At 63.1% G+C, this 459,830-nt stretch carries 425 protein-coding genes, 6 tRNA genes, 2 pseudogenes, 2 riboswitches and 1 other annotated feature (1 of these 436 running past the window's edge); of the genes and pseudogenes, 227 read left to right on the forward strand and 206 right to left on the reverse strand.

The annotated features are described in order from the left end of the window. The first annotated feature begins 135 nt into the window (after positions 1–135). A riboswitch (TPP riboswitch) is annotated at positions 136–265 on the forward strand. A gap of 98 nt (positions 266–363) precedes the next feature. Next, positions 364–2,166 (forward strand): phosphomethylpyrimidine synthase ThiC, encoded by a 1,803-nt coding sequence (gene thiC / locus V6766_RS00005; RefSeq protein WP_448462387.1) that lies wholly within the window; start codon positions 364–366, stop codon positions 2,164–2,166. A 134-nt stretch (positions 2,167–2,300) separates the two neighbouring features. On the opposite strand, the gene V6766_RS00010 is transcribed toward thiC, so the two are convergent. Further along, complete coding sequence (locus V6766_RS00010) at positions 2,301–6,029, reverse strand: autotransporter domain-containing protein (RefSeq protein WP_448462389.1); 3,729 nt, start codon at positions 6,027–6,029, stop codon at positions 2,301–2,303. Between the two features lie 191 nt (positions 6,030–6,220). Here V6766_RS00010 and V6766_RS00015 point away from each other — a divergent pair, with 191 nt between their 5' ends. Continuing rightward, positions 6,221–6,997 carry a DeoR/GlpR family DNA-binding transcription regulator gene (locus V6766_RS00015; RefSeq protein WP_448462391.1) on the forward strand — a complete coding sequence of 259 codons (777 nt, stop codon included), beginning with the start codon at positions 6,221–6,223 and terminating at the stop codon, positions 6,995–6,997. 44 nt (positions 6,998–7,041) lie between these two features. On the opposite strand, the gene V6766_RS00020 is transcribed toward V6766_RS00015, so the two are convergent. The 4 genes from V6766_RS00020 to V6766_RS00035 form a co-directional block, all read right to left on the reverse strand. Next, positions 7,042–7,770: an HAD family hydrolase gene (locus V6766_RS00020; RefSeq protein WP_448462393.1), complete on the reverse strand. Its 729-nt coding sequence runs from the start codon at positions 7,768–7,770 to the stop codon at positions 7,042–7,044. Between the two features lie 14 nt (positions 7,771–7,784). Next, complete coding sequence (locus V6766_RS00025; RefSeq protein ID WP_448462395.1) at positions 7,785–9,467, reverse strand: ABC transporter permease subunit; 1,683 nt, start codon at positions 9,465–9,467, stop codon at positions 7,785–7,787. Beyond that, positions 9,464–10,513, reverse strand: coding sequence for an ABC transporter ATP-binding protein (locus tag V6766_RS00030; protein ID WP_448462397.1), 1,050 nt, complete (start codon positions 10,511–10,513; stop codon positions 9,464–9,466). The genes V6766_RS00025 and V6766_RS00030 overlap by 4 nt, the downstream gene beginning before the upstream one ends. A 186-nt stretch (positions 10,514–10,699) precedes the next feature. Next, the gene (locus V6766_RS00035) at positions 10,700–11,707 is read right to left on the reverse strand and encodes an ABC transporter substrate-binding protein (protein ID WP_448462399.1); all 1,008 of its coding nucleotides are present in this window, start codon (positions 11,705–11,707) and stop codon (positions 10,700–10,702) included. Positions 11,708–12,025: 318 nt separating this feature from the next. On the opposite strand from V6766_RS00035, the gene pxpB reads away from it, so the two are divergent. Beyond that, on the forward strand, positions 12,026–12,742 hold the full coding sequence (pxpB, locus tag V6766_RS00040; RefSeq protein ID WP_448462401.1) for a 5-oxoprolinase subunit PxpB: 717 nt from the start codon (positions 12,026–12,028) through the stop codon (positions 12,740–12,742). Then, a complete protein-coding gene (locus V6766_RS00045) occupies positions 12,739–13,677 on the forward strand; it encodes a 5-oxoprolinase subunit C family protein (RefSeq protein WP_448462404.1) in 939 nt (312 codons plus the stop codon). Before pxpB ends, V6766_RS00045 begins: the two co-directional genes overlap by 4 nt. A 271-nt stretch (positions 13,678–13,948) precedes the next feature. On the opposite strand, the gene V6766_RS00050 is transcribed toward V6766_RS00045, so the two are convergent. Then, positions 13,949–15,433, reverse strand: a complete 1,485-nt coding sequence (locus V6766_RS00050; protein WP_448462406.1) for an NAD-dependent succinate-semialdehyde dehydrogenase — start codon at positions 15,431–15,433, stop codon at positions 13,949–13,951. Positions 15,434–15,731: 298 nt separating this feature from the next. On the opposite strand from V6766_RS00050, the gene V6766_RS00055 reads away from it, so the two are divergent. Continuing rightward, a complete protein-coding gene (locus V6766_RS00055) occupies positions 15,732–15,974 on the forward strand; it encodes an Lrp/AsnC family transcriptional regulator (RefSeq protein WP_230720229.1) in 243 nt (80 codons plus the stop codon). Between the two features lie 24 nt (positions 15,975–15,998). Here V6766_RS00055 and folD read toward each other — a convergent pair whose 3' ends face one another. The 7 genes from folD to V6766_RS00090 all read right to left on the reverse strand — a co-directional run bounded on the left by folD (position 15,999) and on the right by V6766_RS00090 (position 20,801). Then, positions 15,999–16,898, reverse strand: a complete 900-nt coding sequence (folD, locus tag V6766_RS00060; RefSeq protein WP_448462408.1) for a bifunctional methylenetetrahydrofolate dehydrogenase/methenyltetrahydrofolate cyclohydrolase FolD — start codon at positions 16,896–16,898, stop codon at positions 15,999–16,001. 110 nt (positions 16,899–17,008) lie between these two features. Next, positions 17,009–17,494: a F0F1 ATP synthase subunit B gene (locus tag V6766_RS00065; protein ID WP_230720227.1), complete on the reverse strand. Its 486-nt coding sequence runs from the start codon at positions 17,492–17,494 to the stop codon at positions 17,009–17,011. Positions 17,495–17,498: 4 nt separating this feature from the next. Beyond that, positions 17,499–18,083: a F0F1 ATP synthase subunit B gene (locus V6766_RS00070; RefSeq protein WP_448426941.1), complete on the reverse strand. Its 585-nt coding sequence runs from the start codon at positions 18,081–18,083 to the stop codon at positions 17,499–17,501. Positions 18,084–18,170: 87 nt separating this feature from the next. After that, positions 18,171–18,398, reverse strand: coding sequence for a F0F1 ATP synthase subunit C (locus V6766_RS00075; protein WP_018063478.1), 228 nt, complete (start codon positions 18,396–18,398; stop codon positions 18,171–18,173). 88 nt (positions 18,399–18,486) lie between these two features. Further along, a complete protein-coding gene (locus V6766_RS00080; RefSeq protein ID WP_448462410.1) occupies positions 18,487–19,239 on the reverse strand; it encodes a F0F1 ATP synthase subunit A in 753 nt (250 codons plus the stop codon). A gap of 58 nt (positions 19,240–19,297) precedes the next feature. Further along, positions 19,298–19,639: an AtpZ/AtpI family protein gene (locus V6766_RS00085; RefSeq protein WP_230720224.1), complete on the reverse strand. Its 342-nt coding sequence runs from the start codon at positions 19,637–19,639 to the stop codon at positions 19,298–19,300. 184 nt (positions 19,640–19,823) lie between these two features. Continuing rightward, on the reverse strand, positions 19,824–20,801 hold the full coding sequence (locus tag V6766_RS00090; RefSeq protein WP_448462412.1) for a magnesium transporter CorA family protein: 978 nt from the start codon (positions 20,799–20,801) through the stop codon (positions 19,824–19,826). 133 nt (positions 20,802–20,934) lie between these two features. Between V6766_RS00090 and V6766_RS00095 the strand changes: the two genes are divergently transcribed. Further along, positions 20,935–21,624, forward strand: coding sequence for a phosphoribosyltransferase (locus tag V6766_RS00095; RefSeq protein WP_448462414.1), 690 nt, complete (start codon positions 20,935–20,937; stop codon positions 21,622–21,624). Positions 21,625–21,678: 54 nt separating this feature from the next. Here the strand turns inward: V6766_RS00095 and V6766_RS00100 are convergent, their stop codons facing one another. Both V6766_RS00100 and V6766_RS00105 read right to left on the reverse strand, forming a co-directional pair. Then, positions 21,679–22,749: a PRC-barrel domain-containing protein gene (locus tag V6766_RS00100; RefSeq protein WP_448462416.1), complete on the reverse strand. Its 1,071-nt coding sequence runs from the start codon at positions 22,747–22,749 to the stop codon at positions 21,679–21,681. Positions 22,750–22,962: 213 nt separating this feature from the next. Beyond that, positions 22,963–24,468 carry an HWE histidine kinase domain-containing protein gene (locus tag V6766_RS00105; protein WP_448462418.1) on the reverse strand — a complete coding sequence of 502 codons (1,506 nt, stop codon included), beginning with the start codon at positions 24,466–24,468 and terminating at the stop codon, positions 22,963–22,965. Positions 24,469–25,068: 600 nt separating this feature from the next. Here V6766_RS00105 and V6766_RS00110 point away from each other — a divergent pair. The 4 genes from V6766_RS00110 to dgcA all read left to right on the forward strand — a co-directional run bounded on the left by V6766_RS00110 (position 25,069) and on the right by dgcA (position 30,182). Continuing rightward, positions 25,069–26,487 (forward strand): phosphomannomutase, encoded by a 1,419-nt coding sequence (locus V6766_RS00110; protein ID WP_448462420.1) that lies wholly within the window; start codon positions 25,069–25,071, stop codon positions 26,485–26,487. A gap of 46 nt (positions 26,488–26,533) precedes the next feature. Continuing rightward, positions 26,534–27,967 (forward strand): mannose-1-phosphate guanylyltransferase/mannose-6-phosphate isomerase, encoded by a 1,434-nt coding sequence (locus V6766_RS00115; protein ID WP_448462422.1) that lies wholly within the window; start codon positions 26,534–26,536, stop codon positions 27,965–27,967. Positions 27,968–28,197: 230 nt separating this feature from the next. After that, a complete protein-coding gene (gene dgcN / locus V6766_RS00120) occupies positions 28,198–29,199 on the forward strand; it encodes an N-acetyltransferase DgcN (protein ID WP_448462424.1) in 1,002 nt (333 codons plus the stop codon). Beyond that, complete coding sequence (dgcA, locus tag V6766_RS00125; protein ID WP_448462426.1) at positions 29,196–30,182, forward strand: N-acetyl-D-Glu racemase DgcA; 987 nt, start codon at positions 29,196–29,198, stop codon at positions 30,180–30,182. The genes dgcN and dgcA overlap by 4 nt, the downstream gene beginning before the upstream one ends. Before the next feature lie 6 nt (positions 30,183–30,188). Here the strand turns inward: dgcA and V6766_RS00130 are convergent. The 4 genes and pseudogenes from V6766_RS00130 to V6766_RS00145 form a co-directional block, all read right to left on the reverse strand. Then, positions 30,189–31,399: pseudogene (locus V6766_RS00130) on the reverse strand (GTP-binding protein). Positions 31,400–32,004: 605 nt separating this feature from the next. Continuing rightward, positions 32,005–32,661 carry a GntR family transcriptional regulator gene (locus tag V6766_RS00135; protein WP_448462428.1) on the reverse strand — a complete coding sequence of 219 codons (657 nt, stop codon included), beginning with the start codon at positions 32,659–32,661 and terminating at the stop codon, positions 32,005–32,007. Next, the gene (gene argE / locus V6766_RS00140) at positions 32,658–33,815 is read right to left on the reverse strand and encodes an acetylornithine deacetylase (RefSeq protein ID WP_448462430.1); all 1,158 of its coding nucleotides are present in this window, start codon (positions 33,813–33,815) and stop codon (positions 32,658–32,660) included. Before argE ends, V6766_RS00135 begins: the two co-directional genes overlap by 4 nt. A gap of 3 nt (positions 33,816–33,818) precedes the next feature. Next, positions 33,819–35,003 carry a M24 family metallopeptidase gene (locus tag V6766_RS00145; RefSeq protein ID WP_448462432.1) on the reverse strand — a complete coding sequence of 395 codons (1,185 nt, stop codon included), beginning with the start codon at positions 35,001–35,003 and terminating at the stop codon, positions 33,819–33,821. A 366-nt stretch (positions 35,004–35,369) separates the two neighbouring features. Between V6766_RS00145 and V6766_RS00150 the strand changes: the two genes are divergently transcribed. The 4 genes from V6766_RS00150 (at position 35,370) to hisG (ending at position 39,020) form a co-directional block, all read left to right on the forward strand. Further along, on the forward strand, positions 35,370–36,740 hold the full coding sequence (locus tag V6766_RS00150) for an aminotransferase (protein WP_448462434.1): 1,371 nt from the start codon (positions 35,370–35,372) through the stop codon (positions 36,738–36,740). A gap of 19 nt (positions 36,741–36,759) precedes the next feature. Beyond that, positions 36,760–37,122, forward strand: coding sequence for a VOC family protein (locus tag V6766_RS00155; RefSeq protein ID WP_448462436.1), 363 nt, complete (start codon positions 36,760–36,762; stop codon positions 37,120–37,122). A 72-nt stretch (positions 37,123–37,194) separates the two neighbouring features. Continuing rightward, entirely contained in the window at positions 37,195–38,334 is a 1,140-nt protein-coding gene (locus V6766_RS00160; RefSeq protein ID WP_448462438.1) for an ATP phosphoribosyltransferase regulatory subunit, read from the forward strand. After that, positions 38,331–39,020, forward strand: coding sequence for an ATP phosphoribosyltransferase (hisG, locus tag V6766_RS00165; protein WP_448462440.1), 690 nt, complete (start codon positions 38,331–38,333; stop codon positions 39,018–39,020). The genes V6766_RS00160 and hisG overlap by 4 nt, the downstream gene beginning before the upstream one ends. Positions 39,021–39,349: 329 nt before the next feature. Here the strand turns inward: hisG and efp are convergent, their stop codons facing one another. Then, positions 39,350–39,919 carry an elongation factor P gene (efp, locus tag V6766_RS00170; protein WP_448462442.1) on the reverse strand — a complete coding sequence of 190 codons (570 nt, stop codon included), beginning with the start codon at positions 39,917–39,919 and terminating at the stop codon, positions 39,350–39,352. 133 nt (positions 39,920–40,052) lie between these two features. Between efp and epmA the strand changes: the two genes are divergently transcribed. Next, positions 40,053–41,123, forward strand: a complete 1,071-nt coding sequence (gene epmA / locus V6766_RS00175; protein ID WP_448462444.1) for an EF-P lysine aminoacylase EpmA — start codon at positions 40,053–40,055, stop codon at positions 41,121–41,123. 6 nt (positions 41,124–41,129) lie between these two features. Here epmA and V6766_RS00180 read toward each other — a convergent pair whose 3' ends face one another. Next, positions 41,130–42,227, reverse strand: a complete 1,098-nt coding sequence (locus V6766_RS00180; protein ID WP_448462446.1) for a glycoside hydrolase family 5 protein — start codon at positions 42,225–42,227, stop codon at positions 41,130–41,132. A gap of 321 nt (positions 42,228–42,548) precedes the next feature. Here V6766_RS00180 and purU point away from each other — a divergent pair, with 321 nt between their 5' ends. From purU to V6766_RS00210, 6 genes are all read left to right on the forward strand, one after another. Beyond that, on the forward strand, positions 42,549–43,433 hold the full coding sequence (purU, locus tag V6766_RS00185) for a formyltetrahydrofolate deformylase (RefSeq protein ID WP_448462448.1): 885 nt from the start codon (positions 42,549–42,551) through the stop codon (positions 43,431–43,433). Between the two features lie 543 nt (positions 43,434–43,976). Continuing rightward, positions 43,977–44,183, forward strand: a complete 207-nt coding sequence (locus V6766_RS00190) for a hypothetical protein (RefSeq protein WP_448432299.1) — start codon at positions 43,977–43,979, stop codon at positions 44,181–44,183. An 87-nt stretch (positions 44,184–44,270) separates the two neighbouring features. Further along, complete coding sequence (locus V6766_RS00195) at positions 44,271–44,600, forward strand: DUF883 family protein (protein WP_448462450.1); 330 nt, start codon at positions 44,271–44,273, stop codon at positions 44,598–44,600. Positions 44,601–44,624: 24 nt separating this feature from the next. Then, positions 44,625–45,023 carry a hypothetical protein gene (locus V6766_RS00200; RefSeq protein WP_448462452.1) on the forward strand — a complete coding sequence of 133 codons (399 nt, stop codon included), beginning with the start codon at positions 44,625–44,627 and terminating at the stop codon, positions 45,021–45,023. A gap of 70 nt (positions 45,024–45,093) precedes the next feature. Next, positions 45,094–45,912 carry an aldo/keto reductase gene (locus V6766_RS00205; RefSeq protein WP_448462454.1) on the forward strand — a complete coding sequence of 273 codons (819 nt, stop codon included), beginning with the start codon at positions 45,094–45,096 and terminating at the stop codon, positions 45,910–45,912. A 139-nt stretch (positions 45,913–46,051) separates the two neighbouring features. After that, on the forward strand, positions 46,052–46,324 hold the full coding sequence (locus V6766_RS00210) for an usg protein (protein ID WP_448432291.1): 273 nt from the start codon (positions 46,052–46,054) through the stop codon (positions 46,322–46,324). A gap of 35 nt (positions 46,325–46,359) precedes the next feature. Here V6766_RS00210 and V6766_RS00215 read toward each other — a convergent pair whose 3' ends face one another. From V6766_RS00215 to msrA, 10 genes are all read right to left on the reverse strand, one after another. Next, positions 46,360–46,881, reverse strand: a complete 522-nt coding sequence (locus tag V6766_RS00215; protein ID WP_448462456.1) for a hypothetical protein — start codon at positions 46,879–46,881, stop codon at positions 46,360–46,362. A gap of 36 nt (positions 46,882–46,917) precedes the next feature. Then, on the reverse strand, positions 46,918–48,246 hold the full coding sequence (gene deoA, locus V6766_RS00220) for a thymidine phosphorylase (protein WP_448462458.1): 1,329 nt from the start codon (positions 48,244–48,246) through the stop codon (positions 46,918–46,920). A 3-nt stretch (positions 48,247–48,249) separates the two neighbouring features. Next, entirely contained in the window at positions 48,250–49,023 is a 774-nt protein-coding gene (gene deoC / locus V6766_RS00225; protein WP_448462460.1) for a deoxyribose-phosphate aldolase, read from the reverse strand. Positions 49,024–49,026: 3 nt separating this feature from the next. Beyond that, positions 49,027–49,821, reverse strand: coding sequence for a purine-nucleoside phosphorylase (locus V6766_RS00230; RefSeq protein WP_448462462.1), 795 nt, complete (start codon positions 49,819–49,821; stop codon positions 49,027–49,029). Further along, positions 49,818–50,216 (reverse strand): cytidine deaminase, encoded by a 399-nt coding sequence (gene cdd, locus V6766_RS00235; protein ID WP_448462464.1) that lies wholly within the window; start codon positions 50,214–50,216, stop codon positions 49,818–49,820. Before cdd ends, V6766_RS00230 begins: the two co-directional genes overlap by 4 nt. Position 50,217: 1 nt before the next feature. Continuing rightward, positions 50,218–51,189, reverse strand: coding sequence for an ABC transporter permease (locus tag V6766_RS00240; RefSeq protein ID WP_448462466.1), 972 nt, complete (start codon positions 51,187–51,189; stop codon positions 50,218–50,220). A 3-nt stretch (positions 51,190–51,192) separates the two neighbouring features. Then, positions 51,193–52,305 carry an ABC transporter permease gene (locus tag V6766_RS00245; RefSeq protein WP_448462468.1) on the reverse strand — a complete coding sequence of 371 codons (1,113 nt, stop codon included), beginning with the start codon at positions 52,303–52,305 and terminating at the stop codon, positions 51,193–51,195. Between the two features lie 7 nt (positions 52,306–52,312). Then, positions 52,313–53,818, reverse strand: coding sequence for an ABC transporter ATP-binding protein (locus V6766_RS00250; RefSeq protein ID WP_448462470.1), 1,506 nt, complete (start codon positions 53,816–53,818; stop codon positions 52,313–52,315). Between the two features lie 140 nt (positions 53,819–53,958). After that, complete coding sequence (locus tag V6766_RS00255) at positions 53,959–54,951, reverse strand: BMP family lipoprotein (RefSeq protein WP_448432273.1); 993 nt, start codon at positions 54,949–54,951, stop codon at positions 53,959–53,961. Between the two features lie 252 nt (positions 54,952–55,203). Beyond that, entirely contained in the window at positions 55,204–55,854 is a 651-nt protein-coding gene (msrA, locus tag V6766_RS00260; protein ID WP_448462472.1) for a peptide-methionine (S)-S-oxide reductase MsrA, read from the reverse strand. Between the two features lie 254 nt (positions 55,855–56,108). On the opposite strand from msrA, the gene V6766_RS00265 reads away from it, so the two are divergent. After that, positions 56,109–56,198, forward strand: a tRNA-Ser gene (locus tag V6766_RS00265). A gap of 244 nt (positions 56,199–56,442) precedes the next feature. Here V6766_RS00265 and V6766_RS00270 read toward each other — a convergent pair. Next, positions 56,443–56,658, reverse strand: coding sequence for a helix-turn-helix domain-containing protein (locus V6766_RS00270; protein WP_018062957.1), 216 nt, complete (start codon positions 56,656–56,658; stop codon positions 56,443–56,445). Positions 56,659–56,661: 3 nt separating this feature from the next. After that, the gene (locus tag V6766_RS00275) at positions 56,662–57,213 is read right to left on the reverse strand and encodes a DUF2975 domain-containing protein (protein WP_448462474.1); all 552 of its coding nucleotides are present in this window, start codon (positions 57,211–57,213) and stop codon (positions 56,662–56,664) included. A 74-nt stretch (positions 57,214–57,287) separates the two neighbouring features. Between V6766_RS00275 and V6766_RS00280 the strand changes: the two genes are divergently transcribed. Further along, the gene (locus tag V6766_RS00280) at positions 57,288–57,860 is read left to right on the forward strand and encodes a hypothetical protein (RefSeq protein WP_448462476.1); all 573 of its coding nucleotides are present in this window, start codon (positions 57,288–57,290) and stop codon (positions 57,858–57,860) included. 261 nt (positions 57,861–58,121) lie between these two features. On the opposite strand, the gene V6766_RS00285 is transcribed toward V6766_RS00280, so the two are convergent. From V6766_RS00285 to V6766_RS00300, 4 genes are all read right to left on the reverse strand, one after another. Continuing rightward, positions 58,122–59,762 (reverse strand): ABC transporter ATP-binding protein, encoded by a 1,641-nt coding sequence (locus tag V6766_RS00285; protein WP_448462478.1) that lies wholly within the window; start codon positions 59,760–59,762, stop codon positions 58,122–58,124. Then, positions 59,755–60,696, reverse strand: a complete 942-nt coding sequence (locus tag V6766_RS00290) for an ABC transporter permease (RefSeq protein ID WP_448462480.1) — start codon at positions 60,694–60,696, stop codon at positions 59,755–59,757. Before V6766_RS00290 ends, V6766_RS00285 begins: the two co-directional genes overlap by 8 nt. Before the next feature lie 9 nt (positions 60,697–60,705). Further along, positions 60,706–61,620 (reverse strand): ABC transporter permease, encoded by a 915-nt coding sequence (locus V6766_RS00295; RefSeq protein WP_448462482.1) that lies wholly within the window; start codon positions 61,618–61,620, stop codon positions 60,706–60,708. A 69-nt stretch (positions 61,621–61,689) separates the two neighbouring features. Further along, positions 61,690–63,189 carry an ABC transporter substrate-binding protein gene (locus V6766_RS00300; protein ID WP_448462484.1) on the reverse strand — a complete coding sequence of 500 codons (1,500 nt, stop codon included), beginning with the start codon at positions 63,187–63,189 and terminating at the stop codon, positions 61,690–61,692. 331 nt (positions 63,190–63,520) lie between these two features. On the opposite strand from V6766_RS00300, the gene V6766_RS00305 reads away from it, so the two are divergent. Together V6766_RS00305 and V6766_RS00310 are read left to right on the forward strand one after the other, a co-directional pair. Beyond that, positions 63,521–64,711: a sialidase family protein gene (locus V6766_RS00305; RefSeq protein WP_448462486.1), complete on the forward strand. Its 1,191-nt coding sequence runs from the start codon at positions 63,521–63,523 to the stop codon at positions 64,709–64,711. 11 nt (positions 64,712–64,722) lie between these two features. After that, the gene (locus V6766_RS00310; RefSeq protein ID WP_448462488.1) at positions 64,723–65,844 is read left to right on the forward strand and encodes an iron-containing alcohol dehydrogenase; all 1,122 of its coding nucleotides are present in this window, start codon (positions 64,723–64,725) and stop codon (positions 65,842–65,844) included. 51 nt (positions 65,845–65,895) lie between these two features. Here the strand turns inward: V6766_RS00310 and V6766_RS00315 are convergent, their stop codons facing one another. Further along, the gene (locus V6766_RS00315) at positions 65,896–66,636 is read right to left on the reverse strand and encodes a FadR/GntR family transcriptional regulator (protein ID WP_448462490.1); all 741 of its coding nucleotides are present in this window, start codon (positions 66,634–66,636) and stop codon (positions 65,896–65,898) included. Then, complete coding sequence (locus V6766_RS00320) at positions 66,633–67,694, reverse strand: four-carbon acid sugar kinase family protein (RefSeq protein ID WP_448462492.1); 1,062 nt, start codon at positions 67,692–67,694, stop codon at positions 66,633–66,635. Before V6766_RS00320 ends, V6766_RS00315 begins: the two co-directional genes overlap by 4 nt. 164 nt (positions 67,695–67,858) lie before the next feature. On the opposite strand from V6766_RS00320, the gene pdxA reads away from it, so the two are divergent. The 3 genes from pdxA (at position 67,859) to V6766_RS00335 (ending at position 70,642) form a co-directional block, all read left to right on the forward strand. Then, on the forward strand, positions 67,859–68,833 hold the full coding sequence (gene pdxA / locus V6766_RS00325; protein WP_448462494.1) for a 4-hydroxythreonine-4-phosphate dehydrogenase PdxA: 975 nt from the start codon (positions 67,859–67,861) through the stop codon (positions 68,831–68,833). A gap of 9 nt (positions 68,834–68,842) precedes the next feature. After that, positions 68,843–69,727 (forward strand): dihydrodipicolinate synthase family protein, encoded by an 885-nt coding sequence (locus V6766_RS00330; protein ID WP_448462496.1) that lies wholly within the window; start codon positions 68,843–68,845, stop codon positions 69,725–69,727. A gap of 378 nt (positions 69,728–70,105) precedes the next feature. Next, positions 70,106–70,642 (forward strand): YbhB/YbcL family Raf kinase inhibitor-like protein, encoded by a 537-nt coding sequence (locus V6766_RS00335; RefSeq protein WP_448462498.1) that lies wholly within the window; start codon positions 70,106–70,108, stop codon positions 70,640–70,642. Positions 70,643–70,689: 47 nt separating this feature from the next. Here V6766_RS00335 and V6766_RS00340 read toward each other — a convergent pair whose 3' ends face one another. The 4 genes from V6766_RS00340 to V6766_RS00355 form a co-directional block, all read right to left on the reverse strand. Next, positions 70,690–71,622: a LysR substrate-binding domain-containing protein gene (locus V6766_RS00340; protein ID WP_448462500.1), complete on the reverse strand. Its 933-nt coding sequence runs from the start codon at positions 71,620–71,622 to the stop codon at positions 70,690–70,692. Positions 71,623–71,796: 174 nt separating this feature from the next. Then, complete coding sequence (gene pdxY, locus V6766_RS00345) at positions 71,797–72,639, reverse strand: pyridoxal kinase (protein WP_448462502.1); 843 nt, start codon at positions 72,637–72,639, stop codon at positions 71,797–71,799. After that, a complete protein-coding gene (locus tag V6766_RS00350) occupies positions 72,636–73,316 on the reverse strand; it encodes an MOSC domain-containing protein (RefSeq protein ID WP_448462505.1) in 681 nt (226 codons plus the stop codon). The genes pdxY and V6766_RS00350 overlap by 4 nt, the downstream gene beginning before the upstream one ends. Next, a complete protein-coding gene (locus tag V6766_RS00355) occupies positions 73,313–74,011 on the reverse strand; it encodes a glutamine amidotransferase (protein WP_448462507.1) in 699 nt (232 codons plus the stop codon). Before V6766_RS00355 ends, V6766_RS00350 begins: the two co-directional genes overlap by 4 nt. An 88-nt stretch (positions 74,012–74,099) precedes the next feature. On the opposite strand from V6766_RS00355, the gene pdxR reads away from it, so the two are divergent. The 6 genes from pdxR to V6766_RS00385 all read left to right on the forward strand — a co-directional run bounded on the left by pdxR (position 74,100) and on the right by V6766_RS00385 (position 81,819). Beyond that, positions 74,100–75,515 carry a MocR-like pyridoxine biosynthesis transcription factor PdxR gene (gene pdxR, locus V6766_RS00360; protein ID WP_448462509.1) on the forward strand — a complete coding sequence of 472 codons (1,416 nt, stop codon included), beginning with the start codon at positions 74,100–74,102 and terminating at the stop codon, positions 75,513–75,515. Positions 75,516–75,616: 101 nt separating this feature from the next. Continuing rightward, positions 75,617–76,237 carry a TetR/AcrR family transcriptional regulator gene (locus V6766_RS00365; protein ID WP_448462511.1) on the forward strand — a complete coding sequence of 207 codons (621 nt, stop codon included), beginning with the start codon at positions 75,617–75,619 and terminating at the stop codon, positions 76,235–76,237. 99 nt (positions 76,238–76,336) lie between these two features. Next, positions 76,337–77,533: an acyl-CoA dehydrogenase family protein gene (locus V6766_RS00370; RefSeq protein WP_448462513.1), complete on the forward strand. Its 1,197-nt coding sequence runs from the start codon at positions 76,337–76,339 to the stop codon at positions 77,531–77,533. A 7-nt stretch (positions 77,534–77,540) separates the two neighbouring features. Next, complete coding sequence (locus V6766_RS00375) at positions 77,541–78,602, forward strand: acyl-CoA dehydrogenase family protein (protein WP_448462515.1); 1,062 nt, start codon at positions 77,541–77,543, stop codon at positions 78,600–78,602. A gap of 45 nt (positions 78,603–78,647) precedes the next feature. Beyond that, on the forward strand, positions 78,648–80,615 hold the full coding sequence (locus tag V6766_RS00380; protein ID WP_448462517.1) for a 3-hydroxyacyl-CoA dehydrogenase NAD-binding domain-containing protein: 1,968 nt from the start codon (positions 78,648–78,650) through the stop codon (positions 80,613–80,615). A gap of 1 nt (position 80,616) precedes the next feature. Then, positions 80,617–81,819, forward strand: a complete 1,203-nt coding sequence (locus V6766_RS00385; RefSeq protein WP_448462519.1) for an acyl-CoA dehydrogenase — start codon at positions 80,617–80,619, stop codon at positions 81,817–81,819. 52 nt (positions 81,820–81,871) lie between these two features. On the opposite strand, the gene V6766_RS00390 is transcribed toward V6766_RS00385, so the two are convergent. The 4 genes from V6766_RS00390 to V6766_RS00405 are packed head-to-tail and all read right to left on the reverse strand — an operon-like array spanning position 81,872 to position 86,139. Beyond that, complete coding sequence (locus V6766_RS00390) at positions 81,872–83,125, reverse strand: CaiB/BaiF CoA transferase family protein (protein WP_448462521.1); 1,254 nt, start codon at positions 83,123–83,125, stop codon at positions 81,872–81,874. A 55-nt stretch (positions 83,126–83,180) separates the two neighbouring features. Next, positions 83,181–84,131, reverse strand: coding sequence for a tripartite tricarboxylate transporter substrate binding protein (locus V6766_RS00395; protein WP_448462523.1), 951 nt, complete (start codon positions 84,129–84,131; stop codon positions 83,181–83,183). Continuing rightward, positions 84,128–85,693, reverse strand: coding sequence for a tripartite tricarboxylate transporter permease (locus V6766_RS00400; RefSeq protein WP_448462525.1), 1,566 nt, complete (start codon positions 85,691–85,693; stop codon positions 84,128–84,130). The genes V6766_RS00395 and V6766_RS00400 overlap by 4 nt, the downstream gene beginning before the upstream one ends. Further along, positions 85,690–86,139, reverse strand: a complete 450-nt coding sequence (locus V6766_RS00405) for a tripartite tricarboxylate transporter TctB family protein (RefSeq protein ID WP_448462527.1) — start codon at positions 86,137–86,139, stop codon at positions 85,690–85,692. Before V6766_RS00405 ends, V6766_RS00400 begins: the two co-directional genes overlap by 4 nt. Before the next feature lie 118 nt (positions 86,140–86,257). Here V6766_RS00405 and V6766_RS00410 point away from each other — a divergent pair, with 118 nt between their 5' ends. Then, complete coding sequence (locus V6766_RS00410) at positions 86,258–87,256, forward strand: LysR family transcriptional regulator (RefSeq protein ID WP_448462529.1); 999 nt, start codon at positions 86,258–86,260, stop codon at positions 87,254–87,256. Between the two features lie 5 nt (positions 87,257–87,261). Here V6766_RS00410 and V6766_RS00415 read toward each other — a convergent pair whose 3' ends face one another. Next, the gene (locus V6766_RS00415; protein WP_448462531.1) at positions 87,262–88,917 is read right to left on the reverse strand and encodes a Na/Pi cotransporter family protein; all 1,656 of its coding nucleotides are present in this window, start codon (positions 88,915–88,917) and stop codon (positions 87,262–87,264) included. Between the two features lie 119 nt (positions 88,918–89,036). On the opposite strand from V6766_RS00415, the gene V6766_RS00420 reads away from it, so the two are divergent. Continuing rightward, positions 89,037–90,056, forward strand: coding sequence for a LacI family DNA-binding transcriptional regulator (locus V6766_RS00420; RefSeq protein WP_448462533.1), 1,020 nt, complete (start codon positions 89,037–89,039; stop codon positions 90,054–90,056). A 98-nt stretch (positions 90,057–90,154) separates the two neighbouring features. On the opposite strand, the gene V6766_RS00425 is transcribed toward V6766_RS00420, so the two are convergent. From V6766_RS00425 to V6766_RS00470, 10 genes are all read right to left on the reverse strand, one after another. Beyond that, entirely contained in the window at positions 90,155–91,735 is a 1,581-nt protein-coding gene (locus V6766_RS00425; RefSeq protein WP_448462535.1) for a metallophosphoesterase family protein, read from the reverse strand. Then, positions 91,732–92,379, reverse strand: coding sequence for a dual specificity protein phosphatase family protein (locus V6766_RS00430; RefSeq protein WP_448462537.1), 648 nt, complete (start codon positions 92,377–92,379; stop codon positions 91,732–91,734). The genes V6766_RS00425 and V6766_RS00430 overlap by 4 nt, the downstream gene beginning before the upstream one ends. Further along, a complete protein-coding gene (locus tag V6766_RS00435) occupies positions 92,376–93,221 on the reverse strand; it encodes an inositol monophosphatase family protein (protein WP_448462539.1) in 846 nt (281 codons plus the stop codon). The genes V6766_RS00430 and V6766_RS00435 overlap by 4 nt, the downstream gene beginning before the upstream one ends. 63 nt (positions 93,222–93,284) lie before the next feature. Then, a complete protein-coding gene (locus V6766_RS00440) occupies positions 93,285–94,154 on the reverse strand; it encodes an inositol monophosphatase family protein (protein ID WP_448462541.1) in 870 nt (289 codons plus the stop codon). Positions 94,155–94,221: 67 nt separating this feature from the next. Further along, the gene (locus V6766_RS00445) at positions 94,222–95,310 is read right to left on the reverse strand and encodes an ABC transporter substrate-binding protein (protein ID WP_448462543.1); all 1,089 of its coding nucleotides are present in this window, start codon (positions 95,308–95,310) and stop codon (positions 94,222–94,224) included. 84 nt (positions 95,311–95,394) lie between these two features. Then, a complete protein-coding gene (locus V6766_RS00450; protein WP_448463182.1) occupies positions 95,395–96,495 on the reverse strand; it encodes an ABC transporter substrate-binding protein in 1,101 nt (366 codons plus the stop codon). Positions 96,496–96,561: 66 nt separating this feature from the next. Further along, a complete protein-coding gene (locus tag V6766_RS00455) occupies positions 96,562–97,683 on the reverse strand; it encodes an ABC transporter substrate-binding protein (protein ID WP_448462545.1) in 1,122 nt (373 codons plus the stop codon). A 28-nt stretch (positions 97,684–97,711) separates the two neighbouring features. Beyond that, complete coding sequence (locus V6766_RS00460) at positions 97,712–98,830, reverse strand: ABC transporter ATP-binding protein (RefSeq protein WP_448462547.1); 1,119 nt, start codon at positions 98,828–98,830, stop codon at positions 97,712–97,714. Positions 98,831–98,833: 3 nt separating this feature from the next. Further along, positions 98,834–100,666 (reverse strand): ABC transporter permease, encoded by a 1,833-nt coding sequence (locus tag V6766_RS00465; RefSeq protein WP_448462549.1) that lies wholly within the window; start codon positions 100,664–100,666, stop codon positions 98,834–98,836. A 613-nt stretch (positions 100,667–101,279) separates the two neighbouring features. Next, positions 101,280–101,714 carry an RbsD/FucU family protein gene (locus V6766_RS00470; protein ID WP_448462551.1) on the reverse strand — a complete coding sequence of 145 codons (435 nt, stop codon included), beginning with the start codon at positions 101,712–101,714 and terminating at the stop codon, positions 101,280–101,282. A 220-nt stretch (positions 101,715–101,934) separates the two neighbouring features. Between V6766_RS00470 and V6766_RS00475 the strand changes: the two genes are divergently transcribed. The 6 genes from V6766_RS00475 (at position 101,935) to V6766_RS00500 (ending at position 108,481) form a co-directional block, all read left to right on the forward strand. After that, entirely contained in the window at positions 101,935–102,852 is a 918-nt protein-coding gene (locus tag V6766_RS00475) for a LysR substrate-binding domain-containing protein (protein ID WP_448462553.1), read from the forward strand. Between the two features lie 176 nt (positions 102,853–103,028). Further along, positions 103,029–103,469, forward strand: a complete 441-nt coding sequence (locus tag V6766_RS00480; RefSeq protein ID WP_448462555.1) for a YidH family protein — start codon at positions 103,029–103,031, stop codon at positions 103,467–103,469. Between the two features lie 18 nt (positions 103,470–103,487). After that, the gene (locus V6766_RS00485) at positions 103,488–103,814 is read left to right on the forward strand and encodes a DUF202 domain-containing protein (protein ID WP_448462557.1); all 327 of its coding nucleotides are present in this window, start codon (positions 103,488–103,490) and stop codon (positions 103,812–103,814) included. Positions 103,815–103,868: 54 nt separating this feature from the next. Then, positions 103,869–106,808, forward strand: a complete 2,940-nt coding sequence (locus V6766_RS00490) for a molybdopterin oxidoreductase family protein (RefSeq protein WP_448462559.1) — start codon at positions 103,869–103,871, stop codon at positions 106,806–106,808. After that, positions 106,805–107,539, forward strand: a complete 735-nt coding sequence (locus tag V6766_RS00495; RefSeq protein ID WP_448462561.1) for a 4Fe-4S dicluster domain-containing protein — start codon at positions 106,805–106,807, stop codon at positions 107,537–107,539. Before V6766_RS00490 ends, V6766_RS00495 begins: the two co-directional genes overlap by 4 nt. Positions 107,540–107,545: 6 nt before the next feature. Next, positions 107,546–108,481, forward strand: coding sequence for a dimethyl sulfoxide reductase anchor subunit family protein (locus V6766_RS00500; protein ID WP_448462563.1), 936 nt, complete (start codon positions 107,546–107,548; stop codon positions 108,479–108,481). Between the two features lie 16 nt (positions 108,482–108,497). On the opposite strand, the gene V6766_RS00505 is transcribed toward V6766_RS00500, so the two are convergent. Next, positions 108,498–110,534, reverse strand: coding sequence for an oxidoreductase (locus tag V6766_RS00505; protein WP_448462565.1), 2,037 nt, complete (start codon positions 110,532–110,534; stop codon positions 108,498–108,500). A 114-nt stretch (positions 110,535–110,648) separates the two neighbouring features. Between V6766_RS00505 and V6766_RS00510 the strand changes: the two genes are divergently transcribed. Continuing rightward, complete coding sequence (locus V6766_RS00510; protein ID WP_448462567.1) at positions 110,649–111,272, forward strand: TetR/AcrR family transcriptional regulator; 624 nt, start codon at positions 110,649–110,651, stop codon at positions 111,270–111,272. A gap of 26 nt (positions 111,273–111,298) precedes the next feature. Here the strand turns inward: V6766_RS00510 and V6766_RS00515 are convergent, their stop codons facing one another. The 15 genes from V6766_RS00515 to V6766_RS00585 form a co-directional block, all read right to left on the reverse strand. Next, the gene (locus tag V6766_RS00515) at positions 111,299–112,063 is read right to left on the reverse strand and encodes an ABC transporter ATP-binding protein (protein WP_448462569.1); all 765 of its coding nucleotides are present in this window, start codon (positions 112,061–112,063) and stop codon (positions 111,299–111,301) included. Beyond that, on the reverse strand, positions 112,060–113,097 hold the full coding sequence (locus tag V6766_RS00520) for a FecCD family ABC transporter permease (RefSeq protein WP_448462571.1): 1,038 nt from the start codon (positions 113,095–113,097) through the stop codon (positions 112,060–112,062). Before V6766_RS00520 ends, V6766_RS00515 begins: the two co-directional genes overlap by 4 nt. Then, positions 113,094–114,110 carry an ABC transporter substrate-binding protein gene (locus V6766_RS00525; RefSeq protein ID WP_448462573.1) on the reverse strand — a complete coding sequence of 339 codons (1,017 nt, stop codon included), beginning with the start codon at positions 114,108–114,110 and terminating at the stop codon, positions 113,094–113,096. The genes V6766_RS00520 and V6766_RS00525 overlap by 4 nt, the downstream gene beginning before the upstream one ends. A 111-nt stretch (positions 114,111–114,221) precedes the next feature. Continuing rightward, the gene (locus V6766_RS00530) at positions 114,222–115,232 is read right to left on the reverse strand and encodes an alpha/beta hydrolase family protein (protein WP_448462575.1); all 1,011 of its coding nucleotides are present in this window, start codon (positions 115,230–115,232) and stop codon (positions 114,222–114,224) included. Positions 115,233–115,351: 119 nt separating this feature from the next. Further along, a complete protein-coding gene (locus tag V6766_RS00535) occupies positions 115,352–116,437 on the reverse strand; it encodes an ABC transporter ATP-binding protein (protein ID WP_448462578.1) in 1,086 nt (361 codons plus the stop codon). A gap of 8 nt (positions 116,438–116,445) precedes the next feature. Further along, positions 116,446–118,680: a glycoside hydrolase family 2 protein gene (locus V6766_RS00540; protein ID WP_448462580.1), complete on the reverse strand. Its 2,235-nt coding sequence runs from the start codon at positions 118,678–118,680 to the stop codon at positions 116,446–116,448. A 9-nt stretch (positions 118,681–118,689) separates the two neighbouring features. Further along, positions 118,690–119,514 carry a carbohydrate ABC transporter permease gene (locus tag V6766_RS00545; protein ID WP_448462582.1) on the reverse strand — a complete coding sequence of 275 codons (825 nt, stop codon included), beginning with the start codon at positions 119,512–119,514 and terminating at the stop codon, positions 118,690–118,692. After that, entirely contained in the window at positions 119,511–120,407 is an 897-nt protein-coding gene (locus V6766_RS00550; RefSeq protein ID WP_230718305.1) for a carbohydrate ABC transporter permease, read from the reverse strand. The genes V6766_RS00545 and V6766_RS00550 overlap by 4 nt, the downstream gene beginning before the upstream one ends. Before the next feature lie 88 nt (positions 120,408–120,495). Next, the gene (locus tag V6766_RS00555; RefSeq protein ID WP_448462585.1) at positions 120,496–121,767 is read right to left on the reverse strand and encodes an ABC transporter substrate-binding protein; all 1,272 of its coding nucleotides are present in this window, start codon (positions 121,765–121,767) and stop codon (positions 120,496–120,498) included. Positions 121,768–121,882: 115 nt separating this feature from the next. Continuing rightward, entirely contained in the window at positions 121,883–122,947 is a 1,065-nt protein-coding gene (locus V6766_RS00560) for a LacI family DNA-binding transcriptional regulator (RefSeq protein WP_448462587.1), read from the reverse strand. A gap of 178 nt (positions 122,948–123,125) precedes the next feature. After that, entirely contained in the window at positions 123,126–123,947 is an 822-nt protein-coding gene (locus V6766_RS00565; RefSeq protein WP_448462589.1) for a carbohydrate ABC transporter permease, read from the reverse strand. Further along, a complete protein-coding gene (locus V6766_RS00570; RefSeq protein WP_448462591.1) occupies positions 123,944–124,816 on the reverse strand; it encodes a carbohydrate ABC transporter permease in 873 nt (290 codons plus the stop codon). Before V6766_RS00570 ends, V6766_RS00565 begins: the two co-directional genes overlap by 4 nt. A gap of 77 nt (positions 124,817–124,893) precedes the next feature. Further along, entirely contained in the window at positions 124,894–126,216 is a 1,323-nt protein-coding gene (locus tag V6766_RS00575) for an extracellular solute-binding protein (protein ID WP_448462593.1), read from the reverse strand. Positions 126,217–126,252: 36 nt separating this feature from the next. Beyond that, positions 126,253–127,788, reverse strand: a complete 1,536-nt coding sequence (locus tag V6766_RS00580; protein WP_448462595.1) for a putative N-acetylmannosamine-6-phosphate 2-epimerase — start codon at positions 127,786–127,788, stop codon at positions 126,253–126,255. 70 nt (positions 127,789–127,858) lie between these two features. Further along, positions 127,859–128,608: a GntR family transcriptional regulator gene (locus tag V6766_RS00585; RefSeq protein ID WP_448462597.1), complete on the reverse strand. Its 750-nt coding sequence runs from the start codon at positions 128,606–128,608 to the stop codon at positions 127,859–127,861. A gap of 643 nt (positions 128,609–129,251) precedes the next feature. Here V6766_RS00585 and V6766_RS00590 point away from each other — a divergent pair. Then, positions 129,252–130,154, forward strand: coding sequence for an autotransporter outer membrane beta-barrel domain-containing protein (locus tag V6766_RS00590; protein ID WP_448462599.1), 903 nt, complete (start codon positions 129,252–129,254; stop codon positions 130,152–130,154). A 42-nt stretch (positions 130,155–130,196) separates the two neighbouring features. On the opposite strand, the gene V6766_RS00595 is transcribed toward V6766_RS00590, so the two are convergent. The 9 genes from V6766_RS00595 to V6766_RS00635 all read right to left on the reverse strand — a co-directional run bounded on the left by V6766_RS00595 (position 130,197) and on the right by V6766_RS00635 (position 140,623). Next, positions 130,197–130,922, reverse strand: a complete 726-nt coding sequence (locus V6766_RS00595) for an SDR family oxidoreductase (protein WP_448462601.1) — start codon at positions 130,920–130,922, stop codon at positions 130,197–130,199. Positions 130,923–131,012: 90 nt separating this feature from the next. Then, positions 131,013–132,635, reverse strand: coding sequence for an FGGY-family carbohydrate kinase (locus tag V6766_RS00600; RefSeq protein WP_448462603.1), 1,623 nt, complete (start codon positions 132,633–132,635; stop codon positions 131,013–131,015). Positions 132,636–132,653: 18 nt separating this feature from the next. Then, the gene (locus V6766_RS00605; protein WP_448462605.1) at positions 132,654–133,385 is read right to left on the reverse strand and encodes an SDR family oxidoreductase; all 732 of its coding nucleotides are present in this window, start codon (positions 133,383–133,385) and stop codon (positions 132,654–132,656) included. 46 nt (positions 133,386–133,431) lie between these two features. After that, positions 133,432–134,418 carry an ABC transporter permease gene (locus V6766_RS00610; RefSeq protein WP_448462607.1) on the reverse strand — a complete coding sequence of 329 codons (987 nt, stop codon included), beginning with the start codon at positions 134,416–134,418 and terminating at the stop codon, positions 133,432–133,434. Further along, positions 134,408–135,910 (reverse strand): sugar ABC transporter ATP-binding protein, encoded by a 1,503-nt coding sequence (locus tag V6766_RS00615; RefSeq protein ID WP_448462609.1) that lies wholly within the window; start codon positions 135,908–135,910, stop codon positions 134,408–134,410. Before V6766_RS00615 ends, V6766_RS00610 begins: the two co-directional genes overlap by 11 nt. Before the next feature lie 75 nt (positions 135,911–135,985). Next, positions 135,986–136,900 carry an ABC transporter substrate-binding protein gene (locus tag V6766_RS00620; protein ID WP_448462611.1) on the reverse strand — a complete coding sequence of 305 codons (915 nt, stop codon included), beginning with the start codon at positions 136,898–136,900 and terminating at the stop codon, positions 135,986–135,988. A gap of 97 nt (positions 136,901–136,997) precedes the next feature. Then, positions 136,998–137,882 carry a helix-turn-helix domain-containing protein gene (locus tag V6766_RS00625; RefSeq protein ID WP_448462613.1) on the reverse strand — a complete coding sequence of 295 codons (885 nt, stop codon included), beginning with the start codon at positions 137,880–137,882 and terminating at the stop codon, positions 136,998–137,000. A 440-nt stretch (positions 137,883–138,322) separates the two neighbouring features. Further along, positions 138,323–139,360, reverse strand: a complete 1,038-nt coding sequence (locus tag V6766_RS00630) for an NAD(P)-dependent alcohol dehydrogenase (protein WP_448462615.1) — start codon at positions 139,358–139,360, stop codon at positions 138,323–138,325. Between the two features lie 189 nt (positions 139,361–139,549). Then, positions 139,550–140,623, reverse strand: a complete 1,074-nt coding sequence (locus V6766_RS00635; RefSeq protein ID WP_448462617.1) for a LacI family DNA-binding transcriptional regulator — start codon at positions 140,621–140,623, stop codon at positions 139,550–139,552. Between the two features lie 69 nt (positions 140,624–140,692). Between V6766_RS00635 and bglB the strand changes: the two genes are divergently transcribed. The 7 genes from bglB to V6766_RS00670 all read left to right on the forward strand — a co-directional run bounded on the left by bglB (position 140,693) and on the right by V6766_RS00670 (position 149,662). Then, complete coding sequence (bglB, locus tag V6766_RS00640; RefSeq protein ID WP_448462619.1) at positions 140,693–141,796, forward strand: beta-galactosidase BglB; 1,104 nt, start codon at positions 140,693–140,695, stop codon at positions 141,794–141,796. Beyond that, positions 141,790–142,623 (forward strand): 5-dehydro-4-deoxy-D-glucuronate isomerase, encoded by an 834-nt coding sequence (gene kduI, locus V6766_RS00645; protein ID WP_448462622.1) that lies wholly within the window; start codon positions 141,790–141,792, stop codon positions 142,621–142,623. Before bglB ends, kduI begins: the two co-directional genes overlap by 7 nt. Continuing rightward, on the forward strand, positions 142,620–145,118 hold the full coding sequence (locus tag V6766_RS00650) for a hypothetical protein (RefSeq protein WP_448462624.1): 2,499 nt from the start codon (positions 142,620–142,622) through the stop codon (positions 145,116–145,118). Before kduI ends, V6766_RS00650 begins: the two co-directional genes overlap by 4 nt. Positions 145,119–145,227: 109 nt before the next feature. Beyond that, positions 145,228–146,490 (forward strand): ABC transporter substrate-binding protein, encoded by a 1,263-nt coding sequence (locus V6766_RS00655; RefSeq protein ID WP_448462626.1) that lies wholly within the window; start codon positions 145,228–145,230, stop codon positions 146,488–146,490. Between the two features lie 71 nt (positions 146,491–146,561). Further along, a complete protein-coding gene (locus V6766_RS00660) occupies positions 146,562–147,527 on the forward strand; it encodes a carbohydrate ABC transporter permease (RefSeq protein WP_448463185.1) in 966 nt (321 codons plus the stop codon). After that, complete coding sequence (locus V6766_RS00665; RefSeq protein WP_448462628.1) at positions 147,524–148,576, forward strand: carbohydrate ABC transporter permease; 1,053 nt, start codon at positions 147,524–147,526, stop codon at positions 148,574–148,576. Before V6766_RS00660 ends, V6766_RS00665 begins: the two co-directional genes overlap by 4 nt. Before the next feature lie 9 nt (positions 148,577–148,585). Beyond that, the gene (locus V6766_RS00670) at positions 148,586–149,662 is read left to right on the forward strand and encodes an ABC transporter ATP-binding protein (protein ID WP_448462630.1); all 1,077 of its coding nucleotides are present in this window, start codon (positions 148,586–148,588) and stop codon (positions 149,660–149,662) included. A 13-nt stretch (positions 149,663–149,675) separates the two neighbouring features. Here the strand turns inward: V6766_RS00670 and V6766_RS00675 are convergent, their stop codons facing one another. Beyond that, positions 149,676–150,587: an alpha/beta hydrolase family protein gene (locus V6766_RS00675; protein ID WP_448462632.1), complete on the reverse strand. Its 912-nt coding sequence runs from the start codon at positions 150,585–150,587 to the stop codon at positions 149,676–149,678. Between the two features lie 21 nt (positions 150,588–150,608). Between V6766_RS00675 and V6766_RS00680 the strand changes: the two genes are divergently transcribed. Further along, the gene (locus V6766_RS00680; protein ID WP_448462634.1) at positions 150,609–151,394 is read left to right on the forward strand and encodes an SDR family oxidoreductase; all 786 of its coding nucleotides are present in this window, start codon (positions 150,609–150,611) and stop codon (positions 151,392–151,394) included. Between the two features lie 10 nt (positions 151,395–151,404). Here the strand turns inward: V6766_RS00680 and V6766_RS00685 are convergent, their stop codons facing one another. Next, positions 151,405–152,421 carry a LacI family DNA-binding transcriptional regulator gene (locus V6766_RS00685; RefSeq protein ID WP_448462636.1) on the reverse strand — a complete coding sequence of 339 codons (1,017 nt, stop codon included), beginning with the start codon at positions 152,419–152,421 and terminating at the stop codon, positions 151,405–151,407. Between the two features lie 133 nt (positions 152,422–152,554). On the opposite strand from V6766_RS00685, the gene V6766_RS00690 reads away from it, so the two are divergent. The 6 genes from V6766_RS00690 to V6766_RS00715 all read left to right on the forward strand — a co-directional run bounded on the left by V6766_RS00690 (position 152,555) and on the right by V6766_RS00715 (position 158,720). Then, positions 152,555–153,595: a Gfo/Idh/MocA family protein gene (locus V6766_RS00690; protein WP_448462638.1), complete on the forward strand. Its 1,041-nt coding sequence runs from the start codon at positions 152,555–152,557 to the stop codon at positions 153,593–153,595. Between the two features lie 4 nt (positions 153,596–153,599). Beyond that, positions 153,600–154,502 carry a sugar phosphate isomerase/epimerase family protein gene (locus tag V6766_RS00695; protein ID WP_448462640.1) on the forward strand — a complete coding sequence of 301 codons (903 nt, stop codon included), beginning with the start codon at positions 153,600–153,602 and terminating at the stop codon, positions 154,500–154,502. Positions 154,503–154,560: 58 nt separating this feature from the next. Next, on the forward strand, positions 154,561–155,796 hold the full coding sequence (locus V6766_RS00700) for an ABC transporter substrate-binding protein (RefSeq protein WP_448462642.1): 1,236 nt from the start codon (positions 154,561–154,563) through the stop codon (positions 155,794–155,796). Positions 155,797–155,914: 118 nt separating this feature from the next. Then, positions 155,915–156,817 (forward strand): carbohydrate ABC transporter permease, encoded by a 903-nt coding sequence (locus tag V6766_RS00705; protein ID WP_448462644.1) that lies wholly within the window; start codon positions 155,915–155,917, stop codon positions 156,815–156,817. Further along, complete coding sequence (locus tag V6766_RS00710; RefSeq protein ID WP_448425965.1) at positions 156,814–157,641, forward strand: carbohydrate ABC transporter permease; 828 nt, start codon at positions 156,814–156,816, stop codon at positions 157,639–157,641. The genes V6766_RS00705 and V6766_RS00710 overlap by 4 nt, the downstream gene beginning before the upstream one ends. Beyond that, entirely contained in the window at positions 157,638–158,720 is a 1,083-nt protein-coding gene (locus V6766_RS00715) for an ABC transporter ATP-binding protein (RefSeq protein WP_448462646.1), read from the forward strand. The genes V6766_RS00710 and V6766_RS00715 overlap by 4 nt, the downstream gene beginning before the upstream one ends. A gap of 41 nt (positions 158,721–158,761) precedes the next feature. Here the strand turns inward: V6766_RS00715 and V6766_RS00720 are convergent, their stop codons facing one another. Beyond that, complete coding sequence (locus V6766_RS00720; RefSeq protein ID WP_448462648.1) at positions 158,762–158,905, reverse strand: hypothetical protein; 144 nt, start codon at positions 158,903–158,905, stop codon at positions 158,762–158,764. A gap of 134 nt (positions 158,906–159,039) precedes the next feature. On the opposite strand from V6766_RS00720, the gene V6766_RS00725 reads away from it, so the two are divergent. Continuing rightward, positions 159,040–159,987 carry a DMT family transporter gene (locus tag V6766_RS00725; protein ID WP_448462650.1) on the forward strand — a complete coding sequence of 316 codons (948 nt, stop codon included), beginning with the start codon at positions 159,040–159,042 and terminating at the stop codon, positions 159,985–159,987. A 173-nt stretch (positions 159,988–160,160) separates the two neighbouring features. Continuing rightward, positions 160,161–160,421, forward strand: a complete 261-nt coding sequence (locus tag V6766_RS00730) for a hypothetical protein (RefSeq protein WP_448462652.1) — start codon at positions 160,161–160,163, stop codon at positions 160,419–160,421. Positions 160,422–160,475: 54 nt separating this feature from the next. On the opposite strand, the gene V6766_RS00735 is transcribed toward V6766_RS00730, so the two are convergent. Beyond that, complete coding sequence (locus V6766_RS00735; RefSeq protein WP_448462654.1) at positions 160,476–161,411, reverse strand: tyrosine recombinase XerC; 936 nt, start codon at positions 161,409–161,411, stop codon at positions 160,476–160,478. Between the two features lie 197 nt (positions 161,412–161,608). Between V6766_RS00735 and V6766_RS00740 the strand changes: the two genes are divergently transcribed. The 9 genes from V6766_RS00740 to V6766_RS00780 all read left to right on the forward strand — a co-directional run bounded on the left by V6766_RS00740 (position 161,609) and on the right by V6766_RS00780 (position 172,255). After that, positions 161,609–162,550, forward strand: a complete 942-nt coding sequence (locus V6766_RS00740) for a GNAT family N-acetyltransferase (protein WP_448462656.1) — start codon at positions 161,609–161,611, stop codon at positions 162,548–162,550. A gap of 57 nt (positions 162,551–162,607) precedes the next feature. Next, positions 162,608–164,824, forward strand: a complete 2,217-nt coding sequence (locus tag V6766_RS00745; RefSeq protein WP_448462658.1) for a primosomal protein N' — start codon at positions 162,608–162,610, stop codon at positions 164,822–164,824. Positions 164,825–164,879: 55 nt separating this feature from the next. Further along, positions 164,880–165,266, forward strand: coding sequence for a hypothetical protein (locus V6766_RS00750; protein ID WP_448462660.1), 387 nt, complete (start codon positions 164,880–164,882; stop codon positions 165,264–165,266). Positions 165,267–165,601: 335 nt separating this feature from the next. Continuing rightward, a complete protein-coding gene (locus tag V6766_RS00755) occupies positions 165,602–166,168 on the forward strand; it encodes a F0F1 ATP synthase subunit delta (RefSeq protein ID WP_448462662.1) in 567 nt (188 codons plus the stop codon). Beyond that, positions 166,168–167,703 (forward strand): F0F1 ATP synthase subunit alpha, encoded by a 1,536-nt coding sequence (gene atpA / locus V6766_RS00760; protein WP_448427149.1) that lies wholly within the window; start codon positions 166,168–166,170, stop codon positions 167,701–167,703. The genes V6766_RS00755 and atpA overlap by 1 nt, the downstream gene beginning before the upstream one ends. Before the next feature lie 23 nt (positions 167,704–167,726). Then, positions 167,727–168,605 carry a F0F1 ATP synthase subunit gamma gene (locus tag V6766_RS00765; RefSeq protein ID WP_448462665.1) on the forward strand — a complete coding sequence of 293 codons (879 nt, stop codon included), beginning with the start codon at positions 167,727–167,729 and terminating at the stop codon, positions 168,603–168,605. Between the two features lie 23 nt (positions 168,606–168,628). After that, positions 168,629–170,065 carry a F0F1 ATP synthase subunit beta gene (gene atpD, locus V6766_RS00770; protein ID WP_448462667.1) on the forward strand — a complete coding sequence of 479 codons (1,437 nt, stop codon included), beginning with the start codon at positions 168,629–168,631 and terminating at the stop codon, positions 170,063–170,065. 68 nt (positions 170,066–170,133) lie between these two features. Then, positions 170,134–170,538: a F0F1 ATP synthase subunit epsilon gene (locus V6766_RS00775; RefSeq protein WP_448427151.1), complete on the forward strand. Its 405-nt coding sequence runs from the start codon at positions 170,134–170,136 to the stop codon at positions 170,536–170,538. Positions 170,539–170,701: 163 nt separating this feature from the next. Further along, entirely contained in the window at positions 170,702–172,255 is a 1,554-nt protein-coding gene (locus tag V6766_RS00780) for a putative bifunctional diguanylate cyclase/phosphodiesterase (protein WP_448462669.1), read from the forward strand. Here V6766_RS00780 and V6766_RS00785 read toward each other — a convergent pair. After that, positions 172,239–173,225, reverse strand: a complete 987-nt coding sequence (locus V6766_RS00785; RefSeq protein WP_448462671.1) for a WD40 repeat domain-containing protein — start codon at positions 173,223–173,225, stop codon at positions 172,239–172,241. The genes V6766_RS00780 and V6766_RS00785 overlap by 17 nt on opposite strands. Next, the gene (locus V6766_RS00790; RefSeq protein WP_448462673.1) at positions 173,225–174,286 is read right to left on the reverse strand and encodes a CobW family GTP-binding protein; all 1,062 of its coding nucleotides are present in this window, start codon (positions 174,284–174,286) and stop codon (positions 173,225–173,227) included. The genes V6766_RS00785 and V6766_RS00790 overlap by 1 nt, the downstream gene beginning before the upstream one ends. 217 nt (positions 174,287–174,503) lie before the next feature. Between V6766_RS00790 and V6766_RS00795 the strand changes: the two genes are divergently transcribed. After that, a complete protein-coding gene (locus tag V6766_RS00795) occupies positions 174,504–175,544 on the forward strand; it encodes a LacI family DNA-binding transcriptional regulator (RefSeq protein WP_448427155.1) in 1,041 nt (346 codons plus the stop codon). Positions 175,545–175,579: 35 nt separating this feature from the next. Continuing rightward, positions 175,580–176,539, forward strand: coding sequence for a 2-hydroxyacid dehydrogenase (locus V6766_RS00800; protein WP_448462675.1), 960 nt, complete (start codon positions 175,580–175,582; stop codon positions 176,537–176,539). Positions 176,540–176,548: 9 nt separating this feature from the next. On the opposite strand, the gene V6766_RS00805 is transcribed toward V6766_RS00800, so the two are convergent. After that, positions 176,549–176,983 (reverse strand): MarR family winged helix-turn-helix transcriptional regulator, encoded by a 435-nt coding sequence (locus V6766_RS00805; RefSeq protein WP_448462677.1) that lies wholly within the window; start codon positions 176,981–176,983, stop codon positions 176,549–176,551. 75 nt (positions 176,984–177,058) lie between these two features. Here V6766_RS00805 and V6766_RS00810 point away from each other — a divergent pair, with 75 nt between their 5' ends. Further along, positions 177,059–177,493 carry a hypothetical protein gene (locus tag V6766_RS00810; RefSeq protein WP_448462678.1) on the forward strand — a complete coding sequence of 145 codons (435 nt, stop codon included), beginning with the start codon at positions 177,059–177,061 and terminating at the stop codon, positions 177,491–177,493. 32 nt (positions 177,494–177,525) lie between these two features. On the opposite strand, the gene V6766_RS00815 is transcribed toward V6766_RS00810, so the two are convergent. Then, positions 177,526–178,299, reverse strand: a complete 774-nt coding sequence (locus V6766_RS00815) for a gamma-glutamyl-gamma-aminobutyrate hydrolase family protein (protein WP_448462680.1) — start codon at positions 178,297–178,299, stop codon at positions 177,526–177,528. A gap of 277 nt (positions 178,300–178,576) precedes the next feature. Here V6766_RS00815 and V6766_RS00820 point away from each other — a divergent pair, with 277 nt between their 5' ends. Then, positions 178,577–179,695, forward strand: a complete 1,119-nt coding sequence (locus tag V6766_RS00820) for a TRAP transporter substrate-binding protein (protein WP_448462682.1) — start codon at positions 178,577–178,579, stop codon at positions 179,693–179,695. Positions 179,696–179,761: 66 nt separating this feature from the next. Here the strand turns inward: V6766_RS00820 and V6766_RS00825 are convergent, their stop codons facing one another. The 3 genes from V6766_RS00825 to V6766_RS00835 all read right to left on the reverse strand — a co-directional run bounded on the left by V6766_RS00825 (position 179,762) and on the right by V6766_RS00835 (position 182,807). After that, positions 179,762–181,534, reverse strand: a complete 1,773-nt coding sequence (locus V6766_RS00825; RefSeq protein ID WP_448462684.1) for a TRAP transporter large permease — start codon at positions 181,532–181,534, stop codon at positions 179,762–179,764. Then, positions 181,527–182,105 (reverse strand): TRAP transporter small permease subunit, encoded by a 579-nt coding sequence (locus V6766_RS00830; protein WP_448462686.1) that lies wholly within the window; start codon positions 182,103–182,105, stop codon positions 181,527–181,529. Before V6766_RS00830 ends, V6766_RS00825 begins: the two co-directional genes overlap by 8 nt. 147 nt (positions 182,106–182,252) lie before the next feature. Then, positions 182,253–182,807: a TetR/AcrR family transcriptional regulator gene (locus tag V6766_RS00835; RefSeq protein ID WP_448462688.1), complete on the reverse strand. Its 555-nt coding sequence runs from the start codon at positions 182,805–182,807 to the stop codon at positions 182,253–182,255. 89 nt (positions 182,808–182,896) lie between these two features. Here V6766_RS00835 and V6766_RS00840 point away from each other — a divergent pair, with 89 nt between their 5' ends. Further along, on the forward strand, positions 182,897–183,691 hold the full coding sequence (locus tag V6766_RS00840) for an SDR family NAD(P)-dependent oxidoreductase (protein WP_448462690.1): 795 nt from the start codon (positions 182,897–182,899) through the stop codon (positions 183,689–183,691). Between the two features lie 7 nt (positions 183,692–183,698). Here V6766_RS00840 and V6766_RS00845 read toward each other — a convergent pair whose 3' ends face one another. Further along, positions 183,699–184,907, reverse strand: coding sequence for an MFS transporter (locus V6766_RS00845; RefSeq protein ID WP_448463187.1), 1,209 nt, complete (start codon positions 184,905–184,907; stop codon positions 183,699–183,701). A gap of 236 nt (positions 184,908–185,143) precedes the next feature. Between V6766_RS00845 and V6766_RS00850 the strand changes: the two genes are divergently transcribed. The 5 genes from V6766_RS00850 (at position 185,144) to V6766_RS00870 (ending at position 189,418) form a co-directional block, all read left to right on the forward strand. Next, positions 185,144–185,362 carry an aa3-type cytochrome c oxidase subunit IV gene (locus V6766_RS00850; RefSeq protein ID WP_448462692.1) on the forward strand — a complete coding sequence of 73 codons (219 nt, stop codon included), beginning with the start codon at positions 185,144–185,146 and terminating at the stop codon, positions 185,360–185,362. Between the two features lie 104 nt (positions 185,363–185,466). After that, the gene (locus V6766_RS00855) at positions 185,467–186,618 is read left to right on the forward strand and encodes a Re/Si-specific NAD(P)(+) transhydrogenase subunit alpha (protein ID WP_448462694.1); all 1,152 of its coding nucleotides are present in this window, start codon (positions 185,467–185,469) and stop codon (positions 186,616–186,618) included. Then, complete coding sequence (locus V6766_RS00860; RefSeq protein ID WP_448462696.1) at positions 186,618–187,031, forward strand: proton-translocating transhydrogenase family protein; 414 nt, start codon at positions 186,618–186,620, stop codon at positions 187,029–187,031. The genes V6766_RS00855 and V6766_RS00860 overlap by 1 nt, the downstream gene beginning before the upstream one ends. Before the next feature lie 11 nt (positions 187,032–187,042). Continuing rightward, a complete protein-coding gene (locus V6766_RS00865; RefSeq protein ID WP_448462698.1) occupies positions 187,043–188,440 on the forward strand; it encodes an NAD(P)(+) transhydrogenase (Re/Si-specific) subunit beta in 1,398 nt (465 codons plus the stop codon). A gap of 129 nt (positions 188,441–188,569) precedes the next feature. Beyond that, complete coding sequence (locus V6766_RS00870) at positions 188,570–189,418, forward strand: extensin-like domain-containing protein (RefSeq protein ID WP_448462700.1); 849 nt, start codon at positions 188,570–188,572, stop codon at positions 189,416–189,418. A 9-nt stretch (positions 189,419–189,427) separates the two neighbouring features. Here V6766_RS00870 and V6766_RS00875 read toward each other — a convergent pair whose 3' ends face one another. Then, positions 189,428–189,790, reverse strand: a complete 363-nt coding sequence (locus tag V6766_RS00875) for an STAS/SEC14 domain-containing protein (RefSeq protein WP_448427172.1) — start codon at positions 189,788–189,790, stop codon at positions 189,428–189,430. Positions 189,791–189,994: 204 nt separating this feature from the next. Here V6766_RS00875 and V6766_RS00880 point away from each other — a divergent pair, with 204 nt between their 5' ends. From V6766_RS00880 to V6766_RS00895, 4 genes are read left to right on the forward strand one after another with little or no spacing between them, the layout of a single operon-like run. After that, a complete protein-coding gene (locus V6766_RS00880; RefSeq protein WP_448427173.1) occupies positions 189,995–190,390 on the forward strand; it encodes a DUF2325 domain-containing protein in 396 nt (131 codons plus the stop codon). Beyond that, entirely contained in the window at positions 190,390–190,623 is a 234-nt protein-coding gene (locus V6766_RS00885; RefSeq protein WP_448462702.1) for a hypothetical protein, read from the forward strand. The genes V6766_RS00880 and V6766_RS00885 overlap by 1 nt, the downstream gene beginning before the upstream one ends. After that, positions 190,608–190,922 carry an antibiotic biosynthesis monooxygenase family protein gene (locus V6766_RS00890; RefSeq protein WP_448462704.1) on the forward strand — a complete coding sequence of 105 codons (315 nt, stop codon included), beginning with the start codon at positions 190,608–190,610 and terminating at the stop codon, positions 190,920–190,922. The genes V6766_RS00885 and V6766_RS00890 overlap by 16 nt, the downstream gene beginning before the upstream one ends. Beyond that, the gene (locus tag V6766_RS00895; RefSeq protein WP_448462706.1) at positions 190,922–191,293 is read left to right on the forward strand and encodes a bleomycin resistance protein; all 372 of its coding nucleotides are present in this window, start codon (positions 190,922–190,924) and stop codon (positions 191,291–191,293) included. Before V6766_RS00890 ends, V6766_RS00895 begins: the two co-directional genes overlap by 1 nt. A gap of 8 nt (positions 191,294–191,301) precedes the next feature. On the opposite strand, the gene V6766_RS00900 is transcribed toward V6766_RS00895, so the two are convergent. The 3 genes from V6766_RS00900 to V6766_RS00910 all read right to left on the reverse strand — a co-directional run bounded on the left by V6766_RS00900 (position 191,302) and on the right by V6766_RS00910 (position 192,591). Beyond that, complete coding sequence (locus V6766_RS00900) at positions 191,302–191,670, reverse strand: DUF423 domain-containing protein (RefSeq protein ID WP_448462708.1); 369 nt, start codon at positions 191,668–191,670, stop codon at positions 191,302–191,304. A 2-nt stretch (positions 191,671–191,672) separates the two neighbouring features. Further along, positions 191,673–192,065 carry a group II truncated hemoglobin gene (locus V6766_RS00905; protein WP_448462710.1) on the reverse strand — a complete coding sequence of 131 codons (393 nt, stop codon included), beginning with the start codon at positions 192,063–192,065 and terminating at the stop codon, positions 191,673–191,675. An 82-nt stretch (positions 192,066–192,147) separates the two neighbouring features. Next, on the reverse strand, positions 192,148–192,591 hold the full coding sequence (locus V6766_RS00910; RefSeq protein WP_448462712.1) for an Rrf2 family transcriptional regulator: 444 nt from the start codon (positions 192,589–192,591) through the stop codon (positions 192,148–192,150). A gap of 157 nt (positions 192,592–192,748) precedes the next feature. Between V6766_RS00910 and V6766_RS00915 the strand changes: the two genes are divergently transcribed. Next, positions 192,749–193,642 carry an NAD(P)/FAD-dependent oxidoreductase gene (locus V6766_RS00915; RefSeq protein ID WP_448463189.1) on the forward strand — a complete coding sequence of 298 codons (894 nt, stop codon included), beginning with the start codon at positions 192,749–192,751 and terminating at the stop codon, positions 193,640–193,642. A 48-nt stretch (positions 193,643–193,690) separates the two neighbouring features. Here the strand turns inward: V6766_RS00915 and V6766_RS00920 are convergent, their stop codons facing one another. Next, on the reverse strand, positions 193,691–194,455 hold the full coding sequence (locus V6766_RS00920) for a DeoR/GlpR family DNA-binding transcription regulator (protein WP_448462714.1): 765 nt from the start codon (positions 194,453–194,455) through the stop codon (positions 193,691–193,693). Positions 194,456–194,684: 229 nt separating this feature from the next. On the opposite strand from V6766_RS00920, the gene fba reads away from it, so the two are divergent. Then, complete coding sequence (fba, locus tag V6766_RS00925) at positions 194,685–195,749, forward strand: class II fructose-bisphosphate aldolase (RefSeq protein WP_448462716.1); 1,065 nt, start codon at positions 194,685–194,687, stop codon at positions 195,747–195,749. A 12-nt stretch (positions 195,750–195,761) separates the two neighbouring features. On the opposite strand, the gene V6766_RS00930 is transcribed toward fba, so the two are convergent. After that, positions 195,762–197,426 (reverse strand): ABC transporter permease, encoded by a 1,665-nt coding sequence (locus V6766_RS00930; protein ID WP_448462718.1) that lies wholly within the window; start codon positions 197,424–197,426, stop codon positions 195,762–195,764. An 80-nt stretch (positions 197,427–197,506) separates the two neighbouring features. Further along, a complete protein-coding gene (locus V6766_RS00935; protein WP_448462720.1) occupies positions 197,507–200,395 on the reverse strand; it encodes a PAS domain S-box protein in 2,889 nt (962 codons plus the stop codon). 248 nt (positions 200,396–200,643) lie between these two features. On the opposite strand from V6766_RS00935, the gene V6766_RS00940 reads away from it, so the two are divergent. The 3 genes from V6766_RS00940 (at position 200,644) to V6766_RS00950 (ending at position 204,144) form a co-directional block, all read left to right on the forward strand. After that, positions 200,644–200,720, forward strand: a tRNA-His gene (locus V6766_RS00940). 255 nt (positions 200,721–200,975) lie between these two features. Next, the gene (locus V6766_RS00945; protein WP_448462722.1) at positions 200,976–202,616 is read left to right on the forward strand and encodes a hypothetical protein; all 1,641 of its coding nucleotides are present in this window, start codon (positions 200,976–200,978) and stop codon (positions 202,614–202,616) included. Positions 202,617–202,842: 226 nt separating this feature from the next. Then, the gene (locus V6766_RS00950) at positions 202,843–204,144 is read left to right on the forward strand and encodes a polysaccharide biosynthesis/export family protein (RefSeq protein WP_448462724.1); all 1,302 of its coding nucleotides are present in this window, start codon (positions 202,843–202,845) and stop codon (positions 204,142–204,144) included. Positions 204,145–204,240: 96 nt separating this feature from the next. Here V6766_RS00950 and V6766_RS00955 read toward each other — a convergent pair whose 3' ends face one another. Beyond that, complete coding sequence (locus tag V6766_RS00955; protein WP_448462726.1) at positions 204,241–205,275, reverse strand: Fe(3+) ABC transporter substrate-binding protein; 1,035 nt, start codon at positions 205,273–205,275, stop codon at positions 204,241–204,243. Between the two features lie 162 nt (positions 205,276–205,437). Between V6766_RS00955 and rirA the strand changes: the two genes are divergently transcribed. Further along, the gene (gene rirA / locus V6766_RS00960; protein ID WP_448427186.1) at positions 205,438–205,905 is read left to right on the forward strand and encodes an iron-responsive transcriptional regulator RirA; all 468 of its coding nucleotides are present in this window, start codon (positions 205,438–205,440) and stop codon (positions 205,903–205,905) included. 7 nt (positions 205,906–205,912) lie between these two features. Here rirA and V6766_RS00965 read toward each other — a convergent pair whose 3' ends face one another. Beyond that, positions 205,913–207,265, reverse strand: coding sequence for an aminotransferase (locus tag V6766_RS00965; protein ID WP_448462728.1), 1,353 nt, complete (start codon positions 207,263–207,265; stop codon positions 205,913–205,915). A gap of 197 nt (positions 207,266–207,462) precedes the next feature. Between V6766_RS00965 and V6766_RS00970 the strand changes: the two genes are divergently transcribed. Together V6766_RS00970 and V6766_RS00975 are read left to right on the forward strand one after the other, a co-directional pair. After that, entirely contained in the window at positions 207,463–209,130 is a 1,668-nt protein-coding gene (locus tag V6766_RS00970; RefSeq protein WP_448462730.1) for a glycoside hydrolase family 43 protein, read from the forward strand. A 77-nt stretch (positions 209,131–209,207) separates the two neighbouring features. Continuing rightward, on the forward strand, positions 209,208–210,140 hold the full coding sequence (locus V6766_RS00975) for an ABC transporter substrate-binding protein (protein WP_448462732.1): 933 nt from the start codon (positions 209,208–209,210) through the stop codon (positions 210,138–210,140). Here the strand turns inward: V6766_RS00975 and V6766_RS00980 are convergent. The 3 genes from V6766_RS00980 to V6766_RS00990 are packed head-to-tail and all read right to left on the reverse strand — an operon-like array spanning position 210,137 to position 212,926. Next, positions 210,137–210,931 carry an ABC transporter ATP-binding protein gene (locus V6766_RS00980; RefSeq protein ID WP_448462734.1) on the reverse strand — a complete coding sequence of 265 codons (795 nt, stop codon included), beginning with the start codon at positions 210,929–210,931 and terminating at the stop codon, positions 210,137–210,139. The two genes, V6766_RS00975 and V6766_RS00980, sit on opposite strands and share 4 nt — an antisense overlap. Then, the gene (locus V6766_RS00985) at positions 210,924–211,937 is read right to left on the reverse strand and encodes a FecCD family ABC transporter permease (RefSeq protein WP_448462736.1); all 1,014 of its coding nucleotides are present in this window, start codon (positions 211,935–211,937) and stop codon (positions 210,924–210,926) included. The genes V6766_RS00980 and V6766_RS00985 overlap by 8 nt, the downstream gene beginning before the upstream one ends. After that, positions 211,934–212,926, reverse strand: a complete 993-nt coding sequence (locus V6766_RS00990) for a FecCD family ABC transporter permease (protein ID WP_448462738.1) — start codon at positions 212,924–212,926, stop codon at positions 211,934–211,936. Before V6766_RS00990 ends, V6766_RS00985 begins: the two co-directional genes overlap by 4 nt. A gap of 95 nt (positions 212,927–213,021) precedes the next feature. Here V6766_RS00990 and V6766_RS00995 point away from each other — a divergent pair, with 95 nt between their 5' ends. The 3 genes from V6766_RS00995 to truB all read left to right on the forward strand — a co-directional run bounded on the left by V6766_RS00995 (position 213,022) and on the right by truB (position 215,455). Further along, positions 213,022–213,927 (forward strand): ABC transporter substrate-binding protein, encoded by a 906-nt coding sequence (locus V6766_RS00995; protein ID WP_448462740.1) that lies wholly within the window; start codon positions 213,022–213,024, stop codon positions 213,925–213,927. Between the two features lie 180 nt (positions 213,928–214,107). Beyond that, the gene (gene rbfA, locus V6766_RS01000; RefSeq protein ID WP_448427194.1) at positions 214,108–214,518 is read left to right on the forward strand and encodes a 30S ribosome-binding factor RbfA; all 411 of its coding nucleotides are present in this window, start codon (positions 214,108–214,110) and stop codon (positions 214,516–214,518) included. A 4-nt stretch (positions 214,519–214,522) separates the two neighbouring features. Then, positions 214,523–215,455 (forward strand): tRNA pseudouridine(55) synthase TruB, encoded by a 933-nt coding sequence (gene truB / locus V6766_RS01005; RefSeq protein WP_448462742.1) that lies wholly within the window; start codon positions 214,523–214,525, stop codon positions 215,453–215,455. A gap of 24 nt (positions 215,456–215,479) precedes the next feature. Here the strand turns inward: truB and V6766_RS01010 are convergent, their stop codons facing one another. After that, positions 215,480–216,652, reverse strand: a complete 1,173-nt coding sequence (locus V6766_RS01010; protein ID WP_448462744.1) for a serine hydrolase — start codon at positions 216,650–216,652, stop codon at positions 215,480–215,482. A 255-nt stretch (positions 216,653–216,907) separates the two neighbouring features. Here V6766_RS01010 and V6766_RS01015 point away from each other — a divergent pair, with 255 nt between their 5' ends. Together V6766_RS01015 and V6766_RS01020 are read left to right on the forward strand one after the other, a co-directional pair. Further along, positions 216,908–218,524: an FMN-binding glutamate synthase family protein gene (locus tag V6766_RS01015; RefSeq protein ID WP_448462746.1), complete on the forward strand. Its 1,617-nt coding sequence runs from the start codon at positions 216,908–216,910 to the stop codon at positions 218,522–218,524. A gap of 215 nt (positions 218,525–218,739) precedes the next feature. Then, positions 218,740–220,347, forward strand: a complete 1,608-nt coding sequence (locus tag V6766_RS01020) for an APC family permease (protein WP_448462748.1) — start codon at positions 218,740–218,742, stop codon at positions 220,345–220,347. A gap of 81 nt (positions 220,348–220,428) precedes the next feature. Here the strand turns inward: V6766_RS01020 and V6766_RS01025 are convergent, their stop codons facing one another. From V6766_RS01025 to V6766_RS01035, 3 genes are all read right to left on the reverse strand, one after another. After that, the gene (locus tag V6766_RS01025) at positions 220,429–221,793 is read right to left on the reverse strand and encodes a hypothetical protein (RefSeq protein ID WP_448462750.1); all 1,365 of its coding nucleotides are present in this window, start codon (positions 221,791–221,793) and stop codon (positions 220,429–220,431) included. A 90-nt stretch (positions 221,794–221,883) separates the two neighbouring features. Then, positions 221,884–222,279, reverse strand: coding sequence for a Co2+/Mg2+ efflux protein ApaG (gene apaG / locus V6766_RS01030; RefSeq protein ID WP_448462752.1), 396 nt, complete (start codon positions 222,277–222,279; stop codon positions 221,884–221,886). A 55-nt stretch (positions 222,280–222,334) separates the two neighbouring features. Continuing rightward, positions 222,335–223,519 carry an O-succinylhomoserine sulfhydrylase gene (locus tag V6766_RS01035; protein WP_448462754.1) on the reverse strand — a complete coding sequence of 395 codons (1,185 nt, stop codon included), beginning with the start codon at positions 223,517–223,519 and terminating at the stop codon, positions 222,335–222,337. Positions 223,520–223,552: 33 nt separating this feature from the next. After that, a riboswitch (SAM riboswitch) is annotated at positions 223,553–223,630 on the reverse strand. A 70-nt stretch (positions 223,631–223,700) separates the two neighbouring features. Between V6766_RS01035 and V6766_RS01040 the strand changes: the two genes are divergently transcribed. Then, entirely contained in the window at positions 223,701–224,789 is a 1,089-nt protein-coding gene (locus V6766_RS01040; protein ID WP_448462756.1) for a 2'-deoxycytidine 5'-triphosphate deaminase, read from the forward strand. A 31-nt stretch (positions 224,790–224,820) separates the two neighbouring features. Here the strand turns inward: V6766_RS01040 and V6766_RS01045 are convergent, their stop codons facing one another. Further along, on the reverse strand, positions 224,821–225,111 hold the full coding sequence (locus tag V6766_RS01045; RefSeq protein WP_018062808.1) for a YggT family protein: 291 nt from the start codon (positions 225,109–225,111) through the stop codon (positions 224,821–224,823). Between the two features lie 132 nt (positions 225,112–225,243). Between V6766_RS01045 and V6766_RS01050 the strand changes: the two genes are divergently transcribed. Then, positions 225,244–226,503: an MFS transporter gene (locus V6766_RS01050; RefSeq protein ID WP_448462758.1), complete on the forward strand. Its 1,260-nt coding sequence runs from the start codon at positions 225,244–225,246 to the stop codon at positions 226,501–226,503. Here V6766_RS01050 and V6766_RS01055 read toward each other — a convergent pair. The 6 genes from V6766_RS01055 to hemC form a co-directional block, all read right to left on the reverse strand. Next, positions 226,494–227,216 (reverse strand): glutamine amidotransferase, encoded by a 723-nt coding sequence (locus V6766_RS01055; RefSeq protein WP_448462760.1) that lies wholly within the window; start codon positions 227,214–227,216, stop codon positions 226,494–226,496. The genes V6766_RS01050 and V6766_RS01055 overlap by 10 nt on opposite strands. Then, on the reverse strand, positions 227,206–227,694 hold the full coding sequence (locus tag V6766_RS01060; protein ID WP_448462762.1) for a tellurite resistance TerB family protein: 489 nt from the start codon (positions 227,692–227,694) through the stop codon (positions 227,206–227,208). The genes V6766_RS01055 and V6766_RS01060 overlap by 11 nt, the downstream gene beginning before the upstream one ends. 114 nt (positions 227,695–227,808) lie before the next feature. Beyond that, positions 227,809–229,587 carry a heme biosynthesis HemY N-terminal domain-containing protein gene (locus tag V6766_RS01065; protein ID WP_448462764.1) on the reverse strand — a complete coding sequence of 593 codons (1,779 nt, stop codon included), beginning with the start codon at positions 229,585–229,587 and terminating at the stop codon, positions 227,809–227,811. 11 nt (positions 229,588–229,598) lie between these two features. Then, on the reverse strand, positions 229,599–230,867 hold the full coding sequence (locus V6766_RS01070) for a COG4223 family protein (RefSeq protein ID WP_448462766.1): 1,269 nt from the start codon (positions 230,865–230,867) through the stop codon (positions 229,599–229,601). Positions 230,868–230,977: 110 nt separating this feature from the next. Further along, positions 230,978–231,694: a uroporphyrinogen-III synthase gene (locus tag V6766_RS01075; protein WP_448462768.1), complete on the reverse strand. Its 717-nt coding sequence runs from the start codon at positions 231,692–231,694 to the stop codon at positions 230,978–230,980. Positions 231,695–231,702: 8 nt separating this feature from the next. Then, entirely contained in the window at positions 231,703–232,632 is a 930-nt protein-coding gene (hemC, locus tag V6766_RS01080) for a hydroxymethylbilane synthase (protein ID WP_448462770.1), read from the reverse strand. 65 nt (positions 232,633–232,697) lie between these two features. On the opposite strand from hemC, the gene tsaD reads away from it, so the two are divergent. The 7 genes from tsaD (at position 232,698) to V6766_RS01115 (ending at position 238,512) form a co-directional block, all read left to right on the forward strand. Continuing rightward, positions 232,698–233,795, forward strand: a complete 1,098-nt coding sequence (gene tsaD, locus V6766_RS01085; protein WP_448462772.1) for a tRNA (adenosine(37)-N6)-threonylcarbamoyltransferase complex transferase subunit TsaD — start codon at positions 232,698–232,700, stop codon at positions 233,793–233,795. Next, on the forward strand, positions 233,792–234,772 hold the full coding sequence (locus tag V6766_RS01090) for an NAD(P)H-dependent glycerol-3-phosphate dehydrogenase (RefSeq protein WP_448462774.1): 981 nt from the start codon (positions 233,792–233,794) through the stop codon (positions 234,770–234,772). Before tsaD ends, V6766_RS01090 begins: the two co-directional genes overlap by 4 nt. 11 nt (positions 234,773–234,783) lie before the next feature. Beyond that, positions 234,784–235,077, forward strand: coding sequence for a YciI family protein (locus V6766_RS01095; protein WP_448462776.1), 294 nt, complete (start codon positions 234,784–234,786; stop codon positions 235,075–235,077). 3 nt (positions 235,078–235,080) lie between these two features. Beyond that, complete coding sequence (locus V6766_RS01100; RefSeq protein WP_448462778.1) at positions 235,081–235,500, forward strand: EVE domain-containing protein; 420 nt, start codon at positions 235,081–235,083, stop codon at positions 235,498–235,500. Positions 235,501–235,530: 30 nt separating this feature from the next. After that, positions 235,531–235,716 (forward strand): hypothetical protein, encoded by a 186-nt coding sequence (locus V6766_RS01105; protein WP_448462780.1) that lies wholly within the window; start codon positions 235,531–235,533, stop codon positions 235,714–235,716. A 241-nt stretch (positions 235,717–235,957) separates the two neighbouring features. Further along, complete coding sequence (locus tag V6766_RS01110; protein ID WP_448462782.1) at positions 235,958–238,093, forward strand: sodium-translocating pyrophosphatase; 2,136 nt, start codon at positions 235,958–235,960, stop codon at positions 238,091–238,093. Positions 238,094–238,164: 71 nt separating this feature from the next. Continuing rightward, on the forward strand, positions 238,165–238,512 hold the full coding sequence (locus V6766_RS01115; RefSeq protein WP_448462784.1) for a hypothetical protein: 348 nt from the start codon (positions 238,165–238,167) through the stop codon (positions 238,510–238,512). A 66-nt stretch (positions 238,513–238,578) separates the two neighbouring features. Here V6766_RS01115 and V6766_RS01120 read toward each other — a convergent pair whose 3' ends face one another. Then, complete coding sequence (locus V6766_RS01120) at positions 238,579–239,112, reverse strand: outer membrane protein assembly factor BamE (protein WP_448462786.1); 534 nt, start codon at positions 239,110–239,112, stop codon at positions 238,579–238,581. A 256-nt stretch (positions 239,113–239,368) separates the two neighbouring features. Between V6766_RS01120 and V6766_RS01125 the strand changes: the two genes are divergently transcribed. From V6766_RS01125 to V6766_RS01175, 11 genes are all read left to right on the forward strand, one after another. Further along, positions 239,369–239,953, forward strand: a complete 585-nt coding sequence (locus V6766_RS01125; protein ID WP_448462788.1) for a ubiquinol-cytochrome C chaperone family protein — start codon at positions 239,369–239,371, stop codon at positions 239,951–239,953. Next, positions 239,946–240,521, forward strand: coding sequence for a YceD family protein (locus V6766_RS01130; RefSeq protein WP_448462790.1), 576 nt, complete (start codon positions 239,946–239,948; stop codon positions 240,519–240,521). The genes V6766_RS01125 and V6766_RS01130 overlap by 8 nt, the downstream gene beginning before the upstream one ends. A 134-nt stretch (positions 240,522–240,655) precedes the next feature. Continuing rightward, positions 240,656–241,702: a phosphate acyltransferase PlsX gene (gene plsX, locus V6766_RS01135; RefSeq protein WP_448462792.1), complete on the forward strand. Its 1,047-nt coding sequence runs from the start codon at positions 240,656–240,658 to the stop codon at positions 241,700–241,702. A 54-nt stretch (positions 241,703–241,756) separates the two neighbouring features. Further along, the gene (locus tag V6766_RS01140) at positions 241,757–242,725 is read left to right on the forward strand and encodes a beta-ketoacyl-ACP synthase III (RefSeq protein WP_448462794.1); all 969 of its coding nucleotides are present in this window, start codon (positions 241,757–241,759) and stop codon (positions 242,723–242,725) included. Positions 242,726–242,827: 102 nt separating this feature from the next. Beyond that, positions 242,828–243,172: an integration host factor subunit alpha gene (locus V6766_RS01145; protein ID WP_230721976.1), complete on the forward strand. Its 345-nt coding sequence runs from the start codon at positions 242,828–242,830 to the stop codon at positions 243,170–243,172. 149 nt (positions 243,173–243,321) lie between these two features. Then, positions 243,322–243,843, forward strand: a complete 522-nt coding sequence (locus tag V6766_RS01150) for a MerR family transcriptional regulator (RefSeq protein WP_448462796.1) — start codon at positions 243,322–243,324, stop codon at positions 243,841–243,843. Between the two features lie 162 nt (positions 243,844–244,005). Then, on the forward strand, positions 244,006–246,549 hold the full coding sequence (locus V6766_RS01155) for a plasma-membrane proton-efflux P-type ATPase (protein ID WP_448462798.1): 2,544 nt from the start codon (positions 244,006–244,008) through the stop codon (positions 246,547–246,549). 70 nt (positions 246,550–246,619) lie between these two features. Further along, on the forward strand, positions 246,620–247,453 hold the full coding sequence (locus V6766_RS01160; protein ID WP_448462801.1) for a polyphosphate kinase 2 family protein: 834 nt from the start codon (positions 246,620–246,622) through the stop codon (positions 247,451–247,453). Positions 247,454–247,609: 156 nt separating this feature from the next. Then, on the forward strand, positions 247,610–247,927 hold the full coding sequence (locus V6766_RS01165) for a hypothetical protein (RefSeq protein ID WP_448462803.1): 318 nt from the start codon (positions 247,610–247,612) through the stop codon (positions 247,925–247,927). A gap of 39 nt (positions 247,928–247,966) precedes the next feature. Continuing rightward, a tRNA-Pro gene (locus V6766_RS01170) sits at positions 247,967–248,043 on the forward strand. 180 nt (positions 248,044–248,223) lie between these two features. Next, positions 248,224–249,162, forward strand: coding sequence for a formylglycine-generating enzyme family protein (locus tag V6766_RS01175; protein ID WP_448462805.1), 939 nt, complete (start codon positions 248,224–248,226; stop codon positions 249,160–249,162). Between the two features lie 10 nt (positions 249,163–249,172). On the opposite strand, the gene clcA is transcribed toward V6766_RS01175, so the two are convergent. Next, positions 249,173–250,525: a H(+)/Cl(-) exchange transporter ClcA gene (clcA, locus tag V6766_RS01180; protein ID WP_448462807.1), complete on the reverse strand. Its 1,353-nt coding sequence runs from the start codon at positions 250,523–250,525 to the stop codon at positions 249,173–249,175. A 231-nt stretch (positions 250,526–250,756) separates the two neighbouring features. Here clcA and V6766_RS01185 point away from each other — a divergent pair, with 231 nt between their 5' ends. Continuing rightward, entirely contained in the window at positions 250,757–251,242 is a 486-nt protein-coding gene (locus V6766_RS01185; protein WP_448462809.1) for an acyl-CoA thioesterase, read from the forward strand. Between the two features lie 69 nt (positions 251,243–251,311). Here the strand turns inward: V6766_RS01185 and V6766_RS01190 are convergent, their stop codons facing one another. The 7 genes from V6766_RS01190 to V6766_RS01220 all read right to left on the reverse strand — a co-directional run bounded on the left by V6766_RS01190 (position 251,312) and on the right by V6766_RS01220 (position 257,145). Beyond that, positions 251,312–251,959 (reverse strand): BA14K family protein, encoded by a 648-nt coding sequence (locus V6766_RS01190; RefSeq protein ID WP_448462811.1) that lies wholly within the window; start codon positions 251,957–251,959, stop codon positions 251,312–251,314. Between the two features lie 116 nt (positions 251,960–252,075). Beyond that, positions 252,076–253,107 carry a histone deacetylase family protein gene (locus V6766_RS01195; RefSeq protein ID WP_448463191.1) on the reverse strand — a complete coding sequence of 344 codons (1,032 nt, stop codon included), beginning with the start codon at positions 253,105–253,107 and terminating at the stop codon, positions 252,076–252,078. Positions 253,108–253,167: 60 nt separating this feature from the next. Further along, on the reverse strand, positions 253,168–254,037 hold the full coding sequence (locus V6766_RS01200; protein ID WP_448462813.1) for a sigma-70 family RNA polymerase sigma factor: 870 nt from the start codon (positions 254,035–254,037) through the stop codon (positions 253,168–253,170). Further along, positions 254,034–254,483, reverse strand: a complete 450-nt coding sequence (locus tag V6766_RS01205; protein ID WP_448462815.1) for a carboxymuconolactone decarboxylase family protein — start codon at positions 254,481–254,483, stop codon at positions 254,034–254,036. The genes V6766_RS01200 and V6766_RS01205 overlap by 4 nt, the downstream gene beginning before the upstream one ends. A gap of 81 nt (positions 254,484–254,564) precedes the next feature. After that, positions 254,565–255,095: an N-acetyltransferase family protein gene (locus V6766_RS01210; protein ID WP_448462817.1), complete on the reverse strand. Its 531-nt coding sequence runs from the start codon at positions 255,093–255,095 to the stop codon at positions 254,565–254,567. 8 nt (positions 255,096–255,103) lie between these two features. Continuing rightward, positions 255,104–255,679 carry a helix-turn-helix domain-containing protein gene (locus V6766_RS01215; RefSeq protein ID WP_448462819.1) on the reverse strand — a complete coding sequence of 192 codons (576 nt, stop codon included), beginning with the start codon at positions 255,677–255,679 and terminating at the stop codon, positions 255,104–255,106. 77 nt (positions 255,680–255,756) lie between these two features. After that, positions 255,757–257,145 (reverse strand): hypothetical protein, encoded by a 1,389-nt coding sequence (locus V6766_RS01220; protein ID WP_448462821.1) that lies wholly within the window; start codon positions 257,143–257,145, stop codon positions 255,757–255,759. Between the two features lie 366 nt (positions 257,146–257,511). On the opposite strand from V6766_RS01220, the gene lepA reads away from it, so the two are divergent. Next, positions 257,512–259,338 (forward strand): translation elongation factor 4, encoded by a 1,827-nt coding sequence (gene lepA, locus V6766_RS01225; protein WP_448462823.1) that lies wholly within the window; start codon positions 257,512–257,514, stop codon positions 259,336–259,338. Between the two features lie 329 nt (positions 259,339–259,667). On the opposite strand, the gene V6766_RS01230 is transcribed toward lepA, so the two are convergent. Genes V6766_RS01230 through V6766_RS01240 form a run of 3 tightly spaced genes read right to left on the reverse strand, consistent with a single transcriptional unit; the run spans position 259,668 to position 262,697 of the window. After that, positions 259,668–260,987: an HlyC/CorC family transporter gene (locus tag V6766_RS01230; protein WP_448462825.1), complete on the reverse strand. Its 1,320-nt coding sequence runs from the start codon at positions 260,985–260,987 to the stop codon at positions 259,668–259,670. Beyond that, complete coding sequence (gene aroB, locus V6766_RS01235; protein WP_448462827.1) at positions 260,984–262,111, reverse strand: 3-dehydroquinate synthase; 1,128 nt, start codon at positions 262,109–262,111, stop codon at positions 260,984–260,986. Before aroB ends, V6766_RS01230 begins: the two co-directional genes overlap by 4 nt. After that, the gene (locus tag V6766_RS01240) at positions 262,104–262,697 is read right to left on the reverse strand and encodes a shikimate kinase (RefSeq protein WP_448462829.1); all 594 of its coding nucleotides are present in this window, start codon (positions 262,695–262,697) and stop codon (positions 262,104–262,106) included. The genes aroB and V6766_RS01240 overlap by 8 nt, the downstream gene beginning before the upstream one ends. Before the next feature lie 101 nt (positions 262,698–262,798). Between V6766_RS01240 and xerD the strand changes: the two genes are divergently transcribed. The 4 genes from xerD (at position 262,799) to V6766_RS01260 (ending at position 266,352) form a co-directional block, all read left to right on the forward strand. Next, positions 262,799–263,737, forward strand: coding sequence for a site-specific tyrosine recombinase XerD (xerD, locus tag V6766_RS01245; protein ID WP_448462831.1), 939 nt, complete (start codon positions 262,799–262,801; stop codon positions 263,735–263,737). A gap of 74 nt (positions 263,738–263,811) precedes the next feature. Beyond that, complete coding sequence (locus V6766_RS01250; RefSeq protein WP_448462833.1) at positions 263,812–264,765, forward strand: acetyl-CoA carboxylase carboxyltransferase subunit alpha; 954 nt, start codon at positions 263,812–263,814, stop codon at positions 264,763–264,765. A 142-nt stretch (positions 264,766–264,907) separates the two neighbouring features. After that, positions 264,908–266,113 (forward strand): L,D-transpeptidase family protein, encoded by a 1,206-nt coding sequence (locus tag V6766_RS01255; protein ID WP_448462835.1) that lies wholly within the window; start codon positions 264,908–264,910, stop codon positions 266,111–266,113. Then, positions 266,110–266,352 (forward strand): sulfurtransferase TusA family protein, encoded by a 243-nt coding sequence (locus V6766_RS01260; RefSeq protein ID WP_448462837.1) that lies wholly within the window; start codon positions 266,110–266,112, stop codon positions 266,350–266,352. Before V6766_RS01255 ends, V6766_RS01260 begins: the two co-directional genes overlap by 4 nt. Positions 266,353–266,375: 23 nt before the next feature. Here V6766_RS01260 and V6766_RS01265 read toward each other — a convergent pair whose 3' ends face one another. Together V6766_RS01265 and V6766_RS01270 are read right to left on the reverse strand one after the other, a co-directional pair. Next, positions 266,376–267,464, reverse strand: coding sequence for a CobW family GTP-binding protein (locus tag V6766_RS01265; protein ID WP_448462839.1), 1,089 nt, complete (start codon positions 267,462–267,464; stop codon positions 266,376–266,378). An 11-nt stretch (positions 267,465–267,475) separates the two neighbouring features. Next, on the reverse strand, positions 267,476–268,561 hold the full coding sequence (locus V6766_RS01270) for a D-alanyl-D-alanine carboxypeptidase family protein (RefSeq protein WP_448462841.1): 1,086 nt from the start codon (positions 268,559–268,561) through the stop codon (positions 267,476–267,478). A 180-nt stretch (positions 268,562–268,741) separates the two neighbouring features. Between V6766_RS01270 and V6766_RS01275 the strand changes: the two genes are divergently transcribed. The 3 genes from V6766_RS01275 to V6766_RS01285 all read left to right on the forward strand — a co-directional run bounded on the left by V6766_RS01275 (position 268,742) and on the right by V6766_RS01285 (position 272,142). Continuing rightward, positions 268,742–269,905, forward strand: a complete 1,164-nt coding sequence (locus tag V6766_RS01275; RefSeq protein ID WP_448462843.1) for a M20 aminoacylase family protein — start codon at positions 268,742–268,744, stop codon at positions 269,903–269,905. A gap of 68 nt (positions 269,906–269,973) precedes the next feature. Continuing rightward, positions 269,974–270,050, forward strand: a tRNA-Arg gene (locus V6766_RS01280). A gap of 184 nt (positions 270,051–270,234) precedes the next feature. After that, positions 270,235–272,142: a heavy metal translocating P-type ATPase gene (locus tag V6766_RS01285; protein WP_448462845.1), complete on the forward strand. Its 1,908-nt coding sequence runs from the start codon at positions 270,235–270,237 to the stop codon at positions 272,140–272,142. On the opposite strand, the gene V6766_RS01290 is transcribed toward V6766_RS01285, so the two are convergent. From V6766_RS01290 to V6766_RS01345, 12 genes are all read right to left on the reverse strand, one after another. Then, a complete protein-coding gene (locus V6766_RS01290; protein WP_448462847.1) occupies positions 272,126–273,223 on the reverse strand; it encodes a linear amide C-N hydrolase in 1,098 nt (365 codons plus the stop codon). The genes V6766_RS01285 and V6766_RS01290 overlap by 17 nt on opposite strands. 177 nt (positions 273,224–273,400) lie before the next feature. Next, positions 273,401–274,249 carry a hypothetical protein gene (locus V6766_RS01295; RefSeq protein WP_448462849.1) on the reverse strand — a complete coding sequence of 283 codons (849 nt, stop codon included), beginning with the start codon at positions 274,247–274,249 and terminating at the stop codon, positions 273,401–273,403. 16 nt (positions 274,250–274,265) lie between these two features. Beyond that, positions 274,266–275,954 carry an aspartate-alanine antiporter gene (gene aspT / locus V6766_RS01300; protein ID WP_448463193.1) on the reverse strand — a complete coding sequence of 563 codons (1,689 nt, stop codon included), beginning with the start codon at positions 275,952–275,954 and terminating at the stop codon, positions 274,266–274,268. A gap of 20 nt (positions 275,955–275,974) precedes the next feature. Beyond that, entirely contained in the window at positions 275,975–277,087 is a 1,113-nt protein-coding gene (locus tag V6766_RS01305) for a calcium:proton antiporter (RefSeq protein WP_448462851.1), read from the reverse strand. 56 nt (positions 277,088–277,143) lie between these two features. After that, positions 277,144–278,631 carry a TolC family protein gene (locus V6766_RS01310; RefSeq protein WP_448462853.1) on the reverse strand — a complete coding sequence of 496 codons (1,488 nt, stop codon included), beginning with the start codon at positions 278,629–278,631 and terminating at the stop codon, positions 277,144–277,146. Beyond that, positions 278,628–280,487, reverse strand: a complete 1,860-nt coding sequence (locus tag V6766_RS01315) for an FUSC family protein (RefSeq protein WP_448462855.1) — start codon at positions 280,485–280,487, stop codon at positions 278,628–278,630. Before V6766_RS01315 ends, V6766_RS01310 begins: the two co-directional genes overlap by 4 nt. Beyond that, entirely contained in the window at positions 280,471–281,505 is a 1,035-nt protein-coding gene (gene mdtN / locus V6766_RS01320) for a multidrug transporter subunit MdtN (protein WP_448462857.1), read from the reverse strand. The genes V6766_RS01315 and mdtN overlap by 17 nt, the downstream gene beginning before the upstream one ends. A 4-nt stretch (positions 281,506–281,509) precedes the next feature. Further along, positions 281,510–281,704, reverse strand: coding sequence for a YtcA family lipoprotein (locus V6766_RS01325; protein ID WP_448462859.1), 195 nt, complete (start codon positions 281,702–281,704; stop codon positions 281,510–281,512). Positions 281,705–281,889: 185 nt separating this feature from the next. Beyond that, positions 281,890–282,720, reverse strand: coding sequence for a hypothetical protein (locus V6766_RS01330; RefSeq protein WP_448462861.1), 831 nt, complete (start codon positions 282,718–282,720; stop codon positions 281,890–281,892). 16 nt (positions 282,721–282,736) lie between these two features. Next, on the reverse strand, positions 282,737–284,185 hold the full coding sequence (locus V6766_RS01335) for an amidohydrolase family protein (protein ID WP_448462863.1): 1,449 nt from the start codon (positions 284,183–284,185) through the stop codon (positions 282,737–282,739). Positions 284,186–284,287: 102 nt separating this feature from the next. Next, entirely contained in the window at positions 284,288–285,418 is a 1,131-nt protein-coding gene (locus V6766_RS01340; RefSeq protein ID WP_448462865.1) for an alpha/beta hydrolase, read from the reverse strand. Positions 285,419–285,554: 136 nt separating this feature from the next. Further along, positions 285,555–286,580: a magnesium transporter gene (locus V6766_RS01345; RefSeq protein WP_448462867.1), complete on the reverse strand. Its 1,026-nt coding sequence runs from the start codon at positions 286,578–286,580 to the stop codon at positions 285,555–285,557. A gap of 210 nt (positions 286,581–286,790) precedes the next feature. Here V6766_RS01345 and V6766_RS01350 point away from each other — a divergent pair, with 210 nt between their 5' ends. Continuing rightward, the gene (locus V6766_RS01350) at positions 286,791–288,185 is read left to right on the forward strand and encodes a glutamate decarboxylase (protein ID WP_448462869.1); all 1,395 of its coding nucleotides are present in this window, start codon (positions 286,791–286,793) and stop codon (positions 288,183–288,185) included. Positions 288,186–288,234: 49 nt separating this feature from the next. Here V6766_RS01350 and V6766_RS01355 read toward each other — a convergent pair whose 3' ends face one another. Next, positions 288,235–288,954: a helix-turn-helix transcriptional regulator gene (locus tag V6766_RS01355; protein ID WP_448462871.1), complete on the reverse strand. Its 720-nt coding sequence runs from the start codon at positions 288,952–288,954 to the stop codon at positions 288,235–288,237. Between the two features lie 414 nt (positions 288,955–289,368). Between V6766_RS01355 and V6766_RS01360 the strand changes: the two genes are divergently transcribed. The 6 genes from V6766_RS01360 (at position 289,369) to nikR (ending at position 294,672) form a co-directional block, all read left to right on the forward strand. Further along, positions 289,369–290,925, forward strand: coding sequence for an ABC transporter substrate-binding protein (locus V6766_RS01360; RefSeq protein WP_448462873.1), 1,557 nt, complete (start codon positions 289,369–289,371; stop codon positions 290,923–290,925). Between the two features lie 28 nt (positions 290,926–290,953). Beyond that, positions 290,954–291,937, forward strand: coding sequence for an ABC transporter permease (locus V6766_RS01365; protein WP_448462875.1), 984 nt, complete (start codon positions 290,954–290,956; stop codon positions 291,935–291,937). Continuing rightward, positions 291,930–292,796: an ABC transporter permease gene (locus V6766_RS01370; RefSeq protein ID WP_448462877.1), complete on the forward strand. Its 867-nt coding sequence runs from the start codon at positions 291,930–291,932 to the stop codon at positions 292,794–292,796. The genes V6766_RS01365 and V6766_RS01370 overlap by 8 nt, the downstream gene beginning before the upstream one ends. Then, positions 292,793–293,590, forward strand: coding sequence for an ATP-binding cassette domain-containing protein (locus tag V6766_RS01375; RefSeq protein WP_448462879.1), 798 nt, complete (start codon positions 292,793–292,795; stop codon positions 293,588–293,590). Before V6766_RS01370 ends, V6766_RS01375 begins: the two co-directional genes overlap by 4 nt. Beyond that, positions 293,583–294,170 carry an ABC transporter ATP-binding protein gene (locus V6766_RS01380; RefSeq protein ID WP_448462881.1) on the forward strand — a complete coding sequence of 196 codons (588 nt, stop codon included), beginning with the start codon at positions 293,583–293,585 and terminating at the stop codon, positions 294,168–294,170. The genes V6766_RS01375 and V6766_RS01380 overlap by 8 nt, the downstream gene beginning before the upstream one ends. Before the next feature lie 73 nt (positions 294,171–294,243). Next, positions 294,244–294,672 (forward strand): nickel-responsive transcriptional regulator NikR, encoded by a 429-nt coding sequence (nikR, locus tag V6766_RS01385; protein ID WP_448462884.1) that lies wholly within the window; start codon positions 294,244–294,246, stop codon positions 294,670–294,672. Positions 294,673–294,689: 17 nt separating this feature from the next. Here nikR and V6766_RS01390 read toward each other — a convergent pair whose 3' ends face one another. Next, positions 294,690–295,604 carry an FUSC family protein gene (locus V6766_RS01390; RefSeq protein WP_448462886.1) on the reverse strand — a complete coding sequence of 305 codons (915 nt, stop codon included), beginning with the start codon at positions 295,602–295,604 and terminating at the stop codon, positions 294,690–294,692. A gap of 420 nt (positions 295,605–296,024) precedes the next feature. Here V6766_RS01390 and V6766_RS01395 point away from each other — a divergent pair, with 420 nt between their 5' ends. The 9 genes from V6766_RS01395 (at position 296,025) to V6766_RS01435 (ending at position 303,907) form a co-directional block, all read left to right on the forward strand. Continuing rightward, positions 296,025–296,327: an urease subunit gamma gene (locus V6766_RS01395; protein WP_026173120.1), complete on the forward strand. Its 303-nt coding sequence runs from the start codon at positions 296,025–296,027 to the stop codon at positions 296,325–296,327. A gap of 10 nt (positions 296,328–296,337) precedes the next feature. Further along, positions 296,338–296,745, forward strand: coding sequence for an urease subunit beta (locus tag V6766_RS01400; RefSeq protein ID WP_448462888.1), 408 nt, complete (start codon positions 296,338–296,340; stop codon positions 296,743–296,745). A 36-nt stretch (positions 296,746–296,781) separates the two neighbouring features. Beyond that, entirely contained in the window at positions 296,782–298,500 is a 1,719-nt protein-coding gene (locus tag V6766_RS01405) for an urease subunit alpha (protein ID WP_448462890.1), read from the forward strand. A 153-nt stretch (positions 298,501–298,653) separates the two neighbouring features. Beyond that, positions 298,654–299,250, forward strand: a complete 597-nt coding sequence (gene ureE, locus V6766_RS01410) for an urease accessory protein UreE (protein ID WP_448463195.1) — start codon at positions 298,654–298,656, stop codon at positions 299,248–299,250. Between the two features lie 14 nt (positions 299,251–299,264). Continuing rightward, positions 299,265–299,987, forward strand: coding sequence for an urease accessory protein UreF (locus tag V6766_RS01415; RefSeq protein ID WP_448462892.1), 723 nt, complete (start codon positions 299,265–299,267; stop codon positions 299,985–299,987). A gap of 22 nt (positions 299,988–300,009) precedes the next feature. Continuing rightward, on the forward strand, positions 300,010–300,651 hold the full coding sequence (gene ureG / locus V6766_RS01420) for an urease accessory protein UreG (RefSeq protein WP_448462895.1): 642 nt from the start codon (positions 300,010–300,012) through the stop codon (positions 300,649–300,651). A gap of 4 nt (positions 300,652–300,655) precedes the next feature. Continuing rightward, positions 300,656–301,591: an urease accessory protein UreD gene (locus V6766_RS01425; protein ID WP_448462897.1), complete on the forward strand. Its 936-nt coding sequence runs from the start codon at positions 300,656–300,658 to the stop codon at positions 301,589–301,591. A 27-nt stretch (positions 301,592–301,618) separates the two neighbouring features. Beyond that, positions 301,619–302,605 (forward strand): urea transporter, encoded by a 987-nt coding sequence (yut, locus tag V6766_RS01430; RefSeq protein ID WP_448462899.1) that lies wholly within the window; start codon positions 301,619–301,621, stop codon positions 302,603–302,605. A 60-nt stretch (positions 302,606–302,665) separates the two neighbouring features. Beyond that, a complete protein-coding gene (locus V6766_RS01435; RefSeq protein ID WP_448462901.1) occupies positions 302,666–303,907 on the forward strand; it encodes an ammonium transporter in 1,242 nt (413 codons plus the stop codon). Between the two features lie 88 nt (positions 303,908–303,995). Here the strand turns inward: V6766_RS01435 and V6766_RS01440 are convergent, their stop codons facing one another. Then, entirely contained in the window at positions 303,996–305,222 is a 1,227-nt protein-coding gene (locus V6766_RS01440; RefSeq protein ID WP_448462903.1) for an META domain-containing protein, read from the reverse strand. Positions 305,223–305,922: 700 nt separating this feature from the next. On the opposite strand from V6766_RS01440, the gene V6766_RS01445 reads away from it, so the two are divergent. From V6766_RS01445 to V6766_RS01475, 7 genes are all read left to right on the forward strand, one after another. Next, the gene (locus V6766_RS01445; protein ID WP_448462905.1) at positions 305,923–306,630 is read left to right on the forward strand and encodes a gluconate 2-dehydrogenase subunit 3 family protein; all 708 of its coding nucleotides are present in this window, start codon (positions 305,923–305,925) and stop codon (positions 306,628–306,630) included. 3 nt (positions 306,631–306,633) lie between these two features. Then, positions 306,634–308,406: a GMC family oxidoreductase gene (locus tag V6766_RS01450; protein ID WP_448462907.1), complete on the forward strand. Its 1,773-nt coding sequence runs from the start codon at positions 306,634–306,636 to the stop codon at positions 308,404–308,406. A 10-nt stretch (positions 308,407–308,416) separates the two neighbouring features. Beyond that, positions 308,417–309,745: a c-type cytochrome gene (locus V6766_RS01455; protein ID WP_448462909.1), complete on the forward strand. Its 1,329-nt coding sequence runs from the start codon at positions 308,417–308,419 to the stop codon at positions 309,743–309,745. A gap of 300 nt (positions 309,746–310,045) precedes the next feature. Beyond that, complete coding sequence (gene rpsO / locus V6766_RS01460) at positions 310,046–310,315, forward strand: 30S ribosomal protein S15 (RefSeq protein WP_230719524.1); 270 nt, start codon at positions 310,046–310,048, stop codon at positions 310,313–310,315. Positions 310,316–310,587: 272 nt separating this feature from the next. After that, the gene (pnp, locus tag V6766_RS01465) at positions 310,588–312,726 is read left to right on the forward strand and encodes a polyribonucleotide nucleotidyltransferase (RefSeq protein WP_448462911.1); all 2,139 of its coding nucleotides are present in this window, start codon (positions 310,588–310,590) and stop codon (positions 312,724–312,726) included. 260 nt (positions 312,727–312,986) lie between these two features. After that, positions 312,987–313,994 carry a class I SAM-dependent methyltransferase gene (locus tag V6766_RS01470; protein ID WP_448462913.1) on the forward strand — a complete coding sequence of 336 codons (1,008 nt, stop codon included), beginning with the start codon at positions 312,987–312,989 and terminating at the stop codon, positions 313,992–313,994. Continuing rightward, positions 313,991–314,386 carry a bleomycin resistance protein gene (locus tag V6766_RS01475; RefSeq protein ID WP_448462915.1) on the forward strand — a complete coding sequence of 132 codons (396 nt, stop codon included), beginning with the start codon at positions 313,991–313,993 and terminating at the stop codon, positions 314,384–314,386. Before V6766_RS01470 ends, V6766_RS01475 begins: the two co-directional genes overlap by 4 nt. A gap of 21 nt (positions 314,387–314,407) precedes the next feature. Here V6766_RS01475 and V6766_RS01480 read toward each other — a convergent pair whose 3' ends face one another. Continuing rightward, on the reverse strand, positions 314,408–314,614 hold the full coding sequence (locus V6766_RS01480) for a DUF1737 domain-containing protein (protein ID WP_448462917.1): 207 nt from the start codon (positions 314,612–314,614) through the stop codon (positions 314,408–314,410). Beyond that, positions 314,611–315,519 (reverse strand): HpcH/HpaI aldolase/citrate lyase family protein, encoded by a 909-nt coding sequence (locus V6766_RS01485; RefSeq protein WP_448462919.1) that lies wholly within the window; start codon positions 315,517–315,519, stop codon positions 314,611–314,613. Before V6766_RS01485 ends, V6766_RS01480 begins: the two co-directional genes overlap by 4 nt. A 160-nt stretch (positions 315,520–315,679) precedes the next feature. Between V6766_RS01485 and V6766_RS01490 the strand changes: the two genes are divergently transcribed. From V6766_RS01490 to V6766_RS01580, 19 genes are all read left to right on the forward strand, one after another. Further along, positions 315,680–315,919: a hypothetical protein gene (locus V6766_RS01490; RefSeq protein WP_448462921.1), complete on the forward strand. Its 240-nt coding sequence runs from the start codon at positions 315,680–315,682 to the stop codon at positions 315,917–315,919. Positions 315,920–316,076: 157 nt separating this feature from the next. Next, a complete protein-coding gene (gene leuD / locus V6766_RS01495; protein WP_230719517.1) occupies positions 316,077–316,682 on the forward strand; it encodes a 3-isopropylmalate dehydratase small subunit in 606 nt (201 codons plus the stop codon). A gap of 48 nt (positions 316,683–316,730) precedes the next feature. Continuing rightward, positions 316,731–317,381, forward strand: a complete 651-nt coding sequence (locus V6766_RS01500; protein WP_448463197.1) for a class I SAM-dependent methyltransferase — start codon at positions 316,731–316,733, stop codon at positions 317,379–317,381. 280 nt (positions 317,382–317,661) lie between these two features. Beyond that, positions 317,662–318,054, forward strand: coding sequence for a succinate dehydrogenase, cytochrome b556 subunit (gene sdhC / locus V6766_RS01505; RefSeq protein WP_448462925.1), 393 nt, complete (start codon positions 317,662–317,664; stop codon positions 318,052–318,054). 10 nt (positions 318,055–318,064) lie between these two features. Continuing rightward, positions 318,065–318,445, forward strand: coding sequence for a succinate dehydrogenase, hydrophobic membrane anchor protein (sdhD, locus tag V6766_RS01510; protein ID WP_448432142.1), 381 nt, complete (start codon positions 318,065–318,067; stop codon positions 318,443–318,445). Between the two features lie 7 nt (positions 318,446–318,452). Then, complete coding sequence (gene sdhA, locus V6766_RS01515) at positions 318,453–320,294, forward strand: succinate dehydrogenase flavoprotein subunit (protein ID WP_448462927.1); 1,842 nt, start codon at positions 318,453–318,455, stop codon at positions 320,292–320,294. Positions 320,295–320,347: 53 nt separating this feature from the next. Then, positions 320,348–320,722, forward strand: coding sequence for a virulence factor (locus V6766_RS01520; RefSeq protein WP_448462929.1), 375 nt, complete (start codon positions 320,348–320,350; stop codon positions 320,720–320,722). Further along, positions 320,722–321,501 (forward strand): succinate dehydrogenase iron-sulfur subunit, encoded by a 780-nt coding sequence (locus tag V6766_RS01525; protein WP_018062706.1) that lies wholly within the window; start codon positions 320,722–320,724, stop codon positions 321,499–321,501. The genes V6766_RS01520 and V6766_RS01525 overlap by 1 nt, the downstream gene beginning before the upstream one ends. Before the next feature lie 245 nt (positions 321,502–321,746). Continuing rightward, entirely contained in the window at positions 321,747–322,331 is a 585-nt protein-coding gene (locus V6766_RS01530; RefSeq protein WP_448462931.1) for a protease inhibitor Inh/omp19 family protein, read from the forward strand. 90 nt (positions 322,332–322,421) lie between these two features. Continuing rightward, complete coding sequence (gene zapE / locus V6766_RS01535) at positions 322,422–323,576, forward strand: cell division protein ZapE (protein ID WP_448462933.1); 1,155 nt, start codon at positions 322,422–322,424, stop codon at positions 323,574–323,576. A 175-nt stretch (positions 323,577–323,751) separates the two neighbouring features. Further along, positions 323,752–324,714: a malate dehydrogenase gene (gene mdh / locus V6766_RS01540; protein WP_230719507.1), complete on the forward strand. Its 963-nt coding sequence runs from the start codon at positions 323,752–323,754 to the stop codon at positions 324,712–324,714. 29 nt (positions 324,715–324,743) lie between these two features. Further along, positions 324,744–325,940 (forward strand): ADP-forming succinate--CoA ligase subunit beta, encoded by a 1,197-nt coding sequence (gene sucC / locus V6766_RS01545; RefSeq protein WP_448462935.1) that lies wholly within the window; start codon positions 324,744–324,746, stop codon positions 325,938–325,940. A gap of 6 nt (positions 325,941–325,946) precedes the next feature. Further along, positions 325,947–326,852 (forward strand): succinate--CoA ligase subunit alpha, encoded by a 906-nt coding sequence (gene sucD, locus V6766_RS01550; RefSeq protein WP_230719505.1) that lies wholly within the window; start codon positions 325,947–325,949, stop codon positions 326,850–326,852. Positions 326,853–327,011: 159 nt separating this feature from the next. Continuing rightward, complete coding sequence (locus V6766_RS01555) at positions 327,012–329,996, forward strand: 2-oxoglutarate dehydrogenase E1 component (RefSeq protein WP_448462938.1); 2,985 nt, start codon at positions 327,012–327,014, stop codon at positions 329,994–329,996. A gap of 96 nt (positions 329,997–330,092) precedes the next feature. Further along, entirely contained in the window at positions 330,093–331,337 is a 1,245-nt protein-coding gene (gene odhB, locus V6766_RS01560; protein ID WP_448462940.1) for a 2-oxoglutarate dehydrogenase complex dihydrolipoyllysine-residue succinyltransferase, read from the forward strand. Positions 331,338–331,363: 26 nt separating this feature from the next. Beyond that, a complete protein-coding gene (locus V6766_RS01565; RefSeq protein WP_448462942.1) occupies positions 331,364–331,978 on the forward strand; it encodes a LysE family translocator in 615 nt (204 codons plus the stop codon). A 15-nt stretch (positions 331,979–331,993) separates the two neighbouring features. Continuing rightward, positions 331,994–332,632 carry a LysE family transporter gene (locus tag V6766_RS01570; RefSeq protein WP_448462944.1) on the forward strand — a complete coding sequence of 213 codons (639 nt, stop codon included), beginning with the start codon at positions 331,994–331,996 and terminating at the stop codon, positions 332,630–332,632. Between the two features lie 100 nt (positions 332,633–332,732). Next, positions 332,733–334,139, forward strand: coding sequence for a dihydrolipoyl dehydrogenase (gene lpdA, locus V6766_RS01575; protein ID WP_448462946.1), 1,407 nt, complete (start codon positions 332,733–332,735; stop codon positions 334,137–334,139). A gap of 119 nt (positions 334,140–334,258) precedes the next feature. Further along, positions 334,259–334,756 (forward strand): cytochrome b, encoded by a 498-nt coding sequence (locus V6766_RS01580; RefSeq protein ID WP_448462948.1) that lies wholly within the window; start codon positions 334,259–334,261, stop codon positions 334,754–334,756. Positions 334,757–334,759: 3 nt separating this feature from the next. On the opposite strand, the gene V6766_RS01585 is transcribed toward V6766_RS01580, so the two are convergent. From V6766_RS01585 to V6766_RS01610, 6 genes are all read right to left on the reverse strand, one after another. Then, complete coding sequence (locus V6766_RS01585) at positions 334,760–335,800, reverse strand: ABC transporter ATP-binding protein (RefSeq protein WP_448462950.1); 1,041 nt, start codon at positions 335,798–335,800, stop codon at positions 334,760–334,762. Between the two features lie 4 nt (positions 335,801–335,804). After that, on the reverse strand, positions 335,805–337,424 hold the full coding sequence (locus V6766_RS01590) for an FAD-dependent oxidoreductase (RefSeq protein WP_448462952.1): 1,620 nt from the start codon (positions 337,422–337,424) through the stop codon (positions 335,805–335,807). A gap of 4 nt (positions 337,425–337,428) precedes the next feature. Next, positions 337,429–338,271: a carbohydrate ABC transporter permease gene (locus V6766_RS01595; protein ID WP_448462954.1), complete on the reverse strand. Its 843-nt coding sequence runs from the start codon at positions 338,269–338,271 to the stop codon at positions 337,429–337,431. Then, positions 338,268–339,164, reverse strand: a complete 897-nt coding sequence (locus tag V6766_RS01600) for a carbohydrate ABC transporter permease (RefSeq protein ID WP_448462956.1) — start codon at positions 339,162–339,164, stop codon at positions 338,268–338,270. The genes V6766_RS01595 and V6766_RS01600 overlap by 4 nt, the downstream gene beginning before the upstream one ends. Before the next feature lie 76 nt (positions 339,165–339,240). After that, positions 339,241–340,482 (reverse strand): ABC transporter substrate-binding protein, encoded by a 1,242-nt coding sequence (locus V6766_RS01605; protein ID WP_448462958.1) that lies wholly within the window; start codon positions 340,480–340,482, stop codon positions 339,241–339,243. A 43-nt stretch (positions 340,483–340,525) separates the two neighbouring features. Continuing rightward, positions 340,526–341,569 (reverse strand): LacI family DNA-binding transcriptional regulator, encoded by a 1,044-nt coding sequence (locus tag V6766_RS01610; protein ID WP_448462960.1) that lies wholly within the window; start codon positions 341,567–341,569, stop codon positions 340,526–340,528. A gap of 211 nt (positions 341,570–341,780) precedes the next feature. On the opposite strand from V6766_RS01610, the gene V6766_RS01615 reads away from it, so the two are divergent. Together V6766_RS01615 and V6766_RS01620 are read left to right on the forward strand one after the other, a co-directional pair. Further along, complete coding sequence (locus tag V6766_RS01615) at positions 341,781–342,029, forward strand: type II toxin-antitoxin system VapB family antitoxin (protein WP_448462962.1); 249 nt, start codon at positions 341,781–341,783, stop codon at positions 342,027–342,029. Continuing rightward, positions 342,026–342,439 carry a PIN domain-containing protein gene (locus V6766_RS01620; protein ID WP_448462964.1) on the forward strand — a complete coding sequence of 138 codons (414 nt, stop codon included), beginning with the start codon at positions 342,026–342,028 and terminating at the stop codon, positions 342,437–342,439. The genes V6766_RS01615 and V6766_RS01620 overlap by 4 nt, the downstream gene beginning before the upstream one ends. 27 nt (positions 342,440–342,466) lie before the next feature. Here V6766_RS01620 and V6766_RS01625 read toward each other — a convergent pair whose 3' ends face one another. The 8 genes from V6766_RS01625 to V6766_RS01660 form a co-directional block, all read right to left on the reverse strand. Further along, the gene (locus V6766_RS01625; RefSeq protein ID WP_448462966.1) at positions 342,467–344,530 is read right to left on the reverse strand and encodes a bifunctional sugar-binding transcriptional regulator/dihydroxyacetone kinase subunit DhaK; all 2,064 of its coding nucleotides are present in this window, start codon (positions 344,528–344,530) and stop codon (positions 342,467–342,469) included. Further along, positions 344,530–345,192: a dihydroxyacetone kinase subunit DhaL gene (dhaL, locus tag V6766_RS01630; RefSeq protein WP_448462968.1), complete on the reverse strand. Its 663-nt coding sequence runs from the start codon at positions 345,190–345,192 to the stop codon at positions 344,530–344,532. The genes V6766_RS01625 and dhaL (V6766_RS01630) overlap by 1 nt, the downstream gene beginning before the upstream one ends. Before the next feature lie 66 nt (positions 345,193–345,258). After that, positions 345,259–347,007, reverse strand: coding sequence for a dihydroxyacetone kinase subunit DhaL (gene dhaL / locus V6766_RS01635; RefSeq protein ID WP_448462970.1), 1,749 nt, complete (start codon positions 347,005–347,007; stop codon positions 345,259–345,261). 24 nt (positions 347,008–347,031) lie between these two features. Next, a complete protein-coding gene (locus tag V6766_RS01640; protein WP_448462972.1) occupies positions 347,032–347,787 on the reverse strand; it encodes a GolD/DthD family dehydrogenase in 756 nt (251 codons plus the stop codon). A gap of 86 nt (positions 347,788–347,873) precedes the next feature. Further along, the gene (locus tag V6766_RS01645) at positions 347,874–348,869 is read right to left on the reverse strand and encodes a substrate-binding domain-containing protein (RefSeq protein WP_448462974.1); all 996 of its coding nucleotides are present in this window, start codon (positions 348,867–348,869) and stop codon (positions 347,874–347,876) included. A 94-nt stretch (positions 348,870–348,963) separates the two neighbouring features. Continuing rightward, positions 348,964–349,989: an ABC transporter permease gene (locus V6766_RS01650; protein ID WP_448462976.1), complete on the reverse strand. Its 1,026-nt coding sequence runs from the start codon at positions 349,987–349,989 to the stop codon at positions 348,964–348,966. Positions 349,990–350,069: 80 nt separating this feature from the next. Continuing rightward, entirely contained in the window at positions 350,070–351,548 is a 1,479-nt protein-coding gene (locus V6766_RS01655) for a sugar ABC transporter ATP-binding protein (protein WP_448462978.1), read from the reverse strand. A 584-nt stretch (positions 351,549–352,132) separates the two neighbouring features. Continuing rightward, positions 352,133–353,146 (reverse strand): LacI family DNA-binding transcriptional regulator, encoded by a 1,014-nt coding sequence (locus tag V6766_RS01660; RefSeq protein ID WP_448462980.1) that lies wholly within the window; start codon positions 353,144–353,146, stop codon positions 352,133–352,135. Positions 353,147–353,339: 193 nt separating this feature from the next. Here V6766_RS01660 and V6766_RS01665 point away from each other — a divergent pair, with 193 nt between their 5' ends. The 10 genes from V6766_RS01665 (at position 353,340) to V6766_RS01710 (ending at position 363,875) form a co-directional block, all read left to right on the forward strand. Further along, on the forward strand, positions 353,340–354,635 hold the full coding sequence (locus V6766_RS01665; protein WP_448462982.1) for an ABC transporter substrate-binding protein: 1,296 nt from the start codon (positions 353,340–353,342) through the stop codon (positions 354,633–354,635). A 142-nt stretch (positions 354,636–354,777) separates the two neighbouring features. After that, a complete protein-coding gene (locus V6766_RS01670) occupies positions 354,778–355,515 on the forward strand; it encodes an SDR family NAD(P)-dependent oxidoreductase (protein ID WP_448462984.1) in 738 nt (245 codons plus the stop codon). Between the two features lie 9 nt (positions 355,516–355,524). Then, the gene (locus tag V6766_RS01675; protein ID WP_448462986.1) at positions 355,525–356,394 is read left to right on the forward strand and encodes a carbohydrate ABC transporter permease; all 870 of its coding nucleotides are present in this window, start codon (positions 355,525–355,527) and stop codon (positions 356,392–356,394) included. A 1-nt stretch (position 356,395) separates the two neighbouring features. After that, positions 356,396–357,223 carry a carbohydrate ABC transporter permease gene (locus tag V6766_RS01680; protein ID WP_448462988.1) on the forward strand — a complete coding sequence of 276 codons (828 nt, stop codon included), beginning with the start codon at positions 356,396–356,398 and terminating at the stop codon, positions 357,221–357,223. 2 nt (positions 357,224–357,225) lie between these two features. Next, positions 357,226–358,233, forward strand: coding sequence for an alcohol dehydrogenase catalytic domain-containing protein (locus tag V6766_RS01685; RefSeq protein WP_448462990.1), 1,008 nt, complete (start codon positions 357,226–357,228; stop codon positions 358,231–358,233). Then, complete coding sequence (locus tag V6766_RS01690; RefSeq protein WP_448462992.1) at positions 358,233–359,318, forward strand: ABC transporter ATP-binding protein; 1,086 nt, start codon at positions 358,233–358,235, stop codon at positions 359,316–359,318. The genes V6766_RS01685 and V6766_RS01690 overlap by 1 nt, the downstream gene beginning before the upstream one ends. Next, on the forward strand, positions 359,315–360,772 hold the full coding sequence (locus tag V6766_RS01695; RefSeq protein WP_448462994.1) for an NAD-dependent succinate-semialdehyde dehydrogenase: 1,458 nt from the start codon (positions 359,315–359,317) through the stop codon (positions 360,770–360,772). Before V6766_RS01690 ends, V6766_RS01695 begins: the two co-directional genes overlap by 4 nt. After that, positions 360,769–361,692: a PfkB family carbohydrate kinase gene (locus V6766_RS01700; protein ID WP_448462996.1), complete on the forward strand. Its 924-nt coding sequence runs from the start codon at positions 360,769–360,771 to the stop codon at positions 361,690–361,692. Before V6766_RS01695 ends, V6766_RS01700 begins: the two co-directional genes overlap by 4 nt. Further along, complete coding sequence (locus V6766_RS01705) at positions 361,689–362,726, forward strand: tagatose 1,6-diphosphate aldolase (RefSeq protein ID WP_448462998.1); 1,038 nt, start codon at positions 361,689–361,691, stop codon at positions 362,724–362,726. The genes V6766_RS01700 and V6766_RS01705 overlap by 4 nt, the downstream gene beginning before the upstream one ends. 3 nt (positions 362,727–362,729) lie before the next feature. Beyond that, the gene (locus V6766_RS01710; RefSeq protein ID WP_448463000.1) at positions 362,730–363,875 is read left to right on the forward strand and encodes a mandelate racemase/muconate lactonizing enzyme family protein; all 1,146 of its coding nucleotides are present in this window, start codon (positions 362,730–362,732) and stop codon (positions 363,873–363,875) included. 14 nt (positions 363,876–363,889) lie between these two features. Here the strand turns inward: V6766_RS01710 and V6766_RS01715 are convergent, their stop codons facing one another. The 9 genes from V6766_RS01715 to V6766_RS01755 are packed head-to-tail and all read right to left on the reverse strand — an operon-like array spanning position 363,890 to position 370,815. Further along, positions 363,890–364,282 carry a CBS domain-containing protein gene (locus V6766_RS01715; protein WP_448463002.1) on the reverse strand — a complete coding sequence of 131 codons (393 nt, stop codon included), beginning with the start codon at positions 364,280–364,282 and terminating at the stop codon, positions 363,890–363,892. Then, entirely contained in the window at positions 364,279–364,446 is a 168-nt protein-coding gene (gene nqrM, locus V6766_RS01720) for a (Na+)-NQR maturation NqrM (protein ID WP_448463004.1), read from the reverse strand. The genes V6766_RS01715 and nqrM overlap by 4 nt, the downstream gene beginning before the upstream one ends. Before the next feature lie 19 nt (positions 364,447–364,465). Continuing rightward, a complete protein-coding gene (locus V6766_RS01725; protein WP_448463006.1) occupies positions 364,466–365,461 on the reverse strand; it encodes an FAD:protein FMN transferase in 996 nt (331 codons plus the stop codon). A 3-nt stretch (positions 365,462–365,464) separates the two neighbouring features. Continuing rightward, on the reverse strand, positions 365,465–366,691 hold the full coding sequence (gene nqrF / locus V6766_RS01730; RefSeq protein ID WP_448463008.1) for an NADH:ubiquinone reductase (Na(+)-transporting) subunit F: 1,227 nt from the start codon (positions 366,689–366,691) through the stop codon (positions 365,465–365,467). Next, a complete protein-coding gene (gene nqrE / locus V6766_RS01735; RefSeq protein ID WP_448463010.1) occupies positions 366,688–367,299 on the reverse strand; it encodes an NADH:ubiquinone reductase (Na(+)-transporting) subunit E in 612 nt (203 codons plus the stop codon). Before nqrE ends, nqrF begins: the two co-directional genes overlap by 4 nt. Next, the gene (locus V6766_RS01740; protein WP_448463012.1) at positions 367,296–367,961 is read right to left on the reverse strand and encodes an NADH:ubiquinone reductase (Na(+)-transporting) subunit D; all 666 of its coding nucleotides are present in this window, start codon (positions 367,959–367,961) and stop codon (positions 367,296–367,298) included. The genes nqrE and V6766_RS01740 overlap by 4 nt, the downstream gene beginning before the upstream one ends. A gap of 1 nt (position 367,962) precedes the next feature. Next, positions 367,963–368,763, reverse strand: a complete 801-nt coding sequence (locus tag V6766_RS01745; RefSeq protein ID WP_448463014.1) for an FMN-binding protein — start codon at positions 368,761–368,763, stop codon at positions 367,963–367,965. Continuing rightward, positions 368,756–369,556 carry an RnfABCDGE type electron transport complex subunit D gene (locus V6766_RS01750; RefSeq protein WP_448463016.1) on the reverse strand — a complete coding sequence of 267 codons (801 nt, stop codon included), beginning with the start codon at positions 369,554–369,556 and terminating at the stop codon, positions 368,756–368,758. The genes V6766_RS01745 and V6766_RS01750 overlap by 8 nt, the downstream gene beginning before the upstream one ends. Next, positions 369,553–370,815 (reverse strand): Na(+)-translocating NADH-quinone reductase subunit A, encoded by a 1,263-nt coding sequence (locus V6766_RS01755; RefSeq protein WP_448463018.1) that lies wholly within the window; start codon positions 370,813–370,815, stop codon positions 369,553–369,555. The genes V6766_RS01750 and V6766_RS01755 overlap by 4 nt, the downstream gene beginning before the upstream one ends. A 172-nt stretch (positions 370,816–370,987) precedes the next feature. Here V6766_RS01755 and V6766_RS01760 point away from each other — a divergent pair, with 172 nt between their 5' ends. Continuing rightward, the gene (locus V6766_RS01760; protein WP_448463020.1) at positions 370,988–372,118 is read left to right on the forward strand and encodes a cytochrome C; all 1,131 of its coding nucleotides are present in this window, start codon (positions 370,988–370,990) and stop codon (positions 372,116–372,118) included. A 10-nt stretch (positions 372,119–372,128) separates the two neighbouring features. Here V6766_RS01760 and V6766_RS01765 read toward each other — a convergent pair whose 3' ends face one another. Both V6766_RS01765 and V6766_RS01770 read right to left on the reverse strand, forming a co-directional pair. Next, on the reverse strand, positions 372,129–372,611 hold the full coding sequence (locus tag V6766_RS01765; protein ID WP_448463199.1) for a nuclear transport factor 2 family protein: 483 nt from the start codon (positions 372,609–372,611) through the stop codon (positions 372,129–372,131). A gap of 2 nt (positions 372,612–372,613) precedes the next feature. After that, positions 372,614–373,432, reverse strand: coding sequence for a sugar phosphate isomerase/epimerase family protein (locus V6766_RS01770; protein WP_448463022.1), 819 nt, complete (start codon positions 373,430–373,432; stop codon positions 372,614–372,616). Between the two features lie 191 nt (positions 373,433–373,623). Between V6766_RS01770 and V6766_RS01775 the strand changes: the two genes are divergently transcribed. From V6766_RS01775 to V6766_RS01790, 4 genes are all read left to right on the forward strand, one after another. Further along, positions 373,624–374,502, forward strand: a complete 879-nt coding sequence (locus tag V6766_RS01775) for an MBL fold metallo-hydrolase (protein WP_448463024.1) — start codon at positions 373,624–373,626, stop codon at positions 374,500–374,502. Between the two features lie 131 nt (positions 374,503–374,633). After that, positions 374,634–375,590: a Bug family tripartite tricarboxylate transporter substrate binding protein gene (locus V6766_RS01780; protein WP_448463026.1), complete on the forward strand. Its 957-nt coding sequence runs from the start codon at positions 374,634–374,636 to the stop codon at positions 375,588–375,590. Positions 375,591–375,609: 19 nt separating this feature from the next. Continuing rightward, a complete protein-coding gene (locus tag V6766_RS01785; protein WP_448463028.1) occupies positions 375,610–376,038 on the forward strand; it encodes a tripartite tricarboxylate transporter TctB family protein in 429 nt (142 codons plus the stop codon). Between the two features lie 18 nt (positions 376,039–376,056). Continuing rightward, positions 376,057–377,586, forward strand: a complete 1,530-nt coding sequence (locus tag V6766_RS01790; RefSeq protein WP_448463030.1) for a tripartite tricarboxylate transporter permease — start codon at positions 376,057–376,059, stop codon at positions 377,584–377,586. A gap of 92 nt (positions 377,587–377,678) precedes the next feature. Here V6766_RS01790 and V6766_RS01795 read toward each other — a convergent pair whose 3' ends face one another. Beyond that, a complete protein-coding gene (locus V6766_RS01795) occupies positions 377,679–378,674 on the reverse strand; it encodes an alpha/beta hydrolase (protein WP_448463032.1) in 996 nt (331 codons plus the stop codon). A gap of 33 nt (positions 378,675–378,707) precedes the next feature. Next, positions 378,708–379,451: an SDR family NAD(P)-dependent oxidoreductase gene (locus tag V6766_RS01800; protein ID WP_448463034.1), complete on the reverse strand. Its 744-nt coding sequence runs from the start codon at positions 379,449–379,451 to the stop codon at positions 378,708–378,710. Between the two features lie 179 nt (positions 379,452–379,630). Here V6766_RS01800 and V6766_RS01805 point away from each other — a divergent pair, with 179 nt between their 5' ends. The 3 genes from V6766_RS01805 to V6766_RS01815 are packed head-to-tail and all read left to right on the forward strand — an operon-like array spanning position 379,631 to position 382,271. After that, positions 379,631–380,416: an HpcH/HpaI aldolase family protein gene (locus V6766_RS01805; protein ID WP_448463036.1), complete on the forward strand. Its 786-nt coding sequence runs from the start codon at positions 379,631–379,633 to the stop codon at positions 380,414–380,416. Between the two features lie 11 nt (positions 380,417–380,427). After that, on the forward strand, positions 380,428–381,342 hold the full coding sequence (locus V6766_RS01810) for a hypothetical protein (RefSeq protein ID WP_448463038.1): 915 nt from the start codon (positions 380,428–380,430) through the stop codon (positions 381,340–381,342). A gap of 11 nt (positions 381,343–381,353) precedes the next feature. Next, positions 381,354–382,271, forward strand: a complete 918-nt coding sequence (locus tag V6766_RS01815; protein ID WP_448463040.1) for a DUF6282 family protein — start codon at positions 381,354–381,356, stop codon at positions 382,269–382,271. A gap of 87 nt (positions 382,272–382,358) precedes the next feature. Here the strand turns inward: V6766_RS01815 and V6766_RS01820 are convergent, their stop codons facing one another. Both V6766_RS01820 and V6766_RS01825 read right to left on the reverse strand, forming a co-directional pair. After that, on the reverse strand, positions 382,359–383,258 hold the full coding sequence (locus V6766_RS01820; protein ID WP_448463042.1) for a DUF6282 family protein: 900 nt from the start codon (positions 383,256–383,258) through the stop codon (positions 382,359–382,361). Positions 383,259–383,530: 272 nt separating this feature from the next. Beyond that, positions 383,531–384,184, reverse strand: a pseudogene (locus V6766_RS01825) (DUF6282 family protein); the annotation flags it as partial. Positions 384,185–384,341: 157 nt separating this feature from the next. On the opposite strand from V6766_RS01825, the gene V6766_RS01830 reads away from it, so the two are divergent. The 6 genes from V6766_RS01830 (at position 384,342) to V6766_RS01855 (ending at position 391,955) form a co-directional block, all read left to right on the forward strand. After that, positions 384,342–386,279 (forward strand): flavin-containing monooxygenase, encoded by a 1,938-nt coding sequence (locus V6766_RS01830; protein ID WP_448463044.1) that lies wholly within the window; start codon positions 384,342–384,344, stop codon positions 386,277–386,279. Position 386,280: 1 nt separating this feature from the next. Further along, on the forward strand, positions 386,281–386,688 hold the full coding sequence (locus V6766_RS01835) for a lipocalin-like domain-containing protein (protein WP_018062653.1): 408 nt from the start codon (positions 386,281–386,283) through the stop codon (positions 386,686–386,688). A gap of 157 nt (positions 386,689–386,845) precedes the next feature. Beyond that, a complete protein-coding gene (locus V6766_RS01840; RefSeq protein WP_448463047.1) occupies positions 386,846–387,709 on the forward strand; it encodes a helix-turn-helix domain-containing protein in 864 nt (287 codons plus the stop codon). Positions 387,710–387,948: 239 nt separating this feature from the next. After that, positions 387,949–389,082 (forward strand): TAXI family TRAP transporter solute-binding subunit, encoded by a 1,134-nt coding sequence (locus V6766_RS01845; protein ID WP_448463049.1) that lies wholly within the window; start codon positions 387,949–387,951, stop codon positions 389,080–389,082. A 13-nt stretch (positions 389,083–389,095) separates the two neighbouring features. After that, positions 389,096–391,087, forward strand: a complete 1,992-nt coding sequence (locus V6766_RS01850) for a TRAP transporter permease (protein ID WP_448463051.1) — start codon at positions 389,096–389,098, stop codon at positions 391,085–391,087. 226 nt (positions 391,088–391,313) lie between these two features. Then, positions 391,314–391,955, forward strand: a complete 642-nt coding sequence (locus tag V6766_RS01855; protein WP_448463053.1) for a nucleoside triphosphate hydrolase — start codon at positions 391,314–391,316, stop codon at positions 391,953–391,955. A 14-nt stretch (positions 391,956–391,969) separates the two neighbouring features. Here the strand turns inward: V6766_RS01855 and putA are convergent, their stop codons facing one another. Continuing rightward, the gene (putA, locus tag V6766_RS01860; RefSeq protein ID WP_448463055.1) at positions 391,970–395,398 is read right to left on the reverse strand and encodes a bifunctional proline dehydrogenase/L-glutamate gamma-semialdehyde dehydrogenase PutA; all 3,429 of its coding nucleotides are present in this window, start codon (positions 395,396–395,398) and stop codon (positions 391,970–391,972) included. Between the two features lie 105 nt (positions 395,399–395,503). On the opposite strand from putA, the gene V6766_RS01865 reads away from it, so the two are divergent. Then, positions 395,504–395,980, forward strand: a complete 477-nt coding sequence (locus V6766_RS01865) for an Lrp/AsnC family transcriptional regulator (RefSeq protein ID WP_448463057.1) — start codon at positions 395,504–395,506, stop codon at positions 395,978–395,980. Positions 395,981–395,987: 7 nt separating this feature from the next. On the opposite strand, the gene V6766_RS01870 is transcribed toward V6766_RS01865, so the two are convergent. Both V6766_RS01870 and iolG read right to left on the reverse strand, forming a co-directional pair. Beyond that, the gene (locus V6766_RS01870; RefSeq protein ID WP_448463059.1) at positions 395,988–396,995 is read right to left on the reverse strand and encodes a LacI family DNA-binding transcriptional regulator; all 1,008 of its coding nucleotides are present in this window, start codon (positions 396,993–396,995) and stop codon (positions 395,988–395,990) included. 178 nt (positions 396,996–397,173) lie between these two features. Next, positions 397,174–398,166: an inositol 2-dehydrogenase gene (iolG, locus tag V6766_RS01875; protein ID WP_448463061.1), complete on the reverse strand. Its 993-nt coding sequence runs from the start codon at positions 398,164–398,166 to the stop codon at positions 397,174–397,176. Positions 398,167–398,276: 110 nt separating this feature from the next. Between iolG and V6766_RS01880 the strand changes: the two genes are divergently transcribed. From V6766_RS01880 to V6766_RS01905, 6 genes are all read left to right on the forward strand, one after another. Further along, complete coding sequence (locus V6766_RS01880) at positions 398,277–399,086, forward strand: MurR/RpiR family transcriptional regulator (protein WP_448463063.1); 810 nt, start codon at positions 398,277–398,279, stop codon at positions 399,084–399,086. A 128-nt stretch (positions 399,087–399,214) separates the two neighbouring features. Beyond that, positions 399,215–401,125, forward strand: coding sequence for a bifunctional 5-dehydro-2-deoxygluconokinase/5-dehydro-2-deoxyphosphogluconate aldolase (locus tag V6766_RS01885; RefSeq protein WP_448463065.1), 1,911 nt, complete (start codon positions 399,215–399,217; stop codon positions 401,123–401,125). After that, positions 401,122–402,945 carry a 3D-(3,5/4)-trihydroxycyclohexane-1,2-dione acylhydrolase (decyclizing) gene (iolD, locus tag V6766_RS01890; protein ID WP_448463067.1) on the forward strand — a complete coding sequence of 608 codons (1,824 nt, stop codon included), beginning with the start codon at positions 401,122–401,124 and terminating at the stop codon, positions 402,943–402,945. Before V6766_RS01885 ends, iolD begins: the two co-directional genes overlap by 4 nt. Positions 402,946–402,947: 2 nt before the next feature. After that, positions 402,948–403,850 carry a myo-inosose-2 dehydratase gene (iolE, locus tag V6766_RS01895; RefSeq protein ID WP_448463069.1) on the forward strand — a complete coding sequence of 301 codons (903 nt, stop codon included), beginning with the start codon at positions 402,948–402,950 and terminating at the stop codon, positions 403,848–403,850. A gap of 30 nt (positions 403,851–403,880) precedes the next feature. Continuing rightward, on the forward strand, positions 403,881–404,696 hold the full coding sequence (gene iolB / locus V6766_RS01900; protein WP_448463071.1) for a 5-deoxy-glucuronate isomerase: 816 nt from the start codon (positions 403,881–403,883) through the stop codon (positions 404,694–404,696). Positions 404,697–404,876: 180 nt separating this feature from the next. Then, positions 404,877–404,953: transfer RNA gene (locus tag V6766_RS01905), tRNA-Pro, on the forward strand. A 46-nt stretch (positions 404,954–404,999) separates the two neighbouring features. Here the strand turns inward: V6766_RS01905 and V6766_RS01910 are convergent. Together V6766_RS01910 and V6766_RS01915 are read right to left on the reverse strand one after the other, a co-directional pair. Then, positions 405,000–405,656 (reverse strand): ribonuclease HII, encoded by a 657-nt coding sequence (locus V6766_RS01910; protein WP_448463073.1) that lies wholly within the window; start codon positions 405,654–405,656, stop codon positions 405,000–405,002. Between the two features lie 128 nt (positions 405,657–405,784). Continuing rightward, on the reverse strand, positions 405,785–406,897 hold the full coding sequence (locus V6766_RS01915; RefSeq protein WP_448463201.1) for a PA0069 family radical SAM protein: 1,113 nt from the start codon (positions 406,895–406,897) through the stop codon (positions 405,785–405,787). A 181-nt stretch (positions 406,898–407,078) separates the two neighbouring features. On the opposite strand from V6766_RS01915, the gene V6766_RS01920 reads away from it, so the two are divergent. After that, on the forward strand, positions 407,079–407,597 hold the full coding sequence (locus V6766_RS01920) for a glycosyl transferase (RefSeq protein WP_448463075.1): 519 nt from the start codon (positions 407,079–407,081) through the stop codon (positions 407,595–407,597). A gap of 25 nt (positions 407,598–407,622) precedes the next feature. Here V6766_RS01920 and moaB read toward each other — a convergent pair whose 3' ends face one another. From moaB to V6766_RS01940, 4 genes are read right to left on the reverse strand one after another with little or no spacing between them, the layout of a single operon-like run. After that, positions 407,623–408,156 carry a molybdenum cofactor biosynthesis protein B gene (gene moaB / locus V6766_RS01925; protein WP_448463077.1) on the reverse strand — a complete coding sequence of 178 codons (534 nt, stop codon included), beginning with the start codon at positions 408,154–408,156 and terminating at the stop codon, positions 407,623–407,625. Continuing rightward, positions 408,153–409,061 (reverse strand): 4-(cytidine 5'-diphospho)-2-C-methyl-D-erythritol kinase, encoded by a 909-nt coding sequence (locus V6766_RS01930; protein WP_448463079.1) that lies wholly within the window; start codon positions 409,059–409,061, stop codon positions 408,153–408,155. The genes moaB and V6766_RS01930 overlap by 4 nt, the downstream gene beginning before the upstream one ends. Continuing rightward, positions 409,058–410,848 (reverse strand): tetratricopeptide repeat protein, encoded by a 1,791-nt coding sequence (locus V6766_RS01935; RefSeq protein WP_448463081.1) that lies wholly within the window; start codon positions 410,846–410,848, stop codon positions 409,058–409,060. Before V6766_RS01935 ends, V6766_RS01930 begins: the two co-directional genes overlap by 4 nt. Positions 410,849–410,894: 46 nt before the next feature. Further along, on the reverse strand, positions 410,895–411,911 hold the full coding sequence (locus V6766_RS01940) for a polyprenyl synthetase family protein (protein WP_448463083.1): 1,017 nt from the start codon (positions 411,909–411,911) through the stop codon (positions 410,895–410,897). 102 nt (positions 411,912–412,013) lie between these two features. On the opposite strand from V6766_RS01940, the gene V6766_RS01945 reads away from it, so the two are divergent. From V6766_RS01945 to V6766_RS01985, 9 genes are all read left to right on the forward strand, one after another. After that, positions 412,014–412,244 (forward strand): putative signal transducing protein, encoded by a 231-nt coding sequence (locus V6766_RS01945; protein ID WP_448463085.1) that lies wholly within the window; start codon positions 412,014–412,016, stop codon positions 412,242–412,244. Then, the gene (locus V6766_RS01950) at positions 412,241–413,047 is read left to right on the forward strand and encodes a tRNA1(Val) (adenine(37)-N6)-methyltransferase (RefSeq protein WP_448463087.1); all 807 of its coding nucleotides are present in this window, start codon (positions 412,241–412,243) and stop codon (positions 413,045–413,047) included. The genes V6766_RS01945 and V6766_RS01950 overlap by 4 nt, the downstream gene beginning before the upstream one ends. A gap of 87 nt (positions 413,048–413,134) precedes the next feature. Beyond that, a complete protein-coding gene (locus tag V6766_RS01955) occupies positions 413,135–414,001 on the forward strand; it encodes a S49 family peptidase (protein ID WP_448463089.1) in 867 nt (288 codons plus the stop codon). 18 nt (positions 414,002–414,019) lie between these two features. Continuing rightward, positions 414,020–414,208 (forward strand): hypothetical protein, encoded by a 189-nt coding sequence (locus tag V6766_RS01960; protein ID WP_448463091.1) that lies wholly within the window; start codon positions 414,020–414,022, stop codon positions 414,206–414,208. A gap of 384 nt (positions 414,209–414,592) precedes the next feature. Further along, positions 414,593–416,080, forward strand: coding sequence for a sodium/proline symporter PutP (gene putP, locus V6766_RS01965; RefSeq protein ID WP_448463093.1), 1,488 nt, complete (start codon positions 414,593–414,595; stop codon positions 416,078–416,080). 104 nt (positions 416,081–416,184) lie between these two features. Further along, positions 416,185–417,135: a glycine--tRNA ligase subunit alpha gene (locus V6766_RS01970; protein WP_448463095.1), complete on the forward strand. Its 951-nt coding sequence runs from the start codon at positions 416,185–416,187 to the stop codon at positions 417,133–417,135. 50 nt (positions 417,136–417,185) lie between these two features. Continuing rightward, positions 417,186–417,746 carry a LemA family protein gene (locus V6766_RS01975; RefSeq protein WP_448463097.1) on the forward strand — a complete coding sequence of 187 codons (561 nt, stop codon included), beginning with the start codon at positions 417,186–417,188 and terminating at the stop codon, positions 417,744–417,746. Positions 417,747–417,789: 43 nt separating this feature from the next. Next, a complete protein-coding gene (locus V6766_RS01980; RefSeq protein ID WP_448463099.1) occupies positions 417,790–419,037 on the forward strand; it encodes a 3-phosphoshikimate 1-carboxyvinyltransferase in 1,248 nt (415 codons plus the stop codon). A gap of 257 nt (positions 419,038–419,294) precedes the next feature. Further along, positions 419,295–421,205: a DUF2207 domain-containing protein gene (locus V6766_RS01985; RefSeq protein ID WP_448463101.1), complete on the forward strand. Its 1,911-nt coding sequence runs from the start codon at positions 419,295–419,297 to the stop codon at positions 421,203–421,205. A 5-nt stretch (positions 421,206–421,210) separates the two neighbouring features. Here the strand turns inward: V6766_RS01985 and V6766_RS01990 are convergent, their stop codons facing one another. After that, a complete protein-coding gene (locus V6766_RS01990; RefSeq protein ID WP_448463103.1) occupies positions 421,211–421,789 on the reverse strand; it encodes a hypothetical protein in 579 nt (192 codons plus the stop codon). A 295-nt stretch (positions 421,790–422,084) separates the two neighbouring features. On the opposite strand from V6766_RS01990, the gene glyS reads away from it, so the two are divergent. Together glyS and V6766_RS02000 are read left to right on the forward strand one after the other, a co-directional pair. Continuing rightward, positions 422,085–424,199, forward strand: coding sequence for a glycine--tRNA ligase subunit beta (glyS, locus tag V6766_RS01995; protein ID WP_448463105.1), 2,115 nt, complete (start codon positions 422,085–422,087; stop codon positions 424,197–424,199). Between the two features lie 464 nt (positions 424,200–424,663). Beyond that, the gene (locus V6766_RS02000; protein ID WP_448463107.1) at positions 424,664–425,224 is read left to right on the forward strand and encodes a DUF6101 family protein; all 561 of its coding nucleotides are present in this window, start codon (positions 424,664–424,666) and stop codon (positions 425,222–425,224) included. Between the two features lie 3 nt (positions 425,225–425,227). Here V6766_RS02000 and ubiA read toward each other — a convergent pair whose 3' ends face one another. The 3 genes from ubiA to V6766_RS02015 form a co-directional block, all read right to left on the reverse strand. Continuing rightward, complete coding sequence (ubiA, locus tag V6766_RS02005; protein ID WP_448463109.1) at positions 425,228–426,181, reverse strand: 4-hydroxybenzoate octaprenyltransferase; 954 nt, start codon at positions 426,179–426,181, stop codon at positions 425,228–425,230. 24 nt (positions 426,182–426,205) lie between these two features. Beyond that, positions 426,206–427,468 carry a class I SAM-dependent methyltransferase gene (locus tag V6766_RS02010; RefSeq protein WP_448463111.1) on the reverse strand — a complete coding sequence of 421 codons (1,263 nt, stop codon included), beginning with the start codon at positions 427,466–427,468 and terminating at the stop codon, positions 426,206–426,208. Positions 427,469–427,749: 281 nt separating this feature from the next. After that, entirely contained in the window at positions 427,750–430,035 is a 2,286-nt protein-coding gene (locus V6766_RS02015; protein ID WP_448463113.1) for a Tex family protein, read from the reverse strand. Positions 430,036–430,217: 182 nt separating this feature from the next. On the opposite strand from V6766_RS02015, the gene purD reads away from it, so the two are divergent. The 4 genes from purD to xth all read left to right on the forward strand — a co-directional run bounded on the left by purD (position 430,218) and on the right by xth (position 436,060). Continuing rightward, positions 430,218–431,489, forward strand: coding sequence for a phosphoribosylamine--glycine ligase (purD, locus tag V6766_RS02020; RefSeq protein ID WP_448463115.1), 1,272 nt, complete (start codon positions 430,218–430,220; stop codon positions 431,487–431,489). A 177-nt stretch (positions 431,490–431,666) separates the two neighbouring features. Further along, complete coding sequence (locus V6766_RS02025; RefSeq protein ID WP_448463117.1) at positions 431,667–434,339, forward strand: DNA translocase FtsK 4TM domain-containing protein; 2,673 nt, start codon at positions 431,667–431,669, stop codon at positions 434,337–434,339. A gap of 99 nt (positions 434,340–434,438) precedes the next feature. Then, complete coding sequence (locus tag V6766_RS02030; protein WP_448463119.1) at positions 434,439–435,164, forward strand: outer membrane lipoprotein carrier protein LolA; 726 nt, start codon at positions 434,439–434,441, stop codon at positions 435,162–435,164. Between the two features lie 83 nt (positions 435,165–435,247). Then, the gene (xth, locus tag V6766_RS02035) at positions 435,248–436,060 is read left to right on the forward strand and encodes an exodeoxyribonuclease III (RefSeq protein ID WP_448463121.1); all 813 of its coding nucleotides are present in this window, start codon (positions 435,248–435,250) and stop codon (positions 436,058–436,060) included. A gap of 369 nt (positions 436,061–436,429) precedes the next feature. On the opposite strand, the gene V6766_RS02040 is transcribed toward xth, so the two are convergent. The 9 genes from V6766_RS02040 to V6766_RS02080 all read right to left on the reverse strand — a co-directional run bounded on the left by V6766_RS02040 (position 436,430) and on the right by V6766_RS02080 (position 442,961). Next, complete coding sequence (locus V6766_RS02040) at positions 436,430–437,107, reverse strand: ceramidase domain-containing protein (RefSeq protein ID WP_448463123.1); 678 nt, start codon at positions 437,105–437,107, stop codon at positions 436,430–436,432. Positions 437,108–437,597: 490 nt separating this feature from the next. Then, positions 437,598–437,798 (reverse strand): DNA gyrase inhibitor YacG, encoded by a 201-nt coding sequence (gene yacG, locus V6766_RS02045; RefSeq protein ID WP_018067568.1) that lies wholly within the window; start codon positions 437,796–437,798, stop codon positions 437,598–437,600. Further along, positions 437,795–438,415 (reverse strand): Maf family nucleotide pyrophosphatase, encoded by a 621-nt coding sequence (locus V6766_RS02050; protein ID WP_448463126.1) that lies wholly within the window; start codon positions 438,413–438,415, stop codon positions 437,795–437,797. The genes yacG and V6766_RS02050 overlap by 4 nt, the downstream gene beginning before the upstream one ends. Before the next feature lie 24 nt (positions 438,416–438,439). Continuing rightward, complete coding sequence (gene infA / locus V6766_RS02055) at positions 438,440–438,658, reverse strand: translation initiation factor IF-1 (RefSeq protein WP_018067566.1); 219 nt, start codon at positions 438,656–438,658, stop codon at positions 438,440–438,442. A gap of 246 nt (positions 438,659–438,904) precedes the next feature. Beyond that, entirely contained in the window at positions 438,905–439,378 is a 474-nt protein-coding gene (locus V6766_RS02060) for a UPF0262 family protein (RefSeq protein WP_448463128.1), read from the reverse strand. 2 nt (positions 439,379–439,380) lie between these two features. Then, positions 439,381–440,679 carry a histidinol dehydrogenase gene (hisD, locus tag V6766_RS02065; RefSeq protein WP_448463130.1) on the reverse strand — a complete coding sequence of 433 codons (1,299 nt, stop codon included), beginning with the start codon at positions 440,677–440,679 and terminating at the stop codon, positions 439,381–439,383. A 44-nt stretch (positions 440,680–440,723) separates the two neighbouring features. Further along, positions 440,724–441,164: a DUF2948 family protein gene (locus tag V6766_RS02070; protein ID WP_448463132.1), complete on the reverse strand. Its 441-nt coding sequence runs from the start codon at positions 441,162–441,164 to the stop codon at positions 440,724–440,726. 96 nt (positions 441,165–441,260) lie between these two features. Further along, on the reverse strand, positions 441,261–442,553 hold the full coding sequence (murA, locus tag V6766_RS02075; protein WP_448463134.1) for a UDP-N-acetylglucosamine 1-carboxyvinyltransferase: 1,293 nt from the start codon (positions 442,551–442,553) through the stop codon (positions 441,261–441,263). Between the two features lie 222 nt (positions 442,554–442,775). Beyond that, positions 442,776–442,961: a hypothetical protein gene (locus V6766_RS02080; RefSeq protein ID WP_448463136.1), complete on the reverse strand. Its 186-nt coding sequence runs from the start codon at positions 442,959–442,961 to the stop codon at positions 442,776–442,778. Between the two features lie 140 nt (positions 442,962–443,101). Between V6766_RS02080 and V6766_RS02085 the strand changes: the two genes are divergently transcribed. The 3 genes from V6766_RS02085 (at position 443,102) to V6766_RS02095 (ending at position 444,037) form a co-directional block, all read left to right on the forward strand. Further along, a tRNA-Thr gene (locus tag V6766_RS02085) sits at positions 443,102–443,176 on the forward strand. Positions 443,177–443,403: 227 nt separating this feature from the next. Beyond that, complete coding sequence (locus V6766_RS02090) at positions 443,404–443,547, forward strand: DUF1127 domain-containing protein (protein ID WP_230719442.1); 144 nt, start codon at positions 443,404–443,406, stop codon at positions 443,545–443,547. Positions 443,548–443,893: 346 nt separating this feature from the next. Next, positions 443,894–444,037, forward strand: a complete 144-nt coding sequence (locus V6766_RS02095; RefSeq protein WP_018067559.1) for a DUF1127 domain-containing protein — start codon at positions 443,894–443,896, stop codon at positions 444,035–444,037. A gap of 11 nt (positions 444,038–444,048) precedes the next feature. Here the strand turns inward: V6766_RS02095 and V6766_RS02100 are convergent, their stop codons facing one another. Next, entirely contained in the window at positions 444,049–444,351 is a 303-nt protein-coding gene (locus tag V6766_RS02100) for a hypothetical protein (RefSeq protein WP_448463138.1), read from the reverse strand. A gap of 36 nt (positions 444,352–444,387) precedes the next feature. Between V6766_RS02100 and V6766_RS02105 the strand changes: the two genes are divergently transcribed. Next, positions 444,388–444,597 (forward strand): cold-shock protein, encoded by a 210-nt coding sequence (locus V6766_RS02105; RefSeq protein ID WP_018067558.1) that lies wholly within the window; start codon positions 444,388–444,390, stop codon positions 444,595–444,597. Positions 444,598–444,680: 83 nt separating this feature from the next. Here the strand turns inward: V6766_RS02105 and V6766_RS02110 are convergent, their stop codons facing one another. The 3 genes from V6766_RS02110 to V6766_RS02120 form a co-directional block, all read right to left on the reverse strand. Then, complete coding sequence (locus tag V6766_RS02110; protein WP_448463140.1) at positions 444,681–445,784, reverse strand: linear amide C-N hydrolase; 1,104 nt, start codon at positions 445,782–445,784, stop codon at positions 444,681–444,683. A 284-nt stretch (positions 445,785–446,068) separates the two neighbouring features. Further along, entirely contained in the window at positions 446,069–446,923 is an 855-nt protein-coding gene (locus tag V6766_RS02115; RefSeq protein ID WP_448463142.1) for a universal stress protein, read from the reverse strand. 12 nt (positions 446,924–446,935) lie between these two features. Beyond that, entirely contained in the window at positions 446,936–448,432 is a 1,497-nt protein-coding gene (locus tag V6766_RS02120) for a SulP family inorganic anion transporter (protein ID WP_448463144.1), read from the reverse strand. Positions 448,433–448,496: 64 nt separating this feature from the next. Continuing rightward, positions 448,497–448,552 (reverse strand) — a sequence feature (sul1 is cis-regulatory element that is thought to sense ions involved in sulfur or methionine metabolism; They are found in Alphaproteobacteria). A gap of 183 nt (positions 448,553–448,735) precedes the next feature. On the opposite strand from V6766_RS02120, the gene ku reads away from it, so the two are divergent. Both ku and ligD read left to right on the forward strand, forming a co-directional pair. Beyond that, positions 448,736–449,629, forward strand: a complete 894-nt coding sequence (ku, locus tag V6766_RS02125) for a non-homologous end joining protein Ku (RefSeq protein ID WP_448463146.1) — start codon at positions 448,736–448,738, stop codon at positions 449,627–449,629. Between the two features lies 1 nt (position 449,630). Then, entirely contained in the window at positions 449,631–452,123 is a 2,493-nt protein-coding gene (gene ligD / locus V6766_RS02130) for a DNA ligase D (RefSeq protein WP_448463148.1), read from the forward strand. A gap of 924 nt (positions 452,124–453,047) precedes the next feature. Here the strand turns inward: ligD and V6766_RS02135 are convergent. Together V6766_RS02135 and tlpA are read right to left on the reverse strand one after the other, a co-directional pair. Beyond that, the gene (locus V6766_RS02135; protein ID WP_448463150.1) at positions 453,048–454,067 is read right to left on the reverse strand and encodes a DGQHR domain-containing protein; all 1,020 of its coding nucleotides are present in this window, start codon (positions 454,065–454,067) and stop codon (positions 453,048–453,050) included. A 160-nt stretch (positions 454,068–454,227) separates the two neighbouring features. After that, positions 454,228–454,890 carry a thiol:disulfide interchange protein TlpA gene (tlpA, locus tag V6766_RS02140; protein WP_448463152.1) on the reverse strand — a complete coding sequence of 221 codons (663 nt, stop codon included), beginning with the start codon at positions 454,888–454,890 and terminating at the stop codon, positions 454,228–454,230. A 23-nt stretch (positions 454,891–454,913) separates the two neighbouring features. On the opposite strand from tlpA, the gene argH reads away from it, so the two are divergent. The 5 genes from argH to V6766_RS02165 form a co-directional block, all read left to right on the forward strand. Further along, on the forward strand, positions 454,914–456,311 hold the full coding sequence (gene argH / locus V6766_RS02145; protein ID WP_448463154.1) for an argininosuccinate lyase: 1,398 nt from the start codon (positions 454,914–454,916) through the stop codon (positions 456,309–456,311). Between the two features lie 82 nt (positions 456,312–456,393). Beyond that, on the forward strand, positions 456,394–456,624 hold the full coding sequence (locus tag V6766_RS02150) for a hypothetical protein (protein ID WP_448463156.1): 231 nt from the start codon (positions 456,394–456,396) through the stop codon (positions 456,622–456,624). Between the two features lie 138 nt (positions 456,625–456,762). Beyond that, entirely contained in the window at positions 456,763–457,023 is a 261-nt protein-coding gene (gene lptM / locus V6766_RS02155) for an LPS translocon maturation chaperone LptM (RefSeq protein ID WP_448463158.1), read from the forward strand. Between the two features lie 12 nt (positions 457,024–457,035). Then, on the forward strand, positions 457,036–458,298 hold the full coding sequence (gene lysA / locus V6766_RS02160) for a diaminopimelate decarboxylase (RefSeq protein WP_448463160.1): 1,263 nt from the start codon (positions 457,036–457,038) through the stop codon (positions 458,296–458,298). A 102-nt stretch (positions 458,299–458,400) separates the two neighbouring features. Beyond that, positions 458,401–459,830, forward strand: partial view of a TIGR02302 family protein gene (locus tag V6766_RS02165; protein WP_448463162.1) — the 5' portion only. Its footprint extends 1,108 nt past the window's final position; 1,430 of the gene's 2,538 nt are visible here — the first part of the coding sequence; it begins with the start codon at positions 458,401–458,403; the stop codon falls past the right edge of the window.

Consider the following 459,830-nt stretch of genomic DNA (forward strand, 5'->3'; position numbering starts at 1 on the left):
CCGCTTTTTTGTTTATAATGCGTCAGCCGGCTGATTGTCGCGATATAGCGTGGGGCGGGGGGGGGGCGGCCCGGAAAGAGCCCCCCCCCCCCCCCCGCGGCGGTTGACAAAGCGCGGCGCGGACCGCAATCTCGGCGCATTCACCCGGGGGGTCCCGACAAGGGGCTGAGATTCTGATAGCCGGACCGACAGGTCCGTGCAGCGCAGTGACCCGATGAACCTGATCCAGTTCATACTGGCGTAGGGATGGTGTTCGGGCTGCGCGTCTCCGGTAGAGACTTTTACGGCGTGTTTCACGCGGCCAATCTCCATTCATTACCGGGAACTGGGTCTCCACGCTTCGAGCACTGGAGGCTCCGACCAATGAAAGACCTTTTCCCAACCGTCACCACGGGTCCGCTGCCCGCCTCGCGCCGCGTCTGGCACCAGGGGGCGCTCAACGCCGATATCCGCGTGCCGATGCGCGCGATCGATGTGCATCCGACAGCAGGCGAACCGCCTGTCACCGTCTATGACAGTTCCGGCCCCTATACCGACCCGGAAGCCGAAATCGCCATCGAACGCGGCCTTGCGCGCCTGCGCGACGCCTGGATCGCCGCGCGCGGCGACACCGAGCAATATGACGGCCGCCATGTGAAGCCGGAGGACAACGGTTTCGCCGAGGGCAAGCGGCTGGTGCCGGAATTCCCGGTGCGGCACGCACCGAAACGCGCGAAGAATGGTCGCGTCGTTACCCAAATGGCCTATGCCCGCGCCGGTGTCGTGACCCCGGAAATGGAATTTGTCGCGATCCGCGAAAATCTCGGACGCCAGGCGGCAAGGCAGGCAATGGAACGGGACGGCGAAGCCTTCGGCGCCGAGATCCCCGATTTCATCACGCCTGAATTCGTACGCGACGAGGTGGCAAAGGGCAGGGCGATCATCCCCGCCAACATCAATCATCCGGAACTGGAGCCGATGGCGATCGGCCGGAATTTTCTGGTCAAGATCAATGCCAATATTGGCAACTCGGCCGTCACCTCCTCCATGGCCGAGGAAGTGGAAAAGATGGTCTGGGCGATCCGCTGGGGCGCCGATACGGTGATGGATCTTTCCACCGGCCGCAACATCCACAATATCCGCGACTGGATCATCCGCAACGCGCCGGTTCCGATCGGGACGGTGCCGCTTTATCAGGCGCTGGAGAAGGTCGGCGGCATCGCCGAGGACCTGACATGGGAGGTTTTTCGCGACACGCTGATCGAACAGGCAGAGCAGGGGGTGGATTATTTCACCATCCATGCCGGCGTGCGGCTGCATATGATCCCGATGACGGTGAACCGTGTCACCGGCATCGTATCGCGCGGCGGCTCGATCATGGCCAAATGGTGCCTGCATCATCACCGCGAGAGCTTCCTTTACGAGCATTTCGATGAGATCTGCGACATCGCGCGGGCCTATGATGTCAGCTTCAGTCTTGGAGACGGGTTGCGGCCCGGTTCCATCGCCGATGCCAACGACGAGGCTCAGTTCGCCGAGCTGGAGACGCTGGGGGAGCTCACGCAGATCGCCTGGGCGAAGGATTGTCAGGTGATGATCGAGGGGCCTGGCCACGTGCCGATGCACAAGATCAAGGCCAATATGGACAAGCAGCTTGCGACCTGCGTGGAGGCGCCCTTCTACACGCTCGGGCCGCTGACCACCGACATCGCGCCGGGCTACGATCATATCACGTCCGGCATCGGGGCTGCGATGATCGGCTGGTTCGGCACGGCGATGCTCTGCTACGTGACGCCGAAGGAGCATCTCGGCCTGCCCGACCGCGACGACGTGAAGGTCGGCGTCATCACCTACAAGATCGCCGCCCATGCCGCCGATCTCGCCAAGGGGCATCCGGCGGCGCGGATCCGTGATGACGCGCTATCGCGCGCGCGGTTCGAATTCCGCTGGGAAGATCAGTTCAACCTCTCGCTCGACCCGGAAACGGCGCGCTCGATGCATGACGAGACCCTGCCGAAGGAGGCGCACAAGGTCGCGCATTTCTGCTCCATGTGCGGGCCGAAATTCTGCTCCATGCGCATCAGCCACGATATCCGGGCGGAGGCGCAGAAGGAGGGAATGGAGAAGATGGCCGAAAAATTCCGCGACGGCGGAGACCTGTATGTCCCGCTGGAGGAGGCCAAGTAAGGCTGCCTCCGTGATAATTGCCCGCCGGCCGTGGGCAGAGCCACGGCCGGCGCGCTGCACTGCCAGTCATATCGTTTAACACTATGGCCTTGCGGGCGGGAATGGTTCCCGCCCGCAAATCTTGTTTTCCGGGATCAGAACTTCACCTGGAGCCTTGCGTTGACGCCGTTGTAGCTGACGTCGTCGCCGAACTGGCCCTGGTAGGACACGCCGATCGTGGTGTTGGGCGACAGGTCGAAATCGAGGCCGGCCTCGACCACGGCGGCATCCTCGGCAACGGCGACGCCGGTGATGGCGAACGGCGTGGAGCCCGCAAAGGCCTGCGTGACGGACGGCGTGATGTCGCCAAAGGCATGACTCCAGCCGATCATCCCGCTTGCCTTCGCCCGCGTCTGGCCGAGCATGAAGTCGGAGGAGACGCGCACGCCCACGGTGGTGAAGGTCGTGTCGGAGCTGCCGCTTGCGCCGCTCAATGCCGCTGCGCCGCCGCTTTCGCCATAGCCATCCGTATCCAGATTGACATAGGCGAGGTTGGCGAACGGCTCCAGCTGAACGTCGGAGAGATCGAACTGATAGCCGAGTTCTCCGAACGCCTGGAAGGTGCCGGCGTCATAGTTGCTGTCGAGCGCATTCGTAAGGCCCGGGATGTACACCGAACGGCTGGTATCGATCTGGTGCCACCTATAGGCGAGACCCGAGCGGAAGCCGAGACCGCCCCATTGCGAACCGGCATAAAGGCCGAGCGAGTAGTTGTCGCTGGAACCCGACGACGCGCGGTCATCGCTGTCGAAGCTCGAATGGCTGTAGCCGGCGAGCGCGCCGACGCGCCAGGTTTCGGCAACCGGGATGTCGACGCCGACAAGCAGGCCGCCCGTCGCGCTGTCAAGGCCGGCGGCATTGGCGTTGCCTTCGAACTTGTTCCACGCTCCGAAGCCGCTGGCCCAGGCGGCGATGCCGTCTGCCTGGTCGGGCGCTGCAAGGTTCGCCCCGTCCGGCCCGTAAGCCAGAACCGGCGCCGAGGATGCGCCGACCGTGCCGAAGGCTGCCCGCAGGCGATCCGCTTCCGCGCCGCGGACGATGCCGCTTTCTTCGATCAGCGCGGACTTGACCGACGCATGGATCTCGCCGGAAAGCTGATCGAAGCCGTTGCGGATGAAATCGGGATCGTCCGGCAGCATGACGATCGCGTCATAGAGCGCGTTTCCTGCGGTAAAGCCGATCGATTCCACGCTTGCCGCCACGGCCGCCTGGTTGGCGGTTGCCGCCAGCGACGCGAAATCGCGGTCGTTGCGCTGCAGCTTCAGGCCGATCTCGCTCGTCCCGTAGATGAAGTCGGGCGTCAGGAACGCGAAGTCCGAGGTGACGCTTGCGAACTCGCCCTCGATCGCACCGGCCGAGAGGATGGTGTAGGTCGAGCGCGGATCGTAGACGCCGTCAAAGCCGATATGGGCGAGCGTCCCGTCCAGCGAGGCCTTGCCGGTCACCGTCACCGCGTCGCTGCGGCCGCTTTCCGGATCCACTTCGACCGCGAAGATCGAGCCTGAGGCGAAAGCGAGGTCGCCGTCGATCGTGAGCGTGCCGATGGAATTGCCCGGCGAAAGCGTACCACCCGCGGCGATTGCGACCAGCGAGCCCGCACCGGAGCCGATCGTGCCGGAACCGCCGAGAACAGCGCCGTCATTGACGGTCAAGCTGCCGCCGAGCTTGCCGACGCCGTTTTCATCGCCCACCAAGAGCTTGCCCTGGTTGACCAGCGTGGTGCCGGCAAAACCGGAGCTGTCGGCCGTCAGGAGCAGGGTGCCCACGCCGCGCTTTTCAAACGTGCCCTCGCCGGAGAACGTCTTCAGAGCGGTTACCGGAACCGTCGGATGGGAGACATCGATCCAGCCGCGGCCGTCGAAACGGATGGCCTTGTCGAGCGACGTGATCGGGCCGGTCCATTGCGCCCAGTCATCGTCGGGTCCAGCGGTGCGGATGCCGCCATTGTCGAGCGTGATCAGGCCGTCGGTCGAGCCGAGCGCGGCGCTCTCGTCGATCGCCACGGTTTTGCCGGCGGTGACGACGATATCGCGGAAGCGCTCGTGATCGTCCACGCACATCGCGCGGGCGCCCTGAAGCGAAAGATGCTGTGCGTCCGCGCAGTCAAGCGCGAGCTTGAGAGGGGCGAAGGGATCGTTTTCGAAGTCGAGCCCGGTTTTCGCCGAAAGCGCGGCGCGCACGGCCGGATCGTTGAGGCCGAGCGTTGCGACAAGCTCGTCCCAGGCCGGGTTTTCCGGCTTGGTTTCGAAGGCAAGGTCCTCATCGACATACTTCATGAGGATATCGCCCCATTGCTCCCAGCTCATGTCGCTGATGCTGCCGATGCCCGGGAATTCGTCGCGATGCGCCTGGAAATAGTCATCGAGGACGTTGCGGAAGAATTCCGGATTGGAGGTGTCCGTCAGCTTGTCGAGGTAGGCCTTGTAAACCGCCTGCTGTTCGGCGGGCACGTAGAGGGCAAGTTCCTCCTGGAAGGCTTCCGGGTCGTGACGGTCATAGACCGCGTTGGCGAGCAGGAAGCCGAGGCGGTCCTCGGTGACTTCCGGGGCCTGCGCATAGATCGGGCGGCCATCCTCATCGGAAAGCTGGCCAAGATAGACATCGGTGCGATGATTGTTGCGGGACAGCCGGAATTCGCCGGCGCGCTCTGCAGAATCGCGCGTGTTGGCGTCGAAGGTCAGGCGGACCTTGCCGCTGTCGTCGCCGATCTCCTCGACATTGGGGCCCTTCCAGCGGATTTCGTGGGCGAGCGGCTCATGGTCAGAGAGCGCGTGACCCTCGTCCGTCGTGCTGATGTCCTGGTCAAGAACGCCGCCGACATAGCGATCGTCTTCGGCGTCCGTCAGTTCCCACCATTTGGCATAGGGGCGCGATGCGATGAAGTGATCGATCTGGGTGCGGCCCCAGGACGGCCATTTGAAGGCCTCGTCGTCTTCCTCGACGCTCGGCCATGTGGTGCTGCCGTCGGCCAGCTTGTGGGGGGCGAAGCGCTCGCGATCCTCGGGGTTCTGCAGGATCTGGTACTGCTTCTTCAGAAGGTTCATCGTGTAGGGCGTGTTGCCCGCCACGGGATAGGTCTCGTCGGTGAACAGGCCTTCCGGCATGGTGTCGGACTTGCGGTTGATATAGGCTTCGGCGGCGGCGTATTTTTCAGAGCCGATGGCATGATTGCGCGCGACATATTGCAGCGCCCAGGCCTTGTGGTCCGCATTGCCGGTCTCGCGCGCGCGCTTCATCATGAATTCCTGCTGAACCACTTCCAGCAGACCGCGCTCGGAGATGTCGCCCGCGTTGAAATCGCCGGTCATGATAATCGGGCTGGCCTTGCCTGCGGCCCAGTCGTTCAGCTCATGGGCTTCGCGGTTACGATGGAGAAAGGCATCGTCGCGGTAGTCGAGATGCTCCGTCGCGATGATCGTCTGCGAGCGGCCGTTCTCGCCGCCGACAACCACGTGAACCGGCTCATCGGTATTGCTGTAATCGATAATGTCCTTGTCGCGCCATGCAAGGCCGGTGTCGCCCTTCTCGTGCAGCGAATAATCGCCGGCGCCAAGGTCGGCCATCTTCTTCTGGATGTCGACGCCGTAGCTGTTGCGGTATTCCTGGATCGTGATGAAATCGTAATTGCCCGACGAAAGAAGGTCGGCGGCTTCGGGAATGAGCGTCGATGCCCCCCAGGTGTTCAGGGAGATGATGCGCAGCGCATTGTCTTCGGCCTGAGCCGGAACCGCGCTGACGGCCAGCAGCGAAACGCCGCTCAGAAGGCCGAGCATCTTGCCTGAAATATGCGCGCGGCTTCCCAGCCGCTGAATGATACCATTCATCGGGTATTCCTTTCGTAATCGGAACGCTATGAAATTTCGATTTGCGTCGTCAGGTTAACATGTTTCGAAAGCGACATATAACCCCCGTATATGTCATATTTACAACATTTTTATAGATTCCTTGCGTACACGCCCTCGGTGTTTCAAAAAGGGGGCACAGAATCGGAAATGGTGCTGGAGGTGGTGTGGACGTGGAAAGCAACGGAGAAGAAAGAAAGAAGGAAAGCCGTCAGTCGTCGATACTGCGATTGATGGAGAAGAACTTCTATATCTCGGTTGAGGAGATTTCCGATTTCTTCACAGTGACCACGCAGACGGCCCGGCGCGACATTCTTGCGCTTGAAAAGGCGGGCCGCGTGCGCCGTCTTCATGGCGGCGCGGTTCTTGTCGGCCCGCTGGAGGAAACCGTCTACCGCCGTCGTCGCGTTGACAATGCGGAGCAGAAGCAGCGCATCGGCGAGCTTGTCGCCGATCTTGTGCCCGATGGCGCGTCGATCTTCATCGATTCCGGCACCACCTGCGAGGCGATCGCGCGCGCGCTGTCGCGCCGCAACCATCTCAGGGTTCTGACCTACAGCCTCAGGGTGGCGACGATCCTGAACGAGAACACCAATTTCACGCTCGCCGTCCCCGGCGGTTTCGTGCGGCCCATCCATGGCGGCATCTTTCAGGAAGAAACGCCCGAATTCATCCGCAACTTCAAGTTCGACAGTGCGATCATCTCGGTGAGCGGCATCGACAATGACGGCGACCTCTGCGACGACGACCATGCCGAAAGCGTGGTGGCGACGGCGGCGATGGCGCAATCGCGCCGCACGCTCGTGGCCGTCGACAGCAGCAAATTCGGCAAGCGGGCCATGGTGCGGCTGGGGTCGATCGCCGATGTGAACACGCTTGTTACCGACACCATGCCGGAGGGCGATATCCGTCGTCTTCTGGATGAAAACGACGTCGAGATCGTTTGCTGAAGCGCGGCGGAAGCGCCCCGCCGGCCGCTTTTCCGCTGTCCGTTTCATGTCCTCGAGGCCGATGTGTTTTCGAATACTTCCGTGGCGAGCGTCTGGATCCCCGGAAGGCAGACATCGCAGAGAGGCTGCAACACGTCGCGCGTTCCCGTTCCCGTCAAGACGCCGACCTTGAGGCCCGCCCCGCCAGATATCGCCATGTTCATGTCATGGGGGTTGTCGCCGACGACCGCGGTCTGCGCGGGGGAAAGGCCCATCGCCGCGCAAAACGCCAGCAGCATGCCGGGTTCCGGTTTGACGCCGTAGCCGCTGTCATAGCCGGCGATGAAATCGATCCATGGCGTCAGCGAAAGGCGCTCCACAAGACTTTCGATTGCCGCCTGGCTGTCGCTGCTGGCGATGCCGAGTTTGAAACCGCGCTCATGCAGATTGCGAAACAGCTTGACCAGATTGGTGACCGGAACGGCGTCGGAGACTGCGGCGGTAAACAGCGTATCGAGCGCGGCGGTCAGTTCGCCAACGCTGAAACGCGCGCCGGCCTCGATCCAGGCTCTGGCGATCTCATCGGTATTGCCGGCGGCCAGCAGGCTGTTTGACGATGTCAGTCCGCTTTCGGCGTCCATGCCGCCAACGCTGAGAAGATGCGCGGCAAGCGTCGGATCGCCGCTCGCGGCAAGCTCGGCGGCGGCCCGGTTGATGGGCGCCCATGTGCGCTGGTAATCGAGAAGGGTGCCATCCTTGTCGAAAAGGATGGCCTTGATGGGGGAGGCCGTCATGGCGTTTTCCGCTCTTATCTTATGAGATTTACGTCTCTGACGCCGGCGAGCCGCATCAGCACGCGCACGACGATCAGGCAAAGCACCACGATCCCCATGATGCAGACCGAAAAGGCGGCCGCCTGGTTGATCGCGCCGCGATCCGACAATTGCAGCACCGAAACGGAGGCAAGCTGGGTCGAGGGAGTGACGAGAAAGATCACCGCCGAAAGCGAGACCATGGAGCGCATGAAATAGAACACGCCTACGCCCAGAAGGGTCGGCCACACCAGCGGCAGCGTGACCTTGCGCAAGGTCGTCATCGAGGTGCCGCCCAGCGTCGTCGAGGCCTCGTCAAACGTCGCGCCGATCTGCTTCAGGCTGGTCGATGAGATCAGGAAGGCATGGGCATGGTTGTAATAGACCTCGAGAATGACGATCAGCGCAAAGGTGCCGTAAAGGAAATTGAGCGGATTGTGGGGGTCGTTGAACACCAGGATATAGCCGAGACCGAGCACGATGCCGGGCACGGCGGCCGGCAGGATCGCGAGAAACGACAGCGGTCCGGTCAGCGCCGTCTTGAACTTGTGCACCACAATGGCGCCGAGCCCCGTGACGACGATGCCAACAATGGCGGTGGCGAATGCCACGAAAACGCTGTTCCAGAGCGGATCCGTGCCGTTCTGCACGTCGAACCGGTAGTGGCGCAGCGTGAAGCTCATATTGTATGGCCACAGATGCACGAAGCTTGCGAACACGACGATGGCGACGACGGAGACGATCAGCCCTGCGACCACATAGGCATAGAGCGAGAAGAACAGGTCGCGCCGCGCCGAGGGTTTTGGCGTCAGGGGGCGGGACTGTTCGGTGACCAGTGCGTGCTGGCGCGCGGTCATCCGCTTCTCGATCAGCTTGGCAAACATGGCGGGCACCAGCAGCGCCACGCCGATGACCGCGCCGAGGCCGAACTGGGCCTGGCCGATGACCTGATTATAGACTTCCGTCGCCAGCACGTTGAAATCGCCGCCGATCACCATCGGATTTCCGAAATCGGTGATCGCCAGCATGAAGACGATGAACAGCGTGGCCGCCAGCCCGTAGCGGGTGGCGGGCAGCGTCACATCGCGGAAAATCCGCAACGGCCCGGCGCCGAGCGCCTCGGCGCTCTCATAAATCCGCGCATCCGCCACGGCGAGCGCGGCCGACAGGATCAGGAAGGCATAGGGAAAGGCATAGAGCGCGTTGGCAATGGCAACGCCCCAGAAGCCGTAAATGTCGAGATCAAAGCCGAGATAACGGTTGAGGATCCCGTTGCGTCCCAGAAGCAGGATCAGGCCCTGCGCCTGCACCAGCGACGGCGCGAACAGCGGCACCAGAACCACGATCCTGAGCAGCCATTTGCCGGGGATGATCGCGCGCTGAAGCGCATAGGCATAGCCATAGGCAACCACCACCACGATCGCCGTGGAGGTGAGCGAGACCAGAATGCTGTCGCCGACAAGCTCCCAGAACCGCATGGTCGAGAAGGTGGCAATGAAGTTGCCCAAGCCGAGACCGTCGGGGGTCTCCAGGCTGCGCATCAGGATGCCGAGCAGCGGCAGCAGCAGGAAGATGATCAGGAGGGCGGCGACGAACAGCGTCATCGCCCAGACGCTGGCGCGATCGGCGATATCCGTGCCGCGGGCAGGGCGGCTTGTTGTCTGTGCGGCGTTGCTCATGCAAGCACCCTCAGGGCTTCGGCCGGGATGACGATGCCGAGGCGCTCGCCCACTTTCGGAACCGCGCTCGCGCCGTGCAACTCGACGCTGATTGGCGCCTTGGGCTCGGCATCCGTCACCACCTCGACGCGGGTGATATTGCCGAGATAGGTGACGCCGGAGACGGTTGCGGGAAGCGTGTTGTCGCCGGCGGCGTCCGTGTCGGTCAGGGAGATCATTTCCGGGCGCACGCCGAGGGCCGTTATATGGTCCGCCGTGTGAGCACTATCCGCCAGGTGAAGCGCCACGCCGCCGAAGCTCGGCTGCATGCGCGCGTTCTCATCCAGCCGCAATATGTTCATGCGGCCGATGAAATCGGCGACGAAGGCGGTTTTCGGCTCGGCATAGAGTTCGCGCGGGGAGCCGATCTGTTCGATGCGTCCCTTGTTCATGACCACGACGACATCCGCCATCGCCAGCGCCTCTTCCTGATCGTGGGTGACCATGATCGTGGTCAGCTTCAGGCGCTGCTGGAGGCTGCGGATTTCCACGCGCAGTTCCTCGCGCACCTTGGCATCAAGCGCGGAGAGTGGTTCATCGAGGAGAAGCAGCGACGGATCGGGCGCGAGTGCGCGCGCCAGCGCGATGCGCTGCTGCTGGCCGCCCGACATCTGCGCCGGCAGTTTGGCGCGGTGATCGGCAAGGTGCACGAGGTCGAGCATCTCGTCGACGCGGCCGCCGATCTTGGCCTTGTCCCAGCGCCGGCATTCGAGGCCATAGCCGACATTGCGCGCCGCGCTCATATTGGGAAACAGCGAATAGGACTGGAACACGACGCCGAAATTGCGCGCCCGCGTTGGCACCGCCGTCAGATCCTCGCCGCCGAGCTGGATCGTGCCCTCGTCCGCGTCTTCAAGCCCGGCGATGACGCGCAGCAGCGTGGTCTTGCCGCAGCCCGAAGGCCCCAGAAAGCAGACAAAATTTCCGTGCGGGACATCGAGCGTGACGTTGTCGAGTGCTGTCAGCCTGTCGAAGCGCTTGACAAGGTTGCGGATCGAAAGGTCCATCGCGCGTTCTCTCCTGATGCGGGTTTGGGCGTGCGGGCCGGGGAAGGGCGATACCCGTTTCCCCTGGACGCACGTAAAAGCAATCAAATTGAATTGGTCAGCCGAAGCTTGTCTCCGCCGAAATGCGTTGGGCGGAAACGCCGGCGGGCATGACCGCCCGCCGGCTGCGTTGTCGTCGGGGAGGACTTAGCGCTCGTAGCGCTCCTGCCAGGTGTTGATGATTTCCGTGCGGTCTTCAGCCGCCGCGCGGAAGTCGACCGGGAACAGGGCGGCCGGGACATCCTCGGGCAGGCCGGCGGAAATGAAGCGTTCCGGCACATCGCCGCCCGGAACCGTCACGATCGTCTTCCAGTCGTAATAGGCCGTTGCCGCTTCCGGGCTGAGCGTCCAGTCGAGGAAGCGCTTGGCGGCATCCTTGTGCTCGGAAGATGCGACCAGCGCATTGCCTTCCAGCTCGTTGCCGGCGCCTTCGGACGGCACGACCATGGTGATCGGATAGCCTTCCTCGATGTTCTTGATGGCGCGCATGGCGTAGGAAGCGCCGACGGTGTATTCGCCCATCGAGGCGACATTGCAGGGGCGGGAGCCGGACTTGATGTACTGCGCGACATTCTTGTCGAGCTTGTCCAGGAAGGTCCAGCCCTGGTCTTCGCCCATCATCTGCAGCAGTGCGTCGATCTGGATATAGCCGGTGCCCGAGCTTGCCGGGTTGGGCATGACGACTTCATCGGCAAAGGACGGGTCGGTCAGATCGGCCCACGAGGTGGGCATTTCCAGCCCCTCGGCCTCGAGGCGTTCATTGTTGACGCAGAAGGCGGCCATGTAGCCGGTAACCGCGAACCACTTGTTGTCGGGGTCGCGGAACTGCGCGGGAACGGTATCGATGCCCTTCGGCTCATAGGCTTCCAGCGTCTCCTCGATCTGCGGGTTGACCATGGAGGTGACGGCAAAGCCCCACAGCACGTCATGCTGGGGATTGGCCTTTTCCGCGATGATGCGGGCGGCGAGATCGCCGGTGGAGAGCCTCAGAAGATTGACGTCGATATCGGGCATGGCCTCCTTTGCCTTTTCAAGAAAGGCCGCGGCTTCATCTTCTTCGTAGGACGTGTAAACGGTGATCGTCTCGGCGAAGGCAGCGCTCGAGATCAGCGCGCCGGTGAGTGCGCCAAGCGTCAAAAAACCAAATTTCTTCATCTTCGTTCTCCTTTGTACCTGAAACGACATAAATGTTCGTTTTAAGACATTTAGTCATTGAAAATGAACGTTTGATGACAATAAGGCGATTTTCCGTCGGTTACAAGACCCCAAACGGGAAATGGTGAGTCGCCCTGTTTTCTATAGGTTGTATTGCCGGCAGACCGGACAGCGTTTCGCGCGGCGCGCCGGCGACTGGCTGGTCATATCGCTTGGCGAGGGGGCGCGGCGGACGATCGAGGCCTTTCGCGAAACCGTTGAAAGCTGATAGCCTGAGTATGCGCCCGGAAAAACGGGCGCCGCTTGGAGCATTGGACAGTGGTAACGATCAAGCCGGCCGGCGATCAGGCCGTGACCGTGGAATTGGACGACAGGATCGACGCGGCTGTTAACGCCCGCGTGATCGCGCTCGCCGACGCTTTGAAGGCGCGGCCGGTGGAAGGGATTGTCGAGACCGTTCCGACCTACCGCTCGCTGCTCGTCTATTACGATCCCGCCCGCATTCGCGGTGCGCAACTGACGCCGCTGCTCCGCGAACGGGCTGAGCATCTTGCGGGGGACGGAGACGCCGCTCGCCGCCATTTCCGGGTGCCGGTCTGCTATCGGGGCGACGACGCGCTCGATCTCGCCGACCTTGCCGAAATCAAGAATATCAGTCCTGAAGAGCTGATCGCGCTCCACACTGCTGCCGATTATCGGGTCTACATGATCGGGTTCGCGCCCGGCTTCACCTATCTCGGCGGCCTGCCGGAGGCGTTGCACACGCCTCGTCTCGCGGTGCCGCGCCAGAAGGTGGCGGCGGGGGCGGTTGGCATCGGCGGCGCGCAGGCGGCGATCAACTCGCTGCCCGGGCCCAGTGGCTGGCGCTATATCGGCCGCACGCCGCTGCGCCTGTTCGATCCGGAGCGCGCCGAGCCCTCCTTCTTCCGCGCGGGCGACATGATCCGGTTTTTCGAGATCGGTGCCGACGACATGGCGGCGCTGGAGCGTCGCGCGGCTTCGGGCGAGGCCATTGTGGAACCGGAGGCGGTATGAACAGGCTTGAGGTCGTCAGGGCCGGGCTCATGGTCTCCGTGCAGGCACGCCCGCGCACCGGCTATCTTGCGGCTGGCGTCTCGCCCTCGGGCCCGATGGACGAGGCAGCCTTTCTGATCGCGCAGGCGCTTGTCGGCAATGAGGATGGCGCGGCGGCGCTGGAATTCGCCCAGTTCGGCGGCAGCTATCGCGTCGGCGCGCCCTGCATGGTGGCCGTCACCGGCAGCGCCGCGCAGGTGACGATCAACGGCCGCGCCATGCCGCTTTGGGAAAGCCATGCGCTGCGGCCGGGCGAAACGCTGGAGATCGGCCCGATGAGGGGGGCGGTCTGGGGCTATATCGCCTTTTCCGGCGGTATCGCCGTGCCTGAACTGCTGGGTTCGCGCGCCACCCATTTAAGAAACGCGATGGGCGGGTTTGAGGGCAGGGCGCTCGCCGATGGCGACCTGCTGCCGCTCGGCGACAGCGAACTCGCCCCGCCGCAGAGGCTGACGGAGATTTTCCACTATCCGCAAGGGCCGATCCGGATCGTCGCCGGGCCGCAGGACGATCGCTTCGATGCCCGGGCCTGGGCGCTGCTTCTCACCGAGCCGTTTTCCGTCTCCAGCCGGCGCGACCGGATGGCGAGCCTGCTCGACGGGCCGCTGCTGCGCGCCATCGGCGGACACGATATCATTTCCGATGCAACGCCCGCCGGTTCGATCCAGGTGCCGGGCTCCGGCATCGCCACGGTGCTGACGGCGGAACGGCAGACGACCGGCGGGTATCCCAAGATCGCCACGGTGATTTCCGCCGACCTGCCGCGCCTTGCGCAGATGCCGGCCGGCAAGCCGTTCCACTTCGTCCGTATCGGCCAGGACGAGGCCGAGGATCGGCTTCTGGCGGAGCGTGAGCGGGTCGAGGCCGCGATCCGGTCGATTGCGACGCCGGTGTGAAGGGCGACGGTTAATGGAAACGGGGAGCGTTGCCCCAAGTTTGTTGACAAAGCCCGCCCAACTCTCAGCCGTCATGCTCGGGCCTGTCCCGAGCATCTAAGCACGTATCGACACGACAAGCGTCTCGGGCAAAAATTCGCGTTGAATCCAATCCGTTGCGAAACGCCAGCTCCGCTCGTGTGGTGCGGTGGTTAGATCCTCGGGACAAGCCCGAGGATGACGTCCGTAAAAAAGGTCAGGCTGTAATACCCTCCAGCAACGTCGCCCGCCCTCAGGCGATGCCGCCGAGGCAGATATATTTCAGCTCGGTGTAGTCATCGAGGCCGTATTTGGAGCCCTCGCGGCCGAGGCCGGACTGTTTGACGCCGCCGAACGGGGCGACCTCGGTGGAGATCAGGCCGGTATTGACGCCGACAATGCCGTATTCCAGCGCTTCGGCCACCCGGAAGATCTTCGCCACATCGCGCGAGAAGAAATAGGAGGCGAGGCCGAATTCGGTGTCGTTGGCCATGGCGACGACATCGTCCTCGGTCTCGAACTTGAACAGCGGCGCCACCGGACCGAAGGTTTCCTCGCGCGCGCATTTCATGTCGGGCGTCACGCCGGTCAGCACCGTCGGCTCGAAGAACAGGCCGCCGCGCTCATGCGGCTTGCCGCCGAGCTTGACCGAAGCGCCCTTGGCGGTGGCATCGGCGATATGGTCCTCGACCTTGTCGACCGCCGCCTTTTCGATCATCGGGCCGATTTCGACGCCGTTTTCCATGCCGGGGCCGACCTTGAGGCCCGCAACGCGCTTGGAAAGCTTCTCGGCGAATGCGTCATAGACGCCGGCCTGCACGTAAAGCCGGTTGGCGCAGACGCAGGTCTGGCCGGCATTGCGGAACTTGGAAGCGATCGCGCCTTCGACCGCGGCATCGAGATCGGCGTCGTCGAAGACGATGAACGGCGCATTGCCGCCGAGCTCCAGGCCCATCTTCTTGATCTGGTCTGCCCCCTGGCGCATCAGGATGCGGCCGACCTCGGTGGAGCCGGTGAAGGTGATCTTGCGCACCCGGTCATCTTCGCTGAAGACCTTGCCGACGGTGGATGAACTGGTGGAGGTGACGACCGACAGCAGGCCCTTGGGCAGGCCGGCGCGCTCGGCGAGCAGCGCCATGGAGAGCGCCGAGAGCGGGGTCTGCTGGGCAGGCTTGGAGACGATCGAGCAGCCGGCGGCAAGCGCCGGGGCCATCTTGCGGGCGAGCATCGCGTTCGGGAAGTTCCACGGCGTGATCGCACCGACGACGCCCACCGGCTGGCGGATGACCATGATCCGCTTGTCGGCCTGATGGCCGGGAATGATGTCGCCATAGGCGCGCTTGGCTTCTTCGCCAAACCACTCGATATAGGCCGCGCCGTAAAGCACTTCGCCGCGCGCCTCGGCAAGCGGCTTTCCCATTTCCGCCGTCAGGATCACGGCGAGGTCATCGGCATTCTCGACCATCAGGTCATAGAGCTTGCGCAGGATCTGGGCGCGCTCCTTGCCGGTCTTCTTCGCCCAGGCCTTCTGTGCCTCATAGGCGGCGGCAACGGCCTCCTCGACCTCTTCCTTGCCGCAATCGGGGAGCGTGGCGATGACATCGCCGGTCGCCGGGTTCACGACATCGAAGGTCTTGCCGCTTGCGACCTTGTCGCGCCATTCGCCGGCGATATAGGCGCGCGGCTCGGCGAGGTCCGCCTTCTTGAGTTTGTCGGATAGCGCTGTTGCGATTGTCATGATGCTTATTCCCTTTTTCGTTCATATGACGGCCCGTGATTGGAGGGCCGCGGTCGACGCTCACAATGCATATAGACCGGCTGTTTCATTCGCCAAACTAAATTCTGATGGCCGGTCCGAAGATTGTGTCTGGTCAGACGACGCTTGCCGGAAACGTGCTGTTTCGATCGGGGTGTCATGCTGCCGGATAGGAAGTCGCATCTATCTCTCGGTCGAACCGTCTGGCTTCCTTCCACTGGCTGGTGCTATACACGAAGCGGCGATGCCATGATGATGCACAAAGAGGACCCAACAGCCGATGCAGACGATATTCGTTCAGTTCAAATGTCATCCCGGACAGGCGTATGACGTTGCCGATCTGGTGGTGCGCACGCTTGAGGAAACCTCCGAAATCTATTCGACCTCCGGCGATTACGATCTGCTGGCGAAGTTCTATCTGGCCAAGGATGCCGATATCGGCCATTTCGTCACCAGCAACCTGCAGACCATCGAAGGCGTCAAGGACACCTTCACGCTGGTGACGTTCAAGGCGTTCAGCTAGAAATCCAGCGGCCGGTGGTCCGCCTCAGAAATCCGGTACAGTCACGCCATTGTCGCGGCAGGCGGCGATCACGGTATTGGCCATCAGCATGGTGATGGTCATCGGGCCAACGCCGCCGGGCACCGGCGTAATGGCGCCGGCGATCTTTTCGACCGCGGCATAATCGACATCGCCGATCAGGCGCGTCTTGCCCTCGCCGCGCTCCGGCGCCGGGATCCGGGTGATGCCGACATCGATCACCGTCGCGCCGGGCTTCACCCAATCGGCCTTCACCATTTCCGCCCTTCCGGTGGCCGCGATCAGGATATCGGCGCGGCGGCAGATTTCCGGCAGGTCGGCGGTGCGCGAATGGGCCATCGTGACCGTGGCATTGGCCTGCAGCAGCAATTGTCCCATCGGCTTGCCGAACAGATTGGACCGGCCGATCACGACGGCGTTTAGGCCGGAAAGATCGTTGCCGTGGACGGTGCGGATCAGCACCATTGCGCCTGCGGGCGTGCACGAGATCAGGCCTGTCTGCGTGTCGCCGAGTGCAAGCTTGCCGGCATTGACGATCGAAAGCCCGTCCACGTCCTTTTCGGGACGGATCAGCTGGATGACGGGAAATTCGTCGAGATGGCCGGGCAGGGGCAGTTGCACCAGAATGCCGTGGATTGCGGGATCCTCGTTCAGTTCGCGAACGACCTGTTCCAGTTCCGCCTGGCTGGTTTCCGCCGGAAGCGTGACCTGGACGGAATGGAAGCCGCATTCCTTGGCGCGTCTGCCCTTGGCCGCGACATAGGTGTGGCTTGCCGGATCATCGCCGACGATGACCACAGCCAGCCCCGGCACGACGCCTTTTTCCGCCTTCAACGCCGCGCTTGCCGCTGTGACCTTCCCGATCACATCCGCCGCGATCGCCTTGCCGTCTATCCGCTTTGCCATGTCTGCAGCCCTCTTCCGAGGCGTCCTGCCATCGTTCAACCGGACGCCAGAAACAAAAACGGCAAGCGCCGGAACGCTTGCCAATGTCTTTCACACTTAACCCGGCCGGATCAGTTCAGGCGGGATTTGACCGCGTCGACCGACTGCGAGAACAGCTTGGAGCGAACCGCAGGCGTCGCCTTCTTTTCCAGAACGATGCGCGCGGCATCGACTGCGACGTCGACGGCCGCGCCACGCACTGCGGCAACGGCTTCCTGCTCGGCCTGACGGATCTTCTGCTCGGAAAAGGCGGTCCGGCGCTCGACATATTCTTCCGTCTTGCGGCGGGCTTCTTCCTTGATCGCCTTTGCGTCGCGCTCGGCGGCGGCAACGATATCCTTGGCCTCTTCCTCGGCCTCGCGGCGCTTGCGCTGATAATCGGCAAGCACATGCTGGGCTTCCTCGCGCAGGCGCTTGGCTTCCGCCAACTCGTCGCGAATCTCGTCGGCGCGCGAATCAAGCGAGCGCAGCAGAATGCCGGGCACCTTGAAATAGGCAACGACGATGAAGAACAGGATCAGGCCGACAAAGGCGTAGAATGTTGCATCGAGAGACATGGGCTCAGCCCTCCCTGACGGTCGAAACCGCGCTTTCGATGTCGCCCTTGGCGACCCGGCCGCCGATCAGCTGGGTAACGATCAGAGCGGCTGTTTCCTCGGCGATGCCGCCGACTTCCTGAAGCGCTTCGTTGCGAACTGCGGCGATGCGCTCATTGGCGGCCGCAAGCTTCTTGCCAAGCTCGGCCTCGAGCTGCTCGCGCTCGGCATCAGCCTCGGCGCGCGCCTTGTCGGCGGCTGCGGCGGAAATGCTGCGGGCCTCGTTGCGGGCTTCGGCGAGTTCTTTTTCATAGGCCTTGATCGCGGCATCGGCCTCGCTGCGAAGGCGTTCCGCCTCGTCGAGGTCCTGGGCAATGCGATCGTGGCGGTCTTCCAGAATGGAGCCGACGCGGGGAACGATCACCTTCTTCATTACCAGATAGAAGAGACCGAACGTAATGGCCAGCCAAAGGATCTGCGACGGGAAGGTCGCGAAATCGAAGGGCGGGAACACCTGCTGTTCGTGATGTTCCACCTCGGCCAGCGTGGTTTCCGTGTGCTGTTCTTCTGCACCATGCGACGTCTGGGCCAAAGCCGGGGTCACAAACATGCTCACCTCCAAAGGTCTTCGACAACAAGGGGTGCGGCGCCGGCCTCAGGCCAGGCCCCGCAACCGAAAGTCGGACCGTTCAAAAAATCAAACGGCGAAGAGGAGGAGCAGGGCAACGAGCAGCGAGAAGATGCCGAGCGCTTCGGTAACGGCGAAGCCGAACACCAGACGGCCGAACTGGCTGTCGGCGGCGGACGGGTTGCGCAGCGCGCCGGTGAGGTAATCACCGAAGATGCGGCCGAGGCCCATGGAGGTTGCACCCATGCCAAGGCAGGCAATACCGGCGCCGATGAACTTTGCTGCTTCCGCTTCCATATGAGAACTCCTTAGAAGAATTGGGTTGTTGCGGCTTAATAGCGATGCCGGTTCCGCCTGTCCAGACGAAGCCGGCGACTTTTCTATCCTAGTGCTCGCCCGCGTTGACGGCGTCGTTGAGATACATGCAGGTCAGGACTGCAAAGACGTAGGCCTGCAGGAAGGCCACCAGGAATTCCAGCGCCGTCAGCGCCACGGTCATGGCGAGCGGCAGGATTGCGCCACCGGTGCCGATCGTGCCGATCGAGATCAGCGAGACCACGAAGCCGGCAAAAACCTTCAGCGTGATGTGGCCTGCCAGCATGTTGGCGAACAGACGGACGGAAAGGCTGATGGGACGCGAGAGAAACGAAACGATCTCGATCAGCGTCACCAGCGGCAGCAGCGCCACCGGAACCCCGGATGGCACGAACACCTTGAAGAAATGGAGGCCGTGCTTGTAAAGCCCGTAACCGACGACCACGCACATCACCATCAGCGCCAGCGAGAAGGTGACGACGATCTGACTGGTGACGGAGAAGAAATAGGGGAACATGCCGATCAGGTTCGCTGTCAGCAGGAACATGAACAGCGTCAGCACGAAGGGGAAGAACACCATGCCCTTCGTCCCCGCGCCCTCCCGGAGCATCGAGGCGACGAATTCATAGAGAAGCTCGGCGATCGACTGGGTGCGCGAGGGAATAAGGCCGCGCTTGGCGGTTGCCAGGTAAAGGAACCCGGCAGCGGCCCCGGCGGAAATCACCATGAACAGCGAAGCATTGGTGAAGGACAGGTCCAGCCCGCCGACATTGATCGGAACGATGCTGTGGATCTGAAATTGATGGGTCGGATCGTTTGCCACCTAGTCTCTCTCTTCTTGCCCTGCCTGCGGCCGTTTTCAGCCGCCGGCAACCAAAACTTTACTTGCCGTCTTTTTTCATACGGTCTTCCGGCTCCGCCACATAACCCACGGAGCGCAGTACATTCAATACCCCGGCGCAGAATCCGAGGAGAATAAATACAATCAATCCCCAGGGGCCTGTCCCCGCGAAGCGATCAAGCAGATATCCGATCATGAAACCGACGAAGATCGCCGCCATGAACTCGCTCGAAAGCTTCAGGCCCTTCGACATTTCCTTGCGGTCCTTGGCGGAGGCCGCCGTCTTTGCCCGTTCGGAAACCTCGTCCTTGCGCAGCGAGCCGAGTTCGGATTCCAGCCGCTTGCGGCGGGCCTCCAGATCGTCCTGTCCGTTCTCTGCCATGACATCCCTCCTTGAGCGCGTCCCCGTCAAGAAGGCTCCGGCCACGCGATAAAGCGGCGGAAAGGCCCGGTCAAGTGGTGCGCACCATAGTTTTAGCGCCCATGCTAGTCAAGACAAGGGGCGGCATCAATGGCGCGAGCCGCAAATATCTGATTTCATTGCGGTAAATGCGTGTGTTTCGGCGCTACAGCCAGCCGCGCTTGCGCAGCCAGACGACCGCCGCCGCCCCGGTCAGGAACATCAGGCCGAGAGCGGCCGGATAACCCCACGAAAAGTGCAGCTCCGGCATCTTGTCGAAGTTCATGCCGTATATGCCGGCAATCAGCATCGGCGGCGCGAACACGACCGAGACCACCGAGAACAGTTTCATGATGTTGTTCTGTTCGAGATTGATCAGGCCAAGCGAGGAATCGAGCAGGAAGGTTATGTTGGAGGCGACGAAGCCCGCATGCTCAGAGAGCGACTGGATATCGTGAGAGACGATCCGGCAGAGATCCTTGGTTGCCTTGTCGTCGCGCACCCGGCGCAGCGTCTGCACATAGGTCGCAAGCCGCGACAGCGTAGTCAGGCTGTCGCGGGTCTTGCTGACGAGGCGATGATAGGTCGAAATCTCGATCAGCCGCTCTTCCAGCTCCGCCGGCGGCCGTCTGCGTCCGCGCGCGCCTTCGCCGAACACGGCAATCGAGATATTGTCGATCTTGGCGACAGCCAGTTCCAGGATTTCGGCGGTGCGGTCCACGATCGTGTCGAGCAGATAGGCCAGAACCTTGGCGCCCTGACCGGGTGCGACCTCGAGCCGCTTCATGTCGGCGGCGAACAGGAAGAACGGCTTCGGTTCCGCGTGGCGGATGGTGATCAGCCGTCCCTCGGCGAGAATGAAGCCGATATCGGTGAGGTGGGCGAGGCCGAAGTCCACATTCATGACCACAGAGGCGGTCATGTAGACGGCGTCGCCCTCGGTATAGTAGCGGCTCGAGGGCTCGATATCTTTCAGCGATTCGCGCGTCGGCAGCACCACGTCGAGCAACTCCTCGATGTGGCGCATATCGTCTTCGGTCGGATCGAGCATGTCGATCCAGATCACGTCGTCCTCAAGCGGCGCGGGCGTGCCGGTGATAGACATCGGCGTCTTCGCCCCTCCGACCTTGTAGAGATGGATCATCAAAACCCCGCTTTTCGAGATCGCGCGCCGGTGAATGCGCACCGGCGCACAGCGCCCCTTGCCTCAAAGGGCTACCGAAGCCTAATGATGAGGGCAAGACTGTTTTTGGCCAAGCCTTGAGATTTCATTCGCCATGCAACCCCATCATTTCTGGCAGGAATTGCTGCCTCCCGCGCCGGCTCAGACGGCCGCCCATGACGCCGCCCATGACGCTGCCTATACCGCGCGGCTTGCCGACGGCCGCCGTCTTCTACTGCCGATCCGTCCGCTTGGAGACAGCGGCGAGGGGCTTGCCTCGCTGATCATAAACCAGGCGTCGTTTGCGGTTACCCGGGCGCTTGCCGACGATCTCGCCACCCGGCTTGCGCCCCTGAAACCCGAGATCATCATCGGCCTGCCGACGCTTGGCCTCACGCTGGCGGCCGCTGTCGCCGAGGCGCTCGGCCATTCCCGCTACGTGCCGCTCGGCAATTCGCGCAAGTTCTGGTACGAAGAGGCGCTGTCGCTTCCGGTCAGTTCCGTCACCACGCCCGGCCAGCAGAAGCGGCTCTATATCGATCCGCGCATGCTGCCGCTGCTTGAGGGGAGGCGGGTCGCGCTCGTCGATGACGTAATCTCCTCGGGCAAGTCGATCGTCGCGGGGCTTTCGCTCCTGAAGCAATGCGGCGTGCGCCCCGTGGCGATCGCCGCCGCCATGCTGCAGACCACGCGCCATGTCGAGGCGCTTGCCGCTTTCGATGCTGGGACCGTCGACGATATTCACGCCTGTTTTGCCACGCCGCTGCTCATTCGGGGGACAGACAGGCTCTGGCGTCCGGCATGAAAAAGCCCGCGATCGCGAGATCACGGGCTTTCTGCAAGGAACTGTAAACCGGGATTAGTTCAGAAGAACGGCATCCGGATTGTCGTTCAGGCTCTGCTCGGTATATTCCGGCTGGTTTTCGAGCGTGGCACGGTCATACTTGGTCTGGACGACATAGGTGTCGCCATCGCTCATGACCGTGGCCGAGTCGGCCGCAATGGCGACCGGCTTTTCGCCGATACCGAGGAACCCACCAACATCCACGACGAAGACGTTCTCGTTATTGTCGCCGTAGACAATGATGTCCGAGATTTCGCCGACATTGTCGCCATCGGCGCCCAGAACCGGCGCGCCTTCCAACTCGTCATAGGAGATCGAGGCGGTGTCGACTTCGCTCATGCCTTCCAGCATCGGATTTTCGGCCATGGTGCCGTCGTTCTGCATCGCATCGCCGGCATTGTCGACATTCGAGGCGACGTCGTTCATGGCGTTGCCGGTGGCATCCGCCGCGGTGCCGATACCGGTGGCCACGTCGTTCATGGCTTCACCCGTGGCATTGCCGGCTTCGTCAAGAGCCGTCCCCGCCGAGTTGGCAAGATCGTTTGAGCCCTCGGCCATGGTGCCTTCAGGCGCCGGAGCGCGGCCGACCTTCATCAGGTTCTCATTGTCGGATTCGAATTCCGGCGCGGATTCCAGCTCTTCGCGGGTGGCGTCGATGCTGAGCCACGCGCCATTTTCACCGGGCTCCCAGGACAGACGATCGAAGGAAATCGCGACTTCCTTTTCGCCGATGCCGAGGAAGCCGCCGACGCCGATCACGGCGGCATTGGCCGTACCGTCGGTATTCATCACGATGTCAGCGATGTCGCCAACCTGCTCACGTTCCTGGGTTTCAGCACTCATGCCGTAAACCGGCCAGCCAAGCAGCGAACTTGCGAGAACCTGCTCGCCGGTCGCGCCGTAGAAGCTCTTGGCGTCTTCGCCGGCAGCCTGACGATCAGGGAAGATCGGCGAAGCGCCGTTTTCCATGCCCGAGCTTGCTTCAGGCTGTTTCATGGGTTCGGTGGTGTTGGTGTCCTGGGCAAAGGCTGCACCCGTGGAAACAACAGCTACCAGTGCGGTGGTCGAAAGAATCTTGCGAAGCATGTCAATACTCCTCTCTTCTTGTAGTGCTCCAATTTAGGTGCGATTTAATAGTTGTATTATTTGTTTTTATCTCACCTTGCTCACGACAATAAAACGTAGCCGAGAGGCCCTTGTTCCTGTCGCCGGTAACTTTTTTCGAAAAAAACGGTCGAAAAAATAAACCCGCCGCGTTCCGGAAAACGGGCGGGTGGGTTCATTCGAATTCGCGTTCGCTCAGCAGTAGCGCATCGGCATCGATATGTGGACCTTGAGCCCGGTCTCGGCATAGTCCAGATCGACCTTGCTGCCGATGACCTTGTCGAGACTGCGTTCGATCAGGACGGAACCGAAGCCGCGCTGCTCGGGCGTGGTTACCCGCGGCCCGCCAACCTCGACCCAGTCGAGTTCCAGATGGGCGTTGCCGCCTTCATCCCTGCAGGCGACGGTGATATCCACAACGCCGGCCCGGGTCGAAAGCGCGCCGAACTTGGCGGCATTGCTGGCAAGCTCGTGGATGACCAGACCAAGCGCCAGCGCTTCGTCGGGATCGAGATAGACGGCGCTGCCGTGAATATCCACCTGTCGGCCCGAACTGTCGCTGTAGGGCGCGATCTGCGAGCGCAGCAGACGGTCGAGCGCGATCGCGCCCCACTGCTCGTCCGAAAGCAGGGTGTGCGCGGCGGAAAGCGCCTGCAGCCTGCCGGAGAACGACATGTTGAATTCGGCAGAGGTCCGCGAGCGCCGCAGCGTCTGGCCTGCAATCGACTGCACGATCGCCAGCGTGTTCTTGACGCGGTGATTGAGTTCGCGCAGCAGAAGGCGGGTCTTCTGTTCGCTTTCCTTGGTGGTGGTGATATCGACCACGACGCCGAACACCGGCCCCTTTCGCTCCTCGAGCAGAGCGTTTTCATAGGCACCGCCCAGCGAAAGAAGCCATTTACCGGTGGAATCGACCTTGAATTCGCATTGATATTCCTCGCCCCGGTCGAGCGCCGCCTTGAACCGGCGCATCAGCGAAAACCGCATTTCGGCATTGATCGCGCCGAGCACCCGGCGGCAGGTCACCGGCTCATCGGGTGAAAGCGCAAGCATTTCCCGCAGGGCATTGTCGCATTCAACCGTCTCGCTGATGCCATCCCAGCTCCAGGTCGCGATATTCGCGGCCCGCAACGCCATCGAATGGCGCCGTTCCGATTGTGAAAGGGCAATATCGGCGGAAGCCTTGCCGCGCGCGGCGTGCTTCAGTTCATAAAGCGAGCCGGCAAGGTTCGCCAGCCGGCAAAGCGCTTCGGCATCCTCATCGGTGGTGTCGCGGTGGTTTTCGCCGTCGATGATGCAGATCGCCCCGGCATTGACGCCGTGAACCCGGATAGGGGCGCCGGCGAAAAACTTCACCCGCTTGCCCTCGAACATCGGGACCGAACGGGCGAGTTCTTTGTGGGTCTCGGGATTGTTGAGGATCAGCGCCCGCTGTTTCTTGAGCGCGATCGGGTAGACGAACAGGCCCGAGCGGGTGGGCACGTCATCGACCTTCATGCCATGGACGGCCTGAACCCAATTTTCGTCAGAATCGGCAATCAGGATCAAGGCGGCCGGGCAGGAAAAGCGGTTTGCCGCAGCTTCGACGATCGCGAGGAAATTCTCGTCGACTTCCGCCGCGCGCATGATCGATTGCGAAAGCGTCTTCAGACGGTCCTCGTCCCTGATCGCCTCCACAATTTCCGATGGCAAATGTTCCACAGGCTCAAGCTCTTTTATTCACGCTCAGGCAGACAATCCCCGGCCCGGGCACACCTATAAGTCACCGTACCGGAATCACGCAAGGATTTCCGGCTTCGCATCGAAACGCCCCGGTTTGGCAATCGGTTCCGCCCGAGGGCGATTTTTCTGCAACGGAAATCCGGTCGCGGAACAAACAGGCATTGCGAGCGTTCGAAAAAGAAGCAACAAAGAAGCGGCTGGTTGAGGAGCGGAAGGCATGTTTTCGAACGGCTGAGTGAATGAAATCGTTCCACGGTTATCGGCTATGCCGGGTGTTTCGGTATTGTCGTATCAATATGGTATGCGCCGTCCTGCGAATGCGGTCCGGGGCTTGAGGGCATTCCGGGATCGGGTATGCTTGCTCCGCGCAGGCAATGTAAGGAGAGGCTTTAAGCAGGGATTGCCGGAGCCGCGCGGGCGCCGGCCGCGTCAGCTTGAGGGCCTTTTGCCCCGGGTTGCGTTGCATTCGGTTTGCCCGGGGCGGCGCGGAAAAGTGTCGGAGCGGCCGAGGGCGCTCCAGTGTTTTGACTGGCGGCGGGGCGGAAAGCGTCGTCCAATAAACTGGGATAAGTAGTCGTAATGAGCGTAAAATTCGGGACGAGCGGCCTTCGCGGCCTGTCAACGGATCTCCTGGGGGAGCCTTCCTCTCTTTACACGGCGGCTTTCTGTCATCACCTGCACAAGGCGGGCTATGCCGAAAAAGGCGATGTCGTGCTCGTGGGTCAGGATTATCGCGAGTCGAGCCCGGCGATAGCGGCCAACTGCATGGGCGCGATCGCGGCCGCCGGCTTTACACCGGTCGATTGCGGGGCGCTGCCGACGCCCGCTCTCGCCTTTTACGGCCAGAAGAGGAAGGCCGCCTCGATCATGATCACCGGTTCCCATATTCCGGCCGATCGCAACGGCATCAAGTTCTATCTTCCCGATGGTGAGATCACCAAGGACGACGAGCAGGCGATTTCCGGCTTTGCCGAAAAACTCAAGGGCACGATCGAGCAGACATCCGCGGAGGGCGAGGACGAGGCAAGCGAGGCGCTGGCCGGCTTCGGCGCGCGCTGTACCGTCATTCTGCCCGACGAGGCCCTTTCCGGCATGAAGGTCGGCGTCTACCAGCATTCCACGGTGGCGCGCGACCTGTTTATCGCGGTGCTCGAGCATTACGGCGCGGACGTCACGCCGCTTGGCTTTTCCGAGGAATTTATTCCTGTCGACACCGAGGCAGTTTCCCCGGAAACGGTGGAGCTTCTGAAGGGCTGGGCCGGAGAACACGGGTTTGATGCCATCATTTCCGCTGATGGCGACGGCGACCGCCCGCTGGTGGCGGACGAGACCGGCACGCCGCTGCGCGGCGATCTGATCGGCCTGATGACCGCCAATTTCCTCGGCGCGAAAGTGGTGGTGACCCCGGTCACGTCCAATTCCGGCATCGAAAAGAACGGCGATTTCGAGGTGATCAGGACAAAAGTCGGATCGCCCTTTGTCATCGCCGGCATGGAAAAGGCGATTGCCGAAGGCAAGGACGGCGTCATGGGGTTCGAGGCCAATGGCGGCCTGCTGACGGCTTCGCCCTTCCGTCCTGCCGGCGACACGATTGCGCCGCTGCCGACGCGCGATTGCTTCCTGCCCGTCCTGTCCGCGCTCTATCTCGCCCACCGCGACAAGCGCAAGCTTTCGGAACTCGCGAAGGCTTACAGCCTGCCGGTCGCCGATGCCGACCGGATCAAGAATTTCGAGCAGGCGCGCAGCGCCGCGCTGATGGACTATCTGCGCGAAAGCGACGGCAATCTTTCCGAATTCCTTGCGCCGATCGGCACGGTTGCGGACAAGAGCGACATCGACGGCCTGCGGGTCACGCTCGACGATGGCCGCATCATCCACATCCGCCCCTCCGGCAATGCGCCTGAAATGCGCTGTTACGTGGAGGCGGCGAGCGCCGGTGAGGCGCGCGAACTTCTGAAACAGGGCCTTGCCCTGATCGAAGGTTTCAAGGCCCGTTAAACAGACCCTTATTCAAAAGATTCATTACATTAGGAGATTTATCGATATGAGCAGCAAGATCGTTCCCGTCATCATGGCCGGCGGCAAGGGCACGCGCCTGTGGCCGCTGTCGCGCGCCACCGCGCCGAAGCAGTTCATCCGTTTTCTCGGCCCGAAGACGCTTTACCAGAAGACGCTGGAACGTGTGTCGGACAGCGACCGCTACGAAGCGCCGATCATCCTGACCAATGAGGATTTCCGCTTCCTCGCCGCCGAACAGGCGCGTGAACTGGATATCGAGCTTTCCGGCATCATTCTTGAGCCGATCGCCCGCAACACCGCCCCCGCCGTCGCCGCCGCCGCCGCCATGGTCCGCGCTAATTTCGGCGATGACGCAATCATGCAGGTGCTGGCCTCGGACCACGAGATCGATGCGGGCTCGGATTATTTCGGCGCGATCGATACCGCCCTGAAAGCCGCCAAATCAGGCAAGCTCGTCACTTTCGGCATCGAGCCGACCGAGCCCGCCACCGGCTTCGGCTATATCGAGGCCGGCGAAGAGCTTCCCTCCGGCGCCCGCAAGGTTGCCCGCTTCGTTGAAAAGCCGGCGCAGAACAAGGCCGAAGAAATGCTGGCTGCCGGCAACTACACGTGGAATTCCGGCATGTTCATGTTCCCCGTCGCGGTGCTGATCCGGGAACTGGAAAAATACGCCCCCGAGGTGTTCGAGTTCGCGGAGCAGGCGGTGCTGAAGGATGAGAGCGATCTCGAGCTCGATTTCACCCGTCTCGACAAGGACACCTTTGCACAGTGCCCCGATATTTCCATCGACTATGCGGTGATGGAAAAGACCAGCGAGGCCGCCGTCGTGCCCTCGGCCTTCACCTGGTCGGATCTCGGCTCCTGGGATGCGATCTGGAAGGATGGCGAACAGGATGGCAGCGGCAATGTCGTTTCCGGCGATGCGACGCTGCTCGACACACAGAACTCGCTGGTGATCTCGCGTGACATGCATGTCGCCATGCAGGGGCTCGACGGCATGGCGGTGATTGCATCGGAAGATGCCGTCTATGTCGGCAAGCTCGAAGACAGCCAGAATGTCGGCAATATCGTCAAGGTGCTGAAGGGCGCGAAGGAAACCCGGGCGCTGGCCGAGGAGCACCCGACCTCCTACCGGCCCTGGGGCGGCTATACCTCGATCATCAAGGGTGAGCGCTTCCAGGCCAAGCGCATCTTCGTCAAGCCCGGCAAGAAGCTGTCGCTGCAGAAGCACCACCACCGCGCCGAACACTGGATCATCGTCAAGGGCACGGCCGAGGTGACGGTGGACGAGGACGTGAAGCAACTGACCGAAAACCAGTCGATCTACATTCCGCTCGGCGCCGTCCACCGGCTTTACAATCCCGGCAAGATCACGCTGGAATTGATCGAGGTGCAGACCGGCTCCTATCTCGGCGAAGACGACATCATCCGCATCGTCGACGATTTCGGTCGCGGCTGATTGAGAGGCAAGGCCCCGCGCCGTTCGGCGCGGGGCCGGCTTCGCGCGTTCCTTCAGGATTGCACCATAGTTTCAAAAATCCGTCAAAATCACATTCCAGGCTATCATAATTCGCGATTCCTGCGTGTCGCGCGCGAATTCGCGCAAACTTTCGTCGTTCCAGCTTGACCGTTGCCGTCCCGTCGCGATATCGTCGCGCAACTCTCTCTCACAGCCGGGTGGTCAAGCACATGATCGAAACTCCCTATCTTCTGTTCCTGGGCGATGCGCCCGATGGGCTGGCCGCCAAGGTGGCGCAGGGCATCAAGGACTGGCGTCCGGAATATGCCGTCGGCCAGTTGCGGCTTGAGGGCTGCAAGGCGGACATGAAGCTGCCCGATCTGTCGATCGCGGAAGCCGTGGACAAGGGCGTCAAGACGCTGGTGATCGGCGTTGCCAATCGCGGCGGCGTGATTTCTCCGGCGTGGAAGAGCGTGCTGATCGAGGCGATGGAGGCGGGTCTCGATCTCGCTTCCGGCCTGCACAACCTGCTCCGCAACGAGGCCGACCTTGCCGCCAAGGCCAGGGAACTTGGCCGCACGCTGCATGATGTCCGCATCCCCGCCGTGCAATATCCGATCGCCAACGGCAAGAAGCGGACCGGCAAGCGCATGCTCGCGGTCGGCACGGACTGCTCGGTCGGCAAGATGTACACCGCGCTCTGCGTGGAAAAGGCGATGCGCGAGAAGGGCATAAAGGCGACCTTCCGCGCCACCGGCCAGACCGGTATTCTGATCACTGGCGGCGGCGTGCCGCTCGACGCGGTAATCGCCGATTTCATGGCCGGCTCGATCGAATATCTCTCGCCCGACAATGATGCCGACCACTGGGACCTGATCGAAGGGCAGGGCAGCCTGTTCCACGCCTCCTATTCCGGCGTGACGCTGGCGCTGATCCATGGCGGCCAGCCGGATGCGCTGGTGATCTGCCACGAGCCCAACCGGCCGCATATGCGCGGCCTGCCGGATTATCAGCTTCCGAGCCTCGAGGCGGTGCGCGATCTGGCGCTGCAGATGGCCCGGATCGTCAATCCGGACTGCAAGGTGGTCGGGATATCGCTCAATACCTCCGCCATGTTGGACGAGGAGGCGCTTGACTATTGCCGGCAGACCGAGGCGCGCATGGGCCTGCCGACGGTCGATCCGTTCCGCCACGGGGCCGAACGCCTCGCCGATGCGCTGGCGGCGCTATGAGCGAACTGTATGTCTCTGCCCGCGAGGATGTGTTTCCGGTCGCGGGCTCGTTTACCATCTCGCGCGGCTCGCGCACCGAGATCCGCGTGGTGACGGTGACGCTCACCGATGGCCAGCATACCGGTCGCGGCGAATCCGTGCCCTATGCCCGCTACGGTGAGACGGTTGACGGCGTGATTGCCGATATCCTGTCGCTGGAAGCCGAAATCCGCGCCGGGCTCGATCGCGAATCCTTGCAGACCCGGATGAAGCCGGGCGCGGCGCGCAACGCCCTCGACTGCGCCTTCTGGGATTTTGAAGCCAAAAGCAGCGGCAAGCCGGTGTGGCAGCTCGCCGGCTTGAAAAAGCCCGGTCCGCTGACGACGGCCTACACGATCTCGCTTGGCGAACCGGAGAAGATGCGCAACCAGGCCGCTGAAAACGCCCATCGTCCGCTTCTGAAGGTCAAGCTTGGCACGGACGACGACCTTGGCCGCATTGAGGCGGTACGCGCCGGCGCGCCCGATTCCACAATCATCGTCGATGCCAATGAGGGCTGGAGCGTCGAAGCCTATCAGGCGCTGGCCCCCGCGCTCGTGCGTCTCGGCGTGGCGCTGGTGGAGCAACCGCTGCCGGCCGGCGATGACCAGGCGCTGCGCCATATCGAGCGCCCGTTGCCGGTCTGCGCCGATGAAAGCTGCCATGCCCGGCCCTCGCTTGCCGACCTCAAGGGCAAATACGACGCAATCAACATCAAGATCGACAAGACCGGCGGACTGACCGAGGCGCTGCTTTTGAAGCAGGAAGCGGAGGCCATGGGCTTCCAGATCATGATCGGCTGCATGCTCGGCACCTCGCTCGCCATGGCGCCGGCCATGCTGGTCGCCGAAGGCGCGGCCTTCGTCGACCTCGATGGCCCGTTGCTGCTTGCCGAAGACCGCGCCAGCGCGATTCGGTTCGAAGGCTCGGTGATGCATCCGGCCGAACCGGTGCTGTGGGGGTAGATCCCGTCAGCCTCTCGTCCATGAGGGAAAGGGGTCGGTCAGGCCTTCGAAATCGCGTTCGTTGAAGATTGGCCCGGTATCGATCAGGCAGTCGTCGAGGGCTTCGCGGATCGCCGTCTTGTCCATGCCCGCGCCGATGAAGACGATCTCCTGACGGCGGTCGCCATAGGCTGCATCCCAGCAATCCTCGATCATCCGGCGCAGTCCGGCGCGTCCGGCCAACGGTTCTCGGGCACGGCGGCCCACCAGCGGCCCAGCGGGCCGCTGCGCACGATCGCGCCGGCAAGCGAGAATTCGCCGGCGAAATCCGGCCGCGTCGCCAACCAGAAATGGCCCTTGGCGCGGATCAGGCCGGGAAAACTCATCCGCGTGAACGCATCGAACTTCAGCGGATCGAACGGCGCCCGCGCCCGGTAGACGAAGCTGGAAATGCCGTATTCCTCGGTCTCCGGCACGTGGTCGGCAAAGCCGTAGAGCTCCTTGGCCCAGAGCGGGTGCTGGCTCGCCTTGTCCTCGCTGAAGAGGCGGGTGTCGAGCAATGCGTCGAGGCCGACGCGGCCGAAATCCGTCTCGATGATCTTCGCATCGACGTTCAGCGCCCTTACGATCTTGACGACATTCTCGCGTTCCTCGAGCGTTACGTCCGAGACCTTGTTGACGACCACGACATCGGCGAATTCGATCTGCTCGACATGCAGATCGACCAGCGTGCGCTCGTCGCCTTCGCCGGCGACCTCGCCGCGATTTTTCAGGAATTCATGGCCGCCATATTCGCGTAGCAGGTTCACCGCGTCGACGACGGTCACCATGGTGTCGAGCCGGGCGAAGTCGGACAGGCTCTCGCCGCGCTCGTCGCGCCACGAAAATGTCGCGGCCACCGGTAGCGGTTCGGCAATGCCGGTTCCCTCGATCAGCAGATAATCGAAGCGTTTTTCCTCAGACAGCCGCCGCACCTCGGTCAGAAGGTCGTCGCGCAGCGTGCAACAGATGCAGCCATTGGTCATCTCGACCATGGTCTCCTCGGTGCGCGACAGGTCTGCCCCGCCCTCGCGCACCAGATCGGCGTCGATATTCACCTCGCTCATATCGTTGACGATGACGGCAACCCGCCGCCCTTCGCGATTGTTGAGGATGTGGTTGAGCAGCGTGGTCTTGCCCGCGCCGAGAAAGCCGGAAAGCACGGTGACGGGCAGGCGGGTGTCATTGTTTTGCAGCATGGGTCAAGGTCCTTGCGATGCGTGAGAATGCCAAACGAAAAGACTACGTTCAGTGATTAAATGTTATAACGTAACATTGATACCCAAAAGCCTGACTGGCGTCAACTGACGGCGGCAGGATCGACAGAGGCGGGCTGCGGGGAGGCTTGATAAGTGGGTTGGGTCCAGCGAGAACCTGGCGCTGGCAGCGTTAGAGCAGGATCCGCGCGCCCACTCCGCCACAAGCCCTTGGGTGCCGAGGCTTTCCAGGTGCAGTCGGGTTGTTGTGGAACTTTCGGCCCGCGCACGGAAATAGCGCTCGACCCCACCGCATAGCCCCCCAATCTTCTCGCCCCGGCGGGGAGAGATGTCGCGAAAGCGACAGTGAGGGGGGAGACCATCCCCTCGAACGCCCTCACGATTGGATACGCCGCACCACCCTCACTGCCCCTTTCAGGGCATCTCTCCCGCCAGCGGGAGAGAATATAGGGAGCAAGCCGCCATGCCACACGCGGCCGCGCTGCAGTCGAGCGAAGGGAGGCTGCAGGGGCGGATTTGTCAGCCAGCCATGAAAGACTAGACCCGCGACACACGGACAGTCTCCCAGGGCATTTGTGCCAGCCTGATCACCGCATCCGCTGAAAACTCATCGCGATATGGGCGCGGCGGAGGTGGCAAAGTGCGTCGATCTGGCCGGCCTCGACAGCAGCGAGGATTTCGGCGGTCTCGTGGCAATAGATTTCCGCTTCATTTTCAAGATTCACCGCCGATGCGGTGATCGCCTGCAGCCAGATGCGGGCGGTGCGGAAATAGAGGCGTTCGCCGGTTTCCCGGAGCGGCTGGTTCAGCGAAAGTTGGTTGAGCGCCAGAAACATATCGCGGTCGAGTGCCGCGAAATCGCGGGGCGCGGGGGCTTTCCTGAGCGAAAGGGCGCGCTCGTGGAGCGCGCGAAACCCTGCAATGATCTCATCTGTGACCGGGACGGGGTCAAGCTGGGCGATCAGCACGATCAGCTCCATCCTCAGGCGATAGACCTGCGCCAGCTCATCGAGGTCGACATCGGTGACGATGGTGCCGACGCCGTGGACGGAGAGCAGCAGACCCTCATCCTCCAGCCCTGCCAGCACGCGACGGAGCGGCGTGCGCGACACGCCGAATTCCGCCGCCAGCGCCACCTCCGAGAGTTTCTCGCCCGGCGGATAGTCGAGCATCATGATCCGCTCGCGGATGATATCGTGGATCTGGGCGAGCCGATCGCGTCCGGTCTTTTCGCCTTTCGTCATCGCCACGCGCTTCCGAGCCGGTCGAGCATCGCAAGGCACTGGCCGAGCTGGTCGCCGCTGAGATATTCATCGGGCTTGTGAGCCTGGTCGATCGAGCCCGGCCCGCAGACAACGGCATCCATGCCGATTTCCTGAAAGAAGCCGGCCTCGGTGCCGAAGGGGACGACATCGGCGCTGTCTTCGCCGGTGAGCCGGAAGGCGAGGTCGCGGGCGGCGTTTTCGTTTCTTGGAAACAGCGCCGCCGCCTCGCCGATCACCTCCGTCTCGATATCGGCTTCAGGCGCCACGGCGCGCATGGCGGGCAGCAGGTCGCGGGCGCAATAGGCGGCAATGTCGTCTTTCACCAGCGACAGGTCCTCGGCGATCACCGGCCGGGTTTCCCAGCGCAGCACGGCGCGCGGGGCAATGACATTGTGCGACAGCCCACCCTCCAGCGCGCCCACATTGAGCGTCGCATAGGGCGGCTGGTAGCGGGAGCCCTCCGGCACGCGCGCCATCAGCCGTTCGCGCAGTTCCATCAGCCGGGCGATATAGCGCGCGGCATATTCGACAGCGTTGATCCCGGCCTCCGGCGCGGATGAATGGCCGGAGCGGCCGGTGAAGGTGACGGTGTATTCGCAGCAGCCCTTGTGGCCCTCGATCACCCGCATCATGGTCGGCTCGCCGACGATCGCGAGCGCGGGACGGACCTCGCGCTCCGACAGCCATTCCGTCAGCGCCCGCGCGCCAATGCAGCCGACTTCTTCGTCATGGGTGAAGGCGAAGTGGATCGGCTTGCGTTCGGCGAACTCGGCCAGCGTCTCCCGCTTGGCAAGGCAGGCAGCGATGAAGCCTTTCATGTCGCAGGTGCCGCGGCCGAAGAACCTGCCGTCGCGCTCTGCAAGCGTGAACGGGTCGCTGGTCCAGAGCTGGTCGTCCACGGGCACGACATCGGTGTGGCCCGACAGCATCAGCCCGCCGGGGCGGTCGTCGCCGAGGGTTGCGAACAGATTGGCCTTGGTCCCGGTGGCATCGGTCAGGATTTCCACCCGCGCGCCGCAATCCGACAGCCGCTCGGCGATATAGGCGATCAGCGGCAGGTTGCTTTCCGAAGAAACCGAGGGAAAGGCGACAAGGTCTGCGAGAATATCGCGGGCGGCAATCAGATCGCTCAACGGTCAATCCTTCACGAACAGTTTGCGCTCGACGCTGCAGAGGGCTTCCGCAGGGCCGTTTTCGGTGATCAGGATGGTCTCGGTGATTTCCAGCCCCCAGTCGTCCATCCAGAGCCCCGGCATGAAGTGCAGCGTCATGCCCGGCTTCAGCAGCGTTTCGTCACTGGTGCGGATGCTGACGGTATGCTCGCCCCAGTCCGGTGGATAGGCAAGGCCGGTTGCATAGCCGCAGCGGTTCGGCCGCTCGATACCGACCTTCCAGAGCTCCTTTTCAAGGGCTGCCGCGATATCGCCCGCCCGGTTGCCGGCCCGCGCCGCCTCAATGCCGGCATTGAGGCCATCCACCAGCGCTGCCGCGGCGTCGGTCATGTATTGCGGCGGCTTGCCGAAGAACACGGTACGGCTGAGCGGCGCGTGGTAGCGGCGATAACAGCCGGCCTGCTCGATGAAGGTGGCCTCGCCGGTCCTGAATTCGTCGCCGCTCCAGGTGAGATGCGGCGCGGAGGCGTCAGGGCCGGACGGCAGCAGCGGCATGATCGCCGGGTAATCGCCCCAGATATCGTCAACGCCGGTGATCGCGGTCTTCATCAGTTCGCCGACGAAATGGTTTTTCTTCATGCCGGGCTCCGCGATCTCCATCGCATGACCCATCACCCGATCGGAGATTTGCGCCGCCTTGCGCATGAAGGCGATTTCCTCCTCCGACTTCACCACGCGCTGCCAGTCGACGAGGCCCGAACCGTCCTTGATCGTTGCCCCCGGCAGGCCCTTCACCAGCGCGGCGTGGCCGGCTGCGGAATAGTAATAGGCATTCATCTCCACGCCGATGCGGGCCTTGTCGAGCGCCAGCCCCGCAAGCTTCTCGGCCAGATCGTCCATCGGATGGATGCCGTCCGCCTGGATATAGCGGTCGGCGTACCAGAGGATATGATCCTCATCGAGAAAGGCGGTGCGGCGCGCGCCATTGGCGTCCATCAGCCGGCCCCACCAATAGGGCATGCCCTCGCCGGTGACGATCACGGCCTGATCGACATAGAAGGACCAGCCGTCATAGCCGGTCAGCCAGTTCATGCCGGCGGGCGAAGTCACCACCAGCGCATCCAGCCCATAGGCCTCCATCGCCTTGCGTGTCAGGGCCAGCCGGCGGTCATATTCCGATTTCGAAAAGGGCAGTTCCGTCGCCGCCATGGCTTTCCTCGTTTTGTTGTGCACAACGCTGTTCCAGCGTTGCGCCAAGGGCTTGGGCCACCTTCTCAGGTTACCCCGTATCTCTCCGGGTCATCCTCGGGCTTGACCCGAGGATCCATGTGATTTTCCACGCGGAACACGCGTGCGGGGCTCGCCTTTCTCCACCACGCTCAGCCTATTGGCCATGCAACGCCCGTGGCAGGGGCCGCTATGGATCCTCGGGTCAAGCCCGAGGATGGCGCAGAATGGGAGGTGAACGAGGCGCGCCTCTCAGCCTCGGAACGTTCCGCTTTGCATTCTCTCTCGATGTTGTATACAACACGGTTTCAATACGGCGCGCAAGCCCTTTCACAGCACGAGGACACGATGCTTACCAACGACCAGCTCGACCGTTTCGATCGCGAGAATTTCTTCCATCCCTCGACCCATCTCGCCCAGCATGCGCGCGGCGAAAGCCCGAGCCGGATCGTGAAGACGGCCAAGGGCGTGTTCATCGAGGATCGCGACGGGAAGAAGCTGCTGGATGGCTTTGGCGGGCTCTATTGCGTCAATGTCGGTTACGGGCAGGAAAGCATCATCGAAGCGATTGCAGACCAGGCGAAGGAACTTGCCTATTACCACGCCTATGCCGGCCACGGCACGGAGGCTTCGATCAATCTGGCGAAGATGGTGATCGACCGCGCGCCTGATCACATGTCCAAGGTCTATTTCGGCCTCTCGGGGTCTGATGCGAACGAGACCAATATCAAGCTCGTCTGGTACTATAACAACATTCTCGGCCGGCCGGAAAAGAAGAAGATCATCTCGCGCTGGCGGGGCTATCACGGCTCCGGGCTGATGACCGGGTCACTCACCGGCCTTGCCGGCTTCCAGCGCAAATTCGACCTGCCGCTGGAGCGGGTGTTTCACACCACCGCGCCCTATTACTACCGCCGAAAGGATCTCGCCATGAGCGAGGCCGATTTTGTCGCCCATTGTGTGGCGGAACTCGAAATGCGGATCGAGCGCGAGGGCGCGGATACGATCGCGGCCTTTATCGGCGAGCCGGTGCTGGGCACCGGCGGCATCGTGCCGCCGCCGGAAGGTTACTGGAAGGCGATTTCGGCGGTGCTGGAAAAGCACGACATCCTGCTGATCGCCGATGAGGTGGTCACCGGCTTCGGGCGGCTCGGTTCGATGTTCGGCTCCGAACATTACGGCCTGAAGCCCGACCTGATCACCATCGCCAAGGGGCTGACATCCGCCTATGCGCCGCTCTCCGGCACCATCGTTTCCGACAAGGTGTGGAAGGTGCTGGAACAGGGCACGGATGAAAACGGCCCGATCGGCCATGGATGGACCTATTCCGCCCATCCGATCGGCGCTGCCGCCGGCGTTGCCAATCTGAAGCTTATCGACGAACTGGGTCTTGTGAAAAACGCCGGCGAAACCGGCGCCTATCTGCGCGCCGCCATGAAGGATGCGCTCTCCGATCACCCCCATGTTGGCGATATTCGCGGCGAGGGCATGCTGCTGGCCGTTGAATTCGTCAAGGATCGCGAAAGCCGCACCTTCTACGATCCGTCGGAAAAGGTCGGCCCCAACCTTGCGGCCGCGCTGATTTCCGAAGGCGTCATCGCCCGCGCCATGCCGGAGGGCGATATTCTGGGCTATGCCCCGCCGCTCTGCCTGACGCGCGAGGAGGCCGACCAGATCGTGGCGGCGACGAAGAAGGCGGTGACGACGGTTCTGGGCTAGGGACGAAACGGGAGGCGCGATGCTGAAGGCGATCCATCATGTGCAGCTTGCGATGCCGGCCGGCGGCGAGGACAAGGCGCGCGCCTTCTATCGGGATGTTCTAGGCGTGCCCGAGGTGGAAAAGCCCGACAACCTGAAGCCGCGCGGCGGGTGCTGGTTTGAAGCGGACGGGCTGCGCATCCATCTCGGCGTCGAGGAGAATTTCAGGCCTGCCCGCAAGGCGCATCCGGCGATCCTTGTTGATGATGTCGATTTGCTCGCGGCCCGCGTGGCGATGGCCGGCTATGAGGTAAAGAAAGACGAGCCGCTTGAAGGTTTCCTGCGCAGCTATGTCTATGATCCCTTCGGCAACCGCATCGAATTGATGCAGGCGATCGCGTGAGCTTTTCCGCCCGAAATCGTTGACATTTGGCTGAAAGGATGGTCATCGGTTGCGGCGAACAGGGAAGACCGTATGCCGTCCACCAGCCTGCCGGATTGCGCCGGCGCCATCCTTCAAGCCTTTAAGGCGCGCGATACGGCGCTGACCGATATTCCGGTCATTCAGCCCGCTGCCCCGTTTCTGGATATGGCGGGCGAGGCGCTGCGCCGCCGCATCTTCATGACCGAGAGCGAGACCGGCGAAAGCCTGTGTCTTCGCCCGGAATTCACAATTCCCGTTTGCCGCCACCATATCGAGAACAATGCCGGCACGCCGAAACGTTATGCCTATTGCGGCATGGTGTTCCGCCAGGCGCGCGATGACGGCGCGTCCGAATTCTTTCAGGCCGGGATCGAGGATCTCGGCAGCGCGGATTTCGCGAAGGCCGATGCCCGTGCCATCGCCGATGCGCTCGGCATCCTGCGCGAATGCCTGCCGGAAGCGCCGCTCGCGATCACGCTCGGCGACCAGAATCTGTTCGAAGCGGTTGTCGGCGCGCTCGGCCTGCCGGGCGGCTGGCAGAAGCGGCTGATCCACGCCTTCGGCAATCAAAAGCGGCTGGAAACGCTGCTCGAAGCCCTTGCGCGGCCGCAGCCGGTCGGCGGTCTCGACCGGCGCGTTGCGGGCTTTCTCGCCGATGGCGACGAGGCCGGGCTGATTGCCCATATCGACGAGACCATGCAGGCCACCGGCTATTCCACCAATGCCAGCCGCAGCCCGGAAGAGATCGCCCGGCGGCTGAAGGAAAAGCTGGCGCTGTCGGTCACCAGTCTGGATACCGAGGCGCTGGACGCGCTCACGACGTTCCTTTCGCTCGATATCGGCCTCGATCAGGCCTCGGAAGCGCTCACCGGTTTTGCGGAGAAATTCGGCCTCGATATCGGTTCGGCGATTGCCGCCTTCGAAAACCGGATCGCGGCGATCGCGGAAAGCGGCGTTGCCGTTGCCGACATCACCTATCGCGCCGCCTTCGGGCGACCGCTCGATTATTACACCGGCCTCGTCTTCGAGATCACCGAAGCCGGCCCGCGCGCGGCACTTCTGGCCGGCGGCGGGCGCTATGACCGGCTGCTGACGCTGCTCGGCGCAAGCGGGCATATTCCGGCGGTCGGGTTTTCGCTCTGGCTCGACCGGATCGAGCGGGCAGGCAGCAAAACCGAGGATATCCGATGACCGTCACCATCGCTCTGCCCTCCAAGGGGCGCATCAAGGAAGGCGCGGAACAGGCGCTGAAGGCGGCGGGCTTCACGGTCGCGACCAATGGCAACAGCCGCTCCTATCGCGGCCAGATCGAAGGGCGCGGCGATATCGAGATCGCCTTTCTCTCCGCCTCCGAGATCGCGCGCGAGGTCGGCAGCGGCGCCGTCGATTTTGGCGTGACCGGAGAGGATGTGGTGCGCGAGAATGTCGCCAATGCCGATGTCCGCGTCGAGATCGTCTCGCGCCTCGGCTTCGGCCAGGCCGATGTCGTGGTCGCCGTGCCGGAAATCTGGCTCGATGTCGATACCATGGCCGATCTCAACGATGTTGCCGCCGAATTCCGCAGCCGCCATGGCCGCAGGCTCGCGATTGCCACAAAATTCTGGCGGCTGACGCAGCAGTTCTTCACCGCCACCCACGGCATCCAGCTTTACCGCATCGTCGAAAGCCTCGGCGCAACGGAAGGTGCGCCGATGGCCGGCCAGGCCGATATCATCGTCGACATCACCTCCACCGGCTCGACGCTGAAGGCCAATCACCTGAAGATCCTGTCGGACGGGCTGATCCTGAAATCGGAAGCCTGCTTCATGCGCGCGAAGAAGAGCGAGCATCAGGGGGATGCGGTGGTTGAAGAGATCGTTGCGGCGATGCGCGGATGAGGGCCTGTGATACTGGCGGCTTGCGCCCAATACTCTCTCCCGCTGGCGGGAGAGATGCCCCGAAAGGGGTAGTGAGGGTGGCGCGGCATTTCAAATCGTGAAGGCGTTCGTGGTGATAGACTCCCCCCTCACTGTCCCCTCCGGGGCGAGAAGACTTGGGGGCTATGCGGTGAAGTCACCGGCGATTGCGGGATCTCTATTAAGGGTAACGGGCATAAGCCGCATGCGCCATACTCTCCGAAAGGCTTCACCCCTCTCTGCCCCTGTCGGGGCATCTCTCCCTCAAGGGGAGAGATTATTTGCTGCAAGGCTCGTGGATCTGAAAATTCTCAATCCTTGGCGCGTTCCACGTAGGAGCCGTCCTCGGTGAGGATCACCACGCGGGTGCCGGCGTCGATGTGGGGCGGCACCATGGTGCGTATGCCGTTGGAAAGCATGGCGGGCTTGTAGGAGGACGAGGCCGTCTGGCCCTTGACCACCGGCTCGGTCTCGGTGATTTCGAGCGTCACCTGGCGCGGCAGTTCGAGGGCGATCGCGATGCCTTCATGGATCGACAGGATTACCGTCATGCCTTCGGAGAGATAGGCGGCGGCATCGCCGACATCGTCCGCGCTCATGGTGAGCTGGTCGTAGGTCTCCGGGTTCATGAAGTGAAAGCCTTCGCCATCACTATAGAGGAAGGTGTGGTCATTGTCCTCGACGAAGGCGCGCTCGACCTGTTCCGTCGTTTTCCAGCGCTCCGAAACCTTGACGCCGTCGGCGATCCGGCGCATGTCCACCTGGGTAACGGGCGTGCCCTTGCCGGGGTGAAAATTCTGGGCGGTGAGCACGACATAGAGCTTGCCGTCGACATCGACGACATTACCCTTGCGCAGCGACGAGGCGATGACCTTGACCATGAAACTTCCTTGCTTTCAAAGCGCGGCCTCTGGCCGCAATCCTTACTGAATTGTGAGAGCGGGACTAACGCAAATTGCACCTGAATGCCAGTGCCAAACGCGGCAAACCGCCTGTGAGGGCTCGGAAACCCATATGAACAAGCCGACTGACAGCAGACATGGGAGCGATGGAGCGTGGTGGCGGCCCGACCGCCATGCCGACCGCAGGCCGGCGCTTCTCGCCCGCAACCGGATGATGGTGGCGATGCGCGCCTGGTTTGCCGCCGAAGATTTCATCGAGGCCGATGTGCCGGCGCTGCAGGTCTCGCCGGGGAACGAAACCCATCTTCACGCCTTCGCCGCCACCATGATCGGCAATGACGGTGCAGGAAAGCCGATATATTTGCACACATCGCCAGAATTCACCGCCAAGAAACTGCTGGCGGCGGGTGAGGAGCGGCTGGTGTGCTTTTCCCGCGTCTACCGCAACCGGGAGCGCGGCCCGCTGCATCATCCCGAATTCACCATGGTGGAGTGGTATCGCGCCCACGCCCCCTATGAGCGGTTGTTTGAGGATTGCCAGGCGCTGCTGGCGCTTGCGGCAAAGGCCGGGGGAACGACGCAGTTCTCGTGGCGCGGCAGCGTTTGCGACCCGTTCGCTGCCATCCAGCGGCTAAGCGTTGCCGAGGCCTTCAAGCGCTATGCCGGGATCGATCTTCTGGCGACGATCGGACGTGACGGGGAAGGGGACCGCGACGCCCTTGCCGCCCGCATGGACAAGGCGGGGCTTCGCCATGGCCCGGACGATAGCTGGTCGGATATGTTCTCGCGCGTGCTGGTGGAAAAGGTCGAGCCGGAACTTGGCCATGGCGCGGCCACGGTGCTGGATGCCTATCCCGCCTGCGAGGCGGCCCTTGCGCGCAAGAGCGAGGCCGATCCGCGGGTCAGCGAGCGTTTCGAACTCTATGTCTGCGGCGTTGAGCTTGCCAACGGCTTCGGCGAACTGACCGATGCCGACGAGCAACGCCGGCGCTTTGTCGCCGACATGGCTGAAAAACAGCGCATCTACGGCGAGACCTATCCGATCGACGAGGATTTCCTCGACGCGCTCAGGATCATGCCGCCGGCAAGCGGCATCGCGCTCGGCTTCGACAGGCTGGCGATGCTTGCCACCGGCGCCCGCCGCATCGAGGACGTGCTATGGGCGCCCGTGGCCGGAAGCTAGAAGATTTTAGTGGGCGTTGCAGGCAAGCCGCGTGTCCGGCTCGTTCATGACCGGCTGCAGCGTGGTGAGCTGCGCCTTGCCGCCATTGCGCAGATCCGGCTGGATGATCATCGGCGAATTCTTCGGCCACCATTCGCCGCTTGCCCAGTAGGCCCAGCCGATCCAGGCCTTGGGGTTTTGCTCGATGATGTCGACCATCTGCTTCAACCCTTTGAGGCAGGAGAGCTGGTCGGTGGCGCCGAATTCGCCGAGGAAGCCCTGGTAATTATTGGCGTTCAGCCAGTTGGTGAAATTTTGTATCGCGCTGACGGCCCCGTCGATCTGGCTGCAATTATCGTGTTTGCCGGAGTAATCGTCGTCGGCATACTGGTGCACCTCGAAGGCGAAATTGTCGACAGGGTCCTGTAAGCCAGTCATCACCGATGCATTGGAGTTGCCGTAGAAATCCTGGCTCCAGCTATGCGCGCCCGACCAGGCGGTACCGGGCACGAGCACGAGATTGCCGGCGCCGATGTCGCGGATCGATTTCAGCGCCGCGTTGGCGGCCGTCAGCCAGTCCACGGCCTCGATATCATGCGGCTCGTTCATCAGGCCGAAGATCACGTCCTCGTCATTGGCGAATACGGCACCAAGGCGCTTCCAGAAATCGGCGAAGGCTTCGACCGGAACGTTGGGGCTGCCGATCACCTCGCCGCGATAACGCGCGTAATTATGGGGATCGAGGATCACCACCATGTTGTTTGCATGGGCATCGTCCACCGTCGCCTGAATGCGCGACAGTTCCGTGTCATCCAGTATGCCGTTCAACTGCGGCTGAAGACGCTCCCACAGAAAGGGCAGGCGGATGGCGTTGAACTTGTCGCTGGCAAGCGAATCGATGGTTTCCTTGGTGGGATAGATATAGCCCTCGCCATAGGGGTCACCCGGCTTGCCAAACTCGGCGCCGGCGACATTGATGCCGCGGAGGCTCATTTCACAAGCCGCGGCCATGCCGGCCTGAACGGAGACCGAAAGCGCGGTCAGCGAAACCGCCGCCGTAAAAAACAGCTTCCTGATGCTGGCAGAGGCGCTGGGGCACGGCAAAAACCCTTTCAGACTTGGCATTCACAAAACTCCGGACATGGCTTCATCAGATGGCGCCTCTATGGTAGCAGCGATGAATTAACAGGAATATAGCGCACACCTTTGTCAATGATACGGTTACATCTCTTATTTGGTTTCCCGGCCGTCGTTTTTCCAGTTATGACCTGCCTCAGCCTGCTTGCGTGGCGGCAATCGACCTTTATGCGTCGCCAATGCAAAAGCGCGACGGCCCGGCCCATAGTCTGATGCGCTGGACACGGCAGCGGTTGAAAGCGCTGCCGCAAGCTTTTATGACCGATCGGCCGCCGCGATACGCTGGCGCTCAAGGAATGGGAGACGGCTATGAATAATTATGTGCTTACGGTGACCTGCCCTTCCACGCGTGGCATCGTTGCCGCGATTTCCGGCTATCTCGCCGCCGAGGGCTGCAACATCATCGACAGTTCGCAATATGACGACCTGGACACCGGCCGGTTCTTTATCCGCATCAGCTTCATTTCCGAGACCGGCGCAGCGCTCGACAGCCTCAAACAGGGTTTCGAGGCGGTCGCGGCGCCGTTTTCGATGGACTACAAGTTCCATGACGGCGCCTACAAGATGAAGACGCTGATCATGGTCTCGCGCTTCGGCCACTGCCTCAACGACCTGCTCTATCGCTGGCGCATCGGCGCGCTGCCGATCGATATCGTCGGCGTCGTTTCCAACCACCTCGATTACCAGAAGCTGGTGGTCAACCACGATATCCCGTTCTTCCATATCCCGGTGAACAAGGACACCAAGGCAGCAGCCGAGGCGCGGCTGATGGAGCTGATCGACCAGACCGATACCGAGCTTGTCGTGCTGGCGCGTTACATGCAGGTTCTTTCCGATGCGCTGTGCCGGAAAATGGAGGGCAGGGTGATCAATATCCACCATTCCTTCCTGCCGTCCTTCAAGGGCGCCAATCCCTACAAGCAGGCCTATCAGCGCGGCGTGAAGCTGATCGGCGCCACCGCGCATTACGTGACGCCGGATCTCGACGAGGGGCCGATCATCGAGCAGGAGACGGTGCGCATCACCCATGCCCAGAGCCCGGACGATTATGTGGCGCTCGGACGCGATGTCGAGGCGCTGGTTCTGGCCCGCGCCATCCACGCCCATATCCATCATCGGGTGTTCATCAACGGCAACCGCACGGTGATTTTTGCCCCGTCCGCAGGCTCCTATGCCTCCGAGCGGATGGGCTGAGGCCCCGTCCCGCAACGCGGCTTTAAATCGGTCTGCACCCAGGGATTGTATTTGTTGAGGAGCGGTCAATTTTATCGGCCGGGCCCTTGTTCGCCGTTTGCCTCGCGCTATCTATGGGAAGGCGGAGGATTACGGACCCATCGGTGCTTTCGCCCGGAAAATAAATTTCGATTTTTCGAGCGAATGTGTCATGAATTTGAAGAATATCCTCATTATCGGTAAAATATAACTCTGGTATTCGTGGCCGGTTTTGGCTATCACGATAACCGGAATGCGGCCCTGTGCCGCTTCAAGGAGAGGAGGCGTTCGATGCCCGTCGAGATGGATACTTTAGAAATCAATCAACGCCGATATCTCAATTATGTCCTGTTTTGCGTCTGTCCTTCGAAAGGCAGTGCGACCTGACCCATCAACCGGAGCCCGGCTTTGGCTTTGCCCTGAGAAGCGCCCGGTTTCATATGCGTCAGACTGCACACGCAGGTTGAAAACATACGTCTAAAACATAAGAGGCCGGCCGTTATTCAAGGGTCGGAGGTGCATTTCATGAAAAAGCAGATGGTTGAATTCGCCGGCCAGCCGGTCGGCATCGTCATCCCCGAAAACGGTCGCTTGAAGTTCGTGGCGGTGAAGTTTCACGTGCATGGTCTCGACGGCCGGTTCTACGAGACGATGGAAGAACTGCGCCTTGCCATCCGGACCCATGTGGAAACCTTTTATCGTGAAGGGCCTGACCAAGCTCTGGCGGGCTGATTTTCGCGTTCCCTGTTGCTTTGATCTGGAACAAGGATCATGCTCGGACGTTATCGTAAGGAAGTAGCCTAATTTCAGGAGTTCACAATGGTAGCCAATAAATCGACGGAAGCCCAGGCGGGCAAGACGACGGAAGCCGACATTCAGGCGCAGATTGATCAACTGCGCGGCGATATCGCCGAACTGACGAAGATGATCGGCGCGCTTGGCAATCAGAAGGCCAGTGACGCCCGCGTCAAGGCCGAGAAGTTCCGCGACGATGCGATCAAGAGCGGCCAGGACGCCTATGACCGCGCTCGCGACGAGGCCATGTCCTTCGAGGAGGATGTTGAGGATCATATCCGCAGCCGTCCGCTTCAGTCGATCCTGATGGCTGCAGGGTTCGGATTTCTGATGGCGCTCCTGACGCGGCGCTAGATGATGGATCGGCTCATATCACTCATGGCGGCCGCCATGGCAGTGGATGGCCGCATCATTGCGCGTTCAGCCAAGCGTAACGCGGTTGTCGCCGTTATTCTGTTCTTCCTGTTTCTCGCTGCATTCGTCAGCGGCGTTGCGGCGCTTGCCATCTATCTTGCGGAAATATTCGGCCCCCTCGGTGCCACCTTGACGATCGCCATAGCCTCGTTGGCTCTGGCGATGTTCGTGCTGGCCTATGCGATGATGGTAAATCGGATGGAGAGGCGGCGTTTCCGCGCGGCGAAATATGCGACCGAGGAGATGCTTCAGAGCGTCGTTGGCGTCGTGCCGACCATGATCAACCAGAAGCCGATCACGGGCGTTGCCTCCATCGCCGCGCTGGCCTTCGTGCTGATGCGCGCCTACCAGAAAAAGAATTGACGGCGGAAACGGAAAACAGGCGGCGGGCTTGCCCGGCGCCTTTCCGTTCGCGCGTCAGAGGAAATGAAACATGACCATGAAGACCGTCAACGGCATACCGCAGATGGGTTTCGGGACTTGGAAGCGGAATGACAGCGAGGCCTATGATACGGTGATCGCCGCCCTTGAGGCCGGCTACCGCCATATCGATACCGCCCAGGCCTATGACAACGAAACCGAAGTCGGCAATGCGATTTCCGATTCGAGCTTCACGCCCGCGGATATCTTCGTCACCACCAAGGTCTGGATCGACAATTACGGCCCGGCTTCCTTCCGTCCGAGCGTGGAGGAGAGCCTGGCGCGGCTGCGACTCGACAAGCTCGACCTTCTTCTGCTGCATTGGCCCGGCCGGTCTGATGGACCCGCATTCGAGGACTATATCGGCGAACTCGCCGCAGTCTATGATGATGGCCTGACCAAACGCATCGGCGTATCCAATTTCAACACGACCCTGCTGGCAGAAGCCGCGCGTCTTCTCGGCGATCGCAAGATTTCCACCAACCAGGTCGAGTGCCACGTGTTCAACCAGAATAAAGTGGTGGCCGATTATTGCCGGGATCACGATATTGCGCTTACTGCCTATTCGCCGCTCGCCCAGGGCATGGTCGTGGGCAATCCGATCCTGAAGGAAGTGGCGGACGCCCATGAGACCGGCGAAGGCGTCATCGCGCTCGCCTTCCTCATGGCGGAAGGTCATGTGGTGATCCCCACCTCCAGCCGGCCCGAACGGGTGAAATCCAATCTGGACGCGGCGTCGATCCGGCTCTCCGGCGAGGAGGTCATGCGCATCCGCGAACTCGACGCCGGCATGCGATTGATCGATCCGGAATGGGCGCCCGATTGGGATTGATCCTTGCGGGTTTCTTGGCAGCACTCAAGGTGATATGCTGCCAAGATATTGAATTTGTTTATTAAAACGAAATTTTCAGATTGAAGCCGCCGGCAAAATACGTCAGCCTCTGATATTGTCAACGATAATGAGGTGGACCATGAAACTTGCATCGGACTTCGAATTGCAGCTTGCCGGCTACGGGCTGACGACAGCGCATATCCTCTACCGCCTGCCGGATTTCGAAAGCCTGCTGCAGACCTATGTCTGGCAGGACTACGATCTTGCCCCCGATTTTCCCGAGATGCACAAATTCCTCGACTTCTGGCGGGAAAAGCTCGACGGGCCGCTGCATTCCGTCCGCTACGCCCACAGACGGCTTATCGGCCCCAATGAATGGCGGCAGGTGTCGGGCGAGTTCACCATCCACTGAGTTGATATCCGAATTTTCCGGAAAGCTGCCAGGGCTCACTCCTCGGTATCGATCACGGCCTGCAACTGCTCCTTGGCCGAGATCGCGATGCCGTCGGGATTGGTGGCAAGGATATCGTCGATGCGGGCAACGCCGTCTTCCTCCACGAGGGTAAAACGCGCGGTCGAAAAGATCTGGTATTCATCGGCGTCGCCCATGCAGGCGAATGACTGGAACTCCACCGTGACATGGGTTGCCGCACCGTCCCGGGTCGGTGGCGAGATCATCACGTTTTCGAGCGGACAACCGTCCTGGGCATTGGTCACGACGTCATAGTCGAAGGGCGAGCCGGCTTCCGCGGCATAGGGCGTTTCCATCGCCTCGGCATAAAGCGCCTGGAAATCCGCGCTGAACAGACGGGACAGGCGTTTGTCGGAAAACAGCGGCTCGTAGTCCGAGGCGCCTTCGGCCCAGTTGTTCTCCGTCACGGCCATGACCTCGCGCACGGGCTCTGTCGGCTCGGCGGCAAATGCCGGGGCGGAAAGAAGGAGAATGGCGAGCAGGGTCTTGAAGGTCATCGGTGCGTCCTTCTGCTGATGCATGTGTTGCCGAGACTACAGGTCGTCGCCCCGCAGGTCGACCCGGTCGAGGATGAGGGGGCGTTCTGCAGGCGGGCTTTCGGCGATGGTGATGGCCGCGCGCAGGCTGGTGGCGGCCTGCTGCCAATCGTCCTCGCTGGCGGCGTGAAGCATGGCAAGCGGTTCGCCGGATTCGATCCTGGTCCCGAGTGGCTTCAGCCCGGAATAGCCGACGCTGTGGTCGATGCGGTCCGTCGGACGCTGCCGCCCGCCGCCGAGCGAGACCACGCTCAGGCCGATCGCCCTGGCATCGCAGGCGGAAAGATAGCCGGAGGCGGGAGCTTCGACCGGGCGGATAATCGCGGCCTTCGGAAGATAGCTCTCCCATCGCTCGACGAAATCCGCCGGGCCGCCAAGGCCTGACACCATCCGACCGAAGGTCTCCAGCGCCCTGCCGCTTTTCAGCGTCTCGAGCGCCATTTCGCGCGCGTGGTCATGGTCTTCGGCAAGGCCGGCATTGGCGATCATCTCCGCGGCGAAGGCGAGCACGGCGGCTTCAAGCCGCGTTCCGGATTTTTCGCCCCTGAGAAACGCCAGAGCGTTTTCGATCTCCACCGCATTGCCGACGGCATCGGCGAGCGGCTCGTTCATGTCGGTGACGAGCGCCGTGGTGGCGAGCCCCGCGCCGTTGGCGACCCGCACCAGAAGGCGGGCGAGGGCTCTGGCGTCCTCGGAATCGGTCATGAACGCGCCGTTGCCGAATTTGACGTCCAGCACCAGCGTCTGCAGCCCGGCCGCGAGCTTTTTCGACAGGATCGACGAGACGATCAGCGGCATGGATTCGACCGTGGCCGTGACATCACGGATCGCGTAAAGCCGCTTGTCGGCCGGTGCCAGCTCCGCCGTTTGGCCGATGATCGCGCATCCGGTCTCGCTTATGACCCGCCGGAGCGTCGTTTCGTCGGGGCTTATGCTGTAACCGGGTATCGATTCCAGCTTGTCCAGCGTGCCGCCGGAGGGGCCGAGCCCGCGTCCAGAGATCATCGGCACGGCGAGCCCCGCGGCGGCCGCGACCGGGGCGAGCATCAGCGAGACATTGTCGCCGATTCCGCCGGTGGAATGCTTGTCGGCGATCGGGCGGTCGATGTCGGGCCAGGACAGCACATGGCCGGAATCGCGCATGGCAAGCGTCAGCGCCACCGTTTCCGCCTCGTCCATGCCGCGGAAGAACACCGCCATGGCAAAGGCGGCGGCCTGCGCCTCCGACAGCGTTTCGTCGCTGAGCGCGCGCACGAAAGCGGCGATCTCCTCGCCCGAGAGCGTCAACCCGTCGCGTTTCCTGCGGATGATCTCCTGGGCGAGCATGGCTCAGTAACCGCCGGACGACGTGCTCGACTGCTTGCCGTCCAGCACGGCCTGGATGTCGTTCAGGAGGCCGGATGCGCCGAAGCGGAAGGTCGTGGGCATCACCCAGCCTTCGCCCATCACGGTTTCGGCAAGGCTCAGATAGAGCTGGGCGTCGCGCACCGACGAAATGCCGCCGGCGGGCTTGATGCCGACCTTGCGGTCGGTCTGGCGGATGACGCCGAGCATGATGTCGGCGGCTTCCAGCGTGGCGTTGATCTTGACCTTGCCGGTGGAGGTCTTGATGAAATCCGCGCCCTCGGCAATCGCGAGCTCCGCGGCCTTGCGGATCAGGCCGGCATCGGCCAGTTCGCCGGTTTCCAGAATGACCTTGAGCAGAACGGGCTCGCGGCAGAGAAAACGCACGGCGCGGACCATCTCGCTGACAGCCCATTCATTCCCGGCTTTCAGCTTGGCATAGGGGATCACGAGATCGATTTCGTCGGCGCCGTCGCGGATCGCCTGTTCGGTCTCTTCCTCCACGGCCGAGATCGACATGTCGCCTGCGGGAAAATTCACCACGGTCGCGATCTTGATCAGGTGGTCGGGGCCGAGCATCTGTCGCGCAAGGCTGACGAAGCGCGGCCAGATGCAGATCGCCGCCGGCGTGCCGTAGGGCGTGTGGGCGCGCTCCAAGAGCGCCTCGATATCCTTGTCGGTGCAGTCGTCGTTCAGATTGGTCAGGTCAAGCAGCGAAAGCGAGACCGACGCGGCCTCCTGAAGCGTGTGGTGTTTCATGGCTTACCCCCTGCCGATCGCGCGCTTGACGATGGCGGCCAGCTTGCGGCCGCCGATCGGCGCCATTTTCTTGGTTTCGTCATGGCCAAGCTCCCCCTGGCTCATACCCGCCCCGAAATTGGTGATGACGGAGGCCGCGGCGACCTTCAGACCCAGAAAGCGCGCCAGAATGACCTCGGGCACCGTCGACATGCCGACCGCGTCGGCGCCGAGCACCCGGGCCATGCGGATCTCCGCCGGCGTTTCGAAGCTCGGTCCTGAAAACCACATATATGTGCCTTCGGCAAGTATTATGTCGAGTTCGGCCGCTGCCTTGCGCATGGCGTCTGCGAGTTCGCGGTCATAGGCACGGCTCATTCCGGTGAACCGCCGGTCGGAGGCCTCGCCGATCAGCGGGTTCATGCCGGAGTAATTAATGTGGTCGGTAATCAGCATCACCGAGCCCGGCGGCATGTCCTCATGCAGCGATCCGGCGGCATTGCTGAGGATAAGATTTTCCACTCCAAGTGCAGCCAGCGTTTCCAGCGGCAGGCGCATCGCCGCAGCATCGCCTTGCTCGTAATAATGCACGCGTCCGGAAAGCACGACCATGGGGGTGCCGGCAAGATGGCCGGCAACGAGACTGCCGTGATGGCCGCTGACCCCGCCGACGGGAAAACCGGGCAGTTCCGAAAAGGCAAAGCGCGTCGGGTTTTCGATCTCGTCCGCCAGACCGCCAAGGCCGGAGCCGAGCACGATCGCATGGCGCGGCGAAAGATCGCCAAGCGCCTCCTTCAGCAGAAGCGCTGCCTCGGTCATCCGATGTCCTCGGTGTCGAAGGCGTGGGGCAAGAGGCCGCCGACGGTCACGGTTTCGCGCACGCCGGCATCGTCGCAGAGATAGACCTCAGCGCCGGCATCGGAAAATTCGGCAAGCTTCTGGCGGCAGCCGCCGCAGGGCGAGCACAGCGCCAGACGCGGCGCGTATACGGCGACGGCCCTGATCTTCGTCGCGCCGCCCATGATCATATGGCCGATCGCCACGCCCTCGGCGCAGATGCCTTCCGGATAGGCGAGGTTTTCGACATTGGCGCCGGCATAGACCTTGCCGTCCTCGGCAAGGATGGCCGCGCCCACCGGAAACTTGGAATAGGGCGAATAGGATTTGGCGCTCGCCGCGCGCGCGGTCTCGAACAGATCTGCGGGTGTCGCCATTTTACCGCTCCTTGGTATAGGGCACGCCGCCGGCCTTGGGCGGGCGGGCGGTGCCGATGAAGCCCGCAAGCAGGACGCAGGTGAGGATATAGGGCATGGCCTGGAACACCTGCACCGGCACCTCGCCGATCAGCGGCATGGATTTGCCCTGCATGAAATTGGAAAGCGCCTCCAGGAAGCCGAACAGCAGGCAGGCAAACATCACCGGAACCGGCTTCCATTTGGCGAAGATCAGCGCCGCGAGCGCGATATAGCCCTTGCCGGCCGACATGTTGTTGATGAACGACGCCGACTGCGCGATCGCGAGATAGGTGCCGGAAAAGCCGCAGAGCAGACCGGCGAGGATCACCGCCCGGTATCTGAGCCAGGTCACCGAAATGCCGGCGGTATCCACCGCGCCGGGGTTCTCGCCGACGGCGCGCAGGCGCAGGCCGAAGCGGGTCTTGTAGACCACCCACCACACGATCGGCACGGTGATGAAGGCGATATAGACGAGGATATTGTTGCCGGAAATGACGTCGGAATAGAGATTGCCGAAAAAGCCCATCTGGCTCGCGGCTTCCGCGCCCGGAAAATCGATGCCGGTAAAGCGGGCGCTGTTTTCAAGCTGCGGGGTGCGTCCGCCCTGGCGGAACCAGGCATTGCCGAGCACCACGGTCAGACCGGCGGCCACGAAATTGAGCGCGACGCCCGAGACGATCTGGTTGCCGCGCGCGGTGATCGAGGCATAGCCGTGGACAAGGCTGAAGACGATCGAGATCAGAATACCGCCGAGCAGCCCGAGCCAGGGCGAGCCGGTGTAATAGGCAACGACGGCGGCCGCAAAGGCCGAGGCCAGCATCTTGCCTTCAAGCCCGATGTCGAAAATGCCTGAGCGTTCCGAAAACAGGCCGGCAAGCGCTGTAAAGATCAGCGGTATCGAAAGGCGGATGGTCGAGCCCAGCATGCCGATGATGATGTCGATGCTCTGCATGGCTCAGGCCTCCGCCGTCATCTGTCGTCTGGAAAACACCCTGACCAGCGCCGGCCGGTAGAGGAATTCCAGCGCGCCGGCGAACAGGATGACCAGACCCTGGATCATCACGATCATGTCGCGGGTGATCTGCGGCATCATGAAGGAAAGCTGCGCGCCGCCCTGGTAGAGAATGCCGAACAGGATTGCGGCAAGCACGATACCGAGCGGATGGTTGCGGCCCATCAGCGACACGGCGATGCCGACAAAGCCCGCGCCGCCGACGAATTCCACCTGCAGGCGGTCGGCCGAGCCCATCACCACGTTGAGCGCCATCATGCCGGCAAGCCCGCCGGATAGCAGCATGGTGACGATCACCGTGCGGGCATAGGGAATGCCGGCATAGGTGGCGGCGGACTTGCTCATGCCGAGCGCGCGCACCGAATAGCCGAACTTGGTGCGCCAGATCAGGAACCAGACGGCAACGCCCATGACGAGCGCGATGATGAAGGAGACGTTCAGCGGCGCGGGCCCAAGCCGCGACCCGAACATCGCCATCAGCCAGTCGAGGTTCGGAAGCTGGCCGCCCGGGGCGAAGCCGCGCGTTTCCGGCGACATCGCGCCGGCGGGTTTGAGCACATGTACAAGCAGATAGACCATCAGCGCCGCGCCGATGAAATTGAACATGATCGTGGTGATCACGATATGGCTGCCGCGCTTGGCCTGCAGCCAGGCCGGGATGAAAGCCCAGGCCGCGCCGAATATGCCCGCGCCCAGAACGGCGAAGGGCATTGTCACATACCAGGGCACGTAATTGCCGAGCGACAGCGCCATCAGCGCGCAGCCGAGCCCGCCGACATAGGCCTGGCCCTCCGAGCCGATATTGAACAGCCCGGCGTGATAGGCCATCGCCACCGACAGCCCGGTGAAGATGAAGTTGGTCGCATAAAACAGCGTGAAGCCAATGCCCATCCCGCTGCCAAGCGCGCCATTGATGAGAATGCCAAGCGCCTCGAACGGGCTCTGGCCGATCATCCAGATCACAAGGCCGGAAATCACCAGCGCCGTGACGAGGTTGAGCAGCGGCATCAGCAGGAAGGTGACCCAGGAGGGCAGGGGCGTGTTGGCGGCGCTCATGAGGTCCTCAAGATGCTATCCCGGCCATCATCAGGCCGAGTTTCTGTTCGTCCGCCGTCGGCGTGGTTTCGCCGACGACTTCGCCGACGAACATCACCAGGATGCGGTCGGCAAGGGCGCGGATCTCGTCAAGCTCCACGGATACGAGCAGCACCGCCTTGCCGCTGTCGCGCATGTCGATGATGCGGCGGTGGATGAACTCGATCGCGCCGATATCGACGCCGCGGGTCGGCTGGCCGACAAGCAGGATGTCCGGATCGCGCTCGATCTCGCGGGCGACCACGATCTTCTGCTGGTTGCCGCCGGAGAAATTGGCGGTCTTCAGCATGGGGTTTGGCGGACGGATATCGTATTTCTCGATCTTCTCGCGGGCGTCATCGAGGATCGCCTGACGGTCGAGCACCCCGGCGCGGCCGTATTTCTCGAGATGATGATAGCCGAGAATATTGTTCTCGCGCTCCTCGAACGGCAGGATCAGACCCATATGGTGGCGGTCCTCGGGAATATGGGCAACGCCTGCGTGCCGGATCTTCGCCGGATCGGCGTGAACGACCTTCCTGCCATCGATCCAGATTTCGCCGGAATGCGGCTTGCGAATGCCCGACAGCGCCTCCAGCAGCTCCGACTGGCCGTTGCCTGCGACGCCGGCAATCCCGACGATCTCGCCCTTGCGCACATCGAAGGAGACGTTCTTGACCATCGGCACGCCGCGGCTGTCGTGAACGGTGAGGTTGCGCACCGAAAGCGCGACATCGCCCGGCTTGGCCTCGCCCTTTTCCACGCGCAGCAGCACCCGGCGGCCAACCATCAGTTCGGCAAGCTCCTCCACCGTCGTCTCGGCGGTCTCGCGGGTCGCAACCATCTCGCCGCGGCGCATGACGGAGACCTTGTCGGTGATCGCCATGATCTCGCGCAGCTTGTGGGTGATGAAAATGATGGTCTTGCCCTGGTCGCGCAGCATGCCGAGGATGCGGAACAGGTGATCGGCTTCCGACGGCGTCAGCACGCCGGTCGGCTCGTCGAGAATCAGGATTTCGGCGCCGCGAAACATCGCCTTCAGGATTTCGACGCGCTGTTGCAGGCCGACCGGCAATTCCTCGATCACGGCGTCGGGGTCGACCTCCAGGCCGTATTCCTCTTCAAGCCGCTTCAGTTCCTTGCGGGCCGCACTTGCGCCCTTGGCAAGCAGCGCGCCGCCCTCAGCGCCGAGCATGATGTTTTCCAGAACGGTGAAATCCTCCACCAGCATGAAGTGCTGATGGACCATGCCGATGCCGGCATCGATCGCGACATCGGTGTCGGCGATCACCAGCTTTTCGCCATTCACCCGGATCTCGCCGTTATCGGCTTGGTAGAAGCCGTAGAGAATCGACATCAGCGTGGACTTGCCCGCCCCGTTTTCGCCGATAATGCCGTGGATCGTGCCCTTCTCAACCGTGAGATTGATGTCCTTGTTGGCATGGACCGGGCCAAAGCTTTTGTCGATGCCGATGAGTTCGATCGCGGGGCTCAAATGCTCTTACTCTCCAACAGGTCTTGCCGCAGCCATTGACAGGCGGGCAGGTTGACGCCGCCCGCTTGACGAAAAAAGCGCGGGGCGGAAATCAAAAGGCGGGCGTCTGCAACACGCGCAGACGCCCGCCAGGGTTCACATCAATAGGGGCAGGTATTGTCGACGGCGTAGTCGTGGACTTCGATCTCGCCGGAGATGATGCCTTCCTTCGCCTTTTCGACGGCGGCCATCATGTCTTCGGTGATCAGCGCCTTGTTGTTGTCGTCATAGGCCCAGCCCACGCCGTCCTCGGCAACACCGAGGCTGTTGACGCCGGCTTCGAAATTGCCGTCCTGGCTCGCCTTGAAGGCATCGTAGACGGCGTTGTCGACGCGCTTGACCATCGAGGTCAGAACCGAACCCGGATGAACGTAGTTCTGGTTGGAATCGACGCCGATCGAATATTTCTCGGCGTCAGCCGCGGCCTGCAGCACGCCGAGACCGGAGGCGCCGGCTGCCGCGTAGATCACGTCGGCGCCCTGGTCCATCTGGTTCTTGGTGAGCTCGCCGGCCTTGACCGGGTCGTTCCAGGCAGCACCGGTAGTGCCGACGAAATTGCGCAGCACCTTGACGTTTTCATTGGCCGCATGGGCGCCCTGGGCATAGCCGCAGCCGAATTTGTGGATCAGCGGAATATCCATGCCGCCGACAAAGCCGACCGTGCCGGTTTCCGATTTCATCGCGCCGAGCAGGCCGACCAGATAGGAGCCCTGCTCTTCCTTGAAGACGACGGACTGGACGTTCGGCGCATCGATCACGTCATCGACGATGTAGAATTCGGTATCGGGAAACTGCGGCGCGATCTTTTCGACCGCCGACTTCCAGGCGAACGACAGCGCCACGACCGGGTTGAAGCCCATCGAGGCAAAGTTCAGGATCGCCTGTTCGCCCTGTGCATCGCCGGTGGGTTCGAAATCGCGGTATTCAACGCCGGTGTCGGCCTTGAACTTCTCGGCGCCGTTATAGGCGGATTCATTGAAGGATTTGTCGAACTTGCCGCCCGTGCCGTAGACCAGCGCCGGTTTGAAATCGGCGGCCAGCGCGGTGGTCGACATGGCGGCTACAGCCATAAGGCTCAAAATGGTCTTCTTCATATCGCAGCTCTGTTCCCTGTGCGTGAAACCCTGAGATCCCGGCCCCTGTCCGGGAAGGTCGCCGGCGCGCAATGGCCGACCCTGCCATCATCGTTGCACGGCTCAGACAAAATTTCATCACAAAATTTGCCCGAAGGGTAAAAAATGGCGGGTGGTTATCAACAGGACAGGATAAGAGAAAAGGGAGCGTTCACGCTCCCTTGGAGCGTGAACGCTCCCTTCAGCAAACTCGGTTGGCAGTGGCCGTTCGTGTCAGCCGATCGGGCAGGAGACGCCGGTGCCCCTGAGCCCGCAATAGCCGGCAGGGTTCTTGGCCAGATATTGCTGGTGATAATCCTCGGCCGGATAGAATGCGCCAGCCTTCGCGATTTCCGTGGTGATCAGGTCGGCCCGGCCGCTTTCCTTCAGCGCGGACTGGAAGCGATCGCGCACGCGTTCGGCAAGCTTGAGGTCGTCCGCGTCCTCAAGGTAGATCGCGGAGCGATAGGTGGTTCCGATATCATTGCCTTGGCGCATGCCCTGGGTCGGGTCATGGGCCTCGAAGAAGATCGCGAGCAATTGTTCGAGGCTTACCTGCTGCGGGTCATAGACCACGCGCACCACCTCTGTGTGGCCGGTCAGCCCCGTGCAGGTTTCCTCATAGGTCGGGTTGGGGGTGATTCCGCCGGAATAGCCGGCGACGGTCACATAGACACCAGGCGTCTGCCACAACAGCCGTTCCGCGCCCCAGAAGCACCCCATGCCAAGCATCACTTCCTTCAGGTGATCGGGATAGGGCGGGGCGAGCGGACGGCCGTTGACGAAATGCTCGCGCGCCGTGGGGATCGGCTCGGCGCGGCCGGGCAGCGCGGTCTCGGCCGTCGGCAGCGTGGTCTTTTCCTTTTTCAGGGTCGAGAGAAACATCTGATTCTCCTTTGAACGGGTAGGCCGGCTCCGCTTTTCCTGCGCCGCGGAACGACGGCGATAGATGCATATTAGATAAGCATCGAAACGATCGGGCACAAGTTCCGGTTCCGCGGCCGGCCGCCAGAGCCGCGCAATTGCCGACCGGCCGCAATCATTTCAGGAAACTGACAAATTCGGGTTGATCATCGCGCGTTCATCGGTATATATCGCGCCGTTCCCGCCGCTCGGCCTCGCCGAAGCAGGCATCGAACGGACAGGTGGCCGAGTGGTCGAAGGCGCACGCCTGGAACGCGTGTATACGGGCAACCGTATCGAGGGTTCGAATCCCTCTCTGTCCGCCATCCAGTTCAACAAATTATTGATTTTTATTGTTATTCGTCTTTTTCTTGTCCAGGTTCCCGCTTCGATGGGACGGGGTTTGCTCGCTTTTTTCCCAGCGATGGCCTTGAGGCCGTGGCTGAGCATGGTCTCGAGGAGCGACAAGAGGCGTCGTCTGCCGTGCGCACCGACGGGAGAGGCTTGCGTGCGTTCTCGCGGTTGCCCTGCACGGCATCGCACGGAGATGTGGAAGAGGCATCCCGATCGTCAGCCGGTTTCCTCCGGCTGGTATTCCAGGATATCGCCCGGCTGGCAGTCGAGCGCGGCGCAGATCCTTTCGAGCGTTTCAAAGCGCACGCCCTTCACCTTGCCCGAGCGCAGCAGCGAAATATTCTGTTCTGTGATGCCGACATGTTCGGCAAGCACCTTCGCCCGCATCTTGCGGCGGGCGAGCATGACATCGAGATTGACAATGATCGGCATGGGTCAGACGAAACGCTCGTAGTCTTCGTTGATCGCGGTGGCGAGAACCATCACATGGCCCATCACGAACAGGAACCCGGCAAGCAGGAAAAGCATCAGCTGGTCGCTGCCAAGCCCGATTGATATCGCCCGCGCGCCGGGAGGATTGGCAAGCGTTGCCAAGAGCGTCGCGACCGGACGCAGGACCATGCCCGCAATCGCGCCGGTAAGCGCGATCAGCCCCGCGCGGCGCATAAGGGCGGCCGCCTCATAGGAAAACGGGCGCTCGCGCTGCAGCCGGTCGAAAAGCTGCCAGACGGTCTGCAGCCCCGCGAGAACCAGACCCGCCAGGATCGCCGCGATGGCGACGAAAGCAAGTCCGATCGCCGGGGTGATGGTCACGGCGACGTTCAGGTCGAGAGCGTCCGCCAGCCATGCGGCGAGCCCGTCCGGGCGGAAAAGCGTCGTCCAGGCCACGTAGATCAGGCCGGCTGCAAGCATAGCCTGAAGAACCCGCGTCAGGCGTTTCATCCGCTTGCACAGCCGGATCATGGCGGGGAAATTTTGGGTGTTCATCACGAGGCCTCTTGATTGACGATATAAAATTATCATAAAACAATAATAAATATCTGTCAATCGAGAGGAATGTCATGCTTCGTCGTTTCTTGCTTTGCGCCTTCTGTTGCGCCGTCCTGGCGCTTCCGGCTGCCTGTTCCACCATTGGCGGCGGCGGACCGCAAGCGCTTGAAGCCGCATCGCCGCTCGATGCCGATCCAGATGCGCTTGTTGTCGCGTTGACCAAGCCGACAGCGCTGCCGGTGGGAGACGGCGATCTCGCCCTTCAGCTCAGTTGGGCGGTTCCCGGGCGAGAGGCGCTGGAAGAGCAGGCGGGCCTGCAGGTGGAGCGCCGCCTCGACGCCGCGCCCGGCCGCGATACGGTCGAACTCGTGCTTGCTCCCGATGATGCAGAGCGCATGTCGGCGCTGTTGTCCAAGATCAGAGCGGACAAAGAGACGGGCATTGAAGGCAAGGGCGCGTTTTCCGTTTCCTTCACGGCGCGCTGTGTGGATGGCGGCGCGGATCTTGCCGACATGGTCGTGGATGTCACGCTCACGCTCCGGCCCGGCGAGCCCGCTATTCCGCTGCTGAAGAACGCGAAGTTCGGAGCGCTTCTGGCGGCGCGCGGCATCGAGCGTCTGCCGGATTGCCGGCGTGGCGCGTGAGCGCGGTGATAGCAAACGGGTCGGCGGCAATACCGCAACCTGCCGCCGGACAAGCTGATATCGATCCGCCTGCCGATACTGATCCGGGTCGGCAGGATATCTCCGCGCTCGCCGATGGTTAGAGCGCCGTGCATCCATTCGGATTCGCCAAGCACGATGCTGTAGCCTGGAATACGAGATGGATTGCCGCCGGGTTTTCGATGAACCTGTTTTCTGAACGCCGCGAAACGGTCGGGTTCGCCCCCTTGCGCTATCATGTTGTCAGGCGCGCGCCGGCCCCGCTCTCTCCAGCGCCAGTCGCGCCTTCCTGTGTTCTGCCTGCACGTCCGGGTCGGGATCGAGGCCGGCGGCGAGGAGGCGTTGGGTGTAGCGTTCCTGCGGGTTTTCGAAAATCTGGCGGACGCTGCCCTGTTCGACGATCTCGCCGCGCTGCATCACCAGCACACGGTCGGCGAAATCGCGCACCACGGGCAGGTCGTGGGCGATGAAGATGAAGGCGATGCCAAGCCGGTCGCGCAGTTCGCCGAGAAGGGCGATCACCTGCGCCTGGATCGAGACGTCGAGCGCCGAGACCGCCTCGTCGCAGATGATCACTTCCGGCTCGAGCGCAAGCGCGCGGGCGATCGCGATGCGCTGGCGCTGGCCGCCGGAAAACTGGTGCGGATGACGCGCAGCATGCTCGGGTTTCAGCCCAACCTGCTGCAGCAGTTCATCCACCCGGTCGCGCCATTTTGCCTTGGGCAGGATCTCGGGATGGATCACCCAGGCCTCGGAGATGATCTGGTAGATCGACATATGCGGGTTGAGCGACTGCGTCGGGTCCTGGAAGACCATCTGCAGGTGACGGCGGACCGCGCGCATCTGCCGGTGCGATTTCGTCAGCAGGTCCTCGCCCTTCCACAGCACTTTGCCGCCCGATGCCTCCTCGAGCCTCAGGATCAGCTTGGCGACGGTCGATTTGCCCGAGCCGCTTTCGCCGACGACGGCGAGCGTTTCGCCGGCATGAAGTTCGAAATCGGCACCCTTCAGCGCGGTGAACGCGCCGTAGGTCTTTGTGAGGCCTAAGACCTGCAGGATCGGCTGGCGGTCGTTTTCACCCGTGCGCATCTCGCCCTTGCCGGGGGCTGCGGCCAGTAGTTTCCGGGTATAGGGGTGTTGGGCATTGTGGTAGAGCTCGCGCGGCGTGCCGGTCTCCACGATCCTTCCGCCTTCCATCACCACGGCCCGATCCGCCGCCTCGGCGACGACGCCGAGATCATGGGTGATCAGCAAGAGACCCATGCCGGTTTCCGCCTGCAGCTCCTCCAGCAGCGACAGCACCTCCGCCTGCACGGTGACGTCGAGCGCGGTCGTCGGCTCGTCGGCGATCAGGATATCGGGTTTCAGTGCCAGCGCCATGGCGATCATCAGCCGCTGGCGCTGACCGCCGGAAAACTGATGCGGATATTTCTTCAGCGCGGCCGCGGCGTCGGGAATGCCGACCCGTTCCATCAGCTTCAGGGCGCGTGCGAAGGCCTCGTCCTTGCCCTTGCCGTGGCACATCGCCGCCTCGGCAATCTGCCAGCCGACCGGATAGACCGGGTTCAGGTGGCTGAGCGGGTCCTGGAAGATCATCGCGATCCGCTTGCCGTTGATCCGGCGGCGTTCCTCGCTGGAAAGCGTCAGCAGGTCGCGGCCCTCGAACAGCACCTCGCCGCTCATGATCTCGCCGGGCGGGCAGTCGATCAGGTTCATGATCGCCGACGCCGAGACCGATTTGCCCGAGCCGCTTTCGCCGAGGATCGCCAGCGTCTCGCCCCGGTCGAGATGCCACGACACATCATTGACCGCGTCGACCGGGCCGCGGGCGGTGTGGAAGCGGACCGAGAGATTGCGTACCTGAAGGAGGTGGGAACTAGCCATTGGACTTGCCTCCGATTTCGAGCCGCCAGCGCTGGGTCGGGTTCAGCGCGATCCGCATCCAGCTTGAAAGCAGGTTGAGCGACATGGTGGTCAGGATGATTGCAAGGCCGGGCCAGAAGGCGAGCCACCATGCGCTTGTCAGATATTGCCGCCCCTGGCTCACCATCAGCCCCCAGGTGATCTCCGGCGGCTGGATGCCGATGCCGAGGAAGGAGAGGGCGGATTCGGCCAGCATGACGAAGGCGAAGTCGAGCGTGGCGATGGTCAACAGCGTCGGCAGCACCACCGGCAGGATGTGAAACAGCACGATGCGCAGATTGGACGCGCCCATGACCTGCGCCGCCTGCACGAACATGCGCTTGCGCACCTCCAGCACCTCGGCGCGGGTTGTGCGCAGGTAGATCGGGATGCGGGTGATGGCGAGCACCAGCACCAGATTGGCAATCGACGGCTCCAGCACGTAAAGCACGGTCACGGCCAGCAGCAGCGAGGGGAACGACATGATGACGTCGGCAAGCCGCATGATGATTTCGCTGTGCCATCTGTCGCGATAGCCGGCGATGAGGCCGAGCGTGGACCCGATCACCAGCGAGGCGGCGACCGCGCCGGCCGAAACCACCATGGTGTTGCGGGCTGCGACGATGATGCGGGCGAGAAGCGGCCGGCCCAGCGCATCGCCGCCAAGCAGATAGAGAAAGCCACGGTCGAACGAGAATGGCGGCGCGTTGCGGGCGCGCAGGTTCTGCTTGGCCGCAACGCCATCGAGCAGCATCGGCCCGAAGATCGCGCAGGCCACGATGACGGTCAGAAACAGCACGGCCGCAAAGGCGAACTTGTCGGCCCACAGCATTTTGAGGAAGCGCCGCAATGCGCCCGGTTCCTGCCTGGAAACGGCCGGACGCTCCGCTCGGGCCTCTGTCGTGGTATCGCTCATCGGCGTCCCTCAGGTTCGTATGCGCGGATCGAGCACCGCATAGGCAAGGTCGATCAGGAGGTTCATGATGAAGATCGCGATCGCGGTCACCATGATTGCGGCCAAGATGACGTTGAAATCGCGCTGCATGATGGAATCGATCATCAGCTTGCCGACGCCGGGAAAGCCGAAGATCGTCTCCACCACCACCGCGCCGTTCAGAAGGGCCGCCGCCTGATCGCCAATCACGGTGATCACCGGCAGCATGGCATTGCGCAGCGCATGGACGAAGATGATCGGCCGGTTCTTCACGCCCTTGGCCCGCGCCGTCTTCACATAGGCCGAGCCGAGCGCGTTGATCATCGATCCGCGCACGATCTGCAGGATCAGCCCGAAAGGCCGGATGAACAGCACGGCGACTGGCAGGACCCAATGCCAGGGGGTGCCCGTACCCGAAGTCGGAAGCCAGCCAAGGGTGACGGAAAAGATCACGATGCCGACGATCGCTACCCAGAAATCCGGTGCCGATGCGCCGATCAGCGACAGGACGGAGGCCGCACGGTCGAACCAGGTGCCAACATTGAAGGCCGCAATCGCGCCGACCGTGATGGCGGCGGCTGTGACCAGAACCATGGTGATGAAGGCAAGCTGCAGCGTCCAGGCAAAGGCCTCGATGACCACTTGCAGCGCGGGGCGGGCCTTCCTCAGGCTCTCGCCGAAATCGAGCCGGGCGATATCGGTGACATAGTGCCAGAACTGCACCAGGACAGGATCGTTCAGGCCGTGGATCTCGCGGAAGTTCTCGCGCATCGTCTCGGATGCGTCGACCGGCAGGTAGAGCGATGTCGGATCGCCGGTCAGCCGGGACAGGAAGAACACAAGCACGATCAGGACCAGCAGCGAGACGAAGCTCGTCAACCCGCGTTTTCCCAGCGTTTTCTTCATCGTGTTCTCTCGTTTTTCAAAAGGGAAGCACGCGCGGGAGGACCGCGCGCGCTCTTTTCTTGACAGACCTTACTTCAGGCCGATTTCGGCAAGCTGAAGCTGGCTGTTGGTCGCGATCGTCGGCGTGAAGTCGACATCCTCGCCGACGCGGGCGAAGCCTACCATGTGGAACAGCAGCACGTCCGCAATCACCTCGTCATGCAGGTAGCCGAAGAGTTCCGACCACAGCGCGTCGCGCTCCTCGCCGGTTGCCGCGGTTGCTTCCTCGATCAGCTCGTCGGCATGCGCGTCGGCTATGCCGGACTGGCGGCCTTCGGAGTGGTATTTGAAGAACATCGAGAATACCGGATCGCCGCGCGAATTGTCATGCTGCGCGCCGACCAGGATCGGGCCGCGGTCATCGACATAGGGCTTGGAGTAGAACTGTTCGTGTTCCGCCACCTCGACCATCTGGAGCTTCACGTTGAAGCCCGCCTCGTTCAGCATGCTGGTGATCGCCTCGTAGAATTCGGTCGCGCCGGGGAAGTTGCCGGTGCGGCCGACCAGCAGGATCTCGGTGTCCACCGGAACGCCGTCGGCGGCGGCTTCCTCGAGAAGCGCGCGGGCGCGTTCGGGATCATAGGGCCAGGCCTCGGTGTCCGGGTTCCATCCGAGCGTCGTCGGTACGTTGATCGCCGTTGCGATGTCCGCGCCTTCGGGCAGGATGGTGCCGATGAAGGCTTCCCGGTCGATGGCAATGTTCAGCGCCTCGCGCACCCGCTTATCGGAAAGCGGCGGTACGGAATGATCGATCCGCAGATAGGTCGTTTCCGAGTTCGGATAGGCGTGGTCGAGATCGGTGGTCGCGTCGATGGCCGAGATCGACGGCGCGATGTCGGCCTCGCCGGTCTCCACCATGGCGGCGCGCACGGCGGCGTCGGATCTGAAGACATATTCCGCGGTTTCCACGGCCGGCGCTTCGCCCCAATAGTCGTCGCGGCGCGTCAGCGTGATGGACTGGCCCGGCGTCCAGTCGGAAAGCACGTAAGGCCCAGTGCCGACCGGTTCGCGGGTGAATTCGACCGGCGTTTCCGACGGCACGATGGTCAGCAGCGAAAGCAGAAGCGGCAGGATCGGCTGCGCGGGATCGGTGGTGAAGTCGATCGTGTGCTCGTCGACAACCGAAGGCGTGATCGTGATCCCGTCATAATAGCGCGAGATCTCGCAGACGATCTGGTCGCTCTGCGCCCTGTCGAAGGAGTGCTTCACGTCTTCGGCATCGAAGGCCGAACCGTCGGAGAAGGTAACGCCCTCGCGCAGGTGGAAGCGCCAGGTGTTGTCGTCGGTCATCTCCCAGCTTTCCGCCAGGCGCGGTTTCAGCCCCTCATCGCCGCGAACGTCGAGTTCCGTCAGCGTTTCGGAGATGTTCTGGAGCACGATGCGCCCGATATTGGAGCGCGTCGCCATGCATGGCTCGACAAGATCCGGCTCTTCCGCCAGCACGACGGTGACCGACCCTTCCTCCTGTGCAAAGGCCGGCGTCAGCGATGACGCCAGCAAAAGCCCGGCAAGCAAAGTTCTGCGTTTCATTGTTTTCCTCCTCCAGGAACGTCGCAGCATAACGTCGTTCAGGCCCTTGCGCCGCTGCGCGCGCAAAAAAAAGGTCTGACATGGCCCGCATGAGTCCGGTTGCGATGCCGGATCAAACTTTCCGCAATATTGGTAAAGTTGATAACCTTTGTCAAACGCCTTCTCGGTTTAATTGGCGGGCCTGAATTCGATACCGTGTTAAATTAATGAATTATATATATAAATTTGTTGGCGTGAATCCGATGTCGAGAATATTGCCGAAAACTTCAACTTGACAACTTGTTTTGTGGCCTGTTTTTTGGAGGCCGGAATCAAGTGGAGGAGCATGTGCATGACGCCGGAGGATATCGCCGGGAAGATGACGGGAAGATTTGAGGCGCGTCCGGATGGCAGGCAGGCCGTTCTTCCGGCGCCGACCGTGCAGAACCATGCAGCCTTTCTGTCGCGCCTGCCGGACGGACGTCTCGCCTGCGTCTGGTTCGGCGGCACGCTGGAAGGCAAGTCCGACATTTCCATCCACGCCTCGCTGCTCGATCCTGAAGCGGCGGGATGGGGCGAGGCGGTGCGGCTGACGGATGATCCCGGCCGTTCGGAACAGAATCCGGTGATTTTCGTGACGCCAAAAGGCGATATCCTGCTTTTCAATACAGCCCAGCCCGCCGGCAATCAGGATGAGTCTCGGGTGTTCATGCGCCGACTCACGCTGGAAGGCGGCCGGCTGGCGGCGGCTGACGCGCGCGACACTGGCCTGCCGCCCGGCACCTTCGTGCGCGCCGCTCCCTTTGTGCGCGATGACGGTGCCTGGTGCCTGCCGCTCTTCCGTTGCAACCCGCGCCCCGGCATTCGCTGGACCGGCGCCTTCGATACCGCGGCTGTCGCCGTCAGCACGGATGATGGCGAAAGCTGGGAGGTCGTCGACGTTCCGGACTCGGCCGGGTCCGTGCACATGACGCCGGTGAGCCTGGGCGGAGGCGAGATGATCGCGCTTTATCGCCGGCGCCAGTCCGATTTCGTTCATCGCTCCGAAAGCCATGACGGCGGGCGGAGCTGGAGCGCGCCCACGCCGACGGATGTGCCGAACAATAACAGTTCCGTCAACGCCGTGCGCCTTGAGGGGGGGGGCGTGGCCATGGTCTGCAATCCGGTCTCGGCCGCGCAATCGGCAGCGCGCCGCGCCTCGCTCTATGACGAGTTGGAGGCAGACGACGCCCGGCCGGAGGCGACCGAAGGCTGTAACCCGATCTGGGGCGTGGAGCGCGCGCCGCTCACGCTCTGTCTTTCGGGCGATGGCGGCCGCACCTTTCCGGTGCGCTACACGATCGAGGACAGCCCCGGCGCCTGCCTCAGCAACAATTCGCTTGATGGCCGCAACAAGGAGCTTTCCTACCCCGTGCTGCTGCCGCGCGACGATGGCGGGCTCGATATCGCCTACACGCTTTACCGCCGGGCCATCCGGCATGTCGCGCTCGATGCCGCAACAGTCGCGACGCTTGTCGCGCAGGTTCCGGACCGCCGGACGTGAAAGGAGAGAAAATGAACAGCATGGATCGCCCGATCACGCTCCACCAGCCGAAGCGACTTGAAGTCGGCGTCGGCACCGCGGCAGGCCTCGGCGCGTGGGCGGCCGAGGCAAAACGGCCGTTCGTCATCGCCGGCGGCCCCACGGCCGATTATGTCGAGCGGCTTCGTCTTCCAGGCGATGTCCGGGTCTATGCCGAAGCCCCGCCGGAGCCCGATCTTCCCGCCTTCGAGGCGGTTCTGGAAGCAGCGCGGGCGCACGAACCGGACCTGATCGTGGGCCTTGGCGGCGGCTCCGTTCTCGATGTCGCCAAGCTGACGGCGGCGCTCTGGGACGGGTCGCAATCCGTCCGCGATGTCGTCGGTCCGAACAAGGTCGCCGGCAGACGCACGCCGCTGGCGCAGGTGGCGACCACGGCGGGCACCGGCTCGGAAGCCGGCATCCGCGCGCTTTTGACCGATCCCGAGACCAAGTCGAAACTCGCGGTCGAAAGTCCGTTCCTGCTCGCCGATATCGCCATCCTCGATCCGGAGCTCACCTATTCCGTGCCGCCGGCGGTAACGGCGGCGACGGGGATCGACGCGCTCGCCCATTGCGTCGAGGCTTTCACCAATATCCGCGCCCACGACCTGATCGATGGCTACGCCCGACTCGGCATCGGCCTGATCGGCCAATATCTCGGCCGCGCTGTGGAAAACGGAAATGACGCGGAGGCGCGCGCTGGCATGATGCTGGCCTCCTATTACGGCGGCATCTGCCTGGGGCCGGTCAATACGGCGGCGGGCCATGCGCTCTCCTATCCGCTCGGCACCCGGCTCGGCCTTCCGCACGGGCTCGCAAACGCCATCATCTTTCCGCATGTGCTGGCCTTCAACCAGCCGGTGGCGGTGGAAAAGACTGGCGAAATCATGGCCGCGCTCGGCCTTGCGGCGGAAACGGCGGAAGCTGTGCACAGCGCCGCCCATCAATTCTGCGCGCGTCTCGGCGTCGAGATGCGGCTTGCCGCCCACGGGGCCAACGAGGCGGATCTGCGGCTTTGGGCCGAGGAAGCCCACGCCATCCGCAGGCTGATGGACAACAACCCGCGCGACATGTCGGTTGATGACGTCGATGCGATCTATCGGGCGGCGTTCTAGGCTTTGCCACAAACGGGAGCGCGGCTGTCGTCGCCGCCTCCATCCCGTTTTTCAGAGGGAGAGATCGAACAGGCCGCCGCCGAAAAGCCGCTCGCGCGAGTGCTCGATATGGGCGCGCATGGCGGCGCGGGCGGCATCCGGCGCACGTTCCCTGATGGCGGTGTAGATCGCCTTGTGTTCGGCCAGCACCTCCTCCAGCGCCCAGGCGCCATCGGACATCAGCGTCTCGCCGTGGAGCTTCATGCCGACATAGATATGGTCGCGCAGCGCCTTCAGCGTTTCGCCGTAATACTGGTTGTTGGTAGCCTGGGCGACCGACTGGTGAAAGGCGAAATCGGCATCCTCGCGGTGAAGCTGCTGGCCGGTCGCATCCGACAGCAGGTGCAGCGCCCGTTCCATTTCGGCGAGTGCGGCCTCGTTACGCCTAAGCGCCGCAAGGGCGGCAGCATCGGTCTCGACGGTAAGGCGGAATTCGTAACAGCGCTGGATATCGGCGATGGTTTCGACGGGGGTGTAGCCGAGCGCCGTTTCGCGCTTGATCCGCACGAAATTGCCGGCGCCCTGGCGCGAATAGATCAGCCGCTCGTCTCGCAGCCGCTCCAGCGCCACGCGCAGCACCGGGCGCGATACGCCGAACTTGACCGACAAATCCTTTTCCGCCGGCAGTTTTTCATTGGCGCCGTAATCACCGCGCATGATCCGCCCGCGCAACGCCTCATAGACCTTGTCTGACAGCGAGGTGCGCCGTTGCGCGGTGCCGCGATCCGCGTCCTGGTTCAGATTGTCGGTCATCGCATGTCCTTTTCGTCATCGCCGCTCTCCGCCTTTGCCTCGACAAAGAGCTCGGCGAGAAGCGACGGCGTACCAAAACCGCCCGATTTTGTCACGAGTTGTAAATTTCCCCAAGGTGCGGCGGCATGGCTGATCGGCAGACCGGGCCGCAATTCGGCGGCCACTTGTAAACTTCGGATGCCGAGGCGGTCCAGAATGCCGTTGCAGCTCTCGCCGCCCGCCACCAGCAGAGACTGTGGCCAGAGCGCGTTGAGCAGGCGGCTCGCGCCATCGCAGAAGCGGGCGCCGGCCGCTTCGCCGGCAAGGCCGCCGCCGCCGTCACAGATGGATAGCACGAGCGGCAGTTCAGCCTCTGTCATCGCCGGAACCGCGCCATCGGGCGCATCGACCAGCGGCGTCAGCGCCCGCAGGCGCTCGATCTGCGCCACCGTGATCGGGTCGCGCGATCCGTTGATAATCATCAGCGGCGGCGCGAGCCGGAAAGGCTGTGTTTCGGCATGCCCGGCGGTGCGCGCCAGCGCAAAGGCAAGGCCGCGGGCGCCAACCCAGAGCACGCCGGAACCGGCGGAACCGACAAGGTTATCCATGTCGCGGTCGCTTTCGGCATCCGGAATTTTGGCCGAAACGCCGATGCGGGAGGCCACGTCGATCGGTGCGGCAATGCCGTCACCGCTCAGCGTGCCACCCGTTACGCGGCGGCCCATCGTCGGGATCGCCGGAGCCGCAACGATGGCGCGCGCGCCGAGGGCGGCCTGCAGCACGGCCATTTCGGCGGCGATATTGCCCTTGAGCCGCGAGTCGACCTTCTTCATGATGACCGGAACATCGGCCACCGGCAGGCGGCCGAGGGCCGCAGCCACCCGTTCTGCCGCTTCCTCCGCGTCGCATTCCCTGCTTGCCGTGTTGACGGCGATCACATCCGGCGATTGCTTCAGAAGCGCTGGAATGGCGTCCGAACTGCGCGCCACCAGCACGGATCGCCCCGGTCCCGCAAAGGCGACGCTCGAATCGAGCGCGCCCGTCAGGTCATCGGCTATGATCAGAACATCCGGCGGCACGATTGTCTCCTGAGGTTGTCATTATTGTTACGGCTCGATCTTGCGATAAAAAGAAGATAAATTTCAAGGTGAAATGGCGTTCTTCATTAATTTATGCGTTGGTTATTGAAACCTGTTTACCTATAAGTTAAATGTCGGCGACGCGTCGTTCTCGGGAGGCCTTCATGAAACAGTCAATCGTCATCACCATGGGGGATCCGTCCGGAGTGGGCGCGGAAGTGACCGTGAAGGCGCTTGCCGCGCGCGATGCCGCCCTGCGTCGTCAGGTCCGCGTCATCGGGGACCGGGCTACAGTCGCCCGCGCCGCAAAGGTGTCCGGTGTCGATCTTCCGGTTATCGCGCCGGATGAGGCCGGCGACGGTATTCGCGTCGATCATATCGCCGTCGATGGTTTGCCGGACAGGTTCGGCGTCCTGAGCCCGGCCTGCGGCGAGGCCTCCTATCGCTATATCGCCCGCGCGGTAGAGCTGGCGATGGGCGGCGATGCCGCCTCAATCGTCACGGCTCCGATCAACAAGGAAGCGCTGAACGCGGCCGGGCATCACTATGATGGCCATACCGGCATGCTGGCGCATCTGACGGGATCGAAGTCCTCATGGATGCTGCTCGCCTCCGAGCGGCTAAACGTCGTGCATGTCTCGACCCATGTCTCGCTCAAGGACGCGATCGGGCGGGCGACGACGGAGCGGGTTCTCGAAACCATTCGCACCGGTCACAGGCATATGAAGCGCATGGGGCTCGAAGCGCCGCGCATCGCGGTGGCGGGCATCAATCCGCATTGCGGCGAGAGCGGGCTTTTCGGCCGGGAAGATGACGAGGCGATCGCGCCGGCCGTGGCGGCGGCTAAGGCCGAGGGCATCAATGTGGAAGGGCCGATCTCGGCCGATACGGTCTATCACCGTGCCTACAACGGCGCCTTCGATCTGGTCGTCGCCCAGTATCACGATCAGGGCCATATCCCGATCAAGCTCGTCGCCTTCGATACCGCCGTCAATGTGTCGCTCGGCCTGCCGATCGATCGCTGCTCGGTCGATCACGGCACGGCCTTTGATATTGCCGGAACGGGCAAGGCCAATCACGTCAATATGCTGGCGGCACTGGATTATGCCGCGAAAATGGGCGCCGCCGCGCGCGGCTGAGGGGGAAGAATGACCGACAAGAAGGAAGCGTTCGTCGCGCTGGTCACGTGTTTCAACGACGACGAAACCATCAACTACGCGGCGACGCGCGCGCAGGTGCGCCGGCAGGTTTCGGCCGGCAACAACATCATGTGCGCCGGCACCAACGGCGATTTCTCCGCCCTGACCTTTGACGAAAAGGTGCGGCTTTGCGGCGAGGTGGTCGATGAGGTCGCCGGCCGCGCCCGCGTCATCGTCAATGCCGGCATGCCCGCGACCTTCGAGACGGTGATGCTCGCCCGCGAGTTCGACCGCATCGGCGTCGATGGCATCGCCGTCATCACGCCATTCTTCATCGCCTGCACGCAGGATGGTCTCGAGCGCCATTTCACCACGGTCGCCGATGACGTCGAAACGCCGATCTATCTCTACGACATTCCGGCGCGCACCCAGAACCATATCGAGCCCGAGACGGCGCGCAGGCTGGCCGCCCACGGCAATATTGCCGGCATCAAGGATTCCGGCGGCGCGCAGGACACGCTGGAAGCCTATATGGAGGTCGGCCGCTCGGTCGCGGGTTTCGATGTCTATTCCGGCCCCGACCAGTTGGTGTACTGGGCGCTGACCAACGGCGCCAAGGGCTGCATCTCCGGCCTTGGCAACGTCATGCCCGAGGTGCTGGCCAGGATCGTGTCATGCGTCAACGCGGGCGACGAGGCGGGGGCGGCGAAGGTGCAGGAAACCTACGCCGCCTTCCGCACCGATCTCTACAAGCTCGGCTATCCGCCGGCCGTGGTGAAGCGGGCGCTCTACCTGCGCGACCCCTCCGTCGGCCTCTCCCGCCAGCCGGCCCTTCTGCCGGACCCGGAACAGGACCGGGCGATCGAGGCGATACTTTCAAGGTACGGCCTTTAGAACACAGGGCGGAATGCCTCTGGACAACCGCGAAATCCGCGATCCGTTGGTCGAGACGACACTGTGCATGGATCATCGACATCAGTCATGTCCGGCGTCGTTCCGGGAGCGCCCGCCCGGCGACTGGTCTTGTCGAATGAGCATCCCTCCGGTCGGCATGAGGAGCGCTCAATTGCGTTGGCCGCTCGCCGGTGGCTTTTCTAGGGTTGTTCAGAAACAACCTCGCGGTGTTCAATGTATCCAATCGTCACTCTTCAGGCATTCTCACGCCAGACAAAGGCCGATGGCGAGGCCTGTGCGGCGCGTCTGGCGGCGCCGCCGCTTGGGGCAAAACGGCGCGGCGCGCGCCATGTCACGCTACCCAAAGCCAGGAAGGCCATGCGTGTCGCAGGAGGCCGGGCGCTTGTCGTTCTCGCGGTTCTTGCGGCGCTGCCCGCATCGGCATCGGCGCTGGAACTGACCAGCGCGTCTTTTGACGATGGCGATGTGATTCCGGTTCGCCATTCACTGCGCGGATCGGGTTGTCTTGGCCAGAACATTTCCCCGGCGCTTGAATGGAAGGATGCGCCCCGGGAAACCAGGAGCTTTGCCATCACCATGTTCGATCCGGATGCGCCGACCGGAAGCGGCTGGTGGCACTGGGTGCTGGTCAATATACCGGCCGATGTGACGGCGCTTGCCGAAGGCGTTCAGCCGGGAAAGGCGCTTGCCACAAGAACGGATTTCGGCATGGCCGGCTATGGCGGTCCCTGTCCCCCGGCCGGCGCTGCGCCTCATCGTTACGTCATCACCGTTTATGCGCTCGATGTCGACAGCCTGCCGCTCGACGATATGTCATCGGGCGCGATGGCGGGATACATGATCAACAGCCATACGCTTGCCAAGGCACATGTGACGGGGCTGTTCGGACGCTGACGAGGACGTTGCCGGGTAAAGCCGGACTGCCTGAAGCATGCCCGGTTTCATGGCGTTCCGGCTGCTGCCTCGGCAAGCATCCAGGCCCGGAGATTTCTGATGCGGCGGTCGCGCTCAAGGGCGGGCGGATAGCACAGATAATAGCCGCCATTCGCCGGAACCTGATGGGTCATGATCCGGGCGAGCCGGGCGGCGGCTATATCGCAGGCCGCAATCTCGACGCCGGCGAATGTGAAGCCGGCGCCATCGATCGCCGCCTTGAGGCCGAGGCCGGAGGAATCGACGATCGTGATCGCCGCCGGCTTGACGGGGCCGCCGGGCAGGGTGTCATTCCAACGCCGGAAATCGTCGCGACGGTGCTGGGAAAGAAACAGGTTGGTTTCGGCGATGGCCTTGCGGATTTCAGCTTCGCCGCGCGCCGGCCAGTCCGCCGGACGGCCGAGCAGGGTCAGGTGTTCATCAAACAGGTGTTCGCAGAGCACGCCCGCCCATTGCCCGGAACCGTGGCGCACGGCGGCATCCGCAACGCCGGCGCCGAGATCGACAACGGTCTGGCTGGTAGAAATCAGCAGTTCGAACCCCGATCGCGCGAACGGATAGGAGACCATTCGCGGCGACAGCCAGTGGACCGCGAATGTCGGCAGCATGGACAGGCGCAGCGGGCCAAGCTTGCGCTCCTTCTTCAGGGCTCCGACCGCCTCTGCAATCCGCGTGAAGCCGATTGTCAGATCAGGGGAAAGCTGTCGCCCGGTTTCCGTCAGCTCAAGCCGCGCGCCGACGCGGCGCATGAGTTCGACCCCCAGCATGTCCTCGAGAACGCGAAGCTGATGGCTGACGGCCGAGGGCGTCACGCCGATTTCCTCGGCGGCGTCCTTGATCGACATATGACGCGCGGCAACCTCGAAGGCCCGCAGCGCATTCAAGGGCACTGTGAGCCGGTTCGGCTCGATCCGGTGACTTTCCAAAATTCCTGTCTCCAAGTCCTGTTCCAGCGCCGCGCCCCGCAGCCTTCGCGGGAATAGGCGACGACTGGAGGCATGATGCGCTTCGATATTATTGGAGCAGCTATATTTGGCAAAGACTTGCGGTCGTCGCCCCATCCCGGCGCATGAAATCTTCTCAACCGGCTCGCAATACTTCTCAGGCCGCGTGCGTCAATCAAGCGTCAGCAGAGCGCGGCGGAATTCCGGTTCGCTGAGCACCACTTCTCCGGCGCCGAGGGTGCGGGCGTGGTTCAACGCGCGCGACGTCAGGCGCTGGGCGATCTCCACCGTACGCGGCAGGGTGTGCCCGCGTGCCAAACCCGCGACGATCAGCCCGGCGAACAGGTCGCCCGTTCCCGGCAGCGCGACCGGCAGGTGCTCCACCGGATGACGGCTGAGGCCGTCATCGCTGAGAATGACGCTTTCGATATGACCGGCGGGGGTGTCTTCCAACGCGCAGCCCGTGGCGATCAGATGTGCGCCGCGGGCGATGCGGAGAAAGGTTTTTGCGGTTTCCAGGTCTTTCAGGGTCGCGATCTTCCGCCCGGTCAGCCAGGCAAGTTCGAACGGGTTCGGCGTCGCGATATCGGCCATGGGCAACAATCGGTCGCGCATGACGTCGGCGATGGCTTCCGGCACATAGAGGCCCGGGCCGGCATCGCCCATCACCGGGTCGCAGACGTAAGTGAGGCGCGGATTGACGGCTTTCGCCTCGGCCACGAAATCCGCCACCATCAGCGCCACGTCGAGCGAGCCGATATAGCCCGTCAGTATGAAATCCGCGCGTTCCGGCAAGCCGCGTTCGCGCGCGCCCTGCAGCAGGTCTGAGAAGAATTCCGGCGGCAGCGCCCGGCCGCGCAGCGTCGGATAATCGGGCGTGTTGGAAAAGATCACGGTCGGGATCGCCGCCACTTCCAGCCCCGCAGCCTGCATCGGAAACAGCGCCGCAGAATTGCCGACATGGCCGAACACGACCTGGCTCTGGATCGAGATCACAAAGGGGGGAGGGGTCATGAAGTGCCGTCCAGTCTGTTGCGCCAGTCCTCGACCCGGCCGCTTGCAAGCCGCCGGACCGCATATTTCCGCCAGCCCTCGGCCAGAACGTCAAGCGCGGCCATGCCCTCGAGCTCGCCGAGGTTGAGCCGGTCAACATAGAGCGCGCGCCACAGCCGGCGCAAGGTCCAGTCCGGCGCAATGCGGTCGACGAGCGTGAGCCGGTCGCCCGTCGCCACCACACCCTGTTCCAGCACCCGGTAATACCAGCCTGTCCGGCCGGTCTGCTGCACGCGGCGGGCCATGTCGGAGACGCAAAAACGATGGTTGAGTTTCCAGCACGGTTGCCGCCCCTGGGAGACCTGTACCAGGGCCGTGCCCAGCCGGAAGATGTCGCCGACGGCGACGGTATTCTCGGTCAGGCCGGCCGCCGAGATGTTCTCGCCGAAGCCGCCGGCAGCGCCAAGCGCCGGCCGTTCGCCGAGCTCTTCGCGCCAGAGCGTGTAATGATCGAGCGGATAGTGATGCACCGCCTTTTCGACGCCGCCATGGACGCGCCGGTCCGCCTGTTCATCGCCTTCGAATCCTTCGGGGCCGAGCCGAAGTGGCCCATCCGCCGGTTTCTTTCCGATGCCGCTCAGCGCGTCGCTTCCCGGTAGCGGCCTGGCACGGCCGGTCAAAAGGGTAATCGCCGTCATGCAGGCAGGCCCCGCAGCCAGGCCCGGAGCATGGATTGGCCGGCGCGTCGCAGCGCTGGCCCATGCGCCAGCCCATCGCGGCGCAGGCCGGCCGGGTCGACGCCGGCGCCGGCCAGTTCCACGCTGTGGCCGATCAGCCAGCGCTCGAAGGCCGGCAGTTCGCCAGCCTCGGCGTGGAATTGCAGCCCCAATATGGCCGGTCCCATGGCAAAGGCCTGGGTGGCGCAGGCGGAGGTCGCCGCCAGGTTCTCCGCCCCGACGGGCGTTTCGAATGCCTCGCCATGCCAGTGGAGAACGGGCGTGTCCGCAAGGTGGCCGAGCGGGCCACCTTTGCCGGCCTCTGTCAGCGTCAGGGTGGAAAAGCCGATTTCCTTGCGCGACATCGGCGCGACCCGCGCGCCAAGGGCGGAAGCCATGAGCTGCGCGCCGAGACAGATGCCGAGGGTGGGGCGGCGGGCGGCAAGGCGTGGTGCCAGCCAGTCGCGCTCCGCCGCCATCGAGGGGTAGGCCTCTGTGTCATTCACCCCGATCGGGCCGCCGAGAACGACAACAAGATCGGCGCCAAGCGGGTCCGGCAAGGGATCGACGCCCGCTTCGATATGGTTGAGCCGGTAGCCCTCTTTCTCAAGCACGGGACCAAAGCTGCCAAGGTCCTCGAAGGCGAGGTGGCGCAGGATCAGGGCGGATTTCGGCATCGGAACCTCTTGCGTTTTGATGTCTGTCTCGCGAATATCCGGCCTGTGAAAAAGAGCCAGTTTTTGAAATTGCGATAGGCCGGTTGCCATGGCCCCTGATCCCCTCGCGCTGGAAATCGCGAAGAACCCGCATGGACCACTGTTCCTGGCGATTGCCGAGGCGATCACCCGCGACATTCTACGCGGCCGCCTGAAAGCCGGAAGCCGCCTGCCGGGAACGCGCGCGCTGGCGCGCGAACTCGGCGTTCACCGCAACACGGTCGATGCCGCCTATCAGGAACTCACGACCCAGGGCTGGCTCAAAGCCGAACCGGCAAGCGGCACATTCGTCGCGCAGGATCTTCCGGACGAGATGGCGCCGCCCGGTAACATCCCTGCCCCTGCCGAACCGCCGGTCGTCCGTCCGCCGCTGGCTTTCACCGACGGCGCGCCCGATCCCAAACTGCTGCCGGACAAGGCGCTGGCGCGCGCCTTTCGCCGCGCATTGCTGTCGCCGGCTTTCCGGGCCGGCGTGGATTATGGCGATGCCCGCGGCACGCCGGTCCTGCGTCACGCGCTTTCCTCCTATCTCGCCTCGGATCGCGGCGTGGTCGCCGATCCGGCGCGGCTGCTGATCACGCGCGGCAGCCAGATGGCACTGTTCCTGGCGGCAAAGGCGGCGGTGAAGCCCGACCAGGTGATTGCCGTGGAGGAACCCGGCTATCCGCTGGCCTGGGAGGCCTTCCGGGCTGCGGGCGCTTCCGTGCGGGGCGTTCCGGTCGATGCGGGCGGGCTGTCGGTCGCGGCTCTCGAGGAGACGATCGCCAGCGATCCGCGCATCGCCGCCGTCTATGTCACGCCCCATCACCAGTATCCGACCACGGTGACCATGGGGGCCGCGCGGCGCCTGCAGCTTCTGGAGGTGGTCGAGCGACATGGCATCACCTTGATCGAGGATGACTATGACCATGAATATCGCTTCGAAGGCCGCCCGGTCCTGCCGCTCGCCGCACGTGCGCCCGCGGACCTGCCGCTGATCTACGTGGGATCGCTTTCCAAGCTGCTCTCGCCCGGCATTCGTCTCGGCTATGCCATGGCCCCGGAGCCGCTGCTCTCCGGCATGGCCGCGGCGCGCGCGGCAATCGACCGGCAGGGCGACGCGCCGCTTGAGGCCGCGCTTGCGGATCTGATCCGCGACGGCGATCTCGGCCGTCATGCGCGCAAGGCGCGGCGCATCTATCGCGCCCGCCGCGATGTTCTGGCCGCAGCCTTGAGAGAGCATCTGGGCGAGCGGATCGCCTTCGAGACGCCGGCGGGCGGGCTGGCCTTGTGGCTCGGTTGCGGAGAAGTCTCCGCGGATGTCTGGGCAATGCGCGCGGGAAAAGCCGGCCTCGCGCTTCTTCCGGCCACCCGCTTCACCCTGAATCGCGCCGCTCCGCAGGCGCTCCGCCTTGGCTATGCAGCGCTGGACGAGGCGGAGATCGTTCACGCTGTTGAAATTCTCGCCCGGAGCCTGCCTGACTGATCCGGTTCAGGCGGGAGCACGGATCGGATCAAGCCCGGGATAGGCGTTCCGGACGCTATCGTGCAGCTTGTGCGAACAGGCCGGAGTGGCTACCGTTGGGCATGAAGAACAAAAAGCCAAGGTCCGGGCCGGGCCGCCCGTCCAGCATGGAAGACCCCTATCGCGTGATTTGCGACGCCGCGGCGGCGTTGTTTGCCGAAAAGGGTTTCGACAACACATCGCTGCAGGATGTCGCGACAGCCGTGGGCGTCACCAAGGCCGGTCTCTATCACTATTTTCCGACCAAACAGGCGCTTTTCGAGGCGATCTTGAAGGATACCCTTCGCGATCTGCATGCGGGCGCGGTTGCCGCCATCGCCGCTCACGACAGCTATCCCGATAAGCTGACCGCCTTCATGACCGCCCATGCACGGTATTTCTCGGAGCATGGCGAACGGTATCGGGCGAGCTTCTTTGGCCGTGGCGGCGGCGGCGAGCGCGCCAGCCTGACCCCGGACGAACGCGCCATGCGCAAGGCCTATGTCCAGCTTCTGGAGGGCGTTGTGGAGGCCGGCGTCGACGCGGGCGCGATCACGGTTTCCGATGTCCCCACCTTCGCCAGAGGCGTGCTCGGCATGCTGAACTGGATGGCCAGATGGTATCGCCCCGACGGGCGGCTTACCGCCGCCGAAATCGCCGAATCCTACGCGCAAATATTGCTGGCAGGCGCTCTGCCCCGATAGCGTCCCCGCATGCAGACGGATTGACATCCGCCAGGGCATATTTTATTACCGGCCAGACGGTAGTTAAATACGGCGTGGCTTTTGGAGGATTGGCGCGACATGGGAAAGACCGGACCCTCGGGCGGTTATCTTTCGCAGGAAGATCAGCAGTTTCGCGAAGAAATGCGGGATTTCTTTCAAGAGAAGATTCCCGCGGAAATCCGCGCCAAGGTCAGCGCGGGCCAGCCGCTGGCAAAGCAGGATTTCGTGACCTCCCAACGTATTCTGAACGCCCACGGCCTGGCGGTGCCGAACTGGCCGCTCGAATGGGGCGGCAGGGACTGGACGCCGATCCAGCGCTATCTGTTCATCGAGGAACTGCAGTTCAACGCGGTGCCGTTGCCCTTGCAGTTCAACTGCTTCATGGTCGGGCCAGTGATTGCCGCTTTCGGCAATCAGGCACAGAAGGAAAAATTCCTGCCGCGGGCCGCCAATCTCGATGACTGGTGGTGCCAGGGCTTTTCTGAGCCCAATGCGGGCTCCGATCTCGCCTCGCTGACGACAAGGGCCGTGCGCGACGGAGACGACTATATCGTCAACGGCCAGAAGACATGGACGAGCTACGGCCAGTACGCCAACTGGATCTTCTGCCTTGTCAGGACGGATTTCGAGGCCAAGAAGCAGAAGGGGATTTCCTTCCTGCTTATCGATCTCGATACGCCCGGCGTGGAAATGCGGCCGATCATCACCATGGACGGCCGGCACGAGGTCAACGAGGTGTTCTTCACCGATGCGCGGGTGCCGGCCGAAAATCTGGTCGGCGAGGAAAATCGCGGTTGGGATTATGCCAAGTTCCTGCTGGCGAACGAACGCTCCGGCATTGCCCGGATCGGCCTCTCGAAAGAGCGCGTGGCGCGGATCCGCCGCAGGGCGAAAGATAACGGCGTCTGGGACGATCCGCTGTTCCGCTCGGAGGTGATCAAGCTGGAAATCGAACTGAAGGCGCTGGAGGTTGCCCAGATGCAGATATTGGCGCGCGCCGGAGAGAGCCAGGGTCGGCCGGACCCGGCATCATCTATCCTCAAACTGCGCGGGTCGCAGCTTCAGCAGCGCGCCTCGGAACTGCTGATGGAACTCGAGGGCGTGGCAGCGCTGCGCGCGCCGGGCGATGTGGCTGACCCGTATTTTGCGGCGGAGGAGGACCTGGCGGCCGCAGCCGCACTCAACAATTATCTGAATTTCCGGAAGGTCTCGATCTATGGCGGATCGAACGAGATTCAGAAGAACATCATCGCCAAGACAATTCTGGCTCTGTGAGGCGCACATGGAAGCTCTGACTGACGAAGAACGGATGCTGTGGGACAGCGTGGCCGGCATATTGTCGGAACTCGCCGATCCGACGGAGCTGTGGCCGCGCCTCGCCGAACTCGGTATGCTCGGCCTTACGCTCCCGGAAAGCGCCGGTGGGGCGGAGCTCGGGCCGCAGGCGCTGATGGTGTTTGCGCGCGCCTTCGGGCAGGCGGGCCTCGCAACGCCGTTCTTGGCGTCGGAAGCCCTTGCCATGCCCCTGCTTGCCCGATGGGCGGACCGTCCGCCGGTCTCGGCCCTGCTCGGCGAGATCGTCAGCGGCGCGCGCATCGCCACGCTGGCGCTCCATGACCTGAAACCGGTTGCCGCCCGGCGCACGGCTGACGGTTTCGTCCTTGGCGGCGTCAAGATGGTTGTGCCGGCGGGAACGGCCGCTGACATCGTGATCGTCAGCGCCATGCTTGAGGGCCGCCCGGCGCTGTTCCTGCTCGATCTTCAGGCCACGCCCGCATTGATAACCCCGTATATGCCGGCCGGCCCGGCGGCTGATGTCGATCTTTTGCTCGATGACGTGACCCTGCCAACAATGGCGCTGATGGCCGCGGGCGACGAGGCCGCCCGGCTTATCGCCGAGGCGGAAGCGCTCGGCCAGTTGATCACCTCTGCCGAAATGCTGGGCGGCATGGAAAAGCTGCTGGAACTGACGGTGGACTATCTGCGCGACCGGCGTCAGTTCGGCCAGCCACTCGCGGGATTCCAGGCGCTGCAGCATGCCGCTGTCGACATGTATGTCGAGCTGGAGACCGCGCGCGCGATGCTCGATTTCGGCGGCCGGATGTTTGGCGCGTCTGCCGATGAGCGGGCGACGGCGCTCGATGCCGTTAAGCTGAAGATGAACACAGCGGCAAAGCTGATCGGCGAGAGCGCCGTCCAGCTTCATGGCGGCATCGGCATGGCCGAGGAGAGCCTGACCGGCCGCATCTTCAGTCGGCTGACCGCCCTGCGGATCAGCGCCGGCGACAGCCGAAGCTGCATGAAACGGTTGCTCGAAAGCGATCGCAGCGTCGCGCTTGCCTGACGGGATCATTGGACAAAACTGGACTTGCAGGGGAGGCTGCGCGAGATGAAGGTGGATATCGAAAAATTCGGCAGGATCGCGGTCATCACCATTGACCGCCCGCCGGTCAACGCGCTGTCGCAGGCGCTGCGCAAGCTGATTGACACAAGGCTGGACGAGGCGGCGGGGGATGACGCGGTCAGGGGCGTGGTGCTGGCCTGCGCCGGGCGCACATTCGTTGCCGGAGCGGATATCGAGGAACTGGGCGAGGTCCGACCGCCGACGCTGCGCGAAGTCATCGACAAGCTCGAAGCGCTTGGCAAGGCGAGCGTTGCCGCGCTGCACGGAACGGCGCTTGGCGGCGGGCTGGAACTGGCGCTCGGCTGCACCTTCCGCGTCGCAAGCCGCGATGCGCGGCTCGGCCTGCCGGAGGTGAAGCTCGGCCTGTTGCCGGGCGCGGGGGGCACGGTGCGCACGACCTATCTGATCGGTGCGGAGGCGACGCTGAAACTCGCCGGCAGCGGCGAGATGATGGGCGCGGAAGCGGCACAGGCGATCGGCCTCGTCGATGCGGTCTTCGACAACGACCTGACCGCCAATGCGATCCGGTTCCTCTCCGATAAAATCGATGCCGACGACATCCCGCCGCCGGTGAGCCGCCGCGGCGAGGGAATGCCGGCCAGTGATCCGGAGGCTCTGGAAAGCGTGACGGCCGAGCTTTGCCGCAAGGCGCGCTCATCCGCGCCCGAACTTACGGCACAGTCGGTGCGCAACGCGCTGACGCTGTCCTTCGAGGATGCGATGGCGGAGGAACGGCGTCTGTTCGAAACCGCAACCCAGAGCGACCGGTTCGGCGCGCTGCGCCACCTGTTCTTCGCCGAGCGGACGGCGGCGAAACCTGCGGGCGATGTTGACGAGACTGAGCCGCGCGCGGTGCAGACCGTCGCCGTGATCGGCGCGGGCACGATGGGTAGCGGGATCGCCATGGCGTTCGCCAATAGCGGCTTCGACGTGATCGTCCGCGAAACCGACGAAGCGGCGCTCGCGCGCGGCATGGAACGCATCGCGCAGACCTATGATCGCTCGGTCAAGCGCGGGTCGCTGAGCGCGGAGGAGGCCGGCAGGCGCAAGGCGCGGATTGCGGGCACGGTGGCGATTTCCGATCTGGCATCCGCGGACCTGATCATCGAAGCGGCGTTCGAGGATATGGCGGTCAAGAAGGCCATTTTCGCCGAGCTCGACGCCGTCGCGCGGCGGGGCGCGATCCTCGCGACCAACACTTCCTATCTGGATGTGAACGCAATCGCGCGCTCGACCACGCGGCCCACCGATGTGCTCGGTCTGCATTTCTTCTCGCCTGCCAATGTGATGACGTTGCTGGAGATCGTGCGCGGTGCGCAGACATCGCCCGAGGTCGTGGCGACGGCGCTCAAACTCGCGCGGCGTCTCGGCAAGCAGCCGGTGGTGGTCGGCGTCTGTCACGGCTTTGTCGGCAACCGCATGCTGCAGGCCCGCAACGCCGAGCTATCGCAATTGCTGCTGGAGGGCGCGACGCCCGGTCAGATCGATGCCGCCTTCCGGGCCTTCGGCTGGCCGATGGGGCCCTGCCAGATGCAGGATCTCGCCGGGCTCGATATCGGCTGGCGAAACCGCAAGGCGCTGGGCAGGACCGATGCGCTGCCCGACCGGCTTTGCGAGCTTGGCCGTTTTGGCCAGAAGGCCGGCAAGGGCTGGTATCTTTATGACGACAGCCGCAGGCCGCAGCCTGATCCGGAGGTGGATGCCATCATCGCGGAGATCGCCGAAAAGGCCGGCATTCAGCGCCGGGTGGTCCGCGATGCGGAAATTATCGAACGCACGCATGGTCCGATGATCTCGGAAGGGCGACGCATTCTCGACGAGGGCATTGCGGCGCGCAGTTCCGATATCGACGTCGTGTGGACGCACGGCTATGGCTTCCCCCGCGATCTCGGCGGGCCGATGTACTGGGACGATCATTTGCGCGGGAAAGCGCAGGAAAAGAAGAAGGTGTAACATGGGTGATGCGCACGGGCCGGAACTTGGCCGATTTGTCTGGGACGATCCGTTTCTGCTGGAAAACCAGTTGAGCGATGAGGAGCGCATGCTGCGCGACGGGGCCAATGCCTTCGCCCAGGACAGGCTTCAGAGCCGGGTGATCTCGGCTTACGCGAATGAAACGGTCGACCCGTCGATTTTTGCCGAGATGGGCGAGATGGGGCTGCTCGGCGTGACCCTGCCGGAGCAATATGGCGGCGCGGGTGCCGGTTACGTGGCCTATGGCCTGATCGCCCGCGAGATCGAGCGGGTCGATTCCGGCTATCGCTCGATGATGAGCGTGCAATCCTCATTGGTCATGTATCCGATCTATGCCTACGGCTCGGAAGAACAGCGCAACAAGTATCTGCCCAGGCTGGCTTCGGGCGAATGGATCGGCTGTTTCGGACTGACCGAACCCGATGCCGGGTCGGATCCAGGCGGGATGAAGACCACGGCGCGCAAGACCGATGGCGGCTATGTGCTGAACGGCGCGAAGATGTGGATCTCCAACGCGCCGATCGCCGATGTCTTCGTCGTCTGGGCAAAGTCGGAAGCCCATGGCGGCAAGATCCGCGGCTTTGTGCTGGAAAAGGGCATGAAGGGTCTCAGCGCGCCCAAGATCGGCGGCAAGCTCAGCCTGCGCGCGTCGGTGACCGGCGAAATCGTGATGGACGGCGTCGAGGTCGGCGAGGATGCGCTGCTGCCGAATGTCGAGGGGCTCAAGGGTCCCTTTGGCTGCCTCAATCGCGCCCGCTACGGTATTGCGTGGGGCGCGATGGGGGCGGCCGAGTTTTGCTGGCATGCCGCGCGGCGATATGGCCTTGACCGTAAGCAGTTCGGCAGGCCGCTCGCCCAGACCCAGCTCTTCCAGAAAAAGCTGGCGGACATGCAGACCGAGATCACGCTCGGCCTACAGGCCGCTCTCCGGGTCGGCCGGCTGCTGGAGGAGGGCGATGCCGCGCCGGAGATGATCTCGCTGATCAAGCGCAACAATTGCGGCAAGGCGCTGGATATCGCGCGCACTGCCCGCGACATGCATGGCGGCAACGGCATCTCGGAGGAGTTCCAGGTCTTCCGCCACATGGCCAACCTCGAAACCGTCAACACCTATGAAGGCACGCATGATGTCCACGCCCTGATCCTGGGCCGCGCCCAGACAGGCCTGCAGGCGTTTTTCTAGGGTGAGAGGGGCCGCGGCTTTGGCCGCGGCCAACAATCGAAGGGCGCTGCCCTCATAATCGGGCAAAGGCGGCGCCAGCCGCTGCCCGCCCGCCGGTCTCATCTGCCGTTCCCACGATGTTGTCGGAGACAAGGGCGTCGATCTCCTCGTCCGTCAGACCAAGGTCGCCCAGCACTTCGCGCGAGTGCTCGCCGAGGCGCGGGGGCGGGGTGGTCGGGGCGATCGCGGCGCCGTTGGCCTTGAAGCCGGCCGTCGGGACATGGACGGTGGTGCCGGGCACTGCTTCCATCGGCGTGGTGAGCTTTCGGGCAGCGGCGTGTTCCTCGGCCAGCATTTCGGCGAGATCGCGCACCCTCCCTGCGGGAACGCCGACGGCGTTCAGGTCTTCCTCCCATTCGTCGGCCGATCGGGCGAGAAGGGCGGCTTCGAGGGCGGGGCGCAGTCCGTTCACCGCGTCCCTGACAGCCGTCGGGTCGCGCCGCGCCTCTTCGGCCAGTTCGTTCAGGCCCAGCGTTTCGAGCAGCGGTATGATCTGGCGGGTATTGTTTGCCGCCACCATCAGCAAGCCATCGGCCGTCTGGAAGCAGCCCGATGTCGGGCTTCGGCTCCAGGCCTCGTTGCCCGCGGGTTCGGGCTTCCAGCCGGAGCTGAGATGGCTGGTCAGCAGCGAGGCCATCAGCATCATCGAGGTGTCGAGCATGGCGACGTCGAGATGCACGCCTTCGCCGGTTGCGCGCCTTTGATGCAGGGCAGCGGAGATGGCATAGGCCGCGTTGAGCCCGGTGGCGAAATCGACATAGGGCGCGCCGACCTTTGTCGGTCCGCTTTCCCTTGTTCCGGTCGTGCCCATGATGCCGCACATGCCCTGGATGACATGGTCATAGGCGCCGCGCCGGCTATAGGGGCCGTCCTGGCCGAAGGCCGAGATCGAGCAATAGATCAGGTCGGGCTTCACCGCCTTCATATCCTCATAGCCGAGCCCGTTGCGGGTCATCGTGCCGGGCCGCATGTTCTCGATGAAGACGTCGGCGTTTGCCGTCAGGCGCTTGAGGATATCGCGCCCCTCCGGCGTCTTGATATCGAGCGCCAGCGAACGTTTGGAGGCGTTCTGGGTCATGTAGGACAGGCCCATGCCGGCTTCGTTCAGTTCGGGCAACTGGCCGCCCTTGCGGGTCCAGTCGCCGACGTTCGGCACTTCGATCTTGATGACGTCGGCCCCCAGAAGGGCCAGTTGATAGCCGGCATAGGGGCCGGCGAGAACGTGGCTGGTATCGATGACGCGGAGGCCTTTAAGGGGCTCAAACACGGGATAATTCTCCTGAAAGTTCCGGGACGCGACCATCGCGCCCCGGGCATGGTGATCAGTTGGGCGCCTCGACGGCTTCCTTGAGCTTGAGCTCGGCGGCGTAGGCCGCCTTGACCTCTTCCCTGAGCTCGGCCGAGCCCTTTTCGACGGGCGGGAAGTCGAGATTGGCCATCACCTGGCGAACGCTTTCGGTGCGGCCGGCTTCCAGCAGGGCCTTCTCGAGCGTGGCGACGACGTCGTCCGGCATGCCGGCGGGGCCGACGAGAACCAGTTTCGAGCCATAGCTCGACATGTAGCCATATTCGTTCATCGTCTTGATGTCGGGGCTCGCCACCAGACGCTCCTCGCCGGTCGAGGCGATGGTCTTGATCTTGTCGGGGTATTTCTGGTGCGCGCCGCCGCTATAGGCGATGTCGAAATCGCCGCCGAGCAGCCCGCTGATCATGCCCGCGCCGCCTTTCACCGGCACGAAGTTCAGCTCCAGTCCCTCCTGCTTGGCGACCAGCTCAAGCTGCACCTTGGAAGCCGGCGTGATCGTCGCGACCTTGGCGCCGGGGTTTTCCTTGGCGAAGGCAACGAACTCGTCGAACGTGTCGTAGGGGCGATCCATCGGCGCGGCGAAGGCCGGCTGATAGGCGGCGATCGAGCCGATCATGGTGAAGTCGTCGACCATGTAATCCGCGGCCGGGTTCCAGATCTGGTTGGTGGCAACGGCGGTTGATGGCGCCAGCATCAGGGTGTAGCCGTCCGGCTTGGCCATCTTCAGCTTGAGCGCGGCGACGCTGCTGGCGGCGCCGGGCAGGTTCACCACGATGATCTGCTGGCCGAGGGTCTCCTTCATCTCCTCGAACAGGACGCGGCCGATCGTGTCGGTGCCGCCGCCGGCCTCGTAGCCGATCAGCGCGGTGATGGCTTTCTCGGGGTAGTCCGCCGCAAGCGCCGCCCCTGCGGCGAGGCTCGCCGCGGCAAAGGCCGCGGCGGCGGCGAGTTTCTTCAGTATTGTCATGAGTTCCTCCCGGTTTCATTGAATGCGACGGTCCCTTGCGACAGGGCGAGGGCCGCGCGGGTGCGGCGCCGGATTTCGGCCAGCGCCAGGATCGCGATGAGCGCGACGGTGAGGCCGATGAACACGGCCGCAATCGGATGCTGCACAAGGTTGGTGACGTCCCGATCAAGCAGCGGGATCGTCTGGCGCAGGGTCAGTTCCAGCGACGGCCCGATGACGAAGCCGATCAGGAAGGTGACAAAGGAAAAGTCGAGTTTCTTCGCCAGGACGCCGAACACCGCGAAGACCAGCATCACCCCGATGCCAAACAGGCCGCCGCCCTGCATGAATGCTCCGATCATGCAGAAGAACAGGACCGCGGGCGCAATCACCCGCATCGGCGAGCGGATCACCCAGGCGAAGAACGACTGGCCGATAATGCCGATCGCCAAGAGGGCGAAGCTTGCCACGATCATCGCCGCGTAAAGGGCCTGGACGATCTCCGCGTCCTCCACAAACATCAGCGGACCAGGCGTGATCCCGTGGATGACGAAGGCGGATATCAGGATCGCCGCGATCACCGAGCCGGGGATGCCGAGCGCGAACAGCGGCACGAAGCTGGAGGGCACCACCGCGTTGTCCGCGCTTTCGGAGGCCGCGACGCCTTCGATTGCGTCCTTGCCGAAGTGTTCCGGGGTCTTCGACATGCGCGCGGTCGCGCCATAGGACATGAACGAGGCAACGCTTGCGCCAAGGCCCGGCAGGATGCCGACGAAGACGCCGATTCCGGTGCCGCGCAGGATCACGGGCAGGCAGCGGCGCCAGTCCTGACCGGTCACCCGACTGTCGTCCGGATCGGATGAGACGCGGATTTCGGCCACCTGGCGATCCAGGGCGCGGTGGTTCGCCATCTGCAGGATCATTTCCGACACCGCCATCATGCCGATGGCCACGGGGATCAGCGACAGGCCGTCGAACAGTTCCAGCCGGCCGAAGGTGAAGCGGGGCACAGCGGTTTCGATCTCCATGCCCACCGTGGCGACCAGGAGGCCGAGCGTGCCAGAGATCAGCCCCTTGACCAGTGAATTGCCGGCAAGCGCGCCGATGAAGGTCAGGGAGAAGAGCAGGATTGCGAACTGTTCGACCGGCCCGATCTCGAGTGCGAACTGGGCGAGCGGCGCGGCCAGTGCGATCAGGCAGAGGGTCGAGATCAGGTCGCCGATCACCGAGGCGTAAAGCCCCATCTTCAACGCCTTGCCGGCCTTGCCCTGTTGAGCCAGCGGATAGCCATCGAAGGCCGTGGCGGCCGAGGACGGCTCGCCGGGCGTGTTCATGAGGATGGCGGAGATCGCACTGCCGGCAGTCGAGCCCTTGGCGATGCCGATCAGGAGGCCGATGGCCGAAACGGGCTCCAGATAGAAGGTCACCGGGATCAGGATAGCCGTGGCCGTGCCCTTGCCGAGCCCGGGGATGGCGCCGACCGCGTACCCCACGGCCACGCCGAAGCAGACATAAAGCAGCGTCCAGAAATTGGCGATCGATGCGAAACCGGCGGCGAGCGGAGCGAAGAATGTATCGATCATTGGAAGCTCGTCCCCAGCACGACGTAAAACAGCAGCCAGGCCCCGCCCATGAGGCCGGCCGGCAGCAGGGTGAGCATGGCGATCCGCCGCTCGCCCAAGGCCAGCATCGGCAGGATGATGATCATCAGCCCCGGCAGAAGCGGCCCGGTGTAGATGAAGAGCAGCGTGGCGACGGTAGAGAGAGCGAAGACGCCGAGCGTGGCGACGATCTCGTTCCGGCTGAAGATCGGTCCGCTGTCAGCGCGTTCCAGCCGCAGCGACAGAAGCGACTGGACGATCAGCACCAGGCTCAGCACCACAAGAATGGCCGCACACAGACGCGGCATCATGCGCGGCGATATGATCGCCGCCGGCGCCTCGGCGATCTGCCAGGGGATCAGCACAAGCCATAATAAAATACCGAATGCCATCAGCACGAAGCCGGAAACCAGCTCTGCCTTTTTCATGTTTTCCCTCCCAACCGGTTATTCCGGCGTTCTTTTGCCGCTACCTTTACGGGAGTTTGGGAGGCTTGAATAACTCAAAGATTGACCACCGGGTATAAGGTTTTTATTATACCGGCGCATGAAGCTCAGAAATCTGAACACCTTTATCGAGATCGCCCAGGCCGGATCGCTGTCGAAGGCGGCGGGCAGTCTCGGCATTGCGCAGCCGGCGCTCAGCCAGCTTGTCGCCAATCTCGAACATACCTTGGGCGCGACGCTGTTTCACCGCCGCACGACGGGGATGGAACTGACGCCGGCGGGCGAGATGTTCCTGAAATATGCCAAGAAGATCTCGGCGGATTTCGAGCAGGCGAGGCTCGATGTGAAACATGCCAGCCAGGTGCCGGCGGGCGAGGTCTCGGTGGTGATCGCCGCCGCCATCTCCAATCTTGTGGCGCCGGAGCTGATGATGCGCGCCGAGGCGCTGTTCCCCGATGTGAAGATCACGGTGCGCCGCGCGATGAGCTACCCGGCAGCCCAGCTGATCCGGGAAGGGCAGGTCGATGTCGGCATCGTGCCGGGGGCGAAATCCATGCCCAACGTCAAGGCGGAACTCGCCTATATCGACGAGATGATCTTTGCCGGCGGGATCGGCATGCCGCTCGACCAGCCGGGGCCGATCTCGTTCGCGGAGGCCTGCCGCGCGCCGCTGGTGCTGCCGTCCCAGGGGCACCTCACACACAGGACCATCGACCAGGTCGCCTTCGATCGCGGCCTGCACCTGAACCTGCGCACCCGGCAGGACAGTTCCTCGTTGCTGCGCAAGCTGCTCGCCTGCGGCTATGCCTATACCATCATGCCGCGCGCGGGCATGCTGGAGGGCGTGCGCGAGGGCAAGCTGTTCATCCGCCAGATTCCCGACCTGCCGCTCACCCGGCAGATGTTCGTCATCACCAGCAAGGACCGCCCAAATTCCGCCGCGGTGCGCGCGGTGCGCACGCTCCTTTGGCAGCAGCTCGAACGGCTGAGCGCGGAGGGATTCGTGCCGAGCCTCGTGCCGCGGGAATCCTCGCCGAACGACTATCCGATTCCCGCGCCCGCAGCGCATGAGGCTGCCGGTCGGGCCGGAAACGTCTGAGGTCGTCAGCCCGCGTTCTGCAGGGAGATCACCCGGCTTTCGGACAGTTCGCCCGCCTCCGACAGGATCGGATAGGAGACTGCAGCGATATGGGCGTTGATGCGCTTCAGGTCGCGCAGGATGTCGAGATGGAGCGTGGAGGAGCCGAGCGTTTCCGGTCGTCCGTCCTGCAGGCGCTCGATATGTTTCTTCTGCGAGCGTTCCTCGATCTGGCGGACATGCACCTTTTCGGCGGTCAGGCGGCGGGCGAGGTTGACGTCGCGGCTGAGGAACACCGATTGCGCCAGTTCGAGGTTCAGCAGTGTCTGGCGGTAGAGCTCGCCGATCTCCTCCTCGCCGGCGGTGGAGAACTTCACCTGCCGGTCGGTCTTCTTGCGCGCCATTTCCGAAAGGTCGCGGTCGATGATATCGCCGATATGTTCGAGATTGATGGCGTAGGACAGGATTTCGCGCATGCGTGCGTTCTCGTCCTTGCTGAGCTCGGTGCGACCGAGGCGGGCGAAATAGAGCTTCAGATCGGTGAGCGCGGCGTCGACGCGGTCGTCGAGCTTGGAGATGTCGCGCCCGGCGTCCGGGTCGTCGACCAGCAGCGAGCGCAGGTTCAGCTCCATCATCAGCGCCACCTTGTCGCCGATGCGCAGCACCTCGCGTGCCGCGCCGCCGAGGGCGAGAGCCGGGGTTTCAAGCGCCGCGTCGTCCAGATAGGAGGTCTCGCCCCGCTCCGTGGCGGGATCGGGCCAGAGCAGGCGGCAGAGGCGGTCGAGCGGGCCGAGCAACGGCAGGAACAGCGCAAGCAGGATGGCGTTGAAGGCCAGATGCGCGGCGATGGCGAGCCGGGCGTCGGGCGGCATCAGGCCGGCGAGATAGGGTCCGGTGATGCCGGCGGTAGCGAGCACCAGCAGCGCCCCGATGCCGCGCACGGCCAGATTGCCGCGCACGAGACGACGCGCCTTGGGGCCATCGCCGGCAACCGCCAGGCAGGGCGGCACAGCGCCGCCGAGATTGGCGCCAGCCACCAGCACCAGCACCAGTGCGGGCGTGACCGCGCCGCTCTGGGCGAGCATCGAAATGAAAAGCACGACGGCGAGGCTGGAGGACGAGGCGAAGGCCAGCACGGCGGCAAGCAGCAGGCCGAAGATCAGGCCCTGATCGAGCGCGGACAGGATCGCTCCTGTCACCTCCGCCGCGCGTAGCGGGGCCGTTGCGGCGCCGAGGAGTTCCAGCGCCAGCAGCATCAGGCCGAGGCCGATCAGCGCCTTGCCGATGCCGCGTCCGCGCGCCAGCCGGCTGCGGCCATGGGTAATGACGCCGCAAAGGATGAGCGCGGGCGCGAGCCAGTGCAGGTCGCGCACCAGAATGGCGGCGGTGAGCGCGGTGCCGAGATTGGCGCCCAGAAGCACCGCCTGCGCCATGCGCGGGGCGATGATGTTGCGCGAAACGAAAGAGCCCGCGATCACGGCAGTGGCGGTCGAGGATTGCACGGCGATGGTGACGAGCATGCCGGAGATCGCCGCGAAAACCCTGTTGCCGGTGCCCTTCGCGATGCCCTGTCGGAGCGAGGCGCCGAAGCCGGAAAGCACGCCGGACTTGATCATGCGCAGCGCCCAGAGAACCAGCGCGCCTGCGCCGAGAAGATCGATGAGCTGGATGGTCGAGTTCATGCCGCGCCTCCGCTTCGTATCGCGGGCGGCACGCCGCTGTCAGCTTTTGCTTGAGCAGCGCGGAGCAAGGCATTACGGTGGTGAATGAACATGAGTGCAGATATTTTCAAAGGTTGTGCATGACCGGATCGACGACGCCGCGCGCCGACAGGGTTTCCTACGTCAGCGCCAACGAGGTGGCGGAACGCGCCGGGGTCTCCCGCTCGGCCGTGTCGCGTACCTTTTCCGGCGCCGGCAGCGTCGCCCCCGCCACGCGGCGCAAGGTGCTGAAAGCTGCGGAGGAACTGGGCTATCATGCTAATCTCCTTGCGCGTGGTCTGGTCGGCGAACCCTCCCGGATCGTGTGCCTGATCGCAGCCGATGTCGGTCAGCCTTATCATAGTGCGATGATCGACAAGGTCACCCGCCAGCTTCAGCTTCACGGCAAGGTGGCGATGATGATCAATACCGCCGGCGATGATGATAGCGTCAGCCAGGCTTTGAGGCAAAGTTTGCACTTCCGTGCAGAGGCTTCGGTCGTGCTCAGCGGGTCGCCGCCGGCGAAGCTGGTACAGAGCTGCCTTTCGAACGGCCAGCGCGTTGTGCTCGTCAACCGCGACGATGATGCCGAGGGCGCCGCGCGCATCCGCATCGACAATCGCTCGGCCTGTCGCGAGGCGCTGGCGCTGCTCAGGCGGGCGGGCTGCACGCGGCTGGCCTGCGTGTCGTCGCAGGCGCGCACCTCCTCCATGACCACGCGGGAAAGCGCCTTTGCCGCTGCCGCCGCCGAGGTCGGGGTCGAGATCGATGTCGTCCGGGTCGGTCCCACCAGCTATGAGACGGGGCAGGAGGCGGCGCGCGTGCTGCTCGGGCGGTCCAACCCGCCCGACGGTGTGTTCTGCGTGACCGACCTTCTGGCCTTCGGCTTCATCGATGCCGCGCGCACCATATTCGGCGTCGAAATCCCGCGCGATCTCTGCGTGATCGGCTTCGACGATGTGCCGCAGGCGCGCTGGTCGGGCTATGAACTCACCACGTTCCGCCAGCCCATGGACGAGATGGTCGCGCGCATTGCCGAGATCCTGACCTCGGACACCAGCGGCAGCGATTCCGCCTTCGCGGCCCTGCCGGTCTGGCGCAAGACCGTGCGCATGGGATAGAGCGCGTAGACCGTTCACGGTGAGACGCAGTCGCTCCGTCTCCCCGGCTTTGCGCAACATGGGTCGGAAAACCGGTATCCGCTTTTCCTCGCGTTGCCCTAGCACGGAACAAAGGCCTCCTTCAGCCGGCCGAGGGCCGTCCGTTTCGCGTCTTCACCGGTCAACAAAAGGCCGAGTGTGCGCAGGAAAACCGCCAGAATGGCGGCGTCGGAGCCTGGCGGGTCCTCCCTGCCGGCGCAGCCTCGCGCAAGCTCCGCATAAAGCGCGCGACGCTCCTTCGATACCCCGGCTGCAGCACCGCCGCCGGCCTCGCGCAGGCGGTACCAGTCGATGAAGATATCGGCGAGGGCAATATCGGGGAGCCCGGTTTGCGGGAGCGACAGAAGGTTGGCGATCTCGGGCAGGCGCGCGGTCGTGACCATGGCCTGCATCCGCGGCGGCCAATCCTCCGGCAGGCGGCGCTCAAGAACGATTGCGCGGAAGTGACGGTCAAGAAACGCGCGGTAATCCGCGACGGACAGGATCGAGCCGCTCTGCCCCGTGCGGTCGGCTTCGGCGGCATAACGGGCGAACCAGGCGTCGAAACCGGGGGCGTCGGAGACAGCGCGATCCGATATCTCCATCCCTTCGGAGCCGATCTCAAGGCACTTCCAGCCGGCCGGAAAGGCGACGGTCGAGGGCACGGAGACGTTGACAAGCCCATCAGCGACGGCGGTGGCGTCTACATGCCAGTGGCCGCTGAAATGGAGCGGAATGCCGGTGGCCGCTATGGCGGCGACGACATCCGGCGCCGGCATCCGGCGCGCGCCGGCGCGCGAGCCGGGCAGGGTCTCGAGCGCCGCGGTCAGCCCCCGAAAGATATCGGCGACGGGATAGTGCGAAAACGCGACGAGCCTTTTGTTTTCGGTTCTGGCCCGGCGGACGACATCGCGTATCCAGTCAAGCAGATAGGGCTTGTGCCGGACCGTCGCGTTCCAGCCCTCCTTGCTGCGGTCGTCATGGCCGCCGTCCGAATTCGGCAGATAGACATTGGCGTCGATTGAGAGCAGCCACAGCCCCTCGACCGGCTCGACCAGATAGGACATGTCGCTGACGAGGGCGCTCTCGCCGCCTTCCGCGGTGGTCCGCGCCCTGCGATCCGCCATGTCGGGCGATGCGCCGAAAGGGGTTTCAAAGTGGAGGTCGGAAGGCTGCGGGCAGTAACCAAACCGGGCGGCATAAGGCAGCGTTTCATCATAACCGACCATGCGCATGCCGGGGCAGAGCTGTGCGCCGTTGACGCGCGTCAAGCCCTCGCCCGCCTGACGCTGAACATGACCGTCCGGGTCCACGAAATTCTTCGCCAGCGGCTTGCCGTCCATCGACCACTGGTCGTGGTTGCCGGGCGTGGCGAAGAAGCGGATGCCGTGCCGGCGGCTATAGTCCGAAAGCAAATCCGAGACGGCCTGCCAGTTCGCGGGCTGGCCGTCATCCGTCAGATCGCCGGCGATGATGCAGAGCTTGATCCCCTCGGCCGCGACGGCGTCAAGCGCCGCGCGAAACGCCGCCTCGCTTTCGTTGAAGATGCGGGTCGAATGCAGACTGTCGGCTAGCGAGCGCACGAACGGCATCTCGGCGGCGGCGCTGCCGAAGCGGACGTCATGCAGATGCGGATCGGACAGGACGGCAATGCGGATCATCGCGGTTGCCTGTCCGCGTGTTCGGGGTCGCGGTGGTCGATGCGGTCGATCCAGGCAGATGCCTTGCGGGTGGCCTCGACCAGCATCGGCTTCGGTGCCTCGAACCATTCGTCCGGGCGCAGCTCGCGCCTTGTGCGCACATGGTCCAGCGCTGCCTCGAGCGTCGGATAGCGATCGGGCATCTGCTTGTGCAATAGCAGCGCCACCAGCGCCACGGAGCGGCTGCGACCGCCGCGGCAGTTCACCAAGAGGTTGCCGCGTTCGCGCCGCGGATAGGAGGCGCGGTTCGGCAGGATCTGCGACAGCGCGCCGAGCAACTGGTAGTAGCCGGCAAGGATCATGGTTTCGGCATTGCCTGCGCCATCGACAAGGCCGAGCTTGTAATAGCGATAGGCGCCATGACCATAGATCAGATGGCCTTCTTCCACCGCCGGATCGGGCGCATCGACGACGTTGATATCGAGATTGACGGCGCAGTTCACCACGGTGGTGATGTTGTGTTTGCGCAGCAGCGGCAGGTTCGACATGCCCTCGCGGCCGCCGACATAGACGGCGATGCCATAGGGCTCCAGCCGCTCCTCGATCAGGCTGATCTCCGGACGGTCGTAGCGGGGCGATTTGGGCATCGGGCTGGCGTGGTTCATGCGATCATCCTTGCGCGGTCAGTTTCGTTTGTAAGCGATGCCAGCTTGATGCCGGTGGCGGCGCTGACTTCCGAGGCGAGCGCCGGAACGACGGCCAGCACGGGGCCGCCCTGGCCGAGGCCATCTGCCGGCAGGTCGCTGACCCGCCCGCCGGCCTCTTCGACCAGAAGCAGGCCGGCGAGGCAATCCCAAGCATTCATGTGCAGCTCGGCATAACCGTCCGAGCGGCCATCCGCAACATAGGCAAGCCCCAGCGCGCCCGATGCGCCGCGGCGGACATTCGCGCCGTGATCGAGCAGCCGGTTCATCACCGTCAGATAATCCTTCTGCGGCCGGCGGTTGCTCCAGCCGAGCTCCAGGCAGGCGGCGGAGAAGCTGCGGGTTCCGGCGACATGGATCGGCCGGTCGTTGCAGGTCGCTCCCGCGCCGCGCCGGGCAAACCAGAGTTCCTTCGTCGCCGGGGCGTAGATCGCCCCAAGCTCGGTGATGCCGTCGCGCACATAGGCGATCGAAATGCAGAAATGCGGGATGCCGCGCGCGAAATTGGCGGTGCCGTCGATCGGATCGACGACCCAGACAGAGCGTCCGGAAACCGCGCCGCCGGTCTCCTCACCGAGGAACTCGTCTTCCGGCAAGGCTTCGGCGAGGCGTGACTTCAGATGCGCTTCAACGGCGGCGTCGGTCTCGGTCAGGAAATCCTGCGATCCCTTCATCGCGATCTCTTCGGATTCGCGGCGGCGGAAACCGTCGAGCGCGATCTGGCCAGCGCTCTGAACAAGGGAAAGGCACAGCGCGGCGCGATCGATGATCTGCTGGTCTGCGGGTTTGGCTGCTTGGCTCATACAGGAGTAACTCCGTTCAAGAGATGGCGCGCGGGCGCCGGTGTTTAAGGTCGTGCCGGACCGTCACAGGGCGGGGGCAAGCGCGCTTGCGCGGCGGCGAAAATCGATGGCGTTTGCGACCCGGTCGAGCGTTGGAAAGCGGCCGCCGGGGCCATGCGCGACATAACCCGGGCAATGATGCGCCGGCGCGCCATCCGGCTGTTTGCCGAGCGTCAGCGGGCGATAGCTGCCGCCGGCCCGCTCCAGGATCAGGATCGCGGCGGTGACGTCCCAGGCGTTGACGCCGAAGCCGGCGGCCGCGTCCGCCCAGCCGGCCGCGACATGGCAGAGGCTGAGCGCTGCGCTGCCGGGACGGCGCAGGCATGAGAAGGCGGAGATCAGATCGCCGAGCCCGGCCAATGCCGCCTCGCGTCCTTCCAGGCGGAAATCGCGCTGCACCGGATAGCCGGTGATCAGCGTCGCGCGCGCCTCTTCGCGGGCTTCTGGGCAGCTGAGCGGCGCGCCGTTTAGAAAGGCGCCGTCGCTGTCTGCGGAAAACATGGTGTCGGACATCGGGTCGTAGACCGCGCCGGCGACGATCTTGCCGTCGACCACGGCCCCGATCGAGACGCACCAGAAGGCAAGGCCGGCGGCGAAGTTCGAGGTGCCGTCGATCGGATCGACGAACCATTTGACCGGCCCCTTGCCGATCTCGCCGCCTTCCTCGCCGACAATCGCCGAGTTCGGCACCTCGGCCAGCAATTGCTCGCGAATGATCGCCTCGGTCCGCTTGTCGTGCACCGTTACCGGATCGTGCAGATCGACCTTGTAATCCACGGTCATGTCGACGCGAAACACGGTGGCCAGCGGTGCTCCCGCAGCGCGGGCCACGGTTTCGGCGACGTCGCGCAGACGGGCGGGCGAGGGGATCGCGGTATCGGCGATGGCGGTCATTGGGGCTTGTCCTTCATTGTCCTGTCCCCGGGCCCAGCAAGGGCCCGGGGTTTCGCGGCTTGGGAGATCAGCGGCTGTAGTGGATGCGCCAGAAATCCTGCCAGTCCTGGCGGGTGTCCCAGTCTTCCAGGCCGGTCGTGGAATCATAGGCCTGCAAATTGTCCCAGAGATCGACGATGCCGGATGGCTCGTCGGCGGGCATGGCGATCGTGGTGTTGGTCGGCACCTTGCCGTCAACCATCTGCGGTGCGATGCCTTCTTCCGTCAGGACGTAATGCACGAACAGCTTGGCCGCGTTCGGGCTGTCGGTGCCCGAAGCGATCAGCGCCAGCTTGGAATAGGTCCAGCCGACCCAGGGCTCCAGCGTGTCGCAGATCGCCATCTTGTGACCCTTGTCCTCGACATCGCGGAACTTGGCGGACGACATCAGTCCGATGAAAGGCTTCTCCTGGCCGGGCGCGCCCACGGCGGCGGAGGTGTTGTCGTCGCCTTCGGTCACCAGCGGCGCATTTGCCCCGATCGCCGCGACCCAGGCCTTTGTGGCGCTGTCGAACTCGGTTTCGAGCGGCTTGCCGTAATGCGCCTCGTAGGCGGCGCGAACCTCGTCGTCGTGGTGGCTTTCCATCTGGCTGAACCAGTCGGTGTAGCTCGACTTGGAAAGCGGGTCGATCAAGGCGAAGCGACGGTTCCATTCCGGATCGGTCAGCGCCCAGATATTGTCCACCGGGCAGGCGTCATAGACCTCGGTGTTATAGGCGAAGACGTTGGCGTTGGTGGTCGCCGTCAGCGGGTCCTGATAGCTCGCCGGGATCACGTCGGCCATGTCCGACGGCAGGTAGCTGTAGACGAAGTCCTCGGGAATAAGCTGGGCAAGTGCTGCCGGCGCGTCGGTGATCATCAGCACATCGCCCTGCACATTGCCTGCCTGCGATTCCCGGATCACCATTTCAAGCTGCGAGGTCGCGCTGACCTTCTGGCCGATGGCATCGATGCCGTATTTGTCCGAGAAGGCTTCGACCATCTCGACGATCTTGCCGGTGCTGTCATAGACGGTGAGCTGAGGCTCGCCCTTTGCCGACTCGACAAGCGCATCGAGGCTGGAATCCTGTGCCAGCGCCGGCGTTGTGAGCGCCGCGACGAGGGCCAGGGCTGTCATGCTTGTTTGCATCTGCGTCATTCTCTTCATTGCGGGTCTCCTCCCCTTGTGATGGCCGGGCGACGGTGCGCCCGGCCTTGGCATTCATCGTTGGTAGTTCAGGCGCCAGAAATCCTGCCAATCCTGCCGCGTGTCATAGTCCTCGCCCGCGGTGGAAAGGTCGTAGGTCAGCAACTGGTCCCAGGCGGCGCCGATGCCCGAGGGCTCGTCGTCAGGCAGGCTGACTGTGGTGTTGGCGGATTTCTTGCCGTCTTCCGCCTGCGGGGCGATGCCTTCAGCGGTCATCACGTAGTGGATGAACAGCTTCGCCGCGTTCGGGCTGTCGGTGCCGGTCGCAATCAGGCCGACGCCGGCATTGGTGAAGCCGAGCCAGGGCTGAATGCCCTCGCAAAGGCCGAGCTTGTAATCGGAATCCGCATTGTCGCGGTATTTGGCCGAGCTCATCAGCCCCATGAAGCCTTCCTTCTGGCCCGGCGCGCCCACGGCCTCGGCCGCGTTGCTGTCGGAGCCGCCGAGAAGCGGTGCATTGGCCGCAAGCATGGCGACCCACTGTTCTGTCGCGCTTTGTTCGGAGGTGTCGATCGGCTTGCCGAAGAAGTCCTCATAGGCGGCGGCGAGCGCGTCATTGCCGTGGGATTCCATCTGGTTGAACCAGTCGGTGTAGACCGACTTGTTCAGCGGGTCCTGCATGGCAACCTTGCCGCGCCATTCCGGCAGGGTCAGTTCCCAGACGTTGGAGACCGGGCAGGTGTCGTAGAGCTCGGTGTTATAGGTCCAGACATTGGCCATGGTGACCACCACCAGCGGGTCCTGATAGCGCGCCTCGATCACGTCTGCGAGATCCGGCGGCACCCAGCTCACGGCGAAATCGTTCGGCAGAAGCTCGGCGATCGCCGCCGGCGCATCCGAAATGATCGAGACGTCGCCCTGCACGTTTCCGGCCATCGCCTCGCGCGCCATCATCTCGAGCTGGGCATGGGCCTTGACCTTCTGGCCCACCGCGTCGACGCCGTATTTCTCGGAAAAGTTCTCCGCCATGGTCACGATCTTGCCGGTGCTGTCGAACACTGTCAGTTGCGGCTCTCCCTTTGCCGCCTCGATCAGCACGTCGAGATCGAATTCCTCGGCCTGAGCGCCCATCGCCGTCAGGCAAAGGGCGATCGCGCCGGTGGCTTTCAACATCATCAGTCTCATGTCTTTCCTCTCCTCCCGTTGAAATGGTTGCGGCCCGCTTCTCCGGCGGGCCGGCATTTATCGGCTGTAGTGAATGCGCCAGAAATCCTGCCAGTCCTGGCGCTTGTCGAAGTCTTCCGCCGCGGTGGCGGTGTCGTAGACCATCAGTTCGTCCATGTAGTCCGCGACGCCCGATACTTCCTCCGGATTGGCCGGCACGGCGCTGTTGGACGAGACCTTGCCGTCGACCGACATCGGCGCAATGCCCTCCTCGCTGAGCAAATAGTGGACGAAGAGCTTCGCCGCGTTAGGGCTGTCCGTGCCCGCAGCCATCACGGCAAGGCCCGGATAGAGCCAGCCGGCAAAGGGCTGCATGCCGCCGCAGATGCCGAGCGCGGTTTCGCCGCTCTCATTGGAGCGGAACTTGGCGGTGGACATGATGCCGAAGAACGGTTCCTCCTGCCCGACCGCGCCCACGGCCTCGGCGACCGATGTGCTGTCGCCGAGAAGTGGTGCGTTCTCGCCATACATCCGCACCCATTGCTGGGTGGCGCTTTCCTTCGACCGATCGATCGCCTTGCCGAAATGGGCCTCGTAGGCTTCGGCCATGGCGTCGTCGTGATGGGTTTCGAGCTGGTTGAACCAGTCGGCGTAATTGGGCTTCACCAGCGGGTCGAGCATGGCGACCTTGCCGTGCCATTCCGGCTCGGTCAGCGCCCAGATATTGTCGACCGGGCAGGTATCGTAGGCTTCGGTGGAGTAGGCCCAGACATGCGGGTCCGAGACCACGACCAGCGGGTCCTGCTGGCCTTCGGGAATGTTGCCCGCAAGGTCCGGCGGCAGCCAGCTTGTGACGATGCCTTCCGGGATCAACTGCGCCATGATGGAGCCGACATCGGCGGCAACGCTCAGATCGCCGACAATGTTGTCGGCCTGATATTCGCGGATCATCAGGTCGATCTGATCGGCCTCGTTCACCTTCTTGCCGGTGGCCTCGACGCCGTAGGCGGCGGTGAAGGCCCCGGCGGTGCGCACGATCTTGCCGGTGACAGCATAGACGGTGATCGGCGGCTCGGCCCGTGCGGCCTCGATGAGCGCGTCGAGGTTGAATTCGCTTTCCTGGGCCTGCGCTGCGCCTCCCAGTGCGATTCCTATCGCAAGCGTGGTGAGCGCGGTGGCGGGTTTGAGTTTGATGGTCAAGTGTTTCTCCTCCCTTTGAAACAGTGTTTTATGCGGCGGCCGCGGCCAGAACCTCATCCGCCGCGCGGATGCGCTCGCCCTTGGCGTCGAAGACGTTGAGCGCGCGGGCCGGAACGCGGAAATACATCCGGTCGGCCTCGCGCACGGTGGGCGCCACATGCGTGTTCATGAAGATCACCTCGTCGCCGGTCTCGAGCTCGATGATCCAGCTTCCGCCGGTGGGCAGGATCGCGGCCACCCGCGCCGGCGCGCCAAAGTCGCTGTCGGCGAGGTCGTCCTTGCCGGCGACCAGCGAAATCGCCTCGGGTCTTATGCCGACGGAGCCGATGTCGGAAATCTCCGGATGGCGTCTGGCGAGAAAGCGCATCACGTTCTGGACCAGCTCGTCCTTGCGGTCGAAATCGAGGATGTTGATCGGCGGCGAGCCCACGAATTCGGCGACGAAGCGGTTGGCGGGCCGCTCATAGATGTCGTCGGGCGTGCCCAATTGCTGCAACGTGCCCTCGTTCATCACCGCGATCGTGTCGGCAAGCGTCATCGCCTCCCACTGGTCGTGGGTAACGAACACGATGGTGGTCGAGAACTGGGTGTGGATGCGCTTGAGTTCAGCGCGCATCTCAAGGCGCAGGCGGGCATCAAGGTTCGACAACGGCTCGTCGAGCAGCAGGACGCTCGGGTTCACCGCCAGCATTCTGGCAAGCGCCACGCGCTGCTGCTGGCCGCCCGAAAGCTGCGAGGGGTAGCGTTTGCCATACTTGCCGATGCCGAGCGCCTCCATCACCTCGGCGGTGCGCTTCTGGCGCTCGGCCTTGGCGACCTTGCGCAGCTTCAGGCCGAATTCGACATTCTCCTCGATCGTCAGATGCGGCCACAGCGCGTAGCTCTGGAACACCAGGCCCATGCCGCGCTTTTCGGGTGCCATGAAGGTGGCAGTCTCAGGGCAATCGACGACCCGGTCGCCGACGGCCAGTTCGCCGCTGGAGAGGTTCTCCAGCCCGGCGATCATCCGGAGCGTCGTGGTCTTGCCGCAACCGGACGGGCCGAGCAGGCAGAGGAATTCTCCGTCGGCGACCGAGAGGTCCAGCTTGTGGATCGCCTCATAGGCGCCGTAGCTCTTCTTGATGTTCTTCAGCGTAATTCCCGGCATGGCTTATCCTCCCAGGCCTTCGGCGAGATTTGTCTTGGTGAGTTTTTGTGCCGCGAGCGTGCCGAAATAGGCGAGCCCGGCGACGATCAGGACCACCGCATTGGCGGCCTGGGTGTAGTTGTAGTCGACGAGCCGCAGCGAATAGGTCGTCAGCACGTCGGTGGAAGGCACGGCCAGCACCACGAACAGACTGAGGCCCTTGATGCCCGAGATGAACGGCAGCAGCACGCCGGTGACCAGCGATCCCTTCTGGATCGGCACGACGATGCGGGTCATGCGGTGGAACCAGCTCGATCCCGCGACCTGCGCGGCCTCCTCCGGCTCCTTGCCGAGCTGCATCATTGCCGAGATGCCGGCGCGCGAGGCATAGGGCATCTGATCGGCAATCAGCGCCAGGATCAGGATCGCCATCGTGCCGTAAAGCGCCGGTATCGGGCCGCGTTGCACGGCAAACAGCGACAGATAGGCGGCGGCAAAGGCGATGCCCGGCACCAGATAGGGGAAGAACGTCACCTGCCGGAGGAAGGTGCCGAGCGGGCGCAGCGGCGTGCGCACCACGGCGTAGCCGACAAGCAGACCCAGGAGCCCCGAGACGACCGAGGCCGAGCCGACGATCCACAGCGTGTTCCACGCCGCGCTCCACAGTTCCGGCGTCAACAGGATGCCCTGCTGCAGCGCGACCGTGTCCAGATTGGTGCCGAGCCAGTAATCGAGCGTGAAATTGTCCCAGGTGAAACGCGCCGGCACATGCATGACGGTCGACAGGAACAGGGTGAGAACCGGCAGGCCGACGCTGATCAGGAAGATGAAGGCGGCGAAACCGGTCGCGGGCAGGCGCAGGCCGCGCAGCCGGCTCAGCCGGTTCATCGAACCCTTGGAGCCGACGGTGACGAACCTGCGGGCCTCGCGGATCAGATAGGCGTCGATCAGGAGCGTCATGATGCCAAGCAGCATGATCGAGGCGGCGAGCACGCCGGCAACGCCGGTCTGGCGCGAGCCGAGATTGCGGTAGAGCGAGGTGGCGAGCACATCGAACTTCACCGGAAGGCCCAGCACATAGGCTACGCCGAACTCGCCGAGGCATTTTGCGAAGATCAGGACGATCGCCGAGATCAGCGCCGGCTTCATCAGCGGCAGCACGATCGACCAGGCGATCCGGCCGCGGCTCGCGCCCAGCATCCGCGCGCTGTCCTCAAGCTGGCTGTCGAAGCGGCGGAGCGCGCTGCCGAACAGTAGGATGATGAAGGGGGTATAGTGCAGGGCCAGGATGATGGTGATCGGCACCTGACCGTAGGCCAGCCAATCCGGCGGCGAAAAGCCCAGTGCCTCGACCCAGCCCTGCTGGCCGCCGACCGTGCGGTTCTTGAACAGCGTGGTCCAGGCGAGCGCGAAGGTCCAGGCCGGCAGCATGTAGGGCACGATCAGCGCGGTCGCGAACCAGCGCCGCGCGAACATGTCGGTGCGGCTGATCAGCCAGGCGAGAATGCCGCCGACGATCACCGATACGATGATCGCGCCGAACGCGACGCTGAGCGTGTTGCGCAAAGGCTCCCAAAACATGTCGCGGGCGACCGGGGAGAAGAAGGTCCTGTGCAGGTAGTAGGTGGTCCACTCTCCCACGCCGGTGCCGGTGCGCCGTGAATCGCCGAACTGCGTCTGCACGGCGTCGAGCAGGATCGAGACGATCGGAACGACGATCAGATAGGTGAACAGGGCCGCCATCAAGAGGCCGATCACCGTGGTCGGCTCCCGCATCGCGATCCGCGTGCGATATTTCAGTCGTGTGGTCCAGCTCGAACCGGCCGGCCGACCGATTGGCTCCGCGGCGTTACTCATTGCGCAAACTCCGCAGGCGCAGTGGTCGCATCATCTGTTTCATATCTCTCCTCCCGTATTCGCCGGAACCCATCTGCCAGTTTTCCGCTTGCACTCCCGTGCATTTGCAGAACCCGAAACGGCCATGGATCGACGATCTGATGCCCACGCTTGCAGCATTTTCTGAAGGAGTCAAAGAAAAAATTATAGAAATAACACGCAAGTGCAATAAAAAATATTATATAAACTATTGATAAATATGTGTTTTTTACCGTTAATAAAATTTTTAGGAGAAAATAATGCACATATGTGCATAACCGCGAATGCTGTTCGTTCGACAAGCAACTGGCGTAGAAGAGATGCGGGGAACTGGCGCCAATGTCTCGGTGGCCAGGCATGGTTGGCCAGGGTCGTCAAGCTACGACAATCTAGGCGGCGGGGGCGCAGCGGCATGCGCTCGCGTCCGTATTCTTGGAAAAGAGCGGTGACCGACGAGCCGATACTCTTTCCAGGCTGGGTGCCGGCCGTTATGACTTGTCCATATGTACGGTCAAGCAGTTTTCGCGCTCTCCCGGCGGCTCAAGGGCGGGCGAGAGGCAAAGCGGTTGGCGCGGCGTTCATGCCGCGCCCGCTGTCACGAAAAGATCACGCCCTTGCGCAGGATGAAATTGCCGTAGGGGCGCATTTCGCTGGACTGGACCACGGCGAACGCCTCCCTGGCGCGCTCGTAGAAGGCGAACCGCTCCAGCCCGACCGGCTTGTGGCCGAGAGCGTCGAGCGTCGGCATGGCCTCCGCGATCACCGGCGGAACGGCCTCGGGGGCGCCCACGACCTGCATGGTGAGAACCGGATCGGGTTCGAATTCATCGATCGGCAGCACAGAAGTGATCGCCGAGAGCGCCTGCAGAGCGTCGCAACCAATCGTGAGCGCCGAGCCGTAGACGGTCTGCTCGCCGACGGAGGCAGCGGGGAAATTGGCGTCCACGATCACGATCTCGTCGCCATGGCCCATCATTGCGAGGACGTGCAGCAGGTCGGGTCCGAGAAGCGGGTCAATCCCTTTCAGCATGAGGTTTCCTTTCAAGGCAACGGGTTTCAGCGCCCACGGTCGTCGTGGGTGAAGACCCGTCATATGGCTTGCCCGGTTCGAAAGCAATAAGGCGCGGGCCCGCGCGATCGCACGGCGTTGTCATCCGTTTGCCTATCGGGTGCGGGAAAGCTATAGTCCCGAAAAAACAAAAGCCAAATTGCGGAAAGAAAACGGCTTTCTGCTCAGGCGCGGAGCCGCGATGACCTTCGAGCAATTGCGCATCTTTGTCGAGGTGGCCGAGCGGCAGCATGTCACGCAGGCCGCGCAGGCGCTCAATATCGCACAGTCCGCGGCCAGCCACGCGATCGCCCAGCTCGAGGCGCGCTATGACGTGCAGCTTTTCTACCGCGTCGGTCGGCGGATCGAACTATCCGAGGCCGGCCGCGCCCTGCTCACCGAAGCGAGCGCGATCCTGGGCCAGGTGGAGCGCGCCGAGCTGGCGCTGAGCGAGTTCAGCACGCTTTTGCGCGGGACGCTGCAGGTCGAGGCGAGCCAGACGATCGCGAGTTACTGGCTGCCGGCGCGGCTTGCCGCCTTTCGTCGCGCCCATCCCGGCATCAATCTGCGCATGAAGATCGAGAACACCCAGCAGGTCGCGGACGCGGTGCTGACGGGCGCGGTGGAACTCGGCTTCGTCGAAGACGAGGTCGCGCATCCCCAGCTTGTCTGTCACCCCGTCGCCGCCGACCGGCTGATTGTGGTCGTCGCGCCCGAGCATCCCTGGGCGGGGCTGAAGCGGCTCGACCCCGCGAAAATGTCGGAAAGCGACTGGGTGCGGCGCGAGACCGGGTCGGGCACGCGCTCCGCCTTCGAACACGCCGCCAGCGCGATGGGCGCGGATGTGGCGGGCTTTCGCATCGCGATGGAACTGCCGTCCAACGAGGCGGTGCGCGCGGCTGCCGAAGCCGGGCTCGGGGCGGCGGCGATGTCGGCTTCGGTCGCAGCACCCAGCCTGGAGGCGGGTCTGCTGCACCACGTCCCGATCGAACTGCCGGAACGGCAGTTCATCGCCCTGCGCCTCGCCGCCCGCCGCCCGACACGCGCCGTAGCGGCGTTTCTCAGCCGGCTCGGCATTGTCGAAGCGGTCAATGGCGCGGAGGCCGAAGGGCAGGGTTGAGGCTTGGGCTCGGCGCGATGTATGGGCGATGCCTCCCATAAATGATCGATGGACCGGATTTCGTATCCGCAATCCATCTTGAATCCAGATTGATTGCATCCGATCACAGTATTGGACCGCCTTCCCCGGCTTCTCTACCTTTGCGCTAACCGGAATTCCGGGTGAGGAAGCCGACAATGCGCAACGCCAGTCACGAAGGTATCGAGCCGCAGGCCAATGATAAGGTCGACAGCCAGGTTGTGGGCAGCGCCTTGACCGGGCCGCAACTACCGCCCGAAGGCCACGAGCCCGACTACCGCTTCACGCTTGCCAATGAACGGACCTTCCTTGCATGGGTCCGCACGGCGCTGGCGCTTCTGGCCGGCGCGGTGGGGCTGATGCATTTCGCCAAACCGCTGACCGGCCTCGACCCCGACAAGCTTTTCGGCATCGTGCTGGCTTCAGCCGGCCTCGTGGCGATCATTTACGCAACCTGGCGCTGGCACAGCGTCCAGCGGGCCATGTCGCATGACGCGCCGTTGCCCGGCGGCACGGCCATCTGGTTCCTGTCCGGTCTCATTATCCTGACCGGCAGTCTCGCCGGGATCACCGCGCTTGTCACCGGAGGTCTCGTGTGATGCGAAAAGGGCAAGCCCATGAGCGAACGCCTCATTCCCGGACGACCCGGATTGCAGCCCGAGCGGACGGACCTCTCATGGGTGCGCACTGCGTTGGTTGTGGCCATCAATGGCGGGTTGTTGCTTCTGCGCGAAGGAGGGTCGCCGGGCCTGCTGTCAATTCTTGGCGGCAGCTTTGCCATGGCGCTTGCCATCATGATGATGCTGACCGGCTTCCGGCGCACGCGGCTTTTGCGCCTGCGCCCGCTGCCACGCGATCTCGCGCCGCGACAGGAGGTGCTGCTCACCGGCGTCTCTGTCGCCTTCTTGGGGGCGATCACGCTGCTGATGATCCTCGTTCGCTGACCACGGCGACGCACCAGTCGTTTCCGTTCATTCTCATGCTTCAAGGAGCCTCAGATGGCGCGCAATGACCGCGGCGCGAACGCCGCCCCCTCGCAGCAAGCCCTGCATGACAGCGCCGCCCCGGATGAAGGCGACGGCGTCGTCACGTCTCCCAAGATCGGCGACCATGTGGCGAAGACCACCTGCTACATGTGCGCCTGCCGCTGCGGGATCGACGTCCACATCCGCGATGGCAAGGTGCGCTACATCAACGGCAACAAGGACCATCCGGTCAATCGCGGCGTGCTGTGCGGCAAGGGCAGCGCCGGCATCATGCAGCATTACAGCCCGGCGCGGCTCAGGAAACCGCTGTTGCGCACCGGGCCGCGCGGCAAGGGCGAATATCGCGAGATCGAGTGGGAGGAAGCGCTTAGCATCGTCACCGAGCGCCTTGCCCGCATTCGCGCAACCGACCCGAAAAAACTCGCCTTCTTCACCGGCCGCGACCAGTCGCAATCCTTGACCGGCTGGTGGGCAACGCAGTTCGGCACGCCCAACTTCGCCGCCCATGGCGGTTTCTGTTCGGTCAACATGGCCGCCGCCGGGCTTTATTCCATCGGCGGCGCGTTCTGGGAATTTGGCGAGCCTGACTGGGATCGCTCGAAATATTTCATGCTGTTCGGCGTCGCCGAGGATCACGATTCCAACCCTATCAAGATCGGCCTTGGAAAGCTCAAGGCCAACGGCGCCAAGGTGGTGGGCGTCAATCCCTGTCGCACCGGCTATAACGCGATCGCCGACGAGTGGATCGGCATCCGCCCGGGCACGGACGGGCTGTTCGTGCTGGCGCTGGTGCACGAGCTTTTGCGCGCGGGCAAGGTCGATCTCGACTACCTGATCCGCTACACCAATCTGCACCAGTTGGCCATTCGCGACGAGGGGGCCGCCGATGACGGCCTGTTCCTGCGCGATGGCGACGGCAATATCCTGAGCTGGGAGCGGGAGAAGGGGACGACGGCGATCTCCAGCGATCCGACGGTCGCGCCGGCGCTCACGGGCACATTTCAGGCCCTCGGCCGCACCGTCAGCCCGGCCTTCCAGCTTCTCGCCGAGCGCTATCTGTCGCAGGACTACGCGCCGGATGCGGTTGCCGACAAATGCGGCGTGCCGGCCGCCACCATCCGCCGCATCGCCGCGGAACTGGCGAAGGTCGCCTTCGAGGAGGAGATCGAGATTCCCGTCGCCTGGACCGACTGGGCGGGCCGCGAGCACAAGACCATGAAGGGTCGCCCGGTCTCGATGCACGCCATGCGCGGCATCTCGGCCCATTCCAACGGCTTTCACACCTGTCGCGCCATCCACCTGCTGCAGGTTCTGCTCGGAACCGTCGATGTACCCGGCGGCTTTCGCTACAAGCCGCCCTATCCGAAGCCGGTGCCGCCGCCGCTGAAGCCGGCGGGCAAGGATGGCGGCAAGCCGAACACGCCGCTTGGCGGCGCGCCGCTCGGCTTCGTCACCGATCCCGCCGACCTGCTGGTGGACGAAAACGGCGGCCCGGTGCGCATCGACAAGGCCTATTCCTGGCAGGCGCCGTTTTCTGCCCACGGGCTGATGCATATGGTGATCCGCAACGCCTATGAGGGCGATCCCTATCCGATCGACACGCTGTTTCTCTATATGGCGAACATGGCGTGGAACTCGTCGATGAACACATCCGAGACGATGCGGATGCTGACCGCCACGGACGAGAACGGCGACTACAAGATCCCGTTCATCATCTATTCCGACGCCTATCATTCCGAGACGGTGTCCTACGCCGATCTGGTGCTGCCGGACACGACCTATCTAGAACGCCACGACTGCATCAGCCTGCTCGACCGGCCGATCAGCCATGCCGACGGGCCGGGCGATGCGATCCGCCATCCGGTGCTTGAACCCGACCGCGACGTGCGCGGCTTCCAGTCGGTGCTGATCGATATCGGCGCAAGGCTCGGCCTGCCGGGCTTCGTCAACGATGACGGCAGCGCGAAATACCGCGATTATGCCGATTACATCGTCAACCATGAACGCAGCCCAGGCATCGGCCCGCTTGCCGGTTGGCGCGGCGAGAATGGCGACCAGCACGGCCGCGGCGCGCCGAACAAGAACCAGCTCGAGCGCTATATCGAACATGGCGGCTTCTGGCACCATGAGTTCAAGCCCGAGGAGCGCTTCTACAAGATGGTCAACAGAGCCTATCTGGAGACGGCAGTGCAGTTCGGCTTTCTCGGCAAGGCCGAGCCGGTGATCTTCCAGATTTATTGCGAACCGCTGCAGCGCTTCCGCCTTGCCGCGAAGGGCCACGGCCCGGTCCAGCCGCCCGAGGAAGAGCGCGAACGGGTCGCCACCCATTTCGATCCGCTGCCGTTCTGGTCCGAGCCGCTCGAGCAGTCGTTGGTTTCGGCGGATGACTACCCGATCCACGCGCTGACGCAGCGGCCGATGTTCATGTACCATTCCTGGGGCTCGCAGAATGCCTGGCTCCGGCAGGTGATGAACCAGAACAAGCTGTTTGTGCACCGCGATCTTGCCGCAAGCCTGGACCTTGTCGATGACGACTGGGTGTGGATCGAAAGCCCGCATGGGCGGGTGCGCGGCCAGATTTCCCTGGTGGAGGGTGTCAACCCGAACACAGTCTGGACCTGGAACGCGATCGGCAAGCGCCGGCGCACCTGGGGGCTGCATGAAAATGCCGGGGAATCCAATCGCGGCTTCCTGCTCAACCACGCCATAACCGAGCTTTTGCCGCCTGATGCCAGGGGCCGACGCTTCTCCAATTCGGATCCGGTAACGGGGCAGGCGGCGTGGTTCGACCTGCGCATCCGGTTGACAAAATGCACGCCGGAAGAGGCAGGGAGCACCGCCCCGCTGGAACCGCCTGTCGAGTTGCCGCCGGGCCTTTCCGAAGGTCCAGACAAACTGACTTATGGCGCGGAGTTCAAACCGGGCCATACACGGAAGGAGCGCGCGCAATGACCTGTCTTCCCGAAAAGACCGATCGCAAGCTCGGTCTGGCGATCGATCTCGATACCTGTGTCGGTTGCAATGCCTGCGTTACCTCCTGCAAGGAGTGGAATGCGGGCGGGCACATGGCGCCGCTCACCGACCTCAACCCCTATGCCGACAAGGTGGACGGGGTGTTCTTCAACCGGGTCCACACCTATGAGCAGGACACGCCGAAGGGCGGCGCGACCATACACTTCCCGCGCTCGTGCCTGCATTGCGAGACGCCGGCCTGCGTCACGGTCTGTCCCACCGGCGCGTCCTACAAGCGCGCCGCTGACGGGATCGTGCTGGTGGACGAGGACAAGTGCATCGGCTGCAAGCTGTGCTCCTGGGCCTGTCCCTATGGCGCGCGCGAATTCGATGTCGATGTCGGCGTGATGAAGAAATGCACGCTCTGCGTCGACCGGATCTACAACGAAAACCTTGCCGAGGAGGACCGGGTGCCCGCCTGCGTCGCCGCCTGTCCCACGGGCGCGCGCCATTTCGGCGATTTCGGCGATCCGGATTCGGCGATCTCGAAGTTGTCGGAGGAACGCGGCGGCGTCGCGCTGATGCCGGAGCTCGGTTACAACCCGACCAACCGCTACCTTCCGCCGCGCCCCAGACGCGATGCGGCCACCGCGACCGATGCCCTGCCACTCGAGGATGCTTCGCCAGAGGGCGGCTTTCTCGGCTGGGTCGACCGCATGCTTTCGAGGTAGACGCCGATGCATCCCGCCTTTTCCGTTATCTTCTTCACCACCGCTTCCGGCGCGGGCTATGGCCTGCTTTTCCTGCTGGGCCTTGCCGCCGTCTTCGGCCTGTTGCCGCCGGACCCGTGGTTCGGTCTCGCCGGCTTCGGCCTGTCGCTCGGCCTGATCTCGGCCGGGCTGCTGTCATCCACCGCCCATCTCGGCCGCCCGGAGCGCGCCTGGCGCGCCTTCAGCCAGTGGCGGTCGTCATGGCTCTCGCGCGAAGGTGTTTCCTCCGTTGCGACCTATGTTCCTGCCGTCGCACTCGCCTTCGGCTGGGTCATCCTGCAGGCCAGCGGCGGCTGGATGGCGCTCGCCGGCGCGCTCGCCGCCATTGGCGCGGTCGCGACCGTCATCATGACGGCGATGATCTACGCCTCGCTCAAACCGATCGCGGAATGGCACGGTCCCTGGACGCTGCCCTGCTACCTCGTCTTCGCCGCGATGACCGGCGTGACGCTGCTCAACGCGCTGCTTGCTGTCTTCGGCCCGACAAGCCGGTTCGTTGCCGTGCTGGCGGCTGTTCTTGCGCTCGCGGGATGGGCGGTCAAGCGCGGCTACTGGGCCTATCGCGACAGCGGCAAGGCGCAGCCCACCGCCAATCAGGCGCTCGGCCTCGGCGAGGGCCAAATTCGCCAGGTGCAATCGCCGCACAGCGAACAGAATTACCTGCTCAAGGAAATGGGCTATCGCGTCGCCCGCAAGCATGCCGCAAGGCTGCGCCTGATCGCGCAGTGTCTCGCCTTCGCCCTGCCGGCGGCCTGTCTCGCGCTGTCGCTGCTGCTCCCCGGACCGCTGGCGCTGGTGCTCGCGCTTGCCGCAGTGCCCCTGCAACTTGCCGGCATGCTGGTCGAACGCTGGCTGTTCTTCGCCGAAGTGCGGCACACGGTGACGCTTTACTACGGCATGTGAACGCCGCCCGATCGTCTCAGAGATCCTTCACCAGCCTGAGGGCGTCGTAGATTGCGGCGTGGATGTTGCGGGCAGAGACGGCATCTCCGATCCGGAACAGTTGATAGTTACCCTCGGGATTGTTGCACACCGCTTGTGGATTGCCCGCTACCAGCGCTTCGTAATCGACGGCGCCGAGATTGGACGATCCGGGCTTGAGCTCGAAATAGATATCGTCCAGCGGGCGGGTGCCGTGGTTGACGATCACCTGATCGACAGAGCGGGTGCGGGTTACGCCGCCATAATCGCTGTCGATTGTCGCCAGAAGCCGATTGCCGTCGCGTTCCACGCGCTGCAGTTTCCAAGTCACGGTGAAGGTGACGTCGCGCTTTTGCAGGGCGCGCATGAAGGGGGTGAGTGACATCGCCATCACCTCCGGCGCAAAGGCCCGGTCGCGGGTCATGATCTCCACTTTTGCGCCGGTTTCGGCGATTTTCTCAGCCGCCTGAAGGGCCGGATAGTCGCCGGCATCGTCATAGATCAGCACGTTCTGGCCGGGTTTGACGTCGCCGGTCAGGATATCCCAGGCGGAAACCACGAGATCGCCACCCGCGCCCGTCACATCGGTGTGCGGCAGGCCGCCGGTGGCGATAATGACGATATCGGGCTTGTCAGCCAGCACCGCGTCGCCATCGACGAAGCTGTTGAAATGAAAGGTGACGCCGAGCCGCCGACATTCGGCAAACCGCCAGTCGATGATCGAGATCATCTCGCGGCGGCGTTCGCTCTGGGCCGCGAGCCGCACCTGACCACCGGGGTCGTTCGCCGCCTCATGCACGATCACTTCATGCCCGCGTTCGGCGGCCACGCGTGCCGCCTCCATCCCCGCCGGACCGGCGCCGACGATCACGATGCGTCGCTTCTTTTCCGCGGGCGCAATGGCGTGCGGCATCGTTTCCTCGCGTCCCGTCGCCGCGTTGTGGACACAGAAAGCGAGCCCGCCCTGATAGATCCTGTCGAGACAATAGTTCGCGCCGACGCAGGGGCGGATGCGCTCTTCCTCGCCGGCGATGATCTTGGCCAGGATATGCGGGTCGGTCATATGGGCGCGGGTCATGCCGACCATGTCGAGCTTGCCGCTGGCAATGGCGTGACGGGCGGTCGCGACATCCTGAATCTTGGCGGCATGAAAGGTCGGGAAATCGGTCGCCGCGCGGATTTCGCCGGCGAAATCGAGATGCGGGGCGCTCGCCATGCCCTGCACGGGGATAACGTCGGTCAGCCCGGCATCGGTGTCGATATGACCGCGCACGACATTCAGGAAATCGACCAGCCCGCTCTCCTTCAGACGGCGCGAAATTTCGAGGCCTTCCTGGCGGTCGAACCCGCCCTCCAGCCGTTCATCGCCGGTATAGCGCACGCCGACGATGAAATCCGGGCCGACGCGCCTGCGGATTTCGTTCAGCACCTCGAAGGTGAACCGCAGACGGTTGTCGAGCGAGCCGCCATAGGGCGCATCCAGCTCGTTGGTCAGCGGTGACCAGAACTGGTCCATGAGATGGCCATAGGCCTGGATTTCGATGCCGTCGAGACCGGCCGCCTGCATGCGTTCGGCGGCATCGGCATAATCGGTGATCAGGCGAGCGATATCCCAGTCCTCGGCCTTTTTCGGAAAGGCACGGTGCGCCGCCTCGCGTTCGTGGCCGGCGGAGACGACCGGCAGCCAATCGGCCTTGTCCCAGCGGGTGCGGCGGCCGAGATGGGTCAACTGGATCATCACGGCTGCGCCATGCTCGTGACATTCGTCCGTGAGCTGCCGCATCCAGCCGACCACCTCATCCTTCCAGGCGAGGATGTTGTTGAACACGGGCGGGCTGTCGCGCGCCACCGACGCGGAACCGGCCGTCATGGTCAGCGCCACACCAGCGCGGGCGCGCTCGACGTGATAGGCGCGATAGCGCCCCTTCGGCATCCCGTCTTCCGGATAGGCAGGCTCGTGCGAGGAGATCATGATGCGGTTTTTCAAGGTGAGGTGCTTGAGCTGGTAGGGCTGCAGCAGCGGATCATTGTTCATGCCGGACTCCTCTGGTTGGAAGAAGTTCGCCATAAATGTACATAACTGTCAAGATAATCGACGTATGCGTCTATTTTCTTGTTTCGCATGCGCCTTGCGGCTAGGCTGCCGCGCATGGATGCTAAAACGGAAAACACTGCCGGCTGGCGCGGCTCGCGCGAATTATGGCTCGATGCGGCCCGCCAAGCACTGGTCGAAACGGGTATCGATGCGGTCAAGATCCAGCCGCTGGCCGAACGTCTCTCGTTGTCGCGAACCAGCTTCTACTGGTTCTTCAAGGATCGTGCGGCGCTGCTGGACGCGCTTCTGGAACATTGGGAAGAAACCAATACCGGCGCGTTGATCGCCGCCTGCGATGCCTATGCCGAAACCCTGACCGAGGCCATCCTCAACCTGATCAGCGTGTTCATCGCGGAAACAGACTTCGATCCGCGTCTTGATTTTTCGGTCCGAGGCTGGGCGGCGCAATCCAATGATGTCATGGCCCGCGTTGCAAGCGCAGACGAGAGACGCATCTCAGCCATCAAGACGCTGTTCGTCCGCTTTGGATTCGCGCCGGAGGAGGCGGATGTGCGGGCCCACGCGGTCTATCTGGTGCAGATCGGCTATATCTCGCTGCAGGTCGCGGAGGATACCGCCACGCGCGTGAACCGCGCTTCGGAATATGTCCGGATCTATACCGGCCGGACGCCGAGCGAACGCGAACTCGCGCGTTTCAGCGCCCGTCATGAGTGCTGAGCCTGCACGGAGCCGGTCGCGGCCGCTCAGCAGGAACGGAAGTGAATCTGCGGGCGGCCGTGATAGGGAGAGGCGCTGACGGCGGCGGAAACGCGAAAGACGCTTCCGATCATCTCCTCCGTCAGGACGGTTTCGGGTGCGCCCGAGGCGACGATGGCGCCATCCTTCAGCACGATGATCCGGTCACAGAACATCGCGGCGAGATTGAGATCGTGTAGCGCAACGATGCTTGTGAGGTCGAGTTGTCGCACGGTGTGCAGGATTTCGAGCTGATGGTGGATGTCGAGATGGTTGGTCGGCTCGTCGAGGAACAGAACCCGCGGGCTCTGGGCCAGCGCGCGGGCGATGTGCACGCGTTGCCGCTCGCCGCCCGAAAGCGCCTGCCACGACTGGTTTTGTAGCGGCTCCATGCCGACGCGCCGGAGCGCGCCGGAGACCGCTTCCTGATCGGCCGAACTCCAGCCGGAAAGCGCCGAGCGATGGGGCGTGCGTCCCAGGCGGACGACGTCGCGGACCGTGACATTGGTATCGGTCGCCGCATTCTGCTGAACGAAGGCCACTTCTTGCGCGAGCATGCGTCGGGGCACGTGCGCGATGTTGCGGCCATGGATCTCGACATGGCCGCGATCCGGCCGCTTCAGGCCGGCAAGCAGCCTGAGCAGCGAAGACTTGCCGGAACCGTTGGGCCCAATCAGCCCGAGGGTTTCCCCCTCCTGCACATCAAGACTGACATTCTTGACGATGACCTTGCGCCGGACGCCCCAGCTTAACTGATCTGCAACGACGCTCATGTCCTTGGCCTCGCGCGATAGAGGATGATGGCGAAGAACGGTACGCCGATCAGCGCGGTGACAACCCCGATCGGAATGGTCTGCTGCGGCACCAGCACGCGGGAGGCGATGTCGGCGACGACCATGAAGACGGCGCCGAGGATCGCCGAAGCGGGCAGGAGGCGCATATGCACCGGCCCCACGACATAGCGAGCGGCATGCGGCACCACCAGCCCGACAAAGCCGATCGCGCCGACCTGGCTGACGATCGTCGCTGTCATCAGCGCGGTGACACCGAACAGGATCAGCCGCGTGCGGGCTACGGGTATGCCGAGGGCTGCGGCATCCTCGTCGCCGAAGGTGAACGCATCGAGCGTGCGCGCCATCCATATGCAGATCGCGAGGCAGATGCACAGCACGACGGCCAGCAGTTGAAACTCGGGCCAGCGAACGCCGCCGAAACTGCCGAGCAGCCAGAACATGACATTGCGCGCCTGCTGGGCATTGGCGGAGGTGGTGACGATATAGGCGGTGAGCGCATTGAAGAGCTGCGAGGCCGCGACGCCGGCGAGGATCGTATGGCTCGGGCCGCTGGTTGCGCCATTCGAGAGCAGGGCCACCAGCGCGAAGGCGGCAAAGGCGCCAACGAAGGCGCCGAGCGACAGCGACACTGCGCCCGCGCCAATGCCCAGCACGATGACGCAGACGGCGCCGGTGGAGGCGCCGGCCGACACGCCGAGCACGAACGGTTCCGCCAGCGCATTGCGCAACAGCGCCTGCAGGATGGCCCCGCAGATCGCCAGACCCGCGCCGCAGAGTGCCGCAACGAGGCTCCGGCTCAGCCGGAGGTTCCAGACCACGCTCTGTTCGATCCTGGGAATATCGGCGGTCGTCAGGCCGAAATGGTTGGTGACCGCCAGAAAGACGGATCTGACAGGTATGTTGTAGTCGCCGATCGCGGTCGCCAGTGCGATCACGCCGACAAGGACGATGGCCGAACCGGCCAGCAGCAGGGCCAGCCTGAGGCCGGCCCTTGTGTCATCCGCGGTATTCATTTCGAAAGGTCGATCGCCTCGAGCTGTCCGGCGATTTCCTCGGCGCCGTAGAGCGTGCGGATGCTGGGGTTCATGGCCGCCCCGCTCATGACCACGATGCGCCCCTTGCTGACGGCGTCCATCTGGCTGACGGTGGGGTCGGACTCAAGGAATTCGATCTTGTGTTCGGCCGTGTCGAGGTCCCAACGGTTGCGGTCGACCTGCGCGGCGACGATGACGGCGGGGTTGGCCGCCATGATGCCTTCCCAGTTGGAAGTCGGCCACTCCGCCTTGGTGTCGAGCGCGTTGCGTCCGCCCAGAAGGTCGGCGATGAAGCCGGAGGGACCGTTGCCGCCGCCCAGATAGGCGTCGTCGGCGGGTGACGGGCTCGAGAACCAGAACAGAAAGGTCAGGTCCTCGTTTTTGGAAAATCGATCGCGCAGCGCCTGTTCCCGCGCCTTGAAGTCAGCGATGAGGGCCTGTCCGCGATCCTCGACATCGAAGATGCGGGCAAGGTCGTCGATCTCCTTGTAGAGAAGATCCATGTTCCAGAGCTGGTCGCGGCTTCCATAGGCGTCGCCGGTGTCCAGCTTGGTCGAGCAGGCGCTCGGAGAAAGGTAGGCGGGAATGCCCAGGCTTTCGAAGTCGTCGCGCTTGGCCAGCTTGCTGTCCGGTCCCATCAGGATCGGCAGCATCGCCGCGACAAAATCGGGCTGCTGTTCCAGGACGGATTCCAGCGTGGGGAACTCGACATTCAGCAGCTTGACCTTCGCATTGGCCTCCGCCAGTTCGGGCAGAACCTCGTTGGGCCAGAAGGCGGTGGCCGCCATCCTGTCTTCAAGGCCCAGCAACAGCATGATTTCGGCGCTGTTCTGGCCAAGCGCAACGGCATGTTCCGGCGCCTCTTCAAAGACCACGGTTGCGCCGCAGTTTTCGATCGTGAGCGGGTAGGAGGTTGAAGCGGCCATGGACGGAGCAGATGTCAGCCCAATGATCATGCTGCCAATGATGCCCAGTGTCTTCTGCATATCCATATCGGGTCCCGTGCGCTTGTGTCGTCGGACCGTTCTCTAGAAGTGCCGCATCACCAAATCAAGACAAAATTACTCATATTTTAGATTGCGCTGCTCTTCGGCCCTTCGGGATCAATGATCCGTATGGTCGGAAGCGTCTTGCTCCGAGGGTCTCGTCTCGGCCAGCAGCCGGCCCGGCGCGCCGGCGGGGATCACGCCGGTTTGCAGCCATGAAAGCGCGATCGGCCACAGATTGCCCTTGAAGCGGTCGTGGAAGAACGCGAAATGGCCGATTGTCTCGACGCCGATGTCGTCGGGATGGAGACGCCAGTGCCGCCGGTGACTGGCGGTGAAATAGGCCAGAAGCCGGTCGATCGCAGCGGGTGTTCCGTGGGGATCGTCGTCGAGGCCGATCGCCAGGATCGGCGCTGTGACGCCCGCGAACCGCTGGCGCAGTTTCTCGGCCTGGCGCTGGTCATCGATGATGCGATCCTGCCGCACGGTTTGCTCGAAACGGGCTCTCATCCGGCTCCAGTCGCGCACCACGCCGGCGGGCGTGTCTTCCATCCAGCCCAGACGCTTGGCGGGGAAATAGCCAATGAGCCCCGTCAGCATCGGCATGACGATATGCCATTTCGCAAACATCCGCAGGCGATGTCCGGCCGCATAATCGCGCCAGTGGGCGAATTGCGACCCGACGGTGAGGATGCGTCCGATCTGGCGGTTAGATGGCGCAAGGCCAATCGCAAATCCGCCGATCGAGTGGGCGACTACGCGGATTGGCTGGCCGGGAAATTCCGCTTGCGCATGGCGAAGCGCGCCTTCGAGATCAAGCTCGCCCCAGTCCACCCAGTCGGCGTCGAAGCCGCGCAGCGATTTCGGGCGGGATTCGCCGATGCCGCGATAATCATAGGTGATGACGTTGAAACCGTGACTATAAAGGTAATCCGCAAACCGCGCGTAATACCGGCAGCGAACCGATGTTGCTGCCGAGATCACCACCACGGGCCTTTCCGCCGTGCCATGGCTCCATATGAAGCCGCCGAGCCACATGCCGTCGGGTGCCCGCAGGCGCAGCGGCGCGCCCGACCGCGCCTGTCCGGCATCATGCTCCTGCGACCCGCTATCCGCTTGTTCGTCCATGCCTCCGCCCCGGTCAGCATCCCTGGATGCCGGATTTTATATGGCGCGGCTGCTGAGTCGAATGAGTATCTGTTATGAGTGCGTGAGGAACGCTTACCTCTCGAAAGCTTCGGTTGGCATCACCGCGCGATGCGATTGCCGGCGTCGTCGAAGAGATGCACGTCGGCGGCGTCGAAGGTGACGCGGATGGTGGCGCCGGTTTTGAGCGCGTGCTGGCCGGCTAGCACGGCCATGACCCGTTCACCGTTTCCGGCTTCTCCGTAGACCACGGTTTCGGTTCCGAGAGCCTCGACCAGGGTGATGGCGATCTCGAAGCCTGTCTGGCCCTCCGCCGCCAGCCTGATGTGCTGCGGGCGCACGCCAAGCGTCACTTTGGCGCCGGCGGCCGGCCTTGCGCCGGTGATCGCCAGATTGAGCGTCTCCTGGCCGAGGAGGTTGATCCTGAGGCCGTTCTCATCGGCATCGGCAACGCCGGCCGGCAGGAAATTCATGGCCGGCGAGCCGATGAAGCCGGCGACGAACAGGTTGGCCGGGGTGTTGAACAGCTCCAGCGGCGTTCCGATCTGCTCGACCTTGCCGGCGCGCAGCACCACGATCCGGTCGGCAAGCGTCATCGCCTCCACCTGATCATGGGTCACATAGACCATGGTGGTCTTCAGCCGGTCGTGAAGGGCGGAGAGTTCGGCGCGCATATGCACGCGCAACTCCGCGTCGAGGTTGGAGAGCGGCTCGTCGAAGAGGAACACGTCCGGGTGGCGCACGATCGCGCGGCCGATCGCGACCCGCTGCCGCTGGCCGCCCGAAAGCGCCTTCGGCTTGCGGTCGAGATAGGATTCGAGCTCCAGCATCCGGGCGGCTTCCATCACCCGGGTCTCGATCTCCTTTTTGTTCATGCCGGCGAAGCGCAGCGCGAAGCCCATATTCTCGCGCACCGTCATATGCGGATAGAGCGCATAGGTCTGGAACACCATGGCGATACCGCGCTTTGCCGGGTCCTCGTCCGTCATGTCTTTTCCGCCGATCGACAGCGAGCCCGATGTGATGTCCTCAAGCCCCGCGATCATCCGCAACAGGGTCGACTTGCCGCAGCCGGAAGGCCCGACGAAGACGACGAACTCGCCGGACCTTATGTCGAGATCGACGCCCTTGATGACCTCGATCGCGCCGAAGGATTTGCGGATTTGGTTGAGCGAAACATCTGCCATGGCAAACCTCAGCTGATCGTGAAGGCGACGGTGTCGTCGGCGAAGGCGGCGCAGCGGACCGACAGCGTCAGCGTCCCGGTCTCTTCGCCCGCCTCGATATAGAGCCCCGCCGTGCCGCCCCGGAAGCTGACGATCGCCGGCCCGACGATCCGGCCGGGCCCATCGAGCGAAAGCGCGACCGGCTCATCGAAGAACGGCATGATATTGCCGCACTGGTCGAGCGCGCGCAGGATCACGCGCACGCAATCCTTTTCGCCCGCCCTCAACGCGGTCGCATCCGGCGCGATCTGAAGCCTGGTCGGCACGGGGTTGCCGGAGAGCTTCATGGTCCTGACCGGTTTTCCGTCGATATAGCCCGTCAGCGTGCCGTCGAACCACTGGCGGCCCCAATCGCCGAATTCTTCCGCCGACACATTGTTGACGTCGAGAATGACCGGCGGGTGAGGAAGGTGCGGATATGCCGCGCGGGCAGGCTCCACCCGCTTCGGCGCGCTGTCGCCGACGGTGAGTTCGATATAGTCGCAATTGGTCAGGATGATCAACGGCAGCACGCCGCCGATATTGCGCTCGCCGCGCGCCCAGAAGGTGACCGGCTGGAGCACGACACCGTTTTCAGGGTCGCCTTGCGAGGCATAGGCATAGGCCGCGAATTTCGGCTCGCGGTACATGTCCATCACGCCATGATAGCAGATGCGGTCGCCTGAGCCGAAATCGCTGTGGGTGTTGTAGTCGAACATGCACCATCCGGTGCTGCCCGCGATCGTCGGATCGCCGGCAACGGCGTTCAGCATCTGCAGGTGGCGGGTCACATGCTCGGCCTGCCGGCTTTCCTGGTCGAAGCGCTTGGTGGGGAACATGTGGCCGTTATATTCGGTGATCATGTAGGGCACAGTTTTCGAAAGCCCGGTCACTTGCTTCTGGTCGCGGGCGCATATCCGCGCATGGTTGCGGCCCGGCTGCTCCTCGTCGCCGAGAACGAAATCATTCATCGTATAGACGTCTTCCAGCATCTCGCTGTTTTCGATACAGCGCACGCCGCCGGTCTGGCGGGTGGAATCGAGTTCGCGGGCGACCCGGTTGGTCTCGGCGTAGAAGTCATGATCGTCGGCGGATTCGTTGATGCGCACGCCCCAGATGATGATCGACGGATGGTTCCAGTCGCGGGTGATCATCCGGCGCACATTCTCGACCGATTCCCGTTTCCAGGCGTCGCCGCCGATATGCTGCCAGCCGGGTATTTCCTCGAAAACCAGAAGGCCGATCTCGTCGCAGCGGTCGAGGAAATATTTCGACTGCGGATAGTGCGAGGTCCGGGCGATATTGCAGGCCAGATCGAATTTCAGGATGTCGGCATCCTTCTCCTGCCCGCGCCTGCCCATGGCATAGCCAAGATGCGGCCAGCTCTGGTGGCGGTTGAGGCCGCGCAGTTTCAAGAGCCTGCCATTGAGGCGGAAGCCGTCGCTGGCGAAGGACGCGGTGCGGAAGCCGAAGCGGTTTGCAACTTCGTCCGTGCCGGCCCCGGTTTCGAGCGTCACGGTGAGGGTGTAGAGGGCCGGATCATCGATATCCCACAGACGGAGACTTTGCAGATCGGCAAGCGCAAGCCGGGCCTGCCTTCCCGAAACGGAAGCCTCGGTGGCGGCGATCACATTGCCCTCGGCATCGCTGAGCGTCGCGCTGAGCCTGCCGGTGGTCTCGTCGGTCAGGAAAACATCGGCGGTCACGCTCTTGGCGTCGGCGAGCGCGTCGGGCGTTTCGATCTTGACGTTGTCGATCGCGACCGGGGTGGTGACCTTCAACCAGACATCGCGGTAGATGCCGGCAAAGGTCAGATAGTCGATGACATTGCCGAAGGGCGGGATATCCGGGTTTTCCGAACCATCGATCTTCACCGTCAGCAGATTGTCGCCGTCCGTGAGATGCGGGCCGATCTCGACCTCGAAGGGGGTATAGCCGTCCTTGTGGGCGGCGATTTCCGTGCCGTTCAGGTAGACGACGCTGTCGGCCATCGCCGCGTCGAAGATGAGCGAGACCCGCTTGCCGGCGAAACCGGGCTCGCTGGCGAAAACCTTCTGATAGGTGAAGGCGCGCTGATAGCGTTTCTCGTCGAAATAGTTGAAGGGCAGTTCGACGGCGGTATGCGGCAGGCGCACCTTTTCGCCATCGCGCAGCGTGTTGATCGCCGCAGCGTCGAACCCTTCGGAGAACACCCAGCCAGCATTGAAATTCTGAACTTTACGCATGTGTATGACCTATTTGACGGAACCGAGCATGCCCTGGACGAACTGGCGCTGCATGGCGAAGAAGATGATAAGCGTGGGAAGGGTCGCGAGGATCGTGCCGATCATCACCGTGCCGTAATCGGGATAATAGGCGGAGGCGAGCGAGGAGACGACCAGCGTGATCGTCTTGGTCTCGTTCGATTGCAGCACGATCAGCGGCCAGAGATAGTTGTTCCAGTAGAGCATGAACACGATGACGAAGGCCGCCGCATAGGTGGAGCGCATCACCGGGAAATAGATATGCAGGAAGATCTGCCACTCCTTCAGCCCGTCGACCTTGGCGGCGTCGCGCAGCTCTGACGGGAACGCCTTGGTGGCCTGGCGGAAGTAGAAGATCACGAAGGCCCAGGCGATGAACGGCAGGATGATCGCGATATGGGTGTCGATCAGCCCGGCCCTGGCCGTCATCATGAACAGCGGGATCATGATCGCCGCGAACGGCACCATCAGCGTCAGCAGCACGATTGCGTAGACCCGGTCGCGCAGTTTCGAGCGGAACACCTCGAAGCCGTAGCCGGCAAGCGAGGTCACCGTGAGCGTGAGGAAGGTGCCGAGGCCCGCGATCTTGATCGAGTTCCACATGATCAACGGCACATCGACCTGCGAGACGAAGGCATTGATGTTCGCCATCAGCGCGTTGCCGAAGGTGACCTTGCCGATGACGATATCGGCGGTGGTGTTGGTCGCGCCGATCACCATCCAGATGAACGGAAATACCGAGATGAAGGACGCAAGCCCCAGCAGGATGTATTTCAGCGAACCGCCGGCGAGGCGGATGAAGCGGCGAGCCGTCATGTGCGTTCCCTCGCGGCGTAGAACTGCAGGAAGGAAAGCACCGCGACGATCAGAACGATGACGTATGAGACCGTGGCCGCGTAGCCGAAATTGGGCATGAAGCGGAAGGTCAGGTTGTAGATATAGAGCGACAGGGTCAGCGTCGCGTTCGCCGGCCCGCCCTTGCCCTCAGTCAGGTTGTAGACTTCGTCGAAGAGCTGCAGCGTGCCGATGGTGGAGGTGATCGTGGTGAACAGGATCACCGGTTTCAGCATCGGAATCGTGATGTGCAGGAAGCGCCGCCATGAAGGCACGCCGTCGATGCGGGCGGCCTCGTAGATCGACCTGTCGATGTTCTGGAGCGCGGCCAGATAGAAGATCATGTTGTAGCCGGTCCACCGCCAGGTGATGGCCAGAATGACCAGCACCTTGGCCCAGAACGGATCGGTGAACCATTCGATCGGGCTGTCGGCGAGCCCCACCGCCATCAGCGTGCTGTTGATGATGCCATCGGTGGCGAACATGCTCTTGAACAGGATCGAATAGGCGACCAGCGAGGATACGCAGGGCAGGAAGATCGCGGTGCGGAACAGGCCGGAAAATCTGAGCCGCGGATTGTTGAGCGCATTGGCGAGGATCAGCGCCAGCACGATCATGACCGGCACCTGGATGACAAGGAAGGTCAGCGTGTTGGTCAGCGCCTGCCAGAAGATCGCGTCATACCAGAGACGCTCGATATTCCCGAAACCGACGAAATTCATCATCATGCCGCGGCCGGAATAAAACGACAGCACCAGCGAGCGAATGATCGGATAAAACATGAAGGCGGCGACGAGAATGAGGGCCGGCGCCACGAACAGCCAGCCATTGACGTCGTAGAACCGCTTCAGATTGCCGGGTCTTGCATTAGCCATGGTTGTCCCAGTCGCCGGCGGGCCGGCTCTCTCCAACGATCATGATGGCGAAAGCCGGGGCAGGCGGGCCCGCCCCGGCGGATCGCTTTTACTGAATCTGGAACTTGGCCTGATCGTTGATTGCCTTCAGCACCTCATCGACCGGCTTGCCGTCGATCAGCGATTGCAGGTTGGAGGTCACCGCGACATCGAGCTCGTTGGTGAAGATACCGTAATCGACCGCCGGGATCTGGTTCAGCCAGTCGGAGAACTTCTGCCAGACCTTCTCGCCGCCGAAGAACGGATCGGCTTCCTGATAGGCCTCGCCCTCGCGCACGGCGAGCAGCGAGCCGACCGCGCCGCGCTCGACCAGGATCTTCTGGTAGAATTCGGTGTCCTTGGCATAGATCTCGTTGAGGAAATCGATCGCCTCGTCCTTCACTTCGGAGCTTTCAAGCACGTACCAGCTCGAGCCGCCGAGATTGGAGGCGTTGCCTGCCCCCTCGACGCCATCAAGCGACGGGATCGGCGCCACGCCCCATTTGCCGGACTGGTTTTCCTGTGCCTTGATGGTCCCGGTGATCCATACGCCGGTGATGACCGAGGCGACATTGCCGGAGGTGAACGCGTTGACGTAGTCAGACCAGCCGGTCGCCGGATAGATCAGGCCTTCCTCGGCGATCTTCGCCTGGGTTTCGAGCGCTGCCTTCAGCGCGGCGTTGTCGAGAACATTGAGATCGCCGTTTTCATCGAAATACCAGCTGCCGGCCGACTGCATCATGATCCGGGTCATGCCGCCGTCATTGAGGTCGAGCGTGGTCATCTTGTGGCCAGTCTTGGCCTCGACTTGCTTGCCGATCTCGATGAACCGGTCCCAGGTGATGCCCTGCATGTCCTCGGGCTTGAAGCCGGCTTCCTCCAGATAGTCGCGGCGGTAATACATGCCGGTGACGCCGGTGTCGAAGGGCATGCCGTAGACCTTGCCGTCGACCGTCATCAACTGCACCTTGTAGGGCGCGAAGGCGGAATAACCGACGACGCCATCCATCGCGGCAAATGAGCCGGGGAAGGACTGGAGATATTTCTGCGCGCCGTAATCCTCGATCAGCACGATATCCGGCAGCGCATTGGTCGCGCCCGAGGCCAGCGCCGTCTGGAGCTTCTGCTCGACATCGGCCTTGGCGAAATCGACGACATTGAAGGTCGTGTCGGGGTGAGACTTGGTGTAGATCTCGCCCGCTTCCTTCATGATCGCGACGTTGAAATTGGGGTCCCAGCACCAGATGGTGATCTCACCCGCGAAGGCGGCGGTCGCGCCGAAGACACATGCTCCCGACAGAGCCACACCCGTGATGCGGCTCAGCACTTTCTGCTTATCCATTGGTTTCCTCCCGTTTGGACATTTGCCCGACGGCGCTCCCTGCCGTCCCAAGGGAAGCTAACTACAATTTAGAAAACTTGACAATAAAATTTTTAGTAAAAATCAGTAAATAAATTTAACCCACAGGCGGATGGCGACAGCTGTCGCGCCAGATCATCTCGCCTGGGATCGTTACGCGCTTTGTGTACTCGCGGCCGTTGATGCGCTCGACCAGCAGGTCGACCGCGCATTCGCCGATGGCTTCGCCCGGTATCTTCATGGTGGAAAGCGCGGGATTGAGAAACTGGGCGACCGGTATGTCGTTGAAGGAGGCGATGGCGATATCGTCCGGCACCGAAAGCCCTGCTTCGGCGAGCGCCCGTCCGGTTCCAATCGCGATATTATCGTTCGCGGTCAGGATCACATCCGGGCGTTCGGCGCGGTCTAGCAGGTCACGGGCATGCTCGTAACCGACCTCGAGCCGCAGATTCTGCCCGTCATTGCAGTCATTGTTGAGGGCGATCAAAGTGGGGTCGAAGGTGCCACGCGCCTTTTGCCAGTCGACATAGGCCCGGCAGCGCGCTTCGCTATAGGGCACATCGCCAAAGCTGATCCTGTCCTCCGCCCCAATGAAGGCGATGCGCCGATAGCCGGCAGCGGCGAGGCCATCGAGAATTTTCGTGGTCGCCAGAGCGAGGTCGCTCGAAACACAGTCGAACTGCTCGTCCGACGGTTGGAAATCGGCGAACACCAGATGGTCGCAGCATTCCTCGAGAAAGGCGATCTCCGCCGGCCTGTGCTTGCCGATGGCGATGATGCCGGCGGCCCCCTGCAACAGACTGCCCTCGTTGAAAAGATCGGCGTGAAACACCTTCACGATCTCGCTATGGTAATGTTGCGACCGCCGTTCTATGCCCAGCCTCACCCCGATATAATAAGGGTCGATCAGTTCCTCATCGCGCTCCAGGAAGTGAACCGTGGCGATGCGAGGCATGGCGGCGGCCGGTTGCGGCTGGCGGAACGGCGCGGGCTTGCGGCGATTGCGGTTGCGCGGCGTTGCGTAATCCAGCGCCTCGGCGGTCTCGATGATCGCCTTGCGCTTGGCCTCGGTCACGGACAGGGTGGGATCGTAGTTCAGCACGCGCGAAACCGTGCCGGCGGAAACGCCGACCGCCTTGGCAATTTCTCGGATTGTGACCATCATCTCCCCCGAAGCAGCCGGGACCACAATGGTCTGGCACGTCTAGTAAATTTTTACCGAAACGAGGATGAAGCGCAACCCTTTCCTGAACGTTTCGGTACAGGCCTTTCTGTAAAGGCCCCCAGTCTTGTTTCTCGGCGCGCCGAACGAAACCGGGCTTTTGTTGCCCGGCCAAGGCCTAACCCTTCACCGCGCCGCTGGTCATCGAGCCGAAGATCTCCTTGTACATCAGGAGGCCGATCACAGCGGGCGGCAGGGCGCCGATGACCATGACGGCGGAGGCCGTGCCCCAATTGACGCCACCGCCGCTGGCGGCGAAGAAGAACGAGGCGCCCACCGTCATCGGCACGGCCTTGCTGGTGGTCAGCATCAGGCCGAACAGGAACTCGTTCCAGGCGGTGATGAAGCCGAAGATGAAGGTGGTCAAAAGCGCGGGGCGGACCACCGGCCATATCACCTTTCGAAGGATCTGCGGCGTCGACGCGCCGTCGACTTTGGCGGCCTCATCGAGCTCGATCGGCACTTCGGAAATGGCGTTGACGAGGATGACGAGCGCCAGCGGTATGTTGACGATCGTGAGGATCAGCCCGAGGCCAATCCGCGTGTCGAGCAGGCCGAGCCACTGATACATCATGTAAAGCGGGATCGCGAAGATGATCAGCGGCACGGCGCGCAAATTGACGACAACTGGAAACAGAACCTTCCGCCCGACCTCGGAACGGGCAATGGCATAGGCCGCAGGGAAGGTCAGGATCATCGCCAGCATCGTGCCGATCAGCGCCGCCACGGTGCTGTTGAACAGATAGAGCCAAATGTTGAACCGGGTCGTGTCGGTCAGAACGGAGATGTAATTGGCAAGCGTCGGGCTGTTGATCCAGAGCCCGGCATTGGAGCTGATCTCGCGCGCGCTTTTGAACGAGGTGATCAGGGTCACGATCACCGGGAAGTTCATGGCGATCGCGGCGATGGCGAATACGATCCAGCGCAGCGTCTTCATCATGCCCGGCCCTTTCTGCGTGCGCCAAGCGCCGTCAGGGCATAGAGCACGATCAGCGAGGCGATGAAAAGAATGACGGAGGCGGCGACGGCCTTGCCGATCGCGCCCTGCTTGAAGAAGGCCTGATAGATGTAGATCGACAGCGACGTCGTTGAACCGCCCGCGCCCGCGCCGGTCAGCGCGTATATGTTGTCGAACACGCGGAAGCCGTCGATGAAGCGGATGAAGAAGGCGATCGCCAGCGTTGGCATGATCAGCGGAAGCTCGATCCTGGTCAGCATCATCCAGCCGCGTGCGCCGTCAAGTGCGGCGGCCTCGCGCACATCCGTCGGTATCGCCGAATAGGCGGTGTGGAACAGCAGGAACGCGAACGGCGTCCACTGCAGCGTTTCGATCACCACCAGGGTCTTGAAGGCGTTGTTGGCATCGAGGAAGGCGGGGCTGTTGCCGAACCACATCCACAGATAATAGGGCACGGGACCGGCGAACTCATGCAGCACCAGCCGGTACATCAGGCCGACCATGGCGGGGGCGACCATCAGCGGCAGCATCAGCGGCGCCATCAGATAGGGCCGTTTACCGAGGAGCGGATTGAGGAAGATCGCCAGGAACAGGCCGATCAGACATTCCGCCAGCGCCGTGATGATGCCGAAGCGCAGCGAGAACCACGAGGCCTGCCAGAAATAGCGGTCGTTCAGGACCTCCAGATAGTTTCCAAGCCCGCTGAGTTCCGGCGCGCGCAGGTTCTCGAACGAGACCGACGAGACGGAATAGACAAGATTGACGATCGCCGGAAACCCCAGAAACAGCAGCAGGAATATGACAAGCGGGGACAGGAACAGCCGTCCTTCGCCCGGTTTCACAAGTTGCATGAGGTTAACCGCCGATCTTCATCGTTCATCCGGGAGCAGACATGGCGGCAAGGTGATCGCCGCCATGCGCCTGTTTGCTACTGGTTGAGCAGCTTTTCCATTTCGGCCTTGGTGTTGGCAAGCGCCTCGTCGAGGCTCTGCTGGCCGGACCAGTAGCCGGTGAACTCGCGCGCCTGCACTTCGTAGATCGACAGCGCATTGGCCGAGGTGCCGCCATCCATCACGTAGCCATACTGGCTGGCGAAATTGCCGAGGTCCACCAGATCCGGCCGCTCGTCGGCGATTTTCGCCACCACATCGGGCATCAGCGCGGGCGAACCGCCGTTTTCGGCGTAGAGCAAGGCAGCGTCTTCCGTGGCGAGCCATTGCAGAAATTTCAGCGCGCCTTCCTTGTTCGCGGCGTTCTTGTTGAGGCCGAGACCGAGGCCGTGAATATGGTCGGCGCGACCTTCCGGGCCCGCCGGCGGGGCGACGGCGCCGGTGACATCGGCGACGGCCGGGGTCTTCTCGGGGTCGGTCAGTTCGGCGGCCGCCGCGTTCCACTGCAAGGCGGTTGCCACCTGGCCGGAGGCGAAGGCTGCATTGGTTTCGGCGTATTCGTAGGACAGCGAATCCTTCGGTGTCGCGCCGGCATCATAGAGCGTCTTGTAGAGTTCGAGACCCTTGCGATAGCCCTCGGAATCGATGGTGATGTTGCCGTCGCCATCGCGCCAGTCGGCGCCATAGGAACGTGGCAGCGACTGGAATACCATCATGTTGAACAGGAGGTTCTTCATCTGCAGAACCGTGCCGTAGCGCACAGGGCTTTCCCGGTTGATGGACTTGGTGAAGTAGAGCGCGGTCGCCGCCCAGTCGTCCCAGGTCCATTCATCGGCGGGCTTCGGGTCCATCGCCTTGCCGAGATACTCCTCGGCGATCTTCGAATATTCGGCCTTGGCATCGTCATCGCCCAGCAGTTCGTCCATCAGGTCGGTGCGGTAATACATGAAGTGCAGCGAGAGGTCGGTCGGCACGCCATACTGCTCGCCCTCATACTGCATGGTTTCCAGAACCGCCTTGCCGAATACGCTTTCGGCCGCGTCGCCGAGATCGATCGGCTCCATATAGGGGGCGTAACGGCCGATCGAATAGGTGGCGATCAGGTTGATGTCGAAGGCATCGGAGCCGGCGGCAAGGTCGGCCTGAAGCTTGTCGTAAAAGCCGTCGCGGCTGAAGAAGATCAGTTCCACCTTGTCGTCGTCGGCGGCGGTCTCGTTGTAGACCTCGGTCGCGGCGCGCAATGCGGCCTCTTCCGAACCGCCCGGCCAGCCGAGAACGGTGACGGTGGCATTGGCAATGTTCGGCAGGGCGGTGCCGGCCAGAAGCGCGGCAATCGCCGCCAGTGTGGTTTTCTTCATCATGTCGAGTTCCCTTCTCTTATTGGGTTTCTTCAGTCTTCAGATGATGCACTTGCCTTGATTTTTGCCGCGCGCCAGATCGGCGACGCCGATCAGCCCGGCCTCGGCCCCGCAGCGCGCCGCGACGAGTTCCGGCTTCAACCGGGACGGCAGTGCGGCTAGATGCTGCGAAACGCGGGCCAGAAAGCCGTCGGCGAGCCCGATGCCGCCGCCGATGACGATGGCGTCGGGATCGAACATCAGCTTTATATCGGCGCAGAGTGTGGCGACCCTGGCCGCGGAGCCATCGACGATATCGGCGGCCCAGGCTTCGCCAATGGCGGCAGCCCGGAAAACCGCCGGCGTGTCTTCATCGTATCCGAGGCGGGCGGCTTCGGCTGCAATGAACCGGCCGGAGACCCGGTCCTCGAGCGGGGCCGCGCCGCCGGAGGCGCTGCGCGTCAGCCCGAAATGTCCGGCAAGCCCGGTCATCAGCGCGCCCTTGCGGACAACGCCGCCGCCGATCCCCGTCGAGATCGTCAGAAACACGATGGAGCCCATCGTCTTGCCGGTCGCCAGATATTCGCCCCAGGCCGCCGCCTGGGCATCGTTAAGCGCGAAGACGGGTGCGTCGAACAGGCTCTCGGCCTTGTCTTTCAGGGGGTAGCGGTCCGGAATATTGAGCGTGGCCGGGTTCAGGGCCTGCCACACGCCATCTTCCACCAACCCCGTTGCCGCAATGCCGACAGCGCCATAGCGGCCATGCCAGTTGCTTGTGGCGGTGTGAATGGCGGAAAGCCAGCTGTCGGGCGTGCCGCCGGTGGCCGTTGGCACCCTGACGCACTCAAGCACATCGCCGCCGCAGATCAGCGCCGCCATCGACTTCGTGCCGCCGATATCGATCGCGAGCACCGGCCGGTCGTCTGCCGCGCTGTAGGCATCGGCGAGCGCGTCGCGGAACCACGCTGTGGTGTGCTCGGTGCGGGTGATGGCGGAGCCGACCGTGACCGCAAAGGCGCCGGCGCGGGCGGCATCGGCGGCCTGCTGCGGCGTGCGGATGCGGCCCTCGGCAATGACATAGGGCGTGAGCCTGGCCATTTCGGTGATCAGCGCGATATCCGGATCATCCGGCTCGGGACCGCCGACATAGCCTGAAAGCGTGGTGCCGACGAAATCCATGCCGCAGTCCAGCGCATGGCGCGCGTCTTCGAGTGAGGAGCAGTCGGCCATGGTGAGCTTGCCCAGCGCCCGGGCGGCGACAACCAGATCGGCGAGGTTCACGGGGCGCGGCCTGTCGGTCGCATCGATGGCGATGATGTCTGCGCCTGCGTCCGCCAGGTCCTGGACATCGGAGAGGAACGGCGTGATGCGAACGGGGCTATCCGCAAGGTCGCGCTTGACGATGCCGATGATCGGGACGCTGACCTTCTCGCGGACGGCGCGGACATAGCGCGCGGATTCGATCCTGAGCGCGCTCGCCCCGGCCGCGACAGCCGCCATGGCAAAGCCCGCCACGAACACCGGCTCATCCATCGGCCCGCCGTGCACGGGCTGGCATGACACGATCAGGCTGTTTTTCAGAAAGTCTGGCTGCACCGGAATCCTCGCTGCTTTTTGGCTATAGCAACGCAGAAGAGACCAGAATGCAACCAGTTTATGACTGGTATTATCGCTGAAGCTCGAAAACGAAGTCGTAGACGTCGCCGCGATAGCGCGTCTCGCAATATTCCACGACCTCGCCCTGCGCCAGGAAGCAGCGGCGTTCGGTCACCAGAAGCGGCGCGGCGGGCGGACAGGCAAGCCGTTCACTGTCCTCGCGCGAGGCCGCGCGGGTGCGCATGCGCTGAACCGCCCGTTGCGGCAGAAAGCCGCGCGCCTCCAGCGCCTCATAGAGCGAATTTCCGACCAGTTCGGGCGAGGGCAGGTAGCGCTGCGGCACGCTGGCGATCTCGATCGCGATCGGTTTGCCGTCGGCTGTGCGGATGCGCTGCATGCGCAGGATTTGCTCGCTGCCGCCAATGCCGAGCGCCATCATTTCCGTCGGCGATGGACGGCTGATAAGCTTGGAAAGCCAGATACATCCGGGCTCCATGCCGCGCGAACGGATGTCCTCCGAAAAGCTGGTGAGCGTCGACAGAGTCTTCTCGACCTTGGAGGCGATCTCCGTTCTAGCGCCATGGCGGCGGCTGAGCAGCCCGTCCTCCTGCAGCAGCGCGAAGCTCTTGCGCACGGTGACCCGCGAAAGTCCCAGCGCATCCGCCAGGATTCGTTCACCCGGCAGCCGCTCGCCGGCATGCAGCGCGTTGGACAGGATCACCTGTTCAAGCGCCGCCTTCAGCCGCTTGTACAGGGGAATGTCGGCCGAGCTGTCTGCAAGGGCAATGCGCACGCGCTCGATGATGTCCGTCGCGGCCATGGGCGATTCCGGTGGCTCCAAAAAAGTTATGTGGACTTATACTGGTATTATCCCTGGATGGCAAATCCGGTAGTTCGCGCCCAGCAGCAGAATTCCTGCGTTGTGGCTTTCTCCAGCCGGCTCCGAAGATCAAGAGTAAAAATAGTAATAATTGTCATTATATACATGTTTAAATCGAGTGTTTACTTTCATTAGAATTTTGTCATCTAAATAAGTTTATTGATATCGAATAAATATAAATATAAAATGGGTACATATAGAAGATACATGTAGTATAAACGCGAATTTAGGCCATGCGGATGGCGGTTGCCGTTGTCGGCATGTTGCCGGAGGTATTTTGATGACCTTGGCGCAGCACAGGGAAGGTTCCGTTCTCGCATTAGGGCAACGGCTTCAAGCGCCGCAGTCACGCCTTTTCCGCATGGTCGTCGGCGCGGCGGTGACGGGCTGCCTTTTTCTAGAAAGCGGCGTTCTTCCCGGACAGTCAGGCGTGGTTCATGCGCAGAGCTGTGAGTTGAACACCGGGTCCAACGACGGTAGCGCCATCATCCCAACCGGGCACCGTCGGCAGCATTGCGCGGTCGCTCCCGTTTCGGAGACCCTTTCCGAGAATGATAATTCGCCAGTGATCACGGATGGCCGCGTGCCGGTTGGTTCCGACGCCGGCAGGGTTGATGCAGTCGCATCCGGCCAGGGAGTACCCGACAATGACCCGATCTACAGGGGAGCCGGGCTAGGGAAAGTGATCAGCAGCCGGGCCCGCTGGACCAACGAAAAGGGCACGCGTACCTATGACTGGAAATCCAACAGCGTCTTCGTCGGCGGCGATTTCGCCACGTTTTCGAACATGCGCTTCGGCGCGCTTGCCGGCTACGGTCATTCGACCTACGAGGTTGACGAGGGAAATGCCAGGGGAATATCCGACGACTTTACGGTCGGCCTCTATGGCGGCGGCGTTTTCAGTGGCTTCGCTGTCGATTTCGGCGCAGCCTATACCTGGCGCGACGCCTCAAGCCGGCGCGACATCGAGTTCCTGCAACTGTCCGAGCGGATCAGGGGTCGCTTTGATGGCGGAACCTTCCAGCTTTTTGGCGGCATCAGCTATGCGTTCGAGATCACCGACACTCTCCAATTCGGGCCATTCCTGGATGCTGTCTATGTCCATCAAAAAGCGGATGCCTTCACGGAAACGGGCCGGCTTGCCGTGCTGTCCTCCTTGAAGCAGACGATGGATACCGGCTTCACCACGATAGGACTTAGCGGGGCTCATGAATTCGCGCTTGGCAGCTATGAGAGCCAGGTCACCGCGTCGGTCGGCTGGCGGCATGGCTATGGCGATCTCGACTCGGATACGATGGTGGCGTTTTCGGGCGGCGATCCCTTCGGCGTGACCGGCACGCCGCACGCGGTTGACCATGCGGTGTTCTCCGTTGGCTGGCAGACCGCGTTGCAGGACAATGTCAGCATTGGCATCACCTATACCGGCGAGTTCGGCGACAGCGCCCAAAGTCAGAATCTGACGGCGTTATTCAGTATCAAATTCTGAGGAGCCGCCTTTCCGTCGTTTGAAGAAGGCATCGGCCAGAGCTCATACCGCCAGGAACCCGCCGTCGATCGGCAGGACTGCGCCGGTGACCATCGCGCTGTCATCTGACAGCAGCATCGCGATGCTGGCGGCGATGTGGTCGGCTTCGGCAAACCGGCCGAGCGGGTGACGGACCATCATCGGTTCGCTTTTGGCCGGATCGCTCCACGCCTCGACCGCGAGTTCGGTGAGCGTGATTGTCGGGGCGACGGCGTTGACGCGGATATTGTGCGGGCCGAGTTCCTTAGCCATCACCCGCGTCGCCCCTTCGAGGCCGGCCTTGGAGGCGGCGTAGCAGAGATGTTCGGTAAAGCCGCGATGGCCGGCGATGGAGGAGATGTTGACGATCGCCCCGCCGCCGCCAGCCGCGCGGCGGGCCCGCGCGAATTCCTGGCAGGTGATCAGGGCGGAGCGCAGATTGATGCCCAGTACGGCCTCATAGCCTTCGTCGGTCATGTCGAACGTGCTTTCTAGCACGTTGATGCCAGCGCTGTTGATCAAGTAATCGGCTGTGCCGGCTTCAGCCATCGCGGTGCGGGCGGCTTTCGGGTCCTGCAGGTCGACCTGAACGATGCGGCAGCCGATCTCCGCCTTCAGGCTTTCGAGATCGCTCATGGTGCGGCTGAGCGCGACCACTGCGGCGCCGCGCGCGGCCATGAGCTCGGCGCAGGCGCGCCCGATCCCCTTGCCCGCGCCGGTGATGATGACGGTTTTTCCGGAAAACTGCATGACGGCCTCCATTGCCGCATTTCGCGGCCAGTGGCGAAGATGCGTTTATAAACCAGGATAAGGAGCGAGCTCGCTCCGGGTTGATTGCGCCTATTCTAGAAGCGCCGTTGTCGACTGGCGAATCTCGCGCGCGGTGCGCTGCAGGGTCAGAAACGCCTGATAGCGATTGTCATGCAGGCGGTGACTGAGGCCGTCCGCGGGGTGGCATCGCGTAGCGACCTGGGACATGGCTGGCATCGCTGCTTGCAGGTCCGGATGGCTGCCGGCTGCGACCGCACCCAGCATCGCCGAACCGAGCAGAACCGGCTCCGGGCAGGCGGTGATATCGACCGGGTAGCCGGTGGCATCAGCAAGCAGCTGCCGGGTGAGGGGATGAGCGCCGCCCCCACCACTGACAGTTATGGCATCAATGGTCGCGCCATTCGCGGCTTGGGTTTCGACGATCTGCCTGAGCCCGTAACCGAGGCCGCAAATGCCGGCGACGTAAAGCGCGACCAGACTGTCCGTACCGGTCTCCATCCCTTGCCCCATGATAACCGCGCGGGCATGCGGATCGGCGAAGGGCGCGCGGTTGCCGAGAAATTCCGGCACCACATGCAGGTCGTCGGCAAGGCGGACGGCATCGCACGGCGTGGCGACCAGTGCCAGCGCCCGGTCGGCCAGCCAAACGGGCAGGGCCTTGCCCTCGTCTTTCGCGCTCGCTTCGGCTTCTGTGAAATGAGGATGCAGGCGCACGAGCTGATCGATGGCGGCACCCGCGGCCGATTGACCGCCTTCGTTCAGCCACATGCCGGGAACCATCGCGGAATAATACGGGCCCCAGACGCCCGGCACGAAAGCCGGGTCGCGGGTCGTGGTCATGGTGCAGGACGAGGTGCCGAAGACATAGGCGATGGTGCGCGTTGGATCGCCGGCCCCGCCGCTGGCGCCGACCGTGCCGATGCCGCCGGCATGGGCGTCGATCAGGCCGGCGGCAACGGCCGTTCCGGAGCGAAGGCCCATGGCGTCGGCGGCTTCCGCCGTCAGTCCGTGGCCCAGCGCCGTACCGGGATCGACGACCGTTTGTCCAATGCGGGCAAAGACTTCGTCCGCGAGTTCCTCAAGCCCAATCTCTCGGAAATAGTCGGCATCCCATCGGCCTTCATGGGCGAGATAGGTCCACTTGCAGGTGACGGTGCAGGCGGAACGCTCCGTGGCCCCGGTCGCTTTCCAGGTGAGGAAATCGGTGAGGTCGAAGAAGTGCTTCGCCGCGCCAAAGGTCTCCGGGCGGTTTTCCTTCAGCCACAGAAGCTTCGGTGTTTCCATTTCCGGCGATATCCGGCCGCCGACATAGCGCAGCACGTCGTGTTGTCCGCGATTGATCCGTTCGGCCTGTTCAAGGGCGCGATGATCCATCCAGACGATGATGTCGCGGTCGGGGTGGTCGCCGACCGGCAGCGGCCCGTCCGGTCCGCGCACCACCAGCGAGCAGGTGGCGTCGAAGCCGACGCCCTTTATCTGGCCGGCATCAACGCCCGAAGAGCCGACAGCTTCTGCGACCGACTGGCAAACAGCCTGCCAGATCTGTTCGCTGGATTGCTCGACGATGCCGCCATCAGCGCGGTGGATGTCGATGGGGCGCTTGGCCGTGGTCAGCAGATTGCCCGCCGCGTCGAAAATACCGGCTCTGGCCGAGCCGGTGCCGACATCAATCCCCACAAAATAGCTGGTCACGCGCCTCTCCCTGTCCGGTCAGACCCTGTCGAAAGCGGTCGGCAGCACAATCATGTCACGGATCGTGACGGTGCGCTTGCGGGTCAGCATGTATTCCACCGCATCGGCAACCTCTTCCGGGTCGATCAGTGCGCCCGCTTCCTTCGCCTTGCGCAGGTTCTCCTCGGGCCAGTCGGCGAGAAGCGCGGAAACCACGGGGCCGGGGGACACCTGTCCCACGCGCACGCCATGCGGGATCATCTGGCGACGCATGGTTTGCACGAAGCAGGTGATGGCCCATTTCGAGGATGTGTAGACCGGTTCCCAGTAAGCCGGGAAGTGGCCCGCGATCGAGCAGGTGACGATGATGTCGCCGGTCTTGCGATCGCTCATATGCGGCACCACGGCGTGGACATTCTTCATCACCGCGTTGACGTTTAGGTTCAGCATCCGGTCGATGGTGGCCGGATCGGTGTCGGTGAGATCGCCGCCGATATAGGTGCCGGCATTGCAGTAGAGAATATCGATGTGATCGACCTTTGCGAGGATATCCGGCACCATGGCGTTGCAGCTGTCGAAATCCAGAAGGTCGGTGACTTGCGCCACGGCGTTGGGGCCGAGTCGCTGGACCAGTTCATCGAGCGCTTGCTTGTTGCGGTCGACCATCACTACCGTCGCGCCCGCGGCCAGAAGCTTTTCGGTTGTGGCAAGGCCGATTCCCGAGGCCGCACCGGTAATGACGGCGATCTTGCCATCCAGCGAAACAGACATTCTTTTCTCCTAGAATCTGCGTTTTGTTGTTGTTTTTGAAACCGTCTCAGCGCCACTCGCGGCCGATATAGATGGCGAGCAGGATGATGAAACCCTTGATCACGTCCTGAAGGTAGGGATTGATGCCCATCAGGTTCAGGCCGTTGTTGAGGATGCCGAGAAGCACCGCGCCAATCAGCGTGCCGAGCACCAGCCCGCGCCCGCCGGCAATCGCGGTTCCGCCGAGCACGACGGCGGCGATCGCGTCGAGTTCGAAGCCGACGCCGGCATTGGGCTGGCCGGACATCAGCCGCCCGGTCAGCACCACCGCCGCAAGCGCCGCCGTCAGACCGGAAATCACATAGACGGCAGATTTCACATACTGCGTTTTCACGCCTGACAGCCTCGCCGCCGTCTCGTTGCCGCCGATGGCATAGACATGGCGACCGAAGGGCGTGCGCTGCAGCAGCACCCAGGCGAGGGCGTAGATAATGAACATCAGGATGACGGGGACTGGCACATTGCCGATCCGGCCGATGCCGAACCACGCGATCCAGGAGGGCAGGCCGCTGATCGGATAACCGCCGGAATAGATCAGGCCAAGACCGCGTGCGATGCCCATCGTGGCAAGCGTCACGATGATCGCCGGCATCTTTCCCCAGGCGACCAGAACGCCGTTGAAGGTGCCGAGGCCAATGCCGACGCTGAGACCGGCCAGAAGTCCCACCCAGCCGGGCATGCCCATATTGACCATCAGGCCCGCGGCGATGGTTCCGGCAAGCGCCATCACCGCGCCGACGGAGAGATCGATGCCGCCGGTCAGGATGACGAAGGTCATGCCCACCGCCAGAATGCCGACGATCGAAACCTGCCTCAGCACGTTGAAGATGTTCGACACGCTGAAGAAATTGTCGCTGGCGATCCCCATCAGGATCGAAACGACGATCAGCCCCGCGAGCGGCAAAAGAAGCGGTGAATGAAGCAGCGCCCCCCAGTTTCTTTCGTTGGCCTTGTCGTCCGCTTCGGCCGCATTGGCATTTGCATCATGCGACATTTTGAACCCTCCCGGTGGTTGCATGCTTCATTATTTCTTCCGAATTGATGCTCTCGCCCTCAACGGTGGCGACGATGCCGCCCTGGCGGAAGACGCAGACCCGGTCGGACATGCCGACGATTTCGGGAAGCTCCGACGAGATCATGATGATGGAATAGCCCTTGGCCGAAAATTCCCGCATCAGCTGGTAGATCTCGGCCTTGGCGCCGACATCGATGCCGCGCGTCGGCTCGTCGAAGATCAGCACCTTCATGTCGTGGTTCAGCCAGCGGGCGATCACCACCTTCTGCTGGTTGCCGCCCGAAAGCGTGTCGACCCGGGCGCGCGGGCCCTGCGACTTGACGCGGACCTGATCCATCGCTGCCTGCGTGGAGAGCATTTCCTTCTTCATGTCGATGAAGAAGCGGGCCGCGCGGTATTTGCGGTAATTGTTGAGCGAGATGTTCTGCACGATCGAAAAGCTGGTGATCAGCCCCTCGGTCTTGCGGCTTTCCGGCAAAAGCCCGATGCCGCGCGCCAGACCGTCGGCGGGAGAGGAAAGACGCGTCTCCACGCCATCGATCATCATCCTGCAGCGGCTTGCCGGATGGGCGCCGAGCATGGCGAGCGCCGTTTCCGTGCGGCCGGAGCCGACAAGGCCGGCAAAGCCCAGGATCTCGCCCTCGCGCAGTTCGAACTTGGACACCGGGCCGCCCTTGCGCAACTGAAGCTCCTTGACCTCCAGCCGCATGGCGGCATCCGGTTTCGGCTCGGGCTTTGCCGGAAAGCTGTTTTCGATGCGCCGCCCGACCATCATTTCCACAAGCCGGTCGTGATCGACATCGGCCACGCGGCAGGCGGCGACGAAGTCGCCGTCGCGCAGCACGGTGATGCGGTCGCAGATCTCGAAAATCTCCTCGAGATGGTGTGAGATGAACACCACCGCGACGCCCCGGCCGCGCAATTCGCGCATCACCTTGAACAGGTGCTCGACCTCCGATGGCGTCAGCGTTGCCGTCGGCTCGTCCAGAACCAGGATTCGCGCGTTGAGCGACAGCGCCTTGGCGATTTCGACGAATTGCTGTTCGGCCACCGAAAGCCTGCCGACGGGCACGTCGAGCGGAAGATCGACATCGAGCTGGCGCAGGATCGCGCGCGCCCGCTCATGCATGGCCTTTCGGTCGAGCAGGCCGAAGCGGTTGCTGATCTCGCGGGCGAGAAACATGTTCTCGACGGCGGTCAGATAGGGAATGAGACTGAATTCCTGGAAGACGATGCCGATGCCGGCATCGATCGCCTCGTCGTAATCGGCGAAATGGCGTTCCTTGCCGTCAACGCGGATGGTGCCCTCGCTCGGCCGGAAAATGCCGGAGACGATCTTCATCAGCGTCGATTTTCCGGCGCCGTTCTCGCCCAGAAGCGCATGGATTTCACCCGCCTCGACATGAAGGTCCACGCCATGCAGGACCTCGATCTTCCCGAAGCTTTTCTTGATCCCGTTCAATTCCAGCATGATCTTTTCCCGCGCACGGAAGAGGAAGCCCGCCCCCGGTTCAAAAAAGAACGCGGGGGCGGCCTGGAGGAGACGTTACCAGCTGAAGTCGGCAGCGTTCTCGCTGTCGACCACGCGCACGTCGATCGGAACCTCTGCCGGCACGACGCGGGCGCCCCACTTCTGGGCGAGCGCCATGGCGAGGCCGACGCGCACCTGATCGCGCGGGAACTGAGCCGTGGTTTCGATGAAGGGCGTGCCGTCGCTGATGGCCTTTACCGCTTCCGGCGCGCCATCGACCGAAGTCAGCTTGATGTCCTTGCCGGAGCCCTGGATGGCCGCCAGTGCGCCCATCGCGCCGCCGTCATTGACGGAGAAGATGCCGGCGAGATCGGGGTGCGACTGGATCATGTTTTCGACCACGCCCAGCGCCACCGAACGGTCCTGTCGGCCGTTCTGGACGTCGACCAGCTCGATCCCGTCGAATTCCTCAAGCGCTGCCTTGCAGCCTTCGACGCGCTGAAGGATCGGGATCACCGGAATGCCATCGAGGATCGCCACCTCGCCCGAACCGCCGAGCGCTTCGCCGAGATATTTGCACGACTGGTAGCCGGCATCGCGGTTCTTGGAGCCGACGAACGTATCGACGGGGCCAGCGGCATTGGCATCCACGGCAACCACGATCACGCCCTGCTGCTTGGCCATGTTGACGGCGGATTCGACGCCGGCGCTGTCGGTCGGGTTGAGCAGAAGAATGTCGATGTTCTGCTGCAGCATGTCCTCGACATCGGAAATCTGCTTGGCGACGTCATGGCCGGCATCGGTAACGATCACCTCGGCGCCGAGGCTTGCGGCCGCTTCATCCAGCGCTTCCTTCATCGAGACGAAATAGGGGTTGTTCATCTCCTGAAAGGTCATGCCGATCTTCATGCCGCCATCCTGGGCCAGGGCCGGCAAAGCCGTCGTTGCGGCAAGGGCTGCAACGGACAGTGTCTTCGTCAGAATATTCATATCAAGTCCTCCCATTGGTGCGGGCAGGCAAAGGCCTCCCGTTTCCGGACAACACCATGTCGCCCGAATTGCTGAATTCCGGTGATTTCGTCTGGGCTCAGTCCGCCATGGCCAGAGCCCCGTTGGCCGCAAAAGTCGTCCTGAATTGCGAGGGCGACATGCCCTTGAACTTCAGGAAGTGGCGATTGAAGTTGGACAGGTTCGAAAACCCGACCTCGTAGCAGATCTCTGCCACCTTGATCTCCTCGGAATCAAGAAGAAGCCGGCAGGCGAGATCGATCCGAAGCTGGTTCTTGTAGCGCACCAGCGTCGTGCCCGTATGGCGCTTGAAGGCCCGTGAAAATGCGCTCGTGCTCTGCCCGACAAGTTCGGCAAGTTCGCTCTCGTCCACCGGTTCCGTCAGGTGTTCGCGCAGATAGGCGATGGCACGATTGACCCCGCGGGAATCGATATCGGAAAGGTCGAGCTCGTAGCTGAGGCTTGCCAGCACTTCCGGATCCTCGGACTCGGCGAGAATGTCGAGAATCTGCCAGAACAGCGACAGGCGTTGCATGCCGCGCGCCTCGATCAGCCGCTCAAGCAGCGGCCGCACGGCCCGGCTCGTGGCATCGTCGAACAGCAGGCCGCGATGGCTGCGCTCCAGAAGCGGGCGGATCGCCTGCATCTCTGGCATTGCCGCGCAGGCGTCCTCAATGAACTTTTCGGGAAACTGGATGATCAGAGAGCGTAGCGGGACGGTTTCGTCGTGCTCGATATCGCTGATCCAGTTCTGCGGCAGGTTGGGGCCGGTCATGATCAACTGGCCGGGACCGAAATCCCCGATGAAGTCGCCGATATAGAACTTGCCCGAGGTATCAACGACAAGATGAATTTCGTATTCGGGATGATAGTGCCAGCGCACCGTGCGGAACGGGTAGCCATGCTTCCATGCCGCGAAGGATTCACCCTTGCGAATATGAACAAGCTCCAGATCCGGTTGCATCCTCTGATCCTCCCTCGCCGGCGATAGTCGGGCGGCGTTTGTCGTGGCTCCCTCCACGGCATCAATGTTGGAGAAACACTACGCTGCAGCCGTGGTTCGTCTCAACATCACCACGGAAAATTTACTGATACTTTTTTGACCGGGAATTCGTCGAAATTGACAGGGCGGCGTTTGTGAGCGCGCCTGAGGCTGCCGCAATGCAGAAGTCTCATATCGCAACGCAGCGTAAAATGGTCGGGTTTTCGGGCTAAATTGAGGAAAATGCTGCGAAATACGTCTGATTGCCAATTGTCAATCAGGAAGGCGCGTAGTCGATAAGCACCATTTAGCGCTTATACTTTTCTTGCAGTTTTGAGGGTGTAAAACGGTTTTTCATCAGAACAGGGGCCACTTGGCACCCAAGCCGGTCCCGCCAGGACGCGGGACCGGCCAATGGCGGATCAGTCCGGCATCACGATCTGGAGTTTGACGTCGGTTTCGCGGGCCTCGGCGGCGCGATCGAAGGCGGCGATGCTCTCGGCAAAGGGCAGGGTATCGGAGATCAGAGGCTTCAGGTCGACCTTGCCCGAGGCGATCAATGCGATCGCGCGGTCATAGACATTGGCGTAGCGGAATACCGTCTCGACGCGAAGCTCCTTGGCCTGCAGGCCGACGATATCGACGGGGACGGGCTCAACCGGCATGCCGACCAGCACGACCGCGCCGCCGGGGCGGGCGAGCTTGTCGACGCCGAGGATCGCGGGGGCAGCGCCCGAGCATTCGAAGACCACATCCGCGCCCCAGCCATGGGTGGCTTCGGCCACGGCCTCGGCGGCGGGACGGTTGCGGATATTGACCGTCTCGATACCGTCATAAGCGCCGATGATGTCGAGCTTCGGCTGGGCCAGATCGGCGACAATCACCTTGGCGCAACCGCCGGCCAGCGCCGCCAGCGCCACCATCATGCCGATCGGGCCGGCCCCCGTGACGACGGCGATATCGCCGGGCTGGATGCGGGCGCGCAATGCGGCCTGCATGCCGATCGCGAACGGCTCGACCATCGCGCCCTCGGCGAAGCTGACTGTATCGGGTAGCTTGTAGGTGAAGGCTGCGGGGTGAATCACTTCCGGCGTGAGGCAGCCATGGATCGGCGGCGTTGCCCAGAACCTGACGGCGGGATCGACATTGTAGATGCCGAGCTTGGACGCGCGCGAGGTGAAATCCGGGATGCCCGGCTCCATGCAGACCCGGTCTCCCGCCTTCAGATGCGTGACCTCGGACCCGGTCTCGATCACGGTGCCGGAGGCCTCATGGCCGAGGATCATCGGTTCGCGCACCACGAAATGGCCGATCTTGCCGTGGGTATAGTAGTGAACATCGGAGCCGCAGATGCCGATCGTGTGGGTCTTGATCCGCACATCCTGCGGGCCCAGCGCTGTGTCTACCTCGAAGTCGCGCAGCGAAAGTTCGCCTTTCTTCTCCAAGACCAGTGCTTCCATGTCATGCCTCCCTTAATCGATACAATCAGAGCCGTTTTGGCCTGCGATTGCTCTTTGGCTAGTCCTTTTGAAACCGGCGCGTAAACAAAAAAACGCGTTTCTGTGCCGACAATTTTCACGGCGGTGAAAAAAGTATCAGGGTCGCTTGTCTGGCGTACCAACTGAGGTCGCAGCGGCTTCATCCCGGTGTTATCGGTCAGGCCTTACCGGCGCGGTCGAGGCCCGCTCGACAAGCCAGCAGGCGAGCTCCACGCGTCGCGCCGGCAGGCGGGTGACGCCGAGATCATCGAGCAGAAGGCTGAGGGCGGCGGAGCCGATATGACGCATCGGGATATGCATCGTTGTCAGCGGCGGGTCGGAAAAGCCCGACAGCGGCAGGTCGTCCATGCCGACCACGGAAAAATCCTCCGGCACGCTATAGCCGGCCTGCTGGATGGCGAGCATCGCGCCGTAGGCGAGGCTGTCGCCGGCAGTCAGCACGGCCGTGAAATCGGCGCCGCGACTTTCCAGCCGTTCAGCGATCGCGCGGCTTGCAAGTTCCGGCAGCCAGTCCTCGACTGTCACCACCATGTCGTCGATATCCTCGATGCCGCGGGCGCGCAGCGCATCGCGCCAGCCTTCGAAGCGGCGCTCGATCGTCCGCCGGCCGGGATGCATCAGGAACAGGATACGGCGGTGGCCGAGATCGAGAAGGTGGTCGGCGGCGAGCCGTGCTGCGGAGCGGTTGCAGGGCGTCACGCTGGAGTGGCGCATGGCCGGATCGTCGCCGTTGATCAGCACGATAGGCTTGGAAAAACCGCCCGAGCGGGTAAGCACCTGCGCATCATCCAGCGTCAGGAACAGGCAGCCGGCGACGGAGGCGTCCGCTTCGCCCTCGGCCAAAAGCTGCGCCTCATCCTCGGGGGTCGCGACCGCGCGGGTAACCAGTTCGATGCCGAGCGCCTCGGCCCGTTCGTTAAGGCCGTCGAGAACGTGGTAGGTGAACTGGTTGCGCTGGTGGTCGATCATCGCAACGCTCGATGTCGCGAGGATAATACGGCGGCCGGCGGCCGATGTCGGGTTGACATAGCCGAGCGCGAGCGCGGTCTCGACGATCTTCGCCCGCAACTCGTCCTTCACCCCGCCGGTGCCCGCAAGCGCCCGCGATGCGGTCGATACCGATACCCCGCAATTGCGGGCGATTTCCTCCAGCCGGACCCGTCGGTTCGGCTTGCCGCGCTTGCCGTGAATCGTTAATGCCTCCTGTTTGCTCCAAAACTGCAAAAAATTTGCAAATTGCGCAACAGCTTTTTGTGTGGAACAGTTTGTTCGGAGGAATGAATGGGAGGAAACATGCCGATAACGGCCGATCAGATTTCCGACAGCTTGTCGGCGCTGGTGCGCGGGATGACGGGACTGCGCCATGACGGGCGCTTCGATGAGCCCAATCTCGACGGCACGCCGGGCGATTATGTCAGCTTCGACAGTTGGGAATGGCCGCAGGGCGTCGGGCTTTATGGCCTGCAGCGACTGTGGCGGCACACGGGCGATGCGGCGCATCTGAAGATCCTCGAAGACTGGTACGACCGCCGCATCGAGGCGGGCCTTCCGAAGATGAACGTCAATACCACCGCGCCGATGCTGGCGCTCAGCGAAATCTGGCGGCGCGAACGTCAGCCGCGATACGAGGCGGTGTTGCGCGACTGGGCCGAGCGGGTGGTTACCGAGATGCCGCGAACGCCGGAAGGCGGCTTCCAGCACGACGTTTCCGACAAGATCAACGACAATGAGCTGTGGGACGATACGCTGTTCATGGTCGCGCTTTTCCTCGCCTCCTATGGGCAGGCCTCGGGCGAACGACGTTTTGTCGATGAGGCGGAGCGCCAGTTTCTGGTTCATGCCCGCTATCTCGCCGATCCGAAATCCGGGCTCTGGTATCACGGCTGGACCTTTGCCGGCCGGCACAATTTCGCCCGCGCGCTCTGGGGCCGGGGTAATGCCTGGATCACGGTCGGCATTCTCGAGCTGATCGAACTCTGCGATCTGTCGCCTGCGGTCGAGGCCTATCTTCTCGGCGTGCTTCAGACCCAGATCGAGGCGCTGCTGAAGTACCAGACGCCGTCGGGCGCATGGACCACGCTGGTCGACGACCCGTCATCCTATGAGGAAATCTCGGCGACGGCCGGCTTCGGCTTCGGGCTGATGAAGGCCGCCCGCATGGGCCTCGGGCCCAAGGGCTGCGAGAAGGCGGGGCTGCGGGCGCTCGATGCGGTCATGGCCAATATCAGCGATGACGGCGTGGTCTCGAACGTCTCCTATGGCACCCGCATGGGCCATGATCTTCAGTTTTACCGCGATATTCCGGTGCAGCCGACGGGCTATGGACAGGCGCTTGCGATCCTGTGCCTTGCCGAAGGCCTGCATCACAGCAATGAAAGGATGAGCACAGCATGCTGAAAACGCTTTATGGCGCTTCGCCTGCCGATATCGATGGCATGAACACGGCGCGGCTGCGCGACGAATTCATGGTGGAAGGCCTGTTCACGCCCGGCGAAATCCGCTTCGCCTACACCCATGTCGACCGCATGATCGTCGGCGGCGCGGTGCCAACCTCTGGCGCGCTCTCCTTCGGCGACGGAGCCGAGGTTGGCACCGAGGCGTTTTTCGACGCCCGCGAAATGGGCATCGCCAATCTCGGCGGCCCGGGCGCGATCACGGTCGATGGCGCGCGCCATGAACTCGACAACCGCGATATTCTCTATATCGGCCGGGGCGCGAAGAGCGTGAGCCTGGAAAGCACCGATGCCAGCAAACCGGCGCGGTTCTACATGAACTCTGTCCCCGCCGGCGCGGACATTCCGCATCGCCTGATCAAGCGGGCCGAGTCCAAGCCGCTGGTGATGGGCGACGCGGCGAAATCCAACAAGCGCGAACTGCGCATGTATATCCATCCGGAGGTCGCGCCCTCCTGCCTGCTTTTGATGGGCATCACCGACCCCGCGCCGGGCAGTATCTGGAACACCATGCCGCCCCATCTCCACGAGCGGCGCATGGAGGCCTATTGCTACTTCGATCTCGATGACGAGGACCGCGTCTTCCACTTTATGGGCCGTCCCGACAATACCCGCCATCTTGTCGTCGCCAATGGCGATATCGTGATCTCGCCGGCATGGTCGATCCATATGGGCGCGGGCACCGGGCCCTATGCCTTTGTCTGGGGCATGACCGGCGAAAATCAGGCCTATACCGATGTCGATCCGGTTGCGATCAGGGAGCTCAGATGAATTCGGCATTGAACCAGACGGACAAGACGCTACGGCGTCCGCTGCAGGCGGGCGCGCCGATCGTCTACTGGCGGCTTTCGGCGACGGAGGAGGCGCGCTACGACGTGCCCGACCAGCCGATGCAGGGGGAAATGGACCCCTTCTTCTTTCTGACCAAGCACAAGAACTTCATCCCGCACGAATATCCCTGCCGGACGATCTTTGCCGCCGAGCGGCGCGGAAAGCGGCCCGCGATCGGCGAGACACGCCCGAAGCTTACCCGCACCTGGCTGCCCTTCGGCTCGCCGCGCGTGGATCTCTCGGGCTTCTGGTTCCGCGCAACCGAGCTCAAGACCTTCGCCGAAACCACGATCCGCGCCGCATCTGCCGGCGAAGCCCGGCTGGCGCTGCGCACCTGCGGCGGCGCGGTGCTGTTCGTCAACGGCCGCGAAGTCGGCTTCATGGCGCCGTATGGCCGCAATCTCGAGACGATCGAGGAATTCACGGTTCAGCTCGAGGCCGGCGACAATGTCATCGGCATCGTCTTCGACGATCTCGCCGAGCGCGATGCGCGCTACTATTTCCAGCTCGATTATCTGTCCGGCCCGGTGGTCGAGCATGCCTTGCCGATCCCGGTCGAGGCTCCCGTCGCCGACGCGATGGAAGCAATGCTCGCCTCCATGCATTTCGAGAAGCCGGTCTATGGCGAGGGTGAGGTGGCTCTGGTCGCCGATACCGGCCTGCCGGTCGATGTCACGGCGAAGGTGGTGATCGAGGGCGACTTCATGTCGATCGAGAAGCCGCTGAGCTTCGAACAAATGCTTGCGGCCGGATCGGTCCGGCTGGCGGTTGCCGATACCGCAGAGCTGCCCGCCGATTTCCGCCATTTCAAGGTGACGCTGGCGCGCGGCGATTATGCCGTTTCGCGCGTCTTCGGCGTCGAACTCTGCCATGTGGCGCGTCAGGGCAAGGCTCCGGAAGGTCTGACCGACCGCATTGCCGAAGCGCTCGGCGAAGTCGCAAACCATGCCGAGGGTGATACGGTGCGCGCGCTCGCTCGCCTCGCGACCGGCATGGCCGGCAATGAGTCCGATGCGATGATCGAAAGCGCGCTGCCGGCGATCGAGGATTGCCATGACTGCGCCGATTTCATCCTCGTGCCGCTGCTCTGGTGCCGCGCCGCCTATGGCGATGATATCGGGGCCACGGTCCGCGACCGTGTCGATGCCGCTATCCTCAACTATCGCTACTGGATGGATGAGCCCGGCAATGACGTGCAGTGGTATTTCTCGGAAAACCACGCGCTGTTGTTTCACACGGCCGCCTATCTGGCGGGGCATATGATGCCTGAGGCTCGGTTCGTGCGCTCGCAGCGGACGGGCGCTGAACAGTCGGCAATCGGAGCCGCGCGGGTGCGCGCCTGGCTCGATCACTTCGAGAAGTGGGAAATGGCGGAGTTCAACTCCGCGCCCTATTTCCCGATCGACCTGAAGGGCCTGTGCGCGCTTTATGCGCTGGCGCCCGACCGTGACATTGCCGAGCGCGCGGGCAAGGCCATCATCCGGCTTGTCGAAATCCTCGCCCGCTCGGCCCATCACGGCGTCATGACCGGCGCGCAGGGCCGGTCCTATGAACATACGCTCCGGGCCTCGCGGACGCTTGAGCTTTCCGGCATTGCGCGGATGATCTGGGGGCGCGGCAATTACGGCATGCGTTTCCACGCCCTGCCGCAGCTGGCGCTCTGCCTGCGCGATCACGGTTTGCATATACCGGAAGAGCTTGCCGCCATCGCCTCGGTTTCCGGCAGCGAAGGGCATGAATGGACTTTTGCCCAGGGGCAGGACCGGTTCGCGCGGCTCTATCACTACAAGACCGCGTCCTACGCGCTTGGCACCGCCGCTGCCTATCGCTGGAACCAGTGGGGCTATCAGGAAACGGTGCTGCATCTGCGCCTCGGCGACAATCCGGATGCGACCATCTGGATCAACCATCCGGGCGAGGTGCTGCATTCTGGCTATGGGCGGCCGTCCTATTGGGGCGGATCGGGCACGCTGCCGCGCGTTCACCAGTATCGCGGCCTTGCGATCGCACGTTTCGAATGCGCCGAAGAGCAGCCGGATTTCACTCATTGCTGGTTCCCGCAATCCGTCTTCGACGAGACCCGCATCGGCCGCGATACGGCGCTGGCGGTGAGCGGCGGCGGCTGCGTGCTGCTGAAGGTCGATGCCGGGCTGGCGCTCGTCGCGACCGGACCGACGGCGGGCAACGAACTGCGCGCGCCCGGCCGCAAAGCGACATGGATCGTGCGCATGGCCGAGCGCGACAAGGCAAACGAGATTGAGAAGGATTTTGCAACCCTCCGTCTTGTGGAAGAGGCCAATGGCGATATTCTGGTCGACGATCCTGAATATGGCAGGGTCCGCTTCGGAGCCGATGGCTCCGTCGAGGCGGAGGGACGCAGGCTCGACCCGGCACAATGGACGATCGCGGGCGCGGCGCGGACGTTCCGGGATTAAGGTTTTGCCGGAGGGCAGGGAGAGCCCTCTGGAGACGCCTGCCGTGGGGTGGGCAACAAATGCCGATGATCGGCAAGGGCGAAGGCCCGGTTAAGAGGAGGAAAATGATATGAAAAATGCTGTCAGCATTCTGTCCATCGTCGCGGCGGGGTTCATGGCCTCGACATCGGCGTTCGCGGGCGATGTGCGCATCATGTGGTATTCGGACGGCGTCGAGGGCGAGGTCATGCAGGACCTTATCGACCGTTTCCAGAAGGACAATCCGGATATCAACGTCACGCTCGACAACGTTGCCTACAAAGTGATCCAGGAACAGCTCCCGATCCAGCTCGAAGCCGGCCAGGGCCCCGATATCGCTCGCGTCACCGATCTCAAGGCGCTGGCCAATCACTGGCTTGACCTTCGCCCCTATCTGTCCGACCCGGCATATTGGGAGGAGAATTTCGGCGCGCAGGCCGACTGGATGCGCCCCGATGGTTCCGATGCCATTACCGGCTTCATGACCCAGCTCACGCTCACCGGCGGCTTCGCCAACAAGACGCTGTTCGAGCAGGCGGGCGTCGATCTGCCGGGCGACAAGGCCACCTGGGATGACTGGGTCAATGCCTCGGCCGAAGTCGCCAAGAGCCAGCAGACGGCGGCGGCCTTCGCCATCGACCGTTCCGGCCACCGTATTTCCGGCCCGAACGTCTCCTACGGCGCAAACTATATCGGCCCCGATGGCATGCCTGCCCCGGTCGATGAGGGCACCAAGACCTTCGGAACCAAGCTCGTCAACTGGACCAATGACGGGTTGATGCTGAAGGATACCTGGGTATCGGCCGCAGGCTCCACCTATCGCGCGGCTGCCGACGATTTCATCAACGCCCAGATCCCGTTCTACTATTCGGGAAGCTGGCAGGTCGCCAACCTCTCCACCAAGATCGGCGATGCCTTTGACTGGGTGGCGATCGGTTCGCCCTGCGGCACGGTCGGTTGCTCTGGCCTCAAGGGCGGCGCAGCACTCGTCGGCATCAAATACACCAAGAACCCGGAAGACGTCGCCAAGGTCATGGAATATCTGGCGAGCCCGGAGATCGTGAAGGAGTTCTCCGAGCGCACCCTGTTCCTGCCCGCGCACAAGGGCGTGGTTGCCGAAGGCGGCCTGAACTGGGATACCGACGACAAGAATGTCGGCCCGGCGCTCGATGCCTTCGTGAAGTCCTCCGCGGAAACGCTGCCCGCCGCCGATGCGCTGCCGGCATGGAAGTGGGCGTCGGCCTATTACGGCGCGCTCGTCACCCGCATCAGCCAGGTGATGGCCGGTGAACTGACACTCGACGAAGCCTGGACGCGTATCGACCAGGATATCGCCGACAAGGTTCAGCAGTAGGCTAGCGCGGAAAAGTGGCGAACCTGTCCGACATAAAGCGCATGACCGGCTCCGTGATTACGGCGCCGGTCATGTGGCTGGCCGCGTTTTTGAACCCGCCGCTCAAGGTCTGGCAACGGGCCACGGGCACCGGCGGCATGGCGGCGTTCTTCCTGGCGCCGAACATGGCGATTTTTGGCGTGTTCGTGCTGATCCCGCTGGTCATGAACTTCTTCTATTCGATGACCTCCGGCTCGGCCTATTTTCTGGCCGACCGGACCTTTGTCGGCCTTGAGCAGTATGGCCGGCTTCTCGATTGCGGAAATTATCTCGATCCCGGCACCTGCCGCGAGGACCTGTTCTGGAAGGCGGCGCAGAACACCGCGATCTTCGTGTTCTTCCAGGTCTCGCTGATGACGCTGACGGCGATGATCACCGCGCTGATCCTCAACCGCAAGATCGCGGGCAGGGGCTTCTGGCGGGCGGTGTTCTTCTTCCCCGTGCTGCTGTCGCCCGTGGTCGTCGGCCTGATCTGGCGCTGGATCCTGCAGCGTCAGGGCCTGCTCAACTATGTTCTCTACACATTCGGCGCCGATACCCATGACTGGCTAACCGAGCGTCTGCCGGCCTTCACGGCGGCGGTCTCTGTTTCGGTCTGGGCGCATATGGGCTTCTTCACGCTGATCCTGCTCGCCGGTCTTCAGGCGATCCCGCGCGATCTCTATGAGGCCGCCGAAATGGACGGCACCAAACCGGCGCGCGTCTTCTGGCGCATCACGCTGCCGCTGCTGATGCCCAACCTTCTGGTGGTCATCGTGCTGTCGCTGATCCGCGCCGTGCAGATATTTGATGAGGTCTACGTCCTGACCGGCGGCGGTCCGGGCACCTCCACCATGTATCTGACGCAATATATCTACGAGGTCGGCTTTGCCTCGCTGCTGCGCAATCCGGGCCTTGCCGCTGCTGCCTCGATCATGATGGGGCTGGTGCTGGTGGTTCTCACGCTGGTGCAGCTCGGCCTTGGGCGGCGCAACGAACAGAAGGGAGCGCGCGAATGAGTGCCGTTTCGAAGTTCCTGTTCCGCCGGCGCGGCGGCGATGGCTGGCACTGGACCGATATCGTCACCTGGGTCTGGCTCATCGGCGGTCTGATCATCATGTTCGGCCCGGCGCTGTGGCTGGTGTTTTCCTCGTTCAAATCGCCGGCGCAGCTTGCCGAGTTCCCGCCCACCATCCTGCCTTATGTCAGCCAGCAGGCGGAGGTCGAGGGCTATGACAAGCCGCTCAACCTTTATGATGTGACGCTGCCGGACGGCTCGACCAGGGTGCTCGCCGAGGTGCGGCGCATCGGCATCGTTGCGCAGATGGTCGATCCCGCCGATCCCGGCGAGATCATCAAGGTCAATATCGCCGAGCGTACGCCGGTGCGCGAGATCGGCTTTGCCACGGAGAACTACGTTACCCCGCTGGAGAGCAATGACTTCCTGCTCTATCTGCGCAATTCCGTGTTCGTGACCCTGATGGCGACGCTGATCACGCTGATCACCAATTCGATGGCGGCCTTCGCGCTGTCGAAATACAAGTTCCGGGGCCGCGACGCCGTGCTGATGCTGATCGTCGGCACGCTGATGGTGCCGCTTTCGGTGCTGCTGGTGCCGCTCTACTCCGTCGTCAGCGCCGTCGGGCTCTACAATTCGCTGTGGGGCGTGATCCTGCCGACGGTGGCGACGCCCACGGGCGTGTTCCTGCTGCGCCAGTACATGCTGACGATCCCCGATGAACTGCTGGATGCCGCGCGCATGGACAACGCCTCGGAATGGCAGATCTACTGGCGCATCGTGCTGCCGCTGGCGGCCCCGGCGCTGGCGGTGCTCGCGATCTTCTCGGTCGTCTGGCGCTGGAACGACTTCCTCTGGCCTTTGGTCGTGCTCTCCTCGAAGGAGGTCTACACGCTTCAGGTCGGGCTCAACACCTATGCCGGCGAGCTGAACGTTCAGTGGCATTACATTCTGGCGATGACGGTGGTGACCATGATCCCGGTCGTGCTGGTCTTCGTCTTCCTGCAACGCTTCATCACCTCCGGCATCGCCGGTTCCGGACTGAAATAGGGTGCCATCATGGGACAGATAACGCTGAACAAGGTTGATCGGGCTTATGGCAAACTCAAGGTCCTGCACGATATCAATCTCGATATTCCCGATGGCGAATTCACGGTTCTGGTGGGCCCATCGGGCTGCGGGAAATCGACGCTGCTGCGCCTGATCGCCGGTCTCGACAAGCCCACGTCGGGCGAGATCATCATCGACGGCAAGGACGTGACAAAGGCGTCGGCCGCCGATCGCGGCCTTGCCATGGTGTTCCAGTCCTATGCGCTCTATCCGCATATGACGGTGCGCCAGAACCTCGCCTTCGGGCTGGAAAACATCCACATGCCGAAGCCTGAGATCGAGAGTCGCATCCAGGAGGCCGCGCGCATGCTGGAGATCGGGCCCTATCTCGACCGCCGGCCCGGCCAGCTTTCGGGCGGGCAGAAGCAGCGCGTTGCCATTGGCCGGGCGGTGGTGCGCAACCCGACGGCCTTCCTGCTCGACGAGCCGCTTTCCAACCTCGATGCCGAACTGCGCATCACCATGCGCGCCGAGCTTTCGGGCCTGCACGAACGGCTGACGACCACCATGGTCTACGTCACCCACGACCAGGTGGAGGCGATGACGCTGGCCGACCGGATCGTGGTGATGCGGGCCGGCAGGATCGAGCAGATCGGCAAGCCGCTGGACCTGTTCCACCGGCCGGCGAACCTGTTTGTCGCCGGCTTCATCGGCGCGCCGCGCATGAATCTCGTCCCGGTTACCGTCACATCGGTCGAAGCCGATGCTGTCCATGTCGAGGGTCCCGGCGGGCTTGTGGCGCGGATTGCCTGCGTGGATAGCGGGTTGAAGCCCGGCGAGAGCGCGACGCTTGGGGTCCGCCCGCATGATTTCTCCGAGGGCGGCGAAGATGCGATCGAGGCGGAGGTCACGCTGATCGAGGCGCTCGGGCCGGAAACCGTCGTTCATGCGAACACCGATGGCGGGCAGAAACTGGTCGCCGTGTTCGGCGGCGGCGCTGTCGATCCCGAGGCGACCCATGTCTCGCTGCGCTTCGATCCCGAGCGGGTGCACCTCTTCAACAGCGACGAGCAGCGGGTGAACTGAAACGGCGCGTGTTTCAGTCTGATCCGTCTTCACCGGGCAAGGCGAGATGACGGTCGAAAAAGGAAAATACCGCCGCGCGCATGGCCGGCGTTTCCACGTGGCCGGCTTCGGGTTCTCGGACGAGAACCAGCCGGTCCGCAGCCCCCGCCTCTTCATAAGCGCGGCGGGTCTGCGCGAAAGCTGTCTCGAAGGGAGCCGGCGGGGTCAGTGGATCGAGATCGCCGATGCCGATGAGCTGCGGGCGCGGGGCGATCAGCCCGGCGATCTCGCCATTGCCAGCAAGCGTGAGAAGGCGGGGGACGGTGAGATAGATGCCGTGGAGGTCGATATTGCCGGCAGTGATCAGCGCAGCATAATCGGCATAGGCGCAGAGATGCGCGCTCGCTGCGATGCGCGGCTCAGTGGCCGCCAGCCAGTAGCTGAAGGTCGCGCCCATGGAGATGCCGAAAACGCCGATCCTGTCGGCGATGATATCGGGGCGGGCCGCCAGCCATTGAAAGGCGGCAGCCTGCTCGCCGAGCATCTGCCCGGCAAGGCTTTGGCCGTGCCACAGCGCCGCCTTGGCGCGGGCGCTTTCGCCGGGACTGGAGCGCGCGCCAAAGGACGGCAGCTCGACCATCAGCACCGCAAAACCCCGGCGCGCGAATTCCGGGCCGAGCGGCGAGAGCAGCGCCTTGCGCCCGGAAAGAAGCTCGTCCGCGCCGATATCATAGGCATTGCCATGGGCATGAATATAGAGGATCGCCGGAACCGGCGCGTCGCCCGGCGGGCGCAGCAGAAAGCCGCGCACATTCTCACCGTTTGCGGTGGCGAAGGTAAGCCGTTCCAACCGCATACCGTCGTGATCGATGCCGACGCATTCGGTGAGCGTCAGCGGATGCGCACCGATCTCGAACTTTTCACGCAAGGCCTGTCTTAGTGCCATCACTTACCCGGAGAGCCGACCATGAGTATCGAAGCCTATCTTAAACACCAGTTCAGCCTCGAAGGCCAGCGCGCGCTGGTTACCGGCGGGGCGAGCGGCATCGGCCAGGCGATTGCCGTCGCTTTGGCCGAAGCCGGGGCCGATGTGGCGATCACCGTGCACTCCAATCCGGGCGATGAGACCGCCCGGCTTGTGGGCGAGGCCGGCCGCGCCTTTGCCCGTGTCCCCGCCGATCTCGGCGCGGTTGACGCCGCCGGCGCGGAAAAACTTTTGGAGGCGGCCGCCCAAGGCCTCGGCGGCGATATCTCGATCCTCGTCAACAATGCCGGCACGATCCGGCGCGGCGATGCCGTCGAGCATGCGGAGAGCGACTGGCGGGCGGTGCTTTCGGCCAATCTCGACGCCGTCTGGTTCCTGTCGCAGGCCGCGGCAAGGCGTATGCAGGCGGCGGGATCGGGACGGATCATCATGACCGCTTCGCTGCTGTCGTTTCAGGGTGGCATCCGCGTGCCGGGCTACACCGCCTCCAAGCACGGCGTCGCCGGGCTGACCAAGGCGCTCGCCAATGAACTCGCCCCTCACGGGGTCACCGTCAACGCGATCGCGCCCGGCTATATCGCCACGGCCAATACCAAGGCGTTGCGCGACGACCCGGACCGTTCTCGCCAAATCCTCGAGCGCATTCCGGCCGGGCGTTGGGGAAAGCCGGAGGATATCGCCGGCGCGGCGCTGTTCCTCGCCTCACCTGCCGCCGCCTATGTGAACGGCCACATTCTGGCGGTCGATGGCGGCTGGCTGGCGCGCTGAGCTCGCGCCGTCAGCCGCTTTCGCCTTCCACCAGCGTCATCGGCCAGATCCGGCGGCTGACGATATCGGGGTAGAACTCGCGATAGGCAGGCATTGAGCCGAGCAGCGTTTCCGCAAGGGCGATGCCAAGATCGCGCAGCGACAGGTCGAATGAGGTGAGGCTTGGCGACAGAAACTTCGCCTGAGGGCTGTGCCGGCCGATGATGGCGAGATCCTTGCCAGGCGTCAGGCCGACTTCCGACAGCCCCCGGTAAAGCCCCATGACGGTTGCCTCGTTGACGAGCACGATCGCTGTCGGCGGTTCCGCGCATGCCTTGATGTCCCTGGCGATCCGGTATCCGCCATCCTCGTTGGGCGGCCCCTTGAAAATATAGGCGTCGGGCAGGGAGAGGCCGTGATGCGCGAGCGTCTCGCGGATCCGGTCGATGAAGATATAGGCGAGATTGTAGTCCCCGTGCGGCCAGATGATGCCGATGCGGCGGTGCCCGCTCGCGACGAGGCGGTTGACCGCCGTTTCCGCCATGCCTTCAAAGTCGAGGTCGATCCAGGGCTGGCCGACATCGGTCAGGCTGCGGCCGAGCGGTATGAAGGGTATCTTGCGCCGCGCCAGAAGCTCGAAGCGGGGATCGTGCCGCCGCGTGCCGGACAGGATGATGGCGTCGGCGAAGCCGCGCGCGACGATGCGGTCGAGATAGGCGTCCGGCTCTTCGCTGGAGGAGCAGAGCAGGGTCACGAGATCGAGCTGGTGACGCGACAGCACGCTTTGCACGCCATCGAACACGCTGGTGAAGAACAGATCGCCATAGCGGGTGGATTCGGTATCGGTCTCCATCATGAAGCCGACAATGCCGGTCTTGCCCTGGCGCAGCGCGCGTCCCGCCTGATTGGCGACATAGCCCAGCTTTTCGGCCGCTTCAAGGACGCGGCGACGGGTGTCCGCATTGACGTCGGGCTTGCCGTTCAAGGCGCGCGACACCGTGCCGATTGAAATATTGAGATGATCGGCGAGCTGGCGAATGCCGGCCATCGGCTTTTCTCCACGATTCTTTTCGTAAACGATTACGGAAAATCTATTGACATATCCATTGAGAGGTTCATAGTCCCGTAAACGTTTACGGGCGGCATGGAGAAGGAAATAGCCGCCCGAAGGGAGGAAATACGTGAAAATGAAAGCCGTCCTGTGCGGATGCGGAGCCATGGCCAAGGGCTGGCTTCGCGCGCTGCAGGCAAATGAAGAGCTTCGCGACGCGATCGATCTCGTGGGTCTCGTCGATCTGGATCGCGCCACCGCCGAAGCGCTGGCGGCCGAATTCGATCTCGGCGATATCATCATCGGCACGGATCTGGCCGATACGCTGCAGCGTTGCGATGCCGACATCCTGTTCGACGTGGTTATTCCCGCCGCGCGCCATTCCGTTGCCGCGACCGGTCTCAGCCATGGTTGCCATGTGCTGAGCGAGAAGCCGCTTGCGGCCTCCCTGGAAGAGGCGCGCGATCTGGTGCGGCTTGCGGCGGAGACCGGGAAAATCCACGCCATCGTCCAGAACCGGCGCTTCATTCCGGGCATCCGCCGGTTGCGGCGCGCGGTTGCGGATGGCCTGATCGGAGACCTCACCGGCGTTCACTGTGACTTCTTTCTCGGCCCGCATTTCGGCGGCTTCCGGGAGGCAATGGACAATGTGCTGCTGCTCGATATGGCCATCCACACGCTGGATGCGGCGCGCTTCGTGTCCGGCGCGACGCCGCTCTCCGTCTACTGCGTCGAGACCAATCCGGCCGGCTCCTGGTATACCCATGGCGCGGCGGCGAATGCGATCTATCGTCTCTCCGGCGATGCGGTTCTGACCTATCGCGGCTCGTGGTGCGCGGAAGGCCGCCCGACAAGCTGGGAAGGGCGCTGGCGGTTGGTCGGTTCGCGCGGCATGATCACCTGGGATGGCGACAGCGATTTCGATGTCACCATTGCCGGCAAGGAACCGGGACTTCTGAACGGCTTCACGGCGCTCGACATGCCGCCGGTTCCCGATGAGAGCGAGGTTCATGGCCACGCCAGCGTGATGATCGATTTCGTCCGGGCGGTGCTGAACGGGACCCGCCCGGAAACATCAAGCGATGACAATATCAAGAGCCTCGCAATGGTCATGGGTGCGATCGAAAGCGCGCGCACCGGCCTTCCCGTCGATTTGCAAGTAAAGGAATGAATTCGTGACCAATCCCGCAAAAGCGATCCGCATCGGCACCATGATCAAGGCAACGGAAGGCGGCGCGGCCGAGCGCATCGCCAAGGTCGCCGATATGGGGTTCGAAAGCTTCGAGCCGTTCTTCTGGCAGTCCACCCGCGGCCAGGACCTCGCCGAACTCGGCAAGCGTTGCCGCGAGGCCATCGGCGACCGCGACATCACGATCTCGACGCTCGGCATGTTCGGCAATCCGCTTGAGACCACCGATATCGACCGCGACACGCTGCAGGGCTGGAAGGACTGCATCGACAACGCCCACCATTTCGGCGCGACCTGCGTTGCCGGCTTTACCGGCCGCATCCGCAACAAGCCGCTGACGGACAGCCTGCCGCGCTACCGCGAGATCTGGAGCGAGCTTGCCAAGCGCGCGGCCGACAAGGGCGTGAAGATCGCCTTCGAAAACTGCGCCATGGACGGCAACTGGCAAACCGGCGACTGGAACATCGCCCATAATCCCGACGCCTGGGAGCTGATGTTCAACGAGACGCCGGACGACAATATCGGGCTCGAATGGGAGCCCTGCCACCAGATGGTCTATCTCATCGACCCGCTGCCGCAGATCCGCAAATGGGCGCACAAATTCTTCCACGTGCATGGCAAGGACGCCACCATTCGCTGGGAGGTGATCCGCGAGCATGGCGTTTTCGGAAAGCATCCCTTCGTGTTCATGCGCTCGCCGGGTTTCGGCGATACCAACTGGACGGATGTGATCTCCGAGCTGAGGCTCGCCGGCTGGTCCGGATCGATCGACATCGAGGGCTGGCACGACCCGGTCTATCGCGATGAGCTGGAAATGACGGGGCAGGTTCACGCGCTGAACCACCTGAAGAATTGCCGGGGCGGCGAGTTCGTCGTCGATCCGCAATAGCCGTCTTCTCCGGCCGTGGGAGCCGGGATGACGCGCACAATCACAAGGAGGAGAGAAAATGACAATTCGCAAGACCCTTATGGCAGGCGCCGTCGCGCTTGCCGGCGTATCGGCCTTTGCCGTTGCTGCCTATGCCGAAGATACGACGATCACCGTCTGGTCGCTGGACAAGGATATCCAGCCGGCCCCCAATCTGGTGAAGGAGTTCAACGCTCTCGATAACGGCATCCATGTCGAATATCGCGAGATCCAGTTCGATGACGTCGTCAGCGAGGCCATGCGCGCCTATGCGACCGGCAACGCGCCGGACATCATCGCGATCGACAATCCGAACACGGCGATGTTCGCCTCGCGCGACGCCTTTCTCGATCTCACCGACATGATCGCGAATTCGGATGTCATCAATGCCGAGAACTACTTCCCCGGCCCGCTGGAATCGGCGACCTGGGACGGCAAGTACTACGCCGTGCCGAAGGCCACCAACACGATCGCGCTCTACTACAACAAGGACATGTTCCGCGAGCACGGTCTCGATCCCGACCAGCCGCCCGAAACCTGGGACGAGCTTGTCGAGACCGCCCGTACGCTGACCGATCCGGAAAACAACGTCTATGGTCTGGCCTTCTCGGCCAAGGCCAACGAGGAGGGCACGTTCCAGTTCCTGCCATGGGCGCAGATGGGCGGTGCAACCTATGACAATATCAACACCGAAGGCGCGGTCGAGGCGCTGGCGACGTGGAAAGAGATCATGGACGAGAAGCTCGCTTCTCCCGATACGCTGACCAACAGCCAGTGGAACGCAACGGCGACCTTCAATGCCGGCAATGCCGCCATGGCCATTTCCGGCCCGTGGGAAATCGACCGCATGCTCGCGGATGCCGATTTCGACTGGGGCGTGGCGCTGCTGCCCGTTCCGGAAGAGGGCGCAGAGCGGTCCTCGGCCATGGGCGACTATAACTGGGCGATCTTCTCCAGCACCGAGCATCCGGAGGAAGCCTTCGAGGTGCTGGAATATTTCGTCTCGCAGGACGACACGATGTTCGAGAAATACGGTCAGATTCCGGCCCGTTCCGACATCACGATCCCGCCGACGGGCAATGAACTGAAGGATGCGGCGCTGGCGACGTTCGTGGAGCAGTTGAAGTACGCCAAGCCGCGCGGCCCGCATCCGCAATGGCCGAAGATCTCCAAGGCGATCCAGGACGCCATCCAGGCCACGCTGACGGGCCAGATGGACCCGCAGGCCGCGCTGGACCAGGCCGCCCAGAAGATTTCCGCCGTCCCGGACCGGTAATCTTCGCCTGACGGCGGCCCTGATCTTTGGTAGGCGCCGCCGGACCTTTTCCTCCCGGAGAGACCATCCGCGCCGCTTCGGCGGGGCGGATGGTTTTACGGGCAACGCCGGAGGAGACATGAAACGCATCCTTTCCAGCCTGACCGATGGTCGCGGCTTCGATATCACGCTGGTGGCCGTGCCGCTCGCCTTCCTGTTCCTGCTGTCCGGCCTGCCGCTGCTCTACAATGTGCTGATGAGCTTCCAGGAAGTCGACATGTTCAGCATGGGCCAGCTGGCGCGGCCGTTTGTGGGCTTCCGGAACTATGTCGATCTCTTCAGCCAGCCGGAAACCTTCGGCATCCTCCTCAACACGGCGATCTTCGTTCTTGCCTCCATTGCCGGTCAGTTCGTGCTCGGCTTCGGCCTTGCGCTGTTCTTCGGCACCCAGTTTCCGGGCGCCTCCTGGCTGCGCGGCCTGTTTCTGGTGTCCTGGGTCATGCCCGGCCTTGTCGTGGGCGCGATCTGGAACTGGATCCTGTCGGGGGATTACGGCGTTCTCAATTTCCTTCTGACGGCGACCGGCATCACGGATGGCAATATCTACTGGCGCTCGGACCCGTCCTATTCCCTCTGGGCGGTCATTCTCGCCAATATCTGGCTTGGAACCTCGTTCAACATGATCCTGCTTTCGGTCGGGCTGTCCTCGATCCCGCGCGATTTCTATGAGGCGTCCGAACTCGACGGCGCCAACGTCTTCCAGCGCTTCTGGACCATCACGCTGCCGATGATGCGCTCGACGATTGGTGCGGTCGTGGCGCTCGGTCTGATCTTCACTCTGCAGCAGTTCGACCTGTTTGCCGCCATCACCGACGGCGGGCCCAACAATTCATCCAATGTCGCCCAGTACTGGGCCTGGGATCTGTCGTTCCGCCAGTATGATTTCGCCAAGGGCGCGACGGTTTCGGTCATCATGATCGTGTTCGTGATGTTCGCCTCGCTGGTCTATGTCCGCTCCACACGCCATGAGGTGAGAGGATGAGCGATACCTCCCGCAACCGCCTGATGCTCGTCATCGCCATCATGCTGGCGGTCATCTACCTGTTTCCGCTGTACTGGATGTATGTCACCAGCCTGAAGACCGGCTCGGCGATGTTCGCCACGCCGCCGCGCCTGCTGCCCTCCGATCCGCAGTGGGCGACCTATGGCGATGTCTGGGCGAGCCGCAACATGGCGCGCTATCTCTGGAACTCGCTGGTGATTGCCACCGGCTCCGTCGCGCTGATTGCGGCGCTCGGCGTAGGCTGCGCCTATGTGCTCGCCCGCTATCGCAGCGGCTGGGTCGATGCCGGCCTGTTCCTGATCCTTCTGTTGCAGGTCCTGCCGGCGTCGCTGATGATCACGCCGATCTTCGTCGGCTTCTCGCAGGTCGGGCTGCTCGACTTTCCGCGCTTCGCGGTGATCCTTGCGATCGCGGCCAAGAGCATGCCGTTCTTCGTCGTCCTCGTCCGCGCGACCTTCATGAGCGTGCCGATCGAGCTTGAGGAGGCGGCGATGGTCGACGGAAATTCCCGCATCGGCGCGTTCTTCAGGATCGTGCTGCCGTTGGCGCGTAACGGCATCCTCGTCAGCGCCATCCTGATCTTCATGCAGGCCTTCGGAGAGTTCGTCTATTCCAAGTCGATGATCCAGGCCGCCGAGCTGCAGCCGGCCAGCGTCGGCCTGAACAGCTTCATGGGCCCGAACACCACCGAGTGGAACAAGATCATGGCCTATGCGACCATTTACGTAACGCCGATCCTCGCCATTTTCGTTCTTCTGCAACGCCGTATTGTGTCCGGCCTCACCTCTGGAGCCCTCAAATGACGTATCACATCCAGTTCGAAGGCGTGAATAAGCATTATGGCGCCTATCACGCCCTGAAAGACATCGAGCTCGGCATCCCCAAGGGCACCTTCGTCGCCCTGGTCGGCCCTTCGGGTTGCGGCAAGTCGACCCTGCTGCGCTCGCTCGCCGGCCTAGAGAAGATCTCCAGCGGCACGCTGACCATTGCCGGCGAGACGATGAACAACGTGCCGCCGCGCAAACGCGATCTGGCCATGGTGTTCCAGTCCTATGCGCTTTATCCGCATATGACTGTCGAGGAGAACCTGACCTACAGCCTGCGGATTCGCGGCATCGCCAAGGCGGAGGCGAAGAAGGCGGCGGAAGAGGTTGCGGCGACAACCGGGCTTTCGGAGCTACTCGGGCGCTATCCGCGCGAATTGTCGGGCGGGCAGCGCCAGCGCGTGGCGATGAGCCGGGCGATCATCCGTCATCCCAAGGCCTTCCTGTTCGATGAGCCGCTCTCCAATCTCGATGCGGCCTTGAGGGTCCAGATGCGCAAGGAAATCCGCGCGCTGCACGACAGGCTGGGCGCGACATCGGTCTATGTGACCCACGACCAGATTGAGGCGATGACCATGGCCGATCACGTCGTCGTCATGCGCGCCGGCATCATCGAGCAGCAGGGCGCGCCGCTCGAACTCTACGACCGCCCCGTCAACCGTTTCGTCGCCGGCTTCATCGGCTCGCCGGCGATGAATTTCGTATCGGCGCGCATTGGAGAGGGTGGCGGATCGCTTGTGCTCGAGCTTGGCGGGCCGCAGACCATTGCCGTCGAAACGGGCCTGCCGGAAGGGCGTGCGGTCACCGTTGGCCTGCGGCCGGAGCATCTGCGTCTCGTAGCCGATGAAGAGGCGCTGCTGAAATTCTCTGTCGAGACCGTCGAAAGCACCGGCTCCAGCACTTATCTCGCAGCCGAAGGGTCCGAGGATTTCAATCTGGTTGTGAATGGCCGTACAGACGTCAGGCCCGGCGATGTCGTCGGCGTCGGCTTCGATCTCGCCCAGCTTCACCTTTTCGACGCGCAAACCGGCGAGAGGCTGCCTTTCGAAAGCCGGTAGCCGCCGGCGGAGGTTTTGGTTGGAGAGCCGCGGGGTCCGCCTCAGTGGCAGTGAACCTTGCCGACCTTTTTCTCCATGTGGCAGCACTGGCCGGGCGGCGAGCTCTTGCGGCAGCCGCCGCCATGGGCGAAGGCGGCGGTCGTGGTTGAAAGCGCCAGCAAGGCTGCGAGACAGAACCTGATCACCGTTGTATTTCCCTCCCCACTTGCAGTTACCGCTTGCGCCGGCTCGGCGGCATTCGCGGTTCCATCAGGCGTATTGAAGCATACATCACCGGAATTCACTTCCGCCCACAAGTAAAAACTGCTTTGGTGCCGCAATGTCTTCCGAACAAACGAACGCGTCCGGCCAGTTCACCGGCATTGCCCTGATCACCTTTGCGGTGCTGCTGCTGTCACTGTCTGATGCTCTGGTGAAGTTGACCGGGGCCCATTACAGCCTCGGTCAGCTGATCCTCACGCGCTCGCTCGGCGCTGGCTTTCTCCTTTGCCTGTGGGCGTGGGCGCGGGGCAGGGGCCTGCGTGCTGCCCGTCCGCTATGGGTTACGCTCAGAAGCCTTTGCCTTGTGGCGATGTGGTTCTTTTACTATGCGGCGCTGCCTGAAATACCGCTGGCGCTGGCCGCCGCCTGTTACTATACCGCGCCGCTCTGGATGGCGCTGCTCTCGCGGGTGGTGTTGGGCGAGCCGCTCGGATTGCGCAGGGCGGCGGCGGTGGTTGCCGGGGCGGTGGGCGTGTTTCTGGCCGTCAACCCGACGGCTGCCTCGCCATCGCCCTATGTCGTTCTGCCGCTGCTCGCGGCGCTGTGTTACGCCATGAGCGCCATCATCACCTGGAGCCGATGCCGGGCGGAGCAGCCGGTGGCGATGGCGTTCAACCTCAACGTGGCGCTGGTTGTCGCCGGCGGCGGGCTTGTCGCAGCACTTTCGGTGACCGGGGCGGGCATCGACGGCAGTTTCATCTTCGGCGTCTGGCCTGCGCTCGGCGCTGTCGACTGGGCGGTGCTCGGCCTGCTCGCGACGTTCCTGATGATCATCACGGTTTCGGTGGCCGGGGCCTATCGCATGGCGCCGGCGCCGGTGATCGGCCTGTTCGACAATGCCTATCTGGTTTTCGCCGCCGTCTGGGGCGTCGCATTTTTCGGGCAGATTCCGTCCCCGATCGAAATGGCCGGAATGGCGCTTATCCTGGCGGCCGCAGTCACGGCGGCGCGCGCGCCTCGGGCCCGCGCCGGCAGACCGTCGCCCACTCGGATTGCGGCGAAGTGACGTCCGCCGGTGATCATGGCCGGTTTTTCATGCGGGTTAAATTACCGTAACATATTGGAAATTATGCTAAAATAACAGAATATTCATTTTCCGGCAGCGATTATCGGGCGTAGTCAGTCGCTCCGCGGCGGGAGGTTTGTCTCCGCCTGCCTCAACAACCGAGGAATACTGTCATGAAGAAGATCATTGCACTTTCGCTCGGAACCTTGATGATCGGTTCCGGCGCGGCGCTGGCCGCCCAACCCTTCAACCCGACCATGTACGGCGCGAAGCAGACCACCGCCGACAAGGAGATCGCCCGCATCTCCGCGCCAGGCACCGTCTTCACCACCCAGGTCAGCGGCGGGTCCGGCTGGACGGCCTCCAAGACCTACAAGGTGCAGCCGGACGGGACGGCGAAGCTGATCGATCTCGGCTATATCAACAACAACTGACCAGAAGTCCTGCTGGAGTTATCCAAGCCCTGCGGTCGATTGCCGCGGGGCCTTTCATTTGCGCGGGTGGGCCCGGTCGTAGATTTCCAGCAGGCGGCCGGTGTCGACGCCGGTATAGACCTGGGTGGTCGACAGGCTGGCATGGCCGAGCAGTTCCTGGATGGTGCGCAGGTCGCCGCCGGCGGCCAGCAGATGGGTTGCGAAGGAGTGGCGCAGCGCATGCGGCGTCGCCTTGTCGGAAAGGCCGAACGCGCCGCGCATCGCCTGCATTTCGCGCTGGATGATCGCGCTTTGCAGCTTCTTGCCGCGCGCGCCGAGAAACAGCGGGCCGTCCGGGACAAGATGATAGGGCGCAAGGCGAATATAGTCTTCCACCGCCGCAAGCGCCGCCGGCAGCAGCGGCACGATCCGCGTCTTGTTCCCCTTGCCGGTGATCCTGAGGCTTTCCGGCGCGCCGGCGAAATCGGCGGGCGTCAGCCCCAGCGCTTCGGAAATGCGCAACCCGCAGCCATAGAGCAGGCAGAACACGGCGGCATTGCGCGCCGCAATCCACGGCTCTTCCGCAAGTTGGCTGTCGGCGCGCGACAGCGCCACGGCGTCTTCGGCGTTCAAGGGTTTCGGCAGCGATTTCGGCTGTTTCGGCGCCCGCATGGCGCGCACGCCGGCGGCATTGGCGAGCCCGCGCTTTTCCAGCCACCGCAGGAACGAGCGTATGCCGGCGAGATCGCGCCCGAGCGTGCGCGCCTCCGCCCCGCCCTTGCGGCGAAATGCCAGATAGGCGCGGATATCGGCGGGCCGCAGCGCGTCGATATCGGAAAGGCGCACCGGCCGCGCCACATGGCGGCACAGGAACTGCAAAAACTGACGCGTATCGCGCTCATAGGCGTTGATCGTATGGTCGGCGAGCCGCCTTTCGCTGTCCAGCGTTTCGAGCCAGTCGCGCCGAAGCGCCATCAGGGCGTCGTCTGCCGGAATGAGCACATTTTCCATCGATCGCTCGCCGTCATCCACAGGTGTTTATCCACGCCGGTCGGCCTGGGCCATGACCTCGGCGCTTGACGAAATCTTGTTCGGGGACAATCCTGCACTAGATTGCGTTAGAAAAAACCTAATGCTTCGCGGGGGGGTGTCATTGTCTTATCATATCGAGTTGGGATATAGACCTTCCACCATTGACGGGACTTTATATGGCGCGCCGTGATTCCTCATCTGCCTTGACGCATTTTGCCGAGACGCTGGCGCTTGTCTCGCAGGGACGGCCGGGCCATATCGTCGATACGCTGATCGCCGAGCGCGGCGAGAAAATCGTCCACAGCCCGTTCTGGCCGGTGATGCGGCCCTTCCTTTATTCCCTGCTCGGTTACGGCAAGGCGATCGAATTCGCCACCGAGACCCAGTCGATGGACGGTTACGGGGTCTTCAACTATCTCTCCGAAAAGCTGACGCTGGACATCCACTGCCAGCGCCGCGAGCGGATTCCGGAAGCCGGCGGCTTCATCATGGTTTCCAACCACCCGACCGGCATCGCCGATGGCGTGGCGGTGTTCGATCTTCTGAAGGATCGCCGCCCGGACATGATGTTCTTCGCCAACCGCGATGCGGTGCGCGTCAATCCGCGCCTGGTCGAGATGATCGTCCCGGTCGAGTGGCGCGAAGAGTTCAAGAGCAAGCTCAAGGCGCGAGAAACCCTGCAGGTCACCAATGATGCGATCAAGCAGGAAAAGGCGATGGTGCTGTTTCCCTCCGGCCGCATCGCCTATTGGGCCGAGGGCAAGCTCAACGAGCGGCCGTGGAAGAATTCGGCGATCGGCTTTGCCCGCAAATACAATCTGCCGATCCTGCCGGTGCATCTGAAGGCGCGCAATTCCGGCCTGTTCTACTGGTTCGCAAAATGGTCGACCGAACTGCGCGACATGACGGTTTTCCACGAGCTTCTGAACAAGAAGGGCGACCGGTTCGATTTCACCATCGGCAAGATGATTATGCCGGAGGAACTTAACGGCGACGCCGCCGACGTGACGACCGCGCTCGAAAACCACACCGTTCATGCGCTGGCGAAGGATCCGGATGCGGACTTCGCGCTGCCGGCCGCCGAACCCAAGACCGCGGCAGAAGAAGGGGCGGCCTGAGCCGCATCCTGCCTTGCCGCTTCACTTTCCAGCCATCGGCAGGCAATCTTGCCAGTCATGACCTCAGATTCGTTCGATCTTTTCGGAAAGCCGGTAGCGCCTGCCCTTCGTCGCAGCGTGCCCGTGATGGTGCCGTTGCCGGTGGCGGGGCCGTATTCCTATGCCGTGCCCGAGGGCATGGCGGTGATGCCGGGCTCCGTCGTGCAGGTGCCTGTCGGTCCGCGCAAGGTGATCGGGATCGTCTGGGACGAAGGCGATGATGCCGGATCGGTGGACGCGAAGAAGCTGCGGCCAATCGAGCACGTTTTCGATTGCCCGCCGATCAGCCCGGCGATGCGGAAGTTCATCAACTGGGTGGCGGGCTATACGCTGACGCCGCCGGGTCTTGTTGCGCGCATGGCGGTGCGTGCGCCAACCGCGCTCGAGCCCGAGCCAATGGTCGAGGGACTCAGGCTGACCGGCACGACGCCGGAGCGGATGACGCCTGCGCGCGAGCGCGTGTTGGAACTGGCCTCGGACGGCTTTTCCTGGACGCGGCTGGGGCTGGCGCGCGCTGCTGGCGTCAGCGCCAGCGTGGTTGAGACCATGATGAAGCAGGGCGTATTCGACACCGTGTTTCTGCCGCCGCCGCCCGCCGTCGGCGCGCCGGACCCGGATTACGCTCCGCCCGAATTGTCTCCCGATCAGCAGGCCGCTGCAGAAAAGCTCAAGTCCGCAGCCGGGCAGGGGTTCGGTGTCACCCTTATCGACGGCGTCACCGGTTCGGGCAAGACCGAGGTCTATTTCGAGGCGATCGCCGAAACGCTGAGGCAGGGCCGACAGGTGCTGATCCTGCTGCCGGAAATCGCGCTCACATCGGCGTTTCTGGAGCGCTTCGAGGCCCGCTTCGGGTCGAAGCCCGGCGAATGGCATTCCGATCTCGCGCCGCGCATGCGCGAAAAGGTCTGGCGGCAGACGGCGGAGGGGCGCATCCGGGTGGTTGCCGGCGCCCGCTCGGCGCTGTTCCTGCCGTTCGAGGATCTGGGTCTGATCGTGGTCGACGAGGAACACGACACCGCCTACAAGCAGGAAGATCGTGTGTTCTACAATGCCCGCGACATGGCCGTCGTGCGCGCCCGGATCGGCGAGATTCCAGCCGTGCTTGCCTCGGCGACGCCCTCGGTCGAAAGCCAGGTCAACGCGCTTGCCGGCCGCTATGACCGGCTGCATTTGCCGGGCCGGTTCGCGGAGGCCGCGCTTCCGGATCTGAAGACCATCGACATGCGGCGCGATCCCCCGGCGCGCGGCGGCTTCCTGTCGCCGGTGCTGCTGAATGCTGTGGAAAGCGCGGTCGGGCGCGGCGAACAGGCGCTGCTGTTCCTCAATCGCCGGGGCTATGCGCCGCTCACGCTGTGTCGTGTCTGCGGCCACCGCTTCCAGTGCCCCAATTGCTCGAGCTGGCTGGTGGTGCATCGGTTTCGCGGACAGTTGATGTGCCACCATTGCGGACATGCCGAGCCGGTGCCCGAGGCGTGCCCGGAATGCGGTACGCTCGACCACCTGGTCGCCTGCGGGCCGGGGGTCGAACGCATTGCCGAGGAGGTCGAGCATCATTTTCCGGAAAAGCGCACCATCGTTCTCTCCTCCGATCTGTCCGGCGGGGTCAAGCGGCTCAGGCTGGAGTTGGAGGCGGTGGCCAATGGCGAGGCGGATATCGTTATCGGCACGCAATTGGTGGCGAAGGGGCATAATTTCCCGCTGATGACGGTCGTCGGCGTCGTCGACGCTGATATCGGGCTCGCAAACGGCGATCCGCGCGCGGCGGAGCGAACTTTCCAGTTGCTGGCCCAGGTGACCGGCCGGGCAGGGCGCACGGGGCTCAAGAGCCACGGCCTGATCCAGACCTACCAGCCCGCGCATCCGGTGATGCGTGCGATCGTCTCCGGCGAGGCGGAGGGCTTTTATACCCGGGAGATCGGCGAGCGGGAGAAAAGCGGCCTGCCGCCTTTCGGACGGCTCGCCTCGGTGATCGTTTCGGCGGAAACGCGCGGCGAGGCCGAGGCGCATGCGCGCGCTCTCAGGGCCGCTGCCCCTCAGAGCCGCTCGATTTCCGTCCTCGGCCCGGCGGAAGCGGCTCTTGCGTTGATCCGCGGCCGCTACCGTTTTCGGCTGCTGGTCCATGGCGCGCGAGGTGACGACATGCAGTCGTTTCTGGCGGCGATGCTTGAAAGCGGGCCGAGGGCGCGTGGCTCGGTCAAGGTGCAGGTCGACATTGACCCGCAGAGCTTTCTCTAGATAATGAAAGCCAGAGGGGCGCGGGCGCGCGGCCCGCAATACTGGAGGGTTTGTAATGAGTTTCTATTGGCCGGATAGCTTCGTGGGTCAGGTCGCCCTGTTCATGGCGGTGGTGATCCTGATCTGGGGGCTGATCGTGGCGCTGGCGCCGCTGCGCCTGATGGTGTTGACCGGGTTTTCGGGCCACAAGGTCGAAGACGGCGAAACCATCCATGTCCGTTCGCTGATCGGCGGCACCTATGCGGCGATGTCGCTGATGGCGCTGCTGTTCGATCAGCCGATGATCTACCGCACCTTCGGTCTCGCCCTGATATTCGGATTTCTGACCCGGCTGTTGTGGATGGCGACGCTCAAGAGCCGGTCCATCAAGGGCGGCATCTTTCTTGCCTGCCAGGCGGTGGCCGGCGTGTTCATGCTGCTCTACGGTCTTGGCTGGGCATAGCGCGACCGGTTGAGGCGGGAGGCGAGGCGCTAATGCCTCCTTGATCTGCCGCTCCGGCGTGGTTTCCCGTTTCGGGGAATAAACGCTCTTCGTCAGTTGCCGTAAAATCTCGTCTTTTCAGGGCTTTTCGGAGATTGTGACAAGAAACGCGCGCCAATGCCTCAAAGGGGCTTTGATCGTGTTGCGAGTCGCTATTACCTGTGCTAGACGGACCCCGACTATCGGGAAAGGCGGGTTTGATCACCGCAGTTCTCCTGGGGATATTGTAAAGTTCTAAGGGGCAGCAACGACGGCCACAACCGCCGTTGCTGCCGGTTTTAAAAAAAAGGGAATCTGTGCCTGTGGCGGACCTATCCCATTCTGTTTCGAGCGTCGCGGAGCGTTATGCCGCTTCGTTGTTCGAACTGGCCAAGGAAGAAGACAAGATTGACGCCGTGGGCGCCGATCTCGACCAGATCGACAAGATGCTCAAGGATAGCGATGACTTCCGGCGTCTGGTCATGAGCCCCGCATTCAGCGCCGACGAGCAACTGGATGCGATGACGGCCGTTCTCGATAAAGCGAAGATCGGCGGCTATGTCGGCAACTTCGTCAAGGTCGTTGCGAAAAATCGCCGTCTGTTTGTCCTGCCGGGCATGATCGCCGCCTATCGCGGCGCGGTCGCGGCCCATCGGGGCGAGGTGGCGGCCGAGGTGACGGTGGCCCATGCCCTGTCGAAAGAACAACAACAGGAATTGAAGACTGCGCTGAAGGATGTGACGGGCAAGGATGTTGCCCTCGACATCACCGAGGATGCGTCTCTTCTTGGCGGTATGATCGTCAAGGTGGGCTCGCGTCAGATCGACACATCGCTGCGCACGAAACTCTCCAAACTTAAGCTTTCACTGAAAGAGGTTGGCTGATGGATATCCGGGCCGCGGAAATTTCCGCAATTCTGAAAGAGCAGATCAAAAATTTCGGCGACGAGGCGGAAGTCTCTGAAGTCGGCCAGGTGCTTTCTGTTGGTGACGGCATTGCCCGCGTCTACGGTCTCGACAATGTTCAGGCCGGCGAGATGGTCGAATTTGCCGGCGGCGTGCGCGGCATGGCGCTCAACCTCGAAAGCGACAATGTCGGCGTCGTTATCTTCGGCTCCGACCGCGAGATCAAGGAAGGCGACGTCGTCAAGCGCACCGGCGCCATCGTTGACGTTCCGGTTGGTCCCGGCCTGCTCGGCCGCGTTGTCGACGCGCTCGGCAACCCGATCGACGGCAAGGGCCCGATCAACTCCGATACCCGCGCCGTCGTCGACGTCAAGGCACCCGGCATCATTCCGCGCAAGTCGGTGCATGAGCCGATGTCGACCGGCCTGAAGGCCATCGACGCCCTGATCCCGGTTGGCCGCGGCCAGCGCGAGCTCGTCATTGGCGACCGCCAGACCGGCAAGACGGCGATCATTCTCGACACCTTCCTGAACCAGAAGCCGATCCACGACAACGGCCCGGACGCCGACAAGCTCTATTGCGTCTACGTTGCCGTCGGTCAGAAGCGTTCGACCGTTGCCCAGTTCGTGAAGACGCTCGAAGAGCGCGGCGCGATGGAATATTCGGTCGTGATCGCCGCAACCGCCTCCGACCCGGCGCCGATGCAGTATCTCGCGCCGTTCGCCGGCTGCGCCATGGGCGAATATTTCCGCGACAACGGCATGCATGCCCTGATCGCTTACGACGACCTTTCCAAGCAGGCCGTTGCCTACCGCCAGATGTCGCTGCTGCTGCGCCGCCCGCCGGGCCGCGAAGCTTATCCGGGCGACGTTTTCTACCTGCATTCGCGCCTGCTCGAGCGCGCCGCCAAGCTCTCCGACGAGCGCGGCGCCGGTTCGCTGACGGCTCTGCCGGTTATCGAAACCCAGGGTAACGACGTTTCGGCGTTCATTCCGACCAACGTGATCTCGATCACCGACGGCCAGATCTTCCTTGAAACCGACCTGTTCTACCAGGGCGTCCGTCCGGCCGTGAACGTCGGTCTGTCGGTGTCGCGCGTTGGCTCGTCGGCGCAGATCAAGGCGATGAAGCAGGTTGCCGGCTCGATCAAGGGCGAACTTGCCCAGTATCGCGAAATGGCCGCCTTCGCCCAGTTCGGCTCCGACCTCGATGCCGCCACCCAGCGCCTGCTGAACCGCGGTGCGCGCCTGACCGAGCTTCTGAAGCAGCCGCAGTTCTCGCCGCTGAAGACGGAAGAGCAGGTTGCGGTGATCTTCGCCGGCGTTAACGGCTATCTCGACAAGCTGCCGGTTGGCAAGGTTCGTGACTTCGAGAAGGGCCTGCTGTCGCATATGCGCGGCGAAGCCAAGGATGTTCTCGAAGCGATCCGCACCGAAAAGGCGCTGAGCGACGATCTGAAGGCCAAGCTGAAGTCCGCCATCGAAGCATTCGCCAAGAATTTTTCGGCCGAGTAACACCAGACGGGGACTGAACACCCATGGCTTCATTGAAGGATCTGAAGCTTCGCATTGCCTCGGTGAAGGCGACGCAGAAGATCACCAAGGCGATGCAGATGGTCGCCGCGGCGAAGCTGCGACGCGCCCAGGAGGCCGCGGAGAACGCGCGGCCTTACACCGAGCGCATGGCGACCGTGATGGCTGACCTGACGGCGGCCGTCGGCGAGGGCGAGGAAGTGCCCGCGCTGATGAAGGGCACCGGCAAGGACGATGTCCACCTGCTGGTCGTCTGCACGGCCGAGCGCGGCCTTTGCGGCGGTTTCAACGCGCAGATCGCTCGTCACGCCCGCCTGCATGCCCGCAAGCTGATTGCCGAGGGCAAGACGGTCAAGATCTTCAGCGTCGGCCGCAAGGGCTATGACGCGCTGCGCCGCGAATTCGCCGACCTCGTTGTCGAGCGCAAGGACTTGCGTGACGTTCGCAAGATCGGTTTCGAAAATGCCGAGGATATCGGCAACCGCATCATCGAGATGTTCGGAGCCGGCGAGTTTGACGTCTGCACGCTGTTCTATTCGGAGTTCCAGTCGGTGATCTCGCAGGTCCCGACCGCGCTCCAGCTCATTCCCGCCGCTCCGCCCGCTGATGCGGAAGAGCGCGAGGGGGCGGCGCTTTACGAATACGAGCCGAGCGCCGAGGCTATCCTTGACGATATCGTGCCGCTGAACATCCGTGTGCAGGTTTTCCGGGCGCTTCTGGAAAATGTCGCCGGCGAGATGGGCGCGAAGATGACCGCGATGGATAACGCCACGCGCAATGCCGGTGAGATGATCGACAAGCTGACGCTGTCCTATAACCGTCAGCGTCAGGAAAAGATCACCACGGAACTGATCGAAATTATTTCCGGCGCGGAAGCGCTGTAAGAGCTTGAAAAGAGGGTTTTATCATGGCTGAGGCCTCTATCGGTAGAGTGACGCAGATTATCGGCGCCGTCGTTGACGTCGCTTTCGACGGCGACCTGCCCCCCATCATGAATGCGCTTGAGACCGACAACCACGGCAACCGGCTGGTTCTCGAGGTCGCGCAGCACCTCGGTCAGAACGAAGTGCGCACGATTGCCATGGACGCGACCGAAGGTCTGGTTCGCGGCCAGGAAGTCAAGAACACCGGTTCGCCCATCGAAGTGCCGGTCGGCGTCGAGACGCTTGGCCGTATCATGAACGTCATCGGCGAGCCGGTTGACGAAGTGGGTCCGATCAAGACCAAGACCAAGCGCGCGATCCACCAGGAAGCGCCACCCTATGTCGACCAGTCGACCGAAGCGGAAATCCTGGTTACCGGCATCAAGGTTGTGGACCTGCTCGCGCCTTACGCCAAGGGCGGCAAGATCGGCCTGTTCGGCGGCGCCGGCGTTGGCAAGACGGTTCTGATTCAGGAACTGATCAACAACATCGCCAAGGCGCACGGTGGTTACTCCGTGTTTGCAGGCGTTGGCGAGCGGACCCGCGAAGGTAACGACCTTTACCACGAAATGATCGAATCCAACGTGAACGTCGACCCGGCCGAAAACAACGGTTCGGCCGAGGGTTCGAAGTGCGCGCTGGTCTACGGCCAGATGAACGAGCCGCCCGGCGCCCGCGCCCGCGTTGCGCTTTCCGGTCTGACGATCGCTGAAAACTTCCGCGATGAAGGCCAGGACGTTCTGTTCTTCGTGGACAACATTTTCCGCTTCACGCAGGCCGGTTCGGAAATCTCGGCACTTCTCGGCCGTATTCCTTCGGCCGTGGGCTATCAGCCGACGCTGTCGACCGACATGGGCGCGCTGCAGGAACGCATCACCACCACGACCAAGGGCTCGATCACCTCGGTTCAGGCGATTTACGTTCCCGCCGACGACCTGACCGACCCGGCGCCGGCGACTTCGTTCGCCCACCTGGACGCCACCACCACGCTGTCGCGTTCGATCGCGGAAAAGGGCATCTATCCCGCCGTTGACCCGCTCGACTCGACCTCGCGCATGCTCGACCCGATGATCGTCGGCGAGGAGCACTATCAGGTGGCCCGTGCGGTTCAGTCGACGCTGCAGCGCTACAAGTCGCTCCAGGACATCATCGCCATTCTCGGCATGGACGAGCTTTCCGAAGAGGACAAGCTCACGGTTGCCCGCGCCCGCAAGATCGAGCGCTTCCTGTCGCAGCCGTTCCACGTCGCCGAAGTGTTCACCGGTTCGCCGGGCATCCTGGTCTCGCTCGAAGACACGATCCGCTCGTTCAAGGCTCTGGTCGAAGGCGAATATGATCACCTGCCGGAAGCGGCCTTCTACATGGTCGGCACCATCGACGATGCCGTCGAAAGGGCCAAGAAGCTCGCCGAAGCGGCTTGATCTTGAAACGGGGCGGCGCAAGCCGCCCGGTTCAACCGGTAATCTTTGAAGACGGAAAGTAGACCCCTATGGCTGACACGTTGGTTTTCGAACTGGTGACCCCCGAGAAGCTTCTGGCTTCGACGGAGACGGATGCGGTCGTCATTCCGGCTTCCGAGGGCGAAATGACGGTCATGCCGAACCATGCGCCCACCATGGCGACGATCCGTCCGGGTCTGGTGAAGTTCAAGAACCATGACGGCAAAGAACTCCAGTTTCTGGTGTTCCACGGCTTTGCCGATATCCAGGGCAAATCCTGCACGCTTCTGGCCGAGACCGCCGTCCCTGTCGGTGAGGCCAGCGGCGCGATCGAGGATCGTATCGCCACGCTGCGCAAGGAACTGGACGAAGCAAGCCATCACGAGCACAAGAATGCTCTGGAACAGATGCTTGGCGAACTGACCCATCTTGGCCAGACTGTTCTGCCCGCCTGATGTAGCCTTTAAAGACATTGGTATTAAAGCCGCAGTTTATGCTGCGGCTTTTTTCGTTTTTCTGCTAGTCTTAATGGTCCAAGCGGCCGATAGAGCCGCAATATTCGGGTTGGGGGGCACAGAAGCCTCCGCATGTCCGTTGTAACGGTCAGGAAATGTGGCTTTGCGTCTGCCGAAGTACGTGAGAAAGTATCTGAGCGATGTCATCATTCTGAGCATTCTCGGCGTGGTGGCGATGATCGCTTTGATGGCTGTCGACTCTTTCGAGCTTCTGTACGATTTTTCCAGGTCGCATGAAAACTGGCAGCTCGACGAGCTGTTCACCGGCTTGATGGTGGCCAGTATCGGTCTGGCATTATTGCTTTGGCGGCGGTCGCGGAAATTGCGCATCGAGGTCGACCGGCGTTTCAAGGCCGAGCGGCTGGCGCTGGCGCTCGCCAGGCAGGATTCGCTGACGGGCCTACCGAACCGCCGCTCTTTCGAGGAGGAATGTGACAGGCGGCTCACGCGCGCGCGCCGGAAGACCGACAAATTCGCGCTGCTGTTCATCGATTTCGACAGGTTCAAGCAGATCAACGACAATCTCGGCCACGAGGCCGGCGACCGGCTGCTTCAGGAGGTCGGCGAGCGGCTGAAGAAAAGCCTGCGACCAGAGGATTTTCTCGGGCGGCTCGGCGGCGATGAGTTTGCGGCGATCGTCGACAGCGATGTCTCCGACGCGGTGATCGGGCAGGTCGCCGAGCGCCTGCTTGCCGCCGTCGCGCAGCCGATAATGCTGCTGGGACGCGCGCTCACGCCCTCTGCGAGCATCGGCATCGCGGTCTATCCGCGCGATGGGCAGACGCGCGAGATGCTGCTGAAGAAGGCCGATGCGGCGATGTACAAGGCCAAGGAGGATGGTCGCCGGCGGTATGTGGTTTACGACCCCGACATTATCCATGCCGAGCGGGACTATCAGATGCTGGAACTCGAGCTGAAGGATGCGATTGCCAGCGGGCAGATCGTACCGTTCTACCAGTTGATTCAAAGCTGCGAGAAAGGCGATGTCGGCACTGTGGAGGTTCTTGCACGCTGGCGGCATCCGAAACTCGGTCTTCTGAGCGCCGGCGATTTCATTTCCCTTGCCGAGGCCTCGGGCCTCATTCAGGACCTGTTCGAATCGGTGCTGGCTCAGGCTTGCCGTGACGCCAGAAACTGGCCGGGCGCGCCGGCGATCGCCGTCAATGTTGTACCGCATCAGCTTTCCGACAAGAATTTCGCCGAAAAGCTGTTCGCGCTGCTGTCGCGGCATGGCTTTCCGCCCGCGCGACTTGAGATCGAGATTACAGAGGACGCCCTGGTCGTTGATGTGGTGGCGACGCGCCGCTGCATCCGCAAACTGAAGGAGCGGGGTGTGCGGGTTGTGCTCGACGATTTCGGCACGGGCTATTCAAGCCTGCGGCAGTTGCGCGAACTGCCGTTTGACCGGGTCAAGATCGATCGCAGCTTCATCGCCGGCGTCGGCACGGATCGGCAGAGCGAGGAGATCGTGGTTTCCACGATCAACCTATGTCGCGCTCTGGGGCTGCAGACGGTTGCCGAGGGGATAGAGGATCAGGCCCAGGCGGACTGGATCTGCGCCCATGGAGCGGACGCCGCGCAAGGCTTCTTTTACGCCCGCCCGGTTTCGGCCGAAGAGGTTCTGGACAAGCTGAAGGGGCTCAGTCCGCGATCGTGATGATACCGCAATCGCCCGCTTCCGAGGCAAAGGCAAGCCGCTTGCCGTCGTCATCCCAGGAAAGCGCGGAGATCGCGCCCTTGCCGGGCCGGCGCAGCAGCGCCTCCTTGCCATCCGAAATCCTGACCGCCAGCACCATGCCGTCGATAAAGCCGATCGCGAGCATTTCCTCGCTCGGATGAAAGGCGACCTGGGTGACGAGAATATCGGAGCGGGTGCCGAGTTCCAGCGGACCCTTGCCCATCGGTCCGTCCTTGCCGGAAAACGGCCAGACGATTGCCGCCGGCGCGCCGGAGGTCGCGAGCCATTTGCCGCGCGGGCTCCACGACCATGACTTGACCTTGGCGGGGTAGCCGCTCATGCGCATGTCGCGGAAGCCGTCCTTCGGCTTGCCGTCCAGCTTCCAGCCATGCAGCGCGTTTTCCTGCATTGTGGTCACCAGAAAGCGGCCGTCGGGCGAGAAGGTCACGCCAAGGTGCGCCCCCTTCCACGGCAGCCAGATCGCGGGCGCGGCCCCGCCGACCCAGCGCAGGCTGACCCCATCATAACGGGCGACGGCAATCCTCAAGCCCTTGGGCGCAAAGGCGATGCCTTCGACGCTGCGCTCCTCCGGAAAATTCACGGTCTTGCCATCGGCAATCACCCGCGACTCGCGCCCGACGGCATAGGCCACCGCGCCCTGCGGCCCGCCGGCGACGACGGAAATCCACTTGCGCGGCTCATTGGCGAGTTCCGCGATCGCGCCATCCGCGCCGATGCGCAGCACCCGGCCATCCTCGCCGCCGGTAATCAGCGAGCGGCTGAAGGGATCGCGAATGCAGGTTAGGAGCCCGTCATGGGCCTCGCTCACCTTCTCGCCATCGTCCAGCCGGTGGATCGTGCCGGAGGCGGTGGCGAAGAACGGCACGCCGCCAAGAAAGGCGGCGGCGATGACATGATCGTCGATGTCGAAGGGCGCGACGCTCGGCATTAGGACTTGGCCTCGCAGGCGCGGAAGCTCTTCTCCAGTTTCTCACGGTCAAGGTCGCGGCCGATGAACACCAGCCGGCTGTCACGGGGCTCGCCATCCTTCCAGGCGCGCTGGTGATCGCCCTCGATGATCATATGCACGCCCTGCACGACATAGCGCTCGGGATCGTTCTTGAAGGCGAGAATGCCCTTGAGGCGCAGAATGTTCGGGCCCTGGTTCTGGGTGACCGACTGGATCCACGGGAAGAACCGGTTGGGATCGAGCTCGCCGCCGCGCAGCGAGACCGACTGCACCGTCACATCGTGATGATCGGAGGGGCCATGGTGATGGTGGCCATGATCATGGTGATGATGGTGGTCATGGTCGCAATCCGGGCCGCATTCGTGATCATGGTCGTGATGGTCGTCATGATCGAGGAAGTGGGGATCGTCTGCGAGCACATGCTGCAGGTCGAAGGCGTTCTGGCCGAGAATGTTCTTGAGGTCTATGCCCGAGCGTTCCGTGTGATGGATCTTCGCCGCCGGGTTGATGGCGCGCACCAGGCTTTCGACATTAGCGAGTTCCTCGGCGCTGACGAGGTCGGTCTTGTTCAGGAGCACGATATCGGCAAACGCGATCTGGTCCTCGGCCTCGCGGCTGTCCTTCAGGCGCAGCGGCAGGTGCTTGGCGTCGACCAGCGTGATCACCGCGTCAAGCGCGGTCTTGGCGCGCACATCGTCATCCATGAAGAAGGTCTGTGCCACCGGAACCGGGTCGGCGAGGCCGGTGGTTTCCACGATGATGCCGTCAAAGCGCGGGCGGCGCATCAGGCCTTCCACCACGCGGATCAGGTCGCCGCGCACCGTGCAGCACACGCAGCCATTGTTCATCTCGTAGATTTCCTCGTCGGATTCGACGATCAGATCGTTGTCGATGCCGATCTCGCCGAACTCGTTGACGATCACCGCATATTGCTTGCCGTGATTCTCGGAAAGGATGCGGTTCAGCAGCGTGGTCTTGCCGGAGCCGAGATAGCCGGTCAGCACGGTCACGGGAATGGGCTTTGCGAGCGTTTCGGTCATGGTCAATCCTTGAAGCAGGCCTTGAGAGGGCGTTTGCGCCTATATAAGGAGCGCCGCAAGGCGGAGCAAGGAGGCGGCGGGGATGAGCCGTCCCTGTTGATAAGCCGCTTCTATTAAACCGATTGTAGATGGATAGTTGAAATAGCCAAGATTTTTGTTTAAAAAATTTAAATGAACGCGGCGCAGAGGGGTGCCGCACGTCAATTCGGAGTATGTCGTGGCCCAGAAAGTCAAACTCTCCACCATCGCGGAGTCGCTGGGCATCTCGACGGCCACGGTCTCGCTGGCGTTGCGCGACAGTCCGCTGGTGGCGGCGGCCACGCGCGACCGGATCAAGGAACAGGCCCGCGCGCTCGGCTATATCTACAATCGCCGCGCGGCCAGCCTTCGCACCTCGCGCTCCGGCATTATCGGCGTTGTGGTGCATGACATCATGAACCCGTTCTACGGCGAGATCCTGAAGGCGATCGAAAGCGAGCTCGACCGCAACCAGCATACATTCATCCTCTCCAACCATTACGACTCGGTCGAAAAGCAGCGCAATTTCATCGAGACGCTGCTGCAGCTTGGCGGCGACGGCGTGATCATGTCGCCGGCAATCGGCACGCCGGCCGCCGATGTGCAGCTTGCCGAGGATAACGGCATGCCGGCGATCTTCGTGGCGCGCACGCTGGAGGAACTGGACCTGCCAACCTATCGCGGCGACGACAGCTACGGCATCGCGCTCGCCACCAACCACCTGATCGGTCTCGGCCATCGCTGCATCGCGATGATCGGCGGCACGGACCAGACATCGACGGGCCGTGATCGATACGCCGGCTATGTCAATGCGCTGAAGAAGGCCGGAATTCCGGTTGATCCGGGCCTGCGCATTCCCGGTCCGCGCTCGAAGCAGGGCGGGTTCGAGGCGGCAGTGCATTTCCTGTCGCTGCCGCAGAAGCCGACGGCGGCGGTATGCTGGAACGACCTGGTGGCGATCGGGCTGATGAACGGCATTTCCCGCGCCGGCCTGACGCCGGGCGTCGATATCTCGGTCACCGGCTATGACGATCTGGAGGAAGCCTCGATCGCCACGCCGTCGCTGACGACCGTTTGGAACGGCCAGGCCGAGGTCGGCCGGCTTGCGGCGCGCGCGCTGCTGGATCGGCTTGCGGGCTCCAGCGCGCCGAACGGCATGCACCTCATCAAGCCGGAAATGCGCATCCGCCAATCCACCGGTCCCCATCGCGAGGCGGCGGAAAACCCGCTCGCCGTCTAATTCATCATTCAGAAAAGAATACCCTCGGAGGCCCCATGCCCAAACCCGCCGTGCTGCTGTCGCAAAAGCTCAACAAGTTCATCGAAGAGGCGCTGGCCGACGACTACGACCTGCTGGACATGCCGCAGGAGGGCGTGAGCGCGCTCGGCGCCCGCGCGGCCGATATCCGCGCGGTGATCGCCTTTGGCGGGTTTTCGGCGGAACAGATGGACGCGCTGCCGAACCTTGAAATCATCACCTGCCCGGGCGTTGGCTATGACGGCATCGATACCGACCATGCCGCAGAGCGCGGCATCATCATTACCCACACGCCGAATGTGCTGAACGACGAGGTTGCCGACACCGCCATCGCGCTGCTTCTCAACACGGTGCGCCAGTTCTATTTCGCGGAGAAATGGGTGCGCGACGGCCGCTGGGAGCGCGACGGCGCGTTCGAGCTTTCGCCGTTCACGCTGAAAGGCCGCAAGGTCGGGCTTTACGGCCTCGGCCGGATCGGCGAGGAAATCGCCGCGCGGCTGGAGCCGTTCAAGGTCGAGATCGCCTATCACACCCGCAGCCCGAAAAAGGGCGTGGCCTATGCCTATCACCCGACGCTCGCCTCGCTGGCGGACGCCGTCGATACGCTGATCTGCATCGTTCCGAAAACGGAAGAGACCCACAAGACCATCAACGCCGATATCCTGACGACGCTGGGCCCGAACGGCATTCTCGTCAATGTCGGCCGTGGATGGACGGTGGACGAGGACGATCTGATCGCGGCGCTTGAGGCCGGCACGCTCGGCGGCGCGGGCCTCGACGTCTTCTACGACGAGCCGCATGTGCCGGAAAAGCTGCTCTCCTTCGACACCGTCAGCGTGTTGCCGCATGTCGCCTCGGCCTCCGTCGCCACCCGCCGCGCCATGGCGCAACTGGTGGCCGACAACCTGAAATCCTGGTTCGCCGAGGGCCGCCCGGTCACCCCGGTCCCGGAAACGCCGTTCACGCCGAAAGCGTGAGGTCGAAGATTACGATCGCTGCTTTCGGGCCGCGATGATTTTCTGCATGAGTGAGATGAATTCTGCGCTCTCCTCGTCCGAAAGGGCGTGGAGAGCGTCTTCGTTTTCCGCCGTGGCGGCGGCGATCGCGGGGTTGCGCAGGGCGCGGGCGCGCTCCGTCAGCCGGATGCGCTGAACGCGGCCGTCCCCGGGGTCCTTTTCCCGCCTGATCAACCCGTCGCGTTCCATGCGCGACAGGGTGTTGGCCATTGTCGCCTGCTCGATATCGAGCCGCTCCACCAGCTGTTTCTGCGTCAGTCCGTCATTTTCCCATAATTCCAGCAGCGCCGGAAAGGTGCCGGTCGTCAACCCGAGCGGCCGGATGCGGGCGGCCAGACCGCGCTCGAGGAGCCGCGCGAGGTGGTTGGTCAGGTAGCCGGCCGATGAGTCTTTGAAAAAGGACATGTGCTTCGGTAGCAGTTGCATAGCTTGCTATGCAATGATATATAGCTTGCTATATAAATTGACAGGAGCACGACCATGCTGAAGACCATGCATCCCGTAACCGGCGCATTGGCGCTGGCGATCATCGCCACTTTCTGGCTCTCGACCGTTCTGGCTGAGGCCTTCGCCGGCCCCGAACTGGTGGCGCTGGTCAAGGCCGCGATCCCCTGGGGCTTTCTGCTGCTGGTGCCGCTACTGGCGTTGGCGGGTCTTTCGGGGTTTCGCCTTGCGGGGAAGATGCGCGGACCGCTGGTTTCGGCAAAGCGCAGGCGCATGCCGCTCATCGCCGCCAACGGCATAATCGTGCTGATCCCCTGCGCGCTGTTCCTCGCGTCAAAGGCGGAGGCGGGCGTGTTTGACGCATCGTTTTATGCCGTGCAGGCGGTTGAGCTGGTCTTCGGCGCCGTCAATATCGCGCTGATGGCGATGAATATGCGCGACGGACTGCGTATGAAGAGGCGGCGGCGCTGATCTGCGCTGTGCCGCGCAAGTTTCGCCTGGCTCTACTGAGCGGCGCTCGCAAACCAGTCCTTTGACCGGGCAAAGGCGCGCACCGCATCGCCAAACGCCTCGAACAGCTTGCGGGAGGCGCTGTCCGTGCGGGCCCAGTATTCCGGGTGCCACTGGACGCCGACGGCGAAATTCGTGGCGCCGATGACCGAGACGGCCTCGACGGTGCCGTCCTCGGCGACAGCCTCCACCGCCAGATTCGGCGCGAGATCGCCGATTGCCTGCCGGTGCAGCGAATTCACCGTCACCTCGCCGGCGCCGAGAATGTTCGCGAGGCAGGTGCCTTCCTTGATGAAGACGGGCTGGCGGATCACGAATTTCTCGTCGCGATTGCCGGTCTCGGGCTCGCGGTGATCGTGGCGGTCGTCGAGCTCGTGCACCTCGCTGATCAGCGTGCCGCCGAGCGCGACGTTCAATTCCTGAATGCCCCGGCAGATGCACAGAAGCGGGATGCCGCGCGAAATGGCGCGGCGGATCAGCGGCAGGGTGATGGCATCGCGGCCGGGATCGAAGGGACCGTCTTTTTCCTCGGCCTGCCTGCCGTAGAGCTGGGGCGCGACATTGCTGGCGGCGCCCGTGATCATCACGCCCTCGACCCTGTCGAGCACGGCGTCTATGTCAGCGCCCTCGGCATAGGCCGGTACGATCAGGCTCATCACGCCCGCCACATCCAGCGCCGCCCCGATATATTGCTGCTGGGCCGAATGCCAGGTGATCTCGCCAATGACCTTGGTGTCTGCGGGAACGGCAATGATGGGGGTGGACATGGATTTTTCCCTGCCTGTTGCGAATGAGTGAAGTGATGTCGAGTGGCGGCAGCGCTGTCAAATGTTTCCTTTGTCCGCGCGATGCGAATTTCGATTGGCCTGATAAGCGAAATTGATGCGCCGCCTATTAGACCTTCGTTTAAAGCCGGGCATATGGCGGCCTAAAAACGCGCTCGGCGGCTCGTGCAGGAGTTGAAACCACGGGAGCAAAATGCTTTCCTCAAAGGACGTCCGCCGGAGGTATTATGTGCGGGCACATTACAACTGGGAGGTATTTATGGACCGTCGTTCCTTTATGAAAAAGGTCGGTGCGGGCGGCGTCGGCGCTGCCGCGGCCACCGCGCTCGCAGCACCCGCCATCGCGCAGGAAAACCCGAAAGTCACATGGCGTTTGACGTCGTCGTTCCCGAAGTCGCTGGACACGATCTATGGCGGTGCGGAGGATGTCGCCAATCACGTCGCCGCCGCCACCGGCGGCAATTTCGAGATTCAGTGCTATGCCGCCGGCGAGATCGTTCCCGGCCTGCAGGCGCTCGATGCCGTGCAGGACGGCACGGTGGAAGCGGCGCACACCTGCTCCTATTATTTCTGGGGCAAGGACCCGACATTCGCAATCGGCACGGCAATCCCCTTCGGGCTCAACGCGCGGCTTTCGAATGCCTGGTTCTATCAGGGCAATGGCAATACGCTGATGAACGAGTTCTTTGACGGTTACGGCGTCTACGGGCTGCCAGCCGGCAACACCGGCGCGCAGATGGGCGGCTGGTTCTCCAAGGAAGTGAACACGGTCGACGACCTCAAGGGCCTGAAGATGCGCATCGCCGGCATTGCCGGCAAGGTGATGGAAAAGGTCGGCGTCGTGCCGCAGCAGCTTGCCGGCGGCGATATCTATCCGGCGCTGGAAAAGGGCACGATCGACGCCGCCGAATTCGTCGGCCCCTATGACGATCAGAAGCTCGGCTTCTACAAGGTCGCCAAGTACTACTACTATCCCGGCTGGTGGGAAGGCGGTCCGGTGATCCACGCCTTCTTCAACAAGCAGAAATATCAGGAACTGCCGAAGCACTACCAGGCCGCGCTTGATGACGCCTGCGCTTTCGCCAACACCAACATGATGGCGAAATACGACGTGAAGAACCCGGTCGCGATTCGCGAACTGATCGCCGATGGCGCGCAGATGAAGGGCTTCAGCACTGACATCATGCAGGCCTGCTACAATGCCGCAATGGAAGTCTATGCGGAGATCGGCGCCCAGAACGCGACGTTCAAGAAGATCTACAACGATCAGACCGTATACAAGAACGATGCCTATGGCTGGCTGAAGACCTGCGAATTCCGCTACGACCAGTTCATGATGGCCGCGCAGAACGCCGGACAGATCAAGCCGCTGTCCTGATCGGCGAACTGAAAGGAAAACCCCGGAAGCGGCTGCCGCTTCCGGGGTTTTTTGTGGTCGGTCGGATCAGTTGAAATTCAGATCCGGTGGACTGTCGAGGTTGAAGTCATCCGAGCCGCCATTCGTGGGCTGGTCGCCGCTGCCGAAATCGGGCAGGGCGAATGGATCGCTGCTCTCGCCGCCGAAGCCGCTGTCGAAGCCGAAATTGTCGCCGCCTTCGCCGAAGGAGGGCATTTCGATCTGGATCGTATCCGGATCGACGCGGACGATGTCATCCTTGTAATGGGTGACCAGTTTCGGGAAGAAGATCACCGCCAGGATCGCCAGGAACTGGATGATGATGTAAGGCACGATCCCCTTGTAGATCTCCAGCGTTCTGACGCCGCGCATCGTTGCGCCGGTGGCCTTGTCCCGCCACTCGCCGGCCGGCGTCACCGAGCGCAGGTAGAACAGCGAGAAGCCGAAGGGCGGGGTCAGGAACGAGGTCTGCAGGTTGAGGCCGAGAATGATGCCGAACCAGATCAGGTCGATGCCGAGCGCCTGGGCCGGCGCCACCAGAAGCGGCACCATGATGAAGGCGATCTCGAAGAAATCGAGGAAGCAGCCGAGGATGAACACGATGATCGTGACCACGATCAGGAATCCGTATTCCCCGCCCGGCAGGCTGGTCAGCAGGTCCTCAATCCAGACATTGCCGTTGATGCCGTAGAAGGTGAGGCTGAAGACGCGCGCGCCCATCAGGATCATCATCACGAAGGCGGAAAGCTTGGTGGTGCTGTCGAGCGCGGCTTTCAGCGCCGTAAAATCGAGGCGGCCCTTGGCGATCGCCAGAACCAGAGCGCCGGTCGCGCCCATCGCGCCGCCTTCCGTCGGCGTGGCGATGCCGAGGAAGATCGTGCCGAGCACCAGGAAGATCAGCGCCAGCGGCGGCACCATCACGATGATGACCTGCTGGGAAAGCCGCGACAGGATGTTGAGCTTGAACCGGTCGTTGGCAAGTGCCGCGAGATAAATCACGACCACGCCGAAGAACAGCGCCGCCACGAACCGCCAGGCCTCGTCAAGCGCCGTGAACAGCACGTGATAACCGAGGAAGTAGAGCGCGACTGCGATCGCGATCATCACGAACAGCGAGGTGACGCCGCTGCCGAGCGTGCGCGCCTCCACCGGCATGGCCGGCGCCGCCTTCGGGCGGATCAGCGTCGTGATGAACACGTAAAGGCAGTAGGCGGCGATCACCATCAGCGAGGGATAAAGCGCGCCGATATACATGTCGCCGACGGAGCGGCCGAGCTGGTCGGCCATCACGATCAGCACCAGCGATGGCGGAACGATCTGCGCCAGCGTGCCCGACGCGGCGATCGTGCCGGTGGCGAACGAGCGGTCATAGCTGTAGCGCAGCATCACCGGCAGCGAGATCAGCCCCATCGCCATGACGGAGGCCGCGACCACGCCGGTGGTGGCGCCCAGAAGCGCGCCGACCAGAACCACGGCATAGGCAACCCCGCCGCGGATCGGGCCGAACAGCTGCCCGATCGTATCCAGCAGATCCTCGGCCATGCGCGAGCGCTCGAGGATAATGCCCATGAAGGTGAAGAACGGCACGGCAAGCAGCGTCTCGTTCGACATGATCCCGCCGAAAAACCGGTCGGGATGGGATTGCAGCAGCGGCCAGAACAGATTGATTTCCGGCGAGATCGAAGAGAACTCGACGCCCAGCACGAAGAAGATCAGGCCGCCGGCGGCAAGCGTGAAGGCGACCGGATAGCCAAGAAGCAGCAACGCCATCACGGAAACAAACATGACGGGCGCGAGATTGTGTGCGACGAGGTCAATCATGCGGCTGGTCCTCGGTCATCATGTGGGCGGCATTGCCGGCGTCGGCATAGAGTTCCTGGTCTTCTTTCAGATGGCCGGAAAGCGCGGCCGCCCGTTTGATGATCTCGGAAAAGGCCTGCAGCAGAAGCAGGATGAAGCCGATGAGGATGAAGGATTTCGCCGGCCAAAGGATCAGCCCGCCGGCATTGGTCGAGTGCTCGCCGGAAAGGAAGGAGCGCAGGAACCACGGCCAGGACAGGTAGACCATCATGGACGCGAACGGCACCAGAAAGATGATGTGGAGCACGAGATCGATCCAGTCGCGGGTCCGCCGGGACCACGATCCCGAAAGGATGTCGATGCGGATATGCTCGTTCTTCAAGAGCGCGTAGGCGGTCGCCAGCATGAACACGGCGCCGTAAAGGTACCATTGCAGCTCCAGCATGGCATTCGAGGACAGCGAAAACAGCTTGCGGCTGACCGCATTGCCTGCGCTGACCAGGATCGCTACCAGAAGGAGCCAGGACACGGAATGTCCGATGAATTCGTTCAGCCTGTCGATCGTACGGCTTATTATTATTAGTGGTCTCATTGGGGCCTCCAAACCGTCCGTCTTCCTTAATGGAAGTTGTCAAGGCCACGCAACATGCCTTTGGTACAATATGAAGCGAAAAACGAGCGGTTTTGGAATATTGCGACGGATTTCACGGTCCCGACCGATGGAAAGTTGCGGGTCCGCCTAATTGCGGCTGAGGAAAGCCAGCAGGTCGGCGACCACGTCCTCGGCATCACCGTTCCATTTTCCGCCGCGTGCCAAATGGCCGTTGATAGCCTGCGTGGCGGCGCCATTTGCGGTCGCCAGAATAAGCCGGGCAAGACGTTCGGGTTCGCCCGGCGGCAGCTCGCCACGGGCCTGTGCCGCGACGACGGCTGAAAGAAAGGTCTGCTGAGCCTCAGTTCCGCTCGTCAGGGCGTGTCTTACCGCCGCGGGCCAGGGACCGTATGTCAGACTGAAACGTTCCGGCCATGCGATCGCCCGGCGCACGTGCTCGCGCAAGGCATCAATGAGCGTCATGTTTCCATCGGCAACCGCCTGCCAGTTCTTGTGGGAAACATCGAGCTCGCGTTCCGCAATTCCGGCGAGCAGCATGTCCTTGTCCTTGAAATGGCGGTAGGGTGCATTGTGGGAGAGGCCGACGCGACCGGCAACCTCACGAAGCGTCACCGCTGCGGGCCCGCCCTCGTCAAGCAGGGCGGCGGCGGCTTCGACCAGCCTGGTACGCGTGTCCGTCATAAAAACCTCATTCCAGCGCTTCGAATGCATGTTGACAACGTCAACGTCCGTTACCATGTTGACATCGTCAACATCGGGGACTTCCATCAATGACTTATAACCATCCTCCCAAACTGGAAACCACCTTTAACCGGCTTCAGGACAAGGCAGTATTCGTTACAGGCGCCACGAGCGGGATCGGCGAGGCCGCCGTGCGGCTCTTTGCTGCAGAGGGCGCGCGTGTCGTCGCCGCTGCCCGGCGGACAGACAGACTGAACGGCCTTGCCGAGGAGCTTCGCGGCAGAGGGTTTGCTGTCGAGGCCGTTACCTGTGATGTCGCTGACGAAGCGTCGGTCAGGAACGCTGTCAATGCCGTGCGGCAAACCTATGGTCGCATCGATCTCGCCTTCAACAATGCCGGCGCCGGCGGCGCGGGTCGCCTGCACGAGACCACTGCAGAGGACTTCGACCGCATCATGGCAGTCAACCTGCGCGGCGTGTTCCTGTCGATGAAATACGAGATTGCTGCCATGCTGGAGCAGGGCGGTGGCGGCTCGATCGTCAACACCTCCTCCATCGGCGGGTTGATCGGCGTGTCGTCGCTTGCCGCCTATAGCGCCAGCAAATGGGGCGTCGGCGGGCTGACGAAATCAGCGGCTGTCGCTTATGGTCGCCAGGGCATTCGCATCAATGCCATTGCGCCGGGCTCAACCCGTTCGGAGATGTTCGATAGCTGGATGCCGACTGAGGAAGCGCGGGAGCAGATTGCGGCAGCCGCGCCGATGAACTACATCGCCGATCCCGACGACATGGCTCGGGTGGCGCTCTATCTCCTCTCCGATGAGGCCCGGTGGATTACCGGCGCCATCCTGCCCGCAGAGGGAGGCAGCAGCGCCGGCGTTTGATCTGGCCTCAGGCAGGCTGCGGCGCGGCTGTGCCGCGGCTTGCGCGGGAGCGGAAGGTGAGCGCCATCAGCGTGGCGCCGATGCCCATGCCCCAGGCGCCGACATACATCCAGGTGTAGGTCGCGAAGGCATCGTAGATCAGCCCGCCGGCGAGCGGACCAAGCGCCATGCCGAGGCCGCCTGCAAGCCCGGTGCCGCCGATGACGGTGCCCATCATCCGCTGCGGGAAGTTTTCACGCGCCAGCACCGCATAGAGCGGCATCACGCCGGCATAGATGAAGCCGAAGAGCGCGGCGACGGCGTAGAAGCCGGCAAGTTCGCGGACGAAGGCATAGGCAAGCGCGCCGAAGGCCTGGGCGAAAAGGCCGGCGACCAGCACCCGCTTGGCCCCCAGGCGGTCGCCGAGAATGCCGAAGGCGACGCGGCCGCCGAGTCCCGCGAGACCCTCGATCGAATAGATCGAAACCGCCGCCATCAAGGGAATGCCGCAGGTCACGGCATAGCTGACGGTGTGGAAGATCGGGCCGGCATGGGTGGCGCAGCAGAAGAAATTGGTGAGGCAAAGCACGATGAATTGCGGCGAGCGGATCGCTTCCGCCACCGTGATCTCCGGTTCCGCGCCGGCCATGCCGGGCATGCTCGCCTCGACCTGCGGCGGTCGGCGGATCAGCATAGCGGCAGGCAGCATCAGCACGGCCACCACGAAAGCGATGATCTGCATCGCGCTGCGCCAGTCATACCCCTCGACCAGAAATGCGGCGAGCGGCGACATCGTCATCGGCGCGACGCCGAAGCCGACCGAAACCAGCGATACGGCAAGCGAGCGGTGGGTATCGAACCAGCCGACGATGGACGACATCATCGGCGCCATCAGCGCCGCGATCGCAAGGCCGGAGACCAGGCCGAAACTCATTTGAAATGCCAGCAGGCTGGGACTGATGCTGCCGAGGAGGAGGGCCGCGACCATCGCCACGCTGCCGGCGAGAACCACGGGGCGCGGGCCGATCCGGTCCGACAGCGATCCCATGATCATGCTTGCCAGCGCCGAGGTGATGAAGCCGATGGTCATGGCCGTTGAGATGCCGGTGGTTGACCAGCCCGTGGCGTCCGCCATCGGCCGCAGGAAGACGGGCAGCGAGAAGATCGCGCCGATGGCGAGGCAGCCGATCACCGCGCCCGCGGCAACCATGATCCAGCGATAGGGAATAGTGCGCATCAAAATCCGGCCCCCGTGCCACCACGACCGCGCAGGTCGATCGTTAAATGATATAAGTTGATATCAACCTAAATAAAAGCTGTCAATTGTCCTCATCAATAATCGATTGAATGGGCGGAGTTTTCCGATGGCGTTGTTGAAAGCGTGAAACAAGGTATGATAATCGGGAGCCCTGAGGGAGTCTGGCCGGCCGGAGATGGCGGCGATAGCGGTGACGCCGCAAAGGAGGGAAGTCTATGCAGAATGTCGAAATGTCCCAGCCCGCAGACGAGGCGGATTTTTCGGAACATGCCAAAACCTACAAGATGTTCACCAATGGAACGAAGTACGGCACAGTCCACCTGATCGCGCTGATGGTTGCGATGGCGGCGGGCCTGCTTGGGCCTTTCGGTTTCATCGGCAGTCTGATCATCTTCATCGTCATCAGCGTGCTTGGTTACGTTATCCTGCGCTGAAAGCCTTTGGAAGAAATCGATTTTCTGCGGAACAAGGGCGCACCGGACAGCCGGCGCGCCGCTGACGGCTGCCGTCCGTTCCGACTTCAATCTGGGAGCATGTCTTGAGCAAGACACTATTCGTACCGAAGGAGACGGCGGAGGCGGAAACGCGCGTCGCCGCTTCTCCTGACACGGTCAAGAAACTGAAGGGCCTCGGCTTCGATGTTATCGTCGAAAGCGGCGCCGGCCTCAAATCCCGCATGGATGACGAGGCGTTCCGCGCTGCGGGCGCCGAGATCACCGGCCCCGAGGCCGCGGCCAATGCCGATGTCATCTTCCGCGTCCGCCGCCCCGGCGAGCAGGAATTTTCCGGCTACAAGAGCGGCGCGATTGTAATCGCGACCATGGACCCCTACGGCCATGAGGACGCGCTGTCGGGGATGGCGGAGAAGGGGATCTCCGCCATCGCAATGGAACTGATGCCGCGCATCACCCGCGCGCAGTCGATGGACGTTCTGTCCTCGCAGGCGAACCTTGCCGGCTATCAGGCCGTGATCGAGGCGGCGGCGGTGTTCGACCGCGCCATGCCGATGATGATGACGGCGGCGGGCACCGTTCCGGCCGCGCGCGTGTTCGTGATGGGCGCGGGCGTTGCCGGCCTTCAGGCGATCGCGACCGCGCGTCGTCTCGGCGCCGTGGTATCGGCCACCGATGTCCGCCCCGCCGCCAAGGAGCAGGTCGCCTCGCTCGGCGCGAAGTTCATCGCGGTCGAGGATGACGAGTTCAAGGCGGCCGAAACCGCCGGCGGCTATGCCAAGGAAATGTCGGCCGAGTACCAGGCCAAGCAGGCCGAACTCGTTGCCTCCCACATCGCCAAGCAGGACATCGTGATCACCACCGCGCTGATTCCCGGCCGCCCCGCGCCCCGGCTTGTCAGCCGCCAGATGCTTTCGGCGATGAAGCTCGGCTCGGTCGCCGTCGACCTCGCGGTCGAGCGCGGCGGCAATATCGAAGGTGCGGTCGCCGGCGCGGTGACCGAGGTCGAGGGCGTCAACGTCATCGGTTACGAAAACCTGCCGGGCCGGATCGCCGCCAGCGCATCGGCGCTTTACGCCAAGAACCTGCTGACCTTCTTCGAAACGCTGGTCGACAAGGAAACCGGCGATCTGAAAATCAACCGGGATGACGAACTCGTCGCCGCTACGCTTCTGACGCATGAGGGCGCGCTTGTTCATCCGAAATTCGGCGGCCCGGCCGCCGGGGGAGAAGCCTGATGCCGTTAGATGATGTTCATAGCTCGATCGACCAGGCGATGATGTCGCTGGAGCACGCCAAAAGCGCGCTCGGCAATCTCGAGGATGGCTCGCTTGCAGCACTCGCTCATGGCGCGACCGGCGGGGTCATCGATCCCTTCGTGTTTCAGCTTGCGATCTTCGTGCTCGCCGTATTCGTCGGTTACTACGTGGTGTGGTCGGTAACCCCGGCGCTGCATACCCCGCTGATGGCGGTCACCAACGCGATCTCCTCGGTGATCGTGGTCGGCGCGCTTCTCGCGGTTGCCCTTTCGGCAAGCGGCATCGCCACCGGCATGGGCTTCGTCGCCCTGATCCTGGTTGCGATCAATATTTTCGGCGGCTTTCTCGTCACCCAGCGGATGCTGGCGATGTACAAGAAAAAAGAGAAGTGAGGCCATAGACGATGTCTGTCAATCTTGCAGCCTTGCTGTTTCTCGTCTCCGCCGTGCTTTTCATTCTGGCGCTGCGCGGCCTGTCGCACCCCTCCACCAGCCGCAAGGGCAACCTATACGGCATGGTCGGCATGGGGATCGCGATCGTCACCACGCTGTTGCTGGCCAAGCCGGATTTCCCGGCGCTGATCCTGATCGTGCTCGCGCTTGCCATCGGCGGTGGTATCGGGGCCTATATCGCCCGCACCATTCCGATGACGGCGATGCCGCAGCTTGTCGCCGGCTTTCACTCGCTGGTCGGCCTTGCCGCCGTGCTGGTGGCGGGGGCCGCGCTCTATTCGCCGGAAAGCTTCGGCATCGGCACGCCGGATGATATTCATCTGCGCGCCCTGATCGAGCTTTCGATTGGTGCCGCGATCGGCGCGATCACCTTTACCGGCTCGATCATCGCCTTTCTGAAGCTTGACGGGCGCATGTCCGGAAAGCCGATCCTGCTGCCGGCGCGCCACATCATCAATATCGCGCTTCTGGCCGGTCTGGTGCTGTTCATCGTGTCGCTGTCGGCAACGGCCAATCCGGTCCACTTCTGGCTGATCGTCATTCTGGCGCTGGTGCTGGGCGTGCTGCTGATTGTGCCGATCGGCGGGGCCGACATGCCGGTCGTGGTCTCGATGCTGAACTCGTATTCGGGTTGGGCGGCCGCCGGCATCGGCTTCACGCTTGGCAATATGGCGCTGATCGTCACCGGCGCGCTGGTCGGCTCATCGGGCGCGATCCTGTCCTACATCATGTGCAAGGGCATGAACCGCTCGTTCATCTCCGTCATTCTCGGCGGTTTTGGCGGCGAGAGCGGTGCCGCGGGCGGCGCGTCGGATATCGACCGCACGGTCAAGACCGGCTCTGCCGACGACGCGGCCTTCCTGATGGAAAACGCCTCCAGGGTCATCATCGTGCCGGGCTACGGCATGGCGGTCGCCCAGGCGCAGCATGCGCTGCGCGAGCTTGCCGACAAGCTGAAGGAAAAGGGCGTCGAGGTGAAATATGCCATTCACCCGGTCGCGGGCCGCATGCCGGGGCACATGAACGTGCTCTTGGCCGAGGCCAATGTGCCCTATGACGAGGTGTTCGAGCTGGAGGATATCAACTCCGAATTCGCACAGGCCGACGTCGCCTATGTCATCGGCGCCAATGACGTCACCAATCCGGCGGCGCGCGACGACAAGGCCTCGCCGATCTACGGCATGCCGATCCTCGATGTCGACAAGGCCAAGACCTGCCTGTTCGTCAAGCGCTCGCTCGGCTCCGGCTATGCCGGCATCGACAACGAGCTGTTCTACAAGGACGGCACGATGATGCTGCTCGGCGACGCCAAGAAGATGACCGAGGATATCGTCAAGGCGATCGAATAGCCAAAGCCTTGAAATAACTGGAAACCCGGCGGCTCATCCCGCCGGGTTTTCGTTTGTGGCGGACGCTTGAGCGGAACCGTCCATCACCACTGCACGTTGTCCCATGGCAACATCAACCGAGGACAGCCCGTGGCCATTTCCAGGAAACCCCTGACCGTCGCTCTCATTCCGGCGATGGCATTATGTCTGATGGCGCTCGACCTTCCCGAAAATCCGCCGGTGCCGGAACAGCGTCCGGATGGCGATGCCGCCGTGGAGGCGGAGGCTTCGCCAACGCAGGCGACGGAAGCGACAGAGCCCGGCGCGGCCGAAGACGAGGCCGCGGAGAAGGTCGAGGCCGATCTTCCCGAGGAGCCCCCGCTGCCGGAGGAGCGGGCGGAAAACCCGCCGCCGCCCGATCCGAAACCGCCGGAGGAAGATGATGGTGAATTTCTCCGCTGTACGGCGGCGCTCACTGCGCTCGGGACGGAGTATGAAGTGCTGAAGCCGATCGACGAGGAAGGGGCCTGCGGCATGGCGCGGCCGCTGAAGGTCACCGCGGTGATGGAGGGTGTCGCGCTTTCACCCGAGGGCACGATGCGCTGCAAGACCGCGCTCGCGCTCGCCACCTGGGCGAAGTCCTATGTCGAGCCGACGGCGAAGATCGCGCTGTCCCCGGATGCGCGGCTCACCAAGGTGGAGCAGGCGTCAACCTATGTCTGCCGCAGCCGCAACAATGTGGATGGCGCCAAGATTTCCGAACATGCAAAGGGCAATGCCGTCGATATCCGTTCTCTGACGTTTTCGAGCGGCGAGACGGTGGAAATGCTGCCGCGCATGAAGGACGGCAGCGCCATCGGCGCCTTTCAGCGCACCGTCAGCGCGGCGGCCTGCCTCTATTTTACGACGGTGCTGTCACCCGGCAGCGATGCGACCCATCAGGACCACATGCATCTCGATGTGATCGAGCGCAAGAGCGGCTATCGCTACTGCCGGTAGGGACGGGGATTATTTCTCAAGCCATGAAATGGCTTCGCCCTGGCTGTCGGGGCCAAAGACCTTCACATCGGCGTGGAACAGCATGCCGAACATCTGCACCGCCTGGGTGAAGCCCTTATTGGCGCTGACGATGGCGATGCTCTTGAACTCCAGCGGTTCGGAGCGGCGGAAGGGTTGACCGCCCATGGCGGTGCCGACATCCGAGCCGGCGAAATCCGAGGCTGTCACCAGCAGCAGGCGCAGTCCGCCGCCCTTCGCGCTCTGGGTTTCAAGCGCCGGCAGCAGGACGTTCTGGTAATCATTCGCGCTCAGCGCCTTGTGGATCGTGAAGCCGATCAGATTGTCCGGCAGGCTTTCGATTTTCTCAAGCATGGAAGTCCTCCGATTTTGCTCGGTGTTGTAGCGTGCCCGCCGCAACTTTGAAAGCGCCGCCGCGCAGGATTGCCGATTTGTAACAAGCGGCGCGCACTCGGATAAAAACATGACTACAATCCTCATATTTAAACTTTACCTTTTTAATCAGGTTTTATAAGCTCGCCGCAACCAAGTGAAACCGCCCTTGATGAGGAGGCTGTCATGGCGAAGAAAAACCGGCGAAAAGCGGCCAGGGCCGAACAGAAATCCGGTGAGGTGACGCGAGTCGCAGAGGCACCGGATGGACTTGCCGGCCGGAGTTTTCTCTATGTCGGCGGGCGTGACTGTCAGGTCGCCCATCTGCGCGCGGTGGCCGACGGCTTCGGCGCCGAACTGATCCATCACGATGGCGGCCTGCGCGAGGCGGTGTCGCGGATCGACCGGGTGCTGCCCTCCGTCGACTGCGTGTTCTGCCCGATCGACTGCATCAGCCATGATGCCTGTGTGCGGGTCAAATCCGGCTGCAAGAAATTCAACAAGGCGTTCATCCCGCTGCGCAACGGCTCGAAATCCTCGCTGGAACGCGCGCTTCACAGCATGAATGAGCGCGGAAACTGATGATCTGTGATATCGATGGCATTCGCCTGATCGGCCTGCATCGGGCCGATGCGGCCGGTATCGTGGCGGGCCGCTACCAAGAGATGCGCACCGGGGCCGCCATTATCGCATTTCCGCAGCGCCAGCGGCGTCGCGTCGGGATATCCGGCACCGGTAAGGTGATTGACGTGGCGGACTGGCGTCGCCGGGTTCAGACTAAATCAACAGAGGTAAGACAATGTATATCGCAATGAACCGCTTCAAGGTCGCGTCCGGCTCGGAGGAAGCTTTCGAGGCCATCTGGAAGGGTCGCGATTCGCGCCTTGCCGAACTCGCCGGCTTCATCTCCTTCCATCTCCTGAAGGGCAAGCATTTCGCGGATGAAGGCTACACGCTCTATGCCTCGCACACGATGTGGGAGAGCGAGGAAGCCTTCACCGCCTGGACCAGATCCGAGCAGTTTCGCGATGCGCACAAGAGTGCCGGCGAACGCAAGGCGGAATATCTGGGCCCGCCGGTCTTCGAAGGCTTCAACGCGATCAAGGGCGCGTGATGAGCGACCCGGCGGAAATCGAAGTCCTGCCCGTTCTGCCCTCGGTCAATCTCGCCGAGACCAAGGCGTTCTACACCGAAAAGCTCGGGCTTTCGGAAGTGGTGCATGAGCATGAGGACTATCTCATTCTCCGCCGCCCCGGTCTTGAGCTGCATTTCTGGCTGACCGACGACAAGACGCTTTGCGAGCGGACCTCGGTCTACATCCGCGGCGGCGGCATAGACGCGCTTTATGCCGAATACGAGATGCGGGACATCCTTCACCCGATGGGCTTTACCGAGCGCGAATGGGGCATGAAGGAATTCTACGTCTCAGATCCGCACGGCAATCTGCTGCGCTTCGGCCGCATCCCGGATGGCCAGGAAGCTTAGAAGCGTAGTCAGTCGCGGCTTGCCGGCAGCAGCGCGGCGAGCGCCGCCAGCAGCCAGCCGGCGATGATGGCGGTGCCGCCCACCGGGGCCGCCATGCGGAACAGCCCGGACCCCATATAGGAAAGAGCCGCGATATCGCCCGCAAACAGCAGCGTGCCAAGCGCGATCGCGATCCCCGCCGCCGCGGCGACCGCCGTGCGCATCGCGAGCAGCGCCAGCGCCAGCAGCGCCGGGCCATTGGCAAGGCAGACCAGCGCCGCCGATTGCAGCACCGCGCTGTCGCCGTGATAGGCGGCGGCGGCGAGCATGACGCCGGCGGCACCCGTAAGACCGCCGCAGAACAGCAAGATGCGTGATGAAAGCGTAAGGCCTGCCATGCTCAGTTCCTGTTTTGCATATGATAAGCGAGTTTTTCGATCGGCGGCATGATCACGCCGCGCAGCCGGATATCGGGCACGGTTTCCTCCAGCGCGCGGCGGAAGCACAGCAGCCATTCGTCGCGCTCCTGCGGCCCGATCGGCGCTGACATGTGGCGCATCCTGAGACGCGGGTGACCGTGTTTTTCGACATAGACGGGCGGGCCGCCGAGATAGCCGGTCAGATAGTCGCGAAATTTCGCTTCCGAGCCGGAAAGATCGGCGGGATGGACCGCGCGACACCGCGCCGCCTCCGGCAGCGTATCCATCAGTTCGTAGAACCGGCGCGTCAGCCTTTCCACGGCATCGGCTCCGCCTATGGCTTCGTAGAGCGTAATCGTTTCGCGCGCGTTCATAGCTTCGCCTCGCAGTTTCATGGCTCGGACCACGGCATTTCGGGTGGCATTGCCGCAGCCGTAGTTGACGGCAGTATTCCCGTCAACTGCAACGCTCTCCCGGGAGCGGACTGCCGGCCGGAAACGTGTCGGCGATATCGGCGAGCGTGACACCTGCGAAACGCCGCAGCAGCACCTGTTCGGCCTCGTCGAACACGTCCTTCAGCGTTGCATTGACCGCCTGTTCGATCGGGCAGCCCGGCATGTCGTAGGCGGGGCCTACGGCGAAGACCGATGGCTCGCCCACCGCGCGATAGATATCGAGCAATGTCAGTTCCTCGAGCGGTCGCGTCAGCGTCCAGCCGCCCCGGTGACCCTTCTCGGAGCGCACATATCCCTGCTCGCGCAGTCCCGCCATGGTGCGGCGGATCACCACCGGATTGGCGCCGAGCATGGCGGCGATCATGTCGGAGGTCATGACGCCGTCATACCGCCCCATGTGCACCAAAACATGAAGCATGCGCGAAAGCCGGCTGTCCTGCCGCATCGTGTCTCTCCTTCGCCAAGGCTCGCTTAAACATTGCATCGTTTTCTCTTATCACGGTCCACTAGTCACGTCACAACAAAAGTGTCATGAGTGTTGACATGCTCGTTTCTTGTAACTTATGTTGTGTCGAGAAAAGAGAGGTTATGCCATGAGCGCCATCATTCACGACGTCATCATCATCGGCGGAAGCTATGCCGGGCTATCCGCCGCCCTGCAGCTTGGACGCGCCAGACGCAGCGTGCTCATTATCGACGAGGGCCTGCGGCGCAACCGGTTCACCAGCCATTCGCATGGTTTCCTGACACAGGACGGCGTCGATCCCGCCGTCATCACCGCCGAGGCGCGCGCCCAGGTGATGAAGTACAGCACGATCGCCTGGCTCTCGGCCCGGGCCGAAAGCGCAATGCCGCTGGCGGAAGGCCAGGAGACGCGCTTCGAGGTCGTCGCCAATGGGGAACGTCATCTGGCCCGCCGGCTGCTTCTGGCAACCGGCGTACGGGATATCATGCCTGACATTGAAGGCCTTGCCGAACGCTGGGGCAAGGCCGTGTTTCACTGCCCCTATTGCCACGGCTACGAGCTGAACCAGGGCAGGATCGGCGTCATTGCCGGCTCCGACTTGTCCATGCATCAGGCGCTCCTGCTGCCTGATTGGGGGCCGACGACCTTGCTGCTCGACAATGCCTTCGAACCGGACGAGGATCAGCTTCAAAGCCTGTCAGCGCGCGGTGTGACCATCGAGCGCAGTCCGATCGAAGCAATCACCGGTCACGCGGACATAAGGCTTGCTGATGGGCGTCTCCTTTCCTTCGCCGGCCTGTTCGCCATGGCGCGGTTCGAGGTCGCAAGCCCGATCGCAAGCGACCTTGGCCTCGATTTCGAAGAGGGGCCGGTCGGTTCCGTGATCCGAACCGGAGAGATGAAGGAGACCAGCGTACCGGGCGTGTTTGCCTGTGGCGATGCAGCGCGCCCGATGGCGTCCGTGGCGCTCGCCGTCGGCGACGGCAATCTTGCAGGCGCCGCGGTCCACCGGTCCTTGCTGTTCGGCTGATGCTGGGCCCGTTGCCGGAGGAGATCGCAGAGGTGGTCGTCCGCCCGGTCAGGGTGCCACGCAATGCAGCGCGACGCCTTTTTCCTGCAAGACGTTGCGCTGCTCCGGCGCCAGTTCGGAACCGGTGAAAACGGCGGTGAAGGTTTCGAGCCCGGTCAGGAAATGCAGGCCCGGGCGGCCGAATTTGGTGTGGTCGGCGAGCAGCACGCGGCGTTCGGCGCCCTTCACGATCAGCCGCTTGGTCTGGACCACCTCCGGATCCTGATGGAAGGCCGCGCCCTCGTAAATCGCGGAGGCGGAGATGAAGCCGATATCGGCGCGCAGCCCTCTCAGCGCGTCCTCCGTCAGCAGGCCGAAAAAGCCGTTGAACTTGCGACTGTACTGGCCGCCAAGCGCCATCAGCTCGATCCCGGCAATGCCTGCCAGTTGTGATATAACACTCAGATTGTTGGAAATCACAGTCAGCGGCAGGCGGTGGGTGAGGTGCTCGGTCAGGTTCGCCGCGGTCGACGAATCATCGATCATCAGCGTCATGCCGGGCTCCACCAGCGCCGCGGCGCTGGCGGCGATCCGCGCTTTCTCATTGGCAGCCATTTTCTGGCGATAGCGGAAATCGGCCTGAAACATCGCAGACGACTGAACGGACGCCCCGCCACGCACCTTGCGCAGCTGTCCGGACGCTTCCAGCTCGTCGAGATCGCGGTGCACCGTCATCTTCGAAACATGGAATCTAAGACTCAGTTCATCGACGCTCGCCGTGCCCTTTTCCATCAGCAGCGCCATCATCGCCGCCCGTCTTTCATCGGCTTTCACCGGCCTCTCCATGTCCAATGTTGTGGCGTCTTTGATCTAACACCGCTGTTAATGATACATATCACATTTTATAACGATTAAAATAACAATTAAAGTGTTGTTTGTAAAATGGTATTGTTATTTTCGATGCAACTCCTATCATCAAAATACAAAGCTGCCATACTCGGGCGGCTGAGGAACATTTGATGAGCCGCCGACAGGGCGGCGTGCAATCACAGGAGACTTGGCGATGCCCATGATTACCTTGCGGCAGTTGCTCGATCACGCGGCCGAATACGGCTACGGCGTGCCGGCCTTCAACATCAACAATATGGAACAGGGCCTCGCGATCATGGCCGCGGCGAAGAAGACGTCGTCGCCGCTCATCATCCAGGCAAGCCGCGGCGCGCGCTCCTATGCCAACGACCTGGTGCTTGCCAAGTTGATCGAGGGCCTGTCGGAGCTCTATCCCGATATTCCGCTGGTGATGCATCAGGACCACGGCAACAACGAAGCCACCTGCATGACCGCGATCAAATACGGCTTCACCTCGGTGATGATGGATGGCTCGCTGAAGGCCGATGGCTCGACCCCGGCGGATTATGAATATAATGCCGGCATCACCCGGCGCGTGTCGGATTTCGCCCACTGGGCCGGCGCATCTGTCGAAGGCGAGATCGGCATTCTGGGCTCGCTGGAAACCGGCGAGGGCGAGAAGGAGGATGGCCACGGCTTCGAGGGCAAGCTGGAGCATGACCAGTTGCTGACCGATCCGGATCAGGCCGTCCAGTTCGTCAAGGAAACCCAGGTGGATGCGCTGGCGGTTGCGATGGGCACCAGCCACGGCGCCTACAAGTTCACCCGCAAGCCGGATGGCGACGTGCTGGCGATGAATGTGATCGAGGAAATCCATCGCCGCCTGCCGGATACCCATCTGGTCATGCACGGCTCATCTTCGGTGCCGGAAGAGCTTCAGGAGATCATCAACAAATATGGCGGCGAGATGAAGCCGACCTGGGGCGTGCCGGTGGAGGAGATCCAGCGCGGCATCAAGCACGGCGTGCGCAAGGTCAATATCGACACCGACAACCGCATGGCGATGACCGGCGCGATCCGCAAGGTGTTTGCCGAAAACCCGTCCGAATTCGACCCCCGGAAATATCTGAAACCCGCCATGGAGGCGATGACCAAGCTCTGCGTCGAACGCTTCGAAGCCTTCGGCACGGCTGGCCACGCCGACAAGATCAAGGCGATCCCGATGGCGGATATGGCCAAGCGCTACGCCGATGGCTCGCTGTCGCCCAAGATCGGGTAACGGGCGGCGGGGTTAGCCCCGCCTGTCCATCGACCGCGATACCAGCAGCACCGGGATCAGTCCCGCCAGAATGATGATGATGGCGGGCACGGAGGCGCTTTCGACCTCGGCGCGCGACGCATCCTCGTAGACGAGGGTCGCCAGCGTGTTGAAGTTGAAGGGGCGCAGCAGGATCGTGGCCGAAAGTTCCTTCAGCGTTTCGATGAATACCAGCAGCGCCGCGGTCCAGAGCGCCGGGCGCATATTGGGCAGCAACACGGCAAACAGCGCCTTCAACGGCGTTCGCCCGAGCGTGCGTGCGGCCATGTCGAGATTGCGCGAGAGCTTCTGGAAGCCGGAATCGACGCTGCCCTCGGCCATCGCCAGAAACCGGGCGGTGCAGGCATAGACGATGGCAAAGCCGCTGCCTGAAAGCACCAGTCCAGTGGAAATGCCGAAGGAGGCGCGCATCAGCCCGTCCGTCCAGTTGTCGAGGCCGGCAAGCGGTATCAGCACGCCGATCGCCAGCACCGTGCCGGGAATGGCATAGCCGAGCGAGGCAAGCCGGGCGAGGCTGCGGGTTCTCGGCGAAGCATGGCTCCGGACGGCATAGGCGAGGGTGAGACCGAAAATGACGGCGGCGACCGCGGCAAGCCCGGATACGATGATGCTGGTCAACAGCGCTTCCAACAGGCGCGTCGAAACAAAATCGTCCAGCCGTTTCAGCGCGAAGTCGAGCAGCACCAGCGTCGGAACCAGAAAGCCGATGACGACCGGAACGGCGCAGGAGAAGGTTGCAAGCGCCGCCTTGCCGCCGGACAGGCGCTGCCGTGCGGCTTCGCCGCTCGCGCGCGAAGCCGCGTAACGCTGGTTGCGCCGCGCCAGCCGCTCGAGCAGGATCAGTCCCAGCACGAAGACCAGCATGATCGCCGAAAGCTGCGCCGCGCCGCCAAGATCGCCCCGGTTCAGCCAGGTCTCGTAGATCGAGAAAGTCAGCGTGTTGACGCCGAGATACTGTACCGCGCCGATATCGTTCAGGCTTTCCATCAGCACCAGCGTCACGCCGACGATGATCGCCGGCCGCGCCATCGGAAACTGCACCCGCCGCAGCACCCGCCAGCGCCCCGCGCCAAGCGTGCGCGCCACCTCGGCCGCATTGCGCCCCTGCATGGCGAAAACCGCGCGGGCGGTTAGATAGACATAAGGATAAAGCACGGCGGACATCACCAGCACCGCGCCGCCCAGCGAGCGGATATCGGGGAAATAATAATCGCGCGCGCTCTGGAAGCCGAAGATCGAGCGGTAAAGCGTCTGCACCGGCCCGGTGAAATCGAGGAATTCGCCGAAGGCATAGGCGGCGAGATAGATTGGCATGGCGAGCGGCAGCACAAGGAGAGATGAGAGCAGGCGGCGGAAGGGGAAGTCGAACGACACTACCAGCCATGCCGTCATCACCCCGACGACGCCGGTGATCAGACCGTTGAGCAACAGCAGCCAGAAGGTCCGCCGCGCGGCGCCCGGCAGAACCGTCGTCGCCAGATGGGCGAGCGACGAAAGATCGGAGGAGAAGGCAAGCCAGACGATCGCTGCGAGCGGCAGCAGCATCAGCGCCGCAATCGCGCCCGCCGCAAGGGTGAGCGGCGCTGGTACAACCTGTCGGAAAAGGCGCGTGGTAGTGCTGATTTCTGATGCGGACATGGGGTGCGGCCTTCAGGCGAGCCGTTGCGGATCACCGTTCTTACGATCTCACGCCGCGCCGGGCAATACGCGCCGCGCGCTCAATAATGCAGCGGCCTTGTCTGCCGCTCGGGCAGGAATACCTCGACCAGCATGCCTTCGTTGGGAACGGCCTGCACCTCCAGGCGAGCGCCGAGACTTTCGGCAAGCCTGCGGGCCTTTTCCAGATGGGTGTTTTCCGCGCCGCCCTGTTCGGACCGCGCGCCGCCATTGCCGACGCGCCGGCGCGAGGGCGCGATGCCATTGTCGCGGAACCGCAGCACCGTCGCCCCGTCCGCCGTCAGCGCCGTCGACACCACGACCTGGCCGCCCGCCGGGGTGAACTGGACCGCGCCCATGAGCAGTTCATGGGCGATCTGTCTCAGCGTTTCCTCCGAGCCCGGCGCGCTGCCGACGCTCGGCGACAGGGCGGCGCGGATGATGATCCGCCGTCCATTGGCGCGCGGCTGCACCATGCTGACAGCCTCGGCGATGGCATCGTTTATGCGCGCGGCGTCATCCTTCCGGGGCTTCGTTTCGGGTTCAGGCGGGGGCGGAGCGATCTCTGGCTCCGGTTCCGGCTCGCCCAGCAGCCTGCCGATCACGCCGCGGGCGTGACGCCCCTTGAGCGCGATTTCGCGGGCGATGCGGTGATAGCGCTGATCGCCGATCGCGCCGAACGGCTGGTGATCGAGCGTTTCGGAAAGCGAAACGATCGCATCGATCGGCTGGCGCACTTCATAGCGCAGCGCCGAAATGAAGGCGTCGCGGTCATCCTCGGCCTGTCGCGCTTCGCGCCGGGCGGCGCGCAGATCGTCCTCGCGGCGCTTCAGCGCGGTGATGTCGCGCAGCGCCATGCAGATGCCGTCCGATTGCGGGAGCGGACCTAGCGTAACGTAGAGAGGGATCAGCCCGCCGCCGGATTCCCGGCCGATCACTTCCAGCCCTTCGGTGGCGAACTCGCCGGCGGGCCGTTGGCCGAGGCGATCAAGGTGCCTGCGGAGGTCGCTGTGGCTTTCCTCGGCGAACAGGATATCGACAGGCTTGCCCGCGACCTCGCCCGTGTCGGTGGCAAACAGCGCGGCCGCGGAGGCGGAGAGCGAACGCAGTCGCCGCTCCCCATCCAGAATCAGTATGCCGTCGGTGGCCGTGTCGAGGATCGAGGAGAGTTCCGCAACCTCGGCGTTCCTGTCGGCGCTGGGGGCGGGCGCTTCCGCCGGCTTCGGCGCGGCGCCGACCAAGGGTGTTGCGAGCGTGTCGGAATCCTGTGCCGGCCGGAGTGTCAGGGCCAGCGCACGGCCATCGTTCCAGGCGATCGCCTGCATGTGGAAGGATACCGGAAGCCTTTCGCCATCGGCGGTGCGCAGGAACAGCCGGTCGTCGCTGCCGCGTTCGACAAAGGCATCGGTGCCGCCGGCGGCGATCACCACCTCGAGCGAGCCATAGCCGGAGACCGCCAGAAACGCGGGATTGACGTGAAGAATGCGTTCTCCCGCCTGGATCACGATCGGGTTCTCGCTGCGATCGAATTCGGAGGTGTCCGCTGTGGTTTCGGCCTTTCCGGCAGGCGCGGTGGTGCGGCGGATCACCGGGCCGCGGGGCTGAGGTTCCGGCGTTTCCGGCTGCATGTCTTCGGCGGGGGCATCAGGCCGCAGGTCTTCGGCAGGGGCCGCGGAGCGCAGCTGGCTTGCGATCTCATCCAGCGCATGGCGCTCGTCGTCTGTCAGCGTCTTCGCGCTTTCGGCGCGCCGGGCCTCCGAGACGCGTATCGGGCGCGGTGCTTCCCGCTGCTCGCCGAGCCGGACGAGACCAAAGCCGCGAAAACCGTCGAAACGTCGCTCACGGGTAAAGGTGGGCAGGGCTGCGAGATCGACCGGGACGAGCATATTGGTGTTGCCGAGCGGCCATTCGACGCTGCGGCCGGACCAGGTTTCCGTCGTTTGCAGCAGGTCGCCGATCGCGTCGGCGCCCTTGACGCCAAGCTGCGATTCCACTTCGCCGAAAGTAAGGCCGGAGATCGCGCCGGTTTCCTCGCCGACGGCTTCCACCAGTTCGCTTGAGACCTCGGTGATCCGCCCATAAATGTCCGTGCGCCAAACGAAGCGGCGCGGAAGCGGTGCTTCCGCGACTTCCTGTTCCGGGGGCCGTGTTTCCTCCACCGCTGCGATCTCGGGCTGTTTCCTGATCACCGGGGCGGCGGGTTCCTCAGCGCTTGCCTCCATCAGCGCGCCGAGACTTTCGTCAATGGCGGCGATGGCGTCGCGGGCGGATCTTTGCGGCGCGGCCGGTTCGCTGCGTTCGGGACGCATATGCGGCTTGATCTCCGCCGAGAGGTCCGGCGAGACGGCGAGCAGGAAAAGGTCGGGCGTGCTTGAAAGCCGCCCCAGCGCCACCGGCCAGATTCCGGCTTCATTGGTGACCAGCCGCTCGATATAGCTGTCGGCCCGGCGCGAAAGGCTGTCGACCATGTCGGCAATATCGGCCTCGCCAATGGCTGTGACCGCGAAATCGTCGGAACGGAGCGTGATCTGGCCGTCGCCATCCACGAGCGCCAGGTGTTGCGATCCGTGCACGAGGCTTGCGTCATCCCGGGCGTCGGATTCGCATTCCAGCAGAAAGTACCGATGGCCGGCAAGAACGAACAGGCTCGCCGTCGCCTTCCTCGTGACCCGCCGGAATCGCTGAGTCAGGTGTATCGTAAGGCTCTCGCTATCGCCCGGCTCGGAAAGCCTGCCGGCGACGGCGGCGAACTGACGGCGGAGAATCGGATCGCTCGGGCCCCTCCCGATCGCCGCATCTACCCCGGAATAGCCGAAAAGCCTGGCGCCAGGATCATTGGCCCAGACGATCGCGCCGTCGGGTGCGTCGAGCACCAGCATGGGCCGCGCGTCCAGGAATCGCTGGCGCAGGGCAGGGTGCGATGCAAAGGCGATGAAAGGCGGGTTGCTCATGAACGGCTGTCCGGTTCGCGTTGTCGGCCTGGCGCTTGGCCTTTTAATGCTTTTTTAATGATAAATGCCAATACGGTCCAGAATGCGGTCCGGTTTTTCGCGCTCCACGGTTAATGTGCGGAAGCGCGGCGTCTCAAATCTTCTCGGGAAGAGATGTTGGGGCTTGCAAATTCGGTTCAGGCATTTTAAACGGGCCGCGATGCATCACGCGTCGCCCATCAAGCGTCGCCCATCAAGCGTCACCTTGTGCGGTTGTAGCTCAGTTGGTTAGAGCGCAGGTTTGTGGCACCTGAGGTCGGTGGTTCAACTCCACCCAACCGTACCATTCTTCACCTTATCGTTTTTCTCCGTCACAGGCCGGCGGTGGCCGGGCATATGGGCGTGCGTCAATCATAAGTTAACGTTAACATCCGATTGTGATCGTTATGGACAAGTCGTTGTGCCGTCGGTGTTGCGGCGTCCAGATGTTCTTGGCAATGAAGGAAGAGTTTTCGGGCGCTTGTGAACAGCATGGCGATGATCTATGGTTTCGGCGATTTCAGAGACATTTTCGGCCGGGACCTGGCGGTTGACAGATAGTATGACCAACCTGACCGCTTATATCACGGGATTTTGCCTCTCGGCCGCCGCTGGCCTGTGCGCTGGCGCTGGACCTGCGTCAGCGCAGTTGCTGGAAGGGCCGGGCGCCCTGTTCCTCGATCAGACCCCGATCGAGATGATGGCTTCCAACTATTCGAGCTTCGAGACCGGCTATCTCCTGCCGCGCGGCGCCGTGTATCTGCAGGTCGGCTCTGACCAGACGACTGCGGGCTCAGGGACAGGCACCGAGGTTTATACCTTGCGCGGCGACTGGGCCGTGGCCGACTGGCTTCAGGTAAGCGCCTTTGGTCATGCGTTCGACGATCCGCCGCTCTGCGGAACGCCACTCTGCGAAGACAATCTCACCTTTCTTGCCGGCGGCGGCGGGTTGAAGCTTGGGCTTGTCGAGAGCTATGGTCTTTCAATCGCGGCGTCCGGATCGCTCGAAGCACTGTATCTGTCCGGCGATCTCTATGCCAATGATACGAACGGCAATTGGGAGATGGCCGGCAGTCTGCAATTGCCGATGAGCGTGACGGTTACGGACAGTCTCAGGTTTCACCTGACCCCCGGCGTTTCGTTTCTGCCGGAGACCGTCAACGGCGTGCCCTATTACGGCACGATACCTTATGTCGGCGCGGGCCTCACCTGGCAGCCGATCACCGGCCTTCAGTCCTATGCCACCGTCATGCTGCCCTATGGCACGGATGGTAATGCCCTTTCGAACTCCGGCGGGTTTGAGGTCACGCCGGTTTGGATGGCGGGCGTCAAGCTTGCGGTGACGCCCAAGGCGGCCGTCGATATCTTTGCGACCAATGGCTGGGGGCAGACGCCCGCGACCAGCGTTCTGGCGTTTCCCGGCAATGACGAGATCGCGTACGGCATCAGGCTGAGCTACACGCCATGGGTCGGGGTCGCGACCCGGGATGTCTATTTCGACAGCTATCGCGTGGATATGCTGAGCCCGGTCACCCCGCTTGAACAGGCGCGCCAGTTCGACGGGTTGACGCTGACCAGCGCCAATACGCTCACCCCGCATCGGATTCTGGCGGAGGCCGGGATCGGCAGTCGGGATTTCATGGATGTCCATCTCGGCTTCAGCCCGGACCAGGACCTGCAGCTTGACGCGATCTTTTCGCAGTATCCGGGCGGCGGCATGGCTGGTGATGCGGTCAGCCCCTGGGGGGATGAATGGGCTTATATGGTTGGCGGCAAATTGCGGCTGATGGACCAGAACTACGGCGATCTGTTTTCGCTCGCGGGGCAGGTTCTTGCCGGGCGCGACTTCAACAAGCCGACGACCGGTATAATTTATGCCTCGCTGCCGGCGAGCCTTGATCTTTCGGATACCGTCTCCGTAGCTGTCGAGCCGAAATTCGCCGCCTATGGCGATGAGCGTCTGAAAGCCATTGGCGGCGGCGTGACCGTGCGTCCGCTGCGCGATCTGGCGCTGATTGGTGAGGTTACCGCAGTTCTGGACGGTGGCGACCCGGTATGGGCGGGCGGAGTGCGTTACGCCCTTCCAAACACACCATTCAGCGCGGATGCCTATGTTACAAATGCAACAGGTCTCCACGGAGTCGGAACAATGCTCGCCCAGGATGAGGCCCGCTATGGACTCACTTTACGTTTTGCGTATTAAAGTCATCCCGTATGTTTGGAATGCGATGTTTTAACGGGAGGCCAGCTATCCGTTTTGGGAGCTGCTTGGGCATTAGATTATTTACATGCTTCTTGAGGTAGGTCTGTTTTAATTCATTCTCAACTGTTCGCGCGTATCTCGTAAGCGTAAAAGTGCGTTTCCTGGTGCATGTGTTCAGAAGGCTCGAATGCCAGAGCAAAAACAAGGCAATTCGGAGAATTTCTAGGTGCGTGCCGTAACAACCATTTGTCTGACCGTGCTGCTTTCCAGTTGCAGCGCCATTTACAATGTGTCGGAAGTGCGCCCGGTCGTGGGCCAAAGCTCCTCCGTGAAAGTCGTGCCGGTCACGAGCGAGAACGTGCTGCTTGCCAACGCTCTTACGCCTTATAAGCCCTTGTCGCTGCCTCCCGTGTTCGATCAGACGACGACCCTTCAGGGCTCCGCCGTTCCGCAGATCTCCGCCTACAAGCCGCAGGCGCAACCCGGCCCCATCGCGACCAAGTTGCCGCCGCTCCAGCAGCCGAAATCCTACCGTATCGGGGTTGGCGATGTGGTGCTTCTGGCGACGCCGAACGCTGACTCGGCGCTGAACGAGATCAACGGCCTGCTCGCGGCGCAGAACGCAAGGCAGGGCTACACGGTCCAGGATGACGGCGCGATTGCGATCCCGACCGTCGGACGCGTCAATATAGCGGGCATGACGCTCCAGGAAGCGCAATCCGCGCTGTTCCAGAAGCTCGTTGCGAGCCAGATCGATCCGACCTTCAATCTGGAGATCTCCGAGTTCAACTCGCAGCGCGTATCCGTGGGCGGCGATGTCGGCGATCCTCAACTGGTGCCGATCACGTTGACGCCGCTCTATCTCGACGAGGCGATCACCGCGGCGGGGGGCGTCCAGACGGTTGATCCGAGTTATGCCACGGTGCGGCTCTATCGTGACGGTGAGGCCTACCAGATCGCGGCCACGAAACTGTTCGCCAAGAACGACATCCCGAAAGTGCTGTTGCAGACCGGCGACCGTGTTTTCGTGGACAGCGAATATTCCGTGGAACTTGCCGAGGGCTATCTCCAGCAGGAACTCAATCTGGCAAGATTCCAGCGCGATGTGCTGGAAGAACAGCGCGATATCTTCAAGACCAGGGTGAGCATGGACGCTGTCGATCGCGACTATGTCTATGTCTTCGGGGAAGTGAAGACCCAGGGTCGTTGGCCATTGCCTTTCGATCGCTATGCAAGCCTCGCGGACGCGATGTTCGAACAGGGCGGGATTTCGCCGGTCACCGGCAATCCGCGCCGGATATACCTGTTGCGGAAGAATCCGTTGCAGACCGGCGGTCCGATGGAAATCACAGCGTGGTCGCTCGATGCGCAGAACACCGCCAACCTGCTTCTGGCGACGGAGTTGCAGTTGCGACCGAACGATATCGTCTTCGTCGCCAGCCAGCCGATCACCAACTGGAATCGCGTGATTTCCCAGTTGCTGCCATCGATTTCCATTCTCGGGACCGCGAACGCGATCCTGGATTGATAGGGACGAGTCTTCTCGTCTGATTTTTCTGAGCACATGAGAGCAGAACGGCGGCAAATTGCCGCCGTCGTCGTTTTCGCGAGGCGTCCCTGACAATCAGGGCCCGTCGTTGAACCTTACCTTGTCGACCAGTTCCGAAGCTTCCTTGCGGTGGGCGGCCACCTCGGAAAGCGGCAGCGTATCGGGATTGATCTCGCCGAAGGATTGCACGATCTCGGAGGCCTCGGCACCGGGCAGGACGGGATATTCAAAGACCTGCTCGGCATAGATTTCCTGAGCCTCGGGCGAGGCGAGGAATTCCATCAGTTTCAGCGCGTTTTCCGGATGGGGCGCATTCTTGGCCATGGCCATGCCGGAGATGTTGACATGGGTGCCACGGTCATCGGCATTCGGGAACAGAACGGTGATCGCCGCCGCCCAGTCCTTCTGCTCCGGCTCCTTTTCGTTGGTCATCATCAGGCCGACATAATAGGTATTGCCGAGCGCGATATCGCATTCTCCCGACATGATGGCCTTGGCCTGACTGCGGTCGTTGCCGTTCGGCTTGCGCGCCAGATTGGCCTTGAAGCCGCGCAGCCATTCCTCGGTATATTCGGCGCCGTGATGCGCGATCATCGAGGCGATCAGCGCGATATTATAGGGGTGCTGGCCGTCGCGGATGCAGATCGCGCCTTTCCATTTCGGATCGGCCAGTTCCTCGTAGGTGATCGGGATATCGCCGACGCGATCCTTCGAGGCGTAGACCACGCGGCCGCGCTTGGTCAGCGCGAACCACTCGCCGTCTTTGTCGCGGTATTGCGCGGGAATATCGGCATTGATCAGTTCGCTTTCCACCGGCTGGGTGACGCCGCCTTCCTTGGCTTCCGTCAACCGTCCGATATCGACGGTGAGGATGACGTCCACAGGGCTGTTGACCCCTTCCGCCTGGATGCGTTCGACAAGTCCCTTGTCGAGGAAGAGGACGTTCGTCTGGATTCCGGTTTCCTCCTCGAACCGCTCCAGCAGCGGTGCGATCAGTTCCGGCTGGCGGTAGGAATAGATGTTGACCTCGTCGGCGGCGAACGCCGGAGCGGCGAATGCCATGACGCCCACCGTCGCCAAAATGCGGGTGAGCCCTGCAAGCCTTGTCATTTGCTTCTCCCTGTGATCTGATATCTTGAGTATCGTAATCAGGTAATAGCGGGTCGCTGTCAACCACGCCCTGGAAGACTTGAGTGAAAATTTCTTCTTTTGGAATTGTTCAAAAGAGGCAAAGGCGCTATAACGTGGAAAGATTCTAAAGAGGAGCACGGCATGCGCCTGACAAAGCAGACAAATTACGCGGTTCGGATGCTGATGTATTGTGCCGCCAATGACGGCAAGCTGAGCCGCGTGCCCGAGATTGCCAAGGCCTACGGTGTTTCCGAGCTGTTCCTGTTCAAGATCATCCAGCCGTTGCACAAGGCCGGCATCATGGAAACCGTGCGCGGCCGCAATGGCGGCGTGCGTCTCGGCCGGCCTGCCGCCGATATCACGCTGTTCGACGTGGTGCGGGTGACGGAAGAAAATTTCGCGATGGCCGAGTGTTTCGAAGTCGGCGCCGAAACGGATTGCCCGCTGGTGGATAGCTGCGGCTTCAATTCCGCGCTGCGCGAGGCGCTCAACGCCTTCTTCGCGGTACTGGCGAAATACACGATCGCCGATCTCGTGCGCCGCCGCACCGATATCTTCAAGCTGCTCAATATCGAGGAAGACCGCAAGACCGAGCAGTCCGCGGCCTGAGCGGCGCTTAGCTGATCTCGGCGAACACTTCCGAGATGGTCTTTTCCAGGGTGTTGAACATCGTATCCATCTCGGCCCGCGTGATGATGAAGGGTGGGGCGAGAACAACGGATGCGCCGAGCGGGCGGCAGATCAGCCCGTTTTGAAGCGCCTTGTTGGCGATCTTCTCGGAGATGCCGACCTTGCTGTCGAAAGCGCCTTTCGTGGTTTTGTCGGCAACAATCTCTATCGCGCCCATGAAGCCGACGCCGCGCACCTCACCGGCATGAGGATGGTCCGCGAACCGGCCGAGCCTTTCCTGAAAGTAGGGCGAAAGCGCGCGGACATTGTCGATCAGCCCCTCATTCTCGATCACGTCGAGCGCCTTCAGCGCGACCGCGCTGCCGAGAGGGCTGCCGGCAGCGGTGAAGCCATGGGGGAACTCGCCAAACCGGTCGGACGCTTCCATCAGCGCGGCTGACAACGCTTCGCCGAGAATGACTGCGCCCATCGGATAATATCCGGCCGTCAGGCATTTCGAAGCGATGATCGCGTCGGGTTCTATACCGTAGACATCGCTGCCCCACATCTCGCCAAGCCGCCCGAAGCCGCAAATCACCTCGTCGGCGATCAGCGGAATGCCGTATTTCCTCAGGATCGGGCGGATGGCCTGGAAATAGCCCTTTGAGGGCGGGATCACACCGCCGGCGCCCTGCACCGGCTCGGCAAACATGCCGGCGATGGTTTCCGGTCCCTCGCGCTCGATCAGATCTTCAAGGTTGCGCGCCATGCGCTGGGTGAAGGCCTCCTCGCTTTCATCCGGCAGGCCGTAGCGCCAGAAATGCGGACAATCGGCATGGAGAAAGCCGGGCAGCGGCAGGCCGAATTCGGCATTGTAGGGCTTGCCCGTCATCGAGGCGGTGGCGATGGTGACGCCGTGATAGGCGTTGTGGCGGGTGATGATCTTGCGCCGCTCCGGCTCGCCCCTGGCGCGGTTGATCATCCACAGCATCTTGACCATGGTGTCGTTCGCCTCGGAACCGGAGTTCGTATAGTAGACCTTGCCGTCATCGAACGGCGACAGGCCAATCAGTCGCTTCGACAGTTCCACCGTGACATCGGCGATCCGGCCGAAAAAGGAATGATAGCCGGGGAAGCGCTGCGCCTGGGCGCAAAGCGCGTCGATCAGGCCCTTATGGTTGAAGCCGGCGACATTGTTCCAGAGGCCGGAATTGGCGTCGAGATAGCGTTTGCCGTCGGTATCCACCACGTAGATGCGGTCGCCGTGGGACAGCACGATCGGGCCGATCTCATCCAGCGAGGCGAAATCGGAGAAGCCCGGAAAGACGTTCTCCAACCCTTGTTTTTCCCATGCGTGCATCATCGTCTCCGTCATTTCCCGTGGCAGGGAGGTTTGTCGCGAACGATCGCCGCCGTCAACCCGGTGTTCGTGCGGCATAAGGGCGGATTTAGGCCACACGGCGATACCAATTCTCTGCGAAACGATTTAAGCAGGACGGGAGCGTTTTGGCTGGCCTCTTTGCGGCTAGCGGCTAAGGAAACTGTCGGGAGGACATCATGACGGATAACGGTATCAGGAACCCCATATTGCCGGGGTTCAATCCCGATCCTTCAATCTGCCGCGTCGGCGATGATTACTATATCGCGACATCGACCTTCGAGTGGTATCCCGGCGTGCAGATCCACCATTCCCGCGATCTTGCCCACTGGCGGCTGGCGGCGCGCCCTCTGAACCGCGCCGGCCTGCTCGACATGCGCGGCAATTGCGACAGCGGCGGTATATGGGCGCCATGCCTGACGCATGCGGACGGGCTGTTCTGGCTGGTCTACACCGATGTGAAGCGGATTTCCGGCAGCTTCAAGGATGCGCCGAACTACCTCACCACCGCGCCATCGGTGGAAGGGCCGTGGTCGGACCGCGTCTATCTCAATGCCAGCGGCTTCGACGCCTCGCTGTTTCACGCGCCGGACGGGCGGAAATATCTGCTGAACATGCTCTGGGATCACCGCCAGAAAGGCCATGGCGACCAGTTCGCCGGGATCGTGCTGCAGGAATACGATGTCGCGGCGCAGAAACTCGTCGGCCCGATCCACAACATCTTCCGCGGTTCCGAACGCAAGCTCACCGAGGCCCCGCATCTCTATTACCGTAATGGCTGGTACTATCTGATGACGGCCGAGGGCGGCACGGGCTATGAGCATGCGGTGACGCTTGCCCGCGCGCGCGATCTTCTCGGGCCCTACGAGATGCATCCGGATACCCACGTGCTGACCACGTTCGATGCGCCGGACGCGCCGCTGCAGCGCTGCGGCCATGCCGATATCGTCGAAACGCAGGCGGGCGAGACCTATATGGTGCATCTCTGCTCGCGCCCGGTCGACGTGGCATGGGACGAGGGCAAGGCCGCCTTTCGCCGGGGGCTGCCGGGCGAGGAAAACGAACGCCGCCGCTCGCAGATGGGGCGCGAAACCGGCATCCAGAAGATGGAATGGCGCGATGACGGCTGGCTCTACCTTGCCGAGGATGGCCATGCGCCGACAAGCCTGATCACGCCCGCGCCGAAAGGGCTTGAGCCGGCGCCGTTCGATCCGCCGCCGGTGCGCACCCGGTTCGCGCCCGGCCCTTTGCCAATCAACTTCCAGTGGCTGCGCAGCCCGGAGCCCGAGCGGATGTTCTCGCTCGATGCCCGCCCGGGTCACCTGCGCATTTTCGGGCGGATGTCGCCGGGCAATGTGTTTGAAAACGCCATGCTCGCCCGCCGCCAGACGGAGCATCGCTTCACGGCGGCCACCGAGATCGATTTCGATCCGGTCGATTTCCAGACCTTTGCCGGGCTGATGTGCTGGTACAACATGGCCCAGCACCACTTCCTCGCCGTTTGCCGCGAGGATGACGGTAGCCGGGCCTTGCGGATCATGTCGGCGCTCGGCGATTTTCCCTTCGGCAAGACGGTGTTCGGCTGCGATCCCGAGCCGGTGCCGGATGGACCGCTGGAACTCCGGGTCACGGTCGACAAGGCGGCGCTGCAGTTTTCCTGGCGCAGCGGCGAGGGCGCATGGCACGATATCGGGCCGGTGCTCGACGCCACGATCCTTTCCGATGAGGCGGGCGTGGGCGAAGGCAACAACTTTACCGGGGCCTTTGTCGGTATGGCGGCCTATGACACCGGCGGTCGCGGGCACCATGCCGATTTCGCGTGGTTCGATTACGAGCTTCGCGATTGAGGGCGGCCTCGCTCGATTGACAATGATGACTATTTAACTCAAGTATTGCGCCCTGTTCGCAACCAGCAGGGGTCATCATGCATTCGGGCATTCTCGCATCCGCCGTTCTTTCCATCTCGCTCCTTTCCGGCAGCATCGCGTTCGCCGGGCAGGTGATCGACCACGCCATGGGCACGACGGAGGTGCCGGCCGCGCCGCTGAGGGTGATCACGCTGACCAACGAGACCACCGAGGCGGCGCTGGCGCTCGGCGTGACCCCGGTCGGCGCGCCGCAATCCTGGTATGGTGATCCGTGGTATCCGCATCTGGGCGACAGGCTTGAGGGGACCGAAGTGCTCGGCACCGAGCTTGCCGTCAATGTCGAACTGGTGGCCGCGCTCGAGCCGGACCTGATCATCGGCAGCCGCAAGCGCGATGAGGAGATTTACGGCCAGCTTTCGGCGATCGCGCCCACGGTATTCATCGAAGGGCTCGGCGCCTGGAAGGACAATTTCGCCTTCGTCGCCGACGTGCTGAACCGCGAGACCGAGGGCGAGGCGGCGCTCGCCAGCTACGAGACGCGGGTCGAGGCCCTGAAGGACGGGCTCGGCGACAATGCCGGCGAAAGTCTCTCGGTGGTGCGCTTCGTGCCGGGACAGACCTATCTCTACCTGAAGGGTAGCTTCCTTGGTCATGTCCTGGGCGATGCTGGCTTCTCGCGTCCGCCGCAGCAGGATGCCGACGGGCTGTCGCTTGCGGTCGGGCGCGAAAGCATTCCCGATATGGATGGCGACCGGATTTTCTGGCTCACCTACGACACCGGCGACGGCAAGGGCGATGCGATGGCCGAGGAGTTCCTGTCCGATCCGCTGTGGTCGCGGCTTGAAGCGGTCAAGGATGGAAGGGTCTATGAGGTCGATGACGGCGTATGGGCCACCGCCGGCGGCTGGTTCGCCGCCCAGAAAATGCTGAGTGATCTCGCCGAGGTCTACGGCGTGGAACTGCCGCCCGTGGAGGCGGCTTCAGATTAGGCCGATTGCCGCGACAGCGGTACGATCACCGGCAGGTCGGTGTCCGGCAGCGGCAATATCCGGCAGTCGATATCGAACACCGTGCTGACCCGCTCTTCGGTCAGCACGTCGCGGGTTGCGCCTTCTGCGGCGATCCGGCCGTTTTCGAACAACACGACATGATCGGCATAGCGCAGCGCGTGGTTGAGATCGTGCAGCACGATCACGAAGCTGCGCTGTTCCCGCCGGTTGAGCATTACCAAGAGATCCAGGATTTCGAGCGCGTGAGCGATGTCGAGATGGTTGGTCGGCTCGTCGAGGAAGATCCGCGGCGCGTCCTGCGCCAGCGTCATCGCGATCCAGGCGCGCTGCACCTGGCCGCCCGAAAGCTGGCCGATGCTGCGCCCGGCAAGCGCCTCCATGCCCGTGGTCCTGAGCGCGTTTTCGACCGCGCGCCTATCCTCGGCGGACGGGCCGGAAAACCGGCTGCGGCGGGAATAGCGGCCGAGCATGGCAAGGTCAAAGACGGTCATGTCCTCCGGCGCGTCCGGCGACTGGCTGAGCATCGCGATTTCGCGGGCAAGCGCGCGCGGCGTCCAGTCGTCAAGCGCCTGGCCCGCCACCTTCGCATCGCCGCCGCTTGGCGCATGGAGCGCGCGCAGCACCTTGAGCGCTGTAGACTTGCCGCTGCCGTTCGGCCCGCAAAAGGCGATGATCTTCTGCTCCGGCAGCGTCAGGTCGATCGCATCAAGCGCTGTGAACCCGTCATAGTGGGCGGAAAGCGTGGACATTTCGGCAAGCGGCTTAGACATTGCTGCGCTGGCTCCTGAGAATGAGGGCGAGGAAAAGCGGCGCGCCGATCAGCGCGGTCACCGCTCCCGCCGGCAGTTCCAGCGGACTGGCGATGGTGCGGGCAAGCGTATCGGCGATGAGCACCAGCATGCCGCCGATCATCGCGGTCGCGACCAGGTAGCCGGCGGCGAACTGGCCATGGAAGAGACGCGCGGCGTGCGGCGCGATAAGCCCGACAAAGCCGATCGCGCCGACCTGCGAGATCGCCAGCGCCGTCAGCAGTACCGAGAGCACCATGAGCGCGATCCGATTGCGGTCGACCGAAAAGCCGGTGGTCGCGGCGGTCTGGGCATCGAGCACGATCTGGCGCATCGGCAAGCGCATGAAGATCAGAACGGGAACCGCCGCCGCAAGGCCGCACGTCACCACGCCGACATCCATCCAGTGGGCGGCGCTGACCGATCCGGTGATCCATTGCAAGGCCTGGCTGGCGCGATAGACCGGGCCGATGATCATCATCAGCGTGACGGCCGCCTTGGCGAGCGCCGAGAGCGCAATGCCGTAGAGAATCACCCGGACGGGATCGCGGCGGCGGGTATCGGCGAGCGTCAGCAGGCCGACCAGGGCGGCAAAGGCGAGCGCGCCGATGATCGCGGCGAGCGGTTGCCACTGGATCGAGACGGTGAGCACATTGGCCTGATCGGAAAACAGCCACAGAAAGGTGACGACGCCAAGCGCCGCGCCATCGGTGATGCCGAGGATCGAAGGGGCGGCCATCGGGTTTCTGAGCGCGCGTTGCAGGATCGCGCCGGCAAGGCCGAGCGCCATGCCGGCCGCCACCGCCAGCGCCACGCGCGGCAGGCGCAGGGTCCAGACGATCACGCCGTCCATCCGGCTGCCGTCGCCGAGGAGGGCGGCGATCACCCGTTCCGGGCCGATGAAGCTCGAGCCGAGACCGGTCGCGCCGATGACGCAGAGTGCCAGCAACGCGGCGAGCACGGTCAGGCGGAGGGCAGGGGCGTTCATACGCCGACCTCCCGCAACCGCTTCGCGCGTAAGAGCGCGATCAGGAACGGCACGCCGACAAAGGCGAGCACCGCGCCGATCGGCGCTTCGCCGGGGGCGACGATCAGGCGCGCCAGAATATCGGCGAGCACGGCGATGATTGCGCCCGTCAGCATGGCAAGCGCGGCCATGCCGAAAAAGGCGGGGCGTTCCGGCGAAAGCCGACGCGCGATATGCGGCGCGATCAGGCCAAGAAAGGCGACCGGGCCGGACATCGCCACCGCGCCGGCGGAAAGCAGGGCGGCGAGCGAGAGTGCCGTGATGCGGGTGCGCGCCACATCGACGCCGATGCCGGCGGCACTCTGGTCGTCTAGCCGCAGCGCATCGATCGACGGGCCGAGGAGGGCGCAGCCGGCAAGCGCGATCACGAGCGCTGAAAGGCCCACCCAAAGCAGCGCCAGCGGGCGATCGGCAAAGCCGCCGGAGAGCCAGAACAACAGCGTTTCCAGCGCAGTTTCGTCCAGAAGCAGGGCAAGCTGGGTGAGCGAGGCGAGCATGGCGGCAACCGTGACGCCGATTAGCAAGATGCCCGTCGGTCCCGTCTGCGGTCCGAGCGCGGCGGACAGGCCGAAGACCAGCGCGGTGGCGGCAAGCGCGCCACAGACGGCAAGCAGGCCGATCGCGCCGACCGAGACCACGCCGAACAGCACCAGGCCGAAGGCGACCGCGAAGGCGGCCCCGGCGTTGACGCCCAGAAGGCCGGGTTCTGCGAGCGGGTTGCGCGTGGTCGCCTGCATCAGCAGGCCGGAGACGGCCAGCGCCGCGCCGGTCGCCATCGCGTTCAGCGTGCGCGGCAGGCGTAGCGTGCGGATGATGATGTCGGCCGTGTCATTGCCGCCCGAAAACGCCGACCACACCGTCGCCGGGCCATAGATGCGCACGCCGAGATGCAGGCTTGCAATCGCGGCGATCAGCAATGTCAGGCTCAACAGCAGCAGCGTCCTTCGCACGGGTTCCCCTTTCGCAGCGACGATTGACATTGCTGATTGAAATGGTCAACTTTAAAACCGAAAACATGAACGCAATATTCAAGTTGAGAGTCTCCGTGACCCGATTGATCCGACTGGCGGCTGCGGCTGCCCTTGCCGCCCTGTTCGCAACACCGCTTGCCGCCCGCGAGGTGAGCGATGCCATGGGCACCGTCACCGTTCCCGACCTGCCGGAGCGCATCGTGGTGCTCACCAATGAGGGCACCGAGGCGCTGCTGGCGCTCGGCGTTCATCCGGTCGGCGCGGTCAATTCCTGGCAGGGTGACCCGTGGTGGGATCATATCGAGGCGCAGATGGGCGATGCCGAGCCGGTCGGGACCGAAAGCGCGGTCAATCTCGAAATGGTCGCGGCACTTGAGCCGGATCTGATCATGGGCAACCGCCAGCGCCAGGAGGATATCTATCCCCAGCTTTCCGCGATCGCGCCGACGGTGATGTCCAGCGAGTTGCGCGGCGACTGGAAGGTCAATTTCGAGCTCTATGCCGAAGCGCTCGGCCTCTCCAACAAGGGCGAGGAAGTGATCGCCGAATATGATGCCAAGGTCGCCGATCTGCGGGAAAAACTGGGCGATGCGACGAATGAGGAAGTCTCCGTCATCCGTTTCCTGCCGGGCCAGATTCGCATCTACCAGCTCGACAGTTTTTCCGGCGTGCTCTTGAAGGATATCGGGTTCCAGCGTCCGGAGAACCAGAATGTCGAGGAATTCGCGATCCGCACCGGCAAGGAGAGCATTCCCGACATGGACGGCGACCGGATCTTCTATTTCACCTGGGAGGTGGGCAATGGCGAGGGCAAGGCGCTTGAGGAGGAGGTTCTGGCGGACCCGCTCTGGCAGTCGCTCTCAGCCGTCAAGGCCGGTAGGGTCCATGGCGTTTCCGACGCGATCTGGAACACCGCCGGCGGCGTGATCGCGGCCGACCTGATGCTCGACGATATCGCCCGGATTTACGGCGTTCAGTAACGGTTTCAGACTTTTTGAAGCATTGTGCCGCGCGGGTGGAGAGCCCGCGCGGCCTTTGCGTCTGAGCGCGCCCGATTGACCTTATGGCAACGAAGCGGTAAACGGGCGTCCCATGGCGTCCGGCCGGGTTCGAACCCCGTCAGACCGGATCGAATAGAACACGAACGAACCAGGACTTTTATGACGAGAGCTACCTCCTCGGCGCCCTCCCAGCGCATGCTTCGCGTTGGCGAACAGGTGCGCGCCGCCATCACCAAAGTGTTGCAGCGCGGCGACCTTCTCGACCCGCTGATCGAGACCACCGTGATTTCCATCTCCGAAGTGCGGATGTCGCCGGACCTGAAGATCGCGACCGCCTATGTCACGCCGCTCGGCCAGACGGATCACGACGCGGTGGTCAAGGCGCTGAACCATCATGCGAAATTCCTGCGCGGCCGGATCACCCGCGAAATCCGGCAGATGAAGAACATTCCCGAGCTCCGCTTCCGCGACGACACGAGTTTCGAGAATTTCCGCAAGATCGACGAACTTCTGCATTCGCCCGAAGTGGCGCGCGATCTCGATCACGATGAAGACGACGGTAAAGAATAAGAAAATGGCGCGACAGAGAAAACCCAAGGGCCGTCCGATCTCCGGCTGGCTGATCCTCGACAAGCCGATCGATTTCGGCTCCACCGAGGCCGTTTCCAAGATCAAGTGGCTGTTCAAGGCGCAGAAGGCGGGGCACGCCGGCACGCTCGATCCGCTCGCCTCCGGCATGTTGCCGATCGCGCTCGGCGACGCCACCAAGACCGTGCCTTACGTGATGGACGGCCGCAAGATCTACGAATTCACCGTCACCTGGGGCGAGGAGCGCACAACGGACGACCTCGAGGGCGAAGTCAGCGAGAGCTCCGATAACCGCCCGCAGCGGGCCGACATCGAGGCGCTCATCGAAAAATATACCGGCGTGATCGAGCAGGTGCCGCCGCAGTTTTCCGCCATCAAGATCGATGGCAACCGCGCCTACGATCTGGCGCGTGAGGGCGAGACCGTGGAAATCCCGACCCGCGAGGTCGAAATCCACCGCCTGACGCTGCTCGGCTGCCCAGACGAGAACACCGCCGAGTTCGAGGTGGAATGCGGCAAGGGCACCTATGTGCGCGCGCTTGCCCGCGACATGGGCCGCGATCTCGGCTGCTTCGGCCATATCTCCTCGCTGCGCCGCCCCTTCGTCGCGCCGTTTTCCGAGGATATGCTGGTGCCGCTTTCGGAGCTCGTCGCGCTCGAGGAAATCGAGGACGATGAGGAGCGCTTCGCAGCTCTTGAGGAATATCTGGTAGACACCTCGGAAGCGCTCGCCAGCCTGCCACATGTTCCGGTCAATGAAGACCAGGCCCGCCGGCTGAAGCTCGGCAATCCGATCATCCTGCGCGGCGCCCATGCGCCGGTGGAAGAGCCGGACGCCTACGCCTCGCTCGCCGGCAAGCTGGTCGCGATCGGCGAGATTGCCGAGGGCCAGTTCAAGCCCAGGCGGGTCTTCGGCTGAGCCATCCGCGTCAGGGCCTCGCCTTCAATGCGAGGCCCTGAGCTGGGACGCCAACGCCGCGAAGGCGCCCGCAACGGTTGCTTCGTCAATGGCCTCGTCGTTGTTGACTGTTACCGAGATGCAGTAGCTTTGCCCGTTCTCGCCGGTCAGCGCAGCGGTGAGGTTCAGGACTCCCGGTTCGCTGCCACCCTTGTAGGCCACCGATTGCCAACCGCGCACCGGCCCCTTGTTGATGGCGAAGATATCCGCCGCTTTGACATCGCCCGCGAGCCGGCAGAGCGTTTCCGCCGAAAGACACCATTCGATCCCGTCGATTGCGTGTCCGCTCGCGTCTCTGGCGGCCGGCAGGGGAGCATCGGAGATCTCGGCAAGCAATTCGGCACGCCCTGCACCGGAGGCGGTTCTGTAGCGTTCGGCAAGAGCGGGATCGGCCTTCAGGGTAAACAGCGCGCGGGTGGTGAGCACGTCGTCGAGCCCAAGGGCCTCGGCAACGCGCTCGGGACCGAGAATGCGCATCAGCATGTCGGTCGCGGTGTTGTCGCTTTCCGAGATCATCAGCGCCGCCAGCGTATGCAGCGTGAAGGGAGAGCCCGGCGGGAAGGTCTGCAGCTTGCCCGAGGGAAGCGATAGGTCCTCGGGCTGGAGCCTCTCCACATCCGCCCACTGGCGCTTGCCGGCCGCGATATCGTCCATGAGAACCTTCAGAACGCCGAGCTTGAAGGTGGAGCCGACCGCGAGCGGGACCTCCGCATTTTGTTCGTGCAGTGTTTCGCCCTCCGCTGTCACCAGATAGGAAACCGTGCCGGGCAGGGCTGCGATATCGGCAAGCGTGTCCTCGATGCTTCCGCCGCTCGGCTGGAACGGGTGAAAGAACAGGCCGGTGATTTTGCCCGAAGCGTCGAGTTCGATTTCGGCGGGTATGTCGCCGGCCTCCGCGCGGATAAGGTAGCCGTCACCATCCTCCGTGATGCCGGTCACCGGTCCGGCCTGGTCGTGGAGGCTTTGAAGTATAGCCGTCAACTGCGCGGTCGGAACGGCTTTTGCGAAGCTTTCGGACACGAGGCCGGCGGCGCTTTCAGGCGTTTCGATCAGGCTCCTGAGCGTTTCGATTTCGCGATCCTCGGCATGGGCGGTCGCGGTCTGCAGCAGCAGCGCGGCGCATGTGGCCGTAGCGATGCGGCGGAGAGCGGGCAGCATGTTTTCCTCCTGCGGTAACGGGTCGATACAGTGCTGAAAGCACCTTCTCGCATATAAGACGGTCTTTCGAAACGGGAGGATGGCTAAGAACGCGAAAATCCGGGCAGCCATTGCGTCGCCGTTCATCCTGTGTTGGAAAATTTGTTGTAGGGGGAGCGTGTCGTTCCCGCCGGATTTGCTGTCCCGGGCCTTTCGGTTCCGGTGGCAAAAGCGTACAGAGTCTGATAACGCTGGCTTACTACAAGGGGAGGTTGCATGCTGGATATGCTCATGCGGTGCATCGTGCCGATCGCCGCCGCCTTTTTCACCGTCGTCGCGATTGCCACCGGCTGGTTCTGGATCCTGCTGATCACCATCCCGGTGCTGGCGATCGCCTTTTACGACTGGTTCCAGTCGTCCTGGACGATTACCCGCAACTATCCCGTTGCCGGCCGCATCCGCTGGATCGCATTGTCGCTGCGGCCCTTCATACGCGCCTATGCGGTGGAGGACGACACCCACGGCACGCCCTATTCCTATGCCGCGCGGCAACTGATCCGCACCCGGGCGCATGGGCTGTCAGACACCGTGCCCTTCGGCACGGAGCTTGAAGTCTACGAAGATCCGCATCACTGGATCTCCCATTCGATGGCGCCGCATACCGATCCCGACCGCTCGCCGCGCGTCACGGTCGGCAACGAGCAGTCGTCCAAGCCTTACGAGGCGTCGATCCTCAATATCTCTGCGATGAGTTTCGGCGCGCTTTCGGCGAATGCCGTGCGCGCCATGAATATCGGCGCGAAGACCGGCGGCTTCTATCAGGATACCGGCGAGGGCGGGCTCAGCCGCTACCATCTCGAACATGGCGGCGACGTGGTCTGGGAAATCGGGTCCGGCTATTTCGGCGCGCGCGACAAGGACGGTCATTTCGATCCCGAGAAGTTTCGCGACAAGGCCGCCAATGACGCCGTCAAGATGACCGAGATCAAGGTCAGCCAGGGGGCGAAGCCCGGCCATGGCGGCATGCTGCTCGGCTCCAAGGTCACGCCCGAGATCGCCGAGGTGCGCGGCGTGCCGGTTTATCAGAACTGTCTGTCGCCGCGCGGCCATTCGGCGTTTTCAACGCCGGTGGAGATGCTGGAATTCGCCGCCCAGATGCGCGACCTTTCCGGCGGCAAGCCCGTTGGCATCAAATTCTGCGTCGGCCAGCCGCATGAGCCCTTCGCGCTGGTGAAGGCCATGCTTTCCACCGGCATCTATCCCGATTTCATCGTGATCGACGGTGCCGAGGGCGGCACGGGCGCTGCCCCGCTGGAACTTGCCGACTGGGTCGGCATGCCGCTCTGGGACGGGCTGATTATCATGCGCAACGCGCTGGTCGGCGCGGGCGTGAAGAAGCATGTCCGCCTTGCGGCCAGCGGCAAGGTGTTTTCCGGCATGGGGCTTGCGCACAATCTCGCGCTCGGGGCCGACTGGTGCAATGCGGCGCGCGCCTTCATGATGTCTGTCGGCTGCATCCAGGCGCAGCGCTGTCACACCGGCACCTGTCCCACCGGCGTCACCACCCAGGACAAATGGCGCCAGCGCGCGCTGGTGCCGGAAGAGCAGGGCGCCAATGCCGCCCGCTTCCACAAGAAGACCGTCGAGGCGCTGTCGGAAATCGTTGCCGCCTGCGGTTATGCCCATCCGCAGGACCTGCAGCCGCATCACATCATGCACCGTCTCGGCTCGCATGATGCCGTGCCGCTCGACAAGCTGCATACCTTCCTGCCGGAAGGCGTGCTGGTGGATGATCCCGATTCGACGCTCTATGCCGACTGGTGGCGGGCGGCGAGCCCGGACAGTTTCCGCCCCGCCGCCGATCTGGTGCGGATGCGCGCCAGCGCCGGCTGAACCGGCCGGTCCGTTCGGCAAGACCGCCGTTTGATTGGTTCCGGTTGCAATTTGGACGCAATGCCGATGAATTTGAACGCAGGGCGGGAAACCGATTGACTCGGTTTCGCGCCCGTTCAAATAATTGAAGCCGAAAATTGCATATTCATTGTAGTAAGCCAGCAGGGGTGGTCGGCTGCACTCGTTGAGGCGCATTGAGCTAAGGGGGATTTTCTATGGCGATGCGACGCGAAATCGGGCTGATCGGACTGACATTTGTCGCGGTCGGCGGTGTTCTGGGCTCCGGCTGGCTGTTTGCTCCACTTGATACGGCGCAGCTTGCGGGACCCGCCTCCATCATAGCCTGGCTGATCGGCGCGGTGGCTATGCTGTTGATCGCGCTGACCTATGCCGAAAATTCCACCCTGTTTCCGATTGCCGGCGGCATCGCCCGCATTCCGCAATTCTCCCACGGTCGGCTGCTGGCGCTTGCCATGGGCTGGAGCGCCTGGGTCGGCTATTGCACCACCGCGCCGATCGAGGTGAAGGCCTCGCTCGGCTATGCCTCCTCCTATCTGCCGTGGCTGACCAACAGCGCCGGCGGGCTGACCGTTTCCGGCTATCTCGCCGCTGCCGTGTTCCTTGCGGTGCTGACGGTCATCAACGTCTTCGGCGTGGCCTGGTTCGCCCGCATCAACACCGCGATGACCTGGTTCAAGCTGTTCGTGCCGGTGGTGTTCATCGTGGTCATCGTCGCGTCCCGGTTCGAGTCCTCGAATTTCACATCCGCCGGCGGCTTCGCGCCGTTTGGTGTTCCCGGCATCTTCGCCGCCGTCTCCACCGGCGGCGTGGTTTTCGCCTTCATCGGCTTCCGCCATGCTATCGATCTTGCAGGCGAGGTGCGTAACACCCAGCGGGTCATTCCGCTGGCGCTGATCCTGTCGGTGCTGATCTGCCTTGCAATCTATGTCGGCCTGCAGATCGCCTTCATCGGCGCGATCGACCCGGCCTCGCTTGCGAACGGCTGGCAGACCATCGAGGCGACCCATGAGCTCGGCCCGCTCGGCGCGCTGGCAACCTCGATCGGCGTGTTGTGGCTGCTCAGCATGCTGAACGTCGCCGCCGTGATCTCACCCGCCGGCAGCGGCCTCGTCTCTGTCAGTTCGAATGCGCGTCTGGCGCTGGCGATGTCGAACAATGGCGTGTTTCCGCGCCTGTTCGCCAAGCTCAACCAGTATGGTGTGCCGCTCTGGGCGCTGATCCTGAACTATGTGGTGGCGCTGTTCATGCTGATCGTGCTGCCGTTCCAGCAGATTCTGGCGCTGAACAGCGCGGCCGTGGTGCTGTCGTTCATCGCCGGCCCGGTATCCATGGTGGCCTTCCGCTATCTCGCGCCCAACGCGCATCGGCCCTTCGTGGTGCCGGCCGCGGGCTTCATCGGCGCCGTCGCCTTCGTGATCGCGAGCCTGATGATCTTCTGGTCCGGCTGGAGCACGATCTGGCTGCTGCTGGCGCTGCTTGCCGTCGGCGCGCTGCTGTTTCTGCTCCGCTTTGCGGTGATCGGCCGGGAGGATCTGGAGCCGAAGAGCGCGGTCTGGTTCGGCGTCTACATGGCCGGCATCGCCGTCATCTCCTATCTCGGCGGCTATGGCGGCGGCCTCGGCGTCATCCCGCACCCGCTCGATTCGGTTCTGGTCGGCCTGTTCGCCGTGGTGATCTTCCTGATGGCCGTCCGCGGCCGCGTCTCCCAGGACGTCTTCGACCGCTTCCGCCACGAACAGCACGAGATCGAACGCCAGGAATATGACGGCGACGACATCGAGGACGCGATGACGCGGGAGTAGTCTTGTTTCACTTGCTACCCAACAAGGAAGGCCGGTGATTGAGGTCACTGCCTTCCTTGCCAGTGGGAGCGGCCGAATCTTTTATGCTGTTCCGTCTTGAGGCAAAGCTCCAGCCGCGCCTAGGTCCTGCAACTCGATTTCGCCAGGGTCCGGTGCATTCCGAGGTTTTATCGGTTTGGGTGGTGCAGCCTGCCACGCTTTGAGGTTGACGCCAGCGATGTCGTAAAATGCTGGTACGAACTTCTCCAAGTCTTCAATAAAGGTCTTCCTTCCAGAGAAGCGCTTCCCGAGAGAATCTACCAGGAGTACCTCGAAGCTGTGCGGCACGAGGTCGGCGTTCTCGGTCTGGATCGATTCCGGTGTTTCGCGTAACTCCGACAATAATTTCGTGGTCGGTGCACCACGTCCGGGCCAGTGTGCCCTGACGAGCAGCCTTTCATCGTTGTCCGGCAGCATGCGGAGTAACCAATTCATCCGAGCCTTGGTCGATTTGCGATCACCTGGCGCTTTAACCGTCATTGAGCAGCATATCGTTTTTCGCGCAAGATCCGCCACCAGCGCGATATCCGAGGCGCAATCCGGTACGCGGATCGTTGATTTCAAACAATGATGCTCTACCAACGCATCAATTTGCTGCTTTCTCCGTCCTTCGGGATCGCCCTGCAGGCGTCGCTCGATAATGGCCTCAACTTGCCTACCCACATGGCTTGAGAGGTGGAGACACAAATCACGCTCCTCCGCGAGCCAACTCGAAGCAACGTTTTCCACGTCCTGCGCAGTCTTCTTCAGCTTGACGTCATTGGAAATCGCTTGGACAACATCTTTCCATTCCGGCGCCATTTGTGTGAATCTTTCGATGCCTGTCGCCGGGTGGGCGAAAAAGTCATTGAGTTGATTGAGCAGGTAGGATTGTTCGCTATCGGTTACTTCTTCAGCGTAAGCCAAAATTTCGCAAATTGTGGCCAGCCAAGTCCATGACCAGTGGTAGAGACCAACCTTTCGAAGCAAGTTTTTTGGCACCGGGACCGGAGGTTGGTCGGCGCGAGCGACGAACTGATTTGAAATTGTAATGACGGCATCAATTCCCTGCGACCGCGCAACCTCCACGTAGCGCTGAACCTGATCAGAATCGAGGTCGTTCTTGCCTACTTTGGCTTCAATCAAAGCGGACCAGGTGTTCCGTCCCGTCTCGACCACGATTAGGCCGTCAGGCCGGCAACCGCTGATGCTCTTCTCTCTGAATACGACTTCGGTGAAAGCTCTGACTCGAGTTCGCTTTCCCACTCGGACGCCCACTGTGCCCAGCACGTTTTCCGCGACGGCGGGGATTTGGGTCATGACCGAGAGAAATATAGAAGCTACACGTTTCTCTTTACTGGTTTCGGCCAAGATCGGAAATAGTCTGGCCTGATCCCCACTCGAAAGATATTCTGGTAGTTCTGTCATATACGGTTCCCCCTCCGTTTCTCAAACAGAATAGCGAGGGAATATATTGGTGTCTATGGTGCCGGTTTCATGAATGGACGTGGGCGGCTCTCAATGCCGGCTTCCTGCGTCGTAGGGCGAATCGAGCGAGAAGGCCGGGATGTCGATCTTGAGGAGGCGGTTGTCGGCGGTTTTGACGATGTAGTGGCCGACCATGATGCCGGAGGGTGTGTCGAGCGGCGCGGCGGATCGGTAGCTGTAGCGCTCTTCCGGGGCGATCATCGGATGCTTGCCGGCAATGCCGTCGCCCGACACGGTTTCGACAATGCCGCTGGCATTGGTGATCGTCCAGTGACGCGAGACGATCTCGATCCGGTCTCTGCGATGATTGGCGATCTCGATCTCATAGGCCCAGACGAAATGCTCGTCCTCCGGCATGGAATGGTTTTCCAGAAAGCTTGGCCTGACGCTGACCTCGATCTCGTGGGTGATCGCCCTGTAGTGCACTGGTTCTCCCTGGATAGCCCCGGGGCGGCTTAGCCGCCCGTGAGGCCAATGTGGCTCAGACAGGCAGTTTTGCAAGGGCCTGGGCGAAATCCTCGATCAGATCGTCGGTGTCCTCAATGCCGGCCGAGAACCGGATCGTGCCGCCGGTAATGCCGAGTTCGAGGCGAGCTTCCTCCGCGAGGTTCTTGTGCGTCGTGGTCGCCGGATGGGTGATCAGGCTCTTGGCGTCGCCGAGATTGTTGGAAATCGAGACGATCTCCAGTTGGTCCTGCAGCGCGAAGGCGGCGTCCTTGCCGCCCTTCAGCTCGAAGGCGACGAGGGTGGAGCCGGCGGCCATCTGCTTCTTCACGATCTCGGCCTGGGGGTGGTCATCGCGGCCGGGATAGATCACGCGCGCGATCTGCTTCTGGTCGGCCAGGAAATCGGCGATCTTTCCGGCAGTCTCGGTCTGCTGGCGCACGCGCAGCGGGAAGGTTTCGAGACCCTTCAGAAGTAGCCATGCATTGAACGGGGAGAGGGCAGGGCCGGTATGGCGGAAATAGTCCTGCAGCTCTTCCTCGATCCATTCCTTCGACGACAGCACGAGACCGCCGAGCACCCGGCCCTGGCCGTCGATATGCTTGGTCGCGGAATAGACGACGATGTCGGCGCCGAGTTCAAGCGGCTTCTGGTAGAGCGCGGTGGCAAACACATTGTCGACCACGGTGCGGGCGCCGGCCTGTTTGGCAAGCGCCGCAACGCCGGCGATATCGACAACTTCCAGCGTCGGGTTGGTCGGGCTTTCGAGGAAGAACAGCTTGGTATTCGGCCGGATCGCAGCTTCCCAGTTGGCAAGGTCGCGGCCATCGACCAGCGTGCACTCGATGCCGTACTTCGGAGCAAGCGTCTCCACCACCCAGCGGCAGGAGCCGAACAGTGCGCGGGCCGCGACGATGTGATCGCCGGCCTTCAACTGGCACAGGATCGCGGCTGAAACGGCGGCCATGCCGGAGGCGGTGGCGCGGGCATCCTCCGCGCCTTCCAGCGCGCACATGCGTTGCTCGAACATCGCATTGGTGGGGCTGCCGTAGCGGGCGTAGATGAAACCCTCTTCCTCGCCCTTGAAGCGCGCCTCGGCGGCGGCGGAATTTTCATAGAGGAAGCCCTGCGTCAGGAAGATGCCCTCCGACATTTCGCCATATTGCGAACGGAGGCTGCCGCCGTGAACGAGCTTGGTCTGAGGACGCCAGGACTTTTTCATCATATCTCTCCAAACAAAAAAACCGGTCGCGCGGGACCGGTTCACCCGGCCTTTTAGCTAGTTGTTTAACGTGGCTGCAAGCCGACCGGCCAAATCACCACGGGTATAAAGGCGGCATAATCCCTATAAGCGCTTGCGTCAATTCTGAAAGCTTGGTTTTGTCGCGCAACAGGAGCAAAACATGTCACAAAAGCCCGGAATTCTGGCCGATCGCGCGATCGCCAGCCTGTTTGAGAACGGAAATCTGATCGCCAGCGCGCCGCGCGACCACGACCAGATCCAGCCGGCAAGCCTCGATCTGAGGCTTGGTGCGAAGGCCTATCGCGTGCGCGCAAGCTTTCTGCCGGGCCCCGGACACAAGGTCGAGGACAAGCTTTCCCGCCTTTCCCTGCACGAGATCGACCTCACCGAAGGCGCGGTGCTGGAGACCGGCTGTGTCTATATCGTGGAATTGATGGAGGCGCTGAAGCTTAAGGACGGGCTGTCGGCCTCGACCAATCCGAAAAGCTCCACTGGCCGCCTCGACATCTTCACCCGGGTGATTTCCGACTATGCCCAGGAATTCGACATCATCCCGGCTGGCTACGAAGGTCCGCTCTATCTCGAAATCTCGCCGCGCACCTTCCCGATCATCGTCAGGCAGGGGTCGCGGCTGTCGCAGATCCGCTTCCGCACGGGGCAATCCGTGCTCACCGAGTCCGCCCTTCTGGCGCTGCACGAGCGCGAAACGCTGGTGGCGAGCGAGATGCCGAATGTCTCCGGCGGCGGGATCGCGCTGTCGATCGATCTGGCGGGCGAGGGGCTGGTTGGCTATCGCGGCAAGCACCATACCGGCGTGATCGATGTCGACCGCAAGGCCGGCTACGACGTGCTGGATTTCTGGGAGCCGATCCATGGGCGCGGCAAGGGCGAACTGATCCTCGATCCGGACGAATTCTACATTCTGGTCTCGCGCGAAGCCGTCCACGTGCCGCCACTCTGCGCCGCCGAGATGACGCCGTTCGATCCGCTGGTGGGCGAGTTCCGGGTGCACTATGCCGGCTTCTTCGATCCAGGCTTCGGCCATGCTGGCGCCGGCGGCAAGGGCGCGCGGGCGGTGTTGGAGGTGCGTAGCCACGAGGTGCCGTTCATCCTCGAACACCGCCAGATCGTCGGCCGGCTGATCTATGAGAACATGCTGGAAATGCCCGAGACGCTTTATGGCGCGGGCCTCGGCTCAAACTATCAGGCGCAGGGCCTGAAGCTTTCCAAGCACTTTAAGGCCGGATGAGCGAATCAATTCTGCGTTGCGACGGGCGTGCTCAGTAGAGCCGCGGCATGACGCCGGTCAGGATCAGGCGCTGCAGGAAGAACACGATCAGGAGCACGATCACCGGGGAGATGTCGATCCCGCCGAGATTGGGCAGGAAGTTGCGGATCGGCCGGTAGACCGGTTCGGTGACCGCATAGAGCCCGCGACCGATCGAGTTGATGAATGGGCTGTGCGCATTGATGATGTTGAAAGCGTAGAGCCAGGAGAAGATAGCGCTGGCGATGATCACCCACTTATAGATTTCAAGTGCGTAGTAAATCGTCTCGAACAGCGCGATCATGAATGACTCCCGTTTTTTCCTTGCAAACATTTAGACATTCAATTCTAAACGAGCAAGGGGCGGTGGGTTTTGTCCGGTATTTATTGCCGGTTGCGCCCTCAGCGCATCATGTCTCCCGAAAGCTTATCCAAGATGACCCTGTCCCCCTCCGGCGCCCGCTTCGATGCCTTCCGTCACAAAGGCTATTCGCTCTATTTCTTCTCGCGGTTTCTCGGCACGTTCGCGGTTCAGATTGTTTCCGTCGCCGTCGGCTGGCAGATGTACGACGAGACCGGCAACGCCTTCTATCTCGGTCTCATCGGCCTGTTCCAGTTTTTGCCGGCGTTGCTTCTGACGCTGGTGACCGGCACAGTCGCCGACCGCTACAACCGCCGGATGATTGCCGCGATATGCTTTGCAGTTGCCGCCGCCTGCGCCGCCTGCCTTCTGGCGATCACCGTGCTTGGCCTGTTTTCGCCTTGGCCGGTGTTCGCGCTTCTGGCGGTATTCGGCACGGAACGTGCCTTTTCCGGCCCGGCACTGCAGTCGCTCGCACCCAACCTTGTGCCCGAAAAGGATCTCGCCAACGCGATCGCCTGGAACTCCTCGTCCTGGCAGATCGCCTCGATCGTCGGCCCGGTCGCGGGCGGCCTGCTTTACGGCGGCGGCGCGACGCTTGCCTATTCCACCGCGCTTGCGCTCTTCGCCGCGGCTACGGTGTTGATGCTGACCGTGCCGAAGCCGAGCCAGCGCCGCCCGACAAGCGCGGTCACGCTCAACACCATTCTCGCGGGCTTTCGCTTCATCACATCCGAAAAGGTCGTGCTCGGGGCAATCTCGCTCGATCTGTTCGTGGTGCTTTTGGGGGGGGCTGTGGCGCTGATGCCGGTCTTCGCCCGCGACGTTCTGGATCTCGGCCCGTGGGGGCTCGGCCTGCTGCGGGCCGCGCCGGGCGTCGGCGGCGTGCTGGTCGCGCTGCTGCTTGCCAGCGTGCCGATCCGCCACCATGCGGGCTATTACATGTTCGCCGGCGTGGCGATTTTCGGCCTTTCCACCGTGGTCTTCGGCCTGTCCGAGAGCGCCTGGATTTCGATCGCCGCACTCGCCGTCATGGGCGGGGCCGACATGATCTCGGTCTATGTCCGCGAAACGCTGATCGCGCTGTGGACGCCGGACGAGCTGCGCGGCCGGGTCAACGCCGTCAACATGGTGTTCGTCGGGGCCTCAAACGAACTCGGAGAGTTCCGCGCCGGCACCATGGCCCATGTCATCGGCGCCGTGCCGGCGGTGGTCTTCGGCGGGGTTGGGTCGCTGGCGGTCGCTGTGGCATGGGCGATGACCTTCACCAAGCTCAGGAAGGTCGACAGCCTGGAGACGCCCGAGCACCTGCTGGGCGAATCGGATCAGCCCTGAAGCGATTGCGCCGTCGTGCGCTCGAACACGATGTCGAGGAATTCGCTGAGCCAGGCCTTCAGCGCCCGGTCGTGCAGCATCCGGCCTTCGAGGTGAAGGTGGCCCGCCTGCGCCTGGGGCAGCGAGAACCGGCTGGCGCCGTGCACCACCCATCTTTGCATCATCGCCCGGGTCAGTTCGGCGTGAAACTGCACGGCATAGGCTTTCTCCCCATAGCGGAAGGCTTGGTTCGGGTAGAGGTCGCCGCTGGCCAGTAATTCGGCGCCATGCGGCAGCTCAAATCCTTCGCGGTGGAACTGATAGACCATGGACGGCCATTTCATCATCAGCCGTCCGTGTTCGGTCGCGTGCAGCGGATACCAGCCGATCTCGACCGAGCCGTCACTATTGCTCTGGACCCGGCCGCCGAGATGGCGGGCCAGCATCTGGGCGCCCAGACAGATGCCGAGATAGGGACGGTTTTCCTTCAGCGGAATTGACAGCCAGTCGATCTCGCGACGGACATAGTCCTCATTGTCATTGGCGCTCATCGGGCCGCCGAACACCACCGCGCCCGAATGGGCGGCGAGCGTCTCCGGCAATTTGTCGCCGAGCGCCGGCCGGCGGATGTCGAGGCGGAAGCCCTTTTCGACAAGCATCTGGCCAACGCGGCCGGGGGTCGAGCGTTCCTGGTGAAGGATGACCAGGATCGGTCGTGTCGGTTCAATCGTCACCGGGCAGTTCTCCATCGTCGACAATAGCGGCGCGCTTGAGCGCGGCCTGACGCTCCAGCACCCGCTCGCGGCTAGATACCCCGATCAGTTCGGCAATCCGCCAGACGACGTTGTCTTCCATCTCGCTGCGATTGCCATCGGCATAGGCGATGTCCCACAACAGCCCAATCAGGCGCACGCGCTGGCCCTCGTCGAGATGGCGCTTGACGTCGGAGGTGAAGCGGTAGAAATCGACCGCCTCGTTGCCGGCCTCCTCGCCGGCGGAAATCAGTTCTTCCAGACCGGCGCCATGCAGGTCGTACTGGTTTTCGATCAACTCCCGAAGCCTGTTGCGTTCGCTGTCGCTGATGACGCCGTCGGCCTCCATCACCTGATAACAGAGCGCCACCACGGCCACGCGGGCATCGTCGGGCCGGGCCTCGCCCCTGGGTGCGTCGCTGCCGATGTCCTGGAGAAACCTGCTGATCTTTTCTAACATTCTCGGAGATTCGCCTTGTTCACTGCGCCATCATGACCCGTGCGGGCCGCTACGCCAATAGATCACTTAACATCGGTCAATCAAATTACGGTTATGACACATGAGCGGACCGGATCAGAAAAACAGGCGTTTTTTCGCGGCCGGCGGCGTGTCGTCATCATCGCTATCGTCAATACCCGGATCGTCCGGCGTGCGTCCGCCAAAGGGCTTCAACGGGGCGTTGGCGTCATCGTCCTCTTCCACGCTGCCCTCGGCGGGTTTCGGCGGAATGTCTTCCGAGCGGGCCTCCACCACGAGCGGCTTTTCCTCCGGCGCGACCTTCGCTTCATCAGTTTTGATCGCGGATGCGCCGGGGGCGGGGTCCATGATCACGGGCCGGATCGTTTCCGTTTTCGGGGCCTCATTCTTGCTTTCGTCCTCGGCGGGGGCCGCAGGCTCGGGCGCTTCGGCCGTCTCGGCCTCAGCTTCGGGCTTGGCGTCCTCCTGGAAAATAGGAGCGTCGTCCGCGGGCGTTTCCGGTTCCGCCCGGCTGCCGCCCACAGGGGGAAGGCTCTTCAAGGCCTCGTCGAGACGCGAGGCGCTGCCCTCCTCGATCGGACCGGCGATTTCGCCGTAGGGCACCTTCCATGAGAAGGCGTCGAGCTGGCCGGTCGTGGGCGAGAACGGCCGCCAATATTCGGATACCAGACCATCGGCGACCCAGGTCGGGTCGCGTTCGGATCTGAGCGCCTGCGCCATCCAGTGGCGCACGCGGCCCTGGTCGCCGGTTTCGGCCTCTTCGATATCGGCGAGAAGCAGGAAGGCGCTTTCGCGCGGCTGCATGCGCGCGGCGGCTTCGGCCTTTTCTCGGGCCTTTTCGAATTCGCGGGCGTCGAGCGCGGCGCGGGCGACGACCATCAGCGAGACCCAGTTGTTGGGCTTCAGCGCCTCCAGCTTTTCGGCCCGCTTCAGCCTGTCGACGGCGCTGTCGCCGCCGCGGGCGCGCACGTAAAGCGCGCCGGTCTGGGGGTGGGGCTCCTTCTTCCACACCATTTCAAGAACGCCGGCGGATTTGCGGAGATTGCCCTGCGCCAAATAGGCCTTGGCGGCGATGATCGCGGCGGGGTGGAAATCGTCGCGCAGCTTCAGCGCCTGCAGCGCATCGGCAGCCGCACCCTTCGGATCGGTGTCGAGCCTGCTTTCGGCGCGCGCGGTCAGCACCACCGATTTCAGCCGCGCCGATTCGTCCTTGTCGGTCACCTTGGCGGAACGCTGCTGGTCCAGAAGGCGGATCGCGTCGTCCCAGCGGCCCTGGCGGGCGCGCGCTTCCAGCGTCGCCTTGGCGGCCCAGGCGAGATAGGGCGCCTTGTCGGCGGCCTGCTCGGCGAAATGCTGTGCGGCCTCGTCGGCGCCGACGCGCTTGGCCTCAAGATAGAGACCGCGCAGGCCGAGTTCGGCGGTTTCCGGATCTTCCGACATCGCCTCGAACAGACGCCGCGCCTTGTCGTAATTGCCCTCGGTCAGCGCCACCTGCGCATCGAGCACGTGGATGAGCGGCTCCTGATCGGCGCTCAGAAGCGCATGGGCGCGCGTGCTCATCTTGCGCGCCTGAACCAGATTGCCGGCGCCGACGGCGATCAGCCCTGTCGAGATCGCCTGATAGCCGCGATCGCGCTTGCGGGCGCGGAAGTAGCGGGTGACGCTTTTCGGCGAGGTCCAGATCGCGCTGATCAGCCACCACACGATCATCACCACGAAGATGAGGGCGATCAGCAGCGCCAGTGCGGTGGTCAGCGGGGTTTCGAACATCTGGCCCTGCCAGACGAGCGTCAATTCGCCGGGCCGGTCGGCAAACCAGGAAAAGCCGAGCGCGAAGGCAAGAACGATGATCGCGAAAATCAAAAGTCTGATCATATCCTACCTCCTCAATTGCCGGACGGCGTGACGGGCGCGCCGGCGGTTGCGCCGAGCGCGCTCGATAGCGTGGTGGAGACCAGATCATCTGCTTCGATGCGCGCCTTCAGCCCGTCGGCGAATTTCTGCGAGGCCTGCTTTGCGGCGTCAGGTAGTTTTTCCCACTCGCTTTCCGCCGTCTTCAGGTCGCCCTTGGTCAGCGCGTTTTCGATGCGCGCGACGATCGCCGGCACGGTGTCGCCTTCGACATCGCCGACGGGGCGCACGCTGACGAGGCCCTTGGCGCTGTCGACAAGACGGTTGAAGATATTGCCTTCCGGGGGCGGCGGTTCGGCGGCCGCGATAATGGCGTCGGCGGCGTCGGAGAATTCGGCCGAGAGTTCCTCGCGGGTCGGGATGCCGCTCGTCGCGAGCGCCTTCAGCTTCGAGAGATCGGCGTCTGCCGGCGCAACTTCGGCATAGGTCGCAAGCTCCGTCGCGAAATTGTCGCCCCGGTCGATCGCCGATTTCAGCGCTGCGGCGGCAATGGCGCGGGCGACGGCCAGATCCTTGCCGGGCGTATTCACCTTGGCCTCCAGCGCCGAAAGCTTCTGCTGGATGTCCTGCTGGTCGGAGCTCAGGCTGGATTTCAACTGGTCGAGGCCGGACTGCAGGCTTTTCACCGCGCCGGCATCGTTCTGCTGCGTGCTCTGGATGGAGCTTACCTGTTGCTTGAGAGAGGCAATGTCCTCGCCCGAGCCTTTGGAACTCTGGACCTGCTGCTTCAGCGCGTCGAGCTGCGACTGGAGCGCGGCCGAACCGTCATTGGCCTTGAGCGCTTCGATTTCCTGACGGAGCGCGGCGATCTCGTCATTGATCTTGCCGCCTACGCTACCGCCCAGCATGCCCGCCGAGGACAGCGCGTAGGCGCCCGCAAGCGCGATCACGGCGCCGGCCACACCGGCCAGAAGCACCGGGCCGAAGCCGGGGCCTTTGCGTGGCGGTACGGCCGATGTGGGGGGCTCCGGCGGTGGTGGCGGTGGGCTGTCTGCGTTTTCGTCGACGGTCTCTCCGTCGGCGCGCTCTTCATCGCCGAGGCTCGCCGCCTCCGAAATTTCCTTGTCCTGATGCTCCTCATGGCGCTTGATAGCGGCGGCGACATCGGCCATCGCGGTTTCAACGGCGGCATCATCGGTGCGGGGCGGGACGGGCGCTTGCGCGTTCGTGGCTTCCGGCGCCGTGTCTTCTGTTGTCGCGTCGTTTTTCTTGTCGTTTTTCGAAGACGGCGTATCCGAAACCATGGCTACCTCTTTTGCAGTTCTCGGTTCTAGGGTAGTGGCCGAGTGGTATTAAGAAAAGGCTTTTGTTGAAGACTTGTTCCCCGCTGCCCCGGCCTTTCTGGCGAAACCCCTCAGGCCAGCAGCGCAAGCAGGCTTTTCTCGGTCGTCCTGTCGGCAATGCGCACGTGATCGGCCAGCTCCGCCGGCACGGCATGCGCGACATTGGCCGAAAGGCAGATGAGGGCCGGCGGCTCGCTGCGTTTCGCGAGCGCCTCGCCAGCACCGAGCGCGAAGAAGCGGGCGGCCGTCATATGGGAATAGAACAGGACCGCGTCAGCCGTTTTGACAAAGGTATGGATGTCCGCCGCATCATAGTTCAGCGGTTCCATGGCATAGACGGTTGCGGTTTCGAACGGCACGTGCAGGGCCTCAAGCCTGCGCTCCAGCCAAGGCGCGCGCGGCGAACCGGCTAGGTAAAGAAGCGGGGCGCGGACGAACAGCGACGGTTCGGCGGCGATCGCCTCGGCCAGCCGCTCGCCATTGCCCTGGCCGGTGAAGACGCGCGCAAAGCCGGCCTCCTTGGCTCTACCGGCGGTCTCGGTTCCGACGGCGAAGACCGGTCGTTCGATCATGTCCGGCGCGTCGCGCTTTGCCTCGATCCCGTGCAGGGCCTCGGTGCTGGTGGCCGCAAGCGCCGCCCAGCTTTCGCGGGCGATTGCCTCCCTGGCTCTGTCCGGGTGGTGAACGGTCTCGAACAGCGGCATCGCAACCGGCTGATGGCCCATGGCGGCAAGCAATGCGCCTGTCTTCTCGGCCTTGTTTTGCGGACGGGTTACCAGAACGCGCATCGCAGACCTCAGACCCAGTCCTCGAAGAAGCGCGGGCCGGCGCGGCCGCGCAGCGTCTCGCCGGCCGCGCGGCCGAGCGCCTCGGCTTCAGCGCGCGTGCCTTCAACGGCGATGTCATGCGCCTGCCGTCCATCCGGCGTCAGGATCAGGCCGGAGAAACGGATCGTTTCGCCGTCAAGCAGGGCATGACCCGCGATCGGCGTGCGGCAGGAGCCATCGAGGGCCGCCAGAAAGCCTCGCTCGCAGGCGACGGCATCATAGGTGTCGCGGTCGTTGATCGGGGCGAGCAGGGCCGATATCCGTTCGTCGCTCTCGCGCTGCTCAATGCAGATCGCGCCCTGGGCCGGGGCAGGAATAAATTCCTTCGGATCGAGAACCTCGGTCGCCACATGCTGCATGCCGAGCCGCGTCAGGCCGGCATAGGCGAGGAAAGTGCCGTCGACGGCGCCGTCTGCGAGCTTCTGCAGCCGCGTCTGCACCGAGCCACGGAAAATCACCACCTCGATATCGGGTCTCAGCCGGCGAATCATCGCCTGGCGTCTGAGCGAGGAAGAGCCGACGATCGCGCCCGCCGGCAGGTCGGCAAGGTTTTTCACGGTGCGGCCGATGAAGGCGTCGCGCGGGTCGGCGCGCGGCAGGAAGGTGGAAAGCGTCAGTCCTTCCGGCAGCGCTGTCGGCATGTCCTTGGAGGAATGCACGGCGAAATCGAGCGCGCCGGACAGCAACTGCTCCTCGATTTCCTCGGTGAAAAGCCCCTTGCCGCCGATCGCCGCCAGCGCGCGGTCGGTGATCCGGTCGCCCTTGGTGGAGAGCACCACGATCTCGAACATATCCTCCGGCAGGCCATGGGCGGCTATCAGCCGATCGCGGGTTTCATGCGCCTGCGCCAGCGCCAGCGGGCTGCCGCGCGTTCCGATCCTGTAAGGTTTCGTTTGCATCCTGCGTCCACCATTGTTACCGGGTGTCTCGTAAACCGGATTGCGCCCTGCCGCAAACAATCGCGATGAAAAAACAGACAGTCTTTCTCGGCATCGAATCGAGCTGCGACGAAACCGCCGCCGCCATCGTGGCGATGGACGAGGCCGGTCGCGGCGAAATCATCGCCGATCTGGTGCTGAGCCAGTTGGAAGAACATGCGGCCTTTGGCGGTGTGGTGCCGGAGATCGCCGCGCGCGCCCATGTCGAGGTGATGGACGGGCTGATCGCCGGCGCTCTTGCGGAAGCGGGGCTGGGCTTTGGCGATCTCGACGGCATTGCCGCGACAATCGGTCCCGGGCTGATCGGCGGGCTGATCACCGGCGCGATGAGCGGCAAGGCAATCGCCTATGCTGCGGGCAAGCCGTTTTACGGAATCAATCACCTCGAAGGTCATGCACTGACCGCGCGGCTGACCGACGGCGTCGCCTTTCCCTTCCTGATGCTGCTGGTCTCGGGCGGCCATACCCAGATCGTGCTGGTCAAGGGCGTGGGCGAATACGAGCGCTGGGGCTCGACGATCGACGATGCGCTGGGTGAGGCCTTCGACAAGACGGCGAAGCTTCTGGGGCTCGGCTATCCGGGCGGGCCGGCGGTGGAGAAGGCGGCTGCGACCGGCGATCCGCGGCGCGTGAAACTGCCGCGACCGATGAAGGGCGAGGACCGTCTCGATTTCTCCTTCTCCGGCCTCAAGACGGCGGTGCGCCAGGCGGCGCAGGGACTGGCGCCGGTAAGCGTGCAGGATATCGCCGATATCTGCGCCGCCTTCCAGCTTGCCGTGACGGATACGCTGGAAGACAGGATTGCCCGCGCGCTTCAGCGCTTCAAGGCCGAAGGTCTCGCTGGGGATAATCAGCCCGCGCTGGTGGTCGCGGGCGGCGTTGCCGCCAATGGTGCGATCCGCGCTATGCTCACCGGGCTTTGCGCAAAAGAGGGCTTCGCCTTCGTCGCGCCGCCCTTGCGCCTGTGCACGGACAATGCGGTGATGATTGCCTGGGCGGGGCTGGAGCGTCGGCGCGCCGGTTTTGATCCGGACGACATGGAAATCTCGGTGCGCTCGCGCTTTCCGCTGGACGGCAATGCCGCGGCGCTGATCGGCAGCGGCAGAAGAGGGGTCAAGGCATGACCAGGAACACAGTCGTCATCGGTTCCGGGGCGTTCGGCACGGCGCTTGCCGCCGTCTTTGCCCATGAGGGCGAGGACGCCGTCACCCTGCTCGGCCGCGATGCCGGGCTGATCGGGATACTGAAAACGACCCGACGTCACCAGGCCGCGCTTCCGGGCATCGCCCTTCCGGCCGCGCTGTCGTTCACGATCGACCCCTCGGTGCTTGAGACGGCCGATATCGTGGTATTGGCAATGCCGGCACAGGCCCAGCGTGCGGCGGCGCTCTACTACGGCCCCTATCTCAATCCCGATGCGGTGATTGTCTCCGCCGCCAAGGGCATCGACCGCGCTAGCGGCCGGCTGATCACCGAGGTCCTGAACGAGACGCTTCCGAACCATCCTGCCGGTGCGCTGTCGGGGCCCGGCTTCGCCGTCGATCTCGCCGCCGGCAAGCCGATCGCCATGGTGCTGGCCTTCGCAAATGGAGAGCGCGCCAAAGAAACCGCGACCATCCTTTCCGGCCGGACCTTCCGGCTCTATGCCTCGAGCGATCCCGTCGGCGTGCAGATCGGCGGGGCGCTGAAGAATGTGCTGGCGATTGCCTGCGGCATCGTCGAGGGCGCGGATCTCGGCGAATCCGCCCGCGCGGCGCTGATTTCGCGCGGTCTTGCGGAAATGTCGCGGCTGGCGGTTGCCATGGGCGGCGAACCGGAGACGGTGCGCGGGCTTTCCGGCCTCGGCGACCTGGTGCTGACCGGCACCTCGCGCCAGTCGCGCAATTTCCGCTATGGCGTGGCGCTGGCCGAGGGTAATTTCGAGAGCGTCAATGCGGCGCTGGTCGAGGGCGTCTACAGCGCCTCCGTTGCCAGCGAACTTGCCGCAAGCCATGGCGTCGAGATGCCGATCTCAAGCGCCGTCGCCCGCGTGCTTGAGGGCAAGCTTAGCATTCCGCAGGCGCTCGAGGAACTGATGAGCCGGCCGATCACGACCGAATGAAGGAGAAAACCATGCTCTACGCCGTCTTGTGCAAGGACAAGCCCGACCATATCCATATCCGCATGGAAAACCGCCCGCGCCATCTCGAATGGCTCGACGGGCTCAACGCGGCGGGCACGCTGAAGATCGCGGGTCCGTTTCTCAACGGCGACGACAAGCCCTGCGGCTCGATGCTGCTCATCGAAGCCGACACCCAGGCGGACGCGGAAGCGATCGCGTCCGAGGACCCTTATGGCAAGGCTGGCCTGTTCGAAAAGGTCGAGGTCAAGCCCTACAAATGGCTCTACAACAATCCGGAGGCGTGAGGCATGGCCTATTGGCTGTTTAAATCCGAGCCGTTCAAATTCTCCTGGCAGATGCTGAAGGACAAGGGCGCGGGCGGAGAAGAGTGGGACGGCGTGCGCAATTATCAGGCGCGAAACAACATGCGGGCGATGGAAATCGGCGACAAGGGGTTCTTCTACCACTCCAATGAGGGGCTGGAGGTCGTCGGCATCTGCGAGGTCTGCGCGCTCGCCCATCCAGACAGCACGACCGATGACCCGCGCTGGGAATGCGTCGACATTCGCGCCGTCGAGGACATGCCCAAGCCGGTGACGCTGAAGGATGTGAAGGCCAATCCAAAGCTCGCCGACATGTCGCTCGTCACCTCCATGCGGCTCTCCGTTCAGCCGGTGAAGGAAGACGAGTGGCTGGAAGTCTGCCGCATGGGCGGGATGGACGTCTGAGAGGCGGGAAAAGCACACGGGAGATATTTGATGATCTGGAAGCTGATGATCCTGGTGATCTTTGCGATCGGCTACATCTGGCCCGTCACGATCATCCTCAAGCGCATGGGCTATTCGCCCTGGTGGGCGCTTCTTTCGGTGTTCACGCCGCTGAACATGATTGGCCTGTGGGTACTGGCCCGCGCCCGCTGGCCCCGGGTTGAGGAAAAGCTTTAGGTCCCACACAGCCTGTCATGTCTATCGTCTAAAGTGCGCGAAGGGCACTTGACGCTTCGGCTGGAGCCCATCACTCTCCCTTTGGCTGCGGGACGCGGGAGGAACAGGACGTCCGGCAGCGCTATACGGCGGTTTCGAACCAGCCGGCAGGTGGGAAACCTTCCGACAGGGCGAGTTTCGCCGTGAGGTCAATTCGGCCGTCCTGCGCCTTCGCGCCGGCCGTAGAGGGAAGGAAAGCGAAATGACGATACTGCTTGCCGTGATTGTCTGCGGCCTTTTGTCGATCGTATACGCCCTTTGGGCGATCCGCTCGGTCATGGTCGCCGATCAGGGAACCCCGCGCATGAAGGAAATCGCGGGCTATATCCGGGAAGGGGCGCAGGCCTATCTGACGCGCCAATATACCACGATCGCCATTGTCGGCGTGGTCGTCTTCATTCTGGCCTGGCTGCTGCTTTCGCTGACGGCGGCAATCGGCTTCGTCATCGGCGCGGTGCTTTCGGGCGCGGCCGGCTTCATCGGCATGCATGTCTCCGTGCGCGCCAATGTGCGAACCGCCCAGGCGGCGTCCTACAGCCTGGCTTCGGGCCTCGATATCGCCTTCAAGTCGGGCGCGATCACCGGCATGCTGGTGGCCGGTCTCGCGCTGCTCGGCGTCTCCGTTTACTATTATATTCTCACCGCCATTCTCGGCCACGCGCCCGATGACCGTCATGTCATCGACGCGCTTGTCGCGCTCGGCTTCGGCGCATCGTTGATTTCCGTGTTCGCGCGTCTCGGCGGCGGCATCTTCACCAAGGGGGCCGATGTCGGCGGCGATCTGGTCGGCAAGGTCGAGGCCGGCATTCCGGAGGACGACCCGCGCAACCCGGCAACCATTGCCGATAATGTCGGCGACAATGTCGGCGATTGCGCCGGCATGGCGGCCGACCTGTTCGAAACCTATGCCGTGTCGGTGGTCGCGACCATGGTGCTCGGCGCGATCTTCTTCGGCGGCGCTGCGGTGCTTGCCGATGTCATGCTACTGCCGCTCGCCATCTGCGGCGTCTGCATCCTGACATCGATTGTCGGCACCTTCTTCGTCAAGCTCGGCACCAATGGCTCGATCATGGGCGCGCTCTATCGCGGCCTGATCGTGACCGGGCTGCTGTCGATCGTCGGCATCGGCCTTGCCACCTGGGCGACCATCGGCTTCGGCTCGATCGGCGAGGTCGCGGGCCGCAACATTACCGGTCTGGCGCTGTTCATCTGCGGCATTGTCGGCCTGATCGTCACGGCGCTGATCGTGGTGATCACCGAATATTATACCGGCACGGGCAAGCGCCCGGTGACCTCGATCGCCCAGGCCTCGGTCTCCGGTCACGGCACCAATGTCATCCAGGGGCTTGCGGTTTCGCTTGAGGCGACCGCGCTTCCGGCGCTGGTGATCTGCGGCGGCATCATCGTCACCTATCAGCTTGCCGGCCTGTTCGGCACCGGGATCGCGGTGACCGCCATGCTGGGGCTTGCCGGCATGATCGTCGCGCTCGATGCCTTCGGCCCGGTCACGGATAACGCCGGCGGCATCGCTGAAATGTCCGGGCTTCCGCCGGAGGTGCGCAAGTCCACCGACGCGCTCGACGCGGTCGGCAACACCACCAAGGCGGTCACCAAGGGTTATGCGATCGGCTCGGCCGGTCTCGGCGCGCTGGTGCTATTCGCGGCCTATTCGAACGATCTCGCCTTCTTCGCCGCCAATGGCGATCAATATCCGTTCTACGCGGATATGGGCGATATATCGTTCTCGCTCTCCAACCCCTATGTCGTGGCCGGGCTGATCTTCGGCGGGCTGATCCCCTACCTCTTCGGCGGCATCGCGATGACGGCTGTGGGGAGGGCGGCGAGCGCCGTGGTGGCCGAGGTGCGCCAGCAATTCCGCGACAAGCCGGGCATCATGGGCGGCACGGAAAAGCCGGATTACGGCCGGGCCGTGGACATGCTGACCAGGGCCGCGATCCGCGAGATGATCGTGCCGTCGCTGCTGCCGGTGCTGGCGCCGCTGGTGGTGTTCTTCGGCGTCTGGCTGATGTCGGGCTCCAAGGCGTCGGCCTTTGCGGCCCTCGGGGCATCGCTGCTCGGCGTGATCGTCAACGGACTGTTCGTCGCGATCTCGATGACGTCTGGCGGCGGTGCATGGGACAATGCCAAGAAGAGCTTCGAGGACGGCTTTGTCGATTCCGACGGCGTTACCCACGAAAAGGGCTCGGAGGCGCACAAGGCGTCCGTCACCGGCGACACCGTCGGCGATCCCTACAAGGACACCGCCGGCCCCGCCGTCAACCCGGCGATCAAGATCACCAACATCATGGCGCTGCTGCTGCTGGCGGTGTTGGCGTAAGGTCCATTCCCCCGGCTTCGGCCGGGGGAATTTTTCGAGTTGGACGAGTCCACGGAAAAAAGAGGAATTGCATGAGAAGACTTTTGGCGGCCGCTCTCGGCCTCGGCCTTCTTGCGGGCTGCCAGTCCACGCAGGAAGCGAATGAATTTGCTGTGGCCCAGACGGCGCTGGCCGGCAGCAAGGCCATGCAGAGGGAAGTTTCAAAAGAGTGCGTCAACGAGATGAAGGCGCTCGGCGCCGAAGATATACGCATGATTGCGGTCTTGCTCGACACGACAAAGTCCAAGGCTCTGCCCCTGCTGTGCTCGCGCATCGTAACCGGCATGGCCAATGGTGATCTGACCTATCAGGATTACAAGGCTACCCAGCGAGGAGAGCTTTCGCCAAAGGTCGTTCGGGTGATGCAGGGCACGAACTGATCGCCTGCGAAAATCGCCGGTCAAATGAAATGGCAGGCTCGAAGGCCTGCCATTTGCGCTTGAGGTTTACGGTCCGACCACACCGGCATTGTTGCCGGCGCCGAAGAAGTCGCGCGCGGCGTTGCTGCCGGTGCCCTGCAGGATCTGCTGGATGAAGGTGATGTCCTTGCCGCCGGTCGGCGTCGTTTCGGTCGCCATGTCGATGACGTTGCCGTCCTGCAGCGTATAGCGGCCGATGCGCTCGACCCGGCCATTGCCGTCGAAATAGACCGCCAGGATTTCCTGGTCGACAAGACGCGGCTTCTGGAAGGTGAAGCGCTTTTCCTTCTTCTGCGAAATGTAGAAGAACACTTCATTGTCGAAGGTCGCGGTGGTCGAGGGCTCGCCAAGCGTGAGCACAACCTGTTCGCGGCTGGAGCCGACCTTGACCAGCTGCAGCATTTCCTCGTCGACGACATAGCCCTGGTAATAGACGTTCTTGCTGCCGATGACATCGCTGGTCGAGCAGCCTGCAACCAGAAGGGTGACGGCGACAAGGGCACCGGCGGCCGCCGGGCGGGCCGGCTTCAGATCAAATTTCACACCGTGCGTCTTCAACATACACTCCCTGGCAGGTCTCGGCGCCGGTCGGGCGAACCCGCCGGCTGATTGTTTTCATCTTTCGCCAGCTTCAGGCAATGCCTGTTGCCGGCGACGATTCCCGGTTGCGGCCAGCCCCCGCGCAAACTACCATTGTCTATGGTTGGTTCATGGGGACTTCAGCCATCTTCGGTCGGCCCGTCATCGAGCTTCGCGTTTTCCAGGGTAACTGGATAAACCAGCTTGGGTCCGGATGCAATTGCGTCGGGCGGGTGCGATGCCATGGAATTTTTGTAGAGAGAGTGGGACGACCTTGGGACTATTCAGCAGAAGACGCGGCAACCGTCAGGTGGTGGAGCGCCAGTATGGCGTGATCACGACCACGGCGCGCCAGCCGTGTTTTTATACCGATTATAACGTGCCGGACACGGTGATGGGTCGTTTCGAGATGCTGTCATCGGTGATGATCCTGTTCCTGTGGCGCACCGCGAAGTCCTCCGACAGCGGTAAACAGCTCTCGCAGGAGGTGGTTGACGCCTTCTTCCTCGACATCGACTACTCCATCCGCGAACTGGGCGTCGGCGACAATTCCGTGCCGAAACGGATGAAGAAGCTCGCCGGTATGTTCTATGGCCGGCTGGAGCGTTATGTGCGCTGCCTCCAGGATCGCGATCTCGGCCAACTCGCGATCGCGCTTTCGCAGAATTTCCACGGGGTCGAGTCCGAACCGGTCGATATGGCGGAACTCGCGCGCTGGATGCTGGCCAATGCCGATCATCTCGGGCGCATGGACGAGGTCATGGTCGAAACCGGCATGGTGAGTTTTCTGGTGCCGGAAAGCACGGAGGTCGCCCGTGGCTGAAGAAAACGCCGAAGACCGAAAACTGCCCTTCTCCCGGCCGTTCGCCGTTGCCCGCGCCTCATCCGCAGCCTTCGACATGCGTCTCGAGGCCGACGCGGCGGAGCGCGCGGCGACGGCGGAGTTCCTCGATGTCCGCTCGGTCGAAAGCCTTTCGGCGGATTTGAGGATTTCGCCCTGGCGGCGCGATGGCGTCCGGGTCAAAGGCACGGTCAGAGCCGAGATCACCCAGAACTGCGTGGTCACGCTGGAGCCGCTGGAGGCGACGATCGAGGAGGAGGTGGACGCCACTTTCCTTCCGGAAAATTCCCGCCAGTTCCACCGCAAGTTCAACGAGGAAGGCGAGTTGATCGTCGATCCCAACGGGCCGGACGAGCCGGAGCCGTTTACCGGAAGCGAGGTCGATATCGCTGCACTGGTGATAGAGACGATCGGCCTCGCGATCGATCCCTATCCGCGCAAGCCCGGTGCCGCCTTGCCGGAGGATTTGGCCGAAGGGGATGACGCGGAAGATGACGCCGCGCCGTCTCCCTTTGCCGCGCTGAAGGACTGGAAAAACAAATCCGAATAGATTTTTGCTGGTTGGCGGGTCGGCCGCAGGCGGTGGAAACTGATGTTTTTCAACCGGCCTAGTTGTCTCGGGAAGCAAAAAGGGTATTTTGGCCCGGCTCCGCCGATGCACGTGTAAACAGGGACCTGGAACGTTTGATTAGAATTTCCATTGATGTCATGGGGGGAGATGTCGGGCCGGAAGTCGCGATTGGCGGCGCTGCCCAGTCGCTGATGCGGCATCCCGATATCAGCTTTCTCCTCTACGGCAGGAAGGACGCGATCGAACCGCTTCTCGCAGGCTATCCGAAGCTTGCCGAGCGGGCTGAGGTGATCGATTGCGAAGTCACCGTCGAGATGGATGAGAAGCCGAGCCAGGCGCTCAGGCGCGGCCGCAATGTCTCCAGCATGTGGCGCGCGATCGACGCGGTCAAGGAAGGCCGGTCCGATGCCGCCGTCTCCGCCGGCAATACCGGCGCGCTGATGGCCATGGCGATGTTCTGTCTCAAGACCATGCCGGCGATCGACCGCCCGGCGATCGCCGGCATCTGGCCGACGCTCAGGGGCGAGAGCATCGTGCTCGATATCGGCGCCACGATCGGCGCCGATGCCAAGCAATTGCTCGATTTCGCGCTGATGGGCGGGGCGATGGCCCGCGCGTTGTTCGAGATCAAGAAGCCCACGGTCGGCCTCGTCAATGTCGGCGTCGAGGAGGTCAAGGGCGTCGAACAGGTCAAGGAAGCCGGCAAACTGTTGCGCGAGGCCGATATCGACAATCTCGAATATGCCGGCTTCGTCGAGGGCGACGATCTCGGGCGCGGAACCGTGGACGTTTTCGTGGTCGAGGGCTTCACCGGCAATATTGCGCTGAAGACGGCGGAGGGCACCGCCCGCCAGATCGCCGAATATCTGCGCTCTGCGATGTCGCGCACCTGGATGACCCGGCTCGGATATATCCTTGCCCGCGGCGCGTTCCAGATGCTGCGCGACAAGCTCGACCCGCGCAAGGTCAATGGCGGCGTGTTCCTCGGGCTCAACGGCATCGTCATCAAGAGCCATGGCGGCACGGATGCGGAAGGCTATGCCTCGGCGATCGACGTGGCTTACGATATGGTTCACAACGGATTGCAGGCCAAGATTCAGCATGATCTGAACGAATATCACGCCCGTAACGAATCACCGATGGGTCCGGAAGCGGCCTGAGGCCGGCAATACCGGATAAACGCAGCCCTGCTGCTGCCAATAAGGAAAAGAAACATGACCCGTTCAGTCGTTTGCGGTTTTGGTAAAGCCCTGCCCAGACGCGTCGTGACCAACGAGGAGCTCCAGAAGCTCGTCGATACCTCCGATAGCTGGATCCAGCAGCGCACCGGCATAAAGCAGCGCTATATCGCCGGCGAGGGCGAGACCACGGCTTCGCTCGGCGAGGCCGCCGCGCGGGAAGCCCTTGCCAATGCCGGGCTGACGCCTGATGACATCGATCTTATCGTGGTCGCAACCTCGACGGCCGACAACACCTTCCCGGCCACCGCCGTCAATATCCAGCATCGCCTGGGGATGAACCACGGCTTCGCCTTCGACATGCAGGCGGTCTGCTCGGGTTTCGTCTACGCGGTGACGACGGCGGACAATTTCATCCGCGCGGGCAGGGCGAAGCGGGTGCTGGTGATCGGCGCCGAGACCTTCTCGCGCCTTCTCGACTGGACCGACCGCACCACCTGCGTGTTGTTCGGCGACGGCGCCGGCGCGATCATCCTTGAAGCCGTCGACGACGCGGCGGCGGGCGATCGCGGCATCATCGCCGCCAGCCTGCGATCCGATGGCGCGCATTGCGAAAAGCTCTATGTCGATGGCGGCGTATCGACGACCGGCGATATCGGCCATCTGCGCATGCAGGGCCGCGAGGTCTTCAAGCATGCTGTCGGCATGATCACCGACGTGATCGAGGCCGCTTTCGACGAGGCCGGCATCACCGCCGACGAACTCGACTGGCTGGTGCCGCATCAGGCCAATCGCCGCATCATCGAAGGCTCGGCCAAAAAGCTCGGCATTCCGATGGAAAAGGTCGTGGTCACGGTCGACCAGCACGCCAATACCTCGGCTGCCTCGATCCCGCTGGCGCTGGCCGCTGCCGCCGGCGATGGCCGGATCAAGCGCGGCGACACGGTTATGCTGGAAGCCATGGGCGGCGGTTTCACCTGGGGCGCGGTGCTTTTGCGCTGGTAGCGGCGCTCATCGCGGATTCCGTCCCATCAAGCGCTTGACCGCCATGCCGGTCGGCAATAGTGTTCTGGCGACGGGGAAATAGACAAAAATCGGGATGCGGTAATGCCTGGCAAAACTGTGACGCGCGCGGACCTGGCCGAATCGGTTTTCCGCAAGGTGGGACTTTCGCGAACGGAATCCGCCGAACTGGTGGAAACCGTGATCGACGAAATCTGCGACGCGATCGTGCGCGGCGAAACGGTCAAGCTCTCTTCCTTCGCGACCTTTCAGGTGCGCGACAAGAACGAGCGCATCGGCCGCAACCCCAAGACCGGCGAGGAAGTGCCGATCTCGCCCCGGCGCGTGATGACCTTCAAGGCGTCCAACGTGCTGAAGCAGAAGATCCTCAAGTCGCATCTGATGCGCCGCAACAAGGCCGAGAAGGCCGCCGCCAAGTCGGCTGGCTGATCCGTCCCCTGCCAATTTTCGATTCCGCCTTGTCATCGCGGCGCGTTCGCGATGAAATAGCCGCGATTCGATAGTGTTTTCGCGCGTCCGGGCGGGAAACCCACTCCCACTTTTTCTGGACGCGCTTCAGCGGGGAGCGTTTGACTGGCATGGACAAAAGTCCCGAGGCGTTTCGCACCATTTCCGAGGTTGCCGAAGAACTGGAACTGCCCCAGCACGTGCTCCGGTTCTGGGAAACGCGCTTTACCCAGGTCAAGCCGATGAAACGCGGCGGCGGGCGGCGCTATTACCGGCCGGAGGATATCGAACTCCTGAAGGGCATCCGCCACCTTCTCTATGATCACGGCTACACCATCAAGGGCGTGCAGAAGCTTCTGAAAAGCAACGGCAATCGCTTTGTCACCGCCGTCGGCAGCGGCGATGCCGAACTGATCGAGGCGCTGGCGCCGCAGCCCGAGGTCCGCAAGGACGATCAGCATTCGATCTTCGACGATGACCAGGTCGTCGGCCGTCCGAAAAAGGCGAGCGGCAAGAGCTTCTTCCGGCGCGCCAAGGAAGGCGAGGGCGAAATCGATCCGGCCTTCGGCCTCGCGCGCTCGGACGACGCGTTGCTGAAGGAGGTGCTCTCCGACCTTCTGGAATGCAAGCGGCTTCTCGATCAGGTTCGATAGGCGCTGGCAAAAACATGCCGGTTTGATCGACGTCATCCAAATATCGCGTTTTTCGTGTAGCGATCCTTTCGTACACGCATATTGCCAAACCGCCCGCGTTCTGTTTCCACTTATGGTGGCGAGACCGTGCGGTTTCGCAAACGCCCTTGCTGGAGTTGGACGATGGCTGATGAAGCGGCAGGAACGGACCTCGAAAACGCGCCGGTCGACGCGGTTGTTGAAAAGCTGAAAACCGATATTGCGTTGGGGCTTTCCGAAGATGAGGCCGCCAGCCGGCTTGCGACCTACGGCCCGAACGCACTTCCGGAGGAAAAGACCAGTCTGGCGCGGCAGATCCTGCGCCACTTCGTCGGTCCGATTGCCTTCATGATCGAGGCGGCCGCTCTGGTCTCGCTTCTGCTCGGCGATAGGGGCGATTTCGTCATCATTTTCGGCCTGCTGCTCTTCAATGCGGGCCTCGAATTCTATCAGGACAGCAAGGCCACCAATGCGCTTGCGGCGCTGAAGAACTCGCTCGCACCCCAGGCAAGCGCGATGCGCGGCGGCGTGGTCAAGACGGTGGATGCCGCGACGCTGGTGCCGGGCGATATCGTCAACATTCATCTCGGCGGCATCGTGCCGGCCGATATCAGGCTGGTGTCCGGCGACTATGCCTCGATCGATCAGGCCGCGCTGACGGGCGAATCGCTGCCGGTTACCAAGAAGGTCGGCGATCTCGCCTATTCCGGAAGCGTGGTGAAGCAGGGGGAGATGGCGGGCGTCGTGATCGCCACCGGCGGCAACACGTTCTTTGGCCGCACCGCCAAGCTTGTGGCGGGCGCCGGCGCCGTCAGCCAGGCGCAGAAGGCGATGTTCCACATCGGCAATTTCCTGATCGTGCTGGCCGTGGTTCTGGCGCTGATCATGGTTGCGGTTCAGGTCTATGTCGACATCGTGAAGGCCGACAATTGGGGCCTTGCCGATGCGCTGGCGATCCTGCAATTCGTGCTCGTGCTGCTGGTCGCCTCGATCCCGGTCGCCATGCCGGCCGTGTTCTCGATCACCATGGCGCTCGGCGCGCTGGCGCTGTCGAAGGAAAAGGCAATCGTCTCGCGGCTCTCCTCGATCGATGAAATGGCCGGCGCCGACATCCTGTGCTCGGACAAGACCGGCACGCTGACCAAGAATATCCTGACGCTCGGCGATCCGATCCCGCTTGATGGCGCCGATGCCGCCGAGATCGTTCTCTTGGGCGCTCTCGCCTCTCGCACGGAGGACAGCGATGCGATCGACGGCGCGGTGATTGCGGCACTGCCGGACAAGGGCGTACTCGGCCAGTACCGGCTGTCGCGGTTCACGCCGTTCGACCCGGTTTCGAAGCGCACGGAGGCTGCCGTTGCCGGGCCGGATGGCACGGCGTTCCTGGTCTCCAAGGGCGCGCCGCACGCGATCGTGGCGCTCTGCGGCGGAGAGAACGCGGCGGCGGTCGATACCCATGTGGCGGCGCTGGGCGAGAAAGGTTACCGCGCGCTCGCCGTGGCGCGCTCGGATGATGACGGGGCGCATTGGCGGCTCCTCGGCATTCTGCCGATGTACGACCCGCCACGCGATGATTCGAAACAGACCATCGACAATGTCCGCGCCAAGGGCGTGACGGTGAAGATGATCACCGGCGACGACACCGCGATCGCGCGCGAAACCGCCCGTCAACTGGGTCTCGGCGCCAACATTCTCGCCGCTGCCGATGTGTTCCCCAAGGACATGGACCCCGACAATGTGCCGGGGCCGATCGCCAACCGCATCCTGACGGCGGACGGTTTTGCGCGCGTGTTTCCCGAGCACAAGTACGCCATCGTCAAGACGTTCCAGAAGAACGGCCATCTGGTGGCGATGACCGGCGACGGCGTCAACGACGCGCCGGCGCTGAAACAGGCCGATTGCGGGATCGCGGTCTCGGGCGCAACCGATGCCGCGCGCGGCGCCGCGGCGCTGATCCTCACGGCATCGGGCCTTTCGGTGATCGAGAACGCCATCGACGAGGCCCGGCGGATTTTCGGGCGGATCACCAGCTACACCGTCTATCGCGTGGCGCTGACCATGACGATCATGTTCCTGGTGGTGCTGTCGACGATCTTCCTCGGTTTCCAGCCGTTGACGCCGATCATGATCGTGCTGATGTCGCTGCTTGACGATATCCCGATCATGACGGTGGCCTATGACAACACCACCGTTTCGGATCAGCCGATCCGCTGGCGGATGCCGCATCTGCTCACGGTCGCGGCCGTGCTCGGTTTCGCTTCGATCGTCCAGTCCTTCGGTCTGTTGCTGATGGGCATGGAGGTGATGTCGGAGCCGGCCCGCTGGCCGGGGCTTGGCATAACGGACACCGCCCATCTGCAATCGATGATGTTCCTGCAGCTTGTCGCCGGCGGTCATCTGCTGCTTCTGGTCGCGCGTAAGGAGAACTGGTTCACGAAGAGACCCTATCCGGCACCTCCGCTGATGATCGCCATGGTCGCCACGCAGCTCGTAGCGGTCCTGATGTGCGGTTTCGGCATTCTGGTGCCGCAAATTCCGTGGCTGCTGATCGGTCTTGTATGGGTCTATCTGATTGCCTGGCTGTTTGTGCTCGGGCTGGTGCGGATCGGCATCGATTATGTGCTCGAAAACCGCAGCGCGCGGCGGGCGATGTCGATCGACGTGGTGAATGAACGCCTGTTCCGCTAGCCAGAATTTGCTGCCGTTTTCGCCGCTCGTGCGTTAGGTTTGATGAAAGCGCAGAGCATGGGAGTATGTCATGGATTTCCGCAAGAAGCTTGCCATCGAGCCCGGCAGCACGGTTTCGCTTGCCGATATCAATCCGGAACAGGATGGCGGGATCGAGAGCAAGGAGGAGGGCAAGGAGAAGCTTTCCGGCATACTGGATGAAATCACGCCGCTGCAGGAAATGCTCTACGCTGAAAAGAAGCATGCGCTGCTGATCGTGCTGCAGGGGATCGATGCCGCCGGCAAGGACGGCGTGTGCTGGCACGTGATTCGCGCCATGAACCCGCAGGGCACCTATGTGGCGAGCTTCAAGCAGCCGACCGAGGTCGAAAAGGCGCATGATTTTCTCTGGCGCGTACATCAGCGCGTGCCGGCAATGGGGCAGGTGGCGGTCTTCAACCGATCGCATTACGAGGACGTGCTGGTGGCGCGTGTGCACAATCTCGTTCCCAAACAGGAATGGTCGAAGCGCTATCACCAGATCAACAATTTCGAGGAGTTCCTGACCGAAAGCGGCGTCACCATCGTCAAGTTCTTCCTCTATATCTCGAAGGATGAACAACTCGAGCGGTTCGAGAAGCGGCTGGAGGACAAGGACCGGCAGTGGAAGATTTCGGCTTCCGATTATGCCGAGCGCGATCGCTGGGACGAGTATATCGAGGCTTATGAGGCGATGCTGTCGCATTGCTCGACGGCCCATGCGCCCTGGTATGTGATACCCGCCAACCGCAAATGGTTCCGCAATCTCGCCGCTGCGGATATCATTCACCGCGCGATGCTCGACATGCAGATCGAGAGCCCGCGACCGACGGTGGATATCGATGAGATTTATCGGCGCTATCATCACGCCGTGCGGGAGGCGTAAGCGCTTTCGAACGGGAGGAAAGCGCGGTGCGGTTGCGCTTCTGACAAGGTGCCCCGACATCGGAGGTCTTTCTAGCGGCGTGATGCTCTTCGGAGAGACAGTGCTTCCTGTCCTTTTTTCTGGTTGAATGCTGTTGTTGGTTGCGTAAAGTGGTAATTGCTTTTTGACGGCTTGCAAGGAGCCGGTTATGCGCATTTTCAAGTGCAAGAAATGCCATCATCATCTTCGATATGGTCGCGACGCCTGTTCGATCTGTTACACACCCTCGCCGATTGCCAACAGGAAATGGGCTCTGCCGGCGATTCTTGTCGTGATCATCGGTTTGGTCGCGGTTCCTATATCTTTCTTCTGATCGATTTTCGTAGCCGGCTGGTGGCGTTCAACCCAAACCGCCTTTCGGGCAAACAATGGCTGGCTGAAAACCTGTCGCGGTTTTTGTGCGCAAAGCCGGTTTTGCCTCTTGCGCCTGCTTGAGCGAAAGTCTAAAGGGAACGGGCCGTCTAGACGGTTGGTCGGGGTGTAGCGCAGCCCGGTAGCGCACTTGACTGGGGGTCAAGGGGTCGTGGGTTCGAATCCCGCCACCCCGACCATTTTAAACAAGAATTTCAGTATATTACCAACTGACTTGGCCCCGACAAATCCTTCTGGTTTGCCGGTTTTGCGATTTTTTACCGTTCTGATGGCTGCGACAACGCGCCGTTGGCAATCGCCACACAAAATTGCTAGACCGGTGGCGATAAAACCGACTTGAGACGACCGGGAGCAGATCAATGAGTGGCAAGGGCAGTTGTTGCGCCGTATCACGGAATGCCGGGACGCCGGCGGGCGAGCCAGCCGCTGTTATTACGGCAACCGGCGGTGAACGCTCCAACGCGATTGCCATACCCGGCGGGCGCAGCCATGTCGGCATTGATAATCCCGCAATCCCGCAGGATGGCGAGGGCCCGGCGCGCTTCGTCAAGCTCAATCCCTTCGCCCTTGAAGCGCAGACCGTGACGAACCGCCGCTTCGCCGAATTCGTCGAGGCGACTGGCTATGTCACCGAGGCTGAGCGCTTTGGCTGGTCGGCGGTGTTTGCTGGCCTGGTCTCGAAAGGCACCGAGGTTACCGGCGGCGCGCCTGACACGCCGTGGTGGTGGCGGATCGACGGCGCCTGCTGGCGTCACCCGGAGGGACCGGGCAGCAGCGTCGCGGAACGTCTCGATCATCCCGTCACCCAGGTTTCCCACGCCGATGCCGTGGCATTCGCCACCTGGGTCGGCGGCAGGCTGCCAAGCGAGGCCGAGTGGGAGCGGGCCGCCCATGGCGGCGTTGTCGGCCGCAAATTCGTCTGGGGCGACGAGGAGCCGACCGACACAAAGATCTTCTGCAATATCTGGCAGGGGCGGTTCCCCGACCACAACACCATGGCCGACGGCTATATGGGCACCGCGCCGGCGCGATCCTTCGAGCCGAACGAGGGCGGGTTCTACAACATGGCCGGCAATGTCTGGGAGTGGACCGCCGATCCCTATCGCATACGCTCGCTCTCCCGCCACGCCAAGCAGCGCAATGCCGCAGCCGTTGCCGCCGACGAGCGCCTGCTCAAGGGCGGCTCGTTCCTTTGCCATTACAGCTATTGCTATCGCTACCGGATCGCCGCGCGCATGGCGTTGACGCCGGACAGCGCCGCCAGCAATGTCGGTTTCCGCGTCGCCTACGACGCTTGAGACACTGGCATCAGCCGAGTTCGCTTTCGGGCCGGTGCGGCATGCGTTCCGGGTGAACGCCGGCCTGCTTCAAAGTCCGCTCCAGCAATTGCTCGTAGATCGGCTGTCCGCCAAGCCAGCGGGCCGCGATATTGGCGGTGACGCAGGTTGCGATCAGCGGCAGCGTCATGGTGTAGGCTCCCGTCAGTTCCAGCGTCAGCGCAACGCCGACCACCGGCGCGCGCACCGAAGCCGAGAACAGACCGCCCATGGCGGCGATGCCGAAGGCGAGGGGGATGGCGGCGCCTTCCGGCAGCAGGCCTTCCAGGATCGTGCCGAAGGCAAGGCCGATCGCGATCGCAAGCGCCAGCATCGGGGCGAAGATGCCGCCGGGCGTGCCGGCGGAATAGCTCACCACCATGGTGGCGAACCGTAGCACCGCGAGCAGCAGCAGCGCGCTCAGCACGACATGGTCGCGGGCAAGCGAGACGATCACATTCTCGCCGCCGGTGACGGCGCGCGGAAACACGATGAACAGCGCCCCGATCGCAAGCCCGATCAGCGCCGGCATCAGGTAGGGAATGCGCTTCTGCATCGCAATGGTGAAACCGGAAACGCTCATCAGGCTGGCGTTCAGCGCCACGCCGACGAAGCCCAGAAGCGCACCGAGAACGATGAAGGCCGGCAGCAGGGCGAGCGCAGGCGTGGCAACCGACATGGCGAAATCCGGCGCCGTTCCGCCGATCACCTCGGTCATCACGGTGGCAAAGAAGGCGGCGACGATCACGCCCATATAGCTGCGGAAGTTATAGGGAAACTGGTTGTGGGTTTCCTCGATGATGAACAGCACGGCGGCGAGCGGCGCGTTGAACGCGCAGGCAAGGCCCGCTGCCGCACCCGCGCCCAGCAGGCCGCGCCTTTCGGTATCGGAAACCTTGAAGAAATCCGTGGTCGCTGCCGCGATCGATGCGCCGATATGGATCGTCGGCCCCTCTCGCCCGAGCACAAGGCCGGATGACAGCGCGCCGATGCCGGTGAGGAACTTGACCGGCAGAACCCGGCGCCAGCGCACATTGCGCAGATTGCTCATCGCGCCTTCGATTTCCTGAACCCCGCTGCCGGCGGCCTCTGGCGCATAGCGGCGCACCACGGCGACCATGGCGACGGTGACGGCCATGGTGATCAGCGCCGCCGCCAGAACAAGCCAGGGCCCGTGCAGAAGACGTCCCAGCGCCTGCGGCCATGTCGAAAGCCGGTCGATCGCGAGATGAAAGAACGACCCGATCGTGCCGGTGACAATGCCTGTCACGGCGGCCATGGCGATGAAACGGGTCTCCGCGCGCCGGTCGCGCCTCTCGAGCGTTGCCTCTTCAGATTCGCTCATCGGGCGCGCACCGCGATCGGGCGGTGGATGAGCAGGGCAGGGTGGCCCGAAGTCGATCTGTGCATGAATGGCCCCTCTTTCTGATTGCACTATGCAGACTGGAAATGTCTTGTCCAGAGCGCCGCCAGCAGCACGCGTCCCCATTCAGCGACATAGTTTGCTGTTGATTGCATTCGGCTTTCGGGCAAGACTCCGGCCCGATCGAAAACGGCCTGCAAAGAGGGGACCTGAATGGACCGCGAACACGATCCAAGCCAGCTTGAAATGGTGGTGCTGATGACGCCGGACATGGCGAATTTTTCCGGCAAGGTGCATGGCGGTGCGCTGCTGAACCTGCTCGATCGCGTGGCCTATTCCTGCGCTGCGCGCTATTCACAGGATTATGCGGTCACGCTGTCGGTGGATCAGGTGACGTTTCGCGAGCCGATCAATGTCGGCGAACTCGTCACCTTCCGGGCCTCGGTGAACTATACCGGCCGCACCTCGATGGAGATCGGCATCAGGGTCGAGGCCGAAGAGGTGCGCAGCGGGCATCGCCGGCACACCAATTCCTGTTATTTCACGATGGTTGCCGTGGACGAACATGGCAAGCCAACACCGATCCCCAAGCTCGATCTCAGCACGCCGGACAAGGAGCGCCGCTTCAAGGAGGCGCAGATGCGTCACCAGCTCCGTCGCGAATATGAAAGCCGATTCAAGGAGTTGAAGGCGGAATAGAGCCCTTCCGGCTCTGGCGCAATAATGCCCCGCGACGGCATGGATCCGGCGCGGGGCATCACCTTCCCCTCAGTAATACGGCGAAACGCACTGCTGCCGCGGCCCGTGATAGGGCTGGTAGGTATTGTCCGAGACGCGGTAGGATTTGTAGTGATCCTCGCACCACTGATAGTGCTTCGGATTGATCGTGGGCGTGGTCGCCGTATTGACGGTGCTGTTGTTGGTTGCCGCCACGACGCCGCCGCCGATCAGCGCGCCTGCCGCAAATGGAACCCAGGCGGTGCCGTTCCAGCCCCAGCCCGGACCATAGGGACCATAGGGCGGACCGTACCAGTAGGGGCCAAGTGCTGCCGGTCCGTCATAGGGGCCCCAATTGGGCGGCGGCGGACCATGCCAGTGCGGCGGCGGCGGGCCGTGCCAATGCGGGGGCGGGCCGCCATGCCAGGGCTGACCATAGGGCGCGCGAACCGGGCCGGGGCCGCGCGGGACGCCGCCATGCGGGCCATTGTGCCAGTAGGGCGGAGGGCCCTGCCAGTGCGGATTGCCGCCGCCGTGAAAGGCCGGTCCATGCGGCGCAAACCCGCCATGGAACCCGCCACCATGAAAACCACCGCCGTGAAAGCCGCCTGCCGGGTGGGCAAGGGCCGCCATCGGCGAAAGAGCAAGCGCCGCCGCCATCGCGAGGGCCACAAGTTTACTGCGTGCAAGTCCGAACATCGCATTCCTCCTGCATCAAGGAGATCATCGCCGTGCAGGCGCCATGATCCTAAACCGCAGGTAGCATCGTCTTGCTGAACGCAAGCTGAATAATCCGGCTTCGGCAGACGAGGCTCTCAGCCGTCCTCCATGCCCAGCAGCACATTCGCGACATTGTGTCCGATCTCGGTGACGCCGTAGCCGCCTTCCATGACGGTGACGATCGGCAGGCCCGATGCCGCCAGCATCGCGCCCATGCGCCGGAAATCGGGCGTGGTCAGCCGGAAGAAGGAGATCGGATCCTTCTCGAACGTATCGACCCCGAGCGAGACCACCAGCGCCTCCGCGCCGAAATCCGTGATCCGCTTCATCGCGCTCTCCAGCGCCGCGCTATAGGCGCTCCACGGCGTGTTGCGGGGCAGCGGGAAGTTGGCATTGAAGCCTTCGCCCCTACCTTTGCCGGTTTCCTCCACATGGCCCCAGAAATAGGGGAAGGCATCGTCCGGATCGCCGTGGATCGAGGCGAAGAAGATATCGTCGCGCTCATAGGTGATGTCCTGCGTGCCATTGCCGTGGTGGAAATCGACGTCGAGGATCGCAACCTTCGCCGCGCCGTGATCGATCAGTCGCTGGGCGGCGATCGCGGCATTGTTCAGGAAACAGTAGCCGCCGAACAGATCGATGCCGGCATGGTGGCCCGGCGGGCGGCAAAGCGCGAAGGCATGGCGATGGCCGGCCGTGACATGGTCGGCCGCCGAGATCGCGCAATCATTGGCGGCGACGGCCGCCCGGTAGGTGCCGTCGGTGATCGAGGTCTCGACCGAATTGGCGTAATAGCCGAGCAGCCCGTCGATATTCTTTGGCGGGCGGGCGTGATAGGAGCGGCGGACAGGCAGTGAAATCGGAATCGCCTCGCTGGTGAAGCCTGCGGCGACCCACCGCTCCCATATGGTTTCCAGAAATTCGAGATAGCCGGCATCGTGAAGCTTGCCCGCCACCGAAAGCCCGTGCGCCTCGGGCGCGACAATGTCCGAAAATCCGCCTTCCTGCAGCGCCGCCAATATCCATTCCGCCCGGAACGGCCCCTCGAACGGCTTCACCAGTTCGCCGCCATGAAGCTCCGTCTTGGCATCGCGGAACTTGTGGTCCTCGGAATAGATAATGCGCATCGTCAAAGCCTTTCCTGTTGGCGTTTTCATAGCGCATCTGGAGGAAAACAGGAATCGCTTTCAGTGGATCATGCCGCCATCAAGGTGCCTGAGCTTGTCGGGATTGCGCATCACATAGATCGCGGCGATCTTCCCGTCGCGGGGCAGGAGCGCGGTAACTTGAAACTCGCCGTCGGCTTCGCGCGTGATGAAGCCGGGCAGGCCGTTGACATAGCATAGCCGCACCAGCGCGCAGCCCTGGTTCCAGGCGATCTCGGCAAGTCTTTTGTGAATGGTGATGATATCCTCGACGCCGGTGACAACCCGGAATGCGGCGGAACGCTTGCCGCCGCCATCGGAGTGGAAGGCGGCATCGGCGGCCAGCATGTCGCGCAAGGCTGCGATATCGCCGCTGCGCGAGGCGGCGTGAAAGGCGCGGGCGAGATCGAGCCCCAACTGGGGTTCAACCGGGAAGCGCGGCGCTTCCTCGCGAACGTGGTCGCGGGCGCGGACCGCAAGCTTGCGGGCTGCTTCCGGGCTGCGCTCCAGCGCGTCGCCGACGGCGGCAAAATCCATTCCGAACACGTCGTGCAGCAGGAAGGCCGCCCGCTCCAGCGGCGACAGCCTTTCGAGCGCCAGCATCAGCGGCAGGGTGAAATCGACTTCCGGCTCCTCCTCGATCGCCGGTTCGGGCAACCAGGGACCGATATAGGTCTCGCGTCGCGTGCGCGCCGATTTCAGCTGGTCGAGGCAGAGCCGGGCAATCATGCGCCGCAGGAATGCCTCGTCCGAGCGCACGGTGTCGTGATCAACCTTCATCCAGCGGATGAAGGCCTCCTGAACTATATCCTCGGCATCGGCGTGGGAGCCGAGCATGCGGTAGGCGATGCGACGCATGAGGGGACGGAACGGCTCAAACCGCTCCGCCGCACTGACGTCACCACGCGTCATGCCGCGGCCTTTGGCTCGAACCACATCTGAAAGCCGACTGCGATGCGGTTCCAGCCATTGATCACATTGATTGCCATGGTCAGGCTCACCTGTTCCTCCGCGCTGAAATGGCGCGCCAGTTCATCATAGATGTCCGCAGGGATCGGCGCCTGTGAAATCCGCGTCAGGGCATCGGTCCAGGCCAGCGCCGCGCGCTCGCGTTCGCTGTAGCACGGCGCCTCCTGCCATGCGGAAAGAAGATAGATGCGCTGCTCGCTCTCGCCTGTCTGGCGGGCATCGATCGTGTGCATGTTGAGGCAGTTGGCGCAGCCATTGATCTGCGAGGCGCGGATTTTGACAAGCTCCAGCAGGCTATGCTCAAGCCGGCCGCTGACGTCGTTGGACAAGGCGTGCCACTGGCGCGCCAGTTCGGGGCCGGCGGCGTAAAAATCTATGCGTGCAGTCATGGGAAACCTCTTTTGATGTGTTGCATCTCCATGACGAGCGGGATTCGCCAAATGTGACATCCCGCCAAAAGAAAAACCGGCTCACATGCGGCTGTCGATCAATCGCTTGTAGAAAAACGTCGTGCCGCAATAATCCCCGTCGGGGTAGAGCGCGTATTCGGGCACAACGCCGACGCGCTGCCAGCCGAGACGGGGATAGATCGCCTCTGCAGCACTTCCGGTCGCGGTGTCGAGCACCATCAGCCAGCGGTCGCGCTTCAGGCATTCCGCCTCCAGCCGCTCCATCAACTGGCGGGCGATGCCCCGGCCGCGCATGTCGCGGCGCACGATCAGCTTCATCACATCGCCACGATGCGGCTGATTGGTCTTGCGCGCAAAGCCGGCCTGCACCGTGCCGACGATATCGTCTCCGTCCGCCGCAACGGCGACCACGGTAAAGCCGTCCGCCACCCCGTCGGCGACGCCCTGCCAGAAGGCGCGGGCCTCTACCGGATCATAGGGTGCCATGAAGCCCATCGAGGCGTTGTCCTCGATGCTGTCGCGCAGGAGTTCGCTGAGCGCCGGGATCGCGGCGACGGCTTCCTCGGCGGAGAGGAATCTGATGGTCGTCATGACGCTCCTTATCGCGTTCGCTCGATGATGACGGCGTAGAGCACGTCGGTGTCGCCGGCATTGGTAAAGCTGTGCGGATCGGCCACCGGCATATAGAGGCAGTCCCCCTTGAACAGGAGATGGGTCTCCTCGCCGATTTCGACCTGCAGCGTCCCGCTCATGATCCAGATATGCTGGCTCAGCCCGTCAGCGCCGTGTTTGGGCGGATAGGAGATGCCGCCGCCGACCGGAAAGCGGATCAGCACGATGTCGACGCCGGAGCCGGTGCCGGATGGCGAGATCGAGCGGCGCGAATAGCCGGTTTCCGGATCGCGCCACACCGGCTGGTCGACCCGGCGCGACAGCGGATCAACGGGCCGGTCGGCATCGGCGAAGAACGCCGACAGCGTGGTGCCGAGCGCGGCGCAAAGCTTCGCCAGAATGAGCGCCGACGGCGAGGCTTCCGCCCGCTCGATCCGCGAGATCATCGCCCGGCTGACGCCGGAGGCTTCCGCCAGCCCATCCAGCGTAAAGCCGCCGGCGGTGCGCAGGCGTCTGAGATTGACGGCAATGGCGTGGTCAAAGGTAAGGTCTAGATTTTCCATGATATGATCATGGAATTCTATTATTGTAGAGTCAAGGGCTTTTTGTTCACATCCTTGGGTATCGCCGGCGGGGGATTTCAAGGATAGGAATACCTCCCCGGTCCGCCATTGAAGCGCGTCATGCTGCCATCATCAGGAAACTGCGAAACGAGGTTGATGGTGTCGCCTTCTATGTAGGCACCAGGAAACAGATACGGCGCTTCAAAACTTGTTCCGGCGACAGGATAGTTGACCACCAATTTTCCGTCGCTTGACCGCCAGCCCTTGATGACCTGGCCAGGTAGCGGGGCAATGCCGGTAACGCCTGTCGGCGTGACATTGCGAACGTAAACATAATTGTCGTCTTGCGATTGACCGATGACCCAGACAAAGGCATCCGACTGCGGCCCATATTCTTCAAAGGACGCAGTGGCTTGTATTCTATCGCCATCGTCCAGGTTTGCGTCGAAGCCCACGGACCAGGCGCCGTTTCCATCAGCCTGCACAGGAGGATAGTATCGGGTTGTCGTATTCTCTGTCACAGCAACCGTCACCCAGCTATCGGGCATTGCCTTCCCGCTTACCCAATAATTTCGGCAGCCGTCAACGGTCTTGCTCAGTGTCAGGATGCCGCCAGGAAAGGATGTGACCCATACGATTCTGAACCCGGAAAAATCACCATACATTCCCGGTGAGCAAACTGGATATGCTTCCTCAAGTTGGTTGGCAGCGCTCCAGCCCGAATTCCTCGTCCAGGCCGTCGTCAACGCGTGCACGTTGTCATACCCGTACCATGTCATCCGCAGTTCTTCACCATTGCTTGCAAGAGCGGGCGCCCATTCAGAAATGTAGTTGGCATTAATGATTGCCGGTGTGGACAACGTGTCGTTTGCGTAGCGAAGGTAGACAATCGGTGAGTTGTTACCTCTAGCGCAGGCAAAAAATAGTTCGCCATTATGCGCCGCCATTGCCGGGCCACCAGAGATGAAATAGCGGGTATTATGCAGTGCCGACCATTTTGTTCCGTCAAACCAGCAATACGAGAGCGTGGGAGTACTGTCATTTGTGCTCCAGGCAAGAAAAAGTTGATTGTTATAGACTGCAAGTGCCGGAGAAGCATTTGTATAAGCGTTCGAAATCCGTGTCGCGTCACTCCAGTTGCGATTATAAACCGACCAATAAATCGCGCCGGATCCGGGGTCTTTATAGGCAGCGTGGACCTGATTTCTATAGGTCGCTACGCCGGGAACCTCGTCTGAGGAGAACCTGAACGGATACGCGGAGCAGGAGGGCCACGTTTGATCGGTTCCAGACTTGTAGAGGATGGTATTGGAGTATAAGTCCTTCCAGAACACCCAATCTTCGCCGTTGAGACGCGTACAGCGTGCTCCCGAATTCGCCTGATAATACAGATGAGAGGCAACTTCGACTGGGTCACCCCAATATAAAAGGTCGCCAGAAACATATCCACGCATGCCGGGCTTCATGTGCTTATCCAATGGTATGTTCAGATGGTTGATTGCAATTTATAATTGAATTCTTACCAAACTTTGCAACTTATGTGTATCTTACAACGCCGCTGGCATCGCAATTTGGTTAGCCCATTGCCATTCATGGGTGTTTCAATCCGTGCAAATAAACTGTCAGGCTGTCGAGCTTGCCGGAGCCGCTTCCGGTGACCGTCGACGAAAACATTAAATTGGGCGTCCTTCCGGCCTTGTCGAGTTAGCTTGAGCAAGCTTGACGAACATTAGGGTTCAGGATCTCCAAGGTCTCTGGCGGGAGGGCTATTATTGAACCCTCGTGTGCAATTTCGCTTTCAGGAAGCCGCGTCCGCTGCTATATGCGCGCGCATGAGCACAAATGACGATCGCGTTCCACTCGACCATATCCGCAACTTTTCCATCGTGGCCCATATCGACCACGGCAAGTCGACGCTTGCCGACCGGTTGATCCAGACCTGCGGGGGGCTGGCCGAGCGCGAGATGTCGGCGCAGGTGCTCGACAATATGGATATCGAGCGCGAGCGCGGCATCACCATCAAGGCCCAGACCGTGCGCCTGCACTACAAGGCGAAGAACGGCGAGACCTATGTCCTGAACCTGATCGACACGCCCGGCCATGTCGACTTTGCCTACGAGGTCTCGCGCTCGCTTTCGGCCTGCGAGGGCTCCTTGCTGGTGGTCGACGCCTCCCAGGGCGTGGAGGCGCAGACGCTCGCAAACGTCTATCAGGCGATCGACAACGATCACGAACTGGTCACCGTGCTGAATAAGGCCGACCTGCCGGCCGCCGACCCGGAACGGGTGAAGGAGCAGATCGAGGACGTGATCGGCATCGATGCCTCCGACGCGCTGCTGATTTCCGCCAAGACCGGCATGGGCGTGCCGGATGTTCTGGAAGCCATCGTCCACAAGCTGCCGCCGCCGAAGACGGAAAAAGGCGCCGACGCGCCGCTGAAGGCGCTGCTGGTGGATAGCTGGTATGACACCTATCTCGGCGTCATGGTTCTGGTGCGCGTCATCGACGGCGTACTGAAGAAGGGCCAGACCATCCGCATGATGGGCACGGATGCGAAATATCCGGTCGACCGCGTTGGCGTGCTGACGCCGAAAATGCTGGTGGTCGACGAACTCGGCCCCGGCGAGATCGGCGTCATTACCGCCTCGATCAAGGAAGTTGCAGATACCCGCGTCGGCGATACGATCACCGAGGACAAGCGCCCGACGGAGAAGATGCTGCCGGGCTTCAAGCCGGCGCAGCCGGTGGTGTTCTGTGGGCTGTTCCCGGTCGACGCCAATGATTTCGAGGACCTGCGCGCCGCCGTCGGCAAGCTCAGGCTCAACGATGCGTCGTTCTCGTTCGAAATGGAAAGTTCGGCGGCGCTTGGCTTCGGCTTCCGCTGCGGTTTTCTCGGCCTGCTGCATCTGGAAATCATCCAGGAGCGGCTGGAGCGCGAATTCGATCTCGATCTGATCGCGACCGCGCCGTCCGTGGTTTACGAACTGACGATGACCGACGGCAAGGAAATCGAACTCCACAATCCCGCCGACATGCCGGATGTGGTCAAGATCGCTGAAATCCGCGAGCCCTGGATCAAGGCCTCGATCCTGACGCCGGATGAATATCTCGGCGGCATTCTGAAGCTCTGCCAGGACCGGCGCGGCATCCAGACCGACCTTACCTATGTGGGCAATCGCGCGATGCTGGCCTATGAACTGCCGCTCAACGAGGTGGTGTTCGATTTCTACGACCGGCTGAAGTCGATCTCCAAAGGCTATGCCTCGTTCGACTATCATCTCGCCGACTACCGCGCCGGCAATCTCGTCAAGATGTCGATCCTCGTCAATGGCGAGCCGGTCGATGCGCTATCGATGCTGGTGCACCGCACGGCCGCCGAAAAGCGCGGCCGCGACATGTGCGAGAAGCTGAAGGAGCTGATACCGAAGCACATGTTCAAGATCCCGATCCAGGCCGCCATCGGCGGCAATGTGATCGCGCGCGAAACCATCTCGGCGCTCCGCAAGGACGTGACCGCCAAATGCTATGGCGGCGATGCCTCGCGCAAGCGCAAGCTGCTCGACAAGCAGAAGGCCGGCAAGAAGCGCATGCGCCAGTTCGGCAAGGTCGAAATCCCCCAGGAAGCCTTCATCGCCGCGCTGAAGATGAGCGACGAGTAAGGGCGCCCGACGCCTGACGAGCCACTCCAACCGAAACTCAGTCGATTTCCGGCTGTCGGCATTTTGGCGAGCCCATCAACATCAAATCTCTCCCCTTGAGGGAGAGATGCCCCGACAGGGGCAGAGAGGGGTCAACCGTCTCCTCATGCGCGGAGTTTGCGGCTCATGCCCGATACCCCTCTCTGTCGCTTTCGCGACATCTCCCCCTCAAGGGGGGAGATTGGGAACGGTGGGGCCTCAGGTGAGGGGACGCCTCGTGATTCGGCGCTTATCGGTTAAAGATATGCAGTTCGCCAACCCGCGCTCAGGCTCGACGCCCGTTCGCCCCGTCACTCCGCCGGCGGCGTTGCCGTGGCGGCGGCGCCGAGGGGGCGGATGCGCAGTTTGGTGATGCGGTTCTTCTCGCGTTTCATCACGATGAAGCGCTTGCCGTAGAAGGTGAAGGACTGGCGCTCCTCGGGGATGGTCTGGCTTTCGTGGATGACGAGACCGGCGATGGTGGTCGCCTCCTCGTCGGGCAGGTTCCAGTCGAGCGCGCGGTTGAGGTCGCGGATCGGCACCGTGCCGTCGACCACGATCGAACCGTCGGCCTCCTGCTGGACGCCGGAGATTTCCAGGTCGTGCTCGTCGGCGATATCGCCCACGATTTCCTCCAGAATATCCTCCAGGGTGACGATGCCCTGCACCTCGCCATATTCGTCGACCACCACGGCGATATGCACCTTGCGGCGCAGGAAGGCGTTGAGCTGGTCCTTCAGATTGGTGCTGTCGGGCACGAACCACGGCTTCTGCGAGACCTTGACGATATCGATGGTCGACGGCGCGGCATGCGGTTCGGCAAGCGCGCGAGAGAGATCCTTGGAATGGACCACGCCGATGATGTTGTCGATCGAGCCGCGCCAGACCGGAAGCCGGGTATAGGGGCTTTCGAGCACGGTCCTGACCGCCTGTTCCGGCGCATCGTCGGCATTGACGGCGCGCATGGCGGTGCGGTGGATCATCACGTCGGAGACTTCGAGCTCGCCGAGGTCGAGCACGCCGCCGAGGCGGTCGCGGTCGGCCTTGATTACCGAACCCTCGCGGTGGAGCAGGTCGACCGCGCCGCGCAGCTCCTCATGCGCGGTCAGCATTTCCGTGCCCTTGGTCAGCGTCACGCCGAAGACGCGCAGGATGCCGCGCACCACGATGTTGACGAGGCTCGAAAGCGGACCGACCACGAGAACGAACAGCCGCACGAAAGGCGACACCACAAGCGCGAACCGGTCGGTGGCCGAGATCGCCCAGCTTTTCGGAAGCACTTCGGCGAAGATCACCAGAAGCGTCGTCATGATCAGCGTCGCATAGGCCACCCCGCTGTCGCCGAAAATGCTCAGGAACAGCGTGGTCGTCAGCGACGAGGCCAGGATATTGACGAGGTTGTTGCCGATCAGAAGCGCGCCGATCAGCCGGTCGCGCCGCGCGATCATGGCGTTGACGAAGCCGGCGCGCCGGTCGCCCTGCTGTTCGAGCGTGTGCATGCGCGCGCGCGACACGGCCGTAAGTGCGGTCTCCGAGCCCGAAAAGAAGGCCGAAACGACGATCAGGGCGAGAATGACCGCCATGGTCAGCCCGTAATCGGAGAAGAATTGCGAAATATCGCCTGTGGTCATTGCGGATGTTTTTCCGTCAGAAACGCCAGAACCTCGGAGGGCGGCACGTCATCTGCGATGAAGGCTTCTCCGATGCCGCGGGTAAGGATGAAGGTCAGCTTGCCGCCCTTCACCTTTTTGTCCTGGCCGATGGCATCCAACATTATATCAGGCGGGGGCAGGTCCCCGTCAATATCATCAAGCGATGTCGGCAGGCCGGCATCCTTCAGATGCGCCGCCACGCGTTTGGCGTCATCTGGGCTTGCAAGGTTCATGCGCGCCGAAAACTCGTGCGCCAGCACCATGCCGATCGCGACCCCCTCGCCATGGACCAGCCGGGCGCTGTCGTAACCGGTCGCCTTTTCCAGCGCATGGCCGAAGGTGTGGCCGAGGTTCAGGAGCGCGCGCCGGCCGTTCTCGCGCTCGTCGGCGGCGACGACGGCGGCCTTGGCCGCGCAGCTTTGCGCGATCGCCTCGATCCGGGCATCGCTGCCGGCAAACACCGCCTCGCGGTGCTTCTCAAGCCAATGGAAGAAGTCGGGCTGGTCGATCAGCCCGTATTTGACGACTTCGGCATATCCCGCGGCAAATTCGCGCGGGCTCAGCGTATCGAGCGTCGCGGTGTCGGCGAGCACCAGATCGGGCTGGTGGAAGGCGCCGATCAGGTTCTTGCCGTGGCGCGAATTGATGCCGGTCTTGCCGCCGACGGAACTGTCGACCTGAGCCAGCAGCGAGGTCGGGACCTGGATAAAGCGCACGCCGCGCCGGGTGATGGCGGCGGCAAAGCCGGTGAGGTCGCCGATCACCCCGCCGCCGAGCGCGATCACCGCGTCGGCGCGTTCGATCCGGGCATCGAGGATGAAATCGACCACGGCGGTGAGATTGTCGAAGCTCTTGGTCTTCTCACCGGCGGCAAGCGTCAGCGCGAAGGTCTCGATGCCATCGGTCTGCAGGCTTTCGACGAGCGTGTCGAGATAGAGCGGCGCGACATTGACGTCGGAGACGATCGCGACCTTGCGGCAATCGAGCCGGGCGAGCGTCTCGCCGCCGGCGCTTGTCAGAAGGTCCGGGCCGATCAGGATGTCATAGCTGCGGTCGGCGAGGTCGACGCGGACGATCCGCTTGTCGGATACGCTTTCAGTCATGGGAATATTTTCCTTCATCAACGGCGGCGAGCGCCTTCAGCACATCGCGCATCACGGCTTCCTTGCGGACATTGCGGGAGTGGACGGTGACATCTGCTTCTCCATAGACCGGATAGCGCTTGTCCATCAGTTCCTTCAGTGTCTGCTTCGGGTTCTCGGTCTTCAGCAGCGGACGGGTCTGGCGGCGCTTGACCCGGTCCCACAATGTCTCGAGGTCGGCCTTCAGCCACAGCGACAGGCCGGAACGGGCGATCAGTTCGCGGTTCACCGGGTTGATGAACGCGCCGCCCCCGGTGGACACGATCGCGGGCCCCTCCGCCAGAACACGCTCGATCACCCGCGTTTCGAGCGCCCGGAATTCCGGCTCGCCGTATGCGGCAAAGATATCGGCGATCGACATCTGGGCGGCGGCTTCGATTTCGTGATCGGTGTCGATATAGGGCAGGCCGAGCTGGGCGGCGACGAGCTTGCCGATCGCGCTCTTGCCGGCGCCCATCAGGCCGACCAGAATCAGATTGCGCCCGGCAAGGCCGGCAATCGCCTTTTGCCGCAGTCCCGCGCCGCCGGTATCTTGTTTTACGTTCATAGCGTGCCCATTCTTGTCCTGCCACGTATCGGCAAATGCCGTGATGGCGTCAAGGCGAAGGGCGCCGAATTCCGGTTTCGGACAACAGGGAGTTAACCGTATTGGATCTTTCCGGCGCCCATATCGAGGCGTTCATCGAAATGCTGAGCGCGGAGCGGGGGGCAGCCGTCAATACGCTTGCCGCCTATCAGCGCGATCTCGACGACTATCGCGATTTCATGATCGAACGCGGGGTCGCGGTCGATGACGCGGCGTCCGGCGATGTGTCCGCCTATCTTTCAGACCTTGCGAAACGCGGCTTTGCGGCCAGTTCCCAGGCAAGGCGGCTTTCGGCGCTGAAGCAGTTCTATCAGTTTCTCTATGCGGAAGGTCTCAGGGGCGACGATCCGACCGGCGTAATCGATGCGCCGAAAAAGGCGCGGCCGCTGCCGAAGACCCTTTCGGTCGCCGATGTCGACCGGCTGCTGGATCAGGCGGCGGCAGAGGCCGGCGCGCCCGGTCCACAGCATTTTGAGAAGCTGCGCATGAGTGCGCTTCTGGAAACGCTCTATGCCAGCGGCATGCGGGTTTCCGAACTGGTGACGCTGCCGGCGAGCGTGATGAAGAAGAGGGAGCGGTTCCTCACGGTGCGCGGCAAGGGCAACAAGGAGCGCGCCGTACCGCTGTCGCGCCGCGCGCTGGAGGCGCTTGTCGCTTTCGACGCCGAGCGGCGGAAGATGGAGGGCGATGACGAAAACCCCTATCTGTTCGCCTCGCGCGGCGCTGCCGGGCATCTGTCGCGCCAGGTCTTCGCCCGCGATCTGAAAGGATTGGCCGCGCGGGCGGGGCTGAGGACCACCGCGATCTCGCCCCATGTGCTGCGCCATGCCTTCGCTAGCCATCTGCTGCAGAACGGCGCGGACCTGCGCGCGGTGCAGGAAATGCTCGGCCATGCCGATATCTCGACCACCCAGATCTACACTCATGTGCTGGAAGAAAGGCTCCGGGAACTGGTGGAAATGCATCACCCCCTTGCAAAAGAAGCCAAAAAACGGGATTAAGCGGCACAATATTGTAAGTGGAAGCCCGAGAACGCGGTTCCGGGCGCGGCGGAAAACCCAGGGAAATTGCGACAATGTACAGCTATCTCGATTTCGAAAGGCCGATCTCCGATCTGGAGGCCAAGATTATCGAGCTGAAGAAACTGGCCGACGACGGCGAGAGCATCGACACGTCGGAAGAGATCGCGCGCCTGGAAACCCGCGTCAGCGAGGCGATGACCGATATCTACGGCAAGCTTTCGCCATGGCAGAAGGCACAAGTTGCCCGCCACCCCCAGCGCCCGCACTTTCTCGACTACGCCAAGCGGCTGTTCACGGACTTCACCACGATTGCCGGCGACCGCAATTTCGGCGAGGACGCTGCGATCCAGGCAGGGCTGGCCCGTTTCCGTGGACGTCCCGTTGCCGTGATCGGCGAGGAGAAGGGCCACGACACCAAGAGCCGTCTGAAGCATAATTTCGGCATGCCTCGGCCGGAAGGCTACCGCAAGGCGATCCGCCTGATGGAGCTTGCCGACCGCTTCAACCTGCCGGTGATCTCGATCGTCGATACCCAGGGCGCCTATCCGGGCGTCGGGGCGGAAGAGCGCGGACAGGCGGAGGCCATCGCCCGCTCGACCCAGATGTGTCTCCGGCTCGGCGTGCCGATGATCACGCTGGTGATCGGCGAGGGCATGTCAGGCGGCGCGATCGCGATTGCGGCGGCCAACCGGGTCTATATGCTCGAACACGCGATCTATTCGGTGATTTCGCCGGAAGGGGCAGCCTCGATCCTGTGGCGCGATTCCGCCCGCGCCAAGGAAGCGGCCACCAATATGAAGATCACCGCCCAGGACCTGAAGGGTTTCGGCATCGTCGAGGAGATCATTCCCGAGCCGGTCGGCGGCGCGCACCGCCATGCCGATACCGTGATCGACGCCTCGGGCGACCAGATCGCCGAGGGGCTCAACGAATTCGAGGGCAAATCGGCGGAAGAAATCCGCAATATGCGGCGGCAGAAATTCCTCGCCATCGGCCGCAATCTCTGAGGGCTGCGCGCTCCTGCCGGGTTGCCGCTATCGGGGCGGAAAGAAAGACTTAACGCTTTCTTGAAGTTTGACTGTGCATTATGGTGCCGTAGCGCGGCGGGCGACCGTTGCGTTTGAAGGCAAAATCCGGCAGGTTCTATTCATGCGCTTGACTGTACTGGCCCCGATAATGTTCGCCGCTGTGGCGCTGACGGGCTGCAACAGCTTTTTTGACAGTACCGACTTCTCCTCCGTGCAGGAGAAGATGAACTATTCTTTGCCGTCTTCCATGGTGGCGAAGATGAGCAAGCGCGACATGGCCAAGAACGCGCCGATCACCATTCGCATCTTCAAGGAAGAGGGCGTTCTGGAAATCTGGAAGCAGAAGCGCGACGGCACCTATGGCGAACTCGAGACCTACGAGATTTGCGCCTGGTCCGGCAAGCTCGGCCCGAAGAAAAAGGAAGGCGACCGACAGGCGCCCGAGGGCTTCTATCCGCTGTCCAAGGGCCTTCTGAACCCCTATTCGCAGTATTTCCTGGCGATCAATACCGGTTATCCGAACCGCTATGACCGCGCCAACCAGTTCACCGGCTCCGACCTGATGATCCATGGCGCCTGCTCCTCGCGCGGCTGCTACTCGATGACCGATGAGCAGATACTGGAAATCTTCGCCTTCGCGCGCGATGCCTTTTCCGGCGGCCAGCAGGCGATCATGCTGCAGGCCTATCCCTTCCGCATGACCGCGGAAAACATGGTGCGTCACCGCTATAACGAGAATTATCCCTTCTGGCAGATGCTGAAGGAAGGCTACGACTATTTCGACGTAACCCACAAGATTCCGGACGTCGATGTCTGCGGCGGCGAATATCTGTTTAACAAGGACCCGGTCAATGGCGGCGATGTCGCCTCCGACCGCGCCTGCCCGGTCATGGCGTCCAATCTTACCGCCCAGGACAAGATGGCGCTGGCGAAGAACCAGAGCGAGTATCAGGAGCAATTCGCCAAGGCGCTGGCCGAGAACGAGGGCAAGGTCTGGATCGATCCGAGCGAAGCCGAGCGCAAGGCGCTGGTCGCCGATCTGCGCGAGGATCCGACGGATGCGCTCTACCAGCCTACCGGTTCCTCGCTGGAAGCCGGCCGTTTCGTGACCGTGGAACAGTATCGGATCTCGAAATACGGTCCGCTGGAAACGCCGGCCGATATTCCCGGCGAAATCGATACCGTCACCCAGACGGCCGCGATCCCGGATGTGCCAGAGGTCCCGGTGTCTTCTTCGGTTCCGATCCCCGAGCCGAGCCCGATGGCGGCCTATGCCGAGCCGGAGCAGTCCACGAAAGGCGACAGGCCTTTCTGGAAATTCTGGTGAGCGACGGCTTCGTGCCGCAGTCCTTCCATTATGATCTGAAGGGGCTGAAATGCCCGCTGCCGGCGTTGAAGACCGGCAAGCGTCTGGCTGAGCTTGCGCCCGGAAGCCTGTTGACGGTGGAAACCACCGATCCGCTTGCCGTGATCGACATCCCGCATCTCTGCCAGCAGAACGGCCACCGGCTGATCGAAAGCGTGGCGACCGAAAGCGGTCATCGCTTCGTGATCGCGCGGGGCTGATTGCTTCGGATGCGCTGAAAGGATCAGCGCCTGAAGCCGAAGGCCGCAAGCGGGTTGTCCTCAAGTGCCGCCCGGTCCGGACGGTCGACTGCCGGCCGGTCCAGGAAGCTTGCAAACAGATCGCGCACCGCCTTCTCGCTGAGGTCCGCGCCAATCACGACGATCCGCGTTTCCGGCGCGCTGTCCTCCGGCCAGGCGGCAAGGTAACGCGAGGGATAGACCGTTGCGCCGACGCCGTGGATCACGAGCGGTCGGGGCTCGCCCGCAACCGCCACGATCCCCTTGATCCGCAGGATATGGTCTCCATGCTCGCGGGCAAGGCGATGCTGGAAGGCATCGATGACCTGCCGGGACGGGAGTGCGTCCGCAAGAAGCGCGAAGGCGCGGATATGCTCGTCATGGCGGTTGACGTCGTGATGGTGGTGATCGTGCCCGGTTTCGGCCGCCCGCAGCCATTCGCCCACTTGCGGCGATTTGCGCGCCGGATCGAACAGGCCCGCCACCAGAAGACTGGGATTGGCGGCCATGGGCGCCGCGCCATCGACGATTTCGGCGGTCGGATTGATGGCGGCGAGCCGTTCGGCAAAGCTTTCCGCGCTTTCGGCGGAGACGAGATCGGTCTTGGTGATGACGAGGCGATCGGCGACGGCGACCTGGCGGGCCGCTTCATCGTGGCGCTCCAGCGTTTCTATCCCGGTCACCGCGTCCGCCAGCGTCACCACGCCATCAACCGAAAAGGCGGCGGCGATCGCCGGATGCGCCATGATCGCCATCAGCACGGGAACCGGATCGGCAAGGCCGGTGGTCTCGATGATCACCCGGTTGACCGGTTTGATCCTGCCGGTCTGCATCCGGTCGAGCAGGTCGGCGAGCGTGTCGATCAGTTCGCCGCGCACGGTGCAGCACAGACAGCCATTGGCAAGCTCGATGACCGAGTCACCGGAGCGTTCGACCAGGAGATGGTCGATACCGACCTCCCCGAACTCGTTGATGATCACGGCCGCATCGGCCAGCGCCGGATCAGCGAGAAGGCGGTTCAGGAGCGTCGATTTGCCCGCGCCGAGAAAGCCGGTCACGATCGAGACGGGGATGGGATGCTGGGGCTGGTACATTCTGTCGTCTGCTACTGGGGCCGGGCATAGGGCAGCGGCACATAGGAGAGATTGTCGAGCGCGCTTGCCGCGGTTTCGGTGTCGTTGGGCAGGCGGAAGGCGTCAACGGTCGCGTATTCCTTCGGCAGCGGTTTCAGGTAGGGAGACTTGAAGATGTAATTGCCGTCCTCATCGCGAATGTCGCCGCGATCCTGCACGGCCTGTGCGCTGCAGACCTCGTTGGTGATGTCGGCCACCGGGCGGTCCGGGGCGGGCGGCGGCAGATAGGTCGAAAGCTCTGGCCCGGAGCGGTCATTGGTCGTCAGGCCTGCCTGCAGCAGTTCGGCGGCCTTGTCGGCGCGGGCGGGCACGCTGTTGGCGCCGAAGGCTACGGCGATCACCTCGCGACCGCCGCGCTTGGCCGAGGAGACCTGATTATATCCCGAGGCGCAGACGAAGCCGGTCTTCATGCCGGTGGCGCCGTCGAAATTGCCGACCAGCAGGTTGGTATTGCGGTATTTGCCGCTGTCGGCGGCAATGCCGGGGATGGTGAAGTAGAAGTGATATTCCGGAAAATCACGGTCGATCGCGAGCGCCAGCACCGCCATGTCGCGCGCAGTGGTATACTGCCCGGTCTGCGGATTGGCCATCGAGGTCATGCCGTTGGCGTTGACGAAATGGGTGTCGACCATGCCGAGTTGCTTGGCCTTTTCATTCATGCGCGCGATAAAGGCGTCGCGGCCGCCGATCGCGGCGTCGGCCACGGCATGGGCGGCATCATTGGCCGAGTGGACCAGCATCATCTTCAGCGCATTGTCGACGGTCACGCGCGTGCCGGGGGCGAAATACATCTTCGAGGCGGGCTCGTTGGCCGCGGCGGCGGAAAAGGTGATCGCCGCGCGCGGATCGAGCCGTCCCGCTTTCATGTCCTCGAACACGAGATAGGCCGTCATCAGCTTGGTAAGCGAAGCCGGATACCATTTCTTGAAAGGCTCATTGGCAAACAGCACGCGCCCGGTTTTGGCGTCGACCACGATATAGGGATGAGCGAGCGCCGCCGCGCCGGCAGAGACCAGCGTCGCGAGCGCTATTCCGGCGAACAGCACAGCGGCGGCCATCCTCCGGCCGAGGTGCCGGGTTGTCGATTTCGTCCTGGCGATTTGAAACACGGTAGCTCTCTCTACTTGCCTGTCGGCTGCTATCGATATACCCCTTGAAGGGCTCGTCTTCTTGATGCGGACACGCTCAATATTAGCGTGTTTTACAACGAATTTTGCAAAAATGCAGGGGTATCATTAATGCCGGTGCTGAACTACGCCGCCGAACTCCAAAGTCAAGCGACCGAATGGCGCCATCACCTTCATCGGCATCCGGAACTTCTCTACGACGTCGAGGCGACGGCGGGCTTCATAGCAGAACAATTGCGGCAGTTCGGTGTCGACGAGGTCGTTGAAGGCATCGGCCGCACCGGGCTTGTCGGCGTCATCCATGGCCGGGCGGGCGAGGGGCGCACGATCGGCCTGCGCGCCGATATGGATGCGCTGCCCATCAATGAAAAAACCGGTAAGCCGTGGGCGTCGACGGTTCCCGGCAAGATGCATGCCTGCGGCCATGACGGCCACATGGCAATGCTGCTGGGTGCTGCGAAATATCTCGCCGAGACGCGGAATTTCAGGGGCAGGGTCATCGTGATCTTCCAGCCGGCGGAAGAGGGCGGCGGCGGCGGCAAGGCGATGATCGAGGACGGGCTGATGGAGCGGTTCTCGATTGCCGAGGTCTACGGCATGCATAATTTCCCCGGCCTTCCCGTCGGCGAATTCGCCATTCGTCCGGGCCCGATCATGGCGGCGACGGACGAGTTCCGGATCCTGGTGCGAGGCAGGGGCGGTCACGCCGCCCAGCCGCACACGGCCATCGATCCGGTGGTGATCGGCAGTCAGATCGTCGGCGCGCTGCAGACCATCGTCTCGCGCAGCGCCGATCCGGTGGGCGCGCTGGTGGTTTCGGTGACCGAGTTTCATGCGGGCTTTGCCCATAACGTCATTCCGTCCGAGGCCGAACTCGGTGGCACGGTGCGCTCCTTCACGCCGGAAAACCGCGACATGGCGGAAGAGAAGATCAAGGCCATTGCCGAGGGTCTTGCCGCCGCCCAGGGCGGCGAGGCCGTGGTGACATACACTCGCAACTATCCGCCGACCGTCAATCACGAGGAAGAGACGCGGCATGCCGCCGACGCGGCAATCACGGTTGCCGGAGAGGCGGCGGTCAATACCGCGGTTGCGCCATGGACGGCGGCGGAGGATTTTTCCTACATGCTGGAGGCAAGGCCCGGCGCCTTCATCATGCTCGGCAATGGCGACAGCGCCGGCCTGCACAATCCGGACTATGATTTCAACGACGAAGCCCTCGCCCACGGCATTTCCTACTGGGTTCGGCTTGCCGAAGCCCGCCTCGCAGCCTGAGCCACGGTTGCTGCAAAGCAAAAACAGGGCTTTTCATCGGGGCCCTGCTTTTGTATGGAGAGGCGAGTGGTCCCGTAGCTCAGCAGGATAGAGCATCAGATTCCTAATCTGAGGGTCGCGCGTTCGAATCGCGCCGGGATCACCATCGATTTCAGACATACAGTCCGTCATCCGAGTTCGCTTTCGGCGGCGAAATGATATCGCCCCTATGGCAAAGGGAGGGGTGGGCGGCCTATAAAGCTTGCGATACACATGCTGCCCGATAGCCTTGGCGCGCGGAAAATCCGGGTTCCGGGGAGATCTGGCCGTCATCGGAGGCGGAACTGTCGATGAACGCTTGGCTTCCTAAATATCTCAAGGCCGGCCTTCTTGCCATTGCCGCGTTCGGGCTTGGCGCGGGACTCGCCCTCAACCTGGCCGGACTGTCAGGGCCGGCGACCGTTCTCTGGGCGGCGGGCGTGGTGCCCGTTCTTGTCGCTCTGCTGGTCGAGATCGTGCGCAGCCTTGCGAAGGGCGAGGTCGGGCTCGATATCGTGGCGGCTCTGTCGATGTCGGCGGCTCTGTTGGTTGGCGAAACTCTCGCCGCGGCGGTGGTCGCCGTGATGTATTCGGGCGGCACGTTTCTGGAGAGTTTCGCCGAGGGCCGCGCCCGCCGCGAAATGAGCGATCTTCTCTCCCGCGTGCCAAGAACCGCGACGCGGTACAGCAATGGCGCGCTGGAGGAGGTGCCGTTGAACGCCATCGCGCCGGGCGACCTTCTGCTGATCCGCCAGGGCGATGTGGCATCCGTCGACGGCACGGTGGAAAGTGATCGGGCGGTGCTGGACCAGTCGGCGTTGACGGGCGAATCCATGCCCGTGCGTCTGGACCGCGGCCAGGATGTGATGAGCGGCTCTACCAATGCCGGCGATGCGTTCGATCTGCGGGCCACGCGGCGGGCCGCCGAAAGCACCTATGCCGGGATCGTCCGGCTGGTCGAGGCCGCGCAGGCGTCCAAGGCCCCGATGGCCCGACTGGCCGACCGCTGGTCGCTGATATTCCTCGCCGTCACCATCGCTCTTTCGGCGGCGGCCTGGTGGACAACCGGCGATCCGATCCGCGCCGTGGCGGTTCTGGTCGTGGCGACACCCTGTCCGCTGATTCTCGCCGTTCCGGTGGCGCTGGTCGCGGGCATGTCGCGGGCGGCCCGGTTCGGCGTTCTGATCAAGGGCGCAAAGCCGCTGGAGGCGCTGGCGCGGATCAGGACGCTGATTCTCGACAAGACCGGCACGCTGACGGACGGACGCCCGCAGCTGGTATCAATCCAGACGTTTGGCGATATGACCGAAGACGAAGTCCTCTATTTCGCCGCCGCGCTCGATCAGGCATCGAAACACCCCATTGCGCAGGCGGTCGTGGCCGCCGCCCGGCAGCATGATGCCATTCTCCCGGTTCCGGAAAACGTGGTCGAGATGCCCGGACAGGGCGTTTCGGGAACCATCGCAGGCAGGAAGGCGGTGGTCGGGGGCGCGCGTTTCGTCGCCTCTCAGATCGGTATGGCTGACACCGACAGCGCGGTGGTCGCGGCCGGTTCGGTCGTCGTGTCGCTGGCGGTCGATGGCAAGATCATGGGCCATCTGGTGATGGCGGATGCGCTGCGGGTGGGCACCGCAGGGCTTCTGGCGGGATTGCGCCGGCTTGGGGTTGCGCGCATCCTCTTGGCGACCGGTGATCGCCAGGCGGTGGCGGAGGCCGTGACGGACGGTCTGGGTCTCGATGCGGTTCGGGCCGAACTGACGCCGGACCAAAAGGTGCTCCTGGTTCTGACCGAGCGCAAGAACGGCCCGGTGATGATGGTCGGCGACGGCGTCAACGATGCCCCGGCCTTGGCGGCGGCCGATATCGGGGTCGCCATGGGCGCACGCGGCGCGGCGGCCTCGGCGGAGGCCGCGGATGTGGTTCTCCTGGTCGACAGTCTTGACCGGCTTCTCTCGGGGATCGAGATCGCCCGGCGGTCGCGCAAGATCGCGCTTGAAAGCGTGGCGGTCGGCATCGGCCTTTCCGTTGCCGGGATGATTGCCGCGGCCCTAGGGTATCTCACGCCCGTCGAGGGCGCGATACTTCAGGAAGTGATAGACGTTGCCGTTATCCTGAACGCGCTACGCGCCTTGAGGATCGCGCCAAGGCAAGCGGCGCAATCCGCAAAAGGCCTCCAATCAACGGGCTCCACTGAGCAGCGGGTCAGTGCGCGGCCATGAGCCCGTCGGCATCGCTCGCGCTCTGGCTCAGCTTCTCGAGCGGGACGACCTTCGGCGTCGATGCCTTCTCCTTCAGTGTCGCCAGATCGAACTTTACATAGCCGAGGCTGTTATAGGTTCGGACGAAGACGGCGCCGCGGGCGAGGTCGATCAGGGTGATCCATGAGGTATATTCGGTGATGAATTCGGGCGGGGCGCCGGCGGACTGGCCGGTCAGGTCGCCGGCCGATTTGGTCAGGGCGCTGGCCTTGGCGCTGGAGTAGACCGAGGCGCCCTTCGGGCGGTCGAACTTGTTCATCACGTGACTGAGCTGCCGGATTGTGGCGTCCTGTCCGTCGGTCTTTTCTGAGAAATTGGCATAGTAGACCGCGCGCACGAAGCGATCGACGGCGGTGTCGGAGGAGGGCAGCGTGACCGTCGCGATGCCCGAATCCGGCTGGATGAAGTCCTGGCCGAGCAATGTCGCGTTGGAATGGTCGACATTGCTGAGATGGGTGTAGTTGTTGAGGTTGGTCAGATGCCAGTCGAAGCGCGGGCTGTTGGTCATCACCCCGGTCGGGTTGTCGAACACATGGCGCTCGCCATCGAAGAACTCGATCACGATGGAAGCCCCGGTCCTGTCGTGAACCGTGTAGTGGAACGGCGGCACCACGCCGCCAAGCGCCGCAAGCGGATCGACCAACACGGGCTGTTCCTCCAGCGCGGCCTTGACCTCGGCGACCGTGGAAAACCGCGCCAGCATCCATGCGCCGAGATCGATGGCGGAAAGCACGGGCACATCGGCGGCGAACGTGTCGTCCGGGCCATGCGTCTCGGAAAAGGCGAGCAGGCTGAAGTTGAGGCCGGCATCGTTCAGGCCTTCGACGACCTTCAGGTCGTCCGCGCTGCCATTGGGCACGACGATGCCGAACACATCATATTTGCAGTCGTAATTCAGCGGCGCGTGGTCGCCGGCCTTCGATGAAAGTTTCGTGCCCTTCGGCAGGAACGCCACCAGATAGGGCAGTTCCACCGGCAGTTCGAGCGTGCGCCCCGCATAGACGGAGCCTGAAAGGTCTTTGAGAAGAAGCGATGTGCACATGGTATCCTCTTTGAAGCTTTGCTGGCCTGGTAGTTCGTTCGCGGTTACCGAAGGCGGATCAGATTACCGTGACGGCGTGTTTTCGTGCACTGTCCGATCGAACAGTCGGCACGGCGGCCGACCGTCGTCCGGCCTCCCCCCTTGTCCTGCCGGTTTCAACATATCGGACGCCATTGTTCAATGCGCCGCATGGCGCGCCTCCACCATGCTGAGCGCGGCGGCGGTGAAGAAGCAGAACGCCCCGAACCAGAGATTGGCATTGGAGGCATCGAGCGCCCATTGTGGGTCCGTGCCGCGGGGTACGTAGGCGACCGTCGAGGCGATCATGAAGGCGATGCAGCCGAGAAGGTTGATCGCGACGATCCACCATGCGAGCTCGCGCCGCGGGCGGACGTTGTGCGCATGGCTGGTCTCGATATAGGCGAGATAGGCCGATACCAGGAACAGCACCGAGCCGATCATGCCCGGCAGCCAGATCACCGCGTTCTGCATCAGCCAGCCGGACGGGGCCTTGATGGCGTCGAAGGTGTTGAAGTTGAAGGCGACGGTGCCGACGAACTGGGTCGCCGCGCTGATCCAGCCGACGCTTTTCGGGTCCCATCCGAACAGGTTCGGCCGCTTTGCGCCGCTGGTATGGGTCTCGTCGGCATTGGCCGCCTGGAAGAGCTGGAGATAGGCGGCGGTGGTAAACGGGATCGATCCGGCGAAGAAGGTGACATTGGTCGTCCAGTCCGGCAGGCCTTTGGTCAGCGCCGGAAACAGCGCCAGCACGCTGCCGAGCATGAACAGGAACGAGCCGATGCAGAAGATCAGCCCCATGATCCAGTTGTAGCGCGCGGTGTGCCATGGCGCCGCCCGGGTGTGCTCCAGCGCGCGCCGTTCCCGGAACAGGCCCTTGCGGTGGTCGCGGGCGAGCCACAGAAGCGACCGTCCGGCCCTGTGATACCGGCGCAGGGTCACGAACGGCCATGGGCCGCGCACCTCTTCACGGGGCTCTCTGGCGGGGTTTTGGGCTTTCTGGTTCATCATCGCGTCCGCACCATCAGCTTATCAGCACGATCACGATGCCGAACAGGGTCAGGATCGTGCTCGATGTCGCGTAGGGGACCGAAAAACCGAGGGACGGCACCTGGCTTTCCGCCTTGTCGGTGATCATGCCAAGCGGCGCTGCCGCCGTGCGCGCGCCGGCGCAGCAGCCGAGCAGGATCGCATCATCGAAGCGGAAGATGTATTTGCCGATATAGATCGACAGCAGCATCGGCAGCGCGGCCGCGAAAATGCTCCACAGCACGAAGACGAAGCCGAGCTCCTTCAGTCCCGCAACAACGCCCGGCCCGGCCGATAGCCCAACGACGGCGATGAACATGTTGAGCCCGATCGAGTTCATGAACCAGGTCGTTGCCTGCGGCACCCGGCCGAAGGCGGGGCGGATCGAGCGCAGCCAGCCGAACAGAAGGCCGACAAGCAGCACGCCGCCGGCCGTCGACAGCGTCAGCGGAACCGAGCCGACCCGAAGCGTCAGCGCGCCGATCAGCGCGCCGACGATGATGGCGGCCGCTATGAAGGCAATGTCGGCGCGGTTGGTCTCGCGGTCGAGATAGCCGAACTTCTTCGCCACCGCCGAAATATCCGCCGAGCGGCCGACCACGGTGACGACGTCGCCGCGATAGATCCTTGTGTCGGGCAGGATCGGAATGTCGACCGACATGGCGCCGCGCCGGATTGCGGTCAGGAATATCCCGCGCGTCTCGGGCATATGGGCGAGTTCGGAAAGCGACTTGCGGTGAATATTCTTCGCCGTCACCAGAATATCCGTGCCCTCGACCTGGACGCCGAGTAGCTCGGCGTCGTCGACCTCCGCCAGCACCCGGCCGATCTCGCCGAGCAGCACGTGGCGCTCGCCGGCGAAGGCAAGGACGTCGCCGGGCTTGATAACCGTGTCGGCGGTCGCCTCGGTGATCGCGCCGTCCCGACGCAGGCGGGCGATGAACAGGCGGTGGCCCTTGAAGAAGTGCTCGGCCTCGAAAACCGTCAACCCGTTGAGCGGCGACCCCTCGTCAACGCGGTAGGCGCGCGCGACATATTGGTGCCAGGCCGTGCCCCGGCCGCTGCGGTCGCCAGCGCCGCCGACCCGGCGGATATAGTCGCGGCAGGCGGCCGCAATGTCCACGCGCATCAGCTTGGGGCCCAGTATGCCGAGCATCACCACCGAGCCGAATGTTCCGATCACATAGCTGATCGAGAAGGCGGCGGGGAGGATCTGGTTGGCGCTGGTCTTGGCGGCCGCGGAGATCGCCGATTGTCCGATTGCGGTCTGGGACAGGCCGAGAGCGGATGACGTCGTCGTCGAGCCGGCGTAGAGCCCGGCGGCGATGCCGACATCATAGCCGGCAAGGCGGACGGCGAGATAGACCGCGCCGAGGCTCATCACGCAGACGAGCGCGGCGAAGGCCGCCTGCTGCAGCCCGCCGGAAAAGAGCCCGCGCACGAATTGCGGTCCCGCGCTGTAGCCGACGGCGAACAGGTAGAACACGAAGAACACGGTCTTGACGTCATCGGAGACGGTGATGCCGATCTGGCCGATCACCAGAGCGGCGAGCAGCGTCGCCGTGACGTCGCCAAGCGAAATCCCCGCGATCTTGACCCGTCCGAGAGTGTAGCCCGCGAACAAAGCGAGGAAGAGAGGAATTTCCACGTTTTCGCGCAGTGTGGTTGCCAGCCAGTCGAGCATGTTATGCATTCACTCCGTTTTCAGGGCACCAGCGTCAGCAAGACAAAGACGACGAAGATGACGAGGTGCACCGCGCCCTGCAGCACCGTCGTCCGTCCCGTGCCAAGCGTGAGCGTGCTCACGAACAGCGTCAGAAGCAGCATCACCATCTGTTCCGGCTCGAGGCCGAGGGTGATCTGCTGGCCGATGAAGATAGACACCAGCGCCACGATCGGGATCGACATGCCGATGCTGGCAAGCGCCGAGCCCAGCACCAGGTTGATGCTCTGCTGGATCCGGTTTCGCGCCGCCGCCTGCACCGAGGAAATGCCTTCCGGCAACAGCACCAGCGCCGCGATCACGACGCCGACGAGCGCATGCGGCAGGCCGGCTGCGGTGATGGCGCGATCGAGCGGATGCGACAGCGCCTCGGCGAGCAGAATGACCACCAGCAGCGACACCGGCAGCATGACGGCGCTGATCGCGGTCATCCGCGCGGACGGCTTTTCGGGGTGCTCGGGGAAGAAGTCTTCCCCGGCTGCGACCGCGCCATCGGGCTCATCGACGAAATAGTTGCGGTGGCGCACGGTCTGTACGAACAGGAAGACGCCGTAAAGCGTCAGGCAACACAGGCTGATCACCAGAAGCTGCGCCCAGGAATATTGCCTGTCCGCGCCGGAGATCGCGAAGTTGGGGAGCACGAAGGCAAGCGTCGACAGCGTGCCGAGCACGGCGAGCGCCGCAGAGGCGGCTGGCAACTTGAAGCTCTGCTCGTGATAGATACGGCCGCCGCGCACAAGGCAGAGGCCGATGATCCCGTTCAGCACGATCATCACCGCGGCGAACACCGTGTCGCGGGCGACGTCTTCCCCGCCCTCGATGCCGGACAGCATGATCGAGATGATCAGCGCGACCTCGATCAGCGTCACGCAGCAGGCGAGGATGATCGAGCCCATCGGCTCGCCGAGCCTGGCGCCCAGCACCTCGGCATGCAGCACCGAGGCGAACACCGAGCCGCCGAGAAGCAGGATCGCCGGCAACACGAACAGCATGGCGGTGTCGTGCAGCACGCCCGTGATTTCCAGCGCGGCCCATGCGAGAGCGGCGAGGGGCAGCAACAGGCTCCACCGGGGGATCGAATTGCGGGCGTGCATGGGTTTCTCTCTTCTCGGCTGTCTGTTCCGGTCATAGTGCCGGAACTGGCGTTCTGTTATCGTGATGTCCCGGCCGGTATCGCGCTGGTCGATGTGCCGAGCACGAAGGCGAGGTTGGCGGCGGCCGTGAATGCCGCCTCGCGCGCATCGCCCTCGGCGAGCCGGGCGTCGAGCAGGCCGTTTTGCGCGGTGGCCAGCGCGGAAACCGTGCCGACGCCATTCTGGTAGGATTCCAGCGCCGAATCATAGGTCTTGTAGGCCGCCTGCCGCAGCTTGACGGCGGAATCATTGGCCTGGATCGCGGTGGTCAGCGCATTGGAGGCGACCACGATTTCGCGGGCGGCGGCATCCTTCAACTGATCGAAATTGCGCTCCGCGGCCTCGACCCGGCTCTGCGCCTGTTTCAGGTTGGCGTCGCGCATGCCGGCGTCGTAAAGCGGGATGGTGGCGCCGAACATGATGTTGCCGTTGAGGCCGCTGTTTTCCACTGCGGGCAGGCCGGCGGCGTCGAGCTCGGTCTGATAGGTGGAAAGCGTCCCGAAGACCCCGATTTTGGGCATGAAGTCCGCCTTTGCCTTCTTGACGCCCTGACGGCTCGCCTCGAGCGCTGCGTAGCCGGCGAAGATATCGGGCCGGTTGGCCAGCGCGATCTCGATCATCGTCTCGGTCGGCATGCTGGAGGCGCGCGGAAGACTGCGATCCTTGGTGTCCTCGATCTTCAGCTTGGTCATCGGCGAGAGGCCGACCGCCCCGAGCAGCGCCTGATAGGTATCCTGTTCGCTGCCGCGCGCCTGGACCACGCGCAATTCCTCCTGCGCCACGATCTGCTCGGCCTGGGCGAGGTCGACCGAGGTGGCGAGCCCGCGATCGCGTCGGGCCCTGATCGCGTCATAGACGGTGCGGCTGTTGGCAAGCGCCTGGCCGGCGGCGCGGCTGTGGGCGCGGGCGGCGTTGTAATCGTGGAAGGCGCTGGTGACCTCGAAAATCAGCCGCTGGTGGGTGGCGTTGAACTGGTAGTTGGCGGCGAGCGACAATTGCTTGGCCCCTTCCACCACCGCGCTGCGGCCGCCAAAATCGAAGGCCAGCCACTGCAGCGCCATGAACGGCACGACGCCATTGATGTTGGAATTGAAATAGGCGCTGCCGCCGATCGGGATCGGCAGTTCGGCGGCATTGTTGTTGCTGCCGCCGATGACATTGGCGGTGATCACCGGCAGGTAGGTCGCCTCCGCCATGCCGACGGCGAGCGCTGCCTGGCGGGCCTGTTCCCAGGCGACGCGGGTATCGGGGTTGCTGCGCTGGGCGAGGTCGATCAGTTGCGGCAGGCTGTAGAGCCGGCTCTCGTCGACCGCCGGCGCGGTCAGCGCCAGCGCGCCGCTTGCCTCGGCCTGCCGGCGCATCTCGCCGGCGGAATCGCCGGCTTGCCATTGCGCATCAGGCGATTGCGGGGCGAGCGCGAGCGTGTCGGCTACGCAACCGGAAAGCGCCAGCATCATGGCAAGAAACGCGCCGCGGCCGAGGGCAGGCATCAGATGTCGTGTCATCGGCTCTCTCCCGTTTCCGCCTGTCCCATCCCGGCCGTTTCCTCCGTTGCGGCGGTCTCGCCCTCATCGATACGCCGCTCCGCGACAGCCAGCCGGGATTGCGTCTCAGCATCGACCACGGGCCTGAAGTACAGCGCCAGCGACAGGTCCTCCAGCATGGCGGCGTCGCGGCGATAGGTTTGACGCTCGGTTTTCCCCGGACGCATATGTCGCGGTTCATAGGAGGCCATGTCAACCGCTTCCCGGATGACGCCGAGGTCGGTCTGGATCGACGCGACGAGCCCGGTGGAGGCCTGGCGCACCGGCTGGTCAGCGTTTGCGAGCGATTTCAGCTTGGCGATTGCCGCCGCCGTGCGCCGCTTCACCTCGTCCTTGACGCTGACCGGCCAGATATTGGTGAAGATCACATAGACGACGGCATTGCCGAGCAGAATGCCGACAATGCGGTCGCCGGCGGCACTCAGGCTGGTGCCGGGACCAAAGCCCTGGATCACGGTCAGCAGGAAGGCGAGCGCGATCTGGACGCCGCCATAGGAAATGCGCTCATTGCCTGTGGAAACCCAGGCGGCAAGCGACACGACGGCGAAGATCAGAAAAGCCAGTCCGCCGACCGAATCAAGCTGCGGGATCACGAACAGGATGGCGATCAGGCCGAAAAACGCGCCGATCAGGCAGCCGGTGATCCGCAGCACCAGCTTGTGGACGGTGTCGCCGGTGGTGCCGAGCGCCGCGACATAGCAGGTGATCATCGCGGTGTGGATGCCCTGCCAGTCGATCGACGTATAGATGAAGAAGCAGGTGACGGCGGCCAGCGTCGTTTTCAGCGCGAAATGCAGGTGGCGCGGATGGGAAAAAATGTCGGGCGCGACCGGCGGATCGTCAACCGGGGCGCCCTTTTCAAGCGGCGTTGTCTGGCTGATGTCGATGAGCGCGCCGGCGACCGGCTCCAGCTCGGAAGGCAGGTCGGCAGCGGGTTCAGGTTCGGGGAGGTCCTTCCTGGCCAGCACCGCCGCGGCAAGCGCGCGGCAGTTTCCCGCAAGCCGTTGCCGCGCCGGGCCAGCATCTGCCGCGGGGTCTTCCTCCGGCAGGGCCGAGACGGCCAGCATCAGGCGATAGCTGTGGGACTGCGTCCGCTCCAGAAATTCATAGGCCCGGCCGCGAAGGATGGAGAGCAGCTTGATCAGCAGAAGCCGCTTTTCCTGTTCGGCGGTTCCCTCGCCGATGAGGTCCATCAGATTTTCGCGGGCGTTTTCCCGTCCTTCCAGAGCATCGGCGGATCGCTCCAGCCGTTCGGCTATGGCCTCGCGCAACAGCTTTTGCGGCGGGATGCCGAACAGCAGATTGTAGACCGCCATCACCGCCATCGGCACGAACACCATCGCCCAGGCATAGAGCACGGCGCGGGTCGCAATCTCGCCAATCGGCACATTGCCGAGCAGCGTCAGCACGAAGGCGATCACCAGCGCCACGATGCCGGCCTGCTCGCCGGCCTTGGTGGCGGAATCGAGATAGAGGAAGATGAACGAGGCGATCACGATCGCCGCGATCTGCGCCGGCGGAAAGTCGATGGTGAGGTTGATGATGCCGATCAGCAGGAACACGACGAGGCTGACCGCGATGATGATGCCGATGCCGGTGACGACATTTTCGGCGGCGTTGGCGCGCATCAGGAAGATCACGAGGTAGCAGCCGATGGCGGCTTCCGGAAAATGGTACATCATCGACAGCACTGTCGAGATCGCGCAGATCGCGCCGATCGACAATGACAGCCGCAGCCGTCCGGGAAACGGCATCAGATCATCGATCAGGCGGTGGGACCGCCGCCTGAAGTCGCTGCGCTCAGCAGTGCTCGCCATGGCGAACCACTGTCGAGGCGGATGCGCCGATGCGCATCAGGTTTTCAGGAGGATCGATGAGCTGGATTCGCACCGGGAAGCGCTGCGCGATCCGGACCCAATCGAGCTCCTTCGGCACATAGGGAAGGGCGCTTTGAATGTCGATCGCGCCGCCGGAGATGACGCCCCAGCCGATGCCCTGCACCACGCCCTTGATCTCGACGGACTGGTCGGCCATCACATAAACCGAGGCGCAGGTGCCGGCCGGCAGTTTTTCCAGCTCCGACTCCCGGTAAAGCGCCGAGGCATACCAGTCGCCGGTGTTGACCAGCGTGAACAGCGGCGCGCCGGAAGCCACGAACTGGCCGCTCGATGTCGTCAGCCCGACCACTCGGCCATCATGGGGCGCGTAAATCTTCGTGTTGGCGAGATTGCGCCGGGCGATGTCGAGGGCCGCCTGCCGGCTCTGGATCAGGGCCAGCGTTTCCTCCGAGGACGAAACCAGAGCGTCCGCCGCCTTGCTTTGCTGCAAGGCCTGTTCGAGCGATACCTCGGCATCGCGTTTGGCCGTGCGCGCGTCCTGCACTTCCTGATCGGTGACGTAGCCCTTGGGCTGGAGCGGCAAAAGGCGGTCGAGGGTTTCCTGTGCGAGTTCGAGATTGACGCGGGCGCGTTCGATCTGCTGGAGGGCGATCTCTGCATTGGCCGATTCCGCCTCGATACTGCGCTTCTGGCTTTCGTGCATCGCCTCGGCGGCCCTCAGGTCCCCTTCGGCCTGGACCACGAGAAGGCGGTAGGATTCGTCCTCGATCTCGAAAAGCAGCTGTCCCTTCTCGACCTTGTCGTTCTCCGCGACGTGGATTTCGGAGATCCGCCCGGGAACGGTCGAGGAAATCTGGGTGATCGGCGCCGTCAGGGTCGCATCCTGCGACAGGACATCGGCGCCCATCCGGGCCATGTGCTTCCAGCCTAGAAAGGCGGTTGCGCCGATGACGATGACGGGGATGAGGGCGAGGGCGGCAGTCTTTGGGCTCAGCATGGCTCTATCGTCCGAACAGGATGAGGGAGGCGGCAAGCCCGATGGCGATCGCCAGGAACAGATAGACGATCACGCGCAGCGGCATCACATCGTCGAGGCCGATCTTGATGAACACCAGACGCACGACGACCGCGCCGACAATGCCGATCAGCGAACAGGCGATCCAGGACGGGAAATAGGCGCCGAAGAAGGGAATCACGGGACTGCTGCTCGCAAACGCATGAAACGGCGTGAAAATTCCCGCCATGAGGAGAAGCATTGAACCCGTTATACGCACGCAAGCACCCAGTTTTGTTATTTTTCCGCCCCCGAGGGTTGTGGCGCAGGAACGACTATCCTGCATAGCAGGAAAGACTGTCAACCGTCAGGGCTGACAGTCTGGGGCTAGAACCGGAAGCTCAGCCCCACCGTCGGGCCTTGCAGGACGGTGTCGAAGACATGCCCGTCATCGTCATAGTCGATGGACATGTATCTGTAGCCGAATGAGAGCGCGGTCGCTTTGGTAATCCGGTAGTTGACCGTGGCCATCGCCTGCCAGGTCAGGTCCGAGCCCACCGAGAAGCCGCCGACATCGGCCTGGCCGACGAGGCTGACGCGGTCGCTGGCATCATAGGCCATCCGGAACCCGAGGGCGGGATCGACCCAGCCGAATTCGCTCTTCGCGCTGTAGGCGCGCGGAACCGAGGGGATGGTGGCCGTGACCTCCGTGGTGAGATGCGCGAAGCGGAGGCCGCCAAGCGCATCGAGGCGCAAGTTATCGGTTTCGGCAAGCCGCACGGCGCCGAACAGCGCGCCGGAAAAGAGCTTGCTGTCGACGCTGACGTTGATGCCCGGCACGGTGATGCCGTAGGCCGGTATCGCCACCGGGCCGGAGGCCTCGTCTGCGGTGGTGTCGACATACATCAGGTCGGCGTAGAAGCCGAAGGCGCCGTTGGTCCCCCAGGCATTGGCGAAGCCGGCAATGTTCAGCTCCTCGAGGATATCCGAGAAGCTGCTGTCGATGTGAACAATGGGCGCCCGCCGGAATGGCGACACGTCGCCAGACATCCCGGTCATCCAAACATAGGGCGTGATCTCGAATTGCCAGCCTTCGGCCGGCGTTTCCACGGCTGCGACCGGCTGGAGCGCGGGCGGCGCGGCGGACAGGTCGGCTGCCTCCGCCGTCAGCGCCATCGGACATGCCAATGCCGACACGGCAAATAAAACGGACTTCAAATATGCCCCCAATTGTCTAGCCATGCAGGTTGTTCTTGAAAATGCGGCCGTCTTTCATGATTACCGCGAAATTGTCCGGATTTGCAACCAGAGCGATATTTTCGAGCGGATTGCCATCCACAAGCAGCATGTCCGCGAAAGCGCCCCTTTCGATCACGCCGAGCCGGCCGTCATAGGGGTTGCGTTCGCCCGACAGCGCCAGAAGCTCGCCGCTGCGGCTGGTCGCGAGCTTCAGCACCTCTGCCGGCGAGAACCATTCGGACAGTCTTGCGAGCTGGGCCCCTTGCGTTTCGGTCTTGGCCGGATTGAACAGGATGTCCGTGCCCCATACCATGCGCTCGAAATTGAATTTCTGCGCCCATTCGAAACAGCGTCTCGTGCCCTCGGCAATCAACTGCTGCTCTCCGCGCTGCTTGTCGGTGCTCATCGGGTTGGCGAATTCGCCGCCGAGGAAGGGCTGGATGCTCCACCAGATGCCCTTGTCGAGCATCATGCGCACAGTCTCCTCGTCCGCGAGCTGGCCATGTTCGATGCACTGGACGCCGTTGTCGATCGAGCGGCGAATGCCCTTTGCGGTATAGACATGGGTGCAGACATAGGTGCCCCAATCGGTTGCCGCCTGCACCGCGGCGCGGATTTCATCCGGCGTGAATTGCAGGCTCGGCACGGGGTCGTAAAGCGAGGAGACGCCGCCGCCGGTCATGATCTTGATCTGGCTCGCGCCGAGCAGCAACTGTTCGCGCACCCGGTTCAGAACCTGCGGAACGCCGTTGGCGATGGAGGAAATGCCGGCCTCCTCGGCATGGCTGAGATTGCTCTGGTCGGAGGCCGGAATCTCGTATTCCATCCGGAAATCGCCATGGCCCGAGGTCTGGGAGATCATCGCCCCGGATGGATAGATGCGCGGCCCCACCGCCTTGCCGCCGTCGATCGCGCGCTTCAGGGCGAAGGACGGCCCGCCGACATCGCGCACCGTGGTGAAGCCGCGCATCAGCGTCTTCTCCGATTCGTTCGCTGCCACCAGATGGACATAGGGCACCTGCGCGGCCATGGCGGTCTGCATCGGAATGGCGCAGAGCAGCGAATGCCAGTGCGAATCGATCAGGCCGGGAATCAGCACCCGATTGCCGCAATCGATGATATCGGCATCGGCGACATCCTCGCTGACCGGGACTAGCGCTTCGATGCGATTGCCGCGCACGAGAACGTTGCGGCCTTCGATCAGCGCATTGGAAAGGCCGTCGAACACCCGGACATTCGAAAACAGGATCGCCCGTTCGCCGTCCTGCGCGAAGGCCGGGGCGGAGGCGAGCGCACTGGCCGCAGCCGCCCCGACGATGGCCTTCAGCACCGAACGCCGGTTGACGCCCTGCATCAGCCGCTCGTTCAGCCGGATCACCTCCGGCGTGTGGCACGGACAGCCTGCATGATGGACAAGGTGCTGGTATTTGGAGCCGGCGCGCATTTCTTCCTCCCGATGCTGTGACGATTTTTTTAGTCGATTGTTTGGGAAGATCGCCGCGATTGCAAGGCGGCGATCCCGAAACGGCACATGCCGACGGTGCGTTCAGGGCGATGGTGTCGCGGCGGCCTGCGCGGGCTCGAAGAAACGGCCGCCGGCCTCGCGGAAGCCACTGCTCACCAGATCGTCATTGTCTTCCAGCTCCTTGTACAGCGCCGCCATGGCGGTGTAGCGGCTGTGGCCCAGTGCATCGCTCGCAGGGATCGACGAGATGTCGAGAAGCAGGATATTCATCTCCTTGGCGGCTTCCACGACCTCCGGATCGGTGATGTCGAATTGGCCGGCGCGTTGGCGGTTGCCCTGGAGCAGGCGGGAGACGCGCAATGCAAAATCATCGCCCGAAACCATAACCATCATCGGCGGATCGAGCGGCCCGATGGCTTCGACCTGGGTAGCGAACACATCCTCGTCGATGTCGGGCGCGGCCAGGATGACGTTGAGTTTCCTGAGCGCCTTGATGTCGCCCTCGAGGCTGAGCTGGCGGAGCGACTCCATGGTCAGCCAGCCGCCCATGCTGTGGCCGAACAACAGAACCGAGCGCACGCCCGGCTGGCCGGTGACCTGCTGCAGCACATCCGTCAGGCCGTCGCGGGAGAAGGTCGCGGATTCCTTGTCGGTCACGTAGTCGAAGATGCGAGCCTGGGAGGGCCAGGAGAACAGGATCGGTACGCCGGATATGTTGGAATCAGCCGAAAGCTGCGCGATCCGGAACACCGCCTCCTGGAAGCTGACATTGAAGCCGTGGACGAACATCGCCGCCTTGCCGCTTTCGCGGGCGGCCCGGCCGATCCGGCTGTCGAACGCGGCCCGCGAGAGCGCCGCATGGCGAAGCACGGTGAAATCCTTGTCCGGACGTGCCTTGCGGGAAAGCGGCCATTCGATCTCGCCGGGAACATGGTCCGGCGGGATCGAGATCACGAATTCGGCATAGCTTAATTCGTCTTCACGCTCCCGCGTGTACCCTTCTATTCGGTTTTCGGCCGGCTCCCGCGTGGTTGCGACATAGATCGTCACGGTCCGCGCGGGCGCTGCGGCATTAGGATGCGGATAGAGGACTTCGGTTCCGGGCCGCTTTCCGCAACCGGCGACCGCGAACAGCAGCAGGCAAAGTAAGATCGCGCGCAGGGCACCGGCCAGCATGCGGCGCGGATCTGCAAGCGTTTGCTGTGGAAACATCCCGTTCCCGCCGTAAATCGCGATCCGCATTGTCGCCGCCCTCGGTAAGTCGTGAATTGTCGTCCTGCGGAAAATCAATGCCGGACCCCTTGTGTTTTTACTACGGACGAAGCCGCCGAAAATCAATGCCGCGGGCTCAGGGAGCCGCCAATCCGAGCATCGAGGCGGTGATCGTGAAATAGAGCAGCAGGCCGGTGAGGTCGACAATGGTGGTCAGCGCTGGGCCAGAGACGACGGCCGGGTCCTGCCTGACGGCGACGGCGGCAAGCGGCAGCACCGCGCCGATCAGCGTCGCGGAGATGACCTGGGCGGCGAGCGCTATGGCGATCGCAAAGCCGATCCCCTCCAGCGTCATCGTGGCGGGCACATCGGCGGCGTTGGAGATCAGCAAGACCTTCAGGAAGGCGAACAGGAACAAGGTGCCGGCCATCAGCAGCGAGACGCGCGTCTCCCGCCATAATATCCAGAGCGTCTCGCGCGTCTTGACGTCGCCGGTCGTCAGCGCCCGCGTCACAAGGCTTGCGGACTGGGTGCCGACATTGCCGCCGGTATCGGCGACCATCGGCATATAGAGGGCGAGGATCACCAGCGCGTCGAGCGCATCCTCGTAGATGTGGACGACATAGCCGGCGGCAAGGCCCGCCACGGCAAGCGCCAGCACCCAGGGCACCCGCCGGCGGAAATCGGACCAGACGGTGTGATCGAAGTAATCATCCTTCACCCCGCCCGCGATGCCGACCCAGCGATCGGCGTCTTCATGCAGTTCCTCGACCAGAAAGGCGTTGGCCTTTTCGGCATGAACCACGCCGGCCACGCGGCCATCGCGCTCCAGCACGGGCATGATGTCGATCCCGCGGTCGATCATGTCATAGGCCGTCCGTTCGGCCCCGGCCTCGCCGCGCCTGACGGTGGGAACCTTCGTCGACATGACCGCTTCGATGGGGCCCTTGCCGTTGAGGCAGTCCCTGAGGTTGACAATGCCGAGCAGGCGGCCACCGCCATCGACCACGCAGGCGCTGGTGTGAAAGGCGCCGCTTCGGCTGGCGAAGCGGTCGGTCGCCTCCGGGCAGGTGAGGTCGGGGGCAAGCAGCAGCGGCGCGGCGTCCCAGATCGCTTCCACAGGATGTTCCGGCGCAAGCATGGAACTGGCTATATCGGTCATTTCGTCGTCCCCATTTCCTTCGGCATGGGCCTTGCGGCGCTTTTGCCGGTCATCGGCGCCGCAGCAATAGCGCGCCAGCATTAAAGTTTTTCGAAAGCCGCGAGCGCGGCCAACGACGAGCGTCAGACAGTGTCAGCTTACCGTCACTCCTTGACCCGAAGTCAACCGCTCGGTACTTCTTTTGCTGGTTCCAGATTAGGGGAGAGACCTGTGGCTGACAAATCCGCCGAGCACGAGCTGTTCGATCCGAATGACGAAACCTACGGTTCAGCAGATTTTCTGACCGTCCTTCCCAAATCGGAGTTCCCTGAGAAGGTCCGTTCGCCGCGATCGGCCTATGCCGCGGTCAAGGACGAGTTGATGATGGACGGCAATGCCCGTCAGAACCTCGCCACCTTCTGCCAGACCTGGGAAGAGCCTGAAGTCCACCAGCTGATGGACGACTGCATCGACAAGAACATGGTCGACAAGGATGAGTATCCGCAGACCGCCGAGATCGAGGCGCGCTGCGTGAGCATGCTCGCCGACCTGTGGAACGCGCCCGAGGGGCCGGCAACCGGGGCCTCGACGACCGGCTCGTCCGAGGCCGCGATGCTGGGAGGCCTCGCCATGAAGCGGCGCTGGGAAGCGCGGCGCAAGGCTGAGGGCAAGCCCACCGACAAGCCCAACCTGATCACCGGCCCGGTGCAGATTTGCTGGCACAAGTTCACGCGCTACTGGGATATCGAGCACCGCGAAATCCCGATGGAAAACGGCCGGCTTTTGATGACGCCCGAAGAGGTGCTGAAGCTCTGCGACGAGAACACGATCGGCGTGGTGCCGACGCTTGGCGTCACCTTTACCGGCGAATACGAGCCCGTGAAGGCCGTCTCCGATGCGCTGGATGACCTGCAGGCGCGCACCGGCCTCGATATTCCCATCCATGTCGATGGCGCCAGCGGCGGCTTTCTCGCGCCGTTCTGCGCGCCGGAGCTCGAGTGGGATTTCCGGCTTCCGCGGGTGAAATCGATCAATGCCTCCGGTCACAAATTCGGCCTGGCGCCGCTTGGTGTGGGCTGGGTGGTCTGGCGCGAGGAAAAGGACCTGCCCGAGGAGATGGTGTTCTGGGTCAACTATCTCGGCGGCAATATGCGCGACATCACGCTGAATTTCTCGCGTCCGGGCGGCCAGGTCGTCTGCCAGTACTATAATTTCCTTCGCCTCGGCCGCGACGGCTATCGCAAGGTGCATGAGGCCTGCTATCGCAGCGCTGCCTATCTGGCGAGCGAGTTAGAAAAGACCGGGCTTGTGGATATCGTCTTCGACGGCGACATGAAGCGCGGCATTCCGGCGGTATCATGGAAGCTCAAGGAAGGGGTGAAGACCGAATACACGCTGTTCGATCTCGCCGACAGGCTGCGTTCGCGCGGCTGGCAGGTGCCGGCCTATACGCTTCCCGCCAATTGCGAGGATCAGGCGGTGCAGCGCATTCTGGTGCGCAACGGCGTCAGCATCGATCTCTGCTCGCTGCTGATCCGCGATATCAAGGCGTCGGTGGACTATTTCAAATCCCATCCGATAACCAGATCGGTTACCGAGGAGGAGGCTTCGGGCTTCCATCACTGAAGCGGCAATGCGTCCGTCGCGTCCTTGAGGCGCGGCGGCGTCGATCCCGTCAATCGCTGAACCCCATCGCGGCATAGAATGCCGCGGCCTGGGCCCGCGAGGTGACGTCCAGCTTGGTGAGAATCTCGCTCACATGGTAGGCGATGGCGCGTTCGGTGCGCCCGACGATGCTCGAAATTTCGCCGTTGGTCTTGCCCTTGGCCATCCAACTCAGGATTTCCACCTGAAGGTCTGACAGCAATTTGAAACGGCGGAGATCGTATTCGGTGAACTGGCCTTCCTTGAAGGCGGCCAGGCGCGCCACCGCCACACTCGACAGGATTGTGACCTCGGGAATGACGTCTGGCGACTGCGGCGTCGGATCGATGGACAGAAGCGTAATCGCACTGGCCTTTCCGTTGAGCGCCGGCAGCGACAGCGTCAGCCCGCCCATGATCCCCTGGAAGCGGACATAATCGTAATATTCCTGTTGATCTGGAAGGTCCCAGTTCTTCTGGTGCCACAAGAGCGGTGTCTTGTTGAACTCCAGATGCGCCATCAGCGGATCGCGCCCGGCCCACCTGTCGTTGACATAGGTGTCCAGTTCTTTCGTCGTGAATGTGCTCAGCGTCGGCTTCTCCATGAACTCGGAGACGGTCGATCTGTTGATGCTGATGTTGTAGCCGACGAAACCCAGCCTGTTCACGCTTTGGGTGAAGGCGCTCTTGACCTCCGGAAGACTTTGGGCAAAGGCGATTCTGGTGACGTCTTTGGATAGCGACTTTAGCACATTGTATCCCCCCAAAAAAAACTCTCTAAATAAGAACATCCTAATGTTACGGATTGATCACTGTCAATTCTGACAGTCGGCGTGTCGCGACCGGTCCGTTCGCGGTGACGCGAATTCGTTTGGCGCGCCTTGATGACAGGGTATGGGGCGGTTCGTGACCATGTGGAACACCGCGTCTCCGGTCTTTTCCGCCCGACTGTACGTTCTGACAGTTTCCTCTTCTGCACGGTATCGTTTAGCTGTTGAAGCGGGTCGAGCCGGATGGTCTTCCAATGGCCGCGGCGGTTTCAACGTCCGATTCCGCGTGCCGATTCCTGGCCGGCGCGCCCACAGCCTCCGGAAAAGTATGATGTTTTTGTCTTGACGTCATACTCGTTCGTACTAAACTGCTTACATATTGAACCGGGGGCATTCATGACATTTTTCAGGGCCGGCGTGTTGATCATATCGGGCGTGCTTGCCGCTGCGGTCCCGGTCGCCGCCAAATCCGAGCTTATCCTTGCCATCGGCGGCGAGCCGGATACCGGCTATGATCCGCTGCTGGGTTGGGGGCGCTATGGCCATCCGCTGTTTCAATCGACCCTGCTGAAGCGCGATGCGGCCCTTGAAACCGTTCCCGACCTCGCCAGCGCGTGGACACTTTCCGATGACAGGCTGGTCTGGACCATCACGCTGCGGCCGGGCGTGACCTTCAGCGATGGCACGCCGCTTTCGGCCGAGGACGTGGCCTTCACCTTCAACGCGGCGGCCAAAGCGGGCGGCGCGCTCGATCTGACGGTGATGGACAGCGCCGAGGCGATCGACGACCTGACGGTGGAGATCCGCCTGAAGCGCCCCTGGGTGACATTTTCGGAGAATTTCTATTCGCTGGGCATCGTGCCGTCGGACGGTTATGGGCCCGGCTATGCCCGCAACCCGGTCGGCTCCGGCCCCTTCAGAATGGTCTCCTGGACGGAAGGTGAGCAGCTCATCGTTGCGGCCAATCCGGATTATTATGGCCGGAAGCCTGAATTCGAACGTCTGACCTTCGTGTTCTCGGGCGAGGACACCAGTCTCGCCGCGGCCCGCACCGGCCAGGTCGACATGGTCTCGGTTCCGGCACTGATGGCGGATGACGACATTGACGGGTTCCGCAAGGTCATCGTGCCCTCCGTCGACAATCGCGGTCTTTCCTTTCCCATGACCGCGCCCGGCGAGTTGAACGGCGAGACGGTGGGCAACGACGTGACGTCCGACCTCGCCATCCGCCGCGCCGTCAATCTCGGCGTCGATCGGGAGCAGCTCGTCGAGGTGGCGCTGAACGGCTATGGCCGCCCGGCCTATGGACCGGCGGACGGTTTGCCCTGGTCCAATCCCGAGGCCGCCATCGCCCATGATCCGGATGCCGCGCGCGCACTGCTGGACGAGGCCGGGTGGACTGTCGGCGATGACGGCATCCGTACCCGCAACGGCGTGAGGGCCACGTTCGACATCTATTATCCCGCTTCCGATTCCGTGCGCCAGGCGCTTGCCGTCGTCACCGCCGAACAACTGAAGTCGCTGGGCATTGCCGCCCGGCCGCTGGGCGCGACCTGGGAGCAGATTGGCCGCGTTGACCACCGAGAGCCGGTGATGTTCGGCTGGGGCAGCCACAGCCCGCTCGAAGTCTACAGCCTCTATAATTCTGCCTGGGGCGGCATCGAATTCTACAATCCCGGCTATTTTTCCGACGAAACCGTCGATGCCCATTTCGCCGATGCCCAGCAATCGGCAAGCCTCGAGGCGTCCTATCCCCATTGGCAGGCGGCGGAATGGGACGGGCAGACGGGGTTTTCCGCGCGCGGCCTTGCCGGCTGGGCCTGGCTCGTCAATCTCGATCACGTCTATTTCGTCAATGAATGCCTCGATATTGGCGAGACCCAGATCGAGCCGCACGGCCATGGATGGCCGATCACCGCCATGATCGAACACTGGACATGGACGTGTGAGTAATCCCGGCTTGAGCTCCGTCCCGAGATTGGTGGCGACGCGCCTCGCGCGGCTTGCGGCCGTGCTTATTCTCGTGGCCGTCGTCGCCTTCGCGCTCGCCAAAATCTCCCCGGTCGATCCGGTCAATGCCTATCTCGGTATCGATATCGCCCGCGTCGGTCCGGAACAGCGCGCCCTGATCGCGGCGCGCTGGGGGCTCGACCAGCCGCCGCTGGCGCAGTTCACGCTGTGGGTGAGCAACCTCCTGCATGGCGATCTCGGCTATTCGATGATCTACAATGCACCGGTTTCCGAGGTGATTGCCGCGCGGTTCTGGACCTCGCTGCCGCTCGTCGGGCTGGCATGGCTGTTTTCCGGCATTTTCGGTTTTGCGCTTGGCGTCGTCGCGGGCGCGCATCCGGGTTCCTGGGCCGACCGGGTGATCCGGCTTTACGCCTATTTCCTCTCCTCCGCGCCGACCTTCTGGATCGCGATCCTGCTCTTGATCGTATTCGCGGTCGAGCTGGGCTGGGCGCCGGTCTGTTGCGCCGGACCGCTCGGCGTCGTGCCCGCCGATGTCACTTTCGCCGAGCGGCTGCAGCATCTCGCCCTGCCGCTCGCGGCGCTCTCCCTGCTCGGCGTGGCGCAGGTGGCGCTGCACACGCGGGCCAAGATCGCCGAGATCCTGCAGCTTGACGCCGCCCTTTACGCCCGCGCCCAGGGCGCGGGCAAATGGGACGTCGTGCTCCGGCACGGGGTGCGCAACGCGGCGCTGCCGGCGATCACCATCCTGTTCGCCTCGCTGGGAGAACTGTTTGGCGGCTCGATCCTGGCGGAACAGGTCTTCGCCTATCCGGGTCTCGGGCAGGCCGCCGTGGCCGCAGGCGTGCGGGGCGACGTGCCGCTGCTGCTCGCCATTACCCTGTTCCTCACCTTGTTCGTGTCGGTCGGCAACATGATCGCCGACATGCTCTATCACCGCGTCGATCCGAGGATACGGGAAGCGGAATTCACGGCGGGAGGCGCGCATGGCTGAAACCCTCCACGCGCCGGCGCCGGAACCGATGATCCTGCCGCGCATGGGCAACCGGGTCTGGACGCTCTCGGTCGCCGCGCTCGGGCTGGCGCTGATCCTGTTCGTTCCCCTTGCCGTGCAGATGGCGGGGGCGGCGGGGGTCGCCCCCGATTTCGCCGCCCGGCTGTCGCCGCCGGACTGGCAGCACTGGTTCGGAACCGACCAGATGGGCCACGACATGCTGGCGCGCACGTTGAAGGGCCTCAACACCAGCCTCTGGGTCGGGCTTGTGGCCTCGACCTGTTCGGTGCTGATCGCCACGGTTCTGGCGATCGTCTCCATCGTCGGCGGCAAGTGGGCCGACGGGCTGGTGTCGCTTCTGGTGGACGCCGCCATCGGCCTGCCGCATCTGGTGCTGCTGATCCTGATCTGCTTTGCGCTCGGCGGCGGACCGGTTGCCGTGACGCTCGCAGTCGCGCTGACACATTGGCCGCGCCTGACGCGGATATTGCGCGCCGAAGTGCTGCAGATCCGGCAGGCGCCCTATGTCGTCGCGGCCCGCCATTTCGGCAGGTCCTGGGCGTCGATCGCCTTCGGCCACATCCTGCCGCATCTGCTGCCGCAGATGCTGGTCGGCCTGGTGCTGATGTTTCCGCATGCGATCCTGCACGAGGCGAGCCTGACCTTCCTCGGGTTCGGCCTTGATCCGACGCGGCCGGCGATCGGCGTGATGCTGGCGGATTCGATGCGCTACCTGACCGCCGGGAAATGGTGGCTGGGCCTGTTTCCCGGCCTCTGTCTGCTGGCGCTGGTGCTATGCTTCGATGCCGTCGGCAACGGCGTTCGTCTGATCCTCGATCCAAGGACGGCAGAGACATGACGCTTCTTTCCTTCCACGATTTCGGCATCGGCTTTCGCCGCTACAGCGGCCTGCTTTCGATGCGGGAGGTGCCGGTCGTCAGCGGCATCGGCTTTTCCGTGCGGCGCGGCGAGGTGGTTGCCCTGATCGGCGCTTCCGGCGGCGGCAAGAGCCTGATCGCCCATGCGCTGTTCGGCGTGCTGCCGCCCAATGCCTGCACCTCCGGTGCGATCCGCTTCGAAGGACGGGTGGTCGATGAGCCGAGCCGGCCGGCCCTGCTGGGACGGCGCATGGCGCTGATGCCGCAATCGGTGAGCCATCTCGATCCGATGGCGCGCTGCATCAGCCAGCTTCGCTGGGCGGCACGGCGGGCGGGAGCGCCGGCGGATGATGCCCGCCTTGAAGCGACCCTCGCGCAGTTCGGGCTCGGCCGGGAGGCAGGCAACGCCTTTCCCCACCAGCTTTCCGGCGGGATGGCGCGGCGCATGCTGATGGCGATCGCGACCATTGGCGATCCGGACCTGATCGTCGCGGACGAGCCCACCAGCGGCCTCGACGACGACAATGCCGATATCGTGCTGGCGCGGCTTCGCAAGCTTGCCGGCGATGGCAAGGGCGTTCTGCTGGTCACGCATTCGCTCGCATCGGCGCTTGCCTATGCCGATCGGGTCTGCCTCATCCGCGACGGCCGGCTCGAAGGCGAGGAAGACGCCGCCGGCTTTTCGGGCGGCGGAGGCGGGCTGCACACGGCCTATGCCCGCGCCTTGTGGCAGGCCCTGCCGCAAAATGCGTTTCGAGGCGGCGACCATGCTTGAGGCGAGGCGCGTTTGCTTCGGCTACGGCGTCAGCGCGCCGGTGGTCGACGGGGTCGACATTGCCATCGGCCCGGGCGAGATCGTCGGCCTTACCGGCCGGTCGGGCGCCGGCAAGTCGACGCTGGGGCGGCTCCTTGCCGGCTACCACAGGCCGGCCTCCGGCGAGGTGCTGGTCGATGGCAAGGCCCATGCGAAGGGCTACAACGCGGTGCAGTATCTCCACCAGTCGCCGATCTTCGCCGTCGACCCGCGCTGGACGGTGGGCCGGATCATCGCCGAGGGCTGGACGCCCGACGAGGAGACCCGGCAGGCGCTCGGCGTTTCGAAGAGCTGGTACGACCGCTTTCCGCACGAAATCTCGGGCGGGGAACTGCAGCGGATCGCGGTTTTGCGCGCGCTCGGCCCGCGCACAAGATACCTCGTCGCCGACGAGATATCGGCGCCGCTCGATCCGCTGACCCAGGCCCAGATCTGGGACGCCCTCATCGGCGCGGTACGCAAACGCAATCTCGGCATGCTGGTCATCAGCCACGACCGTCCGCTGCTCGCCCGCCTGTCCGGCCGCCTCGTCACGCTTTGATCCTCGCTGCCCGGTTGGCGAATGCTGAGAAGGCGGCTATCAAGGGGTGGCGGAGCAATGAAGGAAACCAGCCATGCAGCGCGTCACCGTAACCCTCGACGACAATCTGATGGATGAACTGGACAGGGTCGTTCGTGAACGCGGCTACCAGAACCGCTCGGAGGCGATCCGCGACCTGACGCGCGCCGGCATGCAGCAGACCCTCGTCGACAGCGGCGCGGTGGAGGAATGCATCGGCGTGTTGAGCTATGTCTATGATCATGAAGCGCGCGATCTGGCGCGCCGGCTGACGAACACCTTCCATCACGATCACGACCTCTCGATCGTCAGCACCCATGTTCATCTCGACCATGACCGCTGCCTGGAGGTCTCGATCCTCAGGGGCGAGCCGCGCATGGTGAAACATCTCGCCGACCACGTGATCACCGAGCGCCATGTGCTCCACGGCAAGCTGGTCCTCATCCCGGTGGACGACAAGGAGCCCGGCGGCGAGGGCGCCTGACCGTTTCCGCCGGTCGCTCAGGATTTCTCGGCGTTTGCCAGCAAAGGCAATATCAGCGCAGCGAGCGCGATCCCGCCGATGGTCAGCAGAACACGGTTGGCCGTGATCGCGAGAACGCTGCCATCCGCCTGCAGATTGAAGGCCAGGGCGATCGCGGTCAGGCAGAAGGACCACGGCGCGTATTTCTTGGCGCCGATCATCAGCATCGTGAAAACGAGCCCACCCACAAGCGCGGCATGGAGCCACGGGATGGGGGAGAGGCCGAGGATCAGCCCGCCGGCTGCGGCGCCGAGCGTGGTGCCGAGGCCTCGTGCCTTCATACGGTAGAGCGTCTGCTGCCGCGTCGGCTTCATCACCCTGAGGCCCGCAGCGGGAAGCCAGCACGGATGCGCGCCGGGCAGCAAGCTTGCGATGCCGCTTCCCGCAAGCGCAACGCCGACCATGCCGGCGGCAAACCGCCGCTGGCCGGGATCCGCCGCAAGGGCGAGCCGGCCGCTTTCGGGCGGGGAGACGGCCAGGGGAATGACGAGACTGACGAAAATGCCGGCCCAGAGCGTTCCGGCGAGAAAGCTCAGCCCATAGGCGGGAACCCCTCCGGCGGGCACCTGACCGACCGAGAGAAAATAGGCGAGCGCGCCAAGGGCGATCGGCAGGCGAAAATAGCCGCCCTTCAATTCGCCGAGGCATTGCGCCAGCGCCGCGATCACCGCGCCGGCGAAAAACAGGCCGGATCCCAGCGAAACGGAAGCGCCCAGCGTTGCGAACAGGCTGATGGCGACGGCCGAGGCGAGCAACAGCGGAACGCGGCCGGAAGGCGGAAGGCGGGGAAACGACACGCCAAGCAGGTAGGCCCCGAAGGAAGCCACCATGCCGTGCCCGGTCTCGCCGGAGGCAATGCCTGCGACCCAGGGCGCGATAATGGCCAGCGCCATCACGGCTGCGCTTCGACCTCTTCCCCCAAAATCAATGAAGTGCATTGCCGAACCTGGACTGCTTTACGCGTGAGAAGGCCGTTGGCGGTCGCAGACCCGTCGCCCGTGGCGGTCGCCTTGGGCGCGTTCGCAAAAATGGATGCCAGCCACAGATTAGCAAGAGTGCCTCCGTTCGCAAGACTTAACAACTGTCAATCCTGACAGTTTATCGCGCAATAGGTTGCTCATATCCTCTTTTTCACAAAGCGGGACTTCAGATCGAAGCGGCTTCTTCTGGGCACCGGAAACGTCTCCGGAACCGGGTGGAAGAGATAAAATCGTTACTTTTCAGTATTTTGCCTTGGCGGGTATCGTCGACCACGACGTTTTTCTGAAGATCACGCCGGTGCGCATCCAGCCATTGTGACAGGGGAGATTTATATGCATTTCACGCCTCGAGAGATCGACAAGCTGATGATCTACACGCTCGCGCAGGTGGCGCAGCAGCGCAAGGATCAGGGCCTGAAGCTCAACCACCCCGAAACCGTCTCGCTCATTTCCGTGGCTGCGCTCAATGGCGCGCGCGCCGGCAAGACCGTCGAGGAAGTCATGGAAATCGCGCGCAAGGAAATCACGCGCGACGATGTGATGGAAGGGGTCGTCGACATGATCCCTTACGTGCAGGTGGAGGCCGTTTTCACCGATGGAAGCCGTCTCGTCACCATCCACGATCCGATCCAGTGAGGGCCTGAACATGGCGAATGAAAAGAAAACCCCGGTCGGCGGTCTGGTCCTCGGCAAGGGCGACATCGAGATCAATGCCGGCTATCCGACGACCACGCTCAAGGTGCGCAACACCGGCGACAGGCCGATCCAGGTCGGCTCGCATTTCCATTTTTTCGAGGTCAATGCCGCTTTGGAATTCGACCGTGAACAGGCCTTTGGCAAGCGCCTGAACATTCCTGCGACAACCGCCCTCCGCTTCGAGCCGGGCGATGAGAAAGAGGTCACCCTTGTTCCCTACCAGGGCAAGCAGCGGGTGCTCGGCTTCAACGGCCTGGTGAACGGCTGGGTCGGCGATGAAAGCTACAACGACAGCCGGCCGCGACTGGTCGACGCGATGGAGCGCGTCGAGCGCTACGGCTTCAAGTCGTCCAAGTGATCGCCCGATAGAACCTCATTCGACAGGATTTCTGAAATGGCCAAGATTTCAAGACAGCAGTATTCCGACCTCTACGGTCCGACGACGGGCGACAAGATCCGCCTCGGCGATACCGATCTCTACATCGAGATCGAAAAGGACCTCCGGGTCTATGGCGAGGAAGCCGTCTATGGCGGCGGCAAGACGCTGCGCGACGGCATGGGCTATGACAACGAGCTCACCAATGCCGCCGGCGCCCCCGATCTCGTGATCACCAACGTCACCATCCTCGACGCCGTGCAGGGCGTCATCAAGGCCGATGTCGGCGTCAAGAACGGCAATATCTGCGCGATCGGCAAGGCCGGCAACCCGTCCACCATGTCAGGCGTGACGCCGGGGCTGGCGCTTGGGCCGGGGACCGATGCGATTTCCGGCGAGCACCTGATCCTGACCGCCGGCGGTATCGACGCCCACGTCCACTTCATCTCGCCCCAGCAGGCCGAAGCGGCGCTTTCCAACGGCGTCACCACGCTGTTCGGCGGCGGCATCGGCCCGACCGACGGCACCAACGGCACCACCATCACCCCCGGCACATGGAATGTCGGGATGATGCTGCGTTCCTTCGACGGCTGGCCGGTCAATGCCGGCGTGCTCGGCAAGGGCAATGTCTCCGCGCGGCTTCCGATCGAGGAGCAGCTTCGCGCCGGCGTCATGGGCCTGAAGATCCATGAGGACTGGGGCAGCACGCCGGAAGCGATCCGCACGGCGCTTCGCACCGCGGACGACTTCGACGTTCAGGTCTGCATCCACACCGATACGCTGAACGAGGCCGGCTTCGTCGAGAACACGATCGCCGCCTTCGAGGGCCGCACCATCCACACCTACCACACGGAAGGTGCGGGCGGCGGTCACGCGCCGGATATTATCCGTGTAGCCGGCCAGTCCAACGTCATCCCGAGCTCGACCAACCCGACGCTGCCCTACGGCATCAATTCGCAGGCCGAATTGTTCGACATGACGATGATCTGCCACAATCTCAGCCCGAAGATCCCGACCGACGTCGCTTTCGCGGAAAGCCGCGTGCGGCCGGAAACCATCGCCGCTGAAAACGTGTTGCACGATCTCGGCGCGATCTCGATCCTCTCCAGCGACAGCCAGGCCATGGGCCGCGTCGGCGAGAACTGGGCGCGCACCATCCAGACCGCGCATCTGATGAAGGACCGTATGGGCGCCTATGACGGCGATACGTCCGGCAATGACAACGAGCGCGTCCTGCGCTTCGTCGCCAAGGTCACGATCAACCCGGCGATCGCCCAGGGCGTCAGCCATGTGATCGGCTCGGTCGAAGTCGGCAAGATGGCCGACCTCGTGCTCTGGGAGCCGGCCTTCTTCGGCGCCAAACCGAAGATGGTGATCAAGGGCGGCCTCATCTCCTGGGCGCTGATGGGCGATCCGAACGCGTCGCTGCCGACGCCGCAGCCGGTTCTCTACCGGCCGATGTTCGGCGCATACGGCTCGGCGCTGCCGAAGACCCGCGTCACCTTCACATCGCTGGCGGGCTATGAGGACGGCATCGTCGACCGCTACCAGCTCCAGTCGCAGGTGGTGCCGGTCTATGGCACGCGCACAATCAGCAAGAGCTCGATGGTGCGCAACAGCGCCCTGCCGGAGATCGAGGTCAATCCGGAAACCTTCGCGGTGACCGTCAACGGCAAGCACGCGACGGTGGAACCGGCGACCACGATCCCGTTGAACCAGCTTCACTTCTTCAGCTGATTGCGATGCCGGGCGGGGTTTCGATCCCGCCCGCAACCGGCAGCCCCGAACATGACAACCTCGCCGGAAGCAGGGCCGCGCATCCGTTCCAAGACGCCTTCCGAGGCATGGACGGTCCGGTTCGAATTCCAGGCAAAGAATGCGGCGAACACCATGATCCTTGTCGAAAAAATCCTTGGCAACCTGAAGGATGCCGACTGGCACAAACGCTCCCACGACGCGACGGTCGATTACCTCGCGCTCGAACAGTGGGAAGCGCCGAAGAACCGCCTGCGCAAGGCGAGCGAGGGTGGAACCGAACTCGCGATCTCGCTGTCGCGCTCGGAACATCTCCATAACGGTGATGTTCTGCATTACGACGAGGCGAGCAACACCATCATCGCCGCAAAGATCGCCCTGAAAGAGGTCATGGTGATCGAGCTCGAAGGGCTCGAAACCCTGTCGCCGCAGGAAATCCTCAGGGTGTGCTTCGAACTGGGCCACGGTCTCGGCAACCAGCACTGGCCGGCGGTCATCAAGGGCAGCACCGTCTATGTGCCGCTTTCCGTCGACCAGAAGGTCATGGCCTCGGTGATGAAGACCCATGCGTTCGAGGGCGTGAAGAGCCATTTCGCGCCCGGCGAGGAAATCGCCGCCAAGCTCGACGCGCGCGAGGTGCGGATGCTCTTTGCCGGCGCGGACGCGACGCCGCATCATCATCACGATCATGGCCACGGCCATGACCATGGCGATCATCACCACCATCACTGAGCCTGGGGGCGGCAATGCCAGACATAAACGGCAGTCAGGCGCATTCTGAAAGCGATATGGTTCTGCTTGCGCGCCTGCTGCAGTTTTCCGATTCGACGCTGCCCGTTGGCGCCTTCGCATTTTCCAACGGACTGGAATCGGCGATCCAGACTGATGTCGTCAAAGATGCGCAGAGTCTGGAGCGCTTCGTCGAAACGGTGGTGCGGCAGGCATCAAGCATGGATGGCATCGCCTTCCTCCATGCCCATCGCGCGGCCCGCCGCGGCGCCTATGACGCCGTGCTCGAGGCCGACCAGGAATTGTGGAACCGTCGCGTGGGCGAGGAGCAGCAGATGATGCTTGCCCGCATGGGCCGCAAGTTCGCGGAGCTTTCCCTGAAGATCAGCGCGTTTCCCGTTCTCGAACGCTGGCTTGCCGACATCAAGGCGGGCACGACGCCGGGCTGCTTTCCGGTCGGCCAGGCGGTCGCGCTCGCGCATATGGGTGCCGATGAGAAACAGGCCTTCGTGGTCCACCAGTATGGCGTTGCGGCGATGATCATGAGCGCCGCGGTGCGGCTGATGCGGATCGATCATCTCGATACCCAGCGCATCCTTTTTATCGTGCAGGGCCGCGTCGAGGCCGATTACGGGCGCGTCCACGGACTGGACCTTGATGAAATGTCCGGCTTCGCGCCGGTCTTCGATGTCCTCGTCGCCCATCACACTAAAACCCATGTCCGGCTGTTCATGAACTGACCGGCGGAAAAGGAATGGCACAATGAAGAAAATCACGCGTATCGGCATCGGCGGCCCGGTCGGATCTGGCAAGACAGCCGTGATCGAAACCATCACCCCGCGTCTGATCGAACTCGGCGTCAAGCCATTGATCATCACCAATGATGTGGTCACGACCGAAGATGCCAAACAGGTTCGCCGGACGCTTCACGGCGTCCTGGTCGAAGAAAAGATCGTCGGCGTGGAAACCGGAGCGTGCCCGCACACGGCGGTGCGTGAAGACCCTTCCATGAACATCGCCGCTGTCGAAGAAATGGAAGAGAAGTATCCCGACAGCGACGTGATCCTGATCGAATCCGGCGGCGACAACCTGACGCTGACCTTCAGCCCGGCGCTCGCCGATTTTTACATCTATGTCATCGACGTTGCCGCCGGCGACAAGATCCCGCGCAAGAACGGCGCCGGGGTCTGCCAGTCGGATATCCTGGTCATCAACAAGACCGATCTCGCCCCCTATGTCGGCGCCGATCTCGGCGTCATGGACCGCGATTCCAAGCTGATGCGCGGCAAGAAGCCGTTCGTGTTCACCAATTGCAAGACCGGCGAGGGCGTCGACGAACTGATGAAGCTGATCATGGACATGGCGCTGTTCGACGTGACGCCTGCCGGCCAAGCCGCAGAGTGACTCGATGAGCCTTCACGAACGTCTGCGCCGGATCGACGAATACCGGGAACTGAGCGGTTTTAAAACAGAACCGGCGCAGATGCGTGCGGCCGGTCCCGGCAAGGTCGGGGCGTTGCGCCTCGGCTTCTCTGTGCGCGGCGGCCGCTCGGTGTTGTCCGATCTCTACCGGGTCACGCCGCTTCTGGTGCAGCAGGCGCTCTACTGGGACGAGGCGATGCCGGAGCTGCCGATCTGCTCGATCATCTCGATCGGCGGCGGCATCCTTCAGGGCGATCGCTACACGATCGACATTTCGGTGGGCGAGGGGGCGTGCGCCCAGGTGACCTCCCAGGGCGCGAACCGCATTCACCGGATGGACGCCAACTACGCCTCGCAGCACCAGACGGTGACGCTCGCAAAGGACGCCTATCTCGAGTTCCTGCCGGATTTCACCATTCCCTACAAGGATTCGCGTTTCATCAACGATACCGATCTCGTGGTCCATGAAGACGCGACGCTGCTCTATGGCGAGATGATGATGACCGGCCGCAAGCACCACCATGAAAGCGAGCGTTTCGGCTTCGATCTCCTGTCGATGACCGTGAATGCTCGCCGGCCGGACGGCCGCAAGCTGTTCACCGAGAAGGTGCTGATCGAGAAGGGTAACGAAACGATCGACTTTCCCGCGGTGATGGGCGGCTACGACGCCTTCGCCAATATTCTCTGCATCACGCCGCCGGCCGTTGCCGAACGCATCCGCGAACGTGTCGGCGTCAGTTTCGGCGATGAGCGCCCGCGCGCGATCTCCGGCGTTTCGACGCTTCCGAACGGTGCCGGCCTGATGCTGCGCGTGGTCGGGATCGAAAGCTACGACGTGCGCGCGGAGGTCAGGAATTTCTGGAAGGTCGTCAGGGAAGAAGCCCGCGGCAGAACGCTGCCGGAAGAATTTCTCTGGCGTTGACCAACAGCCAAGAAGGGGGCGGGGTAGATGACGGGAAAACGGAAGGATTTTGCCACGCAGTGCCTGCGCGGCGCGGGGCAGGTGTTCTTCATGGAGAACGCGCTCACCGGCGCGCTGTTCATCGCGGCGATCGCCTATGCGAGCCATGCTGGCGGCAACTGGGCGACCACGATCGGCGCGCTTGTCGGCCTCATCGTTGCAACGCTGACCGCGCGGCTTCTCGATTGCGACGAGGATTCGATCACCTCCGGCCTGTTCGGCTTCAACGGCATTCTCGTTGGCGTGGCGCTGCCGACCTTCATCAGCGTCTCGCCGCAGCTCTGGTTCTATGTTGTCATTGGCGCGGCCATGAGCACGGTGGTGACGGCGGCGCTCGGGGGGATGATCACCAAAAGCTGGGGGATACCGGGCTCCACCGGCCCGTTCGTGCTGACCGGCTGGCTGCTGGTGGCAGGCGCCTACACGTTCGGCGCGCTCGATGTCTCCGGCGACCATCCCGAACTGGCCTCCGACTATATCAATGGCGTGACGATGATCCCGTCCCATATCGAACTGGTCCAGATTTTCTTCCGCAATATCGGCCAGGTCTATCTTCTCGGCAACGAGATCAGCGGCGCGATCATCCTTCTCGGCATTCTGATCGCCTCGCGCGCGGCCGGTATCGCCGCCATTTGCGGCTCGCTGATCGCCATGGCGACGGCGATCGCGCTCAGGGCGGAACCGCATTTGGTGGTGCAGGGGCTTTACGGTTTCAGTGCAGTGCTGACGGCGATGGCGGTCGGCGTCATCTTTCTGAAGCCGTCGCCGCGGGTGGTCGTCTACGCGCTGCTGGCCACCATCGTCACCGTGTTCCTGCAGGGCGCCTATGACGTGCTGACCGAACCGCTTGGCCTGCCGTCCTTCACCGCGCCCTATGTGCTGACGATGTATCTGTTCATCGCGCCGAAGAAGCTGCTTGCGCCGCATCCGCACAGCGCGGTCGGCGAGCATCTGGTCACCGATACCAAGATCTGAACTCGGGCGCGGCCGGGGCGGTCGCGCCGACACAAACATGCGCTTTCAAAGGAGGAAGCTATGCACGCCATCAATGCGGGGGATACCGCGTTTGTTTTGATCTGCACGGCGCTGGTCTGCATGATGACCCCGGCCCTTGCACTCTTCTACGGCGGTCTGGTGAAGCAGCGAGACGTGCTTTCGATCATGATCCAGAATTTCGTCTGCATCGGCATCGTCAGCCTCATCTGGGTGTTCGGCGGTTTCAGCCTCGCCTTCGGTCCCTCGATCGGCGGCATCATTGGCGATATCCGTCCCTATTTCGGCATGTACCATGTCGGCATATCGCCGAATGATACTTATGCCCCGAATGTGCCGTTCATCATGGTGTTCGCCTATCAGATGATGTTCGCCATCATCACGCCGGCGCTGATGACCGGCGCCTTCGTCGGGCGTTTCAAGTTCGGGGCCTATCTGTTCTTCGTGGCTCTGTGGACGATCCTGATCTACCTGCCGGCGGCGCACTGGATCTGGGGCGGCGGATTTCTTTCCAAGATGGGCGTCGTCGATTTCGCTGGCGGCATCGTGATCCACACCGCCGCGGGTTTCTCGGCCCTTGCCGCCGCCAGATTCCTCGGCAAGCGCAAGGTCGCCGTCGGCGATCCCGAAAGCCAGCCGGCGAGCCTGCCGCTGGTGGCGCTCGGCGCGGGTCTTCTGTGGTTCGGCTGGTTCGGCTTCAATGCCGGTGGCGCCTATGCGGCGGATGCGCTGGCGGCCTATGCCTTCACCAACACCATGCTCGCCGGCGCGATTGCCATGCTGGTCTGGATGTTGTGGGAATGGCGCGGACATCGGCGGGTCTCGTTCTCCGGCGTTCTCGTCGGCGCAGTCACCGGTCTTGCCACGATCACGCCAGCCGCCGGCTATGTCGAGCCAATGGCGGCGCTGATCATCGGCGCGATCGGCGCGACGGTCTGCTACAACGCCAAATATGTTCAGGAATGGCTGAAGATCGACGACACGCTGGAAGTCTGGCGCGCCCATGGCGTCGGCGGCATGACTGGCGCAATCCTGATCGGCTTCATGGCCAGCTCGCATATCAATGCCGTCTCGGCCAGCGCCCATCAGCTTTTCGTCCAGGTGCTGGCCGTCGTGATCGTCGCCGCCTATTCCTGGGTCATCACGACGATCCTCCTCAAGATCCTCGCAAGCTTCGGCCATCTGCGGGTGGCTGACGATATTCAGGAGGAAGGCGTCGATGAGGACATGGTCGGCGAACGCGCCTTCAATCTCTGGAACATGAAGAACGACATCAACAAGTAGACGAAAAAAAAGCAGCCGGCGGATCAACTGATCCGCCGGCTGCTTTTGCGCATTACCTGCCGGAAACGGACTGGGCGGCAGGCCGTCCTCAACGTGTGGCTTCGATCACTGTCCCGGTTCCCGACATGAGCAACAGCGCGCCGTCCGGCCCGAAGTCGAAGCTTTCGCTCGCATCCAGCGCCTGAAGGAAGGCCTGTTCCTGCTTCATCAGGGCATCGTTGCAGGCCATTCGCGTTGACGCCAGCGGGCCGATTGCGACGCCGCCCTCGCCATTGACCGAGAACGCGCCGGTGAAGCGGTTGCAGCCGGTGGTTCCGAAGATCTGGCCTTCCTCGCTGATCGAGAAGGTGGGACGATCGGCAGCCTCATCGAGCGCGCTGCCCTCAAGACGGTCGACGGTCCATTCGGGGCCGATGAGGAGATCGAGCGCATCGCCGCCGCAGCCCTTCAGCGTTGCGGTTGCTGTTGCCAGTTCCACGCTTTGCGGAAACAATCGGCCGCTCATGTCGTCCTGGCACATTTCGGCGCGCACGCTGAAGGCGAGGGCGTACTGGTCGAAATCGTAGCGATAGGCACCATCGACCACCTCCGGCTCCGGCAGGCGGAGGTCGAGCCGGTCATCGCCGTAATTCATGTCCAGCATAAACCGGTCGCCTGCGATGACGGCGCGCCAGCCGGGTTCATTGCCCTGCGCCGACCATGCCTTTGCCGCCTCGGCCGGCATCATGACGCAATCCGGCAGGTCATCGCCATCGAGCGTCACGAGCGCATTGTCGCCCTTGCTCCAGAAGACGTTTCGGCCGTCATCGGACTGGTATTTCGCGCCATCAGCGGAGATCGCGGGGGCAAGGTGGTAAATCCTCTCATCGGTCTCGACCACCGCTTCCTCGCCCTGAAAGCCGACCTGGAGGCGGATGTCGCCGCACATGAAGGTGCTGCCGAAGGCCGCGGGCGTGAACGCCGTCAGCATAACGCTTCCGATATCGGCGTCATTGTTTCCCGCCGCGATCATGACCGGTGCGCTCACAAACCGGTTGGCGCCGTCGATCCGGATGGCGGCTGTCAGCTTCGCCGCGACGCCTTGCGGGACGGCCAGTTCGAACGGCCATGGCACCTGCCGGCCGTTGGCCTCGGCGCTGTCCGTGGCCAGGAGGGCGTTCTGGAAACCGCGCGCTTCCACCACGAGTTCGGCATCGTCCGGCAGCGCCACGCGTTCGCGCATCATGGCCTCGCCGGTGATCACACGCATGTCCTGCGCATGGGCGGTCGTTGCCGCGAGGAGGCTTGCCAGAAGTGTCAGGGCTGAACGGAACATGGTGTTTCCTTTGTCGTCTTCACGGGTGGAAAGTATGCCGCGCCGGAGACGGCCCCGCGTTTCATGACGGAGCAGGCCGGGCCACCGGCGGGGGCCGCTGGGCGACCAGGCACGCGCGCCGTTGCGGTTGCACGGCCCGGCCAATCTAACACGGTATTTGTAGGTCACCGCAACCGGCCGAACAACATGTCAGGCCATACAGTTGACCCTTTGCACGCAGGCTGACTATCAGCAGATCGGGCCTGCAAGAGCGGAGCCCTCCGGCAGGAGGCCGCGATAACGAGATCGTTGCCCATTTTTTGAAATCCCCCTCCAGACATGAAGCGCCATGGAAAATTCCGCAGAGGAGCTCGAGCAACCCGAAAGATGGGGTGGACGTTGCCTCTGCGCGCTCCAGCCGGTTTCGCAGCTCTGGAAGGCCGGAAATCCCGGATTCTCCGCCTGATCGGCTCCAGGCTTCATCGTTTCATGCCTTCTTCGATTTTGTTCCCTCAAGGCCGGAAAAAATCACCTTCTCTCGTCGACCATCATGAGTCACAATACGCGATATTGAGGGTTTCGGTCCGTCGCGCGTGGCGGGCCGTTGGTCTTCCGGCACAAATCCGGAAGCAATGGAGCCGCCTCCGTATCCGGAGCGAAATCCGGACTATTCGCAGGCGGGGAGAGATGACCGGCCCCCGGCCGGCGAAAGGAAATAATCATGAGAGATATGCCAGGACGTCCATCCCGGCGCGGGTTCCTCAAGGGGAGCGCTGCGGGGGTGGCGATCGCTTCGCTTGCCGGAACGGTAAAGGCGCAAGCGCCTCAAAAGGAACCGCCGCCGCCGCTCGACCAGTATGAGCGGGTCTATTTCAATGAAGCGGAATGGGCGTTCGTCATGGCCGCCTGCGACCGTCTCATTCCCGCAGGCGGCAATGGCCCGGGGGCGATCGACTGTCGGGTGCCGGTCTTCATCGACCGGCAGCTCGCAGGCAATTTCGGCAAGGCCGCGGACTGGTACATGCAGGGCCCGTTCGATCCCGCCGCCAATCCCACGCTCGGTTTCCAGAGCCCGCTGACGCCGGCGGAAATCTATCGCCAGGCGATTCCCGTCTTTCAGGACTGGTGCAGCCAGACGCATGGCGACCGTTTCGAAAATCTCGAAGCGGCAAAACAGGACGCTGCGCTGACATCGCTGCAGAAGGGCGAGGTGGGGCTCGCCCCTGAACTGCGCGATTTCTTCCAGTTCCTGCTCGCCAACACCAAGGAGGGTTATTTCGCCGATCCATCCTATGGCGGCAATCACGATATGCAGGCCTGGGTCTATATCGGCTTTCCCGGCGCGCGCGGCGCCTTCACCTCCTGGCCGGGTCGCGAGAACGCGCAATATCCGCTCGGCCCCGTGGCAATCAACGGAGACAGGGCGTAGATCATGGCAACGAGAACAGATCCCAAAAAAGACGTCGTCATCATCGGCCTCGGCTGGACCGGGGCGATCATGGGCATGGAACTCGCCAATGAGGGGCTCGAAATCCTCGCGCTCGAGCGCGGCGACGACCGCAGCACGGTGCCCGATTTCCAGTATCCCAACATTTTCGACGAACTGAAATACGCCGTGCGTTACGACCTGATGCAGAAGCCGGTCAACTCCACGCTGACCGTGCGTCACAATACGCAGGAGACTGCGCTTCCCTATCGCCACCTCGGTTCGTTCCTGCCGGGCGACGGCGTCGGTGGCGCGGGCGTTCACTGGAACGGCCAGAACTGGCGGCCGCAGGCGGTCGAATATCGTCTGCGCTCCTATGTCGAGGAGACCTTCGGCGCCGATATCATTCCGGAAAACATGCAGCTTCAGGACTGGGGCGTGACGGCGGAGGAGCTGGAGCCGCACATGACCAAGTTCGAAAGCGTCGCCGGCATTGCCGGCAAGGCGGGCAATATCAATGGCGAGATTCAGGAGGGCGGCAACCCGTTTGAAGCGCCGCGCTCGGCCGAGTATCCGATGCCGCCCTTGAAGAACACCTGGGATTCGGAGCTGTTCGCGGAGGCCGCCCGCAATATGGGCTACCATCCGTTCCCGCGTCCCGCGGCCAATGCCTCGATCCAGTATACCAATGACTACGGCATGCAGCTCGGGCCCTGCAATTACTGCGGCTACTGCGAGCGCTTCGGTTGCAACAATTATTCCAAGTCATCGCCGCAGGTCTGTATTCTCGATGCGCTGAAACGCAAGCCGAATTTCAGCTACAGGACCCGCTCGGAGGTCCTGAAGATCGAAAAGGCCGCCGATGGCAAGACCGCCACGGGCGTTACCTATTTCGACGAGAAGACCGGCGAGGAGGTGTTCCAGCCGGCCGATCTCGTGCTGGTCTGCGCCTATTCGCTGCACAATGTCCACCTTCTGCTGCTGTCGGAGATCGGCGAGCCCTACAATCCGGATACGGGCGAGGGCGTGGTCGGGCGCAACTATTCCTACCAGATGACCGGCGGCACCAGCCTCTGGTTCAGGGACAAGGTTTTCAACCCGTTCGTGGGCACCGGCGCCGGCGGCATGTCGATCGACGATTTCTCGATGTCGCAGATCGATTTCGCCAGCGAAGGCTTCATCGGCGGCAGCTATATCACCTGCGGCCACACCGGCGGACGGCCGATCCAGCAGATGTCGCTGCCACCCGGTACGCCCTCCTGGGGCGCGGGCTGGAAGGACGCCGTCGGCGAATGGTATGGCCACAATCTCTCGATCGGCTCGCACGGCTCGAACATGGCCTATCGCGACACCTGTCTCGATCTCGATCCCACCTACAAGGACCGCCACGGCCGTCCGCTGATGCGCATGACCTTCGACTGGAAGGACAACGACATCAGGATGACCCAGTTCATGAAGGCGCGGATCGAGGAAATTGCAAAGAGCATGAACCCGGATGCCATGGCCTCGGGCTACAAGGGCGATGGCGCGGAGTATGACGTGCGTCCCTATCAGTCGACCCACAATGTCGGCGGCGCGATCATGGGCACCGACCCGAAGACCTCGGCGATCAACCGCTATCTCCAGAGTTGGGATTGTCACAACGTCTGGGTCATGGGTGCCTCCGCCTTCCCGCAGAACATCCAGTATAATCCCACGGGCGCCGTCGGCGGCCTTGCCTATTGGGCGCTGGAGGCGTTGCGCAAGGACTACCTGCCCAACCCCCGGCCATTGATGTGAGGAGCGGATCATGAAAACCTTTCTTCGCATCATCCTCGCGCTCATCGTCATCTGCGTGGTGGCGCTCGCCGCGATCATCTTCGTGCCGCCGTCTCTCACCAAGCCGGATGACAATCTGGCGGCCGACTGGGAACCGACTGCCGGCGAGGGTCAGTACGTCACCCAGATGGCCGACTGTCAGGCCTGTCACACGGCAGAGGGCGGCGAACCCTTTGCCGGCGGGCGACCGATCGAAAGCCCGATGGGCACGATCTGGTCGAGCAATATCACCCCCGATGAGGAAACCGGCATCGGCGGCTGGACCTACGATCAGTTCCATGCCGCGCTCGTCGACGGCATCGCGCCCGGCGGCGTGCACCTCTATCCGGCCATGCCCTATGAGAACTACCGGCATATGAAGGAGGAGGATATCCGGGCGATCTGGAGCTATATCCACAACGATGTCGCGGCGGTCGACAACCCGGTGAAGGAGACCGAGCTCGACTTCCCGTTCAACCAGCGCTGGGGCATTCGTCTGTGGAACTGGGCCGCGCTCGGCAAGCCCGGCTTCCGGCCGGATGACGCGGCGAGCGAAAGCGACCAGCTTGAGCGCGGGGCCTATCTGGTGCAGGCGCTCGGCCATTGCGCGGCCTGCCACAGCCCGCGCAACATGATCATGGCGCAGGATGGCACCAATGCCGACAATCCGGCCTTCCTGACGGGCGGCGAGATCGGCGGCTGGACGGCGCCCGACCTGCGCACGGCGGCATCCGCCCTGCAGACCTGGACCGACGCGGACCTGAAGGACTATCTCACCACCGGCCGCAACGCCCATTCGGCTGTGGTCGGCGAGATGCAGCTCGTGGTCGGCGAATCCCTTCAATACATGAAGGATGAGGATGCCGATGCGATGGTCGGCTATCTCCGCGCGATCTCGGACGTAACGCCCGACCCGCAGCCCGTGCCAAACGAGCGGACGACGGACCGGCTCGATGCCGCCGACGATCCGACGACGGCGAAGCTGAAATCGGCTGAAAACCTGTCGGACGGCGAGTTGCTCTATCTCAACAACTGTAATGCCTGCCATATGCCGGACGGCCGCGGCGCGCCCGGCGTGTTCCCGGCGCTGAAGGGCAATTCGCTGGTGACTGCGCCGACGACCAGGGGTCTGACCGAGGTCATCCTCCACGGCGCGACGCTGCCTTCGACGGCCGAGCGGCCGGAACGGCTGGAAATGCCGGCCTTCGGCGACCGGCTGTCGGATGCCGATATCGCGACGCTTGCAACCTTCCTGCGCAGCGCCTGGGGCAACTCCGCCCCGGCCGTGACCGAGGACGACGTCAAGGCCGTGCGCCAGTAAGACCAAGGGCCCGCCGCTTCGATGCGGCGGCGGGCCCGGCAATATCCATTGCAGCGGAATTGCGCTTTCGCAAAAGCGGCGCGGCCTCACGAACGAGGCCGCGCCGTGCACGATACGGCCCCGCAAAACGCCTGCCTTTCCGCGCCGTCGCCCCGTGCGCAACGCGACACTCGACATTATGCTCTGTTTGGCCTATATGGGCGCCAGCATTGAAACAGATGCGCATGAATGGCCCCTGCTGGACGACATCCCGGCCCGGGCGACTTGAAACACCCTCATTTCTTAAAGAAAGGATGACCGATGTCGATTACTGCTGAACGCAAGGCAGAGCTGATCAAGGAATTCGCAACCAAGGAAGGCGACACCGGTTCGCCGGAAGTGCAGGTTGCCATCCTGACCGAACGGATCACCAACCTGACCGAGCACTTCAAGGACCACAAGAAGGATAACCATTCCCGCCGTGGTCTGCTGACGCTGGTTTCGACCCGCCGTTCGCTGCTTGACTACCTGAAGCGCATCGATGAAAGCCGCTACACGAGCCTTATCGGCCGTCTGGGCATTCGCCGCTAAGCTTTATCCGGCGGGCGTTTGCGCCCGCCGTTTCCATTTGCGCTGACAAGCGCCGGTTTTGCGCCGTGGCGGGCGCTGGATCAGAAGACGCGGCCCCGGAACGTCCGGCGCCGCATGCCGAAACGGACCTGTCATGGGGCAGGATTGCAGGCTGCTTCGCCACCGGAAGCAGCACGTTGTCTTGCCCGTGACGTGTCGAACGAAACGTGACGCCGTGATTGCGCCTTCCTTCGGGAAAGAGCGGGATTACAGCATTTGTTAAAGGACAAGACATGTTCAATTCCCACAAAGTGGAAATCGAGTGGGCCGGCCGCACGCTCACGCTGGAGACCGGCAAGATTGCCCGTCAGGCTGACGGCGCGGTACTGGCCACCTATGGCGAAACCGCCGTTCTCGCCACCGTCGTCTCCGCCAAGGAGCCGAAGCCCGGCCAGGACTTCTTCCCGCTGACCGTCAACTACCAGGAAAAGACCTTCGCTGCCGGCCGCATCCCGGGCGGCTATTTCAAGCGCGAAGGCCGTCCGAGCGAAAACGAGACGCTCGTTTCCCGCCTGATCGACCGTCCGATCCGTCCGCTGTTCCCGGAAGGCTACAAGAACGACACCCAGGTGGTGGTCACCGTTCTCCAGCATGACCTCGAAAACAACCCCGACATTCTCGCCATGGTCGCGACCTCGGCCGCGCTGACGCTGTCCGGCGTTCCGTTCATGGGCCCGATCGGCGGCGCGCGCGTCGGCTACATCAACGGCGAATATGTGCTGAACCCGCATATCGACGAAATGCCCGAAACCGCGCTTGACCTCGTCGTCGCCGGCACGGGCGATGCGGTTCTGATGGTGGAATCGGAAGCCAAGGAACTCAACGAAGACATCATGCTCGGCGCCGTCATGTTCGGCCACAAGGGCTTCCAGCCGGTGATCGACGCAATCATCAAGCTCGCCGAAGTCGCCGCCAAGGAGCCGCGCGAATTCGAGCCGGAAGATCATTCCGCGCTTGAAAGCGACATGCTCTCCTTCATCGAGACCGAGCTGCGCGACGCCTACAAGATCACCGAGAAGGCCGCCCGTTACGCCGCCGTCGACGCCTGCAAGGCGAAGGTGAAGGAGCGTTACGCCCCGGCCGAAGGCGAGGAAGCAAAGTACACCGCAGAAGAAATCGGCGCCGTGTTCAAGCACCTCCAGGCCAAGATCGTGCGCTGGAACATTCTCGACACCAAGAGCCGCATCGACGGCCGCGATCTCGAGACCGTCCGTCCGATCGTCTCGGAAGTCGGCATCCTGCCGCGCACCCATGGTTCGGCGCTGTTCACCCGCGGCGAAACCCAGGCGCTGGTCGTTGCCACGCTCGGCACCGGCGAAGACGAGCAGTATGTCGATGCCCTGACCGGCATGTACAAGGAACGCTTCCTGCTGCACTACAACTTCCCGCCCTATTCGGTGGGTGAGACCGGCCGCATGGGCTCCCCGGGCCGCCGCGAAATCGGTCACGGCAAGCTTGCATGGCGCGCGATCCGCCCGATGCTGCCGACCGTCGAGCAGTTCCCCTACACGCTGCGCATCGTCTCCGAGATCACCGAATCCAACGGTTCGTCCTCGATGGCGACCGTCTGCGGCACCTCGCTTGCGCTCATGGATGCCGGCGTTCCGCTGGCAAAGCCGGTTGCCGGCATCGCCATGGGCCTGATCCTGGAAGGCGAGCGCTTCGCGGTACTCTCCGACATTCTCGGCGATGAAGACCACCTCGGCGACATGGACTTCAAGGTCGCGGGTACTGCCGACGGCATCACCTCGCTGCAGATGGACATCAAGATTGCCGGCATCACCGAGGAGATCATGAAGGTCGCGCTCGGCCAGGCCCAGGGCGGCCGCAACCACATCCTCGGCGAAATGTCCAAGGCCATTACCGAAGGCCGCGAGCAGCTCGGCGAATACGCACCGCGCATCGAGATGATGACGATCGCCGTCGACAAGATTCGCGACGTTATCGGTTCGGGCGGCAAGGTCATCCGCGAGATCGTGGAAAAGACCGGCGCCAAGATCAACATCGAGGACGACGGCACGATCAAGATCGCATCGTCTTCCGGCAAGGAGATCGAGGCTGCCAAGAAGTGGATCCACTCGATCGTCGACGAGCCGGAACTGAACGCGATCTACGAAGGCACGGTCGTCAAGACCGCCGACTTCGGCGCTTTCGTCAACTTCTTCGGCCCGCGCGACGGTCTCGTCCACATCTCGCAGCTTGCTTCCGAGCGCGTTGCCAAGACCACCGACGTGGTCAAAGAAGGCGACAAGGTCTGGGTCAAGCTCATCGGCTTCGATGAGCGCGGCAAGGTCAAGCTGTCGATGAAGGTCGTCGACCAGGAAACCGGCAAGGAAATCGAGCGCAAGCCGAAGTCCGACGCCGCCGAGTAAGGCTGGCAAACTGTCAGGTATGAACCTGCGGAGCAGTGATGCTCCCTCCAATCTCCCCCCTTGAGGGGGAGATGTCGCGAAAGCGACAGAGAGGGGTAGTGGGCATAAGCCCGTTACTCCGCATTTGCCGATAGGGTTCACCCCTCTCTGCCCCTTTCGGGGCATCTCTCCCTCAAGGGGAGAGATTGATGGAGGGAACCGCAAGGCATTCATTTTCAGGCGTGAGCGTTATGGCTCGCGCCTTTTTCACAGGTAAAATCATGGCCCGCGAGACGCTGAAAACCATTTTCCATCCCTTCGAAAGCGGCACGATCGCCATGCCCGAGGGCGGGCGTTGCCTGTTCCTCGGCGCAGAACCCGGCTACCGCGTGCCGGAGGGCTTTGGCGCTGCGATCGAGGCGGTGCAGCCCTATCGCCCGCATTTCATCGGGCTGGAGCGCGCCCATGCCGATGTCGCGCCGGAAGCGGGCGAGGGGCGTTACGACCTGTCGCTCATTCTGCTCACCAAGCATCGCGGCGAGAACGAGAACCGGATCGCGGAAGCGCTCGCAAAGACCGTGCCCGGCGGCTTCATCGTGATCGCGGGCACCAAGGAAGAGGGCATCCAGTCGCTGCGGAAGCGGCTCGGCCATCTGTTCGCCGATCTCGATTCCATGCCGAAATATCATGGCGTCGCCGTGTGGTTCACCCGCCCGGAGGATCCGTCCGAAGCGATTGAAAAACTCACCCACCCGACGGTCGAGATCGATGGCCGTTTCACCACCGTGCCGGGCCTGTTCTCCCACGACCGGATCGACGAGGGCTCGCGCATTCTCGGCGAGCGCCTGCCGGAGGATTTTTCGGGGCTTGCCGCCGATTTCGGCGCCGGCTGGGGCTATCTTGCCGCGATGCTTGCCGAACGCGCGCCCCGCGCGGAGGCCATCGATCTCTACGAGGCGGATTACCGCGCGCTGGAACGGGCCAAGGTCAACCTGGCAGGCCAGCAGGGCCAGTTCCGCTATTTCTGGCAGGACCTTGCGGGCGAGAAGATCAGGGCGCGCTACGATCTGATCGTAATGAACCCGCCCTTCCATGCCGGAAAGGCGGCCGAGCCCTCCCTCGGCAAGGCGCTGATCAAGGCCGCCTGCGATGCCTTGAAACCCGGCGGACGGCTGCTTCTGGTCGCCAATCGGGGCTTGCCCTATGAACCGGTGCTTGCGGAAAACTGCAAGGAGAGCGGCGAGGACTATCGCAATGCGCGCTTCAAGATCCTCTGGGGCCGCAAATGAGGTTCAACGCTCTCATTCCGGAACTCGGCGTGAGGGATCTTGCGCTGAGCCTCGATTTCTATGTCGGTCTTATCGGCTTCTCGATCGCCTATGACCGCCCGGAGGAGGGCTTTGCCTTTCTCGAGCTTGGCGCCGCTCAACTTATGCTGGACACGATCGGCATGGGGCGAACGATTGGCGATGAGGAGTCAGCACTCGGCGGCGGCATCAACTTCCAGCTCGAGGTGACGGATTTCGACGGCATCGTCGCGCGGCTCGCCAAAGCGAAATGGCCGCTGGTGCTTGGTCCCGAAGAGCGGCGCTATCGAACGCCGAATGGCGAAAGAGGCCAGCGCCAGCTCTGGGTGCGGGACCCGGACGGATATCTGCTCAGGCCGTTTCAGCCGATCTGATCCTTCCGCCCGGGGTGCAGATTACTGTTCGCCAAGCTTCATCGACGGATCGTAATCCTTGCCCTCGACCTCCTTCACCACGGCCTGGCCGCAATAGGTCTTGCCGAGATTGGGATCGAAGGTCAGCGACGGCGCGCCGTGGAGTTCCCAGCCCTTGTTCAGCGCGTCGGTGACGCGGTGGCAGAAGGACGAATCGTCCGGACCTGTGAGGAAGCGGTAGAGTTTCATCGGGTATCCTTTGTCGATTGAATGGCGTCGACCTGCGCCAACAAGGCTTTCGCCTGCTCCAGATGCAGGCGCTCGACCATGCGGCCGTTGAGATCGATGACGTTTAGCGCTTCCGCGCCCGGCTTTGCAAATGCTTCCACGATCGCGCGCGCCTCTGCAATAGCGTCTTCGGACGGGCTGAAATGGCGGTTGGCGGCCTCGATCTGGTTCGGATGGATCAGCATCTTGCCGTCAAACCCCATGGCGGCGCCTTCGGCGCATTCCGCTTCATAGCCAGCCTGATCCGCAAAATCATTGTAGACGCCGTCGATGACGCGGATGCCATAGGCGCGGGCGGCCAGCACGGTCTGCATCAGCCACGGCACGAGATAGGCGCGGCCAGGCGAGGGCGCCACGCCGGTTTCCGCGCGCAGGTCGTTGACGCCGACGACCAGCGCCTCCAGCCGCCCGCCGGCCCGCACATCGGAGAACGCCCCGGCGATGGCCGCAGCATTGACCACGCCTTCCGGCGTCTCGATCATCGCCCAGAGCTTGATCCGCTCCGGCGCGCCGTTTCTCTTCAAAAGCGCGCCCGCCGTGGCGATGGCGGCGACATTGCCGACCTTGGGCAACAGAACGGCATCCGGCTGGCAGGCCAGCACGGTTTTCATGTCCTCGCTGCCGTCTTCCGTGTCGAGCGGGTTCACCCGGATCGCGGTCACGCCTTCGGGCCGGTCCTCACTGTAGAGCCGCTCGAGATTCTCACGCGCCTCGGCCTTCTTGCCCGGCGCCACGGCATCTTCCAGATCGTAGATGATCGCGTCGGCCGCAAGCGTCCTCGACTTTTCCAGCGCGCGGCGGTTGATGGCGGGGACGCTCAGCAGAGAACGCCACAGTTTTATGGAAGTCATGTTTATGGAAGTCATGGCCATATTCCTGACAATTTCGGGACTCACTAGTTTTAGCAGTGCCTGAAAATGATGCTTCGCAAAGTTTTCGTCCGCATTCAATGAGACAAAATGGTCGCTGCCCCTTGCGCAAAGGCCACCGACGCGCCAGATTAACAGGTGTGAAAGGAAACTGATGATGGAAAACATCCGCTCCGTAGTAATGGCAATCGTCGGGCTGGCTGCCGTGGCCTTCGTGACCGTATTTGCTTTTTCCGTTGGTCTGGCGCTGATGGGCGTTCTTGCCGTGCTGACCGTTGCCCGCATGGTTGCCGGCAAGCTTAATCAGGCACCGGTTCCGGTTCGCACCCGCGACTGCCGCCAGAAGGATGGCATGCGTGTGTGGGATGATGGCAAGGGCAAGATCATCGACCTCTGAGAGGTTCGATTTTGCAGTTCGATCGCTTTTCGGGCAGCCCTTGCGGCTGCCTTTTGTTTTCCCTTGCGCGTACCAAAAGGTACAGTTTTCCGTTGAAAGCGGCGTAAAACCGCTATAGAGCGATGGCAAGCTCAATAGAATCTGCCGAGGATGTCCCATGGAAAAATTTGTCAAGCTGACGGGTGTTGCCGCGCCGCTGCCTGTGGTCAATGTCGATACCGACATGATCATTCCCAAGGATTATCTGAAGACGATCAAGCGCACCGGTCTCGGCGTCGGGCTTTTCGCCGAGGCGCGCTACAATCAGGACGGTTCGGAAAATCCGGATTTCGTTTTGAACAAGCCCGCTTATCGCGACGCCAAGATTCTCGTGGCCGGCGACAATTTCGGCTGCGGCTCCTCGCGTGAACACGCGCCGTGGGCGCTGGCCGATTTCGGCATTCGCTGCGTGATTTCCACCAGCTTCGCTGACATCTTCTACAATAACTGCTTCAAGAACGGCATTCTGCCGATTATCGTTTCGCCGCAGGAGCTGGAGAAGCTGATGGACGACGCCGAGCGCGGGTCCAACGCGGTTCTGACGGTCGATCTGGAGAACCAGGAAATCACCGGTCCCGATGGCGGTTCGATCAAGTTCGAACTCGACGCCTTCAAGCGCCACTGCCTGCTGAACGGCCTCGACGACATCTCGCTGACGCTCGAAAAGAGCGACAATATCGCCAGCTACGAAAACAAGCTCGCGGCCGAGCGCCCCTGGGCCTGATTTTGCGCCTTTCTCCCGGTCACGGCCGGGAGAAGCTTTTCCATGCGCATGAACAACCCAAAAGCCTTCATTCTCGAAAATACTGAAATCCTGGCCCCGCCGCATGTTCCGGAAATCCGACTGCGGCTGGCGAGCGAGGTGCACGACCTTTGGCAGAAGACCGAGAGCGAGCTTGAGGCAATCGGCCTGCCGCCGCCGTTCTGGGCCTTTGCCTGGGCGGGTGGGCAGGGGCTGGCGCGTTATGTGCTGGATCGTCCTGACTGTGTGGCCGGCAAGCGGGTCATCGATTTCGCCAGCGGCTCCGGACTGGTGGCGATCGCCGCGGCCAAGGCGGGTGCTGCCTCTGTTCTCGCATCCGATATCGATCCGTTTTCGGGCGTTGCCGTGAAGCTCAATGCCGAGCTGAACAATGTCGCGCTCAGCTTTACCAGCCAGAATCTGATGGAGACCACGCCGGATTGCGACGTGCTGCTTGCCGGCGATGTGTTCTACGATGCCCAATGGGCGGCGGCGCTGCTGCCCTGGTTAGAGCGGCTGACGGCGCGCGGCATCACCATTCTCGTCGGCGATCCCGGACGGGCCTATTGCCCGAAGGAACGGCTGGAGCGGCTTGCCGAGTACCAGGTGCCGGTCACGCGCGTGCTGGAGGACAGCGAGGTTAAGCGGACCACGGTCTGGCGCTTCATCGGATGCACCTAAGTCGTCAAATATGAGTTCTGCACTCATATTAACCGCTTGAAATTCCACGACCCGGATGGACTTGTTGACAAAAGCATGCGATTTTCCGGGCCCGATAAACGGTCTTTTTCAATCCGCTTGCTGTCAAACCGATTAAATCGGGACGGGCGGAGCGAATGGACTTGTCGCGGCCGTTTGCGGTGGCTACACCACCCGTGAACGTCGGTTGCGTCCGGCTCTGGTTGCCGGGCGACGCCGAATGCATAATTGCCGCGTCCTATAGAACGCCTGCGAGGTTTTGATGGCCACTCCGACCAGCAACCGGCCCCTATCGCCGCATCTTCAAGTCTACCGGTTCATTCCGACGATGGCGATGTCGATCATCCACCGCATCACCGGCGGCGCGATGTATTTCGGCACGATCCTGCTTGTCGCCTGGCTGGTCTCGGCGGCCATGGGCAAGGAAGCCTTCGATTGCGTGAGCTGGTTCTTCGGTTCCTGGCTCGGGCTTTTGATCCTGTTCGGCTACACCTGGGCGCTGGTGCATCATCTGCTCGGGGGCCTTCGCCATTTCGCCTGGGATCTCGGTCATGGTCTCGGCAAGGAATTCACCACGAAGATGGCGATCGCGCTGCCCTTCGTGTCGGTCGCGGTCACGGTCCTTCTGTGGATCGTCGGGCTTCTGGTCTGGTAAGGAGAGCACCATGGATATGCGTACACCGCTGAAAAAGGTTCGCGGTCTCGGCTCCGCCAAGGAAGGCACACATCATTTCTGGATGCAGCGGATGACGGCCGTCGCGCTCGTGCCGCTGTTCGTCCTGTTCATCATCTTCATCATTGCCCATATCGGCGCGCCGTATGAAGAGGTGGTGGCGAGCCTCGCCAATCCCTTCATCGCCGTGCTGATGGGCCTGATGATCGTCGCCGGCCTCGTGCATATGCGCATCGGCATGCAGGAAATCATCGACGACTACATCCATGGCGAGGTGCTGAAGCTCCTCGCGGTGATGGCGAACACCTTCTTCACCGTGCTGATCGGCGGGCTCTGTCTGTTCGCCATCCTGAAAATCGCGTTTGTAGGATAATATTCACATGGCTAATCCTTCTTCCCCCGCCGCCAATGGCAAGGCCTATGAATATGTCGACCACGCCTATGACGTGATCGTGGTCGGCGCCGGCGGTTCCGGCCTGCGCGCCACGCTCGGCATGGCCGAGCAGGGCTTCAAGACCGCCTGCATCACCAAGGTGTTCCCGACCCGCTCGCACACCGTTGCCGCACAGGGCGGCATCGCCGCCTCGCTGCAGAACATGACGCCCGATTGCTGGCAGTGGCATCTCTACGACACCGTCAAGGGCTCCGACTGGCTCGGCGATGTCGACGCCATGCAGTATCTCGCCATGGAAGCGCCGCAGGCGGTCTATGAGCTGGAGCATTACGGCGTGCCGTTCTCCCGTAACGAAGAGGGCAAGATTTACCAGCGCCCCTTCGGCGGCCACATGCAGAATTACGGCGAAGGCCCGCCGGTGCAGCGCACCTGCGCCGCCGCCGACCGCACCGGCCACGCCATCCTGCACACGCTTTACGGCCAGTCCCTGCGCAACAACGCCGAGTTCTTCATCGAATATTTCGCGATCGACCTGATCATGAGCGAAGACGGGACCTGCACCGGCGTGGTCGCCTGGAACCTCGATGACGGCACGATCCACCGCTTCGCCGCCAAAATGGTGGTGCTGGCGACCGGCGGTTACGGCCGCACCTATTTCTCGGCCACCTCCGCGCATACCTGCACCGGCGATGGCGCCGGTATGATCGCGCGCGCCGGCCTGCCGCTGCAGGACATGGAATTCGTCCAGTTCCACCCGACCGGCATTTATGGCGCGGGCTGCCTGATCACCGAGGGCGCGCGCGGCGAGGGCGGCTATCTTGTCAATTCCGAGGGCGAGCGCTTCATGGAGCGCTATGCGCCGTCGGCGAAGGACCTCGCCTCGCGCGATGTGGTCTCGCGCTGCATGACGATGGAAATCCGTGAAGGCCGCGGCGTCGGCAAGAACAAGGATCACATCTTCCTGCATCTCGACCATCTCGATCCCGCGGTGCTCGCGGAGCGCCTGCCGGGGATTTCGGAGAGCGCCAAGATTTTCGCCGGCGTCGATGTCACCCGCGAGCCGATTCCGGTGCTGCCGACCGTCCACTACAATATGGGCGGCATCCCGACGAACTATTTTGGCGAAGTTCTGAACGCTGACGGCGACAATCCCGAGCGTCTCGCGCCCGGCCTGATGGCCGTCGGCGAGGCGGGCTGCGCCTCGGTGCACGGCGCCAACCGTCTTGGCTCCAACTCGCTGATCGACCTTGTGGTCTTCGGCCGCGCCGCCGCGATCCGCGCCGGCCAGGTGATCGACCGCGAGGCGTCGATCCCGGCGCTCAACATCGAAGCCTGCGACAGGATCATGGCCCGCTTCGACAAGACCCGCCACGCCTCCGGCTCGCAGCCGACGGCGGTGCTGCGCGACAAGATGCAGCGCGCCATGCAGGAAGAGGCGGCCGTGTTCCGCACCCAGGAAACGCTGGAGGAAGGCTGCCGCCGGATTTCGGAAATCTGGAAGGAACTGCCGGACGTCAAGGTCACCGACCGCTCGATGATCTGGAACTCCGACCTGGTCGAGACGCTGGAACTGCAGAATCTGATGGCCTGCGCGATCACCACTGTCTACGGCGCGGAAGCCCGCAAGGAAAGCCGTGGCGCGCATGCCCGCGAGGACTATGCCGACGGCCCGTTCGCCGGCCGCGACGACGAGAACTGGCGCAAGCACACGCTCGCCTGGGTCAACGAGGCCGGCGACGTCAAGCTTGACTACCGCCCGGTCCACACCGACCTCATCGCCGACGGCATCGACATCAAGAAGATCGCGCCCAAGGCGCGGGTGTACTGATGGCAGGTTGGCCGTCAACAAATATGCTATAATGGCGGTGAAAGGACACCGCCATGAACGTGATCGGACATAACAGCAGAGTACCGCCGGTTTCGAAGGGGCGCTCCATGTATGCGATTGTTTTCGACCTCGATACCAACAGCCTCAAGGAAGTTTATCCGGGGCAGTCGTGGAACAACGCCTACTATGAAATTCGCAGCTTTCTGGCGGACCGTGGCTTTGGCTGGCAGCAGGGCAGCACCTATTTTGGGGATGACAGCGTCGATGCCGTGGGCTGTGTGTTGACGATCCAGGAACTGACGGATGGTTTCGACTGGTTCGCGGCTTCTGTTCGCGACATTCGAATGCTGCGTATCGAAGAAAACAACGACCTGATGCCGGCCGTTGAGCGCGCTTCGGCGAAGAAAACAGGAAAAGGCAAAGCCTGATGGTTGAATTCACGCTTCCCAAGAACTCGAAGATCAAGACCGGCAAGACCTGGCCGAAGCCGGAGGGCGCTTCCAATCTTCGGGAGTTCAAGATCTACCGCTGGAACCCGGATACCGGCGAGAACCCCTCGATCGACACCTATTTCATCGATCTCGATGATTGCGGGCCGATGGTTCTCGATGCGCTCTTGTACATCAAGAACAATATCGATCCGACGCTGACGCTGCGCCGCTCCTGTCGCGAGGGCATCTGCGGGTCGTGCGCAATGAATATCGACGGCACCAACACGCTCGCCTGCACCAAGGGCATGGACGACATCAAGGGCGCGGTGAAGATCTATCCGCTACCGCACATGCCGGTGGTGAAGGACCTGGTGCCGGATCTCAACAATTTCTACGCCCAGCACCGCTCCATCGAGCCCTGGCTGAAGACGGTTTCGCCGCCGCCGGCGAAGGAATGGAAGCAGAGCCATGAGGACCGCGTTAAGCTCGACGGGCTTTACGAATGCATCCTGTGCGCCTGCTGCTCTACCTCCTGTCCGTCCTATTGGTGGAACGGCGACCGCTATCTCGGCCCGGCCGTGCTGCTGCAGGCCTATCGCTGGCTGATCGACAGTCGCGATGAGGCAACCGGCGAGCGGCTCGACAATCTGGAAGACCCCTTCCGGCTCTATCGCTGCCACACCATCATGAACTGCACCCAGGCCTGTCCGAAGGGGCTCAACCCCGCCAAGGCGATTGCCGGCATCAAGAAGATGATGGTCGAGCGTTCTGTCTGATCGTTCGTTCGGGCGTTGCGGTTTCTTACGGCGCTTACGCAATCGTGAAGCCGGTTCAGGCTCCGACGTGGTTGCGCTTTCGGGTGAATGTAGTGTAGCCCTTGCCGGATTGGACTTGCGCACGATATGATTGCCGACAGGTCCGGTCGTCTCCTCGCTCTCTTTGCGTGGCGGGCAGGCAGGCACTTTGAAGCTGTGCAACGGGGCTGTGCCCCATTGCGCCAGAGGAGCAGGAGTTCGGGTTGATGGTTCACAAGGTTTTGGTGGTCGCGGCAGTGACCGGGGTTCTGGCCCTCAGCGCATGTCAGCGGACGACCTATGATTATTCTCCGCCGGCGCCTCCGCCGCCGCAGCCGCTGACCCCGGCGCCCGCCGGCCAGGTGCAGAGCGGCACGCTCCCGCCGCCTGCTGGCGCGACTGCGACCGGCACCTACGGCACGACCCAGCCGGGCACGACTGATATGACCACCGGGCAGTATCCGGCAGCACCGGGTGCTCCGACCGAAACGGCTGGCGGCATGGGCACGGTTGCCGCACCGGCAGGCGCGGTGCCGGTCTCCAACTCAGCGCTTGTGGGAAGCTGGAAGGTCAGCGAAGGCGGCGTTTCCTGCGACATGTTCCTGACGCTGACCAATCTCGGCGAAGGCCTGCGCGGCGGCACGCGCGGTTGCACCGGCGGGCTTTCGACCATGAAGTCCTGGGGCATCAATGGCGATCAGGTCGTGCTCAACGATGCCAATGGCTATGCCATCGCCAGGCTCTACAAGACCGCCGACAATCGCATCGAAGGCACCAGCAGTTCCGGCCAGCAGGTTGTGCTGAGCCGCTGACGAAAAGGGCCCGGACGGGCCCTTTTTTCTGTCTTCCGGCAGGCCTTATCGTTGTGCTCGCCAAGAGAATCCCCAAAACCGGAAATATTGATGGCTGCGACCGTGACCGCGCGCCTGCAGGCGCTGACTGACGACAAGACACTGAGCCCGGACGAAGCGCAGCGCGCCGTGGCGGCCGAACTCGACACGGTGCTGGAAGGTCTGCAGGCCGCGCCGTCGCGGCGGAAGGGCAAGCTGCTGTCGCGGCTCTTCAACGGCGGCAAGAGCGCCGGACCGCTGACTCGAGGGCTCTATATTCACGGCAGCGTCGGGCGCGGCAAGACCATGCTGATGGACATGTTCTTCGAGCTTGCGCCGATTGCGGACAAGCGCCGCGCCCATTTCTTTGCCTTCATGGCCGATGTGCAGGACAGGCTGAACGCCTATCGCCGCAAGCTGAAAGCCGGCGAGGTGAAGGAGGCGGATCCGATCGGCCCGGTGGCCGACGAGATCATCGCCGAAAACCGGCTTCTGTGCTTCGACGAATTCACCGTCACCGACATCGCCGACGCCATGATCCTGTCGCGGCTGTTTTCGGCGCTGTTTGCGCGCGGATGCGTGCTGGTGGCGACCTCCAATGTGGCGCCTGACGACCTCTACAAGGATGGTCTGAACCGCGGCCTGTTCCTGCCCTTCATCGATGTGCTGAAAGAGAATGTCACGGTAACGACACTCGACTCTGCTACCGACTACCGCATGGAGAAGTTCGAGGGCCGTCCGGTCTACCTGACCCCGCTTGACGAGAAGACGGCGGCGCGGATGGACGAGAACTGGAACCTCTTGACCGGCGGCAGGCAAGGGGAGGCCGACGAGATCGAAATGCGCGGGCGCGTGCTGCATGTGCCAAGGGCCTGTGGCGAGGTGGCCCGGTTCACCTTCGACGACCTCTGCAAGAAGCCGCTCGGGGCAACGGACTATATGGCGATTGCGAAGCGCTACCGCACCGTGTTCATCGACGGGGTGCCGGTGCTCGGCAGCGATAGCCGCAATGAAATCAAGCGCTTCATCATGCTGATCGATACGCTCTACGATCAGACGATCCGCACGGTGATTTCGGCGGCGGCGATGCCGGAGGAACTTCTGCCCGAGCGCAAGGGCCGCGAGGGCTTTGAATTCGACCGCACCGCCTCGCGGCTTTTCGAGATGCGCAGCACGGATTACCTTGCAGCGCACAAGAAAAAGTGGGTCGCAAATGCGGCGGAATGACGATCACGTCTTTTTGAATTCTTACCTATACGTCAATTAAAATATATATAACCGATTGAAAATATTGGCCTCGGAAAAACCGGTTGAAAAACACCCGGATAGGGGCTATCCCAACTTGCGACATGGGCAGGCTTTGCGGCGTGCTCGGAAATGGATTTTTCAGAGGATATAGTTCATGGCGCGCAATAAAATCGCATTGATCGGTTCGGGCATGATCGGGGGCACGCTCGCGCATCTCGCCGGGCTCAAGGAACTGGGCGACGTCGTCCTGTTCGATATCGCGGACGGCCTGCCGCAGGGCAAGGCGCTCGACATCGCCGAATCCTCGCCGGTTGACGGCTTTGACGCCAAGCTTTCCGGCGCATCCGATTATTCCGCCATCGCCGGCGCCGATGTCTGCATCGTCACCGCCGGCGTGCCGCGCAAGCCCGGCATGAGCCGCGACGACCTGCTCGGCATCAACCTGAAGGTCATGGAAGCCGTCGGCGCGGGCATCGCGCAGCACGCGCCGAACGCCTTCGTCATCTGCATCACCAACCCGCTCGACGCCATGGTCTGGGCGCTGCAGAAGTTCTCCGGCCTTCCGGCGAACAAGGTCGTTGGCATGGCCGGCGTTCTCGACTCGGCCCGTTTCCGCTACTTCCTCGCCGAGGAGTTCAATGTTTCGGTTGAAGATGTCACCGCCTTCGTTCTCGGCGGCCACGGCGACACCATGGTGCCCGTCGCGCAGTATTCGACGGTTGCCGGCATTCCGCTGCCCGATCTGGTCAAGATGGGCTGGACCACCCAGGAAAAGCTCGACGCCATCATCACCCGCACCCGCGGCGGCGGCGGCGAAATTGTTGCCCTGCTGAAGAACGGCTCGGCCTATTACGCCCCTGCCGCTTCCGCCATCGCCATGGCCGAAAGCTACCTCAAGGACAAGAAGCGCGTCATGCCGGCCGCCGCTCACTTGACCGGCGAATACGGCGTTGACGGCATGTATGTCGGCGTTCCGATCGTCATCGGCGAGGGCGGTGTCGAGCGCATCGTCGAAATTCCGCTGGAAGGCGAGGACAAGGCCGGCTTCGACAAGTCGGTGGACGCCGTGAAGGGCCTTTGCGATGCCTGCAAGGAAATCGCGCCCTCTCTGAAATAAGCCGCTTTCTCTAAAAGGACGGATATCGAATGAATATTCATGAATATCAGGCCAAGGCTCTGCTCAAGAGCTATGGCGCGCCGGTGGCCGATGGCGTCGCCATCCTGACCAAGGATGAAGTCGACGCCGCCGTGGCGAAGCTTCCCGGCCCGCTTTACGTGGTCAAGAGCCAGATCCATGCCGGCGGCCGCGGCAAGGGCAAGTTCAAGGAACTCGGCCCCGATGCCAAGGGCGGCGTTCGTCTGGCGAAGTCGGCGGACGAAGTGAAGGCGTTTGTGGACGAGATGCTCGGCAACACGCTGGTGACCAAGCAGACCGGCCCCGCCGGCAAGCAGGTCAACCGCCTCTATATCGAGGACGGCGCCGATATTGACCGCGAACTCTACTGCTCGCTGCTCGTCGACCGCTCGGTCGGCCGCGTCGCCTTCGTGGTTTCTACTGAAGGCGGCATGGATATCGAGACGGTCGCCGAGGAAACCCCCGACAAGATCGTCACCGTGGCGATTGATCCCGACACCGGCGTCACCGCCTCCGACGTCAAGACGCTCTGCGAGGCGCTGAAGCTCGAGGGCGATGCGGCGAAGGACGCCGAGCGCCTGTTCCCGATCCTCTACAAGGCCTTTGTCGAAAAGGACATGAGCCTGCTCGAGATCAACCCTCTGATCGTCATGGAAAACGGCCATCTGCGCGTTCTCGACGCCAAGGTCTCCTTCGACGGCAACGCGCTGTTCCGCCACGACGATGTCCGCGCGCTGCGCGACACGACGGAAGAGGACGCCAAGGAAATCGAGGCTTCCAAATACGATCTCGCCTATGTCGCGCTCGACGGGAACATCGGCTGCATGGTCAATGGCGCGGGCCTTGCCATGGCGACCATGGACATCATCAAGCTCTATGGCGCAGAACCGGCCAACTTCCTCGATGTCGGCGGCGGCGCATCCAAGGAAAAGGTCACGGCAGCCTTCAAGATCATTACCGCCGATCCGGCCGTGAAGGGCATTCTGGTCAACATCTTTGGCGGCATCATGCGCTGCGACGTCATCGCCGAAGGCGTGATTGCGGCCGTCAAGGAAGTCGGCCTCAAGGTGCCGCTGGTTGTCCGCCTCGAAGGCACCAATGTCGAACTCGGCAAGAAGATCATCAACGAGAGTGGCCTCAACGTCATCTCCGCCGACGATCTCGACGACGCGGCCCAGAAAATCGTTTCGGCCGTGAAGGAGGCCTGAGTACCCATGTCCATTCTGGTCAACAAAGACACCAAGGTTCTGGTTCAGGGCCTCACCGGCAAGACCGGCACCTTCCACACCGAGCAGGCCCTTGCCTATTACGGCACCAAGATGGTCGGCGGCATCCACCCCAAGAAGGGCGGTTCCGAATGGTCCTCCGGCGTTGACGGCACCAATCTGCCGATCTTTGCCTCGGTTGCCGAGGGCAAGGAAAAGACCGGCGCCGATGCATCCGTGATCTACGTTCCGCCGGCAGGCGCTGGCGCTGCGATCCTGGAAGCGATCGAGGCTGAAATTCCCCTGATCGTCTGCATCACCGAAGGCATTCCGGTGGCCGACATGGTCAAGGTCAAGGCGAAGCTCGACAAGTCGAAGTCGCGTCTGATCGGCCCGAACTGCCCGGGCGTTCTGACGCCGGAAGAATGCAAGATCGGCATCATGCCGGGCTCGATCTTCAAGAAGGGCTCCGTCGGCGTTCTGTCGCGTTCCGGCACGCTCACCTATGAAGCCGTGTTCCAGACCACCAATGAAGGCCTCGGCCAGACCACGGCCGTCGGCATTGGCGGCGACCCGGTCAAGGGCACCGAGTTCATCGACATGCTGGAAATGTTCCTGGCCGACGATGCCACCCAGTCGATCATCATGATCGGCGAAATCGGCGGTTCTGCAGAGGAAGAAGCAGCCCAGTTCCTCAAGGACGAGGCCAAGAAGGGCCGCAAGAAGCCGATGGTTGGCTTCATCGCGGGCCGCACCGCTCCTCCCGGCCGCACCATGGGCCATGCCGGCGCCGTGATTTCCGGCGGCAAGGGCGGCGCTGAAGACAAGATCGAGGCGATGGAATCGGCAGGCATCACCGTGTCGCCGTCTCCGGCGCGTCTCGGCAAGACGCTGGTTGAAGTCCTGAAGGGCTGATCCAGTTCAGAAAGATGTCGTGGCGGCCGGCGGGCCGCCACCAAAAAAACCTTTTACTCGTGATGTCACGCGGCTGAACGGAATTTCAGAGGGTGGACCGGCGTGAGGCCGGTTTCACCGTTTCAAGCGGGAGGCGGGCGAATTCGTCCGCGCGTGCACATGTCCAGGCAAGAAGCCAACGAACAATTTCTCCTGACCTCGTTTCTCGATGGGGCGAATGCCACCTATATCGAGCATCTTTACGCGGCCTATGAGGATGATCCGAATTCGGTTTCGGAAGAATGGCGCGATTTCTTCAAGGCGCTCGGTGATGATCCGGACGCGGTGAGGAAGGCTGCCGAAGGCGCGTCCTGGAAAAAGGACAACTGGCCGGTCAAGCCCGCCGACGAGCTGACTGCCGCCCTTGACGGCAATTGGGGCGATGTCGAGCGCGTTGTGGAAAAGAAGCTCACCGCCAAGGCTGCCGCCGAAGGCACCGCCCTTTCCGGCGAGGAAGTGCTGCGCGCCACCCGAGATTCCGTGCGCGCGCTTATGATGATCCGCGCCTTCCGCATGCGCGGCCATCTGCACGCCCATCTCGATCCGCTCGGTCTCGCCGGCATGGCGGACGACGATTACAACGAGTTGTCGCCGCAGGCCTACGGCTTCACCGAAGCCGATTTCGACCGTCCGATCTTCATCGACAATGTTCTGGGGCTGGAATACGCCACGATCCCGGAAATGGTCGATATCCTGACCCGCACCTACTGTTCGACGCTCGGCGTCGAATTCATGCACATCTCCAACCCGGAGGAGAAGGCCTGGATTCAGGAGAGGATCGAAGGCCCCGAAAAGAGCATCACCTTCACCGAGAACGGCAAGAAGGCGATCCTGCAGAAGCTTGTAGAGGCCGAGGGCTTCGAGAAGTTTCTGGACGTCAAGTACAAGGGCACCAAGCGTTTCGGCCTTGATGGCGGTGAATCGCTGATCCCGGCGATGGAGCAGATCATCAAGCGCGGCGGTTCGCTGGGCCTGAAGGAAATCGTGCTCGGCATGCCGCATCGCGGCCGCCTCAACGTGCTCTCCCAGGTGATGGCCAAGACCCATCGCGCGATCTTCCACGAGTTCAAGGGCGGTTCGTTCAAGCCTGACGACGTCGAGGGTTCGGGCGACGTGAAGTACCATCTCGGCGCTTCCTCCGACCGCGAATTCGACGGCAACAATGTTCACCTGTCGCTGACGGCAAACCCCTCGCATCTGGAAATCGTCGATCCGGTGGTGATGGGCAAGGCCCGCGCCAAGCAGGATATCCTCGCCACCCAGCGCGAGGGCGAGATCGTGCCGCTGTCCGAGCGCGCCAAGGTGATGCCGCTTCTGCTGCACGGCGATGCGGCCTTTGCCGGCCAGGGTGTCGTTGCGGAAGTGCTCGGCCTTTCCGGCCTGCGCGGCCATCGCGTCGCCGGCACGGTGCATTTCATCGTCAACAACCAGATCGGCTTCACCACCAACCCGGCCTTCTCGCGCTCCTCGCCCTATCCGTCGGATGTGGCGAAGATGATCGAGGCGCCGATCTTCCACGTCAATGGCGACGATCCGGAAGCGGTGGTCTATGCCGCCAAGATCGCGACCGAGTTCCGGATGAAGTTCCACAAGCCGGTCGTCATCGACATGTTCTGTTATCGCCGCTTCGGCCATAACGAGGGCGACGAGCCGTCCTTCACCCAGCCGAAGATGTACAAGGCGATCCGCGGCCACCAGACCGTGACCCAGCTCTATGCCGAGCGGCTGATCAAGGAAGGCCTGATCACCAAGGACGAGTTCGAGCAGATGCTTTCCGACTGGAAGGATTTCCTCGAGCAGGAATTCGAGGCCGGTTCCTCCTACAAGCCGAACAAGGCCGACTGGCTGGACGGCGAGTGGTCGGGTCTGCGCGCCGCCGACAATGCCGATGAGCTGCGCCGCGGCAAGACCTCGGTTCCGATGAAGACGCTCAAGGAAATCGGCAAGAAGCTGACCGAGGTTCCCGAAGGCTTCAACGTGCACCGCACCGTGCAGCGCTTCCTCGACAACCGCGCCAAAATGATCGAGACCGGCGAGGGCATCGACTGGGCCATGGCCGAGGCGCTGGCCTTCGGCGCGCTCTGCCATGAGGGTTTCAAGGTTCGGCTTTCCGGTCAGGATGTCGAGCGCGGCACCTTCTCGCAGCGCCATTCGGTGCTCTACGATCAGGAAACCGAGGAGCGCTATATCCCGCTCCAGCATATCCATCAGGCCCAGGGCCGCTACGAAGTCATCAACTCGATGCTGTCGGAAGAAGCCGTGCTCGGCTTCGAGTATGGCTACTCGCTGGCGCGTCCGAACGCGCTGACGCTGTGGGAAGCGCAGTTCGGCGATTTCGCCAACGGCGCGCAGGTGATCTTCGACCAGTTCATCTCGTCGGGTGAGCGCAAATGGCTGCGCATGTCCGGTCTCGTCTGCCTTCTGCCGCACGGCTATGAGGGGCAGGGGCCGGAACACTCGTCTGCCCGTCTGGAGCGCTGGCTGCAGATGTGCGCCGAGGACAACATGCAGGTCGCCAACTGCACCACGCCGGCCAACTATTTCCACATCCTGCGCCGCCAGCTGAAGCGCGACTTCCGCAAGCCGCTGATCCTGATGACGCCGAAATCGCTGCTGCGCCACAAGCGGGCAACCTCGACGCTGTCGGAAATGGCCGGCGAGACCGCGTTCCACCGTCTGCTGTGGGATGACGCTGTCGAGCACGATACACCGATCAAGCTGGTCAAGGATGCGAAGATCCGCCGCGTGGTTCTGTGCTCGGGCAAGGTCTATTACGACCTGTTCGAGGAGCGCGAGAAGCGCGGCATCAACGACGTCTACCTGCTGCGCGTCGAACAACTCTATCCCTTCCCCGCCAAGGCGCTGATCAACATGCTGTCGCGCTTCAAGAACGCGGAGATGGTATGGTGCCAGGAAGAGCCGAAGAACATGGGCGCATGGTCGTTCATCGAGCCCTATCTGGAATGGGTGCTGACCCATATCGACGCCAAGCATACCAGGGTGCGTTATGCCGGTCGTCCGGCAGCCGCTTCCACGGCCACGGGCCTGATGTCGCGCCATCTGGCGCAGCTCGAGGCCTTCCTGGAAGACGCGCTCGGCGAGTGAATGAGCCTTTCCCAGCATGCCGGACGAGGCGCCCGGCATGCGCAAACCGCCTGAAGGCGTTTTGAAACAGATATTATCAAGATCGGGACTTTTGAAATGGCCACTGAAATCCGCGTTCCCACTTTGGGCGAATCCGTTACCGAGGCGACCGTCGGCACCTGGTACAAGAAGGTCGGCGACGCGGTTGCCGCCGACGAGCCGATCGTCGAGCTTGAAACCGACAAGGTGACCATCGAGGTTCCGGCACCTGCCGCCGGCGTGCTTTCCGAAATCGTTGCCGAAGCCGGCGAGACGGTGGAGCTGAATGCCCTGCTCGGCCAGATCGGCGAGGGCGACGGCGCTGCCGCCAGCGAGAAGAAGGAAGAGAAGCCCAAGGAAGAGGCACCCAAGGCCGAAGCGCCGAAGGAAGAGGCCAAGTCCGAAGAAAAGGCCGAGGGCAAATCCGGCGACATGCCGGCCGCGCCCGCCGCCGCCAAGATGATGGCCGAGAAGAACATCTCGGAAGATCAGGTAGAAGGCTCCGGCAAGCGCGGCCAGATCCTGAAGGGCGACGTGATTGCCGCGGCCGCCAAGGGCACATCGGCTCCGGCCCCGTCGGAAGCAAAGGCCCCGGCCCGCGCCCCGTCCAAGGTCGAGGATGCCGACCGCGAAGAGCGCGTCAAGATGACCCGCCTGCGCCAGACCATCGCCAAGCGGCTGAAGGACGCGCAGAACACGGCCGCGATGCTGACCACCTATAACGAGGTGGACATGACGGCCGTGATGGAGATGCGCTCCAAGTACAAGGACCTGTTCCTGAAGAAGCACGACGTGAAGCTCGGCTTCATGGGCTTCTTCACCAAGGCCGTCTGCCACGCGCTGAAGGAAATCCCGGCGGTGAACGCCGAGATCGACGGCACGGACATCATCTACAAGAACTTCTGCCACATCGGCATGGCCGTTGGCACGGACAAGGGCCTGGTGGTCCCGGTCGTGCGCGATGCCGACCAGATGTCGATCGCCGAGATCGAAGCCGAGATTGCCCGCCTTGCCAAGGCGGCCCGTAGCGGCCAGCTTTCCATGGCGGACATGCAGGGCGGCACTTTCACCATCACCAATGGCGGCGTCTACGGTTCGCTGATGTCCTCGCCGATCCTGAATGCGCCGCAATCCGGCATTCTCGGCATGCACAAGATCCAGGAGCGTCCGATGGCGATCGGCGGTCAGGTCGTCATTCGTCCGATGATGTATCTGGCGCTGTCCTACGACCACCGCATGGTCGACGGTCAGGAAGCGGTGACCTTCCTGGTGCGCGTCAAGGAAACGCTGGAAGATCCCGAACGCCTCGTTCTCGATCTCTGATCAACAGAACCGGGGAGCCGGAAAACATGAGCATCGAATTTCTGATTACGGCGCTGATTGTGGTTCTGGCTCCCGGCACGGGCGTGGTCTACACGCTCGCCACCGGTCTGGCGCAGGGCAGGATGGCAAGCGTGGCGGCCGCCTTCGGCTGCACGCTCGGCATCATTCCGGCAATCCTCGCCTCCGTCTTCGGCCTCGCCGCGCTGTTTCACACCAGCGCGCTTCTGTTCCAGACGGTCAAGTTTGCCGGCGTTGCCTATCTCCTCTATCTCGCCTGGCAGACGCTGAGGGATCGCGGCACGCTCAGGGTTTCCGGAGAGGGGACGCCGCGGCGCAGCCTGTTTGCGATCGTCCGCAACGGCTTTCTGATCAACATCCTGAACCCGAAGCTCTCCGTTTTCTTCCTCGCCTTCCTGCCGCAATTCGTCTCGCCCGCTGCCACGGCACCCGTTCTCGAAATGCTGATGCTGTCGGCCGTGTTCATGGCGATGACCTTTGCCGTCTTCGTTGTCTACGGCCAGTTTTCCGGCCTGATGCGCGACCGGGTGCTGTCGAGCGAACGGGCGATGGCGTGGATGCGGCGGAGCGTGGCGCTGGCCTTTGCGGGGTTCGGCGTTAAACTCGCGCTCAGCAGGCAATAAACCGGGACGCCCTTCATGCAGCATCAATACCTGATTGAGCTTGCGTCACTGATGGCGATCTTCTCCTTCGCCATCGTCGCTCCCGGCGCGGATACCGCGATGATCATCCGGCAGGCGCTGGTGCATGGCAGGCGCTCGGCCGTGTTCAGCAGCTTCGGCGTCGGCACCTCGCTGATGTTCCATGTGAGCTACACGATCATGGGACTGGGGCTGATCATCTCGCAGTCGATCATGGTCTTCAACGTGATCAAATGGGCGGGCGCGGCTTATCTTATCTATCTCGGCATCCAGTCGCTGCGTTCCGGCAAGGTCGATGTTTCGCCCGTCGCGCAAGCCGGCGCAACGGCAAGACAGGGAGCGGGAAAGGCCTTCTCGCTCGGCTTTCTCGCCAACGCGCTGAACCCGAAGCCGGTCTTGTTCTTCCTGTCGATCTTTTCGACCGTGGTCAGCCACGAAACGCCCGCGGCGGTGAAATTCGGCTTTGGCCTCGTCATGGCGACGTGCCTGATCGCATGGTTCGTCGGCGTGTCGCTGTTTTTGACCACGCCGCGCATGCGCTCTGCATACGAAAAGGCGAGCGTCTGGATCAACCGCGCAAGCGGCGCGGTGTTCATCGCCTTCGGCCTGAAGCTGGCAACGGAAAAGGCGGGCTGAGCCGACGACTAGAAATACGGCCATTGGCCGCCAGAAAATACGGTCATGCAGCGCCCATCCTTCGCATCGGCGATGACCTCAATAAAGAGAAGGAAATCAGATGTCCTATGATCTCATCGTAATCGGTTCCGGCCCCGGCGGCTATGTCTGCGCGGTCAAGGCGTCGCAGCTCGGCATGAAGGTCGCCGTCGTCGAAAAGCGCGCCACCTATGGCGGCACCTGCCTCAATATCGGCTGCATCCCCTCCAAGGCGCTGCTGCATGCCTCCGAATTTTACGCCCATGCCGCCCATGGCATGGAAAGCCTCGGCGTGAAGCTATCGGGCGTGGAACTCGACCATGAAAAGCTGATGGGCCACAAGGATGCGGTGGTGAAGTCGAATGTCGAGGGCGTCGCCTTCCTGTTCAAGAAGAACAAGATCGACGGCTTCCAGGGCACCGGCAAGATCCTCGCGCCCGGCAAGGTGCAGGTGACCAAGGAAGACGGCTCCACCGAGGAGCTTGAGGCCAAGAACATCGTGATCGCCACCGGCTCCGATGTCGCGGGCATTCCGGGCGTTGATGTCGAGATCGATGAGGAGACCATCGTGTCTTCCACCGGCGGTATCGCGCTCAAGAAGGTGCCGGAGAAGATGATCGTGGTCGGCGGCGGCGTCATCGGGCTGGAGCTCGGCTCGGTCTGGTCGCGCCTGGGCGCCAAGGTCACGGTGGTCGAATTCCTCGACAAGATCCTTGGCCCCATGGATGGCGAGGCCTCCAAGCAGTTCCAGAAGATGCTCGCCAAGCAGGGGCTCGACTTCAAGCTTTCCGCCAAGGTTACCGCCGTCGAGAAGGGCAAAAACGGCGCCAAGGTGACCTTCGAGCCGGTCAAGGGCGGCGATGCCGAAACCATCGAAGCCGATATCGTTCTGATCTCCACCGGCCGCAAGCCCTATACCGAGGGCCTCGGCCTGGAAGAGGCCGGCGTGAAGCTCGACGATCGCGGCCGCGTGGAAATCGACAGCCACTTCAAGACCAATGTCGACGGCATCTATGCGATCGGCGATGTGGTGAAGGGCCTGATGCTCGCCCACAAGGCCGAGGATGAGGGCGTGGCGCTCGCCGAAATCCTCGCCGGCCAGGCCGGCCATGTCAATTACGACGTGATCCCGAGCGTGGTCTACACCCAGCCGGAAGTCGCCTCCGTCGGCAAGACCGAGGAAGAACTGAAGAAGGACGGCGTCGCCTACACCATCGGCAAGTTCCCGTTCATGGCCAATGGCCGTGCCCGCGCGATGGAAACGACCGATGGTTTCGTCAAGGTGCTCGCCGACAAGGAGACCGACCGCGTGCTCGGCGTCCACATTGTCGGCTTCGGCGCGGGCGAGATGATCCACGAGGCGGCGGTGCTGATGGAATTCGGCGGCTCGGCGGAAGATCTCGGCCGCACCTGCCATGCGCACCCGACCATGTCGGAAGCGGTGAAGGAGGCAGCCCTCGGCGCGTTCTTCAAGCCCATCCACATGTGAGGCGGCTGACGCCGTTTTCATGAAAAAGATGTCACCTTTGAAAGTGCGGCTTGCTTTGCGGGCCGCATTTTCGTTTCATGGTTTATCCGAACAAGCTCTTGATAAGAGGGGTAAATCCTGTGCGTCCGACTCCGGTTTCCTTTTCGCGCTCGCAGCGCGCCCTGCACTGGATCATGGCGTTGCTGATCCTGTTCAACCTGCTCTTCTCCGATGATTTGGTCCGCTGGGGCGTTCTGTATTACGGCAACAAGCCCGTTCCGGACGATGTTCAGCTCTCGGCCGACATCCACGCCTATGTCGGGATCACGGTACTCGTTCTCGCATTGATCCGGCTGGCGCTGCGCTTCATTCAGGGCGTGCCGCCGGAGCCTGCGGGTGAGCCGGCGATCTTCCGCCTGTTGTCGAAGGTGGCGCACTGGACGTTTTATCTGATGTTCATCGTGATGCCGCTTGCCGGCATCGCCGGCTATTATTTCGACAGCGGCGCAGCCGCGTTGGCGCATGCCAATCAGATGAAGCTCGTGATGTGGTTCCTGATCATCACCCATATCGCCGCCGTCGCGGTCCACCAGTTCTACTGGCGGACCGGGATATTGAAGCGGATGACAACCGGCTGAGGGCTACCGCGCGGGCGCGAGACGGTTTCCCGCCTCGTCGAATGCATGGCAATGCGCAGGGGCGGCGGCGAGGTGGATCGTGGTTCCGGCGGCAAGTTCGCGGCCTGCCGGCTGTTCCAGAATGATCGGCCCGTGGCCGTCAACATCGGCGTGGACCAGCCGCGCATTGCCGAGATATTCCGTCAGCCTGACCTTCGCGGCGATGGCGCCCTGATTCTCCGACATGATCTCGAAGCTGTCCGGCCGGATGCCGCAATAGCGGGTCTCGGGCGGAAGCCCGCTCGCGGCGCGAAGGGTTTCGAACGCCGGCGTCAGCTCGAAGATGTTCATCTTCGGCGCGCCGATGAACTGGGCGGCGAACAGGTTCGCCGGACGCTCATAAAGGTCCTCGGGGCTGCCGACCTGCTCGATCCGCCCGTCGCGCAGAAGCACGATCTTGTCGGCAAGCGTCATCGCCTCGACCTGGTCGTGGGTCACATAGATCATCGTCCGCTTCAGCCGCGCGTGCAGCTCGGAAATCTGGGTGCGCATATGCACCCGAAGCTCGGCATCGAGGTTGGAGAGCGGCTCGTCAAACAGGAAGGTTTCCGGCTGGCCGACGATCGCGCGGCCGATCGCCACACGCTGGCGTTGGCCGCCGGAGAGTTCGCGCGGATAGCGTTCGGTGAGCTTGTCGAGCTGCAAGGTGGCGACGGCCTCTTCCACCAGCCTGTCGATCTCGGCGGCCGGCGTCTTGCGCACCTTCAGGCCGAAGGCGATGTTTTCGCGCACGGTCAGATGCGGATAGAGCGCGTAGGACTGGAAAACCATCGCCACGCCGCGCTTGGCCGGCGCGATGTCGTTCATCCGTTTCCCGCCGATCTCCAGCGTGCCGCCGGTGATGTCCTCAAGGCCGGCGATCATTCTCAGCAGCGTAGACTTGCCGCAGCCGGACGGGCCGACGAAGACACAGAACTCGCCGTCCTCGACCGCAAGATCGATGCCCTTGATGATTTCCGCCGCGCCATAGGACTTTCTGACGCCCTTCAGTTCAAGCTTGGCCATGTCTTCACTCCACGCGTCCGAACAGTTCGAGCCGCGGCGTTTCGCGGATGTGCTGCGGCCATGCGAGCGGCACCTCGAAGCGGCTTTTAAGCAGGCTCTGGAAATCCGCAAGCCGCTCCGGCGTCTCGCGCACGCCGCGCGGCGAGATGTCGTTGTCGAGGCAATAGGCGGCAAGCGCGCCGACGCTTTCGCCGATATTCCACTCCACCGGATGAAGTCGGTAGCAGCCATTGGTCAGATGGGTGGTGCCGATATTCTTGCAGGCCGGCAGCATGTTTTCCACCCGCTCCGGGATCAGGCTGCCCAGCGGAATCTGGAACGGCCAGTTGGCGATGTCGACATAATTGCGCGGCGCGGTGGAGGGGTGAAGATCGATTCGGTAGGAACCGACGCCGACGCTGTCGAAGAACTGCTCGGCGCCCTTCAGCCCTTCGCGGGCATCGATCCCGACATGGTTTTCGGTGACCGTGAACAGCGCCTTGATGCGGCGGCTTTCGCGGATATAGGGGGCAACCGTCAGGCCGTCGAGCGTGCCCATCACGCTTCCGGCCGGCTTCAGGCCGCGATAGCCATAGCCGCCATCGTGGCGCGGCGCTTCGGTCTGCATCCAGTAGAGCATGGAGAGCGAGAGCTGGCGCGCGCCTTCCAGATGCTTCTCCGCCTCCTCGGGCGAAACGCCAACGATGGGGCCGCCGCAATAGTCGATCTGCGGCCAGTTCACGAGGCAGATATCGGAGGGGTAGCGGTCGCCGACATGGTTCTTGCGATAGAATATCCGCCGGTAGTGCCAGTTGTCCGGCGCGAACTTGACGTCGCTGTCGCCGACGAACAGCGGGCGGTTGTCGGGCTCCAGCGTCACCGGATTGGGGCCAATGAAGGAAAGCTGGCGATCGGGCCAGAAATCGAGCTTGAAATCGCGCCAGATATCGTAGTCGCGCGGGCGCTCGATGGTGTGGTCCTCGTCCGGGTGATAGCTCATGGCGAAGCACCAGCTCACCGCCTGCTGGTCATTGGGGTCGGCCTCGCCGGGAAGGGCTGCCGGCTCGCCGGTCTGCGCCTGGCTCTCTGCGCCGATGACGTGCTCGACATTGCCGAGTTCCAGAAGATCGCCAAGTTCGGTGGCGTCGATGAAATAGCGACCGGTCAGCACCATCTCGCCATGCTCGGCAGAGCGCACGGTGACGGCCGTGAAGCGGTCGCCATCGGTCTCGGCGGCGATCGGTTTGGCGTTCATGAGAACCGTCAGCCGGCCGGTCGCGTACCACGGCGCAAGCAGGGCCTCGATCGCCGCCACGCCGGCGCGCGGCTCGGCGCACAGAGGAGAGACATTGCCGCTGCCGGGGTTCAGGTTGGCGTCGTTGCGGGCCTCGTCGGTGAGCGGATAGTTGTCGCGGTAATAGTCACGAATGTTCCGGCGAAGCGCACGGTAGCTCGCTGTCGAGCCCTCCTTCTCGATCCACGGATTTTCATCCGGCGGCACGGCCTGCGTCGTCAACTGGCCGCCGAGCCATTTGAATTCCTCGGTCAGGATGACGCTGCGGCCGAGCTTCAGCGCCGAAAGCGCTGCCGCGACCCCGCCCAGACCGCCGCCGATGATGACGATGTCGCTGGTGAGTTCCTTCATTTTGTTATCCTTTCACGCCAGACAAGGCGAAACTTTCAACGATCTGGCGCTGGGCCAGAATGTAGACGATGAGCATGGGAATGACGGCCAGCGCGGTCGCCGCAAGCTGCAGGTGCCAGAGCGGTAGGCCGTAGGTGTCGGTGAAATTGGCAAGCGCCAGCGGCAGGGTGAACAGCTTGATGTCGTTGACGAACACCAGCGGCTCCAGAAACAGGTTCCACGAAAACAGGAAGGTGATGATGCCGACGGCCGCAAGCGCCGGCTTCGACAGCGGCAGCGCCACCTTGAAATAGACGCCGAAGCGGGTCAGCCCGTCCATGCGGCCGGCCTCCTCCAGCTCCTTCGGCAGGGCCAGGAAATACTGGCGCATCAGGAAGGTCGCCATCACGCCCTGCGAGCCGAAGAGCGGCAGCAGGATCAGCGGCATATGGGTGTTCATCAGGCCGAGATTCTTCATCAGGAAGAAGTTCGGAACGATGGTGACCTCCTCCGGCATCATCAGCGCCGAGATCAACAGCAGCAGCACCAGCGCGCTTCCGGCAAAGCGCAGCCGCGCCAGCGCATAGCCGGCCATCGAGGACAGGAACAGCGTCAGCCCGGTGACGATGACGGCGATATAGAGCGAGTTGAAATATTGCCGGGCAAAGGGCTGATAGGCGAAGACCTCGGAAAAGTTCGACCAGTGGATGGTGGCCGGGATCAGCGACGCCGAGGAGAACACGTCCGCCTGACCCTTGAGCGCGCCCGACAGCATCCAGATGAAGGGGAACACGAAGGGGATGGCGAGCGCTGAAAGCCCGAAGACCCAGCAGATGCGGGTGATCTTCTGTTGCAGGCGGTAGTTCATTTGCGCACCGTTTTCAAAAGCATCTGCAGGATGGTGAGCGCCAGGATCAGCACGAACAGCACCACGGCGAGCGCCGAGGCATAGCCGGTGTTGAAGAACTTGAAGCCCTGCTCATAGATGTAGAAGGCGAGCACGAGGGTGGCGTTCTGCGGCCCGCCGCCGGTCATCAGATAGATATGGTCGAACACCTTCAGCGAACCGACCACCGTGATCACCATGATCACCAGCGTCGTTGGCGCCAGAAGCGGCCATGTGATGCGGCGGAAGATGTCCCAGCCATTGGCGCCCTCCAGCCGTGCCGCTTCCTCATAGTCGCGCGGGATCGCCTGGAGTGCCGCGATATAGAGGATCATGTTGAGGCCCACGGTCTTCAGAACGCGGGTGACGATCACCGAGGCCATGGCCCAGCGCGGCTCGTGCAGCCAGTTCGGCCCGTCAATGCCGACGACAGACAGCGCCTGATTGACCGCGCCGCTTTCATGCTGGAGCAGAAAGGTCCAGATGATCGCCCACGCCACGGCAGATGTAATGACGGGCGCGAAGAACAGCGTGCGGAAGACGACCACGCCCCGGAAGGGTCGCGACAGCGCGATCGCAAGCCCGAGCGCCAGCGCCATGTTGAGCGGAACGAGGCCCGCAGCAAACACCAGCGAATTGCCGAGCACGTGCCAGAACGTATCGTTGCGGGTCAGCGCGTCGACGTAATTTTCCATGCCGACGAAGCTGGATTGCTGCGACAACAGGTTCCACTCCGTGGTGGAATAATAGAACACGGCGATCAGCGGGCCGACGAAGAAGATGGCGAACCCGGTCAGAATCGGGCTGACGAACAGCCAGCCGGCGATCGCCTCACGCGTCTTCAGTGTCAGTCCGGAACGGAGAGCGGACATCATCGCTTCCTTTATGCGGGCGAATTTCGAATGTTTTTGGTTTCCGGCGGCCGTAGGGAAGGCCGCCGGAAAACCTCGTTTACTTCAGCAGCGGGTCGATATCGTCGCAGAGCCTGGCAAGCACGGCGGGCACATCGGCGTCGGCTGCCCACAGCGCATCGAAGTCGGGCCGCGATGCTGCCTCGATCTGCGGGTAGCGCTCATGGCTTGGCAGCACCGAACCGCCCTCGATCCCGGCGGCCACGATTTCCATCTGCTCCGGCGTCACGGCAGGGTTGCTGGAGAGGAAGGCGTCGCTTTCCAGAACGCTGATGCGCGCCGGCGGGAAGAACTCGGCCATCTTGGCGACGTTTTCCGCCGAGGTCATATGCGCCAGGAATTCGGCCGCGACCTCCTTGTTCTTGCCCTGCGCGAAGGCGACGACGGCGGCCTGGCCGACGGTCGAAGCCTCACCCGCGGGACCGGAGGGCAGGGGCGCGATCCCCCAGTCGAACCCGACATCCGCCAGTTTGGTGACGCGCGAAATCTGCGTCATGGTCAGGCCCGCATTGCCGGAGAAGAAATCGCCCTGCTCGCCGGGCGGCACGGTCGACTGATCGGCATAGACCATGTCGTGGAAGAGCTGCACGGCTTCGGCTGCTTCCGGGCTGTCGAGCGTGCAGGAACCGTCGCTCCAGGCCTCGCCGCCATAGGCGCGCACGATCGGCATCAGATTGTGCATCACGCGGGCGCCATAGCCCTGACCATCGACGGTCTCATAGCCCCAGACGCCGGCATCGGCGTTGCGCAGCGCGGCCGCGTCGGATTTAAGCTGTTCCCAGGTCCAGGTGCCGTCCGCCGCGCGCTCGGCAGGCGTTTCCAGGCCGGCCTCGTCATAAAGCGTCTTGTTGAAGTAGATCAGGAAGGGCGAGGTGGAGAAGGGGATGCCGTAAACCGCATCGCCCTTGGTCCACAGGCCCATCGCCGGCTCGGAGAAATCGGCGTAATTGTAATCATCGGCCGCCGTCAGCGTGTCGGAAACATCCTCGAGCACGCCGGCATTGACGAAGGCGGGCGCCGAGCTTTCCAGCAGCCAGCCGAGATCGGGCGGATTGCCGCCGGCAAGCTGGAGCGTCAGCTTCTGCACATAATCGCCGAACGGAATGGTGTCGAACTGCACCGTGACGTCCGGGTGGGTTTCGGCAAAGCTCTCGGCAATGCCGTTCAGCATGGCGAGATGCGCCTCGCTGCCGGTCCACACGGTGAACCGAAGCTCCTCGGCCGCCGCCGCCGAAGCGAGCGTGCCGGTAAGGGCTGTTGCGATGATTAAACGCTTAATCATTTGGGTCGACATGATCTCTTAAACCTCCCGTTTCAGATCAGATTCAGATTGCTTTCAGCGTTTCGCCCGGCACATAGCCAAGCGGCTGCATGATATTCTCGGGCACTTTCCCGGGCTCGCGGATTTTCGCGATCAGGGTCTCGACGGCCCGCTCCCCCATTTCCTCCCTGGGGATGGAGATGCGGGTCCAGCGCTCGCCCTCGGCCTCGTCGAACAACGGGGCGGCGAGGGCGACGACGGAGATGTTGTCTGGAATTGACAGGCCGCGCGCGGCAAGCTGACGTTCCAGCGCCACCGCATGGGCGAAGGTTTCGGCAAGGACCACAGTTATGCCGCTTTTCAGCAGATCATCGATCCATGCAGGGTTGATCTCTTCCGGCGTAATCCTCTCGACGGAGAGCGACAGGTCGTCATGGCCGTTTTCAAGGAAGCCGCGCTCGCGGTCTTCATTCTGTTCGCGCACTTCCCGCTCGCCGATCAGCATCAGCGCGCGATGCCCCATCGCGCGGCAACGGGTGACAACATCGCTGACGGCGCTCTTATAATCCGGCGCCACCCAGCTGACATGCCCGCCCTCGACCTCGCGCCGACCGATGGTCACGAACGGAAAGCCGATATCGCAGAGCCGCTTCAGATCGTCCTTGTCCTGCGCCGCGCCCAGAAGGATCGCCCCGTCGGCAATGCCCATGCGATTGGTGCCCTTGGGGAAGATGCTGCGCCGGCCCTTCTCGAGCGTCGACGAGGTGAACAGCAGCAGGTCCTGGCCGGAGCGCATCGCGCCCCGCTCTATGCCAAGCAGAAAAGGATAGAAGAAGTTCTTCCGGTCCGCGGGAAAGACCGCCTCATAGGTGAACACGCCGATGATATTGCGCCGTCCGCCCGCGAGCGACTGGGCCACGACATCCGGCGCATAGCCAAGCGCTTCCATAGCCGCGCGAACGCGTTTCTCGGCTTCCTCGCCAACGCGAATGGTCTTGCCGGGCTTCGGCGAAATCACGGCCGATACGACAGCGGTGGAAACCCCCGCCATCGCCGCAACATCGCTCTGGGTCACGCGCCGCGCGCGCTTCGGCCCGGTCAAAGTCAAGACTATCCTCCCGAATGCTATTGATTAAGCGTATAATCAAAGCGAAACGCGGTCAATGGTATTTATGCGGAATTGTTGTTAGGCGGCAGAGGGGGCCAAACGGCCAATATCAAGCTAGCCATCGGGACGACCGCTGCCATCTTGCCATCAGCTTTGCTGCTCACTACATTCGAGTATGTCGCGTTTGGCGACCATGCAAAAGGAGGCAACGATGGCAGAGCCGCAACTATCGGTACGTAGCGCCCGAGCGCGCGACCTGGCACATCGTCTGGCCCAGCGCGAAAAGCGGTCCATTGCCGATATCGTCGAGCGCGCGCTTGAGATTTATGCCGAGCGAGAAGCCGGCCGGGAGCCCGCACGGCAATTCTACGCGCGTCTTGCCGGCGGAGAAGGCGAGGATATTGATCTCGAAGCGATTATTTCCGCCCACCGCAGACCTCATGGCGGGCCGGAATTGTGATCTTCCTCGACACCAACGTGATTTCGGAAACTCTGCGTCATGCACCTGACGGCCACGTGCTTGACTGGCTCGTCCGTCATGACGGCGAACTCGCGCTGTCCACCGTGGTCATCGCCGAGATCGCTTTCGGAATCGCGAAAATCCACCCCGACCAGCGCGCAAATCGGCTTGAGGAGGGGTTGTCAGCATGGCGCAATCGCTTTGCCGATCGGATATTTGGGTTTACCGAATCCGCGGCGCTTGCCTATGGCGAGATCATGGGCGCGGCGGCGCATCATGGTCGGCCGATGTCCGTCCCGGACGGCATGATCGCGGCCATCGTCAAGGTTCATGACGGCACGCTTGCCACGCGCAACATCAAGGACTTCCGAGAGACAGGGATTGAACTCGTTTCGCCTTGGGAAGGGTAGGCGCGTCTTCCTGCCTTCGATTAGCCCCTACCGCCGCGACAGTGCAACCGAAGAACAGGGCGCATCCAGGAGGTCGGCGAGTTCGTCGTCGAGATGCATCAGCGAGATCGAGACGCCGGCCATGTCGAGCGAGGTGTAGTAGCGCCCGACCAGCGATCGCGTGACCTGCAACCCGTGGGCCTTCAGGCGCTTCCGGATGCGGCCGTTCAGGATGTAGAGTTCCATGTCGGGCGTCGCGCCGAGCGAATTGACCAGCAGGGCGACACGATCGCCTTCCTTTGGCATCATTTCATCGAGCAGACGGTCGATCACGAGATCGGCGGCCTGATCGGCGGTGCCGATGGCGGCGCGGGCGATGCCGGGCTCGCCATGAACGCCGACGCCGATTTCCATCTCGTCGGGGCCAAGCTGAAAGGTCGGGCGGCGGGTTTCGATCGAGGCGCCGGGCTCCAGCGCCAGCCCCATGGTGAAGGTGCGTTCATTGGCCCGCCGCGTTACCGCCACGCAGGCGTCAAGCGGCATCATCCGCTCGCAGGCAGCACCCGCGACCTTGAAGATGAACACATTGCCGGCGACCCCGCGCCGCGTGGCCCGCATCTCCTTTGGCGAGGAGGCGATGTCGTCGGTGGTGACCACCGCCTGCACCGCGATTCCCTCGGCCGCGGCCATTTCGGCGGCGATCTCGAAATTCATCACATCGCCGGAGAAATTGCCGAAAATGTGCAGTACGCCGGCCCCGCCATCAACAGCGCGGGTGGAGGCGAGGATCGGATCAGGCGGCGGCGCGGCGAACACATTGCCGACGACCACCGCATCCGCGAGCCCCTGGCCGACATAACCGAAAAAGCCCGGCTCATGCCCCGCGCCGCCGCCGATGACGAGGCCGACCTTGCCGGGGCGGGGGGCGTGTACCGAGCGCAGCGCGCGGGGCGCGCCCGGAACCGGGGCCAGGATTTCCGGGTGCGCCAGAAGCGCGCTCGCCAGCGTCTCGTCAACCGCGTCCTGCGGTCGGTTGATGAATTTCTTGGTGTGCACCCGTTCGGGCAGTTGCGGCGCCCTGGCGGTTTCCATACGCTGCGGGCGGATGTCGACGTTCTCGGAGCGCAGTATGCCCCAGGCGGTATCCACATCGGTGACCAGCACGCTGACATAGCCGCCGCGCAGCGCCGCGAGGATCGCCTGCACCTTGTCGATCCCGCCGGCGACCGCAATCCGCTGCGGAATGGCGCGAAGCGCGGCCAGCTCGATGCCGACGGTGCGCCCGTCGAGCGGCCCGGCCACCGGCTCGCCGCGCGCGTTGATAAGCCGGCCGGCAATGCTGCCGACGGCGGCGTGATAGTGCTCGTTGACGTCCACCTTGTCGAAGAAGCCGCTGGTGTGGATCGTGCTTTCCGCCCTCAGCGACGAGATGCCGAGCAGGATGCGGTTTGCCGCCGCCAACACGCCGAGCTGTTCGGCGATCACCGGTTCCTCGAACAGCACGTCGCGGACGGAAGCGGATGACAGGATCGCGGGCGACGACAGTGGTATGCAGCGGGCGTCCAGCGCCTCGGCCAGCCGCGTGGCGCAGGCCTCGGGCGTCCACGGGATCTTGGCGGTCGTGCCGCCGGTCGCCTGAACCACGCGCATGTCCCTGAGATTGACCCGTTCGACGGCATTGGCGATCGCCAGCATCGTCCGGCCCCAGGTCACGGCGATGGTATCGCCGGATTGTGCGTGCAGCGCCAGCACCTGCGCGCCCGCAGCCCCCAGCCGTTCCGTCAGTGTGCGTTCGCCGCCGGTTGAGGGGATCACCAGACAATCGGCGAGGCCGAAATGCTCCTTGAGGCTCTGGGCGAGCGACAATTGCCGGAATTTCTCCGGCGCGATCTCGATCGAGACGATGCCGCGCGTGCGGGCATCGGCGAGATAAGCGTTCACGGTGGGGCGGGAAATGCCCATGGCAACGGCAATGTCGCCCTGGGTCATGCCCTCTTCGTAGTAAAGCCATGCCGCCCACAGCAGCGGGTCTCCGCCGAAACGCAGGGGCAGTTGGGAGCCGGATTGCCTCTCGGAGGCGGACAGGGCGCGCGGACCGCTCTTTCGTGCCATCAAAGGGTCTCTCGCTCGGCTGCCGCAGACACCCATTCGCGTGCGGCGTCAATCAGCGCGGCGGCGGAAACGGCTCCGGGATCGAGATGGCCGATTGTGCGCGCGCCAAGGCGGGCGGCGCGGCCCTTGGCCGCCACCATGCCGCGCGTGGCTTCGGCCCCTTCTGCGGCAGCAGCGGCGGCGCGGCTCATAACTTCGGCGAGCGTTGCACCCTCGGCTCTCGCATCGCGGATTGCGTGGGTGGCGGGCAGCCAGGCATCCAGCATGGTCTTGTCGCCGGGCGATGCCTTGCCGCGTTCCTCGATCCCTTCCGAGATCGAGATCAGGATGTCGGCGAGACGCTCGATCGGCACCTGTTTGTCTTCCGGCATGGCAAGGCCGGCGCGGGTCAGCCCGCTGGCATAGAGCGGCCCGGTGGTGGCGCCGACGGCGTTGAGGAAGGAGCGACCGGCCTGCGTCAGCGCGACCCTGAGCGAGGCGTAATCGGAAGCGTTGTGGGTCAGCGCCACGGCGGCGGCGGAAAAGCCTTCGGCCATGGCTGTGCCGTGATCGGCATCGCCGATCGCGCCATCGAGCTCGGCCAGATAGTCGCGTTCGTCATTCATCCGGCGCGCGAAGGCGCGAAACAGATCGGCGAGGGCATGGCAATCGAGATACATCATGGCCGCATTATGCTGCGAGGAGGCGGGCGAGCACAAGCGATTCCGTGCCCGCCCGCGCCGCCTTCATCAATTCTGAAGGCGGCGGGAGAACCCGTTTCCAAGTTCGGTCAGGATCATGCAGCAGGAGGTTGCTCCGGCATCAAGGACGCCGCGCGAGCGCTCGCCAAGCCGGCTGGCGCGTCCGATGCGGGCAACCAGATCGACAGTGGAATCTCGGCCCTTTTCCGCGGCCTTCGCCATCGCCTGAAGGGCAGGGGCGAAACCGTCCGCCTTTGTCGCGTCGAAAGCCTCGACGGCGGGGACGAAGGTGTCGATCAGCGTCTTGTCGCCAACCTTGGCCGAACCGGTGGAGCGCACGCCTTCGAGACCTGCGTTCAGCATGAGCGAAAACGCATCGGCGTCGATGGCGGTGCGGCCCTTGATGGACGAGGCCATTTCCTGGAACATCAGGCCGTAGAGCGGGCCCATCGAGCCGCCGATCTCCGACATCAGAATATCGGACAGGACGGTCATCGCCTCGTCGAGCGTCATTTCCGAGCCGGCGATCCGTTCGGCGGCGCGGCCGAAGCCCTTGGCCATGTTGATGCCGTGGTCGCCATCGCCGATCTTGCCGTCAATCTCCGAAAGCCAGGCCTTGTTCTCGACGATCACCGCCGCGATCTCCTCGACGATCGCCGCATTGCCGGCATTCGTCACCGAAGGGCCGTTGATGGTCTCGGGCGCGCGGGGTGCGTCGTCCTCGGCCTTCGCTGTCTTCACCTGAGCTGTAGTGGCGGCCTTCGCGGCGGCTGGCTGGATTTTCGGCGCGGCGTTGCCGGTCTGGCTGAAGCCGGGCGCGGTTGCCTCCATATCCAGCAGCGCCTTCATCTCGTCGTCCAGAACCATGACCGAGAGCGTCGCGCCGATCATTTCCAGCGAGGTGAAATAATTGCCGACATAGGCGCGATAGACGGTCGCGCCGCGGGCCTCGATTTCCTGTTCCATGCGGTCATAGAGCACGTAAAGCTCGTTGACCGGGGTCGCGCCCAGGCCGGAGACCAGGACGGCCACTTCGCTGCCCTTCGGCAGGTCGTGGTCATCCATGACGATCTTGACCATGTCGGCGGCGACTTCATTGGCGGTCTTCAGCGGCTCCACGCGGGTGCCGGGCTCGCCGTGGTGGCCGATGCCGACCTCCATGGTTCCGGCCTCGATCTGGAAATTCGGATGACCGACGGCCGGCAGTGTGCACGGGCCAAGCCCGACGCCGACGGAGCGCACGCTGTCGATCGCCTTCTGCGCTGCGGCCTGAACCTCGGTGAGCGATCCGCCTTTGGCGGCAACCGCGCTGCCGATCTTCCACATGAAGATTTCGCCCGCGACGCCGCGGCGCTTCTCGCGCTCGGAAAGCGGGGCGGAGCAGACATCGTCATTGGCGACCACGGTCGCGACCTCGATGCCCTCTTTCTCGAGCATGCCGGCGGCCATTTTGACGTTCATGTTGTCGCCGGCGTAGTTGCCGTAAAGCACCGCGACGCCGGCGCCGCCATCGGCTGCGCGCATCGCATCGGCAAAACTCTTGGCAGTCGGCGAGGAGAACAGTTCGCCGACCGCGACCGCGTCCACCATGTTGCGACCGGTATAGCCGATGAAGGCCGGCTCGTGGCCCGAACCGCCGCCGGTGACGATGCCGACCTTGCCCGAGACGGGCGCTGCCTGCGACACGATCACGCGCGCATTGGCCGGATCGAGCCGCACCAGATCGCGGTGGGCCCGGACGAAACCGGCCACGGTCTCATCGACAAGATCGTCGGGGTTGTTGATAAATCTCTGCATTGAAGCGACCTTATCGTTCATCATTTACCGGACGGTGTAGCCGCCATCGACCAGAAGATCGGCGCCGTTGATCATCGCTGCCTCGTCGGAGGCGAGGAACACGGCGGCGGCGGCGATTTCTTCCGGCTCGGCAAAGCGGCCGCTCGGGATCTGGGCCTTCATCGCCTCGCCCTTTTCGCCTTCCCAGGCTTTGCGGCCGAGATCGGTCATCACCACGGTGGGCGAGATCGAATTGGCGGTGATGCCGTGCTTGCCCCATTCCAGCGCCAGCGTCTTGGTGACGCCGATAACGGCGAATTTGGTGGCGCAGTAGGCGACATGGCCTTCGATGGCGACCGAGCCGGCCTGGCTTGCAAGGTTGACGATCCTCCCGCCCTTGCCGGCAGCGATCATCGCGCGCCCTACGGCCTGGCACATCAGATAGGTGCCGGTCAGGTTGACGGCGATGGTGCGGTCCCAGGCGGCTTTCGAGAGCTCTTCGGCGGGGGCGAGGTCGACGATGCCCGCCGAATTGACGAGAATGTCGATCTCGCCGAGTGCCGCCTTGACGTCGGCAACCGCCGCTTCAACGCTTTCGCTGTCGGTGACGTTGCATGCAAACGCCTTCGCGCCGTCAAGCGCGGCGGCCATGGCGTCGGCCGCATCGCGGTTCATGTCGAGAATGGCGACGCGCGCGCCCTTGGCAGCAAACGCCCGGGCAATCGCCGCGCCGATGCCGGATGCCGCGCCGGTGATGACCGCGACCTTGCCGGCAAGTGAAAATTCAGGGGAAGACGCCATCGAAACGTCCTTTCTTCTGGCTGCTTTTACGGCCGTGCCGCTATGGGTCGCCCGCGGCCGCTATCGGCCGCAGGCGGTATTCGGTTTTACTGACGCTCTTTCAGGAGCTCGTCGACATTGTCGGCGGTTACCGGCGTCCACGGCACATTGTACTGCTTGGATTCGCCGTTGTTCCACTGCATTTCCGGGTATTTCTCCCAGATGCCGGAGGTCGGCTCATAGTCCGGGTTGACGGCCTTGATCGCAACATCGATCGCGCCCAGCGCCTGGGCCTGGCCATCCTGCAGGATCGAGTGCATGTCGCCGCGCTTGACGGCTTCCAGCGCATCGGTCACGCCATCGACGCCGGCAATCGAGAAATCGCTGACGTTGAGACCAGCGGCCTTGATCGCCTCGATCGCGCCAAGAGCCATTTCATCATTCTGCGCGATCACGCCCTTGATGTCGCCGCCATGGGCGGTCAGCCAGTTTTCCATCAGCGACTGGGCTTCCGCGCGGCTCCAGTTGGCGGTCTGCTGCTCGACAACGTTAACGCCGTCGCCGCATTCGGCGATCGCCTTCTCATTGCCTTCGCCGCGCTGGATCTGCGCGGACTGGCCGATCGGGCCCTCGATGATGACGACATCGCCCGAGCAGCTGATGTCATCGAGCACGGCCTTGGCTTCGAGATAACCGGCCTCGACGTCGTCGGAGCCGACATAGGAGGTCAGGAGATCGGAGTTGACCTGGGTGTTGGAGCCGACCACCGGAATGCCGGCATCGGAGGCAGATTCAACGGCCGTGGCGCCGGCTTCGATGTCGATGGGCACGAAGACGATGGCGTCATAGCCCTGGGTGATCATGGTTTCGAACTGTTCCTGCTGGACCAGCGCGTCATAGCGGCCGTCGAAGATGGTCAGGTCGACGGAGCCGTCCTTCACCGAGGGATGGTTTTCGGCGGCATTGGCCCAGAGCTGCATGAACTCGGCGTTGAGGCCGTAAACGGCGGCGCCGATCTTCAGCGGGTCCTGCGCGCTGGCGGTGGTGGCGGCGAACGCGGCGCCGACCAGGGCTGTGGTTGCCAGGATATTACGAAGTTTCATGTCGGGTTTCCTCCCTTTGGTGACATGGTGGGTGCCGCGCAGTTTCTGAAAACGGACTGCGAATATGCGGCGTGGAACAACCGGCGATGCCGGATCAGGTTTCGCTCTTGCGCGAGCGGTCGAGCATGACGGCGGCGACGATCAGCGCGCCCTTGATGACCTGCTGGTAGTAGGATTCGACGCCCAGCAGATCGAGGCCGTTATTCATCACGCCGATCAACAGCGCGCCGATGACGGTGCCGCTGACCCGGCCGATGCCGCCGGAAAGGCTGGTGCCGCCGATCACCACCGCGGCGATTGCGTCGAGCTCATAGGCGACGCCGGCCTGCGGCAGCGCCGAGCCCGTGCGGGCGGCGAGCACCATGCCGGCGAGCCCGGCCAGCGCGCCGGAAATGACGTAGACCATGAAGCGAATGCGGTTGACGCTGAGGCCGGAGACCTTGGCGGCATGCGGATTGCCGCCGACGGCATAGATATGGCGGCCGAAACGGGTATTGGTCAGCACGAAATGGGCGACGAGGAACACCAGCGCGAACAGGATGATCGGGATCGGAAGGCCGAAGATATCGCCCGTGCCGATCCAGCGATAGCCGTCGGTCAACGCCGGGATCGGGCGTCCGCCGGAATAGATCAGGGTGAGGCCGCGCGCCGCCGACAGCATGCCGAGCGTGGCGACGAAGGCGGGCACCGAAAACCGCGCGACCGCCGTGCCGGAAATCGCGCCCATGGCGATGCCGGCGGCAAGGCCGATGACGATCGCGATCGGGGCGATATAGGGCGTGCCGGGAATGAAGGCGCTGGATGAGGTGGTGGCGAAGGAGGCCGAGACCACGCCGGCAAGGGCGACCACGGAACCGACCGAAAGGTCGATGCCGCGCGTGAGGATCACGAAGGTCATGCCGATGGCGAGGATGCCGTTGATCGAGGTCTGGCGCAGCACGTTGACGATATTGCGCGGGCTGAGAAAATTCTCGCTGACGATCGAGAGCACGATGCAGACCAGGATCAGCGCGATCAATATGCCGTAGCGCTGGGCGATCGGCCCCAGCCGCTCGGTCATCGGCCGCTTCTGCTCGGTTCCGGCGCCCGCCGGGGTTTTGGCATTCTGAGTGTCAGTCAACGTATGGTCCTCCCCGATTGACGGGTTATCGGCAGGCCAAGGACGCGCTCATCGCGGCGTCCCGCCCTGCGTCACGTTTTTTACGCCGCGAGATGCAGCAGTTTTTCGGCGGACATCTCCGCCCGATCCAGGGTTCCGGCGACGCGGCCGTCGCGCATCACGATGGCGCGGTCGGCCATGCCGAGCACTTCGTCGGTCTCGGAAGAGATCATGATCACGGTCCCGCCGCCCTTGGCGAAATCGGACATAACGCGATAGATTTCCCGCTTGGCGCCGACATCGACGCCGCGGGTCGGCTCGTCCAGAAGCAGCACGTTCGGCTCGGTCAGGAACCATTTGCCGAGCACAACCTTCTGCTGGTTGCCGCCGGAAAGATTGGAAACGCCGAGCTTCAGCGACGCGGTCTTGATGTTGAGCGTCTCGACCATGCGCCCTGCGGCCTCGGTTTCGGCCTTGCCGTTCATCATCAGCGGGGTCGACATCCGTTCGAGGGTTGCAAGGCACAGGTTCTCGCGGACATCGCCGGTGAGGACGAGCCCCGAGACCTTGCGGTCCTCGGTGACATAGGCAAGGCCCGCCGCGATCGCCTCAGAAGGGCGGGTGATTTGCTGCCGGGCACCGTTGATCTCGACTGTGCCGTCGGTTTCGTCCGACAGGCCGAACAGCCTGTCGAAAATCTCGCTGCGCCCGGAGCCCATCAACCCGTAAAGCGCCAGGATTTCCCCGCGATGGGCCTCGAAGGAGACATCGCGCACGCCATGGGCGGCGGCGAGCCCCGCGACGCGCAGGGTCGGCTCGGTTTCGGCAGTGTTGTCCTTGACGAATTCCTCGGTCAGGGGACGACCGACGATCAGGCTGATCAGCCGGTCCTTGTCGATATCGGCAAGCGCGCCTTCCTCGACGAAGCGGCCATCGCGGAACACGGTGTAGCTGTCGCAGATCGTGAAGATTTCGGAGAGGCGGTGGCTGACATAGATCACGCCCTTGCCGCGCGCTTTCAGCGTCTTCACCGCCTCGAAAAGCTGGTCGGCCTCGGCCTCGCCAAGCGCGGAGGTCGGTTCGTCCATGATGATGACTTCGGCATCATAGGAAAGTGCCTTGGCGATCTCGACGAGCTGGGTCTGGGCCACCGTCAGGTCCATCATCATATCGGTCGCCCGGATGGTGAATTTCAACCCGTCCAGCAGGTCCTGCGCTTTTGCGTTCATGGATTTGAAATCGATGCGGCCGAAGGCGCCGCTCGGCTCGCGCCCGAGAAAGATGTTCTCGGCCACCGTCATCGCCGGCACGGGGCTCAGTTCCTGTTCGATAATGGAAATGCCGTTGGCGAGCGCCTCGCCGGGGGACGAGAACTGCACGGTCTCGCCATTGCGCAGGATCGTGCCGCGGTCGCGCGGCTGGATGCCCATGACGATCTTGAGGAATGTCGATTTGCCCGCGCCATTGCCGCCGCAAAGGGCGTGGACCGATCCCGGCATCAGCCGGAATGCGCCGTCTATCAGCGCGGGCACCCCGGAAAACGATTTTCCGAGCCCATGCACCTCAAGCAAAGCCTGCACGACAATTCCTCCCATTCTCAGTCCATCGAACTAATGTAAAATTATGCTCGACAATTGTCTTTTAACGGCATCGCTTTGCGTATGTCAAACGCGTTCTGACATTTTTAAAGCTGGTATGTGGATAAGCGGGAGCCTGCCCGAAAATCCGGCGCGGGCTGACGAGTCCACAACCGGTGCGATGATGCCGCTTGCGCTGAGATAGGGCAGGCAGGTCAGGCCCTCCGCGCCCTTTTCCGCAGCCGCGACCATGTCGTTGATGTAGGGGTAGCAATCCGGTCGGGGCGTGCAGATCCGGGACGAGCGAATCGATCGCCCAGTCGAAATTGAGCGTGCCCGCCACATTGACCATGGAGCGGGACCAGCAGTGGCCGGGCAGGGTGAACAGCAGCCCCATGTCACGCGGCTCGAAAAGCGGTTCGTCGAGGCAGCGGCCGACCATGCCGGTCGGCATCGATGTCGATGAAATAGTCTTTCATGGGAAGGTCCTGCTCTTGCCGTGGTCACGGCCTACGCGCGCATGATATCGCGAAACGCAAACCGGATGTCGACCCTCAAGAGCGTGATCCCGCCATGGATCGGAGCGATCAGCCGGGCGGCGGCGCCGTCGATTCGCGCACCACCAGGGAAAAATCGACCTTCTGATGCATCACCGCGGCCTCGTCGTTCAGCGTGTTCACCAGGTAGCGACCGGCGCGCACCCAGATCTCGTTGGTGGGGATGTGGATCGTCGTAAGGCTCGGTTGCAGGTGCCGGCTCCATTCGAGATCGTCAAAGCCCGCCACCGAAAGCTGATCGGGAACGGAAACCCCCATGCGGATCGCTGAAAGCATCACGCCATAGGCGATCACGTCATTGCCGCAGATCACCGCCGTGGGGCGGTCTTCGCCCATCAGCAGCGCGCGAGAGGCGTCGCGGGCGTCGTCGAGCGCGTAGTTGACCTGCAATATCCATTTGTCCGGCGGTGCGCAGCCTTCGGCTTCCAGCACGTCGAGAATGCCTCTGAGGCGGGCGGCGGCGCGGTCATTGTTGCGCTGCTGCGCTGCGACAATCGCGATGCGCCTGTGGCCCAGTCCGGTGATGTAGCGCGCCAGCGTGCGGCCCGCCTCGGCGTTGTCGACGCCGACGGAAGGGTAGGGCTTTTCCGGCTCGTAAACGCCGACATTGACGAACGGAATACGGTGGGCGTCGAGCATGCGTCTGAGCACTGCGTGGCGGCGGTCACCGCGCAGGATCAGCCCGTCAATGCCGCGCTCTGCAAGGTTGCGCGCCTGCTCGAGTTCAACGTCGAGGTCGTATTCGTTGGTTGCGAGCAGCAGAAGGTAGTTTTGGGTCGCGAGATAGCTCTGGAGCGCCTGCAGGCCCTGCGCGAACATCGCATTGTCCACGGTCGGCACGATGGCCCCGATCGTTCTTGTGCGGCGCGAAGAAAGCGCGCGAGCGGAGGCGTCGGGAATGTAACCGATTTCTTCGATCACCTTGCGAATCTTGTCGCGCAGCGCGGCGCTGACCGTATCCGGGTTGTTGAGCGCGCGCGAAACCGTGGCCGTCGAGACCCCGGCATGCCGTGCGACATCGCGAATTCCGATCGACTTTGCCATCAAAAACTACCGTTATTTCTCAGGTTCTTGCCCGCCATATCCTGTTTCTAGCGGGATTTTGGCCGCGTGCAAGATAAACTTCCGTCGCGGCTTTTTCGAAATCATCCCCTTCGATCGTGTTGACACATCTATCGGATATGATATGTAACCGGTTACAAGTTTCCGAGGAGAGGAGCTTGAAGAGGAGGATGAAATGATTTCACGCAAAGCATCTTTACTGAGCGCGACGTCGCTGATCGTGGCCGTCATGGCCACCGGCGCGACGGCCGCCGACTTCGACTGGAAGGCGCATGAGGGCGAGACGGTCACCTTTCTGGTCAACAGCAACCCGATCGGCAACCTTCTGGTCGAGCACAAGGATGAGTTCGAGGAGCTGACCGGCATCGAACTCGTCGTCGACAGCTATCAGGAACAGCAGATGCGTCAGCGTCTGATGACGGTGATGAACGCCCGCAGCGACGAGGTCGACGTGTTCATGACGCTTCCCTCGCGCGAAGGCATGCAGTTTGCCGCCGCCGGCTGGTACAAGGACCTGAGCGACTACACCCAGAATGCCGTTTCCCCGGACTATAATTTCGACGGCTTCGGCAAAGCGCTGATCGACGCCGCCACCTTTGACGGCAAGTTCACCGGCGTTCCGCTGAACCTCGAAGGGCCGCTGCTCTACTACCGCACCGACGTGTTCGAGGAATGCGACATAGCCGAGCCCGACTCGATCGACGCCATGGCCGATGCCGCCGCCAAGCTCAAGGAATGCTCGGACCTGACGCCCTATGCCACGCGCGGTCTTGCCCCGGCGTTGCCCTATACCTTCTCCGGCTTCATGCGCAACATGGGCGGCCAGTACATGATCGACGGCAAGTCGGCGCTGTGCTCGGACGACAGCAAGAAGGCCATTCAGCTCTATGCCGACCTTCTGAAGAACTATGGCCCGCCCGGCGCAGTCAACTATTCCTTCCAGCAGCTGACCGCGCTTTATGGCGGCGGCCGTTCGGCGATGTCGTATGAAAGCTCCAACGAGTTTGCCACGATCATGGAAAGCGGCGAGCGCGAGAAGGACACTGCGATCATTCCGCTGCCGGCAGGCCCTGGCGGCTCGCATCCGACCGTCATCGGCTGGGCGCTGGCAATTTCGGGCTATTCCGACAATGCCGATGCCGCCTGGTATTTCCTGCAGTGGGCTTCCAGCCCGGAAATGCAGGCGAAGCTGGCGCTGAACGGCATCGCTCCGCCGCGTCCCGCCGTCGCCGATTCCGCCGATTACAAGGCCTGGCTGGACGAAAGCCCGATCCGTCAGCAGTGGCAGGCAGCGCTTTCCACGCTCGCGTCCACCGGCTCGTCCGAAATCGGTTATCCGATCATCGGTAATCCGGAATCGCGCCAGTATATCGGCCAGGCCGTTGGCGACGTCCTGCTCGGCTCCAAGACGGTCGATGAGGCCTGCGCCGCGGCGGATGCCTCGCTCAACGAGCTGATTGCGCGCGACTGAGCGTGCGATCCTCGCAACTCCGGCAGCTCGGAAACCGGCTTTCCGGTCGGAATTGCGTAACAACAAGGCACGCCAAGTGCCGGCGGCCGCTCTCCTCCCGGGCGGTCGCCACCCCTCTCATTCGCAACAGGAAGGCATCATCGTGTCATCCCGCTCTTTCACTCTGCCCAAGCCTTTTCGCGCCGTCGTCATCGGCGGCACCGGCGGCATTGGCGGCGCCATATCGGAGGCCTTTCTTGAGCTCGGCGCAGAGCTTGTCGCGACCGGTGCATCCGAGGCGGAAGTCGGCGCATCCGCGCTTTCCGGCCGCGACGGCGTCACGCTTGCGGTGCTCGATGTTACCGATGATGCGGCCGTGAAGGCATTTGCCGACGGTCATGATCGCGTGGATGCCCTGATCAATTGCGCGGGGATCCTGCGGCGCGACGAGGAGTTCGATATCGAAGTCTTCCAGAAGGTGATCGACGTCAATCTCACTGGCGCGATGCGCTGCTGCACGGCGCTCCGCCCGGCGCTTGCCGCGGCCAAGGGATCGATCGTCAATATTGCCTCGATGAACGCCTTTGCCGCCCTGCCGCGCCTGCCGGCCTATTGCGCATCGAAGGGCGGTTTGGTGATGCTGACGCGGGCGCTCGCCCATGCCTGGGCGGCGGATGGCATTCGCGTCAATGCCGTGGCTCCGGGCTATATCGAAACCGCGATCAATGCGGAGGGGCGCAAGGATTTGGAACATTATAACCGCATCGCCGCCCGCACCGCGCTGAAGCGCTGGGGCCGGCCGGATGATGTTGCCGGCACGGTCGTCTATCTGTGCATGCCGGCGGCAGGCTATGTCACCGGAAGCGTCGCCATGGTCGATGGCGGCTTTCTGGCCGGGTGAGGAGGTCTCATGAACCGGAACGAAGAACATCGCGGACAATTGGCGGCCATGTCGCTGCCGGCGCTCATCTTCACCATCGCGATGATCGCGTTTCCCGTGATCTATACGGTGTGGCTGAGCTTCCAGAGCTTTTCATCCACCGGCCAGGTGCGCGGCCACGGCATCGTCAACTATGCCCGCATGGTCAATGACGAGCAGTTCTGGAACGGCATCTGGGTCACCTTCTACCTCTATTTCCTGTCGCTAGCCCTGCAGCTTGTGCTCGGTACGGGATTGGCGCTGCTGCTGTTTCGGGCCAAGCGTCTGCCCGGCATCATCCGCTCGCTGTTCATCTCGCCGTTCATGATCCCGCCGGTGGTGGCGGGCATGATGTGGCTGGTGATCCTCGATCCCTCGCTGGGGGCCGCCAACTATATCCTGACTTCGCTCGGTCTACCGCCATCGGCCTGGCTCGCCTCGCCCATGTGGGTGGTGCCGACGCTGGCGATGATCGATACCTGGCAATGGACGCCCTATGTCGCGCTGATCGTGCTTGGCGGGCTGCAATCGCTGCCGCCCTCGGTCTATGAAGCCGCCGAAATCGACGGCGCGCCGCGCGGCAAGGTGTTCTGGCGCATCACGCTGCCGCTGCTTTTGCCGACACTGGTCACCGCCATGGTGCTGCGTTCGGTCGATCTGCTGCGGTTTTTCGATCTGATTTACATCACCACCCAGGGCGGTCCGTCCGATCGCTCGATGACGCTGAACATCTATGGTTTCCGCACCGGCTTCGAGTTCTTCCAGCTTGGCTATGCCGGCGCGCTGATGATCACGCTTTCTGCGCTTGTCTTCGGCGCGGTGGTTGTCCTCAACCGGCTTCGCGCCGCGGTGGAGTGGTAAGATGAGCCATAAGCCTTCCGATTCCCGCTGGCTCGACGGCCTCAATATCGTGCTTCTCGTGTTGGCCGGCATGATCGTCATGGCGCCGACGGCGTGGATGATCCTGTCCTCCTTCAAGCACTCCTACGAGGTCACGGCCTATCCGCCGACGTTGTTCTTCGAGCCGACGCTGGAAAACTATAAGACGCTCAACAATACAGTGCCATTCGTGCGCTACACCATCAACTCGCTGGTGGTGACGATCGGCTCGACTGCGCTTGGTCTGTTGCTCGGCGCGCCGGCGGCCTTCGTCGCCTCGTGGACGCGGGTCACATGGCCGGCGGTGGTCACGCTGATGGCGCGCATGGCGCCGGGCACGCTGTTCCTGCTGCCCTGGTATGTGATGTTCCGCCAGGTGGACATGATCGGCAGCTACTGGGCGCTGATCCTGACCCATGCGGTGATCACAATGCCGGTGGTGATCTGGGTGCTGTTGCCCTATTTCGACGGCATTCCGCGTTCGGTGTTCGAGGCCGCCCAGGTTGACGGCTGCTCGCCGGCGCGCATCTTCCGGCGCATCGCGCTGCCGCTGGTGTCGTCCGGGCTCGCGGTGTCGTCGATCCTGGCCTTCATTTTCTCCTGGAATTTCTTCCTGTTCGCGCTGGTTCTCAGCAATTCCAAGTCGAAGACGCTGATTGCCGCCTCCTTCAATTTCATAGGCGAGGGCTCGACCAACTGGGGCGGGCTGATGGCCGCGGCGACGATTATCGCGCTGCCGCCGCTCGTTCTCGCGGCTGTCGTTCAGCGCTGGCTGATTTCGGGTCTGACGCTTGGCGCGGTGAAAGGGTAACCATGACCATTTCCAACGAAGCTCCCGCCATGCGCGCCGCCGATTTTCAGGGCGGCGACCGGATCGCGATCACCAGCGTGCCGAGGCCGGTTGCCGGTGAGGGCGAGGCGCTGGTGCGCATTGCCCGCACGGCGCTGTGCGGCTCCGACTTCAAGCTCTGGCACAATGGGTCGGAACATATCGCCGGCCACGAAATCGCCGGCTATGTGGATCAACCCGGCCACAAGCTCGATGGTCGGCTCTGCGCGATCTACATTCCGCTTCATTGCGGCCATTGCGATCCCTGCAAGGCCGGCCACACCCAAAGCTGCATCACCGTGTCATCGCTGATCGGCTGGAACCGCGACGGCGGCTATGCCGAATATGTAACCGTGCCCGACAACTGCCTGCTGCCGGTGCCGGACGATATCGATGATGATCTGGCCCCGCTGCTGCTCGATACGATCGGCACCTCGGCCCATGCGCTGCGCGAGGCGGCGCGGCATCTTGCAACTGAAAACCCGAAAGTGCTGGTCACCGGCGCTGGTCCGGTCGGGCTTGGTGTGGTGCTCGCCGCCCAGGCGCTCGGCTATGCCACCGTGCATGTTTCCGAACCCAATCCGGAACGGGCGAAGCTTGCGGAAGAATTCGGCGCGGTGATCGTGCCGGTCGGGAGCCGGGAGCATCGCTTCGACCTGATCGTCGAATGCTCCGGCAACCACGCCGCCCGCAATCTGGCGATCGAACTGGTGCTGCCCAAGGGCGTGATCGTGCTGGTCGGCGAGAACGCGGCGCCCTGGACGATCACCGAGGACAAGGTCTTCCGCCGCAAGGATTTCGCCATGCTGCGCACCTTCTATTTCCCCAAGGGCGATTTCGACGCCAATGTCGAACTCCTGCGCGCCAACCGGGAAAAATACGCCCGCTTCGTTGATGATGCCTTCCCGCTCGATGCGCTGCCTGAAAAATTCGCGCATTTCGCCGAAGGCCGTTCGATCAAACCTGTCCTGTCATTCAGGGAGCAAAGCTGATGGCTTCGATCTCGATCCGCAATCTCGTCAAGAGCTATGGTCAGCACGAGGTCATCTCCGGCCTCAACCTGGAAATCGCCGATGAGGAATTCATCGTGCTCGTCGGCCCGTCGGGCTGCGGCAAGTCCACCCTGCTGCGCATCATGGCGGGGCTGGAATCGATCAATGGCGGCGAACTGAGGATCGGCGACAAGCTGGTCAACAACACGCCGGCGGCCAAGCGCGATATCGCCATGGTGTTCCAGGACTATGCACTTTATCCGCATATGACCGTGCGCCAGAACATGACCTTCGCGCTGGAGATGCGCGGCATGAGCGCCGCCGAAATCGATCCGCTGGTGGCTGAGGCCGCCGAGCTTCTGGACATCACCCCCTATCTCGACCGTCGCCCCAAGGCGCTTTCCGGCGGCCAGCGCCAGCGCGTTGCCATGGGCCGCGCGATCGTGCGTCATCCGCAGGTATTCCTGTTCGATGAACCGCTGTCGAACCTCGATGCCAAGCTGCGCGCCCAGGTGCGCGCCGAAATCAAGGAGCTGCAGAAGAAGCTTAAGACCACCATGGTGTTCGTGACCCACGACCAGGTCGAGGCCATGACCATGGCCGATCGGATCGTGGTGCTGAAATTCGGCGAGATCCAGCAGGTGGGAACGCCGGAGGATGTTTACGAAAATCCCGTCAACCAGTTCGTCGCGAGCTTCATCGGTTCGCCATCGATGAATTTCCTGCCGGCAAAGGCGCAAGGGGGCCAGATCGTGCTTGCCGATGGCAGCACGCTTGCTGCCTCGATCGCCACGGGCGGCGAGGGTGCGCAAGGCGAGGTCGTGCTGGGCGTGCGCCCCGAGCATTTCACGCCGGTTGGCGAAGGCGAGGGCCTGAAGGCGCAGATCCACCTGGTCGAGCCGCTCGGCTCCGACACGCTGATCCACGTCACGCTCGCGGGCCAGGACGTTATTGCCCGCGTCTCCCCCGACATCAAACCGAAGGCCGGCGAGACGCTTTACCTGTCGCCGGTTGCCGGCAAGGCCCACCTGTTTGATCCCGAAACCGGCATGGCGCTGGGCAAAACCAGAAAGCTTGAAGCATGACCCTTTCCCTCAAAGACCCCACCCTTCTGACCGCCGATGCTTATGTCGATGGCGAATGGATCGCGGCATCCGACACGGCGGGCATCGATGTTACAAATCCCGCCGATGGCAGCCTGGTCGGTCGCGTTCCCTCGCTTGAGGCCGATGTCATCGAGCGCGCGATTGCGGCGGCGAAGTCGGCCCAGGCCGACTGGGCCGCATTGCCCGCCAAGGCGCGCAGCGTGAAGATCCGCAAATGGTTCGACCTGATCGTCGAGAACGCCGACGATCTGGCCGCGATCCTGACCGCCGAACAGGGCAAGCCTCTGGCCGAAGCCAAGGGCGAAATCCTCGCCAACGCCGCCTATCTCGAATGGTTCGCCGAGGAAGCCAAGCGCATCTACGGCGACGTCATTCCCTCGACTTCGCCGGATCGCCGGGTGATCGTGGTCAAGCAGCCGATCGGGGTTTGTGCGGCGATCACGCCATGGAATTTCCCGAACGGCATGATCACCCGCAAGGCCGGTCCGGCGCTCGCCGCCGGTTGCCCGATCATCGTCAAGCCGGCCTCGCAGACGCCGCTTTCGGCGCTGTCGCTTGCGGTTCTGGCAGAGCGCGCGGGCATTCCCGCCGGGATCTTCCAGGTGGTCACCGGCAAGGCCAGCATGATCGGCGAAATCTTCTGCAAGTCTGAAACCATCGCCAAGATCAGCTTCACCGGCTCAACCGAGGTCGGCCGCTGGCTGATCCGCGAAAGCGCGCATGATATCAAGCGGCTGTCGCTGGAGCTTGGCGGCAATGCGCCGTTCATCGTGTTCGAGGATGCCGATCTCGACGCTGCCGTCGAGGGCGCTATGATCGCCAAGTTTCGCAATTCCGGCCAGACCTGTGTCTGCGCCAACCGCATCTACGTGCATGAAAGCATCGCCGACGAATTTGCCCGCAAGCTGGCCAGGGCGACCGACGCGCTGGTCGTGGGCAATGGCGCAGATGCCGGCGTCGAGCAGGGACCGCTGATCGACGAGGCGGCCGTCGCCAAGGTCGAGGAGCATCTTGCCGATGCGCTGGCGCTCGGCGCGACGCTCGTCACCGGCGGCGGACGGCATGAACTCGGCCGCACATGGTTCAAACCGACCGTGATTTCCGGCGTCAGCCCCGAGGCGAAGGTCTCGCGCGAGGAAACTTTCGCCCCGCTCGCCCCGGTCATTCCCTTCACTGACGAGGCGGAAGCGATCCGGCTCGCCAATGACAGCGAATTCGGTCTTGCCGCCTATTTCTACAGCCGCGATCTCGCCCGCGTCTTCCGTGTGGGAGAGGCGCTGGAAAGCGGCATGGTCGGCATCAATACCGGGTTGATCGCCAATGAGGCGGCCCCCTTCGGCGGGGTAAAACAGTCCGGCCTCGGCCGCGAGGGCTCGAAATACGGCATCGAGGAGTATGTGGAGATCAAATATCTCTGCATAGCCGGCCTATGACTAAGCTCCCTGAAGGCTGGACGAGGCGCGACCCGGTTGTGATCTGCCTTGGGCTGACGGCCTATGACCATATCTGGAATGTCGAGACGATCCCCGAGGGCGCGGGCAAGTCGCGCGCTACCGATTTCGTCTCCACCGGCGGCGGCATGGCGGCAACGGCGGCCGTTGCCGTTGCCAAGCTCGGCGGCAAGGCGAAGTTCTGGGGCCGCGCCGGCGATGATCCGGCGGGCCATGCCATGCGCGATGAACTGGCGGCGGAGGGTGTCGATGTCGATGGGCTGAAGCTTTTCGTGGGCGCGCAATCCTCCGTTTCCGGCGTCATCGTCGATGCGGCGGGCGAGCGGCTGATCGTCAATTTCCGGGGCGACGGCCTTCCGGTCGAGCCCGACTGGCTGCCGCTTGACGAGATCGCGAAAGCGGGCGCGGTGCTTGCCGATCCGCGCTGGCCAGAAGCCGTCGAGACCGTGTTTGCAGCTGCCCGCAAGCTCGGCGTGCCGACCGTGCTCGATGCCGATGTGGCGGAGGCGCACGTGTTCGAGACGCTGCTGCCGCTCACCGATCACGTGATCTTTTCCGAACAGGCGCTCACCGCCTTCGCGGGCGTCGATCGGCCGCTCGAAAAGGCGGCCGCCTACGGCTCCGCGATTACCGCCGTCACCAGAGGCGGCGAGGGCATCGAGTGGCTGGAAAACGGCGCAACCCATCACTATCCGGCCTTTCCGGTTGCCGTGGTCGATACCACCGGCGCGGGCGATGTCTTCCACGGCGCCTGGGCCATGGCGGTTGCCGCCGGCGCTGATGCCACAGAGGCCGCAGGTTTTGCATCCGCCGCTGCCGGATTGAAATGCACCCGCCCGACAGGGCGACGCGGAATTCCCGATTTCAACGAGACTGTCAGACTATGGAGAGAAAGAACATGACGAGCATCGGAAAGCAGAGAGGGCTTCAGCGTCTTGCCGACGAGAACGGCCATTTCACGATGGTCGCGCTGGACCAGCGCCCGCCGCTGGCGCAATCGATCGCCAAGGCCCGCGGCATCGCGGTCGAGGAAGTGGCCTATGCCGATATGGTGGCGGCCAAGCGCCTGCTGGTGCGCGCGCTGTCGGGCGAGGCCTCGTCGATGCTGTTTGACCCGAACTATGCCGTTCCCGCCGCAATCGACGCGCTGCCGGCCCATACCGGGCTGATCGTCACGCTGGAGGAACATCGCTTCCAGGAGACGCCCGGCGGCCGCAAGTCGCGCTCGATCGATAACTGGACGGTGGAGAAGATCCGCCGCATGGGCGGCGATGCCGTCAAGGTGCTGGCCTGGTATCGCCCCGACGCCTCGCCGGAGGTGCTTGCCCATCAGCAGGACTATGTCCGCACCGTCGGCGCCGAATGCGCCCGCTACGACATTCCTTACGTGCTGGAACTGCTCGTCTATCCGTTCCCCGACAGCGCCAAGCACACCACCGCCTATGTCGAAAGCGCCGACAAGAGCGCCGATCTGGTGATCGACAGCGTACGCGAGTTCGCCAAGCCGGAATATGGGGTCGACCTGTTCAAGCTTGAAACGCCGCTGCCGGCCGCTAGCCTGCCGCCGCTCGATGGCAGCGCCGCCTCGAAGGAGGCTGCCGCGGCCTTCGAAACCCTCGGCGGCATCTGTGCCGATGCGGGCATTCCGTGGGTGCTGCTTTCGGGCGGGGCCGCGCCGGAGATGTTCGAGCGCGTCCTGTCCTATTCCTATGCCGCCGGCGCTCAAGGGTTCCTGGCCGGCCGCACGATCTGGCTCGAGGCGATCCAGCAGCACTTCCCGGACGAGGCCGGCGTGTTGAAGGCGCTGGAAGGCGACGGGCTTGATATCCTGCACCGCCTTGGCGACCTTACCCGCAAGGAGGCGCTGCCCTTCAAGCCGCGCTACCGTTTCGATGCTATCGAGCGGGAAGGCGCGTTTACCTGCGCCTATGCCTAGGTCATGAACACGTTTCGCATCGCCCGTATCGAAGCCTTTGCCTGCCGGGCGCCGATTGCCCGGCCGGTGGCGACATCGTTCGGCGTCATGCGCAACCGGCCGGCCGTCTTCATCCGCATCGAGGATGAAGACGGCGCTTTCGGCTTCGGTGAAGCCTTTGCCAACTGGCCGGCTGCAGGGGCCGAACATCGCGTCAACCTCTTGATGGATGATGTCGCCTATCTGGCGCTGGACCGCGCATGGGACAGCCCGGAAACGATGTTTTACGAGTTGACCCGCGAGACCCGCATCCGCGCATTGCAATCCGGCGAGCCCGGACCTTTTGCCCAGGTGGTGGCAGCGCTCGATATCGCCGCTTGGGACCTTGCGGCGCGGCGCGCGGGTCTGCCGGTGGCGCGTATGCTTTCGCCCGAGGCGAGGCATCAGGTTCCCGCCTATGCCAGCGGCATCCACATCGATGCCGCCGCGGATGTCGTTGCGGCAGCGCGGGAAGTGGGCTTCTCGGCGTTCAAGGTCAAGGTCGGTTTTGATGATGCGGCCGATGCAGCCAAGGTGGTTCGGCTCGCTGAGACGCTTCGCGCCGGGGAGACGCTGTTTGCCGATGCCAATCAGGCCTGGGATGTCGAGGCGGCGGAGCGGTTTCTGAACGCCGTTTCGGGCGCCGACCTTGGCTGGATGGAAGAACCAATCCCGGCCTATGCGCCGGCCGATGACTGGAAAAGGCTGGCCGCGGGCCCCGTTCCGCTCGCCGCTGGCGAAAACATTGCCGGCCTCGAGGCCTTCGACGCTGCGCTCGATGCTGGAGCACTGACCTTCTACCAGCCCGATGTCGCCAAATGGGGCGGCCTGACCGGTTGCCTGGCGGTCGCCCGCAAGGCGCTTGAAAGGGGCCGGGTCTACTGCCCGCATTATCTCGGCGGCGGTATCGGGCTTGCAGCGTCCGCCAGCGTTCTGGCCGCTGCCGGCGGTCCCGGTCTGCTGGAAGTCGATGTCAATCCGAACCCGCTGCGCGATGCCTTCGGCGCGATCGGCGGCCGGATCGAAAACGGCCTTTGGCGCATCAATGACGCGCCCGGCCTCGGCATCACGTCATTGCCTGCAGAGATAGGCGACCACATCACCCATCACCGCGAGGTCTCGCGCGGATAGCGTATCGTGTTGCCTCAGTTGCTCAGCCGCACCAGCGCCGCCAGCACGTCCGAGCGGCGTATCAGGCCGACGAGGCGGTCACCGTCGACGACGGGGAAGATGCGGTGGGGGTGTTCGAGGAAGGCTTCGGCGGCCGTCATCAGGTCGGCGCTGGCCGGCAGGGTCACCAGCGTGGTTGTCATATAGTCGCCAACGGTGCCCTTCCATTCCTGATAATAGCTTGCCTGCAGGGTCGGGCGGAAACAGTCCTTCTGGGTCAGAAGGCCGCAAAGCGTGCCGGTGTCATCGACCACGGGCGCGCCGGCGGCCCTGTTTTCCACCAGCAGCGCCACCGCGCGCCGGATCGCCATGTCCGGCGTCACCGTCAGCGCATCGGCGCGGGTAATGGACTCGATGGTGTCGCTCAATTGGCCTCCTTTTCAGCCCGGTGCGGGCAGCCCTCGCAGGCAACATCCTTGAGGCAGGCCATGCCGCCGCACGAGCCCTTCAGTGGCCCGCGACCCAGCATCAGGCCGAGCCCGAGCCCGGCCGCCACCAGCGCGAAAATGCCGATTGCCAGAACGATTTCCATCGTCGCCTCCTTGGTCCCGTTATAGCAGAAAACGGTCGAAACCGTTCACGCTTTCGTTTCTGAGACCGGTCCCGTCATGGAACAGGAACAGCGCGGTGATGCCGCGGCGTTTCGCCAGCGCCGGGCCTGCCGCACCCGCCGCCGTCAGCGCCGTCGCCCAGCCATCGGCGGTCATCGCATCCGGGGCGATTACCGAGACGGAGGCGATTGCGCCTTCGACCGGGCGGGCGCTGTAGGGGTCGATGATATGGCTGTAGCGCGTGTCGCCAAGGTCGTAGCTCTGGGCGCGGAGGCCCGAGGTCGCGATCGCCGCATTGTCGAGCGCTAGCACGGCGAAAGCCCCATCGGCTTCAAGGCGCGGGTCTTCCACCGCCACCTGCCATGGCCGGCCCTCGGGGTGATGGCCGCTGGACAGGAGTTCGCCGCTGATCGCGATCAGGAAATCCTCATGGCCGGCTTCTCGCAGTTCCAGCGCCATCAGATCCAGCGCCCGGCCCTTGGCGATGCCGCAGAGATCCATGGTAAGGCCCGGATCGCGCTTGATCAGCCGGTCGCCTTCGACGGCGAGCGAACGCCAGCGCGGGGCGACCTCATCCTCCGGGCCGGCAGTGCCTTTGATCGGCCCGAAGCCGTAGCGGGCGACGAGCGGGCCGATGGTTGGGTCGAACCAGCCATCGCTTGCCGCGGCGACAGCAAGCGCGGCCTCTGCCGTGAACGCGGTTTCGGCCGAAATCCGCGCGGTCTCGCCCTTCGTCGCGTTGAAGCCGGAGATCTCGCTGTCGGCGCGCCAGGGCGACATCATCCGGTCGATGCCGGCGAGCAGCCGGTCAAAGCGCGGTTTGAGGCGGCTCGCGTCAAGGTCATCGGCAAGCGTCACGCTCCAGTCGGAGGCGAAGGCCGTGCCGGTGATATGCCGCGCCGCAGGGGCTGCGCGCAGCAGGCCGGGCGCGGCGAGGGCGCAACCGGCAGCGCCGGCGGCGGCGAGGAGATGACGGCGGGTCAGATATGCAGTCATGGCTCAGACTCCGAAATCGTCGTTGAAGATGGAATGCGGCTCGACGCCGAGGCGCGCCAGCGTCGCCAGCACCGCCGAAATCATCACCGGCGGGCCGCAGAGATAATATTCGCAGTCCTCCGGCGCGGGGTGGTTTTGCATCGCGGCGCGGACATTGTCGTGGATGAAGCCGGTCGCGCCGGTCCAGCGGTCGCCGGGGGCGGGGTCCGACAGCGCCGGCGTCCACGAGAAATTCGGATGTTCGGCGGCAATGGCGTCGAACTCCTCGACATAGAACAGGTCGGCGAGCGAGCGGGCGCCGTAGAAATAGCGCATCTTCCGCTTGGTGCCCTTGCCGATCTGCTCGTGGATCATGGCCCTGAGCGGCGCCATGCCAACGCCGCCGCCGATGAACACCATCTCGCGCTCGGTCGGCTGCACGTGGAATTCGCCGAACGGGCCGGAGGCCTGCACCGCATCGCCCGGCTTCAGCGCGAACAGATAGGACGAGACGATGCCCGGCGGGATCTCCTGCTCGCGGCCCGGCGGCGGTGCGGCGAGCCTTATGTTGAACACGGCGCGGCCTTCCGCCGCGTCGCGCGGGCGGTTGGCGATCGAATAGGCGTGGGTGACCGGGCTGTCGGAGGCTCCCTTCATCTCCGGCCAGCCGGCAATGCGCCAGGAATCGGTAAAGGCGTCGTCGATCGCGATATCGTGGAAATCCAGCCGGTAGGGCGGCGCGGTGAGCTGCATGAAGCCGCCGGCGCGATAATCGAAGGGCTGGCCCTCGGGAAGCTTGAGCACAAGCTCGCGGATCAGCGGGGCCTTCATCGTGTTGGACACCACGGTGCAGGTGAAGCCGGTCGCGCCGACGAAATCCTGGGGCACGGTGACGGAGCAGGGGCCGCGCAGTGCGGTCTGGCAGGCAAGGCGCATATGGGCGCGGCGCTCGGCGGCCGACAGCACGCCGCGCTCGGTCGCCTGCGGTTCGCCCGCGCCTTCGCCCTCGACATGGACGCGGCAGAGCCCGCACGTGCCGGAACCGCCACAGGCGGCGGGAATGCCGATGCCCGAACGGTGCAGCACGCCAAGCAGCCGCTCGCCGCGCTGGGCCTCGAGCGAGATCGCGCCGTTCACGTTGATCACGATCTTTTCCGCCGGGATCAGGCGCGTGCGGGTCACCAGCAGCGCAAGCGTCAGAATGACCACAAGCGCGATGACGATGACGGCGGCAAGGACGATCTCGTTCATGGCGACACCATCTGCGCAAAGGCCGAAAAGCCGAGCGACATCATGCCGGCAATGGTAAAGGCGATGCCGAGGCCGCGCAGGCCGTTCGGAAGGTCGGCATAGGCGAGCCGGGTGCGGATCGCGGCGAGCATGACCACGGCAACCCCGAAGCCGAAGCCCGCGCCGAGGCCGAACACGGTCGATTCCGCCAGATTATAATCCCGCTCGACCATGAACAGGCTGCCGGCGAGAATGGCGCAGTTCACCGTCAGCAGCGGCAGGAACACGCCGAATGAGGCATGGATTGCCGGAAAGAACCGGTCGAGCACCATTTCGACGAGTTGCACCACGGCCGCGATCACGCCGATGAAGGCGATCAGCTTGAGATAGGAAAGGTCGGTATCCGGCATGCCGGCCCAGGCCCATGCGCCGGGTCTGAGAAACGCGTTGTAGATCAGGTTGTTGAGCGGCATGGTCACGCCCATCACCGCCACCACCGCGATGCCGAGGCCGAGGGCCGAGCCGGTACGGCGCGACAGCGCCAGAAAGGTGCAGAGCCCGAGAAACAGCGTCAGCGCCATGTTCTCGACGAAGGCCGCCCCGAGGAAAAGGCCTGTAAGCTCGCTCATCGGCCTGCCTCCTCTGTGTCCGGCGGCATGAACTCGGCGGCTTCAACCTGTTCCGGCAGCACGGAGCGGATCGCCCAGACGAGCCCACCGATCAGGAAGAAGGCGCTGGGCGCGAGCAGCATCAGATTCAGCGGCTCGAACCAGCCGCCCTGATCGGTCGTGGCGAAGAGTTGATAGCCGAGCAGCTTGCCGGTGCCGAACAGTTCGCGCAGCGATCCGATGACGATCAGCACCAGCGAATAGCCGAGACCGTTGCCGAGCGCGTCGATCATCGACGGCAGCGGCGGATTGTTACGCGAAAAGGATTCGGTGCGCCCCAGCACCAGGCAGTTCGTGGTGATCAGGCTGACGAACACCGACAGCCGCTTGCTGATATCGAAGAAATAGGCCTGCAGGAACTGGTCGATGACGATCACCAGCGAGGCGACGATCACGATCTGGACGATCAACCGGATCGAATCGGGAATGTGGCGGCGGATCAGGCTCACCAGCAGGGCCGACAGCACGATCACGACCGTCAGCGATGCCGACATGGTGACGGCGGTCGCGACCGATGTGGTTACCGCCAGCGCCGAGCAGATGCCGAGGATTTGCAGCGTTACCGGGTTTTGCCGGATCAGCGGCTCCGTCAGCGTGGTCCACAGGCTGATGGGCTTGGCCATATCAGAACTCCCCGCGCTTGATCGCCGCGATCAGCGGGCCGTAGCCATCCGGACCGAGCCAGAAGCGGATCGTCCTGGTCAGCGCATTGGAGGTGCGGGTGGCGCCGGTAATGCCATCGACCTCATAGGCGTTGCCCGCCTTGCCGTGGGCGACGGCGAAGCGGATATTGCCGGAGGGGTCGGCAACTTCCGTGCCGGCGAACTGGGCGAGAAAGGCGGGCTCCTCGATCCGCCCGCCAAGGCCGGGGGTCTCGACCTGATCGGTGATTGCAAGACCCGCGATCGTGTTCATGTCGCCGTTCATCGCCAGAATGCCGTTGATCGGGCCGATATAGCCCGCGCCGCTGATCGGCAAGAGCGCGAGTTCGATATCACCGGCATCGTTGCGCAGCAGGTAGATCTGCACGAAATCCGGGCGGCGGCCTATGCCGGCGGTGTCCTCGCCCGGCGTCAGCGTCTTCCAGTTGGCGGCGTTGTCGAGCGCGGCGGGAAGGGTTGCGGGCGTTATGTCGTCTGCTGCCCGCCCCTTGGGCAGGTTGATGACGACGGTGGAAAGCGCGCCGCCGGATTGCTCCAGAAGCTGGGTCATGCCGGGAATGCCGGCCACCAGCGCCTCCAGCCGGGCCTGCTGCTCGGCGGCGCGGTTCGCCGCCTGGATCGGGCGCAGCACCACGGTTGCGCCGCTCACCAGCAGCGCGCAGACGGCCGACACGATGAAGGCGATCGCCACCGTCTTGAAGCGGTTCTCATTGGGCAGGGCCAGAAAACGGCGCCATGCCGAGATCGGGTTCAGGTCAGCCATGACGTTTTCTCCTGCGGACATGCCAGAGGGCGATCGCCGCTTCATCCAGAAGCGGTGCGACAAGCGAGGCGAGAAGCGCCGCCGAAACTGCAACGCGCACCGGCGAAGCGCCCTCCCAGTTAAGCGTGAACATGATGACGAGGGCGGCGTAGATGCCGCCGTTCAGCCAGCCGCCGAGCCGCGTCGAAGCGCTTGCCACCGGATCGGCCACCAGCAGCACAAGCGCCAGCGCGAAGGCCGGCAGCACCGGCTGCAGCGGCATGCCGGCAAGCAGGCCGGCGGCGAGCACCACCACCGCGCCAAGAATGACCCGGGCCGGCATCACCCCGACGAACATGCCAATGATCGCCGCCGGAATGGCCGCCCAGGCGACCGGCAGGGCGATATCCGGCCACGGCGCGGTGACGAAGCCGAAGCCAAGAAAGGCGAGCGTCACGGTCGCCGGGTTCAGGATATTGCGCCCCCAACCGCCGAACACCAGTTCCGCCATCACCGAACCGAAGCTGATGCCGAGCAGGAACGGCAGGAAGCCGAGCTCCTCCGGGGCCAGAATGGCAACCGTAAGCGCCGTCAGCGCGCCGGCGAAGGATGGCGGCTGGGCGCGCGCCAGCATGAAGATCAGGTGCCACAGCCCCGAGATGACGAGCGCGAGAACCAGCCGCAGCGCTGCGTCCATGCCGCCATACCAGAGCCAGGCAAGGGCGATCGGCATCACCGCCGCCAGCAGCAGAAGCGCCACCATCTCGCGGTCCCACATTCCCCGCGTCGGACCGTGGGTCGAACCACGAATCATGTTGCGACCTCCTCCTGCTCGATCCGGTCCAGTAGCACGCGAAGCTGGGCGGCAAGGCTTGGCTCGGCCGCCGTCACGTAATCGGCGAGCGCCAGATCCTCCTCCACCAGCGAAAGCGCGCCGAGGCGGGTGGCCGTCTCCTGATCGCCGGCGGAAAGCGCGCGGATCAGCGCCACGGCCGGAATATCGCCGCCAAGCGCCTGTTCGAGCGCCGCCGTCGGGATGATCGGCAGCGGCCGCGCGGCCCTGGTCAGCGCCGCCGAAAACCAGTGGTTCCGGCGGTGGCCGCCATCATCGCCGAGCACGGTCACCTGACGGTCACGGGGACCGAGCCAGTGGCCCGGATGGCCGTCGATATGCGAGCCCGCCATGATGTGATGCGGTCCGGGCCGCACGAAGCCGAGACAGAGGCCGCGCATATCCGCGCCCGGCTGACAGCGCACCAGGCGCTGCTCGGTAAGCGCGGGGCCGGTGACGGAGACCAGCCGCGTTTCCGGCACCATTCCGGTCTCAATCAACTCGCCGATATCGGCGACATCTTCGGCATGGATATCCCAGACCCTTTGGTCCAGCGAAGCGGGCGCAAGCCGGTGTACCTGTAGTCCGGGAAGGCCGAGCGGGTGCAGCGTGCCGACCCTGACGCGTCGCACGGCGGGCGGCAGGTCGGCCTCGATCCGCGCCGCCTCGCAGAAGAAAAGCCGGTCGCCAACCAGAAGCCGGAGCGCCGAAAGCCCGCGGGCAAGCGCTTCCTCCCGGCCATTCAAGGCGTGGACGGGTGAGGGCGCGCCGGGCCTGCTATCAGTCGCCATGACGATGATCGCCGAGGGTGTCTCGTCGGGCCCCGGCATGCGGCCGAAGGGGCGGCTCAGGATGCGGCGCCAGAGCCCGGATGCCTTGAGCAGCGAACGCAGGCTGGCGGCATCCGTTTCGGCGTCTCCAACGTCATGGACAAAGCGCGCGCCGGTTTCCTCCCTGAACAGCAAAAGCCGGGTCAGCCGCCGTCCGGGCTCCAGATCGATGGCGGCAATGCGGGCGGCCATCGGGGCAACCAGTTGAATGTCCGGCGCATTACGCAGGCTGAGCACCGGCTGGCCCTGCGACACAATGTCGTCGACGCCGACGAGCGGGGTGACGCGCAGCTCCTCGCCGCGGGCCGGGGTCAGCGCGGCCTCGACGGTCAGCGCCGTTGTAATCTGGTTATAATCCGGTGATATCGAGCCGGTGGTCAAAGACAGACCGGTGCCGAAAAGGCCGACCAACGCGTCGCTCCTCAAGAACTTGAATGCAAATACAACGCAAACATCATGACATTTGATTTGCCGGGATGGAACAGATTGTTTAGCATTCCCACACGTTCAAACTGAAGTTTTTCAGCGGGGGTGGAAAGATATGTCATCGGTAGTTGGTCGCGTTAACTCAAGAACCCTGTTCATGATTGCTGCGATATTGACAATTGTCAATTTTTGTACTGCCAATGCGCAGGAGAATTCTTCCGACGCGGTTGAGGCGCTTGAACTTTACGTGATGCCGCAGGCCGGCCCGTTCCGCCCCGATCAGATACCGGTTCCCCAGCAGGAGCTGATCTCGGCCTGGGCGCGGTCCGCCCATGCCGATGCCTCCGCTGAAGCGTTTACCCACTGGGACGGCGATGGCGAAATTCCCGCCAACTGCGCCGCCTGTCACTCCGGCGCCGGCTTCCGTGACTTCCATGGGCTGGACGGCAGCGCGCCGGGCATTGAGGGGCCGACCCCGGTTGGCGGCGTGGTCGATTGCGACACCTGTCACAGCCCCGGCCTCGGGGAAATAGCCGCGATCACGCTGCCGAGCGGCATCGAGCATCCGGTGGCGCCGGGCGTTCAGGCCGCCTGCATGACCTGTCACATCGGCCGCGAGGCCGGCGTCAGCGTGACGAAAGCCGTTGGCGAAAAGGACGCGGATACGCCGGACCCGACGATCAACTTCGTCAACCCGCATTATGCGCTGGCCGGCGCGATGCGGCTCGGCAGCGTCGGCGCGGGCGGCTTCGAATATTCCGGAAAATCCTATAGCGGCCGGTTCTTCCACGCCCGCCCGATCAATGATTGCGCGTCCTGTCACGATCCGCATACGCTCACCGTTGCCGAGGAAACCTGTCTCAGCTGTCATGAGAGCGGCGCGCCGGGCGCGATCCGCATTTCAAGGATCAGTTTTGACGGCAGCGGCGATATCTCCAAGGGCATCCGCTCCGATATCGAGGCCAATTCGGCGCTGTTGCTGAAGACCATTCAGGATTACAGCGTTGAGATCGCCGGCGCGCCAATCGTGTTCGAGCATACCTATCCCTATTTCTTTCTCGATGCCGACCGGGATGGCCGCGGCGACAGGATCGACGGCAAGCCGCAGACCTACAAGTCCTGGACGCCGCGCATGCTGAAGGCGGCCTATAACTGGAAGTTCGTCAATGCGGATTCCGGGGCCTTCGTCCACAACCCGCATTACGCGCTGGAGCTGCTCTATGATTCGATCGAGGATCTGTCAGGTCCGCTGAATATCGACGTCGAGGCGCTGGGCATCCAACGCTGACGGCAGAGCCTCACGCCTTGCCGGCGACGCGGCGGGCCATGTCGTCGGGGCTCAGTCCGGTCGTCGGTACGCCGCCCCGGAAAAGGCTGTGCCAGCTTCGCTGCCGGCATAGCCACGAGCCGCCATCGTCGCGGACATAGACATCTTCCACGCGGCTGATGGCGATCGGCGGCGTGGAAGCCTGCGGCGCTTCGCCATCATGGGCGTAGAGCGTGCAGATCCAGTCGGCCTCGGCTTTCGATTCGGTGAGCGATTTCAGCCAGAAGTTCCCGACGAGATGCACGTTCACCCTTGCGCCGCGTTCCTTGCGCCAGGCGTAGAATTCCCGGATCTGGTCGCGGCCCTCGTAGCGGGCGGTCTGGCTCACGAACAGCGCATCCGGGGTATAGTGCTCCGCGGCGTGTTCGCCCCAGTTGAAATCGACGTCGTGCCAATAGGCTATGAGGCGCTGCTCCAGATGGCGGGAAACGGCCTCGCTCTCGTCTGTCATCATCTTCACGCGCCGCCCGCGATCCAGCCGTTGAAGCAGTCGCGCATGGTCACGGTCTCGGTCATCACATCGTCGCTGCTGGCATTCAGGAAATCCTGATGGACATATTCGATCGCCAGCGCGCCGCCATAGCCGCTATCCCTCAGCGTGCCGAACAGCGCCGGAAAGTTGATGCTGCCGCGCGCGAAGCGCTCCTGCAGCTTGCCCATGCTTGCCTGGCGCAGATGAATGTGGGCGGCGTGCCGGCACAGCGGGTCGATCTGTTCCTGGGTATAGCCGAGGCAGACGAAATGCGAATAGTCGAGCGTGAGCCGGATGCCTGTGCGATCGACAAGCTCTTCGACGATCGCCGGCGATTCCGCGAAGGAGCGGATGATCGGCTCGATGCAGATCTCGGCGGTGAACCCCTTCGCGACGTCCAGCAGGACCTCGATGCTTTCAGCCGCCGCCGCCATAGCCTCAGAACGCGACTGGCCGGGATTGATGATGCCGGGCAGGAAGAAGATCGTCGCGATCCCTGCAGCATCGGCAAATGTCAGCACCTTCTCCAGATCGCGCGCATTGGCGTCGATGGCGCTGGTGAGGGCGAGGTTGCGGTCGGCAAGGTTGTCGCCGAAATGGTGATAGAAATTGGAGACCTTCACCTGAAGTGCCGCGACCCGCTCGGCGGCGGCGCGGGGATCGGCGAGCAGTTGCGCCTTGTCGAGGCCGGGCCGGCCCTTGGTGCTGACGTCCAGCGCGCCAATGCCGATGATGCGGGAAATGGCGGCGGTCTCTTCCAGCGTCAGCGCCGGAAACGACCAGGATGTGAGCGACAGATACATGTTTCCTCCTCGGCCTTTCGATGCCAGAGCAAACATCGTTTCAGTCCTTAAAGAAACAGAATAACGCGGCGTGACCGGCGAAAAACGGGCGAGGGTGGGCGTTTCATTGCCTGAAACGCGGCCGCCTTCCGGCTTGCGCCAGGCGGTGTGGGGAGCGGTAGTGCAGGGTATCAGGGAACCGGGAGGAACCGATGAACGATATCCGTCTGGGCGACGTCACCATCTCCGCCATCCTCGAACATCAGAAGTACGGCATGAAGCCCGAGGACCTGTTTCTCGGCAGCGACACGGAAACCATCCGCCGCCACGCCGCCGGCATGGAACCGTTCCTGTTCGACCCGGAAACGGGACGCATCACGCTTGCCTTTCAAAGCTTCCTGATCCGCACGCCGGCAAAGATCATCCTCGTCGATACCTGCAACGGCGCCGACAAAATGACTGACGCTGTGAGTTGGGATACCCAGCCCTGGCTTGACCGCCTTCACCAGTTGGGCTTCACGCCGGAGGACATCGACTATGTGCTCTGTACCCATCTGCATATCGACCATACCGGCTGGAACACACGGCTGGAGAAGGGCCGGTGGGTGCCGACTTTTCCGAACGCGACCTATCTCTTCGATCGCGGCGAATATGCCTATTGGCGGGAAATCTCCGGGACCGGCATCGTGCCGCCCCGGCAGCGCGAGGAGGTCTGGCGGATCAACTGCCTTCCCGTCACCGAAGCCGGTCAGGCCGTTCTGGTGGATGGCGCCTACCGGCTGGATGAGCATGTCTCGATCGTCCCCACGCCCGGCCACAGTCCCGGACATTACTGCGTGCGCGTGCAGTCGCGGGGCCTTGAGGCGATCGTGCTCGGCGATCTGGCCCATCACAAGCTGCAATGCTGCGAGCCCGTCTGGTCGACGCCGTTCTGCTACGATCCCGCAATGGCGGCAAAGTCGCGGCGCAGGCTCTTCTGCGAGGCGGTGGACAGTGGCGCGCTGCTGCTGCCGACCCATTTTCCAAGCCCGACGGCTGGCCGGCTGAGCGCGCGGGGCGAGGCGTTTCAGTTCGATTTCGTGGCGGATTGAGGACCGGCGTTTCAGACAGTGAAATCGGTTGGATGGGCGATAGTACCGCCCGGTTGTGCCGGTACGGTATATGTCAACGGTCGTGAAGCGCAGGCGCTATCCGCCGTTTGGGGAGATCAAGGGAGGATACTATGACCATCGCAATACGCAGTTTCCGCACGCTCGCAGCCGCCGGCATGGTTGTTGCCATGCCCGCCTTCGCGCTTGCCGCTGAATGCCCGGACGGCTTTCCCGAAAAGCCTGTCGAGTTCGTCGTTGCCTATGGCGCCGGCGGGGGAACGGATGCCATCGGTCGCACGCTTGCCGCCGTGATCGAGGAACAGCAGGGCTGGACGGTTCCGGTCAGCAACCGTCCGGGCGCCGGCGGCGCGGTGGCGACCACCGTGCTGAAATCGACAAAGCCCGACGGCTACACCCTGCTTGTCGGCGCGACCAACCCGATTGTGATCGATCCCTATGCCAGCGATGCCATCGACTACGACTGGACTGATTTCTACTATCCGGGCTCCGCCATGGAAGTGCTGTTCGGCCTCGTGGCGCTGGAGGACAAGCCCTATGACACGCTGGAGGAACTTGCCGACTATGCCCGCGAAAACGGCCGGGCTACGATTTCCACCTCGGCCATCCATCTGGAGCGGCTGGTGCGCGATATCGGCGATTTCTACGGCGTCGAATTCGTTCCGATCCCGAGCGACGGTTCGGCCGATGCGATGCAGAAGGCGCTTGGCGGCCATGTCGACGCGACGATCCAGGGCAGCCAGCATATTCAGCAGATCGCCGCCGGCAACATGGTGCAACTCGCGACCCTGACCGACAGCCGCGTGCCCTATGCCCCGGACGTCAAGACGCTGCAGGAATACGGCATGGACCTGTCGGCCTCCGCCTACACCATCTTCGTCATGCCCAAGGATCTGCCGGAAGCTCTGCAGGTCTGCTTTGAAGGCGTGATCGAGGAGGCGATGGCCTCGGATAAATACCAGGAACTCATGACCAATTTCGACAACCGGGCCGCCAATCTTGGCTCCGACGGGCTGACCGCGCTGATGGAAAAGCAGGCGATCCGCTACCAGAAGATGTTTGCAGAGTGAGACCGGCGGGCCAATCGACATGACCGCTGATCGCATCCTGGGGGGAGCCGTCGCGCTGTTCGGCGTCTTCCTCCTCCTCTGGGGCATTCCCGATAACGTAAAGACAGTGCCGGGCATTTTCGTCTATCCGAATCCGGCATTGTTTCCGCAGCTTGCCGCCGCGCTGCTGGTCGCGCTCGGCGTGATGCAGATGGTCTTCACCAAGACGAATGCGGATGTGCCGAGCTTTGCCAGGATCGCGCTGTTTCTGGCGGTGGCCGGCGCAACGCTGGTGGCGATGGTGGGCATCAGGGCCTTTGGCTACCTGCCCGTCGCCATCGCGTTGATGATCCTCATCTGCATCATCACCGGAGAGCGGCGGCCGCTCTGGCTGGCCACCGTGGTCATCGGCCTGCCGGTCGGAACCTGGCTGTTCTTCGAACAGATACTGAGCCGCCCCTTACCCTGACTGGAGCCGTCTACTATCATGCCTGATCTCAGTATCATCCTGGCCGGAATGACGGACGTCTTCACCGTCTCCACCCTTATTTATATCGCCCTTGGCGTTCTGGTGGGGCAGATCGTGGGCGCAATCCCCGGTCTCAGCATCCTGATGGCGCTCGCCATCGCCATCCCGCTCACCTATGCGCTCGACACGCTGACGGCGATCGCCTTCCTGATCTCCGTCAACAAGGGCGGAACCGTCGGCGGCGCAGTGCCCGCCATTCTCCTGAATACGCCGGGCACGCCCGAAAGCGCGGCCACGGCGCTCGACGGCTACCCGATGGCAAAGAAGGGGCTGGGCGGCAAGGCGATGAAATATTCGCTCTACTATTCCGTCTCCGGGGACGTGTTCTCGGACCTCATCCTGATCACCGTTTCGGCTCCGCTGGCGGTCGTAGCGCTGAAAATGGGGCCGATCGAGATCACCGCGCTGATGATCCTCGCCTTCTCCGTTATCGTTGGCCTTGTCGGGGAATCGATGATCAAGGGCATGATCGCGGTCGCCTTCGGCTGCCTTCTGGCCTCGGCCGGCATCGATCCCTCCACGGGGTCCGGCCGGTTCACATTCGGCAATGTCGAGATGCTGGACGGCCTGCCGCTGACCGCGCTTGCGGTCGGAATGCTGGCGCTGAGCGAAATCTTCGTGCGGCTCTCCGACCGCGCCTCGCCGAAATCAAAGGAAGGCGGGCAGACGAGCGTCACCGACAAGACGCTGGAATTTTCCGACCGCGGAGATCAGAAACTCACCTTCGCGGAGTTCTGGGCAAACCGGGTCGTCGCTTTCCGGGCAATGGTGCTCGGCACGGTGATCGGCGCGATCCCCGGCCTCGGGTCCACGACGGCGGGCTTCCTGAGCTATTCAATCACCAAGCAGGCCGCCAAGGACCCCGAGAAGCTCGGCACCGGCGATCCGCGCGGGATCGCGGCTTCGGAGGCGGCGAATTCTGCCGTCGTCGGCGCCAACCTCATTCCGCTGCTGACGCTCGGCATTCCCGGCAATATCGCGGCCGCGCTGCTGGTCTCCGCCTTCATCATTCACGGCGTCCAGCCGGGCCCGCTTCTGTTCCAGAACCAAGGCCAGCTCATCTACGGCCTGTTCGCGGCGATGCTGATTGCCAACCTGTTCAATCTCGGCATCGGCCAGTTCGGCATGCGGTTCTGGGCCTTCGTCGTCGGGGCTCCGGCGTCGGTGATCTATGCCAGCGCGCTGTTGATGTGCGCGACCGGCATGTTCTTCGCCACCGGAAGCACGCTCGGCATCGTCATCATGGTCGTCGCGGCCGTCGTCGGCTGGGGCATGCGGATCTACGGTTATTCGATCATCGCCTTCATCGTCGCCTTCGTGCTGACACCGATGCTGGAGCGCTCGATCAACCAGACGATCCTGCTGACCAATGGCGACTGGACGATCCTGCTGAAACACCCGATCGCGATCGCGCTGTTCATCATGGCCATCGTCTCGATCCTCTATCTCGGCCGGCGCAAGCGCCTGCCCGAGGCAGCGGTGGGCTGAGGCGGAGACGATTCGCCAGAGCGGCAGCGGAACAAACAGAAAGGCCGGGGGCGATGATACGTCCCCGGCCTTTTGATTTCAGGCGAACTTGCTCAACGCAGGAACGCATCCATGCGGGCCAGAAGATTGTCGCGGCCGCGCTCCGGGCGGTCGAGCAGGACGTAGTGGGTGGTGTTCTTTTCGGCCCACACATCGATAGCTTCTGCATGTTCCAGATCGGCGACCAGCGCTTCAAGATCGGCCGGCGTGCAGAGCGTGTCGAATTCCGGCTTCACGATCATGACCTTGCAGTAAATCTGGCTGGCGTGGAACAGCTTTTCGGCATTGCAGCCCATCCGGTAGAGGTCTTCCAGCATGCCGTTGGGGCTACGGTAGCTCGGCGGGTCGCGGTCCATCGCGGTCGGGTCGCCGTCGATCAGCGCCTGCCGGAATGCCTCGAACATCGCCGGATCGCGCCAGGCGTCCTTGTCCTCGATCGGGATCTGCTCGTTCCAGTGCTTGTCGAGAACCTCGAGCGAATTGAAGGTGTAGTTGCCGAAGCGCTTCTGGTTGAAGTGGCCGGGATTTTCCGGGTCATCCCAGATCGAGCCGATCTGGAAGCTCGGCTGGTCGCCGGCACCGCCATAGATCACGGTATAGAGCACGATATGGCTGACCTTTTCCGGCCAGAGCGCCGCATACATGCCGCAGCAGGTGCCGCCCACGCCCCAGCCCAACAGGCCGACCTTGTCGCGTCCGGTCGCAGTCCTGAGATGATTGACCGCGGCATCGACATCGCGAGTGATCTCGATGGTGCGGACCAGCGGATCGGCGCCGGGAACCGGCGGCTCGTCCATGGCGGCCGGGCGCTGGGAACGGCCGAAGCCGCGGGCGTCTAGGATATAGACCACATGGCCCTTGGCCGCGAGGTCTGCGGCAAGCGATCCATGCTCCACCGCGAGGTCGAACTCGGAAAGGCCCGGTATCCGCGTGCCATGCAGCAGGATCATGGGAACGCGGTCGGTCCTGTCCGAGCGGACTTCGCGGATCGCGACCGAATAGCCGTCGACCGTTTTGACGTGGAAATCCTTTCGCACGACATCTGACATAAAAGCATACTCCTCTTTGCGATTGGGCGTGGCCTATCTCGGGCCGGAAATGGTCTGGGCGGCGTCGATCTTCAGGGTGATGCCGGTGATCGACCGGGCCTCTTCGGAGGCGAGAAACACCGCGCCGTCGGCGATCTCGTCGGCCTGCACCAGCCGGTTGAACGGCGACAACGCCTTGCGACGCTCAAGCGCGGCCTCGTCGGCGATGCTGGCAACGCCTGGCGTCGGCACCGTTCCGGGCGCAAGCGCGTTGACGCGGATGCCAAGCGGCGCGAGCTCGATCGCCTGCTGCCGGGTGAAGGCGTCGATCGCGCCCTTGATCGAGGTATAGACGGCGGCGCGCGGAATGGCGATCGAAACCGCGATCGATGACAGCGTGATGATCGATCCGCCCCCGGATTTCGCGATATGCGGCGTCGCCGCCGCCACCGCCCAGAAGGTGCCCTTGATGCCGATATCCAGCATCTTGTCGACCACCTCCTCGGGCATGTCCACCAGCGGCGCGTAATTGAAATAGACCGCGTTGGGCACAAGAATATGCAGGCCGCCATTTGCCGCATAGCCGTCGATCGCCTCGAATATCGCCTCGCGGCTGGAGACATCGACCACGACGGGCGTGGCGTTCGGGATTTCGCGCGCAGCGGCGTTTGCGGTCTCGGGATCGATATCGGCGATGGCGACTTCGGCGCCGGCCGCGGAAAGCCCGCTCGCGATCGCCTTGCCGATGCCGCGGCCTGCCCCCGTTACAAATGCCCGTTTGCCTTCCAGTCGTTTCATCCTCTGCGCCTCCCGCCAGATGTTGTGTGTTTGCCCCAGAAATCAGCATCTCCGGGACGCTGCGGTCGACGTGTTACTGACAGTGTTTCATTGTGTGAAACCCGGCGAATCCCCGGTGTCTCGAAGTTCATGTGCCGCTCTAGTTTCGCGTGGAGGAAACGAGAGGGACAGACCGGAACATGTCAACAGAACAAACCGGCTTTGCGGCACGGTTGCGGGGAGGCGAGCCGCTTTACGGCACGTTCGTGAAGACGCCGACATTTCATGCCACCGAGATCCTTGGATCAGTCGGCTATGACTTCGTCGTCATCGATGAAGAGCACGCGCCGATCAACCGCGAATCGATCGAGGCCATGATTCTCGCCGCGCGGGCGCGCGGCATGGCCGCGCTGGTGCGGGTCGGCGAGCCGACGGATTTCAACCTGATGGCGCAGCTCGATGCGGGCGCGGCGGGCGTCTTCGTGCCGCATGTCAATTCGGTGGAAAAGGCCGAGCGGGTGGCAGCGGCCTGCCGCTACAGGGGCGGCCGGCGCGGCTTTTCGCGCACCGGCAGGGCCGGCGATTACGGCGCTGTCGCAACCGACCGGCATCTCGCCGAGCAGGATGCCACCACGCTCTGCATTCCAATGATCGAAGACCCCGAGGCGATCGATGTGATCGATGCCATCGCCGCCGTGGACGGGATCGCCGCCCTGTTTGTGGGCCGGGGCGACCTGTCGGTTGCCATGGGTGAGGCGAGCCAGAACGCGCCGGCCGTTCAAGCCGCCTCGGAAAAGGTGATCGCTGCGGGCCGCAAGGCGGGAAAGCCGGTTCTGATGCTGGCAACCAGCGATGAGGATCAGGCCGCGCTCACGCGGCTCGGCGTCTCGGCCTTCCTGACGGGCTCGGACCAGGCGTTTCTCCGCCGCGCCGCTGCCCAGGCGCTTTCCGCCTGTCGCGCCGTTGACCAGACAACCAAATCATAGAGGATCAGATCATGTATGTTGCTTCCGACCCGAGGTCGAAACTGGCCAAGGCCGAGAGCGCGGAAAAACCGGATGCGGCCCCCATTGCCGCCGCCGGCTATTTCATGTTCGACGACAGCCAGCCCTCGGACGAAAACGGCGGCGTCCGGACATGGTATGCGCAGGCGCAGAACTTTGTCGCGACCTATGCCGACCAGCCCGCCGGCAGCCGGATCGTCCGCGAACGACAGGAGGACGAATATGTCGTCATCCTGCCTGAGAAGGAAACGCGGGCCGTCGTTTCCTGGAACGGCGTCGAGACGCCGGTAGAGGGGTATTCCGTGGTCGCGGTGCCGGGCGGGCCGAGCACGATTGCGTTCGAGGCCGGCGGGCGGGCGATCTGCTTCTTCACCCGAAAGGCTGCCGATATCGTGGCGCGCTGCGAGGCCCTGCTGCCGGCGCATGAGCCGGATCGCAATGTGCCGCCGCTCGAGCCGTGGCCCGATCCCGTTGGCGGGTTCAAGGTGCGCGCCTATTCGCTGGACGTGCCGCAGGAGGAGGGGCGCTTCGGGCGCATCTTCCGTTCCACCAATTTCATGATCAATTTCGTCTATCCGCGGCAGGGGCCGCGCGAGCGCACCCAGCTCTCGCCGCACAAGCATGGCGATTTCCAGCAATGCTCGCTGTGCCTTGCCGGCACCTACGTTCATCACCTGCGCTGGCCGTGGGAAACGGATGCCAATCTGTGGCGCGACGATGACCATGTGACCATCGGCGCCCCGTCGATCGCCATCATTCCGGCGGGCGCGCTGCACACGTCGGAAGCGGTTGGAGAGGGAACAAATCAGTTGGTGGACGTCTTCTGCCCGCCCCGCCGGGATTTTTCCAGACAGACCGGCTGGGTGCTCAATGCCGATGATTATCCCGCCCCCGCCAATGAAACCTGAGGAGACACTGAATGGCTGAATTCGAAGCGCCGCCGAGACCGGAATACAATGCGCGGGTGGAAAAGCTGCTCGCGGGATCGGTCGATCTGCATTGCCACAGCGGCCCCGCCGCGATGCCGCGCATTCTCGACCATCATGAGCAGTTGATGGAGGCCGGCGAGGCCAGGTTCAAGGCCGTGGTCACAAAGGATCACTATTATCTCGGCACCTCGCACGCTATCATTCTGGAAAAGCTGTTCCCGGAAACGGGGGTGCGTTTCTTCTCGGGCATCGCGCTCAACAATGCCTCGGGCGGCATCAATCCGCATGCGGTCGATCATGCCGTGCGGCTCGGCGGCAAGATCGTGTGGATGCCGACGCTCTCGGCCGCCAACCACATCAACAAGGTCTCGACCGAAGCCAAGGGCTTTCCTAAAGTCGCAGGCGCCCCCGATCCGATCCCGCTTACGGTGCTGGATGCCAACGGCAAGCTGACGGAGGAGACGAAGCATGTGCTCGATATCATCGCCGCCGGCGACATCATTTTGGCAGGCGGGCATCTCGGCGTCGACGAGCAGTTCATAATGTTCGAGGAGGCGAAGGCGCGCGGCGTGCGCAAGATGCTCGTCAACCACCCAACCTATCTGATCGGCTGCAACGAGACCCACATCCGCCAGCTCGCCGGCATGGGGGTGACGATGGAGCATTCCATCACCCAGTTCATTCCGGGCCGCGGCCAGAAGAGCCCGCCGCAGGCCGTCGTGCCCCTGATCGAGGCGGCGGGCGTGGCGAACACGGTGTTCGGCTCCGATCTTGGCCTGAAGGGCGCCGCGCGCCCGGTGGATGGCTTCCGTATCATGATCGCCGAGCTGCTTGATGCCGGCTATTCGGAGGAGGATATCCAGACCATGTGCGGCCGCAATGCAGCCAGGTTGCTGAATCTGGATTGAGACGTCAGGGCGAAAGCTGGGATGGCTTTGCCAGCAAGCCGGGCGGCTCTCCCAATGTCAGCCGCCCATGTTCAAACAGCCAGTTGCTCAGCGTCCCGGCGCAAGCCCCACCAGTTTCGCGGCGTTTTTTGCCAGCATCATCTTCATGTCATCCTGGTCAACGCCGTGCTGCAGGCATAACCTGATCAGCGCGCGCAGGCCTTCGACGGGCTTGAGGTTGCGTGTGTGACCGAGGCCCGAACTGAAGATGACGCGTTCGGGGCTTGCCGCCGCGATAACCGATGTCAGGACGCCGTGCGCGTGGCGGCGATCCGGCCCGTTGATGTAGGCGGCGGCGGTCAGTTCGATGAATGCGCCATTCCGTGCCAGTTCCTCGATATCGGCAAGCGTCGCGCCGGCATAGTGCTGCGGCTGATTGACGAGCAGGCGTCTGACACCCGCCGCCCGCGCCGCCTGAAACAGCGGCAGGGTTTCGCTGACATGCAGATGGCCGGAGGCAAGCACCGCATCATATTCGGCGATGATTTCGAGGATTTCGCGCGTCGCTTCGGTGATTGCGCCCCTGGCGTCGAGCACGCTCAGCGCCTCGCGGGGGCGCATGGCGGGTCCGTCGTCGTTACTGCGATAGGCCATGCGCAGGTGATTGGCGGCCGAGATCGTAGGCATCCAGATGATGCGTCCGCCGAGCTTGAGTTCATGCTCGACCGCGTAGGGATTGAGGCCGCCGACATAGTTGTTAAGCACCACCCCCGACAGCAGTTTCAGCGGCAGATCGGCGTACACCGTCTTTTCGAGAATCGCGGTGACCGGCGTGGTGGGGTAGAAATCGTCGCGAAACGCCACGGCGGTCATGCCGGCGGCGACGGCGGCTTCCTCGGCGGCGTAATCATGGGTGAAATGGCGCGGCTCCAGTGAGGGGCCGGTGCGGCAGTCGAGGTCGATTGCGCCGGTCAGGAGATGATCGATATCATCGGGCATCGTGTTCATAACGGATCATCCGGCGGGTCGATGCCGATCAGGCGACATGCATTGGTCGAGGTCATGGCGCGGATTTCCTGGACGCTGAAACCGAGATCAAGGCAGAGTTCGATGACCGCGCGAAAGCCCGGCACCGGCTTCGGGTTGAAGGTCTGGCCGAGATCGGAGCCGATGATGGTGTGATCGAGGCCGGCGGCATCGACATAGTCGCGCAGCGCCTCGAACGGGAATTTGCGCGACGGCCCCTCGATCAGCATGCAGGCGCAGTGTTCGAGATATACGCCGAGCGCTGCGAGTTCCTTCAGGTCCTCGACCTTGGCCTCGATCCAGTAGGTCGGGTGGCTGACCAGCATGCGGGTGACGCCGCGCGCGCGGGCCTCGGTGAACAGCGGAAACATCTCGCTGACATGCAGATGCCCGCCGCACAGCACCGCGTCGTGCTCGGCGATCAGGTCGAGGATGTCCTTGACCTCGGGCTTCAGCCGGCCGCGTTCGTCCAGTACAGAAAGACGCGTCGGTTCGCGCAACCCCAGACGGCCATGGAGGTTGTAGCGGAAGGCGGTCGTCAGGTGGTTGTGGGCGCACAGGGTCGGCATCCAGACCATGCGCGCGCCCAGCATCAGGCCGTGTTCGACCGCAAACGGGTTCAGCCCGCCGAGCTGGTTGTTGAGCGGCACGCCGGAGAGCAGAGTGAGGTTGGGTTTACCTTCCCGGAAACGCTGGAGCACCTGCATCACGGGCGTGTTGGAATAGAAATGATCCTTGAACAGCACGGCGTGAAGCCCCGCCGCCTCCGCATCCCGGATCTCCTCCATATGGTCGAGCTTGCGCTCCATGATCGAGGGGCCGCTGTGGCAGTGTAGATCCACGGCCCCGCGCAGCAGGCTGTCGACGATTTCGGTGCGCGATTGCGTCGCATCTTGCTGGTTGGCCATCTCTTTCCTCCCCGGCACCCCTACAGGGAAACAGAGCGCATGCGCGGCGACACCGCCAATTCAACTCCGTTTCACAATGTGAAATCCCGGGAACGAGCAAGACCGTATCGCTGAAGACTTGGCTAGCCTTTCTGGAGTTTTCGGGAGGATAACCAGAATGAATACACTCCACCCTCTTGCCAACGACCCCACAGCCATGGCCGAGCGCCACGATGTCTTGGTCGAGCGGTTGTCGGATGCCGACCCGTCCGCGCTGGTGATGGTTCTCGTGCAGCTCACCGGCGACATGTCGCTGCTCGATCACTACGGTCCAATGCTTTCCAAGCCGGGGGCGTTCGAGCACAGCATTCCCGCTGGCGATATGCAGGCGCTTCTGAGCCAGCTTGCCGATGTTCTGCTCGACCCGAACCATGTCGCGCCGAAAATCACGCCGGACGAACTGCACCGGATGATGAACGTGTTCTGCCGCGAGGAGGTCTCGGCGCGCTATCTGCCGATGCTTTTCGAGGATCTCGGCTTCAAGCCGACGCCGGAGCATTTCGAAAACGCCAGTCCCAGGGCCAGAGCCCGCGCCGAAAAGTTCAACGTGCTGGTGATCGGGGCAGGTGCGTCAGGCATCAATGCCGGCATCAAGCTGAACGAGGCCGGCATTCCCTACGAGATCATCGAGCGCAACGAGGATGTCGGCGGCGTCTGGCATGAGAACACCTATCCCGATTGCGGGGTCGACAGCGCCAATCATCTCTATTGCTATTCCTTCGCGCTCAATCACAACTGGTCGCGCTATTACGTTCGGCAGGAGGAGCTGAAATCCTATCTCCGCGACTGCGCGGTGCGTTACGGCGTTCTGGAGCATGTCCGCTTCCGGCAGGAAGTGCTGTCGCTCAGATACGATACGGACGACAAGCTCTGGCATGCCGTGATCCGCATGCCCGATGGCATCGAGCGCAAGGCGAGCGCCCATGCCGTGATCAGCTCCGTGGGGCAGTTGAACCAGCCGATGATCCCAGAGATCAAGGGGCTCGAGACATTTCAGGGCGAGCAGATGCACACCGCGCGCTGGAACCACGACCATGACTTCGCGGGCAAGAACGTCGCCATGGTGGGAACCGGCGCAAGCGGCATGCAGGTCGGCCCAGCGACGGCGAGGATCGCGAAGCATCTGACGATCTATCAGCGCGCCGCCCCATGGGTCATTCCCCGGCACAATTATCACAACCTCGTCACCGACAACGTCAAATGGGTGCTTGCCAATGTGCCGCATTATGCCGCCTGGTACCGGTTCCTACTGTTCTGGGCCTATGGCGACGGCATCCATGATGCGCTGGTGCGTGATCCGGCGTGGAAAGGCCGCAAGGACGCGATTTCGCAGCGCTCCGCGGATATCCGCAAGGAATGGACGAAATATATCGACGAGGTGATGGCCGACCGGCCGGATCTGCGCGCCAAGGTGCTGCCGGATTACGCCCCCTTCGGCAAGCGCTCGCTGCGCGACAATGGCTGGTTCGAGACCTTGAAGCGCGACAATGTCGAGCTCAACAATGACGGGATTGATCATATCGAGGCCGATGCGATCGTCGACAAGGCCGGAAGGCGCACGCCGGTGGACGCGATCATCTGGGCGACGGGTTTCCACGCCAGCCGGATGATCTATCCGATGGAGGTCGTCGGCGCGCATGGAAAATCGCTGCGCGAACTCTGGGGCGATGACGATCCGCGCGCCTATCTCGGCATCTGCGTGCCGGATTTCCCGAATTTCTTCATGACCTACGGGCCCAATACGAATCTCGCCCATGGCGGCAGCATCATCTTCCAAGCCGAATGCCAGGTGCACTACATCGTCAAATGCCTCGAAATGCTGCTGGAGCGCGGCGATGCGGCGATGGAATGCACCAGGGCGGCGCACGACGCCTATAATGAGAAACTGGACGCGATATTGGGCCGGATGGTCTGGACCAATGAGGGGGTCACCAACTGGTACCAGAACAAGCGCGGGCGGGTGACCACCAATTCTCCCTGGAAGCTCGTGGAGTACTGGGAACTGACGCGCAAACCCGACCCCGAAGCCTTCGAATTTATTGGCGAGGACGCTTGAAATGCAGGAACAACCCGACAAGTCCTATATGCTCATAGGCACCTGGAAACTGGTCAACATCGAAAACCGCGACGCCGACGGCAATATCCTGCGTTCTTCCTACGGGCCGAAGAAGATGGGGCTGATCAGCTTCAACGACGATCACCGCATGATGGTGGTGATCCAGGACGGCCGCGAGCACCGGCCGTCCACAAGACCGCGCGAATATTCATCCTATGCCGGCACTTACCGTTTCGACGGCGAGACGCTGGTGACGCGGGTTGATTGCTCGACGGTGCCCGACCGGATGGACACCGATCAGGTACGCCCGGCGCGCTTTGAGGGCATGCGGCTGGTGCTGACCGCGCCGCCCGCCACATTCGACGGCGTTGTTAACTATCGTAATCTCACCTGGGAGAAGATACACTAGACTGATGGCGGAAAGATCGGAATGCTCCGCCTTCGATACATGCGCACTTTCAGGGCAATGGATCGCCGCACCGCGTTGGAGGACGCGCGGCGAACCGGACCCGGTCTCCGAAGCGGAGACCGGCCCATGGTGTGAGCGGGGTTCAAGGGAGGAAAACATGAACTCTTATATGCCGGTCAATTCCGTTCTCCGCTCGCTTGAGGTGCTGAAGATCCTCAACCGCCAGCGGGTTTCATCGGTCGACCATATCCACCGGGTCTCGGGTCTTCCCAAGCCGACGGTGGTGCGGCTTCTGGAGACGCTGATCGAGGCGGGTTATGTTTCGAAACGGGAAAGCGACAAGGGCTATCGCGTCACCTCGCAGGTGGCAGCGCTCAGTTGCGGTTTTCACGGCGCGCCGCTGGCGGTGGAGGCGGGGCGGCCCTGGGCCCAGGAACTGACCCGCGTGCATAAATGGCCGGTCGCGATCGCCGTGCCCAACGGCAATGCCGTCATGGTCTGCGACACAACCTGCGGCGAAAGCCCGATGGCGCCCTATCACGCGCTGATCTACAAGCGCATGGGGCTGGTGACGACCGCGCTCGGCCGCGCCTATCTCGCCTTCTGCCCGCCGGAGGAGCGCCGGTTGACAATGCAACTGCTGAAGAATTCCTCCCATCCCGACAGCGAGATCATGGAGCTTTCCGACATGGTGGATCACGTTATCCGCGTGACCCAGAAAATGCGGTTTGCCGAACGCATCGGCGTCAAGGCCTCGGAGCCATCCTCCAGCGTCGCCGTGCCGATCTACGGACATGACGAGGGCAAGATTCTCGCCACCATCGGGATGACCTATTACACCCGGGCGGTGCGCCGCGAGGATGTGCTGAAACGCTATGTGCCGCAATTGAAGGCGGCCTCCTCGGCCATTACCGAGAGCATCAAGCGCATGAGCAACGCGCTCGATGCCGAAAGACCGGAATGGCCGGGCGACGTGACCGTCCGCAACGGCGAGGCCGAAGCCGTCGCCGCTAGCGCCTGAGGCGCGCCGGCGGCGCTGCGCGACCAGCGCCGCAGTTTCATGGCGTGAAATGCCCGGCCCTTCGGCTGGTGCGCCCCTCGTCTTGCTCTACTCTTTCCCTCGAGTCCGCATCTGGCGCAGCAGGAAGCCGTGTTGCGCTTCCCGCTCTCACGAACGTTGCGACATTCGTGAAGCCAAAAGAACGGGCGATTGCATTCAGAGGAGCAGGTCCGCCTGTCGCGGGCCGCAGGAGGAGAAAAATGTTTCAGAAGCTTTCGATCATTGCTGGCCTGGCCCTGCTGCCGGTCTCGGCCGCCATGGCCGACGACGTCACGCTGCCGAGCACGGTTGCCGTCACCGCGGCCGATGTCGGCGGAACGTCCTATAACCAGGCGATCGCCATCGGCAAGGCGCTGCAGGACGCTTACGGCGTTTCGCTGCGCGTTGTCGGCACCGGCAACCCGCAAGCCAAGGTGGCGCCGGTGCGCGATGGCCGCATGCCCTTCTCGATTGCCGGCAGCGACGTGTTCTTCGCGTTCGAGGGGGTGGATGACTACGCCTCGCCGGATTGGGGGCCGCAGGATCTGCGCGCCGTCAGCCTCGTCGGCGGCGACAATTGCCTGACCTATGTCGTGGCTGGCGATGCCGGCATCGAAACCATGGCGGATTTCAAGGGCAAGCGCATTCCCTGGGTCGTCGGCTCCAGCCCGCTTCAGGCCAATGCCAAGGCGATGCTGGCCTTCGGCGGGCTGACGATCGACGATGTCACGCTGGTTGAAATGCCGAGCTATGGCGCGGCGATTGACGCCATGATCAACGGCCAGGTGGACGGCGTGACCACGGTCAGCACCGGCGGGCTTGTCGAAAAGGCGGTCGCCGGACCCCGCGGCGTGAAATATGTCGCTTATCCGCATGACGATGCCGAGGGGTGGGAGCGGATGCGCGCGGTCAATCCGCATTTCGCCAAGCGGGTCGCGACCCAGGCGGCGGGCGGACTGAAGGAGCCGCTGGAATGCATCGGCGTACCCTATCCCGACGTGATCACCTATTCCGAGGATGACGACCTCGTCTACAACTTCACGAAGGCGCTGATCGATCAGGTCGATGTCTATTCCAAGGCCGATCCGAGCACGGCGGGCTTTGCCGCCGACAAGCAGATGTTTGAGTGGACCGTTCCCTATCATGAGGCTTCTATCAAGGCCTACAGGGATGCGGGCGCCTGGACCGATGAACTCGACGCCCACAATGATGCGCTTCTGGCACGCGCCGCCGTGCTTGCCGATGCGTGGGCCCAGACCGAGGGCATGCGCGAGGATCCCGATTTTCAGCAGAAGTGGATGAAAATCCGCGCGGAAACCCTTCAGGCGGCGGGTATGCCGGCCTATTTCGAGTAGACGAAAGCGTGACATGTCCGACATTTCAGTCAACAAGGATATTTCCGGCGGGGACACGGTCTCCGCCAGAGATCTCGGGGGCGCGGCGCGCTGGATAGCCCGGCTTGCAACGGTGGCGCTGATCGTGCTGTCGATCAATCAGGCCTTCAACATCAGTTCGCGGATGGGATACACGCTGATCGAGCAGCAGTATCTCTACACCGTGCTGTTTTTGACGATACCTCTTGCCTTCCTGCTGTTTCCGATGCGTGCCAGCCAGGCAAGGCGCGGGCCGACGATCATCGACTGGGTTCTCGCCGGCCTCTCTGCCGCCTGCTTCGTGTTCTTCACCTACTACGCCTATTCGATCATCCGCTATGGCTGGGAGATGATGCCGCCGTTGAACACGGTGGTGGTCGGCGCGGTTCTGTGGGTTCTGGTCATCGAGGCGGCGCGCCGGGCCGGTGGCATGGTGCTGGCCGTGATCGTGCTGTTCTTCTCGACCTATCCGCTGTTTGCCGACAAGCTGCCCGGTCCGATCTCGGCCTTTGCCTCGCCGTTCGAATATGTCGCGGCCTATCACGCCATGTCGCTTGAAAGCATGATGGGGATACCGCTTCGCGCCTTTGCCAATCTTGTCTTCGGCTTCATCCTTTTCGGCGTGGCGCTGGAACATACCGGGGCAGGGCGGTTCTTCATCAATCTCGCCTTCGCGCTGCTTGGCCATGTGCGCGGCGGGCCGGCCAAGGTGGCGATCATGTCTAGCGGTCTGATGGGCTCGCTCTCGGGCAGCGTGGTCACCAATGTGCTGACCACCGGGGTGATGACGATCCCGGCGATGAAGCGCTCGGGCATGAAGGGCATCACGGCTGCCGCGATCGAGACCTGTGCCTCCACCGGTGGCGTGCTGATGCCGCCGGTGATGGGCGCCGCCGCCTTCGTGATGGCGAGCTTCCTGCAGGTGTCCTATTCGACGATCGCGCTGGCCGCCGCCATACCGGCATTGCTCTATTTCTTCGGCCTGTTCGTCCAGATCGATGCGCGCGCCGCCCGTGATGGGCTCGAGGGCCTGCCTGAGACCGAACTGCCAAGTCTCAAGCAGACGCTGAAGGAAGGCTGGCACCACAGTTTTGCGATCGTGCTGCTGGTCTTCATGCTGCTGGTCATGCGCCAGGAATCGCTTGCGCCCTATTATGCGACAGCGATCCTGCTGATCATCAACCAGATCGTCTCGAAGGACGGGCGCTGGGGGAAAAAAGAGGTGCTGGCCTTCATTGATGGCAGCGCGCACCTGTTTTCCAATCTCGCCGCGATCCTTGCAGGCGTCGGCATGATTGTCGGCGGGCTGTCGATGACAGGACTTGCCGGCACGCTGGTCAACGACCTGCTGTTCATCGCCGGCGGCAACCCTTATGTGCTGCTGATCATGGGCGCGGTCACCAGCCTCGTCCTCGGCGTCGGCATGCCGTCCACCGCCTGCTACATCTTCCTCGCCATCATGCTCGCCCCGGCGCTGATCCAGGCAGGGCTGGAGCCGATCGCGGTGCATCTCTTCATCTTCTACTGGGGCATGCTGAGCTATATCACGCCGCCGCTGGCTCTTGGCGCTTTCGCCGCCGCTTCGGTCGCCAAGACGCCGCCGATGCAGACCGGCTACGAATCGATGAAGATCGGATCGGTGATCTATTTCATCCCGTTCTTCTTCGTGCTCGATCCGGGGCTGGTTCTGGTCGGGCACTGGCAGAACATCGTGTTCTCGAGCGCGCTTGCCGTCTTCGGCGTCTACATCTTTGCCGGCGCCATCCAGGGCTATCTGGCGGGGATCGGGCCGCTGTTTACACGCAATCCGGCGGGACTCTTGCTGCGGTTGCCGGTGCTGGTGGGCGCGGTGCTGATCGCGCTGCCGGGCGAGGCAATACCGGGCATCAGCGACATAGAACTCCTCGTCGCCGGACTTGTCCTGATCGTCCCGATCCTCACCGCTGCCTTCATCGCAAATCGCAGGACGGCTGTCGCCGCGGCCTGATGGCGGGGGAGCGAGGCTTGATCGGATAACTCCTGCCGGCCGTAAATCCCGGATTGGACTTTTCGCTTCGGCGGAAGGGTGCAGAGCCCTGTCGCCTCCAGCAGGACTGGTCTGAGGCCGTCCGTACCGGCAATCCATCTCGATTCTTGTTGAGGAGGATGCAACGCGCTAAGAGCTTCAGACGGGAAATATGCGCGCCGCATCGGGCGTGCCATGGGAGGGGCCGATGCCGAAAACAATGACGAAACTCGAGGACCTTCTCGACACGCTTTCAGCCGTGCCCGCCGGCCGCCGCCGGCTGGTGGCGATCGCCGGGGCGCCCGGCAGCGGCAAGTCCACGTTTGCCGACGACCTTGTCGATCGGCTCAACCGGCTGAAACCGGGGTCGGCTGCCGTCATTCCGATGGACGGGTTTCATCTCGATGACGGGTTGCTGGAGGCGCGCGGGATGCTCTCGCGCAAGGGCGCGCCCCATACGTTCGATGTTGGTGGGCTCGCGGCGATGCTGCGGCGCCTGAGCGCCAATGCGGAAGACGAAGTCATCGTTCCGCTGTTCGACAGGACGTTGGAAATCTCGCGGGCAGGCGCGCGCGCGGTTCCCGCTTCGATACCGCTGCTGGTGGTCGAGGGCAATTATCTGTTGCTGGATGAGCCCGGCTGGCGCGATCTTCGCGCCATTTTCGACCTGACCATCAGTCTCGAGGTGCCGTTCGAGGTTCTGGAGCACCGGTTGCTGCAGCGCTGGACGGATATGGGTTTCGCACCGGAAGCGGCGCACGCCAAGGCGTATGAAAACGACCTCCCCAACGCCAGGACCGTCATTGACTGCAGCCAACCGGCGGATATCGTATTCCGGCCGGTCGGCTGACAGTCTTTCTTGGCTCAGCTCACGCCACCGAGCAGCTTGGCGTTGCCGCCGGCCGCGGTGGTGTCGACGCAGACATGGCGTTCCTTCAGCGCATGGCCGGCATCGGGCGCGCCCGTCACCAGAGGCAGGATCGGGCCCTTGCGGCTGGCGAGCGCCTTGCGCAGCGCCCGCGCGGTCTCCTCGTCGCCCCACCAGAGAACGGCTGAGATGCCATCCAGGTCGGTAAGGCTTTCCGGCGCGATCGCGCCGGTTGCGACGGCGGGGCGTCCGCCCTGCGCGCCGACCATGATCGCCTGCCTTCTGGCAGCCTCCTTGCCCGGGCCGAGACAAAGCAGCGGCGCGCGCGGCAGGGCGGTGAGCACGTTCGATTCGCCCGTCGGTCCCGGCAGCGTGTCCCGGAACACCCGACCCGACTCGACGGCCGCGCGCGCAATTTCGTCCCTGAGTGCTGCCGGCGACATTTCCGTATCCCAGGCTTCGCCGGCGCTCTCGGCCGTGTGCCTGCGGAAGCGGTCGAGATAGCGCGGGCCGCCCGCCTTCGGGCCGGTGCCGGACAGGCCTTCGCCGCCGAAGGGCTGGCTGCCGACGATCGCGCCGATCTGGTTGCGGTTGATGTAGATATTGCCGGCCTGGATGCGGTCGGAAACGTGCTGCACCCGGTCGTCGATGCGGGTCTGGAGGCCGAAGGTCAGGCCATAGCCGGAGCCGTTGATCGCATCGATCACCGAATCGATCTCGTCCGCCTCGAAGGTTGCGACATGCAGGACCGGGCCGAAAATCTCGCGCTCCATATCCGCAATGCCGCCGATCCTGATCAGGGTCGGGGCGATGAAATGGCCGGTATCGGGCGTCGTGGTCGTCTTGAGGATGCGTCCCTCGTCCTCGGCGACGGCGAGATATTCGGCGATCCCCGCCTTCGCCTCGGCATCGATGACCGGGCCGACATCGGTGGAAATATGCCATGGCCGCCCGATTCGGAGCGCGTCCATCGCGCCGGTCAGCATGCGCAGGAAGTGCTCGGCAATGTCTTTCTGGACATAGAGGCAGCGCAGCGCCGAGCAGCGCTGGCCGGCGGACTGGAAGGCTGACTGGACGATCGCCGCGACTGCCTGTTCCGGCAGTGCCGTGCTGTCGACGATCATTGCGTTGAGACCGCCGGTCTCGGCGATGAACGGCGCGCCGGGGGCGAGATTTTCCGCCATCGCGCGGTGGATAATCTGTGCGGTTTCCGTCGATCCGGTGAAGGCGACGCCGCCGACGGCCGGGTTGGAGGTCAGCGCCTTGCCGACATCGCCGGCGCCGGGCAGCAGTTGCAGCGCCGTCTCCGGCACGCCCGCCTCATGGAGAAGCTGGCAGGCGCGCCACGCGATCAGCGGCGTCTGTTCAGCGGGCTTGGCAAGCACGGCGTTGCCGGCGGCAAGGGCGGCCGCGATCTGGCCGGTGAAGATCGCCAGCGGAAAGTTCCACGGGCTGATGCAGGCAAAGACGCCAATCGGCGGCGCGCCTTCGGCCTGCCCGGCATAGTAGCGCAGGAAATCGACGGCCTCACGCAGTTCGGCAACCGCATCGGGAAGCGTCTTGCCGGCCTCGCGGGCGACCAGCGCGAAAATCTCGCCGAAATTCTGCTCGTAGAGATCGGCGGCCTTTTCCAGCACCGCGCGGCGGGTCGCGGCATCGGCCTCCCAGGGCCGTGCGGCAGCGCAGGCGGCGTCAACCGTTTCAGTCGAAGCCCAGGTCACCGTTCCGACGACGTCGTGCTGGCGCGCCGGATTGTTTATCTCCGCCGTCTGGCCGGAAGGCGCTTCGCCGGCAATAATCGGTCCGGCCTGCCAGCGATGGCTTTCGAAACGGCCGCGGGCCTCGTCGATCATCGCCAGCGTCGGCCGGTGGGCGAGGTCGAAGCCGGTGGAGTTCCGGCGTTCCGGCGCAAACAGGGTCGTGCCGGTGCGAAGCTTCGTCGGCTTCACCTTGTCGAACGGATCGGCGGCGACCGTTTCCGGCGGCACGTCCTCATCGACGATCTGGTTGACGAAGGAGGAGTTGGCGCCGTTTTCAAGCAGGCGGCGAACGAGATAGGCTAGAAGATCGCGATGCGCGCCAACGGGCGCGTAGATCCGGCAATGGGTGTCGTGGCGCTCCTTCAGGATCGAGTGCAGCGCCTCGCCCATACCGTGAAGGCGCTGGAACTCCCAGGCCTGGTTGTCGCCGGCCATATCCAGGATCGCGGCGCAGCTATGGGCGTTGTGGGTTGCGAATTGCGGATATATCCGGTCGGTCATGCCGAGCAGCTTGCGGGCATTGGCGATGTAGGAAATGTCGGTGGCGGGCTTGGCGGTGAACACCGGGAAGCTGTCGATGCCTTCCACCTGGGCGAGCTTGATCTCGGTGTCCCAATAGGCGCCCTTGACGAGCCGTACCATGATCTTGCGATCGAGCCGGGTCGCAAGGTCGTAAAGCCAGTCGATGGTCGGCCCGGCGCGCTTGCCATAGGCCTGCACCACCACGCCGAACCCGTCCCAGCCGGCAAGCGACGGCTCGGAAAGCACGGCCTCGATCACGTCCAGCGACAGGCTCAGGCGATTGGCTTCCTCGGCGTCGATATTGAGCCCGATGCCGGCGGAGCGGGCGAGCTGGGCGAGCGTGCGCAGGCGCGGCACGACATGGTCCATCACCGTGTCGTGCTGGGCTTCCTCATAGCGCGGATGGAGCGCTGAAAGCTTGACGGAAATGCCGGGATTGTTGCGAATATCGTCGGCGGTCGCGGCCTCGGAGATCGCGCCGATCGCCCGGGAATAAGCGAGGTGGTAGCGCTTGGCATCACCTTCAGTGCGGGCGGCCTCGCCCAGCATGTCGTAGCTGTAGGTGTAGCCTTTCGCCTCCATGTTGGAGGCCCGTTTCAGCGCCGCGTTGATCGTCTCGCCGAGCACGAACTGCGAGCCCATCTCGCGCATCGCGCGGCCGACGGCGGTGCGGATCACCGGCTCGCCGAGGCGCTTGACCGCGCCGCGCAGCGTGCTGACCACGCCCTTGTTGTCTTCCTTGAGAACCCGGCCGGTCAGCATCAGCGCCCAGGTCGAGGCGTTGACCAGTGGCGAGGTGGAATGGCCCATATGGCGACCCCAGTCCGACGGCGCGATCTTGTCTTCGATCAGCGCGTCGATGGTTTCGGCATCCGGCACCCGAAGCAGCGCTTCGGCCAGGCACATCAGCGCGATGCCCTCATCGGTGGAGAGGCCATATTCGGCGAGGAACACCTCCATCATGCCGGGCTTGGCGTGGCTGCGGATCGCGCGCACCAGATCGGCCGCGTTTTCCGAAATGCGGGCGCGATCCTCGGCGGAGAGCCGGGCCTCATCGCGGAGCCGGTCGATCAGCTGCGATTCGTCGGCGTAGGTGCCCGCGTCGATAGCGTTGCGCAGGTCTGCCTCAGTGTTTTCTGTCATGACAATTCCCTCTGGATTACCCTATTATAATCGGTAGACGGCAGGCGTTTTGCCTGATTGATGAGAAAGATATTGCCGTTTTGACTGAATTTGAGGAGTTTTTCAGTGAATGAGTCTAGTGCCGATCTCGACCGATTCGACCGCGCCATCATGAGCACGCTGGCCGAGAACGGCCGCATTTCGATCACCGATCTCGCCAAGCGCATAGGCCTGTCGAAATCGCCCACCCAGGCGCGGGTGCGCCATCTGGAGGAGGCGGGCATCATCAGGGGCTATCGCGCCATTCTCGATCCCATTCAACTGGGTCTCGACTATGTCGCCTTTGTCGAGGTGAAGCTGTCGGATACGCGTGAAAAGGCGCTGTCGGAATTCAACAAGGCGGTGGTCGGGCTCGTGGAGGTCGAGCAGGTGCACATGATCGCGGGACGCTTTGATTACCTGCTGAAAATCCGCACCGCCTCGATGCGCTCCTATCGCCGGGTGCTGGCCGAGCGGATTTCGACGCTGCCGCATGTGGCTTCGACCTCGACCTATATGGCTATGCAGTCGATCAAGGAAAACGGGATAGCCGAGGATGGCTGACAGCGCTCTATCCGCCGCGGATCGACGACCGCCACACGAGTTCGGCATGCAGCGTCACGGTCGGTTCGGCAGCGGGCGCGGAGAGCGGCGCGGAGAGCCAGTCGACCGCCTGTTGGGCGATCTGGTCCACCGGCTGGTCGAAGGTGGTGAGATCATAGGATTCCCAGCCGGCCTGCTCGATATTGTCGAAGCCCGCGACGCAAAGCTGATCGGGGATCGACAGCGAAAACTGGTTGCGCGCGGCATCCATGAAGCCGCAGGCGAGCAGGTCGGTGGCGCAGAACACACCGTCCGGCCGGTCCTTTCGGGTGAGCAGGCGCTGGGCGAGTGTGAGGCCTGAAGCATAGGCCGTCTGACCGTAGCGTTCGACGATCACCTCGATGCCCTCGGCCTGCCCCGCGGCGAGGAAACCGCGTTCGCGCGCCAACAGGCTCGGCGTCATCGAGGCCGAATTGGCGAAGGCGAGGCGGCGGCAGCCGGCGCGCAAAAAGGCGGTCAGGATCCGCCGCGCTGCCTCGTCATTGTCGAAATTGATCCTGAGAGGCCCTTCCTGATCGTCATCGCGGTTGATCAGCACCAGACGCTGGCCGTTGCGCAGACAGAGCTGGACGATCGACTTGTCCGGCAGGCCCGAGAGAATGATGGAGGCATCCGCCCGGTAGCTGATCGCCTGGCGCAAAGCCTTGTCGGCGCTGCCATCGGAACGGTCGGTGTTGACCAGCATGGCGATCTTGCCGCGATCCTGCAGCTTCTGGGTAATGGCGCTGACCAGCGCAGAGCGATAGGGGGTCGCGACCTCGGAGGCGATCAGGCAGACGATTCCGCTTTCATTGCGCATCAGGCCGCGGGCGAGATGGTTGACGTGGTAGCCAAGCTCCTCGGCGGCGGCCATCACCTTGCGGCGCGTTTCCGCCGAGACGCTGGCACCCGGCGTGAAGGTGCGCGAGACGGCGGAGCGGGAAACACCGGCGCGGCGAGCGACTTCCTGCGCGCTGACAAATTCTTTCTCGGCCATCATTCCCCCTCGACAACCTCATTTTGCTTTGGAATGCACTGTTGTGCAACAAAGCCTTTATGAAGTTTTTGCGACAGAGCGTTGACTTTCGAGAGTGGCCAAAGCGCATGGTGCACGCCTTTGCAGCGACGTGCGCTGTATTCCCTCTTCGATGTCGGCAGCGCGGAGCGTCCGGCGTTCAGCCGACCGCGATCGTCTTCTTCTCCTTCACCGCCCGCACGGCCGCATCCGCCAGCGCCAGCGCCATCAGGCCATCCTCGATCGAGGGGGAGGGGGCCGTGCCGTTTTCGATGCTGTCGATGAAGGCGGAGATTTCGGCGGCATAGGCTGCGGTGTAGCGGGTCATGAAGAAATCATGCAGCGGCGGGCGGGTGTAGCCGTCCTTGTTGGCGATCTCGATCGAGACCGGGCGCTGGTTTTCGGCCGCCACCGCGCCGAGCGAGCCCAGCACCTCGATGCGCTGGTCATAACCATAGGCCGCGCGGCGCGAATTCGAGATCACGCACTGGCGGCCGCTTGCGGTCGAGAGTACGAGGCTCGCGCTGTCGTAATCGCCAAGCTTGCCGATTTCCGGGTTCACCAGCACGGATGCGGTGCCGGAAACGGTGGCGATCTCCTCGCCGAGCAGAAAGCGGGCCATGTCGAAATCATGGATGGTCATGTCGCGGAACATGCCGCCGGAGACCTTGATATATTCCGCCGGCGGCGGGCCGGGGTCGCGGCTCACGATCGTCACCATCTCGACATCGCCGATCCGGCCGTCATCGATCGCCTTGCGCACCGCCAGGAAATGCGGATCGAAGCGGCGATTGAAGCCGAGCATCACGCGCCCGCCCACCTCTCTCACCACGTCGGCGCAGGCGCGGGCGCGGGCGACATCGAGATCCACCGGCTTTTCGCAGAAAATCGCCTTGCCGGCGCGGGCGAAGCGCTCGATCAGGTCGGCGTGGGTGTTGGTGGGGGTGCAGATGATCACCGCGTCGATGCTGCCATCGGCCTCGATCGCGTCGATCGTCATCACCTTCGCGCCGGACGCCTCGGCGATTGCGGCGGCGGCCGGCGCCATCGCGTCGGCGACCGCAACCAGTCGGGCGCGCTTGTCCTCGGCGATCGCCTTTGCGTGTACCTTGCCGATGCGGCCTGCGCCCAGAAGCGCTATCGTCGTGACCATGTTATCCTCCCGGTGAGCGTCGCCGGGGCGGCGACAATCTTGTTGGAATATATATTCCATTTTGCTAGTTTGTAGCATGGTTCATGTCAATATCATTTAGAGGGGAACGCATGACGGCGCCGGCCACGATCAGGGAATTCGAGGAACGGCTGGCGGATCTCGCCGGCACAATGCCCAAGAGGCTGCGCCAATGCGCGGATTTCGTGGCCGCCAACCAGGACAGGATCGCGGTGTCGACCGTGGCGGAAATGGCCGAAGGCGCGGGCGTACAGCCCTCGGCCTTCATGCGGTTCTGCCAGATCATCGGCTTTTCCGGCTTTTCGGAGATGCAGAAACTGTTTCGCGATTCCTATGTCGGCGGCTGGCCGGACTATCGCACCCGGCTCAAGCATCTGCGCGAGACGGCGGCTGGAAGCCCGGTGGCGCTGCTTGCCGAATTTACCGATGCGGGGCGGACCTCGCTGGAAGGTCTGCTCAAGACGGTGGAGCCGGCGGAGCTCGAGAAGTCGGTGCGGCTGCTTTCCGAAGCGAAGATGATCCACATTATCGGCCTCAGGCGGGCGTTTTCGGTGGCGACCTATATCGCCTATGCCTTCGAGCGGATGAATGTGCCCGCCATGCTGCACGGCGCTGTCGGCGGGCTTGCCAATTATCAGGCCGTGCGGCCCGGCGATGTCGTGATCGCCATCAGTTTCGCGCCCTATACCGCCGAGACGGTGGCCTTCGCCGAACAGGCGGCGGAAAATGATATTCCCGTGGTCGGCATTACAGATACCGTCGTGAGCCCGCTGCGCCCGTTTTCCGCCGCCACGCTTTCGGTCACAGAGGTCGATTTCGGGGCCTTCCGTTCGCTCTCCGCCACGCTCGGTCTGGCCATCGCCTTGACGGTCGCCGTCGGCGCGGCGCGCAATGGTTCGTGAGCCTTGAAATCCGAATAATTTTATTGAAACAAAGAAAAATAGAATTTATAATCCAAAATTGAAATCGACAGACGCCGCGAATCCGCGCGGCGCATAGGCCGGCGAACGTGTCCGGCAGGGAGGCATCATTGTCGTCACTTGACCTGATCACCATCGGCCGGTCGTCGGTCGATCTTTACGGCGCGCAGGTTGGCGGGCGGCTGGAGGACATGGCCTCCTTCAACAAATATATCGGCGGTTCTCCCACGAACATCGCCGCGGGCACGGCCCGCCTCGGCCTCAAGTCCGGCCTGCTGACCCGCGTTGGCGACGAGCATATGGGCCGCTTCATCCGCGAGCAGCTTGTGCGCGAGGGCGTCGACGTGCGCGGCGTCAAGACGGATCCGGAGCGGCTGACGGCGCTGGTGCTTCTCGGCATTCGCGATCAGGAACAGTTTCCGCTGATCTTCTACCGCGAAAACTGCGCCGACATGGCGCTTTCGGAAGACGATATCGACCCCGCCTATATCGCCGAGGCGCGCTGCGTCTGCGCCACCGGCACCCATCTTTCCCATCCCCGCACCGAGGCCGCCGTGCTGAAGGCGCTCCGGCTGGCGCGCGAAAACGGCGCGCGGACCGCGCTCGACATCGACTACCGCCCCAATCTCTGGGGGCTTGCCGGCCACGGCGCGGGCGAAAGCCGGTTCATCGAGTCCGAGGCCGTCACCGCCAAGCTGCAATCCACGCTCGACCTGTTCGATCTGATCGTCGGCACGGAAGAGGAATTCCATATCGCCGGCGGCAGCACCGATACGCTCGCGGCGCTGAAGGCCGTGCGGAAGGTCTCGAAGGCGACGCTGGTGTGCAAGCGCGGGCCGATGGGCGCGGTGGTGTTTGATGGCGACATCCCCGCGAGCCTCGATGACGGTCAGACCGGCGAAGGTTTCCCGATCGAGGTGTTCAACGTGCTCGGCGCCGGCGACGGCTTCATGTCCGGCCTGTTGAAGGGGTGGCTTTCGGGCGAGGACTGGCCGACAAGCCTGAAATACGCCAATGCCTGCGGGGCGTTCGCGGTCTCGCGCCACGGCTGCACGCCGGCTTACCCCAGCTGGGAGGAGCTGCAGTATTTCTTCCGAACCGGCATTCGCGACAAGGCGCTGCGCAAGGACAAGGCGCTGGAGCAGGTGCACTGGTCGACAAACCGCACGGGCGAGTGGCCGGAAATGCGCGTCTTCGCCTTTGATCACCGCATCCAGCTTGAGGAAATGGCGGACGAGGCGGGCGTTGCGCATGACAGGATCGGCCCGTTCAAGGAACTCTGCCTGAAGGCCGCGCTTCGGGTCGCCGATGGCCGGCCGGGTTACGGCATTCTCTGCGATGGCCGGCTGGGGCGCGACGCGCTCTACAGCGCCACCGGAACGGGGCTCTGGATCGGTCGCCCGGTGGAGCTGCCCGGCTCCCGCCCGCTTGAGACCGAGGCCGAGATCGGCCCGGATTTCGGCGGGCTTGGCGAATGGCCGGTCGACAATGTCGTGAAGGTGCTCTGCTTTTACCACCCGGATGATGACGCCGCCATGCGGGCCGGGCAGGAGGCGACGGTGTCGCGTCTGTTTTCCGCAGCGCGCCGCAACGGGCTGGAATTCCTGCTGGAGGTGATCCCTTCCAAGGTCGCCCCAATCGATGACGACACGACGGCCGCCATCATCAACCGCTTCTATGAGATCGGCGTCTATCCCGACTGGTGGAAGCTGGAGCCGATGAAATCGGCAGAGGCCTGGGAAAAGGCCTGTTCCGCAATCACCGGCCATGACCCCTATGTGCGCGGCATTGTCGTGCTGGGGCTCGATGCGCCGGCTGCCGAACTGGAGGAAAGCTTCGCCACGGCGGCAAAATTCGACCTGGTCAAGGGCTTTGCCGTCGGCCGCACCATATTCGGGGAAACCGCCCGCAAATGGCTCGCGGGCCGCATTGACGACGAAACGGCGATTGCCGAAATGACCGAGAAATACCGCAGTCTCGCCGCAGTCTGGGACCGCGCGCGCAAGGAGAATGCAGCATGACAACCATCCGGCTTACAGCGGCGCAGGCGACGGTGCGCTATCTCGCAAACCAGTATAACGAGGATGGCGAACCCTTTATCGCCGGCGTCTGGGCGATCTTCGGCCACGGCAATGTCGCGGGCCTTGGCGAGGCGCTTTACGGCATGCGCGAAACGCTGCCGACCTATCGTGGCCAGAACGAGCAGACCATGGCCCATGCCGCGATCGCCTATGCCAAGCAGCTGCGGCGCAGGCGGGCGATGGCGGTCACCTCCTCCATCGGCCCGGGCGCGCTCAACATGGTCACGGCCGCCGCCCTTGCTCATGTCAACCGCCTGCCGGTGCTGTTGCTGCCGAGCGATGTCTTCGCCAATCGCGGCCCCGATCCGGTGCTCCAGCAGCTTGAGGATTTCGGCGACGGCACCATGACCGTCAATGACTGCTTCCGACCGGTGAGCCGCTATTTCGACCGCATCATGCGTCCCGAACAGCTGATCACCGCGCTGCCGCGCGCCATGCGGGTGCTGACCGATCCCGCAGAATGCGGACCGGTGACGCTGTCGATCTGCCAGGATGTGCAGGCGGAGGCCTATGATTTTCCCGAGAAACTGTTCGAGAAGAAAGTCTGGCGCCAGCGCCGCCCCGAGCCGGACGAGGCCGAATTCGCTGCGGCGGTCGATGCGATCAAGGCGGCCAAGAACCCGGTCATTGTCGCCGGCGGCGGGGTTCATTTTTCCGGTGCGACCGAAACGCTTGCCAAATTCGCCGAGCGGCATTGCATTCCCGTGGTCGAGACGCAGGCCGGCAAATCCGCGCTCGCCTGGGACCATGAGCTGAATTTCGGCGCGGTCGGCGTCACCGGGACGGCAAGCGCCAATTCGGTTGCCGAAAAGGCCGATCTGGTGATCGGCGTCGGCACGCGGTTTCAGGATTTCACCACCGGCTCGTGGTCGCTGTTCAGCAATCCCGAACGCCGGATCCTGGCGCTCAACGTGCAGCCCTTCGACAGTGCCAAGCACGACGCCATCCCGCTGGTGGCCGATGCCCGCGTCGGGCTCGAAAAGCTGAGCGCGGCGCTGGGCGACAAACGCTTTGCGGCACCCGACGCGAAGCTGAAGGCGGAATGGTTTGCTAGGGCCGACGCTTATACCGCCAAGCCGGTGGACACCAACGCGCTGCCGACCGACATGCAGGTGATCGGCTCGGTCCAGCGCGCGGCGCGCGACAACACCGTGGTGATGTGCGCCGCCGGCACCATGCCGGGCGAACTGCACCAGCTGTGGAAGGCGAAGCTGCCGCTCTCCTACCACATGGAATACGGCTTCTCGACCATGGGCTACGAGATCGCCGGCGGGCTCGGCATCAAGATGGCTGAGCCGGAGCGCGACGTGATCGTCATGGTCGGTGATGGTTCCTACATGATGGCGAATTCCGAGCTCGCAAGCGCCGTCGCCATGGGCGTCAAGATCACCCTCGTGATCACCGACAATCGCGGCTATGGCTGCATCAACCGGCTGCAGATGGCGACCGGCGGGGCGGAGTTCAACAATCTCTATGCCCACGCCAACCACGAAAACCCGATCGCCATCGATTTCGCCGCTCATGCGGCGGCGATGGGCGCGAACGCCACCAAGGTCGCCTCGATCGCCGAGCTTGACGAGGCGCTGGCAGCGGCGCGCGAGGCAGACGCGGTGACCGTGATCGTGATCGACACCGACCCCTATCCGACGCCGGATGAAGGCGGCTACTGGTGGGATGTGGCGGTTCCGGAAGTCTCCGAACGGAGCGAAGTCAACGAAGCGCGCGCCGGTTATGAGGCCGCGCTCAAGAAGAGAAGCTGAGCATGATCCTTTACGGCACAAATCCGATTGCCTGGACCAATGACGACGACCGCAGCCTCGGCGCCCATATCAGCCTCGAGCAATGCCTGGACGAGACCGCCAAGATCGGTTTCGACGGCATCGAGAAGGGCCACAAGTTTCCGCAGGACCCCGAGGGCCTGAAAGCGGTGCTGGAGCCGCGCGGCCTGAAATATGTGTCCGGCTGGCACTCGCTCAACCTACTCGAAAATTCGGTCGAGGATGAGAAGAAGGCGATGCAGCCGGCGCTCGATCTGCTGAAGGCCATGGGCGCGAAGGTCATCATCGTCTGCGAGACCTCGAACGCCATCCATGGCGATGACGCAATACCCGTCAACGACCGGCCGACGCTTGCCGACGGCGAGTGGCCCGCGTTTGGCGCGGGCGTCGAGGCGCTGGCGCAATATGCTGCCGATCAGGGCATTGCGCTGGTCTACCACCACCATATGGGCACGATCGTCGAGACCGAGGACGAGATCGACCGGCTGATGGAGACCACCGGACCTGCGGCGAAGCTGCTGCTCGATACCGGCCATTGCCTGTTCGGCGGCGGCGATCCGGAGCGGTTGGCGTCGAAACATATCGGTCGCGTCGGCCATATCCATGCCAAGAACGTCCGGCCCGCGATTGCCGAGCAGGTTCGCGGCGAAAATCTCTCCTTCCTCGAAGGCGTGCGCCGCGGCGTGTTCACCGTGCCGGGCGATGCCGAGGGCGGCGTCGATTTCGAACCCGTGCTGAAGCTTGCCGCCGATGCCGGCTATCAGGGCTGGCTGGTGATCGAGGCCGAGCAGGATCCGGATGTGCGCAACCCCTTCGAATATCAGTCGCTTGGGCTGAAAAGCCTGAAGGCGATGGCGAAGGCGGCGGGTCTCGACACCGCCGCCTGAGGCTGAAGACAGAAAAAGGGAAAGCAAGCGATGAGCGATCTTCTCAGAAAACCGACGGCAACGTCCGGCAAGGTGCACGACATCACGCCGGAAACCGCGAACTGGGGCTATGTCGGCTTCGGGCTCTACCGCCTGAAGCCCGGCGAGAGCGCTAGCGAGCACACTGGCGACACCGAGGTTATCCTGGTGCTCGTCGAGGGCAAGGCCGAAATTGGCTCTGGCGAAGTGTCATTTGGCGAACTCGGCGAGCGCATGAGCGTGTTCGAGCGCCTGCCGCCGCATTGCGTCTACATTCCCGCAGGAGCCGAATGGTCGGCCACCGCCACGACTGAGTGCACGCTCGCCGTTTGCACCGCCCCGGCAAAGCCCGGTCGTGAAGCGCAGGTGATCGGCCCGGCAGGCATTGCGCTGACCGAACGCGGCAAGGGCGCGAACACGCGTTACATCTTTCCGATCGCGATGGAAGAGCGCGATGTCGCCGATAGCCTGCTGGTGACGGAAGTGTTCACGCCTTCCGGCAACTGGTCCTCCTATCCGCCGCACCGCCATGACGAGGATCGCTTTCCCGAGATGACCTATCTGGAGGAAAGCTATTACCACCGGCTGAACCCGGCCCAGGGCTTCGCCTTCCAGCGGGTGTTCACCGAGGACGGTTCGCTGGACGAGACCATGGCAGTGTCGGATGGCGATGTGGTGCTGGTGCCCAAGGGGCATCACCCCTGCGGCGCGCCCTATGGCTATGAGCTCTACTATCTCAACGTCATGGCCGGGCCGCTGCGCAAGTGGCGATTCGAAAACCACCCGGATCACGACTGGATTTTTCAGCGGGACGCCAAATCCGGCTGAATTTAGCCCCCTTCTGGAAAGGCGATCGGCGACGTTTTTAGAGTGGATTTTGCCGAACCGCGCCGCCGTTTTCAGGGCTGAAGTTCCCCGGCGGTTCATTACCTTACGCCTCGCGTCAAAAAAATGTCGCGGGGCGCTTGCCGAAGCAGGCAGGCTGTTTTATAGAGCAGCCGCTGGTCACGGAGTGTAGCGCAGCCTGGTAGCGCACCTCGTTCGGGACGAGGGGGTCGCAAGTTCGAATCTTGCCACTCCGACCATCGCAATTTCCCGAAAAATTCCTGAAAAATTTGCGCCTTGAGGCCGCTATTCGACTTCGCGCAGAGGGCGGAAGCTCATGCGGTGAAGCGGGCAGGGGCCGGTGTCGATGATTGCCGCGCGATGGACCGCTGTGCCATAGCCGACATGGCCGTCAAATCCATAGGCGGGATAGATGGTCGCGGCCTGCGCCATCATCCGGTCGCGGGTGACCTTGGCGACGATCGAGGCGGCGGCGATCGATAGCGAGCGGGCATCGCCCTTGATCACGGCTTCAGCGCGGCACGGGATTCCGGGCGGCTGATCGCGGCCATCGGCAAGCACCAGGGCCGGCGGGAGCGCAAGGCCGAGCACGGCGCGCCGCATCGCATCGAGCGAGGCTCTCAAGATGTTGATGCGGTCGATCCGGCCGGGACTGCTGGAGGCGACCGAGACCAGCGCTGTATCGAAGATCGCCTCAAACAGGGCCTCGCGGGCCTTTGCCGTGAGCTTCTTCGAATCGTTTAGGCCTGCGGGAATATTCTCGGGGTCGAGGATGACGGCAGCGGCCACCACCGGGCCGGCAAGCGGGCCACGGCCCGCCTCGTCGCAGCCGGCCACGGGCCATAACCCGCGCAAACGCGCCGCGCTTTCCAGCGAAAAATCAGGCACTGCCGGTGGCAGATCGAAAAGGGCAGGAGAATCGGAAGGAAGCGCGGATGACATGGTGTCATTTCACACCGCCTTCCGATCTCCCGCAAGTCCCCTTCGGAGCAATTCTGAAAACTGCTCATGTGCGGCAGTGAAGGGGACTTCCTCGGCCGGGTCCAAGGGCTTTCCCGGCCGGAAAGGGATCAGAACAGGTTGAGCTGCGCCCCGCCGCCATCGGGCGGGGTGAACAGGTCTTCCCTCAGCGCCATGCTGCGGCGGGTGAGCTTAAGCCGCTTGACCGCCATTTCGAAGCGGCGGGCGATCTGCCAGGCATAGGGCCCGCTGCCCTTCATCCGCTTGCCGAATTCGGCATCATAATCCTTGCCGCCGCGCATCGAGCGGATCAGGCTCATGACGTGGCGATAGCGGTCCGGATGGTTTTCCAGTAGCCAGTCCTTGAACAGCGGCGCGACCTCGAGCGGCAGGCGCAGCAGAATATAGCTCGCCTCGCTCGCCCCGGCGGCAGCACCGCTGTCGAGAATGCGCTCCAGTTCGTGATCCGTCAGCACCGGTATGATCGGCGCCACGGAAATGCCGACGGGTATGCCGGCGCCGGCAAGCGCGCGGATCGTCTCCAGCCGGCGCGGCGGCGTGGCGGCGCGCGGCTCCATGCTGCGAGAAAGCTTGCGGTCGAGCGTGGTCACCGACATCGAAACCTTGACCAGATGCTTTTCCGCCATCGGCGACAGGATATCGATATCGCGCAGGATCAGCGCGGATTTGGTGGTGATGGAAACCGGATGATTGGCATCGGCAAGCACCTCCAGCACCTGGCGCATGATCCGCCATTCCTTCTCCACCGGCTGATAGGGATCGGTATTGGTGCCGATCGCGATGGTCTTCGCATGATAGCCCGGCTTGGAAAGCTCGCGGGCAAGCTGGCGCGGCGCATCGGGCTTTGCGAACAGCCGGGTCTCGAAATCGAGCCCGGCGGAGAGCCCCATGAAGCCATGGGTGGGTCGTGCGAAGCAGTAGATGCAGCCATGCTCGCAGCCGCGATAGGGATTGATCGAGCGTTCGAACGGCACGTCCGGCGAGGTGTTGCGGGTGATGATCGACTTCACCTTTTCGACCTGCACCTCGGTGGAAAAGGCCGGAAGGTCTTCCTCCAGATGCCAGCCGTCGTCGAAGCGCTCCCGGCTCACCGGCTCGAACCGGCCGGCAGGGTTGGCGGTCGCCGCGCGGCCGCGCCTGCGACCGGTCTCGACCGGCTCGAACTGTCGGGTCGGAGGCGGCGTGAAGCCGGCGATGTCCATATCGAAAGCGTCTTCCATGATCATCTCCCGTCTGTTGCGCCGACGGATCTTCGTGTCCGTTCGCAACACTGAGGGAAAATATAGGTTAACTTTTAGAACAAAGCAAGAACATATGGCGTGCCTTCCGTTCACATGGGCCTTGGCCCTTGGCAAGAGCCCTGCAAATTGCCTAAATAACGGCATGTTAAGCGTTCTGATCGAAAGCAGAAATCAGGAGGCCGAGCTTGCGCACACGCTCTCGGCTCTGGTGGCGGGCGCCGTCGAGGGGCTTGTCAGCGATGTCATTGTTCTCGAACACGGCGGCGGCGAGGGCGTCGAACGCGTGGCCGATGCCGCCGGTTGCCGGTTCATGCGGAGCTGGGATCTGACTGAGGTCATCCGCCAGTCGCGCGGCGACTGGGTGCTTGTGCTGGAGCCGGGCGCGCGGCCGCTTTCCGGCTGGGTCGAATCGGTATCGGAGCATATCGCTCTGGAAAACAGGCCGGCGCGGTTCTCGCGGTCAAAGCGGCATCGCCGTTCGCTCTCGCAAAGGCTTTTCGCGAAACGTTGCCCGCTGGAAGTCGGCGTGCTTCTGCCCAAGCCGATGGCGCTGGAAAAGGCGAGCGCCGGAGGCGATTCGCCGTTCATGCTCGCCCGCCGGCAGGTGACGCGGCGGCTCTCCTGCGAGATCATTCCGGCCTGGGCGATGATCCGGACCTGATCCGAGCCAAGCGCGACGACGGCGTTTACGGGTTCCGCTTCAGGTGCTCATCGAGCCGGGGCATGATTTCCACGAAATTGCAGGGCATGTGGCGATAGTCGAACTGCTGGGCGATGATCCCGTCCCAGCCATCCTTGCAGGCGCCGGGCGAGCCCGGCAGCACGAACACGAAGGTCTTTCCCACAAGCCCGGCGGTTGCGCGCGACTGCACCGTCGATGTGCCGATCTTCTCGAACGAAATGCGATGGAAGATCGCGGAAAAGCCGTCCATGCGCTTGTCGAACAGCGGCTCGATCGCCTCCGGCGTCACATCGCGGCCGGTAAAGCCGGTTCCGCCGGTGGTCACCACCACATCGATCCCGTCATCGTCGCACCAGGCTTTTACCGTCTTGGCGATCGCAGCCCGGTCGTCGCCGACGATGCGACGATCGGCCAGAACATGGCCCGCGGTCTCGATCCGCGCGGCCAGCGTGTCGCCGGAGCGGTCGTCGGCCATCGTCCTGCTGTCGGATACGGTGAGCACGGCAAAGCGCACGGGAATGAAGGGGCGGTCGCTCATGCGGTATCTCCTGGGGAAATTGTGGGCGTGGCAACGACGAACCAGTCGGGATAGGCCGCCGCAAGGCTCGCGGCCGCTTTCTCGGCGGTTTGAAGATCCGGGTAGAACCCGAAACAGGTCGCGCCCGATCCCGACATGCGCACAAGCACGGCGTCGGTCGCCGAAAGCGCATCGATAACGGCATGGATCACCGGCGCGATCCGGCTTGCGGGAAGCTGGAGATCGTTGCGGGCGCGCTTGATGAGGCCGAGCCAGTCCTCTGCCCGTCGCGGCATGGCGGCGTCGGAGAGGATGGGCGGATTGTCGCGCTGTTCGAGCGCCGCGAAAACGGCTGGCGTCGCCACTTCCTGCAACGGGTTCACGAGCACGAGGAAGAGCGTGGGGAAATCCCTCGCAGGCGTTAACGCCTCGCCGATCCCCCGGGCAAACAGCGGCTTTCCGGCAAGACACATCGGCACGTCGGCGCCAAGCGAAAGCGCGAGCGGCGTGGGTATTTCGCCTGGCAGCCGCCAGAACCGCGCAAGGCCGCGCAGGGTCGCGGCGGCATCTGCCGAGCCGCCGCCGATGCCGGAGGCGGGCGGCAACCGCTTTTCCAGATGGATATGCACAGGCGTCGCCGAAAGCCCTTCTGCCTCGGCATGTTCCCGCAACAGGTTGCGCGCCTTCAGCACCAGATTGCCGCGATCCGGATCGTCACCGCGCGGCACGGCGTCGGCAAACCGGCCGGAAAGCGTGAACCGGTCGGCGTCTGCCGCGGTAAAGGTCAGCCGGTCGCCGAAGGCGGCGAAGGTCACCAGCGTGTCGAGCAGGTGGTAGCCATCGCCGCGTCGGCCGGTGACATGAAGCGCAAGGTTGATCTTGGCGCGAGCCTCGGCCTGCAAGGCCGCGCCGCCGGCCGTGGTCACGGCGTCTTGACGGCGTCTCCGTCTCCCTCTGCCGCCCGGGCGAGCGGCTTCTCGTCGTCTTCAAGCGTCAGTCCGTTGGCGATCTTGTCGTTGAGTTCGGGCACCAGATCCTCCGGCGGATCGTCAGAAAGCGCCTTCTTCCACTGGTAGATCGCTTCGAGCTTGCGGCCGACCTGCCAATAAGCATCGCCGAGATGGGCGTTGATCGTCGGGTCGCCGGTATCGAGCACCACCGCGCGCTCAAGCTCGCGCACCGCGTCGTCATAGCGTCCGAGCCGGAAATAGGCCCAACCGAGCGAATCGACGATGTAGCCGTCATCGGGGCGCTGATCGACGGCCTGCTGAATCAGGTCGAGACCTTCCTCCAGGTTGATGCCCTGATCGATCCAGGAATAGCCGAGATAGTTCAGCACCTGCGGCTGGTTGGGATAGAGCTCGAGCGCCCGCTTGAAATCGGGCTCGGCCTTGTCCCACTCCTTCAGCCGCTCATAGGCGATGCCCCGGCGGTAGAAAATGCCCCAGTCCTCCGCCGACGCGACCGGACCGATGCGCGCCACCGCCTGGTCCAGCAGATCGGCCATCGCCTGGAAATCCTTTTGCTCCGAATAGACGCCCGACAGCGCCAGATAGGCGCGGCGGTCATCCGGCGCTTCTTCGATCAGCGCGGTCAGGTGGTCGCGCGCCTCGTCAAAGCGATCGAGGCCGGCAAGCGCAAGCCCTTGCTGCAGTTCGGCGAGACGATATTGCGGGGCATCCTCGGGAATGCGGGAGAAATAGTCAAGCGCGCGCTCCGGCTCGTCATTGGCGGCGGCAACCACGCCGCGCAGGTAAAGCACGTCGGAATCATCCGGCGTCAGCGCCTCGGCGAGCGCCAGATAGAGCGTAACAATGTCATCGCTGCCGCCCTGGTTGAGCGCCGCCGCGACTTCGAACAGGGCGCCGCTGGCGCCTTCGGCCGCGGTTTCCGGCAGCGACTGGATTGGCTCGCCGGCCTCGATGCGTTCGCGCACCGGGTTGAGCACAGCCGGGTTGAGGCCGTAAGTCTCCGCCGTCGAGACCGTATCGAGCGCCTTGCGGGTCTTGCCGGCTTCGGCCTCGATCGCCGAAAGCGCGATGACGGTCTTCAGCATCGTGTCGGGCGAGGTTGCCGAGCCCTGGCGGTCGAGCAGGGCGTCGTTGAAATAGCTACGGGCCTTGGCGGTATCGCCGGAAGCGGCAGCGATCGCGCCGGCATTGTAATTGGTGAAGAGATCGTACCAGGGCGGGCCGGAAAGTGCGTCGACCGTCTTCAGCGCTTCGTCGGTCTTACCCTCGCCATAAAGCGCCCAGGCTTGAAGCAGGCCGGCAACCAAGTCGTTGAGCGGCGCGCCGCCATAGGCTTCAAAACGGGGAATCGCTTCCGCAAAGCGGCCGTCCTGAAGGGCGGCGAGCCCCAGCGCCAGCTCGCGCACCGGAATAAGTTGCGGCTCGTCGGATGTCTTGTCCGCCTGCGCCTCGGCGGCTTTCAGATCGCCGTTGAAGATCAGGGTGACGAATAGCTGATTGTTGGTGCCGCTGTCATAAGGTTCGTGCTGCAGCGCCCGGCGGAAATAGGCGATCGCCCGTTCCAGGTCGTTGTCCACGGCAGCGGTCTGGCCGGCCAGCAACGCCCCGGCAAAACTCAACGCGCCCTGGGCATCATAGGCCGGGTCGTTCACCGTCGCGTCCTTGGCGCCCGCCGTCATCGGCAAGGCGAGCGCGGCGGCAAAAAGCATGGTTTTCAGGCGACGTTTGTTCAGGCTGGTCATCCGCTCCCTTTCATTGACGGTCGGCAGTCCGGGCGGCGCCGGTCGGTCAGTTGATCCGCGCGATGCAGAAGTCGATCACTTCCTCAAGCGCGTGACGGCCTTCGGAACGCGGCAGACCGGACAGTGCCGCGCGCGCCGCCTCGCCATAAGATAGGGCACGATCTACGGAATCGGCGAGCGCCGCATGTTTTTCAAGGAGGAATCGGGCTTTTTCGAGGGCGGCATCGTCGTTCTCGTCACCTTCGATGGCATTGCGCCAGAACGCTTTTTCGTCGTCATTGCCACGCTGATAGGCGAGGATGATCGGCAGCGTCACCTTGCCCTCGCGGAAATCGTCGCCGACATTCTTGCCGAGATCGACGCTGTCGCCGCCATAATCGAGCACATCGTCGACGAGCTGGAAGGCGATGCCGAGCGCCATGCCGTAATCCCGCAAGGCCTTGCGGTCGGCATCTGACGCGCCGGCGATGATCGGGCCGACTTCGGCGGCTGCTGCGAACAGTTCCGCTGTCTTGCCGCGGATGACGGCGATATAGTCGTCCTCGGTGGTTTCCATCTTCTTGGAAACGGCAAGCTGCAGCACTTCGCCCTCGGCGATCACGGCGGCGGCATCGGAGAGCACCGAGAGCGCGTCCATGGAGCCGGTTTCCACCATCATCCGGAAGGCCTGGCCGAGAAGGAAATCGCCGACCAGCACGCTTGCCTGGTTGCCCCAGATCATCCGGGCGCTGGACTTGCCGCGTCTCAGATCGCTCTCGTCCACGACATCGTCGTGCAGTAGCGTTGCGGTGTGCATGAATTCGACGCTGGTCGCCAGCCGGATATGATGCTCGCCGCGATAACCGAACAGAGCGGCGGTCGCGAGCGTCAGCATCGGCCGCAGCCGTTTGCCGCCGGAGGAAATCAGGTGATTGGCGACTTCCGGAATCATTTCGACATCGGAGCCCGCCTTCGACAGGATCAGCGCGTTGACGCGCTCCATGTCGGAACGGGTCAGGTCCACGATGGGCTTGACCGAGCCGGATGTTTTGTTCTCTTTAACCAGTGGTGCGACGGAACCCAAGTGAGCTCGCTCCTTTTCATGCATTCATGCCGACAATAGGGAGCGGCATAAGCAGCGACAAGGGGCAATGTGCTCCTTTCACGCGAATTTCAGGAGTGATGAATGGCCCTTGTCAATCTGTTGCGGACCAATGACGCCGTGGTGCTGGGCCTAGCCGAAAGCCTCCTGAAGGAAGCCGGAATCCACCATTTCGTGGCGGATCGCTCGATGAGCGTGATGGAGGGGTCTCTCGGCCTGCTGCCGCGCCGGCTGATGGTCGAGGAAAGTGCTAAGGCGGAAGCGCGCGCCCTGTTGATCGATGCCGGGCTCGGCAAGGAACTGGAGCCGGAATGACGGCCGAGGCTTCCACCGTCGATGCATTCCATCGCGGGCGGTTCCATCTCGTGCAACCGAAGGGAAGGGGGCACCGCGCCGGCATGGACGCGATGCTGCTTGCCGCCATGGTCGAACCGAAGCCCGCAAGAGGCGGCAAGGGACTACGCGTCGCCGATCTCGGCGCCGGGGCAGGGGCTGCCGGATTTGCCGTTGCCGCCCGCATTCCCGAGGCGGAGGTCTCGCTGTTCGAGCTTTCGCCGGAGATGGCGGATTTCGCCCGCCGCTCGCTGGCGCTTTCCGAAAACGATGGAATAAGCGCCCGCATGAAAGTCTTCGAGGCCGATGTGACGCTCACTGGCGCGCGCCGCAATGCCGCAGGCCTTGCGGACGACGCCTTCGATCACGTCATCATGAACCCGCCCTTCAACGCGGCCGGTGACCGCAAGACGCCGGACCGGCTGAAGCAGGTCGCCCATGCGATGGAGGAGGGGCTGTTCGAGGCCTGGATCCGCACCGCCGGCGCGATCCTGAAACCTAGTGGCCAGCTTTCGCTGATCGCACGACCGCAATCGCTCGCCGAAATCATCGCAGCCTGCGGCAGACGCTTCGGCGGGATCGAGATCACGCCGGTACATGCCCGCGCCGGCGAGGACGCCTTCCGTATCCTGGCAAGCGCCATCAAGGGCTCGCGCGCGCGGCTGGCGCTCCGCCCGCCAATCATCATGCATGGCGGCGACGGCCACGCCTTCCTGCCCGCGGTTGATGATCTCAATAATGGCCGAGCCTGCTATGCGCGGCGCAAACCCGGCAAAACCGCCTGATTTTCGGGCTTATTCTTCTCATGAGACCTTGTCTTCGGCGGGATTGCGCATACATGCGGTCAATCGCATTGAAACGCAGAGGACGCCATGAAAAACCTGGTCGCCGGGCTTGTTCCCAAGAGGTTCCGCAAGGACAAGACGATCATCCCCGTTGTCCGGCTCGCCGGCACGATCATGGCCAGCGGTTCGCCCGGGCGGCGCAACCTGAACCTCGCTTCGGCGGCGCCGGCGCTTGAAAAGGCGTTTTCGATGAAACAGGCGCCCTGCGTCGCGATCTCGCTCAATTCGCCCGGCGGTTCTCCCGTCCAGTCGCGCCTGATCTATCAGCGCATCCGCGCGCTTGCCGAGGAAAAGCAGAAGAAGGTGCTGATCTTCGTGGAGGATGTCGCGGCCTCCGGCGGCTACATGATCGCGCTTGCCGGCGATGAAATTTTCGTGGACCCGACTTCGATCGTGGGCTCGATCGGCGTGGTGTCTGGCGGTTTCGGCTTTACCGAAATGATCGGCAAGATCGGCGTCGAGCGCCGGGTCTACACCTCCGGCGAGAACAAGGTGATGCTCGATCCCTTCCAGCCCGAGAAGGAAAAGGACGTCGAGTTCCTGAAGGGCTTGCAGAACGAGATTCATCAGGTTTTCATCCAGATGGTGAAGGACCGGCGCGGCGCTAAGCTCACCGATGATCCGGAGCTTTTCTCCGGCCTGTTCTGGAGCGGCAATGGCGGCGTCGAGCGCGGCCTTGTCGATGGTATCGGCGATATGCGCGCCACGCTCAAAAGCCGCTATGGCGACAAGGTGGAACTGAAACTCGTGACCGGCCCGACCAATTTCCTCGGGCGCAAGCTGCCGGGCGTTGTCGCCGGCGGGTTCAATAGTGCGGAAATTGCCGCAGGCTTTGCGTCAGGGCTTGCCGAAACCGCCGAAGAGCGGGCATTATGGGGCCGTTACGGTCTGTAGACGACGGAGGAGCATGAAATGGGACGATTGATGTTTCTGGCAGCCATTGCCGGCGGCGGCTACATGCTCTACCGCAAATTCATCAGCGACGCCGAGGCGCTTTCCGCGCGCGGCGAGCAGAAACGCGCCGAACAGAAAAGCGGCGCCACCGGCACGCTGGTGCAGGACCCGGTGACTGGCGAATATCGGGTGAAGAGCGCGGATTAGCTTGCCGCCAGCCGACATCAAAAGGGACTTGATTTTTTGCGTTTCCGAGCGTTCAATTGCGATTGGAACGAGCTCCTTTGTGACGTCCTCGGATGATCACGTGCCCGCACTTCATGTGCTAGGGAGCCGTTCCACCCTTGCGCTTCTCCCCTCCGCTTAATCCGTTCAAAAGTTGACGTTTTGCAATCCGCTTGCTCCGGCTTTCTTCCCGGTGCTAGAGTTTCTCCCTGAGCGGTAACCGGGGATTCGCGCTGAAGACGCGACGCCGTTCAGCCGGAGTAGGGCTGTGCGCCGTTTCAAGGCCTGCTCCTCGCCACAGGAAAGACGCGGCGGCCATCGGCTTTCGCGATTTCCTTTAGGGGAAACCAAGCGAAGGAGAGGGCCATGAGTCTTGGTATCACGATCAGCCTGACGGCGTATTTTCTGCTGATGATCGGCATCGGCATTTACGCCTGGCGCAAATCCACATCGAATTCCGAAGAATATTTGCTCGGCGGCCGACAGCTTTCGCCGGGCGTTGCGGCCCTTTCGGCCGGCGCCTCCGACATGAGCGGATGGCTGCTGATGGGGCTTCCGGGCGCACTGTTCGTCTCCGGTCTGACCCAGAGCTGGATCGGCATCGGCCTTGTGGTCGGCGCGTTCTTCAACTGGATCATCGTCGCGCCGCGCCTGCGCGAGCAGACCGAGCGCTATGACAACAGCCTCACCATCCCCGAATTCCTGTCCAAGCGCTTTCCAAGCAAGGCGCTGTCGCTGAGAAGCGTTTCGGCGATCGTGATCGTGATCTTCTTCTCGGTCTACACCGCCTCCGGGCTGGTGGCGGGCGGCAAGCTGTTCGATACCGCCTTTCCCGATCTCATCCATATCGGCGGCATGAGCGCCTATCAGACCGGTATCTATCTCACCCTCGGCATCGTGCTGATCTACACCATGATCGGCGGGTTTCTGGCCGTCAGCCTCACTGATTTCATCCAGGGCTGCATCATGATGCTGGCGCTGGTGATCATGCCGATCGTGGTCCTCATCAAGGCCGGCGGTTTCGGCGTCTCCGAGGCGCGGATGATGAGCGTGGATCCGAACTTCCTGTCGATGTTCCACGGCCTGACCGTGATCGGCTTCCTGTCGGCCGTTGCCTGGGGGCTCGGCTATTTCGGCCAGCCGCACATCATCGTGCGCTTCATGGCTGTGCGTTCGGTCAAGGATGTTCCGGCCGCGCGCAATATCGGTATGACGTGGATGATCATCTCGCTTGCGGGCGCGGTCGGCGTCGGCATTTTCGGGCGTTCCTACACCGTCGGCAACGATATCAACGTCCCCGATCCCGAAACGATCTTCATCATTCTCGCCAACCAGCTCTTCATTCCGCTGATCACCGGCTTCCTGCTGGCCGCGCTGCTGGCGGCCGTGATGAGCACGATTTCGAGCCAGCTTCTTGTGGCGTCGTCCTCGCTGACGGAGGATTTCTATCGGCTGTTCCTGCGTCGCCATGCCAGCGAACGGGAAATCGTCAATATCGGCCGGTTGTTTGTGCTGGCGGTGGCGATCGTCGCTGCTCTCATCGCCCACAATCCCGATTCTGAAGTGCTTGGTCTCGTCTCCCACGCCTGGGCCGGCTTTGGCGCGGCCTTCGGCCCGCTGATCATCCTGTCGCTGACATGGCGCGGCATGTCGGGCGCGGGCGCGGTAGCGGGCCTTGTGGCGGGTGCAGCGACCGTCATCGTCTGGATTTCCCTTGGTCTCGACCAGAGTTTCATGGGCGGCCCAGGCATCTACGAAATCATCCCGGGTTTCATCGTTGCCTGGCTTGCAATCTGGCTGGTGAGCCTGGCAACGCCGACGAAGGATGAGTTCCGCCCGCTTGCGGCGGAATAAACGCCAATCGGGTGGCCGGGCTTGAGCGCGGCCACCCGACCCTTGACCCTTCTCTGCTTTAGTGGCACTCACCGCTCATTCAAGAATGACGGAAACCTTCTGCCATGTCCGAAGCGACGATACCGCCCCATATGCACCCGACCCGCTCCTTTCAGGGGCTGATCCTGACATTGCAGGCCTATTGGGCCGACAAGGGTTGCGCCATCCTGCAGCCCTACGACATGGAAGTGGGCGCCGGTACGCTGCATCCTTCGACGACGCTTCGCGCGCTCGGACCGAAGCGCTGGAACGTCGCCTATGTCCAGCCCTCGCGCCGCCCGGCGGATGGCCGCTATGGCGAAAACCCGAACCGGCTGCAGCATTATTATCAGTATCAGGTGCTGCTGAAGCCATCGCCGCCGGACCTGCAGGAGCTTTATCTCGGTTCGCTGAAGGCGATCGGGCTCGATCCGTTGCTGCATGACGTGCGCTTTGTGGAAGACGACTGGGAAAACCCGACGACGGGTTCCTGGGGGCTCGGCTGGGAATGCTGGTGCGATGGCATGGAAGTCTCGCAGTTCACCTATTTTCAACAGGTCTGCGGCATCGAATGCGCGCCGGTCGCCGGCGAACTGACCTACGGGCTCGAGCGCATCGCCATGTATGTGCAGGGCGTCGACAGCGTCTACGACCTCAATTTCAACGGCCGCGAGGGCGACGAGAAAGTCACCTATGGCGACGTCTTCCTGCAGACCGAGCAGGAATATTCGCGCCACAATTTCGAATACGCCAACACCGAGATGCTGCACCGGCATTTCCTCGATGCCGAAGCCGAATGCAAGGCGCTGCTCGCGGCAGGATCGCCCGGCGAACCGGGCATGCTGCATAAATGCGTATTCCCGGCCTATGACCAGTGCATCAAGGCCTCGCACATCTTCAACCTGCTCGATGCCCGCGGCGTGATTTCCGTGACGGAGAGGCAGAGCTATATCCTGCGGGTGCGGACACTGGCCAAAGCCTGCGGCGAGGCCTATCTTCTGACCGATGCCGGGGGCTTTGAAGCCAAGGCGGCCTGAAGGCGGCCATTCGACCGGCGATTGAGCGACCAGAGCGGGAAGGAATACGCATGATCACCCTGATCGTTATCATCGTCATCATCGGAGCCCTGATCGGCTTCGTCATCTCGCTTTATAACGCCCTGGTGCGCGCCCGCCAGACGGCGGAGGAAGCCTGGTCCGGCATCGATGTGCAGTTGAAGCGCCGCGCCGACCTGATCCCCAATCTGGTGGAGACCGTGAAGGGCTATGCCAGCCACGAACGCGGCACGCTGGAAGAGGTTGTCGAAAAGCGTAACAAGGCCCAGAGCGTCGCCGTCAACGACGTGGCCGGCCGCGCCCAGGCCGAAGGCGAACTCAGCCAGGCGCTCGGCCGGCTGTTCGCGCTTTCGGAAGCCTATCCGGATCTGAAAGCCAACCAGAATTTCGCCGATCTTCAGGCTTCGCTGGAAAAGACCGAAAGCGAAATCCAGATGGCGCGGCGCTATTACAACGGCGCTGCCCGCGACCTGAACATCAAGGTCGAGAGCTTCCCGAGCAACATCATCGCCGGCCAGTTCGGATTCCAGAAGCGCGACTATTTCGAGATCGAGGAACCCGGCGACCGCGCCGTGCCCAACGTCTCGTTCTGACCGTTCGCCGCCGCAACAGGCGGCCTGATGAAAGTGCCTTCGCATGGACAAGCTCACCATCATTCCGCCCGGCCGCGCGCTTTCGGGCCATGTCAGCCCGCCCGGATCGAAATCGATCACCAACCGGGCGCTGCTGCTCGCCGGTCTCGCCAAGGGCAGGAGCCGGCTCACCGGCGCGCTGAAAAGCGCCGATACCAAGCATATGGCGAATGCGCTCCGGGCAATGGGCGTTTCCGTGGACGAGCCGGATGAAACGAGCTTTGTGGTCACCGGGTCGGGTCAGCTCGAAGCGCCCTCCGGCCCGCTGTTTCTCGGCAATGCGGGCACTGCGACCCGGTTCCTGACGGCGGCGGCGGCGAGTGTTGATGGCACCGTCATCGTCGATGGCGACGAGCATATGCGCAAGCGCCCGATCGGCCCTCTGGTCGAGGCCCTGCAGCGGCTCGGCATCAAGGCCGAGGCCCCAACCGGCTGCCCGCCGGTGACGATCAGTGGCAATGGCCGCTTCGGCTCCGGCCGCATCGAGATTGATGCCGGGCTTTCCAGCCAGTATGTCTCCGCCCTGCTGATGGCCGCACCCCTTGCCCCCGCGCCGGTCACCATCGCGCTCACCGGCACGGAAATCGGCGCGCGCGGCTATATCCGGCTGACGCTCGACGCCATGGCCGCCTTCGGCGCGACCGCCGAACAGATTGATGACGCGACCTGGGAAGTGCAGCCCGGCCATTATCAGGCGACCATTTTCCACATCGAGCCGGACGCCTCCGCCGCCACCTATCTCTGGGCCGCCGAGCTTCTGACCGGCGGAAAGATCGATATCGGCACGCGCGCGGAAAGCTTCACCCAGCCGGATGCGAAATCTTACGCGGTGATGGCCGCCTTCCCGCATATGCCGGGCGAGATCGACGGCAGCCAGATGCAGGACGCCGTGCCGACGCTCGCCGTGCTCGCCGCCTTCAACGAGACACCGGTGCGCTTCACCGGCATCGAGAACCTGCGCGTCAAGGAGTGCGACCGCACCCGCGCGCTGTCGCTCGGCCTCAACGCCATCCGCGCCGGCCTTGCCGAGGAAGACGGCGACGACCTGATCGTCCATGCCGATCCGGGCCTTGCCGGCAAGCACCTGCCCGCCGAAATCGACACCTTCGCCGATCACCGCATTGCCATGAGCTTTGCGCTGGCCGGCCTCAAGATCTCCGGCATCACCATTCTGGACCCGCTCTGCGTCGGCAAGACCTATCCCGGTTATTGGGATGCGCTGGCCTCGCTCGGCGTCGAATACGAAACTTGAGGAGAAGCACCATGGCGAACCGGACACTGTCAGTCTCGCGCGAGGTAGCCATGCATTGGGTTTCGAGGATACGGACTGCCTTTGCGGCGGTACTCCCATCAATCTCCCCCCTTGAGGGGGAGATGCCCCGACAGGGGCAGAGAGGGGTACAGCCACAACCACAAAATCTGAGTCTCGGCGAGAGGGCTCACCCCTCTCTGTCGCGTTCGCGACATCTCCCCCTCAAGGGGGGAGATTGGAGCGCGCGCGGCATCGCCGTGCTTCTCACTGCACTTTTGCTAGCGGTTGGCCCCGTTCACGCCGCCGAGGTCATCAACAGCTTCACCTCGGACGTCACCGTCGAGAAATCCGGGGTTTACGACGTCACCGAAACCATCGCCGTCCATGCCGAGGGCGACCAGATCAGGCGCGGCATTTTCCGCGATTTTCCGCTGCGCTTTGAAACCGACAGCGGCCGCACCGGCGACGTGACCTTCGACCTCAAATCCGTGACGCTTGACGGTCAGCCGGTGGACCACCACACCGAAAGCATCACCAACGGCATCCGCATCTATATCGGCTCGGCCGACACGGTGCTGCCGCCCGGTAACCATACCTATCGGCTCACCTACGAGACTGACCGGCAGGTGCGCTATTTCGACGACCATGACGAAATCTACTGGAACGCCACGGGCAATTTCTGGGCTTTCCCGATCGAGCAGGCGACCGCGACGATCACGCTGCCGGAGGGCGTGACGCCGACGCGGACCACCTTCTACACCGGCGCCTACGGCTCACGCGAACAGAATGCCCGCGAGACGACCAACGGCAATGTGGTGACGTTCGAGACCACGGCCCCGCTCGGCCCCAAGGAAGGGCTCTCGGTCGTCGTCGCGGTGCCGAAGGGGGCGATCGACGCGCCGACGACGTCGGAAAGCGCGTCGTGGTTCCTGAGCGACTACCGCAATTACTTCATCGGTTTCGGCGGCCTGCTGCTGGTCTTCCTCTATTACCTCCTGTCGTGGCGCAAGGTCGGGCGCGATCCGCCGGCCGGCGTCGTGGTGCCGCGCTGGGAACCGCCGGAGGGTCTTTCGCCGGCGCTTGTCGCCTATGTCGAGAACCAGGGCTTCGGCGCGAGCCGTTTCGATGCGATCGCGGCCACCGCGATCGACCTTGCCGTCAAGGGCTTCCTGATCATCGACGAGCCGAAGAAGGGCATGACGCTGAAGCGCACGTCGAAGCCCTACGATCCGGCTTTGCCGGCGGGGCAGAAGGCCTTGCTGAAATCGGTCGACGATGCGGGCGGCGTGTTCATCGTCGACAAGGCGCACGGCTCGAAAGTGTCGTCCATGGCCAGCGCCTTCACCTCGGCGATCACCAGCGAGCATCGCGGCGAATTCTTTGTCCGCAATATCGGGTATCTCGTGGGCGGCATTGCGCTTTCCGCGCTTGCGGGCCTGCTGCTGATGGTATTCGGCACGATCTCGAACGCCGTCATTCCGGTGCTGTTCTTCTCGGTGTTCATTTCCGTGTTCATCGGCCTGTTTTCGTCGATGATCGCCAAGTCGTTCCGGCGGCGCGGCCGGTCGATGTCCTCGGCGATCGGCACCCTGGTCGCCGCCGGATTTGTCGGGTTCTTCCTGCTGCAGGCCATCGGAGGCATGGCGGTCACGCTTCTCAGCGACAGTATCGATGCCGCGGATTGGGCGGTGATCGTTGCCTGCGGCGGGCTCGTGCTCACCAACCTGACCTTTGCCTTCATCATGGGCGCGCCGACGACGGCAGGCCGCAAGAAGATGGACGAGATCGCCGGGCTGAAGCAGTATCTGACGCTCGCCGAAGCCAACCGCATGAACATGGCCGGCGCGCCGGAGATGTCGCCGCAGCATTTCGAGACGCTGCTGCCCTATGCGGTGGCGCTCGGCGTCGAAAAGCCGTGGTCGCGCGCCTTCGACAAATGGCTTGTGGCGGCTATCGCGGCCGGCACGGCCAGCTATTATTCACCCTACTGGTATGCTGGCGACTTCCGCCACCAGAACCTCTCCGACCAGATCGGCAGCTTCTCCTCGTCGATGGCCTCCACCATGTCGTCGTCGATGCCGACGCAAAATACCTCGTCCTCCGGCTTTTCCGGCGGCGGCGGGTTTTCCGGCGGCGGCGGCGGTGGCGGTGGCGGCGGTGGCTGGTAGGCCGCTCAGTCGGTCACGCGGGTGAAGAGGATGCCGGACGGCTGTTCGGGGTAGCCGGCATCGGGCGCGCTGTCCCATATAAGCGGCAGGCGCGCGAACTCGATGCCGGTCTGGTTCTCCCAGACGCTGTCCTTCAGTTCCGTACCGATTTCGGGAAAAGTGTAGGGCGCGCAGGTTTTGCCCGCCGCATCGCGCGGCACGCCGGTCTGCCAGCCAGTCAGCCCACAGCCGGCGGACTCGGCATTGGCATTGTAATAGGTGGTCACGTCATCGGAGAGCAGGGTGTAGAGAAACGGGCCCGTTTCCTGCGTGAATTCGATGCGATCGCCATTTGCCCGGACATCGGTGATGATGCCGCGATAATCGGCGCGCACGGTCGGCACATCGCAATCATTATGCGCATAGGTCTGCGCGCTGGCCGAAATCACGTCGCCCTCGATTGATACTTCCGCGATCAGCCCGTGGCGGCCATCCTTGCCGATCTCGAGGCATTCGGTGCGAAAACTGCCCTGGGGCAGAAGCGGCTCGGCGTAAGCGGCATTGCTGGCCAGAATGACAAGCGGCAAAAGCGACAAGGTGTGCACGTTCGGTTCTCCTGTGTGTCGGTGCAGAATAACGCGCAATTCGGCCCAAAGCGGGCGCAAAAACGGTTCTTTTCCGGCCGCGCTTCGAAAAACCGTATTGCCGGATGACTTTTTTCACGGAGCTTGCTAACACCGCCACACCCAAGTTCCTGACAATGATAGAAGCCCTTTCCGATGCCAGACCTTTTGCTTGAACTTCGCTCAGAGGAAATCCCCGCCAAGCCCGCTCGACCGCAGCGCGAGAGCGCGAGGACGAGCAAGACATCGAAATCCATGCTGGCTGCGGAGTGCACAAATGCCTGATCTCCTGCTTGAACTTCGATCCGAGGAAATCCCTGCCAGCATGCAGCGCCGGGCGGCGGGCGAGCTGAAAAAGCGCGTCACCGATGCGTTGGTGGATGCGGGTCTGACCTATGAGGGCGCGCGCGAATATTTCACGCCGCGCCGGCTGACGCTGGATATTCACGGGCTGACGGCACGTTCCGCCGATGTACGCGAGGAGCGCAAGGGCCCGCGCGTCGGCGCGCCGGAAAAGGCGGTCGAAGGGTTTTTGCGCGGCGCGGGGCTGTCCGATATTTCCGAGGCGAAGATCCAGTCGGACCCGAAGAAGGGCGACTTCTATGTCGCCATCATCGAAAAGCCTGGCCGCGATGCCGAAGAGATCATCCGCGATGTGATGCCCGGCATCATCCGCAACTTCCCCTGGCCGAAATCGATGCGCTGGGGTGCTGCCTCGGCAGAGCCGGGAAGCCTGCGCTGGGTGCGCCCGCTGCAGTCGATCGTCTGCACCTTCGGCACGGAGATCGAGGAGACGAAGGTCATCGATTTCGAGATCGACGGCATCGTTGCCTCCGATGTCACCTATGGCCACCGTTTCCACGCGCCGGAGCCGTTCACCGTCAAGCGCTTCTCCGATTACGCCGCCGGGCTGGAGAAGGCCTGCGTCGTGCTCGATGCCGAGCGCCGCAAGGACATCATCCGCGATGACGCCGCCAATCTCGCCTTCGCCAACGGGCTCGACGTGGTCGAGGATGAGGGGCTCTTGGACGAGGTCGCGGGACTGGTCGAATATCCGCAGGTGCTGCTCGGCGAATTCGAGGAGGCTTTCCTCGAAATTCCCGACGAGATCATCCGGCTGACGATCAAGACCAACCAGAAATGCTTCGTGGTTCGGAAGCACGGCGAGGACAGCCTCACCAACAAATTCATTCTGGTCGCCAATATCGCCGCCACCGACGGCGGCAAGGAAATCCGTTACGGCAATGGCAAGGTCGTGCGCGCGCGGCTATCCGACGCGCTGCATTTCTGGCATATCGACCAGCGCGACCTGCCGGACCTTGGAACGCTGAAGGCATCGGCGGAGAAATTCGGCCTTGACCTGAAAAAAACGCTCGATCAGCGCATGGCCAAGCTCGACGCGCTGAACGTTACCTTTCACGCCAAGCTCGGCAGCCAGGGCGACCGCGTCGCCCGCATCCGCTCGCTTGCCGCCAAGCTGGCGCCCATCGTCGGCGCCGATCCGGCCGAGGTCGACCGTGCGGTGGTGCTGGCCAAGGCCGACCTTCGCACCGAGGCCGTCGGCGAATTCCCCGAGCTTCAGGGCGCAATGGGCCGCAAATACGCGATCCTGCAAGGCGAGAGCGAGGATGTCGCGGCGGCCATCGAGGAACACTACAAACCGCTCGGCCCCTCCGACGTCGTGCCGCGCGGAAAGGTCTCTCTGACGGTCGCGCTCGCCGACAAGCTCGACACGCTCACGGGCTTCTGGTCGATCGACGAAAAGCCCACCGGCTCCGGCGACCCCTATGCGCTCCGCCGTGCGGCGCTGGGCGTCATCCGCATTATTCTGGAGCGCGGCGTGCGCCTGCCGCTTCTGTCGGTTTTTGACGACCGCGACCTGCTCTCCTTCTTCCACGACCGCTTCAAGGTCTATCTGCGCGACATGGGCGCGCGGCATGACCTGATCGACGCGGTATTGTCCGCCGATGCCGACGATCTCGAAGTCGTCGCCCGCCGGGTCGAGGCGCTGACGAAGTTTCTCGACTCCGAAGACGGCCAGAACCTGCTGGCAGGCGAAAAGCGCGCCGGGCAGCTTCTTGCTGCGGAAGAAAAGAAGAAGACGCGGATTGCCGACAAGATTGACCCGGCGTTGTTCGAACTCGACGCCGAGAAGGCGCTTTATGCGGCAATTCAGGACGCCGCCGAGAAGGCAAAGGCCGCGTCCGCCAAGGAAGACTATTTCGCCGCCATGGAGGAGCTCTCCGTCCTTCGCGCGCCGGTCGACACCTTTTTCGAGGATGTGCTGGTCAACGCCGAGGACGAGGCCGTCCGCGCCAATCGCCTGGCGCTGCTGGCGATGATCCGCGAAGCCACCGGCACGGTGGCGGATTTCTCGAAGATTTCGGGGTGAGGTTGTCGGGGCGCTGTGCTTCAGCGCTCTGCCTCGCCTCTCGGCCAAACGCCGGTTGTCCTGATTGCGTTTGCGGCCATCAATCTCCCCCCTTGAGGGGGAGATGTCGCGAAAGCGACAGAGAGGGGGTAAAGGGCATCAGCCGCAAGCTCCGCGCACTCGGATAGGGTTCACCCCTCTCTGCCCCTGTCGGGGCATCTCCCCCTCAAGGGGGGAGATTAATGGTGCGCTTCCGCGTTGTTTCCCGACCCCACACCCCGCGCGGTTAACGCCCCGTCACCACGGCGTTCACGCTCTCTCAACCCTTCGAAATCGGATTTTGATAACCATTGCCGCGCGTTGGAATTTCTTAACCGTGCTTGTTAAGGCGGCTGGTAACAACCTCGCCTATGATCGCCCTCAGACGAACGGAAAAGTTCGCGAATGTGCGCCGGATACCGGGGACAGAAATCAAGGGTGACGAGATGACGAATACGCAAGTTTTGAGGGGACGGGACGATACGGTTCTGAGAATCGATCCCGCATATTTTCCGCAGAAGTTTTCCTACACGGCCAAGGGCACCGATGCCCGCATCGCCGTCAAGCTCGATACCCGCGGCGCGGTGGTCAGGCGCAACCTGCCGTCGAGCAACTTGCCGTTCTCGATCGCGCTGCCGGGCCGGGCCTTCAAGGGCGTTGCCGCCCGCGCGGTGGCCCATGTCGACGGCGCGATCACGGTGACGCTGGAACTGCATCACGCCGATCCGGAACTGTGCATCCCGCTGCTCGTCGCCCATGATCTCGAGGCGATTGTCGCCGACTGGCAGGAATGGGCGCTGCTCTACGATATTCCGATGCTGATGGTCGAGGCCGATGGCGCCGCGCGCGCTGTCGATTTCCAGCCCCATCGAGTGAGCGCGGCCAATGACGAGGCCGGCCCGCGTCGCCGCAAGGCAACCCGTCCGATCCCGCGCCTGACGGTGCGGATGGAAGACGGCAAGCTCGGCGTTGCCCTGAAGCTCGCAGGCCGCGCGGTCGCGGCCTGAAGATCAACTGATGAAGATCGAGACCACCAGCCCGGCGAAGATTGCGATGCCGACATGGTGGTTGGCGAGAAACAGACGCTTGCACTGATCACCATCCTCTATGTCTAGCGTATAAATCTGCCAGAACAGCATGCCGCCGCCGATGGCAAGGCCGGCGAATGAGGGCCAGCCCAGGCCAGCAACCAGGAATGCAATCGCCATCAAAATAAGCATTACGCCGTAAAAGCCGATCAGCCATGGCTTGGTGTTATCGCCGAACAGACGCGCCGTGGAACGCACGCCGATAAGGGCATCGTCTTCCTTGTCCTGATGGGCGTAGATCGTGTCATAGCCGATGGTCCAGAGCACCGAAGCGATATAGACCAGCACTGCCGGCCCCGAAAGCGCGCCGAACACCGCCGCCCATCCCACCAGCGCCCCCCATGAGAAGGCGAGCCCCAGCACGAGTTGCGGCCAGTCGGTGAAACGTTTGGCGAAGGGATAGATCGCGACGATCGCGAGCGAGGAGATCGCCAGCACGACCGTGAAAAGGTTGAAGCACAGCAGCACGGCAAGGCCGGTCAGCGCCTGCAGCAGGATGAAGATCTTTGCCTGGCGGCGGGTCACCCGGCCGGAGGGCAGGGGGCGCGAGCGGGTTCTGGCCACCTGATTGTCGATATCGTGGTCGACCAGGTCATTATAGGTGCAGCCCGCCCCGCGCATGGCAACGGCGCCGAGCCAGAACAGCAGGCAATGGGCAATGAACTGGCCGGGACGGAAGGCATTGGCGTCGGCCGTGACGCTGGCGGCCATCGCCGCCGACCACAGGCACGGCCACAGCAATAGCTGCCAGCCGATCGGCCGGTCCCAGCGGGCGAGCTGGGCATAGGGCCACAGCGAAGGCGGCAGCAGCCGGTAAACGAAATTATCCGACGGCGCGTCGACCACGCGGCCGTTATCCTCGAAAATATTGCTCATCTGCCTGCCTTGATCGAAGCGGGATCAGGGAAACTCGACAGGCTCCAGCGGCGCCCGGTTCGCTTCCGCGGCTTTCAGTTTGTCTTCCGCCTCGAACATATAGCGGCGGTTATTGGGCGTGGCAAACTGGCTCTTTGAAAGCTGCATCTGGAAGATGAACATCTTGTCCCACTCGAACGCCATTTCGGAGCCAGCGAGATAGAATTCCCACATCCGGAAGAACTGCTCGTCATAGAGCTTGATCGCCTCTTCCTTGCGCGAAACGAAGCGCTCGCGCCATGCCCGCAGCGTATAGGCATAATGCATCTGCAGGATTTCGATGTCGCGCACGAGCAGGCCGGATTTTTCTACGGCCGGCAAGACCTCGGCAAGCGAGGGAATGTAGCCGCCAGGGAAGATGTATTTTTCGATGAACGGGTTGTTGAAGCCGTGGGCGGCGACATCGCGGCCGATCGAATGCAGCACCATCACGCCGTCATCATCCAGAAGCTCGAAACACTTGTCGAAAAAATTCTGGTAGCGGCCGATGCCGACATGCTCGAACATGCCGACCGAGACGATCCGGTCGAAGGGCTTGGTCTTCATGGTCCGGTAGTCCTGAAGTTCGAAGCGCACCTTATCGGAAAGGCCGCGCTTTTCCGCGCGATTGGCGGAAATCGCAAGCTGCTCGTGGGACAGCGTGATGCCGGTGCAGTCCACGCCCGCCATCTCGGCGAGATACATGCTGAGCCCGCCCCAGCCCGAGCCGATTTCGAGAACGCGCTGGCCTTCGTTCAGTCTCAGCTTGGCGGCGATGTGGCGCTTCTTGGCAAGCTGCGCCTCGTCGAGCGTAATATCCGGCGGATCGAAATAGGCGCAGGAATACTGCCAGTCCTCATCCAGAAACAGGCTGAACAGCGGCGGTGTGAGGTCGTAATGGTGCGAGACGTTCTTGCGGTTCCTGTTGATCGGCAGTCGCGTCTGCAATTGGGCCAGACCGGTGCGCCAGAACAGCCTGGCCGCCATCAGCGGCGAGAACACGATAGCGAGCGTATTGCGGCGCACCAGCGACAGGAAGTCGTAGATATTGCCCTCCTCCATCTGGAAGCGGCCCTGCATATACATTTCGCCAAGCGCGAGCGCCGGGTCTGTCGCCACCAGCTTTTCGGCCTCCCTGTCGGTGAAGCGGACCGCGACGGGATCGCCGGTGCCATCCCCGAAGGTCGTTATCGTCCCCGTTGCGTCTTTAACCCTCAAAGTGCCTGTTTTTATGATCTTTTCGACCAGGTTGAACAGCTGCGAAGCCATCACAATCCCCCGAATGCTTGCGTATGTCACATATTATTTCACGCACATTATTCATTCTGACGCAAGAAACAAGGCGGGCGTCCGATCTCCGATCGACACGTTTCCGGGTATAAATAGCCACGTTGGCAGTTCTGGGGTTGTGTGATGCCGGCCGTTCAACGCTACCAGCGCGGTTCGTGCAGGCAGCAGAGGCAGGTAGGTTGGTCGCCGGCCGGTGAGACGCCAGCCGTTTCCGGATCGTCTGATTCTCGATTGTAGGATTGAAGATCTGGGCTCCCGATTCACCTCTTGCGCATCGCATCCGCCAGCGCCGCGCCGAACGCGCCCTGCGACTGCGGCTTGCCGCCCCGGTCATTGCCGCGCTCGCGCGGCCGATCGTTGCGGGGCCCACGGGCGGCAGGCGCGCCGTCGTCCTTCTTCATCGAAAGCCCGATGCGCCTGCGTTTCACATCGACGTCCACGACCCGAACCTTCACCACGTCGCCGGCTTTCACCACCTCATGCGGGTCCTTGACGAAGCGGTCGGCGAGCTGGGAGACGTGGACGAGGCCGTCCTGGTGCACGCCGATATCGACGAAGGCGCCGAAGGCGGCGACATTGGTGACGGTGCCTTCCAGCACCATGCCGGGCTTGAGGTCCGAAATCTCGTCAATGCCGTCGGCAAAGCTTGCCGTCTTGAACTCGGGCCGCGGGTCGCGGCCGGGCTTTTCGAGCTCCGACAGTATGTCGCGCACGGTCGGCAGGCCGAAGCGGTCATCGACGAAGGCGCGCGGATCGACGGCCTTCAGGGCCGCGCTGTCGCCCATCAGCGCGCGCAGGTCGCGGCCGCAGGCGGCGACGATCTTCTTCGCCACATCATAGGCTTCGGGATGGACGGCGGAGGAATCGAGCGGCTCTATGCCGTCGCGGATGCGCAGGAAGCCGGCGCTCTGCTCGAAGGCGCGGGGGCCGAGGCGGGCGACCTTCAGCAATTCCTTGCGGCTTCTGAACGCGCCATTGGCATCGCGGTGGAGCACGATCTGCTCGGCGATCGAGGGGCCGAGCCCGGAAACGCGGGCAAGCAACGGCGCCGACGCAGTGTTGAGATCGACGCCCACGCCATTCACCGCATCCTCGACCACGGCATCGAGCGAGCGCGACAGTTTCATCTGGTCGACATCGTGCTGGTATTGACCGACGCCGATCGATTTCGGCTCGATCTTGACGAGCTCCGCCAGCGGATCCTGCAGGCGGCGGGCGATCGAAACCGCACCGCGCAATGAGACGTCGAGGTCCGGAAATTCCTTCGCCGCCGTCTCCGAGGCTGAATAGACCGACGCGCCGGCCTCCGACACCACCACCTTCATCGGCTTCGGATCGGGCACCGCTTTCAGTACGTCGGCGACCAGTTTTTCTGTTTCGCGGCTGGCCGTGCCATTGCCGATCGCGATCAGCGAGACGTTGTGGCGCGCGATCAACGCCTTTAGCGCGGCCATAGAACCCTGAATATCGTTGCGCGGCTGGAACGGGTAGATGGTGGCGGTGTCGAGCAGCTTGCCGGTGCCATCGACGGCGGCGACCTTGACGCCGGTGCGGATGCCCGGATCGAGGCCGAGCGTGACGCGGGAGCCGGCGGGGGCGGCCAGCAGCAGGTCCTTCAGGTTGCGGGCGAAGACGTTGATGGCCTCGTCTTCGGCGCGCTCGCGCATCTCACGCATCAGGTCGAGCGAGAGCGAGGTGGAGAGCTTCACCCGCCAGCACCAGCCGGCGACCTGCATCAGGAAGGCGTTGGCCTTGCCCTCACCATCGATGTCGAAGAAGCGCGCGATCATCTGCTGGGCGGGCTTGACCGGGGAGGGGTTGTCGCGGTCGGCTTCGATCGCCACCGACAGCACTTCCTCGTTGAAGCCGCGCAGCATGGCGAGAACGCGGTGACCGGGTGCGGTCGCGAATTTTTCGGCATGGTCGAAATAGTCCGAGAATTTCTGGCCGGCCTCTTCCTTGCCGGGCACCACGGTGGCGTAGAGCATCGCGTTGTCGCGCATATATTGCCTGAGCCTGCCGACGAGTTCGGCGTTCTCGGCAAACTCCTCCGACAGGATATCGCGCACGCCGTCGAGGGCCGCGCGAGTGTCGGCGACCTTGTCGTTGACATAGGCTTCGGCGAGTTTCTCCGGGTCCGAAGTGCGGTCGCCGAAGATTGCGTTGGCCAGCGGCTGCAGGCCGTTCTCGCGGGCGATCATCGCGCGGGTGCGGCGCTTCGGCTTGTATGGAAGGTAGAGGTCTTCGAGTTCGGATTTGGTGGTGACGGTGGCGATCTTGCCGGAAAGCTCATCCGTCATCTTGCCCTGGCCGGTGATTGATTCGACGATGGTGGCACGCCTTGCCTCCAGTTCGCGCAGATAGGCAACGCGCTCGGCGAGCGTGCGCAGCTGGCCGTCATCGAGCCCGCCGGTCGCCTCCTTGCGGTAGCGCGCGACGAAGGGCACGGTCGCGCCCTCATCCAGAAGCTTCAGCGCGGCATCCACCTGATCGGGGCGGGCCTTGATTTCCTCTGCGACGATGCGGGCGATTTTTTCTGCGGCCATCAATCTCGTTCCATCTTTCACGGAGACGCGAATTTAGGCGTTCATCGCGCCGAAACAATGGCTTTGGCAAGGGCGCGCGCAGCCTTCCACAATATTGCCCCGGATGTTAACGCAGCGCGGCCTTGACCTTTGCCGCCGGCCTGCTTACCCAACCGCCAGCAGGTGACAAACGGAGCGGACCCATGAATGTCCTTCTGATCGGTTCGGGCGGGCGCGAGCATGCGCTGGCCTGGAAACTCGCGCAATCCCCCGAAATCGGCGAATTCTATGCCGCTCCCGGCAATCCGGGCATTGCTGCCCATGCGGTCTGCGTGGCGCTCGATGTCACCGACCATGCCGCCGTCGTCGCGTTCTGCCGCGAAAAGGCGGTCGATCTCGTGGTGGTCGGCCCCGAGGCTCCACTGGTCGCGGGTCTTGCGGATGACCTGCAGGCTGCCGGGCTGAAGGTGTTCGGCCCCACCAGGGCGGCGGCGCAGCTTGAAGGCTCCAAGGGCTTCACCAAGGATCTGTGCGCGCGCTACAACATCCCGACCGGCGCCTATCAGCGGTTCGACAATGCCGAGGCTGCCAAGGCCTATGTGCTGGAAATCGGCGCGCCGATCGTGATCAAGGCCGATGGCCTTGCCGCCGGCAAGGGCGTCACCGTCGCCCGCACCAATGACGAGGCGCTTGCCGCGATCGACGACTGCTTCTCCGGCACGTTCGGCGCGGCCGGCGCGGAAGTGGTGGTCGAGGAGTTTCTGGTGGGCGAGGAGGCGAGCTTCTTCTGCCTGTCCGATGGAAAACATGCCCTGCCGCTCGCCACCGCGCAGGATCACAAGGCCGTCGGCGATGGCGACACCGGGCCGAATACCGGCGGCATGGGCGCCTATTCGCCGGCTCCCGTGATGGACGCCGCGATGATCGAGCGCACGATGAAGGAGATCATCGAACCGACGATCCGCGGCATGGCGGAGATGGGCCACCCGTTCCAGGGCGTGCTTTATGCCGGCCTGATGATCACCGAAAAGGGGCCCGAGCTGATCGAATACAATGCCCGTTTCGGCGATCCGGAATGCCAGGTGATGATGATGCGGCTGAAGAGCGATCTGCTGCCGATCCTCCTTGCGTGCGCCGAGGGCAGGCTCGATTCGGTTGGCGCCGATTGGAGCGAGCAGACGGCGCTGACGGTGGTGATGGCCGCCAAGGGATATCCCGGAAGTTATAAGAAGGGCAGCGAGATCAAGGCGCTGCCCGCCGATGACGCCACCGCCCGCACCTTCCATGCCGGCACGGCCATCAAGGATGGCAGGCTGGTGGCCAATGGCGGCCGGGTGCTGAACGTTACCGCGCTTGGGCCCAACGTCACCGAGGCGCAGACCCGCGCCTATGAGCTGATCGAAAGCATCGACTGGCCCGAAGGCTTCTGCCGCCGCGATATCGGCTGGCGCGCGGTCGCCCGCGAAGAGGGCTGAGCGGAAAACCGCAGGCAAATACCCGAAAACGATCGGTGGAAAAGGTCCGGCCGGGCCAGCGCCCGGCGATGGTTAAAGAGGCTTTAACCCATCGCTGTTAGCCTCGGCTGCGAATCTGCCGGGAGACCCCTTGTTTCCGGGCGGGTGCGTTCGGTTGAAGGTATGAGGGTATTGGTCATGGCTGCACGGGCAGAGCGGTTTGAACACAGAAGCGGCGGCGAGTTCTCGCTTATCGGATTTGTCCGCCGCTATGTGGCAGCGCTTTTCGGGTTCGGGTTGTTCGTGGCGCTCTGCCTTGCGATTGCGGCGATGGCGACGTGGAATGTCGATGATCCGAGCAAGCTTCATGCCACCGGTCGCCTGCCGACCAATATCCTCGGCTATCCCGGCGCCGATTTCGCCGACATCGTGATGCAGGCCTTCGGGCTCGCCAGCGTATTCGCGCTTCTGCCGGTGCTCGCCTGGTCGCTGGCGATGATGGCGGGAAAGCGGATTTATCGCAAACCCTCGCGCTTCTTCGCCTGGATCGGCGCTGCGATCGTCACCGCCGCCGTGCTCGGCTGCGTGCCGCCGCCGCCGACATGGCCGCTGCCGAACGGCCTCGGCGGGGTTTCCGGCGATCTGATCCTGCGTTTCCCGGCGCTGTTCATCGGGCAATATCCTTCGGGGCTGGCCGCGATGATCGTGGGCGGCATTTTCGCGCTGCCGGCGCTGTTTCTCCAGCTTTATGCCGCCGGCCTGATCATTCGCCAGCCGAAGGTCGTTCCCGAAAAGCCGGCCGCGAAACGCCATTCGAGCGATCCCGGTGCGCCGACGGTTTCCGATCTGTCGGAGGAGCGCGAAGGCTGGTTCTCGCTTGCGCCGCTGATCGGCTACGCCGCCCATACCTGGTACATTTCCCGCGCCCGCTTCAACAAGATCTTCGGCCGCCGGCGGGATGAGGACGAGGATTTCGACGCGCCCTATGATTTCAACGAGGACAGTTTCGACCGGCTGGACGATGACGAGCCGGCCTATCCGTCATCATGGCGGCGCAGCGGTGAGCCGAGCCTTGTCGATCCTGACCGTCCGCGCGAGACGGGTTACCGGCCCGCCGACCCGCCGCCCTTCGACTATGACGGGCAGATGGGCGACGATTTCGACGATGATGACGACCTTCCCGAGGGCGTGCTGAGCGCGGATTTCGGCTCGTCCGAGCCGCGCGTCACGCGCCAGACGCCGCGCGCGCCGGTGGTGGCAGCCCCCGCGCCGCCGCCGAAGCCGGTAAGCGCGGAAACCGTGCGCCGGCCTTCCCACGGGTCGATTTCGCCGCGCGGTTTCGAACTGCCGTCTGCCGCGCTGCTGGCCGAGCCCAAGGGGCTTTCCCGCGACAAGGCGCTCTCGAAAGAGGTGCTGGAGGAAAATGCCCGCACGCTGGAGAAGGTGCTCGAGGATTTCGGCGTGAAGGGCGAAATCATCCACGTCCGACCCGGCCCGGTCGTCACCCTTTACGAACTGGAGCCGGCGCCCGGCATCAAGTCCTCGCGCGTCATCGGCCTTGCAGACGATATCGCCCGCTCGATGGCGGCGATCTCGGCGCGCGTCGCCGTCATTCCCGGCCGCAACGCGATCGGCATCGAACTGCCCAATCCGCATCGCGAGACGGTATTCCTGCGCGAAATCATCGCCAGCCAGGATTTCCAGAACTCCAAGGCCAAGCTTGCCATGGCGCTCGGCAAGACGATCGGCGGCGAATCGGTCACGGTTGACCTTGCCAAGATGCCGCATCTCTTGATCGCCGGCACCACCGGCTCCGGTAAATCGGTCGCGGTCAATACCATGATCCTGTCGCTGCTTTACCGGTTGTCGCCCGAGCAGTGCCGCCTGATCATGATCGACCCGAAAATGCTCGAACTCTCCGTCTATGACGGCATTCCGCACCTGCTTTCGCCGGTGGTGACCGATCCCAAGAAGGCGGTCGTCGCGCTGAAATGGACGGTGCGAGAGATGGAAGAGCGCTACAAGAATATGGCCAAACTCGGCGTGCGCAATATCGACGGCTTCAACAGCCGCGTGGCGCAGGCTCAGGAAAAGGGCGAGACGCTGTCGCGCACCGTGCAGACCGGCTTCGACCGCGAGACCGGCGAGGCGATCTACGAGACCGAGGAATTCGATCTCGAGCCGATGCCCTATATCGTCGTGATCATCGACGAAATGGCCGACCTGATGATGGTCGCGGGCAAGGACATCGAGGGTGCTGTCCAGCGTCTGGCGCAGATGGCGCGCGCGGCGGGCATCCACGTGATCATGGCCACCCAGCGCCCGTCGGTCGACGTCATCACCGGCACGATCAAGGCCAATTTCCCGACCCGCATCTCCTTCCAGGTGACTTCCAAGATCGACAGCCGCACGATCCTGGGAGAACAGGGGGCCGAACAGCTTCTCGGCCAGGGCGACATGCTGCACATGGCCGGCGGCGGGCGCATCCAGCGCGTCCATGGTCCGTTCGTTTCCGACCCGGAAGTCGAGGACATCGTCGCCTATCTGAAGACCCAGGGCACGCCGGAATATCTCGACGCGATCACCGCCGACGAGGATGAGGACGGCGACGGCGGCTATGATGGCGACGGCGGCAGCGCCGGTAATATGGCGAAGTCGGACGATCCCTATGACCAGGCGGTGGCGATCGTGCTGCGCGACGGCAAGGCCTCGACCTCCTACGTCCAGCGCCGCCTCGGCATCGGTTACAACCGCGCGGCAAGCCTGATCGAGCGGATGGAGCAGGAAGGCGTGATCGGCCCGGCCAACCACGCCGGCAAACGCGAAATTCTGGTGCCGACGGAGCAGGACATCATTGAAGGCCCGCGCTGACGCACCATCTTTGCCGGCAGAAACATTCAGGCCGAGCCGCCCCGAAAACGCCTCTTTGGCGGCGCAACCGGGCCGCAATCAGTTTTCAGGATCGGATATATGAGCAAGTCTAAAAATACTTCGTCCCTGGTTCGCCGGCAGTTTCTCGGCGGTGTCGTTGGCGGCGCGGCGCTGCTGATCGGCCTGCCGGCCTTTGCGCAGGCTCTTCCCTCGGGAAGCAATGTGCCGACACCGACCAAGCGCGACGGCTCCGTGCAGGTGGCGCAGGCAACATCCGCTTCGTCCGGCGTTGCGGCCCAACGGGTCGCCGACCACTTTTCCTCGGTCAAGACGATGACCGGCGAGTTCATGCAGTTCGGCCCGCGCGGCGAGCAGTCCGGCGGCAAGTTCTATCTGGAACGGCCCGGCAAACTGCGCTTCGACTATGACCCGCCATCGACGCTGAAGGTGATCGCCGATGGCCGCAACGTCGCCGTCGGCAATGGCGATCTCGATACCTGGGATTTCTATCCGCTGTCGCGCACGCCGCTGTCGCTGCTGCTTGCCGACCAGATCGACCTCCAGCACCGCATGGTGCGCGATGTGCGCGAGCAGAACGGGCTGACGGTGATCGTGCTCGGCGACAAGTCGATCTTTGGCGACCAGGTGATCACCATGATGTTCGACAGCAAGACATTCGACCTGCGCCAGTGGACCATTACGGATGCCCAGGGCAAGGACACCACGGTGATCCTCTCCAACGTGCGCACCGGGGTGAAGTTCGCCCGCTCGGTGTTCCGCATTCCCTACGATCAGATCATGGCAAGCCCGGGCAGCAACAACTGACGGGTCAAGGGGAGGGCGCCCTTCCGGTCGCCCGGCGAATCGCCTAATGCTGATGCCCCGTTCAGCAAGGAAGGCGATTGCCGGTGGAATTGAGACTTACGACCTGGAACATCAATTCGGTGCGCCTGCGCCTGCCGATCGTCGAACGCTTCCTGAAGGACTATCAGCCCGATATCCTGTGCCTTCAGGAAATCAAATGCCTGAACGACCAGTTCCCCTACAAGCCGCTGCGCGAACTTGGTTACGAGCATATCGAGGTGCATGGCCAGAAGGGCTATCACGGGGTCGCGATCGTCTCCCGCATTCCGCTCGGCGAGGGGTTTTCGACGGATTACTGCGCCATGGGCGACACCCGCCACATCTGCGCGGTGTTCGATGCCGGCGGCAGGAAGATCAGGCTGCATAATTTCTATGTGCCGGCCGGCGGCGACGAGCCTGATCCCGAGATCAACCCGAAATTCCGCCACAAGCTCGATTTCCTGGAAGAGATGAAGGTGCTGAAGGCCGATCAGGGCGACGGCATCGGCTCGATCCTGGTCGGAGACCTCAATATCGCGCCGATGGAAAACGATGTCTGGTCGCACAAGCAGCTTCTCAAGGTCGTCAGCCACACGCCGGTCGAGACAGAAGGCATGAAGGACCTGATCGCCAAAGGCGGCTGGGTGGACCTCATGCGCCACGTCACGCCGGAGGACGAAAAGCTCTACACCTGGTGGAGCTACCGCGCCAAGGACTGGCAGGCCGCCAATCGCGGTCGCCGGCTGGACCATATCTGGACCTCGCCGGACCTCGTCCCGGCCTTCCAGCGCTTCGATATCCTCACCGAGGCGCGGGGCTGGGAAAAGCCGTCCGACCATGTGCCGGTGACGGCGTATTTCAACCTAGGTATATCCTAGCGAGACTAATTAAGCGTTGACATTTCTAATAAAACTAGTACAATATCCTATAGAGGGGTGTATAATTGTACCGCATCAGGGCTATGCCGGCTTCGCCGGCATAGCCCTGATGCGGTGTGCTTTTTACTTGATTTTTTTAGAAAATTACAGAAATTTTTAAGCTTTGAATTAAGTTCAAATGAATTTATGTCGATTTTTTTGTCTTTTTCTCTATTAATAGTTTTTTGTCTCGTTTCATTTTTTGTTTTCATATTATTTTTATTCATAATGCATAACCTTAATGACTTGATTATTGGGTGCGTTTCTGGATTCATTGTAGCATTTATTATGACTTTATTCAAGTGAATACTGTGCCTACTCAAGGGTTTATTACCTTGTGGAAGGCGGCAGCTCCCTCACTGCGCCCATCAGCAATATGCCGAGCACAGTGGCGTTGAGGATGTGCCAGAGGAAGTGGGTGCCGATCCCCGCCGTCGCCATGCAGGTGGACTGGTCGAGACTGCGGAATGTCAGCGACATGATGAAGATCGCGGTGGCGCCGGCGAAATAGCGCCAGACCGGATGATCGCGCCATGCCGCGATCACTGAAGCGACCGCCATGGCGATGAGGGCAGGGGCGTATTGCAGCGAGCCGTTGAGCGGTGCCTCACCGTCGCGCGAGACAAGACCCACGAGATAGACGACGAGCGCGAAGCCCATGATGGTCGCGATCATGTAGCCGATGATATCGAACGTCTTGCCGCCGGCCACCCGCACGAACAGCAGCAGAATGTAGAGAAAGAAGAACAGCCAGATCGGGATCACGTCGAGCGCTGCCGAAAACGGCGTGGCGAGCGTGTGGAACAGGAACGACCCGACGCCGATCACCCCGACCAGCGCGATGACCGTCAGCTCCAGCAGGCTGCGCTCGGGCCTGCGCCAGGCCGCGGGCCAGGCGACGAGCGCCGCGATGATGAAGGCAAGGTTGGTGAGCGCGTTGAGCGGCTCGGCCCAGAAACCGGCGGCGGTGCGTTCGCAATAGATGTCGATATAGGGTGCGGGATCCATCGTTTTCACCGGAGCATTTTGCTGCAACGGCCCGGATGGTTCCCCCGTTTTGGGCTTTGATGCAAGGGGGAGCCGGAATTTTCCGGCGCAGGCCGCTATCGAAGCCCTTCCCGTCCTTCTCCGTCATGCCGGCTGGCAGAGGAAATTGCATATGGCTCGCCGCAAAGCCCCCAAGCCTTCTCGCCCCGGAGGGGAGAGATGCCCCGACAGGGGCAGTGAGGGGCGAGTCTTTCACCGCGAACGCCTTCAGAGGCTGAAATGCTGCATCACCCTCACTGTCGCTTTCGCGACATCTCTCCCGCAGGCGGGAGAGAGGAGTTGGAGCGAGCGGCAAGGCTCATATGCAAATTGTCTCCGGCGGAGAGGGAGCGACGCCGTGATTGCGCAGAGCAATTCCAGGTGAAGTGGACACCGGTTCACCGTCCGAAATTGCGTAAAAACTCTAAGGGGGCATAAGCGAAGCCGGAAATTTCTGACGCGTCCGCGCGCCTCAATATTCGCCCTCATCGCCGTCCGCCTTCGATTCGTCCTCGGCGACGGGGATGGCGTAGGAGCCGGTGAGCCAGCGCGACAGGTCGAGTTCGCGGCAGCGATTGCTGCAGAACGGGTAGTCCTCGCGGGTCGACGGGCGTCCGCATTCGGGGCATTTGCGCGGTTTGCGCAGTGGCTCGACGCTTGCCTTGGTGGTCATGTCCATTCTCCTGCGATATCGAAGCCGCGGCCGGAAAGCAGCATCGCGGTCTCGTAAAGCGGCAGGCCGATCACGGCGGAATGCGAGCCGACGATCCGGCTGATGAAGGCCGCTGCCGGGCCCTGGATGGCATAGCCGCCGGCCTTGCCATCCCAGTCGCGCGAGGCGAGATAGGCCGCCATTTCCTGTTTCGAAAGATGCTTGAAGCTGACGCGGGTTTCGACGACCCGCTCCTTGTGGCCGCTTTCGCCGACCGGGTGAACGCAAAGCCCGGTATAGACCCGGTGACCGCGTCCAGAAAGCAACGCCAGGCAGGCGCTCGCCTCTTCTTCCGTCTCCGCCTTCGGCAGGATCCGCCGTCCGACGGCCACCACCGTATCCGCCGCGATCACTAGCGCGCCGCGCCATTCGGCAACATCGGCGAGCGCCTTACAGACGGCTTCCGCCTTCTGGCGGGCGAGCCGGCCGGCAAGCTGGCGCGGGGTCTCCTTGGCAAGCGGAGTTTCGTCGATATCGGCGGGATGAACGCGATCGGGCGTCACGCCGATCTGGGCGAGCAGCTCGACCCTGCGCGGTGACGCCGATGCCAGCACGAGTTTGGGGTTCGTTGCGGTCAAGCCGGATCCTCGGCGTCGGCGCTTTTACTTGAAGCGGTAGGTGATGCGGCCCTTGGTCAGGTCATAGGGGGTCATTTCGACCAGAACCTTGTCGCCGGCCAGAACGCGGATGCGGTTCTTGCGCATGCGGCCGGCGGTGTGGGCGATGATTTCGTGCTCGTTCTCGAGCTTGACCCGGAAGGTCGCATTCGGCAGAAGCTCGACGACGACGCCCGGAAATTCAAGTACTTCTTCTTTTGCCATGTATGTCGTTTCTTTTCCTTGTTGCGTTGCCGGAAGACCGGTCAAAACGCCACGACCCCGCTGAGGCTCGTGGCCGGCGGGGAAGTGCCAGTTTCATTGGGTTGCAGCCCTGGCGCAGCGGGTAAACGCGCGGAGAACTGCGGGATTTGCGGCGGAACCTACACAATAGTTCGCCGTTTGTGAACCTTGTTTGCTTGTATGAACGCTTTTTGTTCCGCGCCGGCCGCAATGCCTGCACCGCGCCGATCAGCCGCGCCAGTAAAGCACGCAGAACAGGGTGAACAGCCGCCGCGCGGTGTCGAAATCCATTTCGATCTTGCCCTTCAGCCGGTCCTGAAGCGTTTGCGAGCCTTCGTTGTGGACGCCGCGACGGCCCATGTCGATCGCCTCGATCTTGGCGGGGGAGGCGGATTTGATGGCTTCGTAATAGCTGTCGCAGATCATGAAATAGTCCTTCACGATCCGCCGGAACGGCGTCAGCGACAGGATATGGGTCGCGACCTTCTCGCCGTTTTCGAGCGTGATGTCGAACACCAGCCGCTTTTCGATGATCGACAGCGTCAGCTTGTAGGGCCCGCCTGTGTGGCCGACCGGCTTGAAGTGGTTTTCCTCCAGGAGGTCGAAGATCGCGACCGCGCGTTCATGCTCGACATCGGGCGAGGCACGGCCGATGCTCTCGTCGAGTTCGACATCGCTCAGCCTGAATTCGCCCTCGCTCATTGCTAGTCCTTGCGGTTGAGGCGGATGGATACCGATCGTCCGTGGGCGGACAACCCCTCGCATTCTGCAAGCTCAATGGCCGCCGGCGCAAGCGCATTCAGCTGCTCGGGGCCAAGTTTCAGGATCGAGGTGCGTTTCATGAAGTCCAGCACCGACAGGCCGGAGGAAAACCGGGCGGAGCGGGCCGTCGGCAGTACATGGTTGGAGCCGCCGACATAATCGCCGATCGCCTCCGGCGTGTGATGACCGGCGAAGATGGCGCCGGCGTTGCGCACGGAGGGGATCAGCGCGTCCGGGTCGTCAACCGCGAGCTCCAGATGCTCCGGCGCGATGCGGTTGGCGATCGGCATGGCGGCTTGAAGATCCGGCACGGTGATGATCGCGCCGAAATCGCGCCAGCTCGCGCCCGCGATCTCGGCGCGGGGCAGCGTCTTCAACTGCCGTTCCACGGCCTCCTCCACGGCGCGACCGAGGGCGGCGTCCGTGGTGATCAGGATCGACTGAGCGCCGCTGTCATGCTCGGCCTGCGCCAGAAGGTCGGCCGCGATCCAGTCGGGGTTGTTGTCGCCATCGGCGATAACCAGCACCTCGGAGGGGCCGGCGATCATATCGATGCCGACCGTGCCGAACACGGCGCGTTTGGCGGCTGCGACATAGGCATTGCCGGGGCCGACGATCTTGGAGACCGGCGCGATTGTTTCGGTGCCATAGGCAAGGGCGGCGACAGCCTGCGCGCCGCCGATGCGGTAGATTTCGGTCACGCCAGCGATCTTCGCGGCGGCAAGCACTGCCGGATTGACGGCGCCCTTCATCGCCGGCACCACCATGACGATGCGTTCCACGCCCGCGACCTTGGCGGGAACCGCGTTCATCAGCACCGAACTCGGATAGCTCGCCGTGCCGCCCGGCACGTAAAGCCCGACGGCCTCGACCGCCGTCCAGCGATGGCCGAGACCGACGCCGATATCGTCCTCGTAGAAATCGTCCTTCGGCAATTGCCTTGCGTGGTGGCTGCGGATGCGTTTTTCGGCAAGCGTCAGCGCCTCGATCACCTTGGGTTCGACGGCGGCATAGGCGGCGTCGATCTCGTCCGCGCCGACCCGCATTGGGGTGACGGCGAAGTCGATCCTGTCAAACCGGGCCGAATAATCGGCAAGGGCGGCATCGCCCTCGGCACGCACGCGGGCGAGGATCGTCTCGACGACGTCGGAGACATCCTTCGAGACCTCGCGCTTCATCGAAAGCAGGTCCCTGAAGGCGCTCTCGAAACCATCATCCGCCGCGTTCAGCCAGATCGCCATATTTGCCTCGGTCACTCAATTGAAGAAAGGATCAGCGGAAGGGTTCAGTGGGGGTGGTGGGGTCTGGCGCGAGCTTCCCAGCTACCGGAGAGATCGCTCATCAGCGCCTCGATGCATTCGACATCGGCGACGATCTCGCCGCCGCCTGACAAGTTCAGCACGATCGAGCCTTCCGGCCCTTCGCCGGCCTTCTCGAACTGGATGGAGAGAAGATTGTTGACCTGATCGCGCGCATCGCGCTCGAGCCCGATGCTGCGCACCGCAGTCACCCGCTTGAACACCAGCGCCGCGCGCCGCCGCTCGGGCTTCTTGAAGAAGCCGCGCTTCTTTTCCCAGACGAACCGGTTGGTGAGAAGCTGAAGCTGTGCCGCCACCTTCGAGAACGTCACGTCCGGCGAGAGAAAGACGGCGTCCTGCATATGCGCCGAAATCACCGCGAGGTCTTCCTCGTCCAGCGCCATAAGCTTCAGGGGATCGGTCGTCATTGCATAAATTCCCGGCGGTTATCGTTTACACCGAGATAGAGCCAAGGGAGGGATTTCGCAACCGCAAGACCCCGCCCTTGGACCAGTTTATCCGGCTCAGTCGGAAATCCGCTCGATTTCCGCGCCGCAATTGGTGAGCTTTTCTTCCAGACGCTCGAAACCGCGGTCGAGATGGTAGACGCGCGAGACATTGGTTTCGCCCTTGGCGGCAAGCCCGGCAATGACCAGCGACACGGAAGCGCGCAGATCCGTCGCCATCACCGGCGCGCCGTGGAGCTCCTTGACGCCGCGAATGGTCGCCGTCTGGCCGGACAGCGCGATATCGGCGCCGAGGCGTGCCAGCTCCTGCACATGCATGAACCGGTTTTCGAAAATGGTCTCGACGATCCGCGCCGTGCCCTTGGCGCGGGTCATCAGCCCCATGAACTGCGCCTGCAAGTCGGTCGGAAAGCCGGGATAGGGCTCGGTGGTGACATCGACCGGACGGATATCATCGCCATGGCCGACGATATGGATGCCGGTTTCGGTGGTGGTGATTTCCGCGCCGGCGGCGCTCAGTGCGGCAAGCGCTGCGGAAAGCAGCTTGGCATCGGTATTTTCAAGCGTGACTTCGCCGCCGGTCATGGCGACAGCCATGGCATAGGTGCCGGTCTCGATCCGGTCCGGCAGCACGGCGTGGCGCGCGCCGGAAAGCGAGGTGACGCCCTCGATGGTGATCGTGGTCGTGCCCGCGCCCTCGATCTTCGCGCCCATGGCCTTCAGGCAGTTGGCGAGATCGATGATTTCCGGCTCGCGCGCGGCGTTTTCCAGAATGGTTGTGCCGTTGGCGAGCGTTGCGGCCATCATCAGCGTGTGGGTGGCGCCGACCGAGACCTTGGGGAACACATAGCGGCCGCCGGTCAGCCCGCCCTTCGGGGCTTTCGCCTCGACATAGCCGCTGTCGATTTCGATCTCCGCGCCCATTGCCTTCAGACCCTCGATGAACAGGTCGACGGGGCGGGTGCCGATGGCGCAGCCGCCGGGCAGCGAAACCCGGGCGATGCCCTCGCGCGCCAGAAGCGGGCCGATGACCCAGAACGAGGCGCGCATCTTGCGCACCAGTTCATAGGAGGCGGTGGTGTCTGTAATCGTCGGGCACGAGAAATGAATGGTGCGGGCATAGCCGTCGCCCTGGCGCTCGCGCCGGCCCTTGACCGAGATATCGACGCCATGGCTGCCGAGAATGCGCATCAGCGATTCGACATCGGCCAGATGCGGCACATTCTCCAGCGTCAGCGTGTCGCTGGTGAGCAGCGAGGCAATCATCAGAGGCAGGGCGGCGTTTTTCGCGCCGGAGATGGGGATGACGCCCTTGAGCGGATTTCCGCCGACGACTCTGATTCTATCCATATGATGTTACTCCGGGCAGGCCCGGCCTCTCCTTAAAGCTATGGGGCGTCGGATTAGACGAAACGGCCCGTATGATCAATCGCATTGGTTGACAAGTCGTTGCCGGAACCGACGGATTCGCGCGAGATCGAGATTAAGATGCGATAAGAACCACAGGGACCGGCCAAAAATGGCGAGGGCGTGGCGGGGAGGGGCAAAAACACCGTTCTCGAAACGGCGGAATCAATCGTCGCGGTTTTCCCGCTGGCCCGCCGCCGGCAGGCCGTCGGTCTCGTCGGCCGCGCCCTTGCGGCGCGCGCGCGACTGCTGCTTGCGCCGCATCAGGTTTTCTCTCAGCTTCTGCGCCGCGCGGGCCTTGCGCTCTTCCGCGGCGCGCTCGGATGCTTTCTTGCTCGGCTTGTCGTCCATGGCTGTCATCGTTTCGGCAAAACGGTTGGGATCGGAAAGAATTATCCTGAAGCGTCTTGCACTCGAAGTCGAGCTATGGCAATAGGCCGCTTGCCTGCACCGGACCGGTGCCGGAAACCTTCCGCAAGTCGGAAATACGGGCTGCCGTAGCTCAGGGGTAGAGCACTCCCTTGGTAAGGGAGAGGTCGAGAGTTCAAATCTCTCCGGCAGCACCATTCACTTTTTCTCATTGTATCTTTCGACAAAGGCCGTGCAACGCCCACGCCGCTGGCTTCCTACATCCATGCGCGGCAGTTTTCTGTTCGCATTCCGGAGCCCTGCGTTTTTTGCATAGGCGCAATGCTCAAACGTCTCTGTTCGCGTTCGGATCAATCGATTATATCCCGGTTCAAGACGAATTGATGAGCGTCAATCAGACGCTGCCGAACGAAGGAGAATGACAATGGGTGTTACGCGCACTTTCAACAACTGGATGAAGTACCGCCAGACTGTTGCCGAGCTTGACCGCATGTCGACCCGCGAGCTCTCCGATCTCGGCATCAGCCGTCAGGACATCCGTCGGGTTGCCCGCAAGGCTTCCTTCTGACACGACAAAATTCGGAATTCGTGGGGCATCCTCCTCCTCCTCCCAAATGCCCCTCGATAGGTCGGTGATCCTCCTCCTCCTCCCAAATCACCGGCCAACCAAAATGACGCTCACCGGATCCTCCTCCCCCGGTGAGCGTTATTTTTTTGTCTTCCGGTCTGCGTCATGACCGATCCGCATTCCTCTTGCGTACCGAAAATCTCAAGCCTTGCATTCAACGCATAGGACTTTTGCTTTTGCCTATCTGCCAGGCAACCGTTGAAACGCCTATATCGGAATTGTCGAAAGACAGGGATGCGCCGCAAGGAATGCGACGCCAGAAACCTTCAAACGAAGGGAGATAGACATGAGCATGGCACGTAGCTTCAACAGCTGGATGAAATACCGTCAGACCGTCAGCGAACTCAATCGCATGAACAGCCGCGAGCTGGCCGATCTCGGTATCAACCGCGAAGACATTCGTAACATTGCCCGCAAAGCGGTCAAGTAAGCGATAGCGGTTCAGCCGCCCAATGCCGGCGGCAAATTTTTCCCATACGCCCTCTGCCCATCCTCCCGGGCAGGGGGCGTTTCTTTTTCGGGCTGATCGTATTTGTTGCGCGGTCCAAGACCGATACGCGCGGAGGTGTTCCCGCCGCGCTTGCTCGCGTCAACCGTACCGAAATTTAAAAAATTAGCGTATTGCCGAGCGCGCCAATGTCGCGTAACAAAGCGGCTATCGAATTTGTTTGTTAAGTTACGTCTGCGCGAAAGCGCCCAGAACGATCTTCTATCAAAGTCGAGCAAATGCATGATGTAGATCATGTGATCTTTGAACGCACGATTTGAAAGGAAATCGTTATGAGCGTCGGAACCGTAAAATTCTTCAATTCCACCAAGGGCTATGGCTTCATCGAGCCGGAAGACGGCAGCAAGGACGTATTCGTTCACATCTCCGCCGTTGAGCGCTCAGGCATGACCACGCTTTCGGAAGGCCAGAAGGTCAATTTCGAAGTTGTCGCCGACCGCCGCACCGGCAAGAGCGCCGCTGAAAACCTCAGCGCCGCCTGATTGGCGAAAGCCATCGGCTGAAATAAGAAAACCCTCCAAGGCGATTGCTTCGGAGGGTTTTTGTTTGTCAGGCGTCTTGAGGCCTAGTTGTCCGTGCCCAGTTCGGTCGCGGTCTCATAGCCTTCCATCTCGATCGTCTTGATGTCGGCGGCGTCGAGATCCTGCGCCTTCAGGTCGACAAAGCGGATGCTGCTGCTGTCATAGGTGCGGAAATAGAAGCGCTGCGCCTTGAGATCATTGGCCGTCGTCCACTGGGTATAATCCTGATGCACCTTGCCGTCGGCGGTCGTCTCGCGGATCGTGCCCTTCGGGATGTCGAAATTGTTCAGGATGTGGAACGCCTGGAAGACGTCGTCCTCGCTGGTCGCGCCCTGGTTCACGCCGGTCTGGAACAATGCCGCGCGCACGAAACGCGAGGGCGAGGTGAAGTCGCCCGGCACGCCCAGCATGCCCGTGCCTTCGCCAAAGCCTGTGATCGTGATATCGCCGAACTTCTTTGGCGGAACGTTTTCGAAGCTCAGATTGACGTAGTTCTTCAGATTGGTCATGTGCCAGTCGAAGGGCGGATTGTTGGTGATCACGCCAACTTCGTTGTCATGGATGTTCAGCTCGCCGTCGACATATTCGACGACGATTGTGTTACCGGCGGCGTCGGTGATCACATAATGCAGCGGCAGAACGATGCCGAAATGCTCGAAGGTGACCGGCGCGACCGTGATATCGGAAAGCGCGGCCTTCGCTTCCTCAACCGTCGCGAAATTGTCGAGGATGTAGGAGCCGAGCTGCCACGGCGCGAGCGTGCTGTCCTGCACGTCGGAAGAATAGGGCTGATAGCCGGCCGACTGGCTGAAATAGAATATCCCGATCGAAAGCCCCTTCTCGTTGAGGCCGTCTACGATGACCGGCATATCGACGCCATTGGTGCCGACGCTCGCATATTTCGAGGTCCAGGTCAGACCCGGCTTGCCATCGGGCGTCTCTCCGACGCGTTCGAAATTGCGCGGCGAGACGATCACGTTGGACTGCAGGTCGACGCCGAATTCCATCGTTCGCGCGCGCACGACCGAGCCGTCCTTGGCCATCAGCGTGATGCCGGTGCAGGCGTCAGCGGTCGAGGCAAGCAGTATTGTCGAAGCCAGCGCACCCGCCGTAAATCGGATGTACTTGGAAAGTTTTGTTTTGAACATGGTCTTTCTCCGGTGTTTCGGTGTCGGCCCTGTATGTCTCCGGGTTCGGTTTCTCAGGCGTTCTGGCGCGCAATAGCCGATGAAGACCGGGCTAGCAGATACCGGATTGCGCGTCTGCACACGTTAACGGAGAGCAGCGGATCGCTGGCGCAATTCTCAAGGAATTATGCAGTATAATCAATCATCTGTGGGCCGGATGCCGGCGTCAATGGTCCCTGCAGGCACCAAAAAAAGTCTGACGCCCTTGTACGCGCGCATGGCTGCGGCCACGCGCGCGCTTGGTATTATCGCACCAGCAGAACCGGAATCTTGCAGGCGCGCAGCACTGCCGTCGTGGTGGAGCCGATCACCAGCGTGCGGATGCGCGAATGGCCGTAGGCGCCCATCACCAGCAGATCGGTCTTTTCCTCCGCCGCGACCTCCTCGATCACCTTTTCGGCGTGGCCGGGCCGGATGACGAGCCGGGCGGCGACATTGGCGGCCTCAAGCCGCTTGACGGCGTCCGCCGCCTTTTGCGCCAACTGGTCGCTCTCCTTGCAGACCGCGAGAAGCGTCACGTCGGTCTTTTCCAGGATCGGGCTCGATGTCACCCGCTCCACGGCCTTCTCGGCACTCGCGCCGCCATCATAGGCAATCAGCACCTTGTGGATCGGCTTGAACGCGCGGGCGGCGACGAAGACCGGGCGTCTGGCGGTGCGCACCGCGCGTTCCAGATTGGAGCCGAGATGGCCGGAGGCGAAGTCCGCGCCTTCGCCGCGCTTGCCGATCACGATCAGCCGCGAATCCGCCCCGACATCCTCGATCGCTTCAACAAAATCGCCATTGCGCATCTTGGTGGTGACGGCGGTGACGCCTTCCACCGAAAGCCGCTCGACGGCGGCCTCCAGCAGCAGCCGGCCGCGCTTTTGCGCAAGCTTGGCATTGTGCGCATCGGCCTCCGCGAGTTCTTCGAGAAGGGCCGTGCGCGCGCCAAGGCCGATCGAGCCGGAGAGGTTGGCGTGCGCCTGGCTATCGCGGGTGCGCCCCAGGACATGCACAAGCTCGACGGAGATGCCCAGTTGCCCGGCAATCCACGCGGCATGGTCGCACACGCTTTCGGCATAATTCGAGGCATCGATGAAAGCTGTCAGCTTTTCCATTTCCGTATCCTCCTAGTGGCCCTGTTGCTTCATGAATTCTTCGAGCGCATCCGGCTTGTCGTGAACGGCGAGACGGTCGACGATGGTGGCGCTTGCCTCGTTGAGGCCGACGACCTCCACATCCGCGCCCTCGCGGCGGAATTTCATCACAACCATGTCCAGCGCCGCAACACTTGAAATATCCCAGATATGGGCGCGGGTCAGATCGATGACCACTTTCTCAAGCACTTCGCGGAAATCGAAGGCGGCGTTGAAATCCTCCACCGAGGCGAAGAAGAGTTGTCCCTCGACACGGTAGGTTCGTGTATTGCCGTCCGCCGAAAGTTCGGAGCGCACGCCGAAGAACTGCGCGATCTTCCAGGCAAAGAAGATGCCGGAGAGCAGCACGCCGACGAGCACGCCGATCGCGAGATTATGGGTGGCGACGACCACCGCGACCACCGCGACCATGACGATCGAGGAGGAACGCGGATGATCCTTGAGGTTCTTGATCGACGACCACGAGAAGGTGCCGATCGAGACCATGATCATGACGGCCACCAGCGCCGGCATCGGGATCTGGCGCACCCACTGGTCGAGCACGACCACCAGAATCAGCAGCATAAGGCCGGCGATGAAAGTCGAAAGCCGGCCGCGGCCGCCGGATTTGATGTTGATCATCGACTGGCCGATCATGGCGCAGCCGGCCATGCCGCCGATGAAGCCGGTGCAGAAATTGGCGATGCCCTGTCCGGCGCATTCCTGGTTGCGGTTGGAGCGGGTATCGGTCAGGTCATCGATCAGCTGCGCGGTCATCAGGCTTTCCAGCAGGCCGACTACGGCGACGGCAAGCGAATAGGGCAGGATGATCAGCAGCGTTTCAAGCGTGAACGGCACCATCGGCAGATGGAAAAATGGAAAACTTTCCGGCAATTCGCCCATATCGCCGACATTGCGGACATCGAGACCGAGAGCGACGGTGATGATGGTGATCGTGACGATCGCCACCAGCGGCGAGGGCACGGCCTTGGTGAAACGCGGCAGGATGTAGATGATCGCGAGCGCTGCCGCGACCAGAACATAGGTCATCGGCGTGACATCGATCAGCTCGGGCAATTGCGCCATGAAGATCAGGATCGCCAGCGCATTGACGAAGCCGGTCATCACGGAGCGCGAGACGAAGCGCATCAGCGCGCCGAGCTTCAATATCCCGAAGATCACCTGGATGACGCCGGCAAGCACGGTGGCGGCCAGCAGATATTCCAGCCCGTGGCCGGCGACCAGCGGCGTCATCAACACGGCGGTTGCCGCCGTGGCGGCCGAGATCATGCCCGGACGGCCGCCGACGAAGGCGATGATCACCGCGATCGAGAACGAGGCGAACAGGCCGACCTTGGGATCGACGCCGGCGATGATGGAAAAGGCGATGGCTTCCGGAATGAGCGCCATCGCCACGACGAGGCCGGAGAGAATATCGGCACGCGGCGTGCCGAACCACTCGCGGCGGTACGTGGAAAGCGAAAATGACATATATGGTCCCTGAAATACTGTTTGCGGCGGGCAGCGCCCGGCTTGGGAGGAAACAGGTTTCAACGGTTGTCCGGCGGATCGGCGGCCGGAAGAGCCACCCGGATTTTCACCGGGTCCGGGGTTCATTGCGGCTTTCAATAGCGGGGAGCCGGGGCGGGGGCAAGGTTCGGGCCGGCAAAATATGGCGGAAATGCGCCAAGCGGGCAGAGTGCGTGACATTTACCCCGTAACGCTTTGCGGAACCAAAACCCCTGCCTCGCCGTTGCAATCGCGTAGAGAGTATTTGTATCCGGAGCGTGGAACATGGCCTCAAGAGCGATTTGGAAAGGGCAGATGCGGTTGTCGCTGGTGTCGATTGCCGTGGAACTTCATTCGGCCACCAGCCGGGCCTCCAGCATCTCTTTCCGCCAGATCCATAAGCCCACGGGCAAAAGGGTGCGCTATGAGAAGGTGGTCGAGGGCGTCGGGCCTGTCGATGCCGACGAGATCGTCAAGGGCTACGAACAGAACGACGAGTATATTCTGATCGACCCGGAAGAGATCGACGCGATCAAGCTCGAGACCAAGAAGACCTTCGAGCTCGTGCAGTTCGTCGGCTCCTGCGAAATTCCGCCGATCTACTACGACAAGCCCTATTACGTGGTGCCCGCCGATGATCTGGCGGAGGATGCCTATCGGGTGATCCGCGATGCGCTGAGGCGCTCGGAGAAGACCGCGCTCGGCCAGCTCACCATGCGCGGCAAGGAATATCTCGCTGCCGTGCGCCCCTGCGGCGACGGGTTGCTCTTGGAAACGCTGCACTACGCCGATGAAATCCGCAACGCCGATCCGCTGTTCTCCTCGATCGAGGACGAGGCGAGCGATGATGATCTGCTCGAGGTCGCCACCTCGCTGATCGACCGCAAGACCGCGCCGTTCAAGGCGGAAAACTATCATGACCATTATCGCGAGGCGCTGACGGAGCTGTTGAAGGCCAAGCAGAAGAACCGCAAGACCCCGCGCGCCAGCGCCGACGAGAAGGGCAGCGCGTCCGGGACCAGCGACAACGTGGTGGACCTGATGAGCGCGCTGAAGAAGAGCCTGGACGGCGCGAAATCGGGCAAATCCTCGTCCACCGCCAAGCGCGGTACGGCGGCGAAGAAATCCTCCGGAACCAGGTCCACCACGAAATCCTCAGGCCGCAAGAAGGCATCGTGATATGGCCGCCCCCGACAAGCTTGCCGAATACGAAACCCGCCGCGACTTTGAAAAGACGAAGGAGCCGAAGCGCGGCCGCGCCCGCAAGAGCCGCGCGGGCGACCTGAAATTCGTGGTGCAGAAGCACGATGCCCGAAGGCTGCATTTCGATTTTCGGCTGGAATGGGATGGCGTGCTTCTAAGCTGGGCCGTCACCCGCGGCCCGAGCGACGCCCCCGGCGAGAAGCGGCTGGCTGTCAGAACCGAGGACCACCCGCTCGACTACGCCGATTTCGAGGGCACCATTCCCAAGGGGCAATATGGCGGCGGCACGGTGATGGTGTGGGACGCCGGAAGCTGGGAACCGCTGCATGATCCGGACGAGGGGCTGAAGGAGGGCAAGCTGCATTTCCGCCTGAAGGGCGAGCGCATGCAGGGCGGCTGGGCGCTGGTGAGGATGCGCGGCAGGCGCGGCGAAAAGCGCGAGAACTGGCTCCTGATCAAGGAGCGCGACGACAAGGCCGGCGAGGAGCCCGACCGGCTGACGCAGGATTTCGAGGACAGCGTCACCACCGGCCGCTCCTTCGGCGAGATCGAGGCCGGCCATGATGTGTGGAAACGCCGCACCAAAAAGCCCACTGACAAGCAGCAGCCGCAGAAGAAAAAGCCGCGCGGAAAGGCGAAATTCCCCGCCTTCCGCAAGCCCCAGCTCGCCACGCTCTATGATGAGGCGCCCGACGGCGAGGACTGGATCCACGAAACCAAGTTCGACGGCTACCGCTGCATTGCCGCCATCAGCAATGGCCAGACAAAGCTCTACACCCGCTCCGGCAAGGACTGGACGGAGAAATATGGCGATCTGGCCGAGGCCTTCGCGCCGCTTGAGGGCGAAAACCTGCTGGTCGACGGCGAGATCATGGCGGCCTCCGTGCCGAAGGATGGCTCGGCCTTTTCCGCGCTGCAGGCCGCCCTTCAGGAGGGCGCGCCGCTGGTCTTCTACGTCTTCGACATTCTGGAGCGTGACGGCGCATCGCTGACCGACCTGCCGCTGAGCGAGCGCAAGCAGCAGCTTGAGGAGGCGCTGGCACCGCTCGACACCGAAGCGGGCCCGATCCGGCTTTCCACCTTTGTCGCTGGCGATGGCGGCGATATCCTCGCGAAGATCTGCAAGGCCGGCGGGGAGGGGATTGTGTCGAAGCGGGCGGATGCGCCCTATCGCCACACCCGCACCAGCGCCTGGCGCAAGATCAAATGCTCGCGCCGGCAGGAATTCGTGATCGGCGGCTATTCGCCGTCAGACAAGAAGGGCCGGCCCTTTGCCTCGCTCCTCATCGGCCAGTATGATGATGACGGCGTGTTCTGCTATCGCGGCCGCGTCGGCACGGGGTTTGACGAGAAGACGCTGGATGATCTCGGCGACCGGCTGAAGCGCCTTGCCCGCAAGACCGCGCCCTTTGCCGAGGTGCCGCGCGAAATCGCGCGCAATGCGCGCTGGGTGACGCCGAAGCTTGCGGCGGAGATCGATTTCGCCGAGTTCACCGCCGATGGCCATGTCCGCCACGGCGCGTTTCTGGGCTTGAGAGAGGACAAGGAGGCCGGCGCGGTGCAGGCGGAGAAAGCGAAGGGCGACACGGTCGCCGGCATCGAAATCACCCATCCCGACCGGCAGCTCTACGGCAAGGCCGGCGTCACCAAGGCCGATGTCGCGCGCCATTACGCGGCGGTTGGCAGCCGCATGCTGGAGATCGCCGGCCGCCGCCCGGTCTCGCTGTTTCGCTGCCCGTCGGGCATTGATGGCGAGAGCTTCTTCCAGAAACACGCCGGCAAGGGCTTTCCCGACGAACTCGCCCGCATCGACATCGAGGAGAAGGACGGCGACACCGGCGAATATCTCTATGCGAAGGATGTGGCGGGCTTCGTCGCCGCAGCCCAGATGGGCACGATCGAGTTTCACGGCTGGGGCGCCCGCGCCGACAGGATCGAGGCGCCCGACCGGCTGATCTTCGACCTCGACCCGGACGAGGGCCTCGGCTTTGCCGAGACGAAGAAGGCCGCCTTCGAGATGCGCGAAGCGCTTTCCGACATCGGCCTTAAATCGACCGCCATGGTCACCGGCGGCAAGGGTATCCACGTCATCGTGCCGCTGAAACGGACGGTGAGCTGGGACACGGTCAAGGCCTTCGCCAAGACTTTCGCCCATATGATGGCCGAGGAAGACCCCGCGCGCTACATCGCCACCATGTCGAAGGAAAAGCGCAAGAACCGCATCTTCATCGATTGGCTCCGCAACGAACGCGGTGCCACCGCCATCCTCCCCTATTCACTCCGCGCCCGCCCCAATGCCCCCGTGGCAACGCCCGTGACCTGGGAGGAACTGGAGGGGCTGAAAACCGCCGCGACGTTCACGATCGGCGATATGGAAGGGCGGCTGAAGGGCAAGGACCCGGCGCTGGCGGTGAAGCCGCAGACGCTGGGGAAGGCGGTGATTGGACGGCTGGAGAAGCGGGTGGTGTGAGGGGGGAAGATGGAATGCCTCACCGAACTGACAGGAAAGGTACATTGACCAATTTCAAGAACCTGCTGCTCTGAGGGAGCCTTGGCTTGGCTCTAAAAAAATACTCGACGTATCGAGAAACTGTTCTCTCTTTGAAAAGTGCGGTAGTGACTAGGTGCTTTCTCGACAACGATCGCTCATCAGCAGGCAGGACATCTATCTTTCATGCACCAGATGTTCTTTGCGTGAGAAATGCTTTCTGTCGGAAGTGACAGAGAAGCGTCGCGCAGTGAGGCGTCGAGGCTGAATATCAACTTCGTTGGATAGGCGATTGCCAAATGATCGGCAAGGAAAGTGTACAGAAAAGACTCGTCGTCTCTATACGCTCGGAAACGCTTGGAAAGATCATATTCCCCAGTCGTTAGGCATCGATGAAAATTGGGATCGGTGAAGGCGTGCGTGTAGTTGACGTTCTCTCGATGCTTTCGAAGCTTTACGTAGGTTTCCTCCGAGTCAGGAGACACGAACCAACTTCCGCGTAGTTGCGCCAGCTGTCTGATTGACCTCCAATTCCAATGGTGGCTTGACCGTCCGCCTTTGAGGTATTTACCGGCCGGAATGTCCAGCATCATCTCATCCCCGCAATTGAAGGGCACAACTTCATTTAGCAAGAGCAAAGCGCGGAGACTGTAAAAACAGGAGTAATACAACTTTACAATCGACCAGGAAATCGATCCCTGCTGAAGGCCTGACATCGCTTCTGCAAAGGATACGACAGATGAGTAGGTAGATTCGACCACCGCGTCTTCGACGGTCGATCGGATCGCCGCAATCTCACTAGAGCTAATGGTAAAGTGAGCATATAGCGTCCCCTTCGGCTTCCTTGAAAATGCTTGGCTTGCTAACCTGGCTGCATCTGACATTAGTTCTGGTGATTGCTAGGTGTTAGACCTTGAATCCTTGAGACGAACTCATCGGCCGGAAATAGCTGATCAATCTATCGCGTATAGCATTGGCAGCTTCAGCACCGCCGAGACCTTTGACGTCCTCTTGCAATATTCGGCTTGTGTCATCCATCGCCAGCGCATCCATTATTGTGTCTTCCTCAAACGATCCCCTACCTTTACAGTAGTCAAACATATGGCTTCTGAAGAATTCGATTGATCCAATAAAGCCAGAAGCATATATAAAAGCATTGCTACGATCGTCCCAATGTCGACCATACTTTCCTTTAATGGCTTTGAAGAAATTTGAAAAAATCGCTTTCTGAATCTCCAATTCTGTAGCGCCGATTTGTTCAAGCTGACCTTTTGCATCAACTAAAGGCTTTATGGCATTGACAGCCGTCGAGAGGGCCACACCACCTCGCTGCCGCTCTTGATTTGGGAGTTTAATCCACTTGAAATAAGGTTGACCTTCAGTTCCAAGGTAGGCGACAATATCGCTCGCGCGGATCGCTGCAGGGTCCATCAAATCTGACGCTGTAACTCCGTATAAGTCAAAAACAAGACTTTTCGGTGCTGGCCGCTGTTCTGTGTTAATTGATATGAATATTCGTGCGCTATGTGCTGTATCTAACCCTTCGTAAATTGCAACTGGAATCTGATAATCCGCGATGGTCGGGTCATCTTCAATCGCGGATTTAAGGCCGGCAACCCTATGTTGACCATCAATAATTTGCGCGATTTTTTGTTCATCAGGAATCTCAACGAAGCCGTTATTCTCAACGAGATTTCCACTTGTCCAGTTCAACACAATCGATGCCGGGAAATCACCCATCTTTAGAGCGAAATCCCTGATTCCGGCAATTCGGGATGTGTTGAGAACTCGCTGAACGGCGCCTTCTTCGTCATCCTTTCTGCGAACTGCGGCGTAAGAAATACGTGTGAGTAAACCCGCTGGTAACGAGACAAGTTTAAAGCAGTGCTCTTTTTGCTTAACAGGAATAAAAGGAAATGATGGCATCGGTTCTCGCTCAATAATTTCCGTTCACAGTAGGTCTAACGTGCCGGAGCGTCTAGTGGAAACCGTAGTCCCATTGTCTTTATCGGTAACCAATTTCCGCTTTAGATGATGAAACGAACGACCGAAATGAGGTCGCAAAGCAGACTCACTCCGCTCCCCATCACCCCCCAAGCGCCGCCCCCACCAGTGCCTTGGCATCCGCGCTATCCCATTCCGCCGGCCCGTTCATCGCGCCCAGCAAGCACCCGTTCTCATCGATCAGCACCGTTGACGGCAGGCCGAAGGCGAGGCCTTCCTTTTTCAGGGTGTTGAAGGTCGTCATGGTTTCGTCGCGGTAGAAGGCGAGGGCGTTTATGCCGATTTCCTCGAGGAAGCGGAGCGGTTTTTCGTCGGTTCCGGTGTCGATGTTGACGGCGACGACCTCGAAGTTTTCGCCGCCCATATCGGCCTCCAGCCGGTCGAGCGCCGGCATTTCCTCGCGGCAGGGAATGCACCATGTGGCCCACAGGTTCATCAGCACGGTCTTGCCGGAAAGGTTTGCAAGCGCGGTTTCGCCGTTACTGTCGCGGAAGGCGAGGTTCGGGAGCTTTTGCGGCTTTTCGGCGGGGATGAAGGCGGCGACCTCGCCGATCGCGAGCGGCTTCAGGCGTTCGGCGGTCTCGGCGGCCGGCTTGCACTGGCTTGCGGCGAGATCCCCCATGCCATTGCCAGTCACGGCGTTTTTCACGTATACCGCGACGGCGCCGGCAATCAGGCCTGCGGCAAGCGCGATTAGAACCAGTTTGGCGGAGACCGGGCTTTTGCGGCTCTTCTTCTCTGTCATGTCATTCTCCAGATAGGCACTTCATGGCTTCCGACAACAGCACCTCGAACAAGATGTGGGGCGGACGTTTCGCCTCCGGTCCCGATGCGATCATGGAGGAGATAAATGCCTCCATCGATTTCGACAAGGCGCTCTATAACGAGGATATCGACGGCTCGATCGCGCATGCCACGATGCTTGCCGAAAAAGGCATCGTTTCGAAAGAGGATGTCGGCTCAATTATCGAGGGTCTCAATACAATTCGCCGTGAGATCGAGGCGGGCGATTTTTCGTTTTCGCGCCAGCTCGAGGATATTCACATGAATATCGAGGCGCGGCTGCGCGAGCTGATCGGCCCCGCCGCCGGCCGCCTGCACACCGCCCGCTCGCGCAACGACCAGGTCGCGCTCGACTTTCGCCTGTGGGTGAAGAAGGAGCTGCAGCGCACGGAGGCAGCGCTCACCCGGCTGATCGACGTGTTCTTGACGCGCGCGGAAGAGCATGCCGGAACGGTGATGCCCGGCTTCACCCATCTGCAGACCGCCCAGCCCGTCACCTTCGGCCATCACTGCATGGCCTATGTCGAGATGTTCGGCCGCGACCGCGCCCGCGTGCGCCACGCGATCGAGCATCTGGACGAGAGCCCAATCGGGGCGGCCGCACTTGCCGGCACCGGCTTTGCCATCGACCGGCACATGACGGCCGAAGCGCTCGGCTTTTCCGGCGGGCCGACGCGCAATTCGATCGACACGGTGTCCGACCGCGATTTCGCGCTGGAGTTTCTGTCGCTTGCCTCGATCTGCGCCACGCATCTGTCGCGGCTCGCCGAGGAAATCGTGATCTGGTCGACGCCGCAGTTCAATTTCGTGCGGCTCTCGGATAGTTTTTCCACCGGCTCCTCGATCATGCCGCAGAAGAAAAACCCGGATGCCGCCGAGCTTGTGCGCGCCAAGACCGGCCGCGTCAATGGCGCGCTGGTGGCGCTTCTGACGGTGATGAAGGGCCTGCCGCTCGCCTATTCCAAGGATATGCAGGAAGACAAGGAACAGGTGTTCGACGCCGCCCGCAGCCTCGATCTGGCGATCGCCGCGATGACCGGCATGGTCGGCGATCTCACCGTCAACACCGCCGCCATGAAGGCCGCCGCCGGCTCAGGCTTCTCCACCGCCACCGACCTTGCCGACTGGCTGGTGCGCGAGGCGGGCCTGCCCTTCCGCGACGCCCACCACGCGACGGGTGCTGCCGTGGCGCTGGCGGAAAAGAAGGGCTGCGATCTGGCGGAACTCTCGCTTGAGGAATTGCAGGGCATCAACCCGGCGATCACCGAAGGCATTTTCGATGTCTTGACCGTGGAAGCCTCCGTCGCCAGCCGCAAGAGCTTCGGCGGCACGGCCCCGGACGAGGTGAGAAAGCAGATCGCCTGGTGGCGCGAGCGGGTGTGAGCCGTGCGCCGGGCGGGGCCAACCGGGGATTGACAGCCGGTGCGCTCCGACGGATCATCGGCTGCAACCAGGAGGCATCGCCATGGCGGATAATGTCACCAATGAATTGCTGCTTGAGCATTTGAAGGCCTTGCGGGAAGACGCCAAGATGGCCCGCGAGGAGCGCCGGGAAATTCGCTTTGAAATCCGGGCGATCAAGGCGCATGTCGCCGCGCTGGTGCAGAGTGACCTGAACCGCGACGGCCAGCAGGCCAGTATTTACACGCGGCTTGACCGGATCGAAAGGCGGCTCGAGCTTTCAGACGAGTCCTGACGCCGGCGGAAAATACGCTGCAAGCACTGTGCCGGTCATCGTGCTCGCAATTTGGGGTGCACAAATCCGTTTCGATCGGTTATCAGGGTGGCCAGGGCGTTTGCGTTTGCGGGGCCCGTATCCGGTTTGGGGCTCTTGATGAAGACGATCACGATTGCAGTTGTTGCGCTGATGGCGCTTTCCCTTGCCTCCTGCGGGCGACGCGGGCCGCTGGAAGTGCCGCCGCCCACGCCCGAACAGCAGGCGCGCGCCGCCAAAACCCAGTCCGAGCCGACCATCCGGCTTTCGCCCAACGACAAGCCGATCGTGTTCGACGGCTCGGGCGACGATGTCGTCAATGCCGGGCCGGATGCCGCCGTCGATGGCGAGCCCTTCCTTCTCGATCCACTGCTTAACTGACGCAGGCCAGACGTGAACCATTTCGAATATCGCGACGGCGTTCTCCATGCCGAGGGCGTTTCCATTCCGGCGATCGCGGCGGCCGTCGGCACGCCGTTCTATTGCTATTCCACCGCCACCTTCACCCGCCACTACAAGGTGTTCGCCGAGGCTTTCGCGGGCACCGATGCGCTGGTCTGCTACGCGGTGAAGGCCAATTCCAACCAGGCCGTGCTGAAGACGCTCGCCAAGCTTGGCGCGGGCATGGACGTGGTATCGGAAGGCGAGTTGCGCCGGGCGCTCGCCGCCGGCGTTCCGGCCGAAAGGATCGTGTTCTCCGGCGTCGGCAAGACCGTGCGCGAGATCGACTTCGCGCTCGATGCCGGCATCTACTGCTTCAACGTGGAATCCGAGCCCGAGCTGGAAGTGCTGAACGCCCGCGCCATGGCGAAGGGCGTCGTCGCCCCGGTCTCCTTCCGCATCAATCCGGATGTGGATGCCAAGACCCATGCCAAGATCTCGACCGGCAAGAAGGAAAACAAGTTCGGCATCGCGTTTTCGCGCGCCCATGACGTCTATGCCCATGCGGCAAGCCTGAAGGGCATCCGCGTCACCGGCATTGACATGCATATCGGCAGTCAGATCACCGAGCTTTCTCCCTTCCGCGACGCCTTTCGGCTGATGCGCGAACTGGTGACGGAACTGCGCGCGGCGGGCCACGAAATCGACCATGTCGATGTCGGCGGCGGGCTCGGCATTCCCTATCAGTTCGACAACAATCCCCCGCCGGAGCCGCTCGCCTATGCCAGCGTCATCCGCGAGGAGCTTTCGGGGCTCGATTGCCGGATCGTGGCCGAGCCGGGGCGGATGATCGCCGGCAATGCCGGCATCTTCGTTACCGAGGTGATCTATGTGAAGGATGCCGAGGCGAAGAGCTTCGTCATCGTCGATGGCGCGATGAACGACCTGATCCGCCCGACGCTCTATGACGCATGGCACGATATCCGCCCGGTGACGCTGAAGCCCGGGGCGGAGCGGATAACCGCCGATGTCGTCGGCCCGGTCTGCGAGACCGGCGATTATCTGGCGCTGTCGCGCGAAATGCCGCGTCCCGAGCCCGGCGACCTGTTCGCGGTGATGACGGCGGGCGCCTATGGCGCGGTCCAGGCCGGCACCTACAATACCCGCCTTCTGGTGCCGGAAGTGCTGGTCGATGGCGACCGCTTTCACGTGGTGCGCCCGCGCGGCAGCTATGAGGAGCTGATCGGGCTCGATTCGCTGCCGGAATGGCTTTAGGCCGGTCGCGGTAATGTGAACCGGGAATTTCCCGGCCTCACCTCGCTATCGACACAAAGCGTGCTATTCTGAGGCCATCACGCCGCGCGACCACAGGGGCTCATGACCGGGCAGAAACACACTGCGGGCAAACGCAAGGATGCAGTTGATGATGCGCTGACGCGCCGCATCCGCCGCAAGCGCGCGCTCACGCGTTTCAACCTCTTTATCGAACAGCTTGTGCCGCTTCTGTTGTGGCCGGCAGCAGTTGTTGCGCTCTATGTCGCGCTGTCGTGGCTTGGCGTTTTCCTGCTGCTGCCATTCGCGGTCAGGATCGCGCTGCTGTTCTTCTTCGTCGCCGGTTTCATCGTCAGCCTTTGGCCGCTGCGCCATCTGCGCATCCCCTCCGCCCAAGCCGCGGAGCGGCGGCTGGAGGTCCATAACGCGCTGTCCCACCAGGCGATCTCCGTGAGGATGGACCGCCCGGCGCGGGAAACGCCGGAGGCGATGGCGCTCTGGCATGCCCATCAGCGCCGCATGGTCGAGCGTCTCAGCGCAATCGACAGCGGCCCGCCGAAGCCGGACCTAGCGGCGGTCGATCCCTATGCGCTGCGCGCGGTTCCCGTCCTGCTGCTTTTCGTCGCCTGGTTTTATGCCGGTCCCGACAGCGCGTCGCGGCTTGCCGATGCCTTCGCGCCGCCAGCGGGTGAAAGCGAAACCCAGGTGGCGCTCCGATTCGATGCCTGGATTTCGCCGCCCGGCTATACCCGCAAGGCGCCGGTCTATCTGCAGGCCGATGGCGGCGAGGCGATCACTGGCATTCCCGAAGGCTCGGTGCTCACGGTCCGGCTTTCCGGTGAGGGGGCGGATCAGCCGATCACCTTTACCCCGCAGGGCATCGAGGATGTGCAAGCGCCGGCTGAGGCAGAAGAAAGCGCGCTCGCCAACAGCGCCAGTTTCACGCTTTCCTCCGGCGGCCGGCTCGATGCGGCCGGGCGGAGCTGGGAGATCACGGTCGATCCCGACGAAGCGCCGGTGATCGCCTTCAAGGGTACGCCCAGAGCGGCGGCGAACGGGGCGCTGGAACTTGAATATACGGTGACCGACGATTACGGCGTGACCCGCGCCCATGCCGAGATCGCGCCTGCGGGCGATGTCGATCCGCATGCCGAGCCGGTTTACCCGCTGCCGGAGTTTCTGCTCAACATGCCGGCGCGCTCATCGGAGGATCATTCGGCATTCACCAGCCGCAATCTGACGGAACATCCGCTGTCCGGCACACCGGTTACGATCGCGCTGGTGGCCGAGGATGCGGCCGGTCATATCGGCAGAAGCCCGGCGCTTGAAATGGTTCTGCCGGAGCGCACCTTCCGCAATCTGCTGGCCGGCTCGGTGGCCGAACAGCGCCAGATCTTCGCGCTCGACACGCGCCGCATGCCGGAGGCGCTGCAATACAGCGCGGCGATCACGCTGAGACCGGAAGAGACGATCCCGGACCTCACGCAATTCCTGCTGATCAAGTCGGCGCAGACCAGGATGGCGCTCGCCCATGA

Source organism: Martelella sp. AMO21009, from assembly GCF_053484295.1.

Coding starts and splice junctions, on each gene's coding strand:
- thiC (WP_448462387.1), top strand. CDS start 364: ATGAAAGACCTTTTCCCAACCGTCACCACGGGTCCGCTGCCCGCCTCG.
- V6766_RS00010 (WP_448462389.1), bottom strand. CDS start 6,029: ATGAATGGTATCATTCAGCGGCTGGGAAGCCGCGCGCATATTTCAGGC.
- V6766_RS00020 (WP_448462393.1), bottom strand. CDS start 7,770: ATGACGGCCTCCCCCATCAAGGCCATCCTTTTCGACAAGGATGGCACC.
- V6766_RS00025 (WP_448462395.1), bottom strand. CDS start 9,467: ATGAGCAACGCCGCACAGACAACAAGCCGCCCTGCCCGCGGCACGGAT.
- V6766_RS00030 (WP_448462397.1), bottom strand. CDS start 10,513: ATGGACCTTTCGATCCGCAACCTTGTCAAGCGCTTCGACAGGCTGACA.
- V6766_RS00035 (WP_448462399.1), bottom strand. CDS start 11,707: ATGAAGAAATTTGGTTTTTTGACGCTTGGCGCACTCACCGGCGCGCTG.
- V6766_RS00045 (WP_448462404.1), top strand. CDS start 12,739: ATGAACAGGCTTGAGGTCGTCAGGGCCGGGCTCATGGTCTCCGTGCAG.
- V6766_RS00050 (WP_448462406.1), bottom strand. CDS start 15,433: ATGACAATCGCAACAGCGCTATCCGACAAACTCAAGAAGGCGGACCTC.
- V6766_RS00055 (WP_230720229.1), top strand. CDS start 15,732: ATGCAGACGATATTCGTTCAGTTCAAATGTCATCCCGGACAGGCGTAT.
- folD (WP_448462408.1), bottom strand. CDS start 16,898: ATGGCAAAGCGGATAGACGGCAAGGCGATCGCGGCGGATGTGATCGGG.
- V6766_RS00065 (WP_230720227.1), bottom strand. CDS start 17,494: ATGTCTCTCGATGCAACATTCTACGCCTTTGTCGGCCTGATCCTGTTC.
- V6766_RS00070 (WP_448426941.1), bottom strand. CDS start 18,083: ATGTTTGTGACCCCGGCTTTGGCCCAGACGTCGCATGGTGCAGAAGAA.
- V6766_RS00075 (WP_018063478.1), bottom strand. CDS start 18,398: ATGGAAGCGGAAGCAGCAAAGTTCATCGGCGCCGGTATTGCCTGCCTT.
- V6766_RS00085 (WP_230720224.1), bottom strand. CDS start 19,639: ATGGCAGAGAACGGACAGGACGATCTGGAGGCCCGCCGCAAGCGGCTG.
- V6766_RS00090 (WP_448462412.1), bottom strand. CDS start 20,801: ATGATCCATCTCTACAAGGTCGGAGGGGCGAAGACGCCGATGTCTATC.
- V6766_RS00095 (WP_448462414.1), top strand. CDS start 20,935: ATGCAACCCCATCATTTCTGGCAGGAATTGCTGCCTCCCGCGCCGGCT.
- V6766_RS00100 (WP_448462416.1), bottom strand. CDS start 22,749: ATGCTTCGCAAGATTCTTTCGACCACCGCACTGGTAGCTGTTGTTTCC.
- V6766_RS00110 (WP_448462420.1), top strand. CDS start 25,069: ATGAGCGTAAAATTCGGGACGAGCGGCCTTCGCGGCCTGTCAACGGAT.
- V6766_RS00115 (WP_448462422.1), top strand. CDS start 26,534: ATGAGCAGCAAGATCGTTCCCGTCATCATGGCCGGCGGCAAGGGCACG.
- dgcN (WP_448462424.1), top strand. CDS start 28,198: ATGATCGAAACTCCCTATCTTCTGTTCCTGGGCGATGCGCCCGATGGG.
- dgcA (WP_448462426.1), top strand. CDS start 29,196: ATGAGCGAACTGTATGTCTCTGCCCGCGAGGATGTGTTTCCGGTCGCG.
- V6766_RS00135 (WP_448462428.1), bottom strand. CDS start 32,661: ATGACGAAAGGCGAAAAGACCGGACGCGATCGGCTCGCCCAGATCCAC.
- V6766_RS00145 (WP_448462432.1), bottom strand. CDS start 35,003: ATGGCGGCGACGGAACTGCCCTTTTCGAAATCGGAATATGACCGCCGG.
- V6766_RS00150 (WP_448462434.1), top strand. CDS start 35,370: ATGCTTACCAACGACCAGCTCGACCGTTTCGATCGCGAGAATTTCTTC.
- V6766_RS00155 (WP_448462436.1), top strand. CDS start 36,760: ATGCTGAAGGCGATCCATCATGTGCAGCTTGCGATGCCGGCCGGCGGC.
- V6766_RS00160 (WP_448462438.1), top strand. CDS start 37,195: ATGCCGTCCACCAGCCTGCCGGATTGCGCCGGCGCCATCCTTCAAGCC.
- hisG (WP_448462440.1), top strand. CDS start 38,331: ATGACCGTCACCATCGCTCTGCCCTCCAAGGGGCGCATCAAGGAAGGC.
- efp (WP_448462442.1), bottom strand. CDS start 39,919: ATGGTCAAGGTCATCGCCTCGTCGCTGCGCAAGGGTAATGTCGTCGAT.
- epmA (WP_448462444.1), top strand. CDS start 40,053: ATGAACAAGCCGACTGACAGCAGACATGGGAGCGATGGAGCGTGGTGG.
- V6766_RS00180 (WP_448462446.1), bottom strand. CDS start 42,227: ATGCCAAGTCTGAAAGGGTTTTTGCCGTGCCCCAGCGCCTCTGCCAGC.
- purU (WP_448462448.1), top strand. CDS start 42,549: ATGAATAATTATGTGCTTACGGTGACCTGCCCTTCCACGCGTGGCATC.
- V6766_RS00190 (WP_448432299.1), top strand. CDS start 43,977: ATGAAAAAGCAGATGGTTGAATTCGCCGGCCAGCCGGTCGGCATCGTC.
- V6766_RS00195 (WP_448462450.1), top strand. CDS start 44,271: ATGGTAGCCAATAAATCGACGGAAGCCCAGGCGGGCAAGACGACGGAA.
- V6766_RS00200 (WP_448462452.1), top strand. CDS start 44,625: ATGGCGGCCGCCATGGCAGTGGATGGCCGCATCATTGCGCGTTCAGCC.
- V6766_RS00205 (WP_448462454.1), top strand. CDS start 45,094: ATGACCATGAAGACCGTCAACGGCATACCGCAGATGGGTTTCGGGACT.
- V6766_RS00210 (WP_448432291.1), top strand. CDS start 46,052: ATGAAACTTGCATCGGACTTCGAATTGCAGCTTGCCGGCTACGGGCTG.
- V6766_RS00215 (WP_448462456.1), bottom strand. CDS start 46,881: ATGACCTTCAAGACCCTGCTCGCCATTCTCCTTCTTTCCGCCCCGGCA.
- deoA (WP_448462458.1), bottom strand. CDS start 48,246: ATGCTCGCCCAGGAGATCATCCGCAGGAAACGCGACGGGTTGACGCTC.
- deoC (WP_448462460.1), bottom strand. CDS start 49,023: ATGAAACACCACACGCTTCAGGAGGCCGCGTCGGTCTCGCTTTCGCTG.
- V6766_RS00230 (WP_448462462.1), bottom strand. CDS start 49,821: ATGACCGAGGCAGCGCTTCTGCTGAAGGAGGCGCTTGGCGATCTTTCG.
- cdd (WP_448462464.1), bottom strand. CDS start 50,216: ATGGCGACACCCGCAGATCTGTTCGAGACCGCGCGCGCGGCGAGCGCC.
- V6766_RS00240 (WP_448462466.1), bottom strand. CDS start 51,189: ATGCAGAGCATCGACATCATCATCGGCATGCTGGGCTCGACCATCCGC.
- V6766_RS00245 (WP_448462468.1), bottom strand. CDS start 52,305: ATGAGCGCCGCCAACACGCCCCTGCCCTCCTGGGTCACCTTCCTGCTG.
- V6766_RS00255 (WP_448432273.1), bottom strand. CDS start 54,951: ATGAAGAAGACCATTTTGAGCCTTATGGCTGTAGCCGCCATGTCGACC.
- msrA (WP_448462472.1), bottom strand. CDS start 55,854: ATGTTTCTCTCGACCCTGAAAAAGGAAAAGACCACGCTGCCGACGGCC.
- V6766_RS00270 (WP_018062957.1), bottom strand. CDS start 56,658: ATGCCGATCATTGTCAATCTCGATGTCATGCTCGCCCGCCGCAAGATG.
- V6766_RS00275 (WP_448462474.1), bottom strand. CDS start 57,213: ATGAACACCCAAAATTTCCCCGCCATGATCCGGCTGTGCAAGCGGATG.
- V6766_RS00280 (WP_448462476.1), top strand. CDS start 57,288: ATGCTTCGTCGTTTCTTGCTTTGCGCCTTCTGTTGCGCCGTCCTGGCG.
- V6766_RS00285 (WP_448462478.1), bottom strand. CDS start 59,762: ATGGCTAGTTCCCACCTCCTTCAGGTACGCAATCTCTCGGTCCGCTTC.
- V6766_RS00290 (WP_448462480.1), bottom strand. CDS start 60,696: ATGAGCGATACCACGACAGAGGCCCGAGCGGAGCGTCCGGCCGTTTCC.
- V6766_RS00295 (WP_448462482.1), bottom strand. CDS start 61,620: ATGAAGAAAACGCTGGGAAAACGCGGGTTGACGAGCTTCGTCTCGCTG.
- V6766_RS00300 (WP_448462484.1), bottom strand. CDS start 63,189: ATGAAACGCAGAACTTTGCTTGCCGGGCTTTTGCTGGCGTCATCGCTG.
- V6766_RS00305 (WP_448462486.1), top strand. CDS start 63,521: ATGACGCCGGAGGATATCGCCGGGAAGATGACGGGAAGATTTGAGGCG.
- V6766_RS00310 (WP_448462488.1), top strand. CDS start 64,723: ATGAACAGCATGGATCGCCCGATCACGCTCCACCAGCCGAAGCGACTT.
- V6766_RS00315 (WP_448462490.1), bottom strand. CDS start 66,636: ATGACCGACAATCTGAACCAGGACGCGGATCGCGGCACCGCGCAACGG.
- pdxA (WP_448462494.1), top strand. CDS start 67,859: ATGAAACAGTCAATCGTCATCACCATGGGGGATCCGTCCGGAGTGGGC.
- V6766_RS00330 (WP_448462496.1), top strand. CDS start 68,843: ATGACCGACAAGAAGGAAGCGTTCGTCGCGCTGGTCACGTGTTTCAAC.
- V6766_RS00335 (WP_448462498.1), top strand. CDS start 70,106: ATGCGTGTCGCAGGAGGCCGGGCGCTTGTCGTTCTCGCGGTTCTTGCG.
- pdxY (WP_448462502.1), bottom strand. CDS start 72,639: ATGACCCCTCCCCCCTTTGTGATCTCGATCCAGAGCCAGGTCGTGTTC.
- V6766_RS00350 (WP_448462505.1), bottom strand. CDS start 73,316: ATGACGGCGATTACCCTTTTGACCGGCCGTGCCAGGCCGCTACCGGGA.
- V6766_RS00355 (WP_448462507.1), bottom strand. CDS start 74,011: ATGCCGAAATCCGCCCTGATCCTGCGCCACCTCGCCTTCGAGGACCTT.
- pdxR (WP_448462509.1), top strand. CDS start 74,100: ATGGCCCCTGATCCCCTCGCGCTGGAAATCGCGAAGAACCCGCATGGA.
- V6766_RS00365 (WP_448462511.1), top strand. CDS start 75,617: ATGAAGAACAAAAAGCCAAGGTCCGGGCCGGGCCGCCCGTCCAGCATG.
- V6766_RS00370 (WP_448462513.1), top strand. CDS start 76,337: ATGGGAAAGACCGGACCCTCGGGCGGTTATCTTTCGCAGGAAGATCAG.
- V6766_RS00375 (WP_448462515.1), top strand. CDS start 77,541: ATGGAAGCTCTGACTGACGAAGAACGGATGCTGTGGGACAGCGTGGCC.
- V6766_RS00380 (WP_448462517.1), top strand. CDS start 78,648: ATGAAGGTGGATATCGAAAAATTCGGCAGGATCGCGGTCATCACCATT.
- V6766_RS00385 (WP_448462519.1), top strand. CDS start 80,617: ATGGGTGATGCGCACGGGCCGGAACTTGGCCGATTTGTCTGGGACGAT.
- V6766_RS00395 (WP_448462523.1), bottom strand. CDS start 84,131: ATGACAATACTGAAGAAACTCGCCGCCGCCGCGGCCTTTGCCGCGGCG.
- V6766_RS00400 (WP_448462525.1), bottom strand. CDS start 85,693: ATGATCGATACATTCTTCGCTCCGCTCGCCGCCGGTTTCGCATCGATC.
- V6766_RS00405 (WP_448462527.1), bottom strand. CDS start 86,139: ATGAAAAAGGCAGAGCTGGTTTCCGGCTTCGTGCTGATGGCATTCGGT.
- V6766_RS00410 (WP_448462529.1), top strand. CDS start 86,258: ATGAAGCTCAGAAATCTGAACACCTTTATCGAGATCGCCCAGGCCGGA.
- V6766_RS00415 (WP_448462531.1), bottom strand. CDS start 88,917: ATGAACTCGACCATCCAGCTCATCGATCTTCTCGGCGCAGGCGCGCTG.
- V6766_RS00420 (WP_448462533.1), top strand. CDS start 89,037: ATGACCGGATCGACGACGCCGCGCGCCGACAGGGTTTCCTACGTCAGC.
- V6766_RS00425 (WP_448462535.1), bottom strand. CDS start 91,735: ATGATCCGCATTGCCGTCCTGTCCGATCCGCATCTGCATGACGTCCGC.
- V6766_RS00430 (WP_448462537.1), bottom strand. CDS start 92,379: ATGAACCACGCCAGCCCGATGCCCAAATCGCCCCGCTACGACCGTCCG.
- V6766_RS00435 (WP_448462539.1), bottom strand. CDS start 93,221: ATGAGCCAAGCAGCCAAACCCGCAGACCAGCAGATCATCGATCGCGCC.
- V6766_RS00440 (WP_448462541.1), bottom strand. CDS start 94,154: ATGACCGCCATCGCCGATACCGCGATCCCCTCGCCCGCCCGTCTGCGC.
- V6766_RS00445 (WP_448462543.1), bottom strand. CDS start 95,310: ATGACAGCCCTGGCCCTCGTCGCGGCGCTCACAACGCCGGCGCTGGCA.
- V6766_RS00450 (WP_448463182.1), bottom strand. CDS start 96,495: ATGATGTTGAAAGCCACCGGCGCGATCGCCCTTTGCCTGACGGCGATG.
- V6766_RS00460 (WP_448462547.1), bottom strand. CDS start 98,830: ATGCCGGGAATTACGCTGAAGAACATCAAGAAGAGCTACGGCGCCTAT.
- V6766_RS00465 (WP_448462549.1), bottom strand. CDS start 100,666: ATGAGTAACGCCGCGGAGCCAATCGGTCGGCCGGCCGGTTCGAGCTGG.
- V6766_RS00470 (WP_448462551.1), bottom strand. CDS start 101,714: ATGCTGAAAGGGATTGACCCGCTTCTCGGACCCGACCTGCTGCACGTC.
- V6766_RS00475 (WP_448462553.1), top strand. CDS start 101,935: ATGACCTTCGAGCAATTGCGCATCTTTGTCGAGGTGGCCGAGCGGCAG.
- V6766_RS00480 (WP_448462555.1), top strand. CDS start 103,029: ATGCGCAACGCCAGTCACGAAGGTATCGAGCCGCAGGCCAATGATAAG.
- V6766_RS00485 (WP_448462557.1), top strand. CDS start 103,488: ATGAGCGAACGCCTCATTCCCGGACGACCCGGATTGCAGCCCGAGCGG.
- V6766_RS00490 (WP_448462559.1), top strand. CDS start 103,869: ATGGCGCGCAATGACCGCGGCGCGAACGCCGCCCCCTCGCAGCAAGCC.
- V6766_RS00495 (WP_448462561.1), top strand. CDS start 106,805: ATGACCTGTCTTCCCGAAAAGACCGATCGCAAGCTCGGTCTGGCGATC.
- V6766_RS00500 (WP_448462563.1), top strand. CDS start 107,546: ATGCATCCCGCCTTTTCCGTTATCTTCTTCACCACCGCTTCCGGCGCG.
- V6766_RS00505 (WP_448462565.1), bottom strand. CDS start 110,534: ATGAACAATGATCCGCTGCTGCAGCCCTACCAGCTCAAGCACCTCACC.
- V6766_RS00510 (WP_448462567.1), top strand. CDS start 110,649: ATGGATGCTAAAACGGAAAACACTGCCGGCTGGCGCGGCTCGCGCGAA.
- V6766_RS00515 (WP_448462569.1), bottom strand. CDS start 112,063: ATGAGCGTCGTTGCAGATCAGTTAAGCTGGGGCGTCCGGCGCAAGGTC.
- V6766_RS00520 (WP_448462571.1), bottom strand. CDS start 113,097: ATGAATACCGCGGATGACACAAGGGCCGGCCTCAGGCTGGCCCTGCTG.
- V6766_RS00525 (WP_448462573.1), bottom strand. CDS start 114,110: ATGGATATGCAGAAGACACTGGGCATCATTGGCAGCATGATCATTGGG.
- V6766_RS00530 (WP_448462575.1), bottom strand. CDS start 115,232: ATGGACGAACAAGCGGATAGCGGGTCGCAGGAGCATGATGCCGGACAG.
- V6766_RS00535 (WP_448462578.1), bottom strand. CDS start 116,437: ATGGCAGATGTTTCGCTCAACCAAATCCGCAAATCCTTCGGCGCGATC.
- V6766_RS00540 (WP_448462580.1), bottom strand. CDS start 118,680: ATGCGTAAAGTTCAGAATTTCAATGCTGGCTGGGTGTTCTCCGAAGGG.
- V6766_RS00545 (WP_448462582.1), bottom strand. CDS start 119,514: ATGACGGCTCGCCGCTTCATCCGCCTCGCCGGCGGTTCGCTGAAATAC.
- V6766_RS00550 (WP_230718305.1), bottom strand. CDS start 120,407: ATGGCTAATGCAAGACCCGGCAATCTGAAGCGGTTCTACGACGTCAAT.
- V6766_RS00555 (WP_448462585.1), bottom strand. CDS start 121,767: ATGGATAAGCAGAAAGTGCTGAGCCGCATCACGGGTGTGGCTCTGTCG.
- V6766_RS00560 (WP_448462587.1), bottom strand. CDS start 122,947: ATGGTCACAATCCGAGAAATTGCCAAGGCGGTCGGCGTTTCCGCCGGC.
- V6766_RS00565 (WP_448462589.1), bottom strand. CDS start 123,947: ATGATGAAGACGCTGCGCTGGATCGTATTCGCCATCGCCGCGATCGCC.
- V6766_RS00570 (WP_448462591.1), bottom strand. CDS start 124,816: ATGCAACTTGTGAAACCGGGCGAAGGACGGCTGTTCCTGTCCCCGCTT.
- V6766_RS00575 (WP_448462593.1), bottom strand. CDS start 126,216: ATGATGAAGAAAACCACACTGGCGGCGATTGCCGCGCTTCTGGCCGGC.
- V6766_RS00585 (WP_448462597.1), bottom strand. CDS start 128,608: ATGGCCGCGACGGACATCATCGAGCGCGTGCGCATTGCCCTTGCAGAC.
- V6766_RS00595 (WP_448462601.1), bottom strand. CDS start 130,922: ATGCAGTTTTCCGGAAAAACCGTCATCATCACCGGCGCGGGCAAGGGG.
- V6766_RS00605 (WP_448462605.1), bottom strand. CDS start 133,385: ATGTCTGTTTCGCTGGATGGCAAGATCGCCGTCATTACCGGTGCGGCC.
- V6766_RS00610 (WP_448462607.1), bottom strand. CDS start 134,418: ATGTCGCATGATGCAAATGCCAATGCGGCCGAAGCGGACGACAAGGCC.
- V6766_RS00615 (WP_448462609.1), bottom strand. CDS start 135,910: ATGCTGGAATTGAACGGGATCAAGAAAAGCTTCGGGAAGATCGAGGTC.
- V6766_RS00620 (WP_448462611.1), bottom strand. CDS start 136,900: ATGAATATTCTGACGAAGACACTGTCCGTTGCAGCCCTTGCCGCAACG.
- V6766_RS00625 (WP_448462613.1), bottom strand. CDS start 137,882: ATGCAACCGGATCTGGAGCTTGTTCATATTCGCAAGGGTGAATCCTTC.
- V6766_RS00630 (WP_448462615.1), bottom strand. CDS start 139,360: ATGGAAGCACTGGTCTTGGAGAAGAAAGGCGAACTTTCGCTGCGCGAC.
- bglB (WP_448462619.1), top strand. CDS start 140,693: ATGCCGATAACGGCCGATCAGATTTCCGACAGCTTGTCGGCGCTGGTG.
- kduI (WP_448462622.1), top strand. CDS start 141,790: ATGCTGAAAACGCTTTATGGCGCTTCGCCTGCCGATATCGATGGCATG.
- V6766_RS00650 (WP_448462624.1), top strand. CDS start 142,620: ATGAATTCGGCATTGAACCAGACGGACAAGACGCTACGGCGTCCGCTG.
- V6766_RS00655 (WP_448462626.1), top strand. CDS start 145,228: ATGAAAAATGCTGTCAGCATTCTGTCCATCGTCGCGGCGGGGTTCATG.
- V6766_RS00660 (WP_448463185.1), top strand. CDS start 146,562: ATGTGGCTGGCCGCGTTTTTGAACCCGCCGCTCAAGGTCTGGCAACGG.
- V6766_RS00665 (WP_448462628.1), top strand. CDS start 147,524: ATGAGTGCCGTTTCGAAGTTCCTGTTCCGCCGGCGCGGCGGCGATGGC.
- V6766_RS00670 (WP_448462630.1), top strand. CDS start 148,586: ATGGGACAGATAACGCTGAACAAGGTTGATCGGGCTTATGGCAAACTC.
- V6766_RS00675 (WP_448462632.1), bottom strand. CDS start 150,587: ATGGCACTAAGACAGGCCTTGCGTGAAAAGTTCGAGATCGGTGCGCAT.
- V6766_RS00680 (WP_448462634.1), top strand. CDS start 150,609: ATGAGTATCGAAGCCTATCTTAAACACCAGTTCAGCCTCGAAGGCCAG.
- V6766_RS00685 (WP_448462636.1), bottom strand. CDS start 152,421: ATGGCCGGCATTCGCCAGCTCGCCGATCATCTCAATATTTCAATCGGC.
- V6766_RS00700 (WP_448462642.1), top strand. CDS start 154,561: ATGACAATTCGCAAGACCCTTATGGCAGGCGCCGTCGCGCTTGCCGGC.
- V6766_RS00705 (WP_448462644.1), top strand. CDS start 155,915: ATGAAACGCATCCTTTCCAGCCTGACCGATGGTCGCGGCTTCGATATC.
- V6766_RS00710 (WP_448425965.1), top strand. CDS start 156,814: ATGAGCGATACCTCCCGCAACCGCCTGATGCTCGTCATCGCCATCATG.
- V6766_RS00715 (WP_448462646.1), top strand. CDS start 157,638: ATGACGTATCACATCCAGTTCGAAGGCGTGAATAAGCATTATGGCGCC.
- V6766_RS00725 (WP_448462650.1), top strand. CDS start 159,040: ATGTCTTCCGAACAAACGAACGCGTCCGGCCAGTTCACCGGCATTGCC.
- V6766_RS00730 (WP_448462652.1), top strand. CDS start 160,161: ATGAAGAAGATCATTGCACTTTCGCTCGGAACCTTGATGATCGGTTCC.
- V6766_RS00735 (WP_448462654.1), bottom strand. CDS start 161,411: ATGGAAAATGTGCTCATTCCGGCAGACGACGCCCTGATGGCGCTTCGG.
- V6766_RS00740 (WP_448462656.1), top strand. CDS start 161,609: ATGGCGCGCCGTGATTCCTCATCTGCCTTGACGCATTTTGCCGAGACG.
- V6766_RS00745 (WP_448462658.1), top strand. CDS start 162,608: ATGACCTCAGATTCGTTCGATCTTTTCGGAAAGCCGGTAGCGCCTGCC.
- V6766_RS00750 (WP_448462660.1), top strand. CDS start 164,880: ATGAGTTTCTATTGGCCGGATAGCTTCGTGGGTCAGGTCGCCCTGTTC.
- atpA (WP_448427149.1), top strand. CDS start 166,168: ATGGATATCCGGGCCGCGGAAATTTCCGCAATTCTGAAAGAGCAGATC.
- V6766_RS00765 (WP_448462665.1), top strand. CDS start 167,727: ATGGCTTCATTGAAGGATCTGAAGCTTCGCATTGCCTCGGTGAAGGCG.
- atpD (WP_448462667.1), top strand. CDS start 168,629: ATGGCTGAGGCCTCTATCGGTAGAGTGACGCAGATTATCGGCGCCGTC.
- V6766_RS00775 (WP_448427151.1), top strand. CDS start 170,134: ATGGCTGACACGTTGGTTTTCGAACTGGTGACCCCCGAGAAGCTTCTG.
- V6766_RS00785 (WP_448462671.1), bottom strand. CDS start 173,225: ATGCCGAGCGTCGCGCCCTTCGACATCGACGATCATGTCATCGCCGCC.
- V6766_RS00790 (WP_448462673.1), bottom strand. CDS start 174,286: ATGACCGAAACGCTCGCAAAGCCCATTCCCGTGACCGTGCTGACCGGC.
- V6766_RS00800 (WP_448462675.1), top strand. CDS start 175,580: ATGCCCAAACCCGCCGTGCTGCTGTCGCAAAAGCTCAACAAGTTCATC.
- V6766_RS00805 (WP_448462677.1), bottom strand. CDS start 176,983: ATGTCCTTTTTCAAAGACTCATCGGCCGGCTACCTGACCAACCACCTC.
- V6766_RS00810 (WP_448462678.1), top strand. CDS start 177,059: ATGCTGAAGACCATGCATCCCGTAACCGGCGCATTGGCGCTGGCGATC.
- V6766_RS00815 (WP_448462680.1), bottom strand. CDS start 178,299: ATGTCCACCCCCATCATTGCCGTTCCCGCAGACACCAAGGTCATTGGC.
- V6766_RS00820 (WP_448462682.1), top strand. CDS start 178,577: ATGGACCGTCGTTCCTTTATGAAAAAGGTCGGTGCGGGCGGCGTCGGC.
- V6766_RS00825 (WP_448462684.1), bottom strand. CDS start 181,534: ATGATTGACCTCGTCGCACACAATCTCGCGCCCGTCATGTTTGTTTCC.
- V6766_RS00830 (WP_448462686.1), bottom strand. CDS start 182,105: ATGAGACCACTAATAATAATAAGCCGTACGATCGACAGGCTGAACGAA.
- V6766_RS00835 (WP_448462688.1), bottom strand. CDS start 182,807: ATGACGGACACGCGTACCAGGCTGGTCGAAGCCGCCGCCGCCCTGCTT.
- V6766_RS00840 (WP_448462690.1), top strand. CDS start 182,897: ATGACTTATAACCATCCTCCCAAACTGGAAACCACCTTTAACCGGCTT.
- V6766_RS00845 (WP_448463187.1), bottom strand. CDS start 184,907: ATGCGCACTATTCCCTATCGCTGGATCATGGTTGCCGCGGGCGCGGTG.
- V6766_RS00850 (WP_448462692.1), top strand. CDS start 185,144: ATGCAGAATGTCGAAATGTCCCAGCCCGCAGACGAGGCGGATTTTTCG.
- V6766_RS00860 (WP_448462696.1), top strand. CDS start 186,618: ATGCCGTTAGATGATGTTCATAGCTCGATCGACCAGGCGATGATGTCG.
- V6766_RS00865 (WP_448462698.1), top strand. CDS start 187,043: ATGTCTGTCAATCTTGCAGCCTTGCTGTTTCTCGTCTCCGCCGTGCTT.
- V6766_RS00875 (WP_448427172.1), bottom strand. CDS start 189,790: ATGCTTGAGAAAATCGAAAGCCTGCCGGACAATCTGATCGGCTTCACG.
- V6766_RS00880 (WP_448427173.1), top strand. CDS start 189,995: ATGGCGAAGAAAAACCGGCGAAAAGCGGCCAGGGCCGAACAGAAATCC.
- V6766_RS00885 (WP_448462702.1), top strand. CDS start 190,390: ATGATCTGTGATATCGATGGCATTCGCCTGATCGGCCTGCATCGGGCC.
- V6766_RS00890 (WP_448462704.1), top strand. CDS start 190,608: ATGTATATCGCAATGAACCGCTTCAAGGTCGCGTCCGGCTCGGAGGAA.
- V6766_RS00895 (WP_448462706.1), top strand. CDS start 190,922: ATGAGCGACCCGGCGGAAATCGAAGTCCTGCCCGTTCTGCCCTCGGTC.
- V6766_RS00900 (WP_448462708.1), bottom strand. CDS start 191,670: ATGGCAGGCCTTACGCTTTCATCACGCATCTTGCTGTTCTGCGGCGGT.
- V6766_RS00905 (WP_448462710.1), bottom strand. CDS start 192,065: ATGAACGCGCGCGAAACGATTACGCTCTACGAAGCCATAGGCGGAGCC.
- V6766_RS00910 (WP_448462712.1), bottom strand. CDS start 192,591: ATGCGGCAGGACAGCCGGCTTTCGCGCATGCTTCATGTTTTGGTGCAC.
- fba (WP_448462716.1), top strand. CDS start 194,685: ATGCCCATGATTACCTTGCGGCAGTTGCTCGATCACGCGGCCGAATAC.
- V6766_RS00930 (WP_448462718.1), bottom strand. CDS start 197,426: ATGTCCGCATCAGAAATCAGCACTACCACGCGCCTTTTCCGACAGGTT.
- V6766_RS00935 (WP_448462720.1), bottom strand. CDS start 200,395: ATGAGCAACCCGCCTTTCATCGCCTTTGCATCGCACCCTGCCCTGCGC.
- V6766_RS00945 (WP_448462722.1), top strand. CDS start 200,976: ATGACCAACCTGACCGCTTATATCACGGGATTTTGCCTCTCGGCCGCC.
- V6766_RS00955 (WP_448462726.1), bottom strand. CDS start 205,275: ATGACAAGGCTTGCAGGGCTCACCCGCATTTTGGCGACGGTGGGCGTC.
- rirA (WP_448427186.1), top strand. CDS start 205,438: ATGCGCCTGACAAAGCAGACAAATTACGCGGTTCGGATGCTGATGTAT.
- V6766_RS00965 (WP_448462728.1), bottom strand. CDS start 207,265: ATGCACGCATGGGAAAAACAAGGGTTGGAGAACGTCTTTCCGGGCTTC.
- V6766_RS00970 (WP_448462730.1), top strand. CDS start 207,463: ATGACGGATAACGGTATCAGGAACCCCATATTGCCGGGGTTCAATCCC.
- V6766_RS00975 (WP_448462732.1), top strand. CDS start 209,208: ATGCATTCGGGCATTCTCGCATCCGCCGTTCTTTCCATCTCGCTCCTT.
- V6766_RS00980 (WP_448462734.1), bottom strand. CDS start 210,931: ATGTCTAAGCCGCTTGCCGAAATGTCCACGCTTTCCGCCCACTATGAC.
- V6766_RS00985 (WP_448462736.1), bottom strand. CDS start 211,937: ATGAACGCCCCTGCCCTCCGCCTGACCGTGCTCGCCGCGTTGCTGGCA.
- rbfA (WP_448427194.1), top strand. CDS start 214,108: ATGACGAGAGCTACCTCCTCGGCGCCCTCCCAGCGCATGCTTCGCGTT.
- truB (WP_448462742.1), top strand. CDS start 214,523: ATGGCGCGACAGAGAAAACCCAAGGGCCGTCCGATCTCCGGCTGGCTG.
- V6766_RS01010 (WP_448462744.1), bottom strand. CDS start 216,652: ATGCTGCCCGCTCTCCGCCGCATCGCTACGGCCACATGCGCCGCGCTG.
- V6766_RS01015 (WP_448462746.1), top strand. CDS start 216,908: ATGCTGGATATGCTCATGCGGTGCATCGTGCCGATCGCCGCCGCCTTT.
- V6766_RS01020 (WP_448462748.1), top strand. CDS start 218,740: ATGGCGATGCGACGCGAAATCGGGCTGATCGGACTGACATTTGTCGCG.
- V6766_RS01025 (WP_448462750.1), bottom strand. CDS start 221,793: ATGACAGAACTACCAGAATATCTTTCGAGTGGGGATCAGGCCAGACTA.
- V6766_RS01035 (WP_448462754.1), bottom strand. CDS start 223,519: ATGAAAAAGTCCTGGCGTCCTCAGACCAAGCTCGTTCACGGCGGCAGC.
- V6766_RS01040 (WP_448462756.1), top strand. CDS start 223,701: ATGTCACAAAAGCCCGGAATTCTGGCCGATCGCGCGATCGCCAGCCTG.
- V6766_RS01045 (WP_018062808.1), bottom strand. CDS start 225,111: ATGATCGCGCTGTTCGAGACGATTTACTACGCACTTGAAATCTATAAG.
- V6766_RS01050 (WP_448462758.1), top strand. CDS start 225,244: ATGACCCTGTCCCCCTCCGGCGCCCGCTTCGATGCCTTCCGTCACAAA.
- V6766_RS01060 (WP_448462762.1), bottom strand. CDS start 227,694: ATGTTAGAAAAGATCAGCAGGTTTCTCCAGGACATCGGCAGCGACGCA.
- V6766_RS01065 (WP_448462764.1), bottom strand. CDS start 229,587: ATGATCAGACTTTTGATTTTCGCGATCATCGTTCTTGCCTTCGCGCTC.
- V6766_RS01070 (WP_448462766.1), bottom strand. CDS start 230,867: ATGGTTTCGGATACGCCGTCTTCGAAAAACGACAAGAAAAACGACGCG.
- V6766_RS01075 (WP_448462768.1), bottom strand. CDS start 231,694: ATGCGCGTTCTGGTAACCCGTCCGCAAAACAAGGCCGAGAAGACAGGC.
- hemC (WP_448462770.1), bottom strand. CDS start 232,632: ATGCAAACGAAACCTTACAGGATCGGAACGCGCGGCAGCCCGCTGGCG.
- tsaD (WP_448462772.1), top strand. CDS start 232,698: ATGAAAAAACAGACAGTCTTTCTCGGCATCGAATCGAGCTGCGACGAA.
- V6766_RS01090 (WP_448462774.1), top strand. CDS start 233,792: ATGACCAGGAACACAGTCGTCATCGGTTCCGGGGCGTTCGGCACGGCG.
- V6766_RS01095 (WP_448462776.1), top strand. CDS start 234,784: ATGCTCTACGCCGTCTTGTGCAAGGACAAGCCCGACCATATCCATATC.
- V6766_RS01100 (WP_448462778.1), top strand. CDS start 235,081: ATGGCCTATTGGCTGTTTAAATCCGAGCCGTTCAAATTCTCCTGGCAG.
- V6766_RS01105 (WP_448462780.1), top strand. CDS start 235,531: ATGATCTGGAAGCTGATGATCCTGGTGATCTTTGCGATCGGCTACATC.
- V6766_RS01110 (WP_448462782.1), top strand. CDS start 235,958: ATGACGATACTGCTTGCCGTGATTGTCTGCGGCCTTTTGTCGATCGTA.
- V6766_RS01115 (WP_448462784.1), top strand. CDS start 238,165: ATGAGAAGACTTTTGGCGGCCGCTCTCGGCCTCGGCCTTCTTGCGGGC.
- V6766_RS01120 (WP_448462786.1), bottom strand. CDS start 239,112: ATGTTGAAGACGCACGGTGTGAAATTTGATCTGAAGCCGGCCCGCCCG.
- V6766_RS01125 (WP_448462788.1), top strand. CDS start 239,369: ATGCCATGGAATTTTTGTAGAGAGAGTGGGACGACCTTGGGACTATTC.
- V6766_RS01140 (WP_448462794.1), top strand. CDS start 241,757: ATGACCCGTTCAGTCGTTTGCGGTTTTGGTAAAGCCCTGCCCAGACGC.
- V6766_RS01145 (WP_230721976.1), top strand. CDS start 242,828: ATGCCTGGCAAAACTGTGACGCGCGCGGACCTGGCCGAATCGGTTTTC.
- V6766_RS01150 (WP_448462796.1), top strand. CDS start 243,322: ATGGACAAAAGTCCCGAGGCGTTTCGCACCATTTCCGAGGTTGCCGAA.
- V6766_RS01155 (WP_448462798.1), top strand. CDS start 244,006: ATGGCTGATGAAGCGGCAGGAACGGACCTCGAAAACGCGCCGGTCGAC.
- V6766_RS01160 (WP_448462801.1), top strand. CDS start 246,620: ATGGATTTCCGCAAGAAGCTTGCCATCGAGCCCGGCAGCACGGTTTCG.
- V6766_RS01175 (WP_448462805.1), top strand. CDS start 248,224: ATGAGTGGCAAGGGCAGTTGTTGCGCCGTATCACGGAATGCCGGGACG.
- clcA (WP_448462807.1), bottom strand. CDS start 250,525: ATGAGCGAATCTGAAGAGGCAACGCTCGAGAGGCGCGACCGGCGCGCG.
- V6766_RS01185 (WP_448462809.1), top strand. CDS start 250,757: ATGGACCGCGAACACGATCCAAGCCAGCTTGAAATGGTGGTGCTGATG.
- V6766_RS01190 (WP_448462811.1), bottom strand. CDS start 251,959: ATGTTCGGACTTGCACGCAGTAAACTTGTGGCCCTCGCGATGGCGGCG.
- V6766_RS01195 (WP_448463191.1), bottom strand. CDS start 253,107: ATGCGCATTATCTATTCCGAGGACCACAAGTTCCGCGATGCCAAGACG.
- V6766_RS01200 (WP_448462813.1), bottom strand. CDS start 254,037: ATGACGCGTGGTGACGTCAGTGCGGCGGAGCGGTTTGAGCCGTTCCGT.
- V6766_RS01205 (WP_448462815.1), bottom strand. CDS start 254,483: ATGACTGCACGCATAGATTTTTACGCCGCCGGCCCCGAACTGGCGCGC.
- V6766_RS01210 (WP_448462817.1), bottom strand. CDS start 255,095: ATGACGACCATCAGATTCCTCTCCGCCGAGGAAGCCGTCGCCGCGATC.
- V6766_RS01215 (WP_448462819.1), bottom strand. CDS start 255,679: ATGGAAAATCTAGACCTTACCTTTGACCACGCCATTGCCGTCAATCTC.
- V6766_RS01220 (WP_448462821.1), bottom strand. CDS start 257,145: ATGAAGCCCGGCATGCGTGGATATGTTTCTGGCGACCTTTTATATTGG.
- lepA (WP_448462823.1), top strand. CDS start 257,512: ATGAGCACAAATGACGATCGCGTTCCACTCGACCATATCCGCAACTTT.
- V6766_RS01230 (WP_448462825.1), bottom strand. CDS start 260,987: ATGACCACAGGCGATATTTCGCAATTCTTCTCCGATTACGGGCTGACC.
- aroB (WP_448462827.1), bottom strand. CDS start 262,111: ATGACTGAAAGCGTATCCGACAAGCGGATCGTCCGCGTCGACCTCGCC.
- V6766_RS01240 (WP_448462829.1), bottom strand. CDS start 262,697: ATGAACGTAAAACAAGATACCGGCGGCGCGGGACTGCGGCAAAAGGCG.
- V6766_RS01250 (WP_448462833.1), top strand. CDS start 263,812: ATGTACAGCTATCTCGATTTCGAAAGGCCGATCTCCGATCTGGAGGCC.
- V6766_RS01255 (WP_448462835.1), top strand. CDS start 264,908: ATGCGCTTGACTGTACTGGCCCCGATAATGTTCGCCGCTGTGGCGCTG.
- V6766_RS01265 (WP_448462839.1), bottom strand. CDS start 267,464: ATGTACCAGCCCCAGCATCCCATCCCCGTCTCGATCGTGACCGGCTTT.
- V6766_RS01270 (WP_448462841.1), bottom strand. CDS start 268,561: ATGGCCGCCGCTGTGCTGTTCGCCGGAATAGCGCTCGCGACGCTGGTC.
- V6766_RS01275 (WP_448462843.1), top strand. CDS start 268,742: ATGCCGGTGCTGAACTACGCCGCCGAACTCCAAAGTCAAGCGACCGAA.
- V6766_RS01285 (WP_448462845.1), top strand. CDS start 270,235: ATGAACGCTTGGCTTCCTAAATATCTCAAGGCCGGCCTTCTTGCCATT.
- V6766_RS01290 (WP_448462847.1), bottom strand. CDS start 273,223: ATGTGCACATCGCTTCTTCTCAAAGACCTTTCAGGCTCCGTCTATGCG.
- V6766_RS01295 (WP_448462849.1), bottom strand. CDS start 274,249: ATGAACCAGAAAGCCCAAAACCCCGCCAGAGAGCCCCGTGAAGAGGTG.
- aspT (WP_448463193.1), bottom strand. CDS start 275,954: ATGCTCGACTGGCTGGCAACCACACTGCGCGAAAACGTGGAAATTCCT.
- V6766_RS01305 (WP_448462851.1), bottom strand. CDS start 277,087: ATGCACGCCCGCAATTCGATCCCCCGGTGGAGCCTGTTGCTGCCCCTC.
- V6766_RS01310 (WP_448462853.1), bottom strand. CDS start 278,631: ATGACACGACATCTGATGCCTGCCCTCGGCCGCGGCGCGTTTCTTGCC.
- V6766_RS01315 (WP_448462855.1), bottom strand. CDS start 280,487: ATGGCGAGCACTGCTGAGCGCAGCGACTTCAGGCGGCGGTCCCACCGC.
- mdtN (WP_448462857.1), bottom strand. CDS start 281,505: ATGCTGAGCCCAAAGACTGCCGCCCTCGCCCTCATCCCCGTCATCGTC.
- V6766_RS01335 (WP_448462863.1), bottom strand. CDS start 284,185: ATGCGCGCCGGCTCCAAATACCAGCACCTTGTCCATCATGCAGGCTGT.
- V6766_RS01340 (WP_448462865.1), bottom strand. CDS start 285,418: ATGTTTCCACAGCAAACGCTTGCAGATCCGCGCCGCATGCTGGCCGGT.
- V6766_RS01345 (WP_448462867.1), bottom strand. CDS start 286,580: ATGACCGATATAGCCAGTTCCATGCTTGCGCCGGAACATCCTGTGGAA.
- V6766_RS01360 (WP_448462873.1), top strand. CDS start 289,369: ATGACATTTTTCAGGGCCGGCGTGTTGATCATATCGGGCGTGCTTGCC.
- V6766_RS01370 (WP_448462877.1), top strand. CDS start 291,930: ATGGCTGAAACCCTCCACGCGCCGGCGCCGGAACCGATGATCCTGCCG.
- V6766_RS01375 (WP_448462879.1), top strand. CDS start 292,793: ATGACGCTTCTTTCCTTCCACGATTTCGGCATCGGCTTTCGCCGCTAC.
- V6766_RS01380 (WP_448462881.1), top strand. CDS start 293,583: ATGCTTGAGGCGAGGCGCGTTTGCTTCGGCTACGGCGTCAGCGCGCCG.
- nikR (WP_448462884.1), top strand. CDS start 294,244: ATGCAGCGCGTCACCGTAACCCTCGACGACAATCTGATGGATGAACTG.
- V6766_RS01390 (WP_448462886.1), bottom strand. CDS start 295,604: ATGGCGCTGGCCATTATCGCGCCCTGGGTCGCAGGCATTGCCTCCGGC.
- V6766_RS01395 (WP_026173120.1), top strand. CDS start 296,025: ATGCATTTCACGCCTCGAGAGATCGACAAGCTGATGATCTACACGCTC.
- V6766_RS01400 (WP_448462888.1), top strand. CDS start 296,338: ATGGCGAATGAAAAGAAAACCCCGGTCGGCGGTCTGGTCCTCGGCAAG.
- V6766_RS01405 (WP_448462890.1), top strand. CDS start 296,782: ATGGCCAAGATTTCAAGACAGCAGTATTCCGACCTCTACGGTCCGACG.
- ureE (WP_448463195.1), top strand. CDS start 298,654: ATGATCCTTGTCGAAAAAATCCTTGGCAACCTGAAGGATGCCGACTGG.
- V6766_RS01415 (WP_448462892.1), top strand. CDS start 299,265: ATGCCAGACATAAACGGCAGTCAGGCGCATTCTGAAAGCGATATGGTT.
- ureG (WP_448462895.1), top strand. CDS start 300,010: ATGAAGAAAATCACGCGTATCGGCATCGGCGGCCCGGTCGGATCTGGC.
- V6766_RS01425 (WP_448462897.1), top strand. CDS start 300,656: ATGAGCCTTCACGAACGTCTGCGCCGGATCGACGAATACCGGGAACTG.
- yut (WP_448462899.1), top strand. CDS start 301,619: ATGACGGGAAAACGGAAGGATTTTGCCACGCAGTGCCTGCGCGGCGCG.
- V6766_RS01435 (WP_448462901.1), top strand. CDS start 302,666: ATGCACGCCATCAATGCGGGGGATACCGCGTTTGTTTTGATCTGCACG.
- V6766_RS01440 (WP_448462903.1), bottom strand. CDS start 305,222: ATGTTCCGTTCAGCCCTGACACTTCTGGCAAGCCTCCTCGCGGCAACG.
- V6766_RS01445 (WP_448462905.1), top strand. CDS start 305,923: ATGAGAGATATGCCAGGACGTCCATCCCGGCGCGGGTTCCTCAAGGGG.
- V6766_RS01450 (WP_448462907.1), top strand. CDS start 306,634: ATGGCAACGAGAACAGATCCCAAAAAAGACGTCGTCATCATCGGCCTC.
- V6766_RS01455 (WP_448462909.1), top strand. CDS start 308,417: ATGAAAACCTTTCTTCGCATCATCCTCGCGCTCATCGTCATCTGCGTG.
- rpsO (WP_230719524.1), top strand. CDS start 310,046: ATGTCGATTACTGCTGAACGCAAGGCAGAGCTGATCAAGGAATTCGCA.
- pnp (WP_448462911.1), top strand. CDS start 310,588: ATGTTCAATTCCCACAAAGTGGAAATCGAGTGGGCCGGCCGCACGCTC.
- V6766_RS01470 (WP_448462913.1), top strand. CDS start 312,987: ATGGCCCGCGAGACGCTGAAAACCATTTTCCATCCCTTCGAAAGCGGC.
- V6766_RS01475 (WP_448462915.1), top strand. CDS start 313,991: ATGAGGTTCAACGCTCTCATTCCGGAACTCGGCGTGAGGGATCTTGCG.
- V6766_RS01480 (WP_448462917.1), bottom strand. CDS start 314,614: ATGAAACTCTACCGCTTCCTCACAGGTCCGGACGATTCGTCCTTCTGC.
- V6766_RS01485 (WP_448462919.1), bottom strand. CDS start 315,519: ATGACTTCCATAAACATGACTTCCATAAAACTGTGGCGTTCTCTGCTG.
- V6766_RS01490 (WP_448462921.1), top strand. CDS start 315,680: ATGGAAAACATCCGCTCCGTAGTAATGGCAATCGTCGGGCTGGCTGCC.
- leuD (WP_230719517.1), top strand. CDS start 316,077: ATGGAAAAATTTGTCAAGCTGACGGGTGTTGCCGCGCCGCTGCCTGTG.
- V6766_RS01500 (WP_448463197.1), top strand. CDS start 316,731: ATGAACAACCCAAAAGCCTTCATTCTCGAAAATACTGAAATCCTGGCC.
- sdhC (WP_448462925.1), top strand. CDS start 317,662: ATGGCCACTCCGACCAGCAACCGGCCCCTATCGCCGCATCTTCAAGTC.
- sdhD (WP_448432142.1), top strand. CDS start 318,065: ATGGATATGCGTACACCGCTGAAAAAGGTTCGCGGTCTCGGCTCCGCC.
- sdhA (WP_448462927.1), top strand. CDS start 318,453: ATGGCTAATCCTTCTTCCCCCGCCGCCAATGGCAAGGCCTATGAATAT.
- V6766_RS01520 (WP_448462929.1), top strand. CDS start 320,348: ATGAACGTGATCGGACATAACAGCAGAGTACCGCCGGTTTCGAAGGGG.
- V6766_RS01525 (WP_018062706.1), top strand. CDS start 320,722: ATGGTTGAATTCACGCTTCCCAAGAACTCGAAGATCAAGACCGGCAAG.
- V6766_RS01530 (WP_448462931.1), top strand. CDS start 321,747: ATGGTTCACAAGGTTTTGGTGGTCGCGGCAGTGACCGGGGTTCTGGCC.
- zapE (WP_448462933.1), top strand. CDS start 322,422: ATGGCTGCGACCGTGACCGCGCGCCTGCAGGCGCTGACTGACGACAAG.
- mdh (WP_230719507.1), top strand. CDS start 323,752: ATGGCGCGCAATAAAATCGCATTGATCGGTTCGGGCATGATCGGGGGC.
- sucC (WP_448462935.1), top strand. CDS start 324,744: ATGAATATTCATGAATATCAGGCCAAGGCTCTGCTCAAGAGCTATGGC.
- sucD (WP_230719505.1), top strand. CDS start 325,947: ATGTCCATTCTGGTCAACAAAGACACCAAGGTTCTGGTTCAGGGCCTC.
- V6766_RS01555 (WP_448462938.1), top strand. CDS start 327,012: ATGTCCAGGCAAGAAGCCAACGAACAATTTCTCCTGACCTCGTTTCTC.
- odhB (WP_448462940.1), top strand. CDS start 330,093: ATGGCCACTGAAATCCGCGTTCCCACTTTGGGCGAATCCGTTACCGAG.
- V6766_RS01565 (WP_448462942.1), top strand. CDS start 331,364: ATGAGCATCGAATTTCTGATTACGGCGCTGATTGTGGTTCTGGCTCCC.
- V6766_RS01570 (WP_448462944.1), top strand. CDS start 331,994: ATGCAGCATCAATACCTGATTGAGCTTGCGTCACTGATGGCGATCTTC.
- lpdA (WP_448462946.1), top strand. CDS start 332,733: ATGTCCTATGATCTCATCGTAATCGGTTCCGGCCCCGGCGGCTATGTC.
- V6766_RS01585 (WP_448462950.1), bottom strand. CDS start 335,800: ATGGCCAAGCTTGAACTGAAGGGCGTCAGAAAGTCCTATGGCGCGGCG.
- V6766_RS01590 (WP_448462952.1), bottom strand. CDS start 337,424: ATGAAGGAACTCACCAGCGACATCGTCATCATCGGCGGCGGTCTGGGC.
- V6766_RS01595 (WP_448462954.1), bottom strand. CDS start 338,271: ATGAACTACCGCCTGCAACAGAAGATCACCCGCATCTGCTGGGTCTTC.
- V6766_RS01600 (WP_448462956.1), bottom strand. CDS start 339,164: ATGATGTCCGCTCTCCGTTCCGGACTGACACTGAAGACGCGTGAGGCG.
- V6766_RS01605 (WP_448462958.1), bottom strand. CDS start 340,482: ATGATTAAGCGTTTAATCATCGCAACAGCCCTTACCGGCACGCTCGCT.
- V6766_RS01615 (WP_448462962.1), top strand. CDS start 341,781: ATGGCAGAGCCGCAACTATCGGTACGTAGCGCCCGAGCGCGCGACCTG.
- V6766_RS01625 (WP_448462966.1), bottom strand. CDS start 344,530: ATGGCACGAAAGAGCGGTCCGCGCGCCCTGTCCGCCTCCGAGAGGCAA.
- dhaL (WP_448462968.1), bottom strand. CDS start 345,192: ATGATGTATCTCGATTGCCATGCCCTCGCCGATCTGTTTCGCGCCTTC.
- dhaL (WP_448462970.1), bottom strand. CDS start 347,007: ATGCAGAGATTTATCAACAACCCCGACGATCTTGTCGATGAGACCGTG.
- V6766_RS01640 (WP_448462972.1), bottom strand. CDS start 347,787: ATGGCGTCTTCCCCTGAATTTTCACTTGCCGGCAAGGTCGCGGTCATC.
- V6766_RS01645 (WP_448462974.1), bottom strand. CDS start 348,869: ATGAAACTTCGTAATATCCTGGCAACCACAGCCCTGGTCGGCGCCGCG.
- V6766_RS01660 (WP_448462980.1), bottom strand. CDS start 353,146: ATGGCAAAGTCGATCGGAATTCGCGATGTCGCACGGCATGCCGGGGTC.
- V6766_RS01665 (WP_448462982.1), top strand. CDS start 353,340: ATGATTTCACGCAAAGCATCTTTACTGAGCGCGACGTCGCTGATCGTG.
- V6766_RS01675 (WP_448462986.1), top strand. CDS start 355,525: ATGAACCGGAACGAAGAACATCGCGGACAATTGGCGGCCATGTCGCTG.
- V6766_RS01680 (WP_448462988.1), top strand. CDS start 356,396: ATGAGCCATAAGCCTTCCGATTCCCGCTGGCTCGACGGCCTCAATATC.
- V6766_RS01685 (WP_448462990.1), top strand. CDS start 357,226: ATGACCATTTCCAACGAAGCTCCCGCCATGCGCGCCGCCGATTTTCAG.
- V6766_RS01690 (WP_448462992.1), top strand. CDS start 358,233: ATGGCTTCGATCTCGATCCGCAATCTCGTCAAGAGCTATGGTCAGCAC.
- V6766_RS01695 (WP_448462994.1), top strand. CDS start 359,315: ATGACCCTTTCCCTCAAAGACCCCACCCTTCTGACCGCCGATGCTTAT.
- V6766_RS01700 (WP_448462996.1), top strand. CDS start 360,769: ATGACTAAGCTCCCTGAAGGCTGGACGAGGCGCGACCCGGTTGTGATC.
- V6766_RS01705 (WP_448462998.1), top strand. CDS start 361,689: ATGACGAGCATCGGAAAGCAGAGAGGGCTTCAGCGTCTTGCCGACGAG.
- V6766_RS01710 (WP_448463000.1), top strand. CDS start 362,730: ATGAACACGTTTCGCATCGCCCGTATCGAAGCCTTTGCCTGCCGGGCG.
- nqrM (WP_448463004.1), bottom strand. CDS start 364,446: ATGGAAATCGTTCTGGCAATCGGCATTTTCGCGCTGGTGGCGGCCGGG.
- V6766_RS01725 (WP_448463006.1), bottom strand. CDS start 365,461: ATGACTGCATATCTGACCCGCCGTCATCTCCTCGCCGCCGCCGGCGCT.
- nqrF (WP_448463008.1), bottom strand. CDS start 366,691: ATGAACGAGATCGTCCTTGCCGCCGTCATCGTCATCGCGCTTGTGGTC.
- nqrE (WP_448463010.1), bottom strand. CDS start 367,299: ATGAGCGAGCTTACAGGCCTTTTCCTCGGGGCGGCCTTCGTCGAGAAC.
- V6766_RS01740 (WP_448463012.1), bottom strand. CDS start 367,961: ATGGCCAAGCCCATCAGCCTGTGGACCACGCTGACGGAGCCGCTGATC.
- V6766_RS01745 (WP_448463014.1), bottom strand. CDS start 368,763: ATGGCTGACCTGAACCCGATCTCGGCATGGCGCCGTTTTCTGGCCCTG.
- V6766_RS01750 (WP_448463016.1), bottom strand. CDS start 369,556: ATGATTCGTGGTTCGACCCACGGTCCGACGCGGGGAATGTGGGACCGC.
- V6766_RS01760 (WP_448463020.1), top strand. CDS start 370,988: ATGATTGCTGCGATATTGACAATTGTCAATTTTTGTACTGCCAATGCG.
- V6766_RS01765 (WP_448463199.1), bottom strand. CDS start 372,611: ATGATGACAGACGAGAGCGAGGCCGTTTCCCGCCATCTGGAGCAGCGC.
- V6766_RS01770 (WP_448463022.1), bottom strand. CDS start 373,432: ATGTATCTGTCGCTCACATCCTGGTCGTTTCCGGCGCTGACGCTGGAA.
- V6766_RS01775 (WP_448463024.1), top strand. CDS start 373,624: ATGAACGATATCCGTCTGGGCGACGTCACCATCTCCGCCATCCTCGAA.
- V6766_RS01780 (WP_448463026.1), top strand. CDS start 374,634: ATGACCATCGCAATACGCAGTTTCCGCACGCTCGCAGCCGCCGGCATG.
- V6766_RS01785 (WP_448463028.1), top strand. CDS start 375,610: ATGACCGCTGATCGCATCCTGGGGGGAGCCGTCGCGCTGTTCGGCGTC.
- V6766_RS01790 (WP_448463030.1), top strand. CDS start 376,057: ATGCCTGATCTCAGTATCATCCTGGCCGGAATGACGGACGTCTTCACC.
- V6766_RS01795 (WP_448463032.1), bottom strand. CDS start 378,674: ATGTCAGATGTCGTGCGAAAGGATTTCCACGTCAAAACGGTCGACGGC.
- V6766_RS01800 (WP_448463034.1), bottom strand. CDS start 379,451: ATGAAACGACTGGAAGGCAAACGGGCATTTGTAACGGGGGCAGGCCGC.
- V6766_RS01805 (WP_448463036.1), top strand. CDS start 379,631: ATGTCAACAGAACAAACCGGCTTTGCGGCACGGTTGCGGGGAGGCGAG.
- V6766_RS01810 (WP_448463038.1), top strand. CDS start 380,428: ATGTATGTTGCTTCCGACCCGAGGTCGAAACTGGCCAAGGCCGAGAGC.
- V6766_RS01815 (WP_448463040.1), top strand. CDS start 381,354: ATGGCTGAATTCGAAGCGCCGCCGAGACCGGAATACAATGCGCGGGTG.
- V6766_RS01820 (WP_448463042.1), bottom strand. CDS start 383,258: ATGAACACGATGCCCGATGATATCGATCATCTCCTGACCGGCGCAATC.
- V6766_RS01830 (WP_448463044.1), top strand. CDS start 384,342: ATGAATACACTCCACCCTCTTGCCAACGACCCCACAGCCATGGCCGAG.
- V6766_RS01835 (WP_018062653.1), top strand. CDS start 386,281: ATGCAGGAACAACCCGACAAGTCCTATATGCTCATAGGCACCTGGAAA.
- V6766_RS01840 (WP_448463047.1), top strand. CDS start 386,846: ATGAACTCTTATATGCCGGTCAATTCCGTTCTCCGCTCGCTTGAGGTG.
- V6766_RS01845 (WP_448463049.1), top strand. CDS start 387,949: ATGTTTCAGAAGCTTTCGATCATTGCTGGCCTGGCCCTGCTGCCGGTC.
- V6766_RS01850 (WP_448463051.1), top strand. CDS start 389,096: ATGTCCGACATTTCAGTCAACAAGGATATTTCCGGCGGGGACACGGTC.
- V6766_RS01855 (WP_448463053.1), top strand. CDS start 391,314: ATGCCGAAAACAATGACGAAACTCGAGGACCTTCTCGACACGCTTTCA.
- putA (WP_448463055.1), bottom strand. CDS start 395,398: ATGACAGAAAACACTGAGGCAGACCTGCGCAACGCTATCGACGCGGGC.
- V6766_RS01870 (WP_448463059.1), bottom strand. CDS start 396,995: ATGGCCGAGAAAGAATTTGTCAGCGCGCAGGAAGTCGCTCGCCGCGCC.
- iolG (WP_448463061.1), bottom strand. CDS start 398,166: ATGGTCACGACGATAGCGCTTCTGGGCGCAGGCCGCATCGGCAAGGTA.
- V6766_RS01880 (WP_448463063.1), top strand. CDS start 398,277: ATGACGGCGCCGGCCACGATCAGGGAATTCGAGGAACGGCTGGCGGAT.
- iolD (WP_448463067.1), top strand. CDS start 401,122: ATGACAACCATCCGGCTTACAGCGGCGCAGGCGACGGTGCGCTATCTC.
- iolE (WP_448463069.1), top strand. CDS start 402,948: ATGATCCTTTACGGCACAAATCCGATTGCCTGGACCAATGACGACGAC.
- iolB (WP_448463071.1), top strand. CDS start 403,881: ATGAGCGATCTTCTCAGAAAACCGACGGCAACGTCCGGCAAGGTGCAC.
- V6766_RS01910 (WP_448463073.1), bottom strand. CDS start 405,656: ATGTCATCCGCGCTTCCTTCCGATTCTCCTGCCCTTTTCGATCTGCCA.
- V6766_RS01915 (WP_448463201.1), bottom strand. CDS start 406,897: ATGGACATCGCCGGCTTCACGCCGCCTCCGACCCGACAGTTCGAGCCG.
- V6766_RS01920 (WP_448463075.1), top strand. CDS start 407,079: ATGTTAAGCGTTCTGATCGAAAGCAGAAATCAGGAGGCCGAGCTTGCG.
- moaB (WP_448463077.1), bottom strand. CDS start 408,156: ATGAGCGACCGCCCCTTCATTCCCGTGCGCTTTGCCGTGCTCACCGTA.
- V6766_RS01935 (WP_448463081.1), bottom strand. CDS start 410,848: ATGACCAGCCTGAACAAACGTCGCCTGAAAACCATGCTTTTTGCCGCC.
- V6766_RS01945 (WP_448463085.1), top strand. CDS start 412,014: ATGGCCCTTGTCAATCTGTTGCGGACCAATGACGCCGTGGTGCTGGGC.
- V6766_RS01950 (WP_448463087.1), top strand. CDS start 412,241: ATGACGGCCGAGGCTTCCACCGTCGATGCATTCCATCGCGGGCGGTTC.
- V6766_RS01955 (WP_448463089.1), top strand. CDS start 413,135: ATGAAAAACCTGGTCGCCGGGCTTGTTCCCAAGAGGTTCCGCAAGGAC.
- V6766_RS01960 (WP_448463091.1), top strand. CDS start 414,020: ATGGGACGATTGATGTTTCTGGCAGCCATTGCCGGCGGCGGCTACATG.
- putP (WP_448463093.1), top strand. CDS start 414,593: ATGAGTCTTGGTATCACGATCAGCCTGACGGCGTATTTTCTGCTGATG.
- V6766_RS01970 (WP_448463095.1), top strand. CDS start 416,185: ATGTCCGAAGCGACGATACCGCCCCATATGCACCCGACCCGCTCCTTT.
- V6766_RS01975 (WP_448463097.1), top strand. CDS start 417,186: ATGATCACCCTGATCGTTATCATCGTCATCATCGGAGCCCTGATCGGC.
- V6766_RS01980 (WP_448463099.1), top strand. CDS start 417,790: ATGGACAAGCTCACCATCATTCCGCCCGGCCGCGCGCTTTCGGGCCAT.
- glyS (WP_448463105.1), top strand. CDS start 422,085: ATGCCTGATCTCCTGCTTGAACTTCGATCCGAGGAAATCCCTGCCAGC.
- V6766_RS02000 (WP_448463107.1), top strand. CDS start 424,664: ATGACGAATACGCAAGTTTTGAGGGGACGGGACGATACGGTTCTGAGA.
- ubiA (WP_448463109.1), bottom strand. CDS start 426,181: ATGAGCAATATTTTCGAGGATAACGGCCGCGTGGTCGACGCGCCGTCG.
- V6766_RS02010 (WP_448463111.1), bottom strand. CDS start 427,468: ATGGCTTCGCAGCTGTTCAACCTGGTCGAAAAGATCATAAAAACAGGC.
- V6766_RS02015 (WP_448463113.1), bottom strand. CDS start 430,035: ATGGCCGCAGAAAAAATCGCCCGCATCGTCGCAGAGGAAATCAAGGCC.
- purD (WP_448463115.1), top strand. CDS start 430,218: ATGAATGTCCTTCTGATCGGTTCGGGCGGGCGCGAGCATGCGCTGGCC.
- V6766_RS02025 (WP_448463117.1), top strand. CDS start 431,667: ATGGCTGCACGGGCAGAGCGGTTTGAACACAGAAGCGGCGGCGAGTTC.
- V6766_RS02030 (WP_448463119.1), top strand. CDS start 434,439: ATGAGCAAGTCTAAAAATACTTCGTCCCTGGTTCGCCGGCAGTTTCTC.
- V6766_RS02040 (WP_448463123.1), bottom strand. CDS start 437,107: ATGGATCCCGCACCCTATATCGACATCTATTGCGAACGCACCGCCGCC.
- yacG (WP_018067568.1), bottom strand. CDS start 437,798: ATGACCACCAAGGCAAGCGTCGAGCCACTGCGCAAACCGCGCAAATGC.
- infA (WP_018067566.1), bottom strand. CDS start 438,658: ATGGCAAAAGAAGAAGTACTTGAATTTCCGGGCGTCGTCGTCGAGCTT.
- V6766_RS02060 (WP_448463128.1), bottom strand. CDS start 439,378: ATGAGCGAGGGCGAATTCAGGCTGAGCGATGTCGAACTCGACGAGAGC.
- hisD (WP_448463130.1), bottom strand. CDS start 440,679: ATGGCGATCTGGCTGAACGCGGCGGATGATGGTTTCGAGAGCGCCTTC.
- V6766_RS02070 (WP_448463132.1), bottom strand. CDS start 441,164: ATGACGACCGATCCCCTGAAGCTTATGGCGCTGGACGAGGAAGACCTC.
- murA (WP_448463134.1), bottom strand. CDS start 442,553: ATGGATAGAATCAGAGTCGTCGGCGGAAATCCGCTCAAGGGCGTCATC.
- V6766_RS02080 (WP_448463136.1), bottom strand. CDS start 442,961: ATGGACGACAAGCCGAGCAAGAAAGCATCCGAGCGCGCCGCGGAAGAG.
- V6766_RS02090 (WP_230719442.1), top strand. CDS start 443,404: ATGGGTGTTACGCGCACTTTCAACAACTGGATGAAGTACCGCCAGACT.
- V6766_RS02095 (WP_018067559.1), top strand. CDS start 443,894: ATGAGCATGGCACGTAGCTTCAACAGCTGGATGAAATACCGTCAGACC.
- V6766_RS02100 (WP_448463138.1), bottom strand. CDS start 444,351: ATGATCTACATCATGCATTTGCTCGACTTTGATAGAAGATCGTTCTGG.
- V6766_RS02105 (WP_018067558.1), top strand. CDS start 444,388: ATGAGCGTCGGAACCGTAAAATTCTTCAATTCCACCAAGGGCTATGGC.
- V6766_RS02110 (WP_448463140.1), bottom strand. CDS start 445,784: ATGTTCAAAACAAAACTTTCCAAGTACATCCGATTTACGGCGGGTGCG.
- V6766_RS02115 (WP_448463142.1), bottom strand. CDS start 446,923: ATGGAAAAGCTGACAGCTTTCATCGATGCCTCGAATTATGCCGAAAGC.
- V6766_RS02120 (WP_448463144.1), bottom strand. CDS start 448,432: ATGTCATTTTCGCTTTCCACGTACCGCCGCGAGTGGTTCGGCACGCCG.
- ku (WP_448463146.1), top strand. CDS start 448,736: ATGGCCTCAAGAGCGATTTGGAAAGGGCAGATGCGGTTGTCGCTGGTG.
- ligD (WP_448463148.1), top strand. CDS start 449,631: ATGGCCGCCCCCGACAAGCTTGCCGAATACGAAACCCGCCGCGACTTT.
- V6766_RS02135 (WP_448463150.1), bottom strand. CDS start 454,067: ATGCCATCATTTCCTTTTATTCCTGTTAAGCAAAAAGAGCACTGCTTT.
- tlpA (WP_448463152.1), bottom strand. CDS start 454,890: ATGACAGAGAAGAAGAGCCGCAAAAGCCCGGTCTCCGCCAAACTGGTT.
- argH (WP_448463154.1), top strand. CDS start 454,914: ATGGCTTCCGACAACAGCACCTCGAACAAGATGTGGGGCGGACGTTTC.
- V6766_RS02150 (WP_448463156.1), top strand. CDS start 456,394: ATGGCGGATAATGTCACCAATGAATTGCTGCTTGAGCATTTGAAGGCC.
- lptM (WP_448463158.1), top strand. CDS start 456,763: ATGAAGACGATCACGATTGCAGTTGTTGCGCTGATGGCGCTTTCCCTT.